This is a genomic window from Sphingomonas sp., assembly GCF_017304635.1.
Classification (GTDB): domain Bacteria; phylum Pseudomonadota; class Alphaproteobacteria; order Sphingomonadales; family Sphingomonadaceae; genus Sphingomonas.
In genome coordinates this window covers 5,001-439,584 of the sequence record NZ_JAFKMA010000003.1, presented here as the reverse complement: position 1 = coordinate 439,584, position 434,584 = coordinate 5,001, and the positions used below count along the sequence as shown (strand labels likewise).

General features: G+C 67.7%; 423 protein-coding genes, 4 tRNA genes, 1 other RNA gene, 2 pseudogenes and 4 riboswitches. Of the genes and pseudogenes, 217 read left to right on the top strand and 213 right to left on the bottom strand.

The genetic code is table 11. The features are described 5' to 3' along the window. On the top strand, window positions 1-171 hold a 171-nt coding region (locus J0I47_RS11715; RefSeq protein ID WP_294047201.1), incomplete at its 5' end, for an alpha-hydroxy-acid oxidizing protein. Window positions 172-301: 130 nt separating this feature from the next. Here the strand turns inward: J0I47_RS11715 and J0I47_RS11710 are convergent. Together J0I47_RS11710 and J0I47_RS11705 are read right to left on the bottom strand one after the other, a co-directional pair. Then, complete coding sequence (locus tag J0I47_RS11710) at window positions 302-2,011, bottom strand: methyl-accepting chemotaxis protein (protein WP_294047172.1); 1,710 nt, start codon at window positions 2,009-2,011, stop codon at window positions 302-304. Between the two features lie 324 nt (window positions 2,012-2,335). Continuing rightward, window positions 2,336-4,801 (bottom strand): TonB-dependent receptor, encoded by a 2,466-nt coding sequence (locus J0I47_RS11705; protein WP_294047171.1) that lies wholly within the window; start codon window positions 4,799-4,801, stop codon window positions 2,336-2,338. Between the two features lie 397 nt (window positions 4,802-5,198). On the opposite strand from J0I47_RS11705, the gene J0I47_RS11700 reads away from it, so the two are divergent. Then, entirely contained in the window at window positions 5,199-6,830 is a 1,632-nt protein-coding gene (locus J0I47_RS11700; protein WP_294047170.1) for an adenylyl cyclase, read from the top strand. Between the two features lie 8 nt (window positions 6,831-6,838). Here J0I47_RS11700 and J0I47_RS11695 read toward each other — a convergent pair whose 3' ends face one another. Both J0I47_RS11695 and J0I47_RS11690 read right to left on the bottom strand, forming a co-directional pair. After that, window positions 6,839-8,032 (bottom strand): MFS transporter, encoded by a 1,194-nt coding sequence (locus J0I47_RS11695; RefSeq protein WP_294047169.1) that lies wholly within the window; start codon window positions 8,030-8,032, stop codon window positions 6,839-6,841. Window positions 8,033-8,121: 89 nt separating this feature from the next. Further along, the gene (locus tag J0I47_RS11690) at window positions 8,122-10,374 is read right to left on the bottom strand and encodes a beta-glucosidase (protein WP_294047168.1); all 2,253 of its coding nucleotides are present in this window, start codon (window positions 10,372-10,374) and stop codon (window positions 8,122-8,124) included. 215 nt (window positions 10,375-10,589) lie between these two features. Here J0I47_RS11690 and J0I47_RS11685 point away from each other — a divergent pair, with 215 nt between their 5' ends. The 8 genes from J0I47_RS11685 to J0I47_RS11650 all read left to right on the top strand — a co-directional run bounded on the left by J0I47_RS11685 (window position 10,590) and on the right by J0I47_RS11650 (window position 22,214). Further along, the gene (locus tag J0I47_RS11685; protein ID WP_294047167.1) at window positions 10,590-13,655 is read left to right on the top strand and encodes a TonB-dependent receptor; all 3,066 of its coding nucleotides are present in this window, start codon (window positions 10,590-10,592) and stop codon (window positions 13,653-13,655) included. A gap of 110 nt (window positions 13,656-13,765) precedes the next feature. After that, complete coding sequence (locus J0I47_RS11680) at window positions 13,766-15,283, top strand: tryptophan halogenase family protein (RefSeq protein ID WP_294047166.1); 1,518 nt, start codon at window positions 13,766-13,768, stop codon at window positions 15,281-15,283. After that, window positions 15,283-16,002 carry a SapC family protein gene (locus J0I47_RS11675; RefSeq protein ID WP_294047165.1) on the top strand — a complete coding sequence of 240 codons (720 nt, stop codon included), beginning with the start codon at window positions 15,283-15,285 and terminating at the stop codon, window positions 16,000-16,002. Before J0I47_RS11680 ends, J0I47_RS11675 begins: the two co-directional genes overlap by 1 nt. Then, complete coding sequence (locus J0I47_RS11670) at window positions 15,995-17,029, top strand: cupin-like domain-containing protein (RefSeq protein ID WP_294047164.1); 1,035 nt, start codon at window positions 15,995-15,997, stop codon at window positions 17,027-17,029. Before J0I47_RS11675 ends, J0I47_RS11670 begins: the two co-directional genes overlap by 8 nt. Window positions 17,030-17,034: 5 nt before the next feature. Further along, entirely contained in the window at window positions 17,035-18,537 is a 1,503-nt protein-coding gene (locus J0I47_RS11665; protein ID WP_294047163.1) for a tryptophan halogenase family protein, read from the top strand. Continuing rightward, complete coding sequence (locus J0I47_RS11660; protein WP_294047162.1) at window positions 18,537-19,595, top strand: LacI family DNA-binding transcriptional regulator; 1,059 nt, start codon at window positions 18,537-18,539, stop codon at window positions 19,593-19,595. Before J0I47_RS11665 ends, J0I47_RS11660 begins: the two co-directional genes overlap by 1 nt. A gap of 423 nt (window positions 19,596-20,018) precedes the next feature. Further along, the gene (locus tag J0I47_RS11655; RefSeq protein WP_294047161.1) at window positions 20,019-20,342 is read left to right on the top strand and encodes a hypothetical protein; all 324 of its coding nucleotides are present in this window, start codon (window positions 20,019-20,021) and stop codon (window positions 20,340-20,342) included. 153 nt (window positions 20,343-20,495) lie between these two features. Continuing rightward, window positions 20,496-22,214, top strand: a complete 1,719-nt coding sequence (locus tag J0I47_RS11650; RefSeq protein WP_294047160.1) for an SGNH/GDSL hydrolase family protein — start codon at window positions 20,496-20,498, stop codon at window positions 22,212-22,214. Window positions 22,215-22,242: 28 nt separating this feature from the next. On the opposite strand, the gene J0I47_RS11645 is transcribed toward J0I47_RS11650, so the two are convergent. After that, entirely contained in the window at window positions 22,243-23,031 is a 789-nt protein-coding gene (locus tag J0I47_RS11645) for a WecB/TagA/CpsF family glycosyltransferase (protein ID WP_294047159.1), read from the bottom strand. Then, the gene (locus tag J0I47_RS11640; RefSeq protein WP_294047158.1) at window positions 23,028-24,530 is read right to left on the bottom strand and encodes a tetratricopeptide repeat protein; all 1,503 of its coding nucleotides are present in this window, start codon (window positions 24,528-24,530) and stop codon (window positions 23,028-23,030) included. Before J0I47_RS11640 ends, J0I47_RS11645 begins: the two co-directional genes overlap by 4 nt. A gap of 122 nt (window positions 24,531-24,652) precedes the next feature. On the opposite strand from J0I47_RS11640, the gene J0I47_RS11635 reads away from it, so the two are divergent. The 17 genes from J0I47_RS11635 to J0I47_RS11555 all read left to right on the top strand — a co-directional run bounded on the left by J0I47_RS11635 (window position 24,653) and on the right by J0I47_RS11555 (window position 42,786). Further along, the gene (locus J0I47_RS11635; protein ID WP_294047157.1) at window positions 24,653-25,282 is read left to right on the top strand and encodes a polysaccharide biosynthesis/export family protein; all 630 of its coding nucleotides are present in this window, start codon (window positions 24,653-24,655) and stop codon (window positions 25,280-25,282) included. 35 nt (window positions 25,283-25,317) lie between these two features. Further along, complete coding sequence (locus tag J0I47_RS11630; RefSeq protein ID WP_294047156.1) at window positions 25,318-26,595, top strand: hypothetical protein; 1,278 nt, start codon at window positions 25,318-25,320, stop codon at window positions 26,593-26,595. Then, window positions 26,592-28,061 (top strand): Wzz/FepE/Etk N-terminal domain-containing protein, encoded by a 1,470-nt coding sequence (locus J0I47_RS11625; RefSeq protein WP_294047155.1) that lies wholly within the window; start codon window positions 26,592-26,594, stop codon window positions 28,059-28,061. Before J0I47_RS11630 ends, J0I47_RS11625 begins: the two co-directional genes overlap by 4 nt. Further along, complete coding sequence (locus J0I47_RS11620) at window positions 28,062-28,883, top strand: CpsD/CapB family tyrosine-protein kinase (RefSeq protein WP_294047154.1); 822 nt, start codon at window positions 28,062-28,064, stop codon at window positions 28,881-28,883. A 102-nt stretch (window positions 28,884-28,985) separates the two neighbouring features. Next, entirely contained in the window at window positions 28,986-29,987 is a 1,002-nt protein-coding gene (gene xrtV / locus J0I47_RS11615) for an exosortase V (RefSeq protein ID WP_294047153.1), read from the top strand. After that, window positions 29,984-30,685 (top strand): exosortase-associated protein EpsI, V-type, encoded by a 702-nt coding sequence (epsI, locus tag J0I47_RS11610; RefSeq protein ID WP_294047152.1) that lies wholly within the window; start codon window positions 29,984-29,986, stop codon window positions 30,683-30,685. Before xrtV ends, epsI begins: the two co-directional genes overlap by 4 nt. Before the next feature lie 47 nt (window positions 30,686-30,732). Then, window positions 30,733-31,626: an EpsD family peptidyl-prolyl cis-trans isomerase gene (locus tag J0I47_RS11605; RefSeq protein WP_294047151.1), complete on the top strand. Its 894-nt coding sequence runs from the start codon at window positions 30,733-30,735 to the stop codon at window positions 31,624-31,626. 93 nt (window positions 31,627-31,719) lie between these two features. Next, window positions 31,720-32,796, top strand: coding sequence for an acyltransferase (locus J0I47_RS11600; protein ID WP_294047150.1), 1,077 nt, complete (start codon window positions 31,720-31,722; stop codon window positions 32,794-32,796). A 182-nt stretch (window positions 32,797-32,978) separates the two neighbouring features. Beyond that, entirely contained in the window at window positions 32,979-34,346 is a 1,368-nt protein-coding gene (locus tag J0I47_RS11595) for an exopolysaccharide biosynthesis polyprenyl glycosylphosphotransferase (RefSeq protein WP_294047149.1), read from the top strand. A 63-nt stretch (window positions 34,347-34,409) separates the two neighbouring features. Next, window positions 34,410-35,765 carry a hypothetical protein gene (locus tag J0I47_RS11590; RefSeq protein WP_294047148.1) on the top strand — a complete coding sequence of 452 codons (1,356 nt, stop codon included), beginning with the start codon at window positions 34,410-34,412 and terminating at the stop codon, window positions 35,763-35,765. A gap of 81 nt (window positions 35,766-35,846) precedes the next feature. Then, on the top strand, window positions 35,847-36,545 hold the full coding sequence (locus J0I47_RS11585) for a class I SAM-dependent methyltransferase (protein WP_294047147.1): 699 nt from the start codon (window positions 35,847-35,849) through the stop codon (window positions 36,543-36,545). Further along, window positions 36,542-38,038, top strand: a complete 1,497-nt coding sequence (locus J0I47_RS11580; protein WP_294047146.1) for an oligosaccharide flippase family protein — start codon at window positions 36,542-36,544, stop codon at window positions 38,036-38,038. The genes J0I47_RS11585 and J0I47_RS11580 overlap by 4 nt, the downstream gene beginning before the upstream one ends. Further along, window positions 38,031-38,996, top strand: a complete 966-nt coding sequence (locus J0I47_RS11575; protein ID WP_294047145.1) for a glycosyltransferase — start codon at window positions 38,031-38,033, stop codon at window positions 38,994-38,996. Before J0I47_RS11580 ends, J0I47_RS11575 begins: the two co-directional genes overlap by 8 nt. Continuing rightward, window positions 38,993-40,243 (top strand): glycosyltransferase, encoded by a 1,251-nt coding sequence (locus tag J0I47_RS11570; RefSeq protein ID WP_294047144.1) that lies wholly within the window; start codon window positions 38,993-38,995, stop codon window positions 40,241-40,243. The genes J0I47_RS11575 and J0I47_RS11570 overlap by 4 nt, the downstream gene beginning before the upstream one ends. After that, window positions 40,240-41,304, top strand: a complete 1,065-nt coding sequence (locus J0I47_RS11565) for a Gfo/Idh/MocA family oxidoreductase (protein ID WP_294047143.1) — start codon at window positions 40,240-40,242, stop codon at window positions 41,302-41,304. Before J0I47_RS11570 ends, J0I47_RS11565 begins: the two co-directional genes overlap by 4 nt. Then, entirely contained in the window at window positions 41,301-42,284 is a 984-nt protein-coding gene (locus tag J0I47_RS11560; protein ID WP_294047142.1) for an NAD(P)-dependent oxidoreductase, read from the top strand. Before J0I47_RS11565 ends, J0I47_RS11560 begins: the two co-directional genes overlap by 4 nt. 175 nt (window positions 42,285-42,459) lie before the next feature. Then, on the top strand, window positions 42,460-42,786 hold the full coding sequence (locus tag J0I47_RS11555) for a PEP-CTERM sorting domain-containing protein (protein ID WP_294047141.1): 327 nt from the start codon (window positions 42,460-42,462) through the stop codon (window positions 42,784-42,786). A gap of 61 nt (window positions 42,787-42,847) precedes the next feature. Here J0I47_RS11555 and J0I47_RS11550 read toward each other — a convergent pair whose 3' ends face one another. The 10 genes from J0I47_RS11550 to ssrA form a co-directional block, all read right to left on the bottom strand. Then, on the bottom strand, window positions 42,848-43,843 hold the full coding sequence (locus tag J0I47_RS11550) for a hypothetical protein (protein WP_294047140.1): 996 nt from the start codon (window positions 43,841-43,843) through the stop codon (window positions 42,848-42,850). Continuing rightward, window positions 43,840-44,760: a glucose-1-phosphate thymidylyltransferase RfbA gene (rfbA, locus tag J0I47_RS11545; protein WP_294047139.1), complete on the bottom strand. Its 921-nt coding sequence runs from the start codon at window positions 44,758-44,760 to the stop codon at window positions 43,840-43,842. The genes J0I47_RS11550 and rfbA overlap by 4 nt, the downstream gene beginning before the upstream one ends. Further along, a complete protein-coding gene (gene rfbD / locus J0I47_RS11540; protein ID WP_294047138.1) occupies window positions 44,757-45,644 on the bottom strand; it encodes a dTDP-4-dehydrorhamnose reductase in 888 nt (295 codons plus the stop codon). The genes rfbA and rfbD overlap by 4 nt, the downstream gene beginning before the upstream one ends. Window positions 45,645-45,650: 6 nt before the next feature. Next, entirely contained in the window at window positions 45,651-46,703 is a 1,053-nt protein-coding gene (gene rfbB, locus J0I47_RS11535) for a dTDP-glucose 4,6-dehydratase (RefSeq protein ID WP_294047137.1), read from the bottom strand. Between the two features lie 12 nt (window positions 46,704-46,715). Further along, the gene (gene rfbC / locus J0I47_RS11530; RefSeq protein WP_294047136.1) at window positions 46,716-47,282 is read right to left on the bottom strand and encodes a dTDP-4-dehydrorhamnose 3,5-epimerase; all 567 of its coding nucleotides are present in this window, start codon (window positions 47,280-47,282) and stop codon (window positions 46,716-46,718) included. 63 nt (window positions 47,283-47,345) lie between these two features. Further along, window positions 47,346-48,410 (bottom strand): cell wall hydrolase, encoded by a 1,065-nt coding sequence (locus tag J0I47_RS11525; protein ID WP_294047135.1) that lies wholly within the window; start codon window positions 48,408-48,410, stop codon window positions 47,346-47,348. A gap of 4 nt (window positions 48,411-48,414) precedes the next feature. Next, on the bottom strand, window positions 48,415-49,518 hold the full coding sequence (locus J0I47_RS11520) for a hypothetical protein (RefSeq protein ID WP_294047134.1): 1,104 nt from the start codon (window positions 49,516-49,518) through the stop codon (window positions 48,415-48,417). Window positions 49,519-49,534: 16 nt separating this feature from the next. Next, window positions 49,535-51,166 (bottom strand): MBOAT family O-acyltransferase, encoded by a 1,632-nt coding sequence (locus J0I47_RS11515; RefSeq protein ID WP_294047133.1) that lies wholly within the window; start codon window positions 51,164-51,166, stop codon window positions 49,535-49,537. A gap of 265 nt (window positions 51,167-51,431) precedes the next feature. Next, window positions 51,432-52,202 (bottom strand): class II aldolase/adducin family protein, encoded by a 771-nt coding sequence (locus J0I47_RS11510; RefSeq protein ID WP_294047132.1) that lies wholly within the window; start codon window positions 52,200-52,202, stop codon window positions 51,432-51,434. Between the two features lie 164 nt (window positions 52,203-52,366). Next, window positions 52,367-52,749, bottom strand: a transfer-messenger RNA (tmRNA) gene (gene ssrA, locus J0I47_RS11505). Between the two features lie 54 nt (window positions 52,750-52,803). Between ssrA and J0I47_RS11500 the strand changes: the two genes are divergently transcribed. Continuing rightward, the gene (locus tag J0I47_RS11500) at window positions 52,804-53,235 is read left to right on the top strand and encodes an Rrf2 family transcriptional regulator (RefSeq protein ID WP_294047131.1); all 432 of its coding nucleotides are present in this window, start codon (window positions 52,804-52,806) and stop codon (window positions 53,233-53,235) included. Window positions 53,236-53,296: 61 nt separating this feature from the next. Here J0I47_RS11500 and mscL read toward each other — a convergent pair whose 3' ends face one another. Continuing rightward, a complete protein-coding gene (gene mscL, locus J0I47_RS11495) occupies window positions 53,297-53,740 on the bottom strand; it encodes a large conductance mechanosensitive channel protein MscL (RefSeq protein ID WP_294047130.1) in 444 nt (147 codons plus the stop codon). Between the two features lie 142 nt (window positions 53,741-53,882). On the opposite strand from mscL, the gene J0I47_RS11490 reads away from it, so the two are divergent. From J0I47_RS11490 to J0I47_RS11475, 4 genes are read left to right on the top strand one after another with little or no spacing between them, the layout of a single operon-like run. Then, complete coding sequence (locus J0I47_RS11490) at window positions 53,883-54,467, top strand: LemA family protein (protein WP_294047129.1); 585 nt, start codon at window positions 53,883-53,885, stop codon at window positions 54,465-54,467. Window positions 54,468-54,491: 24 nt separating this feature from the next. Continuing rightward, entirely contained in the window at window positions 54,492-55,379 is an 888-nt protein-coding gene (locus J0I47_RS11485; protein ID WP_294047128.1) for a YgcG family protein, read from the top strand. Further along, window positions 55,373-56,059 carry a hypothetical protein gene (locus tag J0I47_RS11480; RefSeq protein ID WP_294047127.1) on the top strand — a complete coding sequence of 229 codons (687 nt, stop codon included), beginning with the start codon at window positions 55,373-55,375 and terminating at the stop codon, window positions 56,057-56,059. Before J0I47_RS11485 ends, J0I47_RS11480 begins: the two co-directional genes overlap by 7 nt. Continuing rightward, window positions 56,056-56,601, top strand: a complete 546-nt coding sequence (locus J0I47_RS11475) for an NUDIX hydrolase (RefSeq protein ID WP_294047126.1) — start codon at window positions 56,056-56,058, stop codon at window positions 56,599-56,601. The genes J0I47_RS11480 and J0I47_RS11475 overlap by 4 nt, the downstream gene beginning before the upstream one ends. Here J0I47_RS11475 and J0I47_RS11470 read toward each other — a convergent pair. Together J0I47_RS11470 and hrpB are read right to left on the bottom strand one after the other, a co-directional pair. Continuing rightward, window positions 56,598-56,879, bottom strand: a complete 282-nt coding sequence (locus J0I47_RS11470) for an ETC complex I subunit (RefSeq protein ID WP_294047125.1) — start codon at window positions 56,877-56,879, stop codon at window positions 56,598-56,600. The two genes, J0I47_RS11475 and J0I47_RS11470, sit on opposite strands and share 4 nt — an antisense overlap. 9 nt (window positions 56,880-56,888) lie before the next feature. Next, window positions 56,889-59,405, bottom strand: a complete 2,517-nt coding sequence (gene hrpB, locus J0I47_RS11465) for an ATP-dependent helicase HrpB (RefSeq protein WP_294047124.1) — start codon at window positions 59,403-59,405, stop codon at window positions 56,889-56,891. Between the two features lie 46 nt (window positions 59,406-59,451). On the opposite strand from hrpB, the gene J0I47_RS11460 reads away from it, so the two are divergent. Then, entirely contained in the window at window positions 59,452-60,438 is a 987-nt protein-coding gene (locus tag J0I47_RS11460; RefSeq protein ID WP_294047123.1) for a cation diffusion facilitator family transporter, read from the top strand. 7 nt (window positions 60,439-60,445) lie between these two features. Here J0I47_RS11460 and J0I47_RS11455 read toward each other — a convergent pair whose 3' ends face one another. Further along, a complete protein-coding gene (locus J0I47_RS11455; protein ID WP_294047200.1) occupies window positions 60,446-61,462 on the bottom strand; it encodes a polyprenyl synthetase family protein in 1,017 nt (338 codons plus the stop codon). Between the two features lie 215 nt (window positions 61,463-61,677). On the opposite strand from J0I47_RS11455, the gene J0I47_RS11450 reads away from it, so the two are divergent. Then, complete coding sequence (locus tag J0I47_RS11450; RefSeq protein ID WP_294047122.1) at window positions 61,678-61,974, top strand: chorismate mutase; 297 nt, start codon at window positions 61,678-61,680, stop codon at window positions 61,972-61,974. Window positions 61,975-62,458: 484 nt separating this feature from the next. Here J0I47_RS11450 and kynA read toward each other — a convergent pair whose 3' ends face one another. Both kynA and kynU read right to left on the bottom strand, forming a co-directional pair. Next, complete coding sequence (gene kynA, locus J0I47_RS11445; RefSeq protein WP_294047121.1) at window positions 62,459-63,295, bottom strand: tryptophan 2,3-dioxygenase; 837 nt, start codon at window positions 63,293-63,295, stop codon at window positions 62,459-62,461. Further along, entirely contained in the window at window positions 63,292-64,485 is a 1,194-nt protein-coding gene (gene kynU / locus J0I47_RS11440; protein WP_294047120.1) for a kynureninase, read from the bottom strand. Before kynU ends, kynA begins: the two co-directional genes overlap by 4 nt. Before the next feature lie 57 nt (window positions 64,486-64,542). Between kynU and J0I47_RS11435 the strand changes: the two genes are divergently transcribed. Both J0I47_RS11435 and J0I47_RS11430 read left to right on the top strand, forming a co-directional pair. Then, window positions 64,543-65,250 (top strand): NAD-dependent deacylase, encoded by a 708-nt coding sequence (locus J0I47_RS11435; protein WP_294047119.1) that lies wholly within the window; start codon window positions 64,543-64,545, stop codon window positions 65,248-65,250. After that, entirely contained in the window at window positions 65,251-65,604 is a 354-nt protein-coding gene (locus J0I47_RS11430; protein WP_294047118.1) for a hypothetical protein, read from the top strand. It begins immediately after the preceding gene. Here the strand turns inward: J0I47_RS11430 and era are convergent. The 3 genes from era to lepB are packed head-to-tail and all read right to left on the bottom strand — an operon-like array spanning window position 65,601 to window position 68,076. Next, window positions 65,601-66,494: a GTPase Era gene (era, locus tag J0I47_RS11425; protein ID WP_294047117.1), complete on the bottom strand. Its 894-nt coding sequence runs from the start codon at window positions 66,492-66,494 to the stop codon at window positions 65,601-65,603. The genes J0I47_RS11430 and era overlap by 4 nt on opposite strands. Beyond that, complete coding sequence (rnc, locus tag J0I47_RS11420) at window positions 66,491-67,135, bottom strand: ribonuclease III (protein WP_294047199.1); 645 nt, start codon at window positions 67,133-67,135, stop codon at window positions 66,491-66,493. The genes era and rnc overlap by 4 nt, the downstream gene beginning before the upstream one ends. Before the next feature lie 50 nt (window positions 67,136-67,185). Continuing rightward, a complete protein-coding gene (lepB, locus tag J0I47_RS11415) occupies window positions 67,186-68,076 on the bottom strand; it encodes a signal peptidase I (protein ID WP_294047116.1) in 891 nt (296 codons plus the stop codon). Between the two features lie 151 nt (window positions 68,077-68,227). On the opposite strand from lepB, the gene pgi reads away from it, so the two are divergent. Next, window positions 68,228-69,724 (top strand): glucose-6-phosphate isomerase, encoded by a 1,497-nt coding sequence (gene pgi, locus J0I47_RS11410; RefSeq protein WP_294047115.1) that lies wholly within the window; start codon window positions 68,228-68,230, stop codon window positions 69,722-69,724. Window positions 69,725-69,835: 111 nt separating this feature from the next. Next, window positions 69,836-71,188 carry a glutathione-disulfide reductase gene (gene gor, locus J0I47_RS11405; protein ID WP_294047114.1) on the top strand — a complete coding sequence of 451 codons (1,353 nt, stop codon included), beginning with the start codon at window positions 69,836-69,838 and terminating at the stop codon, window positions 71,186-71,188. Window positions 71,189-71,224: 36 nt separating this feature from the next. Here the strand turns inward: gor and J0I47_RS11400 are convergent, their stop codons facing one another. The 3 genes from J0I47_RS11400 to acs form a co-directional block, all read right to left on the bottom strand. Continuing rightward, window positions 71,225-72,193 carry an NADPH:quinone oxidoreductase family protein gene (locus J0I47_RS11400; RefSeq protein WP_294047113.1) on the bottom strand — a complete coding sequence of 323 codons (969 nt, stop codon included), beginning with the start codon at window positions 72,191-72,193 and terminating at the stop codon, window positions 71,225-71,227. Window positions 72,194-72,377: 184 nt separating this feature from the next. Continuing rightward, the gene (locus tag J0I47_RS11395) at window positions 72,378-74,462 is read right to left on the bottom strand and encodes a M13 family metallopeptidase (protein WP_294047112.1); all 2,085 of its coding nucleotides are present in this window, start codon (window positions 74,460-74,462) and stop codon (window positions 72,378-72,380) included. 102 nt (window positions 74,463-74,564) lie between these two features. Further along, window positions 74,565-76,502 carry an acetate--CoA ligase gene (acs, locus tag J0I47_RS11390; RefSeq protein ID WP_294047111.1) on the bottom strand — a complete coding sequence of 646 codons (1,938 nt, stop codon included), beginning with the start codon at window positions 76,500-76,502 and terminating at the stop codon, window positions 74,565-74,567. A 93-nt stretch (window positions 76,503-76,595) separates the two neighbouring features. On the opposite strand from acs, the gene J0I47_RS11385 reads away from it, so the two are divergent. Beyond that, window positions 76,596-77,240 (top strand): TMEM175 family protein, encoded by a 645-nt coding sequence (locus J0I47_RS11385; RefSeq protein WP_294047110.1) that lies wholly within the window; start codon window positions 76,596-76,598, stop codon window positions 77,238-77,240. On the opposite strand, the gene ribH is transcribed toward J0I47_RS11385, so the two are convergent. The 8 genes from ribH to gltX form a co-directional block, all read right to left on the bottom strand. Beyond that, on the bottom strand, window positions 77,221-77,640 hold the full coding sequence (gene ribH, locus J0I47_RS11380) for a 6,7-dimethyl-8-ribityllumazine synthase (protein WP_294047109.1): 420 nt from the start codon (window positions 77,638-77,640) through the stop codon (window positions 77,221-77,223). The two genes, J0I47_RS11385 and ribH, sit on opposite strands and share 20 nt — an antisense overlap. Window position 77,641: 1 nt before the next feature. After that, window positions 77,642-78,151: a hypothetical protein gene (locus J0I47_RS11375; protein ID WP_294047108.1), complete on the bottom strand. Its 510-nt coding sequence runs from the start codon at window positions 78,149-78,151 to the stop codon at window positions 77,642-77,644. Further along, complete coding sequence (gene ribB, locus J0I47_RS11370; protein ID WP_294047107.1) at window positions 78,151-79,428, bottom strand: 3,4-dihydroxy-2-butanone-4-phosphate synthase; 1,278 nt, start codon at window positions 79,426-79,428, stop codon at window positions 78,151-78,153. Before ribB ends, J0I47_RS11375 begins: the two co-directional genes overlap by 1 nt. 236 nt (window positions 79,429-79,664) lie before the next feature. Beyond that, complete coding sequence (locus tag J0I47_RS11365; protein WP_294047106.1) at window positions 79,665-80,273, bottom strand: riboflavin synthase; 609 nt, start codon at window positions 80,271-80,273, stop codon at window positions 79,665-79,667. Between the two features lie 6 nt (window positions 80,274-80,279). Then, the gene (ribD, locus tag J0I47_RS11360) at window positions 80,280-81,347 is read right to left on the bottom strand and encodes a bifunctional diaminohydroxyphosphoribosylaminopyrimidine deaminase/5-amino-6-(5-phosphoribosylamino)uracil reductase RibD (RefSeq protein WP_294047198.1); all 1,068 of its coding nucleotides are present in this window, start codon (window positions 81,345-81,347) and stop codon (window positions 80,280-80,282) included. A gap of 35 nt (window positions 81,348-81,382) precedes the next feature. Next, entirely contained in the window at window positions 81,383-81,730 is a 348-nt protein-coding gene (locus tag J0I47_RS11355) for a hypothetical protein (protein WP_294047105.1), read from the bottom strand. A 126-nt stretch (window positions 81,731-81,856) separates the two neighbouring features. After that, complete coding sequence (locus J0I47_RS11350; RefSeq protein WP_294047104.1) at window positions 81,857-82,525, bottom strand: energy transducer TonB; 669 nt, start codon at window positions 82,523-82,525, stop codon at window positions 81,857-81,859. An 80-nt stretch (window positions 82,526-82,605) separates the two neighbouring features. Further along, complete coding sequence (gltX, locus tag J0I47_RS11345) at window positions 82,606-83,928, bottom strand: glutamate--tRNA ligase (protein WP_294047103.1); 1,323 nt, start codon at window positions 83,926-83,928, stop codon at window positions 82,606-82,608. 127 nt (window positions 83,929-84,055) lie between these two features. Between gltX and msrB the strand changes: the two genes are divergently transcribed. Further along, window positions 84,056-84,448, top strand: coding sequence for a peptide-methionine (R)-S-oxide reductase MsrB (msrB, locus tag J0I47_RS11340; RefSeq protein ID WP_294047102.1), 393 nt, complete (start codon window positions 84,056-84,058; stop codon window positions 84,446-84,448). 244 nt (window positions 84,449-84,692) lie between these two features. Then, window positions 84,693-86,837 (top strand): transglycosylase domain-containing protein, encoded by a 2,145-nt coding sequence (locus J0I47_RS11335; protein WP_294047101.1) that lies wholly within the window; start codon window positions 84,693-84,695, stop codon window positions 86,835-86,837. Window positions 86,838-86,955: 118 nt separating this feature from the next. Here the strand turns inward: J0I47_RS11335 and J0I47_RS11330 are convergent, their stop codons facing one another. From J0I47_RS11330 to J0I47_RS11320, 3 genes are read right to left on the bottom strand one after another with little or no spacing between them, the layout of a single operon-like run. Continuing rightward, window positions 86,956-87,684 carry a SprT family zinc-dependent metalloprotease gene (locus J0I47_RS11330; RefSeq protein ID WP_294047197.1) on the bottom strand — a complete coding sequence of 243 codons (729 nt, stop codon included), beginning with the start codon at window positions 87,682-87,684 and terminating at the stop codon, window positions 86,956-86,958. A gap of 50 nt (window positions 87,685-87,734) precedes the next feature. After that, window positions 87,735-88,178: a YcgN family cysteine cluster protein gene (locus J0I47_RS11325; RefSeq protein ID WP_294047196.1), complete on the bottom strand. Its 444-nt coding sequence runs from the start codon at window positions 88,176-88,178 to the stop codon at window positions 87,735-87,737. Then, window positions 88,166-88,744: an SCO family protein gene (locus tag J0I47_RS11320; protein WP_294047100.1), complete on the bottom strand. Its 579-nt coding sequence runs from the start codon at window positions 88,742-88,744 to the stop codon at window positions 88,166-88,168. Before J0I47_RS11320 ends, J0I47_RS11325 begins: the two co-directional genes overlap by 13 nt. 78 nt (window positions 88,745-88,822) lie before the next feature. Here J0I47_RS11320 and J0I47_RS11315 point away from each other — a divergent pair, with 78 nt between their 5' ends. Then, window positions 88,823-89,458, top strand: coding sequence for an ankyrin repeat domain-containing protein (locus J0I47_RS11315; RefSeq protein ID WP_294047099.1), 636 nt, complete (start codon window positions 88,823-88,825; stop codon window positions 89,456-89,458). A gap of 115 nt (window positions 89,459-89,573) precedes the next feature. Here the strand turns inward: J0I47_RS11315 and J0I47_RS11310 are convergent, their stop codons facing one another. The 8 genes from J0I47_RS11310 to J0I47_RS11275 form a co-directional block, all read right to left on the bottom strand. Continuing rightward, window positions 89,574-90,977 carry an oligosaccharide flippase family protein gene (locus J0I47_RS11310; RefSeq protein ID WP_294047195.1) on the bottom strand — a complete coding sequence of 468 codons (1,404 nt, stop codon included), beginning with the start codon at window positions 90,975-90,977 and terminating at the stop codon, window positions 89,574-89,576. A 240-nt stretch (window positions 90,978-91,217) separates the two neighbouring features. Next, the gene (polA, locus tag J0I47_RS11305) at window positions 91,218-94,001 is read right to left on the bottom strand and encodes a DNA polymerase I (RefSeq protein WP_294047098.1); all 2,784 of its coding nucleotides are present in this window, start codon (window positions 93,999-94,001) and stop codon (window positions 91,218-91,220) included. A 51-nt stretch (window positions 94,002-94,052) separates the two neighbouring features. Beyond that, window positions 94,053-95,534, bottom strand: a complete 1,482-nt coding sequence (locus J0I47_RS11300; RefSeq protein WP_294047097.1) for a hypothetical protein — start codon at window positions 95,532-95,534, stop codon at window positions 94,053-94,055. A gap of 130 nt (window positions 95,535-95,664) precedes the next feature. After that, window positions 95,665-96,762: a class A beta-lactamase gene (gene bla / locus J0I47_RS11295; protein ID WP_294047096.1), complete on the bottom strand. Its 1,098-nt coding sequence runs from the start codon at window positions 96,760-96,762 to the stop codon at window positions 95,665-95,667. A 140-nt stretch (window positions 96,763-96,902) separates the two neighbouring features. Next, window positions 96,903-98,489 carry an L-aspartate oxidase gene (nadB, locus tag J0I47_RS11290; protein WP_294047095.1) on the bottom strand — a complete coding sequence of 529 codons (1,587 nt, stop codon included), beginning with the start codon at window positions 98,487-98,489 and terminating at the stop codon, window positions 96,903-96,905. Next, window positions 98,486-98,932, bottom strand: a complete 447-nt coding sequence (locus tag J0I47_RS11285; protein ID WP_294047094.1) for a DUF559 domain-containing protein — start codon at window positions 98,930-98,932, stop codon at window positions 98,486-98,488. Before J0I47_RS11285 ends, nadB begins: the two co-directional genes overlap by 4 nt. Further along, entirely contained in the window at window positions 98,925-99,902 is a 978-nt protein-coding gene (locus J0I47_RS11280; protein WP_294047093.1) for an ABC transporter ATP-binding protein, read from the bottom strand. The genes J0I47_RS11285 and J0I47_RS11280 overlap by 8 nt, the downstream gene beginning before the upstream one ends. 53 nt (window positions 99,903-99,955) lie before the next feature. Beyond that, entirely contained in the window at window positions 99,956-100,657 is a 702-nt protein-coding gene (locus J0I47_RS11275) for a hypothetical protein (protein WP_294047092.1), read from the bottom strand. Window positions 100,658-100,743: 86 nt separating this feature from the next. On the opposite strand from J0I47_RS11275, the gene J0I47_RS11270 reads away from it, so the two are divergent. The 6 genes from J0I47_RS11270 to J0I47_RS11245 all read left to right on the top strand — a co-directional run bounded on the left by J0I47_RS11270 (window position 100,744) and on the right by J0I47_RS11245 (window position 105,026). Beyond that, window positions 100,744-100,977 carry a zinc-finger domain-containing protein gene (locus tag J0I47_RS11270; protein ID WP_294047091.1) on the top strand — a complete coding sequence of 78 codons (234 nt, stop codon included), beginning with the start codon at window positions 100,744-100,746 and terminating at the stop codon, window positions 100,975-100,977. A 107-nt stretch (window positions 100,978-101,084) separates the two neighbouring features. Continuing rightward, window positions 101,085-102,512 carry a metalloprotease TldD gene (tldD, locus tag J0I47_RS11265; protein WP_294047090.1) on the top strand — a complete coding sequence of 476 codons (1,428 nt, stop codon included), beginning with the start codon at window positions 101,085-101,087 and terminating at the stop codon, window positions 102,510-102,512. Then, a complete protein-coding gene (locus J0I47_RS11260; RefSeq protein ID WP_294047089.1) occupies window positions 102,509-102,856 on the top strand; it encodes a hypothetical protein in 348 nt (115 codons plus the stop codon). The genes tldD and J0I47_RS11260 overlap by 4 nt, the downstream gene beginning before the upstream one ends. 10 nt (window positions 102,857-102,866) lie before the next feature. Further along, window positions 102,867-103,070, top strand: a complete 204-nt coding sequence (locus tag J0I47_RS11255) for a DUF2007 domain-containing protein (RefSeq protein ID WP_294047088.1) — start codon at window positions 102,867-102,869, stop codon at window positions 103,068-103,070. A gap of 151 nt (window positions 103,071-103,221) precedes the next feature. Beyond that, window positions 103,222-103,560: a P-II family nitrogen regulator gene (locus tag J0I47_RS11250; RefSeq protein WP_294047087.1), complete on the top strand. Its 339-nt coding sequence runs from the start codon at window positions 103,222-103,224 to the stop codon at window positions 103,558-103,560. Between the two features lie 35 nt (window positions 103,561-103,595). Next, window positions 103,596-105,026 (top strand): ammonium transporter, encoded by a 1,431-nt coding sequence (locus tag J0I47_RS11245; protein ID WP_294047086.1) that lies wholly within the window; start codon window positions 103,596-103,598, stop codon window positions 105,024-105,026. A gap of 226 nt (window positions 105,027-105,252) precedes the next feature. On the opposite strand, the gene J0I47_RS11240 is transcribed toward J0I47_RS11245, so the two are convergent. The 6 genes from J0I47_RS11240 to J0I47_RS11215 form a co-directional block, all read right to left on the bottom strand. Beyond that, window positions 105,253-106,833, bottom strand: a complete 1,581-nt coding sequence (locus J0I47_RS11240) for an FAD-dependent oxidoreductase (protein WP_294047085.1) — start codon at window positions 106,831-106,833, stop codon at window positions 105,253-105,255. Beyond that, complete coding sequence (locus tag J0I47_RS11235; protein ID WP_294047084.1) at window positions 106,737-107,732, bottom strand: sterol desaturase family protein; 996 nt, start codon at window positions 107,730-107,732, stop codon at window positions 106,737-106,739. The genes J0I47_RS11240 and J0I47_RS11235 overlap by 97 nt, the downstream gene beginning before the upstream one ends. A 121-nt stretch (window positions 107,733-107,853) precedes the next feature. Beyond that, a complete protein-coding gene (locus J0I47_RS11230) occupies window positions 107,854-108,243 on the bottom strand; it encodes a hypothetical protein (RefSeq protein WP_294047083.1) in 390 nt (129 codons plus the stop codon). Further along, window positions 108,240-108,668 (bottom strand): TIGR01244 family sulfur transferase, encoded by a 429-nt coding sequence (locus tag J0I47_RS11225; protein ID WP_294047082.1) that lies wholly within the window; start codon window positions 108,666-108,668, stop codon window positions 108,240-108,242. The genes J0I47_RS11230 and J0I47_RS11225 overlap by 4 nt, the downstream gene beginning before the upstream one ends. Further along, complete coding sequence (recQ, locus tag J0I47_RS11220) at window positions 108,665-110,437, bottom strand: DNA helicase RecQ (protein ID WP_294047081.1); 1,773 nt, start codon at window positions 110,435-110,437, stop codon at window positions 108,665-108,667. The genes J0I47_RS11225 and recQ overlap by 4 nt, the downstream gene beginning before the upstream one ends. Before the next feature lie 10 nt (window positions 110,438-110,447). Beyond that, window positions 110,448-111,038 (bottom strand): TetR/AcrR family transcriptional regulator, encoded by a 591-nt coding sequence (locus tag J0I47_RS11215; RefSeq protein ID WP_294047080.1) that lies wholly within the window; start codon window positions 111,036-111,038, stop codon window positions 110,448-110,450. 55 nt (window positions 111,039-111,093) lie between these two features. Between J0I47_RS11215 and J0I47_RS11210 the strand changes: the two genes are divergently transcribed. From J0I47_RS11210 to J0I47_RS11200, 3 genes are all read left to right on the top strand, one after another. Further along, complete coding sequence (locus tag J0I47_RS11210; RefSeq protein ID WP_294047079.1) at window positions 111,094-111,561, top strand: DUF4188 domain-containing protein; 468 nt, start codon at window positions 111,094-111,096, stop codon at window positions 111,559-111,561. 319 nt (window positions 111,562-111,880) lie between these two features. Then, on the top strand, window positions 111,881-112,786 hold the full coding sequence (locus J0I47_RS11205) for a hypothetical protein (RefSeq protein ID WP_294047078.1): 906 nt from the start codon (window positions 111,881-111,883) through the stop codon (window positions 112,784-112,786). Between the two features lie 88 nt (window positions 112,787-112,874). Next, window positions 112,875-113,147, top strand: a complete 273-nt coding sequence (locus J0I47_RS11200; protein ID WP_294047077.1) for a GNAT family N-acetyltransferase — start codon at window positions 112,875-112,877, stop codon at window positions 113,145-113,147. Window positions 113,148-113,234: 87 nt separating this feature from the next. Here J0I47_RS11200 and J0I47_RS11195 read toward each other — a convergent pair whose 3' ends face one another. Continuing rightward, on the bottom strand, window positions 113,235-115,061 hold the full coding sequence (locus J0I47_RS11195; RefSeq protein WP_294047076.1) for an ABC transporter ATP-binding protein/permease: 1,827 nt from the start codon (window positions 115,059-115,061) through the stop codon (window positions 113,235-113,237). A gap of 93 nt (window positions 115,062-115,154) precedes the next feature. Between J0I47_RS11195 and J0I47_RS11190 the strand changes: the two genes are divergently transcribed. After that, window positions 115,155-115,385: a hypothetical protein gene (locus J0I47_RS11190; RefSeq protein WP_294047075.1), complete on the top strand. Its 231-nt coding sequence runs from the start codon at window positions 115,155-115,157 to the stop codon at window positions 115,383-115,385. Window position 115,386: 1 nt separating this feature from the next. Here J0I47_RS11190 and J0I47_RS11185 read toward each other — a convergent pair whose 3' ends face one another. The 5 genes from J0I47_RS11185 to crtY form a co-directional block, all read right to left on the bottom strand. Further along, complete coding sequence (locus tag J0I47_RS11185) at window positions 115,387-115,599, bottom strand: hypothetical protein (protein WP_294047074.1); 213 nt, start codon at window positions 115,597-115,599, stop codon at window positions 115,387-115,389. Window positions 115,600-115,658: 59 nt separating this feature from the next. Beyond that, on the bottom strand, window positions 115,659-116,612 hold the full coding sequence (locus J0I47_RS11180) for a phytoene/squalene synthase family protein (RefSeq protein WP_294047073.1): 954 nt from the start codon (window positions 116,610-116,612) through the stop codon (window positions 115,659-115,661). 100 nt (window positions 116,613-116,712) lie between these two features. After that, complete coding sequence (locus J0I47_RS11175; RefSeq protein ID WP_294047072.1) at window positions 116,713-117,297, bottom strand: TIGR00730 family Rossman fold protein; 585 nt, start codon at window positions 117,295-117,297, stop codon at window positions 116,713-116,715. Between the two features lie 106 nt (window positions 117,298-117,403). Beyond that, on the bottom strand, window positions 117,404-118,891 hold the full coding sequence (locus J0I47_RS11170) for a phytoene desaturase (protein WP_294047071.1): 1,488 nt from the start codon (window positions 118,889-118,891) through the stop codon (window positions 117,404-117,406). After that, a complete protein-coding gene (gene crtY, locus J0I47_RS11165; protein ID WP_294047070.1) occupies window positions 118,888-120,042 on the bottom strand; it encodes a lycopene beta-cyclase CrtY in 1,155 nt (384 codons plus the stop codon). The genes J0I47_RS11170 and crtY overlap by 4 nt, the downstream gene beginning before the upstream one ends. 140 nt (window positions 120,043-120,182) lie before the next feature. Between crtY and J0I47_RS11160 the strand changes: the two genes are divergently transcribed. From J0I47_RS11160 to thiC, 3 genes are all read left to right on the top strand, one after another. Next, window positions 120,183-120,929 carry a sterol desaturase family protein gene (locus J0I47_RS11160; protein ID WP_294047194.1) on the top strand — a complete coding sequence of 249 codons (747 nt, stop codon included), beginning with the start codon at window positions 120,183-120,185 and terminating at the stop codon, window positions 120,927-120,929. Between the two features lie 66 nt (window positions 120,930-120,995). Beyond that, the gene (locus J0I47_RS11155; protein WP_294047069.1) at window positions 120,996-121,868 is read left to right on the top strand and encodes a MipA/OmpV family protein; all 873 of its coding nucleotides are present in this window, start codon (window positions 120,996-120,998) and stop codon (window positions 121,866-121,868) included. Window positions 121,869-122,027: 159 nt separating this feature from the next. Beyond that, a riboswitch (TPP riboswitch) is annotated at window positions 122,028-122,174 on the top strand. A 41-nt stretch (window positions 122,175-122,215) separates the two neighbouring features. Then, window positions 122,216-124,102, top strand: a complete 1,887-nt coding sequence (thiC, locus tag J0I47_RS11150; RefSeq protein WP_294047068.1) for a phosphomethylpyrimidine synthase ThiC — start codon at window positions 122,216-122,218, stop codon at window positions 124,100-124,102. Here the strand turns inward: thiC and J0I47_RS11145 are convergent. The 4 genes from J0I47_RS11145 to J0I47_RS11130 form a co-directional block, all read right to left on the bottom strand. Beyond that, a complete protein-coding gene (locus J0I47_RS11145; protein WP_294047067.1) occupies window positions 124,099-124,293 on the bottom strand; it encodes a hypothetical protein in 195 nt (64 codons plus the stop codon). The two genes, thiC and J0I47_RS11145, sit on opposite strands and share 4 nt — an antisense overlap. Window positions 124,294-124,362: 69 nt before the next feature. Continuing rightward, a complete protein-coding gene (locus tag J0I47_RS11140) occupies window positions 124,363-124,851 on the bottom strand; it encodes a hypothetical protein (RefSeq protein WP_294047066.1) in 489 nt (162 codons plus the stop codon). After that, on the bottom strand, window positions 124,851-125,270 hold the full coding sequence (locus tag J0I47_RS11135) for a helix-turn-helix transcriptional regulator (protein WP_294047065.1): 420 nt from the start codon (window positions 125,268-125,270) through the stop codon (window positions 124,851-124,853). Before J0I47_RS11135 ends, J0I47_RS11140 begins: the two co-directional genes overlap by 1 nt. 1 nt (window position 125,271) lies before the next feature. Then, entirely contained in the window at window positions 125,272-125,700 is a 429-nt protein-coding gene (locus J0I47_RS11130; protein WP_294047064.1) for a hypothetical protein, read from the bottom strand. A gap of 47 nt (window positions 125,701-125,747) precedes the next feature. Here J0I47_RS11130 and J0I47_RS11125 point away from each other — a divergent pair, with 47 nt between their 5' ends. Next, window positions 125,748-126,164, top strand: a complete 417-nt coding sequence (locus J0I47_RS11125; RefSeq protein ID WP_294047063.1) for a VOC family protein — start codon at window positions 125,748-125,750, stop codon at window positions 126,162-126,164. Window positions 126,165-126,349: 185 nt separating this feature from the next. Here the strand turns inward: J0I47_RS11125 and J0I47_RS11120 are convergent, their stop codons facing one another. Further along, a complete protein-coding gene (locus J0I47_RS11120; protein WP_294047062.1) occupies window positions 126,350-126,631 on the bottom strand; it encodes a hypothetical protein in 282 nt (93 codons plus the stop codon). Window positions 126,632-127,097: 466 nt separating this feature from the next. After that, complete coding sequence (locus J0I47_RS11115) at window positions 127,098-127,430, bottom strand: isochorismatase family protein (RefSeq protein WP_294047061.1); 333 nt, start codon at window positions 127,428-127,430, stop codon at window positions 127,098-127,100. 32 nt (window positions 127,431-127,462) lie between these two features. Between J0I47_RS11115 and J0I47_RS11110 the strand changes: the two genes are divergently transcribed. From J0I47_RS11110 to J0I47_RS11095, 4 genes are all read left to right on the top strand, one after another. After that, window positions 127,463-127,651 carry a hypothetical protein gene (locus J0I47_RS11110; protein WP_294047060.1) on the top strand — a complete coding sequence of 63 codons (189 nt, stop codon included), beginning with the start codon at window positions 127,463-127,465 and terminating at the stop codon, window positions 127,649-127,651. A gap of 181 nt (window positions 127,652-127,832) precedes the next feature. Next, window positions 127,833-128,213, top strand: coding sequence for a DUF2793 domain-containing protein (locus J0I47_RS11105; protein WP_294047059.1), 381 nt, complete (start codon window positions 127,833-127,835; stop codon window positions 128,211-128,213). Between the two features lie 117 nt (window positions 128,214-128,330). Then, window positions 128,331-129,464 (top strand): OmpA family protein, encoded by a 1,134-nt coding sequence (locus tag J0I47_RS11100; RefSeq protein ID WP_294047193.1) that lies wholly within the window; start codon window positions 128,331-128,333, stop codon window positions 129,462-129,464. Window positions 129,465-129,754: 290 nt separating this feature from the next. After that, window positions 129,755-131,080, top strand: coding sequence for a UDP-glucose/GDP-mannose dehydrogenase family protein (locus J0I47_RS11095; protein WP_294047058.1), 1,326 nt, complete (start codon window positions 129,755-129,757; stop codon window positions 131,078-131,080). Here the strand turns inward: J0I47_RS11095 and J0I47_RS11090 are convergent. Genes J0I47_RS11090 through J0I47_RS11080 form a run of 3 tightly spaced genes read right to left on the bottom strand, consistent with a single transcriptional unit; the run spans window position 131,059 to window position 132,835 of the window. Next, window positions 131,059-131,625, bottom strand: coding sequence for an AAA family ATPase (locus J0I47_RS11090; RefSeq protein ID WP_294047057.1), 567 nt, complete (start codon window positions 131,623-131,625; stop codon window positions 131,059-131,061). The genes J0I47_RS11095 and J0I47_RS11090 overlap by 22 nt on opposite strands. Beyond that, window positions 131,604-132,317, bottom strand: coding sequence for a folate-binding protein (locus J0I47_RS11085; protein ID WP_294047056.1), 714 nt, complete (start codon window positions 132,315-132,317; stop codon window positions 131,604-131,606). Before J0I47_RS11085 ends, J0I47_RS11090 begins: the two co-directional genes overlap by 22 nt. Window positions 132,318-132,367: 50 nt before the next feature. Continuing rightward, window positions 132,368-132,835 (bottom strand): GNAT family N-acetyltransferase, encoded by a 468-nt coding sequence (locus J0I47_RS11080; protein ID WP_294047055.1) that lies wholly within the window; start codon window positions 132,833-132,835, stop codon window positions 132,368-132,370. A 151-nt stretch (window positions 132,836-132,986) separates the two neighbouring features. Between J0I47_RS11080 and pyrC the strand changes: the two genes are divergently transcribed. Together pyrC and J0I47_RS11070 are read left to right on the top strand one after the other, a co-directional pair. Beyond that, window positions 132,987-134,027: a dihydroorotase gene (gene pyrC, locus J0I47_RS11075; RefSeq protein WP_294047054.1), complete on the top strand. Its 1,041-nt coding sequence runs from the start codon at window positions 132,987-132,989 to the stop codon at window positions 134,025-134,027. After that, window positions 134,024-134,689, top strand: coding sequence for a nitroreductase (locus tag J0I47_RS11070; protein WP_294047053.1), 666 nt, complete (start codon window positions 134,024-134,026; stop codon window positions 134,687-134,689). The genes pyrC and J0I47_RS11070 overlap by 4 nt, the downstream gene beginning before the upstream one ends. Window positions 134,690-134,836: 147 nt before the next feature. On the opposite strand, the gene J0I47_RS11065 is transcribed toward J0I47_RS11070, so the two are convergent. After that, on the bottom strand, window positions 134,837-136,183 hold the full coding sequence (locus tag J0I47_RS11065; RefSeq protein WP_294047052.1) for a DEAD/DEAH box helicase: 1,347 nt from the start codon (window positions 136,181-136,183) through the stop codon (window positions 134,837-134,839). 314 nt (window positions 136,184-136,497) lie between these two features. Between J0I47_RS11065 and J0I47_RS11060 the strand changes: the two genes are divergently transcribed. Beyond that, window positions 136,498-138,069: an ABC-F family ATP-binding cassette domain-containing protein gene (locus J0I47_RS11060; RefSeq protein WP_294047051.1), complete on the top strand. Its 1,572-nt coding sequence runs from the start codon at window positions 136,498-136,500 to the stop codon at window positions 138,067-138,069. A gap of 138 nt (window positions 138,070-138,207) precedes the next feature. On the opposite strand, the gene J0I47_RS11055 is transcribed toward J0I47_RS11060, so the two are convergent. Beyond that, window positions 138,208-139,362 carry an acyl-CoA dehydrogenase family protein gene (locus tag J0I47_RS11055; protein WP_294047050.1) on the bottom strand — a complete coding sequence of 385 codons (1,155 nt, stop codon included), beginning with the start codon at window positions 139,360-139,362 and terminating at the stop codon, window positions 138,208-138,210. 215 nt (window positions 139,363-139,577) lie between these two features. Here J0I47_RS11055 and J0I47_RS11050 point away from each other — a divergent pair, with 215 nt between their 5' ends. From J0I47_RS11050 to J0I47_RS11020, 7 genes are all read left to right on the top strand, one after another. After that, complete coding sequence (locus J0I47_RS11050) at window positions 139,578-140,579, top strand: fumarylacetoacetate hydrolase family protein (protein WP_294047049.1); 1,002 nt, start codon at window positions 139,578-139,580, stop codon at window positions 140,577-140,579. A gap of 215 nt (window positions 140,580-140,794) precedes the next feature. Next, window positions 140,795-142,096, top strand: a complete 1,302-nt coding sequence (locus J0I47_RS11045; RefSeq protein ID WP_294047048.1) for a 3-methyl-2-oxobutanoate dehydrogenase (2-methylpropanoyl-transferring) subunit alpha — start codon at window positions 140,795-140,797, stop codon at window positions 142,094-142,096. 172 nt (window positions 142,097-142,268) lie between these two features. After that, the gene (locus tag J0I47_RS11040) at window positions 142,269-143,273 is read left to right on the top strand and encodes an alpha-ketoacid dehydrogenase subunit beta (protein WP_294047192.1); all 1,005 of its coding nucleotides are present in this window, start codon (window positions 142,269-142,271) and stop codon (window positions 143,271-143,273) included. Window positions 143,274-143,379: 106 nt separating this feature from the next. Continuing rightward, window positions 143,380-144,699 carry a dihydrolipoamide acetyltransferase family protein gene (locus tag J0I47_RS11035; protein WP_294047047.1) on the top strand — a complete coding sequence of 440 codons (1,320 nt, stop codon included), beginning with the start codon at window positions 143,380-143,382 and terminating at the stop codon, window positions 144,697-144,699. 201 nt (window positions 144,700-144,900) lie between these two features. After that, window positions 144,901-145,632 (top strand): EF-hand domain-containing protein, encoded by a 732-nt coding sequence (locus tag J0I47_RS11030; protein ID WP_294047046.1) that lies wholly within the window; start codon window positions 144,901-144,903, stop codon window positions 145,630-145,632. Between the two features lie 96 nt (window positions 145,633-145,728). Next, on the top strand, window positions 145,729-147,054 hold the full coding sequence (locus tag J0I47_RS11025) for a hypothetical protein (protein WP_294047045.1): 1,326 nt from the start codon (window positions 145,729-145,731) through the stop codon (window positions 147,052-147,054). Continuing rightward, a complete protein-coding gene (locus J0I47_RS11020; RefSeq protein ID WP_294047044.1) occupies window positions 147,054-147,914 on the top strand; it encodes a hypothetical protein in 861 nt (286 codons plus the stop codon). Before J0I47_RS11025 ends, J0I47_RS11020 begins: the two co-directional genes overlap by 1 nt. A 6-nt stretch (window positions 147,915-147,920) precedes the next feature. Here the strand turns inward: J0I47_RS11020 and J0I47_RS11015 are convergent, their stop codons facing one another. After that, window positions 147,921-149,528, bottom strand: a complete 1,608-nt coding sequence (locus tag J0I47_RS11015; RefSeq protein ID WP_294047191.1) for a long-chain fatty acid--CoA ligase — start codon at window positions 149,526-149,528, stop codon at window positions 147,921-147,923. A 101-nt stretch (window positions 149,529-149,629) separates the two neighbouring features. Further along, on the bottom strand, window positions 149,630-149,827 hold the full coding sequence (locus J0I47_RS11010; protein WP_294047043.1) for a hypothetical protein: 198 nt from the start codon (window positions 149,825-149,827) through the stop codon (window positions 149,630-149,632). A 152-nt stretch (window positions 149,828-149,979) separates the two neighbouring features. Here J0I47_RS11010 and J0I47_RS11005 point away from each other — a divergent pair, with 152 nt between their 5' ends. Continuing rightward, window positions 149,980-150,516, top strand: coding sequence for a UrcA family protein (locus J0I47_RS11005; protein WP_294047042.1), 537 nt, complete (start codon window positions 149,980-149,982; stop codon window positions 150,514-150,516). A gap of 96 nt (window positions 150,517-150,612) precedes the next feature. On the opposite strand, the gene J0I47_RS11000 is transcribed toward J0I47_RS11005, so the two are convergent. The 3 genes from J0I47_RS11000 to J0I47_RS10990 form a co-directional block, all read right to left on the bottom strand. Beyond that, window positions 150,613-151,821 (bottom strand): hypothetical protein, encoded by a 1,209-nt coding sequence (locus J0I47_RS11000; RefSeq protein WP_294047041.1) that lies wholly within the window; start codon window positions 151,819-151,821, stop codon window positions 150,613-150,615. A gap of 244 nt (window positions 151,822-152,065) precedes the next feature. Further along, window positions 152,066-154,384 carry an ATP-dependent Clp protease ATP-binding subunit ClpA gene (gene clpA, locus J0I47_RS10995; RefSeq protein WP_294047040.1) on the bottom strand — a complete coding sequence of 773 codons (2,319 nt, stop codon included), beginning with the start codon at window positions 154,382-154,384 and terminating at the stop codon, window positions 152,066-152,068. 154 nt (window positions 154,385-154,538) lie between these two features. Then, a complete protein-coding gene (locus tag J0I47_RS10990) occupies window positions 154,539-154,733 on the bottom strand; it encodes a DUF1192 domain-containing protein (protein WP_294047039.1) in 195 nt (64 codons plus the stop codon). A 70-nt stretch (window positions 154,734-154,803) separates the two neighbouring features. On the opposite strand from J0I47_RS10990, the gene J0I47_RS10985 reads away from it, so the two are divergent. The 5 genes from J0I47_RS10985 to J0I47_RS10965 all read left to right on the top strand — a co-directional run bounded on the left by J0I47_RS10985 (window position 154,804) and on the right by J0I47_RS10965 (window position 159,318). Beyond that, the gene (locus tag J0I47_RS10985) at window positions 154,804-155,790 is read left to right on the top strand and encodes an NAD(P)H-quinone oxidoreductase (RefSeq protein WP_294047190.1); all 987 of its coding nucleotides are present in this window, start codon (window positions 154,804-154,806) and stop codon (window positions 155,788-155,790) included. A gap of 88 nt (window positions 155,791-155,878) precedes the next feature. After that, window positions 155,879-156,496, top strand: coding sequence for a glutathione S-transferase family protein (locus tag J0I47_RS10980; protein ID WP_294047038.1), 618 nt, complete (start codon window positions 155,879-155,881; stop codon window positions 156,494-156,496). Between the two features lie 93 nt (window positions 156,497-156,589). After that, window positions 156,590-157,456, top strand: coding sequence for a UDP-2,3-diacylglucosamine diphosphatase (locus J0I47_RS10975; RefSeq protein ID WP_294047037.1), 867 nt, complete (start codon window positions 156,590-156,592; stop codon window positions 157,454-157,456). 4 nt (window positions 157,457-157,460) lie between these two features. Next, complete coding sequence (locus J0I47_RS10970; protein WP_294047036.1) at window positions 157,461-158,492, top strand: glycosyltransferase family 1 protein; 1,032 nt, start codon at window positions 157,461-157,463, stop codon at window positions 158,490-158,492. Window positions 158,493-158,637: 145 nt separating this feature from the next. Continuing rightward, a complete protein-coding gene (locus J0I47_RS10965) occupies window positions 158,638-159,318 on the top strand; it encodes a DUF1013 domain-containing protein (RefSeq protein ID WP_294047035.1) in 681 nt (226 codons plus the stop codon). Between the two features lie 227 nt (window positions 159,319-159,545). Here J0I47_RS10965 and J0I47_RS10960 read toward each other — a convergent pair whose 3' ends face one another. Further along, complete coding sequence (locus J0I47_RS10960) at window positions 159,546-160,490, bottom strand: CPBP family intramembrane glutamic endopeptidase (protein WP_294047034.1); 945 nt, start codon at window positions 160,488-160,490, stop codon at window positions 159,546-159,548. A 254-nt stretch (window positions 160,491-160,744) separates the two neighbouring features. Between J0I47_RS10960 and J0I47_RS10955 the strand changes: the two genes are divergently transcribed. From J0I47_RS10955 to J0I47_RS10940, 4 genes are read left to right on the top strand one after another with little or no spacing between them, the layout of a single operon-like run. Continuing rightward, window positions 160,745-161,848, top strand: a complete 1,104-nt coding sequence (locus J0I47_RS10955; protein WP_294047033.1) for an MBL fold metallo-hydrolase — start codon at window positions 160,745-160,747, stop codon at window positions 161,846-161,848. Window positions 161,849-161,889: 41 nt separating this feature from the next. Next, window positions 161,890-162,768, top strand: a complete 879-nt coding sequence (locus J0I47_RS10950; RefSeq protein WP_294047032.1) for a dienelactone hydrolase family protein — start codon at window positions 161,890-161,892, stop codon at window positions 162,766-162,768. 10 nt (window positions 162,769-162,778) lie between these two features. Further along, window positions 162,779-163,396 carry a glutathione S-transferase family protein gene (locus J0I47_RS10945; protein ID WP_294047031.1) on the top strand — a complete coding sequence of 206 codons (618 nt, stop codon included), beginning with the start codon at window positions 162,779-162,781 and terminating at the stop codon, window positions 163,394-163,396. A gap of 10 nt (window positions 163,397-163,406) precedes the next feature. After that, window positions 163,407-163,697, top strand: coding sequence for a hypothetical protein (locus tag J0I47_RS10940; RefSeq protein ID WP_294047030.1), 291 nt, complete (start codon window positions 163,407-163,409; stop codon window positions 163,695-163,697). 361 nt (window positions 163,698-164,058) lie between these two features. Here J0I47_RS10940 and J0I47_RS10935 read toward each other — a convergent pair whose 3' ends face one another. From J0I47_RS10935 to J0I47_RS10925, 3 genes are all read right to left on the bottom strand, one after another. Further along, entirely contained in the window at window positions 164,059-164,247 is a 189-nt protein-coding gene (locus J0I47_RS10935; protein WP_294047029.1) for a DUF1289 domain-containing protein, read from the bottom strand. Between the two features lie 20 nt (window positions 164,248-164,267). Next, on the bottom strand, window positions 164,268-165,650 hold the full coding sequence (locus tag J0I47_RS10930) for a DEAD/DEAH box helicase (protein ID WP_294047028.1): 1,383 nt from the start codon (window positions 165,648-165,650) through the stop codon (window positions 164,268-164,270). 362 nt (window positions 165,651-166,012) lie between these two features. Then, window positions 166,013-166,477 carry a hypothetical protein gene (locus J0I47_RS10925; protein WP_294047027.1) on the bottom strand — a complete coding sequence of 155 codons (465 nt, stop codon included), beginning with the start codon at window positions 166,475-166,477 and terminating at the stop codon, window positions 166,013-166,015. 182 nt (window positions 166,478-166,659) lie between these two features. Between J0I47_RS10925 and J0I47_RS10920 the strand changes: the two genes are divergently transcribed. Beyond that, on the top strand, window positions 166,660-167,430 hold the full coding sequence (locus tag J0I47_RS10920; protein ID WP_294047026.1) for a SapC family protein: 771 nt from the start codon (window positions 166,660-166,662) through the stop codon (window positions 167,428-167,430). Between the two features lie 358 nt (window positions 167,431-167,788). On the opposite strand, the gene J0I47_RS10915 is transcribed toward J0I47_RS10920, so the two are convergent. Further along, on the bottom strand, window positions 167,789-168,634 hold the full coding sequence (locus J0I47_RS10915; RefSeq protein WP_294047025.1) for an N-formylglutamate amidohydrolase: 846 nt from the start codon (window positions 168,632-168,634) through the stop codon (window positions 167,789-167,791). 215 nt (window positions 168,635-168,849) lie between these two features. On the opposite strand from J0I47_RS10915, the gene cpdR reads away from it, so the two are divergent. Further along, window positions 168,850-169,227 carry a cell cycle two-component system response regulator CpdR gene (gene cpdR / locus J0I47_RS10910; protein ID WP_294047024.1) on the top strand — a complete coding sequence of 126 codons (378 nt, stop codon included), beginning with the start codon at window positions 168,850-168,852 and terminating at the stop codon, window positions 169,225-169,227. A 36-nt stretch (window positions 169,228-169,263) separates the two neighbouring features. Beyond that, window positions 169,264-169,338: transfer RNA gene (locus tag J0I47_RS10905), tRNA-Val, on the top strand. 217 nt (window positions 169,339-169,555) lie between these two features. Here J0I47_RS10905 and J0I47_RS10900 read toward each other — a convergent pair. The 7 genes and pseudogenes from J0I47_RS10900 to J0I47_RS10870 all read right to left on the bottom strand — a co-directional run bounded on the left by J0I47_RS10900 (window position 169,556) and on the right by J0I47_RS10870 (window position 180,567). Then, entirely contained in the window at window positions 169,556-170,380 is an 825-nt protein-coding gene (locus J0I47_RS10900; RefSeq protein WP_294047023.1) for an enoyl-CoA hydratase-related protein, read from the bottom strand. Beyond that, complete coding sequence (locus J0I47_RS10895; protein ID WP_294047022.1) at window positions 170,380-173,361, bottom strand: enoyl-CoA hydratase-related protein; 2,982 nt, start codon at window positions 173,359-173,361, stop codon at window positions 170,380-170,382. Before J0I47_RS10895 ends, J0I47_RS10900 begins: the two co-directional genes overlap by 1 nt. Further along, the gene (locus J0I47_RS10890; RefSeq protein WP_294047021.1) at window positions 173,358-174,149 is read right to left on the bottom strand and encodes a VOC family protein; all 792 of its coding nucleotides are present in this window, start codon (window positions 174,147-174,149) and stop codon (window positions 173,358-173,360) included. The genes J0I47_RS10895 and J0I47_RS10890 overlap by 4 nt, the downstream gene beginning before the upstream one ends. A gap of 1 nt (window position 174,150) precedes the next feature. Continuing rightward, window positions 174,151-174,942 (bottom strand): enoyl-CoA hydratase-related protein, encoded by a 792-nt coding sequence (locus tag J0I47_RS10885; protein WP_294047020.1) that lies wholly within the window; start codon window positions 174,940-174,942, stop codon window positions 174,151-174,153. A 29-nt stretch (window positions 174,943-174,971) separates the two neighbouring features. Next, on the bottom strand, window positions 174,972-176,489 hold the full coding sequence (locus tag J0I47_RS10880) for an AMP-binding protein (protein WP_294047019.1): 1,518 nt from the start codon (window positions 176,487-176,489) through the stop codon (window positions 174,972-174,974). A gap of 266 nt (window positions 176,490-176,755) precedes the next feature. Beyond that, window positions 176,756-179,347 (bottom strand): annotated as a pseudogene (locus J0I47_RS10875) (TonB-dependent receptor); the annotation flags it as partial. A 656-nt stretch (window positions 179,348-180,003) separates the two neighbouring features. Beyond that, a complete protein-coding gene (locus J0I47_RS10870; protein ID WP_294047018.1) occupies window positions 180,004-180,567 on the bottom strand; it encodes a TetR/AcrR family transcriptional regulator in 564 nt (187 codons plus the stop codon). A gap of 425 nt (window positions 180,568-180,992) precedes the next feature. Here J0I47_RS10870 and J0I47_RS10865 point away from each other — a divergent pair, with 425 nt between their 5' ends. After that, entirely contained in the window at window positions 180,993-181,373 is a 381-nt protein-coding gene (locus J0I47_RS10865) for a response regulator transcription factor (protein WP_294047017.1), read from the top strand. Here the strand turns inward: J0I47_RS10865 and J0I47_RS10860 are convergent. After that, window positions 181,370-182,647: an Hsp70 family protein gene (locus J0I47_RS10860; protein ID WP_294047189.1), complete on the bottom strand. Its 1,278-nt coding sequence runs from the start codon at window positions 182,645-182,647 to the stop codon at window positions 181,370-181,372. The genes J0I47_RS10865 and J0I47_RS10860 overlap by 4 nt on opposite strands. Window positions 182,648-182,835: 188 nt before the next feature. Here J0I47_RS10860 and J0I47_RS10855 point away from each other — a divergent pair, with 188 nt between their 5' ends. Beyond that, window positions 182,836-184,053: an efflux RND transporter periplasmic adaptor subunit gene (locus J0I47_RS10855; protein WP_294047016.1), complete on the top strand. Its 1,218-nt coding sequence runs from the start codon at window positions 182,836-182,838 to the stop codon at window positions 184,051-184,053. Beyond that, window positions 184,050-187,253, top strand: coding sequence for an efflux RND transporter permease subunit (locus tag J0I47_RS10850; RefSeq protein ID WP_294047015.1), 3,204 nt, complete (start codon window positions 184,050-184,052; stop codon window positions 187,251-187,253). Before J0I47_RS10855 ends, J0I47_RS10850 begins: the two co-directional genes overlap by 4 nt. Window positions 187,254-187,256: 3 nt before the next feature. Here the strand turns inward: J0I47_RS10850 and J0I47_RS10845 are convergent, their stop codons facing one another. Both J0I47_RS10845 and J0I47_RS10840 read right to left on the bottom strand, forming a co-directional pair. After that, entirely contained in the window at window positions 187,257-188,624 is a 1,368-nt protein-coding gene (locus J0I47_RS10845) for a HAMP domain-containing sensor histidine kinase (RefSeq protein WP_294047014.1), read from the bottom strand. A gap of 5 nt (window positions 188,625-188,629) precedes the next feature. Further along, window positions 188,630-189,292, bottom strand: a complete 663-nt coding sequence (locus J0I47_RS10840) for a response regulator transcription factor (protein ID WP_294047013.1) — start codon at window positions 189,290-189,292, stop codon at window positions 188,630-188,632. 123 nt (window positions 189,293-189,415) lie between these two features. On the opposite strand from J0I47_RS10840, the gene J0I47_RS10835 reads away from it, so the two are divergent. The 17 genes from J0I47_RS10835 to J0I47_RS10755 all read left to right on the top strand — a co-directional run bounded on the left by J0I47_RS10835 (window position 189,416) and on the right by J0I47_RS10755 (window position 207,328). Further along, window positions 189,416-190,069 carry a hypothetical protein gene (locus tag J0I47_RS10835; protein ID WP_294047188.1) on the top strand — a complete coding sequence of 218 codons (654 nt, stop codon included), beginning with the start codon at window positions 189,416-189,418 and terminating at the stop codon, window positions 190,067-190,069. A gap of 93 nt (window positions 190,070-190,162) precedes the next feature. Continuing rightward, window positions 190,163-190,714 carry a methylated-DNA--[protein]-cysteine S-methyltransferase gene (locus J0I47_RS10830; RefSeq protein ID WP_294047012.1) on the top strand — a complete coding sequence of 184 codons (552 nt, stop codon included), beginning with the start codon at window positions 190,163-190,165 and terminating at the stop codon, window positions 190,712-190,714. Between the two features lie 88 nt (window positions 190,715-190,802). Next, a riboswitch (cobalamin riboswitch) is annotated at window positions 190,803-190,992 on the top strand. 132 nt (window positions 190,993-191,124) lie between these two features. Then, on the top strand, window positions 191,125-193,035 hold the full coding sequence (locus tag J0I47_RS10825; protein WP_294047011.1) for a TonB-dependent receptor: 1,911 nt from the start codon (window positions 191,125-191,127) through the stop codon (window positions 193,033-193,035). A 5-nt stretch (window positions 193,036-193,040) separates the two neighbouring features. Further along, complete coding sequence (locus J0I47_RS10820) at window positions 193,041-193,952, top strand: ABC transporter substrate-binding protein (RefSeq protein ID WP_294047187.1); 912 nt, start codon at window positions 193,041-193,043, stop codon at window positions 193,950-193,952. Continuing rightward, a complete protein-coding gene (locus tag J0I47_RS10815; protein ID WP_294047010.1) occupies window positions 193,949-194,932 on the top strand; it encodes an iron ABC transporter permease in 984 nt (327 codons plus the stop codon). Before J0I47_RS10820 ends, J0I47_RS10815 begins: the two co-directional genes overlap by 4 nt. Further along, entirely contained in the window at window positions 194,923-195,675 is a 753-nt protein-coding gene (locus J0I47_RS10810) for an ABC transporter ATP-binding protein (RefSeq protein ID WP_294047009.1), read from the top strand. The genes J0I47_RS10815 and J0I47_RS10810 overlap by 10 nt, the downstream gene beginning before the upstream one ends. Before the next feature lie 76 nt (window positions 195,676-195,751). Further along, window positions 195,752-197,251: a CoA-acylating methylmalonate-semialdehyde dehydrogenase gene (locus J0I47_RS10805; protein ID WP_294047008.1), complete on the top strand. Its 1,500-nt coding sequence runs from the start codon at window positions 195,752-195,754 to the stop codon at window positions 197,249-197,251. A 27-nt stretch (window positions 197,252-197,278) separates the two neighbouring features. Further along, a complete protein-coding gene (locus J0I47_RS10800; RefSeq protein WP_294047007.1) occupies window positions 197,279-197,704 on the top strand; it encodes a hypothetical protein in 426 nt (141 codons plus the stop codon). Window positions 197,705-197,825: 121 nt separating this feature from the next. Beyond that, window positions 197,826-198,074, top strand: a complete 249-nt coding sequence (locus J0I47_RS10795) for a hypothetical protein (RefSeq protein WP_294047006.1) — start codon at window positions 197,826-197,828, stop codon at window positions 198,072-198,074. Continuing rightward, entirely contained in the window at window positions 198,071-199,216 is a 1,146-nt protein-coding gene (locus tag J0I47_RS10790; protein WP_294047005.1) for an acyl-CoA dehydrogenase family protein, read from the top strand. Before J0I47_RS10795 ends, J0I47_RS10790 begins: the two co-directional genes overlap by 4 nt. Then, window positions 199,213-200,958: an alpha/beta fold hydrolase gene (locus J0I47_RS10785; protein ID WP_294047004.1), complete on the top strand. Its 1,746-nt coding sequence runs from the start codon at window positions 199,213-199,215 to the stop codon at window positions 200,956-200,958. The genes J0I47_RS10790 and J0I47_RS10785 overlap by 4 nt, the downstream gene beginning before the upstream one ends. Window positions 200,959-200,977: 19 nt before the next feature. Beyond that, a complete protein-coding gene (locus J0I47_RS10780; protein WP_294047186.1) occupies window positions 200,978-202,036 on the top strand; it encodes an enoyl-CoA hydratase/isomerase family protein in 1,059 nt (352 codons plus the stop codon). 4 nt (window positions 202,037-202,040) lie between these two features. Next, window positions 202,041-202,817: an enoyl-CoA hydratase gene (locus J0I47_RS10775; protein WP_294047003.1), complete on the top strand. Its 777-nt coding sequence runs from the start codon at window positions 202,041-202,043 to the stop codon at window positions 202,815-202,817. A 123-nt stretch (window positions 202,818-202,940) separates the two neighbouring features. Beyond that, on the top strand, window positions 202,941-203,825 hold the full coding sequence (gene mmsB, locus J0I47_RS10770; RefSeq protein WP_294047002.1) for a 3-hydroxyisobutyrate dehydrogenase: 885 nt from the start codon (window positions 202,941-202,943) through the stop codon (window positions 203,823-203,825). After that, window positions 203,822-204,298, top strand: coding sequence for a GreA/GreB family elongation factor (locus J0I47_RS10765; protein WP_294047001.1), 477 nt, complete (start codon window positions 203,822-203,824; stop codon window positions 204,296-204,298). Before mmsB ends, J0I47_RS10765 begins: the two co-directional genes overlap by 4 nt. A 290-nt stretch (window positions 204,299-204,588) precedes the next feature. Then, window positions 204,589-206,211: an MFS transporter gene (locus J0I47_RS10760; RefSeq protein ID WP_294047000.1), complete on the top strand. Its 1,623-nt coding sequence runs from the start codon at window positions 204,589-204,591 to the stop codon at window positions 206,209-206,211. A 94-nt stretch (window positions 206,212-206,305) separates the two neighbouring features. Next, window positions 206,306-207,328: an alanine racemase gene (locus J0I47_RS10755; protein WP_294046999.1), complete on the top strand. Its 1,023-nt coding sequence runs from the start codon at window positions 206,306-206,308 to the stop codon at window positions 207,326-207,328. Window positions 207,329-207,378: 50 nt separating this feature from the next. On the opposite strand, the gene J0I47_RS10750 is transcribed toward J0I47_RS10755, so the two are convergent. Then, the gene (locus J0I47_RS10750; protein WP_294046998.1) at window positions 207,379-210,522 is read right to left on the bottom strand and encodes a TonB-dependent receptor; all 3,144 of its coding nucleotides are present in this window, start codon (window positions 210,520-210,522) and stop codon (window positions 207,379-207,381) included. Between the two features lie 175 nt (window positions 210,523-210,697). Between J0I47_RS10750 and J0I47_RS10745 the strand changes: the two genes are divergently transcribed. After that, the gene (locus J0I47_RS10745) at window positions 210,698-211,186 is read left to right on the top strand and encodes a hypothetical protein (protein ID WP_294046997.1); all 489 of its coding nucleotides are present in this window, start codon (window positions 210,698-210,700) and stop codon (window positions 211,184-211,186) included. A 6-nt stretch (window positions 211,187-211,192) separates the two neighbouring features. On the opposite strand, the gene J0I47_RS10740 is transcribed toward J0I47_RS10745, so the two are convergent. Continuing rightward, on the bottom strand, window positions 211,193-212,365 hold the full coding sequence (locus J0I47_RS10740) for an acetyl-CoA C-acetyltransferase (RefSeq protein WP_294046996.1): 1,173 nt from the start codon (window positions 212,363-212,365) through the stop codon (window positions 211,193-211,195). A 190-nt stretch (window positions 212,366-212,555) separates the two neighbouring features. Here J0I47_RS10740 and phaR point away from each other — a divergent pair, with 190 nt between their 5' ends. Then, window positions 212,556-213,104, top strand: a complete 549-nt coding sequence (gene phaR, locus J0I47_RS10735) for a polyhydroxyalkanoate synthesis repressor PhaR (RefSeq protein WP_294046995.1) — start codon at window positions 212,556-212,558, stop codon at window positions 213,102-213,104. Between the two features lies 1 nt (window position 213,105). Then, entirely contained in the window at window positions 213,106-213,297 is a 192-nt protein-coding gene (locus J0I47_RS10730) for a hypothetical protein (protein ID WP_294046994.1), read from the top strand. A 1-nt stretch (window position 213,298) separates the two neighbouring features. On the opposite strand, the gene J0I47_RS10725 is transcribed toward J0I47_RS10730, so the two are convergent. Together J0I47_RS10725 and J0I47_RS10720 are read right to left on the bottom strand one after the other, a co-directional pair. Then, window positions 213,299-214,468, bottom strand: coding sequence for an aspartyl protease family protein (locus J0I47_RS10725; protein WP_294046993.1), 1,170 nt, complete (start codon window positions 214,466-214,468; stop codon window positions 213,299-213,301). A gap of 232 nt (window positions 214,469-214,700) precedes the next feature. Further along, entirely contained in the window at window positions 214,701-216,224 is a 1,524-nt protein-coding gene (locus tag J0I47_RS10720) for a CpaF family protein (RefSeq protein ID WP_294046992.1), read from the bottom strand. A gap of 271 nt (window positions 216,225-216,495) precedes the next feature. Between J0I47_RS10720 and J0I47_RS10715 the strand changes: the two genes are divergently transcribed. Genes J0I47_RS10715 through J0I47_RS10705 form a run of 3 tightly spaced genes read left to right on the top strand, consistent with a single transcriptional unit; the run spans window position 216,496 to window position 221,659 of the window. Continuing rightward, window positions 216,496-216,855: an alpha-isopropylmalate synthase regulatory domain-containing protein gene (locus J0I47_RS10715; protein WP_294046991.1), complete on the top strand. Its 360-nt coding sequence runs from the start codon at window positions 216,496-216,498 to the stop codon at window positions 216,853-216,855. Window positions 216,856-216,902: 47 nt separating this feature from the next. After that, window positions 216,903-221,219, top strand: coding sequence for a PAS domain S-box protein (locus J0I47_RS10710; protein WP_294046990.1), 4,317 nt, complete (start codon window positions 216,903-216,905; stop codon window positions 221,217-221,219). Window positions 221,220-221,224: 5 nt separating this feature from the next. Then, window positions 221,225-221,659 carry a response regulator gene (locus J0I47_RS10705; protein ID WP_294046989.1) on the top strand — a complete coding sequence of 145 codons (435 nt, stop codon included), beginning with the start codon at window positions 221,225-221,227 and terminating at the stop codon, window positions 221,657-221,659. A gap of 21 nt (window positions 221,660-221,680) precedes the next feature. Here the strand turns inward: J0I47_RS10705 and J0I47_RS10700 are convergent, their stop codons facing one another. Next, window positions 221,681-223,402: an alpha-glucosidase gene (locus J0I47_RS10700; RefSeq protein WP_294046988.1), complete on the bottom strand. Its 1,722-nt coding sequence runs from the start codon at window positions 223,400-223,402 to the stop codon at window positions 221,681-221,683. A gap of 311 nt (window positions 223,403-223,713) precedes the next feature. On the opposite strand from J0I47_RS10700, the gene J0I47_RS10695 reads away from it, so the two are divergent. Next, the gene (locus J0I47_RS10695) at window positions 223,714-224,196 is read left to right on the top strand and encodes a DUF4142 domain-containing protein (protein WP_294046987.1); all 483 of its coding nucleotides are present in this window, start codon (window positions 223,714-223,716) and stop codon (window positions 224,194-224,196) included. A gap of 59 nt (window positions 224,197-224,255) precedes the next feature. Here J0I47_RS10695 and J0I47_RS10690 read toward each other — a convergent pair whose 3' ends face one another. The 4 genes from J0I47_RS10690 to J0I47_RS10675 form a co-directional block, all read right to left on the bottom strand. Further along, window positions 224,256-224,693 (bottom strand): heme-binding protein, encoded by a 438-nt coding sequence (locus tag J0I47_RS10690; RefSeq protein WP_294046986.1) that lies wholly within the window; start codon window positions 224,691-224,693, stop codon window positions 224,256-224,258. A gap of 5 nt (window positions 224,694-224,698) precedes the next feature. Next, window positions 224,699-225,475, bottom strand: a complete 777-nt coding sequence (locus J0I47_RS10685) for an SDR family NAD(P)-dependent oxidoreductase (protein WP_294046985.1) — start codon at window positions 225,473-225,475, stop codon at window positions 224,699-224,701. Between the two features lie 111 nt (window positions 225,476-225,586). After that, on the bottom strand, window positions 225,587-226,771 hold the full coding sequence (locus J0I47_RS10680; protein WP_294046984.1) for a zinc-dependent alcohol dehydrogenase: 1,185 nt from the start codon (window positions 226,769-226,771) through the stop codon (window positions 225,587-225,589). Then, window positions 226,768-227,352 (bottom strand): SRPBCC family protein, encoded by a 585-nt coding sequence (locus J0I47_RS10675; protein ID WP_294046983.1) that lies wholly within the window; start codon window positions 227,350-227,352, stop codon window positions 226,768-226,770. The genes J0I47_RS10680 and J0I47_RS10675 overlap by 4 nt, the downstream gene beginning before the upstream one ends. Before the next feature lie 218 nt (window positions 227,353-227,570). Here J0I47_RS10675 and J0I47_RS10670 point away from each other — a divergent pair, with 218 nt between their 5' ends. From J0I47_RS10670 to J0I47_RS10655, 4 genes are all read left to right on the top strand, one after another. Next, window positions 227,571-228,353: a Crp/Fnr family transcriptional regulator gene (locus J0I47_RS10670; RefSeq protein ID WP_294046982.1), complete on the top strand. Its 783-nt coding sequence runs from the start codon at window positions 227,571-227,573 to the stop codon at window positions 228,351-228,353. Window positions 228,354-228,448: 95 nt separating this feature from the next. Next, window positions 228,449-228,604: a hypothetical protein gene (locus tag J0I47_RS10665; RefSeq protein WP_294046981.1), complete on the top strand. Its 156-nt coding sequence runs from the start codon at window positions 228,449-228,451 to the stop codon at window positions 228,602-228,604. 95 nt (window positions 228,605-228,699) lie between these two features. After that, entirely contained in the window at window positions 228,700-229,098 is a 399-nt protein-coding gene (locus J0I47_RS10660; protein ID WP_294046980.1) for a hypothetical protein, read from the top strand. Window positions 229,099-229,359: 261 nt separating this feature from the next. After that, the gene (locus tag J0I47_RS10655; protein ID WP_294046979.1) at window positions 229,360-231,303 is read left to right on the top strand and encodes a DUF3857 domain-containing protein; all 1,944 of its coding nucleotides are present in this window, start codon (window positions 229,360-229,362) and stop codon (window positions 231,301-231,303) included. A 75-nt stretch (window positions 231,304-231,378) separates the two neighbouring features. Here the strand turns inward: J0I47_RS10655 and J0I47_RS10650 are convergent. Together J0I47_RS10650 and J0I47_RS10645 are read right to left on the bottom strand one after the other, a co-directional pair. Continuing rightward, window positions 231,379-231,465 (bottom strand) — tRNA-Leu (locus tag J0I47_RS10650). Between the two features lie 99 nt (window positions 231,466-231,564). Then, window positions 231,565-232,296, bottom strand: a complete 732-nt coding sequence (locus J0I47_RS10645; RefSeq protein ID WP_294046978.1) for an MJ0042-type zinc finger domain-containing protein — start codon at window positions 232,294-232,296, stop codon at window positions 231,565-231,567. A 155-nt stretch (window positions 232,297-232,451) separates the two neighbouring features. On the opposite strand from J0I47_RS10645, the gene ftsE reads away from it, so the two are divergent. Genes ftsE through J0I47_RS10625 form a run of 4 tightly spaced genes read left to right on the top strand, consistent with a single transcriptional unit; the run spans window position 232,452 to window position 235,262 of the window. Then, window positions 232,452-233,159 carry a cell division ATP-binding protein FtsE gene (gene ftsE / locus J0I47_RS10640; protein WP_294046977.1) on the top strand — a complete coding sequence of 236 codons (708 nt, stop codon included), beginning with the start codon at window positions 232,452-232,454 and terminating at the stop codon, window positions 233,157-233,159. Further along, window positions 233,156-234,049 carry an FtsX-like permease family protein gene (locus tag J0I47_RS10635; RefSeq protein ID WP_294046976.1) on the top strand — a complete coding sequence of 298 codons (894 nt, stop codon included), beginning with the start codon at window positions 233,156-233,158 and terminating at the stop codon, window positions 234,047-234,049. The genes ftsE and J0I47_RS10635 overlap by 4 nt, the downstream gene beginning before the upstream one ends. Further along, window positions 234,046-234,585 (top strand): YdcF family protein, encoded by a 540-nt coding sequence (locus J0I47_RS10630; RefSeq protein WP_294046975.1) that lies wholly within the window; start codon window positions 234,046-234,048, stop codon window positions 234,583-234,585. The genes J0I47_RS10635 and J0I47_RS10630 overlap by 4 nt, the downstream gene beginning before the upstream one ends. Further along, window positions 234,582-235,262, top strand: a complete 681-nt coding sequence (locus J0I47_RS10625; RefSeq protein WP_294046974.1) for a lysophospholipid acyltransferase family protein — start codon at window positions 234,582-234,584, stop codon at window positions 235,260-235,262. The genes J0I47_RS10630 and J0I47_RS10625 overlap by 4 nt, the downstream gene beginning before the upstream one ends. Before the next feature lie 11 nt (window positions 235,263-235,273). Here the strand turns inward: J0I47_RS10625 and J0I47_RS10620 are convergent, their stop codons facing one another. Beyond that, complete coding sequence (locus J0I47_RS10620) at window positions 235,274-236,182, bottom strand: prephenate/arogenate dehydrogenase family protein (RefSeq protein ID WP_294046973.1); 909 nt, start codon at window positions 236,180-236,182, stop codon at window positions 235,274-235,276. Continuing rightward, window positions 236,182-237,282, bottom strand: a complete 1,101-nt coding sequence (hisC, locus tag J0I47_RS10615; protein ID WP_294046972.1) for a histidinol-phosphate transaminase — start codon at window positions 237,280-237,282, stop codon at window positions 236,182-236,184. The genes J0I47_RS10620 and hisC overlap by 1 nt, the downstream gene beginning before the upstream one ends. A 65-nt stretch (window positions 237,283-237,347) precedes the next feature. Here hisC and J0I47_RS10610 point away from each other — a divergent pair, with 65 nt between their 5' ends. The 4 genes from J0I47_RS10610 to metW are packed head-to-tail and all read left to right on the top strand — an operon-like array spanning window position 237,348 to window position 241,091. After that, window positions 237,348-238,919 carry an NAD(P)/FAD-dependent oxidoreductase gene (locus J0I47_RS10610; RefSeq protein WP_294046971.1) on the top strand — a complete coding sequence of 524 codons (1,572 nt, stop codon included), beginning with the start codon at window positions 237,348-237,350 and terminating at the stop codon, window positions 238,917-238,919. A 56-nt stretch (window positions 238,920-238,975) separates the two neighbouring features. After that, the gene (locus tag J0I47_RS10605) at window positions 238,976-240,079 is read left to right on the top strand and encodes a homoserine O-acetyltransferase (protein ID WP_294046970.1); all 1,104 of its coding nucleotides are present in this window, start codon (window positions 238,976-238,978) and stop codon (window positions 240,077-240,079) included. After that, on the top strand, window positions 240,076-240,507 hold the full coding sequence (locus tag J0I47_RS10600; RefSeq protein WP_294046969.1) for a GNAT family N-acetyltransferase: 432 nt from the start codon (window positions 240,076-240,078) through the stop codon (window positions 240,505-240,507). Before J0I47_RS10605 ends, J0I47_RS10600 begins: the two co-directional genes overlap by 4 nt. Then, on the top strand, window positions 240,504-241,091 hold the full coding sequence (gene metW / locus J0I47_RS10595; protein ID WP_294046968.1) for a methionine biosynthesis protein MetW: 588 nt from the start codon (window positions 240,504-240,506) through the stop codon (window positions 241,089-241,091). Before J0I47_RS10600 ends, metW begins: the two co-directional genes overlap by 4 nt. A gap of 26 nt (window positions 241,092-241,117) precedes the next feature. Here metW and J0I47_RS10590 read toward each other — a convergent pair. The 6 genes and pseudogenes from J0I47_RS10590 to J0I47_RS10565 form a co-directional block, all read right to left on the bottom strand. Then, window positions 241,118-241,606 (bottom strand): annotated as a pseudogene (locus tag J0I47_RS10590) (GAF domain-containing protein); the annotation flags it as partial. Window positions 241,607-241,615: 9 nt separating this feature from the next. Next, window positions 241,616-242,152, bottom strand: a complete 537-nt coding sequence (ssb, locus tag J0I47_RS10585; RefSeq protein ID WP_294046967.1) for a single-stranded DNA-binding protein — start codon at window positions 242,150-242,152, stop codon at window positions 241,616-241,618. Window positions 242,153-242,160: 8 nt separating this feature from the next. After that, window positions 242,161-244,023, bottom strand: a complete 1,863-nt coding sequence (locus J0I47_RS10580; protein ID WP_294046966.1) for a ferrous iron transporter B — start codon at window positions 244,021-244,023, stop codon at window positions 242,161-242,163. Between the two features lie 8 nt (window positions 244,024-244,031). Next, window positions 244,032-244,304 carry a FeoA family protein gene (locus J0I47_RS10575; protein ID WP_294046965.1) on the bottom strand — a complete coding sequence of 91 codons (273 nt, stop codon included), beginning with the start codon at window positions 244,302-244,304 and terminating at the stop codon, window positions 244,032-244,034. Between the two features lie 53 nt (window positions 244,305-244,357). Then, on the bottom strand, window positions 244,358-245,014 hold the full coding sequence (locus J0I47_RS10570) for a COQ9 family protein (protein ID WP_294046964.1): 657 nt from the start codon (window positions 245,012-245,014) through the stop codon (window positions 244,358-244,360). Between the two features lie 8 nt (window positions 245,015-245,022). Next, on the bottom strand, window positions 245,023-245,955 hold the full coding sequence (locus J0I47_RS10565; RefSeq protein WP_294046963.1) for a DMT family transporter: 933 nt from the start codon (window positions 245,953-245,955) through the stop codon (window positions 245,023-245,025). 49 nt (window positions 245,956-246,004) lie between these two features. On the opposite strand from J0I47_RS10565, the gene J0I47_RS10560 reads away from it, so the two are divergent. Both J0I47_RS10560 and J0I47_RS10555 read left to right on the top strand, forming a co-directional pair. Then, the gene (locus J0I47_RS10560) at window positions 246,005-247,072 is read left to right on the top strand and encodes an alkene reductase (protein ID WP_294046962.1); all 1,068 of its coding nucleotides are present in this window, start codon (window positions 246,005-246,007) and stop codon (window positions 247,070-247,072) included. 50 nt (window positions 247,073-247,122) lie between these two features. Beyond that, complete coding sequence (locus J0I47_RS10555; RefSeq protein WP_294046961.1) at window positions 247,123-247,317, top strand: hypothetical protein; 195 nt, start codon at window positions 247,123-247,125, stop codon at window positions 247,315-247,317. Between the two features lie 176 nt (window positions 247,318-247,493). Here J0I47_RS10555 and J0I47_RS10550 read toward each other — a convergent pair whose 3' ends face one another. The 4 genes from J0I47_RS10550 to uvrA all read right to left on the bottom strand — a co-directional run bounded on the left by J0I47_RS10550 (window position 247,494) and on the right by uvrA (window position 253,500). Beyond that, window positions 247,494-247,919: a glycine zipper 2TM domain-containing protein gene (locus tag J0I47_RS10550; RefSeq protein ID WP_294046960.1), complete on the bottom strand. Its 426-nt coding sequence runs from the start codon at window positions 247,917-247,919 to the stop codon at window positions 247,494-247,496. Window positions 247,920-248,004: 85 nt separating this feature from the next. Then, window positions 248,005-248,361: a hypothetical protein gene (locus J0I47_RS10545; protein ID WP_294046959.1), complete on the bottom strand. Its 357-nt coding sequence runs from the start codon at window positions 248,359-248,361 to the stop codon at window positions 248,005-248,007. Window positions 248,362-249,223: 862 nt separating this feature from the next. Next, window positions 249,224-250,309: a TIR domain-containing protein gene (locus J0I47_RS10540; RefSeq protein ID WP_294046958.1), complete on the bottom strand. Its 1,086-nt coding sequence runs from the start codon at window positions 250,307-250,309 to the stop codon at window positions 249,224-249,226. A gap of 239 nt (window positions 250,310-250,548) precedes the next feature. After that, window positions 250,549-253,500, bottom strand: a complete 2,952-nt coding sequence (gene uvrA / locus J0I47_RS10535) for an excinuclease ABC subunit UvrA (protein WP_294046957.1) — start codon at window positions 253,498-253,500, stop codon at window positions 250,549-250,551. Between the two features lie 400 nt (window positions 253,501-253,900). On the opposite strand from uvrA, the gene J0I47_RS10530 reads away from it, so the two are divergent. The 5 genes from J0I47_RS10530 (at window position 253,901) to J0I47_RS10510 (ending at window position 257,259) form a co-directional block, all read left to right on the top strand. Further along, window positions 253,901-254,665 (top strand): PEPxxWA-CTERM sorting domain-containing protein, encoded by a 765-nt coding sequence (locus J0I47_RS10530; RefSeq protein ID WP_294046956.1) that lies wholly within the window; start codon window positions 253,901-253,903, stop codon window positions 254,663-254,665. A 171-nt stretch (window positions 254,666-254,836) separates the two neighbouring features. After that, complete coding sequence (locus J0I47_RS10525) at window positions 254,837-255,718, top strand: sterol desaturase family protein (protein WP_294046955.1); 882 nt, start codon at window positions 254,837-254,839, stop codon at window positions 255,716-255,718. Then, a complete protein-coding gene (locus tag J0I47_RS10520) occupies window positions 255,708-256,178 on the top strand; it encodes a GFA family protein (protein WP_294046954.1) in 471 nt (156 codons plus the stop codon). Before J0I47_RS10525 ends, J0I47_RS10520 begins: the two co-directional genes overlap by 11 nt. 47 nt (window positions 256,179-256,225) lie before the next feature. Further along, window positions 256,226-256,852 (top strand): DUF1275 family protein, encoded by a 627-nt coding sequence (locus J0I47_RS10515; protein WP_294046953.1) that lies wholly within the window; start codon window positions 256,226-256,228, stop codon window positions 256,850-256,852. A gap of 41 nt (window positions 256,853-256,893) precedes the next feature. Next, complete coding sequence (locus J0I47_RS10510) at window positions 256,894-257,259, top strand: hypothetical protein (RefSeq protein ID WP_294046952.1); 366 nt, start codon at window positions 256,894-256,896, stop codon at window positions 257,257-257,259. Between the two features lie 175 nt (window positions 257,260-257,434). Here J0I47_RS10510 and lpdA read toward each other — a convergent pair whose 3' ends face one another. The 16 genes from lpdA to J0I47_RS10430 all read right to left on the bottom strand — a co-directional run bounded on the left by lpdA (window position 257,435) and on the right by J0I47_RS10430 (window position 273,353). Continuing rightward, window positions 257,435-258,829 (bottom strand): dihydrolipoyl dehydrogenase, encoded by a 1,395-nt coding sequence (lpdA, locus tag J0I47_RS10505; protein ID WP_294046951.1) that lies wholly within the window; start codon window positions 258,827-258,829, stop codon window positions 257,435-257,437. Between the two features lie 97 nt (window positions 258,830-258,926). Continuing rightward, window positions 258,927-260,183: a 2-oxoglutarate dehydrogenase complex dihydrolipoyllysine-residue succinyltransferase gene (gene odhB, locus J0I47_RS10500; RefSeq protein ID WP_294046950.1), complete on the bottom strand. Its 1,257-nt coding sequence runs from the start codon at window positions 260,181-260,183 to the stop codon at window positions 258,927-258,929. An 88-nt stretch (window positions 260,184-260,271) separates the two neighbouring features. Continuing rightward, a complete protein-coding gene (locus tag J0I47_RS10495) occupies window positions 260,272-263,202 on the bottom strand; it encodes a 2-oxoglutarate dehydrogenase E1 component (RefSeq protein WP_294046949.1) in 2,931 nt (976 codons plus the stop codon). 98 nt (window positions 263,203-263,300) lie between these two features. Continuing rightward, window positions 263,301-264,185 carry a succinate--CoA ligase subunit alpha gene (sucD, locus tag J0I47_RS10490; RefSeq protein WP_294046948.1) on the bottom strand — a complete coding sequence of 295 codons (885 nt, stop codon included), beginning with the start codon at window positions 264,183-264,185 and terminating at the stop codon, window positions 263,301-263,303. Between the two features lies 1 nt (window position 264,186). Beyond that, window positions 264,187-264,705, bottom strand: a complete 519-nt coding sequence (locus J0I47_RS10485; protein ID WP_294046947.1) for a hypothetical protein — start codon at window positions 264,703-264,705, stop codon at window positions 264,187-264,189. 61 nt (window positions 264,706-264,766) lie between these two features. Then, window positions 264,767-265,057, bottom strand: coding sequence for a GIY-YIG nuclease family protein (locus J0I47_RS10480; protein WP_294046946.1), 291 nt, complete (start codon window positions 265,055-265,057; stop codon window positions 264,767-264,769). 46 nt (window positions 265,058-265,103) lie between these two features. Then, the gene (gene mdh, locus J0I47_RS10475) at window positions 265,104-266,066 is read right to left on the bottom strand and encodes a malate dehydrogenase (RefSeq protein WP_294046945.1); all 963 of its coding nucleotides are present in this window, start codon (window positions 266,064-266,066) and stop codon (window positions 265,104-265,106) included. Between the two features lie 280 nt (window positions 266,067-266,346). Then, complete coding sequence (locus J0I47_RS10470) at window positions 266,347-266,631, bottom strand: hypothetical protein (protein WP_294046944.1); 285 nt, start codon at window positions 266,629-266,631, stop codon at window positions 266,347-266,349. Then, a complete protein-coding gene (locus tag J0I47_RS10465) occupies window positions 266,628-266,951 on the bottom strand; it encodes a YbjQ family protein (RefSeq protein WP_294046943.1) in 324 nt (107 codons plus the stop codon). The genes J0I47_RS10470 and J0I47_RS10465 overlap by 4 nt, the downstream gene beginning before the upstream one ends. Then, the gene (locus J0I47_RS10460; protein ID WP_294047185.1) at window positions 266,948-267,763 is read right to left on the bottom strand and encodes a hypothetical protein; all 816 of its coding nucleotides are present in this window, start codon (window positions 267,761-267,763) and stop codon (window positions 266,948-266,950) included. Before J0I47_RS10460 ends, J0I47_RS10465 begins: the two co-directional genes overlap by 4 nt. Before the next feature lie 19 nt (window positions 267,764-267,782). Beyond that, a complete protein-coding gene (locus J0I47_RS10455; RefSeq protein ID WP_294046942.1) occupies window positions 267,783-268,511 on the bottom strand; it encodes a transporter in 729 nt (242 codons plus the stop codon). 9 nt (window positions 268,512-268,520) lie between these two features. Then, window positions 268,521-269,630, bottom strand: coding sequence for a cell division protein ZapE (zapE, locus tag J0I47_RS10450; protein ID WP_294046941.1), 1,110 nt, complete (start codon window positions 269,628-269,630; stop codon window positions 268,521-268,523). A 115-nt stretch (window positions 269,631-269,745) separates the two neighbouring features. After that, window positions 269,746-270,225, bottom strand: coding sequence for a PaaI family thioesterase (locus tag J0I47_RS10445; RefSeq protein WP_294046940.1), 480 nt, complete (start codon window positions 270,223-270,225; stop codon window positions 269,746-269,748). 93 nt (window positions 270,226-270,318) lie between these two features. Then, window positions 270,319-271,104: a succinate dehydrogenase iron-sulfur subunit gene (locus J0I47_RS10440; RefSeq protein ID WP_294046939.1), complete on the bottom strand. Its 786-nt coding sequence runs from the start codon at window positions 271,102-271,104 to the stop codon at window positions 270,319-270,321. 141 nt (window positions 271,105-271,245) lie between these two features. Next, the gene (locus J0I47_RS10435) at window positions 271,246-271,974 is read right to left on the bottom strand and encodes a hypothetical protein (RefSeq protein WP_294046938.1); all 729 of its coding nucleotides are present in this window, start codon (window positions 271,972-271,974) and stop codon (window positions 271,246-271,248) included. A gap of 20 nt (window positions 271,975-271,994) precedes the next feature. Further along, window positions 271,995-273,353: an NAD-dependent succinate-semialdehyde dehydrogenase gene (locus J0I47_RS10430; RefSeq protein ID WP_294047184.1), complete on the bottom strand. Its 1,359-nt coding sequence runs from the start codon at window positions 273,351-273,353 to the stop codon at window positions 271,995-271,997. A 104-nt stretch (window positions 273,354-273,457) separates the two neighbouring features. On the opposite strand from J0I47_RS10430, the gene J0I47_RS10425 reads away from it, so the two are divergent. From J0I47_RS10425 to J0I47_RS10395, 7 genes are all read left to right on the top strand, one after another. Then, entirely contained in the window at window positions 273,458-273,721 is a 264-nt protein-coding gene (locus J0I47_RS10425) for a GlsB/YeaQ/YmgE family stress response membrane protein (RefSeq protein ID WP_294046937.1), read from the top strand. A 58-nt stretch (window positions 273,722-273,779) separates the two neighbouring features. Further along, a complete protein-coding gene (locus J0I47_RS10420) occupies window positions 273,780-274,019 on the top strand; it encodes an exodeoxyribonuclease VII small subunit (protein ID WP_294046936.1) in 240 nt (79 codons plus the stop codon). Window positions 274,020-274,022: 3 nt separating this feature from the next. After that, window positions 274,023-274,919: a polyprenyl synthetase family protein gene (locus tag J0I47_RS10415; RefSeq protein ID WP_294046935.1), complete on the top strand. Its 897-nt coding sequence runs from the start codon at window positions 274,023-274,025 to the stop codon at window positions 274,917-274,919. Between the two features lie 13 nt (window positions 274,920-274,932). Next, the gene (coaD, locus tag J0I47_RS10410) at window positions 274,933-275,433 is read left to right on the top strand and encodes a pantetheine-phosphate adenylyltransferase (protein ID WP_294046934.1); all 501 of its coding nucleotides are present in this window, start codon (window positions 274,933-274,935) and stop codon (window positions 275,431-275,433) included. 247 nt (window positions 275,434-275,680) lie between these two features. Continuing rightward, window positions 275,681-276,451 carry a peptidylprolyl isomerase gene (locus tag J0I47_RS10405; protein ID WP_294046933.1) on the top strand — a complete coding sequence of 257 codons (771 nt, stop codon included), beginning with the start codon at window positions 275,681-275,683 and terminating at the stop codon, window positions 276,449-276,451. Between the two features lie 73 nt (window positions 276,452-276,524). Beyond that, on the top strand, window positions 276,525-277,604 hold the full coding sequence (gene queA / locus J0I47_RS10400; RefSeq protein ID WP_294046932.1) for a tRNA preQ1(34) S-adenosylmethionine ribosyltransferase-isomerase QueA: 1,080 nt from the start codon (window positions 276,525-276,527) through the stop codon (window positions 277,602-277,604). Between the two features lie 2 nt (window positions 277,605-277,606). Next, a complete protein-coding gene (locus J0I47_RS10395; RefSeq protein ID WP_294046931.1) occupies window positions 277,607-278,104 on the top strand; it encodes an EF-hand domain-containing protein in 498 nt (165 codons plus the stop codon). Here the strand turns inward: J0I47_RS10395 and J0I47_RS10390 are convergent. Beyond that, window positions 278,101-278,715, bottom strand: a complete 615-nt coding sequence (locus J0I47_RS10390) for a cupin domain-containing protein (RefSeq protein ID WP_294046930.1) — start codon at window positions 278,713-278,715, stop codon at window positions 278,101-278,103. The two genes, J0I47_RS10395 and J0I47_RS10390, sit on opposite strands and share 4 nt — an antisense overlap. A gap of 76 nt (window positions 278,716-278,791) precedes the next feature. Between J0I47_RS10390 and tgt the strand changes: the two genes are divergently transcribed. The 3 genes from tgt (at window position 278,792) to J0I47_RS10375 (ending at window position 283,147) form a co-directional block, all read left to right on the top strand. Next, complete coding sequence (gene tgt, locus J0I47_RS10385) at window positions 278,792-279,928, top strand: tRNA guanosine(34) transglycosylase Tgt (RefSeq protein ID WP_294046929.1); 1,137 nt, start codon at window positions 278,792-278,794, stop codon at window positions 279,926-279,928. A 3-nt stretch (window positions 279,929-279,931) separates the two neighbouring features. Then, the gene (locus J0I47_RS10380) at window positions 279,932-280,138 is read left to right on the top strand and encodes a hypothetical protein (RefSeq protein WP_294046928.1); all 207 of its coding nucleotides are present in this window, start codon (window positions 279,932-279,934) and stop codon (window positions 280,136-280,138) included. Between the two features lie 147 nt (window positions 280,139-280,285). After that, the gene (locus tag J0I47_RS10375; protein WP_294046927.1) at window positions 280,286-283,147 is read left to right on the top strand and encodes a pitrilysin family protein; all 2,862 of its coding nucleotides are present in this window, start codon (window positions 280,286-280,288) and stop codon (window positions 283,145-283,147) included. 34 nt (window positions 283,148-283,181) lie between these two features. Here the strand turns inward: J0I47_RS10375 and J0I47_RS10370 are convergent, their stop codons facing one another. Continuing rightward, window positions 283,182-283,916 carry a Crp/Fnr family transcriptional regulator gene (locus J0I47_RS10370; RefSeq protein WP_294046926.1) on the bottom strand — a complete coding sequence of 245 codons (735 nt, stop codon included), beginning with the start codon at window positions 283,914-283,916 and terminating at the stop codon, window positions 283,182-283,184. Window positions 283,917-284,054: 138 nt separating this feature from the next. On the opposite strand from J0I47_RS10370, the gene murA reads away from it, so the two are divergent. Further along, the gene (gene murA, locus J0I47_RS10365; RefSeq protein WP_294046925.1) at window positions 284,055-285,338 is read left to right on the top strand and encodes a UDP-N-acetylglucosamine 1-carboxyvinyltransferase; all 1,284 of its coding nucleotides are present in this window, start codon (window positions 284,055-284,057) and stop codon (window positions 285,336-285,338) included. A gap of 44 nt (window positions 285,339-285,382) precedes the next feature. Here murA and J0I47_RS10360 read toward each other — a convergent pair whose 3' ends face one another. Further along, complete coding sequence (locus J0I47_RS10360; protein ID WP_294046924.1) at window positions 285,383-285,802, bottom strand: hypothetical protein; 420 nt, start codon at window positions 285,800-285,802, stop codon at window positions 285,383-285,385. Window positions 285,803-286,013: 211 nt separating this feature from the next. Here J0I47_RS10360 and J0I47_RS10355 point away from each other — a divergent pair, with 211 nt between their 5' ends. Continuing rightward, window positions 286,014-286,910, top strand: a complete 897-nt coding sequence (locus tag J0I47_RS10355; protein WP_294046923.1) for an iron-containing redox enzyme family protein — start codon at window positions 286,014-286,016, stop codon at window positions 286,908-286,910. A 34-nt stretch (window positions 286,911-286,944) separates the two neighbouring features. On the opposite strand, the gene J0I47_RS10350 is transcribed toward J0I47_RS10355, so the two are convergent. After that, window positions 286,945-287,409 (bottom strand): GNAT family N-acetyltransferase, encoded by a 465-nt coding sequence (locus J0I47_RS10350; protein ID WP_294046922.1) that lies wholly within the window; start codon window positions 287,407-287,409, stop codon window positions 286,945-286,947. Between the two features lie 28 nt (window positions 287,410-287,437). Next, window positions 287,438-288,775, bottom strand: a complete 1,338-nt coding sequence (locus J0I47_RS10345) for a cystathionine gamma-synthase family protein (protein WP_294046921.1) — start codon at window positions 288,773-288,775, stop codon at window positions 287,438-287,440. Window positions 288,776-288,896: 121 nt separating this feature from the next. Between J0I47_RS10345 and J0I47_RS10340 the strand changes: the two genes are divergently transcribed. Further along, window positions 288,897-289,907: a glycosyltransferase family 2 protein gene (locus J0I47_RS10340; RefSeq protein WP_294046920.1), complete on the top strand. Its 1,011-nt coding sequence runs from the start codon at window positions 288,897-288,899 to the stop codon at window positions 289,905-289,907. On the opposite strand, the gene pgeF is transcribed toward J0I47_RS10340, so the two are convergent. The 4 genes from pgeF to lgt all read right to left on the bottom strand — a co-directional run bounded on the left by pgeF (window position 289,904) and on the right by lgt (window position 293,281). After that, window positions 289,904-290,671, bottom strand: coding sequence for a peptidoglycan editing factor PgeF (gene pgeF, locus J0I47_RS10335; RefSeq protein ID WP_294046919.1), 768 nt, complete (start codon window positions 290,669-290,671; stop codon window positions 289,904-289,906). The two genes, J0I47_RS10340 and pgeF, sit on opposite strands and share 4 nt — an antisense overlap. Further along, the gene (locus J0I47_RS10330; protein ID WP_294046918.1) at window positions 290,668-291,174 is read right to left on the bottom strand and encodes a GNAT family N-acetyltransferase; all 507 of its coding nucleotides are present in this window, start codon (window positions 291,172-291,174) and stop codon (window positions 290,668-290,670) included. The genes pgeF and J0I47_RS10330 overlap by 4 nt, the downstream gene beginning before the upstream one ends. A 142-nt stretch (window positions 291,175-291,316) precedes the next feature. Next, window positions 291,317-292,363: an SAM-dependent methyltransferase gene (locus J0I47_RS10325; protein WP_294046917.1), complete on the bottom strand. Its 1,047-nt coding sequence runs from the start codon at window positions 292,361-292,363 to the stop codon at window positions 291,317-291,319. Between the two features lie 33 nt (window positions 292,364-292,396). After that, window positions 292,397-293,281 carry a prolipoprotein diacylglyceryl transferase gene (gene lgt, locus J0I47_RS10320; RefSeq protein WP_294046916.1) on the bottom strand — a complete coding sequence of 295 codons (885 nt, stop codon included), beginning with the start codon at window positions 293,279-293,281 and terminating at the stop codon, window positions 292,397-292,399. A gap of 65 nt (window positions 293,282-293,346) precedes the next feature. Here lgt and J0I47_RS10315 point away from each other — a divergent pair, with 65 nt between their 5' ends. The 4 genes from J0I47_RS10315 (at window position 293,347) to phbB (ending at window position 299,338) form a co-directional block, all read left to right on the top strand. Continuing rightward, window positions 293,347-295,026 carry a class I adenylate-forming enzyme family protein gene (locus J0I47_RS10315; protein ID WP_294046915.1) on the top strand — a complete coding sequence of 560 codons (1,680 nt, stop codon included), beginning with the start codon at window positions 293,347-293,349 and terminating at the stop codon, window positions 295,024-295,026. A gap of 131 nt (window positions 295,027-295,157) precedes the next feature. After that, the gene (locus J0I47_RS10310; protein WP_294046914.1) at window positions 295,158-297,407 is read left to right on the top strand and encodes a molybdopterin cofactor-binding domain-containing protein; all 2,250 of its coding nucleotides are present in this window, start codon (window positions 295,158-295,160) and stop codon (window positions 297,405-297,407) included. A 148-nt stretch (window positions 297,408-297,555) separates the two neighbouring features. Further along, on the top strand, window positions 297,556-298,563 hold the full coding sequence (gene hemH, locus J0I47_RS10305; RefSeq protein ID WP_294046913.1) for a ferrochelatase: 1,008 nt from the start codon (window positions 297,556-297,558) through the stop codon (window positions 298,561-298,563). A gap of 52 nt (window positions 298,564-298,615) precedes the next feature. Continuing rightward, window positions 298,616-299,338, top strand: a complete 723-nt coding sequence (phbB, locus tag J0I47_RS10300) for an acetoacetyl-CoA reductase (RefSeq protein WP_294046912.1) — start codon at window positions 298,616-298,618, stop codon at window positions 299,336-299,338. Window positions 299,339-299,820: 482 nt separating this feature from the next. On the opposite strand, the gene J0I47_RS10295 is transcribed toward phbB, so the two are convergent. Next, window positions 299,821-300,327 (bottom strand): helix-turn-helix transcriptional regulator, encoded by a 507-nt coding sequence (locus J0I47_RS10295; RefSeq protein WP_294046911.1) that lies wholly within the window; start codon window positions 300,325-300,327, stop codon window positions 299,821-299,823. 54 nt (window positions 300,328-300,381) lie between these two features. On the opposite strand from J0I47_RS10295, the gene J0I47_RS10290 reads away from it, so the two are divergent. After that, window positions 300,382-301,272, top strand: a complete 891-nt coding sequence (locus J0I47_RS10290; protein WP_294046910.1) for an aspartyl protease family protein — start codon at window positions 300,382-300,384, stop codon at window positions 301,270-301,272. A 243-nt stretch (window positions 301,273-301,515) separates the two neighbouring features. Here the strand turns inward: J0I47_RS10290 and J0I47_RS10285 are convergent, their stop codons facing one another. Next, entirely contained in the window at window positions 301,516-301,884 is a 369-nt protein-coding gene (locus tag J0I47_RS10285) for a glycine zipper 2TM domain-containing protein (protein ID WP_294046909.1), read from the bottom strand. 186 nt (window positions 301,885-302,070) lie between these two features. Here J0I47_RS10285 and J0I47_RS10280 point away from each other — a divergent pair, with 186 nt between their 5' ends. Then, window positions 302,071-303,048 carry an esterase-like activity of phytase family protein gene (locus J0I47_RS10280; protein WP_294046908.1) on the top strand — a complete coding sequence of 326 codons (978 nt, stop codon included), beginning with the start codon at window positions 302,071-302,073 and terminating at the stop codon, window positions 303,046-303,048. Between the two features lie 41 nt (window positions 303,049-303,089). On the opposite strand, the gene hemF is transcribed toward J0I47_RS10280, so the two are convergent. Together hemF and J0I47_RS10270 are read right to left on the bottom strand one after the other, a co-directional pair. After that, window positions 303,090-303,947 carry an oxygen-dependent coproporphyrinogen oxidase gene (gene hemF / locus J0I47_RS10275; protein ID WP_294046907.1) on the bottom strand — a complete coding sequence of 286 codons (858 nt, stop codon included), beginning with the start codon at window positions 303,945-303,947 and terminating at the stop codon, window positions 303,090-303,092. Beyond that, window positions 303,944-304,393 (bottom strand): tRNA (cytidine(34)-2'-O)-methyltransferase, encoded by a 450-nt coding sequence (locus J0I47_RS10270; RefSeq protein WP_294046906.1) that lies wholly within the window; start codon window positions 304,391-304,393, stop codon window positions 303,944-303,946. The genes hemF and J0I47_RS10270 overlap by 4 nt, the downstream gene beginning before the upstream one ends. A gap of 153 nt (window positions 304,394-304,546) precedes the next feature. Between J0I47_RS10270 and petA the strand changes: the two genes are divergently transcribed. The 4 genes from petA to J0I47_RS10250 all read left to right on the top strand — a co-directional run bounded on the left by petA (window position 304,547) and on the right by J0I47_RS10250 (window position 307,831). Next, entirely contained in the window at window positions 304,547-305,119 is a 573-nt protein-coding gene (gene petA / locus J0I47_RS10265; protein ID WP_294046905.1) for a ubiquinol-cytochrome c reductase iron-sulfur subunit, read from the top strand. Between the two features lie 14 nt (window positions 305,120-305,133). Continuing rightward, the gene (locus J0I47_RS10260; protein ID WP_294046904.1) at window positions 305,134-306,423 is read left to right on the top strand and encodes a cytochrome b N-terminal domain-containing protein; all 1,290 of its coding nucleotides are present in this window, start codon (window positions 305,134-305,136) and stop codon (window positions 306,421-306,423) included. A 26-nt stretch (window positions 306,424-306,449) separates the two neighbouring features. Next, window positions 306,450-307,310: a cytochrome c1 gene (locus tag J0I47_RS10255; protein WP_294046903.1), complete on the top strand. Its 861-nt coding sequence runs from the start codon at window positions 306,450-306,452 to the stop codon at window positions 307,308-307,310. Window positions 307,311-307,441: 131 nt separating this feature from the next. After that, on the top strand, window positions 307,442-307,831 hold the full coding sequence (locus J0I47_RS10250) for a hypothetical protein (RefSeq protein WP_294046902.1): 390 nt from the start codon (window positions 307,442-307,444) through the stop codon (window positions 307,829-307,831). A 318-nt stretch (window positions 307,832-308,149) separates the two neighbouring features. Here the strand turns inward: J0I47_RS10250 and J0I47_RS10245 are convergent, their stop codons facing one another. From J0I47_RS10245 to J0I47_RS10230, 4 genes are all read right to left on the bottom strand, one after another. After that, a complete protein-coding gene (locus J0I47_RS10245; RefSeq protein ID WP_294047183.1) occupies window positions 308,150-308,596 on the bottom strand; it encodes a MaoC family dehydratase in 447 nt (148 codons plus the stop codon). Between the two features lie 8 nt (window positions 308,597-308,604). Next, a complete protein-coding gene (locus J0I47_RS10240) occupies window positions 308,605-309,888 on the bottom strand; it encodes an ectonucleotide pyrophosphatase/phosphodiesterase (RefSeq protein ID WP_294046901.1) in 1,284 nt (427 codons plus the stop codon). 56 nt (window positions 309,889-309,944) lie between these two features. Then, window positions 309,945-311,192 carry a hypothetical protein gene (locus tag J0I47_RS10235; protein WP_294046900.1) on the bottom strand — a complete coding sequence of 416 codons (1,248 nt, stop codon included), beginning with the start codon at window positions 311,190-311,192 and terminating at the stop codon, window positions 309,945-309,947. A gap of 332 nt (window positions 311,193-311,524) precedes the next feature. Beyond that, complete coding sequence (locus tag J0I47_RS10230) at window positions 311,525-312,265, bottom strand: MauE/DoxX family redox-associated membrane protein (RefSeq protein WP_294046899.1); 741 nt, start codon at window positions 312,263-312,265, stop codon at window positions 311,525-311,527. Window positions 312,266-312,324: 59 nt separating this feature from the next. Here J0I47_RS10230 and J0I47_RS10225 point away from each other — a divergent pair, with 59 nt between their 5' ends. Next, window positions 312,325-312,714 carry a MerR family DNA-binding protein gene (locus J0I47_RS10225; protein WP_294047182.1) on the top strand — a complete coding sequence of 130 codons (390 nt, stop codon included), beginning with the start codon at window positions 312,325-312,327 and terminating at the stop codon, window positions 312,712-312,714. Window positions 312,715-312,790: 76 nt separating this feature from the next. On the opposite strand, the gene J0I47_RS10220 is transcribed toward J0I47_RS10225, so the two are convergent. The 3 genes from J0I47_RS10220 to J0I47_RS10210 all read right to left on the bottom strand — a co-directional run bounded on the left by J0I47_RS10220 (window position 312,791) and on the right by J0I47_RS10210 (window position 316,476). Beyond that, on the bottom strand, window positions 312,791-313,324 hold the full coding sequence (locus tag J0I47_RS10220; RefSeq protein ID WP_294046898.1) for a PEPxxWA-CTERM sorting domain-containing protein: 534 nt from the start codon (window positions 313,322-313,324) through the stop codon (window positions 312,791-312,793). Between the two features lie 285 nt (window positions 313,325-313,609). After that, window positions 313,610-314,707: a redox-regulated ATPase YchF gene (ychF, locus tag J0I47_RS10215; protein ID WP_294046897.1), complete on the bottom strand. Its 1,098-nt coding sequence runs from the start codon at window positions 314,705-314,707 to the stop codon at window positions 313,610-313,612. Window positions 314,708-314,814: 107 nt separating this feature from the next. Next, complete coding sequence (locus J0I47_RS10210) at window positions 314,815-316,476, bottom strand: hypothetical protein (protein WP_294046896.1); 1,662 nt, start codon at window positions 316,474-316,476, stop codon at window positions 314,815-314,817. Window positions 316,477-316,698: 222 nt separating this feature from the next. Here J0I47_RS10210 and J0I47_RS10205 point away from each other — a divergent pair, with 222 nt between their 5' ends. Then, entirely contained in the window at window positions 316,699-317,295 is a 597-nt protein-coding gene (locus J0I47_RS10205) for a hypothetical protein (RefSeq protein ID WP_294046895.1), read from the top strand. A gap of 46 nt (window positions 317,296-317,341) precedes the next feature. Here J0I47_RS10205 and J0I47_RS10200 read toward each other — a convergent pair whose 3' ends face one another. The 4 genes from J0I47_RS10200 to J0I47_RS10185 form a co-directional block, all read right to left on the bottom strand. Beyond that, window positions 317,342-317,920, bottom strand: coding sequence for a TIGR02466 family protein (locus J0I47_RS10200; RefSeq protein WP_294046894.1), 579 nt, complete (start codon window positions 317,918-317,920; stop codon window positions 317,342-317,344). Between the two features lie 112 nt (window positions 317,921-318,032). Next, window positions 318,033-318,608 (bottom strand): aminoacyl-tRNA hydrolase, encoded by a 576-nt coding sequence (pth, locus tag J0I47_RS10195; RefSeq protein WP_294046893.1) that lies wholly within the window; start codon window positions 318,606-318,608, stop codon window positions 318,033-318,035. Window positions 318,609-318,626: 18 nt separating this feature from the next. Further along, window positions 318,627-319,019: a hypothetical protein gene (locus tag J0I47_RS10190; protein ID WP_294046892.1), complete on the bottom strand. Its 393-nt coding sequence runs from the start codon at window positions 319,017-319,019 to the stop codon at window positions 318,627-318,629. Between the two features lie 70 nt (window positions 319,020-319,089). Beyond that, on the bottom strand, window positions 319,090-319,824 hold the full coding sequence (locus tag J0I47_RS10185) for a 50S ribosomal protein L25/general stress protein Ctc (RefSeq protein WP_294046891.1): 735 nt from the start codon (window positions 319,822-319,824) through the stop codon (window positions 319,090-319,092). Window positions 319,825-319,969: 145 nt separating this feature from the next. Here J0I47_RS10185 and J0I47_RS10180 point away from each other — a divergent pair. Next, window positions 319,970-320,041 (top strand) — tRNA-Leu (locus tag J0I47_RS10180). A gap of 10 nt (window positions 320,042-320,051) precedes the next feature. On the opposite strand, the gene J0I47_RS10175 is transcribed toward J0I47_RS10180, so the two are convergent. Beyond that, the gene (locus J0I47_RS10175) at window positions 320,052-320,882 is read right to left on the bottom strand and encodes a TraB/GumN family protein (protein WP_294046890.1); all 831 of its coding nucleotides are present in this window, start codon (window positions 320,880-320,882) and stop codon (window positions 320,052-320,054) included. Window positions 320,883-320,884: 2 nt separating this feature from the next. Continuing rightward, window positions 320,885-321,790, bottom strand: coding sequence for a TraB/GumN family protein (locus tag J0I47_RS10170; protein ID WP_294046889.1), 906 nt, complete (start codon window positions 321,788-321,790; stop codon window positions 320,885-320,887). A gap of 281 nt (window positions 321,791-322,071) precedes the next feature. Here J0I47_RS10170 and J0I47_RS10165 point away from each other — a divergent pair, with 281 nt between their 5' ends. From J0I47_RS10165 to J0I47_RS10130, 8 genes are all read left to right on the top strand, one after another. Then, the gene (locus J0I47_RS10165) at window positions 322,072-322,983 is read left to right on the top strand and encodes a glycine--tRNA ligase subunit alpha (RefSeq protein WP_294046888.1); all 912 of its coding nucleotides are present in this window, start codon (window positions 322,072-322,074) and stop codon (window positions 322,981-322,983) included. Window positions 322,984-323,018: 35 nt separating this feature from the next. Then, window positions 323,019-323,447 (top strand): DUF559 domain-containing protein, encoded by a 429-nt coding sequence (locus J0I47_RS10160; RefSeq protein ID WP_294047181.1) that lies wholly within the window; start codon window positions 323,019-323,021, stop codon window positions 323,445-323,447. Further along, window positions 323,444-325,552, top strand: coding sequence for a glycine--tRNA ligase subunit beta (glyS, locus tag J0I47_RS10155; RefSeq protein ID WP_294046887.1), 2,109 nt, complete (start codon window positions 323,444-323,446; stop codon window positions 325,550-325,552). Before J0I47_RS10160 ends, glyS begins: the two co-directional genes overlap by 4 nt. Next, the gene (locus J0I47_RS10150; RefSeq protein WP_366810084.1) at window positions 325,534-325,782 is read left to right on the top strand and encodes a DALR anticodon-binding domain-containing protein; all 249 of its coding nucleotides are present in this window, start codon (window positions 325,534-325,536) and stop codon (window positions 325,780-325,782) included. Before glyS ends, J0I47_RS10150 begins: the two co-directional genes overlap by 19 nt. Before the next feature lie 71 nt (window positions 325,783-325,853). Next, window positions 325,854-328,523: a pyruvate, phosphate dikinase gene (gene ppdK / locus J0I47_RS10145; RefSeq protein WP_294046886.1), complete on the top strand. Its 2,670-nt coding sequence runs from the start codon at window positions 325,854-325,856 to the stop codon at window positions 328,521-328,523. Window position 328,524: 1 nt separating this feature from the next. After that, window positions 328,525-329,403: a hypothetical protein gene (locus tag J0I47_RS10140; protein WP_294046885.1), complete on the top strand. Its 879-nt coding sequence runs from the start codon at window positions 328,525-328,527 to the stop codon at window positions 329,401-329,403. Between the two features lie 14 nt (window positions 329,404-329,417). Beyond that, on the top strand, window positions 329,418-329,984 hold the full coding sequence (locus tag J0I47_RS10135) for a DUF1214 domain-containing protein (RefSeq protein WP_294046884.1): 567 nt from the start codon (window positions 329,418-329,420) through the stop codon (window positions 329,982-329,984). After that, a complete protein-coding gene (locus J0I47_RS10130) occupies window positions 329,984-330,508 on the top strand; it encodes a DUF1254 domain-containing protein (protein ID WP_294046883.1) in 525 nt (174 codons plus the stop codon). Before J0I47_RS10135 ends, J0I47_RS10130 begins: the two co-directional genes overlap by 1 nt. Window positions 330,509-330,532: 24 nt before the next feature. On the opposite strand, the gene J0I47_RS10125 is transcribed toward J0I47_RS10130, so the two are convergent. From J0I47_RS10125 to J0I47_RS10090, 8 genes are all read right to left on the bottom strand, one after another. Further along, complete coding sequence (locus tag J0I47_RS10125) at window positions 330,533-330,799, bottom strand: hypothetical protein (protein ID WP_294046882.1); 267 nt, start codon at window positions 330,797-330,799, stop codon at window positions 330,533-330,535. Between the two features lie 76 nt (window positions 330,800-330,875). Continuing rightward, the gene (locus tag J0I47_RS10120) at window positions 330,876-331,871 is read right to left on the bottom strand and encodes a type II secretion system F family protein (RefSeq protein ID WP_294047179.1); all 996 of its coding nucleotides are present in this window, start codon (window positions 331,869-331,871) and stop codon (window positions 330,876-330,878) included. A gap of 2 nt (window positions 331,872-331,873) precedes the next feature. After that, window positions 331,874-332,851: a type II secretion system F family protein gene (locus J0I47_RS10115; protein WP_294047178.1), complete on the bottom strand. Its 978-nt coding sequence runs from the start codon at window positions 332,849-332,851 to the stop codon at window positions 331,874-331,876. 53 nt (window positions 332,852-332,904) lie between these two features. Next, window positions 332,905-334,191 (bottom strand): pilus assembly protein CpaE, encoded by a 1,287-nt coding sequence (locus tag J0I47_RS10110; protein ID WP_294046881.1) that lies wholly within the window; start codon window positions 334,189-334,191, stop codon window positions 332,905-332,907. 1 nt (window position 334,192) lies between these two features. Then, window positions 334,193-334,825 (bottom strand): CpaD family pilus assembly lipoprotein, encoded by a 633-nt coding sequence (locus J0I47_RS10105; RefSeq protein ID WP_294046880.1) that lies wholly within the window; start codon window positions 334,823-334,825, stop codon window positions 334,193-334,195. A 25-nt stretch (window positions 334,826-334,850) separates the two neighbouring features. After that, complete coding sequence (locus tag J0I47_RS10100; RefSeq protein ID WP_294046879.1) at window positions 334,851-336,497, bottom strand: type II and III secretion system protein family protein; 1,647 nt, start codon at window positions 336,495-336,497, stop codon at window positions 334,851-334,853. Beyond that, on the bottom strand, window positions 336,497-337,513 hold the full coding sequence (gene cpaB / locus J0I47_RS10095) for a Flp pilus assembly protein CpaB (RefSeq protein WP_294046878.1): 1,017 nt from the start codon (window positions 337,511-337,513) through the stop codon (window positions 336,497-336,499). Before cpaB ends, J0I47_RS10100 begins: the two co-directional genes overlap by 1 nt. A 50-nt stretch (window positions 337,514-337,563) precedes the next feature. Then, window positions 337,564-338,034, bottom strand: a complete 471-nt coding sequence (locus J0I47_RS10090) for a prepilin peptidase (RefSeq protein ID WP_294046877.1) — start codon at window positions 338,032-338,034, stop codon at window positions 337,564-337,566. Window positions 338,035-338,083: 49 nt separating this feature from the next. Between J0I47_RS10090 and J0I47_RS10085 the strand changes: the two genes are divergently transcribed. Further along, window positions 338,084-339,031 (top strand): alpha/beta hydrolase, encoded by a 948-nt coding sequence (locus J0I47_RS10085; protein WP_294046876.1) that lies wholly within the window; start codon window positions 338,084-338,086, stop codon window positions 339,029-339,031. Then, window positions 339,028-340,110 carry an FAD-dependent oxidoreductase gene (locus J0I47_RS10080; protein WP_294046875.1) on the top strand — a complete coding sequence of 361 codons (1,083 nt, stop codon included), beginning with the start codon at window positions 339,028-339,030 and terminating at the stop codon, window positions 340,108-340,110. Before J0I47_RS10085 ends, J0I47_RS10080 begins: the two co-directional genes overlap by 4 nt. A 149-nt stretch (window positions 340,111-340,259) precedes the next feature. Here the strand turns inward: J0I47_RS10080 and rnhA are convergent, their stop codons facing one another. The 3 genes from rnhA to ispH all read right to left on the bottom strand — a co-directional run bounded on the left by rnhA (window position 340,260) and on the right by ispH (window position 342,716). Further along, window positions 340,260-340,709 (bottom strand): ribonuclease HI, encoded by a 450-nt coding sequence (rnhA, locus tag J0I47_RS10075; protein ID WP_294046874.1) that lies wholly within the window; start codon window positions 340,707-340,709, stop codon window positions 340,260-340,262. Next, window positions 340,706-341,665: a homoserine kinase gene (thrB, locus tag J0I47_RS10070; RefSeq protein WP_294046873.1), complete on the bottom strand. Its 960-nt coding sequence runs from the start codon at window positions 341,663-341,665 to the stop codon at window positions 340,706-340,708. The genes rnhA and thrB overlap by 4 nt, the downstream gene beginning before the upstream one ends. Window positions 341,666-341,759: 94 nt before the next feature. Continuing rightward, window positions 341,760-342,716 (bottom strand): 4-hydroxy-3-methylbut-2-enyl diphosphate reductase, encoded by a 957-nt coding sequence (gene ispH / locus J0I47_RS10065; RefSeq protein ID WP_294046872.1) that lies wholly within the window; start codon window positions 342,714-342,716, stop codon window positions 341,760-341,762. A gap of 91 nt (window positions 342,717-342,807) precedes the next feature. Here ispH and J0I47_RS10060 point away from each other — a divergent pair, with 91 nt between their 5' ends. From J0I47_RS10060 to J0I47_RS10025, 8 genes are all read left to right on the top strand, one after another. Beyond that, entirely contained in the window at window positions 342,808-343,458 is a 651-nt protein-coding gene (locus J0I47_RS10060) for a hypothetical protein (RefSeq protein ID WP_294046871.1), read from the top strand. Between the two features lie 77 nt (window positions 343,459-343,535). Next, window positions 343,536-343,724, top strand: coding sequence for a hypothetical protein (locus J0I47_RS10055; RefSeq protein WP_294046870.1), 189 nt, complete (start codon window positions 343,536-343,538; stop codon window positions 343,722-343,724). A gap of 43 nt (window positions 343,725-343,767) precedes the next feature. Next, window positions 343,768-343,856: riboswitch (glycine riboswitch) on the top strand. Continuing rightward, window positions 343,857-343,961, top strand: a riboswitch (glycine riboswitch). A gap of 60 nt (window positions 343,962-344,021) precedes the next feature. Continuing rightward, the gene (gcvT, locus tag J0I47_RS10050) at window positions 344,022-345,170 is read left to right on the top strand and encodes a glycine cleavage system aminomethyltransferase GcvT (protein ID WP_294046869.1); all 1,149 of its coding nucleotides are present in this window, start codon (window positions 344,022-344,024) and stop codon (window positions 345,168-345,170) included. Then, on the top strand, window positions 345,167-345,538 hold the full coding sequence (gcvH, locus tag J0I47_RS10045) for a glycine cleavage system protein GcvH (RefSeq protein ID WP_294046868.1): 372 nt from the start codon (window positions 345,167-345,169) through the stop codon (window positions 345,536-345,538). Before gcvT ends, gcvH begins: the two co-directional genes overlap by 4 nt. Window positions 345,539-345,570: 32 nt before the next feature. Further along, complete coding sequence (locus J0I47_RS10040; protein ID WP_294046867.1) at window positions 345,571-345,918, top strand: hypothetical protein; 348 nt, start codon at window positions 345,571-345,573, stop codon at window positions 345,916-345,918. 15 nt (window positions 345,919-345,933) lie between these two features. Beyond that, window positions 345,934-347,292: an aminomethyl-transferring glycine dehydrogenase subunit GcvPA gene (gene gcvPA, locus J0I47_RS10035; protein ID WP_294046866.1), complete on the top strand. Its 1,359-nt coding sequence runs from the start codon at window positions 345,934-345,936 to the stop codon at window positions 347,290-347,292. Then, window positions 347,289-348,863, top strand: a complete 1,575-nt coding sequence (gene gcvPB, locus J0I47_RS10030) for an aminomethyl-transferring glycine dehydrogenase subunit GcvPB (protein ID WP_294046865.1) — start codon at window positions 347,289-347,291, stop codon at window positions 348,861-348,863. The genes gcvPA and gcvPB overlap by 4 nt, the downstream gene beginning before the upstream one ends. A gap of 58 nt (window positions 348,864-348,921) precedes the next feature. Then, window positions 348,922-349,428: a CcdC protein domain-containing protein gene (locus J0I47_RS10025; RefSeq protein WP_294046864.1), complete on the top strand. Its 507-nt coding sequence runs from the start codon at window positions 348,922-348,924 to the stop codon at window positions 349,426-349,428. Between the two features lie 10 nt (window positions 349,429-349,438). Here the strand turns inward: J0I47_RS10025 and J0I47_RS10020 are convergent, their stop codons facing one another. Further along, window positions 349,439-350,350 (bottom strand): DMT family transporter, encoded by a 912-nt coding sequence (locus tag J0I47_RS10020; RefSeq protein WP_294046863.1) that lies wholly within the window; start codon window positions 350,348-350,350, stop codon window positions 349,439-349,441. A 90-nt stretch (window positions 350,351-350,440) separates the two neighbouring features. Here J0I47_RS10020 and J0I47_RS10015 point away from each other — a divergent pair, with 90 nt between their 5' ends. Then, window positions 350,441-351,976, top strand: coding sequence for an aminoacyl--tRNA ligase-related protein (locus J0I47_RS10015; RefSeq protein WP_294046862.1), 1,536 nt, complete (start codon window positions 350,441-350,443; stop codon window positions 351,974-351,976). Beyond that, a complete protein-coding gene (locus tag J0I47_RS10010; protein ID WP_294046861.1) occupies window positions 351,976-352,413 on the top strand; it encodes a hotdog fold thioesterase in 438 nt (145 codons plus the stop codon). The genes J0I47_RS10015 and J0I47_RS10010 overlap by 1 nt, the downstream gene beginning before the upstream one ends. Here J0I47_RS10010 and J0I47_RS10005 read toward each other — a convergent pair. After that, the gene (locus J0I47_RS10005) at window positions 352,410-352,742 is read right to left on the bottom strand and encodes a PilZ domain-containing protein (protein ID WP_294046860.1); all 333 of its coding nucleotides are present in this window, start codon (window positions 352,740-352,742) and stop codon (window positions 352,410-352,412) included. The two genes, J0I47_RS10010 and J0I47_RS10005, sit on opposite strands and share 4 nt — an antisense overlap. Window positions 352,743-352,785: 43 nt before the next feature. Further along, window positions 352,786-354,261 (bottom strand): glycerol-3-phosphate dehydrogenase, encoded by a 1,476-nt coding sequence (glpD, locus tag J0I47_RS10000; RefSeq protein WP_294046859.1) that lies wholly within the window; start codon window positions 354,259-354,261, stop codon window positions 352,786-352,788. Window positions 354,262-354,395: 134 nt separating this feature from the next. Between glpD and J0I47_RS09995 the strand changes: the two genes are divergently transcribed. Genes J0I47_RS09995 through J0I47_RS09985 form a run of 3 tightly spaced genes read left to right on the top strand, consistent with a single transcriptional unit; the run spans window position 354,396 to window position 357,373 of the window. Next, window positions 354,396-356,699 (top strand): RNB domain-containing ribonuclease, encoded by a 2,304-nt coding sequence (locus J0I47_RS09995; RefSeq protein ID WP_294046858.1) that lies wholly within the window; start codon window positions 354,396-354,398, stop codon window positions 356,697-356,699. 12 nt (window positions 356,700-356,711) lie between these two features. Beyond that, window positions 356,712-357,023: a hypothetical protein gene (locus J0I47_RS09990; protein WP_294046857.1), complete on the top strand. Its 312-nt coding sequence runs from the start codon at window positions 356,712-356,714 to the stop codon at window positions 357,021-357,023. An 8-nt stretch (window positions 357,024-357,031) separates the two neighbouring features. After that, on the top strand, window positions 357,032-357,373 hold the full coding sequence (locus tag J0I47_RS09985; RefSeq protein ID WP_294046856.1) for a hypothetical protein: 342 nt from the start codon (window positions 357,032-357,034) through the stop codon (window positions 357,371-357,373). Window positions 357,374-357,522: 149 nt separating this feature from the next. Here J0I47_RS09985 and J0I47_RS09980 read toward each other — a convergent pair whose 3' ends face one another. Next, a complete protein-coding gene (locus J0I47_RS09980) occupies window positions 357,523-358,683 on the bottom strand; it encodes a saccharopine dehydrogenase NADP-binding domain-containing protein (RefSeq protein WP_294046855.1) in 1,161 nt (386 codons plus the stop codon). A 113-nt stretch (window positions 358,684-358,796) separates the two neighbouring features. Further along, a complete protein-coding gene (locus tag J0I47_RS09975) occupies window positions 358,797-360,563 on the bottom strand; it encodes an ABC transporter transmembrane domain-containing protein (RefSeq protein WP_294046854.1) in 1,767 nt (588 codons plus the stop codon). 119 nt (window positions 360,564-360,682) lie between these two features. On the opposite strand from J0I47_RS09975, the gene phaZ reads away from it, so the two are divergent. After that, window positions 360,683-361,897 (top strand): polyhydroxyalkanoate depolymerase, encoded by a 1,215-nt coding sequence (gene phaZ, locus J0I47_RS09970; RefSeq protein ID WP_294046853.1) that lies wholly within the window; start codon window positions 360,683-360,685, stop codon window positions 361,895-361,897. Between the two features lie 140 nt (window positions 361,898-362,037). On the opposite strand, the gene J0I47_RS09965 is transcribed toward phaZ, so the two are convergent. The 4 genes from J0I47_RS09965 to J0I47_RS09950 form a co-directional block, all read right to left on the bottom strand. Further along, window positions 362,038-362,754, bottom strand: coding sequence for a thioredoxin domain-containing protein (locus tag J0I47_RS09965; RefSeq protein WP_294046852.1), 717 nt, complete (start codon window positions 362,752-362,754; stop codon window positions 362,038-362,040). A 49-nt stretch (window positions 362,755-362,803) separates the two neighbouring features. Beyond that, entirely contained in the window at window positions 362,804-363,292 is a 489-nt protein-coding gene (locus J0I47_RS09960; protein WP_294046851.1) for a pyridoxamine 5'-phosphate oxidase family protein, read from the bottom strand. Between the two features lie 367 nt (window positions 363,293-363,659). Next, window positions 363,660-364,838 carry an acetyl-CoA C-acyltransferase gene (locus J0I47_RS09955; protein ID WP_294046850.1) on the bottom strand — a complete coding sequence of 393 codons (1,179 nt, stop codon included), beginning with the start codon at window positions 364,836-364,838 and terminating at the stop codon, window positions 363,660-363,662. Window positions 364,839-364,940: 102 nt separating this feature from the next. Next, complete coding sequence (locus J0I47_RS09950) at window positions 364,941-365,402, bottom strand: MaoC family dehydratase (RefSeq protein WP_294046849.1); 462 nt, start codon at window positions 365,400-365,402, stop codon at window positions 364,941-364,943. A gap of 298 nt (window positions 365,403-365,700) precedes the next feature. Here J0I47_RS09950 and J0I47_RS09945 point away from each other — a divergent pair, with 298 nt between their 5' ends. Next, complete coding sequence (locus J0I47_RS09945) at window positions 365,701-366,642, top strand: DUF2167 domain-containing protein (protein WP_294046848.1); 942 nt, start codon at window positions 365,701-365,703, stop codon at window positions 366,640-366,642. Here the strand turns inward: J0I47_RS09945 and J0I47_RS09940 are convergent. Beyond that, window positions 366,639-367,856, bottom strand: a complete 1,218-nt coding sequence (locus J0I47_RS09940; protein ID WP_294046847.1) for a mechanosensitive ion channel family protein — start codon at window positions 367,854-367,856, stop codon at window positions 366,639-366,641. The two genes, J0I47_RS09945 and J0I47_RS09940, sit on opposite strands and share 4 nt — an antisense overlap. A 25-nt stretch (window positions 367,857-367,881) precedes the next feature. Beyond that, window positions 367,882-368,883 (bottom strand): DNA topoisomerase IB, encoded by a 1,002-nt coding sequence (locus J0I47_RS09935; protein WP_294046846.1) that lies wholly within the window; start codon window positions 368,881-368,883, stop codon window positions 367,882-367,884. Window positions 368,884-369,003: 120 nt separating this feature from the next. On the opposite strand from J0I47_RS09935, the gene J0I47_RS09930 reads away from it, so the two are divergent. After that, complete coding sequence (locus J0I47_RS09930; RefSeq protein ID WP_294046845.1) at window positions 369,004-369,555, top strand: type 1 glutamine amidotransferase domain-containing protein; 552 nt, start codon at window positions 369,004-369,006, stop codon at window positions 369,553-369,555. Here the strand turns inward: J0I47_RS09930 and J0I47_RS09925 are convergent. From J0I47_RS09925 to J0I47_RS09915, 3 genes are read right to left on the bottom strand one after another with little or no spacing between them, the layout of a single operon-like run. Further along, entirely contained in the window at window positions 369,541-370,629 is a 1,089-nt protein-coding gene (locus tag J0I47_RS09925; RefSeq protein WP_294046844.1) for an acyltransferase, read from the bottom strand. The two genes, J0I47_RS09930 and J0I47_RS09925, sit on opposite strands and share 15 nt — an antisense overlap. After that, window positions 370,626-371,993, bottom strand: a complete 1,368-nt coding sequence (locus J0I47_RS09920; RefSeq protein ID WP_294047177.1) for a putative O-glycosylation ligase, exosortase A system-associated — start codon at window positions 371,991-371,993, stop codon at window positions 370,626-370,628. The genes J0I47_RS09925 and J0I47_RS09920 overlap by 4 nt, the downstream gene beginning before the upstream one ends. Next, window positions 371,993-372,121 carry a hypothetical protein gene (locus J0I47_RS09915; protein ID WP_294046843.1) on the bottom strand — a complete coding sequence of 43 codons (129 nt, stop codon included), beginning with the start codon at window positions 372,119-372,121 and terminating at the stop codon, window positions 371,993-371,995. Before J0I47_RS09915 ends, J0I47_RS09920 begins: the two co-directional genes overlap by 1 nt. A gap of 102 nt (window positions 372,122-372,223) precedes the next feature. Between J0I47_RS09915 and J0I47_RS09910 the strand changes: the two genes are divergently transcribed. Together J0I47_RS09910 and J0I47_RS09905 are read left to right on the top strand one after the other, a co-directional pair. Beyond that, on the top strand, window positions 372,224-373,468 hold the full coding sequence (locus tag J0I47_RS09910; protein ID WP_294046842.1) for a TIGR04063 family PEP-CTERM/XrtA system glycosyltransferase: 1,245 nt from the start codon (window positions 372,224-372,226) through the stop codon (window positions 373,466-373,468). Between the two features lie 17 nt (window positions 373,469-373,485). Beyond that, a complete protein-coding gene (locus J0I47_RS09905) occupies window positions 373,486-374,337 on the top strand; it encodes a hypothetical protein (protein WP_294046841.1) in 852 nt (283 codons plus the stop codon). Between the two features lie 53 nt (window positions 374,338-374,390). Here the strand turns inward: J0I47_RS09905 and J0I47_RS09900 are convergent, their stop codons facing one another. From J0I47_RS09900 to ykgO, 3 genes are all read right to left on the bottom strand, one after another. Beyond that, complete coding sequence (locus J0I47_RS09900) at window positions 374,391-374,786, bottom strand: hypothetical protein (RefSeq protein ID WP_294046840.1); 396 nt, start codon at window positions 374,784-374,786, stop codon at window positions 374,391-374,393. A 27-nt stretch (window positions 374,787-374,813) separates the two neighbouring features. After that, the gene (locus J0I47_RS09895; RefSeq protein WP_294046839.1) at window positions 374,814-375,458 is read right to left on the bottom strand and encodes an HAD family phosphatase; all 645 of its coding nucleotides are present in this window, start codon (window positions 375,456-375,458) and stop codon (window positions 374,814-374,816) included. 121 nt (window positions 375,459-375,579) lie between these two features. Continuing rightward, window positions 375,580-375,705, bottom strand: coding sequence for a type B 50S ribosomal protein L36 (gene ykgO, locus J0I47_RS09890; protein ID WP_003046794.1), 126 nt, complete (start codon window positions 375,703-375,705; stop codon window positions 375,580-375,582). A 152-nt stretch (window positions 375,706-375,857) separates the two neighbouring features. On the opposite strand from ykgO, the gene J0I47_RS09885 reads away from it, so the two are divergent. Continuing rightward, window positions 375,858-376,451, top strand: a complete 594-nt coding sequence (locus tag J0I47_RS09885; RefSeq protein ID WP_294046837.1) for a DUF4136 domain-containing protein — start codon at window positions 375,858-375,860, stop codon at window positions 376,449-376,451. Beyond that, entirely contained in the window at window positions 376,448-377,572 is a 1,125-nt protein-coding gene (locus tag J0I47_RS09880) for a M14-type cytosolic carboxypeptidase (RefSeq protein ID WP_294046835.1), read from the top strand. Before J0I47_RS09885 ends, J0I47_RS09880 begins: the two co-directional genes overlap by 4 nt. A gap of 55 nt (window positions 377,573-377,627) precedes the next feature. On the opposite strand, the gene J0I47_RS09875 is transcribed toward J0I47_RS09880, so the two are convergent. Next, a complete protein-coding gene (locus J0I47_RS09875; protein ID WP_294046833.1) occupies window positions 377,628-377,993 on the bottom strand; it encodes a hypothetical protein in 366 nt (121 codons plus the stop codon). A 224-nt stretch (window positions 377,994-378,217) separates the two neighbouring features. Further along, window positions 378,218-378,943, bottom strand: a complete 726-nt coding sequence (locus J0I47_RS09870) for a dienelactone hydrolase family protein (RefSeq protein ID WP_294046831.1) — start codon at window positions 378,941-378,943, stop codon at window positions 378,218-378,220. A gap of 74 nt (window positions 378,944-379,017) precedes the next feature. Between J0I47_RS09870 and gpmA the strand changes: the two genes are divergently transcribed. Continuing rightward, window positions 379,018-379,704, top strand: coding sequence for a 2,3-diphosphoglycerate-dependent phosphoglycerate mutase (gpmA, locus tag J0I47_RS09865; protein WP_294046829.1), 687 nt, complete (start codon window positions 379,018-379,020; stop codon window positions 379,702-379,704). Between the two features lie 4 nt (window positions 379,705-379,708). Here gpmA and J0I47_RS09860 read toward each other — a convergent pair whose 3' ends face one another. After that, window positions 379,709-380,662: an alpha/beta hydrolase gene (locus J0I47_RS09860; RefSeq protein ID WP_294046827.1), complete on the bottom strand. Its 954-nt coding sequence runs from the start codon at window positions 380,660-380,662 to the stop codon at window positions 379,709-379,711. A gap of 75 nt (window positions 380,663-380,737) precedes the next feature. Here J0I47_RS09860 and J0I47_RS09855 point away from each other — a divergent pair, with 75 nt between their 5' ends. The 4 genes from J0I47_RS09855 (at window position 380,738) to J0I47_RS09840 (ending at window position 383,646) form a co-directional block, all read left to right on the top strand. Beyond that, window positions 380,738-381,232: a hypothetical protein gene (locus J0I47_RS09855; protein WP_294046826.1), complete on the top strand. Its 495-nt coding sequence runs from the start codon at window positions 380,738-380,740 to the stop codon at window positions 381,230-381,232. Beyond that, window positions 381,232-381,687 carry a hypothetical protein gene (locus J0I47_RS09850; protein WP_294046824.1) on the top strand — a complete coding sequence of 152 codons (456 nt, stop codon included), beginning with the start codon at window positions 381,232-381,234 and terminating at the stop codon, window positions 381,685-381,687. Before J0I47_RS09855 ends, J0I47_RS09850 begins: the two co-directional genes overlap by 1 nt. A gap of 311 nt (window positions 381,688-381,998) precedes the next feature. After that, window positions 381,999-382,478: a 5-(carboxyamino)imidazole ribonucleotide mutase gene (gene purE, locus J0I47_RS09845; protein WP_294046823.1), complete on the top strand. Its 480-nt coding sequence runs from the start codon at window positions 381,999-382,001 to the stop codon at window positions 382,476-382,478. Between the two features lie 85 nt (window positions 382,479-382,563). After that, a complete protein-coding gene (locus J0I47_RS09840) occupies window positions 382,564-383,646 on the top strand; it encodes a 5-(carboxyamino)imidazole ribonucleotide synthase (RefSeq protein WP_294046821.1) in 1,083 nt (360 codons plus the stop codon). Between the two features lie 90 nt (window positions 383,647-383,736). On the opposite strand, the gene J0I47_RS09835 is transcribed toward J0I47_RS09840, so the two are convergent. After that, on the bottom strand, window positions 383,737-383,943 hold the full coding sequence (locus J0I47_RS09835) for a hypothetical protein (protein ID WP_294046820.1): 207 nt from the start codon (window positions 383,941-383,943) through the stop codon (window positions 383,737-383,739). Between the two features lie 185 nt (window positions 383,944-384,128). Here J0I47_RS09835 and J0I47_RS09830 point away from each other — a divergent pair, with 185 nt between their 5' ends. Continuing rightward, window positions 384,129-384,308 carry a hypothetical protein gene (locus J0I47_RS09830; protein WP_294046818.1) on the top strand — a complete coding sequence of 60 codons (180 nt, stop codon included), beginning with the start codon at window positions 384,129-384,131 and terminating at the stop codon, window positions 384,306-384,308. Between the two features lie 28 nt (window positions 384,309-384,336). On the opposite strand, the gene J0I47_RS09825 is transcribed toward J0I47_RS09830, so the two are convergent. After that, a complete protein-coding gene (locus tag J0I47_RS09825; protein ID WP_294046816.1) occupies window positions 384,337-384,957 on the bottom strand; it encodes a S24 family peptidase in 621 nt (206 codons plus the stop codon). A gap of 137 nt (window positions 384,958-385,094) precedes the next feature. On the opposite strand from J0I47_RS09825, the gene J0I47_RS09820 reads away from it, so the two are divergent. Both J0I47_RS09820 and J0I47_RS09815 read left to right on the top strand, forming a co-directional pair. After that, a complete protein-coding gene (locus J0I47_RS09820; protein ID WP_366810008.1) occupies window positions 385,095-385,232 on the top strand; it encodes a hypothetical protein in 138 nt (45 codons plus the stop codon). Continuing rightward, a complete protein-coding gene (locus J0I47_RS09815) occupies window positions 385,229-385,516 on the top strand; it encodes a hypothetical protein (RefSeq protein WP_294046813.1) in 288 nt (95 codons plus the stop codon). Before J0I47_RS09820 ends, J0I47_RS09815 begins: the two co-directional genes overlap by 4 nt. Window positions 385,517-385,543: 27 nt before the next feature. On the opposite strand, the gene pyk is transcribed toward J0I47_RS09815, so the two are convergent. Continuing rightward, window positions 385,544-386,998 (bottom strand): pyruvate kinase, encoded by a 1,455-nt coding sequence (gene pyk, locus J0I47_RS09810; protein ID WP_294046811.1) that lies wholly within the window; start codon window positions 386,996-386,998, stop codon window positions 385,544-385,546. 70 nt (window positions 386,999-387,068) lie between these two features. On the opposite strand from pyk, the gene J0I47_RS09805 reads away from it, so the two are divergent. Both J0I47_RS09805 and J0I47_RS09800 read left to right on the top strand, forming a co-directional pair. Next, window positions 387,069-387,359, top strand: coding sequence for a DUF1244 domain-containing protein (locus J0I47_RS09805; RefSeq protein WP_294046810.1), 291 nt, complete (start codon window positions 387,069-387,071; stop codon window positions 387,357-387,359). Window positions 387,360-387,437: 78 nt separating this feature from the next. Further along, window positions 387,438-387,704, top strand: a complete 267-nt coding sequence (locus tag J0I47_RS09800) for a DUF2312 domain-containing protein (protein ID WP_294046809.1) — start codon at window positions 387,438-387,440, stop codon at window positions 387,702-387,704. Window positions 387,705-387,872: 168 nt separating this feature from the next. Here the strand turns inward: J0I47_RS09800 and J0I47_RS09795 are convergent, their stop codons facing one another. From J0I47_RS09795 to map, 4 genes are all read right to left on the bottom strand, one after another. Next, window positions 387,873-388,688 (bottom strand): SPFH domain-containing protein, encoded by an 816-nt coding sequence (locus J0I47_RS09795; protein ID WP_294046807.1) that lies wholly within the window; start codon window positions 388,686-388,688, stop codon window positions 387,873-387,875. Window positions 388,689-388,910: 222 nt separating this feature from the next. Then, the gene (gene glnA / locus J0I47_RS09790; protein WP_294046806.1) at window positions 388,911-390,323 is read right to left on the bottom strand and encodes a type I glutamate--ammonia ligase; all 1,413 of its coding nucleotides are present in this window, start codon (window positions 390,321-390,323) and stop codon (window positions 388,911-388,913) included. Between the two features lie 88 nt (window positions 390,324-390,411). Continuing rightward, window positions 390,412-390,750, bottom strand: coding sequence for a P-II family nitrogen regulator (locus tag J0I47_RS09785; protein ID WP_294046804.1), 339 nt, complete (start codon window positions 390,748-390,750; stop codon window positions 390,412-390,414). A gap of 332 nt (window positions 390,751-391,082) precedes the next feature. After that, complete coding sequence (gene map / locus J0I47_RS09780) at window positions 391,083-391,910, bottom strand: type I methionyl aminopeptidase (RefSeq protein WP_294046802.1); 828 nt, start codon at window positions 391,908-391,910, stop codon at window positions 391,083-391,085. Between the two features lie 52 nt (window positions 391,911-391,962). On the opposite strand from map, the gene J0I47_RS09775 reads away from it, so the two are divergent. Continuing rightward, window positions 391,963-392,718: a molybdopterin-binding protein gene (locus tag J0I47_RS09775; RefSeq protein WP_294046800.1), complete on the top strand. Its 756-nt coding sequence runs from the start codon at window positions 391,963-391,965 to the stop codon at window positions 392,716-392,718. 82 nt (window positions 392,719-392,800) lie between these two features. Next, entirely contained in the window at window positions 392,801-393,865 is a 1,065-nt protein-coding gene (locus J0I47_RS09770) for a mannose-1-phosphate guanylyltransferase/mannose-6-phosphate isomerase (protein WP_294046798.1), read from the top strand. Between the two features lie 94 nt (window positions 393,866-393,959). Here J0I47_RS09770 and J0I47_RS09765 read toward each other — a convergent pair whose 3' ends face one another. Both J0I47_RS09765 and J0I47_RS09760 read right to left on the bottom strand, forming a co-directional pair. Beyond that, window positions 393,960-394,544, bottom strand: coding sequence for a DUF4142 domain-containing protein (locus tag J0I47_RS09765; protein ID WP_294046797.1), 585 nt, complete (start codon window positions 394,542-394,544; stop codon window positions 393,960-393,962). Next, a complete protein-coding gene (locus J0I47_RS09760) occupies window positions 394,541-396,400 on the bottom strand; it encodes a M3 family oligoendopeptidase (protein WP_294046795.1) in 1,860 nt (619 codons plus the stop codon). Before J0I47_RS09760 ends, J0I47_RS09765 begins: the two co-directional genes overlap by 4 nt. 113 nt (window positions 396,401-396,513) lie before the next feature. On the opposite strand from J0I47_RS09760, the gene J0I47_RS09755 reads away from it, so the two are divergent. Continuing rightward, entirely contained in the window at window positions 396,514-397,005 is a 492-nt protein-coding gene (locus J0I47_RS09755; RefSeq protein ID WP_294046793.1) for a GNAT family N-acetyltransferase, read from the top strand. Window positions 397,006-397,071: 66 nt separating this feature from the next. On the opposite strand, the gene J0I47_RS09750 is transcribed toward J0I47_RS09755, so the two are convergent. The 4 genes from J0I47_RS09750 to J0I47_RS09735 all read right to left on the bottom strand — a co-directional run bounded on the left by J0I47_RS09750 (window position 397,072) and on the right by J0I47_RS09735 (window position 401,154). Then, on the bottom strand, window positions 397,072-397,368 hold the full coding sequence (locus J0I47_RS09750; RefSeq protein ID WP_294046791.1) for a hypothetical protein: 297 nt from the start codon (window positions 397,366-397,368) through the stop codon (window positions 397,072-397,074). 268 nt (window positions 397,369-397,636) lie between these two features. Beyond that, entirely contained in the window at window positions 397,637-399,280 is a 1,644-nt protein-coding gene (groL, locus tag J0I47_RS09745) for a chaperonin GroEL (protein ID WP_294046789.1), read from the bottom strand. A gap of 58 nt (window positions 399,281-399,338) precedes the next feature. Then, the gene (gene groES / locus J0I47_RS09740) at window positions 399,339-399,626 is read right to left on the bottom strand and encodes a co-chaperone GroES (RefSeq protein ID WP_294046787.1); all 288 of its coding nucleotides are present in this window, start codon (window positions 399,624-399,626) and stop codon (window positions 399,339-399,341) included. A gap of 109 nt (window positions 399,627-399,735) precedes the next feature. After that, window positions 399,736-401,154, bottom strand: coding sequence for an MATE family efflux transporter (locus tag J0I47_RS09735; protein WP_294046785.1), 1,419 nt, complete (start codon window positions 401,152-401,154; stop codon window positions 399,736-399,738). 344 nt (window positions 401,155-401,498) lie between these two features. Here J0I47_RS09735 and sppA point away from each other — a divergent pair, with 344 nt between their 5' ends. Next, window positions 401,499-403,382 (top strand): signal peptide peptidase SppA, encoded by a 1,884-nt coding sequence (sppA, locus tag J0I47_RS09730; protein ID WP_294046783.1) that lies wholly within the window; start codon window positions 401,499-401,501, stop codon window positions 403,380-403,382. Then, the gene (locus J0I47_RS09725; RefSeq protein ID WP_294046781.1) at window positions 403,379-403,942 is read left to right on the top strand and encodes a GNAT family N-acetyltransferase; all 564 of its coding nucleotides are present in this window, start codon (window positions 403,379-403,381) and stop codon (window positions 403,940-403,942) included. Before sppA ends, J0I47_RS09725 begins: the two co-directional genes overlap by 4 nt. A gap of 448 nt (window positions 403,943-404,390) precedes the next feature. Here J0I47_RS09725 and J0I47_RS09720 read toward each other — a convergent pair whose 3' ends face one another. Together J0I47_RS09720 and J0I47_RS15775 are read right to left on the bottom strand one after the other, a co-directional pair. After that, window positions 404,391-405,035, bottom strand: a complete 645-nt coding sequence (locus J0I47_RS09720; protein ID WP_294046779.1) for a trimeric intracellular cation channel family protein — start codon at window positions 405,033-405,035, stop codon at window positions 404,391-404,393. Window positions 405,036-405,249: 214 nt separating this feature from the next. Then, window positions 405,250-405,615, bottom strand: a complete 366-nt coding sequence (locus J0I47_RS15775) for an SMI1/KNR4 family protein (protein ID WP_366810082.1) — start codon at window positions 405,613-405,615, stop codon at window positions 405,250-405,252. 1,111 nt (window positions 405,616-406,726) lie between these two features. Between J0I47_RS15775 and J0I47_RS09715 the strand changes: the two genes are divergently transcribed. Then, window positions 406,727-407,032 (top strand): glycine zipper 2TM domain-containing protein, encoded by a 306-nt coding sequence (locus J0I47_RS09715; RefSeq protein ID WP_294046777.1) that lies wholly within the window; start codon window positions 406,727-406,729, stop codon window positions 407,030-407,032. Between the two features lie 26 nt (window positions 407,033-407,058). Next, window positions 407,059-407,373: a glycine zipper 2TM domain-containing protein gene (locus J0I47_RS09710; protein ID WP_294046775.1), complete on the top strand. Its 315-nt coding sequence runs from the start codon at window positions 407,059-407,061 to the stop codon at window positions 407,371-407,373. 306 nt (window positions 407,374-407,679) lie between these two features. Here the strand turns inward: J0I47_RS09710 and J0I47_RS09705 are convergent, their stop codons facing one another. The 3 genes from J0I47_RS09705 to J0I47_RS09695 form a co-directional block, all read right to left on the bottom strand. Next, window positions 407,680-408,987, bottom strand: a complete 1,308-nt coding sequence (locus tag J0I47_RS09705) for a HAMP domain-containing sensor histidine kinase (protein WP_294047176.1) — start codon at window positions 408,985-408,987, stop codon at window positions 407,680-407,682. Between the two features lie 247 nt (window positions 408,988-409,234). Further along, window positions 409,235-409,918, bottom strand: a complete 684-nt coding sequence (locus J0I47_RS09700; protein ID WP_294046774.1) for a response regulator transcription factor — start codon at window positions 409,916-409,918, stop codon at window positions 409,235-409,237. A 33-nt stretch (window positions 409,919-409,951) separates the two neighbouring features. Continuing rightward, window positions 409,952-410,263: a hypothetical protein gene (locus J0I47_RS09695; RefSeq protein ID WP_294046773.1), complete on the bottom strand. Its 312-nt coding sequence runs from the start codon at window positions 410,261-410,263 to the stop codon at window positions 409,952-409,954. A gap of 240 nt (window positions 410,264-410,503) precedes the next feature. Between J0I47_RS09695 and J0I47_RS09690 the strand changes: the two genes are divergently transcribed. Together J0I47_RS09690 and J0I47_RS09685 are read left to right on the top strand one after the other, a co-directional pair. Next, window positions 410,504-412,288, top strand: coding sequence for an ATP-binding cassette domain-containing protein (locus J0I47_RS09690; RefSeq protein WP_294047175.1), 1,785 nt, complete (start codon window positions 410,504-410,506; stop codon window positions 412,286-412,288). 47 nt (window positions 412,289-412,335) lie between these two features. Next, a tRNA-Gly gene (locus tag J0I47_RS09685) sits at window positions 412,336-412,409 on the top strand. Window positions 412,410-412,515: 106 nt separating this feature from the next. On the opposite strand, the gene J0I47_RS09680 is transcribed toward J0I47_RS09685, so the two are convergent. Both J0I47_RS09680 and J0I47_RS09675 read right to left on the bottom strand, forming a co-directional pair. Beyond that, window positions 412,516-414,165, bottom strand: a complete 1,650-nt coding sequence (locus J0I47_RS09680) for a thiamine pyrophosphate-binding protein (protein WP_294046771.1) — start codon at window positions 414,163-414,165, stop codon at window positions 412,516-412,518. Between the two features lie 33 nt (window positions 414,166-414,198). After that, complete coding sequence (locus J0I47_RS09675) at window positions 414,199-415,353, bottom strand: AI-2E family transporter (RefSeq protein ID WP_294046769.1); 1,155 nt, start codon at window positions 415,351-415,353, stop codon at window positions 414,199-414,201. A gap of 26 nt (window positions 415,354-415,379) precedes the next feature. Between J0I47_RS09675 and J0I47_RS09670 the strand changes: the two genes are divergently transcribed. After that, window positions 415,380-416,669 carry an amino acid permease gene (locus J0I47_RS09670; RefSeq protein ID WP_294046767.1) on the top strand — a complete coding sequence of 430 codons (1,290 nt, stop codon included), beginning with the start codon at window positions 415,380-415,382 and terminating at the stop codon, window positions 416,667-416,669. Here J0I47_RS09670 and J0I47_RS09665 read toward each other — a convergent pair. From J0I47_RS09665 to J0I47_RS09655, 3 genes are read right to left on the bottom strand one after another with little or no spacing between them, the layout of a single operon-like run. Next, window positions 416,646-418,253, bottom strand: a complete 1,608-nt coding sequence (locus J0I47_RS09665; protein ID WP_294046765.1) for an NAD(P)/FAD-dependent oxidoreductase — start codon at window positions 418,251-418,253, stop codon at window positions 416,646-416,648. The two genes, J0I47_RS09670 and J0I47_RS09665, sit on opposite strands and share 24 nt — an antisense overlap. Continuing rightward, window positions 418,253-419,182, bottom strand: coding sequence for an isoaspartyl peptidase/L-asparaginase family protein (locus J0I47_RS09660; protein WP_294046763.1), 930 nt, complete (start codon window positions 419,180-419,182; stop codon window positions 418,253-418,255). The genes J0I47_RS09665 and J0I47_RS09660 overlap by 1 nt, the downstream gene beginning before the upstream one ends. Further along, window positions 419,106-420,329 (bottom strand): acyltransferase, encoded by a 1,224-nt coding sequence (locus J0I47_RS09655; RefSeq protein WP_294046761.1) that lies wholly within the window; start codon window positions 420,327-420,329, stop codon window positions 419,106-419,108. The genes J0I47_RS09660 and J0I47_RS09655 overlap by 77 nt, the downstream gene beginning before the upstream one ends. 150 nt (window positions 420,330-420,479) lie before the next feature. Here J0I47_RS09655 and ispG point away from each other — a divergent pair, with 150 nt between their 5' ends. The 5 genes from ispG (at window position 420,480) to J0I47_RS09630 (ending at window position 424,178) form a co-directional block, all read left to right on the top strand. Beyond that, complete coding sequence (gene ispG / locus J0I47_RS09650) at window positions 420,480-421,595, top strand: flavodoxin-dependent (E)-4-hydroxy-3-methylbut-2-enyl-diphosphate synthase (protein ID WP_294046760.1); 1,116 nt, start codon at window positions 420,480-420,482, stop codon at window positions 421,593-421,595. Beyond that, entirely contained in the window at window positions 421,592-422,077 is a 486-nt protein-coding gene (locus J0I47_RS09645; protein ID WP_294046758.1) for a thioredoxin family protein, read from the top strand. The genes ispG and J0I47_RS09645 overlap by 4 nt, the downstream gene beginning before the upstream one ends. Window positions 422,078-422,137: 60 nt before the next feature. Continuing rightward, a complete protein-coding gene (locus J0I47_RS09640) occupies window positions 422,138-422,659 on the top strand; it encodes a TIGR02281 family clan AA aspartic protease (RefSeq protein WP_294046756.1) in 522 nt (173 codons plus the stop codon). A 149-nt stretch (window positions 422,660-422,808) separates the two neighbouring features. Further along, complete coding sequence (locus J0I47_RS09635; RefSeq protein ID WP_294046755.1) at window positions 422,809-423,702, top strand: DMT family transporter; 894 nt, start codon at window positions 422,809-422,811, stop codon at window positions 423,700-423,702. 5 nt (window positions 423,703-423,707) lie between these two features. Continuing rightward, a complete protein-coding gene (locus tag J0I47_RS09630; RefSeq protein WP_294047174.1) occupies window positions 423,708-424,178 on the top strand; it encodes a GNAT family N-acetyltransferase in 471 nt (156 codons plus the stop codon). Window positions 424,179-424,194: 16 nt separating this feature from the next. On the opposite strand, the gene ppa is transcribed toward J0I47_RS09630, so the two are convergent. Then, a complete protein-coding gene (ppa, locus tag J0I47_RS09625) occupies window positions 424,195-424,731 on the bottom strand; it encodes an inorganic diphosphatase (RefSeq protein WP_294046753.1) in 537 nt (178 codons plus the stop codon). On the opposite strand from ppa, the gene J0I47_RS09620 reads away from it, so the two are divergent. Beyond that, window positions 424,724-424,903 (top strand): hypothetical protein, encoded by a 180-nt coding sequence (locus J0I47_RS09620; RefSeq protein ID WP_294046751.1) that lies wholly within the window; start codon window positions 424,724-424,726, stop codon window positions 424,901-424,903. The two genes, ppa and J0I47_RS09620, sit on opposite strands and share 8 nt — an antisense overlap. Here J0I47_RS09620 and J0I47_RS09615 read toward each other — a convergent pair. Together J0I47_RS09615 and J0I47_RS09610 are read right to left on the bottom strand one after the other, a co-directional pair. Continuing rightward, window positions 424,890-426,806: a peptidase M61 gene (locus J0I47_RS09615; protein ID WP_294046749.1), complete on the bottom strand. Its 1,917-nt coding sequence runs from the start codon at window positions 426,804-426,806 to the stop codon at window positions 424,890-424,892. The two genes, J0I47_RS09620 and J0I47_RS09615, sit on opposite strands and share 14 nt — an antisense overlap. A 111-nt stretch (window positions 426,807-426,917) precedes the next feature. Continuing rightward, window positions 426,918-427,565, bottom strand: coding sequence for a DUF1345 domain-containing protein (locus J0I47_RS09610; protein WP_294046747.1), 648 nt, complete (start codon window positions 427,563-427,565; stop codon window positions 426,918-426,920). 51 nt (window positions 427,566-427,616) lie between these two features. On the opposite strand from J0I47_RS09610, the gene hisS reads away from it, so the two are divergent. The 6 genes from hisS to J0I47_RS09580 all read left to right on the top strand — a co-directional run bounded on the left by hisS (window position 427,617) and on the right by J0I47_RS09580 (window position 432,983). Further along, a complete protein-coding gene (gene hisS, locus J0I47_RS09605) occupies window positions 427,617-428,939 on the top strand; it encodes a histidine--tRNA ligase (RefSeq protein WP_294046746.1) in 1,323 nt (440 codons plus the stop codon). Beyond that, complete coding sequence (gene prfA, locus J0I47_RS09600) at window positions 428,936-430,015, top strand: peptide chain release factor 1 (RefSeq protein ID WP_294046744.1); 1,080 nt, start codon at window positions 428,936-428,938, stop codon at window positions 430,013-430,015. Before hisS ends, prfA begins: the two co-directional genes overlap by 4 nt. A 38-nt stretch (window positions 430,016-430,053) precedes the next feature. Continuing rightward, the gene (locus J0I47_RS09595; RefSeq protein ID WP_294046742.1) at window positions 430,054-430,449 is read left to right on the top strand and encodes a DUF559 domain-containing protein; all 396 of its coding nucleotides are present in this window, start codon (window positions 430,054-430,056) and stop codon (window positions 430,447-430,449) included. Then, window positions 430,449-431,261 carry a peptide chain release factor N(5)-glutamine methyltransferase gene (gene prmC / locus J0I47_RS09590; RefSeq protein ID WP_294046741.1) on the top strand — a complete coding sequence of 271 codons (813 nt, stop codon included), beginning with the start codon at window positions 430,449-430,451 and terminating at the stop codon, window positions 431,259-431,261. Before J0I47_RS09595 ends, prmC begins: the two co-directional genes overlap by 1 nt. 311 nt (window positions 431,262-431,572) lie before the next feature. After that, window positions 431,573-432,355 (top strand): DUF4167 domain-containing protein, encoded by a 783-nt coding sequence (locus J0I47_RS09585; protein ID WP_294047173.1) that lies wholly within the window; start codon window positions 431,573-431,575, stop codon window positions 432,353-432,355. 199 nt (window positions 432,356-432,554) lie between these two features. Next, complete coding sequence (locus tag J0I47_RS09580) at window positions 432,555-432,983, top strand: CBS domain-containing protein (protein ID WP_294046739.1); 429 nt, start codon at window positions 432,555-432,557, stop codon at window positions 432,981-432,983. Between the two features lie 107 nt (window positions 432,984-433,090). On the opposite strand, the gene J0I47_RS09575 is transcribed toward J0I47_RS09580, so the two are convergent. Further along, entirely contained in the window at window positions 433,091-434,566 is a 1,476-nt protein-coding gene (locus J0I47_RS09575) for a lipopolysaccharide biosynthesis protein (RefSeq protein ID WP_294046737.1), read from the bottom strand. Between the last annotated feature and the right edge of the window lie 18 nt (window positions 434,567-434,584).

Here is a 434,584-nt window from a genome sequence, read left to right as displayed (position 1 = left end):
GGCGTCCTGCTCGGTCGCGCCTGGCTCTACGCGCTGGCGGCCGGTGGGAAGGCCGGCGTCGAGAATCTGCTACAGCTCATCGAGAAGGAAATGCGCGTCGCCATGGCCCTGACCGGCGTCCGCGACATCGCTTCGATCGACCAGTCGATCCTGGTCGAGCCGGGAAGATAACGTTCGGGCCGCTGCCCAGATAAATCGGGTGCCCGCGCGTCTGCATTGGTCCGGCGGTGCATGGGGCGCGGATTTTCTCGGCATGGCGCCTCGCCATGCACTCGCACCTCGATCGTAGCCTACTCGTCGATCAGGTCGCAGCGCGCAAATGGTCGACCACGCGCCGCAACGCCAGGTCCACCTCGTCGGCGTCTGCCGCCAATAACTTGGCCTCGCTGTCGAGCGAATGGGCCAGCGTCACCGTCGCGTCGGCCGTCGCGGTCAGCTCGCGCATCTCCGCGTGCGCCGATTCGAGCAGTTCGAGACTGACACCGATGCCGCGATTCAGCTCGGCGCTGTTCGCGCGATGATCCTCCACCGCCTCATCGACCAGCGCGGCATGCCGCTCCACCGTATTGACCGCGTCGCCGATCTCGCCGAGCGATTGCCGCGTCGCGATCGCGGTCTCGCGGATCGCTTCGACCTGATGATCGACCTGCCGGGTGGCGTCGGCGGTCTGTCGTGCCAGCCCCTTCATCTCGTTGGCGACCACGGCGAAGCCTTGCCCCGCCTCGCCGACGCGCGCCGCTTCGATCGTGGCGTTGACCGCGAGCAGGTTCGCCTTGTGCGCCACCGCTCGGATCAGTTCGGCCATCGCGCCGACGCGGTCGGCATGCGCCATCATCGCGTTCATTTCGGCGATTGCCGCGTCCGCTCGCCGGCTCGCGGCTCGCGTCGCCATTCCGACCAGACGAGTTTCGTCGTGCAGATGCGTCATCGATCGCGTAGTCATGTCGCTGCCCGCGATCATCTGGTTGAGATCGTTGCTGACTCGGTCGGCGGAGCGAGCGGTTCGCGAGGCGTTGCGGCCGGCCGCGCCGGCGTTGAGGGCGACGCTATCCGCTGATTTCGACACGCGCGACGCCGATGCGCGCAGCTTTTCGTTCACCGTGGAAATGCTGCTTTCCATCATCGCCGCCATTTCCGTCGCGATCGCACGGCGCTGCAAGTCCAGTTCGGCGCGCCGGCGATCGTCGGCGCGCTGACGGGCCTCGTGCGCCTCGCGCGCCTGCGCCAGCGCCGTCGCCTCGTTGTGCGCACGATCGGCGGCGGCCCGCAACGTGTCGCGATCGCGTGCGGCGGCCTGAAAAACCTCGACTGCTCGCGCCATCGCACCGATAGCATCGCGGCGTGTGCGATGCGGGATGTCGATATCCGCATCCCCGCCGGCGAGTCCGCGCATCGCGTCGCCGATCTCGCGAAGCGGCCGCAGCACGGTGGAGAAGGTACTCCACAGCGCCACGCAAACGGCGATGACGGTCAGGACGACGGCGATCATCACGCTTTGCCGGTCGACCTGCCGTTCGAGCTCCTGCTGCTCGCTCGCCAGGCTATGGGACCGGGCGACGTCCGCCGTAATCATCGCGTCGGCGACTTTGGACGCCTGTCGTTCGCTGGGGCGCAGCACGGTCTGGAACAGGCGGAGGGCACCGACGCGATCACGCGCCGCCGCCTGCCGCACCGTTGCCAGATGCGCCGCGACGTCACGCTGCGTGGCGAGATAGGCGCGGTCGCGGGCATCGCGCGGTGTGAAGGTATCGAGGCCGTGCCGGAAATCGACGTAGCGGTGCGCGAAGCGCTCGCCCAGTTCCTTCAGGGCGGCGGGATCACGCTCGGTCAGCAGGTTGAGCGCATCGCGTTGCAGCGCTCGGCTCGTCGCGCGCAATTCGGTCAATTGCAGCGAACGGGTGAATTGGGCCTGCACCGACTCCTGCGCCAGCGCGATGCTGTGCCGCCCGTGCCGCTCGCTCGCCACGATCGCGGCGACCAGGGCCGCCATGATAACCAGCGGCAACAGCATGCGCGCGACGATACTTCGCCCCAACATCGAACCCCCCGACCAATCGTCGCGGCCGGTACCGCCGAATGGTTAGAACCACGTAATCAACTTGCTGAAAAGATTGGACTTTACTGTAATAAAACTGTCATTGGCGATGGCTTGTCTGCCGTCCGAGCAATCTAAATCATTGCGATCGGAGGGTTAATCGCGACCCCGCGATTTTCGACCCCGCGCGTTACCGTCGAGAGACGCCGTAAAGTTCTACGATGCCGCGTGACCACCGAGATCGAACGCCAGTCGTCGGTCAGCGAATCGTTCGTATCGGATCCGGTGACCGATGCCCGCTCAGAACCCTGCCGATACCGTGACGAAGAATTGCCGCGGCGGGATCGGATAGGCCGAATAGCTGTTGTTCGCCGAGCCGATCGACACCGTCGACCACCCCTTCTCGTCGGTCAGGTTGGTGACGTTGAGGCTGATCTCGGCTTTGCGCAGGTGCAGCACGTCGGTCGGCACCTGGAATGCAAGGCGGAGCGACGTCAGGAAATAGTCCGGCACGCTGGTGTCGTTGGTGTAGGTCGCGAACCGCTTGCCGACGAAATCTCCGACCAGCTGCGCCTCGAACGGGCCGACGTCGAGCGTGGCGACCGTCTTGTTCATCAACTTGGGCACACCGGGCAGTTGCTTGCCGCAGGTCGGCACGACCCCCGACACGACCGCGAAGCCGCCGATGCACGTCCCGGTTGCGGCGCCGATCCCGCTCGCGGTCGAGGTATAGTCGCTCTTGTAGGTCGACAGGTTGTACGACGTCGCATTGTAGAGCGAGAAAGTTCGGCCGAACCGCCACGTGAAGGCCGCGTCGACGCCGTCGGTATGCACCGCGCCGGCATTGACGAGGATCGAGGTGCCGCCGGTGATCGCGCCGCCCGCGATGCCGCCCGGGTTGGTCGAGATGCCGAGTTGCCGGTCGCTGAAGACGACGTGGTAATAATTCACCTGCGCCTCGAACCCGCGGAGCGCGCCGGCAAAGCTCCGCCGCGTGCGCACGCCCGCATCATAGGTCCAGCTGGTTTCGGGGCGACCCTGCTGCGCGACGGCGTTGAAGGCGGCCTGGCTGCCGGTGAACCATGGCGAGATCGACCCGCCGCCCAGATAGGTCATGAACTGGTGAAGGTTCTTCTGCACGTTGAAATACAGTTGCTCGTGCCCGTTGACGTCATAGGTCGCGCCGACCGCGGGCAGGAACCAGTTGAGCGTCCTGATCCGGCCGCTGGGTAAGCCGCCGGTCAGGCCGGAGAGCGAGCCCGCCACCGGCTGCACGAGATAATAGCCGTTGGCCCATTGCGCGCTCGTCTTGACCCCGGCCTCGATCGACAGGCGGTCGGTCGCTTGCCAATGGTCCTGCACGTGGAGCTGAAGCGTATTGACGCGCGCTTCGCCCTGGTATTGCGTGAACAGCGGTGCTTCGACGTTGCGCGGGCGGATATAGGGCGTGCTGATCGCCGGGCTCGCCAGCGGCACCGCGTACCAGCGCCGCCACTGCGTCGCAGAATTGCGTTCGAACCAGCCGCCGAGCTCGATCTGGTGATCGCCCAGCGTTACATCCAGGCTGGAGATCACGCCCGCCCGGTCGATCCGGTATTCGGTCGTGCGCGTCACTAGGCCGGAACCGCCGGTCGCGGCGACCAACTGGCTGCCCAGCGTCTGTGCCTGTGTGCTCGTCATCGTCGTGCAACTCGACGCGAACGCGCCATTGCTGTTGCCGCCGAAATGGCAGTCGGTCGCGTAATTGGGATCCAGATAGGCCTGGATGACCGTGATCGACTGGCCGAGCGGCCCGGCGACGACCCCGACGCCGTCATTGTGATGGTAGTAACCCGTCGTCGACCACGTCGCGTTCTTCGCCAGATGCGCGTCGTAGCGCCCATAGCCAAGCCAGTCGGTCCGCTGCGCATCCGAATAATAGTTGCGATAATTGCTGCCGACCGCCGCCGGCGTATTGCCGAACGCGTCCATATAGCCGCGGACGCCCGTCAGGTCGGCATAATAGAATGGCCGGGTATAGGGCAGATAGGCTTGCACCGCATTGGTCGCGGGCACGCGGAACACGGTGGCGTCCTCGTTCGGTTCCTGCTTGTCCGAATAGTCGAGGAACAAGGTCAGCTTGCCGATATGGTCGTCATGGACGAACTTGGCGTTGGCCTGCCAGCCCTGCTGATAACCGTTGAAGTCCCAGGCCCGGGCGCGCTGGCGCATGCCGGAGACGTAGCCCGCATTGGTGCTGTCGCCGATGTCGAGGCGGAGGTAGCCGCGAGTCGTGCTGTAGCTGCCGACCGTCGCATTGGCCTGTAGCCCCAGGCGATGGAGCGGCTCGGCCGAATAGGTCTCGACCGTGCCGCCCAGATTGCTGCTCGACGGCGTGGCGAGGTCGCCGGCCCCCGTCGTCACGACGACGCGACCGACATTTTCCGAAATGACCGCGCGTTGCGGCGACAGGCCGTTGTAATTGCCGTAATTCTGGTCGCCCAGCGGGATCCCGTCCATCGTGTAGCCGAGCTGCTGGAAATTGAACCCGTGGATAAAGATCTGCGCGTTCTGCTCGTTATTCCCCCACGGATCGGCCGTGATATAAAGCACGCCCGGCAATGTCTCGATCGCCTTGAGCGGGGATACACCGGGCAGGATCTTCTGAATTTCGGACTGCGGGATGGCGGTCGCCGATCGGGTCGACTTGGCCGTGATGACGATCGTATCGGGATCGGCCGCCTTGTCTGCCGGCGGGGTCGTCGCCGGCGCGGCGTCCTGCGCCATTGCGGGAACCGAAAACAGCGCGACGGCGAGCGCGCTTACGGAAACGGCAGCGCGGATGGCGAGACCTGACGACATGTTTTTTCCCCGGATAGATGCTCATTTTGAGCATTCTAGGGGCCGCTAGCCTCGCTCCATGGCGGTCGCATGATGATTGCGCGAAGGATCTGTGACAGCCTGGCGATCGAGACGCGCTGAAACACACCGACCTGCCCTCGACCGTGCTTTTCCCGACACAGGGTATTGGCGATCCAGCCGCCAAGTGATTGAATGCGCGGCCATGCATCAAGATATTGATCGAAGGTCTACCGTCGTTGCGCTTTCGCTGTTCGCGGCCGGGGGGCATGTCGGGCGTTCCGTTGCGTCGCCCGGTTCGCCTCAGCCGGACCTAGGGCCGAACGTGCTGATCGTCGATGCGTCGATGCGACCCGATGACATCCAGCGTCGCATCGACGCGATTTTCGGTCGGATGGAGCGGGCCGAGTTCGGCGACGAGCGCTACGCGATCCTGTTCAAGCCCGGGCGATATGCGTGCGACGTCAATGTCGGTTTCTACACGCAGGTCGCGGGGCTGGGCCGGGTGCCGGGAGAGGTCGATATCGCCGGCCATGTCCATGCCGAAGCCGACTGGAACGGCGGCATGGCGCTGGTCAATTTCTGGCGCGGGGCCGAGAATCTGACCGTTCGCCCGCCCGACGGCGCCGATCGCTGGGCGGTGTCGCAGGCGGCGCCCTATCGGCGCATCCATCTGGCCGGAAACCTGGCGCTAGACGACGGGGGATGGTCGAGCGGTGGCTTCATCGCCGATTGCCGGATCGGCGGGACGATACGGTCGGGCAGTCAGCAGCAATGGTTCACGCGCGCCAGCACCATCGGCGGCTGGCACGGCGCGAATTGGAACATGATGTTCCTGGGCGTTGAGGGTGCGCCGCCGACGACCTTTCCGGAGCCGCCGATCACGACCGTGTCCGATGTCCGGGTGATCCGCGAAAAGCCGTTCCTGACGGTTGGCGCGCGTGGCGCATGGGGCGTGTTCGTCCCGTCGTTGCGCCGTGACGCTCGCGGACCCGGCTGGACCGGCACGGCGAGTGGGACGACGCTCCCGCTGGAGCGGTTCTTCATCGCTCGCCCCGGCATGACCGCGCGCCGGATCAATGCCGCGCTGAGGCGGGGGCTGCATCTGCTGGTGACGCCGGGGATCTATCCGCTGACGGAGCCGATCCGCGTGACGCGGGGCGGCACCGTCGTACTGGGCCTCGGTCTGGCGACGTTGCGCGCGGACGGTGGCGCCCCGGCGCTCACCGTCGCCGATGTGCCCGGCGTCAGCATCGCCGGCCTGTTGATCGATGCCGGGGCGCAGTCGTCCCCGGTGCTGATGGAAATCGGTCCGCGCGGATCGTCACGCGACCACCGCGCCGATCCGACCTTGCTTGCGGACGTGTTCTTCCGCGTCGGCGGTGCCGCCGTCGGCAGGGCGGACACGTGCCTGGAGATCAACAGCCGCGGAGTCATCGGCGACCATTTGTGGATCTGGCGCGCCGATCATGGCGACCGCGCGCACGTCCGGGTCCATGTCGGCTGGGACGAAAGCACCGCCGATCGCGGGCTGGTCGTCAATGGCCACGACGTCACGATGTACGGCCTGTTCGTCGAGCATTTCCGGCGCGACAACGTGGCATGGAACGGCGAGCGCGGACGTACCTATTTCTTCCAGAACGAGTTGCCCTACGACCCGCCGAGCCAGGCCGCCTATCGCGCTGGGTCGCCGCACGACTGGACGGCCTATCGCGTTGCCGACCATGTGCGGGAGCATCAGGCGACCGGGCTCGGCATCTACGCCAATTTCACGGCCGACCCCGCGATCGTCGTGCCGAGTGCGATCGTCGCGCCGCGACGGCCGGGTGTGCGCTTCACCGACATCACGACAATCTCGCTGGGCGGCGGCAAGGGAACGATCGCCCATCTGGTCAACGACGCCGGCGACGCGGCGCGCGCGGGCGCGATCCGCCAGACGCTGCGGCATTATCCCTAGCGCTGGCCCTAGCGCCGGTTGCGCACGCCAAGCAGCAGCAGGCCGCCGACCATCGCCAGCACGGCGAGGACCAGCAGCAATGTGCCGAAGTCGCGCGGCGTCGCCAGCAGCCAAGTCAGCAACGGCCCGAGCAGCGAGGGCAGGGTGTTGGTCAGGTTGAGCAGCCCGAGATCGCGCCCGCGATGGCGTGGGTCGGGCAGCAACTGCATCGAAAAGGCGTTTTGCAGCGGCAGGAACACGCCGACGCCGACCGCGTAGAGCACGAACCCGATCGCCCCCGCGCGCCAGTCGTGCGCGACCGCCATTGCGCTCAGGCCGAGCGCGGTCACTGCCGCGGCGATAAGCAGGAAGGGCTTGCGACGGTCGAGCCGATCGGACAGCCGTCCGAACAGGATCGCGATCGGCAACGCTACCACGAAACCGACCGTCAGCAGCGTGCTGACACTGGCGGCGAGGTCGGCCCGCGGTTCGGCGGGCGCGATGCTCTCGAAATAATAGAGCAGATAGAGCGACAACACGGCGCCGGCGAGCTGGACGAGCAATCGCGCCGCCCAGGTCGCGGCCAGGTCGCGGCGCAAGGCGGCACGCGGCGGCGCATTCGGCTCGGCCGGCAGCAGGTGCGTTCGGGTCGCCAGGATTGGCGCGATGCAGATCGCGAATGCCGCAACCACCAGCGCCAGCCGAGCTGCCTCGCTCGCCGGGCCGAGGCTCATCACGAGCGCGAGAACACCAGACGCCACCGGGTTACTGAGCGCGAGCAGACCGCCGGTGAAGCTCTTCTGCTCGTCGGGGACTTCGTCGGCCATGATCGCGACCAGTGGTCCTAGCGCGGTGTTCAGCGCCGCCTGAAACGCCACCGTCGCGACGACGATCGCGGTCGGCGTCGTCGCCATCGCGATGCCGCCATAGGAAACGGCGGTCGCGACCGCGCCGCCCGCCACCCAGCCGCGCCGGCCGCGTCCCGCCGCGACCGATCGGTCGCTCAGCCAGCCGGCGACGACGTTGGAAATGCTCGCGGCGATCGACCCCGCAATCACGGTCGCGGTGAACAGGCCGAGCCGTGCCTCGCCCGCGACCGCCTCGATCTTGATCGGCAGCAACAGGCTGAGCAACGGCAGGAAGCCGATGACGCCGCCGGCATTGGCAAGCGCATAGACCAGCAGGAAACCGGTCGAGCGACGCGACGGGCCGGAGGGCGTCACGGCAAAGCTGGCGGCAGACGGAGCGACATCGTCGTGCGGCGTTGTGCGACGGTCGCGCTTTGTCCGCAACTCCTGTCGGGTGATCGGCTTCAGGGTTTCATCCGGGCTCCCCCGAGTGTGGTCGTCACCACCATCGACCGGTCGGCCGCGTCGTGCGCCACCGCGACGCGATAGCGACCGGCCGCAATCCGCCAGCCCGGCAGCGCCGGGTCGTAATCGGCGACGACGCGCGGCTCGGCGGTCAGCGTGATGCGGCACGTCTCGCCGGGCTTGAGCGTGACGCGTTGGAACGCGACTAGGCGCATCGGATCGCTCGACCCGTCGCGCGCGACATAGACCTGCGGGATGTCGACGCCCGCGACCGTGCCGGTGTTGGTGACGTCGAACGACACCGTCAGCCTGGCGCCGCCGGTGACCGTCGGGCGGCGATAGGCGAAGCTGGTGTAGCTGAGCCCGTGACCGAACGCGAACAACGGCGTCAGGCGACGCTGCTCGTACCAGCGATAGCCGACATTGGCGCCCTCGACATAATCGATCGGGAAGCTCTGCAACTGGTATTGACCGGCCTTGGCGGGATCGGCGGCGGCTTGCGCGGCGAGCCCGGTCAGCGTGTCGAGCCCGACCGGCGCGACGCGCGGCGGCTGGTCGGCGGAACGCGGGAAGGTGATCGGCAGGTGACCCGACGGATTGACCGCACCGCTCAGGATCGCCGCGATCGCCTCGCCGCCGCGCTGGCCCGGATACCACGCCTGCAGCACGGCGGGCACGCGGTCGATCCACGGCATCAGCACCGGCCCGCCCGTCTCCATCACCGCGAGGGTGCGCGGCTGCGCGGCGGCGACGGCGGCGATCAGCGCGTCCTGATCGTCGGGGAGCTTGAGGTCGGGCACATCCTCCGCCTCGGTCGTCCATTGCGTCGCGAACACGATCGCGACATCGGCGGACCGCGCCGCCGCGGCGGCTGCCGCCACGTCGCGACCGTCGACATAGGTCACGTCGGCGCCCGGCATCGCGGCGCGGATCGCCTTGAGCGGGGAGGAGGCGTGGTACGTCACGCGCGCGAACGACATCGCCGCACCCGACGTCAGCGGGATCTCGACCGGCGCGCCGCCGACCGAGCGGACCTGGCTCGATCCGCCGCCCGACAGCACGCCGACATCGGCATGGCCGCCGATCAGCACGATGCGCTTCGCGGTCCGCGCCAGCGGCAGCAGACGACCGTCATTTTTGAGCAGCACGATCCCGGCCTCGGCGGCGCGCTGCGCGACATCGGCATGCGCGGCGTAGGGAATGGGGCCGAGCGTGGTCGGCACCGGCGTATCGTACACCCCGGTTTCGATCAGGCCGGTCAGGTAGCGCGCGACCATGTCGTCGATCCGCGCCATCGGGACCTGACCTGCCTCGACCGCCGCCTTGAGCGGGGCGCCGAAATAGATCTGCTTGTCGAGTTCCTGGCCCGATTGCTGGTCGAGCCCGGCATTGGCCGCTTTCACCGTCGAATGGACGGCGCCCCAGTCGCTCATCACCCAGCCGCGATAGCCCCAGTCGCGCTTGAGCACGCGGTTCAGCAGCCACTCGTTCTCGCAGGCATAGTCGCCGTTTAGCTTGTTGTATGCGCACATGACCGACCCGGGATGACCGCGCTCGATCGCGATCTCGAACGCGAGCAGGTCGCTCATCCGCAGCGCCGCCTCGCCGATCCGCGCGTCGGCGATCGTGCGGCCGGTCTCCTGCGCGTTGATCGCGTAATGTTTGATCGTCGAGACGATATGGTTCGACTGCACGCCCGCGATATGCGCGCCCGCCATGATGCCGGCGAGCAGCGGATCCTCCCCCAGATATTCGAAGTTGCGCCCGTTCCACGGATCGCGCGTCAGGTTGACGCCACCGGCGAGCAGGACGCTGAACCGTTTGGCGCGTGCTTCGGCGCCGATCATCGTGCCGCCGGCGCGCGCGATCGCCGGATCGAAGCTCGCGGCCGTCGCGAGGCTGGAGGGGAGGGCGGTCGCCACGTCGCCCTTGCGCTGCTCGACCTGATTGGCGACGCCGAGCGACGCGTCGCTTTCGCGGATCAACGGAATACCGAGCCGCGGGATGCCGTCGATGTGCCCGGCTGACGGGACCAGTTCGTTGGTCGTCTTGCCGGCCGCAAGCGGCGGGAACAGGCCGTGGAGCAGCGCGATCTTTTCATCGAGCGTCATGCGCGCGACGATCGCCATGGCGCGGGCGCGGGCGTCATGCCGGGCGGTCGCGACGGCGGGTTTCGCGGATCGATGGGTCTGCGCGCTGGCCGCGGCGACGAGCGACGTGCCGATCAGCGCGGCGGCGATTTTCCTGGACATTCCTTCTCTCCCCCGCGCTGAGCCGCGCGCCAATCTTTCGGTCGCGTTCCCGTGACGTCTACGGCCTTGGATCAGCCGATGTCACATGGAAAGCACAGTTTGAGAACGTTCTCAAGACATTGATCGACCACTATTGACAGTGGGATTGGGCCGGATCATGTGAACGTTATCAAAAAAGCGCGAGCCGAAAATCGCGATAAAAGAGGGGAGTTTGAATGCGGGGCATCTCGAGCGGCACGCTGTCGCGGCTGTTGTTGGGCGTTTCGGCAATCGGTCTGGCGGCCATACCGCGAGTCGCAGTGGCGCAGGATGCGCCGCCCGCTCCCACGCCCGACCAGAGCCAGGCAGGCGGCGACGCGAACGCCGACATCGTCGTCACCGGCATCCGCGCCAGCCTTCGCAAGTCGCTCGAGCTCAAGCGCGATGCGCAGGGCGTCGTCGATGCGATCTCCGCAGAGGAGATCGGCAAGTTTCCCGACACCAACCTCGCCGAGTCGCTCCAGCGCATCACCGGCGTGTCGATCGACCGCTCCAACGGCGAGGGCCAGTTCGTCACCGTTCGCGGCTTCGGGCCCGAATACAATCTCGTCCTCTTGAACGGCCGCCAGATGCCGACGTCGATCATCGGCGACGGCAACAGCGCGCCCGTCTCGCGGTCGTTCGACTTCTCCAACCTGGCGTCGGAAGGCGTCGCCGCGCTGGAAGTGTACAAATCGGGTCGCGCGACGATCCCGACCGGCGGCATCGGCTCGACCATCAACATCCGTACGCCCCGGCCGTTCGACAAGATGGGCCTGCGCGGGTCGATCAGCGCGCGGGGCGATTACGACACGTCGCAGAACAACCATGTCGACGTCACGCCGGAAGTGTCGGGGATCATTTCCGACACCTTCGCCGACGACCGGATCGGCATCCTGATCGACGGCAGCTACCAGTTGCGCCGGTTCAGCCAGAACGCCGCCAATATCGGGTTCCGCGAGGGGTATCTCGGGTCCGAAAACAATTGGGGCTCGCTCGCGATGCCCGGCGACTCGCGCTACGCCAATATCCAGAACCGTCCCGGGCCGAACGACGTCTATCAGGTGCCGCAGAACGGCGGCTACGACATTGTCGATGGCCGGCGTGAACGCATCAACGGCCAGGCGGTGCTGCAATTCCGCCCGACCGACAATCTGACCGGCACGATCGACTACACCTATTCGCGCGAGACGGTGCACATCCGCGACGACAGCGTCGGCATCTGGTACAATCATGGCGACACGTCGAGTTCGTGGACCAACGGGCCGGTCGCGGGCGCGAACTTCTACACCGAACGCTTCGGCCTGCCCGCCTACGATCCGACCCTGACCGCGGCGCAGAATGCGGAGAACGTCAACTCGGCGTACAAGGATCTCGCCTATTCCGCGTCGGAAACCGCCTATCGCAGCGAGAACAAGTCGCTCGGCGGCAACCTGGTGTGGAAGGGACCGGGCGGCGTCACCATCACGCTGGACGCGCATCACTCGACCGCGGAGTCGAAGCCCGACAGCCCGTACGGCAACAGCAACTCGTTCGGCACCGCCATCTTCGGCGTGCAGAGCCAGACGATCAATTTCCAGAACAAGCTGCCGGTCATCTCGTTCAACATGTATCCCGGGATCGATCCGCTCAACGCGTCGCTAATCGTGCCCACCGGCAACGCCTTCCGCAATTCGTACTTCAAGGACCGGATCAACCAGATCTCGCTGAAGGGGCATTACGACAACGGCCACGGCTTCATGGACAGCCTGGACTGGGGCTTCGAATATACCGACAATCAGGTCCGCTCGGCCTATAGCGTCCTGCAGAACGACACTTGGGGCGGCGCCGGCGGCAGCTCCATCGCGCAGCGCGCCGCGGCGGCCGCGCTCCTGCCCGACAGCATCTTCCACCTCGTCAGCATTCCCGACAAATTCTCCGGGATCAGCGGCGCCAACAACTCGAACATCGTCAGCCAGTTCTACACCTTCGACCTGCCGACCGCGCTGAAGCTGACCGACGCTGCCTACAAGACTTGCGGCGGCACGCTCACCTGCCTGCTGCCCTACACCACGGACTCGCGCATTCACGAGCGCACGCTGGCGCCCTATTTCCAGTTCAACGGCAAGTTCGAACTGTTCTCGCGACCGGGGCACCTGATCGCGGGCATCCGCTACGAGAACACCCAAGTGAATGCGAGCGCGCTGGTGCCGACACCGGTCGGCGGGCAGCAGAACTCGCAGAACGAGTTCAACGTGCTGTTCTCTGGTTCGGGCTTCACGTCGTTCAAGGGCAATTACGACAACTGGCTGCCCGCGGTCGATTTCGATATCGAGCCGCTCAACGGCGTGAAGCTGCGCGCGTCGTACAGCCACACGATCACGCGGGCCGATTACGGCAGCCTGCAAGGTGGCCGCAACCTGAGTACGCTGTTCCGCATCGGCGGCGGCGGCGGGTCGGTCGGCAATCCGGGTCTCGTGCCGTACAAGTCGAAGAACATCGATCTGTCGGCCGAATGGTATTACGGCAACGAGAGCTTCCTCTCGGTCGCCTACTTCAACAAGCACGTGTCGAACTATATCGGCCAGACGCAGTTCAACACGACCATTCCGAACGTCGCGGCGCCGACCACGACCGTCAACGGCGTGACGACGAACGGACCGCGGTATCAGGCGGCGTTGAACGCGCTGGGCCCGAACGCCACGTTCTTCCAGATCCAGCAATATTATCAGACCAACTACCCGCAATATGTCGGGCCGCTGGGTCAGTTGCTCGCTGGGCCGGGTGATCCGCTGGTCAATTTCGTCATCAGCACGCCGTACAACAGCAACCAGACGGCGACGATCGACGGCTTCGAATTCGGCATCCAGCACAATTTCTGGCACACCGGCTTCGGCGTCATCCTCAACTACACGATCGTGAACACCAACCAGAAGTTCAACAACACGATCCCGCATACGATCGCGCAGTTCGCGGTCGCCGGCATCTCGAACAGTGCCAACGCGGTCCTGTTCTACGACAAGAACGGGATCCAGGCGCGCGCGGCGTACAACTGGCGCGCGGGCTATTTCGCCGGCGGCTCGACCGACCCGCAATACGTCGATCCGTATGGACAGCTCGACGTCAGCGCGAGCTACGCGATCACCAAGAACATCGGTGTCTTCTTCGAAGGCATCAACGTGACCGGGGAGGATCGCAGCGGGCATCTGCGCTCCGACCAGGCCATCAACTTCGTCCAGAAGCAGGCCGCGCGCTACTCGCTCGGTGCCCGCTTCTCGTTCTGAACCGGCTAGCCATCCCCGCATTCCTCCCCGCGGGGATGGCCTTTTGTCGATGGCGGCGGCACAAGTGACGGCGCTGCCGGTCGGGTGGCGGTAGGACAGGACCAGCCTGCGTGGACACGGCCATCTCTCACGTCGTGATCGTCGGCGGCGGCACCGCCGGCTGGCTCGCGGCGTGTCGGATCGCCGCCGCGGTGCGGCCGGACGCGACGCCGCCGCTCACCGTGACGCTGGTGGAATCGCCGGAGGTCGAGACGATCGGCGTCGGCGAGGGCACGTGGCCGACGATGCGCGGGACGCTGGAGCGGATCGGCATCGGCGAGGCGGAGTTCCTCGCCGCCTGCGACGCCTCGTTCAAGCATGGCTCGCGGTTTATCGGCTGGGCGACCGGTGAGACCGACGATGCCTATTTCCACCCCTTCACGCCGCCGGTCGACGGCGACGGCCGCGCTCTGCTGGCCGCATGGCAGGCAGAGGGCGGCACCTTTGCCGATGCGGTGTCGCCGCAGCCGCGCGTCGCGCGCCTCGGGCTCGCGCCACGCCAGCGGGCGATGCCCGATTATGCGGGGGCGCTGAACTACGGCTATCATCTCGACTCCGGCAAGCTGGCGGCGCTGTTGCGGCACCATGCGACCGCGCGGCTCGGCGTCCGCCATGTGCGCGATCACGTGACGGAGGTGGAGCGGGTGACGAGCGGCGATGTCGCCGCCGTACGCACGCGCGCGCACGGCGCGATCGCGGGCGACCTGTTCCTCGATTGCACCGGCCATGCCGCGCTGCTGGTCGGCGACATCCCGTTCGTCGATCGCGGCGATGTCCTGTTCAACGACCGCGCGCTGGCGGTGCAGGTGCCGGTCGCCCCGGACAGCGCGATCACGGCGCAGACCGATGCGACCGCGCACGCAGCGGGCTGGATCTGGAACATCGGCCTGCCCGCCCGCCGTGGCGTCGGCTGCGTCTATTCCTCGGCACACATGAGCGACGACGAGGCGGCGGCGACGCTGGCGAGATACCTCGGGGTCGCGGAGGCCCCCGCCGCGCGTCGGTTGGCCTTCCGCTCCGGCCATCGCGAGCGGTTCTGGCGCGGCAATTGCCTGGCGGTCGGCCTGTCGGCGGGGTTTCTCGAACCGCTCGAAGCGTCGGCGATCGTCACGATCGAGCTGTCGCTCGACGCGTTACTCGACGATTGGCCGACGCGCGCGACGATCGGCTTGATTGCGGACCGCTTCAATACGTTGTTCCGCTATCGCTGGGACCGGATCGTCGAATTCCTGAAGCTGCATTACGTCCTCAGCCGGCGCGAGGAACCCTATTGGCGCGACCATCGTGCCGCCGCCTCGGTGCCGCCGCGCCTCGCCGACCTGCTGACGTTGTGGCGCCATCGTCCGCCGAGCCGCGCCGATCTGCCGATAGTCGACGAAGTGTTCCCCGCCGCGAGCTACCAATATGTCCTCTACGGCATGGGCGCGCCGCTCCCCGCCGCCGGGCCGATCGCCGTCGGCACTCCGCCGTCGCTCGCCGCGGTCGCGCAACGCGGGCACGCGCTCGCCGCTTCGCTGCCGCCGATCCGCGCCTATCTCGACGCGTGCCGCGCCGCGCAGCCACCGATTCCCAAGGAGCAGCATCGCTGATGGCCAACCACGCCATTCTCTCGACCGACGATCATCGCGACCTGCGCATCACGCCCGCGCACGGTGCCGCACAAGGCGACGCGGTAATGTCGTGCATCGTCGTGCCGAGCGAGTTCCGCCGGGTGCAGAACGACTATCCGATCCTGTTCCGCCTGACCCCGGAGCGCGATCGTTTCCAGCCGCTGGCGCTGTTCGGGTTCGAGGCGGGGGAGAATCTGTTTCTCGATGGGGATCGCTGGGACGCGCGCTACCGTCCGCTCGCGATGCAGATCCAGCCGTTCCTGGTCGGCCATCCGGCGCGGGAAGGCGGCGACAAGCAGGTCCATCTCGACCTGGACAGCCCGCGCATCGCAACCGGCGGCGAGGGTATCCGCGTGTTCGACGAACTCGGCCGCCCGTCGCCCTATCTGGAGGCGATCACCGGGCAGCTCGGCGAACTCGACGCCGGCTGGCAGGAGCTGGACGACTTCTTCGCCACGCTGACCCGCCACGACCTGCTCGAACCGCTGACGCTCGAGATCACGCTGGCCGATCGGTCGACCAACCGGCTCGTCGGGTATCATGCGATCGACGAAGACCGGTTGCAGCGGCTCGATGCGGCCGCACTCGGCGAATTGCACGAAGCGGGTTATCTGCTGCCGGTGTTCATGGCGCTCGCCTCGCTGTCCAACATTCCCGAACTGATCGCGCGCAAGAACGCCAGGGTCGGTCATGGCTGAGGCGGATCCCGGCATCTTCGGCGCGCTGGCCGTCATTCCGGACGTGACGGTGGCCGATGCCGCCGAGCTCGACGCGCGCCTGCGCAGCGCGACCGAGCCGTTCGTGGTGCGCGGGCTGGTCGCCGACTGGCCACTGGTCCAGGCCGGGAAACGCTCGACCCGCGATGCACGGGCCTATCTGCTGAGCAAGGCGCGCGGCGTACCGTTCACGGCATCGGTCGGCCAGCCGACCACCGATGGCGGCCGGCTGTTCTACGACGATGCGATGGCGATGAACTTTCGCACCATCCGCGCCGGACTGGCCGACATTTTCGGCCAGATCGACCAGTTCGAGCACAAGCCCGACGCGCCGCCCGTCTACCTCGCCTCGATCGACGTGAAGGGTTTCTTCGCCGGCCTGCACGAAGAGAACCGGCTCGATCTCGGCGACCGCCAGCTGCTCGAGAGCATCTGGATCGGCACGCGGACCCGGGTCGCGGCGCACAACGACATCCCGTCCAACCTCGCCTGCGTCGCGGTCGGGCTGCGGCGGTTCACATTGTTCCCGCACGACCAGTTCCGGAACTTGTATCTGGGCCCGATCGACAACACTCCGGCCGGGCGCGCCGTCAGCATGGTCGACTTCCACGCGCCCGATTCCGATCGTTTCCCCCGCTTCGCTGAGGCGCTGGCGCACGCGCAGGTCGCCGAACTCGATGCCGGCGACGCGCTCTACATCCCGTCGATGTGGTGGCACCATGTCGAGGGGCTGGCGCCGTTCAACGTCCTGGTGAACTATTGGTGGCGCGAGACGCCGCGCTGGCTGGGCAGTCCGCAGGATGCGCTCAACCACGCGATCATGGCCGTGCGCGACCTGCCGTCGGCGCAGAAGGCGTATTGGCGCGATCTGTTCGACTATTACGTGTTCGACAACGATGACGATGTGGTCGCGCACATTCCCGAGGGCGGACGCAGCATCCTCGATCCGCTCGACGCCACGACCGCCGGCCTGATCCGCGCCTTCCTCCTGCGGCAGCTCAGCCGATGAGTGGGATGGCCCGGCCGCGCCGGATCGTGATCGCGGGCGGCGGCACCGCCGGCTGGATGGCGGCCGCGGCGATCGCACGGACGATGGGCCGCATCGCTGAAGTGACGCTGGTCGAATCCGACGCCATCGGCACGATCGGGGTTGGGGAGTCGACCATCCCGCCGATGATTACCTACAACCGGCTGCTCGGCATCAACGAAGCCGATTTCATGCGGGCGACCAACGCGACGTTCAAGCTCGGCATCCTGTTCGACAATTGGAAGAATGTCGGCGACCGCTATTTCCACTCGTTCGGCCTGACGGGCAAGGATCACTGGTCGGCGGGATTTCAGCATTTCTGGCTCTATGGCCTGACCAAGGGCCACGACCAGCCCTACGACGATTACTGCCTCGAACTGGTCGCCGCGTTGCAGGGCAAGTTCGCCCACCTGCCCGACGATGCCATGAATTATGCGTATCAGCTCGATTCGACGGCCTACGCGAAGATGCTGCGCACCATGGCCGAGGGCGACGGCACGCGCCGGGTCGAAGGCAAGATCGCGCAGGTCGAGCTCGACGGCGAGAGCGGCAATATCGCCGCGTTGGTGCTGGAGGCGGGTACGCGGATCGAGGGCGACCTGTTTCTCGACTGCACCGGCTTCCGCGCATTGCTGATCGAGGGCGCGCTCCACGCCGGGTTCGACGACTGGACGCACTGGCTGCCGTGCGATTCCGCGATCGCGCTCCAGACCGAGAATGTCCGGCCGCCGGTCCCCTATACCCGCGCGATCGCGCACGATTCAGGATGGCAATGGCGCATTCCGCTCCAGCATCGCACCGGCAACGGCTTGGTGTGGTGCAGTCGTTACCTCGCGCAGGATGCGGCGCTCGACCGACTGCTCGGCAATATCGAGGGCGAGGCTCTGACCAAGCCGAACGTCATCCGCTTCACGACCGGTGCGCGGCGGCGGCAATGGCACCGCAACTGCGTCGCGATCGGGCTGTCGGGCGGGTTCATGGAACCGCTCGAATCGACCAGCATCCATCTGATCCAGCGCGCGGTGCTGCGGCTGCTGCGGATGATGCCGCTGGGCGACGTGTCGCCGCGCGATATCGCCGAGTTTAACGACCAGCAGGACGAGGACATGCGGCAGATCCGCGACTTCCTGATCCTGCACTACAAGGCGACCGACCGCCGCGACAGCGCGTTCTGGCGGTATTGCGCCGCGATGCCGATCCCCGACAGCCTGACGCAGAAGATCGAACTGTTCCGCGAGACCGGCCGCGTCTTCCGCCGTCACGAGGAACTGTTCGCGGAAAACAGCTGGGTGCAGGTGATGCTGGGGCAGGGGATCATGCCGCAATCGCATCATCCGATCGCGGAGAAACTGCGCGACGACGAACTGGCGAAGCTGCTGGCGATGCTGCGCGACACGGTCAGCCGGACGGTCGCCGGCCTGCCCGACCATGCCGCCTATGTCGCCAATTATTGCGGCGCGCGGCGCCCGGTCGCGGCGGCGCAGGGCTGATGGCGCGGCGCCGGCAATCGGTCACGATCAAGCATGTCGCGGCGGACGCGGGCGTGTCGCTGCAGACCGTCAGCCGCGTCATCAACAAGGAGCCCAATGTCCGCCCGGAAATGATCGAGCGGGTGCAGGCGTCGATCGCCAAGCTCGGCTACGTGCCGTCGATCGCAGCGCAGCGGATGGGCGGCTCGCGCTCCTACCTGATCCTCGCGCTCAACGACCGCGAGCGGACGATCGCCGGCTGGCAATCGCGCGAAGGCACCGACTGGGTCGATCAGATGTTGCTCGGCGGCATGCTGACCTGCGCCAGGCACGGCTATCGCATGATCGTCGAACTGGTCGACACGCATAGCGACCATATCGAGCGCGAACTGCTCGCCGCGATCGCCGCACTTCAGCCCGACGGCGTGATCCTGACCCCGCCGCATTCGGAAAATCCGCTCATCATCGACTTGCTTGCAGAGCATCGGATCAGCTTCGCGCGGATCGGTTCGGTCAAGCCGGGCCCCGGCTTTGCGTTGACAATGGATGACGAACGCGCCGCGCGGCTGGCGACCGAGCATCTGGTCGGCCTGGGACATCGACGGATCGGCTTCATCGCCGGGCCCGACGATTTCGAACTGAGCGGCTGGCGCGTCGATGGCTGGCGCGGCGCGATGGCGGCGGCAGGCCTGGCGACCGACGGTCTGCTGGCGCAAGGGGACTTCGGCTATGCGTCGGGGACGGCGGCGGCGCGGGCCTTGCTCGACGCCCTCGACCCGCCGACCGCGATCATCGCCAGCAACGATCAGATGACGCTGGCGACGCTCGCCCTGGCGCGCGAACGCGGCATCGAGGTGCCTGCCGACCTCTCGCTCATCAGCTTCGACGACACGCCGATCGTCCGCTTCGCACACCCCCCCCTGACCGCCGTCGTCCAACCGATCGCGGAGGTGAGTGCGAAAGCGGTTGAACTGATTATCGCTGACCAGGCCGGACAGGTCGATGGTAGCCAACCGATCGTCGTACCTGCCCGTGTAGAAGTCAGGAATTCAACTACAGCTATCAGGGAAACCGAATAGGTTATAGAACTATAATTAAGATATAGAGTATGATTATGTCGGACGACTGGCGCACGGGTCACCATTTCAATTCGAAATTTTCGGCTAGGTAGCGTAATTAAGACTGTGCTCTTCGAATGTATCAAAGTCCGCTAAAGCGTCTCTACAGGTCGTGATGCTGTCGGGACGAGCAGGTTGCAGGCTATCAGTCCTGCCATGCGACGTCGCTGATCGGTGCTTGCTTCGCCTCAGGTCCGCCGAGCGCTTCATGCATGGCCTGTAGCGCGCCATTGGCCGAACCATTGGGCCGGTTGGCGCCGACTTCGTGCGGCCCCTATCTAGATTGAAGGTCATGCATTGACCACTGCCGACAAGATTTCATTAACGATTTGACGGCTAACACCGAAGGAACGGCGGCGACGTGCCGCGACCGGAGACTGGCCGATGCTACCGCAGCGCGTGCATTACGATTCCGCCCAGCCGGCGACCCCGGCCGAGGACGAGCTCGAACTGCGCCAGGAGTGGGTCTATCACGGCGATCCCCACCAGCCCGCCGTGCGCGAGCCGATCGCGTCGCCGGCGCGGATGCTGCACCAGGAATTGCAATTGCGGATGGGCGACCTAGCGGCGCCCGGCATGCCCGCATCGTCGGGTGGCGCGATCGAGGCGAAGTTGCCGATGCCGGCGCGAATCGCGACGATCGTGACGATCAGCGGGCTGCTATGGGGCGGCATCTATCTGGCGCTGGCTCGACTGATAACCGGATAGGTTATCTTTCTACTTTCCTACACGCCGATCTAGCAATTATTGGCGCGCCCCTTGTCGAAGGGGCCGCGCGGTGCGGCATGCCCTCGCTTGCGGGAGGACGCCGATGCGCGACGCTGCGATCACCAATGACCTGACCGACTGGGAGCGCCGCTGATGTTCGGGCTGGGGTTGCGCCTGCCCGAGATCGCGCGCCGCCGAACCGCATTAGCGACGCCGACGCCATCGCCGACACCCGCGCCGTCGCCGACCCCGACCCCATCGGCATCGATCGACCGCATCGTGATCGAGGGCGACAGCATCACCTTCGCCGGCGGCGCGGGCAATGACGGCTTCGCGTGGCGCTATGCCGCGGCGGCGCCGGCGGGCAAGACCGCGACGGTCAACGCGCAGAACAGCCGCACCGTCGGCGGCGCGGCGTTCGCCGGGCCGCCGGTCGAGGGGGCGGACGACGGCACGCCGAGCGGCAACACGCTGGCGCTCAACCTGTCCGCCGACGTCGCCGCGGGCGCGCAGGCGATCCTGACGATGATCGGGACCAACGACCTGCAGACCTATTCGGTCGCCAATTACCGGCAGCGGCTGACGGCGTGGGCAACGTCGGCGCACGCATCGGGCGTCCGCATCGGCTGGTCGCCGCCGATTCCGCTCTGCACCAACCAGGTCTACGCCAACTACGGCGCGTTCACCGCCAAGCGCGCCGCGTTGCTGGCCAGCGCCCGCGACCCGGCGGTGTGGGGACAATGGGCCGATTTCTACTATCCGATGGGCGAGCAGCCCGATTTCAACGCCGCCGACAATACGGCGCTCATCAACAATATCGATGGCGTGCATCCGACCCAGGCGGGCCAAGATGTGCTCGGCACGATCCTGAAGACCGTCGCGGACAGCCTGTTCGATGCGACGCGCGCGGGATCGACGCGGATGTACGCCGCGCGCTGGCCGTCGAGTGAGACCAACCTCGCGACTGCGACCGTGATCGTGCGGCGGATCGTCGTGTCGGGACTCGATCCGGCGGGCACCTCGCTCGGCGCGAGCGTCACGGGCGCGCAGATCAGCCTCAACGGCGGCGCGTTCGGCGCGGCGATCGGCTCTGACGGCGGTAACGGCTACCGCCTGTACAATGGCGACACGATCGACCTGAAGCTGACGACGAGCGACAGCAATGCGAGCACCGTCGGCGTCGACCTGACCATCGGCAGCGAGACGCGGACGCTGACCTACCGCACGGTCGCCAGCGTGACGCCGGTCGCCTACGCCCATGGCGGCATCGCCAACAACCAGACGCCCGCGGTGTCTCCGGCCTTCACGCAAAGCTTCGGCGTGGCGTTCGCCGCGGCGGGCACGGCGGTGATCGCGCTCAACAGCGGGCGGATCGCGAGCGGCATGACCGTCGACGGCGTGGCGGCGACACGGTGCGGCACGGGGATCGTCTCGGGCAACGGCGATTCGCTCGACATCTGGACGTGCCCGATCGCGGCGGCGGGCGCGCGGACGGTAGTCGTGACCTATGGCGGGTTCACCAACCAGACGACATTGGCCTGGGGCGTGATGACCGGGGCCGATCCGACGCCGGTGCAGGTCGATTACGGCGCGCCAGCGAACGAGAGCCAGCCGCATCTGACCAACGCGCTGACCGTACCGGCATCGGGCCTCGCGCTCGCGTTCCTGTCCGAATATGGCGGGGCGGGCGCGACCGGCGGGTCGGTCAATAGCGGGACGACGCCGGTCGACGAGCTGCTCGGCGCGGTCAGCAATGGCGAGCGGGTGGGCCTGATCGTCGCCAAGCGCACGACCAGCGGCGTCGCCAGCTTCGATTTCGCGTTCGGCACCTTCTCGCGCGGCGCGGTGGTGTTCAAGGCGGCGGGGACCTGAAAGTGACGCGCTGGCGCGGGCGGCCGGTTCAGCCGGCCGTCCGCCGCCGGTGCCACCGCCGCCAGATCGCGAACACGCGCGGTCCCTCGACCAGATAGCGGCGCCACAGCCGGCGCGGTTCGCTGAGTAGGCGGAACGCCCATTCCATCCCCAGCCGCTGGACGAAGCGCGGCGCGCGGCGTTTGGCGCCAGTCAGGAACTCGATCGACGCGCCGATGCACAGCGCGACGCCGCGGGCACGGCCGCGCCGCTGGAGCTGGTGCGCGACGATCTCGCTTTGCGGCGCGCCGATCGCGAACAGGGTCAGATGCGGCCGCTCGGCCTCGACGACATCGACGATCGCCTGCTGCGCCTCGGCGCTGTGCAGCACGCGCATCGGCGGGTCGAAATGGAGGATGCGCGCGCCGGGCAGCCGCTCGCGCAGCCATGCCGCATCGGCCGTCCCCCCGCCGATCAGCGCGACCGTCGTCCCCGCCGGGATGCCGCCGTCGAGCAGTATGCGCGTCAGGTCGCTGCCCGGCACGACGGGCAGGTCGATCCGCGACAGCTTCGCCAACTTCGCCAGCACGCGGCTGTCGTTGACGCACAGGTCCGCGTCGCGCTCGGCGGCGACGAACGCAGCTTGCCAGGGTGGCGCGTCGCGCTGGTGCATCCGCACGACGTGATCGACGTTGGGCGTGACGACGTAGCGGAATCGCTCGTCGGCCATCGCCGCCAGCACCCAGCGGCGCACCGCGTCGAGGTCGGTCCGCGCGAACTCCATGCCGAGGAACTCGACCGTGGCGAAGGGCGGGCCGCCCCCGGTGTCCTCGCTCACCGCCAGCTGCTGCCGAGCAGCGGGTTGGGCCGGCGCTGGCCCGGCGGCAGGTCCATCGCGAAGTTCCGGCGCGCGGCCGCCTCGCCGGCGCGGGCCTCGTCGATGCACGCTTTGTCGCCGACCTTCGTGCAGACCTTGCCGAGCAGCTGCCACGCGCTGATCTTGGCCGGCGCGCGCTGCGTCAGCCGCCGTGCGACGTTGACCGCTTCCTGGCGATCGCCGCTTTCGATCAGCCACGCCGCGAAGTGATCGACGCGCACGGTGTCGAGCGGCCGCGCCCGGGACGCGTCGAGATAGGCCTGGCGCACCGCGACCGCATTGCCCTTGGCGCGATAGGCGTTGGCGAGCAGGTCGAAGCCGTCGCGTTCGGGGCACTGGCTCGCGACTTCCTGCGCGGCGATCACCGACTTGGTCGGATCCTGCTGCTTGAGCGCATCGATCGCGCGGACGCTCAGCGCGTCGCAATTGCTCTGGTCGGTCGTCAGCACCTTCTCGGCCGGGCCGGTATCGCCATTCTCGGCATAGGCGATGCGCGCGCGCATGCCCGTCGCCTCGCCGCCCGGCAGCGATCCGATCAGCGCGGCGGCGCTTGTCGTATCGCCCTTGCCCAGCAGGAAGCGCGCGACCGCGAGCCGCGCCGCCGGCGGGCCGTTGCTCGCCAGATCGTCGATCTGGCCGCGATCGAGCGGAGTCGCGTCGTATTCCGTCCACAGGTTGGCGAGCCGCGCGACCGCGTCGAGGTCGTCGCCATGCTTGGCCAGCAACGCCGCGCCGCGCTTGCGAGCGTCGTCGACATGGCCGAGCTTGTAGTCGAGATTAGCCTCGTCGATCGTCAGGTCGACATTGTCGGGGACGATCTCTCCCAACGCGCGGAACTGGTCGAGCATCAGGGCCGAATCGCCCTGGTCGCGCGCGCATTCGAGCAAGGCGGTCACGATCATCTGCTTGGGCCCGAGCCGCTTGAGCGCATCGCGCAGCAGCGCCAGCGCGTCGGCCTGGCGATCCGACAGGAACATCGCGCGCGCCTTCAGCACGACCCCCGGCTCGCTCTGCGCGTCGGCCTTCAGCATCTTGTCGCCGATCGCCTCGGCCCCGGCATAATCGTGATGGTTGAGCATGCCGACGCCCTTGATGAGCAGGGCGCTGGCATTGTTGGGCTCGACCGACAGGATGCGATCGGTCGCCGAGGCGGATTCGGCGTCGTGGCCGATCGAGGCGCCGATCTGTGACACCGCCTGCAACGCTTCGGGGTTCATCGGATCGATCGCGAGCGCCATGTTGTAGGCGTCGAACGCGCCACTATAGTCGCCCATGCGATAGCGGATGCGCCCGCTCAGCAGGATCAGGTCGATCTGGTCGTCGCGCAGCGCCAGCGCCCGGTTGATCGCGTTCAGCGCCGCGGGCAGATTCCCCGCGTCGAACAGCGATTGCGCGGTCTGTCCCTCGACATACGCGCGCTGCGTTTTGCTGCTGCAACCCGCGGTGACGACGCCTGCCACAAGTAATGCGGCAATAGCGTTTCCTTTAAAGAGGGTTAACCACCGGAGTTTAGGCTGGAAGGCGCGCATACCCGCTGCTATAGCGCCGAGGTTCTTTCCGTCGAGTATATTGGAGTTACGGCTTGCGTTTCCGTCTGGCAGGGGTGGGGCGCCGCATCGCGGCGGCTGGTCTGATCGTGGCTTCGTTCGCTTCGCTGGCGCTTAGCGCGCCGCGGGCGGCCTCGGCACAGGGGGCCGCGGATCCGGCCCCGACCTACACGATCAATCCGGGCGACGAGCTCGAAGTCTATGTGTGGGGCGAGGAGCGGTTGCAGCGCGTGCTGCGCGTGCTCCCCGACGGCACGGTGGCGTTCCCGCTGGTCGGCCAGATCCACGTCCAGGGCATGCTGCCCCAGGCGGTCGAGCGGATGATTAGCGAGCGGCTGAAGCCGCAATATCGCGGCGAAGTGCCCAACGTGACCGTGTCGGTGCGCAACCCGGCCGGCCTGCAATTCTCGGTGATGGGCAAGGTGCGCTCGCCGGGGTCGTTCACCCCGGGCCGCTACATCAACGTCATCGACGCGGTCAGCCTGGCCGGCGGCCCGGCCGAGTTCGCCAATCTTGACAATGTTTCAATCATTCGCCGCCAGGGTGACCATGACGTCACGTTGCGCGTGCGCTTGTCCTCGGTGTTCAAGGGGAATGCGGCGGGCACGATCGACAAGGGGACGGCCGTTCCGCTGCTCCCGGGCGATATCGTTATCGTACCGTAAGGGGTACGGTACCGGTCATTGGGGGTTTGAAGACGATGCGCAGCAAGGCAGTTCGGCACGCCGGACGCTGTATCGGGCTGGTCGCCCTGACGGGGGTGCCGATGCTCGCCCCCGGATTGGCGCAGGCGCAGGAAGTGCGCACCGGGCTGATCGCCTCGACCGGCCTGAGCGTCGAGACCAATCCGTACAACGCCTCCGATTCGAGCAACGCGGAATTCGCCGCGAACGCCGAACTGCGCCCCTCGCTGACGGTGCAGGACGCGCTGACGCAAGTGTCGATCCGCGGGTCGGCGCAGTTCCGCCAGTTCCTCCACCGCTACGGGCTCGAGGACAATTACTCGGTCGATGCCGAGATCGTGTCGAAGCGGTCGGAGCGCGTGACGCTGCGCGGCAGCGGGCTGTTCGCCTATAGCGAGGGCGGGTTCGCCGGATATGGCCGGCCGGGCCTGATCGCGTCCGATCCGCTCAATTCGTCCCCGGTCGATCCCGCTGCGACGACGCCCGACACCTCGTTGCAGAACTCGCTGAACGGCATCACCGACGTCAACCTGATCGGTACGCGGACGCGGCTGACGTCGCTCGCGTCGAACGTCGGCGTCGATTACCTGTTGTCGCCGCGCAGCAGCCTGTCGGCCGATTTCAACGCGCGGGCGCTCCGCTACCAGTCGGCGCTGGGATCGGACTACAACACGCTGGGCGGCGAGTTGCGCTTCAGCCACCAGTTCGACGAATATCTGTCGGTTGGGGTGATCGGCGGGTACGACCGCACCAACTATCTCGACCCCAATCAGGGCGATGCCGGGGTGATTTCGGCATTGCTGTCGGTCGACCGCAAGTTCGGCGAGCGCTGGTCGGCATCGGTCGCGCTCGGCGCATCGTTCACCAACATCGACGGGCGGCTCGGCCAGCCGGATACGCACTTTACCGCGCTGACCGGGCGCGTGCGCTTCTGCCGGCAGGGCGAGTTCACGCGGTTCTGCGTGGCCGGCGACCGCAGCCCGCAGCCGTCGATCAACGGCAACGTGCGCGTCACGACCAACATCAACGCCGACTATAGCTGGACGCTGGCGGCGCGCCAGCGCCTCACGCTCAGCGCGGCCTATGCCCGCACCGGCAGCAGCCACAGCCAGATCCTGACCGATCCGGCGGTCGATTTCGCCACCGGAACCGCGCGCTACGACAACGATTTCAACAAAAAGCTGACCGGTTTCGTCAGCGCCAGCGTCTCCAAGATCTATAGCTCGATCGCGCCGCGCACCGCCAATATCAGCGGCGCGATCGGTATCCAGGTCCATCTCGGGAATCCGCAGTGAACGATTATTACAGCGGCGGCGACGCGCCGATCGCACCGCCCGGCGACGGCGGTTTCATCGCCCAGCTGCCCTCGATCCTGTGGCAGCGCCGGTGGTTCCTCATCATTCCGCCGATCGTGCTGGCGGTGGTGGCGGTCGCCGCGGTGCTGGTGCTGCCGCGCCAGTACGAATCGAGCGCGACCCTGCTGGTCCAGGCGCCGAGCCTGCCGACCGACGTGATCGGCGGCGGCAGCGACAGCGACGTCATCGACCGCCGCATCGAAAGCCTGCGCCAGCAGGTCATCACCCGGCCCAAGCTGCTGGCGCTGATCGAGGCGAACCAGCTCTACGCCGCCGACCGCGCGCGCAAGCCGCTGTCGGCGATCATCGATACGATGCGCGAAAACATCACCGTCACCTCGATCGACGCCGATCTCAACGCGAGCAAGCCCGAGGATCGCACGATCGCGTTCAAGCTCGCGTATCGCTATTCCGATCCGGGCAAGACCCAGGCGATTGCGCAAAGCCTGATGGAGCAGATCGTCGAGCTCAACTCGACCTCCGACGTCGCCAATGCCAGCCAGACGGTCCAGTTCCTGACCGAGCAGAGCAACAACCTGAAGCGCGACATCACTGCGCTCGAGCAGCAGGTCGCCGGGCTCAACACCCGATACGGCGGCATCCTGTCGCGCGCCAATTCGCCGGTGATCGGCAGCAACGGCGCGGGCTACGACATGCAGATCGCCGAACTGGTCCGCGCCAACCAAGCGCTGGCGATGCAGAAGGAAAATCTCGGCACCGCCGACCAGCGCGATCCGATCGTCGCCAATGCGGAGGCCGCGCTGGCAGCCGCGCGTGCGACCTATGCCGAGACGCATCCCGACGTCATCATCGCCAAGCAGCGGCTGGAAGAAGCCAAGCGGCTGGCGGCGCAGAACGTGAAGAAGATGCCGGTCAGCAACCTCGACCAGCAGATCGCGTTCAACAACCAGCAGATCTCGAACCTGCGCGCGGCCAAGGCACGCGAAGCGGGTCAGGTCAGTGCCAGCATCGGCTCGCAGTCGATGGCCCCGGCGGTGCAGCAGGAAACCGCGCAGCTCCAGCAGAAGCTCGAGGGGCTCTACAAGCAGTACGACATGGTGTCGCAGCGGCTGATGACGGCGCAAGCCTCGTCGCGCGCCGCCAACGAACAACTCGGCCAGCGCCTCGTCGTGGTCGATCCGCCGGTCGTGCCCGACAAGCCCGTCTCGCCCAACCGCCTGCTGATCCTGGGCGGCGGCATCGCCGGCGGGCTCGGCCTCGGCTTGCTGCTGGCGTTCGCGGTCGAGATGCTGCTCCGTCCGATCCGCACCCCGGGCCGCATCGCCATGCTGACCGGCGCGCCGACGCTCGCGATGGTGCCGATGATCGACGACGGCAGCGGGGCGCGTTCGCTCGCCGCCCGCATCTTCCGCAACCCGTTCCGCCGATCGCAGAAAGCCGCGTAAATGACCGATCAACCGATCGCCGGCACCCCGCCCGCCGCCGCCATGTCCCACCGTCCGGCCACGGGCGCGAAGCCGCTCATCGTGTCGGGTGAGACGCTGCCCGCGCTGTCGCTGACGCCCGAGGAACTCGACCGCCAGCGGATCGTCGGCTTCAACAGCCGTGATCGCCGTGCGCGGCCCTATCACCTGCTGCGCACGCAGATCGGCAAGATCATGGCGCGCAACGACTGGCGGATGATCGGCATCACCAGTGCGACGCCGGCGGCTGGCAAGACCTTCACCTCGGTCAACATCGCCGCGACGCTGGCCGCGACGGCCGACAGCGACGTGATCCTGTGCGATCTCGACTTCCGTCGCGGGTCGATCGGCGAGATGCTCAACTACGTGCCCGACCACGGGCTGGGCGACTATCTGGCGGGCAACATCGCCGATCCGCACGACGTCGCCTTGCGGATCAACGACAGCAAGCTTGTCGTGCTGCCGACCAAGCCGTGCGCCGGCTCGTCGACCGAATTGCTGACCACCGAGAATTTCCGCACGCTGATGGACCGGCTGCACGCGATGCCGGCGGGCGCGAAGATGATCTTCGACCTGCCGCCGGTGTTCGCCGACGACGACGCGATGATCTGCATGGAATATCTCGACGCGTACCTGATGGTGATCGACCACGGCATCACCACCGCGCGTCAGATCGAGGAGGGCGTCCGCCTGCTCGATCCGTCACCGTGCGTCGGCACCGTCCTGAACCGGTACAAGGGCGGTTTCGCCGATCCCTATGGCTACGGATACGGCGACGTCTATGGTATGAAGCGTTATAACTGAGCTTGTTGCCGGACGCGCGATCGGCGCGCCACGAGGCCCGGGGGGGCCGGATCACGACCATGCCCGGGGTTCGAAGAGTTCCATGATCGATTGCACCATGCGATGACCGACGACATCCAGCCCCCGGTTGATCGCTCGACCGCGTCCGCCGAACCGTTCGGTCCCGACGACATCGCCGTCACGCCGGCACCGGCCGCGGCACCGCTCGGGTCCGCCGTCCCGGCGCCGGCCGCGCCGAAGCTCGCGATCGGACTGTTGCCGGGAATCGTGCTGGCGATCGGCGCGCTCGTGGTCGCCATGCCGACGATGGTGATGGTGGCGCGCGAAAGCTGGGCGACCGAGCAGGGCGCGCACGGCCCGATCGTGCTGCTGACCGGTATCTGGCTGCTCTACCACGCCTGGAAGCAGGCGGTCCCGATCGCACCGCCGCCATGGTGGCGCCCGGCGCTGATGATGGTCCCGGCGCTCGCCTTGTTCGTGCTCGCGCGCATCTCGCAGATCGTCGAGATCGAGGGGTACGTGATGTACGCGGTGCTGCTGACCGCATTCTATGCTCTGGTCGGTGGGCATGTCCTGCGGCGGCTGGCGTTTCCGTTGTTCTACATGGTGTTCGTGTTCCCGCCGCCCGACACCGTCGTCTACGCGCTGACGCTGCCGATGAAGATCGTCATCACCAAGACCGCGGTCGGGGTGCTGGCGCTGTTCGGTTATCCGGTCGGCTATACCGGCGTGTGGATCCAGATCGGGCAGTACCAGCTGCTCGTCGCGGCGGCGTGCGCGGGGCTCAATTCGATCATTTCGCTGTCGGTACTGGCGACCTTCTACATCTATGTCCGCCATGCCGGGGATGTGTTGCGCGCGCTGGTGCTGGCCTTGTTCATCGTGCCGGTCGCGATGGCAGCGAACTTGGTTCGCGTGATGATCCTGATCCTGCTGACCTATCATGCGGGCGAGGCGACGGCGCAGGGCTTCCTGCATAATTTCGCAGGGCTGACGATGTTCGCAGCCGCGCTCATCATCCTGTTCGGGATCGATGCGGCGGTGGGGCCGCTGCTGGCACGGGTCCGGCGCAAGTCGGTGGCGGCACGGGGAGTGATGGCATGAACGACGCGACACCCTTCCGCGGTCCGCGCCTCGATCGCCGCGCGTTCCTGATCGGCGGCACCATGGTCGTGGCGGCCGGTGCAGCGGCGGCGCGCATCCCGGTGCCCGACGTCTCGCCGATCGCCAACGACAAGTTCAAGGCGCTGGTCCCCGACACGATCGGGCCGTGGAAGTTCCAGCAGAGCAGCGGGCTCGTCCTGCCCCCCGACGACGCGTTGTCGGCGCGCCTCTACGACAATCTGGTCACGCGGGTGTATACCGATCCCGCCGGCCAGACGATCATGTTCTTGATCGCGTACAAGAATTATCAGGACGGCGTGCTGCAGATCCATCGCCCGGAAATCTGCTATCCGGCGGGAGGCTACAAATTGTCGCCGACGCTGGAGACCGAGATTCCGCTGCCCGGCCGCACGCCGTTGCCCGCCAACGCCTTTTCGGCGGACGGCAACCAGCATGACGAGCAAGTGCTGTACTGGACCCGGATCGGCGACGAATTTCCGCTGCGCTGGTCCGAACAGCGCATGGCGGTGCTGCGCGCCAACCTGATGCGGATCAACCCGGATGGCATGCTGGCGCGCGTGTCGATGCCCAGCGACGACATGATTGCCAGCCGTCCGGTGATGGTTAAGTTCGTCGAGGAACTGCGCAAGGCATCGCCGCCGGCGCTGCGTCGCATCTTGTTCGGACCCTTGGGATGATCGGCCGCGGGGACGGCCACGTGAGAGACCTAGAAAGGAAAATGCCCATGACTCGTATTACCCTCGGACGGTTGCTGTCCACCGGCTCCCGCCGCGGCATCCTGGTGACGATGGGGGCGGCCGTGCTGCTCGCCGGCTGCCACTCGAAGCCCACCGGCCAAGTCGTCGCGACCGTCAACGGTGACGAGATCACGCAGACCGAGCTCAATGCCGAACTCGGCAACATGCAGGCCGGCGGCGCCAATGCCGACAAGGCGGCGTTGCAGAAGGCGGCGCTCGAGCGGATCGTCGAGCGCAAGCTGCTGGCGGGCGCGGCGCGTCAGGACGGCATCGACCAGAGCCCCGAATTCATCGTCAAGCGCAAGCAGCTCGAGGACGCCCTGCTCGTCCAGATGCTGGCGCAGAAGATCGCCGGCGGTATCAAGACCCCGGCAACGGGCGACGTCGACAAGTTCATCTCGGACAATTCGAACATGTTCGCCGGCCGTACCATCTTCGCCGTCGACCAGTTGCAGTTCGACACGCCGAAGCGCGACGATTACGTCAAGGAACTGACCAACGCCCACACGATGGAGGCGGTGATCGCGGTTCTCGACAAGCTGGGCATCAAGTATCAGCGCCAGAACACCCAGGTCGATTCGGCAATGGTGCCGCCGCAGATGCTGACCCAGATCACCAAGCTGCCGGCGGGCGAACCGTTCGTCGTGCCGACCCCGGGTAAGATCACCGTCAGCGTCATCACCGGTACCAAGCCGGCGCCGCTCGCCGGCGACGTCGCGCGGCCGCTGGCGGCCAATGCGGTGCGCAACAACGAGCTCGGCAAAGCGCTCCAGCAGCGCCTGACCGCCGAGCGCGGCAAGGCGCAGATCCAGTACCAGCCGGGCTTCAGCGCCCCGGCCGGCGCGCCCGGCACCGCGGCGACCGGAACGCCCGCCAAGTAAGGCGGGTCGACATCGATCCGCAGGGGAACGCCGATCCTGTCCCGGCTCCGGTCGGGACAGGAAGGCGGCGGATCGGCAACGGGTGGGGCAGACGTGACACTTCTCACGGATGACGTAACGCGGCACCACGCGAAAATCCCCGCGCTCGACGGGCTGCGCGCGCTGGCGATCGTCATCGTCATGTGCTCGCATCTCGGCCTGCAACAGATCGTCCCCGGCCAGTTCGGCGTGACGTTGTTCTTCTTCCTCAGCGGCTATCTCATCACCACGCTGCTGCGGCAGGAGATCGAGGCGCACGGCCGCATCGATCTCGGGCGGTTCTACCTGCGCCGCATCGTGCGCATCCTGCCGCCGATGTATCTGACCATCGCGTTCTTTATGGTGCTGTCGGCGGTGGGGTTGCTCCACCCGCTGAACTGGCATGCGCTGCCGGTCGACTTCGCGTTCCTGTCCAATTACCTCCCGATCAGCGGGACGCCGATCGGGCTGTGGTCGCTGGCGGTCGAGGAGCATTTCTATCTCGCCTTCCCGCTGTTGCTCGGCCTGCTCGCGCGGCGGTTCAGCTTTGCGCAGTGCGCGGCGATCTTCCTGGCGCTGTGCGGCGTCGTGTTGGTGGTACGGCTGTGGGAAGTGCATCGCCTGGCCGACTTCTCGCAGGTCAATTTCTGGACTCATACGCGGATCGATTCGATCCTGTTCGGGTCGATCCTCGCATTGTGGAACAACCCGGTCGCCGATCGCGGCGACGTCGTCTCGCGCGGGACGACGGGCTATCTGATGGCCGCGGCGCTGCTGCTGCCGACCTTCGTCATCCGCGACGACGCGTTCCGCCAGACGTACCGCTACACGGTCCAGGGCCTCGGGCTGATGGTGCTGTTCAACACGCTGATCCGTGAGCGCGGCTGGGCGAGCAAGTTGTTCAACAACCCCGTCACTGGACAGATCGCGATCCTGTCGTACACGCTCTATCTCGTCCATAGCGGGCTGATCGCGATGCTGGTCCCCGCCGACGGCGGCCACGCTGTCGCGCGCAAGGTGATCGCGATCGCGCTGGCCTTCGTCTATGCGATCGCGATGCATCGGCTGGTCGAGCGTCCGCTCAATCGGTGGCGGCGCAAGGTCGAGCGAAGCGGGCTGGCCGCCGCGACCTGGGTAGGATCGAGCCGATGACCGCGGCGCGGCAACGTCCCGATTCAGGACCCGAGCGCGCGTCGTAGAGAAATCGTAACACAAGAACGGCTAATTTCCGCCGAATCCTGCGAGGTTGCGTTTGCGGACGGCGGGGAGTTGGGGCATGCCGCGCGCCAGGGGCAGGCGCACGGCAATCACAGGGCGGGACGTTCCTTTTGGACATGACGGCAACCAAGGCCTTGCTCACATCGAACCGCCTGTCGATGGAACAGCAGCGGACGCGGCTGTATGCCGCCTGCTGGATCCTCGATCTGGTGTCGATCGTCGCAGGGTTCCTGCTGGGCGATTATCTGAAAGGCCCGCACGGGCTGGAGATCGGCGGCGTCTCGCTGCTCTACGGACTGTTGCCGGCCTATACCGTCTTCGCGCTGATCTGCGGCGCGTACAGCGTTCGCTGCCTGACCGATTTCAACGAGGCCGCGCGGGCGACGCTGGCGGCGCTCGGTGCGACCGCGATCATCATGTTGACCTTCGCCTTCTTCGCGCAGGTCAGCTCGGTCATTTCGCGTCTCGCTCTGGTCTATGCGGTGTTCCTGTCGGGCGCCTTCATCCTGACCGGGCGCGCATTGGTATCGGCGTTCATTCGGTGGCGGATGGGGGATGCGGTCGAGCGTAACCTGTTGATCGTCGAGGGCAAGCCGATCGAGATCGTGCCGGGGTGCGACGTGATCGACGCTCAGGCACACGGTATCCTGCCCGATCTGGCGCAGCCCGACAGCAATGCGCGGCTCGGCGAGCTGGTCGAACCCTATGACCGCGTGTTTCTGGATGTGAGCGAGACGTATCGCGATGCGTGGGTCACCGCACTCAAGGCGACCGGCGTCGCCGCCGAATTGCTGGTGCCGACCCAGGCGATCCACGGCGCGGTCGGGCTCGGGCATTTCGGCAATGCCGACACGCTGATCCTGTCGCTCGGCCCGCTCAGCCTCGCCAGCCGCGCGCAGAAGCGGGCGTTCGACCTGGCGCTGACGATCCCGATCCTGATCTTCCTGGCGCCGTTGCTGATCGTCGTCGCGATTGCGATTCGGCTCGATTCGCCGGGCCCGGCCCTGTTCGCGCAGACCCGGATCGGCCGCAGCAACCGGCCGTTCAGGATCTACAAGTTCCGCTCGATGAGCACCGACAAGACCGACCATGACGGCAAGGTCTCGGCCAGCCGCGGCGACAAGCGCGTGACGCGCGTCGGCCGTTTCATCCGCGCGACCAGCATCGACGAACTGCCGCAGCTGTTCAACGTGCTGATCGGCAACATGAGCCTGGTCGGCCCGCGGCCGCACGCCACCGCGTCGACCGCCGGCGACCAGTTGTTCTGGGAAGTATCGCAGCATTACTGGATGCGCCACGCGTCGAAGCCGGGCATCACCGGCCTCGCCCAGGTGCGCGGCTTCCGCGGCAACACCGAACGGCCCGAGGATCTCGAGGCTCGGTTGCGCAGCGACCTGGAATATCTACAGAACTGGAGCTTCTGGCGCGATCTTGTTATCCTGTTCGCCACGGTAAAGGTCATCAGCCATGACAATGCGTATTGAGGCGGCGGCCGCGGCGAGTCGCCCGGCCGCTCGGCGTTGCGCCGATGGGGTGGGCCGCTAGCCATGCGCTTCGTCGTCCTTGCCGTCATCCTCGTCAGCCTGCCGGCGTTCATGTCGATGCTGCGGTCGCATCCGCACAAGCGCGGGCTGGCGTTCACGGCGATCGGCCTGATGCTGTTCCTGGGCGACACGCTGCGCATCGATGGCGCGATCATCGCCTGGCCGTTGTGGACCGGGACCGTCCGCGGGATGGAAATCTCGCCGATCGATTCGCTGTCGCTCGCGCTGATCCTGACGCGCCCGCGCTTGCCCGGCCGCGTGCCGTTATGGGGGGTGATCGCCTTCTACGGCGCGGCCGTCACCATGTCGCTGGTGCCGGCGTCGGTGCCGATGGCGACGTTCTTCGTCTGCTGGCAGTTCGCGCGAATGACGTTGCTGTTCGCGGCCCTGGCGAGCGAAATTCACCGCGACGACCTGCGCGGAGGGTTGCTGACCGGCCTGTCGCTCGGGCTGATGCTGCAAGCGAGCTACGTCATTCAGCAGAAGGCGCACGGCATGGTCCAGGCGACCGGCACGATGTTCCACCAGAACTCGCTGGGCATGATGACCGAACTGGCGCTGCTGCCGCTGCTCGCCGCGCTGCTGGCCGGGGACCGGCGCAAGCTGATCGTGGCGGGGATCGGCGCGGGCCTGATCGTGATCGCGGGCGGCGGATCGCGCGGCGCGATGGCGATTTCGGGCGGCGGGGTCGTCGTGCTGATGCTGTTGTCGCTGATCCGGGGCTACACGCCGGTCAAGGGCAAGGTGGTCGGTCTCGGCATGCTGGCCCTGGCGATCGCCGCCCCGCTCGCCGCGCTGACGCTGAAGGATCGCTTCGGGTCGAACTCGATCACCGCGCAGGACGACCAGCGCCCGGCGTTCGAACGTGCCGCGACGGCGATGGCGAGCGACCACCCGTTCGGGGTCGGCGCCAACCTCTACGTGCCGACCGCCAATACCAAGGGCTATGCCGATCGCGCGGGCGTCGCGTGGAACTTCGCCAACCGCTCCGCGCCGGTGCACAATGCCTATCTGCTGACGCGCGCCGAAACGGGCTGGCTGGGCGAGCTGGCGCTGATCCTGATGCTGGTGGTGCCGTTGCTCGCCGGCCTGCGGCTGGCCTTTTCGCGCCGCCAGGGCTTCGCCGGCGAGATGGCGCTGGGCTCGGCGGTCGCGATGGGCGTCAACATCGTCCACAACAATTTCGAGTTCGCGGTGGTGACGTACAACGTGCTAGCGATGGTGTTCCTCAACCTGGCGATCATCGCGTCGCAGATTCGTGGTGAACGCTATCGCAAGAACGCGCGACCTGCGCCACAGCGGGCGCCGGCGCCTCGCCTGACGCCGGGGCTGGCTGTGGCCGGCCGGCGCGCGCGTTGACAGGGATCATGATTATGCACACGGGGCGACATTCGGCGTTCGGGGGGACGCAACCTTTCTCACCAGGGGGCCGAGAGTAACATGGAAGTCGAAAAGAGCTGGGAAACCGGGATGCTCGGCTATGGCGATGTCCTGAAAGGCATCGTCGCGTCGTATCCGCATGCCGGCGTCCTCGAACTGGGCGCCGGACGACGGCCGTCCTTCACATTGGAGGAGATGCCGTCGTCGATCCGCTCGTACACGGTCAACGACATCAGCGCGGAGGAACTGGCGCTGCTGCCCGAAGGCTATGACGCGGCGCGTTTCGACGTCAGCGGCGACGCGAGCAACTTCCGCGACCAGTATGACGTCGTGTTCTCGCGCTTCCTGGCCGAGCACGTGGCGGACGGCGAGGCGATGCACCGCAACGTCTATCAGGTGCTGCGGGAAGGCGGGGCGGCGTTCCACCTGATCCCGACGCTGTATGCGGTGCCGTTCGTCATCAACAAGTTCCTGCCAGAACGGCTGACCAGCTGGGTGCTGGCGAAGTTCGCGCCGCGCCGCGCGATCAACCCGAAGTTTCCGGCTTATTACTCGATGTGCTATGGCAATCCCGACAAGATGGCGCGCAAGCTGACCGAGATCGGGTACAAGAAGGTCGAGATTCGCAACTTCTACGGCCATTTCTACTACGAGAAAATTCCGGTCCTGCGCAGCGTCCACCGCTGGTTCTCGGACCTGGCGGCGCGTCGCGAATGGACCAGCCTGTCGAGCTACGCGTATATCAAGGCTTACAAATGACCCCGTCCCAGGCGCGCGATCCTCGCACGCCGACGAATGACGCCTTGAGCGCCGGCGGTCCGCTGCTCGACACGGACGCCGCGACGCTGCCGCCGCCGCCCGACCGCCGCTTGCGCCCGCGCAACGTGGCGGCGGCGGCGCTGCGCGATCCGATGGCGCGGCGCGCGATCTGGCTGACCCTGCCGTTCGGGGTGCAGCAGATGCTGCGCCTGCTGACCAACATCGTCCTCGCCCGCCTGCTCGCGCCGGAGATGTTCGGTGTGATGGTGCTCATCAACACCTTCCGCACGGGCACCGAATTGCTGTCCGACCTGGGCATCGGGCAAAGCGTGGTGCGCAGCCCGCACGCCCACGACCAGACGTTCCTGGACACGGCGTTCACGGTGCAGTTCCTGCGCGGCGTCGCGCTGATGGTGCTCGCGCTGCTGGCGGCGGTGCCGCTGTCGCGCGCCTACGGCAACCCCGACCTAGCGCCGATCGTCGCGGTGGTCGGCGTCACGTTCATCTTCACCGGCCTGCAATCGCCCGACATCTTCGTGATGCAGCGCGACATGCGCGTCGGCCAGCGCGGCGTATACGACATGGCGTGCACCGTGCTGCAATCGGCGATCACGATCGGGCTCGCCTGGTGGTGGGGGAACGTCTGGGCGCTGGTCTGGGGATTGTTCTTCAGCTCGCTGGTGTCGACCGTCCTGACCTATTGCTTCGCGCCGTTCCGTCTGCCGCGGCTGACCTGGCATCCCGAATATTCGTCGGAGATCTTCCATTTCGGCAAATGGGTGTTCCTGTCGACGGCGATCTATTTCGCGGCGATGAGCACCGACAAGATCTATTTCAGCGCGGTGCTGCCACTGGCGCTGGTCGGCGTGTACGGCGTCAGCCGCACCTTTTCCGACATGCTCAACGCGCTGGCGCAGCGGTTCGGATCGTTCCTGGTCTTCCCCAAGATCGTCGAGCTGCGGCACAAGCGCGGCGAGGTGTCGGCGACGTTCCAGCGCAAGCGGCGGCTGGCGCTGGCGGCGATCGGCGTCGCGCTGGCGGTGTCGCTGGCGGTGTCCGACCGGCTGATCCTGTTCCTCTACGACAAGCGCTATCACGAAGCTGCGTTCATGCTGCCGGTGCTGCTGGCGAGCGCATGGTTCGCGGTGCTCGGCGCGTTCGGCGAGGCGACGCTGTTCGGGCTCGACAAGCCGCGCGCGAGTGCCGCCGGCAACGTCGCCAAGTTCGCCATCCTGATCGTCGGCCTGCCGCTGTTCGTGCCGCATTACGGCGTGTTCGCCGGGCTGATCGTGCTGATGTTCGGCGAGATCGGGCGCTGGCTGGCGCTGGCGCTGGCGCTGCGGGCGGAGAGCCTGGCGTCGGTCCGCGACGACGTGGCGATCACGGTCGGCATCGCGGTGCTGGCGGTGGCACTTAAGTTCGCGCTGGGGGCGGTCGGGCTGGTGCCGACCTTCCAGCAATGGTGGGCGCTGGGGGCGGCGGTGCATGGCTGACGTGCCCGCCATCGGCGTCGTCGCGATCGGCCGCAACGAGGGCGAGCGGCTGAAACGCTGCCTCGCCTCGATCGGCGGCGGCGTGCCGGTGGTCTATGTCGACAGCGCCTCGACCGACGGCAGCCCGGAGGCGGCACGCGCCGCCGGCGCCATCGTCCTGCCGCTCGACCTGGCGCGACCGTTCACCGCGGCGCGGGCGCGGACGGAAGGCGCGGCGTTGCTGTTCGACCGGCACCCGGAGACGTCGCTGGTGATGTTCGTCGACGGCGATTGCGAGCTGGAGGCAGGCTGGCTGACGACGGCGGCTGATTTCCTGGCCGCGCATCCCGACTTCGCCGCGGTCGGCGGGCGGCGGCGGGAGCGGCATCCGGAAGCGTCGTTCTACAACGCGCTCGCCGATTACGAGTGGCGGCAGCCGGCGGGCGAGACCGATTCGTGCGGCGGCGACGCGATGATGCGGGCCGATGCCTATCGCGCCGTGGGGGGCTTCGACGCCCGGATGATCGCCGGTGAGGAGCCGGAGCTGTGCAGCCGCCTGCGCGCCACACGGTGGCGGATCATGCGGCTCGACGCGCCGATGACGATCCACGACGCCGCGACATTCAGGTTCAGCCAGTGGTGGCGGCGCGGCGTGCGCAGCGGGTTCGGCTATGCCCAGGCGTGGCGGGCGACACGCGGGCAGGGCCAGCCGCTCTACAATCGCGAGCTAAGCCGGGCGTTCGGCTGGGGCGCCGCGCTGCCGCTGGTCAGCATCGCTCTCGCCATCGCCGTGCATCCGCTCGCGATCCTGCTGTGGCCGGGCGTCAACCTGCTCCAGATCGCGCGCTGGTCGGGCCGCGTCGGCGTGCGGCATGCGACGCTGGCGGCGGTCGCCCATTTCGCCGAATTGGCGGGGGCCCTGCGCTATATGTGGCGCGCCATGCGCGGCGATGCCGGCGGGACGTTGATCTACAAATGACCGATCCTGCCGCCGCGAACCCGGCCGGCGCGGTCGGCTATGTCATGACGCATTACCCGCGGAATGCGCAGACCTTCATCGCGGGCGAGATCGACAGCGTCATGGCGACCGGCATGGCCGTCGAAACGTTTGCAATGAATCGGCCGGACGCCGTCGAACTCGCCGTTCCGAGGGCGCGCGAACGCAGCGCGGCGACGCACTACCTCAAGGATCGACCGCTCGGCGCGATCGGCGACGCGATCGCGCTGACGCTCCGCCATCCGATCGGGATGGCGCGGATCAAGTGGCTGGCGCTGACGAGTGCCGGCGGCAGTCCGCGCCGGATGGCGCGGCGGCTGGCGCACTTCGTCCAGGCCGCGCGCGTCGCGCGTGTGGCGCAGCGGCAGGGCATCCGCCACCTCCACGCGCATTTTGGGCTGGCGCCGGCGACCATCGCCTGGTTCGCCAGCCGGATAATCGCACTCGACGGCAAGCCCGCCGGGTTCAGCTTCACGATCCACGGCTTCCACGATTTCGTCGATCCGGCCGAGACGCGCCTCGACCTGAAGGCGCCGGCGGCGGCGGCCGTGGTGTGCGTCAGCGACTTCACGCGTGGGCAGCTGTTCCTGCAGGCCGACTCCGCGATCTGGCCGCGCGCGCATGTCGTTCGCTGCGGGGTCGATCTGACCGCGTGGCAGTTCGCGCCGCGCGAGCGAGGGAGCGAGGCGCCGACGATCGTCGCGCTGGGGCGGCTGTCGCCCGAAAAGGGGTTTTCGGTCCTGCTCGACGCGATGGCACGGTTGCGCGACGCGGGGGTCGTGGCGCGGCTGCTGCTGATCGGCGAAGGGCCGGAGCGGGGAGCGCTGGAAGCGGCGATCGCCCGGTTCGATCTCGCGGATCGCGTGACGCTCATGGGCGAACTCGCCCCCGCCGATGTCCGGACCGAACTGCGCCGCGCCGACATTTTCTGCCTGCCGTCGTTCAGCGAGGGGTTGCCCGTGTCGATCATGGAGGCGATGGCGGCCGGCGTGCCTGTCGTGACCACCTGGATCGCCGGAATTCCGGAGCTTGCCGAAAACGGCGTAACCGCCTGGACGGTGCCGCCCGCGCGCGCCGACGCGCTGGCCGATGCCTTGCGCGAGGCGATCGAGAACCCGGCGCTTGCCGCGACGCGCGCCGCCGCCGGTCGCGCGCGCGTCGAACAGCTGCACGACCAGGCCGCCAATGGCCGCGCGATGGCCGACCTGTTGCGCAGGCTCGGCGCATGACTCCGATCCGGCAGCAACCCCTGCGTGCGGCGGTGATCGGCTGCGGCGCGATCGCGTACGAGCATCTGCCGTTCGTCGCCACCTCGCCGCTCGCCGACCTGGTCGCGGTGTGCGACATGTCGCCGGCGATGGCCGCCGCGGCTGGCGAGCGGTTCGGCGCTGGCGCCACCTACACCGACGTCGCGACGTTGCTCGCGCAAGTGACGCCGGACATCGTCCACGTCCTGACCCCGCCGCACACCCATGATGCGATCGTCCGTCAGGCGCTGGCGGCCGGCGCCCACGTCGTCTGCGAAAAGCCGATGACGGGAACCGAGGCGGAGACCGCCGGGCTGATCCACGCCGCCGACCTGGCGGGCAAGGTGCTGGTCGAAAGCCGTAACCTGTTGTGGAACGACGCGGTGATCGCGCTGCGCAAGCTGATCGCCGACGGCCGGCTTGGCCGCGTCGCCGAATGCGACGTGTTGCTGTCGCTCGATTTCCTCGCCGGTCCGTTCGGCGATCGCAACCTGAGCGGGCGGGCGGTGGCGTTGCCGGCCGGCGCGGTGCACGATTTCCTGCCGCATCTAATCTATCTGTTCGAAGCGCTGAGCGGCGTCGGCGACGAATATGAGGCGCGCGGGTTCCTGCAGAATCGTACCGCCAACCCACGCGCCGGGTTCGACCATATCGATGCGCTGATCGACGACGGGCGCGTGCGCGGACGGCTGCGGATCGCGACCGACGCCTATCCCGAAGCGTTCCGCGTGGTCGTGCGCGGAACCGAGGGGACGGCGGAGACCGACCTCTACAACCCCTATCTGCGCTACGATGCCGCGCCCAATGTCGGCAAGCGCGCCCCGTTCGGCCAGGTCGCCAACGGCAAGGCGTTGCGCCGCGCCGGCTGGGCGAACCTGCGCAACAAGATCATGCAGCACGGGACGATGCACGGCCTGCCGCGGATGCTGGAGGCGGTCTATCGTGCGATCATCGACGGTACGCCGCCCCCGATCACTGCGACGGAGATGATCGCGACCGCGCGGATGTGCGACCGGCTGGTCGCGTTGGCGGACGCGTCGTGAAGGTTCTGGTCACGGGTGCCGGCGGCTTCCTAGGCCGGGCGGTCGCGGCGGCGGCGGCGCGGGCCGGGCATCAGGTGCTGGCGATGGTCCGCCCGGTATCGCTGGCGAAGGGCGGCACGTTCCCGGCCGGCGTGACGCCGCTTGCCGGTGATCTGCGCCAGCGCGGGGCGTGGTGCGACGCGATCGGCGACGTCGACGCGGTGGTGCACTGCGCCGCGGCGTTCGGCGACTTGCCGTCGCAGCTGGCGGGCACGGTGCTCGCGACCGAGAACCTGCTCGCCGCGCTGCCCCATACGCTGCGGCGGATCGTCCATGTCAGCAGCCTGTCGGTCTACGATTTCGATGCGCCCAAATTCAACGGCGTGCTCGACGAAGCGACCCCGCTCGAGCGCGATCCGCTGCGCCGCGACGCCTACACCCAGACCAAGCTGTTGCAGGAGCGGCTGGTGCGCGATCACGCCACGCGGCAGGAGATCGAACTGGTCGTCGTCCGCCCCGGCGCGATCTACGGGCCGGGCAAGGATTGGGACGCGGGGACCGGGCTGAAGGCCGGACGGTTCGACCTGATCTTCGCGCCGCGGTCGCGGATGCGGCTGGTGCATGTCGACAATTGCGCCGATGCGATCGTCGCCGCGTTGGCGGCCCCGCTCGACGCGCCGTTGACGGTCGACCTGATCGATCCCGAGCAGCCGTCGCACTGGCGTTACCACCGCCTCGCGAAGCAGGCGGGCGTGCCGACCGGCATTGCGGTGCCGGTGCCCTATGTCGCCGTGCTCGCGCTCGGCTGGTCGGCGAAGCTCGCCAGCCGGCTGTTCTTCAAGGGGAAGGCGCGGTTGCCAGAACTGCTCGACCCGCCGCGCCAGCGGGTGCGTTGGCGGCCGTTGCACTATCCGAACGTGCGGGCACGCGAAGCGCTTGGCTGGACGCCGAGAGTCGATCTGGCCACCGGGGTCGCGAGGCTCGTCAAACGTGCCGACTGACCGCTTTTCTTAACACCGGTCACGACGTTTCACTTTGACACAGGCCGATTTTCCGCCCGAATCGCGCGTTTACCGGCACGTTTTGCGGGAGTATCGGGAACCGACTCGTTGACGCGGGGTTGAGCGAGTCGCCGGTCGTATTCGGCCATGATGCGTAACAGAAGGAAAAGGGGTTGTGGCTCGTTCGTCGATCCACCTGGGGCTCTCGAAAGCCTTCGTCGTAGCAGCTATCAGCTGCGCCGTCGTGCCGATGTCGGCCAATGCGTCGGTGGTCGTGACGTCGATGTCCAGCGAAGCGACGTATAGCGGCACCGTGGCCGCGTACAATTTCGAGCCGGCGCCGCCCTACGTCAACGGAGCGGCGGTCGCGCGCGACGCGAGCCGCGAGCACTTGCCCGAGCCGGCGACTTGGGCGATGATGATCCTGGGCTTTTTCGGGCTCAGCTTTGCCGTCCGCGGTCGCACCACGCGCAAGCCCCGCGCGCGCGTTCGCTACAGCTGATCGCCGTCAATCGAGTGGACCAGCAGGGCGGCGATAGCTGCCCCTTTTTCGTTGGGGCCGGTCAACCGCCGGCGAGGAAGTCGGCGATCGATCGCTGCCACGCGTCGCGATCATACTTGGCGAGCTTGGCCGGAATCCGCGCTTGCGTCTCGGCACGAAGCGTCGCCGACGAGCGGAACGCGTGATCGATCAGCGCGGCTAGCCCTTGCGCGTCCCCCGGCTCGCACTGTGCGACATCCTCGGTATATTCGACGGTCGCCGCACTCCGCGTCGCGACGACCGGCGTGCCGACCAACTCCGATCCGACGATGGTGATGTGCCCGCAACACGTCTCCGCCGACTTCAGCGGGACGATCGAACAGGCGGCGTCCTGCGTGATCCGCCACGACGTCGGCGCGTCGAGATTGGTGTGGACCGTGACGTTCGCCGGGATCTCGGGCAGCCGATTGTGCGGCCGGCAGACGACGAGGAACGGGATGTGCGGCAGCATCGCGGCGGCGCGCATCAGCGTGACGTGATCGCGCCCCTCGCCACCGACCGCGGCGACATAGTTGCCCGGTGTGGCAAAGGCATTGGTCGGCGCGACGACCGGCGTGGTCTGCGCCCAGAGCAGCCGCTCGAACCGCTCGATCGGCAGGCCGAAATGGGCCGAATAGAGCTCCCGTTCGAACGCGGAGAATACGATGAACCGCGTTACGTCCTCAAGCGGTGCCCAAGCTTTGCGATAGCGCGATCCCTGCGGCAGGTCGGTGAAGTTGAAGGTGAAGGCGAGGTGCCGCGACTTCCTGCCCCAGAACCGTTTCTGCCACGCCACCATCAGCGACACGCGCGGCATGTGCGACACGATCGGCTCGCCGTGCGACGAGGCCAGCACGGCCTGCGCCCCGGCGCGCAGCCGCGACAGTTTGGGCCGCGTGACGGCGCGTTCGATCGCATTGGCCGGCTGCGCGCTGATCTCGGTCACGCGCAGGCCCGGCGGGAACGGCACGAACGAGGTGACGCTGCCGTCGAACTCGGCGACGTTGACCGCGGCGGACGCCATGGCCGGTTCGCTCACGCCCGCTCGTCCCGGCGGCGGTCGGGACCGCGCACGCGGCGTTCGCGCGGGCCGCGCTCGACCGCGCGCAGGATGGCGCGGCCGTACGCCGTCTTCTCGTAGCGTTTGCCGAGCGCGGTCGCGGTGTCGGCATCGATGAAACCGTGCTCGAACGCGATCTCCTCCAGACAGGCGATCTGGATGCCTTGGCGATGTTGCAGTGTGCGAACGAACTCGCTTGCCTCGAGCAGGCTGTCGTGCGTGCCGGTGTCGAGCCAGGCATAGCCGCGGCCCATCTGTTCGACGAACAGGTCGCCCGCCGCCATGTAGAGCCGGTTGAGGTCGGTGATCTCCAGCTCGCCGCGCGCCGACGGCGTCAGGTTGCGGGCATAGTCGACGACGCGATTGTCGTAGAAATACAGGCCCGTCACCGCGCAGTTCGACTTCGGCACCGCCGGCTTTTCCTCGATGCTGATCGCGCGGCCGTCGGCGTCGAGCTCGACCACGCCGTAGCGTTCGGGATCCTCGACCTGATAGCTGAACACGGTCGCCCCCTGGTCGCGCGCGACCGCGCTCGCCAGCAGTTCGGGCAGGCCGGCGCCGAAGAAGATGTTGTCGCCCAGCACCAGCGCGACGCGATCGTCGCCGATGAAGTCCGCCCCGATCGTGAACGCCTGCGCCAGCCCCTCCGGTCGCGGCTGCTCGGCATAGCTGATCGCCAGCCCGATCGCCGACCCGTCGCCGAACAGGCGCTGGTAGTTGGCGAGATATTCGGGGCTGGAGATGATGAGGATGTCGCGGATGTCGGCGAGCATCAGCACCGACAGCGGATAATAGATCATCGGCTTGTCGTAGACCGGCAGCAACTGCTTGTTCACCGCCAGCGTCGCCGGGTGCAGCCGCGTGCCGGAACCGCCGGCGAGGATGATGCCCTTCATGTTACGGGTCCGATCAGTTCGTCGAGGATGTCGCCCAGCGCGTCCTGCCACGCGCGGGGGGTGATGCCATAGGCCTGGCCGATCGCGTCGTGCGACAGCAGCGAATTGGCCGGACGCCGGGCCGGCGTGGGGTAGGCGGCGGACGGGATCGGCTCGACCGTCGCGGATGGGCCGCCGCGCGCGGTCGACTGGCGGAAGATCTCGGTCGCGAACGCGGCCCAGTCGGTCGCGCCGGCATTACTGAAATGGAACGTGCCGGTCGGAGCGTCTTTGTCCTCCACCAGCCGGACCGCGATCCGCATCAGCGTGTCGGCCAGGTCGGCGGCGGCGGTCGGCGAGCCGTGCTGATCGGCGACGACGCGCAATTGGTCGCGGTCGGCGGCGAGCGCGAGCATCGTCTTCACGAAGTTGCGGCCGTGCGCGGAAATCACCCAGGCGGTGCGAACGACGACGTGCCGCGCGCCGCTGGTGCGGACTGCGAATTCGCCGCCCAGCTTGGAGGCGCCATAGACGCCGATCGGGCCGACCGCGTCGCCGGGCTCGTAGGCGCCGACCTTGTCGCCGGCGAAGACATAGTCGGTCGAGACCTGGATCAGCGGGATATCCGCCGTCGCGCAGGCGGCGGCGAAGGCGGCGGGGGCGAGCGCGTTGATCGCCCAGGCGGTGACTTGGTCGCTCTCGGCCTGGTCGACGGCGGTGTAGGCCGCGCCGTTGATGATCGCGGCCCAGGGGCGTTCGGTGACCTTGGCGGCGATCGCGGCGGTGTCGCGCATATCGAGATCGGCGACGTCGATCGCGACCACCCGCCAGCCCGCGGGCCAGTTCGCGCGCTGCAACTCCGAGCCGAGTTGGCCGCCGCCGCCGGTGACGAGGATGTCAGGCATCGCCGCTTACGCCGCCAGCCCGCGGCGCTCGGCCGCCTTGGCCGCGACCAGCGGCCGCCACCACGCCTCGTTGGCGAGGTACCAGGCAATTGTCTTCTCGATCCCACTCTCGAACGTCTCGGCGGGCGACCAGCCGAGCTCGTCGCGAATGCGCGAGGCGTCGATCGCGTAGCGCTTGTCGTGCCCAGGCCGGTCGGCGACCGAGGTGATCTGCTCGGCATAGGCGTGGCCGTCGGCGCGCGGGCGCAGGCGATCGAGGATCGCGCACAGCGTATGCACCACCTCGATATTCTGCTTCTCGTTGTTCCCGCCGATATTGTAGCTGCGTCCCGGCACGCCCCGCTCGAATACGGTCTGCAACGCGCGGACGTGATCCTCGACGAATAGCCAGTCGCGCACCTGGTCGCCCTTACCGTAGATCGGCAGCAGCTCGCCATCGAGCGCCTTGGCGATCATCAGCGGGATCAGCTTTTCGGGGAAGTGATAGGGCCCGTAATTGTTCGAGCAGTTGGTCACCAGCACCGGCAGTCCGAACGTATGCCCCCAGGCTGACACGAGATGGTCCGACCCCGCCTTCGACGCCGAATAGGGCGAGCGCGGATCGTAGGGCGTATCCTCGGTAAAGAAGCCGGTCTCGCCGAGCGAACCGTACACCTCGTCGGTCGAGATGTGATGGAAGCGGAATCGTGCCTTCGCGTCCGAGTCGAGCGACTGCCAATAGGCCAGTGCTTCGCCGAGCATTGTGTAGGTGCCGACCACGTTGGTCTCGATGAACGCGCCCGGTCCGTCGATCGAGCGGTCGACATGGCTTTCGGCGGCCAGGTGCGTGACGACGTCGGGCCGGAACTCGGCGATCGCCGCGCGCACCGCCGCCGCGTCGCAGATGTCGCCCCGCACGAAGCCGTAGCGGTTCGAGTCCGCTACCTGCGCGACCGTCGACAGGTTGCCGGCATAGGTCAGCTTGTCGAAGTTGAGCACGACGTGGTCGGTCCGTTCGATCAGGTGGCGGACCAGCGCCGATCCGATGAACCCGGCGCCGCCGGTGACGAAGATGCGCATCTGGGGAACCTCTTAGACCAACGGCGCCAGCGGGCGGCCGTCATAGCTGAACGGGGTGTCGAAGTCGGCGAGCAGGGGCTGCACCTTGTCCTTGTCGGACAGTTCGGGCGTCGTGCCGGCGGGGATCGGCCAGTCGATCCCTGCGCTGTCCCAGCGCACCCCGCCATCCGCCTGCGGCGCGTACAGGTCGGAGCATTTGTAGACGACCTCGCAATCGCGCTCGAGCGTTACGAACCCATGTGCGAACCCGACCGGGATGTAGAGCTGGTCGCCATTTTCGGCTGACAATTCGGCGCCGACCCACTGGCCAAAAGTCGGCGAGCCGCGGCGGATATCGACTGCGACATCGAACACGCGACCGCGGATGCACCGCACCAGCTTCGCCTGCGCGCGCGGGGGCGCCTGGAAATGCAGGCCGCGCAGCGTGAAGGCGGGCGCCGAATAGGAATGATTGTCCTGCACGAACACCGTATCGATGCCGAGTCCGGCGAACGTGTCGCGGTTGTAGGTTTCGGTAAACCAACCGCGCGCGTCGCTGTGGCGCTTGGCGCGGATCAGGCGGACGGGGCTGTCGCTCATCGTGTGTCGTCGTTCCTTGCGCGCAGCCGCCCTGTACGTTGAAGCCCCTGCGCGATCATCCTATTATTTCGGGTTAATCGCCGGCTTCGCGGCACCGAGCGTGCCTTTGGTCTGATCGGCCATCAGCTTGCCACCGGTTTCGTCGGCGCGAAGCACGCTGACCGGGGGCGCGGTCAGCGCCTGGGTCGGGTGGATCGCGGTGCCGAGCGCGTCGTCGCGGACGGTCGTGCGGTTGATCGGCCGGGCGACGACGGCGGGCGCGGGCGTCGCTCCCGTCAAGGCCAGCGCCGCGGCAGCATCGGCGGCCGAATCGCCGGCGGCGGGCGTCACGCTCGCCTCGGCCATCGCATCGTACGGTGCGCCGAACGCCAGCGGCCGGCCGAGCGGCCCGCGCATCGTGTAGAAGATATGCGCGCCGATCGTCGCCACCTTGTCCAGGCTCCCGGCCCAATAGGGCACGACGTAGTTGGCATGATAATGCGTCGCGAGGCCGATCGAGCGCTCGACACGGCCCGCCAGCGCGTCGCTCGCGATCCTGCGCGCGGCGATCCATCCGGCGAGCGACGGCTTGCGCGCGAGGCTGCCGTCGCAGGTGAAGCTGAACTGGCAGCCGGTGCGCTGTTCGGATCCCTGGAACACCACGCCGCAGACGGTGTGCGGGAAGATCGGGCTGCGCATGCGGTTGAGCACGACCTGCGCGACGGCGCGCTTGCCGGTGTCGCTCTCGACCGCCGCTTCGTAATAGATCGCCTGCGTCATGCAGGTGAGCGCGGCATCGCTGCTGCCCAGCGGCACCGTCGCCGCGGCGGGCAGGATGAACGGTCGCGCCCGGTCGTGAACGGCGCGATCGTTGGGCCGCGCCGCGTTGAGCATCACCGCATCGGCCGGCGCGATCGCGAGCGGGGTGTTGGTCAGCAACGTCGCGACGTCGCCGGTCGGCACCGGGGCGGGCGGCGGTACCGGCTGCGTCACGCTCGACCGGGGATGCCCGGCCCACGGCATCTTCGTCAGCCGATCGCTGCCGAGGATCAGCGGCACGACGATCACCAGCACGACGGCCAGCGCCAGCCACAGCTCGCGCCGCGTCGGCCGCCAGCCGCGCCGGGCAGGAAGGGTCAGCGCCGCCATGTCCTCACCGCGCCGCCGCCGGCAGATTGGCGGCGATCACCTGGTCGAGCGCCTGCGCCAGCTTCTGATCGTTGGCATCGGTGAAATGGGTGTCGGGCAAGTAATTGGACGGGTCGTTGGGATCGACCACGCTTTCGGAGCTCAGATACGGGATATGGTCGCGCTCCAGCGTATCGGCCAGCGCGCGGTGGAGCTGGTCACCGTAGCCGTAATTGTTGACGACGTAGATCACCGGCACTTGCCCGTTATGCCGCGCCATCGCGGCGAATTGCGCGATGATCGCATTGGCGACGCGCACCGCCTCGCTGTCGGCATTGAAGCCACGCGCGGTCAGCACGTCACCCGCCGTTTCACGGTCGCGGCGATTGATCCAGGCGCGTCGAGCAAGGCGTACCAGCGTCGAATGGTCGAGCCACGTCGCGCGGAACATCAGCGAGTCGTAGAACGGGTCGTAGCGTTCATACATCGCCACCGCCGCCGCCCATTTCCGCGGATCGTCTAGCGTCGCGACAAAGTCGGTGAACGATTCGTAGGGTGGGGTAATGACGCGCAGCTTGCCGTCGCCGCCGATCAGGTAGCGATCCTGCGTATAGGCGAGCGGGAAGCTAACGTTCCAGGTCATCGGCGTCATCGACGTGATCTCGGGCAGCGTCGACGACATGATCGCCAGCACCACGACCTTGCTCTTCCGCCCGGCGGCGTCGCGGCGATACGCGCCTAACGACCAGTTGGTGGTGGCGCCCGGCGCGCCGACGCTGCGCACCGCATAATTCGGCGATTCGTTATGCAGCGCCTCGGCCAGCCGCATCGCGTGGCTCATGCCGTAGACGGTGACCGGGGTCGCGCCCGGCGCGGCGGGTCGATCGGTCGCCTTGAGCGGGCTGTACCAGCCGGCCAGCGTGATCGGCGCGGTCGCGCTCGGGTCGGCACGCGTCATCCGGCGCACCCGCGCCTCCATCGAGCGGCCATAATCGAAGAACAGCTGCAGCTTGCCCGGATTGACGTCCTTCACGTCTTTCGAGAAAGAGAAGGCGACGCTCGCGCCGATGTCGAGCAGCACCAGCCACAGCAATGCCCAAGTCAGCGTCCGCCACGCGCGGCGGCGCACGGTCGTGCCGTCGGGCTCAGAACTGGAAGTAGATGAACTGTGCGGGTGCATTGCTCATGCCCATGACCAACAGGAAAACCATCAGCGCCATGAACAGCCCGACCGTCCAGGCGGGATAACGCTGGTAGAAGCGACCGTCGCCGCCGGCGCGATACTGGCCGATCTCCCACGTGCCCAGCACCAGGATGCCGAGCAACGCCGACAGCGGCGGCAGGCTGGCCGACAGGCGCAGGCCGCCAGCGCCAGTGAACAGCGTACGGGTAAACACGGCCACCTGATCGAACGAATGCGCGCGGAACAGCAGCCAGCCGTAGAGCGTGACGAGCCCGAAGCCGAGCGTCTTCGCCACCGCCTCGATCCGGCCGTCGGGACGATCGGGCCGCCCCTTGCCGTGTGTCATCACGCGGTGGATGCTGAGCGCGGTGCCGTGGAAGGCGCCCCACAGGATGTAGTTCCACGCGGCGCCGTGCCACAGCCCGCCGAGCAGCATCGTCAGCATCAGGTTGCGGCACGTGAACGCGAGGCTCCCGCGATTGCCGCCGAGCGGCTTGTAGAGATAGTCGCCGAGCCAGGTCGACAGGCTGATGTGCCAGCGGTTCCAGAAATCACGCGGGCTCCGCGCGAAATAGGGCAGGCGGAAATTGACCATGATGTCGACGCCGAACAGCTTGGCGGTGCCGCGCGCGATGTCGGAATAGCCGGAGAAATCGGCATAGATCTGGGCCGCGAAGAAGACGGTGCCGACCACGACCTCCAGCCAGCTGACCGATCCCGTGCTGTTGAAGATCTGGTCGACCGTCATCGCCGCGCCGTCGGCGATCGCGATCTTCTTGAACAGGCCGATCAGGATCAGCATCAGCCCGCGCGTCGTGTCGCCGAAGCTCAGCGTGCGCGGGTTGCAGATCTGGGGCAGCAGGTGACGCGCGCGCTCGATCGGGCCGGCGACGAGCTGCGGAAAGAACGCCACGAACAACGCGAAGTCGAGGAAACGCTCGGCCGGCTTCAACTCGCGCTTGTAGATGTCGATCGCGTAGCTCATCGACTGGAAGGTGTAGAACGAGATGCCGACCGGCAGCACGATGTTGAAGTGCCGCGGCGCGGCGGCGATGCCGACTTCGTTGAGCGCGCTGACCAAACTGTCGACGAAGAAGTTGAAATATTTGAACGTCGCCAGGATCGCCAAATTGACGCACATGCTGAGGATCATCGAATATTTGCGGCGCTTGTCCTCAGGCAGGCCCGAAAGCCAGCGGAACAGGAGCGCGGCAATCCCGAGCCCGAGCGGTAGATAGAGCAGCACCGACGGCATCACCGCGCTGACGATCGGCCCATCGCTCGGCATCCCGACGAGCGTCCGGCACAGCGCGCCGAAGTGACAGCCGACCAGCAGCAGCGCGCCGGCGGTCAGGAAGGCGAGCGGTTGCCATACCTGCGCCTTCGTCATCTTGGCGCGTTCGAGGATCAGCCCGGTCCAGAAATCGAGCACCGTCGACACGATCATCAGGAACAGGAAGCGCCAGTCCCACCAGCCGTAGAACAGGTAGCTGGCGACGAGCAGCATCCGGTTCTGCCCACGGAAGGGCAACCCGCGATAGAGCAGGTACACGATCGGCAGGAAGATCGCGAAAGTGAGTGAATTGAACAGCATGCCCCGCCCGCGCTTGTCCCATCAGCTGGCCGACCGCGCGTCGTCGGCGGTCGATGGGTGCGGGTATCGGGGCGCGGGCGGCCTGTCCACCGGCACGATCGTGCGGCGGCGGCGGATTCGGGACGTTAACCCTGTCCGGTGGTAATTCGAACGCCGTTTGGGGCGATATCGATAGCCTAAGCGACGGAGATCATTGTATTAGTGGCGTCGGGCGCAGTAACCACGTCGTGCCACAATCGTACTTAACGCCCCCAGTCGCCGTCCGTCAGTTGCGGAACGACGGATCGATCCGGTCGAGCTTGCGCAACAAGGCTGGCCACGCCAGTCGCTCGGCCAGCATCCCCATCCCGCCCGGCGCCGATTGCACCGCGACCTTTTCCTCGGTTCCCTGCGGCGGGTTGTTGAGGTTGTCCTTGCCCGCCGCCAGCATGTGGACCTGCGCCTCGCACGCGCGTTCGAGGAAATAGAGCCGCAGGAAACACGCCGCGACCGAGTTGCCCACGGTCAGCGTGCCGTGGTTGCGCAGGATCATCGCATGCTTGTCGCCCAGATCCTGGACCAGCCGCTCGCGCTCGTCGAGGTCGGTCGCGATGCCTTCATAGTCGTGATAGGCGACGTTATGCTTGGCGATCATCGCGGTCTGGGTGTGCGGCAACAGCCCGAACTCCATCGCCGACACGGCCTGGCCGTAGGGCGTGTGGAGGTGCATCACCGCTGCGGCATCCTCGCGCGCCATGTGGATCGCCGAGTGGATCGTGAACCCGGCCGGGTTGACCGGATGGTCGGATTTGCCGACCGGATTGCCCTCGACGTCGATCTTGACCAGCGACGAGGCGGTGATCTCCTCGAACATCATGTCGTAGGGATTGATGAGGAAATGGTGTTCCGGCCCCGGCACCCGCGCCGACAGATGCGTGAAGATCAGATCGTCCCAGCCGTACAGCGCGACCAGGCGATAGGCGGCGGCGAGGTCGACGCGCGCCTCCCATTCGCCGGGGGCCATCGCGGTGTCCTCGACCTTCGCCAGCGTCGCCATCGTCTCTCTCCGATTCTTTGTCGAAGCGAGCATACCGCGATTTCGAAGGCGAGGGGAAGGGGTGGTGCGGCGTGACGAAGCGGCGCCGTCGATCCTCTCTGGCGCGAGGCCGGCCGCGCTTCGCGCCGGGCGCCGACTAGCTACGCTAATCCGCTGCGCGAAGCGGTGGGGAGCTTCTGTTGCCCGGTGCTCCCCGAACCGCTGGAATCCCTTCTGTTGCCCGGTGGGTCCGACCGCGCATTTTAGAATAACCTTAGGCCGTTAGGCCTTGGGGTTACGCCGCAATAGCGAGTGCTTCGTTATCGTTGGCACTTGTGTACGGGCCGTCACGGTGGTCCCATTCCGAGCAAAAGAAAGCGCCTTTCAACACACGTCGATCCTGGTTCGGCCCCGTCGTAAACGGTGTCCAGATACACCACCTTATGGTGGAGCCGCCGGGTACTGCCCCCGGGTCCGCTGCGTCTATTATACGCCCTCATTTATCGCCATAGCCGGGCCGAAGCCCTTGCCCGCCCAATATAGGCGCGGGCGCGTAAAAGAAAAGTGGCGTGCCCCACGCCTTTACGTCGCCACATTGGTCCGCGATAGGACCGGCTCGATCATGTTGACCCAGCGTTCCCGTTACGCGCTTCGCGCGATGCTCTATCTGGCCGAAGCCCCCGCGGGCGGCCCGCCGATCGCGATGAACCGGATCGCCGAAGCCGCGAACGTGCCGCGCAAGTTCCTGGAGCTGATCCTGGGCGAACTGCGTGAGGGGGGGCTGCTGCACAGCCGCCGCGGCAAGGCGGGCGGCTATTCGCTGGCGCGTCCGGTCCACCTGATCTCGCTGGGCGAGATCATCCGCGCGATCGAGGGGCCGCTGGCGCTGGTGCCGTGCGTCAGCCGCACCGCCTACAAGCGCTGCACCGATTGCCGCGACGAGGCGACCTGCGCGATTCGCCACGCCATGGCCCGCGTCCGCGACGAGACCGCGCGGATCCTCGACGGCACCAGTCTGGCCGATGCCGTCGCCGAGGATCTGGTCGCGGCGTAGGTCCGACGCGCTCACGCGCGTGGGCCGGCACCGCGCTTCGGCACAACCGAAACCCGACGAATTAACCTTTCGCGCGCAATTCGTCACGAATCTCGCGGAGCAGCGCGACGTCGGCCGGCTCGGCGGCGGGCGCCGCGTCGGGCTTGCCCTCGACCTCTTCCGCCATTCGATTGATCGCCCGGACGATCAGGAAGATGATGAAGGCGACGATGACGAAATTGACCGCGACGGTGATGAACTCGCCATAGCCGAGCAGCGGGACGCCCGCTTTCTTCAGCGCGGCGTAATCGGTCGATCCGGCCAGGTTTGCCGGCACCTTTTCGGGATTGAGCACGACGAAATAGCTCGAGAAATCGAGCCCGCCGAAGACCTTGCCGACCAGCGGCATGATGATGTCGTCGGTCAGAGACGTGACGATCTTGCCGAATGCCGCACCGATAATGACCGCGACCGCCAGGTCCATGACGTTGCCGCGCATGACGAACTTCTTGAATTCCTTGAACATCCGCCGTCTCCATGCCTGAAACGAATGACAGGGTAGGCCCGGCCCGCGTGACCGGCAAGCACGGGCGCAGTGCTATACCCCATTGCAACACCCGGTGCCGGCACTACATTGCGCCCCGCCACGGGAGTTGGAGGGACCACCGATGAAGTTTCGTGCCATGATCGCGATCGCCGCCGCCGCGATGCTGAGTGCCTGCGGGATCAATTCGGTGCCGACCGCGGAAGAGAATGCGAAGGCGCGCTGGGCCGACGTCCAGAACCAGTATCAGCGCCGCGCCGACCTGATCCCCAACCTGGTCGCGACGGTGAAGGCCGCTGGCGCGCAGGAAAAGGACATCCTGGTCCAGGTGACTCAGGCGCGCGCTTCCGCCAACCAGGTCCAGGTCGCGCCGGGCGACCTGAGCGATCCCAACAAGATGGCCGCGTACCAGCGCGCGCAGGCGGGCGTCACGCTGTCGCTGCAAAAGCTGCAGGAAGCCTATCCCGAGCTCAAGAGTCAGGCCAATTACACCACGCTGATGAGCCAGCTGGAGGGGACGGAGAACCGCATCACGATCGCGCGGACCGATTACAACAATGCGGTCCAGGCGTATAATACGCGCATCCGTACCTTCCCCGATTCGATTGGCGCGAAGATCTTCTACGGCGCCAAGCCGCTGGTGCCGTTCCAGGCGACCAGCCCGGGGGCGGAGACTGCGCCATCGGTCAATTTCGGCAATTCGAACTAACCCTGGGATAGGGAGATCGGAGCCATGACGCTCCGCCGGTTCTGCGCGCTGCTGGCGCTCCTGCTGTTCGCGGCGGCGAGCCCGGCCGGCGCGCAGACCTTCCCGCCGTTCACCGGGCTGGTGGTCGATGCCGCCAACGTGCTGCCCGCCGACGTCAAGGCGTCGCTGACCGCGAAGCTGGAGGTGTTGCAGAAGGATACGAAGCGCCAGCTAGTGGTGGCGACGATCCCCGATCTGCAAGGCTATCCGATCGAGCAATATGGCTACAAGCTCGGCCGCGCCTGGGGCGTCGGGCTGAAGAACGCCAATAACGGTATCATCCTGTTCATCGCGCCGAACGAGCCCAAGGGGCATCGCGGGCCCCGTATCGAGGTCGGCACCGGGCTGGAGCCGATCGTCACCGACGCGCTCTCTAGCCAGATTATCAACCAGCAGATGATGCCACTGCTCCAGCAGCAGAAGGTGCCCGACGCGATGGTCGCGGGCGCCGACGCGCTGATCGCGCAACTGCGCGCGGCGCCGGAGGAAGCGAAGGCCAAGGTCGATGCCGCGACCGCCGATTTCGACCGCCAGCATCGCCGCAGCAATCGCGGGAGCGGCGAGGGCATTCCGTTCGGCGTGCTGATCTGGGTGATGATTATCGGTTTCGTCGTCCTGTCGGGTTTGCGCGGACGGATGCGCGGGCGCCGCTATTATGGCGACGGCGGTGGCGGGGGCAGTAGCTGGCCGATCATCCTGTGGGGCCTGAGCAACGCGCTCGATTCGCACGAGCGCGGCTCGTCCTGGGGCGGCGGCTCGTGGAGCGGCAGCGGTGGCGGCGGGTCGGACAGCGACGGCAGCTGGGGTGGCGGCGGTTTCACCGGCGGCGGTGGCGGCTCGTTCGGCGGTGGCGGAGCATCGGGCGGATGGTAAGCGCCGGCTTCCCCTTCAGCGCGGCCGACCGCGACCTGGTCGGCGCAGCAGTGACCGCGGCCGAGACCGGCACCGATGGCGAGATCGTGACGATCGTCGCGCGGCGATCGGACGACTATCGCGATACGGCGCTGATCGGCGGGGCGCTGGCGATGCTGCTGGTACTGGCCCTGCTCGCGTTCGAGCCGCGCTGGATCGATGCCGTGCTGGCGCCGTGGCATGGCGGTTGGGATGAGGCCCCGGGCGAAGGTGTGCGGTTGCTGGTGGTGCTGGTCGTGCAGGTCGCGGCGTTCGCGCTGGCTTGGGCGGCGTTGCGGGCGCCGGCGCTGCGACTGGCGGTCACGCCCGACCATACCAAGGCGCGGCGAGTACAACGCCGCGCCGTGCAGCACTTCAAGGTCGGCGCCGAAAGCCGCACCGCGGCGCGGGTCGGTGTGTTGCTGTTCCTGTCGCTCGACGAACGCCGGGCGGAGATTGTCGCCGATGCCGCGATCCACGCCAAGGTCCCCGCGGAACGCTGGGGCGAGGCGATGGCGGCGCTGCTGGTCGAAGTCCGCGCCGGCCGGCCCGCGCACGGAATGGCGGCGGCGGTCGCGCGGATCGGCGCGATCGTCGGCGAGCATTTCCCCAAGACCGCCGACGACGTCAACGAGCTGCCCGACCGACTGATCGAATTGTGAGCGCGCCCGACCACGACGCGCCTGAACGGACGATGTGGGCGGGCAAGTTCCTGGCGATCAAGAAACGCGGCCGCTGGGAGTATGTCGGCCGCACCGGCGGCGTCCAGGCAGCAGTGATCCTCGCGATCGACGCCGGTGACGATGATGGGGGCTGCGTCATCCTGGTCGAGCAATATCGCGTGCCGATCGGCGGTTATTGCCTCGAACTGCCCGCGGGATTGGTCGGGGACGAGCAGGCCGGTGAAAGTGTCGAGGATTCGGCGGCCCGCGAACTGGAAGAGGAAACCGGCTATCGCGCGGCGCGGCTGACCTCGCTCGGCACTTTTTACTCGTCGCCCGGCATGGTCAGCGAGTGTTTCACGCTCGTCCGCGCCGAGGGGCTGGCCAAGATCGGCGATGGCGGCGGCACCGCCGACGAGAACATCATTGTCCACCGCGTACCGCTCGATCGCTTGTCGGCGTTCGTCGCCGAGCGCCGCGCGGCTGGCGTCGCGATGGACGTCAAGCTGCTGATGCTGCTCGGTGCAGGAATGCTCGCCTAGCGGAAATTGTCCGCGTAGGCTTGCAGCTTCAGCGTCCTGGTCGGGGTCGGCTGCACGGTGAAGGCCAGCCCGGCCTTTTCGGCATAGGCGATCGCCGCCTCGACCGTCGCGAACCCCAGCCGGACCTGTTCGCGCGTGTCACCCGACCCGGCCCAGCCGGTCAGCGGGTCGGCGCGCTTCGCCTCGGCGGGCTCGAATTCGAGCACCCAGCGGTCGGTCCGCGCGCGGCCGGACTGCATGGCGTTCTTGGGGCGCTGATAGATACGGGCGATAGGCATGTGAGCGCTCTACCGTTTCTTTGCGGCCCTTGCATCAGCGTTTTTGGTGCGCAGCGTAGGGTTCGCGCCCGCCGGATCGTCCGGCCAAGGGTGGCGGGGATAGCGGCCGCGCATCTCCTTCGCGACCGCCGCCCAGCTGCCGGACCAGAAACCCGGCAGGTCGCGCGTGGTCTGGATCGGCCGGCCGGCCGGCGAGGTCAGGCTGAGCACCAGCGGCACCGCGCCGCCGGCCACGCTCGGATGCACGGCGAGGCCGAACAGCGCCTGCGGGCGCAGCTCGACGGTCGGGCCGGCCTCGGCAGCGTAGTCGATCGCGGCGCTCGACCCTGCCGGTGTGTCGAGCCGTGCCGGCGCGATGCGGTCGAGCGCGCGCATCGCGTCCCAGCCGATTAGGGCACGCAACGTTTCCGCCAATTCGCCGTCGCCGATCTGCCCGAGCCGCCGCTTGCCGGCGACCACGGCGGGCAGCCATTCATCGAGGCGGTCGGCGAGGGCGTCGTCGTCGAGTTTACCGTCCCAGCCATGCCGCGCAGCGAACACGGCGCGCGCGCGCAACGCCGCCGACGCGTCGCCCCAGGGCAGCAGCGCAAGGCCATGCTCGCGCACGCCCGCGACCAGCGCGGCGGCGATCGCGGTCGGATCGGCGGCCGGATCGGGGCCGCTCGCCAACACGATCGCGCCGAGCCGTCGCTCGCGGACCGCCTCGACACCCCCCGTCGCGGGATCGAACGCGAAGCGGCGGCGAGTCTCGATCCGCTCGACGAACAGGGTCTCGACGGTCGGCTGGTCGATCGTCGCTGCCGACAGGATCCGCGCGCCGGCGGCGATGCCCTGCGTCTCCGCGACCGCGAGCCATTCGGCACTGGTGAGGGGATCGGTCGGATCGAGCCGGAACCCACGTCCGCCGACCGACACCCAGCGCTCGCCGCTCGCGTCGCGCCGCCGCGCCACGCGATCGGGAAAGGCAAGGGCGATGGCGATATTTACGCCGTCACTGTCGCGAAAGCGGGAGCCGATCTCCCGCCCTGCATCGTCTACTGAAACGGCAGGAGCTGGCTCCCCGCTTTCGCGGGGATGACGGATGAGGCTGACCCATCGTTCCGCCAGCCGCCGCGCACCGTCCGCCCTCGGCCCGCGCTCGCCGCGAAATCGACGCACGCGCGTTTCCAGGTCGGTCCCCGGTCCACCGAGTCCGCGCTCGCCGAGCAGCACCGCGACGTCGGCCGCGTCCCGCGACAAGCCCATCTCGCCGGCGCGGACCAGCATGTGCGCCAGTCGCGGCGCCATCGGCAGCCTGGCGATCGCCCGGCCGTGCGAAGTAGGGCGGCCATCCGCGTCCAGTGCCTCCAACGTCGCCAGCCGCGCCCGTGCTTCCATCACCGCAGCCTCCGGCGGCGGATCGAGCCACCGCAACGCGCGCGGATCGGCAACGCCCCAGATCGCGCAGTCGAGCACTAGTGCCGACAAATCGGCTTCGAGTATCTCCGGCGGGTCGAACCGTGGCAGGCCGGCGGTCGCCGCTTCTTCCCACAAGCGATATGCGACGCCCGGCCCTTGTCGCGCCGCCCGCCCGGCCCGCTGCGTCGCCGCCGCCTGGCTCGCGCGTTCGGTCACCAGCCGGGTCATCCCCGCCGCGCGGTCGTAGCGCGGGCGCCGCGCCAGCCCCGAATCGACCACGACGCGGATCCCGTCGAGCGTCAGGCTGGTCTCGGCGATGCTGGTCGCGAGGACGAGCTTGCGTGTCGCTTCGGGCGCGATCGCGGCGCGCTGGGCGGCGGGCGGCACCTGGCCGTGGAGCTTGTGCAGCACTATGCCGGGCACGTCGCCAAGCCGCTCGGCGGTCCGTTCGATCTCTGCGACGCCGGGCAGGAAGGCGAGCACGCCGCCGCTTTCCTCGCGCAAAACCAGCCGGATCGCGCTCGCCACCTCGTCTTCGATCCGCGCTTCGCCGCGCCGGCCGAGATAGCGCAGGTCGAGCGGATGGTTCCGCCCCGCGCTCTCGATCACCGGCGCGTCGCCGAGCAACGTGGCGAACCGGACGCCGTCCAGCGTCGCCGACATCGCGACGATTCGCAGGTCGGGACGCAGCGCGCCCTGCGCATCGAGCGCGAGCGCGAGGCCGAAATCCGAATCGAGGCTGCGTTCGTGCACTTCGTCGAACAACACCGCCGACACCCCTGCCAGTTCGGGATCGGCCTGGATCCGCGCGACGAAGATGCCCTCGGTCACCACCGTCACGCGAGTCGCGGCCGACCGCTTGCTGTCCATCCGCGTAGCGTAGCCGAAGGTGCGGCCGACGGGTTCTCCGGCCAGCGCCGCCATGCGTTCGGCCGCGGCGCGCGCGGCGATGCGACGTGGGCTCAGTAGCAGAACCTCGCCGCGGCACCACGCCTCGCCTAGCAAGGCTGGCGCCACTGCGGTCGTCTTGCCCGCACCGGGCGGCGCGACCAGTACGGCGTTCGACCGCGCGGACAGGCTTGCCAGCAGGTCGGGCAGCACGGCCAGGACGGGAAGTTGCTCGGTCACGCTCGCGTCCTAGTATCACACGCCCCGGCAATGCTAGGCAGCACCCATGCACGGCGCGCACGACCATGACGATCATGACCACGAGCACGATCATTCGCACGATCATGCCCATGCGCATGGACATTCGCATGGGCATGGCCACGGCCACGCACACGGCCCCGGCGGTCATCATCACGGTCCGCTGACGTTCGACCGCGCCTTCGCGATCGGCATCAGCCTGAACATCGCCTTCGTGATCGTCGAGTTCGCCACCGGCTTCTTCGCACAGTCGGTCGCGCTGATGGCCGATGCCGGACACAATCTCAGCGACGTGCTGGGGCTGAGCGTCGCCTGGGCCGGTGCGACGCTCGCGAAACGCGGGCCGTCGAAGCGCTTCACCTATGGGCTGAAGGCATCGACCATCCTCGCCGCGCTCATCAACGCGCTGCTGCTGCTGATGGCGATGGGTGCCGTCGTGTTCGAGGCGGTGATGCGGATTGGCGAGCCCGCCCACGTCAAGGGCGCAGTGGTCGTGGTCGTGGCGGCGGCGGGGATCCTGGTCAATGCCGGTACCGCGTGGCTGTTCGCGCGCGGACAGAAGAGCGACATCAACCTGCGCGGCGCGTACCTCCACATGGCGGCCGACGCGACCGTTTCGGCGGGCGTGATGCTGGCCGGTGTCGCGATCTGGTGGACCGGTGCGGGGTGGATCGATCCGGTCGTGTCGATCGTCGTGTCGGCGATCATCTTCTGGCAGACTTGGGGGCTTCTCCGCGAAACGATCGAGATGTCGCTGAATGCTGTGCCGCGGACGATCGACTACGATCAGGTCAGGGCAGCGCTGACCGGATTACCCGGCGTCAACGCGATGCACGACCTCCACATCTGGCCGATGTCGACGACCGAGACCGTGCTGACCGCACATCTGGTGATGACGGAGCAGCCCGGCGCTACTTTCCTGGCGGAGGCGCAAACGATGCTGCGAAAACGGTTCGCGATCGCCCATACGACGATTCAGATCGAGTACGATTCCGAATGCGCCGGCGGCTGCTGAGCGCGAGTCAGTAGGCGCGCGCGACGGCGAACTCGACTGCTTCGGTCATCGCGTCGCGCGCCTTGCCGGCCGCGAAGCCGGCGATCGAATCGATCGCGCGCTGGCCATAGTGGCGTGCGCGGGCGAGCGTGTCGTCGATTGCGCGCGTCGAGCGGACCAGCGACAGCGCGTGCGCGAAATCCTCGTCGGACGCGCGATGGCCCATCATCGCGTCCTTCCAGAAGCGGCGATCCTCGTCGCTGCCGCGCGCATAGGCCAGGATCACCGGCAGCGTGACCTTGCCTTCGCGGAAGTCGTCGCCCGAATCCTTGCCCATCGTGCCGGCGTCAGACACGTAGTCGATCGCATCGTCGACCAGCTGGAATGCGATGCCCAGGTTGCGGCCGAACGCGTCGAGCGCGGCTTCCTCCGCCTCCGGACGCTCGGCGACGACGGCGGCGATGCGGCAGGCGGCGGCGAACAATGCCGCAGTCTTCGCGCCGATGATGTCGAGGTAGCGCTCCTCGCCCAAGTCGACTCGGCGTGCGGCGGTCAGCTGGTTGACCTCCCCTTCCGCGATCACGGCCGACGCGTTGGACAGGATCTTCAGCACCTTCAGGCTACCGTCCTCGACCATCAGCTCGAAGCTGCGGCTGAACAGGAAGTCGCCGACCAGGATCGAGGCGGGGTTGCCCCAGATCAGGTTGGCGGTGCGCTTGCCCCGGCGCAGGTCGCTGCCGTCCACCACGTCGTCGTGGAGCAAGGTCGCGGTGTGGATGAACTCGACCGCCGCGGCCAGACGATGGTGGCGCGTCCCGGTATAGCCGAGCAGCCGTGCGCTCGCGAGCGTCAGCATCGGCCGCATCCGCTTGCCGCCGCCCGCGATCAGGTGGCCGGCCAGTTCGGGGATCAGCGGAATGTCCGACTGCATGCGATCGAGGATGACGGCGTTGACCGCGTTCATGTCCGCCGCGACCAGGCTCATCATCGGATCGAGGCTGGGGGCGGGGCGGCCGGGATCGAGGCGGTGGATCGTGGCGCTCATCTCGTCCGCGCATGTGGCGAACGCGGCTCGCGATGGCAAGCGCAGGTTGCGCAGGCGGGCTTGCGCGCGCATCACGCGCGCGACAGTGCTTTATAGCGCGGCACCAGCCCGCACCCCCACCCGACCGCCCATAGGGTACGATGTCTGGGCGGTCGGGTGGGGGAGCGGGCTGGTGCCGCCAGTCGGCGAGAGCCGACCAACCGATGGGACCTTTCATGAGAGACGACGTGCTGGACGAGTATCGCAGCAGCATCGACAATATCGACGCGGCGCTGGTCCATATCCTGGCAGAGCGGTTCAAGGTGACGCAGGCGGTCGGCCGCTACAAGGCGCAGGCCGGGCTACCCCCCGCCGATCCGGGCCGCGAGGAGCGCCAGATCGCGCGGTTGCGCAAGCTGGCGACCGATGCACGGCTGGACCCCGAATTCTCCGAGAAGTTCCTGCGCTTCATCATCGACGAAGTGATCCGTCACCACGAACGGTTGCGCGACGAGCCCGCCGCCTCGGAGTGACGACCGCGGGACGGTCCGTCCCGAAACAGATGCTGGAAATCGCCGCGAATCGGCGTAGCATTATCCCGGCGCGACCCCATGCCAAGAGAGCGACGGCGCGCGGATTGAGAGGATATGCACGGCTTTCACGCCAGCGATCGTCCCTGCAGCTACGGTCTGGCGATGCACCTCGTCAGCGTCGGACTGGCGGCGGTGATGCTGGGTGTGGCGCTAGCGATCAGCTAGCGGCGGCGGCACGCTCCTCGGCGAGGAGTCATCGATCGCGATCCGCTCCGGGCCGGCGCAGGACGGTGTGCAATTTGCGTCGGACGTTCCTTCTTCCGGCCGGGTCCATGCTTCCGTAAAGTTAGATCGACATTCTGCGCGTTGGACGGTGACGTCGCCGCTCATGCTTCGTCACCCCGGCATAAGGCCGGGGTGACGGTCGCGTTCGCGCCGTCGCGCCAAACCTCGTGTCACCGACCCGCTGCGTGCCCGCTCCCAGCTACAGCTCCGTCCGTACGTGCCACAGCTCCGGGAACAGCTCGACCTCGAGCATGCGGCGGAGATACGGCACGCCGCCGGTGCCGCCGGTGCCATGCTTCAGGCCGATCACGCGCTCGACCGTAGTGACGTGGTTGAACCGCCAGCGCCGGAAATAATCCTCCAGGTCGACCAGTTCCTCGGCCAGTTCGTACAGCGTCCAGTGCCGCTCGGGCGTTTTGTACACCGCGCGCCACGCGTCGCGCACCTTGGCGCTTTCGGCCCGCGGCGCGGCGAGGTCCGCGCGCTCCTCGCCCACGTCGAACCCGGCGCGCGCAAGCAGCCGGATCGCTTCATCGTACAGGCTCGGCCGCGCCAGGATCACCTGCAACTCGCCCATGATCGCGGGGCGGTGCGCATGGGGTTTGAGCATCGACGCGACGCGATTGCCGCACAGGAACTCGATCGCGCGATACTGGTGGCTCTGGAACCCCGACGACTGGCCCAAGCTGTTGCGAAACTCGGTATATTCGCTCGGCGTCAGCGTGCGCAGCACGTCCCACGCATTGTTGAGCTGCTCCAGGATCCGCGACACTCGCGCCAGCATCTTGAACGCATGCGGCAGGCGGTCGGCGGCGATCGCGTCGCGTGCCGATTCGAGCTCGTGCACCGCCAGTTTCATCCACAATTCGGATGTCTGGTGCTGGATGATGAACAGCAATTCGTCATGCGCGCGCGACTTCGGCTCCTGCGCGGCCAGGATCAGGTCGAGCCGGAGGTAATCGCCATAGGCCATCTTGCCGGCGAAGTCGGTTTCGGCCCCGGCGGCGACGCCGGTATTGGAGGAATCGTCGGTCATGTGACGGCGCTCCGCGTCGCATAAGCGGGGTCGTCCCACAAGCGCTCGCGCATCACGCGTTCGAGCACGCGCGCGGCGGCGACCACGTCGTCCTCGCTCAGGTACAAAGGCGTGAAGCCGAAGCGGATCAGGTCCGGCGCGCGGAAATCGCCGATGACGTGACTGGCGATCAATGCCTGCATGATCGCATAGCTGTGCGGATGGCGGAACGATACCTGGCTGCCGCGGGCGTGCGGATCGCGGGGGCTGGCGAGCGCGAGGTCGGGGCAGCGTGCCTCGACCTCGACGATGAACCGTTCGCTCAGGGCGATCGACGCGGCGCGGACGTCGGCCATGTCGACGCCGTCCCACACGTCGAGCGCGGCGTCGAGTACTGCCAACGCCAGCACCGGCGGCGTCCCCACGCGCATCCGCTCGACCCCGGCGCGGGGGCGATAGTCGAGATCGAACGCGAACGGCGCCGCATGCCCCATCCACCCCGCCAGGATCGGCTGCGCGCTGTCGGCGAAACGGGGGGCGACGTAGATGAAGGCGGGCGCGCCCGGGCCGCCGTTGAGGTATTTGTATGTACAGCCAACCGCGAAATCGGCATCGGCGGCGGTCAGGTCGACCAGTACCGCGCCCGCCGAATGCGCGAGATCCCACACCGTCACCGCCCCCGCTGCATGCGCTTTTGCCGTCAGCGCCGCCATGTCGTGCCGCCGCCCGGTGCGGTAATCGACTTCGGTGATGAGCGTGACGGCGACGCTGTCGTCGATCGCGTCGGCCACATTCTCGGGCGCGACCAGCCGCAGTTCGAGGCCGCGCCTCAGCGCCTTGAGCAACCCGTCGGCGATGTAGAGGTCGGACGGGAAATTGCCCGTATCCGACAGCACGACGCGCCGATCCGGCCGCAGCGTTAGCGCCGCCGACAGCGCCTGGAACACCTTGATCGACAGCGTGTCGCCGGTCGCGACACTCCCTGCTGGCGCCCCGACCAGCCGGGCGATGCGCATTCCCACGCGAGCGGGCAACCCGATCCAGTCGGCGGTGTTCCACGCCTTGATAAGCTCCCCGCCCCATTCGCGGGTCAGCACCTCCCGTACCCGCGAGTCCGCCGCGACCGGCAACGGCCCGAGCGAATTGCCGTCGAGATAGATCATCCCCGGCGGCAGGTAGAACAGCGCGCGGGTCGCGGCGAAGTCGGTCATGGCGGGGTGAGGCACCGAAATCGTGGCGCTGTAAAGAGGGTGTGCTATCGGCGGTGCATGGCCGCCATCCGCAATATCGTCGTTCTGACCGGCGCCGGCATTTCCGCCGAGAGCGGGATCGAGACGTCTCGGGGGCCGGGTGGGTTGTGGGAGGGACATCGGGTCGAGGATGTCTGCACGCCCGAGGCGCTGGCGCGCGATCCGGTGCTGGTGCATCGTTTCTACGACCTCCGGCGGGCGGCGCTGGCGACGGTCGCACCCAACCCGGCGCACGCGGCGCTGGCGCGGCTGGATGCGGCATGGCCGGGCGAATTGTTGATCGTAACGCAGAATGTCGATGACCTGCACGAACGCGCAGGGGCCAGGCGGCTGCTCCACATGCACGGCGAGTTGCAGTCGGCGTTGTGCGCGGCTTGCGGCGAGCGGCGTCCGTGGACGGGCGACCTGCCACCGGGCAGTGTGTGCGAGGCGTGCGGCGCGGCGGCGCTTCGCCCCGACATCGTGTTCTTCGGCGAGATGCCCTACGCGATGGCGCGGATCGAAGCCGTGCTGGCCCGGGCCGACCTGTTCGTGTCGATCGGCACGTCGGGCGCGGTCTATCCGGCGGCGGGCTTCGTGCGCACCGCGCGGTACCACGGAGCGGACACGCTGGAGCTCAACTTGGAGCGGTCGGCGGGGAGCGGCTGGTTCGCGGCAAGTCGGTTGGGGCCAGCAGGGGTGCTGGTGCCGGCGTGGGTAGAGGCGGTGTTGGGGGGCAAAATCTAAATGCTGATACTGATCGTACGACGCTCGCTTGGCGAAGCTCCGGAGTGGGTCCGTGACGCATGGGTCGGCTTGTCGTTGCCAACCGAACAGCGCGCCGTACGAAATCCGCTTAGTTTTGGAGTCTTGAGCGTGCCCGGTAACGCCTTTCTCGAATTGATCGCGCTGTTGCAAGGGAAAATAGGACGCAGCACCGGCTACGTGGTCAATGCGAAGCGCGCGGTGCAGGCGTTGGAAACGACACGACCGGATGCCGCCGACTGGTGGCGGACCAACACGCCTACGCTGCTTAACGGCAAGCGAAATTTCGTCTTCGATCAGAAGGCATGTGAACTGGTCGACGACGATAGGACTTAGTCCACCCAATCCAATCCCAAGTCCCGATACACGCCGCGATCCTCGTCCCAGTCCGCCTTCACCTTCACGTGGAGGTAGAGATGCACCGACCGGTCGAACAACTCCGTCAACTCCGCCCGTGCGCGTGCGCCGATCTCCTTGATCCGTGTACCACCTCTGCCCAGCATGATTGCGCGCTGGGTCGGGCGCGCGACCAAGATCTGCTGGTGGATCTCGACCGATCCGTCGGGCCGTTCCTCGAACTTCTCGGTCTCGACCGTGCTGGCATAGGGTAGTTCGGCGTGGAGCTGGCGATAGATCTGCTCGCGCGTGACTTCGGCGGCGAGCGCGCGTTCGGTCGCGTCGCTGACCTGGTCGTCGGGAAAATGCCACGGCCCCTCGGGCATGTGGTACGCCAGCGCCTGTTTCAGCTCGGGTAGACCGTCGCCGGTCTCCGCCGACACGAAGAACGTCTCGTCGAACGCGACCGCCGCGTTCAACCGCTCGGCATGGACCAGCAGCCTGGCCTTGTCGGCGACATCGACCTTGTTGAGCACTAGGAACTTGCGCTCCGGCCGCGCGGCGATACTCTCGGCGATCGGCATCACCTTGGGGCCGAGCCCACCCTTGGCATCGACCACCAGCGCGATCACGTCCGCGCCCTCGAGTCCGCCCCAGGCGGCGGCCACCATCGCGCGGTCGAGCCGGCGCTGCGGATCGAAGATGCCCGGCGTGTCGACTAGCAGCAGCTGCGCCTCGCCTTCGATCGCGACGCCGAGCAGCCGGGTGCGCGTCGTCTGCGCCTTCGGACTGACGATCGCGACCTTCTGCCCGACCAGCGCGTTGACCAAAGTCGACTTGCCCGCATTGGGCGCGCCGAGCACCGCGACCAGGCCGCAATGCTGGCTCATCGCGCCACCTCCGCCAGCAACGCCGCCGCTGCTGCCGTTTCCGCTTCCTGCTTGCTGGCACCCGACGCTTCGGCCTGGGCGTAGGTGCCGAGAGTCACGCGGACGGTGAAGCGGGGGGCGTGGTGGGGGCCGGAGCGGTCGGTGACGTCATAGGCGGGCGGCTTGCGATTGTGCGCGGCGGCCCATTCCTGGAGCGCGGACTTGGGATGCTGCGGCGCGCGGGCGTCGGCGTGAACGCGGGCGTCCCAAGCGCGGCGGACGAATGCGCGGGGGCAGTCGTCGCCGGCATCGAGATAGAGCGCGCCGAGCAAAGATTCCATCACGTCGCCCAGTACGTTGTCGCTGTCGCCAGCACCGTCGTCGCGCGCTTGCTTACCCAGCCGCAGCCGCTCGCCGACGCCGATCGACCGCGCGACGGCGGCACAGGTCGCGCCGCTGACCAGCGCGTTGAGCCGCTTCGACAGCGCCCCCTCCGGCTCGCGCGGAAACAGCTCGTACAGCCACTCCGCCATCGCGAGACCCAGCACGCGGTCGCCGAGGAATTCGAGCCGCTCGTAATTGTCCGCCGCGTGGCTGCCATGGGTCAGCGCGCGCTCGAACAGCGCCAGGTCGTTCGGCCGGTGATCGAAGGTGTCGGCGATCCAGCTAGCGAGATCTTGTGTCGGTGAGTCGGTGCCGTGACGACCCGCCACTAGAACCCCTGACCCATCCGGCTCCAGCGCGCGGCGGTGAACCACGTCCAGGGCAGCAGCCACTGCGCGTTGCCGTCGGTCGACCAGAAGGTGAAGAGCGCCTTCCCCTCCAGATTCTCCATCGGCACGTAACCCATGCCGTCGGGCACCGGGAAGCGGCTGTCGCCGCTGTCGTCGCGATTGTCGCCCATCACGAAGACGTGGTCGGCGGGCACGTTGTAGACGTCGGTATCGTCCGCCTGTGGCACGTCGCCGCGGTCGAGCACGTTGTAGCTAACCGCCGGCTTGCCGTTTACCGCGGGCAGCGTCTCGCGGAACTGCTTGTAGCGGCAGACGGTCTGCGCGGCGTCGCGGAACTGCGTCGGACAGCCGTCGTCATTGGGGCGCGGATCGCGATAATTGGGGGTCAGGGGGATGACGAAATCGGCGACCGCCACCTTGGGCACTGGCTGGCCGTTCAGGATCAGCTGGCCGTTGCGCATCTGGATGCTGTCGCCGGGCAGGCCGATCACCCGCTTGATGACGTCGTCGCCATTGCCGTTCGGGTTCTTGAACACGACGACGTCGCCGCGCGCCGGGTCGTGCGGGAAGATGCGGCCGGGGATCAGCGGAACGCTCCACGGCAGCGAATGCTTCGAATAGCCGTAGTTCCACTTCGAAATGAACAGATAGTCGCCAATATAGAGCCGCGGCAGCATCGACTGCGACGGGATCGAAAAGGGCGAGAACAGGAAGCTGCGGAAGATGAACACGACGATCGCGAGCTTCAGCAGGAACTTCAGCGTATCGCGCCAATCCTCCTCCTTCCTCACCGGTTTCGCAGGCGTGGCGGGAGCGGCGGCCGGCGCCGTCTCGGGCGTGGTGGCGGGCGGATCGATCGGATCGGTCATCGCGGCGCGGTTTGCGCAAGGTGTACGATAAGGTCAAGACACTGTGTTGGTGCATCGCTCTCGCGATGAGACGGTGCCGGCTGAACCAAACAACCAACCTTGCGCGTCGGCGCGACCCGGCGCATGGGCGCGGGCGATCGAACCAAGGAGAATGCGCGTGGCCGACTGGAGCGAGATCGAGGCGCTGAAACGGACTCCCCTGACCGACCTGTTCGCCGCCGACCCCGACCGGCTGAAGAAATATTCCGCCGACGTCGCCGGCATCCATTTCGACTGGTCGAAGACGCATCTGACCGACGACGCGATCGCGGCATTCTCGAAGCTCGCCAGAGAATGCGACCTTGCCGGACGGCGCGAGGCGCTGTTCGCGGGCGAGAAGATCAACACGACCGAGGATCGCGCGGTCACTCATCCGGCCGAGCGCGGCGAGGGTAATCCGGACGATGTCGCCAAAGCGCAGGCGCTCCACGCCCGCATGCGCTCGCTGATCGACGCGATCGAGGGCGGCGCGCTCGGCCCGATCCGCCACGTGCTGCATGTCGGGATCGGTGGCTCGGCGCTCGGCCCCGATCTGCTGGTCGATGCGCTGGGTCGTGAGGAGACGCGCTACGACGTCGCGATCGTCTCCAACGTCGACGGCATGGCGCTGGAGGACGTGTTCAAGCGGTTCGATCCGACCGCGACGCTGCTCGCGGTCGCGTCCAAGACCTTCACCACCACCGAGACGATGATGAACGCCGAAAGCGTCGTCGAGTGGATGAAGGCGGGCGGGGTCGAGGACCCCTATGGCCGCGTCGTCGCGCTGACCGCCGAGCCCGACAAGGCGATCGCCTGGGGCGTCGACGAAACGCGCATCCTGCCGTTCGCGGACACGGTCGGCGGACGCTATTCTTTGTGGTCGTCGATCGGTTTCCCGGCGGCGATCGCGCTCGGCTGGGACGCGTTCAGCGAACTGCTGGAGGGCGCGGCCGAGATGGACCGGCATTTCCGCCTGTCCGCGCTGCACGAGAATGTGCCGGTGCTCGCGGCGTTCGCCGACCTTTTCTACACGCAGGTGCTGGGGGCGGAGACGCGCGGCGTGTTCTGCTACGACGAGCGGCTGCGGCTGCTGCCTTCGTACCTACAACAGCTCGAGATGGAATCGAACGGCAAGGGCGCGACGCTCGACGGCCAGCCAGTCGGGCGCCCGACCGCGGCGATCACCTGGGGCGGGGTCGGGACCGACCAGCAGCATGCCGTGTTTCAGCTGCTCCATCAGGGCACGCACCTCGTGCCGCTGGAGTTCGTCGGCGTGATCGAGCCGGGCGACACCCTGCCGGAGGATCACCATAAGGCGCTGCTGACCAACATGCTCGCGCAAGGCGCGGCGCTGATGAAGGGCAAGCTCAACCCCGGCGACCTAGCGCGTGCCTATCCGGGCGACCGGCCGTCGACGACGCTGCTGCTCGACGACCTCGACGCGCGCACACTCGGCGCGCTGATCGCCTATCACGAGCATCGCGTGTTCGTGAACGGCACGCTGCTCAACATCAATTCGTTCGACCAGTTCGGCGTCGAGCTCGGCAAGGAAATGGCCAAGGCCGCGCAAAAGGGCGGCGAGGAATTCGACGTCTCGACCACCGATTTGCTGAAGCGGGCGTTCGGGTAACCCATCACCCGTCACCCTGAACTTGTTTCGGGGTCCGCCGCGTAACAAATACAGACCGCGCAGAAGGCGCGATGGATGCTGAAACGAGTTCGGCACGACGGAAGGTAGATGATGACCGACGCCACTCACGACTACGACCTGTTCGTCATCGGCGCGGGCTCCGGCGGCACGCGGGCGTCGCGGGTGGCGGCCGCGCATGGCGCGAAGGTGGCGGTGGCGGAGGAATATCGCGTCGGCGGCACCTGCGTGATTCGCGGCTGCGTGCCCAAGAAGCTGCTCGTCTACGGTGCGCATTTCGCCGAGGATCTGCAGGATGCCAAGCGGTTCGGCTGGAACGTCCCCGATTGCGACTTCGACTGGAAGACGCTGACCGCCAATGTCTTCGAGGAAGTCGACCGGATCAACAAGGCATACACCGCGACGCTCGATAATCACGGCGTCGAGATCATCCACGAACGCGCCGAGATCGCCGGACCCAACGCCATCCGGCTGGCGTCGGGGCGCGAGGTCACCGCCAAGTATATCCTGGTCGCGACTGGCGCGCGCCCGCACATTCCGACCTGCCCCGGCCACGAATACGGCATCACTTCGAACGAGGCGTTCCATCTCGACGCAATCCCGAAGCGCATACTGATCGCCGGCGCGGGCTATATCGCCAACGAGTTCGCCGGCATCTTCCACGAGTTCGGCGCGAAGGTCACGCTCATCAACCGCACCGACCAGATCCTGCGTGGTTACGACGAATCGGTCCGCGACCGGTTGCTCCAGATATCGATGATGAAGGGCATCGACTTCCGCTTCCATGCGAAGTTCGCCGGCATCGAGCAGCAGGCCGACGGCAGCCTGAAGGTGTCGATGTCGAACCACGAGCCGGTCGAGGTCGATTGCGTGATGTTCGCGACCGGCCGCGTGCCCAATACCGAGAATCTAGGGCTCGACGCCGCCGGGGTCGAGCTCAACGAGCGCGGCGCGATCAAGGTCGACGACGATAATCGCTCGACCGTGCCCAGCATCTACGCGGTCGGCGACGTCACCGATCGCGTGCAGCTGACTCCCGTGGCGATTCGCGAGGGGCAGGCGTTCGCCGACACCGTATTCGGCGGCAAGCCGACGCGGGTCGATTATCACTGCATTCCCGCCGCGGTGTTCAGCCATCCGCAGATGGCGGGCGTCGGCCTGACCGAAAGCCAGGCGAAATCGAAATACGGGTCGGTGAAGGTCTATCTCAGCGACTTCCGCCCGATGAAGAACGTGCTGGCCGGCCGCAACGAACGCGCGCTCTACAAGATGATCTGCGACGAGACGACGAACAAGATCCTGGGCATCCACATGATCGGGCCGGAAGTCGCGGAGATCCTTCAGGCGGCGGCGGTTGCGGTGAAGGCCGGGCTGACCAAGGACGATTTCGACGCGACCGTAGCGCTGCACCCGACGATGGCGGAAGAGCTCGTTCTCATGAAATGACTTGCGGCCCCAGCGTTCGCCGGGGCGACGTGACGGTCACGGTTCCAGCACGATCTTCCCGACCATGCGGCTGTCGCGCATCGCCTCGAAGGCTGCGCGCCAGTCGGTCAGCTTGTAGCGGCGGTCGATGCGGGGGTGGAGGCGGCCGGTGGCGAGCATGGCCCAGATCGCGTCCGCATTCTCGCGGCCCTTGTCCGGAAAGCGGCGGACATATTCGCCGGCGCGTAATCCCATTACCGCGAAGCCCTTGATGAGCGGGATGTTGGTCGCGACGGTCGCGATCCGGCCCGAGGTGAAGCCGACCACCAGCAGGCGCCCGCCGAACGCGATGCTGCGCGTGCTTTCGTCGAACACGTCGCCACCGACCGGGTCGAACACCACGTCCGCGCCGCCGCCGGTCAGGTCCTTCACCGCCTCGCGGAAGCTCGTCGCGGGGAGCGTCGCATCGGGAGCGTAGTCGCGCGTAAGGACGGCGAGCTTGTCCGGGCTGCGCGAAGTCGCGATCGTGCGGCAGCCGAGCGCCGTCGCCAGGTCGAGCGCGGCGAGCCCGACGCCGCCACTCGCGCCATGGACCAGCACCCATTCGCCGGGTTGAACGCGAGCGAGCCGGACCAGGCCGACATAGGCGGTGGAATAGGCCGCGCCGACGCTCGCCGCGGTCGCGAAGTCGATGCCCGCCGGGATGTGGCGCACCTGCGCGGCATCGACCGCTACCAGGTCGGCGAAACCACCGACCCGCGTGCCTGCGACCACCGCATCGCCCGCGCGGAAGCCGCTATCGGCGTCGGCCGCGACGACGTCGCCCGCCACTTCCATGCCAAGCACGAACGGCAAGGCCGGTTTGAGCTGGTATTTGCCCTCGCTCATCAGCAGATCGGGATAGTTGAGAGCCGCCGCATGCACGCGGATCAGGATCTGGCCGGGGGCGGTGGCCGGATCGGGGACATCGGACAGCGCGCAGCCGGCGAAATCGGGGAGCAAGGCGGAGACAGTCAGCGCGCGCATCGGCGCTTGGTGTCTGAGAGGTGACGCCGGGTCAACGTCCGCGGGTCAATCGTGAGGCATCACGTCGTCGGACGAGCCTGCTACGCTAGCCCGCCGCCCGATATGGGCTTTCCCACGAAAGTACTTTCGTGGCTGCCCGTGGCGAGTTCCGGGTTTGCTTGCGCAAACCCGGGCCGTCCGTTTCTTACCAGATATGCACGCGCTGGTCGGGCGCTAGGTACAGTTTGTCGCCCGGCTGGACGTTGAACGCGGCGTACCAGGCGTTGACGTTGCGGACCACGCCGTTCGCGCGGAAGAAGTCCGGGCTGTGCGGGTCGGTCAGCATCTGCGCGCGCGCGGCGTCGTCGCGAATCTTGGCGCGCCACGCCTGAGCATAGGCCAGGAAGAAGCGCTGATCGCCGGTCAGGCCGTCGATCACCGGCGCCTTGCCGTGCTTCTCCTGATACTTCTGATAGGCGGCATAGGCAGCTTCGATTCCGCCCAGGTCGCCGATATTTTCCCCCAGCGTCAGCTTGCCGTTGATGTGCGTGCCGGCCACCGGCTCGAACGCGCTATATTGCGCCGCCAGCGCCGCGGTGCGCGTCTCGAATGCCTTGCGCGCTTCCGGCGTCCACCAATTCTCGAATTTGCCGGCGGGGCCGAACTGGCTGCCCTGATCGTCGAAGCCATGACCCATTTCGTGGCCGATGATCGCGCCGATCGCGCCGTAATTGACCGCCGCATCCGCGTTCATGTCGAAGAACGGCGGTTGCAGGATCGCGGCGGGGAAGGTGATCTGGTTGGTGAACGGGCTGTAATAGGCGTTCACCGTCTGCGGGAACATGCCCCACAAAGTACGATCGACCGGCTTCGGGAAGCGCGACAGTTCCAGCTCGTGCTGGAAATCGCCCGAGCGCATCACGTTGCCGAGCAGGTCGCCGCGGACCACCTTCATGCTCGAATAGTCGATATACTTGACCGGATGCCCGACGCGCGGATCGAACGCGGCGAGCTTCGCCAGCGCCGCCTTGCGGGTCGCGTCGTCCATCCAGGTCGAGGCGGAGATGCGGTCGCGATAGGCACCGCGCAGGTCCTCGATCAGCTCCGACATCTTGGCCTGCGCCGTCGGCGGATAATACCGCGCGACGTAGATCTGGCCGACCGCCTCGCCCAGGGCGCCGTTGGTCATCGACACGCCCCGCCGCCAGCGCTCGCGCTGCGCCGGCTGGCCTTGCAGCGTCTGGCCGTAAAAGGCGAACTGCGCGTCGTCGAAGCGCTTGGGCAGGTAGCTCGCATGGTCGCTGACGAAGCGATAGGCGAGATAGTCCTTCCACGTCTGCAACGGGGTCGCGGCGAACGTCTTGCCGAGCGCGGTGACCGCGGTGTTGTTCGCCATGATGACGGTCGGCGCCGAATCGATCCCGGCGGTCTTCAGCATCAGCGGCCAGTCGAACTCGGGCGCCTTCGCCTTCAGCCCGGCGACGCTCTCGGGGTCGTTCAGCTTGGCGATGTCGCGGCTCTGCTCGGGCGACCATTGCTCCTTCGCCATCTCGGTCTCGAGCGCGAAGATCGCGTCGGCCTTGGCGCTCGCATTGGCGATGCCGGCCATTTCCTGGATCTGCTGGATATAGGCGCGATACGCCTTGCGGACGGTGTCGTACTTCGCGCCCTGGTTCAGATAGTAATCGCGCGGCATGCCGAGCCCGCCCTGGCTGACGACGCCAGTGTAATGCGTCGGATCGGCGAGATTGGGGATGATCCCGACCTCGACCGGCGAGGCATAGCCGACGCTGGCGAACAGCACCTGGAGGTCGCCCGGGTTCTGCACTGCGGCGATCTTGGCGAGATAAGGCTGCAGCGGCGCGGTGCCGCGTGCCTCGATCCCGGCCTGGTCCATCCAGCTGGCGTAGAAGTCGCCGACCTGCTGGCCGGTCGCGCCGTATTTGGCGGGGTTGGCGGCCATGTCGTCCAGGATCTTGCGGACGTTATCCTCTGACTCGTCGCGCAGCGTCGCGAACGGCCCGACGCGCGTCTTGTCGGCGGGGATCGGGGTGTTCTTGCTCCAGACGCCGTTGGCGTAGGTCCAGAAATCGTCGCCCGGCTTGACCGACTTGTCCTGGCCGGCGACGTCGAGGCCGACGGTGCCGTAGCGCGGCTTGCCCGCGGTGCTCGCCGGCTTTGCGTTCGCCTTGACGGCGGACTTGGTCGCGGCGCTGGCTGCGGCAACGGGAACGGTCAAGGCGATGACGGCGACGCCGAGCGACAGGCGCGCCAACAGATTGGAAACCATCGATAACTCCCCACCCTATGTGTGTTGCTCGGCTATAGCGCCCTGTGACAGGCGGTGCAATCGCCGATCGCGGGAAAAAATCGGGGGTGGCGCGTGGATGCGTCAGCCTACGCGGTTGGCGATCAGGTCGTCGACCACCGCCGGATCGGCAAGGGTCGAGGTGTCGCCCAGGCTCGACACGTCGCCCTCCGCGATCTTGCGCAGGATGCGGCGCATGATCTTGCCGGAGCGGGTCTTGGGCAAAGCCGGCGCGAACTGGATCGCGTCGGGTGAGGCGATCGGACCGATCTCGCTCCGCACCCAGGCGACCAAGTCCTTGCGGAGCGCATCGCTCGGCTCCTCGCCGGCGTTCAGCGTGACATAGGCGTAGATGCCCTGACCCTTGATGTCGTGCGGGAAGCCGACCACCGCGGCTTCCGCCACCGTCGCGTGCAGGACCAGCGCGCTCTCGACCTCTGCGGTGCCCATGCGATGGCCGCTCACGTTGATGACGTCGTCGACCCGGCCGGTGATCCAGTAATAACCGTCCTCGTCGCGCCGGCAGCCGTCGCCGGTGAAATACTTGCCCTTGTAGGTCGTGAAATAGGTCTGGAAGAAGCGGTCGTGATCGCCCCAGACGGTGCGCATCTGGCCGGGCCAGCTCCGCGCGATGACGAGGTTGCCCTCGGCCGGCCCCGCCAGCACATTACCCTCGGCATCGACGATCTGCGGGTCGACGCCGGGGAAGGGGAGCGTCGCGCTGCCGGGCTTGAGCGCGGTCGCGCCGGGCAGCGGAGTTATCATGTGCCCGCCGGTCTCGGTCTGCCACCACGTATCGACGATCGGGCAGCGCCCCTCGCCGATGACGTCATGGTACCAGCGCCACGCCTCCGGGTTGATCGGCTCGCCGACCGTGCCGAGCAGCTTGAGCGACTGGCGGCTGGTCGCGGCGACGTACTGGTCGCCTTCCTTCATCAGCGCGCGGAGAGCGGTGGGGGCGGTGTAGAGGATCTCGACCTGGTGGCGGTCGCACACCTGCCAGATGCGGCTGGCGTCGGGCCAGTTGGGCACGCCCTCGAACATCAGGCTGGTGCCGCCGTTCGACAGCGGGCCGTAGAGGATATAGCTGTGCCCGGTCACCCAGCCGATATCGGCGGCGCACCAATGGACCTGGCCGGGGCGGTAATCGAAGGTCAGCTCGTGGCTGAGGCTGACCCAGACGAGATAGCCGCCCGACGTATGCAGCACGCCCTTCGGCTTGCCGGTCGATCCGCTGGTGTAGAGGATGAAGAGCGGGTCCTCGGCCGCCATCGGCTCGGGCTTGCAGTCGGGCGCAGCGGCGGCGGTCAAATCGTGATACCAATGGTCGCCGTCGCCCATCGCGACGTCGCCGCCGGTAGCCCTGACCACGATCACCTGCGCGAGCCCCGGCGCCAGCTTGCGCGCGGCATCGACATTGGCCTTCAGCGGCACCTTGCGCCCGCCGCGCCGCCCTTCGTCGGCGGTGATGACGATGGTCGAGCTGCAATCCTCGATCCGTCCGGCCAGTGCTTCGGGCGAGAAGCCGCCGAACACGACCGAATGGACCGCCCCGATCCGCGCACACGCCAGCAACGCGACCGCCGCTTCGGGGATCATCGGCAGGTAGATGGTGACGCGGTCGCCCTTCGCGACGCCGCGATCCCTCAGCGCGTTGGCGAAGCGGCAGACCTCGGCATGGAGCTGGCGATAGGTGATGCGCCGTGGTTCCTCGTCAGGCGCGTCGGGCTCCCAGAGGATCGCGACCGCATCGCCGTTCTTCGCCAGGTGCCGGTCGAGGCAGTTGGCAGACACGTTGAGCACGCCGTCGGCGAACCATTTGATATGGAAATCGGCCTTGTCGAACGACCAGTCGCCGGCGATGTGCGGGCGCTTGATCCAGTCGAGCCGTTTCGCCTGTTCGAGCCAGAAGGTGCCGGGATCGGCCAGGCTGCGGCCATAGAGCTTCTCGTATCCGGCTTCGTCCAGCTTTGCGCGCTTGGCCCAATCGGACGGCACCGGATAGACGCTCTGCTCGGACATGCCGCTCTCCCTCGATCGGCCCTATTGGAGCCGAGGACGGGCGCTTGGCAAGCGCCGTGCGGTCGTGCCACCATGCGACATCAGGGGGATCGCATGAACGACGCGCACGACGACTTGCCGATGCATCACGGCGCACCGGCGCACGCATTGGAAAGGCTGGTTTTCTTTTCCGACGCGGTGTTCGCGATCTCGATCACGCTGCTGGTGATCGAAATCCACGCGCCGTCGTTGAAACGCGGGCTACCCGACGCCGCCTATGTCAATGCGCTGCTGCAACTGACGCCCAACTTCATCGGGTTCATCATCTCGTTCTTCGTGATCGCGCAGTTCTGGGCGGGGCATCATCGCGCGTTCGACTGTGCGCGGCGCTGGTCGCCGCGGCTGGTGTTCCCGAACATCTGCCTGCTGTTCACGGTCGCGGCGATGCCGTTCTTCACCGCGTTCCTCAGCGAGAATGCGGGCAATCGCGTGCCGACGATCGTCTATTGCGGCTGGCTGGCGCTGACCGGGCTGTGCAACCTGTGGGTCAACAGCATCGCGACCGCGCCGCCGGTCGCCGACGCGCAAGTCGCCGCCGAGCGCGGCGCGATGATCCGGGCGCGCGGTCAGGCGGTGGTGCTGATGGCGCTGAGCGGCGCGGTGGTCGGCTGGTTCGTGCCGTGGGGCGCGCAACCGGCGCTGGCCAGCTTCGGCGCGTGGCTGCTGCTGACCAAGCGGCTCAACCGAGCCGCTGCCTGAGCGCCAGCATCGCCAGCGCCGCCTTCGCCGCGCCGCCGCCCTTGTCGAGCTGCGCCGGATCGGCCCGGACGATCGCCTGGGCCTCGTCCTCGGTGGTCAGGATGCCGTTGCCGATCGCGATGCCGTCCATCGTCAGCGCCATCACGCCGCGCGCGCTTTCGTTGGCGACGATCTCGAAATGATAGGTCTCGCCGCGGATCACGACGCCGAGCGCGACATAGGCGTCGTAGCGACCGCTCTCGACCGCCAGCGCGATCGCCCCCGGCACTTCGAGCGCGCCGGGCACGGTCACCGTGTCGTGCTCGTGCCCCGCCGCCGCGATCGCCGCGCGCGCGCCGGCGACCAGCATGTCGTTGAGGTGATCGTAGAACCGCGCCTCGACGATCAATATGCGTGCCATGTCATTCCTCCGGTATGCCGTTCGCGACGAGCGAGCCGCCCTGGTAGCGTGGATCATGGCTGACGTCGCGCCCCGCCCAGTCGAGTGCTGCGATCGCTGCCAGCGCCGCGTCGTTCGTCGCCTCGATCTCGACCAGATCGAGGCCGGCCAGCGCGTCCTCGAACACGTCCATGCTATAGCCGTCGCAGGTGTAGCGCCGCTTGCGCAACGTCGCGGCTGGCAGGCCGGCGAGCAAGTCGTATTCGACCGGCGTCAGGTACGTGGTGACGATCGGCCGCGCGAGCGGATCGGCCGCGTCGTATTTCTTGGTCAGCTTGACCGTCACCTCGCCCGAGTAAAGGTCGGTCATCCGCCGCAACCGCATTCGCGTGTCGGTGAGATAACGATCCTCGACCCGCAGGCACGGCAGGCCATCGAGCACCGGGCGCCGGTCGCGTACCACCAGCCAGCGCCGCTCGCGCTCGATATGCGCATATTTCGGCGCGGCCAGTTCGTGCGCCAGCGTGCGCATCAGGCGGGATCGATCCGCCGCTCGCCGACGATCGACAGGCCGTAGCCGTCGAGCGCGACCAGCGTGTGGTGGGTGTTGGTCAGCAGGATCATGTCCTCGACCCCGAGCTCGGTCAGGATCTGCGCGCCGACGCCATAGTCGCGCAGTTCGTCGCCGGCCGGGCCGCCCGCCTTGCGTTCCAGCGCCTGGCTGAACCCGCCGGCGCCGGCCGGGGACAGCAGGACGACGACGCCGGCGCCCGCCTCGCCGATCAGTTCCATCGAGCGTTCGAGCAGCCGCCCGCGCGGGCCGCCCTCGCCGAACATGTCGGCGAACACGTTCATCGCGTGCATGCGGACCAGGGTCGGCTTGGCGGGATCGATCAGGCCCTTGACCAAAGCGATCTGTTCGGTGCCGGTCGCCTTGTTGTAATAGGTGCGCGCGGTCCAGTCGCCGCCCCAGCGGCTGGCGAAGCGCGCCTCCGCGCGGCGCTCGACCAGATGGTCGTGCTGGCGGCGATACGCGATCAGGTCGCGGATCGTGCCGATCTTCAGCCGATGCGTGTCGGCGAACGCGATCAGGTCGTCCATCCGCGCCATCGTGCCGTCGTCGCGCATGATCTCGCAGATCACGCCCGAAGGGTTGAGCCCGGCGAGGCGGCTGACGTCGACCGCCGCCTCGGTATGCCCGGCGCGGACCAGCACGCCGCCGTCGCGCGCGACCAGCGGGAAGACGTGGCCCGGGGTCACGATGTCTTCGCGGCCCTTGCCGGCATCGATCGCGATCGAGACGGTGCGCGCGCGGTCGTGCGCGGAGATGCCGGTGGTGACGCCCTCGCGCGCCTCGATCGAGACGGTAAAGGCGGTCTCGTGCCGGGTGCCGTTGTTGCGGCTCATCAGTTCGAGCCCGAGACCGTCGATCCGGGCCTTCGTCATCGCGAGGCAGATCAGGCCGCGGCCGTGGCGCGCCATGAAGTTGATCGCGTCGGGGGTCGCCATCTGCGCGGGGATGACCAGGTCGCCCTCATTCTCGCGGTCCTCGTCGTCGACCAGGATGAACATGCGGCCGTTGCGCGCTTCCTCGATGATCTCCTCGATCGGCACCAGCGCGGGGCGTTTCTCACGCTGGTCGAGATAGGATTCGAGCTTCTTGAGCGTCTCGGCGGTGGGGTTCCACTCGGCCTCGTCGAGGCTGCGGAGCGAATTGGCGTGCAGCCCGGCGGCGCGGGCGAGACCGGAGCGGGACATGCCGCCCGACGAGACGAGATCGCGGATGCGATCGATCAGGAGAATGCTCATTGCGACTCGATATCACATTGTAATGTGAGATGTCGACCGCAAATGCACATCGCGGCGCAGTCGTGGCGCCAAACTTGACAAACTTGACGGGGGTGGCGGGATCGAGGTGGCTGAGAGCGCGTGTTGCGATGTGATCGGCGACGGCCTGATACCGACCGGCGCTGGATGCGGGTGGCGACGATGAGAAAGAGCCCGGCGAGCGTGGCAGGGCCAATCCTACATTGCCAGCCCGCGCGCTACCGCGCCTCCAGCACCGCGCGCATCCGGCCGAGATAGCGCGCCAGCACGTCGATCTCGATATTGACCGCCTGCCCGACCGCCAGCGTGCCGAGCGTCGTCACCGCCTGGGTGTGCGGGATCAGGTTGATCGTGAAGCGCATCCCGTCCGCGCCGTCGGCGACCGTGTTGACCGTCAGCGACACGCCGTCGACCGTCACCGATCCCTTGGCCGCGACGAACGGCGCGAGGTCGCGGGCAAGGCGGAAGGTGATCGTGCGCGAGTCGCCGACCGTAGCGACATCGACCACCTCGGCGATGCCGTCGACATGGCCGGTCACGATATGCCCGCCGAGCTCGTCGCCCAGCTTCATCGCGCGTTCCAGGTTGAGGCGGCGGCCCTGGTTCCACTGCCCCTGCGCGGTGCGCGCGACGCTTTCGCCCGACACGTCGACCGCGAACCAGCCCGGCCCGGTGTCGATCACCGTCAGGCACACCCCCGAACAGGCGATCGACGCGCCCAGGTCGATCGTCGCGGTGTCGTAGCCGGTGGCGATGCGGATGCGCAGGTCGCCGCGCTGCTCGATTGCCTCGATCGTGCCGATGTCGGTGATGATCCCGGTGAACATCGCGTGCTAGTTCCTGACCCGCTCGTATTCCTCGACGCTGTCGATGCCCAACATCCGCCGGTCGCGCAACCGCCAGCGCCCGTGCGCCTCGCCCAGCGCGCCGAGCCCGATATCGCCGATCGCCGGCCGCCCGCCCCCGATCACGATCGGCGCGCGGTAGAGGAGCAGGCGATCGACCAGGTCGGCGGCGAGGAAGGCGGCGGCGGTCTGTGCGCCGCCTTCGACGAGGAGGTGATCGACGCGATCGAGGGCGGCAATGGCGTGGGGGGAGGGGATCGTTTCCCAACTTTCGTCATCCCCGCGAAAGCGGGGACCCATCGCCTCACCGTGCCGCGAACTGGACGGGGCGGGAGATGGGCCCCCGCTTTCGCGGGGGTGACGGCTAAAATCGTGCGCGGGACGCGTGGAAAGAACCAGCCGCCGCGGGCTGCGATCCGCCAGCCCGGCGATCCGCACGTCGAGCGTCGGCGCGTCCGCCTCGACCGTCCCGCGCCCGACCAGGATCGCCTCGTGCCGTGCGCGCTCGATATGGGCATGCGCGCGTGCGGCCACGCCGGTGATCCACTTCGACTCGCCGTCCGCCCTGGCGATACAGCCGTCGAGCGAGGTCGCGAGCTTCAGCGTGACGAACGGCCGCCCTGCCGCGCGCCGGGTCAGGAACCCGGCCATCGATCGCTGGGCCGCATCCGCGCCGACCCCGATCTCCACCGCGATCCCGGCGTCGCGCAGCCGCTGATGCCCGCGCCCGTCGGTGCGCGGATCGGGATCGGCGATCGCCGCGACCACCCGCGCGACGCCGGCGGCGACCAGCAGGTCGCTGCACGCCGGCCCGCGCTCGCTGGCATGCGCGCAGGGTTCGAGCGTGGTGTAGACGGTGGCGCCGCGCGCCGCGTCGCCGGCCTGGGCCAGCGCCATCGCCTCGGCATGCGGGCGCCCGCCCGGCTGGGTCCAGCCGCGCCCGACGACGCAACCCCCCGCCTTCGCGGGGGCAGGCTGCACGATCACGCAGCCGACAGTGGGGTTGGGCGCCGTCCGCCCGCGACCGCGCTCGGCCAGCGCCAGCGCGGCGCCCATCCAGCGCGCGTCGTCGCCCGGAACCGCCGCGCCGCTCAGAGCCAAGGCGACAATTTGTCTTTCAGCTTCTTGTACCCGGCGCGCTTCTCGGCCGCGAACCTGGCCTGTTCGGCGTCGTCCTTCTGCTTCTGCGCCAGGTCGATCTTCTGCTGCGCCAGGATCTCGGCCTCGCTGCGGTCGGCGCGCCACGACTGGACGTAGATGATGTCGGGGCGCACCCACGGCTTCTCGACCGTCGTGCCCCAGACGAACGTCGCCAGCAGCGCGTAGCAGATCGCGAACGACGCGAAGAGGAAGATGATCTCGTGTTTGCCGCGCTGCGCGAGGAAGCGTCGCAGATCGCCGAGCGCGCGCAACGGGTTGAGGCGGCGAAGATAATCCATGGTCGCCTCAAGATAGGCGCGGGGCCGGGGGAGTGCCAGTGGCTTTGGTCGAAGGGCGCCCGTTACGACAAACAGGCCGTCACCCCGGCCTCGTGCCGGGGTGACGAATGGAAAGGGGAGCGGCCCCTACTCATCCTGAAGTTCGAACCGCAGGCTCATCGTCTTCCATTGCTCGATCGCGACGCCGTCGCGAGTCGCGGGCCTGAACCGCCACTTGGCCAGTGCTTGGCGCTGGGCGGCGGCGAAGAAGGCGTCGGTGGTCGCCGACACGCGCTCGACCTGGTGGACGCGGCCGTCGGTACCGATCAGCACGCGCAGCGTGACTCGCCCGCTCCGGCCCGCGCGCTGCTCCTCGCTCGGATAGGGCGGCTGGAGCAGCCCGGCATAGCGCGGGTCGACCTCCGCGCCGACCAGGACGGGGGCGAGCTTGACCGGCTCGACCGCTGGCGCCGAACCGGTGCCGACGACGGGCGGATTCTCGGTCGGCGGCAATTTGGGTGGGTCGAGCGTCGTGGCTGTCTTGTTGTCGCTCGGAAGCTGAATCGGCGTCGGCACGAAGACCTTCTCGGTCGGCGGCTGCTGGGTGCGGGGCTGCGGCTTGGGTTGAATGGGATCCGGCGGCGGGGGCGGCGGCTGGCGCACGTCGATGGTCGTGACGGGCTTGTCGATCCGGATGCCCTGTTTGATCTGCAACCCGACGACCATCGCGACCAGCGGCAGCGCGGTGGCGGCGAGCGCCAGGGCCATGCTGCCGGGCTTGATCGTCGGACCGGTGGCGTAGCGATCTGCGTACATCGGCCATCTCCTAGATTGCGGCTGTCTCGCCGCTTCGGAGATGATACAACGTTACATAATGATGTACAAGCGCTAAGCGGTCAGTTCACCGCTAGGCGCGCCAGCGTGCGCTCGCGGCCGATCAGCGGGAGGAGGGCGGCCATGTCGGGGCCGTGGTCGCGCCCGGTCAGCGCGCGGCGCAACGGCAGGAACAGCGGCTTGCCCTTGCGCCCCGTCTCCGCCTTCAAAGCGGCGGTCAGCGCGTGCCAGGGATCGTCCGCCCATTCGATCGTGCCGGCCAGGCGATGCGCGGCGGTCAGGAAGTCGCGATCCTCGGGGTCGGGCGTCGCCTCGATCGGTCCTTCGACCACGTGCCACCAGTCGGCGGCATCGGCGACCGTCGCGAGGTTGGGCCGGATCGCGTCCCATGCCGCGCGGTCCATGCCGGCCGGCAAGCGCGCCGCGACCACGTCATGGTCGAGTTGGTGCACGATCCGCGCGTTGAGCTGGGCGAGCTCCGCTTCGTCGAACCGCGCCGGCGCGCGACCGAACGCGGCGAAGTCGAACGCGGCGATCAGGGGGGCGGGGTCGGCGAACGGCTCGACCGGCTGCGACGTGCCGATCCGCGCAAGCAGGGCGGCGATCGCCGGCGGCTCGATGCCTGCCTCGCGGAAATGATCGACGCCGAGCGAGCCGAGCCGCTTCGACAATTTCCCCTCGCTGCCGGTGAGCAAGGCGGCGTGCGCGAAGCGCGGCGGCGTCGCGCCCAGCGCGTCGAACATCTGCATCTGCACGGCGGTGTTCGAGACGTGGTCCTCGCCGCGCACGACATGGCTGATGCCGAGGTCGATATCGTCGATGACCGAGGGCAGCATGTAGAGCCACGACCCGTCGGCGCGGCGGATCACCGGATCGCTCATCGTCGCCGCGTCGAAATGCTGGGGGCCGCGAATCAGGTCGTCCCATGCGATCGCGCCCGGATCGAGCTTGAAGCGCCAGTGCGGCTGCACGCCGTCCGCCGCCAGCGTCGCGCGATCGGCCTCGCTGAGCGCCAGCGCGGCACGGTCGTAGATCGGGGGCAGGCCGCGCCCGAGCTGGATCTTGCGCTTGAGGTCGAGCTCCTGCGCGGTCTCGTACGCCGGATAGACCCGGCCCGCCGCGCGCAATTCGGCGAACCGCGCCTCGTACAGCGCGAACCGCTCCGACTGGCGCACTTCGGCATCGGGGGTCAGGCCGAGCCAGGCGAGGTCGGCGCGGATCGCGTCCACATATCGTTCCTCGCTGCGCTCGCGGTCGGTATCGTCGATCCGCAGCACGAAGCGCCCGCCGGCGCCGCGCGCGAACAGCCAGTTGAGCAGGGCGGTGCGGATATTGCCCACATGGAGCGTGCCGGTCGGGCTGGGCGCGAAACGCGTGACGGTCATGCCCCGCCCTTACGCGAGGCCGGGTGGCTGCGCCAAGCGGTGTGGGTCGGACCCCCGAAACGATCCTGACCAGCATCAGTCACAAGCCGCTTGACGCCGGCCCCGCAGGCCCCGATTTCGGATCGCGATGGAACACCTTTCCCTGTCCGAGTCCGAGTGGCGCAAGCGCCTGACCCCCGAGCAATATCACGTTCTGCGCGAGGCCGGCACCGAACGCGCCTTTTCGGGGCTGTACACCGACAACAAGGCGGACGGCATCTATGCCTGCGCGGCGTGCGACCTCGATCTGTTCGACAGCGCGGACAAATATGATTCGGGGTCGGGCTGGCCCAGCTTCACCCAGCCGATCGCCGAGGATCACGTCACCAACCATACCGACACCAGCCACGGCATGACTCGCACCGAAACGCGGTGCGCGCGCTGCGACAGCCATCTCGGCCACGTCTTCCCCGACGGCCCGCCGCCGACCGGGTTGCGCTATTGCATGAACTCGGTCAGCCTGGACTTCCGCGCGCGCTGATTTGATCGCGGCAATTCGGAGGCGGGTCGTTTGCTTCTTCCGTGTTCCTGCGAAAGCAGGAACCCAGGGTAACGAAGCGCCGCGTTCGCGGCTCTGGGCTCCTGCTTCCGCAGGAGCACGTGTCGGGGGCTGGAACGACCCGCTCCCATTCATCCGCGCTTCAGCCATGGTCGCTCAGTGACGCCGCTCCGGCCAACCGCCGCTTGTCGACACTCCCCTAACCCGGTATTCCCCCGCCCCACGAATGGCCACCGCGTCGCCCAAGATCGTCCCGAAGTGGCGCCGCTGGCTCGTCCTGAGCCTGAAGATCACCGGCGTCGCCGCGGTGCTCGGGCTGCTCGCCTTCGTCATCGCGATCTACGTCACGCGCTCGCAATTGCCGAGCTTCGACGAGCTCAAGTCGTCGCCCAACGGCCAGATGATCCGCGTGCTGGCGGCGGACGGCACGCCGATCGTCAATCTCGGGCCGAGCTATGGCGAATGGCTGCCGATCGACCGCATCCCGCAAGTGATGAAGGACGCGATGGTCGCCGCCGAGGACCGGCGCTTCTACAGCCACCCCGGCGTCGATCCGATCGGCGTGGTGCGCGGCGTCACCTCCAGCCTGTCGGGCCATGGCCGCGTCCGCGCGGTGTCGACGATCACGCAGCAGCTCGCGCGCAACGTCTTCCTGACGCTCAACCGCTCGTACGGCCGTAAATTCCGTGAGGGCATCATCGCGCTCGCGCTCGAACGCAAGTTCAGCAAGGACCAGATCCTCGAACTGTACCTCAACAAGGTCTATTTCGGCGGCGGCGCCTACGGCATCGACGCGGCGGCGCGCAAATTCTTCGGCCACGGCGCCGATCACCTGACCTTGTCGGAGGCGGCGATCATCGCCGGCCTGGTCAAGGCGCCGTCGCATTATTCGCCGACCGCCGATGCCGAGGCCGCGGTCAGCCGCGCCGGCGTCGTGATCGGCCTGATGAAGGAGACCGGCAAGATCAGCGCGGCTGAAGCGGCGAGCGCCGACCCCCACGCGGTCAAGCTGGCGCCGGAGCCGACCCAGAACAGCGTGCGCTATTTCACCGACTGGGCGCTGCCACAGCTCGAGACATTGATCGACGAGCCGACCCGCCCGCTGGAGGTGTGGACGACGATCGACATCCGCATGCAGAAGGCGGCCGACGCGGCTATCGCCGCCAATGCGCCGAACGGGGCGCAGGGCGCGCTGCTAAGCCTTGATCGTGACGGCGCCGTTCGCGCGATGGTCGGCGGCAAGGATTACGTGACCTCGAACTACAACCGCGCGGTGACGGCGCTGCGCCAGCCGGGTTCGGCGTTCAAGCTGTTCGTGTACCTCGCCGCGCTGGAGGCCGGGCACAAGCCCGACGACCAGGTCGTCGACGAGCCGATCACGATCGACGGGTGGAGCCCGCGCAACGATTCGCGGCACAATTCGGGCGCGATGCAGCTGCGCACCGCCTTCGCCTATTCGATCAACACGGTGGCGGCAAAGCTGGGGCAGGAGGTAGGCTTCTCGACCATCGCCGACATGGCGCGGCGGTTCGGCATCACGACCCCGATCCAGGTGGTGCCGTCGATGGTGCTGGGCACCAACGACGTCCGCCTGATCGACATGACCCGCGCCTTCGCCAGCGTGTACAACAAGGGCGTGGCGGTGACGCCGTACGGCATCACCAAGGTCACCTCGATGGGCGAGACGATCTACCAGCACCAGGTCGACACCAGCCACGTGCTCGTCGCGCCCTATGTCGCGCAGGAGATGACCGACCTGTTGCAGACCGCGGTCAACACCGGCACCGGCCGCGCGGCGCAGATCGGTCGCCCGGTCGCGGGCAAGACCGGCACGACCACGTCGAACAAGGACGGCTGGTTCCTCGGTTTCTCGTCGGGGATCACCACCGGCGTGTGGATGGGCCGCGACGATGCGAAGGCGATCCCCGGGCTGCACGGCGGCACCGCGCCGGCGCGCGCCTTCGCCGCGTATATGAGCGTCGCGGTGCAGGGCCGCCCGGTCGAGCAGTTCGACACCGCGGTGACGCTGCCCGACCTGCAACTCGACAACGAGCAGGGCTTCGGCGAGCCCGACAACGGGACGATGATGGTCGATCCCGACGGCAACCCGATTCCGCCCGACCAGATCGCGCCCGACGACGGCCGCATGGGCAGCAGCGACGTGGGCCGTCCGCCGGCGAGCGAGGACGAGCAGCCGCAGACCGCGCCCGACGACACCGCAACGCCGCCGCGCGACCAGCGGCTCGACCGGCGCTGGCTCGACCGCGTGACCGGGAATGACGGACGCGCGCCGTCGCGCACCCCGTCCGACCGCGCGACCCCCGCCGACCGCCCCCGCGACGTCCAGGAGCGGCGGCCATCCGGGCCGTAGGATCGCCGGCTGGGCGTTCGTGGGCGGACTGGCTGCCCGAGTCGAAGGCGAACGGCCCAGCCGAGCCAAGCCGTGCTCTCGCCTGCGCGGGAGCGCGAGTTAGGTTGCAGGGAGCAGGCTAGACAACGTCCTCGCTCGAATTCCCTGCCGCCCCGATCCAATGCAACTCCGCCCCGTGGCGCTTGAGCCACGCCCGCGCCGGGGCGGGATCGGCGCCGTAGAGCCGGCGGAGGTGGGCGTAGAAGGCTGGCGAGTGGTTCATCTCCAGCCGGTGCGCGACTTCGTGCGCGACGGTCGCGCGGCGGACATCAGGCGGGGCGCAGATCAGCCGCCAATTGTAGCGGATCGCGCCCGACGATGCGCAACTGCCCCAGCGCGCCTTCGCATCGGCGACCGACACGCGCGCGATCGTGACTCCGGCCTTCGCGGCGTACTCGGCGGTTTCCTGCGTCAGGACCGCGAGCGCGTGGCGCTTGAGCCAGGTTTCGATGCGGCGGGCGAGCCCTTCGAGCGGGCCACCGCAGAGGAGTCGTGCCTCTTCTTCATCCCACCCCGGCGAAGGCCGGGGCCCAGTTGCGGGCGGCTCGATGCTGGACCCCGGCCTTCGCCGGGGTGGGGCGAAAGTAATAGTTCGAGGTCGCCCCGCCTCCCAGTCGATCACCACCTCCTCGCCCGCGATCGGGATCGTCGCGCCGGGCACGAACGGTCGCGCCCGTGGCAATCGTTCGCATTGCGCCGCGATCCAGTCGCGATGTTCCTCCGCCCAGGCCATCGCGCGTTTGAGCGAGGCGCGCGGCGGCAGGGTCAGGCGGACCCGCCCGCTCGCCGGATCGACCGACAGCCGCATCCGCCGCGCCTGCGCATGGCGGACGATCTCGATCTCCCCCGGCGCGCCGGTCACAGCGTGCGGTCGACCATGTGGAATTCCAGGTCGCCGGCATCGTCCTCGCTGACCGTCCAGCCGCGCGTCGACTCCCCCGCGCGGTGCACCGCCTCGCGGTCGCCGCACACCAGATAATGCCAGTCGGGCAGCGGCTCGCCGTTCGCGCGCAGCCGGTATGCGCAGGTCGAGGGCAGCCACTCGGTCGTGAACACGTTGCCGATGTCGAGCCGCACGCAATCGGGCACGTAGCTGCGCCGGTTCTTATAGTCGCGGCACTGTGCCGACCGGCGATCGAGCAATTTGCACGCGACGTTGGTCGGGTACAGTTCGCCGGTCTCGTCATCCTCCAGCTTGTGCAGGCAGCATTTGCCGCAGCCGTCGCACAACGCCTCCCACTGGCCGCGATCGAGTTCGGCCAGCGTCTTCGTTTCCCAGAACCTATTCGTCACTTGACCCAGCGTTTGATCTCGTCCGCGGTCGCCTCCGCGCCCTGGTCGGTGGGCAACAGGGCGATCGGCTTGTTGTCGGGATCCATCAGATAGGCGGCGTTGGTGTGCTGTACCAGATAGCCGCCGCCCGGCGTCGTCTCACCCTTCGACCAATAGACGCCATACGCCTTGGCGGCGGCGGCAACCGCCTTGGGCGATCCGCTCAGCCCGACGAAGCGCGGGTAGAAGGTCTGCGCGAACTTCTGCGCGACGGCCGGCGTGTCGCGCTGCGGGTCGACCGTCACGAACACCGGCACGACCTTCGCCGCCACCGCCGCGTCCTCCGTGTCGAGCCGGCGCATGGCCGCGCCGATCACCTGCGCGGTGGTCGGACAGACGTCGGGGCACGACGTGTAGCCGAAATACATGATGCGCCAGCGCGGCCCCAGGCTCTTGTCGGTGACGGTGCGTCCGGCACCGTCGGTCAGCGCGAACGACCCGCCGATCGTGCTGCCGGCGAGCGGCGGCGGCGTCTCCGGCGTCGGCACGCAGGCGGCGGGGAGCAGCAGCAAAAGCGACAGGAGACGCGGGTTCATCGTGGCGCCAGCCTTGATCTTTTAGGTGGCACTTCGCAAGGTCGCGCCATCGCACCGCACAATCACGGGTCCGTCGTCATGCCGCTATCGTTCCGTCCCGCCGCCCTCGCGCTGACATTGCTCGCGGCCTCGCCCGCCGCGGCGCAGATCACCGGCTCGCCGAGCTACCAGTTCCTCCAGGCGGTGCGCGACGACAAGCCCGACGAGGTCGAGAAGATCCTGGCCAAGCCCGGCTCGCGGATCATCGACACGCAGGATCCGACCACCGGCGAAAGCGCGCTGCACATCGTCGTCAAGAACGACGACGATCGCGCGCTGCGCTACCTGCGCTACCTGCTGGCGCGGCAGGCCGATCCCAATCTCAAGGATCGCAACGGCGACACCCCGCTGCTGGTCGCGGTCAATCACGGCTATACCGATCTGGTCGACGTGCTGGTGAAGGAAAGCGGGTCGACCGGCGGCGCGAAGGTCAACGTCAATGTCGCCGGCGACGGCGGCCAGACGCCGCTCATCAAGGCGGTGCTGCTCCACAACGAGGACATGGTGCGCACCCTGCTCGACGCCGGTGCCGATCCGGACCGGCGCGATTATGCGCTGGGCAAGTCGGCGCGCACCTATGCCGAGCAGGACACCCGGCATCCGGGGCTCGCCAAGCTGTTCGCCGCCCTGCCGAAGAAGCCGCAGCGCGGAGTGTCGGGACCGACGCTGCGGTAGCGCGAGCCGTCCGTCGTCGTCAGCGCGAGCGTCGCGAAGCGATCCATGGCAGCACACGCGTCATCGTGGATCGCCGCGTCGCGTCGTTCCTCGCAACGACGGACTCACTTACCCATCAGGCCGCCGCTGCTTGTGCGCCGGGGAGCTTCTCGAACAGCGCGCGGTCCTCGGGCTTGAACGCCCAGCGCCACACCACGAACAGGAACGCGCCGACCAGCGCCGGCTCGCCGAACACCAGTTCGACCCACTCGAACTGGTGCGGGGGCAGGGTGAAGATCGTCCCCACCGCCGCCCCGGCGCCGACCGCGGCGAAGAACGATCCGCGCCACGCCAGCACCGGCGCCTTGAGCAACCGCCGCAACACCCCCGCCTTGATGAGCGAGGTCGCGGTCAGCGACAGCAGCAGCGCCACCGCCGGCCCCGCCGCCTGCCATGTCGCCGGCCAGCCGAGCCGCGCCATCACCGCGATCAGCACGAAGCTCAATGCGATCTGCACCAGCAGCATCACGAACGAGATCACGAGGTTCAGGTGCCGCGCCATGTAGACCAAAGCCGCCTCGCTCACCGCGCCCTGCGTCGCCATCACCTCGCCCCATAGCAGGAAGGCGAGCGCGGCGGTGCCCGCGACGAACTGCGGCCCGAGCAGCCCCATCACCGCCTCGCCCGGGATCGACCCCATCAGCGCGACGATCGCCTGGGCAGACATGATCCAGAACCCGACCTGGCGGACCTGCTGCGCGATCGCAGCGCGGTCGTCGCGCGCCAGGCTGTGGGTGATGACCGGGCCCAGGATCGGGTCGAAGCTCGACTTCAGCTTCTGCGGCACCGACGAGATCTGCTGCGCCATGTAATAGATGCCGACGATCCGCGGTTCGAACAGATAGGCGAGGATGAAGCGGTCGACGTTGCGCGTGCCCCATTCGATCGTCTCCGCTCCCGCCAGCGGCGCGTTGCGGCGGGCAAGCGTCGCGACTCGGCCCGGATGCGGGCGCCAGCCCCGCGGCGCGCCGTAGCTGCGGATCAGCGGGATCAGCGAGGCGATCAAGGCCGCACCGATCGCGGTGGTGTAGGCGAGCGTCAGCCCGTCGTCGCGCGCGACGAAATAATAAAGCAGGACGGCGGCGGAGATCGTCCACGGCTCGACGATCGCGCGCGCGGTCACCGATGCCTTGACGTTTAGCCGATATGCCAGCGCCGCCAGCGCCACGTCGGACAGTGCGATCGGCAGCACGACCCACGCGAACCAGCGGTCGAACCCGTCGACCACCCCGTCGGGATACATGATCCGCGGCATCGCGCACAGGAACCCGGCGACGATCGCGCCGATGATCGTCGTCAGCAACAGCGCGTCCCACGTCGTCCGCGTCTCGTCGTCGCTTTCCGCCAGCGCCAGCGCGAGGCCGCGCTTGAGCCCCAGCGTCGCGACCAGCGCCGCCGCCTCCACCACCACCACCGCGATCGCGTAGCGCCCGACCGCGTCGGGACCGTACAGCCGCGCTGCGATGAACAGGAACGGCATCCGCGCGATCAACCGGATCGCGAACCCGCCGATATTGGTCCGCCCGCCCTTGGCGAGCGTGCCGATTTCCTGCGATGTCGTCGCCCCGGCGTCGGTCAAGATCGGGCGTCCCATCCAGCACCGTCATGCTGAACTCGTTTCAGCATCCATCGGGCAACAAGCGATCGCGCCGCTTGTCGCACGGTGGACCCTGAAACAAGTTCAGGGTGACGGAGTGAGATTGACGGCGTTCGTGCCACGTTAGTGTGCCGCACCCCAGCTTGATCCAACGCCGATCTCGACCGCCAACGGCACGCTCAACGGCACGGCCGGCTCGCTCGCCGTCGCCATCACGCGTTCGATCACCGGTTTCGCCGCCTCGACCTCGCCCTCCGGCACTTCGAACACCAGTTCGTCATGGACTTGGAGGAGCATGCGCGTGCCCGTCAGCCCGGCCGCCGCCAGCGCGGGTTCCATCCGCGTCATCGCGCGCTTGATGATATCGGCGCTGGTGCCCTGGATCGGGGCGTTGATCGCGGCGCGTTCGGCACCCTGGCGCTCATGCTGGACGTTCGACTTGATCCGCGGGAAGTGCGTCTTCCGCCCCAACAGCGTCTCGGTATAGCCGCGTTCGCGGACCTGGCCGATCGTGCCCGCGATATAGTTGCGGATGCCTGGGAATCGCTCGAAATAGCGGTCGATCATCGCCTGCGCCTCGTCCGGCGTGACGTCGAGCCGGCCGGCCAGCCCCCAGCGCGAAATGCCGTAGAGGATCGCGAAGTTGATCGTCTTCGCCCGCCCGCGCGTGTCGCGGTTGACCTCGCCGAACAGTTCCTCGGCGGTCAGCGCGTGGATGTCGTCGCCGTTCGCGAACGCCGCTTTCAGCGCCGGCACGTCGGCCATGTGCGCGGCGAGGCGCAGCTCGATCTGCGAATAGTCCGCCGCCAGGATGACGTTGCCCGGTTCCGCCACGAATGCGTCGCGGATCTGGCGGCCGATCTCGGTGCGGATCGGGATGTTCTGGAGGTTCGGGTCGGTCGAGGACAGGCGCCCGGTCTGCGCGCCGGTCAGGCTGTAGCTGGTATGGACGCGGCCGGTCGCCGGGTTGATCTGTTCCTGCAACGCGTCGGTATAGGTGTTCTTGAGCTTGGTCAGCTCGCGCCAGTCGAGCACGCGGGCGGCGATCTCCGCGCCCGGCGAATCCTTGTCGGCGGCGATCCGCGTCATCTCGTTGACGTCGGTCGAATAGACGCCCGACTTGCCCTTGCGTCCGCCCTTGATCCCCATCCGCTCGAACAGCACGTCGCCCAATTGCTTGGGGCTGCCGATCGTGAACGGGCCGCCGGCGAGGCCGTGGATCACGGTCTCCAGCGCGCCGATCTGCTGCGCGAAGTCGGTCGACAAACGGTGAAGTACCGCTTGGTCAACCTTGATCCCGTGCCGCTCCATCCGCGCGATCACGGCGGGGAGCGGACGGTCGACCATTTCGTAGACGCGCGTCGCCGCTTCCGACGGCAGGCGCGGCTTGAACCGGCGCCACAGCCGCAGCGTCACGTCGGCGTCCTCCGCCGCGTAGCGCGTCGCCGCGCGCAGATCGACCTCGTGGAAGCCGAGCTGCTTCTTGCCCGTGCCGACCACGTCCTTGTACGCGATGCAGCTGTGCGACAGATGCGTCGCGGCGAGCTCGTCCATGCCATGGCCGTGCAGCCCGGCGTCGAGGTCGAAGCTCATCAGAATGGTGTCGTCGTATGGCGCGACGTCGATCCCGCCCACGCTCTCGCCGGCGCGGCTCAGGACGATCAGGTCGTATTTGAGGTTATGGCCGATCTTGAGGACGCTCGGGTCTTCCAACAGCGCCTTCAGCTTCGTCAGCGCGACCGTGCGGTTGAGCTGGATCGGCTTCTCCGCGAACATGTCGCTGCCGCCGTGCCCGAGGGGCACGTAGCAGGCGAGGTTGGGGTGCAGCGCCATCGACACGCCGACCAGCTCCGCGCGCGTCGCATCGACGCCCGTCGTCTCGGTATCGATCGCGACCCAGCCCTGATGCCGCGCCACCGTGATCCAGCGATCGAGCGCCGCCTCGTCCACCACGGTCTCGTAGCCATCATGGTCGCACGGCGAATCTTCCTCCTCCGGTACGCCGATCAGGCCGTGAGTCGGCTCCGCGACCGGCGTGTCGGCCACCGCCGACAGCTTGGCGAGCAGCGACTTGAAGCCGTGATGCTCGAGGAATGCGCGGAGCGGCGCGTCGGGAATGCCCTGTAGCCCCAGATCCTCGAGCGGCTCGGGCAGGTTCGCGTCGCATTTCAGCGTCACCAGCACCTTCGACAGCCGCGCATTGTCGGCCTGGTCGATCAGGTTGTCGCGCAGCTTGCCCGGCTTCATTGCGGGCGCGGCGGCGAGCACGGCCTCCAAGTCGCCATGCTCGTTGATGAGCTTCGACGCGGTCTTCGGGCCCACCCCGGTCACGCCCGGCACGTTGTCGACGCTGTCGCCCATCAGCGCGAGCACGTCGCCCAGCCGCTCCGGCCCGACCCCGAACTTCTCGCGCACGTAATCCGGACCGAGCCGTCGGTTGTTCATCGTGTCATACATGTCGACCGACGGGTCGGTCATCAGCTGCATCAGGTCCTTGTCGGAACTGACGATCGTCACCGACCAGCCCTGCGCCAGCGCGGCCTGGGTGTAGCAGGCGATGATGTCGTCGGCCTCCAGCCCCTCCTCCTCGATGCACGGCAGCGAAAAGGCGCGGGTCGCGTCGCGGATCATCGGGAATTGCGGGACCAGGTCCTCGGGCGGGGGCGGGCGATGCGCCTTGTACTGGTCGTACAGGTCGTTGCGGAAGGTGTGGCTCGACTTGTCGAGGATCACCGCCATGTGGGTCGGGCCGTCGGCCTTGTGCAGCTCGTCTGCGAGCTTCCACAGCATGGTCGTGTAGCCATAGACCGCACCGACCGGCTCGCCATGCTTGTTGGTCAGCGGCGGCAGGCGGTGATAGGCGCGGAAGATATAGCCCGAGCCGTCGACGAGGTAGAGATGGGGCATGGGAGCGATGGGATAGCGCAGCCGGAGCAGCGGGCATAGCCCGGGCGTGCGTCAGTCGCGCCGCAACGCCCAGACCCGCGTGCCGTCCTCCCGCAGGGGAAACGTGCCGGCCAGGCGGTAGTCGCGGTGGAGATGGGCGAACAGCAACGCATCGGCCTGCGGATCGCGATTGTCGTCGTACAGCGTGCGGTCGAGAATGACGGCCGGCCGACTGTCGAGCACGCGCTTCAGCTCCGCCATGGCATCGACGCCCAGCGCCGGCTGCTCGCGCGTCAGGCTCAGGTGGTAGGGGAACGCCCAGCGCGACGGCAGCGGCGATTGGGTGAGCTGGTAATAGATCGGATCGCCGAAATAGACGTAGAGGGTGCCGCCATGCAGATTGGCGTCGATCGCGGCGGTGACGCGGGCGGCATAGGCAGCGTCGCCGAAATAGGACCCGTATTCGGTGCTTTCCTTGGTGTTGACCGCGACCAGCGCCGTGACCGCCACGACCGCCAGGATCGGGCCGGCGCGGTCGACCGCGAACCCCACCGCCGCCAGCACCGCGAACGGCACCAGCAGCGGCAGGGCATAATGGTTGAAGTAGGAGCCGAAGCCCGCGAAGCTCAATGTCGCGGTCAGCCCCCAGCCGGCCAGCAGCAGCCAGGCGGCTCCGCTCGTCGCGCCGCGCCACGGCCGTCGCGTCAATGACAATGCGATCGGCAGCAGGAACGGCAGCATGCGCGGGCCGATCTTGCCCAGTTCCCCGAGCTCGTGCCGATACTGGCCGCGATCGCCGATCGACGTGAAGTTGGCGAACACGAAATCGCCGGCATGGCCGATCGCGGCGTACCAGGCGAAGGCCAACGCGGTCGGGGCGAGCGCAGCGACGACCCATAGCGTCATCGCGACCGCCAGACGCGGCATCGGCAGCTTCGCCCGCCACGCCATCCAGCTGAACGCCAGCCCGAAATAGATGCCCTCGACCAGCACCGAATATTTGATCTGCAGCGCGATGCCGACCAGCAGCATCGCGACCGCGCCACGCCGGACGATCCGCTCGGGCGCGCCGTCGAGCGTGCGCACCGCGATCCAGGCGGCGACCGCGACCGGCAGATTGTAGAAGACCGGCGCCTGGCCGCCGGGACCGCCGCTCAGGTTGAGCGACAGCAGGTACAGCAAGCCGACCACGATCGCCGTCCAGGGCGGTGCGATCCGCCGCGCCAGGATCGCGATCACCACCGCAGTCGCGCCGGCGAATGCGGTCGCGACCAGCTGGTACTGGACGATGCCGTCGCCGCCGAGCAGCCGGATCGCGGCGTAGAGCAGGAACAGGCCGACCGGCTTGCGATCCCAGATGTCCATATAGGGCACGGCGCCATGCCACATGCGGTCGCCGACCAGCAGGTAGAATTGCTCGTCGGAATCGATCAGCGGATCGCCGATATAATGGAGCCGCACGATCAGTGCCGCGACCATCAGTGCGACCATCGCAACGCGCCAGCCGCGCGGCTGCGCCACGGCATCGCGGATCGCGCGCGCGCCGGCGATCACGACACGCTCCGGCGGCGAGGGCGGGGGCGATTCTGGGCACGCGAACAGGTGGGAGTCGGGGGCACGGCTTCCATCCGGCGCGGCCATGGCGGCGCCGGCGTGGCTTGGCAATCGATTTACATCAACGCGCTCAGATCGGCCGGTTGGTCACCACGGCCAGCACGACCGCCTGCATCAGCTGCTGCCGCTCGGGGATGGTCTTGTCGGTATCGCCGATCATGACCGCGATCGAATAGGCCTTGCCGCTCGGCGAGATCAGGAAGCCGACATCGTTATAACCGGCGGTACGCCCGCTGAAATTCTGGCCAGTCCCGGTCTTGTGTCCGAACGTCCAACCCGGCGGTACCGCGCCGCGCATCCGCTGGCGGCCGGTATGCGACGATTCCATCGTCCCGATCAGGTAGGCGGTCGAGGTCGGCGACAGGATCTGGCCGAGCTTCAGCCGCGCCAGCGCCGTGCAGATCGCGGTCGGGGCGGCGCCGTCGGGCGGATCGGCGATGTAGCGGTCGAACGCGTCCATCCGGGTCGAGGCCGGGATGCGCGACCGCGCCATCTCGAACGCCCGCCCGCGCGAATATTCGGGGCGCCAGTCCATGCCCGCGGTCAGGCTCTGCAACGCGCGTTCGCCGGGGCCGAAGCGGATGTCGACGATCTGTTTGCGGAGCAGGAACGCGCGCACCACGCTCGGCCCGCCGACCAGTTGGAGCAGGCGGTCGTTGGCGGTGTTGTCGCTCTGCGTCAGCGCACGCTGCAACAGGTCGCCGACGGTGGTCTGGTACCCCTGATCCTTCACCAGCGCCGCGATCGGCTGGTGGAACAGCGTGAGGTCTTCCTTCTTGACCGTGATCGGGTCGTTGAGCGTCAGCCGCCCCTGGTCGACCTGATCGAGTACGGTCATCGCCACCCACAGCTTCGACACGCTCTGCTGCGGCAGCTTGATGTCGCCGTTGGAGGCGGCGGTCCAGCCGTCGTCGATGCTCTGCACCGCGACGCCGACTTTGCCGCCGAAATCGCGCGTCAGCGACTGGACGATCGCGACCAGGGCCTCGGGCGGGGCGACGCGGCGCGGCGGCAACGGCTGGACGACTTCCTGCGGGCGCGCGAACACGACGGGTGCGGGCGGCGGCGCCTGCGCGATATGCACGCGGCTGTCGGAGGAACAGGCGGCGAGCGCCAGCCCGACCATCCCGCCCATCGCCATCTTGTATCGAGTCACTCGGTCGCTCATCGGCCCCCGCCCCAACGCTACAGGGGGTGATAGTGTATCGCCCCGCGACGTTACGGAATCCCTTATAACCCCGCGCGCGATGAACCGCGCCTGAAAAGCGGTGGATCGAGCAACCGAACGCCTTGGAAAACCGCCCGATTCTAGGGCAGCAGGATCGTGTCGACCGCCTGCGGCAGCGTCTCGGGGTAATCGAGCGTGAAATGCAGCCCGCGCGATTCGTGGCGGTGCAGCGCCGATCGCACGATCAGGTCGGCGGTCTGGAGCAGGTTGCGCAGCTCGATCAGGTCGGGCGTCACGCGGAAATGGCCGTAATAATCGCCGACCTCGTCGGTCATCATCTTGATCCGGTGCGCCGCGCGTTCGAGCCGCTTGGTGGTGCGGACGATCCCGACATAGTTCCACATGAAGCGGCGGATTTCGGTCCAGTTCTGCTTAATGACGACCTCTTCGTCCGAATCGGTCACGCGGCTTTCGTCCCACGGCCGGATCGCGGGCGGCGGGGGCAGCTCGTCCCAATGCGCGTTGATGTGCCGCGCCGCCGCCTCCCCGAACACGAAGCATTCGAGCAGGGAATTGGACGCCAGCCGGTTGGCGCCGTGCAGCCCCGATTGCGTGCACTCGCCGGCGGCATAGAGGTGCGGCAGGTCGGTGCGCCCGTCCAGGTCGATCACGATCCCGCCGCAAGTGTAATGCTGGGCCGGCACCACCGGGATCGGCTCCTTCGTCATGTCGATGCCGAGCCCGAGCAGCTTTTCGTGGATCGTCGGGAAATGGTGGCTGACGAAGTCGGCGCCCATATGGCTGATGTCGAGATGGACGTAATCGAGGCCGTCGCGCTTGATCTCGGCGTCGATCGCGCGCGCCACGATGTCGCGCGGCGCGAGCTCGGCGCGGGCGTCGTAATCGGGCATGAAGCGCCGCCCGGTCTTCGGGTTCTTGAGCTGCCCGCCCTCGCCGCGCACGGCTTCCGTGATGAGGAAGTTCTTGACCTCGAGGTTGTAGAGGCAGGTCGGGTGGAACTGCATGAACTCCATGTTGGAGATGCGGCACCCCGCGCGCCATGCCATCGCGATGCCGTCCCCGGTCGCGCCGCGCGGCGCGGTCGAGAATTGGTAGGTGCGGCCGGCGCCGCCGGTCGCGAGGATCGTGGCGTTGGCGGTATAGAGCTCGACGCGGCCGCTCGCACGATCGACCGCGTAGACGCCCCACACGTTGCCCGCGCCCGAATAGCGTTCCTCGTGCCGCGACGTGGCGAGGTCGATCACCACCTTGTCGGGGACGAGCGTGATGTTGGGATGCTTCTCGGCGGCGTGGAGCAACGCCTCCTGCACCGCCCAGCCGGTCGCATCGTTGACGTGGACGATGCGGCGATGGCTGTGCCCGCCCTCGCGCGTCAAATGGAGGGCCTTGGCGTTTTCCGGCCCCTCCTGGTTGAACGGCACGCCCAGCTCGATCAGCCGTTCGATCGCGCGCGGGGCGCCCTCGACGACGAACTCGACCGTGCGGCGGTCGTTCAGCCCCGCGCCGGCGATCATCGTGTCCTCGATATGGCTCTCGAACGTGTCGCCCGGCTCCAGCACCGCCGCGATCCCACCCTGCGCCCACGCCGTCGACCCCTCGGCGAGCCCACCCTTGGCGAGCACGGTGACGCGGAAGCGGTCTGCCAGATTGAGCGCGGCGGTGAGACCCGCAGCGCCGGAGCCGATGATGAGGACGTCGGATTTCATACTCTCCCCTCCCGCTTGCGAGTTCCGGGTCGACAGCACCCCATGCTGTCGAGCCCCTGCCGGGGGCAGGGGCGACCCGGGACTGGGTTGGGGGTGGGCGTATCCGCCAGAGCCGCGCTGATCGCGTGGACGACACCTTCCGCGTTCGCCATCACCTCGTCATTGGTGAAGCGCAAAACCTCGAACCCCTCGGAACGCAAGAAAGCATCGCGCCGGGCATCCGCCGCGATCGAGCAATCGTGCGATTGGCCGTCCAGTTCTACCACCAGCTTCGCGCGGCGGCATACAAAGTCGCCGAAATATGGCCCGATCGGTATCTGTCGGCTGAATTTATGACCAAGCTGGCTAGCGCTTAGGTAGCGCCACAACGTCCGTTCTGGTGCTGTCGCTTCGTTCCGCAACTGCCTTGCGCGGATCGTGTCTCGTTGGCGCCATTCAGGCATGAAGCGCAGGCCGACCCCCGGCCCCTCCCGCAAGCGGGAGGGGAGAGGAGCGCGTCAGGTTGAGGAACACGTCTTCCAGATCCGGCTCCTTGGTCGAGACGTCGACGATGCCGTAGCCGCCGCGCTGCACCGCATCGAGCACCTGGCCGGCATTCGCCTGGTCCTTGCGATAGGTGATTTCGAGCACGCGCTCACCCTTCAGTTCGACCTTCTCGAAGCAGCTCGCGGCGGGCGGGGCGGTGACGTCGCGGTCGACGGTCAGCGCGACGACCTTTTCCTGCGCCATCCCGACCAGGTCGCGGGTCGGCTCATTGGCGATCACCTTGCCGTGGTTGATGATCGCGATGCGGTCGCACAGTTCCTCGGCTTCCTCGAGGTAATGCGTCGTCAGCACGACGGTCACGCCGCGTTGGTTGAGGTCGCGGACATAGGCCCAGAGCTGCTGGCGAAGCTCGATGTCGACGCCGGCGGTCGGCTCGTCGAGCACCAGCACCGGCGGCGAATGGACCATCGCCTTCGCCACCATCAGCCGCCGCTTCATGCCGCCCGACAGCGTGCGCGAATACGCCTTGGCCTTGTCCTCCAGATGCACCGCGCGGAGCAGTTCCATCGAGATGCGCTTCGCCTTGGGCACGCCGAACAGCCCAGCCTGGATCTCCAGCGTCTCTACGGGCGTGAAGAAGGGGTCGAACGTGATCTCCTGGTTGACGATGCCGATCGACGCCTTCGCGTTGCGCGGATGCTCGTCGATGTCGAAGCCCCAGATCGACGCGCGCCCGCTGGTCTTGTTGACCAGCCCGGCCAGGATGTTGATGAGCGTCGACTTGCCCGCGCCGTTGGGGCCGAGCAGGCCGAAGATGCTGCCGCGCGGCACCGTGAACGACACGTCGTCGAGCGCGCGCTTCCCGCCCTGATAGGTCTTGCACAAATGCTCGATCGCAATGGCGGCGTCCGCGGCGGCGTGGGTCATGCCGACCGACTTAGGCGCGCCGTGGCGGGAGGCAAGTTTCTTCTCCGCGAGCGTCAGCGCCCGCGTGGCTTGCCGGCCGGTGTCGTGGTCGGCGTGGTCTCGGGCGTCGGCACGGCGGCTTCGGTCGTTGCGGGTTCTACGGCCGGTGCGTCGCCGGCCGTCACGGTCAGCACCTGTTCGGTGCGAAGGGTGGTCCCGGCGACCTTGTCGGTCACGGTCGCGACGATACGGTATTCGCCGAACGGCCCGTCGCCGTCGGTGCCGAAGCCGAGCGCGCCGTCGCCCAGCACCAGCTTCTTCGGATCGTCGTCCGGCGTCCGTTGCCAGATCGCCATGCCCTTGTGATCGTCGTCGATGCTGCCGTCGGGGCGGTGGATGGTGAAATCGGCGACGACGTCGCACTTGCCGTCCGCGCCCGCCTTGCAGCCGTGGAAGATGATAAACACGAACAGCGGCCGGTTGGCGACGGTCGCGGTCGCCGTCGCCTTGCTGGCGGTGCCGAGACCCCAGGCGCCGACGAACTGCCGCGCGTCGCGTGCGGAGACCTGGAGGATGCCGAAGCCGTCGCGCTCGGCGCGGTCGCTCGGTCCGCTGGAAGCAGGCTTGGCTTTGGGCTTGGCGGGCGCCGCGTCGGGTTTCCTGGCGGACTTGACGGCCGGTTTCGCGACGGCTTTCTTCGGCGCGTCGGCCTTCTGGGCAAGAGCGGCGGCGGGCACGAGCGCGACGGCGGCGAGCAGGGCAAGCGAGCGGAGCATCGCGCGACCGTGCGGCGCGGCACCGCGCTTGGCAAGCCGTTATGCGGCGATTGCCCGCATCCGCGGCGCTTGCTATCGCGCGACCCATGCAGCCGCCGCCCGAAACCGTCCGCGTCTCCCATCCCCGCGTCGCCTGTGACGGCGCGACCGACATTCCCGGCGGCGCCGCGCTCGGTCATCCCCGCGTGTTCCTGCAGATCGACGAGGAAGGCTATGTCGATTGCGGCTATTGCGACCGCCGCTTCGTGCTGATCGGCGGCGCGGCCGACGGGGTCGATCCGGCGACGCTGCCCGACCATCCGGCGGGGGCGAGCGTCTAAACGCGACGCCCGCGTTCCGCGCCGCCGATCGGCCGGCGGCTGAGCAACGCTCATGCCGTTCGATGGCATGGCTTTGCCATGACGCCGTTCCACCCTACATGGTGTCAATGACCAGTCCGACCGATCCCCGCCAGTTCCTGTACCGCGACCAATTATCGCCCGACGAGGCGCAAAGGCTGACCGCCGCGGCGCTCGGCAAGGCCGATGACGGCGAGCTCTACCTGCAATATGCGCGGTCGGAGGCGTTCGGGTTCGACGACGGGCGGCTGAAGACCGCGAGTTACGACACGCATTCGGGCTTCGGCCTGCGCGCGGTGTCGGGCGAGACCACCGCCTTCGCCCACGCCAACGAGATCAGCGCGCCCGCGATCCAGCGCGCGGCGGAGACGATGGCGCTGATCGACCCCGCGACGGGGCCGAAGGCCGCGCCGCCCGCGCGCACCAACCGCCATCTCTACACCGACGCCGATCCGCTCGACCTGGTGCCGTTCGCCGACAAGGTGAATTTGTGTCAGACGATCGACGCCGCCGCGCGCGCCCGCGATCCGCGCGTCGCACAGGTCTCGGTCAGCCTGTCGGGATCGTGGAGCGTGGTCGAGATCGTGCGCGCCGACGGCTTCGTCGCGACCGACGTGCGTCCGCTGGTGCGGCTCAACGTCTCGATCGTGGTCGAGGCGAACGGGCGGCGCGAGACCGGCAGCTTCGGGATCGGCGGGCGCTATCTCTACGGCTCGCTGTTCGAGCCGGCGACGTGGAACCGCGCGATCGACGAGGCGCTGGCGCAGGCGCTGGTCAACCTCGATTCGGTGGCGGCGCCGGCGGGCGAGATGACCGTCCTGCTCGGCAACGGCTGGCCCGGCATCCTGCTGCACGAGGCGATCGGCCACGGGCTGGAGGGCGATTTCAACCGCAAGGGCACCAGTGCGTTCTCCGGCCGGCTCGGCGAGCGCGTCGCGGCGCCGGGCGTCACTGTGGTCGACGACGGCTCGATCGCCGATCGTCGCGGCTCGCTGTCGATCGACGACGAGGGCACGCCGACGAGCGAGACCGTGCTGATCGAGGACGGCATCCTGAAAGGCTATATGCAGGACCGGCTCAACGCGCGGCTGATGGGCGTGGCGCCGACCGGCAACGGCCGCCGGGAGAGCTTTGCGCACGCGCCGATGCCGCGGATGACCAACACCTTCATGAAGGCTGGCCGCGACGACCCCGCGGAGCTGATGGCCCGCGTCAAGCGCGGCATCTTCGCCAAGTCGTTCGGCGGCGGCCAGGTCGACATCGTCAGCGGCAAGTTCGTGTTCAGTTGCACCGAGGCGTATCTGATCGAGAACGGCAAGCTCGGCGCGCCGATCAAGGGCGCGACGCTGATCGGCGACGGGCCGACCTCGCTCACGAAAGTCACCGGCATCGGCAACGACTTCGCGCTCGACGAAGGCATCGGCATGTGCGGCAAGGGCGGGCAGAGCGTACCGGCGGGCGTGGGCCAGCCGACGTTGCTGCTCGAAGGGCTGACGGTGGGCGGCACGGTGGCGTGATTGCGGCAGTGCTCTTATGGGCGCTGGCGCAGACCGCGACGCCGCATCTCAATTGCGAGTTCGGCCCGATCGAGCGGCGCTACGGCGACGGTGATTGGTTGGTCTTTGCCTGTGACGATCGCTCCTCGGTCATCGTCGTCAGTAAACGCGCTGATATTATCGGCACCTTCGTTTACGTCCTTCATCTTCGAGGCGGGCATTATGTCGTCGATGGCGAAGGGAATGGTAGGAAGGCGTCGGGAGACGCCGCTTATGACGCTCTTGTCGCTTTGGGTGATGACGGTGTCCGACGTTTGCTAAGTGCGGTGCTGGCCGGGTTGGCCGGACGAGGCGAAAAACGTTGATTCCGAACCAATGAGTCTCGTCGAGCTCGGTCGCTACGACCGCAACGAGGCGATGATTATCGTCGGCCGGCTCGACAGCGAGGGGATCGACGCGGTGACCTTCGACGGCAATGCATCGATCGCCGACGGTTCCTACTTCCTCATTCCGGTGCGCGTGATGGTCGATGACGACGACCTGTCCCGCGCTCGGCGGATCCTCGACGAGACCGCCTGACGCTGCCCAACAAACGGGCAGTTGTTCGCAGTTGCACAAAAATTAACCCGCTCCGCGACGCATGATTGCGCGAAACGTTACGGTTTCGCGTCAATCTCGTCTTGGCATGCCCCTTGCGACGTCATTTTCGAACAACCGGGAAGGGGCGCCGATGAAGCTGGTCATCGCCATCATCAAACCGTTCAAGCTGGAGGACGTGCGCGAGGCGCTGTCGACCGTCGGCGTCGCCGGCATGACGGTGACCGAGGTCAAGGGGTTCGGCCGCCAGAAGGGGCAGACCGAAATCTATCGCGGCGCCGAATACAGCACCAACATGGTGCCCAAGATCAAGATCGAGGTGGTCTGCGCGAGCGACCTCGCCGATCGCGTGGTCGAGGCGATCCAGGCATCGGCACACACCGGCGCGATCGGCGACGGCAAGATCTTCCTGCTCGACGTCGGCCATGTCGTGCGCGTGCGCACCGGCGAGACCGACGACAGCGCGCTGTGACGCGCGACCAATCCGATGCTCTGATGGGGGTGACGATGAAGCCAAGGACGAAATTCGCGTTGATGGGGCTGGCGGGGGCCGCGGCGGTCGCCGCGCTGCCCGCTTGGGCGCAGGGCGCGCTCATCAAGGCGCCGACCGCCGCGCAGCAGGCCGGCATGGTCAACAAGGGCGACACGACCTGGATGCTGATCTCGTCGGCGCTGGTGCTGATGATGTCGGTGCCGGGGCTCGCTTTGTTCTATGGCGGGCTCGTCCGCACGAAGAACATGCTGAGCGTGCTGATGCAGGTGCTGATGATCGTCTGCATCGCGACGCTGGTGTGGTGCTGCTGGGGCTATTCGATGGCTTTCACCAGCGGCGGTGACAATCACCTGTTCGGCGGGCTGTCGAAGGCGTTCATGCGGGGGATCGACGGCACGACGCTGGCGGCGACCTTCTCGAACAACGTCTACATTCCTGAGCTCGCGTATTTCGCGTTCCAGATGACCTTCGCCTGTATCACGCCGGCGCTCATCATCGGCGCGTTCGCGGAGCGCGTGCGGTTCACCCCGCTGATGATCTTCATGGTCGCCTGGATGACGATCGTCTATTTTCCGATCGCGCACATGGTCTGGTACTGGGCCGGCCCCGACTTCCTGCCGGGTAGCCCGACCGATGGCGGCTTCCTGTTCAACAAGGGCGCGCTCGACTTCGCCGGCGGCACCGTCGTCCACATCAATGCGGGCATCGCCGGGCTGATGGGCTGTCTCGTGCTCGGGCCGCGGCTCGGGTTCAACAAGGAGCCGATGCCGCCGCATTCGCTGACCATGACGATGATCGGCGCCAGCCTGCTGTGGGTCGGCTGGTTCGGGTTCAACGCCGGGTCCAACCTGGAATCGAACGGCGTCACCGCAGTCGCCTTCGTCAACACCTATGTCGCGACTGCGGCGGCGGCGGTCAGCTGGGCGCTGATCGAACAGATCGTCCACAAGAAGCCGTCGCTGCTCGGTGCCGCGACCGGGGCCGTCGCGGGGCTGGTCGCGATCACCCCGGCCTCCGGCTACGCCGCGCCGATGACGTCGATCGTGCTCGGCCTGATCGTGTCGCCGGTCTGCTTCGTGTTCGTGACGACGGTGAAGAAGGCGCTGAAGTACGACGACACGCTCGACGTGTTCGGCGTGCACTGCGTCGGCGGCATCGTCGGTGCGTTGGGCACCGCGATCGTCGCCGATCCGAAGCTCGGCGGGCAGGGCTATTTCGACTATACCAAGTTCCCCGCCGTCGCCGTGAAGCCCGAGGATTACAGCATCCTCGCCCAGCTCTGGACGCAGTTCCAGGCGGTCGCGATCACCCTGTTCTGGTCGGGACTCGTATCGGCGGCTCTGTTCCTGGCGCTCAAATACACGATCGGCATCCGCCCCTCGAAGGAAGTCGAGACCGAGGGCCTCGACATCAACGAGCACGGCGAACGCGCCTACAATTACTGACGGGATCGGGGGCCGGTCCCGGGCACGGGGCCGGCTGCCAAACGACGTTCCTCCTGCGGACGACCCTGGGGCCGGTGGCGACACCGGTCCCTTTTTTTGACTCTCTCCCATCGGGAGAGGATGGCGAGCGTTAGCGAAGCCGGGTGAGGGACACGCGAAAGCGGTTCGACCTATCCCTCACCCCGCGGCGCTTGCGCGCCTTGCCCCTCTCCCAAGGGGAGAGGGGTCAGAGGTCCGCCTTCACGAAATCGGCACAGCGTTCGCCGATCATGATCGAGGGGGCGTTGGTGTTGCCCGAGACGAGGCGCGGCATGATCGAGGCGTCGGCGACGTACAGCCCCTCCACCCCGCGCACGCGTAGCTTGGGGTCACACACCGCGTCGGCGTCGCTGCCCATCCGCGCCGTGCCGACCGGGTGATAGACGGTGTCGGCCCGCGCGCGGATCAGCCGGTCGAGCGCGTCGTCGTCGTCGAGGTCGATCGGATAGCGGTCCTTCGCGCCGTGACGGTTGAGCGGCGGGCTTTCCAGGATGCGGTACATCGCGCGCACCCCCGCCTTCATCACCGCCATGTCGCGATCGTCGCTCAGGAAGGCGGGGTCGATCAGCGGTGCGTCGCGCACGTCGGCGGAGGCCAGGCGGACGGTCCCGCGGCTCTCGGGGCGCAGCACGCAGACGTGGCATGAGAAACCGTGCGCCTTCACCGCGGTGCGGCCGTGATCCTCCAGCACCACCGGCACGAAGTGGAACTGGACGTCGGGTGCGGGACTGCCGGGCAGCAACGTCAGGAACCCGCCGGCCTCCGCGAAGGGCGAGGTCATCACGCCTTCGCGCTTGCGCAGCCAGCGGACCAGTTCCTTGAGCATCGTGAGGTTGCCGACGAACGACTGGCCGAGGAAATAGCGCCCCGGCACCTCGAACGCGGCGACGTAATCGACATGGTCCTGCAGGTCGGACCCGACCGCCGCGCGATCGACCAAAGGCGTGATGCCATGCTCGGCCAGGTGCGCGGCGGGACCGATCCCCGACAGCATCAGCAATTGCGCGGTCCCGAACACGCCGCCGGCCAGCACGACCTTGCCGGTGCGGATCACCTGGCGCTCGCGACCGCGCATGAAGGCGACGCCCCACACCTTGCCATCCTCGAACAGGATGCGCTCGACCGTCGCGTCGGTCATGACGCGGAAGTTGCCGCGCGATCGCGCCGGCTCGACATAGCCGCGCGCCGCGGTCCAGCGCTCGCCGCCGCTCTGCGTCACCTGATAGAGGCCGACGCCTTCCTGGCTGGCGCCGTTGAAGTCGTCGTTGGTCGGCAGTTGCAGGCTCGCGCCCGCCTCGACGAACTCGCGGCTGCCGGCATGCGCCCAATGCTGGTCGCTGACTTTGAGTGGCCCGTCGGCGCCGTGATACGCGCTGGCGCCACGTTCGTTCGCCTCCGCGCGCTTGAACACGGGGAGGACGTCCTCGTATGCCCAGCCGTCGCAGCCGAGCCTCGCCCAATTGTCGTAATCCCACGCCGCACCGCGAATGTAGAGCATCGCGTTGATCGCGCTCGATCCGCCGAGCCCCTTGCCCCGCGGCTGATACCCCCGGCGGCCGTTCAGCCCCGCTTGCGGCACCGTCTCGTACGCCCAGTTGGTCTTCGGCGTCTGCTTCCCCATGAAGCCGGGGATGCGCGTGATGAGGCCGGTGTTGCGCCCGCCCGCCTCGATCAGGACGACCGACCACCTGCCGTCCTCGCTGAGCCGTCCGGCCGCGGCGGCACCGCCCGATCCACCCCCGACGACGACGATGTCGGCCTGTTCCATGCATTTCCCTCCCGCTGGTCGATACGTGCCTGCCACGCCGCCTTGATGCTTTCCGATGTCTCGCGACTGCCGTCGTGGCTCCAGCCCGGCGGCTTGGCGATGTAGTTCCACTTGGCCTTCAGCCCCGGCGCCGCCGCCACGTCCTTCGCGATGCCGATCCATTCGTGGAACGCGGCCCACAGCAGGTTGAAGCTGCCCAGGTTCTTGACGATGCCGTAGCGCGGGCGCTCGTCGTCGCGCTCGGGCTCGAACGTGCCGAGCCAGCGATCCCAGACGATGAACACGCCCGCGTAATTCTTGTCGAGGTAGCGCGGGTTGGTCGCGTGGTGGACGCGGTGGTGGCTCGGCGTGTTCATCACCGCCTCGAACCAGCGCGGCATCCGCCCGATCACTTCGGTATGGATCCAGAACTGGTAGATCAGGTTCACGCCGCCGACGAAGATCACCATTTCCGGCGGAAAGCCGATCAGGAACAGCGGCAGGCGAAAGACGAAGGCGATCGAGACGAAGCCGGTCCACGTCTGCCGCAGCGCGGTCGACAGGTTGTAGTGCTGCGAGCTGTGATGGATGACGTGGCTCGCCCAGAACCAGCGCACGCGGTGTGCCGAGCGGTGGAACAGATAATAGGCGAAATCGTCGAGCACGAAGCAGACCAGGAACCAGTACCAGGCATAGCCGATCGTGAAGAGCCGGAACTGATAGACCCAGGTCGCGAGCGCGTAGACCGCGCCGACCGTCAGCACGCCGGCGACCGTGCTGCCCGTTCCCAGCGCCAGGCTGGTCAGCGTGTCCTTCGGTTCGTAGCGCCTCTTGTCGCGCGCCCAGGCGACCAGCATCTCGGCCAGGACCAGCACGACGAATCCGGGAACGGCATAGTTGACGACGTTGGGCAGGTGCATGGGATGCGTTTTCGTTGTTTACGGTGCCGGCCCGCTCCCCCACCCGACCGCCCATGAGGGTACGATGTCTGGGCGGTCGGGTGGGGGAGTGGGCCGGCACCGCGACTGTAACGCCCCTTGCTTACACGAGTGTCAGTGGTGCTTCCAGCCCGCGAACTTCATCGGCGGTGACGCCGAACAAGGTGACCGGCCCGAACAGTTTCTCACCGGTCTGGACGGTCGCGCCCTCGACCGCTTCGTAGATGCGCAAAGGGGGGATCAGCCGGCGGACCGCGACATGCGCGCCATGCCGTTTAAGCACCGCGATCGCGCCCGATCCGGCGACCACCGCCGCGCTGCCGTCGCCCGACACCAACACGCGGCCGGCGGTGAAGCCGACCAATGCCTCCTCGGCGAAACGGCGGGCATCCTCCTCGTTCGCGATGCGGCTCTGCCCAAGCTTGAGCAGGCGCGCGGTACCGGCCAGCGCCAGGATCGCGGCGATCGAACCGATCAGCTGGAACCAGCTCATGCCGACGCGCGCAACTGGTCGAGCAGCGGGCGGATCGGGGTCAGGTCGTATCCGGCCTCCGCCGCTTTCTCGATCAGCACCGCGGGATGCTCGCCGCGCGACGCCGCTGCCAGCGCCCACAGATTGCACGACCGCGTGCCCGAGCGGCAGAAGGCGAGCACCGGCCCCTGCGCCTCCGCCAGCACCGCCGCCATCGCCTGGACCTGCGGCAGGCTGAATCCGGCAAGCGTGATCGGGATCGCGGTGTAGCCGAGCCCGGTCGCTTCCGCCACCGCGCGGATGGCGTCGCCCGCAGGCTGGCCGTCCTGCTCGTCGTCGGGGCGGTTGTTGACGATGGCCACGAACCCCGCCGCCTTGATCGCGGCCAGGTCCGCCGGCGCGATCTGGGGTGCCACGGATATGCTGTCGTCGATCGTGCGGATCATGCCGCCTCCCGGATCACTTGCAGGAACGCGTCACCATAGGCCGCGAGCTTGCGTTCGCCCACGCCCGAAATCGTGCCGAGCGCGGACAGGCTCGCGGGGCGGGCCGCCGCCATGTCGCGCAGCACCGAATCGTGAAAGATGACGTAGGGCGGCACCTTACTCTCCTGCGCCAGTTCGCGGCGCTTGTCGCGCAATGCCTCGAACAGCGGATCGCCGACCGGATTCGCCCCGCCCGTCGTGCCGCTGCGCCGCCGCCGCTCGCGCCGAGGCGGCACGATCAGCGACAGCTCGGCATCGCCCTTCAGCAGCGCCTTCGCCGCCGGCCCGAACTCCAGCCCGCCGAAATCGTTGGCGCGCAGTGCGTCCTTCAGCAGCAGCGCGCGTGCGACCGGCTTGACGAGCGCGGCGTCCGCGCCCTCAACGATGCCGAACACGCTCAACGCCTCGTGGCCGTTCATCAGGCTGCGCTCGCTAGACTGGCCGAGCAGGATGCTCTCGATATAGCCGACGCCGAAGCTCTGGCCGGTGCGGAACACCGCCGACAGGAACTTGCGCGCGACTTCGGTCGCGTCGACGGCGGCGGGCGGGTTCAGGCAATTGTCGCAATTGCCGCAATTGTCCAGCGTGTCGGTCTCGCCGAAATGCGCGAGCAGCAGCTTGCGGCGGCACCCGGCGGTCTCGACCAGCGCGCCGAGCGCGTTGAGCCGCGTGCGCTCGCCCGCCTGGCGGTGCGGCTCGACCTCGCCGATCCGCTGGCGCGCGCGGGCGAAGTCGTCGGCGCCCCAGAACAGGTGCGCGACCGCCGGATCGCCGTCGCGCCCGGCGCGGCCGGTTTCCTGGTAATAGGCTTCGATCGACTTGGGCAGGCCGGCATGGGCGACGAAGCGGACGTCGGGCTTGTCGATCCCCATCCCGAACGCGACCGTGGCGACGATCACCATGTCCTCCGACGCGACGAAATCGGCCTGGTTGCGCGCGCGGATGGCGGGGTCGAGCCCGGCATGATAGGCGCGGGTGGGGCGACCGGTCTTGGCCAGCGCCTCGGCCAGTTTCTCGGTCGCGGCGCGGGTCGGGGCGTAGACGATGCCGGGGCCCGGCGTCTCTGCGATCAAGTCGGCGATCTGGCGGGGCGCGTTGTCGCGCGGGGCGATTGTATAGCGGATGTTGGGCCGGTCGAACCCGGCGACAATCAGGCCGTCCACCGGGATACCGAGCTGGTCGAGGATATCGGCGCGGGTATGCGCGTCGGCGGTCGCGGTCAGCGCAAGCCGGGGCACTTCGGGGAAACGGTCGAGCAGTGGCCGCAACAGGCGATAATCGGGGCGGAAATCGTGGCCCCATTCGCTGACGCAATGCGCTTCGTCGATCGCGAACAAGGCGACTCGCCCGCGGTCGAGCAGGTCGCGGAAATCGCCTCCGGACGCGCGCTCGGGCGCGACGTACAGCAGGTCGAGCTCGCCATCGAGGAACCGCCCGCGCGTCTCCGCCCGATTCTCGTCGACGCTGGTCAGCGTGGCGGCGCGGATGCCGACTGCCTCCGCCGCGCGGAGCTGGTCGTGCATCAGCGCGATCAGCGGGCTGACGACGACGCAGCACCCGTCGAGCAGCACCGCCGGCAATTGGTAGCACAGCGACTTGCCCGCCCCGGTCGGCATCACCGCCAGCGTGTTCCGCCCCGCCAGCACGCGCGCCACCACCGCCTCCTGCACACCGCGAAAGCCGGGGAAACCGAAGGTCGAATGGAGAACGGAAAGCGGGTCGCGGGTCATCGCCGCTCCGTTAGGATATTGTCGAGCCGGATGCCACGCCGGCGACGATATAGCCCAATGTCGTATCGATCACGGCGTCCGCCGGCGGATCGATCCGCCGGTCGAGCAGCAACGTGGCGAGGCCGTGGACGAGCGACCAGCAGGCCAGCGCGGCGCTGTCCGCCTGGGCCGGGTCGGGCACCAACGTCGCGACGCGGCGCGCCAGGACGGTGAACCCGTTCGCCTCTTCGGAATTCGACGTCTGCGGATGGCCGACGCCCGCCGCGCCGGGCACCTCGCCCTGGAACATCAGCCGGAACAGCGCCGGATTGGCGCGCGCGAACGCGACATAGGCGCGGCCCTGCCCGAGCAAGGCGGCCCGGGAATCGTCGGTCGCATCGGCGGCGGCGAGCGCCGCGTGCAGTCGCGCGAACCCGTAATCCGCCACCGCGACGAGCATGGCCGCGCGATCCTGAAAGTGCCGATAGGGCGCCATCGCGGAGACCCCGGCGATCCGCGCAACCTCGCGCAGGCTCGGGGCGACAGCGTCCTTCTCGATCGCCGACAGCGCCGCGACCACCAGTGCCTCGCGCAGCGCGCCATGATGATATGTCCCGGCCATGTTTACATCGTACACTTTTCTGCTATGTTTACGCCATACACATGGGAGATGTGCAATGCCGAAGCCGACTCGTCAATCGGTGGACCTGTCGGGCTTTCCCGATCTGGTGATGATAATGCTGGGGTTTCGCGTGCGACGCTGGCGCGGGATCGCGACGCTGCTGCGGATCGGCAAGGGCCTGGGTGAGGTGCGGCGCGATCCGCCGGACGGGCTCCTGCTCGACGAGCCGCTCTTCTATTCGCTGAACCATATCGGCATGCGGCAATATTGGCGCGACTTCGACAGTTTGGAAGCCTTTACCCGCAGCGAGCCGCATGCGGTGTGGTGGCGCAATTTCCTGAAGGACAGCGGCGGCGCGGGGTTCTGGCACGAAACCTATCGGATGCGCGGCGGGATAGAAGCCGTCTATGTCGACATGCCTGCGCCGCTGGGGCTCGGCCGCTTCGCCCCGCCCCGTCAGCCGATCGGCCCGTTCCTGTCGGCCAAGGCACGGGCCGACGCGGTGAAGCCGGCGCTTGCCTGACACAGGCATCGGCGCCTGGCGACTAGGCCCGATCGACATTCAGCTATGATGTAGCGTTTCGAGCCACCTATTCCCCGTCATCCCCGCGCAGGCGGGGATCCAGAGACGCTAGATTATCGGTTTCAAGCCGTGGATGCAGCCAGTCTGGATCCCCGCCTGCGCGGGGATGACGAACATGCAAGTGACGTTCACCGGTTAGCTGAATGTCGATCCGTCCTAGGCGAAGGGGTGCGCCAGACCACGACATCAACTCGATTTCGTCACCGAAACGACAAGATTGGTTGAGCAGGTCGCGGGGGCTGCGGAGGAAGGGAACGAGATGCGACGGAGCGTCAGGCTGGTCATCGTTGCGGGCGCCGGCATGGCGATCGCTGCCGCATCGGAACGTGAACGCACCATATCCTCCGATGGCATGGTGGCGGCGACACTGAACGGCGTGCCGGGGCGGGTGAGGGTCGATCCGGGGGCGCTGGGCATGCCGCTCGTCACGGCGGACTGGGCGTCCCGCGCCAAGCTGAAACCGGGCATGATCGGGATCGGCTACGGCATCGGCAACGTCGTCGTTGCCGGACACACCGCCGTCGCGCGGATCGACACGGGCGACGGGCCGGAGCGCCACCGTGTCGGGTGGACGGCTCGACCCTATGCCGCGGGTATCGATGGCGTCGTCGGGCCGGGCGGACTGGCGGAACCCGTGATCCGCTTCGACTTGCGTCCGGCCGGGCCCGGTGAGCGCACGGTGGCGATTCCGATGGTCGATGGCGGCGGCCTGTTCGGTGGGTTCGGCGGATTGTTCGGAACGCTCGACGTCGATGGCGACCCGATCATGGTCCGGTTCGACCCCTACCACGCCCGGACGCTGGCGACGGCGGGTGCGGCCCAGCGGATCGCCGCAGAACGCGACGGCCGGATGAACGGCGAGACCACGCCGGCCGAGATCGCCTTCGGGATCGAGCGGCCGGTCCGTTCGATGACGTTGGGCCGCCCGATCGCGATCGGGCCGTTGTCGCTCACCAGCCTCGGCGTTCGGACTCGCGATTTCGGCAATGCCGGGGCGATTCCCGACGCCGACGCGCGGGCCGATCCGGACGAGGTCGTCGTCACCGCCAAGGGCAAGCACGACCGTCGCCGCGACAAGCTGTCGATCGGCGCGGATTACCTGTCGCATTGCTCCTCGATCGTGTTCGACAAGCCGGCGCGAGTCATCCGGCTGACCTGCGGCTAGGCGACGGCGCGGCGGTGTCGTGCCCGCTCGCTTGCATGCGGCGACGCGATCGCCGATGGCGGCGCGCCGTCAGCATCGGGAGCCGCGCATGGACCAAGTCACGGATAATCGCGCAGAACACGAATTCGAACTGACGGTCGACGGCGAACGCGCGATCGCGGCGTATCAGCTTGAGGGCGACACGATCGTCTTCACGCACACGCTGGTGCCCAAGCGGCTGGAAGGGCGCGGGGCGGGATCGAAGCTGATCCGCGGCGCGCTCGACGCCGCGCGGGATCGCGGGCTCAAGGTCGTGCCGCAATGCCCGTTCGTGCGGGCCTATATCGAGCGCCATGCCGAGTATCGGGATTTGCTGGTCTAGGCCGTCATCCCGGCAGAGGCTGGGATCGCCGTGTAACTGGCGATCGTCCTGTCGCCCAGCGGCCCCGGCCTGCGCCGGGGCGACGGGTCATTCCGCTGCCAGCGCCTCGTCCCGCTCGCGCGCCTGGCGGGCCCACATCTCGGCATAGAGACCGCCACGACGCAGCAATTGCGCGTGCGTTCCGCGTTCCGCCACCCGGCCGCCGTCGAGCACGACGATCTGGTCGGCATGGACGATCGTCGACAGGCGGTGGGCGATGACGATTGTGGTGCGACCGCGCTCGATCGCCTCCAGCGTCTCCATGATCTCGGCCTCGGTACGGCTGTCGAGCGCACTGGTCGCCTCGTCGAGGATCAGGATCGGCGGGTCCTTGAGCAGCGTCCGCGCGATTGCGACGCGCTGCTTCTCGCCGCCCGACAGCTTCAGCCCGCGCTCGCCGACACGCGTGTCGTAGCCATCCGGCTGGCGCTCGATGACGCCGGCGATCGCCGCCGCCTGCGCGGCGCGCTCGATTTCCGCCGGCCCCGCGCCCTCGCGGCCATAGGCGATGTTGTAGCCGATCGTATCGTTGAACAGCACGGTGTCTTGCGGCACGATGCCGATCGCGGCGCGCAAGCTGGCCTGCGTCACGTGCGCGATGTCCTGATCGTCGATCGTGATCCGCCCGCCGGTCAGGTCGTAGAAGCGGTACATCAGCCGCGCGAGGGTCGACTTGCCCGCGCCCGACGGCCCGACCACCGCCAGCGTCTCGCCCGGCGCGATGTCGAGGTCGATGCCCTGCAGGATCGGCATGCCGGGATCGTAGCCGAACCGCACATCCTCGAACCGCACGCGCCCGCGGCTCACCAGCAGCGGCGTCGCGTCCGGCGCGTCGGCGATCTCCCCCGGCGTGTCGATCAGGTCGAACATCGCCCCCATGTCGAGCACGCCCTGGCGGATCGTGCGATACACCATGCCGAGCAGGTCGAGCGGGCGGAACAGCTGGCTGAGCAGCGTCGAGATGAACACGACGTCGCCGGGCGAACTCGTGCCCTTCGACCAGCTCCACACCACGAACGCCATCCCGCCGCCGAGCATCAGGTTGGTGATGAGCGCCTGGCCGATATTGAGCCACGCTAGGCTGTTTTCGCTACGCGTCGCGGCATTGGCATAGGCGATCATCGCCGCTTCGTAGCGGCGTGCCTCGCGCTCCTCGGCGCCGAAATACTTGACCGTCTCGAAGTTGAGCAGCGAGTCGACCGCGTGCGCGACCGCGCCGGTGTCGAGGTCGTTCATCCGCGTCCGCAAGGCGGCGCGCCAGTCGGTCACCCAGCGGGTGAAGACGATATATACCGCGACCATCACCACCGTCGCCGCCACCAGCCCCCAGCCGAATGACTGCCGGAAGATGTTGAGCACCAGCGTGAGCTCGAGCACGGTTGGTGCGATGTTGAACAGCATGAAATAGAGCATCGTGTCGATGCTCTTGGTGCCGCGTTCTACCACCTTGGTCACCGCGCCAGTGCGGCGTTCGAGGTGGAAGCGCAGACTGAGCTGATGGAGGTGGCGGAACACGGTTGCGGCCAGCCGTCGTGTCGCATCCTGCCCGACGCGCTCGAACACCGCATTGCGCAAATTGTCGAAAAGGGTCGTCGCGAACCGGGCGCCGGCATAACCGATCACCATCAGCAGCGCGAAGCTGACGACGTTCGTAACGCCGACGGCTTTTCCCGCCATCGCGTCAACCGCATATTTCAGCGCGTAGGCGGCGCCATAGACCTGCACGACCTTTGACGTGACCACCAGCAGCATCGCGCCGACGATCCGCGCCTTCAGCACCGGTTCGCCCGCGGGCCAGAGATAGGGGAGGAAGCGCCGGAGCGTCGGGAGCATCGGGCGCTCCGTGGTCGTCGGCGGTATTGTGGCGGGCGGCATCGCCGGCTCATGTAGGGCGCGCCGGGCCGTTCGGAAAGCGCGCCGGGAACCTCTTGCTATTTCAGCCCGTTTTAGTCGCGAAGGGAAAGGGCGATGGGCTCAGTCTTTTACGTGATCGCGATCCTCGGCTGCGGCGACGGTCAAGCGGATTGCGCGCAGCAGCGGATCGAAACCGCGCATTATGCCAGCGCCGCGCAATGCCAGGCGGCGATGCCGGCGGCGCTCCAGCGCAACAACGATCTCGATTTTCCGACGATCGCCGCGTCCTGCCGCCAGATCGGCCAGTCGATGGCGCAGACGCCGGGCCAGAACCAGCGCGGCTAGGTCAGTCGCTCGGCGACGGCTCCGGCCGCGTCATCGGCAGCGCCCAGCGGATCTGGTCGCGCAGCATCTCCTCCAGATCGTCGGCGCCCGCATTATAGGCGGCGGCGCGCTTGTGCAGCAGCGTGACGAGCAGTTCCGACCGGTCGCGCGGGCTCGGCGGTTGTGCGCGTCCCTGCGCGAGCGCGCGGGACAAACGGAGCGAGAGCATCGTCATGCCGGCGCCATAGCGCGCGCGATCTTGTCGCTTCGCCAAACGGAACGGTTAACGCCGCTTCAACCGCGCGGACGCTCCCAGAGATCGGCATCGCGCGGCCGGGGCGGATAAAGCGTGCGCCGCCGTGCCGCCTGGCCGAGCGCGCGCGCGATCCAGCCCAGTTTCTCGACGCTCGACGTCGTGACGCGGCGATTCCAGGCATGCTCGCCGGCGGCGGCGACCTTGCGCCCGATGTCGCCGTAGATCCCGGCGGCGGCGAGCACGGCCCAGGCCGAACGCAAGCCCAGCGCGGGGGTGCCGTGGCGCGCGCTCGCCTCGAACTGGGCGGCGCGGTCGGTCAGGCGGCGGACCAGCACCGCGAGCCGCTCGCGGAACGGCGGCTTCATGTGCTGGCCGGGCGGGATATCCATCTCGACCAGCCATTCCTCGGGGAGGTAACAGCGCCCGCCGCGATCGTCCTCCTCGACGTCGCGCGCGATATTGGCGAGTTGGAAGGCGAGGCCGAGGTCGCAGGCACGATCGAGCGTCGCCTCGTCGCGCGGATCGACGCCCATCGCCACCGCCATCATGCACCCGACCACCCCGGCGACGTGGTAGCAGTAACGATAGAGATCGTCCTCGCTGCGCGGCCGCCAATCCTCGAGATCGAGCCGGAACCCCTCTATCAGATCGTGCGCGAAACGGTGCGGCAGAGCGGTCTCGACCGCGACGATGCGCAGCGCGTCGAAGGCCGGATCGCCGACCACGTCACCCGCGAGGGCGGCATCGGTCAGCGTGCGCAGACGCGCGAGCCGTTCGACGGGATCGCTGACGACGCTCAGGTCGTGGCCATGGTCCTGCCCGTCGGCCAGGTCGTCGCACGCCCGGCACCAAGCGTAGAGCAGCCACGCCCGTTCCCGCTCGCGCCGTCCGAACAGGCGGCTGGCGGCGGCGAAACTCTTCGACCCCCGCGCGATCGATTCGCGCGCCGTCGCGACGATCGCGGCGCGGCTGGGGAGGTCAGTCCGACTCACCCACCGTGCTCCTGCGAAAGCAGGAGCCCAGGGTCACAAGCGGCGGTGCTCTCGGCTCTGGGCTCCTGCTTTCGCAGGAGCACTGGCTGGATGACAGCCCTCACAAATCCTTCGCGCCGATCTGCCCGACCGTGACGGTCGGCTCGGCGGTGGCCATCCTGTCCAGCAGCTCCTCCAGCGTCGGCGCCACGATCAGCAGTCCGACATGCTGCGGCCGCACGAAGCCGACCTCTGCCATCTTGCCCCAGAATTCGATCAGCCCGTCATAATAACCGTCGAGATTGAGCAGCCCGACCGGCTTCGCATGGTACCCGATCTGCGCCCAGCTCAGCGCCTCCCACAATTCGTCCATCGTCCCGGTGCCACCGGGCAGCGTGACGAAGCCGTCCGACAGATCGGTGAACGCCTGCTTGCGCTGGTGCATCGTGCCGACGACGTGGAGTTCGGTCAGCCCCTTGTGCGCGACTTCGGCGGCGACCAGCGCCTCTGGGATGATCCCGATCACCTCGCCGCCCGCCGCCAGCGCGCTGTCGGCGACCGCGCCCATCAGCCCCAGCCGCCCACCGCCATAGACGACCCCGATCCCACGCGCGGCCAGCGTGCGGCCGACATGGCGTGCGTTGTCGACGTAGCGGGAATCGGCAGGGCTGGCGGAACCGCAATAGACGGCGAGGCGGTTCCTCATCGCGTCGCCCCGGCGAAGGCCGGGGCCGCTGCGTTGCCCGCACGCGACATCGATCCCTTCGACGACCCAGCGATCCCGGCCTGCGCCGGGATGACGGAATTTTCTGTCATTCTCTTCCCACCATCAACCGCGCCGTCGCCTTCGCGCTCGCCACCACCCCGGGGATGCCCGCGCCGGGATGTGTGCCGGCGCCGACGAAGAACAGGTTGCGGATTTCCGGGTCGCAATTGTGGACGCGGAAATAGGCGCTCTGGGTCAGAATCGGCTCCAGGCTGAACGCGCTGCCGAGATGCGCCGACAGATCGTGCTGGAAATCGCTCGGCGCGTAGCTGAACTTGGTGACGATGCGGTCGTGGATGTCGGGGATCAGCCGCCGCCCGATCTCGTCGAGGATGCGGCGTTCGAGGATCGGCGCGATCTCGTTCCAGTCGACCGGGAACTTGCCCAGGTGCGGCACCGGCGCCAGCGCGTAGAAGGTCGAATAACCCTCCGGCGCGAGGCTGGGATCGGTGACGGTCGGGTGGTGGAGGTAGAGCGAGAAATCCTCCGCCAGCACGCCATGGTCGTAGATGTCGGCGAGCAGTTCCTTGTAGCGCGGGCCGAACAGGATCATGTGGTGCGGGATCCCCGGCCACGATCCCTTGACCCCGAAATGGACGAGAAACAGCGACGGCGACCAGCGCTTCTTGACCAGCCCGTTGGCGGTGCGTTGCGCGCTGCGCGAGCCCGACAGGAGCTGGCGATAGGAGTGCATGACGTCGGCGTTGGTCGCGATCGCGTCGGCCTCCGCCGACCAGCCGCTCGCGGTCACCACGCCGATCGCACGATCGCCCAGCGTCTCGATCTTCGTCACCGGATCACCGAGCCGCAGCGTCCCGCCCAGCCGCTGGAACAAGGCCGCCATCCCCGCGACCAGCCGGTTGGTGCCGCCGCGCGCGAACCACACCCCGCCGTCGCGCTCCAGTTTGTGGATCAGCGCGTAGATCGCGCTGGTGGTGAACGGGTTGCCGCCGACCAGGAGTGTGTGAAAGCTCAGCGCTTGGCGCAATTTCTCGTTGCGTACGAAATGCGAGACCATCGAATAGACCGAGCGCCACGCCTGGTATCGCATCAGCGCGGGAGCGGCCTTCACCATCTGGCCGAAGTCGAGGAACGCGGTGCTGCCGAGTTTCTCATACCCTTCGTGATACACGCCGGCCGAATAATCGAGGAACCGCTGATACCCGGCGACGTCGTCGGTATCGAGCCGCGCGATCTCCGCGCGCAGCTGCACGTCGTCGTTCGAATAGTCGAAGCTCGTCCCGTCGCGCCAGTTGAGGCGGTAGAACGGCGATACCGGCATCAGCTCGACATCGTCGGCGATCGTGCCGCCCGACAATTGCCACAGCTCGTTCAGCGCGGCGGGATCGGTGATGACGGTCGGGCCGGCGTCGAAGGTGAACGTGCCGACGTCGGTCGCGCGCTCCCAGACGTAGGCGCGGCCGCCGGGCTTGTCGCGCGCCTCGACGATGGTCGTCGCGATGCCCGCCGATTGCAGGCGAATGCCGAGGGCGAGGCCGCCGAACCCGGCGCCGACGATGATCGCGCTGTTCATCCCGCGCTCCGGATCGCGGCGAGGGCGCGGCCGATCGGCACCGGCGGCTTGCCCATCAGGATGCGCGCCTTGTCGCTCATGGTCGATGTTCCGGCATAGAAGCGGCCTATAAGCGCGGGGTTCAGCCGATAAAAGCGTTCAAGGATGCGATAGCGCTGATCGGGTGCGGCGGCGCGGAACAGCATCGCGTCGAGCATCCGGTAGAAGCCGCGCTCGCGCCACGCCTGCCCGGCGATGCGATGCGACAAATCGTGGAGCGCGGCAGAGGTCAGGTCGGGCGCGGCGGCGATCATGGTCGCCAGCCGGATCGCATCGGGCAGCGAATAGCCGGTGGTCGGGTGGAACAGTCCGGCGCGCAGGCCCGCCTTCGCCACCTTGGTTCCGCCGGTCCGCCAATAGGTCTCGAAATCGCCGGCGATCGCGACCGGCAGCGCGCCGGCTTCCTCGCGCGCTACTTCGGCCATCTGCCACCCTCGCGCGTCGGCATAGTCCATGATCCGTTCGCCGATCGCGTCACGGTCGAGGTCGGGCGTGTCGCTGTAATACGTGTCCTCGACGAACACGCGATCCTCGGCGAAGGGCAGGCAATAGACGAAGCGATAGCCGTCGATCTGCTCGACCGTCGCGTCCATCACGACCGGATGCGTGAGGCCGTGCGGCGCGGCCAGGTGCAGTTCCTGCCCGACGAACTTCTGCCAGCCGAGGTCGAGGGTGGTCAGGTCACCCGGCCCGCGCGCGTCGATCACCCCGCGCGCCTCGACCCGGTCGCCGTTCGCCAGCACCACCGCGCCCGCACCGACCCCGATCGCGCGGGCGACGACCAGTTGGTCGGGCAGCAGGTGTTCGCCGACCACGCGCGCGAACCGCTCCGAATCGATCGAGTAATAGGGGGTGTCGATCGTCCGCCGATGTCCCGGAAACGCGACGTCGTAGTGCGGCCAGCGATAGCTCACGAGGGGGGCGGCGAGCCAGCGGTCGGCCTCCGCCACGTCGCTGCCGAAGAACGACCAGATGTGGTTGCCGCCGATCGGGCCGGCCTCGACCAGGCGGATGGCGACCTCCGGCCGCTTCTGGCGCAGCGCGAGCGCGATCAGTCCGCCGGCGAGACCTCCGCCGACGATCGCCACATCGCAACTGATGATCGCAGGCATGCACCAAGCGCTACGGCATTATCGCGCGAGCGCAACCCTTTGCGTGGCGCGGGTCGTGAGGCGGTGTGGTATCGGCCGATCGATGCGATCCGGGTGTGGCAGGCGGCGGGATAGCGGCGTAAGGCGGGGTGGTGACTGCCATGATCGCCCTCATCGCCTCCGCGATCGCCATGACGGTGATCGTCGCGGTGCGCTATCTCGCGAGTTCGGGGGCGTTCGCGCTGGCGACCCGCGCGGTGCGGCCGGGCCTCTATCGCGGACTCGATCGCCAGATCGGGCGCGAGATCGGGTGGAGCCTCGCGTCGGCGGCAATTTATGGCGTGCCGGCCGGTATCGTCGCCTGGGGCTGGCGCGCGCAGGGCTGGACGCGGATCTACAGCGACGTGCACGCCTGGCCGCTATGGTATCTGCCGGTGAGCGTGCTGCTGTATCTCGTTGCGCACGATACGTGGTTCTACTGGACGCACCGCTGGATGCACCGGCCGCAGCCGTTCCGCGTGGCGCATGCCGTCCACCACGCGAGCCGCCCGCCGACCGCCTGGGCGGCGATGGCGTTCCATCCGATCGAGGCGCTGACCGGCGCGGTCGTGATCCCGGCCCTGGTGTTCGTGATCCCGATCCACGTCGCGGCGCTGGGCCTGGTGCTCACGATCATGACGGTGATGGGGGTGACCAATCATATGGGGTGGGAGATGTTCCCGCGCTGGATGTGGCGCGGGCCGCTCGGCGACTGGCTCATCACCGCGAGTCATCACCAGCGCCATCATGCCGAATATCGCTGCAATTACGGACTGTATTTCCGGTTCTGGGACCGGATGTGCAGGACCGATCGCGGGGTCGGCGATTTCAAGGGCGTGGCGCAAAGGTCACAGCCGCAGACCCGCTGAGAGCCGATCGCGGAGCAAAGCGCGGGCGGCGGCGTTACGCGCCCGATACATAATGGGGAATCTCACATGCGTTTTCGTCACCTGATCCTGTTCGCCGCGCCGTTCGTCGCCGCGACGCCGGCCTTTGCGCAGGATACCCAGCCGTTGTCGCCCGACACCGGCGCGGTCGCGACGGCGTCGCCCAACGGCGACAGCGTGACGATCGGCGCGGCGGCGATCTACCTGCCCGATTACGAGGGCTCGAACGACTATCACCTGACCAGCGCGCCAGGGGCGATCGGATCGATCGACGGGTTCAACTTCACGCTGGCGGCCAACCGGCTGTCGGTCGACCTGATCCCGAACCGTCCGGGGCCGAGCTGGGATTTCCAGGCGGGGCCGCTGGCGGTGCTCAACATCAACCGGTCGAGCCTGAAGGGCATTGCCGACCCCCGCATCCGCGCGCTCGGCAAACGGTCGATGGCGCTCGAACTCGGCGGCTATGTCGGAATCGGCAAGACCGGGGTCATCACCAGCGAGTACGACCAGCTGTCCTTCTCGATCAGCTATCGCAAGGGCGTGACCGGCGCGCATAGCGGCGGCATCCTGTCGCCGACGATCAACTATTTCACGCCGCTCAGCCGCAAGGCCGCGGTCGGCCTCTACGTCTCGGCCGAGCGGGCCGAGCGCAAATACGCCGCCGCCTATTTCGACGTCGATGCGGCCGGGAGCCTCGCGAGCGGCCTGCCGACATTCAGCACGCGTGGCGGGTGGAAGAACTATACCGTCGGCGCGCTCGGCACGGTGTCGCTGACCGGCGATCTGCTGCATGGGTTCAAGCTGGTGGGCGGTGGCACCTACACCCGGTTGCTCAACGATTTCGGCTATTCGCCGGTCGTGCGGATTGCCGGTGAGAAGTCGCAGTGGATGGGCGTGCTGGGGCTGGCGTATACGTTCTGACGCGCACGCGATCAGCTTTGCTGATCGCAAGACGCGGCGGAAGCGGCCGACGGGTTGCAAAGCGAGCCCGTCCGATGGCGCGGATCACCGCCGCGCCGCTTTGTCAGGTAAGTTAGCCGATCTTCGCTGGACGCGCCGCTCCGGTCGGCCTAATCATCTCCGCATCCCCGGGGGAGCGCTGATCCGCGCTTGAGAGGGAGCGAGGGTTTTCCATGAAAGTAATACTTTCATGGGGCCCTAAGGACGCTCCGACCCGCTGAACCTGATCCGGTTGAAACCGGCGGAGGGAGTGGAGCGGTTTTCACCCGAAATCCGTGGCCTCGCTCCGTAACTTGGAGCGAACACCCATGGCCGATATTGATTCGAGGATTGAACTGGCCGCCGCAGGCGGCCAGCGGCCCGCCCGCACCGAAATCGGCGTCACCACCGGCCCGATCCGGGGGAGCCGTAAGATCCATGTCGGCCCCTTGAAGGTCGCGATGCGCGCGATCGATCTCGAACCCACCAGCGGTGAGCCGCCGCTCAACGTCTACGACACGTCGGGCCCCTACACCGATCCGACCGCGCGGATCGACATCCAGGCCGGCCTGCCCAACCTCCGCCGCCAGTGGATCGAGGCGCGCGGCGACGTCGAAAGCTATGACGCACGCCACGTGCGGCCGGAGGATAACGGCCAGCTCGGTCCCGATCGCTCGGGCGGGGTCGATCCGTTCCCCAACGTCGTCAAGCGCCCCTTGCGCGCCAAGCCGGGCATGAACGTCAGCCAGATGCACTATGCCCGCCGCGGCATCGTCACGCCGGAAATGGAGTATGTCGCGACGCGCGAGAATCTCGGTCGCGAGATGTTGCGCGACTATGTGCGCGACGGCGAAAGCTTCGGCGCCGCCATTCCCGATTACGTGACGCCCGAATTCGTCCGCGACGAGGTCGCGCGCGGCCGCGCGATCATCCCCAACAACATCAACCATCCCGAATCCGAACCGATGGCGATCGGCCGCAATTTCCTGGTCAAGATCAACGCCAATATCGGCAACTCGGCGGTCGCCAGCAACGTGGCGAGCGAAGTCGACAAGATGGTCTGGGCGATCCGCTGGGGCGCAGACACCGTCATGGACCTGTCGACCGGTCGCAACATCCACGACACGCGCGAATGGATCATCCGCAACTCGCCCGTGCCGATCGGCACCGTGCCGATCTACCAAGCGCTGGAAAAGGTCGGCGGGGTGGCCGAGGACCTGACGTGGGAGATCTTCCGCGACACGCTGATCGAGCAGGCTGAGCAAGGCGTCGACTATTTCACCATTCACGCAGGCGTGCGGCTGCCGTACGTGCCGCTGACGGCGAAGCGCGTGACGGGCATCGTCAGCCGCGGCGGGTCGATCATGGCGAAATGGTGCCTGGCGCATCACAAGGAGAGCTTCCTCTACGAGCGCTTCGATGAGATCACCGAGATCATGAAGGCGTACGACATCGCCTATTCGCTCGGCGACGGTCTGCGCCCCGGCAGCATCGCCGACGCCAATGACGAGGCGCAGTTCGCCGAGCTCTACACGCTGGGCGAGCTGACCAAGCGCGCCTGGGCCCAGGACGTCCAGGTGATGATCGAGGGCCCCGGCCACGTGCCGATGCACAAGATCAAGGAAAACATGGACAAGCAGCTCGCGGCGTGCGGCGAGGCGCCGTTCTACACGCTCGGGCCGCTGACCACCGACATCGCGCCCGGCTACGACCATATCACCAGTGGCATCGGCGCGGCGATGATCGGCTGGTACGGCACGGCGATGCTCTGCTATGTCACGCCCAAGGAGCATCTCGGCCTGCCCGACCGCGACGACGTGAAGGTCGGCGTGGTGACCTACAAGCTCGCCGCCCATGCCGCCGACCTGGCGAAGGGGCATCCGGCCGCGAAGATGCGCGACGACGCGCTCAGCCGCGCGCGCTTCGAGTTCCGCTGGCGCGACCAGTTCAACCTGTCGCTCGACCCCGACACGGCGGAACAGTATCACGACCAGACCCTCCCGGCGGAGGGCGCCAAGACCGCGCACTTCTGCTCGATGTGCGGACCGAAATTCTGCTCGATGAAGATTACGCAGGAAGTGCGCGACTTCGCGGCGAAGCAGAATGCGGGGGCGGAGACGTTCCTCGCCGCCGAGGAGGCGGAGGCGGGGATGGCCGCGATGAGCGAAACCTACCGCGAAGTCGGTGATCTGTATTTACCCATCAATCCATCTTAGGTATCGAACAACGAGCCCTGAGCCGGCGGCACCGCCGGAAACCGCTTTCCGGTGAGCACCTCAGAAACTCGACCCTGATTAATGCCAAAAAGGGCCGCAATCTGATGATTGTAGAGTCCCTTTTTGGCCCGCAAGAATCTGATTTCAGCTGCCATTTCTGCAGTCACAGGCGGGGAGGACTTGCGATTCATTTGGTTTATCCTAGCTCTGGAAGGTCGGATGACCTCCTATTTTAGCGTCATGACTGACGTTCCATTTGGTCATTTTTCCTCCTTGGGCGGAATGTGCGCCGTAGACGCGATAGTGGGAAGCGGGGGCAGCCGGACGCCTGCCTCATTGGCAAGTTGAGCAAAGAGCGCTCGAAAGTACGGGTAGGCAGCGAAAGTACCCACGTTTTTGCAAAAGCCGACGGCCGCGTCGTGGGTTGCCCCGTCAGGCGTTTGATAGAACACACCGTAATCCGCGACGCAATGAAGTGCGCGTTTTCGGCCAGACTTTGCCGTCACGTGGTACTGAAGGATTGCAATAACGCTGTTATCGTCGGGCGAGTAATTGCAAGATAGCACTCTCCTACCGTAATTCAACTTCCAATCTTTTTGATCGACCAAAAACTCCGGCTGAATATTAAACGCTACCGAAAGCAGATTAATGCCCTCAAGTTTTGCGCCTTTAGCAACAGCGTTGTACTCGGCACCAGAAAACTCGCTTTTAGGGGCGGTTTCTGCCATTTCTGTGGAAATGTCGCTCATCAAGCCGCCATTCTATAATGCTTCGCCAACCCAATCATCCTATTGTCGTTCGCGGGCGCACAGTTTTGGATGTCTGTGTCGTCGTCCCACATGGGCACGACATTTTCGGTGGATCTCGCCATCTCGAGAACATGCTGCTCCCATTTCTGTCGCAGATCGGCGATATGAAAATCACAAGTGATTTCGGGTTTCTCCTCCAACGCAAACATGGCCCGAGCCAAAAGGCGAAGGGTGAAATTCTTGCAATCATCCGAAAAAACTTGCGTGACGCGAGCGCGAGAAACGCCCATCAGTCGAGCAAGATCGGCTCGAGAGATATTCTTTTCCTTCATGATACGATCAAGAAGGATTTGAGTGTCGACGATGAAGGCTTCCTCGGCAAAAACGGCGTTTCGCTCGTTCATGTCATGATTAGACATCTTATTTATCCTTCGTGCCATATTGATCTAGAAAGTCATCCACGCGACCCTTTGCTCGCTTGAGAATATTCGGGTCAGCCTTGTTTTGTTTCTTTGCCACATCTGCGTCAATAATGATGAAGGACTTACGATTGGAAACAGCCTTCGCAAAGCCATAAAGCCGTGCTTTCGCAGAGTTATTCTTGAATGCTTGCAGCATCACATTGTGCCTTGGGGACCGCCCCTCATTCGGGTTGAACATCTCGGTGGTCAGATGACTAGGATTATCGCACCACCGTTTCATCACCGCCTCGAAGCGGCCCTTCGCCCGATCCTCCAATGCATCATAAACCTTCCTCATGGTCCGCTTGATGACCACTTGAGCCCCTGAATGTTCCGCCAACAGGTCACATCCGATCTGCTCCAGCGAATCGTCTTCAGAGGCACTCATAGTCAAGAATGTTAAGAGTACCCTTAACACATTTCAAGAGGGGCTCCGTGCCCTACCTAGCCCATATCGCCCTTGTCGTTCGCGACTATGATGAGGCGCTCACTTTCTATGTCGGCAAGCTCGGCTTCACGCTGGTCGAGGACAGCTATCAGCCCGCGCAGGACAAGCGCTGGGTGACGATCGCGCCGCCGGGTGCGGCGGCGGGGGCGACCACCATCCTGCTCGCGCGCGCGTCGAACGAGCTCCAGGCGCGCCATGCCGGCGATCAGGCGGGCGGGCGAGTCTTTCTCTTCCTCGCCACCGACGATTTCGATCGCGATCATGCCGCTTTCACCGCCGCCGGGGTCGAATGGGTGCGCGCGCCGGTGACCCACGATTATGGTCGCGTCGCGGTGTTCGCCGATCTCTACGGCAATCTGTGGGACCTGGTGCAGTTCGCGGACGGGCATCCGGCGGCGGCGTGAGCGGGCGGCTGGTACGGGGCGCGTGAGAGTGTGGGCAAAAGAAAACGGCGGAGGTTGCCCTCCGCCGTTTCTTCTATAGCGGGCCGCCGGCAAAGCCGTCGGCCAGGTTCGGCTGCGCCGACCTGCCGGCCGGGCAGGCCGGCCCGGTGGGCCGCCGCGAGCGGAGCTCGCGGCTCCGGCCCGCCTTACTTCTTGGCGGCCTTGTCGATGGCGTCGGCCTTGTTCTCGCCGGCGGCGCGGACGGCGTCGGCCTTGTTCTCGAGTGCGTCGGCTTTGTTCTCGCCCATCGCCTTCACTTCGTCGGCGGTGTTCGACGCGTTGTCGCGGACCATCGCGGCGGTGTTGTCGATCATGTCGGCGGTGTTCGAGGCGTTGTCGGCAACGTTCTGCGCGGCGTCGGTCTTGTGGTCGCAAGCGGCCAGCGACAGCATGCCGGCAGCGGCGGCGACGATCAGCATCTTCTTCATCAAAGCATCCCCTAGTAGCGGAACCGTAAGTGCGGAACCGAATGCAAACCGGCCGCGCGTCCCCTCATGCCAAATAAGGCGGGACCGTGGCAAGCGCGCAATAAACACGTTTGCGGCGAGAGGGTTGCAGGATGGGGACATCGGCCGTGAAAATAGCGATGCGAATTTCCACGCTGACGCCGCCCGGGCCGATTGGTCGCCCCGGCGACCTCCGCGCGCAAGCCCGTCGGTCGCCCCAGCGACCGCCCCGCGCAAGACCATCGGATAGCCGACGACGAACACCCTCGGGCACGAAGTCGTGTGAAACTGGGTATGGTCGCGGATCGGCGAGCGCGGACAGATCTCCGCGCTGCGTGCGGACTGTCCGGCTCCCAGCCGGGCTTGGCGGGAGGGGGGCAGCGTCCGCTTGGCGGCGGGACGCGATCGGGTCGAGCGGACCGACAACAGAATGCGGCCGAGACGCCCCCTACAGCGCGGCGATCGCGTCGGCCGTGCCGATCACGCTCGCGAAATCGGCCGCCAGCAACCCCATCGTGACGTCGAAGATCGTCCGTGCGTCCAGGTTCGCCGATGGCAGGTCGAAACCGATGACCGCGTCGTGCACGACGCTGACCGCAAAGCCGAGGTCGGCGGCCGCCCGCACCGTCGAATTGACGCAGAACCCGGCGACCGCGCCGACGACGTAAAGCCGCGATATACCTTCCGTGCGCAGATGGCCTTCGAGGCCGGTCGTCGCGAACGCCGATGAACTGTGCTTGACGAACACCGGCTCGCCCTCCGTCGCGATCGCGCACGGCATGGCGGGAAAGCCATCGGCATCGATATGCAGCGGTGAGCGGGATCGGTTTCGCGATGCCGGACGTGGATGACGGCTCCTTCCACCCGACGGAAGGCCGCCGCGAGCGCGGCGACGTTTGTCGGTGCGTCGGCACCGACATGCTCGCGGCCGGCGTCGATCCGCTGCTGCATCACCATCTGCATGTCGATTATCACGAGTGCCGCCCGCATACCGCTCGCTGATCCCCCTGTCGGTCGAACGCTGCATTACCGCAGCCTGCCCAGCCTCTCCATCATCGATCCGTGCCCCGCAACGGGCCAATACGCCTATGATAACCAAACAGGTTATTTCTGCTTGACAGCGTCACGCTCGTTCGGTACATAACAGAAACGCTGAAGAATTGCCGGCCAGGCCCAGAAGGAGATGACGCACAACGAGGCGATCGTCGTGCTCGATCTGCTCGTGCAGCCGAGCGTGGTCGCGCTCGGGACCGACACGCCGCCCGCCGCGCCGGTGGTCGGGCAATGCTGGATCGTCGGCGCTGGTCCGACCGGTGTCTGGGCCGGCATGCCGCACCGGCTGGCGGGATGGACCGACGGCGGCTGGCGTTTCGTCGATCCGGTCGAGGGGATGGCGGCGTGGGTCGCCGGCACCAACTTCCTCGCGCGCTATGTCGGCGGGGCGTGGCGACCGGCCACCGCGATCGCGGCACCATCGGGCGGCGCGACGGTCGACGCCGAAGCGCGGGCGGCGATCGCGGCGATGCTCGGGATGCTGCGCGATCAAGGACTTGCGATAAGTTGAGCGTAGATAAGTGTTGCCGTCGCGCCACAGCGACCAGTTTTGTTTCGCTTGCGCCGCAACCAACCATTGAGTAGTGAGTTTGCGCTGTCCGTAGTGACAATTCGAAAGGGGATACAGATGCGTAAGCTTGCCATTGCCGTGGCGCTTGCTTCAACCGCACTCGCGACGCCAGCGCTGGCGCGTGACAAGGCGTGGTACGTCGGCGTCGAAGGTGGCGCGATGATCGTTGAAGACATTCACTTCAACATCAACTCGACGAACGATGCGATGCAGATCGATCACCGCTACGGCTACGACGTCGGTGGTACGGTTGGTTACGACCTCGGTGCGTTCCGCATCGAAGCGGAAGTTGCTTACAAGTCGGCCAATTCCAAGGGCGTCCGCTCGAGCGTGACGGTCCCGGCTTACATTGCGTCCGGCGCGTTGACCTCGGCACCTGCCGGCAACTACAATTATGCCGGTGGCCGCACCACGGCGCTGAGCTTCATGCTGAACGGCATGCTCGACTTCGGCGACGATGACGGCTTGCAGGGCTTCGTCGGCGGCGGTGTCGGTGTCGCTCGCGTCAAGAGCAAGTACGGGCTCAACAGCTATGGCAACTTCCTGAACGATTCGGACACGGTGTTCGCGTATCAGGCGATTGCCGGTGTCCGAGCGCCGATCACTAACACGATCGACGCGACGCTGAAGTATCGCTTCTTCACCGCGCCTAACGTTCGCCTCGTCGACGTGGCTGGTCGTGGTTACAAGGGGCAGTACCGCACCCACAGCCTGATGGGTGGTTTCACCTTCAACTTCGGCGTGCCGACTCCGCCGCCGCCCGCTCCGGTCGAGCCGGCTCCGGTTCCGCCGCCCGCGCCGGTGCCGGTGCCCGAGCCGACCCCGGCTCCGGTCGTCCAGTGCTCGCCGGGACCGTTCATCGTGTTCTTCGAGTGGGACAAGTCGGACATCACGCCGGAAGCCGCGTCGATCCTCGACAACGCGATCGGTCAGTACGCGAACTGCGGCAACGCCTCGATCATGGTCGCGGGCTACACCGACCGTTCAGGTTCGGCTCAGTACAACGTCGGCTTGTCGCAGCGTCGCGCGGATTCGGTGAAGGCCTATATGGTCGCTCACTCGATCTCGGCCGCCGCGATCACCGAGCAGGCGTTCGGCGAAACCCACCCGCGCGTGGAAACCGCCGACGGCGTCCGCGAGGTCCAGAACCGTCGCGTCGAGATTACCTACGGTCCGGGTTCGGGTCAGTAAGTCCTCCGACGTTTCGGAAGAAAGAATTGGGGAGGTCGGGCAACCGGCCTCCCTTTTTCGTGGAGTGCTAAAGCGGGATAGCCGCACAGTTTCACTTGGCCATCGACCGCCACCGTAATCGAGGTTGATCGTAGCGATCAGCATGACTCCAGAATCGCAGCCGGCAACTCGTTCAACCCGCCAACCCTTTCACCACGATCCCGCTGGAAAAATCGCGAAGTTCCGCTAGACGGCGCGTGAATGAACCGGCGGAGGGCCGGGCGTATCACTGCGTTTTCTCGAGGAATCCCATGCGCATTACGATGATCGGATCGGGCTATGTCGGCCTGGTGTCGGGGGCTTGCTTCTCCGATTTCGGCCACGACGTGATCTGCGTCGACAAGCACGAAGGCAAGATCGCCGCGCTCAAGGCCGGGCGCATGCCGATCTACGAGCCGGGTCTCGAACAGCTCGTTGCGACCAATGTCGCGGCCGGGCGGCTCAGCTTCACGACCGATCTCGCCGCTGCCGTCGCCGGGGCCGACGCGGTATTCATTGCGGTCGGCACGCCCTCGCGCCGCGGTGACGGCCATGCCGACCTGACCTATGTGTTCGAGGCGACCAAGGAGATCGCCGCCGCGGTGACCGGTCCGACCGTCGTCGTGACGAAGTCGACCGTCCCGGTCGGCACCGGCGACCGGGTCGAACAGATCCTGCGCGACGAGCGGCCCGACGTCGCCATCGCTGTCGTCTCCAACCCGGAATTCCTGCGCGAGGGGGCCGCGATCGGCGACTTCAAGCGCCCCGACCGCATCGTCATCGGCACCGAGGACGGCAATGACGGCGAGCGTGCGCAGGGCGTGATGCGCGAGATCTATCGTCCGCTTTATTTGAACGAGAGCCCGATCCTGTTCGTCGGCCGCCGCACGTCGGAGCTCATCAAATACGCTGCCAACGCGTTCCTTGCGACCAAGATCACCTTCATCAACGAGATCGCCGATCTGTGCGAAGCGGTCGGCGCGAATGTCCAGGACGTGTCGCGCGGGATCGGGCTCGACAATCGCATCGGCAAGAAATTCCTCCACGCCGGCCCCGGTTACGGCGGGTCGTGTTTCCCCAAGGACACGCTGGCGCTGCTGAAGACTGCCGAGGATCACGAGACGCCGGTGCGGATCGTCGAAGCGGTGGTGCAGGTCAACGACAGCCGCAAGCGGGCAATGGGGCGCAAGATCCTCCATGCGATGGGTGCGGACAATGGCGACGGGGCCAAGGGCAGGACGGTCGCGATCCTGGGCCTGACCTTCAAGCCCAACACCGACGATATGCGCGACGCACCGAGCCTCGCGATCGTCCAGAGCCTGCTCGACGCCGGCGCGACCGTCCGCGCGTTCGATCCCGAGGGGATGGACGCGGCGCGCGCGCTGATGCCGGACGTCACCTATTGCTCGAGCGCGTACGAGGCCGCGACCGGTGCCGATGCGGTCGCGATCGTAACCGAGTGGGACACGTTCCGCGCGCTCGACCTCAAGCGGCTGGCCGACGTGATGAGCGGCCGGGTGATGGTCGACCTGCGCAACGTCTATCGCGCGGACGAAGTGGCGAAGGCCGGGTTCACCTATTCGTCGGTCGGGCGCTGAACGCCAAGCCTGTCGAGCACGAAATCGGCGCGTTCCGCGACGGTGGCGCGCGGTAGCATGATCGCATCGTAGCCGGCAGCGCGATAGGCCGCCGCGACGCGATCATGGTCGGCCAGCGCCGTGGCCAGGCCATGCCGGCGGTCCGCGTCCTGCTCGTAGATGTCGGGCCAGGGCGGCGCGAGGAATAGCCGGTCGTAGCGATGGCGCGCGACCAGATCGTCCGCCCGCTCTGCCGTCGTCGTCGCCAGCGCGACCGCCGCATCGACCACGCCGCGATCGAAGAAGGTGAGCCCGCGCGCTGCCCGGTGATCGGCGACCGCCATCGCGATCGCGTGCCGCGCGAATCCGGCGGGATCGTCCCACGGCAAGGCGCCGGCGCGCCCCGCGCGCACCTCGGCGATGATCCGCCGCCCCGGCTCCGCCACCGTTGCGAAGCCGCGTCGCGCCAGTTCGGCGAGCAGGGTCGACTTGCCCCCACCCGAACAGCCCGAGATCATGACGAAGCAGTCGGCGCCGGCCGCGCTCACAGCGCGGCGGCCAGCCACTCCGGCACGATCGCATCGCCCAGCGCCTCGACCCGGCGCAATTCGACCATCAGGCCCAGTTCGGGATAGGCCGCGCGGGTGCGGTCGCCGGCCGGCGCGATCGGGGCGACGACCAGCCGCCGGTTGACCTTCGCGCGGTAATGCATCCGCGCGGTATTCTCCTGCCCGACATAGCAGCCCTTCGCGAAGCTGACGCCGTTGAACTCCGCCGCATTCGCCTCCAGCCATAAGATCTTGTCCTGGCCGAGCTCGGCAACGCCCTCGGTCACGCCGAGCGCCAGCCGATGCGCGCGCCAGTCGCTCGCCGCCTCCCCCGGCATCCCCAGCCAGCGCTTGCCGAGTGCCGCCAGCCGCGGGTCGCGCACGCCGAGCGGGCCATCCGTCGCCCAATGCACCGCCCCCGCCACGCGCTCGATCGCGATCGCGCGGCGCAGGCGATAGAGGCTCAGCCGCCGCACCAGCGCGTCCGCCTCCGCCGCCTCGCAATCGAGCAGCACGGCGTCGCCGTCGGCCCACAGCAGGAAGTCGAACAGCGCCTTGCCCTGCGGCGTCAGCAGCCCCGCCCAGCGCGGCGCGGTGGCATCGAGCGTTGCCACGTCCTGCGTCACCAGCCCCTGCAGGAATCCCCGCGCATCGTCCCCACTCACGCGGATCAGCGCGCGGTCGGCCAGCATCGTTCCGGTCTCGGTCATGGCCTGTTATCTAGATCGCGATCGCGCGATTGGAACGGGGACGTGCGATTTCACCGCAACACGCGGCCGAGAAACGCGGTGCCCGCGACCGGATTGACCGCGACCGGTGGTGCGTCGCCGAACCCGAGACTGGCATAGAGCCGCCGCGCCGCCGCGAATTCGGCGAGCACGTCCAGCCGCATCTCCGCATGGCCCGCCGCCGTTGCCTCCGCGATCAGCCGTTCGACCAGTCGCTTGCCGAGCGCCCGTCCGCGCGCGGTGGGGCCGACATAGAGCCGCTTCATCTCGCAGATGCGATCGTCGACGCGGCGCATCGCGATGCAGCCGACGATCGTCCCACCATCGTCGGCCAGCAGGATCGTGCCGTGCGGCGCCACATATCTGCCCGGCAGGTCGGCGAATTCGCGCTCGTTGTTCTGGAACGACAGGTCGGTCGCCGTACTCGCCAGATACGCGCGCCAGATCGCCACGACGGCGGCGCGATCGGCGGGGAAGCATGCGCGACGGATCACGATCATCGTCCGGCCGATACCGCCGGATCGTGGCGACGGTGCGACGGTGCCCGGCACGCGCGAAGCATGCGCGTCGCCCTTTCGTTCCCAGGCCGCCGCCGATAAGGGCAGGACCTCGACCATCCCGGATCAGGTCCGGGACCGAACGGAGTTTCCTGTGGCTCGCGATACCCTGACCATCCGCCGCCCCGACGACTGGCACGTCCATCTGCGCGACGGGGAGATGCTGGCGGCGGTCGCGGGCGCGACGGCGCGGCAGTTCGCGCGGGCGATCGTGATGCCCAATCTGACTCCGCCGGTCACGACGGTCGCGGCGGCGATCGCCTATCGCGAGCGGATCCTGGCGGCGTTGCCCGAGAGTGCGGACTTCACGCCGCTGATGACCTGCTACTTGACCGACGCCGCCGACGCGGACGAGATCGCGCGCGGGCATCGCGAGGGCGTGTTCACCGCGTGCAAGCTCTACCCCGCGCATGCGACGACCAATTCGGCGCACGGCGTCACCGACATCCGCAACCTGTGGCCGACGCTCGACCGCATGCAGGCGATCGGCATGCCGCTGCTGATCCATGGCGAGGTGACCGACCGCACGGTCGATATCTTCGATCGCGAGGCGGTGTTCATCGATCGCATCCTGACGCCGCTGGTCGCCGATTTCCCCGGTCTCAAGGTCGTGCTCGAACATATCACGACCGAACAGGCCGCGCACTTCGTCCGCGACGCCGGGCCGACGATCGCCGCGACGATCACGCCGCAGCACCTCCACCTCAACCGCAACGCGCTGTTCGACGGCGGCCTGCGCCCGCATGCCTATTGCCTGCCCGTCGTCAAGCGCGAGCGGCACCGGCTGGCGGTGCGTGCGGCCGCCGTATCGGGCAACCCGAAATTCTTCCTCGGCACCGACAGCGCGCCGCATGGCGTGGGCCGCAAGGAAAGCGATTGCGGATGCGCGGGCATCTACAACGCGCCGTTCGCGCTGGAGAGCTATCTCGCCGCGTTCGACGAGGACGGCGCGATCGACCATTTCGAAGGATTCGCGAGCGAGCATGGCGCGCGCTTCTACGGCCTGCCGCTCAACCAGGGCACGGTGATGCTCGAACGCCGCCCGGTCGCGGTGCCGTCGCGGATCGGCGCGGGCGCGACCGAGCTGGTGCCGTTCCACGCCGGCGAAACGCTCGGCTGGCAGATGGTCGCGTGACCGTCGCCGACGCGATCGCGGCGCGGCGGTCGGTACGCGGGTTCCTCGACCGGCCGGTCGATCCGGCGCTGCTGCGCGAGATCGCGACCCGCGCGTCGCGCGCGGCGAGCGGCGGCAACATCCAGCCGTGGCACATCGACCTGGTCAGCGGCGCGAGCCTGGTCGAACTGAAGGCGATCATGGCGGCGAAGCTGGCCGCCGGCGAAACCGAACCGCCGGGCTACGCCATCTATCCTTCCGAGTTCCACGCCCCGTACCGCGATCGCACGTTCGGCGTCGGCGAGGCGATGTACGGCCATGTCGGGATCGCGCGCGCGGACAAGGCGGCGCGGCGGGCGTGGTTCGCGCGCAACTTCCAGTTCTTCGGCGCGCCGGCGGCGTTGTTCTGCACGGTCGATCGCCGGATGGGGCCGCCGCAATGGTCCGACCTCGGCATGTATCTCCAGAACGTGATGCTGCTCGCGGTCGAGGCGGGCCTCGCGACCTGCGCGCAGGAATGCTGGGCGATGTACCCGACGACGATCGAGACGTTCCTGGGTACGCCGGCCGAGCGGATGCTCTTCTGCGGCATGGCGATCGGGTACGAGGATGTCGCCGAACCGGCGAACCGCCTGCGCAGCGAGCGGGCGCCGGCGGGGGAGTGGTTGAGCGAACGACTGTAAAACCCCTCTCCCTTTGGGAGAGGGAAGGGGCCCGCGAGGCGTAGCCGAGTGGGAAGGGTGAGGGCTAGGTCGAAAGCGTTTCGACTTAGCCCTCACCCCGCGGCGCTTCGCGCCTTGCCCCTCTCCCGATGGGAGAGGGGGTAACGATCACGCACTCGCCTGCGCCCGGCCCGCGCCACCGCCGCCGCGACCGCGCCGGCGGTTGCCGCCGCGTCCGCGCGGGGCATAGGGATTCGCCGGGCGCGCATCGTGAGTCTTCTTCGGCGGGCGCTGGCCGCTCGGACCGCGCGGGCGTTCGTCGCGGGGCACCTCGACCGGGCCGGCCTTCTTGCGCACCGACGCGAGCCGCGCCGACTCGGCCAGGAAATTCTCCGGCAGCGCCTTCAGCGGCACCTTCTGGCGGATCACCTTCTCGATATCGCGCAGGTACGGCTTCTCGTCGTCCGCGACGAAGCTGATCGCGATCCCGTCATTGCCGGCACGCGCGGTGCGCCCGATGCGATGGACGTACTGTTCCGGCACGTTGGGGATCTCGAAGTTGATGACGTGGCTGACGCCCGACACGTCGATCCCGCGCGCGGCGATGTCGGTCGCGACCAGGATTGGTACGTCGCCCGACTTGAACGCGGCGAGCGCGCGCTCGCGCTGCGGCTGCGACTTGTTGCCGTGGATCGCGTTGGCGGCGATGCCGTTCTGGCCGAGCAGCCGGACGACGCGGTCGGCGCCGTGCTTGGTGCGCGTGAACACCAGCGCGCGGTCGATCGCCGGATCGGCCAGCGTGATGGTCAGCAGCGCCTGCTTCTCGGCCTGGTTGACGAAGGTCGCGTACTGATCGACGCGCTCCGCGGTGGTCGCCGCCGGCTTGATCGACACGGTCGCGGGATCGACCAGGAACTGGCCGGCGAGCTCGCGGATCGACGCCGGCATCGTCGCCGAGAAGAACAAGGTTTGGCGCTGCTTCGGCACCAGCTTCACGATTTTCCTGAGCGCGTGGATGAAGCCCAGGTCGAGCATCTGGTCGGCCTCGTCGAGCACCAGGGTCTCGATCAGGTTCAGGCTGACGAAACGCTGTTCGACCAGGTCGAGCAGGCGACCCGGCGTCGCGACCAGGATGTCGACGCCGCGGCTCATGTCCTGACGGTTCTTGTTGATGCTGGTGCCGCCGAACACGGTCGCGACCGACATGCGACTGAACTTGCCATAGGCGCGCGCGCTCTCGGCGATCTGGCTGGCGAGCTCGCGGGTCGGCGCGAGGACGAGCATGCGGCAGTGCGTCGGCAGGACGCGCTTGCCCGCTTCGACCAGCCGCTGGATCGACGGCAGCACGAACGCCGCGGTCTTGCCGGTGCCGGTCTGCGCGATGCCGAGCAGGTCGCGGCCCTCCAGCACGGTCGGGATCGCCTGCGCTTGGATCGGGGTGGGGTTGGTGTAGCCCTTGGCCTCGAGCGCGCGGACGAGCGGCTCGGCGAGACCGAGATCGGTGAAATTAGTCATGAAAATTCTCTTCTGAAATGCCTCACGCACGCGCCATCGGCACGCACGGGCGGCGGGGGAAAATGACACCCCGCGTGATTTGGGAAGCCTGTCGCTGAACGACCGAGGCGGAGCCTGTTCCTGGCGGAACGATCACGCTGCATGACGCCTCGATACCCGCGATATGCATGCTGCGGTGCAAAAAGTCAAGATTTGCGTCGGGCGGGCGGCAAGGATACATGAGGGGCGAGCCGGGCACGCGCGCCCGCCGGTGATGGAGGCAGCCTTGACCAAGACGACGATCGCCCGATCCGTCCTTCTTGCTCAGGTGCCCTATGTCTTCGTTCATCACACTGGATTCGCTGTCGCTTTCGACGCCTGACGGCCGTCCGCTTTTCCATGATCTGACCCTGTCGCTCGGACGCCAGCGCACCGGGCTGATCGGGCGCAACGGGTGCGGCAAGTCGACCTTGCTGCGCGCGATGGCGGGTGAGGTCGCCCCGGCCGTCGGGAGTATCGCGCGGCAGGGCAGCGTCGTGTTGCTGCGGCAGGATTGGGCCGATCCGACGATCGACCTGGCCGAGGCGCTCGACGTGACGGGGCCGCTCGCGCGGCTGCGGCGGATCGAGGCGGGGGAAGGGGACGAGGCAGACTTCGCCGCCGCCGACTGGACGTTGGTGGAGCGAGTCGCGCAGGCGCTCGCCGAGGTCGGGCTCGACGGCATCGCGCTCGACCGGCCGCTCGCGAGTCTGAGCGGCGGACAGCGCACGCGCGTCGCGGTGGCGCGGGCGGTGATCGCGGCGCCCGATTTGCTGCTGCTCGACGAGCCGACCAACAATCTCGACGCCGATGGTCGCGCGGCGATCGCCGAGTTGATCGCGCGCTGGCGCGGCGGGGTGGTGGTGGCGAGCCACGATCGCACGCTGCTCGAGGGGATGGAGCGGATCGTCGAGCTGACCCCGGTCGGGTGCCGGGTCGTGAGCGGCGGCTGGTCCGATTTCGTCGCGGTCCGCGATGCCGAGCGCGCGACGGCGGCGGCCAAGCTCGACCGCGCGGCGGCGGGGCTGCGTCATGCCGAACGCGCGGTGCAGGTGCGGGCCGAGAAGCAGGCGCGGCGCGACAAGGCCGGCCGCGTCTTCGCCGCTTCGGGCAGCGCGCCCAGGATCGTGCTCGGCGCGATGAAGCGGCGCGCGGAGGCGACGGCGGGGCGGCAGGGCCAGCTCGCCGAGCGCCAGGTCGGCGAGGCGGCGGCCGTGCACGGCGACGCACGCACACGCGTCGAGGTGGTGACGCCGCTCGTCATCGACGTGCCGCCGACCGGCCTGTCCTCGTCGCGCGACTTGCTGCGGATCGACGGCGCGGTGATCGCGCGCGGGGAGCGGCGGATCGGGCCGGTCGATCTCGCGATCCGCGGGCCCGAGCGCGTCGCGCTGACCGGCGCCAATGGAGCGGGCAAGACCAGCGTGCTGGCGCTGGGGGCGGGGGCGATCGCGCCGGTCGCGGGGAGCGTGTGGCGGTCGGATCGCATCGCGCTGCTCGACCAGCATGTCGGCCTGCTCGACGCACGCGCGACCATCTTCGCCAATTGCCGCGCGCTCAATCCCGACCTGACCGAGAACGAGGCGCATGCCGCGCTCGCGCGGTTCGCGTTCCGCAACCAGGCGGCGTTGCGTGTCGTCGGCACGCTGTCGGGGGGCGAGCGGCTGCGCGCCGGGCTGGCCTGCGTGCTGTCGGCGGCGCGACCGCCACAATTGCTGCTGCTCGACGAGCCGACCAACCATCTCGACGTCGAGTCGATCGAGGTGCTGGAGGCGGCGTTGCGCGGGTATGACGGGGCGGTGCTCGTGGTGAGCCACGACCCGGCGTTTCTCGCGGCGATCGGGGTCGATCGGGCGGTGGGGTTGTGAGCGTCGTGCCGGATCAAGGCCGGGGTGACGGGACCGGCTAGCGGGCCGCCGGCAAAGCCGTCGGCCGGATCGGCTGGCGCCGTCCGCCGTCCGGCTTGCCCTTCGCGCTGCGCGCGACCGGCGCGAGCATGGTCGCGCCTAGAGGCTGCGCCCGATCAGCTCCTTCATGATCTCGTTGGTCCCGCCATAGATCCGGCTCACCCGCGCCGCGCGCCACATCCGCGCGATCGGATATTCGTTCATGTACCCCGCGCCGCCATGGAGCTGGAGGCACTTGTCCATCACTTCCCATTGCAATTCGGTGTGCCACAGCTTCGCCGCCGCGCCCTCGGTCGGGGTCAGCTCGCCCTTCAGATGCCGCTGGATCGCCCAGTCGAGATGCGCCCAGCCGACCTGCAATTTCGCGGCGAGATCGGCGAGCACGAATTTCGTGTTCTGGAAATCGAACACCATCCCCGCGAATGCCTTGCGCGTCTTGGTGAACTCGACCGTCTCGTCGAACGCCTTCTGCGCGCTGGCCTGCGTGCCGATCGCGATCGACAGGCGTTCCTGCGGCAACTGGCTCATCAGGTAGATGAAGCCCTTGCCCTCCTCGCCCAGGCAATTGGTCATCGGCACGCGTACGTCCTCGAAGAACAGTTCCGACGTGTCGGCGGCGTCCTGCCCGATCTTGTCGAGCTTGCGCCCGCGCTTGAACCCCTCGCGATCGGCCTCGACCAGGATGATCGACATGCCCTTGTAGGCGGGCTTCGCGTCGGGATCGGTCTTGGCGACGACCAGCACCAGGTCGGCATTCTGGCCGTTGGTGATGTAGGTCTTGCTGCCGTTGACGACATAGTGGTTGCCGTCCTTCTTCGCCGAGGTGCGGATCGCCTGGAGGTCGGATCCGGTGCCGGGTTCGGTCATCGCGATCGCGGTGATCGTCTCGCCGCTGACCAGGCGGGGGAGCCATTGCCGCTTCTGCTCCTCCGACCCGTACGCCTCCAGGTAACCGCACACGATGTCCGATTGTAGCGAGAAGCCGGCCGGCACGCCGACGTACGACATCTCCTCGTCGACGATCGCATTGTAGCCGAAATCGAGGCCGAGCCCGCCATATGCTTCCGGCACGGTCGGGCACAGCATCCCGATCTCGCCCGCCTTCACCCAGAAATCCTTGGGGACCAGCCGGTTCTGCTCCCATTCGTTGACGTGCGGCACGCCCTCCTTCTGCAGGAAGCTGCGCACGGTCTGGCGGAACGCCTCGTGATCCTCGTTGTACGCGAAGCGGCCGGGCACGGCGTCGGGGGTCATATCAGTCCTCTCCTGCAACCTTTTCGGTGGTGTGCGGAGGATTGCCGGGTGGGTCAACCCAAAGCCCGACCGTCACCCCCGCGAAAGCGGGGGCCCATCGCCAAACGCAGCGGCAAACGCAGCAGCGCGATCGAGACATCGGCCGGGAGATGGGTCCCCGCTTTCGCGGGGATGACGAATGTGGTTAGGAGGAGGCTGGAAAATTAGGAGAGCGCATGAAACTCGCCAGCCTGAAGCATGGTCGCGACGGCAAGCTCGTCGTCGTTTCGGACGATCTCGCCTGGCACGCCGATGCATCGCATATCGCGCCGACCTTGCAAGCGGCGCTGGACGCGTGGGACCGGCTGTTGCCCGACCTGATCGTGCTGGCGACCGACGTGCGCAACCGGGCGATCCCGCTGGAGCGATTCCACGAGCATGACGCCGCCGCGCCCCTGCCGCGCGCGTACCAATGGGCGGATGGATCGGCCTATGTGAACCACGTCGCCTTGGTGCGGCAGGCGCGCAACGCCGAGATGCCCGACAGCTTCTGGCACGATCCGCTGATGTATCAGGGCGGGAGCGACGGCTTTCTCGGCCCGCGCGACCCGATCCCGCTCGCCGACGAGGCGTGGGGCTGCGATCTGGAGGCCGAGGTGGTGGTGGTGACTGGCGACGTGCCGCTGGGCACGAGCCGCGAAGAGGCGCTGGCGGCGATCCGGCTGGTCGGGCTGACCAACGACGTGTCGCTGCGCAACCTGATCCCGGGCGAACTGGCCAAGGGGTTCGGCTTCTTCCAGTCGAAGCCGGCCAGCGCCTTCTCACCGGTGTTCGTCACCCCCGACGCGCTGGGCGACTGGTGGCGGGACGGCAAGCTCCACCGCAAGCTGATGGTCGACCTGAACGGCCAGCCGTTCGGCCGGGCCGAAGCGGCGGAGGACATGACCTTCGATTTCGGCACGCTGGTCGCGCATGCGGCGAAGACGCGGAAGCTGGGCGCAGGCACGATCGTCGGCTCCGGCACCGTCTCCAACCGCGACGCCGATGGCGGCCCGGGCAAGCCGATCGCGGCCGGCGGCGTCGGCTACTCCTGTCTCGCCGAAGTGCGCACGGTCGAGACGATCGAGGGCGGCAAGCCCGTCACGCCGTTCCTCAAGAAGGGCGACACCGTCCGCATCTGGGCGGAGGACGACAAGCACCACCCGATCTTCGGCGTGATCGAGCAGACGGTGGAATAATGTCTCGTATTCCTGCGAAAGCAGGAATCCAGGGCCAAATGCCGTAGCGATCGTAACCCTGGGCTCCTGCTTTCGCAGGAGCACGAGCGACGTCAGGCACGGCCTTTCCGCCGACCGGCATATCGGAGTGACTCGCCAAGCCGCTTGAAATAAAATAACAACGGGGCGAAGGCGGCGCTCAGGCGTTACGCCAACGAGTCGAACCCGGAGAGAGCATGGCCAGCGAGTCCCCGCGCGCCAACCTGAAACCGAACCTGCGGCCTTTGGCGCTGCACGTGCCCGAACCCAAGTTCCGGCCCGGCGACGCGGTCGATTTCGCCGAGGTCGACATCCCCGCCGCCGGTGCCGCGCGCCGCCCGGACACCGCCGAGACGCCGCGCGACTTCGCCGACCTGGCGTACAGCATGGTCCGCGTGCTCGACGAAGACGGCCGCGCGGTCGGACCGTGGGACCCGAAGCTGTCGCCCGACACGCTGCGCCGCATGCTGCGCAACATGGCGCTGACTCGCGCGTTTGACGAGCGCATGTTCCGTGCCCAGCGTCAGGGCAAGACCAGCTTCTACATGAAGAGCCTCGGCGAAGAGGCGGTGTCGATCGGTGCCGCCGCCGCGCTCGCCGCCGACGACATGGTGTTCCCGTCCTATCGCCAGCAGGGCGTGTTGATCGCGCGCGGCTGCCCGCTCGGCGACATGATGAACCAGATCTATTCGAACGAGGGCGACAAGCTGCAGGGCAAGCAGTTGCCGATCATGTATTCGGAACGGCGGTTCAGCTTCTTCTCGATCTCCGGCAACCTGACCACGCAATATCCGCAGGCGGTCGGCTGGGCGATGGCGTCGGCGTCGAAGGGCGACACGCGGATCGCCGCGACATGGTGCGGCGAGGGTTCGACCGCGGAGGGCGACTTCCACTCGGCGCTGACCTTCGCCACCGTCTATCGCGCGCCGGTGATCTTCAACGTCGTCAACAACCAGTGGGCGATTTCGAGCTTCTCCGGCTTCGCGGGGGCGGAGGCGACGACCTTCGCGGCGCGCGCGATCGGCTATGGCGTCGCGGGCTTGCGGGTCGACGGCAACGATGCGCTGGCGGTCTATGCCGCGACCGAATGGGCGGCGGAGCGCGCGCGGACCAACCAGGGTCCGACGCTGATCGAGCATTTCACCTATCGCGCCGAGGGGCATTCGACCTCCGACGACCCGACCCAGTACCGCTCCGCCGGCGAGCCGACCGCCTGGCCGCTCGGCGATCCCGTCGTTCGGCTGAAGAACCACCTGATCGCGCTGGGCGAATGGGACGAGGAATGCCACGCGGCGCAGGACCTCGAACTCGCCGAAATGGTGAAGGCCGCGCAGAAGGAGGCCGAGAAGAACGGCATCCTCGGCCACGGCCTGCACCAGCCGCTCGACACGTTGTTCGACGGCGTGTTCGAGGAGATGCCGTGGCACCTGCGCGAACAACAGGCACAGATGCTGGCCGAGGAAGAAGCGAGCGGCCGGCCATGGGCGCGCAAGAAGTGATTTTCTATCGTCATTCCCGCGAAAGCGGGAACCCATCTCGCGCGCGCGCCGCGAGTGGGACGGTGGGGAGCTGGGTCCCCGCTTTCGCGGGGATGACGGAGTGTGGTAGGTGAGCGAAGTCATCGAAACAGAAGCGGAAACGGACGCCGGCGAATCCGGCGCAACCACCCGCATGAACATGATCCAGGCGATCAATTCCGCGCTCGACGTCATGATGGCGCGCGACGCCGACGTGATCGTGATGGGCGAGGATGTCGGCTATTTCGGCGGCGTCTTCCGCGCGACCGCCGGCCTGCAGAAGAAATTCGGCAAGCAGCGCGTGTTCGATACGCCGATCACCGAATGCGGCATCGTCGGCGTCGCGGTCGGGATGGGGGCATACGGCCTGCGCCCGGTGCCGGAGATCCAGTTCGCGGACTACATCTACCCCGCGCTCGACCAGTTGGTCAGCGAGGCGGCGCGGCTGCGCTATCGCTCGGCGGGCGAGTTCATCGCGCCGATGACGATCCGCTCGCCGTACGGCGGCGGCATTTTCGGCGGGCAGACGCACAGCCAGAGCCCGGAGGGTATCTTCACCCACGTCTCCGGCGTGAAGACGGTGATCCCGGCGACGCCCTACGACGCCAAGGGGCTGCTGATCGCGGCGATCGAGGACAACGATCCGACCATCTTCTTCGAGCCCAAGCGCATCTATAACGGTCCGTTCAACGGCCATTGGGACCGCCCGGCGGAGAATTGGTCGAACCATCCCGGCGGCGCGGTGCCGACCGGATATTACAAGGTCCCGCTGGGCAAGGCCAACGTGGTCCGCGCCGGCGAGGCGCTGACGATCCTGTGCTATGGCACGATGGTCCATGTCTGCCAGAAGGTGGTCGAGGAGGCCGGCGTCGATGCCGAGATCGTCGACCTGCGCACGCTCGTCCCGCTCGATATCGAGGCGATCGAGGCGTCGGTGAAGAAGACCGGGCGCTGCATGATCGTGCACGAGGCGACGCGCACCAGCGGATTCGGCGCGGAACTGTCGGCGCTGGTCCAGGAACGCTGCTTCTATCACCTCGAAGCGCCGATCGAGCGAGTCACCGGCTTCGACACGCCCTATCCGCACAGCCTGGAATGGGCCTATTTCCCCGGCCCGGTCCGCATCGGCCAGGCGCTCAAGAAAATCCTGAAGGACTGACGGCGATGCCGTTCCTTCCCCCGTTCGTTTCGAGCGAAGTCGAGAAACGGGGTTTCGTCGTGCATGAACGTGTCTCGACTTCGCTCGACACGAACGGAGTGGTTTGATGACCCGTTTCGAATTCCGCCTGCCCGACATCGGCGAAGGCATCGCCGAGGCCGAGATCGTCGCGTGGCACGTCAAGGTCGGCGACACGGTGAGCGAGGACCAGCAGCTCGCCGACATGATGACCGACAAGGCGACGGTCGAAATGGAGTCGCCGGTCGCGGGCACCGTGCTCGAACTGGCGGGCGAGGTCGGCGATCAGGTGCCGATCGGATCGACGCTGGTGGTGATCGAGACCGCCGGGGACGCGCCCGCCGCCGCGCCGATCGCGCCGTCAGCCGAGACCGTCGCCGACGTGGCGCCCGACAATATGCCGGCCGAAACCAAGGCCGATGAGGTCGCCGAGCAGGTCGAGGCGGAGAATCCCGGCGTCGCCGATGCCGAGGGCAAGACCCCGGCGTTCGAAGCCGCGCCCGCACCCCCGGCGATCCATGTCGCAGCGCCGCCCGAACCGGCCAATCCGGTGCTCGCCTCGCCCGCCGTTCGCCAGCGCGCGACGGAGCTTGGCATCGACCTGTCGCAGGTCAAGGTGAGCGAGGGCGACCGCATCCGCCACGCCGATCTCGACGCGTTCCTGCGCTATGGCGGGGGCCAGGGCTATCACGCCCCGCACGCCAGCCGTGCGCGCGACGACGAGGCGATCAAGGTGATCGGCATGCGCCGCCGCATCGCCGAGAACATGGCTGCGGCCAAGCGCCACATCCCGCATTTCACCTATGTCGATGAGATCGACGTGACGGTGCTGGAAGACGTGCGCGCCGATCTCAACGCCAATCGCGGCGGGCGGCCGAAGCTGACGATGCTGCCGCTGCTGATCGTCGCGATCTGCCGCAGTCTGCCCGACTTCCCGATGCTCAACGCGCGCTACGACGACGAAGCGGGCGTCGTGACGCGCTCGGGCCGGGTCCATCTCGGCATGGCGACGCAGACTGATGCCGGGCTGACCGTGCCGGTGATCCGCGATGCGCAGGACAAGAACGTCTGGCAACTGGCGAGCGAGATCGGCCGCCTGGCGGAAGCGGCCCGCGCCAACAAGCTGAAGCCCGACGAGATGGGCGGCGGCACGATCACCGTGACCTCGCTCGGCCCGCTCGGCGGCATCGCGACGACCCCGGTCATCAATCGTCCCGAAGTCGCGATCATCGGCCCTAACAAGATCGTCGAGCGCCCCGTATTCCGCGGCGACGACATCGTCCGCGCCAAGCTGATGAACCTGTCGATCAGCTGCGACCATCGCGTCGTCGATGGCTGGGATGCGGCGAGCTACGTCCAGTTGCTCAAGAAGTATCTCGAAACGCCGGTCCTGCTGTTCGCGGACTGATATCCCGATCGTCACCCCGGCCTCGTGCCGGGGTCCACTAGGCGGCTTTCCCGTGGCTGAAGGTGAGAGCGACGCGCGCGCGGCACCGTGGATCCCGGCACGAGGCCGGGATGACGACCCATGGGATCGCCGCCGCGACACCCTGACACATTCGTGCGACATCTCGCGCCTAGCGCGGTCGTTCACGATCGGGAGTGCGGCATGGGTATCTGGCTGGCATTGGCATTGCAGGCGGCGGTCCAGGATCGGCCGCCCCTCGCGGGCAGCCTGCCGCCGATGCCGGAACCGCACCGCATGCGCCCAGACGAGGACCGCCCTCACGGCCGGTTGTTCATCAGCCCGATGGGCGAGCCGTTCCGCGGTCCCGACCCCGTGCGGCAATGGTTCGACCAAGCCGATACCGACCATGACGGCAAGCTGACCTCGGCCGAGTTCGTCGCCGACGCGATGCGCTTCTTCGCGGTGCTCGATCGCGGGCATGACGGCGAGATCGATCCCGACGACATCGAATATTACGAGACCGTGCTGGCCCCCGAAATCCGCACCGGCGGCGAAGGCGGCGGGATGCGCGCCGGCGCCGGCAGCGGGGGGCGCGGCGGCTATGGCGGCGGGCGACGTGGCGGGGGCAGCGGTGGCGGTCGCCACGGCGGCGGCGCCGGTCGAGGCGGCTCCGGCAGCACCGGGGGCGACGGCGCGTCCGGCCAGACCGCCCCGCGCTACGATGCGACCCGGCGCGGCGCCGCGCGCTTCAGCTTCTTCGACTATCCCGAGCCGGTCACCGTCGCCGACACCAATTTCAACCGCGGCGTCGATCCCCAGGAGTTTCGCGCCGCCGCGCTCGAACGCTTCGCCATGCTCGACAGGAAGCATGACGGCCATCTCACCCGCGGCGAACTGCCACAGCTCGCCGGGCAGCCGCTCCACACGCCATAACGGAGGCAATCGCCGCCGAATCGGCGACGGTTCCGCTTTGACCGCATCCGCCGCTCTTTGATCCTCCCGGCCAACGAATCGGTTGGGGGGGACGGGATGGCCGAGCTGCTGGAATCGCTCAATTCATTGACCGGGCTCGGGATCGCGCTCGGCATCATCGCGGTCGTCGCGCTGCTGGCGTACCTGCATCACGATTCGTTTCCGATCACCGACGTCAGCTATCGCCTGCCGCTGGTCGGCAAGCTCGCGCGTTATTCGCGCGACCTGTCGGAGAAGAAGTCGGGCGGCTGGCTCAATTCAGAACTGACCCTGTGCCGCGACTATGCCCGCCACGTCAGCGCGATCTCGCCCGAGGAATTCGGCAAGAACAGCGAATATCTGCGCAAGGCGTTCGATGCCGGGCGCAAGCCGATCCCGAAGACCATCTTCGGGCTGATCGGCGCGTTGATCGTGATGGAAGCGGTCGGCTTCGCGCTGCTGCTGAGTTCGTGGATGGCGACCGATTCGTCGGAGAATTTCCGCTGGATGCTGACCGCGATGATCGTCGCGGTACTGGCGATCATCCTGGTGATGGTGACGCATGCGGCGGGGCACCAGCTCTATCGCACGCGGCTGCTGCGGAGCTGTTTCAAGCGATTCCAGGCGGAAAACCTGGTCGCGCCAGAGACGCAGCGCGCCAACCGCACCTACACCTCGCGGATCGTGTCGCTGAGCGACGAGCAGGGCGTCGACGACGATCGGCCGCAGCACGTGCAATGCGCCAATCGCGTCGCGACCACGCCCGACGATCTCGGCAGCTATGCCTGGGTATGGATCGCCGGCGCGCTGATCGTGACGATCGCGACGCTGTCCACCCTGCTGCGGATCGAGACGTTGCAGGGAAACGAACTGGCGCAGTCGGCGGGCGGACTGTTCGGCGGCGGCGGCGGCAACGCGGCCGCCGCGTCGGATTCGCAGGACGCGCAGCATTATGCCGCCATCACCAGTTTCTGGATCCTGGCGATCGTCTTCGTGGTGACGCAACTGGTCGGGATGGGCGTCGGCTATCGCTACGGCTTCGTCGGCAAGCAGAGCGGGGAGGCGTATCGCGCGATCGGCGGGTGCGCCGATTACGAGACCTATTTCCGGCCGATGCGGCGGCGGATGAGCGTCGTCGACCTGCGGCTCAGCACCCTGCACCGGATGATGGAGCGCCACCTGCCGGTCGATATCGACTGGGACCGCGATTTCCTGACCTTCGTGCGGGAGGAGCGCAAGCGCGGCGTCACCGACCTGCAGGACCCGACCGAAGTCGCCAAGGCGGCGACCCGCGCGCTGATCGAGGATCACAATGCCGCCCGGCGGAGCGAGCCGGCCGCCGGCGCGACGGGTGAGGCGCCACCTGAACCGACCGCCGCGCCGTCGCTGGAGGAAAAGGCGTGATGCGCGCCGCCCTGATCCTGCTCGCCGCCTGCGCCGCGTTGTCGGCGTGCGGCTCCGGCAAGAAGCATGGAGCGGCCGCCGGCGGCGGTAGCGGCGACCTGATCCCCAGTTGCTACGCCGATGCCGGGCTCGACGCGAACCGGCCGCCATCGGCACAGGCGCTGTTCGTGGTGATCGACCAGACCACCGGGCTCGACGATCGCCTGCGCGCGACCGTGGCGAAGGCGGCGAAGGCGCTGGTCGCCAGGCGCGGCGACGTCGCGCTCTACACCTTCTCGGCGATCGACCGCACGCATTACCCGACGCTGGTCGCGAGCGGCACGGTCGAGACGCCGGTCGCTTCCGGCGACCGCGCGTCGCTTTCCGTCAAGCGGCTCGAACGACTCGACAAATGCCTCGGCCAGCAGCTCGATTTCGCGCAGACGGCGTTCGCGACCCGGCTCGCCGCGGCGACCGGCGACGCGACCGCGCAATACAGCCATTCCGCGATCCAGACCGGCCTTACCCAGATCTCGCAGGCGGTCGCCCGGTCGCACGCGCCGACCAAGATCGTGCTGTTGGTGTCGGACATGCTCGAACATTCGGACATCACCAGCTTCTACGACCATCACAAGCTGCGCCTGATCGATCCGGCCGCCGAACTCGCGCGCAGCAAGCAGGCCGGGGCGATCGGCGATTTCGGCGGCGCGCGCGTGATCGTGGTCGGGGCCGGGCTGCTCGCGGCCGATGCGGGGCAGGATGCCGAACGCGCAACGCCGGCATTGCGCGCGCTGCACGATTTCTGGACGGTGTGGTTCGCGGCGTCGAACGCGAAGCTGACCGATTACGGCGAACCCGATCTGGTCAACCCGATCGAGTGAGCGCGGTCAGGCCCCGGCCGCTTCCGCCTGCACCTCGGCGACGAGTTCCTTGCGGCTGAGTTTGCCGACCATGGTCTTGGGCAGCGCCAGCCGGACGACGACCTGATCGACGCGCTCGTGATGGCCGAGTTGCGGATTGAGCCACGCCTTCAGTTCCTCCGGCGTCGCGACCGCGCCGTCGCGCAGGGTCACGTAGGCGCGGGGCTGCTCGCCGCGATAGGTGTCGGGCACGCCGATCACCAGCGCCTCCTTGATCGCGGGGTGGTGGTAGAGGATCGCCTCGATCTGGCTCGGGAACACCTTGAAGCCGCTGACGGCGATCATGTCCTTCAGCCGGTCGACGACGCTGATGAAGCCGTCGCCGTCGATCTCCCCGACATCGCCGGTGCGCAGCCAGCGGCCGGTCGTGTCGGCGACGAACACCTGCGCGTCGGCATCGGGGCGGTTCCAGTATCCCGCCATGATCTGCGGGCCCTGCGCGACGATCTCGCCGGGTTCGCCATCGGGCGGCGGGCGCGTCGAGTCCTCCTTGTCGACCAGCTTGACGCGAGTGCCGGGGATCGGCTGGCCGATCGAGCCGAGCTTGCCGTCGGCCGCATAGGGGTTGCACGACACGACCCCGGCGCTTTCCGACAGACCATAGCCCTCGATCACCCGCGCGCCGGTCACCGCCTCGAACCGCGCCTTGACCTCGGCGGGGAGCGGGGCGCCGCCCGAGATGCAGTATTTTAGCGACGACAGATCGGTCCGTGCCAGCCGCGGATGGTCGAGCAGCGCCTGATACATCGTCGGCACGCCGGGCAGCGCGGTCGCCTTCGTCCGCGCGATCGCTGCCAGCACCTGCCCGCCGTCGAACCGAGGCAGCATCACGATCGTGCCGCCGTTGACGATCGTCCGGTTCATCACGCACGTATTAGCGAAGACGTGGAACAGCGGCAGTACGCCCAGGATACGGTCCTCGGCGCCGGGATCGGGGTCCATCCCCTCGACCTGCCGCGCGTTCGCCGACAGGTTCTGGTGCGTCAGCATCGCGCCCTTGGGCGTGCCGGTGGTGCCGCCGGTATATTGGATCACCGCGATGTCGGCCGCCGGATCGATCGTGGGGGCGGCGAAGTCGCCCTTGTTCGCGATCAGCCGAGAAAAGGCCATGATGCGCGGGTCGTCGGGACGCTTGGCGGTCTCGCTCCCGCGGAACAGGCGGTAGAACAGCGACTTCGCCGCAGGCAATGCGCCGGCGACCGATCCGACGATCAGCCGCTCCAGGCTCGACCCCTCCAGCACCTTGAGCGCGGTCGGCAGCAGCGCGGTCGCCGACAGCGTGAAGAGCGCGCGCGTCCCCGAATCCTCGACCTGATGCTCGAGCTCGGTCGCGGTGTAGAGCGGCGAGAAATTGACCACCGTCGCGCCCAGCATCAGCACGCCGTAATAGGCGGCGAGGTAATGCGGCACGTTGGGCAGGAACAGCCCGATGCGGTCGCCCCGCCCATAGCCGAGCGCGGCCAGCCCCGCCGCTACCCGCCGCGCCCCGTCGAGCGTCTCCGCATAGCTGTAGTGCCGGCCGAGGAAATCGATCAGCGCGCGCTCTTTATGCTTCGCCGCCGACGCTTCGAGCATGGCGGGCAGCGACAGCGGCGGATAGTCGGTCGCCCAGGGGGTCGGATGGCGATAGGCGCCGCCGCGCCAGACCGTGTCGGGATCGATCGCCACGCGCTCGATCAGGCGCCGGCGCGCGTCGTCCAGGTCAGCAGGAACTTGACCGCGACCAGCCCGAAATCGACCGCGGCCTGGATCCGGTGCGGCGCAGGGTCGCTGGACTGATGCGTCAGGATTTCGATGTCCGTTGTCGGATGGCGCACGATCGCGACCAGCGCGAGCACGCCGAGAACCGCAAGCAAGATCCGATGCCGCCGCATGCGCGCACCATAACCGCACGCCGGCGTAACGACAAAGGAAATCGCGAGTGCTCGCGGCGGTCGATCGCGTGCCGTCGGCCGGGCTCGACGCCGTCCCGGATCGGGATCGTTATGGTCGCGGAACGTGGTTAATCGAAAGGCGTTGGGCGAGGATGACGCGACCCTTTTTTCCGCCCGCCGCCCTGCCCGCGATGCTGGTCGCCGGCATGGCCGTGCTCGCTCCCGCGACGGCATCGGCGCACGATCGCGATGTCGCGACGCGCGTGGTGTCGATCCGCGACCTCGATCTGTCGAGCACATGGGGGATGGACCGTACGATCCACCGCTTGCGCAACGCGATCGACACGATGTGCGACGACGACGAGGATTGCCGCGACGAGGCGTGGCTGAGCGCCGACTGGCAAGTCGCGCGCGCCGCTGCCGATGCGGGATGGCGCCGGCGCATCGCCGAGGAGCGCGACGCCGACCGCCTGCGCTATCGCTGGCAACCGCCGGTGCCGCCGGCTGGCGATTGGGGAGCGCCGCCGCCTCCACCATCGGCGGACGATATGGTGCCGCCACCGCCGCCGCCGCCACAACCGCCTGCACCGGTCGCGAGCGTGACGACCACGACGACGACAACCACGACCACGACCGTCACTCTGGTCTATCGTCAGCCGCCCCCCGATTACGGCTGGTATCCGCACTAGGGAGCACCCCAGCCGCAAGCCGGGTTCCTCGCTAAGTATGCATTAGCGACGAACGAGACGCCGGGTCGCGCCCGGCGTGCTATGCTCACCCTGCGCCTAGCAGAGCTTCAGCCCGCCCAGCCCGATCCGTGGCCGGCACTTCTTCTTGCCGCCATTGGCATCGCCGTTCGACGACCCGTCGCCGCTGCGATCGCCGCCCATTCCCGGCATGCCCAGCAACAGCGCGGTGTTGGCGCGGTAACGGATGCGGGCGGTCCAATCGGGATGCCAGGCCGCCCGGGGATTGGCCGGGCGCGGCGGATAGGCGAAGGTCCGCTCTGGACCGTAGGCGTAGAGTTGGGTCATCATGAAACCGCCCGCCATGCCCTTCACTTCGGCCGGGACTTGGCAACTGGTCTGGCTCGGGGGCATCACGACGCGGCGCGCGATGAGACCGGCGACCGTGGCAGGCGACAGCCATTCGGTCAGCCCGCCACCGAATTCCTTGCCGCTCGCGGAGGTCCACCACACCATGTCGGCGCTGTCGTCGCCCGCGCTCTTGGCGCCGATCAGCCACGCATAATAGCCGGTCGCGGCCGGCACCGCATTCCAGTTCAGCAACTGCGAGCCGTCAGGCTGGCCCTGCGAGCTTGCGCGCAACGCGGCCATGAAGTCCTGGTCGAGCGCGAACTTCATCTCCGGGCTGTAATTGCCCGCGACGCGATGCTCGCCGATCAGTGACGAATCGGCCTTGAGCGGCTTGGTCGAGCGGCCGCTCGGCCAGCTGCCATAGGTGCGCGAATTGGCGGGCGTCGGACCGGTCTCGGCCGGCACGCTGACCGAGAACAGGCCGGGCGGGAACTGCGTCTGGCCGAGCTTGCTGAAGTCGATCACGATCGGCTGGCCCGGCCCGGCATGGGCGCCGCACCCCCAATAGAGCAGCAGGCGACCCTTCGGCCGGCGCATCTCGCCCGGCTGGCGTTCCTCGACCGGGCCGGGCGTCGCAGCGGTCGGGGTCGGCGTCACCAAAGGCACGGACGAGCCGAGGTTCATCCCCGCCGGCATGAAGTGATCCGCCGCCGGCGCCCCCGTCGCCGCCAGCGTCGACCCCAGCCGCAGCGTCAGCTGGTGCGCGACCGCATCGCCGCCGCCGCGACCGCCGAACATCATCTTCATCGGGTTGACGCCCCCGGCCATGAACCCGGACGCCGTCGATACGTCCATCTGGTAGCGGGCCTTGGGCGGCGTCTCGCCCCCCGGCGCGGCATAGCCGATCCCCGTCGCCAGCACCGCCGCGCTCGTCGCCCACGTCACGAAATGTCGCATGACCCGTTCCCCTCGTTTCTCGCGACGCGAGAATAAACGGGTCGAGCGGCCACGGATTGGACAGAGGCGACGTTTCGGCAGCACATCCGCGTTCCTGCGAAAGCAGGAACCCAGAGCCAAGATCGGCAGCGCTCGTAATCCTGGGCTCCTGCTTTCGCAGGAGCACGCGGCAGGAGGCGGGCGCCAACGACATGGGCCGGGGAATCACTTCCCCGGCCCGTTCGTCATTTACCGCGTGGCGGCGTCAGGCGTCGGCCTTCACCGTCTTGCTGCCGCCCTTCTTGCCCGGCTTTTTCGGCGCGGCGGGTTCGATCGCGAAGGATAGTGCGCCGTCCTTCATCTTCACCGTCACCTCGCCGCCATGGACCAGCTTGCCGAACAGCAGTTCCTCGGCCAGCGGCTGCTTGATCTTCTCCTGGATCAGGCGGCCCATCGGACGCGCGCCGTACAGCTTGTCATAGCCCTTCGCGGTCAGCCACGCCTTCGATTCGTCGTCCAAGTTGATGTGGACGTTGCGGTCGGCCAGCTGCAGTTCGAGCTGCAGGATGAACTTGTCGACCACGCGCGCGACCACTTCCGGCGGGAGGTAGCCGAACGGCACGATCGCATCGAGCCGGTTGCGGAACTCCGGCGTGAACATCTTCTGCACCGCCTGCTCGTCCTCGCCCTCGCGCGTCAGGTTGCCGAAACCGAGCGTCTCGCGCGCCATGTCGCTGGCACCCGCGTTCGTCGTCATGATGAGGATGACGTTGCGGAAGTCGACCGACTTGCCGTGCTGGTCGGTCAGGCGGCCGTTATCCATCACCTGCAACAGGATGTTGAACAGGTCCGGATGCGCCTTCTCGATCTCGTCGAGCAGCAGCACGCAATGCGGCTGCTGGTCGACCGCGTCGGTCAACAGGCCACCCTGATCGAACCCGACATAGCCCGGCGGCGCGCCGATCAGCCGGCTGACCGAATGGCGCTCCATATACTCGGACATGTCGAACCGTTGCAGCGGGATGCCCAGGATCGAGGCGAGCTGGCGCGCGACCTCGGTCTTGCCGACGCCGGTCGGCCCGGTGAACAGGTAATTGCCGATTGGCTTGTCGGGATCACGCAGGCCGGCCCGGCTCAGCTTGATCGCCGAGGACAGTTTCTCGATCGCCTCGTTCTGGCCGAACACCACGCGCTTCAGGTCGGTCTCTAGCGTCGCGAGCGCGAGCGTATCGTCCTTCGATACCGATTTCGGCGGGATACGCGCCATCGTCGCGATCACCGCCTCGATCTCCTTGGTGGTGATGGTCTTCTTGCGCTTCGACGGCGGCACCAGCATCTGCATCGCGCCGACCTCGTCGATCACGTCGATCGCCTTGTCGGGCAGCTTGCGGTCGTTGATGTAGCGCGACGACAGTTCGACCGCCGCCTTGATCGCATCGGGCGTGTACTTGACCTTGTGATGATCCTCGAACGCCGAGCGCAGGCCGGCGAGGATCTTCACCGTATCCTCGATCGTCGGTTCGTTGACGTCGATCTTCTGGAACCGGCGCAGCAGCGCGCGGTCCTTTTCGAAATGGTTGCGGAACTCCTTGTAGGTGGTCGATCCGATGCAGCGGATCGTCCCGCCCGACAGAGCGGGCTTGAGCAGGTTCGACGCGTCCATCGCGCCGCCGCTGGTGGCGCCAGCGCCGATCACGGTGTGGATCTCGTCGATGAACAGGATCGCGTCGGGCATCTTCTCGAGTTCGGTCACGACCGCCTTCAACCGCTCCTCGAAATCGCCGCGATAGCGCGTGCCGGCGAGCAGCGCGCCCATGTCGAGCGAATAGATGACGGCGGGCTTGAGCACGTCGGGCACGTCGCCCTCGACGATCTTGCGCGCGAGCCCTTCCGCGATCGCGGTCTTGCCGACGCCGGGATCGCCGACATAGAGCGGGTTGTTCTTCGACCGGCGGCACAGGATTTGCACCGTGCGATCGACCTCCGCCATGCGCCCGATCAGCGGGTCGACCTTACCGGTCTTCGCCTTTTCGTTGAGGTCCACGGTGAACTGCTTGAGCGCGGATTCGCTCTTGCCCTTGTCGCCCTTGGCCGGTTTCTCTTCCTCGGCGGCGCCCTTGGGGGTCGTCGCTTCGGCCGCGGCGCCGCCCTTTCCGACGCCGTGGCTGAGGTAGCTGACCGCGTCGAGCCGGCTCATGTCCTGCTGTTGCAGGAAATAGACCGCATAGCTCTCGCGCTCGCTGAACAGGGCGACCAGCACGTTGGCGCCGGTCACTTCGTCGCGGCCCGAGCTCTGGACGTGCAGGATCGCGCGCTGGACGACGCGCTGGAACCCGCTGGTCGGTGACGGATCGGTCGCCTTGTCGACCTTCAGCGCGTCGAGCTCGGTGTCGAGATAGTGCGCCACCGTCGTGCGCAGGTCGTCGAGCTCGACGCCGCAGGCCGACATGACCTTCGACGCATGCTCGTCGTCGATCAGCGCGAGCAGCAGATGTTCGAGCGTCGCATATTCGTGGCGCCGCGAGCTGGCGGCTTCGAGCGCCTTGTGCAGGGTGGTTTCGAGCGCGGAGGCGAAACTCGGCATTATGACTTTACTCCTGACGGGCCGCGGGAACGCACGGCCCTTTCCGCTAATGTCGGAAGGGAAGGGCCCCGCATCAAGCGCCGGCCGATATCCGCATCATCCTGTCGGCTCGCCCTCGTCGAAGTTCGGGCCGGCGCGAGGATGCGGTTCGCGCTCATCGCTTGAATAAGGCGTCGGCGCTTGCGCGATGGTTAACGGCGCGTTGAATATGATTTTTTATTCGCTGCACCTCGCCCTCCAGCGTCGCGATGCGCGCTTCGAGCTCGGCGACCGACAGCGGATCGAGATCCTGCTTGACCAGGAGCGCGAGCGGGTCGCCGGGGCGCGGCAGATTCTCCTCGGAATCCATGCGGCGAGTCGTTGACCGCGGCGAGGCCGATGTCAATAACGGCGCGATGGGGCAGGCAATTCCAAGCGTGATGCGCGCGATCGACCCGGCGACGCCCGGCGGGCCGGAAGTGCTGGAGATCGTCGAGCGGCCGGTGCCGCGAGCGAGCGAGGGCGAGGTGCTGATCCGCGTCGCCGCCGCCGGGATCAATCGCCCCGAACTGTTGCAGCGCGCCGGCATGTACCCGCCGCCGCCGGGCGCGCCGTCGATCCTGGGGCTGGAGGTCGCGGGCACGATCGCCGCGGTCGGCGAGGGCGTCGCGCCCGAACTGGTCGGCCAGCCGGTCTGTGCGCTGATCGCGGGCGGCGGCTATGCCGAATATGCCGTCGCGCCCTACGGCCAGTGCCTGCCGGTGCCACACGCGCTGTCGCTGGTCGAAGCGGCGGCGATGCCCGAGACGTTATTCACCGTGTGGACCAACCTGTTCGAGCGCGGCTACGCGGCGGAGGGCGACACGGTGCTGGTCCATGGCGGTACCAGCGGCATCGGCACGATGGCGATCAAGCTGTGCAAGCTGTTCGGGGTGACCGTGATCGTGACCGCGGGCAGCGACGAGAAGTGCGCGCAGGCGAAGGCGCTCGGCGCCGATCATGCGATCGACTACAAGACCCAAGATTTCGTCGCCGAGGTGAAGGCGGCGACCGACGGCAACGGCGTTCAGGTCGTGCTCGACATGGTCGGCGGCGACTATGTCGCGCGCAACCTGCAATGCCTGGCCGATGACGGCCGCCACGTCTCGATCGCGGTGCAGGGCGGGCCGATGGCCACCGTCCCGGTATTCGAGATCATGCGCCGCCGCCTGACGCTGACCGGATCGACGCTCCGCCCGCGCTCGGTCGCGTTCAAGACCGCCGTCGCCGACGAGATCGCCCGTACCGTCTGGCCGCATGTCGAGGCGGGACGGCTCAAGCCGGCGATCGACCGCACCTACCCCCTCGCCCAGGCCGCCGACGCTCACCGCCGGATGGAAGCGGGCGAGCATGTCGGGAAAGTCGTGCTGACGATCGGCGATGGATAAGCCCGGCTGATCGACCATCCGGCAGAATTGGTTGGACGGAAGCGGCGGTGGCGGCTTTCCTGCCGCCAACGAATTGGGAGAGCGCCACGTGGCCAATCTGATCCTGCACGAATATGCCCGGTCGGGGAATTGCTACAAGATCCGGCTGACCGCGGCGCATCTCGGCATTCCGATCGAGCGGCGCGAATACGACATCATGGCCGGCGAGACGCGCTCGCCGGCGTTCCTGGACGCGGTCAACGCCAATGGCCGCATCCCGGTGTTGCAGGTCGGGGACGACTACCTGCCGGAAAGCAACGCGGCGTGCTGTTACCTGGCGGACGGGTCCGACCTGATCCCGCACGACCGGTTCGATCGCGCCGACATGCTGCGCTGGATGTTCTGGGAGCAGTATAACCACGAGCCCAACGTCGCGACGCTGCGCTTCTGGTACGGCTGGGTCGGCGAGGACAATCTGACCGATCTCCAGCGCGCGATGCTGCCCGCCAAGCATGCCGCGGGGGAGGCGGCGCTGACGCTGATGGACGAGCATCTGTCGCGCACGCCGTTCTTCGCGGGCGGGCGCTTCAGCCTCGCCGATATCGCGCTCTACGCCTACACCCATGTCGCCGAGGGCGGCCGGTTCGAACTGCATCTTTATCCGGCGGTGGAGGCGTGGCTGGCACGCGTCGCCGACCTGCCGGGGCATATCGCGATCGACGCCTGAGCGGCTTTGTGACGGCTTCGTGAAACCGGCACGATTCCAACTGTAACATTTCATGTCCATTGGGCTCCTCGTCAGCAAGGCGGGGTGCGCGACATGAACGAGATGAGCCCATGGGCACGCGACGGCGTGCACGATTTTGCCCAGTCGCAACCGGCGATCCCGGAACGCGTGATCGCCGGGCGGCGCCAGTACCGGACGATCTGGATCAGCGACGTGCATCTCGGCACGCGCGGCTGCAACGCGGAGATGCTGATCGACTTCCTCGACCATGTCGACAGCGAGAAGATGTACCTGGTCGGCGACATCATCGACGGCTGGCGGCTGAAGAAGAAGCTGCACTGGCCGGCCGCGCACAACGACGTCGTCTGGCGCCTGCTCAAGCGGGCCAAGCGCGGCGCCGAGGTGATCTACATTCCCGGCAACCATGACGAGATCGTGCGCCAGTTCTGCGGGCTCGATTTCGGCGGCATCGCGATCCGCCGCGACGCGATGCACGAAACCGCTGACGGCAAGAAGCTGCTGGTGCTCCACGGTGACGAGTTCGACGCGATCATGCTGTCGCACCGCTGGCTCGCCTATGTCGGCGACCAGGCGTACGAGCTGATGATGGCGCTGAACCGCGTGGTCAATGCGTGGCGGCGGCTGTTCCGGATGCCGTACTGGTCGCTGTCGAAACACGCCAAGGCGCGCGTCAAGAACGCGGTCGAGTTCATCTCGCGCTACGAGGAAGTGGTCGCGCAGGCGGCGGTGCATCGCGGCGCCGACGGCGTCGTGTGCGGGCACATCCACACCGCCGAATTCCGCGAGATCGGCGGTGTCCTCTATTATAACGACGGTGACTGGGTCGAGGGCTGCACCGCATTGGTCGAGCATTTCGACGGGCGGATGGAAGTGCTGCACTGGGCCGACGAGATCGCCGCGCGCGAACCTGCCGCCGACCCCGTCCTGCTCGCGGCCTGAGCCCATGCGGATCGCGATCGTCACCGACGCCTGGAGCCCCCAGGTGAACGGCGTCGTGCGGACGCTGCAAGCGGTGCGCGGCGAGCTCGAACGGCTCGGCCACGACGTGCTGGTGGTGTCGCCCGATCTGTTCCGCTCGCTGCCGTGCCCGACCTATCCGGAAATCCGGCTGGCCTTCGCCTCGACTGCGCGGGTGGGGGAGATGCTGGAGACGTTCGGTGCGCAGGCGGTGCATCTGGCGACGGAGGGGCCGGTCTGCCTGGCCGCACGACGCTGGTGCCTGGCGCGCGATTTCCCATTCACCACCGCCTATCACACCCAATTCCCCGATTACGTCGCGGCACGCACCGGGGTGAGTCCGGACTGGGTGTGGCGCTACATCCGCTGGTTCCATGGCCCGGCGCAGGCGATCCTGGCGGCGACGCCGTCGATCGCGGCGACGCTGCGCGGGCGCGGGCTGACGCGGTTGCGGCATTGGGGGCGGGGGGTCGACCTGGCGCTGTTCGGCAAGGTCACGCCCGATCCGGCGATCCGCGCGCTGGCGCTGGCGAACCCCGGGCCGATCCAGCTCTACGTCGGCCGCGTCGCGGTCGAGAAGAACGTCGCCGCGTTCCTGGCGAACGGGCATCCCGGCAGCAAGGTGGTGGTCGGCGACGGCCCCGCGCTCGCGCAATTGCAGGCGCGCTTCCCGACCGCGCATTTCCTGGGGGCGAAGTTCGGCGCCGACCTCGCCGCCGCCTATGCCGCCGCCGACGTTCTGGTCTTTCCCAGCCGCACCGACACGTTCGGGCTGGTGATGATCGAGGCGATGGCGTCGGGCACGCCGGTCGCGGCCTATCCGGTGACGGGGCCGGTCGACGTGCTGACCCCCGCGGTCGGCGCGATGGACGAGGACCTGGCGGCCGCGATCGCCGCCGCGCTGACCCGCGACCGCACCGCCTGCGCTGCCTATGGCGCCGGGTTCAGCTGGACCGCCAGCGCGCGCCAGTTCCTCGCCGCGCTGGTTCCCGCGGTCGACGATGCGATCGCCGCCTAAATCCTTATTCGTCATCCCCGCTTTCGCGGGGATGACGCGGGAGGGAAGGTCAATGCTTGCCCCAGCCGCGCTTACCGATTAAGTCAGCCCCACGACGCGGCCGCTCCGAAAGGGGCGGCCCTATTTATTTCCGACGGAGAATATCGTGGCCCAGCCGCTCATGCCGCACGCGACCGCTTCCTGGCTGGTCGACAACACCTCGCTCAGCTTTGAGCAGATCGCCGAGTTCTGCGGCCTCCACATCCTTGAGGTGCAGGCGATCGCCGACGACACCGCCGCGACCAAGCTGACCGGCCGCGACCCCGTCCGTGCGCACGAACTGACGCTGGACGAGATCGAGAAGGGCCAGGCCGACCCGAACTACACGTTGCAAATGCTCAAGGGTCCGGAGCAGGTCCGCCGCACCAAGGGCCCGCGCTACACCCCGGTGTCGAAGCGCCAGGACAAGCCCGACGGCATCGCCTGGATCATCCGCAACCATCCGGAAATCACCGATGGCGCGATCTCCGGCCTGATCGGCACGACCCGCACGACGATCGCGGCGATCCGCGACCGCAGCCACTGGAACATCGCCAACATCACGCCGAAGGATCCGGTGACGCTCGGCCTGACGACGCAGCGCGAGCTCGACGCGGCGGTGGCGAAAGCGGCGAAGGCGGCCGGCATCGAAGCCCCGGTCGACACCCGACTGGAGGGCGACCGCGAGGCATTGCTCGAACAGCTTCGCGCCGAACGCGAACAAGCCGCCCGCGACGCCGAAGCTGCCGCCAACGGCGAAGCGACCGGCCCGGTCGAACACACCGCGGAAACACTGTTCAAGCGCTGAGGCGAGGCGAAGGTGAAGGGGCGGCACCGTCCGCCCCGGTGCGCGCCAGCGCATCGCCAAGCCCGGCCGGCGGACGAGCGCATAGCGCCTCGGTCCGGCCGACGGCTTTGCCGGCGGCGCGGCGCGAAAGATCACACCAACATCGCCCCCGCCACAACGGCGTAGCCTGACAAAGGCGCCTGCCCGCCCGGCCTACCGAGTAGCCCGAGCGAAGAGCCGGCCTACGCCTAGCCGAACGAAGGCTGAGCGGTCGGCGCGCTGCGTCCGCTTTGCCAGATCGGCCGTACGATGCGTCCGCGACGGATCGCCGTCGCCAACAGCGTAGCGACCAGCAACGCGGTAATCGCCAGCCCGGGCAGCGAAGCGTCGGCTCCGCCGGCTCCGCCTGTCAGCCAGTCGGGTCCCGCAACGCGCGAAACGACCAAGCCGTTGGCGCCGTACAGCGCCATCTGGGCGACCCCGATCGCGGCGTGCAGCCCGATCGCGGCCCACAGCCGCCGCGTCACCATGTACACGGCCGCGAACAGGAGCCCCGACTGCAACCCGGCCGCGAGCGCCGAGCTCGTCGGCATGCCGCTCAGCAGGACGCCGCCGCCGAAAAAGGCGGCTGACGCCAGCAACGCCAGCCAGCTCCCCACCAGTCGCTCGGCAAGTCGAAAGAACAGCCCGCGTAGCGCAAGCTCGAGGCAGATTACCGTGCACACCTGCGTGAATGCCGGCGCCAGCAGCCCTCGCGACAGGGTGAAGCCTTCGACGCTGACGGCCCCCGCCGCGGCCTGGACCCCGAAGATCGCGAGACACAGCGCCAGGCCGCCGCCGAAGCCCAGCCCGACCTCGGTCAGCCAGCCCGCTTTGTCCAATTCCTCGAAGTCGCGGCGTCGCTCGACGATCCGAACGAACACGACGTAGACGAGGATGAACGCCGCCGCTTCGATCAGCGGCACGAGGTAACGAGCGCCCGGCACGTGACTGAAATAGCCCAGGCCGACGCCGAGCAGCTTGAGCCCCAGGACCGCCGCGACAAGCAGGAACAGCGCGCAGGCCGCCAGCATCACCGGAAAGTGGACGACGCGCCACACCTTGCTGTCGGGTGGCGTCACCGGCGTGATGGGCATGATATGACCCGGCCCGTCGAGCCGGACCAACGCGCGTGAGCGGGCCAGATTCGTCACATTCATTCCCCCGTGCAGCCGAATCTGCGTGCATCCGCCCTATCGGATGCCGGATCGGCCGGGCAAGCATCGCCGATGCCTGACCGTGCCTAAACGAGACAAGGATGTTCGAGCGGGTCCTCCGCCTCAGGCTCGCGCTGCCATGCATCGAAAGTAGCCGTCCGCCAAACCGGGCTGCTGGGTCGGCAAGTGGGTCCTAAACACCCACCCCTCGCCCACTTCCCCCTCCCCCGATCCGTTGCTACCCGCAACCGATGGCTACCCGTACCGATGCGGCGTTCGTCGCCGACGAGAGTTTCGTGCCCACCAGCCACAAAGGGCTGACCTATCCGTTCGGCGGGGCCGAGCCGGGGGCGGGGGAGGTGATGACGGTGGCGGCCGGGGTGCGCTGGGTGCGGCTGCATGTGCCGGGGCCGCTTCGCCACGTGAATTGCTGGTTGCTCGACGACGCCGACGATCGGGGTGACGGTGTCGCCTTGGTCGATGCGGGGATGAACCGCCCGGAGACGCGCGAGGCATGGAAGGCGGTGTTCACGGGGCCGCTCGCCGGAACGCGCGTCACCCGCGTGATCGGCACGCATTTCCACCCCGACCATATCGGGCTCGCCGGCTGGATGTGCGATCATCACCGCGCGCCGCTGTGGATGACGCGCGGCGAGTGGCTGACCGCGCAGATGCTCGTCGCCGATGCGCGCGCCGAGACGCCGGCGGAGGTGAACGCGTTCCGCCACGGCTGCGGCTGGTCGGTGGAGCAGATCGCGCACGCATCGGCGCGCGGCTGGGCCAATTTCGGGCGGATCGTGCGGCCGTTGCCCCTCAGTTACCGCCGCCTGGTCGATGGCGAGACGATCGCGATCGGCGGGCGCGATTGGCGCGTCGTCGTCGGCTCGGGCCACAGTCCCGAACATGCCTGCCTGCTGGACGAGGCGAACGGGGTGTTCGTCGCGGGCGACCAGGTATTGCCGCGGATCAGCCCCAACGTCTCGCTCGGCATCACCGAGCCCGCGGCCGATCCGCTCGGCGAATGGTTCGCGTCGATCGCCAAGCTGAAGCGGGAGGTGGCGGCCGACGTGCTGACGCTGCCCGGGCATGGTGACCCGTTCACCGGCCTGCACGTCCGGCTCGACGCGATGGACCGCGAGCACCGCGCGCGGCTCGACGAGCTCGAAGTGTTCGTGGGCGAAGCGCCCCGCCGCGTCGTCGATTGCTTTGGCCGCCTGTTCCGCCGCGCGATCGGCGACGACATGCTCGGCATGGCGACCGGCGAGGCGCTCGCGCATCTCAAACGGCTGGAGGTCGAAGGGCGGGCGGTGCGCGACACTGGCGCGGACGGCGTGTGGCGGTGGTCGGCGGGCTAGGCTAGGTTCGGCGGCTTCGGGGGGCGAATCGGAGAGCAGCCGTGTGCGACGAACAGACCGCCGACGACAACGATCGCTTTCTCGCCAGCGTGCATCCGTCGCGGCGGACGTTCGGGATGCTGGCGGGCGCTGCGGGGATGGCGGCGTTGTGGCCGGCGCCGGCCGATGCGCTGGCGGTCGCGGGCAAGGACGTGACGATCGCGACGCCCGACGGCCAGTGCGACGCCTATTTTGTCGCACCCGCGAGCGGCCGGCATCCGGGTGTGCTGATCTGGCCCGACATCATGGGGTTGCGGCCGGCGTTCCGGCAGATGGCCGACCGGCTGGCGCAAAGCGGCTATGCGGTGCTTGTGGTCAACCAATTCTATCGTTCGGTGAAGGCGCCGTTCCTGGCGGCCGGCGAATCGTTCGACCAGCCGGCGGTGCGCGCGCGGATCATGCCCTATACGCAGGCGCTGACGACGGCGGGCACGGTGCGCGACGCGACCGCCTTCACGGGGTGGCTCGACAAGAAGGCTCAGGTCGATACGGCGCGCGGGCTAGCGACGACCGGCTATTGCATGGGCGGGCCGATGGTGTTCCGCACCGCCGCCGCGCGCGCCGACCGCATCCGGGCGGCGGCGACGTTCCACGGCGGCGGGCTGGTCGGCGACAGGCCCGACAGCCCGAACACACTGATCCCGCAGATGAAGGCGCGATTCCTGATCGCGATCGCCGCCAATGACGATGCCAAGGCGCCGGGCGACAAGGATGTGCTGAAGGCCGCCTTCGCCGCCGCCCACCTGCCCGCGGAGATCGAGGTCTATGCCGGCACGATGCACGGCTGGTGCCCGCCCGACAGCCGCGTCTACGACGCCGCGCAGGCGGAGAAGGCGTGGGGGCGGATGCTGGCATTGTTCGAGACGGCGTTGAAGGCGTGAGGAGGAAGCGATGGCCGACCTGATCTTCTACACCAACCCGATGTCGCGCGGGCGGATCGCGCGGTGGATGCTCGAGGAAGTGGGCGCGCCGTACGAGACGGTGCTGGTCGACTGGCAGGACAAGCCGCAGGCGCTGCTCGACGCCAATCCGCTGGGCAAGGTGCCGACGATTGTCCATCGCGGCCAGGTGGTCAGCGAGGCGGCGGCGATCTGCCTGTATCTCGCCGACGCGTTTCCCGATGCGCGGCTCGCGCCGACCGATGCCGAGCGCGCCGATTATTATCGCTGGACGCTGTTCTGCGCCGGCCCGCTGGAGGCGGCGGTGACCGACAAGTCGCTGGGCGTGATGGTGCCGCCCGACCGGCGCGCGATGGTCGGCTACGGTTCGCTCGACGAGGCGATCGCGACGCTCGCATGGGCGGTCGGTCGGCACGCTTATATCGCCGGCGATCGCTTCACCGCGGCGGACGTCTATGTCGGCAGCGCGGTCGGCTGGTTCACCCAGTTCGGCATCCTGCCCAAGGAGGGGCCGTTCGCCGACTATCTCGCGCGCGTCGCCGGCCGCCCGGCGGCGGTGCGAGCCCGCGAGATCGACGACGCGCTGCTGCCGAAGCATCAGCCGGCTTGAGGAGGTGGCGATGCGTGGGATCGTGACGATGGTGGCTGGGTTGGCGAGTATCGTGGCGACGCCGGTGGCGGCGCAGAGCTTCGGGATAAGTCGCACGCCGGCGCCTTCGCGTGCCGCCCCGCCCGAGCGGCCAGGATATGAGGGCGCCTATGACCGCGCCGACCGGACGTGGCGTGGCGAGCGCTATGACTGCCTCCACGGTCGCCGTACGTCGCGCCACGCGGCGCAAAGCTGCGACTATATCCAGCGCACGCCGCCGCCGCTGTCGTCGGATTACGTGAAGGCGCCGGCGGCGAAATAGGCGGCATTTTGCGAGCCTGACGCTTCAGCATGCCGGCGCGGCCGACCGCATATGCCAGGATGGATCGTACGGCAGGTCGTCTATGACCGAACCGTCACCCCGGCCTTGTGCCAAGGTCCACTCAGCGACTTTCGCTGGCGTAAGCGAATCTGGCGATGCGCCTGCGGCACAGTGGACCCCGGCACAAGGCCGGGGTGACGGTGTTATTCGAGCAATCCGATGCTCATCGATTGGATTCTAAGCCAAGCACAGCATCGCCCGTGACCCCTGAGCTCCCGCCTGCGCGGGAGTACGGCTTGATCGGACCGATCGAACCGAACAGTCAGCAACGGATGCGGGACCGCGTGAGCCGCCGCTGGCTCTATCGTCCCGGCAACTCCGCCATCACCGCGTCGCGTTCGGCGGGGGTCATGCTGGTCCAGCGGGCGATTTCGGCGGTGGTGCGGCGGCAGCCTTCGCACAGCCGGTCGCGGCCGATGCGGCAGACGTTGATGCAGGGGCTGGCGATCGCCTGCACCGGCACGACGGTAATGAAGTCCGGCAGCGACATGACCGATCCCGCGCCTCGCCTCAGTCGGCGGCGATCGTCGCGCTGAGGAAGTCTGGGATCGGGCCATTCCAGCCGCCGTCATCGCTGGCGTCGTCGATCGGCGCGGTGTCGCGCGGCGGACGGCGGTCGCTGCGGCGGGCGCGCGGTTGCTCGTCACGCGGTGGCGACGGTGCCCGCTCGCGGGGCGCATCGGTGCGGGAGCCGCGGCGCGGTTCGCGTGCCGGCCGGTCCTCGCGCGAGCGGCGGCTGCGCGGAGCGGCCTCAGCTTCTTCCTCGACCGTAGGCACAGTCTCCAGCCGCGGGATCGTCTGGCCGGTCAGCTTCTCGATATTGTCGATGTTCTCGGCATCTTCCTTGGCGACCAGGGTGTAGGCCGTCCCCGTTGCCCCCGCGCGGCCGGTGCGGCCGATGCGGTGGACGTAATCGTCGGGATGCCACGGCGCGTCGAAGTTGAAGACCGTCGAGACGCCCTTGATGTCGAGCCCGCGCGCGGCGACGTCGGACGCGACCAGGATGTTGATATCGCCCTTCTTGAACCGGTCGAGCTCGGCCAAGCGGGCGGGCTGGTCCATGTCGCCATGGATTTCGCCCGAGCGGAAGCCGTGGCCCTTCAGGCTCTTGTTGAGCTCGCGCACCGTCGTCTTGCGGTTGCAGAAGATGATCGCGGTGGTGACGTCGTCCTGGCCGAGCAGGCCGCGCAGCACCTTGCGCTTCTCGAACGCCTGACCCTTCACCGGGACCAGCCACTGGGTGATGTTGGTGTTGGTGGTGGCCGGCCGCGCGACCTCGATCGTCTTCGGGTTCGACAGGAACTTGTCGGCCAGCTTCTTGATCGGCGGCGGCATGGTGGCCGAGAACAGCAAGGTCTGGCGGTTCGCCGGCAGCTTGGTGCAGATATTCTCGATGTCGGGGATGAACCCCATGTCGAGCATCCGGTCGGCCTCGTCGATGACCAGCAGGTTGCACCCGGTCAGCAGGATCTTGCCGCGTTCGAACAGGTCCATCAGCCGGCCCGGCGTCGCGATCAGCACGTCGACGCCGTCCGACAGCGCCTTGACCTGATCGCCCATCTGCACGCCGCCGATCAGCAGCGCCATCTTCAGGTCGTGATACTTGCCGTACTTCTCGAAATTCTCCGCCACCTGCACGGCCAGCTCGCGGGTCGGCTCCAGGATCAGGCTGCGCGGCATCAGCGCGCGGCGGCGGCCATGCGCCAGGATGTCGATCATCGGCAGCACGAAGCTGGCGGTCTTGCCCGTCCCCGTCTGCGCGATGCCGATGATGTCGCGCATCATCAGGACGGAGGGGACGGTCGCGGCCTGGATCGGGGTCGGCTCGGTATAGCCCGACTCGTCGACGGCGCGGAGCAATTCATCCGATAGGCCGAGGTCGGCAAAAGGCATGCGGGCGTTTGTCCGGAAAAAAGAAGGCGCGAAGACCAAGGCGTCGCGCAACCGTGCGCGCGCTCGCCGATCGAAGACGAAATGTCAAGGTTGGCGACCATACTCCCCCAGCGCGTGGATCGTGATCGCCCGGAGCAGCCAGTCGACGAGGAGCGACGCGCAGTCGCGTAGCAGAAGCTACGCGCCAGCAAGCGACGACGATCGACTGGCTGCTCCGGGCGACCGCTTTGCGGCGGGCCGATTTTGACGCTGGGCGGCGTCGCTGCGTCAGTCACGATGCCTACAGCATCGCTTCCTCTTTGCTTCTTGCCCAACGCCAAAATCGGCTCCGTCACGACCGCGCGATGGGGAAGTATGGTCGCCTAGCGCTGTTTGACCGGCTTGGCGACCAGCGACTTGAACAGGCTGATCGGGCACGAATCGCCTGACCGCGATCGCACCGAATCACGCCCGGCGCACACTTTCCCGTCGAGCGAAGGCTTGACGTAGAACCCGCCATAATAGCCGAGCGCGCGGCACTGGTCCTTGAACGCGGCGCGCACGCGCTTGCCGCCGTGCATGACCAGGTCGACCGAATCGGCGGCGGTGACGACCGCCCCCGCCAATTGGTCGGCGCCGATGCATTTCGGCCCCTTCTTCTCGATGTAGCGCATCTGCACCGGCATCGGGGCGGACTGGCGCGTCGCCGGCACGCGGATCGTGATGCGCTCGTGCAGCTGGTATCGCACCGTCTGCGGTGCCGACGCGGCCTGCGCGGTCGGCGTGCGCACGGGGCTACCCACCGTCGCGGCGGCGGCGAGGAGCAGGAGGAGAGCGGGCGGCTGCATCTGGGGACGGTCTGGTAAGGGAAATGATTGAACGTCGAATGAATTGCCCGGTTGCACCCCGTGGGCGCCTCGTCCGGCCCCGCGCGGGAGCGTCATGCTTGCGCGCTCGCGCCCCAGCCAATAAGGCGCTTCGCGATTTGCGGCGCGCATCCGGCGCCGCATCCAGCTTTCGGAGTCCCGCCATGGCCAGCGCGCCGCAGACGCTTCCCCTGTTCTACAACACGCTCGAACCGCTTTCGAGCGACGCGCATGCCGGTTTTCGGGTCCGCCCGGCCGATGGTGCCGCGTTCCTCGTCAACCAGCATGCGATCCCGCTGACGGTGGACGAATTCCCGATGGCGCAGCGCCATTTCCCGATCGTCTTCTCGCAGGGCGACGATGCCGTGCCGCTCGCGCTGATGGGCATGAACGAGGGCATGAACGTCTTCATCGACGAAAAGGGCATGCTGCGCGATCCCTATACCTACGTGCCGGCCTATGTGCGCCGCTATCCGTACATGCTCGCGCGGCTGACCCCGGACGCGCAGGAGCTGACGTTGTGCTTCGACCCGACCTCGCCGACGATCGGCGATTTCGCGGACGGCGAGGCGCTGTTCGCCGACGGCCAGCCGACCGACCTGACCAAGAACATCCTGGAGTTCAGCCAGCAGTTCGAGGAAGCCGGCGCGCGCACCGCGCAGTTCATGGCCGAGCTGAACGAGCTCGGCTTGCTCGAGGACGGCGAGATCACGATCCAGCCCGACGGCGCCGATAAGCCGTTCCTTTATTCGGGCTTCCGCATGGTCAGCGAGGAGAAGCTGCGCGAGCTGCGCGGCGATCAGCTGCGCAAGATCGTCCAGTCCGGCATGCTGCCGCTGATCTACGCGCACCTGTTCTCGCTGTCGCTGACGCGCGAGATCTTCAGCCGCCAGGTTCAGCTCGGGCTGATGCCGGCGCCGCAACTCACCGCGTGAGCGGGCACGGATCGGCGCTTGCCGATCCGTGGCGCGCCGCGACGGACAGCGGGCCGGAACAAGCCGGCATCGGCTGACGGCGCGGCGCCGACCGTCTCCGCCGGACGGACGATCCGGCGGAGGGTCGGCTTCAGCTGCCACCGGTAAAAAATTGCCTGCCCCCTTGAAACCGAAGGGCCGACAACCTAGTTTAACCATTGCACGGCGTCGTGTTCCCCCCTTTCGCGGGGCCGTGTTTGACGCATCTTCGGATGCGTCTCCTCCCTGAACCTAGGCCGCCCGGAGTTTTCTCCGGGCGGTTTTTTATTGCCGTCGGAGTCTGGTGGTTCAGTTCCGGCGAAATGACAGGGGACAGGGGCTATTCCGCCGCCAGCGCCGTGATGCCGCCGGTCAGTTCCTCCGCCGCGATCGCCAGCAGACGGCGCAGCAGCGCGGCGGTCGAGTCGAGCCCCGGCCCCGGCGCGTCGAGCCGCGCGTCGAGGTACAATCGCCGGTCGATCTCGATCTGGATCGCATGGACATTGTCCGCCGGCCGGCCGTGCCGGCTGAGGATGTGCCCACCGGGATAGGGCGCGTTGAGCGCGACCGCATGCCCCGCCGCGGCGATCTCCCCCTCGATTGCGTGGACCAGCCGGCCGCCGGCGCTTCGCCCGAACCGATCGCCGATCACCCAGCGCGCGGGTCGCGCCCCCGGCAGCGACGGCATCGAATGCAGGTCGATCAGCAACGCCGCGCCGAACCGCTCGCGCGCCGCCTGCAACGCCGCCGCGACCGCCGCATGGTACGGCCGGTGGTCGGCCACGATCCGCGCGCGCACCTCGTCATCGGCCAGCCGTCGGCGCCACAGCATCACGCCCGGCGCGGCGCGGCGCGGCACCAGGCCGAGCCCGCTTCTCAGCTTGGTCGCCGCTGCTCCTGCCGGGATCGCCGCGGCGCCATCGTCGATCAGCGGGTCGCGCTCGTCCTCGGCGCGGTTGAGATCGATCCAGGCGCGCGCGACGCGTTGGATCAGCAGCGTCTCGCCCCCATGCGCGGCGAGCGCGACGGCATCGACGTGGCGATCCTCCAGCGCCAGCATCGACGCGACCGGCACCGCGGCGGCGGCACGCAGCGGCAACGGATAGTCGCGCCCGGCATGCGGCACCGACACCACGACCGGGCTGGCCGGGGGCAGGGTGCCGAACTGATCGAACGATCCGCGCATCGTCGGCGATCCTATGCCGTGGCGCGGGGTGCCGCAATGCGCGTCTTGGTGATCGGCTCATGCCGATGAGCGGCACCGGCCCGCTCCCCACAAGATACTGCCATTGGGAGGCCGGGTGGGGAGCGGGCCGGTGCCGCCGGCCACCGACATCCCGCGCTGGAATTTTTAAACCCTTCGCGGGTATGACGGGCGCTCGACGAGATGGCGAGACCGCGATGATACGAATATTGTTGGCCGAAGACGATGACGTGATGCGCGAATATCTGGCGCGCGCGCTCGAACGGTCGGGCTATGCCGTGGTCGCGGTCGATCGCGGCACCGCGGCGCTGCCGCTGATCGAGGCCGAATCGTTCGACCTGCTGCTGACCGACATCGTCATGCCCGAAATGGACGGGATCGAACTCGCGCAGAAAGCGGCGGAGATCGCGCCGGCGATGCGCGTCATGTTCATCACCGGCTTCGCCGCGGTCACGCTGCGCGCCGGCAAACAGATGCCGCAGGCGCGCGTCCTATCGAAGCCGTTCCACCTGCGCGACCTGGTGATGGAGGTCGATCGCCTGTTCGAATCCGAAACCGCAACCGGGGGCTTGTAGCCGCGCCTGCGCTTCGCTAGAGGCGCACCTCCCCGTGGGCGTATAGCTCAGTGGTAGAGCACTGTGTTGACATCGCAGGGGTCGCAAGTTCAATCCTTGCTACGCCCACCATTAAAATGCCCGCCAGGTCAGTGACCTGGCGGGCATTTTATTATCGATGACGATGTGCTTCGCCGGGCGGTAAGCGGTGCGCCGTTGACACAGCTCAAAGCGCGTCTTGGCGACTCTGACGGATGAGCATGCGTTCGCATCGCTGGCCGATGATCGCGCTGCTACCGGAGCGTTACGCCCCTGGATCCGCCCGCGCATCGAGAGAGCGGCCTATCCGTCAGTTCCCGTTGAACACAGGTTTGCGCTTTTCCAGGAACGCGATGATGCCCTCGGTCGCATCCTTGGTCGTATTGGCGATTTCGACCGCCAGCCGCGCGTCGCCGAGCGATCGCTCGAGGGTCGAATCGAGGCCGCGCACCATCATCGACTTGGCCAGTCGAACGGCGAGCGGTGCCTGCGCCGCGATCCGTTCGGCCAGCGCGAGCGTGTGGCGCTCGAGCGCGTCGTGCGCAACCATTTCGGTCACCAGGCCGAGCCGGAGCGCCTCCGCCGCATCATAGACTTCGGCGAGAATCGTCATCCTGAGCGCACGATCGAGGCCCATCGCGCGCGGAAAGAGCCAGGCGCCGCCTTCGTCGGGGAGCAGACCGAGCTGGCCGCTGGTGTCGCCGAGCAGCGCCCGGTCCGACGCGATGCGGATGTCGCACGACAAGGCAAGCGCCAACCCGCCGGCAACGGCCGGGCCGTTAATCATGGCGATGACGGGCTTGTCGAGGTGGGCGAGCGCGAGGATCACGCGCTGCATTCCGTCGCGCATCTCGCGTCCCTCGGCGAGTTGCGTGCCGCGGAGCGACGCGCGAACGCCGTCCACGCCCGAGACGTCGCCGCCCGAGCAGAACGCCTTTCCGGCCCCGGTGATGATAAGGCAGCGCAAGGTGTCGTCGCGGAGATAGTCGTCGAGCGCCGCCAGGACCTCGTCGCACAAGGCGTGGGTATAGGCATTGCGCTGGCGCGGCCGGTCGAGCGTCAGCATCGCCACGCGATCGCGCGGCCGCGACAGCGCGATGGAGGTGAAATCGCGCGCTCCGTCCCAGATCGACATCAGGCGGCGCGCTCGGCGAGGGCTGCGGCGCGCTGCGCGGTGTGGAAATGGGTGTTGCCGAACAGTGCGTCGGCGACATGGAGGCGCTTGAAATACTGGCCGACGATATATTCCTCGGTCATGCCGATGCCGCCGTGCAGCTGGATCGCCTGAGCGCCGACGAAATGGCCCGCGCGCCCGACGCGCGCCTTGGTCGCCGCGACCAGCAGGCGTCGATCCCGCCCGTCCAGCGCCTCGATCGCAGAAACCGCCCGGCCCAGGATGGCGCGGGCCATTTCGAGCTCGACATACATGTCGACCAGTCGGTGCCGAAGCACCTGGAACTCGCTGAGACGGGTGCCGAACTGGCTGCGCGTGACGAGATAATCGCGGGCGATCCAGAAAGCGCGCTCCATCGCACCGAGCGATTCGGCACAGAGCGCGACCGTCGCATGGTCGTAGGCCGCGTCCAGTCCATCGAGGGCCGCGCCAGCCCCGCCGATCAAGGCATCAGACGACACCTGCACCGCGTCGAGCACGACGTCCATCGCCAGCCGCTGATCGACGGTGCGATAGGGTTGCAGGGTCACGCCGGGGGTCGTCGGATCGACCAGGAACAGGCTGATGCCGTCGCGTCCGGCCCCGTTGCCACCGGTTCGCGCCGAGACGAGCAGGAGGTCGCAGGCCGCGCCGCCAAGCACCATGATCTTGCGGCCGTTCAGGGTCCAGCCGGCGCCGGTCGGCGTCGCGAGCGCCTCGACATGGTCGCGCCGACCCCGCGCGCCGACTTCGTCATGCGCGACGCCGATGACGGCGGTGCCCGACACCAGCCCTGCCAGCAGGTCGGCGCGTCGCTCTCCCTGCGCCGTATGTTCGATCAGCGTGCCGGCCAGGACCGCGCAGCCGACATAGGGCTCGAGCACCAGGCCGCGGCCGATCCGCTCGGCGATGACCGCCGCCGCCCGGATGCCGCCGCCCAGACCGCACGCCTCTTCGGGCAAGGCGGCGGCGAGCCAGCCGAGGTCCGCCATCTGCGTCCAGGCGGCGCGCTGGGCATCCCGTCCGCCCGCGATCACGGCCCGGCGATGGTCGGCGGTGTAGCGTCGGCCGACGAACTGGTCGACGCTGTCGGCGAGCAGCCCCAGATCGCCATTGGGCAGCGATTGCGCGGCCGGGCCGGCCATCGCGAACAGCGTCTTCGCGACGACGTTCTTCTGGATCTCGTTCGATCCGCCATAGATGGTCGCGCCGCGGCGATACATATATTCGGCGGTGACGTCGGCCGCGTGGTCCGGGCCCGGCGTGACCGCGCCGTCGCTCGTCGTGCCGCCGTGCGCCGGGTAATAAGCGGCGGCATAGGAGCCGAGCGCATCGACCTCGAGCTTCAGCAGCGCCTGCATCAGTTCGGAGCCGTGGAGTTTGACCAGCGACGCCACCGGCAGGTGCTCGTATCGCTTGTGGTCGGTGACGATGTCGACGATCGACGCCTCCAGCGCGAGGAGGTCGACCTCGAGCGACGCGATGCGGCCGGCATAGACCGGATCGTCGATCAGCCGCCCCGTGCCGATCCGCTCGGCGGCGGCGATGTCGAGCAACACGTCGAAATTGCGCTTGTTGCGCGGCAGGTCGGCGCCCGAAATCCGCTCGTGCGCCAGCAGGAAACGCGCGATCTCCCAGCCCTGACCCTCGCGGCCGACGAGATTGTCGGCCGGCACGCGGACGGCTTCGAAGAACACCTCGCAGAGGCTCTCATTCTCGTCGAGCGACTGGATCGGGCGCACGGTCACGCCGGGGGCGTTCGTCGGCACGAGCAGGAAGCTGATCCCGGCATGCGCCGCGGCGTTGTCGGTCCGCACCAGACAGAACAGCATGTTGGCGTCCATGGCGCCGGTCGTCCAGATCTTCTGGCCGTCGATCACGTAATCGTCGCCGTCGCGCACGGCGCGGGTGCGCAGCGATGCGAGATCGGACCCGGCGTTGGGCTCGGAAAAACCCTGCGACCAGAATTCGGTCCCGTCGACGATCGGCGGCAGATAGCGTTGCCGCTGCGCCTCGGTGCCGAATGCCTGGAGCACCGGACCCATCAGGAACACACCCTGGATATTGAGCCACGGCGCCCCCGCGCGCATGGATTCCTCTTCGAAGATATACGCTTCGAGCGGGGTCCAGCCGGGGCCGCCGAACGCGTCAGGCCAGGAGGGGACCGACCAGCCCTGCCGCGCCAGGACGGCGATCCAGGCTTGCGCATCCGCCTTGGTCTGGTGGACCGCGGTGCGGTTGCGCCGCGCCATGTCGGACGGAAGATTGGCCGCGAGAAAGGCGCGGACCTCCGCCCGAAATTCCTCGGCGCTGCGGGGCGAGACCATGGTGGCGAGTTCGCCGGCATATGCCTGCACGGTCGCGATGAGCTCGTCCGGCGCGCACAGGCGATCGACGAGACCGAGCTTCAGCGCCTCGACCGCCTCGACCCGGCGGCTGGACAGCAACAGGTCGAGCGTGGCCGACAGGCCGATCTGGGTCGGAAGGAGCCAGCCGATGCCATGTTCGGCGATCAGGCCCCGGCGCGACAAGGCGGTGGTGAAGACGGCCTGGTCGGACGAGAACCGCAGGTCGCAATAGAGCGCCATGATGAGCCCTAGCCCGGCACACGGCCCGTTGATCGCCGCGAGGATCGGTTTCGGGACCGAGGGGAAATAGGAATAGCGAGTCTGGAAGTCGGGCCGGGAGGTCGGATCGAAGACCGGCGGTGGCGAGTTCGGCAGGCTCGTCGCGCCCTGATCCGACTTATCGGTGAGGTCGTCCATGTCCGCGCCCGCGCAAAAGCCGCGACCGGCCCCGGTCAGGACGATGAGGCGCACCGCCGGATCGTCGGCGGCGGCCCGCATCGCCGCGAACACCTCGCATTCCATGCGATCGGTCCAGGCGTTGAGCCGCTCCGGGCGGTTGAGCGTGATCGTCGCCACGCCGTCGGACACGCGATAGAGGATCTGTTCGAAGGTCATGCCGCCGCCTCGCCCTCGTGCGGCCGTCGCAAGTCATGCGCGACCGGGTGGAAATCGACGCCGGCCAGCGCGAACCGGCCGGCCCGGACCAGCCGACCGCGCGCGCGTGCGATCGCGAGCGCCTTCTCGGGATCGGCGACGGCGACCGACAGCGCCGCGACTCGCTCGGGCACGCCCTCCGTGAACGACAGCGTCCGTCCGCCGATCACGAGTGTCGGCGCCGTTCCGCATCGCTCGACCGCGACGTCCAGTATCGCGGCCCAATGTGCGGCCAGCCCCTCCGGGTCGGGCGACGCGATCTCGAGTCCGGCGATCCGCGCGTGGGCATCGTCGGCGTCGGCATATTGCCGCCAGTCCGGCCCGGCTGGCCACCAGTCGTCGTCCTCTCCCGCGCTGCGCGCGAACTCCAGGATGGTCGCGCGGCCGTCCTTCGGGTGGAGCTGGACATTGCGATAGTCGGGTCGGTCGATGACGTGCGGCGTGCGGACGCCGAGTCTTTCCGCACGATCCTGCCGCCGCTCGGGGTCGTCGCATTGGAAGATCGCCATATAGGCGCCGCGCGCGTCGCCGCGTTGCAGGAAGCGCCCGACCGCGGTGTCGTCGGCCGCGGGCGCGACGATCTCGATAAAGTCCGCTCCGAACGGCAGCACGGCATTGCTCAAGCCGTAGATATCCACGTGATAGTCGCGCACCCCGACCTCGACCGCGAAGATCGCCCGCAAGTCCGCGACCGCCGGTTCGAGCGCGGCGTCGGCGAGGCAGACCTGCCGGAGACGCAATCCGCTCATGTCAGCGGCCGGTAAAGCTGGCAGGCCGCTTCTCGACGAAACTGCTGGCCGCTTCGCGATGATCGTCGGTCGCCATCGAGCGCGAATGATAGAGGCTCTCATGGTCGAGCAGATCCTTGAGGCTCTGGCTCTCGGCGATGGCGATGGTCTTCTTCATATAGGCGAAGGTCAGCGTCGGTCCGGCCGCGAGGTCGCGCGCGAAGGCGAGCGCTGCCGCCTCCAGCTCGTCGTCCTTTGCGACCCGAGTCACGATCCCAAGCATCAGGGCGTCTGCGCCGGTCAGGACCGGCGAGGTCATGTAGAGGTCGCGCGTCCTGGCGCTGCCGATCAGCTTGGCTAGGAAATACGGCCCGCCGAAATCGCCCGACAGAGCGACCTTGGCGAAGGCGGTCGTCAGCTTCGCCTTCTCCCCGGCGATGCGAAAGTCGCAGGCGAGCGCGATCGAGAGGCCGGCGCCGGCGGCCGCGCGCTCGATCATCGCGATGGTGGGCTTGGGCATTTCGTGCAGCAGTTCGGAAATGCGGGCCCGGCGGCGCAGGCTGTCGGTCCGCGCTTCGAGCCCACCCTGGAACTGGGTCGGGTCGGCCATCGCCTTCACGTCGCCGCCGACCGAAAAGGTGCCGCCCGCGCCACGCAACAGCACGGCGCGCACGGTACGATCACTGGCGGCACGGTCGAGCGCGTCGAGCAGGGCATCGAGCAGGTCCGAGCTCAACGCGTTGCGCGTGTCGGGCCTGTTCATCGTCAGGGTTAGCAGTCCCTGGTCGAAATGATCGATGATCGGCTGGTCCATGGTTCGCCTCGATGAAGGAAGACTGCGGCTCAGCCGCCGATCGTCTCGCGTTTGATGAAGATGCCGGCCGCCTCGCGATCGAACGTGCCGGCGACCACGCCCTCGGTCCGCAGCAGATGCTTCTGCACCTTCTGCGTCGGGGTCTTGGGCAGGGTGTCGATGAACCGGATGAAGCGCGGCACCATGTAATGCGGCATGCGCGGCCGCAGGAAGGCGATCAGGTCGGCCGGATCCAGCACCGCGTCCGGCTGCAACGCGACGACGGCGAGCACCTCGTCTTCGCCATATTTGCTGGGGACGGCGACGGCGGCCACCTCGTGTACCAGCGGATGCGCGCCGACCTCGGCTTCGACCTCGAACGAGGAGATGTTCTCGCCGCGCCGGCGGATCGCGTCCTTCATCCGGTCGACGAAGAAGAAATTGTCGTCCGCGTCGCGGCGGAAGGCGTCGCCGGTGTGGAACCAGCCGTTCCGCCAGGCGCGCGCGGTGGCTTCGGGATCGGCGAGATAGCCGTGGTTCATCCCCCACGGACGGTCGGTCCGGACGATCAGCTCGCCGATGTCGCCCTGCGCGACCTCGCAGTCATTCTCGTCAACGAGGCGGACCTCGACCCCGGCGCGCGGCCGCCCGCACGTGCCGGCCAGGCTGGGGTTGGGCCCGGCGCGCAACGGCGAAGAAATCTCGGTCATGTTGAACGCGGTGTAGACGTCGCACGCGAAGCGATCGGCGAACGCGCGGCCGTCCAGGCTCAACGGCACCATCATCGCGCTCTTGAGCGTATGATCGCGATCGTCGGGCGATGGCGGGCTTTTCATCAGGAACGTCGCCATCGCGCCCATCAGGACGACGCTGGTCGCCTCGAGCCGGCGGATGGTCGGCCAGAACTCGCTCGTCTTGAACGAGTCGACCAGGCCGATGGACGCGCCGAACACGACCGCCGCGAAGGTCGGGCCCGTCCCGCCGATATGGAACAGCGGCAGGTTGACGATGAAGCGATCGTCGCGCGTCAGATAGGGAAAGGATTCGAGCGCCGTCGTGTAACATTGGAGGTAGGAGGACAGCACGCCCTTGGACGGCCCGGTCGTACCCGAGGTGTAGATGACCATCTGGGTCTGCCACGGCGGGACGTCGCCGGCCGCGACCCCGACCGCATCCTCCTCGCCCTCGAGCGCTTCCCGGCCGTGGCATGTCAGCCCGGCCACGGCGTGATCTCCGTCAAGCACGATCGCCTGGGTCAGGTTGCCGCGATCGACCGTATCGAGCTGCGGCGCCAGATCGGCATGGACGACGATCAGCGCCGCACCGGCGTTGCGGATGGCATGCGCCAGGATCGTGCCGCGATAGGCGATGTTGAGCGGCACGTAGACCGCGCCGAGATAATTGAGCCCGAACCACACCCGCAGCGCGTCGGGTCCGTTGGGCAACCACGACAGCACCAGGTCGCCTGGCTCGACGCCGAGGCGCATGAAGGCGACGGCGGCGATGCGCGCTTCCCGCCGGACGTCGCGATAGGTCCAGCTGCAGCCGTCGGCGAAGATCGCGAACACCTTGTCGGCTGCTCGTCGGCCCAGCGGTCGAGGAGCGGTCCGAGGACGCAGTCCTGGACCGCCGGGATGCGCGGGTCGGACCAGGCCTGGCGGGCGTCAGTCGTCATCTGCATGGCCTTCTTCGTAATCCGGTCCGACGGATCGGCCTGCCGGGCGCACAGTCGCGAGCGGCCGACACCGTCATAGAGTGCCCGGTTATACGCGCTCGGAAAGAGCGGCGTCCCGCCGCCGAAGATGGGCGGGGCCTGGTTGAGCAGGTTGTTGACCGTCAGAAAGAACTCGAACTGCTTCTTGCCGGACATCGCCACCCGCTGTCGCAGGGTCAGATCGGTATAGGCGATCGCCGGGATCCGGTTGTTGCTGATGGTGACGCCATCGACATACGACACGTCGTAGATGCCGCGCCCGATCAGCCGCTCCTGGACGAACAGGCTGAAGCCGCTGGCGCCGTTGTAGGTTATCGAGAATGTCCCGCTGAGCTTGGGATTGCTCGACAGGCTGCCGACCCCGGCCGCGCCGATCTCGCCCGCGCGGTTGATCGGCGCCGCACCCGCCGCCTGGGTGATGAAATTGGGCGTGTAGGACGCGATCGCGCGGAAATCGATCGTGCCGGACCCGAGCGACTGGCGATAGCTCATGTCGAAATCGATACCGTCGGTCTTCAGAACGGCGAGGTTCTGCAACGGCGTTCCGATCGAGACGATGTCGCCACTGGAGGCGTCACGCTTGATGAGGCTACAGTTGAACGCCGATCCGTTGGTGCACGCCGCGATCGTCTGTTGCGCACTCAGGGACGCGACGACGCCGTCGACCTTGATGTTGTAATAATCGATCGAGGCGCTAAACCCCGGCAAGAATCGCGGGGTCAGCACCGCGCCGATCGCATAGGTCTTGGCGCGTTCGGGTTTCAGGTTCGGGCTCGACGCCCCGCCGGCAAAGACCAGATAGCTGCGATTGTTCTGCTTCGGATCGGTGATCGTGAGCTGGGCGGGCGCGGCGCCCAGGAACAGTTCGCCGAGGTTGGGTGCGCGAATGTCGCGCGAATAGGTCGCGCGGAACCGGATGATGTCGGCGGGTTGCCAGGTCAGGCCGACCTTCCACGTCCCGGCCGATCCGCTGGTGCTGTAATGCGTGTAGCGTGCGGCCGCGTTCAGATCGAGTGACTTGGCGAACGCGACGTCCTTGGCCAGAGGCACGACCACTTCGCCCGAGCCCTCATAGACATCGACCGAACCGCTCCCCGCAGGCGCGTTGACGAGCGCGTAGCCGCCGACGCGACCGGCAGTACTGGCCGGGAAGCCGCGAATGCCGGTCCCCGTGGTCTGTTTGGCGGCGAGCGGGCTGATGACCTGCGACAAGGTATTGCGCCGGAAATCGGCGCCGAGCGCGATCGAAACCGGCCCCGCCCAGGTCGAGAAGGGATCGCCGCGCAGATAGGCCTGCGCCGCATATTGCCGGATGCGCGTCACATAGGGCTGGTCCGCCTCGACATATTTGAGCGCGGCGGCGGACGGCGCCCCCTGGCCGAACAGATTGATCGGCACGCAGCCCGGATACAGGCCGGGATCGGTCAGCGTCACTCGGCAGACCGTGCCCCCCGTCGACGGATCGACCACCGCGTCGACCGCCGCGTAGAATTTCTCGGCGTCGTAGTTGGAGGAGGAGAGCACGTGGCTGATGTTGGAGCCATAGCTGCCCGAGGCGCCGAAGCTCCAATTTCCTGCCTTGCCGTCGAAGCCCGCGGACAGGTTGATCGTATCGGTGTTGGTCTTGACGTTGAGCGTTCCGAGCTCGCCGAAGAAGCGGTTGACCTTGAACGAATCGACCGAATTGCTCGCCATGTCGCGGACCAGGTCGGCGGGCAGGTAGGGATTGCCGGCGAAGATCGTGAAGGCCGTCGGACCGACCTGATAGATGGGCAGGCCGCTGAATCCGACCCGATTGTTGGCATACGACCCCTCGGCGAACGGCACGAACGCCTCGCTCGCCTTGAATTCGAGGCGACCATAGGCGACGTCGCTGTTGAGCGACGACGTGACCTGCTGGATCTGGCTGACGCCGCCGCAATTGACGCAGACGGTCGTGTTCCTGATCGTCCCCATGTCGAACGGGGCGACGACTCCGCCGGACAGGAACTGGCGACCGGCGAGCGGCCCGGTCACGATCGCGCCGCCATAGGTCGCCAACAACGCGACATTGTCGAAGAACTGGTTGGGCGGATTGCCGCCCGACACCGCGACCAGCAAATTGTTTCGGCGGCCCCAGGGGCGGCTGTCCTGCCGCCCGATCTCGCCGAATTCGGTATGCGTGTAGCTGGCCAGGAAATGGCCGCGATCGTCGGCGAAGGCCAATCCGCCGCTCAGTTCAGCGCGGAACGTCGGGCCGTCGCCGTAGGTCGAAATGCCTTTCTGGATGGAGCCGCGCAGACCGACCAGGCTCTTGTCGAGCACGAAGTTGACGACGCCGCCGACCGCGTCGGCGCCATATTGCGCGGACGCGCCGCCCGTGACGATATCGACTCGCTTGATAAGTCCCTGCGGCAGGATGTCGGTGTCGTATTCGCCGCGCGTCGAGTTGGGAACGATCCGGCGGCCGTCGAGCAGTACCAGGGTGCGGTTGGCCCCGAGGTTGCGCAGGCTGAGACCCGATACGCCGACGCCGAAGGCGGACTGGAAGGCCGTGCGCGGACCGGGCGAGCCGCGAAATTGCGGCAATGCGGTCAGTGCGTCGCCGACGCGGCCGGGGTTGCTGTCGGTCAGGCTGTCGGAGGTGATGGCGGTCACCGGGGTCGGTGCCTTGTACCCGTTGCGGACGATGTTCGAGCCGGTGACGATGATATCGTCCCGCTCGTCGGGCATCACGGTCGAGGCGGCCGATGGCCGGTCGGCATCGTTGCTCGGTGTCGCGGGGCGTGCCGGGGACGGTGCCTCCTGCGCCAATGCGATGCCGGGAAAGCAGACGGTCCCGGCCATTGCCAGAATCAATACGCGATCTTGGAAACGCTTCATGCTCCTCCCCCAGTACGGCCCCATGGTCCGACAGGATGGTCTGCCGGCTCCCAAAGCCTTGTCGGTTCATGCTGCGCGATTGCGCTTGGGCATGTCTGATTTATCGCCCGCCGACCAGCGGATCACATGCTTTTCTGATAACGATCGTTATCGTTACGCACTTGGCTCGTCAAGTGGGTTCTGCGTCTGGCCCCGTATGGTTGATCGCCGGGCATAGCTCCTCCGTCCTACGAGGATACAGGAATAGCTAAACGACCTCTGCCCAGTGGTGTCGTTATGCTTGCGACGACAAGAGTAGAAGCGTCGCATGAGTCTTACTTATGGATAACGAACGTTATTGCTTGAGAGGCCGCAAGTGGTTCTCATGCCGTGGCGAATCGACGTGTTAATCGCCGGATCGATTGGCGCGCGCCAATCGCGAGTTAGGCTCGCGATCGATCCGGATCAGACCTTACCGATCGCCGCTCATCGGCTTGTCGGCATTGTCGAAGCAGCGCCGCTTGCCTTCAGGGAAGACCGATCAAGGCCGCCATCGCCATCGGCACGTAGATGCGGCGCTTCCGCTCGCCGCTTATCGGTCTGCTGAGCAAAGCCACGGATGTCAGGAGGCCGCCGAAGACGGCCATCACGGTGACCTTGGCGTCCTGCCGCGGCATGTCCGGACGCACCGCGACCAACGCATCGACGAACGCTTCGCGCAGGCCGTGATAGGACGCGCGCAACGCCGGCTTGCGTTCCTCGGGCAGGTGAATGAAGTCGCGCGATCCTAGAACGACGGCGCGTGCCTCGGGCTCGGTGACGTCCACATAAGCGGTCACGATGCGTTCGAGGCGCTCGATCGGCGTGCCCTCGACCAGCAGGACTCGCGCGAAATCGACTCGCATCCGGTAGATGGCGCGCTCGAGGATCTCGGCGAGCAGCGCGCCCTTGGAGGGGAAATACTTGTATACGCCAGGGCCCGTCGTACCGGCCGCCGTGCCGATCTCGTCGATGCTGATGGCGGCGAATCCCCGTTCGCGAAACAAGGTCGCCGCGGCGTCGAGGATCTTTTCCTGGCGCAGGAACGGCACGGAACGCGGCTGTCGAGGTTTACGCGACATTCAATCCTGAACCGAGAATCATGGCGTCGAAAAGGGCGTCCGTCTCGACCGACGATCACGTCCCGTTGGCGGCTACGAGGTCCGCCGTCAACGTGCAAGGGCGCGCATCGTATGATGGGTTCGATGGGAACGGCCATGGTGGTTACCGATCTGGGCGTATTTGATGTGAATGTCCCGATCGGGGGTGGCGGGCCCCTAATCGCGCGTTGCGTGACGCTTTCGTTGTGCGCATGCCTGAGAAGCGGGATCCTTCTCGGATCATCCGCCATTGCCCGCCAGGTCAGCGACTTGGCGGGTATTTTATTGTACGGCGCGGCGGGGCCGGTGTTTTCAAATCGGTAACCGTGGGACGGATACGATGCCCTGAAAGCACGGTTTTTCGAGGGTAACGTCGCGTGGCACGGATCATCATCGTCGATGACGACGAACTGTTCGGCGACATCGCCTGCGATGCGCTGAGCGAGGCCGGGCACAGCGTCAGCGCCGTCACCGATGGCGAGGGGGCGATGCGGGCGATCGCGGCGGGGGAGCCCGACCTCCTGATCCTTGATTACAATCTGCCCGGCATGTCGGGGCTTGAAGTGCTGCGCCAGACGCGGCGCGAGCGGCCGGCGGGCGAATTGCCGATCATGATGCTGACGCGCGAGGACGGGCGGTTGTTGAAGGCGCGTGCCGGGCATGACGGGGCGAGCGACTATCTGGTCAAGCCGTGCCGCGCCGACGACCTGGTCGCGCGCGTCGAGGCGCTGCTGCGTCGGCGGCGCGCGCCCGCTTAGACGCTCCACTCCGCCGGGTCCGCCTCGCAGCCGATCAGCGCGAGGCCGTGGGCGATCGAGGTGAGTTCGCCACCGGTCGCGATGCGGTCGGGCGCGAAACGGCGGTCGAAGATCGCGCGGATCGCCGGGATCAGCGACGAGCCGCCGGTCAGGAACACGCGGTCGATCGCGTCGGGCGCCAGCTGCGCCTTGGCCAGCGCGGCATCCATCGCCGCCTCGATCCGGCGCAGGTCGTCGGCGATCCAGTCTTCGAAATCGCGCCGGGTCACGGGCACGTCGATCGCAACGCCATCGCCCGCGAACACGAACCGCGCTTCCGCCGCGCTCGACAGCGCGCGCTTCACCCGGCCGACCGCTTCGTAGAGGGGAAAGCCCTGTTCGTGTTCGATCAGCGCGATCATCCGGCCGATCGGCGCGGGGTCGATCGCGTCGCGCTGGAGCTTGCGCAATTCGTCGAGCGTGCGGCGGTTGCGCATCAGCGCGAGCCGCGACCAGTCGGCGAACTCGCTGAAATAGCCGCCGGGGATTTCGAGCAACTTGTCGAACGAGCGGTACATCCCGCCCTTGCCGAGCAGCGGCAGGATCAGGTGATCGACGATGCGCTTGTCGAAGCGATCGCCGGCGATGCCGACGCCCGCCGCCGCCAGCGGCCGGCACCGCCGCGCCGCGCCGGGGGCGGCGACATGGACGACCGAGAAATCGGTGGTGCCGCCGCCGAAGTCGGCGACCAGCAACGTCGTCGGCCGGTCGAGCCGGGCGGCATGGCTGAAAGCCGCGCCGAGCGGTTCGTAGACGTAATGGATCTCGCGACCCCATTCGGCGAACATGCGGTCGTAGCGTTCGCGTGCGAGCGCGGCGTCGGCGCGCGCGCCGGCATATTCGACCGGTCGCCCGACGACGATCTGCGGCGGCAGCGTATCGAGCCGGCCGGCGGCGTGCCGCACCAGCTTCTGGAGGAACAGTCGGCCGAAATCCTCGAATCGGAAGGAGCGGCCGAAAATCTGCGCGCGGTCGAACAGCGGGCTGGCGGCGACGCTCTTGAACGATTGCACGAAGCGGCTGTCGAGCGGCGATTGCAGATATTCCGCGATCGCCCACGGCCCCGCCTCGTGCGCGATGCCGTTCCAGCCGCGCTCTTCTTCCCAGAAGCACAAGGCGGAGCGGAAAATCTCGCCGGTCGCGCCCTCGCCGGCGAACGGGACCAGCCGCGAGCCGTCGCCGGCGCTGGTCGCGACGACGGTGTTAGTCGTGCCGAAATCGAGGCCGAGCGCCATCGGTGGTGCGTCGCCGTCCACGGGCCGGTTCCTGTCGGTTGATGGGGCCGCGTCGCGCGGGGGCGGCGCCTATTGCACGCACGAGCGATCGCGGCAAGGTGGCCAGCCGAAAAATAGGGCTGGAACGGACCCGTTCAGTTTGGGTTTAACATGCGTCAATAGTGGCTGGTTGCCGCTTCGGGGGGATGATGGATACCGACGTTCCGACCGAAGCTTCCGATGGCGACCGTGCGGCCCGGCGTTCGTGGGTCCGGCGGCACCGCACGGCGTTGATCGTCGCGGTGGGGGCGATCGTGCTGCTCCTCGCCTGGCGGTTGCTGTTCCATCACGAAAAGACGACCCCGCCGCTCGCCCCGCTCGGCGTGCAGACGATGACGGTCAGCCCGCACGCGGTGCCCGAAGTGATCGAGACGTCGGGCACGATCATCTCGCCGCAGACGGTCGAGGTCCGCCCCCAAGCCGACGGCGTGTTGCAGAGCGTTCGCATCCATGACGGCGATCAGGTGCGCAAGGGCCAGTTGCTGTTCACGATCGACCCGCGCCCGTTGCGCGCGGCGCTCGCGCAGGCATCGGCGACGCTGACGCGCGACCAGGCGCTGGCGCGCGACGCCGCCGACACCGCTGCTCGCTACAAGCCGCTGGCGGCGGCGGGCGCGGTGGACACGAAATCGTACGTGACGGCAGCGAACAACACGCGGTCGCTGCTGGGCACGGTCGCATCGGACCGCGCGCAGATCGCGCAGGCGCGGCTGTCGCTCGCCTACACGTCGATCCGCGCGCCGATCAGCGGGCGCGCCGGCGCGATCCAGGTCAAGCCGGGCAACGTCGTCACCGCCAATTCGACCACGGCGCTGGTGACAATCAACGTCGGCTCGCCGATCGAGGCGTCGTTCGCGCTGCCCCGGGTCCAGGTCGATGCGGTGCGCCGCGCCGATGCCGGGCGGAGCGGCGGGCTGGCGGTGTTGGCGCTCGATCCCAACACCGGCCGCGTGCTCGATCGCGGGCAGCTCTATTTCCTCGACAACGCCTTCGACGACAGCAGCGGCACGCTGACTGTCCGCGCGCGCTTCACCAATCCGGGCCAGGGGCTGTGGCCGGGCCAGTTCGTCACCATCCGCGTCATATTGTCGCAGGACCCGAACGCGCTGTCGGTGCCCGAATCGGCACTACAACAGGGACAGGAAGGGCCATACGTCTACGTCTTCGCCAACGGCAAGGCGGCGTTCCGCCAGTTGGCGGTCGCGCGGATGATCGACGGCCAGGCGGTGGTGACGAAGGGGTTGAAGGCGGGCGACACCGTCATCCTGACCGTGCCCAACGAACTGCGCGACGGCAGCGCGGTGCGATCGAGCAACCAGCCGAAGCTCAATCCGGCGGCGACCGCCACCCCGGCCGCCACCAAGTGAACCTTTCCGCCGTCTTCATCCGCCGCGTCGTGATGACGTCGGTGCTGATGATCGCGCTCGTCCTGTTCGGCGGGATGGCGTTCTTCCAGTTGCCGGTCAGCGAGCTGCCGAGCGTCGATTTCCCGACGATCACGGTCAACATGTCGCTGCCCGGCGCCAATCCGGAAACGATGGCGGCGGCGGTCGCGACGCCGCTCGAACGCCAGTTCAGCGGGTTGCAGGGCCTCGACACGATGTCCTCGACCAGCAGCACCGGATCGACGCGGATCGTCCTGCAATTCTCGCTCGACCGCAACGTCGATGCCGCCGCGCAGGACGTCCAGAACGCGGTGTCGCAGGCCGCCGGGCTGCTCCCGCGCGAGATCGACCCGGCCGAGGTGCACAAGGAGGATCCGAGCGCCGCACCGATCATGCACCTGGTGCTGCGGTCGAAGACGATCGCGCTGCCGATCCTCAACCAGTTCGCGAAGGACCGCGTCGCGCTGCGGCTCGCGTCGGTGCCGGGGGCTGGGCAGATCGACGTCAACGGGTCGCAGAAATATGCGGTGCGGCTGTTCGTGAACCCGCATCTGCTGGCGGCGCGGCATTTGGGGTTCGACCAGATCGTGTCGGCGGTGCAGGCGGCCAACAGCAACGCGCCCGCCGGCACGCTGATGGGCAAGGCGCGCTCCTACACCGTGAAGGCCGACGGCCAGTTCAAGAAGGCGGCCGATTTCGACAAGCTCGTGCTGGTCTACAAGGACGGCGCGCCGGTCCGGTTCCGCGACATCGGCCATGCCGAGGACAGTATCGAGAACCTCCAGACCTCCGCCTTCGTCAACGGCCAGCGCGCGATCGAGGTCAACATCCACCGCCAGCCCGGCGCCAACACGCTGGCGGTGACGCAGGGTATCCAGAAGGCGTTGCCGGAGATCCGCGCGCAACTGCCGGGCGATGCCCAGCTCGACGTGCTGTACGATCGCGGCGACTATATCGGCTCGTCGGTCGAGGACGTGGAATGGACCCTGGTCGGCTCGCTCGTGCTGGTGATCGGCGTGATCCTGCTGTTCCTGCGGAGCTGGATGGCGACGCTGGTGGTGGCGCTCGTCCTGCCGACGTCGCTGATCGGCACGTTCGGCATCATGCACCTGCTGCATTTCAGCCTCGACAACATTTCGCTGCTCGCGCTCACGCTGTCGGTCGGGTTCGTGGTCGACGACGCGATCGTCGTGATCGAGAACATCGTCCGCCATGCCGAGGAAGGCGCGAGCCGGATGGACGCCGCGATCGCCGCGTCGAAGGAGATCGGCTTCACCGTCCTGTCGATGACGATCTCGCTGGCGGCGGTGTTCCTGCCGATCGTGTTCATGGGCGGGCTGGTCGGGCGGCTGTTCTCCGAATTCGGCATCGTGATCGCGATCACCGTGGTGCTGTCGGGGATCGTCTCGCTGAGCCTCACGCCGATGCTGGCGAGCCGCTGGCTGTCGACGAAGAAGAGCAAGGGCTGGGTGTTCGACCGCTTCGACCGCGTTATCGCGGCGTCGGAGCGCGGCTATGCCCGCTCGCTGACCTGGACCACCGATCATATCGGGCTGATGATCCTGATCGGCGCGGCGACCTTGCTCGGCACGGTCGGCGTCTACACGATCGTCGAGAAGGGGTTCATCCCGCGCGTCGATTCGGGGAAGATCGACGGCGACACGCGCGTGCCGGAGGGCACCGCCTACGCCGATTTCGTCGCCAAGCAGAACCAGGTGGTGAAGATCATCCAGGCCGATCCCAATGTCGCCTCCGTCCTGTCGGTGATCGGATCGGACGGGACGCTGGGCAATAGCGGACGGCTGCTGATCGGGCTCAAGCCGCTCGGCCAGCGCAAGGGCAGCGCCGACGACGTCATCCAGGAAGTGCGCACCCAGGCCGACAAGGTCGAGGGCATCAAGCTGACGATGACCAACCCGCCCGCGATCGACATGGGCCCGACCGCGTCGAGCGGATCGCTGCAATACGTCCTGCAATCGACCGACCAGAAGGCGCTGTACGCCCAGTCCGACGCGATCCTGCAACAGGTCAAGAAGCTCGACGGCATCCAGGACGCGCAAAGCGACCTGCAAGTGAAGAATCCCGAGATCCGCGTTGACTTCCACCGCGAACAGGCCGCTTCGCTCGGCGTGACCGCGGCGGGGCTGCAGGACACGCTGCAAAGCGCCTATGGCGGGCGCAAGGTCAGCACGATCTACGGCGATACCGACCAGTACGAAGTGCTGCTCCAGGTCGAACCGTTCGCGCAGAGCGACCTGAACGGGCTCGACGCGCTGTCGTTCAACGGCAGCCAGACGCCGGGCATCACCGCGGTCGGCACGCAGACCTCGAACAGCAGCTCGGGGACGGCCTCGGTGCTGACGCAGGCGGGCGGGCCGATGGTGCCGCTGCGCGCGGTCGCCGACGTCCATACCGATGTCGGCCCGGTCGCGATCAACCATTACGGCAGCCTGCCCGCCGTGACGCTGTCGATGAACCTCGCCCCCGGCGTGTCGATCGGCGACGCGACGACGAAGGTCGGCAATCTGATGACGACCATCCTCGGCAAGGGCGACGACACCGCGATCACCGGCACCTTCGCCGGATCGGCCCAGGCGTTCGAGAATTCGATGAAGACGCTGCCGGTGCTGATGCTCATCACCGTGCTGTTGATCTACGGCGTGCTGGCGATCCTGTACGAGAATGCGCTGCACCCGCTGACCATCCTGACCTCGCTGCCGCTTGCCGGGTTCGGCGCGATCCTGATGCTGGTGATCTTCGGGCAGGAATTGAACTTGTTCAGCTTCGTCGGGCTGATCCTGCTGGTCGGGCTCGTGAAGAAGAACGGGATCATGATGATCGACTATGCGCTCGAACTCGAACGCTCGGGCGAGGAGAAGTGGAAGGATCCGCGCGCCGCGATGATCGAGGCGGCGACCGTGCGGTTCCGCCCGATCATGATGACGACGCTGGCGGCGTTGCTCGGCTCGCTGCCGATCGCCTTGGGGTTCGGCGCTGGCGCGGAGGCGCGGCGGCCGCTCGGGATCGCCGTCGTCGGCGGGCTGCTGTTCTCGCAGGCGCTGACCTTGTACCTGACGCCGGCGTTCCACATCGCGCTCGCCAAGTGGATGGAACGGCGCCAGGCGCGGCGGGCGGAGAGGACCGGCAAAGGCGACGGGGAAGCGGCGGCGAGCCCGGCCTGAGCTTCAGGCAGCGGGCAGCACGATCGTCGCCGCCAGGCCGCCGGTCGCTGCGCGGTCGAGCGTCAGCGCGCCGCCGTAGAGGCTCGCCAGTTCGGCGACGATCGCCAGCCCGAAACCATGTCCGTCGCCTTGCTCGTCGAGCCGCACCCCGGCGTCGAGCGCGCGGCTCTGCAATTCGGCCGGGATGCCGGGGCCGTCGTCGGTCACCGTGATCGCGACCGTTCGACGATCGCCCGGATCGGCGGCGGCGGCGATCCGCACCGCCGACGTCGCGTAGCGCGCGGCATTGTCGACCAGGTTACCGATCATCTCGTCCAAGTCGTGTGCATCGACCGCGACCGCGAGATCGGGCGCCACCTCGGCGTGGACACCGATCGCGCGCTCGGCATGGAGCCGGCGAACCGCGGTCACCACGCCCTCGACCGCCGGCGCGACCGGGGTGGTCGCGCGCCGGTTGGCCGCCGCCGCGCGGGCGCGACCGAGATGGTGGCGGATCGTCGCGTCGATCCGCGCGACCTGCGCCGCGCGTTCGGGCTGGTCGCGCAGGTCGAGCGCCAGCGTCGCGACCGGCGTCTTCAGCGCGTGCGCCAGGTTGGCGGCGGATTGCCGCGCCCCCTCCAGCGCGGCGGCATTGTCATGGGCCAGCGCATTCAGTTCAACGGCGAGCGGGCGCAGTTCGGACGGCTGATCCTCGTCGATCGCGCTTTGCTGGCCGGTGCGTAGCGCCGCGACCTGGTCGCGCATCCGCCGCACCGGGCGCAGGCCGAGCCGCAACTGCACCACCGTCGCCACCGCGAGCACGGCCGCCAGCGCCGCCAGCGCCGCGAGCAACGGCGCCAGCGCAGCGCGAATCGGGCGGCTGACCACGTCGCGCGGCGCGGCGGCGATCAGCGTCACGTCGCCGCGCGCGGTGTGCAGCGTCAGCCGCCGCGCATGGACTCGCAACCCGTCCGCCTCCTCGCCGTCGAGCGCGCGGATGCGGTCGCTCGCCGGATCGGGCAACCGTGGGTCGGGCGCGCGCGCGTCGGGGCCGTGATCGGGATGCGGCGGCCCCGGTGGTCCGGCATCAAGCGCGGGGAAATCGGCCGAACCGAGCGTCCCCGCCGGCCCGGCGATCCGCCATTGCCAGCCGCGCCCCTGTTCGAACGCGCCGACACGCTGGCGCAGCCGGTCGCGATCGACGCTGCCGTCCGGTCCCACGGTGCTGGCGAGCAGCGACAGTTCGGCATCGAGCCGGCGGTCGAGCCCCTCGACCACGAAGCGTTCGAGCACGCTCGCGATCGCCCAGCCGGCCAGCGCCAGCGCGACCAGGGTCGCGACCGCCGACAGCAGCAGCATCCGCCCCTGCAACGAACGCGGCGCCAGCCGCATCCGCGTCAGCCTGGGCAGGCGAGGCTGTAACCCCGCCCGCGTACCGTCTCGATCCGGTCGGCGCCGATCTTCTTGCGCAGCCGGCCGACGATCACTTCCAGGCTGTTCGAATCGGTGTCGGCATCGCCCTCGTACACACGCTCGAGCAGTTCGAGCCGCTCGACCACCGCGCCGCGGCGCAGCATCAGTTGCGACAGCACGCGCCATTCGAACGCGGTCAGCTTGAGCGGCAGGCCGTCGAGCTCGAACTGCCCGGTCTGGCTGTCGAACGACAGCGGGCCGCACGTGATCCGGGACTGCGCATGCCCCGCCGCGCGCCGGACCAGCGCGCGCAGCCGCATGACCAGTTCCTCGACGCGGAACGGCTTGACCAGATAATCGTCGGCGCCGGCCTTGAACCCCGCCACCTTGTCCGACCAGCCGTCGCGCGCGGTCAGCACCAGCACGGGCAGCGTCTTGCCCGCCTCGCGCCATGCGTTCAGCACCGACACGCCGTCCTGGCCCGGCAGACCGAGGTCGAGCACCGCCGCGTCATAGAGTTCGGTATCGCCCAGATGCGCGGCGTCGATCCCGTCGGCGACCAGGTCGACCGCGAACTTCTCGTCGCGCAACGCCCGCGCGACGCTCGGCCCCAGATCCCTGTCGTCCTCGACCAGCAAGATGCGCATGCCCGGCTCCTATGGTGTGCGCTTAAACTCAAACTGAACCGCGCGGTTCAGCGCGGGTGGAGGGCGACTCGCCTATTTCGGCCTCATCGATCAACCACGAAAGGAGATTCGATCGTGACGAACATGCGAGTGCCGCATCTGTCGGCGAAGCAACGGTTGGGCCTGGGCGGCGCGGCGTTGCTCGCGATCGGGGTCGCCGGCGGGGCCGGGGCGATGTCGCTGACGCGGCCCGCCATCGAAATGGCGCCGACCGTGACCACCGCCGTCGCCAAGCTGCCCGCCGCATCGGGCATCGTGACGGTGCGCGGGCGCGTCGCCGAAGTCTATGGCGACCGCTTCATCGTGCAGGACCAGACCGGCCGCGTGCTGGTCGATGCCGGGCGCGGCGACAGCGCAGCGATGACCGCGGGCAGTTCGGTGATGGTGCAGGGCCGCTACGACAACGGCCAGCTGAAGGCGCGCTTCCTGGTCGACGGGTCGGGCAATGTCGAGGAGGTCGGTCCGCCGCCCCCGCACGGCCGTGGTCCGCACCCTGGTCCCGACGGTCCGCCGCCGCCCCCGGGCGCCGGAGCACCGCCGCCACCCCCGCCGGGTGCGGGCGCTCCGCCGCCGCCGCCTCCGGGTGCCGGGGTCGGTACCGACGCGCCCCCGCCGCCGCCCCCCGGTGCCGTCGCGCCCGGTGCGGCGCCGGTCGCGCCCCCGGCCGCCGCGGCCGGCACGGTGCCGCCGCCGCCCGTCGTCCAGGCGAGCCCGACGCCGGTCGCCCCGCGTCGCTGAAAGGAAGGGGAGGCGAGTTCCGGCTCGCCTCCCACCCCCGGTCGGTCCCGCGCGCCGCTTGCATCGCGGCGCGCGCGGACCGACATGGCGGTCATGCACCGCTACCATGTGTTCGATACCGCGCATGGCGTCGCCGCGATCGGCTGGCGCGGCGGCGCGGTGACGGCGTTCCGCCTGCCCGACGACAGCGCGGCGGCGCCAGAACGGGCGTTGCTCCGCCGCCTGCCCGGTGCCGAGCCCGGCGATCCGCCCGCCCCGGTCGGGGAAGCGATCGCGATGGTCCGCCGCTATTTCGCCGGTGAGCGCGTCGACTTCGCCGCCGTGGCGATCGACCTCGGCGCGCAGTCTCCCTTCTTCGCGCAAGTCTATGCCGTCGTTCGCGCGCTGCCCTGGGGCGAGCGCACCACCTATGGCGCGGTCGCGAAAGAACTCGGCGCCGGCCCCGAATTCGCCCGCGACGTCGGCCAGGCGATGGCCGCCAATCCCGTCCCGCTGATCGTGCCGTGCCACCGCGTGCTGGCGGCCGGCGGCAAGGTCGGCGGCTTCTCTGCCCCCGGCGGTTCGGTCGCGAAGGCGCGCATGCTGGCGCTGGAGGGGATCGTCACCGAGCCACCGGTGGCCGCGCAGGCCAGCTTCGGCTTTTGAGGTTTTTCGGAAACTCGCGGAAGAGCGAGTTTGGGTGCGGGCCGGCGTCGCTAACCAAGCAATGTTGCAGCGCAGCGCCGAACCGCCTACACGCGCCGGTGTGACGGGTTCGCCGGTGACGGCGAAGCAAAAGGGAAGTCCGGTGACGAGACCGGCGCTGCCCCCGCAACTGTGACCGGATAGCGGTCGCCTCGATATGCCACTGGCCGCGGCCGGGAAGGTGAGGCGATCGCCGCGACCCGGGAGCCAGGAGACCTGCCCGACACGGTCGATCCTTCGCGCGGACGGGGTGTGCCGGGCGGACGAGGACGCGCGACGGTCGCGTGATCCTCGCGCGAACGACATGAACCGGGCCGCATCGGCCGGTGTCGTGTTGGCATCGGTCCGCGGCCCCGAAAGGGGCATGTCCAATGTTGAAGCTTACTCTCCTGACTGCGTCGGCGTTCGCTGCGCTGATCTCGGCCACCGCGTCGGCCCAGACCGCGCCGGCGTCCGACGACCGCGACACGCAGCCCACGCTGCCGATCATCATCGACGACCCGCGTGTCGGCGACATCGTCGTCGTCGCCTCGGGCGTGGAACAGGCGCCGGAAACGGTCGGCCAGGCGGTGACGGTGATCGACCGCGCCACCATCGAACGGCGCCAGACGGTCGCGCTCAGCGACCTGCTCGCGACCACGCCCGGCGTCACCGTGACGCGCAACGGCGGACTCGGCGCGTTCACCGCGGTGCGCATCCGCGGCGCCGAGGGCGAGCAGACGCTGACGCTGATCGACGGCGTGCGGGTCAACGATCCGTCGTCGCCGGGCGGCGGGTTCGACTTCGCCAACCTGCTCGCCGGGTCGATCGATCGGGTCGAGGTGCTGCGCGGCCCCAATTCGGTGCCGTGGGGCAGCCAGGCGATCGGCGGCGTCGTCAACGTCGTGACCGCCCAGCCGACGGATCGCCTCAGCGCGCGCGGCAACGTCGAATATGGTAGCTTCAACAGCGCGTTCGCCAATGCCGGCGTGTCCGGCACCAGCGGCATCGTGTCGGGCGCGCTCAACGCCGGCTACCTGAAGACCGACGGCATTTCGGCGGCGGCGAGCGGGACTGAGCCCGACGGCTATCGCCAGTACGGCGCGACCGGGCGGATCGGCGTCGCGCTGGCCGACAATGTCAGCCTCGACCTGCGCGGTTATTATGCCGACAGCCGCGTCGACCTCGACGGCTTCCCGCCGCCCAGCTACGCGCTCGCCGACACGTCCGATTATGCGAAGACGCGCGAGCTGTACGGCTATGCCGGGCTGAACGCGACCTTCGCCGACGGGCGGTTCCACAACCGTGTCGCGGTCACCGTCGCCGACATCCACCGCGACAATTTCGCCTCGCCGGCCGCCGCCGCGCCCAGCTTCTTCGGCCGTGGGCGGAGCGAGCGCTACACCTATCAGGGCGATGTCCGCGTGGTCGACGCGGTGCGGCTGGTCGCCGGCGCCGAGCATGAGGACACGCACTATTTCGACGGCACGCTGCGCACGTCGCGCGGCGTCACCAGCTTCTATGGCGAGGCGATCGTGACCCCGGTCGCCGACCTGACGCTGAGCGGCGGGGTGCGCCACGACCAGGATTCGGCCTATGGCGGCCACACCACGTTCGGCGCCAATGCCGCCTACACGCTGCCGACGCGGACGACGCTGCGTGGCAGCTATGCCGAGGGGTTCAAGGCGCCGACGCTCTACCAGCTCGGCGCGGCATTCTACGGCAACCCCAATTTGCGCCCCGAAACCGCGCGGAGCTGGGATGCGGGGATCGAGCAGCACCTGCTCGGGCGCGCGGTGACTGCGAGCGCGACGTGGTTCCATCGCGATACCACCAACCAGATCGACTTCGACCTCGCGACCTTCACCTATGCCAACATCGCGCGGACGCGGACGCAGGGGCTGGAGTTTGGGCTCGACTTGCGGCCGAGCGACCGGCTGACGCTCAACGCCAGCTACAGCTTCATCGATGCGATCAACCGCGCGCCGGGCGCCAATTTCGGCAAGCAGCTGGCACGACGGCCGCGGCAATCGGTCAGCACGTCGATCGACTGGCGCACCCCGCTGGGGCTCTCGCTCGGCGCGACGGTGCTGGCGGTCGGCGACAGTTTCGACGATGCCGGCAATGCCAGCCGGCTCGACGGCTATGTCGTGGCGGGCGTGCGCGCCGAACTGCCGATCGGCGAGCGGCTGGCGCTCTACGGCCGCGTCGATAACCTGTTCGACGCCAGGTACCAGGTCGTGCGCGGCTACGGCACGCCGGGCCGCGCGGCCTATGGCGGCGTGCGGGTGCGGTTCGATTGAGCCGGATGATCGCCGCGATCGCGCTTGCGCTGGCGGGCTGCACGACGCCGCCAGCGCGGACGGGGGGCGTGGTTTCGACCAATCCGTGCGCCGACCAGCTGCTGCTGGCATTGGCGCCCGATCGCGTCGCGGCGATCAGCCATTATTCGCTGGAGGCCGGCGAGGGCTCGGTCCCGCTCGCGGTCGCGCGGCGCTATCGCGGGACGGCGGGGACGGCGGAAGAAGTGATCGCGCTCAAGCCCGACCTGGTGCTGGCGTCGAGCTTCGAGCCGGCGGCGACGCTGGCGGCGTATCGGCGCGTCGGGCTCAGGGTGCTGACGCTCGATTCGCCGACGACGATCGCGGCGAGTCGCGACCAGGTGCGGCAGGTGGCGGCGGCCCTCCGGCGGCCGGCGGCCGGCGACGCGCTGATCGCGCGGATCGACGCGGCGGTGGCGGCGGCCGCGCCGCAGGATGCGGCCCGCCCGACTGCGTTGCTGTTCATCGCCGGCACCCTCGCCAATGGCGGTCCGACCTTGCTGAGCGAGATGATGGCGCGTGCCGGGCTGGGTGACGGCGCGGCGGCGCAGGGGCTGACGATGACGGCGGCGGTGCCGATCGAGCGGATCGTCCTGCGGCCCCCGGCGGTGCTGCTCGAACCCGATCCGTCCGCGCGGGTCGCGGTGCTGCGGCGGCAGGTGCTGGCGAAGGCGGGGTATCGCGTCGCCGAGGCGCGCTTCCCCCGCGCGCTGGTCAATTGCGGCGGGCCGACGATCGTCCCGGCGCTGGCGCGGCTGGCGGCGATCCGGCAGGCGGTGGTGCGATGGAACCTGATGCCAAAACCAAGGCAGTGCTCCTGCGAAAGCAGGAATCCAGGGCCACGGACGGCATCGCCTGTTACCCTAGGCTCCTGCTTTCGCAGGAGCACGGCACAGTGAACAGGCCGGCGCGCCTCACCGTCCTGTTCGCCGTCGCGGCGGCGGCGTTCGCGCTGTCGCTGGTGGCGGGCAAGCAGTGGCTGCCATGGGACGCCTGGACCGGGCACGATCCGCGCTGGGCGATCGTCACCGAACTGCGCCTGCCGCGCGCAATGCTCGGCGCGCTGCTCGGCGCGGCGCTCGGGCTGTCGGGGGCGGTGTTGCAGGGGTATCTGCGCAACCCGCTGGCCGATCCGACCGTGATCGGCGTGTCGTCGTGCGCGGCGATGGGGGCGGTGGCGTCGATCGTGCTGGGGCTGGGCGGCGCCGGCGCCTGGGTCGGGCTGGGCCAGTTCGGCTGGGCGATGGCGGGCGCGATCGGTGCGATGGCGTTGCTCAGCGCGCTCACCGCGCGCGGCGACGCGACCGTCGTGTTCGTGCTGGCGGGGACGGTGCTCGCCAGCCTGGCGGCGGCGCTGACCGCTTTCCTGATCTCGATCGCGCCCAATCCCTATGCGGTGGCGGAGGCGATCGACTGGCTGATGGGGGCGCTGACCGATCGCGGGACCGGCGACGTGCTGCTGGCGGCACCGTTCATCGTCGTCGGCGCGGCGGTGCTGCTGACGACCGGTCGCGCGCTCGACGCGCTGGCGCTGGGCGAGGATGCGGCGCGGTCGTTGGGGATCGATCTCGCGCGGTTGCGCTGGACGGTGGTGATCGGGACCGGGCTCGCGGTCGGGGCGGGGGTCGCGGTGACCGGGGTGGTCGGGTTCGTCGGGCTGGTCGTGCCGCATCTGCTGCGCCCGCTGTTCGGCGCGCGGCCGTCGGCGCTGCTGGTGCCGAGCGCGATCGGCGGGGCGGCGCTGGTGCTGGTGGCGGACAGCCTGTGCCGGCTGGCGCCCGGGGCCGGCGAGGTGCGGCTGGGCGTGGTGATGGCGATGATCGGCGCGCCGTTCTTCCTCGTCCTGCTGCTGCGCGAGGGGACGCGGTCGTGGCGCTGACGCTCGACCGGATCACGCTCCACATGAGCAAGCGTCGCGTGCTCAATGACGTCAGCGTCGCGTTCGCACGCGGTCGCGTGACCGTGATCCTCGGCCCCAACGGCGCCGGCAAGACCAGCCTGCTCCGCGTTGCGGCCGGCTTGCTGACCGCCGACGCCGGCGCGGCGGCGATCGACGGCACGTCGCTCGCCGGCATGGATCGCCGCCACCGCGCCCGCGCGATCGGCTACTTGCCGCAACAGGGCGCGGTCGCCTGGAACATGTCGGCGCGCGATGTCGTCGCGCTCGGCCGCCTGCCGCACGCGAGCGGCCCGCTCGCCGACGCCGCCGCGATCGACAGCGCACTCGCCGCGACCGACACCGCCGGCTTCGCCGCGCGCCCTGTCGGCGAGCTGTCGGGTGGTGAGCGCGCGCGTGTGCTGCTGGCGCGCGTCCTGGCCGGCGATCCCGACTGGCTGCTCGCCGACGAGCCGCTCGCCAGCCTCGACCCCGCGCATCAGCTCGACCTGCTCGACCGCCTGCGCGGGCAGGCGGCGGCGGGGAAGGGGGTGATCGTCGTGCTCCACGATCTCGCACAGGCGGCCCGGGTCGCCGACGACGCCGTGCTGATGGCGGATGGTCGCATCGTCGCGAGCGGGGCGGCGCGCGACGTGCTGACCCCCGACGCGCTCGGCGAGCTGTTCGGGGTGCGGCTCGCGATGCTCCCGGATCATCCGATCGGCATACCGATCGAGCGCCGCTAGCCGCCGCGGCCGCTTGCGCCCGGCGCAATTTAATTACACAGCGGCTTCCAAGGGCACGTCCTCACAGGAGAGTCGCATGCGCATCATCGATCATCACATTGCGGGTCAGGCGGGCGGCGCCGGCGGCGGTCGCACGAGCGAGGTGTTCGACCCCAACACCGGCAAGGTGCAGGCGTCGGTCACGCTGGGCACGCAAGCCGATCTCGACCGCGCGGTCACGGCGGCGCAGGCCGCGCAACCGGCCTGGGCCGCGACCAACCCGCAGCGCCGCGCCCGCGTGATGTTCGCGTTCAAGGCGCTGGTCGAGGCGCATATGGACGAACTCGCGCACCTGCTGTCGTCCGAACACGGCAAGGTGATCGCCGACGCCAGGGGCGACATCCAGCGCGGCCTCGAAGTGGTCGAGTTCGCGTGCGGCATCCCGCACGTGCTCAAGGGCGAATATACGCAGGGCGCGGGCCCCGGCATCGACGTCTATTCGATGCGCCAGCCGCTCGGCATCGGCGCGGGCATCACGCCGTTCAACTTCCCGGCAATGATCCCGCTGTGGATGGGCGCGGTCGCGACCGCGTGCGGCAACGCCTTCATCCTCAAGCCCAGCGAGCGCGACCCCTCGGTCCCGGTGCGCCTCGCCGAACTGATGCGCGAGGCGGGGATGCCGGAGGGTATCTTCCAGGTCGTGCACGGCGACAAGGAAATGGTCGACGCGATCCTCGACCATCCGGCGATCGCGGCGGTCAGCTTCGTCGGGTCGAGCGACATCGCGCACTATGTCTACAATCGCGGCGTCGCGGCGGGCAAGCGCGTCCAGGCGATGGGCGGGGCGAAGAACCACGGCATCGTCATGCCCGACGCCGACCTCGACCAGGTTGTCGCGGACCTGTCGGGCGCGGCGTTCGGTTCGGCCGGCGAGCGCTGCATGGCGCTGCCCGTGGTGGTGCCGGTCGGCGACAAAACCGCGGACGCGCTGCGCGAGAAGCTGATCCCCGCGATCCATGCCTTGCGCGTCGGTGTCTCGACCGATGCGGAGGCGCATTACGGCCCGGTGGTCAACGCCGCGCACAAGAGCCGTGTCGAGAGCTGGATCCAGACCGGCGTCGAGGACGGCGCCGAACTGGTCGTCGACGGCCGCGGCTTCACGCTGCAGGGGCATGAGGAGGGCTTCTTCATCGGCCCGTCGCTGTTCGACCATGTCACGACCGACATGCAGTCGTACAAGGAGGAAATCTTCGGCCCCGTCCTCCAGATGGTCCGCGCAAAGGATTTCGAGGATGCGCTCCGCCTGCCGAGCGATCACCAATACGGCAACGGCGTTGCGATCTTCACCCGCAACGGCCACGCCGCGCGCGAGTTCGCCGCACGCGTGAACGTCGGCATGGTCGGGATCAACGTGCCGATCCCGGTGCCCGTCGCCTATCACACGTTCGGCGGCTGGAAGCGCTCGGCGTTCGGCGACACCAACCAGCACGGCATGGAAGGCGTCAAGTTCTGGACCAAGGTCAAGACCGTGACGCAACGCTGGCCGGATGGCGGCGCGAGCGGGGATTCGGCGTTCGTCATTCCGACGATGGGGTGAGGCGTGCGGGTTCGGCCACGACATGTCATGGCGTTTGCCATCGCCGCCTTGTGGTCGGCCTCCCTGGCTCTGCCGACGATCGCGGTGAAAGGCTATCGGGATTTCGGCTGGTCGATGCTGATCGTCGGCTGGCTCGGCGCGATGCTCGGGCAGGTCGATTGGCTCGGCAATCCGCTCATTCTCATGCTGATCGCGATGTTGCTGCAACGCCGAGCGATGCCGAACGGTTTTGGCGGGATGGCCGGCCTGCTGGCGTTCGTGACGGTGCTGTCGGCGCTGCGGCGAACCGTGATGGTCGACGAGTCGGGAAATTCCTATCCGATCGAGCATCATTATGTCGGCTATTACCTGTGGGTCGCGACGATGGGCCTCGGGGCGCTGACGGCGTTGGTCGCGGCGATCCGGCCAGCCCGGCTGGGGCTAGAGAGTGTTCGAGAGTATGGCGCGCGATGAGGCGTGCTCGACCGATCGGACGACTGCCTCGCCGGCAGGTGGCTCCGGCGCGCCTTCGCTGCGTTATGGTATCGATCGTCCGCGTCGCTTATGACCGGACGCCTTCATCGGGAGATAGATGATGCGCCTTCTCATCCTCGCCGCCGCCGCGCTGGCGATCGCCGGCTGCCACAAGGCGGAGTCGCCGACGATCAACGAGGCGGTGCCCAACGTCTCGACGGTGGACGCCAACGCCATGCCGGAGGACGCCAACGTCACCGACGTGCCGGCCGATGACGGCGACGCCCCAACCGACGAGAATGCCGCGCCGGCACATCGTTCGAGCAAAACGGTCAAGACCACGACCACCGCCAAGACGGAAACCAAATGATCGACCAGTTCGACCTGACCCCCGACCAGCGCGAGATCCAGGACCTCGCGCGCAAGTTCACCGCCGATCGCATCACGCCGTTCGCGGCCAAGTGGGACGAGGAACACAATTATCCCGTCGACGTGTGGAAGGCGGCGGGCGAGCTCGGCTTCGGCGCGATTTACGTCGCCGAGGAATCGGGCGGGATCGGGCTCGGCCGGCTTGAGGCGGCGCTCATCATGGAGGCGATGGCCTATGGCTGCCCCGCGACCAGCGCCTATATCTCGATCCATAACATGGCGACGTGGATGATCGACCGCTTCGGCGGGCAGGAGATCAAGGACCGCTTCCTCCCCAGCCTGGTCGGCATGGACAAGATCGCGAGCTACTGCCTGACCGAGCCCGGCTCCGGTTCCGACGCCGCCGCGCTGAAGACGACCGCGCGGCTGGACGGCGACCATTACGTGCTGAACGGCACCAAGCAATTCATCTCGGGCGCCGGCTATAACGACGTCTATGTCTGCATGGTCCGCACCAGCGAGGAGAAGTCGAAGGGCATTTCCTGCCTGGTGATCGAGAAGGGCACGCCCGGCCTGTCGTTCGGCGCGCCGGAAAAGAAGCTCGGCTGGAACGCCAGCCCGACCGCGCAGGTGATCTTCGAGGATTGCCGCGTGCCGGTCGAGAATCGCGTCGGCGCGGAGGGCGACGGATTCCGCTTCGCGATGGCGGGGCTCGACGGCGGACGGCTCAACATCGGCGCGTGCTCGCTCGGCGGGGCGCAGCGCTGCCTCGACGAATCGGTCAAATATACCAAGGAACGCCAGCAATTCGGCCAGCCCGTCGCCGATTTCCAGAACACGCAGTTCATGCTCGCCGACATGGCGACCGACCTGGAGGCGGCGCGGGCGCTGCTCTATCTCGCCGCCGCCAAGGTGACGGCGAACGCCCCCGACAAGTCGCGCTTCTCGGCGATGGCGAAGCGGCTGGCGACCGACAACGGCTCGTCGATCGTCGATCGCGCGCTGCAACTGCATGGCGGCTACGGCTATCTGATGGACTATCCGATCGAGCGGTTCTGGCGGGACCTGCGCGTCCATTCGATCCTGGAAGGGACCAACCAGGTGATGCGGATGATCGTCGGCCGGGACTTGACGCGGCAGTGAGCGACACCGCCGAGACCGTGCCGGGCGCCGCCGCGTTGTGGCAGGATGCGATCGCCAATATCGGCCGGGCGATGACCGAGGCCGCGCGCGCGCCGATCCCGGCGGCGGCGACGCGGCCGTTCGATCCGCTGGCGCTGATGCGCACCGTGTCCGATTTCGCGATCGGGCTGGGCCAGCATCCGCAGCAGTTGCTCGAGGTGCAATTGCAGGCGGCGCGCGAATGGGGCGACTTCTGGTCGCGCGCGTTCCTGCCGCAGGCACCGGGCGAGAAGGTGCGCGACCGCCGCTTCGCCTCGCCCGCCTGGGACGAGAATCCGTATTTCCGGTCCTTGCGCGACGCCTATCTGCTCGCCTCGAAACAGATCCGCGCGGTGGCGGCGGTGGCGGACCGGCGCGACACGCCCAATGCCGCGATGATCGATTTCCTGGTCGACCAGTATCTGAACGCGATCGCCCCGACCAATTTCGCGATGACCAACCCCGAGGTGGTCAGGCGCACGGTCGCGACCGGCGGCGCCAACCTGGCGCAGGGCTTTGCGCACCTGATCGAGGACGTGGCGGCGGGGAAGGGGATCGTCCGCCGGCGGACCGACCCGGACGCGTTCGTCAAGGGCAGGACGATCGCCGCGACCCCGGGCAGCGTGGTGTTCCAGAACGACCTGTTCCAGCTGATCCAGTACGATCCCGCGACCCCGGACGTCGCGGCCGAGCCGCTGCTCTACGTGCCGCCGCTGGTGAACAAATTCTACATGATCGACCTCCAGCCCAGGTCGAGCCTGGTCAAATGGCTGGTCGATCAGGGGCGGACGGTGTTCGTCATCTCGTGGATCAACCCCGACGAGCGCCATCGCGACATGGGGGTCGAGCAATATGTGCTCGACGGCATCGTCACGGCGATCGGCGAGGCGCGCAAGCGGAGCGGGGCGGACGCGGTCGACCTGTTCAGCTTCTGCCTGGGCGGGACGCTGGTCGCGGTCGCGCTGGCCTGGCTGGCGGCGCAGGGGCGGCAGAGCGAGGTCAACACCGCGACGCTGATCGGCAGCATGGTCGACTTCGCCGACATGCGCGACTGGTCGGCGTTCGTCCACGAAGCGCATCTCGACGCGCTCGAAGGGCATCTGGAGCGACAGGGCTTCATCGATTCGACCGAGTTGCAGCAACTCTTCGCGACGGTGCGGTCGAACGACCTGATCTGGTCGTCGGTGGTCAACCATTACCTGCTCGACAAGGCCGCGCCGCCCAGCGACCTGCTCTACTGGTTCGAGGATGGCGCGCGCATCCCGCAGGCGTTCCTGAAGAGCTACAATCGCGGGCTGCTGGCGTCGAACGCGCTGAAGGAGAAGACCGGGTTCAGCGTCGGCGGGGTCGAGATCGACCTGGCCGCGATCGCGACGCCGATCTTTCTCGTCGCGCTGAAGGACGACCATGTCTCGGCGTGGGAGGCGGTCTATGACGGCGGCCGGCTGTTCGGCGGGCCGGTGACGTTCGTGCTCGGCGGATCGGGGCACAATGCCGGCGTCATCAATCCGCCCGCCGCCAACAAGCACGGTTACTGGACCAGCGACGTCCGGCCCGACGCGGCGCGGGAATGGCTGGCGGGTGCGGAGAAGCACGACGGCTCGTGGTGGCCTGCCTGGGATGCCTGGCTGAGCGAGCACGGCACCGCGAAACGCGTCCACGCGCGCACGCCCGCCGACGCGATCGAGCCCGCCCCGGGCAGCTATGTTTCCATCACGCACTGAGGGGATTTGCGTGAATTTGATGACCACCGACGACGTGCGTACGTACGTGGACAAATGCGCCGGTCGCTTGCGACTCGACCGGCCGAAGGCGCTGCATTCGCTCAACCTGGCGATGGTGCGGGCGATGATGCGGGCGCTGCTCGACTGGCGGCACGATCCCGACGTGCGGATCGTGCTGATCGATCATGCCGAGGGCAGGGGCTTCTGCGCCGGCGGCGACGTCGTGACGATCGCGAAGGACGTACCGCAGGGCGCGACGGCGGGGCACGAATTCTTCTTCCACGAATATCGCCTCAACCATCTGATGTACACGTACCCGAAGCCGGGGGTCGCGTTCATGGACGGGGTGACGATGGGCGGCGGCGTGGGGATCGCGTGCCCGTGCCGCTATCGCGTCGCGACCGAGCGGACTTTGTTCGCGATGCCCGAGACGACGATCGGCCTGTTCCCCGATGTCGGCGGCGGGCGGTACCTGTCGCGGCTACGGGGGCGGAGCGCGCAGTATCTCGCGTTGACCGGCGCGCGGCTCGACGGGGCGGATTGCGTAGCGATGGGGCTGGCCAATTTCTATGTGCCGTCCGACGCGCTGGACGACGTGAAGGCGCAGATCTGCGCGACCCCGGAAAAGACCGAATCGATCTTGGCTGGCGCCGCGATCCCGCCGCCGCCAGCGAAGATCGTCGGCCAGCTCCCCGACATCGACCGCCTGTTCGCGTCGGACGATTACGAGACCATCCTGCGCGACCTCGAAGCCGATGGCGGCGAGTGGGCGACCGCGCAACTGGCGACGCTGGCGCAGCGCTCGCCGACGTCGTGCAAGGTCTCGCTCAAGATGCTGGTCGAAAGCCCGCGCCACCTCCACTTCGTCGACGAGATGCGGATGGAGTTCGCGATCATGGTGCGGATGTACCAGGCGCCCGACTTTGCCGAGGGCGTGCGCGCGCTGCTGATCGACAAGACCGGCGATCCGCGCTGGACCCCGCCGACCCCGTCGCAAGTTACCGACGCGATGGTCGACGCCTATTTCCAGCCGCTGCCGGCCGACCGGGCTTGGACCCCGTTGCCGGCGAAGGAGTGAGACGATGAGCTACGAAACGATCCTGGTCGAGCAGCGCGACGGCGGCGTCACGCTCATCACGCTCAACCGGCCGCAGGCGCTGAACGCGCTCAACAATCAGGTGCTGGGCGAACTGGTCGCCGCGGCGCAGGCGTTCGACGCCGACCCGTCGCAGGGCTGTGCCGTGCTGACCGGCAGCGAGAAGGCGTTCGCCGCGGGCGCGGACATCAAGGAGATGCAGCCGCAATCGTTCGGCGAGATGTACGGCGGCAACTACTTCGCCGGGTGGGAGATGTTCACCCGCACGCGAAAACCCGTGATCGCCGCGGTCGCCGGCTTCGCGCTGGGCGGTGGGTGCGAACTGGCGATGATGTGCGACTTCATCCTCGCCGCTGATACCGCGAAGTTCGGCCAGCCGGAGATCAAGCTCGGCGTCGCGCCCGGCATGGGCGGGTCGCAGCGGCTGACCCGCGCGGTCGGCAAGGCGAAGGCGATGGAGATGTGCCTGACCGGCCGCTTCATGGATGCGGCAGAAGCGGAGCGCGCCGGGCTGGTGTCGCGGATCGTCCCCGCCGCCGAGCTGATCGACGAGGCGGTGAAGGTCGCCGCGCAGATCGCCGGCATGGCGCCGCTCGCGGTGCTGGCCAACAAGGAAATGGTCGACGCCGCGTTCGAGACGATGCTGGGCCAGGGCGTCCAGTTCGAACGCCGCCTGTTCCACGGCCTGTTCGGGTCGCAGGACCAGAAGGAAGGCATGACCGCCTTCGTCGAGAAACGGCCGGGGAGCTGGGTAGGGAAGTAGGTTTTCCCCTCCCGCTTGCGGGAGGGGCTAGGGGTGGGCAGGCGCTCACCAATCAACAATCCCGCTTGTGGCTGGCCGGGGGCCCACCCCCAGCCCCTCCCGCAAGCGGGAGGGGAGTATAGAATGGCACGCGTCGCATTCATCGGTCTCGGCAACATGGGCGGCGGGATGGCCGCGAATCTGGCGAAGAAGGGGCATGACGTCCGCGCGTTCGACCTGTCGGCCGACGCGCTCGACAAGGCGAAGGCGGCCGGGTGTTTGCCCGTCGCGAGCGCGGTAGAGGCGTGCGACGGGGCGGAGGCGGTGGTGACGATGCTGCCCGCCGGCAAGCACGTCGAAGGCGTCTACAGCGACAGCGTGTTCGGCGCCGCCCCCGCCTCCGCCATCCTGATCGACTGTTCGACGATCGACGTCGCCACCGCCAAGCGAGTCGGCGCCGCCGCGCTCGCCAAGGGGCTGACGATGGTCGACGCGCCCGTCTCCGGCGGGATCGCCGCCGCCACTGCCGGCACGCTGACCTTCATGGTCGGCGGCGCGGCCGAAGGGTTCGAGCGGGCCGAGCCGTTCCTGGCGGACATGGGCAAGGCGGTGATCCATGCTGGCGCGAGCGGCGCGGGCCAGGCCGCCAAGATCTGCAACAACATGGTGCTGGGCGCGGAGATGATCGCGACGTGCGAGGCGTTCCTGCTCGCCGACAAGCTCGGGCTGGATCCGCAGAAGTTCTTCGACATCGCCAGCGTGTCGTCGGGGCAGTCGTGGTCGTTGACCAGCTACGCGCCATGGCCCGGGGTCGGGCCGGAAACGCCCGCCGACCGCGACTATCAGGGCGGCTTCGCGACCGCGCTGATGCTGAAGGATCTGCGGCTGGCGATGGAGGCGGCTGCCTCGGTCGATGCCGACACGCCGATGGGCGCGCGCGCGGCCGAGCTGTACGCCAAGTTCGACGAGGCGGGGAATGGCGGGCTCGATTTCTCGGCGATCATCCGGATGCTCGGCCACCAGTCATGAGCGTCGCGTTCCGCCGCGAGTCCGACGAGGAGCATAAGGAGCCGCGCTTCGAACTGCCGATTCCGCCGGGGCCGAACCTGGTGACCGAAGGTGGCCCGGCGCTGATCGACGCGCGGATCGCCGCGCTGGAGGCGGAAGCGACGGATGCCGACGAGGCGCGGCGCGGGGAGATCGCGCGCGACTTGCGCTACTGGAACACCCGTCGCGTCACCGCGATCGTCGCGCCGCCGCCACCGGCCGACGAGGTCGCCTTCGGCAGCCGCGTGCGAATCCGGATCGACGGGGCGGCGCGCGACATCCGCATCGTCGGCGACGACGAGGCCGACCCCGCCGCCGGCCTGATCGCCTTCTCCGCCCCGCTCGCCCGCGCGCTGATCGGGCTGGGGGAGGGCGAGGACGCGACGCTGCCGGGCAGGGGCGACGTGGTCGAGGTGGTGGAACTGTCGCCCACCGGCCTGCCGCCCCACGCCTGACGCTTTCCGGCATCGGCCTGCCGCTCGACCCTCGCTGACGTGCTTCCGCGCGTTTTCCTACAGCCGCGATTGCGCATATAGCCGGGCCGCGCTCTTTCTCAGCATCGGCATACCCTTTCCCGGTCTCGCGACCGGCGCGTGCGGCATGCATCGTATCGGCGGCCGTCCCGGCCGGCGCGGCGGCGCTACCCCCGTCAAGTTTGTCAAGTTTGGCGCGGCCGCGATCGCGTCACGCCTGTTTGCCCGCCGCCGCAATCGCGCTACACCGCCCGCCAGGGGGAGCAGGCAACATGGCGACGATCGTAGCGGAGGACTTGCGACCGGACCCGAGTCCGGCCGACATCCGGCTGGTCATCACCGCCTCGTCGCTCGGTACCCTGTTCGAATGGTACGATTTCTTCATCTACGGCACGCTGGCGTCGATCATCGGCAAGACCTTCGTCCCGTCCGACAACGAGACCGTGCGGATGGTGCTGGTTTGGGCCGGATTCGCGGTCGGGTTCGGCTTCCGCCCGTTCGGCGCGGCGTTGTTCGGGTTCCTCGGCGACCGGCTCGGGCGCAAATACACCTTCCTCGTCACGATCACGCTGATGGGCATCGCCACCGCCGGGGTCGGGCTGATCCCGCCCGCCGCGCAGATCGGCTTGTGGGCGCCGGGCATCGTCATTTTCCTGCGTATCCTGCAGGGGCTGGCGCTGGGCGGCGAATATGGCGGCGCGGCGATCTACGTCGCGGAACATTCGCCGCCGGGCAAGGCGGGGTTCTACACCAGCTTCATCCAGGCATGCGTGGCGGGCGGGTTCATCCTCAGCCTGGTCATCGTCCTGCTGACCAAGCTGGTCGTGAGCGAGGCGGCGTGGGCCGCCTGGGCATGGCGTTTCCCGTTCGTGTTCTCGCTGGTGCTGCTCGGCGTGTCACTGTGGATGCGGCTGAAACTCAGCGAAAGCCCGGTGTTCAAGGCGATGAAGGAAGCCGGCGAGACGGTGAAGAACCCGATCAAGGCGAGCTTCACCTATCCGGGCAATCTCAAGCGCTTGTTCGTGGCGCTGTTCGGGATCGCGGCGGGGCTGACGGTCATCTGGTACACGGCCCTGTTCTCGACGCTGACCTTCCTGACCACGACGATGCGCGTCGAGGAGACGACGGCGCAGCTGATCGTCGGCGCCGGCGGGCTGATGGGGCTGTTCTGGTTCATCCTGTTCGGACGGCTGTCCGACGCGGTCGGGCGGAAGGCGCCGATCGTGATCGGCTATGCCGCGACGCTGGCGCTGCTGTTCCCGATCTTCTGGGTGATGGGCAGCGCCGCCAACCCGGCGCTGACCCACGCCAACATGCGCGCGCCCGTCGTCGTCAGCGGCCCGACCTGCCAGTACGACCTGACGACGATGGTCCTGTCGCAGCAGCAGAAGGACAAATGCGCGCAACTGCTCGATTATTTCTCGAAGAAGGGCATCGCCTATACGAAGGAGACGACGCCCGTGGTCGCGGTCTCGATCGGCGGCGACGCGGTGACCGACACCAGTCCCAAGGGGCTCGACGCGGCATTGGCGGCGAACGGCTATCGCCTCGACAAAGTGCGCCCGACGCCGTTCGGGGTCATTATCATCCTGGCCGCGATGCTGGTGATGAGCGCGCTGGCAGGTGCCACGTACGGGCCGGTGGCGGCGTTGCTGGCGGAGATGTTTCCGCCACGCATCCGCTACAGTTCGATGTCGATCCCCTATCACATCGGCACCGGCTATTTCGGCGGTTTCCTACCGCTCATCAGCCAGTTGATCGTCGCCAAGACCGGGCATCCCTATGCCGGGCTGTGGTATACGTGGATCGTGGTGGCGGTCGCGCTGGTGGTGACATTGTGGGGGCTGGAGGGCGCCGCCGCGCCGCCGCGGGTCGTGCCCGCGGACGAGACCTGACGGGCGTCTGCTCGCGAAGGGAGGCCCGCCCGCAGCCCGGCGGGCGCGAGAAAAGCCACGACACGATCGGCATCCCGACCTAGGGGCTGACCCGATGTCCGCTCCCTTGCGCCTCCGCCGCGACGCCGATGCCCTGGTCGCCAACTGGCGCGCGCTGGCGCGGCTGAGCGGGCTCGCGACGTGCGGCGCGGCGATCAAGGCCGATGGCTACGGCCTCGGCGCGCGCTGGGTCGCGACGACGCTGATGGCGGCTGGGTGCCGCGAGTTCTTCGTCGCGACCTGGGCGGAAGCGGCGGCGCTGGCCGACCTTGGCTTGCCGGCGCTGTCGGTGCTCCACGGCGTGCGGGCGGAGGACATGGCGCTGGCGCGGTCCGGCATCGCGACCCCGGTGCTCAACACCACGGCACAGGCGGCGCGCTGGCGGGACAGCGGCGGCGGTGCATGCCACGTCATGCTCGACACTGGCATGAACCGGCTGGGCCTGGGCGAGGGCGATCTGGCGGCGGGTGCGCTCGACGGCCTCGCGGTCGACGTGGTGATGAGCCACCTCGCCTGCGCCGATGAGGACAGCGCGATGAACGGCGTGCAGTTGCGCCGGTTCGGCGAGCTGGCGCCGCGCGTACCAGCGCAGCGCCGCAGCCTCGCCAATTCCGCGGCGATCGCGCTCGGCCCCGATTATGCCTTCGACCTGACGCGTCCCGGGCTCGCGCTGTACGGCGGCGTACCGCGTGGTGAGCTTGCCGGCATGATCCGCCAGGTCGCCTTCCCCCAGGCGCAAGTCCTCCAGCGCCGGAGCGTGCCCGCGGGGCAAACGGTCGGTTATAACGCGACCTGGACCGCGCCCGCCGACACCGACGTCGCGATCGTCAACTACGGCTATGCCGACGGCTATTTCCGCGGCTTCTCCAACCGCGGCCACGCCTTGTTCGACGGCGCCGAACTCCCCGTCATCGGCCGCGTGTCAATGGACCTGATTGCGATCGACGTCACCGGCCACGACGTGGCGGAAGGTGACTGGCTCGACCTGGACTTTGCGCTGCCGCTAGCCGCCGCGCAATCAGGCATGTCGCAATACGAGCTTCTGACGGGTTTGAGCGGACGGTTCGAGCAGGCATAAAAAAGGGTGGCTGCCAATGGCAACCACCCTTGTCCAGTGTCTTCAGATTATCAGAACTTCAGCTTCACGCCCGCATAGAAGCGGCGACCGATCGGGTCATACGTACCCGCGTCGGTCTCAGTGCCCGTGCTGTCGCCTGGGATGCCGCTGATGAGGAGCGGGGTTGCCGCATTTGTCAGGTTGTTGACGCCCACAAACATCTCGTAATGATCCGAAGGCGTGAACCGCACCTGAAGGTCGGCAGTGAAGTAAGCGGGGATCTTGAACGCAGCAGCGCCATGATCCTCGCCAAACACCCCGGTGGTGAACGATGCCGGCAGATTGGACCGGCCAATATAGTTACCCCGACCCGTGATCGTGAAATCCCGAGTGCTGAAGCTGATCGTGCCGCTGGCACGGTCACGCGGTGCGCCTTCGTCACCCGCCGAATCCGTAGCACCCGGTGTGCTCGGATCTTTCAGGCTGAACACGTGGGTGTACGCGATCTTGCCGCTCGCCGTACCGCCCAGCACTGCCGTGCGATAGCTGAGTGTCGCGTCGATACCCTTGGTTTGGTAATCACCGAAGTTGCCGTTGATCGTGTTGATGAACTGCAACGAACCCGGGCTGTTCGGGCCTTCTTGTCCGGCACGGCGAACGACCAGCGCACAGAACGATTCGTCTTGCGTGCTACCGGCGGCACCGTAGCAGGAGTTGAGAATGCCCTGACGATCGTACGACGAGATCAGGTGGCTGATCCGGATATTGAAATAATCCACCGTCAGCACGAAGTTGCGCAAGGCGTGGATCGACGTCGGATTGATGACCGTACCAACCGTGAACGTCCGGCCAGTTTCTGCTTCGAGGTTCGGATTGCCCGAGTTGAAGCCAGAAATGCCCTGGATGTCGGACTGGTTCAGCGTGAACGTCCCGCCGTTGGCTGCAATGTTCGCAAGAACGCCAGCATCCTGACGGCACCGTGCCGAAGTAGCAGTCGTCGACGTTGCGGTAACGCCGTTACAAGGGTCGCTCAGACCGGTGGGGAAGGTCTGGCTACGGCCAGCGAACAACTCGCCGATATTCGGCGCGCGGGTCGCATGGGCGAGAACCGCCCGGAACCGGATGTCCTTGACCGGGGCGAAGACGACACCAGCGTTCCAGCTATACACCGTGCCGACGGCACTCAGCGAATAATCCGAAACGCGACCGGCGGCGCTGACTTCCAGCGCATGAAAGAACGGCTTGTCCGAGATCAGCGGAACACGGATTTCGCCATAGGCTTCCTTCACGTTGAACGTGCCGAACGTGTTCGCGATCGCATTGCCGCCGTTAAGCCCCGCAACGGTCAGCGCGTCGTTGACGGCGCTGCTCGTCTCCTTGCGATACTCGACACCGAGCGCGACACCGACCGGGCCCGCCGGCAAGTGGAACAGGTCACCCGACAGGTTGGCACCAGTATCGATCTGCTCGATATTGGTGTTACGCGTCTGACCGGCTTGGATGTAGTTCACCGCGGCGGCGCTGATCGAACCCGGGCCACCGAAGATGTTGGCAGGAGCGCAGCCTTGTGCGCGAGCCGTGGCGCTGGCGCAGATTGGGCCATTGCCGCTCGGAATGACTTCCAAGGCGTTGAGGAAGCTTGGCAGGTTGACCTGACCGGAACCGACCTGCGACTCCGTGGTTTGCCCGTAGGTGTAATAGGCATCCCACTTGAAGTTGCCGAACACCTTGCCATCGAGGCCCGCAAGCGCGCGGAAGGTCTGGCGGCGCGCCGTGTACGTACGAGGTCCGAAGTCCGCCAGACGACGTGTGAACGAAATATCCTTCAGGCCGTCGCCCGTCCGATCGGTCGCATTATTGTAGATGAAGTCAGGCACGTACGGATTACGAACGATCGTGCCGTCGGCAAGACGAGTCTCGATCGGAATGAACCCGCTACAAGTCTTTGCCGCCACACCCGAAATACACGCGTTCGGTGCAATGCCGTTGACGCCCGAGGTCTGGAACGGGAACGGCTCAATCAGCGTGGTAACCTGGGTACGCGCGAAGTTGCCTTCGATCGTGGCGTTGATGTTGTCACTGACGGCGTAATTGCCGCGCAACGCCAGGAGGTAGCGCTCGACTGGAACGGCGATGGTGCGGAACGCACTGCGATTGAAGCCGGTCGCGGCACCGAGCGAAGGATGGCAGGGATCGGTCGTCGTGCAAGCTCGGACCGTCGACGGCACGCCATCGCTGTTGTGAACCAGGCCGTTCGTGTTGGGAACGATCAGCGTGCCGTTCGGGCCGACGATGCGCGACAGCGAGCCGAACGTGATCGTGCCGCCGGGCACGAAGCTCGACAGAAACGGACGATATGCCTGGAACAGGCGAGAGTAATCGCCGTTCGTGCCGATCGAGTTGCCGCAGCCACCCGAAGCATCGGCGATCTGATAGCAGGCGTTCTGGTCGACCGCGGTGCGGTCACGGCCGGCGGAGTACACGCCTTTTTCACGCGTGGCACCGGCGTAAATCATGACATTGCCGCGATTGTCGTCGAAGTTGGCGCCCATCATCGCGCCGACCTGATAGTTGGCACCATCGCCTTCCTGCGTGATCCCGCTCTGCGAAGTGAGCTGCAGGCCGCTGAAGTTCTTCTTGTAGATGAAGTTGACGACGCCGGCGATCGCGTCCGAACCGTAGACCGACGACGCGCCACCCGTCAGGACTTCGATGCGCTCGACGAATTCACTCGGAATGGTGTTGAGGTCGACGATATTCGTGCCGGGAACGCCTGCGACCGTACGATGGCCGTTGATAAGAACCAGCGTACGCGAGGTGCCGAGATTGCGAAGGTCGATCGAGGCGACGCCGCCGCTCGACGTCAGGAAGTTCGAGTTGGTACGGCTGAAGGTCGGAGCGGCAGAGACCGCCGGGTTTTCCTGCAGAACAGCCTGAACGTTGAGCGCACCCTTGTCTTGGATATCGCGCGCGTCGATCACCTGCAGCGGTGAAGGCGAGGTGAGCGTCGGCGACGCAATACGCGAACCGGTGACGACGACGTCGCCCGAGCTGTCGCAGTTGGCGGCGGTCGGATTTACCTTACAAATATCGGCGTCATTCGTTTCCGGCGGCGGCGTGGTCGCCGTCGTCTGAGCAAGCGCCGGAGCGGCGAACGAGCTTATACCGATGAAAAGAGTCGACGCTAAGAGACGACGACGAAAAGCGGTTGTCATGGAAACCCCCTTGTCTGTTTACGGACAAATTATCGCGAGTCAGGCTCGATCAGTCCTGTCTCAGAGCTTAAGCGGCACGAAGGTCGATGGGCAAGGCAACCGTTAACCCCGCGGCCCGCCTGCGTAAAAGTTTCATAAGCTTGTTGTAAAACAGTCACACTTGCGAGCGTAGGCGTTGGCGCGCAAGCTCGCAAAATCAGCAGGGGGAACCGAAATGCGCGTTGGATGCACGCTCATGCTTACCGCTTTGGCGATCGGCGCTTCCACGCCAGCAATAGCCAAGAAATCTCAGTCATCAGCCGACAAGATGCTGGACGCGCTTGTGGAGTGCCAGTCGATCAGCGATGTTACGCAACGACTCGTCTGTTTCGATACGCGGGTTAACGAGTTGAAGGTAGCCCGCGTTCGTGACAAGTCCTTTCTGGCCTCCCACGACGAGCGGCAGCAGTTCACGCCGATCGATGCGACCGCAGCGAATATCGCGGAAGTCGGAGAGGGCCAGTGGTTGTTGGTGCTATCCGATGGGTCGATCTGGCGGACGACCGAAGCCATCCGATTTGAGCCGAAAAAAGGCGACAAAGTGCATGTCGCGAAAGGCGCATTAGGAGCCTATCTCGCGAATATCGCTAAAGAAAGAGCGATACGTGTCCGACCACTGCGGTAGCGAATTCTACCGTTCCACGCACATCGCGATACCCATGCCGCCGCCGATGCATAGCGTCGCCAGGCCCTTCTTCGCGTCGCGGCGCTGCATTTCGTAGAGCAAAGTAGTCAAGACGCGTGCGCCGCTCGCGCCGATCGGGTGGCCGATGGCGATCGCGCCGCCGTTGACATTGACGCGGTCGGCGTCCCAGCCGAGTTCCTTGCCGACCGACAGCGCCTGGGCGGCGAACGCCTCGTTGGCTTCGATCAGATCGAGGTCGGCGATAGTCCAGCCGGCCTTTTCCAGCGCGCGGCGGCTGGCGGGGACGGGGCCGATGCCCATGATCGACGGATCGACCCCGGCCGAGGCCCAGCTGGCGATGCGCGCCAGCACCGGCGCACCGCGCCGCTTGGCCTCGTCGGCGGACATCACGACCAGCGCGGCGGCGCCGTCGTTGAGGCCAGACGCATTGGCGGCGGTCACCGTCCCGTCCTTCTTGAACGCCGGGCGCACGCCCGACACGCCGTCGATCGTCGCGCCCGCGCGGATATATTCGTCGTCGGCGACGATCGTGTCGCCCTTGCGGCCCTTGACCGTCACCGCGGCGATCTCGTCCTTGAACCGCCCGGCGGCGCGCGCTGCCTCCGCCAGGTTCTGCGAGCGGACCGAGAATTCGTCCTGCTCGCCCCGCGTGACCTGATACTGCTCGGCCAGATTCTCGGCGGTGATGCCCATGTGATAACCGTTGAAGACGTCGGTCAGGCCGTCCTTAATCATCGTGTCGACCAGGCTGAGATCGCCCATCTTGGTGCCGCCACGCAGGTTCTGCGCGTGCATCGACAGCGACATGCTTTCCTGCCCGCCCGCGACGACGATGCTGGCATCGCCCGTCGCGACAGCCTGCGCCGCCAGCGCGACCGCGCGCAGCCCGCTGCCGCAGACCTGGTTGACGCCCCAGGCCGGGACTTCCTTCGGGATGCCGGCCGCCATCGACGCCTGGCGCGCGGGGTTCTGGCCCTGGCCGGCAGTCAGTACCTGTCCGAGGATCACTTCCGACACGTCGGCGCCCGCCACGCCCGCCTGCGCCAGCGCCGCCTCGATCGCGATCCGGCCGAGTTCGTGCGCCGGGGTGGTCGCGAACGATCCCAGGAAGCTGCCGACGGGAGTGCGCTTGGCGGCGGTGATGACGATGTCGGTCATGGCAGGTCGCTCCGATAAGAATATTCGCGTGCGCTGTAGCGTCCCGAGGCCGCTACCGCCAGTGCCGCGACTGCACACAAGGGCGTTGCCGTTACGGATAGCTGGCGATGCTGCACCCATTCCGCGCAACATGTTGCAGCGCATCAAGAATCGGTGATAGGCTAGTACCAACTTCCGCGAGGTCCGATCGATGAAGAAGCATGCCGCCGGCGATAGCACGGTCATCATCAAGAAATACGCCAACCGCCGGCTCTACAATACCGAGAGCTCGTCCTACATCACGCTCGATCACTTGGCGGCGATGACTCGCAGCGGCCGCGACTTCAAGGTGGTCGACGCCAAGACCGACGAGGACATTACCCACAACGTCCTGACCCAGATCATCATGGAAGAGGAGAGCCGCGGGCAGACGATGCTGCCGGTGAATTTCCTGCGCCAGCTGATCGCGATGTACGGCGATTCGATGCAGGCGATGGTGCCGGGGTATCTGGAGGCGTCGATGGCGAGCTTCCGTCGCAATCACGAGCAGTTCAAGTCGGCGGTCGAGGGCGCGTTTGCCAACTCGCCGTTCGCGGAGATCGCCAAGCGCAACATGCAGATGTTCGAGGCGGCGACTCAGGCGTTCAAGCCGGGTACCCCCGCTGGAACGTCGGCCACGGAGGGCAAGGACGATGAGGTCGCGGCGCTGAAGGCCGAACTCAGCCGCCTGCGCGAGAAGATCGACAAGCTCGACCAGTAAGGTGACGAGCGATCAGCAGGTCGCAGCCGGCGTCGCCGTGGCGGCGGCGGTGCTGGCGATCGCCGCCGGCATGATCGACTGGCGGCAGAAGAAGCGGCGGAACCTGGACCGGGTGAGCCTGCTCGACTGGCGCACCGTCCAATTGGTGGCGCTGGTCGCGACGATCGTCGCGGCGGCGTTCGCGCTGCACTGAGTCAGTAGAAACGCGCCAACGTCAGCGCGCGGGTCGGGCCGTTGCACAGGCCGAGCTGGACGACGCGGCCCGGCGTGCCGATCGCCCAGCGCGCGATCGGGTCGGTGAGATAACGCGAGGTGATCGCGGTGCCGTCGATCCGGCAGATTTCCTCGCCCGTGCGCCAACCGCCCGCCGCGGCCGGCCCGCCGCGCATCACGTGGAGCACGCGGAGCCGATCGCTCGCCACGCCGACGAGCAACCCGCTGGTCGAGCGCAGGGCGGGCGCGGCATCGCCGGTCGCGGCCGGCGCCAGCACCATTCGCCCGGCGCCGGGATCGAGCAGCACGCGGAACCGTTGCAGCACGCCGATCCCGATCCGCCCTGACGCGCCAATCTGGGCGAGGAAACCGCGCTCACCCTCAAGCGACGCCGCTGCCTCGCCGACATCGGCGTCGCCGATCGTGACGCCGGGCATCACCGCGAGTTCGGACTGGACTGGCCCGGCGACGCTGTACGCGATGGTCGTGGTGGTGGCCGGTCGCGCCGGCCCCAGTGCACGCCACGCTTCCGCCGACAGAGCGAGCGCCGAGCCGTCGCCGGTATCGATAATGACCGGACGCACGCGCATGGCACCCAGTCGAAGCTCGCTGGCGTAGAGCGGTCCGCGCATCTCTAGTGGGGCGGTAGCGCCGGCGAACGGCAATTGCCCGCTCGGCAACAGGCGGAAGCGGCGGTTGGCGAAATCGATGTCGAGGGCGTAGTGGCGCACGATGTCGGCACCGATCACCGCGTCGACCGCGCCGTCGCCACCGGTCGCGGCGGCGGGCAGATCGATCACAGCCAGCCGTCCGCCGCTCTTGGTGAGTCCCCCAATCGTCAGTGTTTGCCCCGCGACCTGGCCGATCGCCACGCTGCCGCCGACGCCGAGCCCACGCTCACCGTCGTCGATGCGAAGGTGCGCGTTCTTCGCCCAGGTGCGGGATATGGCGGACTGGCTGAAACCGGTGTCGAGCAGCGCGGTCGCTGGGCGTCCATCGATCGTGATCGGAAAACGGATCTGGTTACCAGCGGTGCGCTCGAACGAAACCCATTGCACGTCGGCGGCGGCCGCGAGGAGGTCGGGCGCGATCGTCGGGGCCGGCATAGCCGCCGTCAGCGGCAGCGCGAAAAGCGCGATCCAGGGTGCCATGCGGCGCATGGCCACGATGTAAGGCGGCGCTCAGAATCCTAACAGGGCGTTAACCGCGATTGTCGGCAACGCAGGGCAGTTCGGCAAAGCCAGTTTCAGGTCGGTCATGCCCCCAGCATGACCTGCAACGCGTGGGACGCGTTGCACCTGAAACTCGTCGGTCCTCGCTACGCGAGGCCGGCCGCGCTTTTTGCGGACGCGATTTAGCGTCGCTAAATCGCTGCACAAAAGCTTACAAACAGGCTTCCAGGAACGCCTGGTCGAAGCCGAACTGCCGCGCCTTCTCGATCGTGTAGGGGCGCAGACCCATCGCGCGGTACTCGCCGACGATCTTGCCGTCGGCGCTCTCGTCGAGATACTCGAACTTGAACAGCTCCTGCGTCACGATGACGGGGCCTTCCATCCCGATGACCTCGGTGATGTTGGTCACGCGGCGCGAGCCGTCGCGCAGGCGCTTGACCTGGACGATCATGTCGACCGAATCGGCGATCTGGCGCGAAATCGCTTCCTTCGGGATCTTGATGTCGCCCATCAGCACCATGTTCTCCATACGGCCCAGGCATTCGCGCGGGCTGTTGGAGTGAAGCGTACACATCGACCCGTCGTGACCGGTATTCATCGCCGCGAGCAAGTCGAAACACTCGCTGCCGCGGATTTCGCCGAGGATGATGCGATCCGGACGCATACGCAGCGCGTTCTTGACGAGGTCGCGGATGGTGATCTCGCCCTGGCCTTCCAGGTTGGCGGGGCGCGTTTCGAGCGGCAGCCAGTGCGGCTGCTGCAGCCGGAGTTCGGCAGCGTCCTCGATCGTCAGCACGCGCTCGCCCGGGTCGATCATCTTCGACAGGGCGTTGAGCATCGTCGTCTTACCCGAGCCGGTACCGCCCGAGATGACGATGTTGAACCGGCACGCGCCGGCGATCTTCAGCGCGGTCGCCATCTTGGTCGACATGCTGCCGAACCCAGCCATCATGTCGAGCGTGATCGGCTTGTCGGAGAATTTACGTATCGAGATCGCGGTGCCGCGCAAGCTCAACGGCGGGACGATCACGTTGACGCGAGAGCCGTCCTTCAGGCGGGCGTCGGCGAGTGGGGTCGTCTGGTCGACGCGGCGGCCGACCGAGTTGCAGATGCGCTGCGCGATCTGGAACAGATGCTCCTCGTCGCGGAACTGGATCTGCGCGAGCTCCAACTGGCCCTTGCGCTCGACGAAGGTCTGGTCGGGGCCGTTGACCATGATGTCGCTGATGTTCGGGTCGGCGAGCAGTTCCTCGAGCGGCCCCAAGCCCAGCAGTTCGTCGACCAGCACCTTCTCCAGCGCGAACTGCTCGCGCCGGTTGAGCGTCAGCTTCAGCTCGGCGAGCACTTCGCCGATGATCGGGCGAAATTCCTCGGCCAGCTCGTCCTTGTTGAGCGTGGCGGCGGCTTCCGGATCGACGCGTTCGAGCAGGCGCGGCAGCACCTGTTCCTTGATCTTGTGGACCGAGGCCTCGAACCCCTCGCCGCGCGAGCTGCCCGATTCGGCGCTGGCGTTCTGGCGATCGGCGAGCCGCTGCATCGCGTCCATCGCGACGCCGGGCATGTTGGCGGCGGGCGATGACGGCGGCGCTTCGGGGGCGGTGGGAAGGGGCGGGAATTGCTCGGCTAGATTCGGCTCGGCGCGCATGCCGCCCCCACCCTGCATCGGCTTGGCCACGCCGAAGGCTGGGCGCGCAGCCGGTCCGCTGCCGCCATTCCGCCGTCCGAACGCACTCATGCCATTTGCCCCTTCAAGGTCATCCGACGATCGTAGGGGCTAAGGTTTGACAATTTCCTAACCAAGTTCGGCGCGGCTGGCTGGCGCGAGCAGGGCATTGATCGATCGGCATCCTTTGGCGGCGCGGGCGGTAATTTTTGCTGCGGGCTATGGTGTAGGACGTAATTCGCCGCTAACGGCGTTCGACACGAAGTTTCTTCATGAGTTTATTATGAGCACGAAAGTTTCAACGCCGTCACTATCGTCGGATGACACGCGCGCGATCTGGCGCGTGGGACGGGTCGATCTCCGGTCGGCGGTGGCGGAGCATGCGTGGCCCGTTGCGCGGGTCGAGCTCGACCACCGCACGCGCGGGCGCGTGACTGATATCGGTTCGGCCCCCGGCGCGTTCGATGCGGCGTTCGCCGCTGCGGCGCATATCCTGGAGATCGCGCCGACGCTGACCAGTTACGAAGTGCGCTCCGCCGATCGCGACGAGGACGGCGCGTTGCAGATCACGATCGACGTGCGGATCGAGCTCGACGGCGAAGGATATGCCGGGACCAGCAGCGGATCCGATCTGGTCGAATGCTCGCTGATCGCCTGGCTCGATGCGGCGATGAAAACGCCGGCGGTGCGCGGGGAGGGCTAAGCTCCAGCCTTTGCACGGTATTAACCAACGCCGGCTAGCACGGCGGTATGCCTGCAATCGATTTCGAGGATTCGCCCGGAAGTCTCGCCAAGTGGTTGGCGCCGACGCTGGTGGCGGTCGCCTATTTCCTGTCCGCCGTGCTCGGTCTTGCGCTCAGCCGCGGGAGCGACGGGATCGCGGCGTTGTGGCCCGCCAACGGGGTGCTGCTCGCGGCATTACTCTTGAGCCCCGTCCGGCGGCGGCCGGCGTTCGCGATCGGGTGTTTTCTCGCCAGCATGGTGTCGAACGCCAATGGCGGGTCGTCGTGGTCGCTGGCGGTTCTCCTGTCACTTGCCAACGTCATGACGGCGGTGACCGCGGCGACGATCATCGGCGGATTGCGGAGCGGCGCCGATGCCTTCCGGTCGCCGCGCGGTACGGCGATCTTCCTGTTTGGGGTGACGATCGCGGCGTCGATCGGTGCGGCCGTGGGCACGGGCGCAATAACGCGCTTCGGCGGCGGTTTTGCCAGCGCCTGGGTGAGCTGGGTGAGCAGCGATATCTTGGGCATGATCCTGGTCTGCTCGCTCGTGTTGACGGTGCAGTCGGAACGCCGCCATGCCGGGCGGAAACGCGGCTCGTCGGTCGCCACGATCGCATGGCCGCTGCTGCTGGTCGCGAGCGTGTCGTTGGGCGTGTTCGCTCAGTCGCGCCTGCCGCTATTGTTCCTGCCGCTGGCGATGCTGGTCATCGCGACGTACCGTTTGGGCCTGATCGGCGCGGTCGCTGGCGTTGCGATCGTCGCTGCGGTCGGCAGCGGGTTTTCGGCGCTGGGTTATGGTCCGGTTGCCCTGATCGGCGGCGATGTCGCGAGACGGATCGAGTTCTTCCAATTCTACCTGGCCGTGCTGTACGGCACCTGCCTGCCGCTCGCGGCGATGCTCGGCGAGCGCGTCAGGCTGGCGCACGAGCGCGCCGCGGCGGATCGCCGCTATCGCCGCATCCTCGAACAATCGCGCGAAGTGATCTTCGAAACCGACGTCGAGGGTCGCTGGACCTATCTCAACCCGGCCTGGGCGGAGCTGACCGGTCAGGATCCGGCGGTCGCCCTGGGCAGCTCGTTCCTCGAAACGGTCGAGCCCGACGATCGGGACGCCGTGCTGGCGCGACTGGCCGAACTGTATCGCGGCGATGTCGAGGAATGCGTGCAGGAGCTGCGCTTCCGCAATCTCGACGGCGACGTGCGCTGGGCCTCCGTCCGCAGCCGCGTGATGGTCGACGAGCACGGCGCGATCACCGGCACCTACGGCAACATCCACGACGTGACCGACCGCAGGGCCGCCGACGATGCGCGGATCGACAGCGAGCGCCGCTATCGCCTGCTCGCCGACAATTCGAACGACATGATCGTGCGGCTGTCGTTGCAGGGGGTGCGCCGCTACGTCTCGCCCGCGTCGTACAACCTGCTCGGCTACACACCTGACGAGATGGTCGGCGAGCCGGCGGCGGGCGCGCTCCATCCCGACGATCGCGCCATTGCGGTCGCGACCTGCAACTCGCTGCTCGACGGGGTCGAGAATCCGATGTGCATCTATCGCCAGCGGCGCAAGGACGGCAGCTATGTCTGGCTGGAAGCGAGCTATCGGCTGATCCGCGATGCCGACGGCGCCCCCGACGAGCTGATCGCGACCGTTCGCGACGTCAGCCGCCGCGAGACGGCCGAGCTCGAACGCCTCACCGCCACCAACCAACTGAGCGAGGCGAACCGCCTGCTGCTGATGGCGGAGGAGATGAGCCGCGTCGGACACTGGCGCGTGGATATCGCCAGCGGATCGGTGTTCTGGTCCGACGTCGTCTGCGCGATCCACGCCAAGCCGAGCGGCTATGCCCCCCGGCTCGACGCGGCGATCGAGTTCTATCACCCCGACGATCGCGCGCGAGTCCAGGCCGCGGTCGACGATGCCGTGACTACGGGCAAGCATTTTGCCTTCACCGCGCGCCTGCTCCGCGACGACGGCAGCGTTCGCCACATCGTTTCGAGCGGACGTGCCGAGACGGGGCCGGACGGGTCGGTGATCGGCCTGTTCGGCGTGATCCAGGATGTTACCGAGGCGCACGATGCCGACGCTGCGTTGCAGGAAACGGGGCGGCAGTTGCGCGACAGCAACCGCATGCTGACGATGGCCGAGGCGGTGGGCAAGCTCGGCCACTGGCGGATCGATTATGCGACCGGCGCGATCCTGTGGTCGGACGAAGTCTATCGCATCTACGGCCTACCGGCCGATACCATACCGACCGCCGACACCGCGTTGGCCGCTTATCACCCCGACGACGTCGCTGCGGTCCGCGAGGCGGTGGCGCATGCGCGCGAGCATCAGGTCGGCTACACGTCGCAGGCGCGGCTGGTGCGGGGCGACGGCGCAACCGTTCATATCGTCACGCGCGCCGAGGTGGAAGTCGACACCGCGGGCACGCCCACCGCCTTGTTCGGCATCGTTCAGGACGTCAGCGAACGCGTCGCCGCGCAGGCCGAGCTGGCGGACAACGAAGCGCGCTTCCGCCTGCTGACCGAACAGGCGAGCGATGTGATCTCGCTCCACGACGTCGCTGGCAATTGCTTGTTCATGTCGCCCTCGGTCGAGACGATCCTGGGCTATTCGCCGGTCTGGATGAGGGGGCGGCGGTTGCAGTCGCTGGTGGTGGCGGACGACCGTGCCGTCATCGCGCGGCTGATCGGCGACTTGACTCAGCGCGCACGGGGCGACGTCGCGACTGCGCGGTTCCGGCTCAAGCGACAGGACGGTGCGCTGGTGTGGATCGAGGCGGCGGCGCGGATCGCCGAATATAGCCATCGCCCGCGGATCGTCGTCGTCAGCCGGGACGTCAGCGACCAGGTCCGAGCCGAGGCCGATCTCGCCGCCGCGCGCGACCGCGCCGAAGACGCCGTCAAAGCCAAGACGAGCTTCCTCGCCAATATGAGCCACGAAATCCGGACGCCGATGAACGGCGTGGTCGGCTTCACCGAACTGATGCTGGCCGGCGAACTGTCGGACGAACAGCGCCGCCGGACGGAGATGATCGCCGAGTCGGGTCGTGCGATGATGCGGTTGCTTAACGATATCCTCGACCTGTCCAAGGTCGAGGCCGGGCAGATGGTGATATCGGAGGAGCCTTTCGACCTCGCCCATACGCTTGATGCCTGCGTGAAACTGGTCGGCCCGGCGCTCGAGAAGAAGGGGCTGCGGGGGCGTTGCGACCTGGCGCCGGACTTGCCCGACCGCGTGTGCGGCGATGCGCTGCGACTGCGGCAGATCGTGCTCAACCTGCTGGGCAATGCCGTCAAGTTCACCAAATACGGCACGGTCACGCTGCGCGCGTCGCGAGCGCAAGGCGATACGATCGTAATTGCGGTCGAGGATACCGGGATCGGCATCGCGCCCGATCGCCAGCAGGCGGTGTTCGATCAGTTCGTTCAGGCCGACGGCAGCATCGCCGCCCGGTTCGGCGGATCGGGGCTGGGGCTCGCGATCAGTGCGCGGCTGGCTCGGTTGATGGACGGCGACCTGCGGCTGGAGAGCGAGGAGGGACGGGGGACGACCTTCTTCCTGTCGGTCCCGCTGCGGCCCGCGCCGGAGCAGGCGGCGATGCTCGCGCAACCGACGCCGACGATCGTGCCGGTACAGCGGACGAGCACGCGTCCTTGCGTGCTCGTCGCCGAGGATCACGACGTCAACCGCCTGCTGATGACGGAGATGCTCGACCGGATCGGTTACGATTGCGAGCTGGCCCATGACGGCGCGGAGGCAGTCGCGATGGTGGCGGCCGGCACACAGCGTTATTCCGTGGTGCTGATGGACATGCGCATGCCGGGCATCGACGGTGTCGAGGCGACGCGGCGGATCCGTGCAAGCGGGGTGGATGCGCCGTCGCTGCCGATCGTCGCGCTGACCGCCAATGCCTATGCCGACGACATCGCCGCGTGCCTCGACGCCGGGATGCAAAGCCACCTCGCCAAACCGGTGTCGCTGGAGGATCTGCAGGCGGCATTGCTGCACTGGGCAGCGACGCCGGCGGCGGCGGTCGCGCCCGATGCGCCCAAGGCTAACCGTTCGATCGAGCAGCGCTACTTTGCTCGTCGGGAGGAAACGCTGGCGGCGGTCAGCCGGTTGATCCGGACGGGACGGTTCGCGGACGCCGACATCGCCGATGTCGTCGAACTGCTCCACAAGCTGGCCGGAACCGCCGGCATGTTCGGCGAAGTGGCGCTTGGCGACGAAGCATATGCGCTGGAGAACGGGCTGCGGTCGTGGCCGCCAGCGGAACGGTCGGCGCGGATCAAGGCGGGCTATGATGCGTTGCAACGCGTCGCGGAAGGAGAACGGTAAGGCGTATGGCGAAGATTGTGATCGTCGATGACGACGAGCTCGTGATCGAGAAGGCGACCCCCGCGCTGGAGCGGGCCGGACATGAAGTCGTCACCGTCCATCACGGCGACGAGGCGATGGCGGCGATCATCGACAATCGCGCCGATCTCGTCATTCTCGACCAGATGCTGCCGGGCCGGTCCGGGATGCACATCCTTGCCGAATTGCGCCAGCATCCCGACGCGGTCGATCTGCCCGTGATGATGCTGACCAGTCGCGGCACGCCGCTGCACATCGAACTCGCCGATCGGAGCGGCGCGGACGATTACGTGACCAAACCGTTCGACCCGGGTGGCCTGCCTGCGCGCGTCCAGGCGCTGCTGCGCGGCGCGGGGATTTCGCGCGCCGCGCGGACCGGCGCGGAGGCGCCTGATGCGGACGCCGGCGCGACCGAGGACTGATCGCCGCGCCGCCGGTTCCGCTCAGCGCCGCAGTTCGATCACCAGCACCTGATAGGGCGACAGGGTCGCCGGCCCCGCCGTCGTCCGCTCGCCCTGAGAATCCGCCAGCACCTTCGGCGTGCCGCTCGTCACGCCGGTCCAGCGTGCGATGTCGAGCGGAGCCGCCGTCGCCCCGGCATTCGTCGCCACCAGCACATAGCGGCCCGCGCTCGTCCGCCGCGCGAACGCATAAGTCCCCGCTCTGCCCGTATCGATCGCGACATAACTGCCATGGTCGAATGCCGGGTCGTCGCGGCGCAGCGCGGTCAGCTTGCGATACCAGTTCAGCAACGATCCCGGCTGCTTCGCTTCGGCCGCGACATTGTATTGCGCCGCCGTCCGATCCGCCGGCAGCCACGGCGTTCCGGTCGAAAAGCCGGCATTGCGCGCGTCCGACCATTGCATCGGCGAGCGTTCCTTGTCGCGCTCGTCCGCGCGCGGCCGCTGCGGGCCGAGCGGGACGCCCGCCAGTTGATCGGGCGACAGGTCGCGCATCCCGATCTCCTCGCCATAATAGAGCAGCGCCGTGCCGGGCTGGAGCAGCGTCAGCGCCGCGGTCAGCTTGGCGATCGCGTCGTTGTTGCGGCCGTCGCCGAACGCCGACCATTGGCGGCCATGGTCATGGCTGCTGAAGAACGCCGTCGACGGCAGGCCGTCGAGTTTCAGCGCGGCATCGTCGTAATTGCGCTTGAAAGCGGCGGCGTCGAGCTTGTTCATGTTGCCGATCAGGAAGTTCATCGGCAGGTTGATCTCGTCCTTGTCGCGGCCATAGACCGCGCGGAGTTCCTTGATGTTCGTGGTCGAGGATTCCCCCAGCAACACGCGCTCGCCGGGATATCCGTCGAGGATCCTGCGCATGTCGCGCAATACGATATTACCCTGCGGCAGCTGCGAATTGTACGGCTTCAGCCAGACCGGCGCGCCCTTGGCGGGGTCGGGGTCGTTGCCGTAGGCGAAGTTCTCGAACAGATACGGCGTCGCATCGAGCCGGAAACCGCCCGCGCCATGGTCGAGCCAGAAGCGGACGACGTCGAACATCGCCTGGCGCAGGCCCGGATTTCCCCAGTTGAGGTCGGGCTGTTGCGGGGCGAAGATGTGGTAATACCATTGCCCGGTCGTCGGATCCTTGGTCCAGGCCGGGCCGCCGAAGATCGATTGCCAGTTGTTGGGCGGCGTGCCGCCCGGGCCGCCGTCGCGCCAGATATACCAGTCGCGCTTGGGGTTGGTGCGCGACGCGCGCGATTCCTTGAACCATGGATGCTGGTCGGAACTGTGGTTGACGACCAAGTCGACCAGCACGCGGATGCCGCGCTTCCTGGCTTCGCGGACCAGCGTGTTCCAGTCGGCCATCGTGCCGTATTCGCGCGCGATCCCGGTATAGTCGGACACGTCGTAGCCGAAGTCGAAATTGGGTGAAGGGTAGAAGGGCGTGAGCCAGATCGCGTTCACGCCGAGCGCCTTCAGGTAATCGAGCCGGCTGGTCACGCCGGGCAGGTCGCCGATCCCGTCGCCGTTGGAGTCCTGGAAGCTGCGGACGTAGATTTCGTAGATGACGGCGTGTTGCCACCACGGGCGCGCCGCCGGCGCGGCCGTGACGGGTGTGGCGCGGTCGTCGGATGGAGAAGCGCTCGCCGCCGGCGGCATCGTTGCCGCTCCCAATGCGGCAGACACGATCATCGCCTTGCGTATCAGCCCGCTCGCCATCCTCACCTCTTTCTAACGCTTCAAGAGCCGTGGACTAGCACGAAGCAGCGGCAAGAAGCGACAGCCCGGACGTACTGCCGCTTTCCAACGGCCAAACGTCTTGGCGCCAACCGCGATTGAGCGCCGTAAATGGGGATCGCGACGCCAAATATCTGAAATAGCGTCGATTTGGGTCGAGCGGAATCGTGCTGATCTCGATCAGTTCAGCAGCGTGATCGGGAACGGTCGAGACCGCTTCCCGGTTCGATCTACAGGGCGACGACGCCCCGCGATAGGCGTCGATCCGCTATGCCCTTCATGAGGAGAAGATGATGCAACGCTATCTGATGCTGGCCATACCCGCAGCTTTGGTCGCGACCACCGCGGTTCATGCGGCGACGTCTCCGCGCGACTATGTCATGACCGCCGGCGCCAGCGACCTGTACGAGCGGCAATCGAGCCAGCTCGTCGCCGACACCACGCGCAACGCCAAGCTCCGTGCCTTCGTGCGCGACATGATCCGGGATCACACCAAGAGCACGACGTTGGTCAAACAAGCGGCGATGCGCGCGCGGATGCGCGTCACGCCGCCGATGCTGACCCCCGATCAGCGCACCATGATGGCCCAGCTGCGCGCCGCGCATGGGGCGGAGCGGGACACGCTCTACATCTCGCAGCAACGAACCGCGCACGATCAGGCGCTGGCGTTGCATCAGGATTATGCGCGCAGCGGCAGCGTGCCGAGCCTGCGCACGGCGGCCTCGCAGATCGTGCCGGTCGTGCGGCACCACATCGCGATGCTGCAGTCGATGTAAGCGAGGCGGTCGTGTCGCGCGCCAGACGTGACACGACCGCCAAATACGCGGGTGAGCCGTCAGATGACCGCGTGCCGCGACCGCTCTTCTTCGAAGGCGGCCAGTGCGGCTTCGACGATCTCGACGTCCTGATCGACCGTGCCGCCGCTCGATCCGATCGCGCCGATCACGGTCTCGCCGACCTTCACCGGCACGCCGCCGCCGAAGATGACGACGCGATCGTGATTGGTGTTCTGGATACCGAACGTCATCCGCTTCGGCTGCGACATCGCGCCCAGTTCCTCGGTCGTCATGTCGAACGCGCGCGCGGTGAACGCCTTGTCGATCGCGATGTCGATCGAGCCGAGCCACGCCCCGTCCATACGCGCGAATGCCAGCAGGTTGCCGCCGGCATCGACCACCGCGATGTTCGACGGCACGCCGATCTGCGCGGCCTTCGCCTCCGCCGTCATCAGCATCCGGCGGGCATCGCCGAGCGACAGCGTTTCGATCATCATGACCATCAGTTCTTGTCGGCCGAGCCGGGTTCGGCCATCTTGCGATGCTGTTCGGCGAGGACGGACGCCGGGGTGATCCCGGCCATCTCACCCTGGATCTTGGTCGACCAGCCGGAGAAGATCGAGTCCTTGCCGCTCATCAGCGCGTCCCAGCCGTCCTTCGCGACGAGTGCCGGGTCGCGGCGCTTCTCCGGCGTGTCGGGATCGCCGACCAAGGTGTCGAGCATATCGCCGCGCGCGAAGAAATCGGTATCGACCGGGCCGGGCTTCAACGTCGTGATCTGGACGCCGTCCGACTCCTTCAGTTCGTTGCGAATCGCGTCCGTGAAGTAATCGACGAACGATTTCGACGCATTATAGACCGCCTGGAAGCTGCCGGGGATGTAGCCGGCGATCGATCCGGTCACCAGCACCTTGCCCTCGTTGCGCGCGACCATCGCCGGCAGCACCTTGTGGAGCAGGTAGATCGTACCGGTGATGTTAGTGTCGATCACGTGCCGCCAGTCCTCGACCTTCTGATCGAGGAAGGCGTGGCCGAGCCCGTGCCCCGCATTGGCACAGAGCAGGTCGATGCGGCGATCGTCCGCCCGCGACAGCAATCGATCGACGCCTTCAACGGTCGACAGGTCGACGTCGAGCGTCTCGACCTCCGGGCCGAAATCTTCGGTGAACGGCGTGTCGGCGGCGGTCAGTACGCTGTAACCGTCCTTGACCGCCAGCTTCACGAGTTCGGCGCCGATTCCGGTCGAGCCGCCGGTGATGACTGCGAATTTTTCGGGCATGATCTTCCTTCTTTCTCTCCTCCCGCTGGTGGGAGGGGCTGGTGGAGGGCTTGTCGAGAGCGGCGAGGACGCATGCGCCCTTCCTTGACCCATCCGACAAGCGGGAGGGGATCAGGCTGCTGCCAAACCCGGTTTGAGCACGACTTTGGTCACTTCGTTCTGGTCATCGTGGAACATCCTGTAGCCGTCCGGCGCCTGCTTGAGCGGCAACCGGTGGCTGATGAGGAAGGTCGTATCGATCTTCCCGTCCAAGATCGCCTGAAGCAGCCCGGGCATGTAGTGCTGGACGTGGGTCTGACCGGTCTTGAGCGTCAGCCCCTTCTCCATGAACGCGCCCAGCGGCCATTTGTCGACGAACCCGCCATAGACCGCCGGCATCGACACGCGCCCGCCCTTGCGACAGGCGATGATCGCTTGGCGATTGGCGTGGATACGGTCGGTGCCGAGGAAGGTCGACTTCTTGACTTGGTCGAGCACGTTATCGACGAAAAAGCCGTGCGCCTCCAGCCCGACGCAATCGATCACCGCGTCGGGGCCGATCCCGCCGGTCATCTCCATCAGCGCCTCATAGACCGCCGATTCCTCGTAGTTGATCGTCTCTGCGCCGAACTGCTTGGCGAGTTCGAGCCGGTGCGGGAAATGGTCGATCGCAATGACGCGATCGGCGCCCATCAGTTTGGCCGATTGCACCGCGAAGAGACCGACCGGGCCGCACCCCCACACCGCGACGATGTCGCCGGGCTCGATCTCGGCATTTTCCGCTGCCATCCACCCGGTGGGCAGGATGTCGGACAGGAACAGCACCTTCTCGTCGTCGATCCCGTCGGGTATCACGATCGGGCCGACGTCGCTGAACGGCACGCGGACATATTCGGCCTGGCCGCCGGCATAGCCGCCGGTCATGTGGCTGTAGCCGAACAGGCCCGACATTGGCTGGCCGTACAGTTCCTGCGCGATGTCCTGGTTGTCTGCGGGCAGCCCGTTATCGCACGCCGAATATTGATGCTTGCCGCAATGGTAGCAATTGCCGCAAGCGATGGTGAACGGGACGACGATCTTCTGACCCTTCTTGAGCGTCGACTTGGGGCCGGTCTCGACCACCTCGCCCATGAACTCGTGCCCGAGCACGTCACCCGCTTGCATCGTCGGGATATAACCGTCGTAGAGGTGCAGGTCCGATCCGCAGATCGCGGTGGCGGTCACCTTGATGATCGCATCGCGCGGGTTGACGATGCCGGGATCTGGCACGTTGTCGATGCGCACGTCGTGCTTGCCGTGCCACGCAAGCGCCTTCATGCGCCTTCCTCCTCGAATTGTTCGCGGTTCATCGCCGCGGTCGCGATCTCGCCGGTTTCCATCAGTTGCTTGAACCGGCGCAGGTCGCGGCGCGCCTGGATGGCGGGCTCGCGCTGGAACACTTTGGCGATCAGCTTGCCGATCGCACCGGCCGGCGGGTCGTAGAGGATCGTCGCGGTGACCACGGTGCCGCGATCGCCGGCGTCGCGGAAATCGATCCGGCCGCTGTTCGGCACATCGGCGCCTTCGGACGAGGCCCAGGCGATGAAACTGTCCTTGGCTTCCTCAGTGACGACCGCGTCCCATTCGACGGTCTTACCGCCGGGCGCCTTGACCACCCAGTGCGAGCGCGCGTCGTCGAGCACGTCGACGCGTTCGACATTCTCCATGAACGTTGCCAGGTTGGCGAAGTCGCGCCAGTATGCGAACAGTTCGGCGGCGGGCCGGTTGATCGTGACGGCGCGACCGATGAGGGTGTCGCCCTTCGCTTCGATCACGTTGTCGGTCGCGTCGGCGACCGCGTCGTGCCGCTTGGACGCCGTCAGCGGTGCATCGTCGGTTCGGACATCAGTCGGGGGCATCGCGTTCTCCACGGCGGCGGAGCTTTCCCAAGCGAACGCCGCGTCCCATTGTTCCGGCAATTCCGGCGTCGAATCAGATAGTTGTCTGATCCAGGTTAAACTGAGTCGCGATCGAGTGCGCGGGCTGTTCAACGCCATCGCATTGGCATCGCGATGCTTTAACGCGCATCAACGCGATGGCCCGATGGCTCGGCTAGTCGAGCGCCGGGGAACCGGCTGTGACAACGAATTTTCCGACCTATCGTCTGACCGCGACTTCATTGCTGACTCCGGCCGACGTCGCGCGCATCCAGGCGCTCGGCGAGCCGCCGCAACGCATCGCGCGTTATGGCGTGATCCGCTCCGAAGGCAGCAGCGACCGCTCGGTGTACTTCTTGCTCGAAGGGTGGGTCGCCGCCTCGATGCTGTTGTGGGACGGCGAGCGGCAGATCGTGAAGCTGCACTTGCCGGGCGACATGCTGGGCAGCACGAGCATGTGCTTCGACAGCGCGGTCGATACGGTGACGGCGTTGACGCCGGCGGTGGTCAGCCGCATCCCGCTCGAGCGGATCGGCGCGCTGATGATGACCTCTCCCGCGATCGCGGTGACCATGCTGTTGGCGGCACAGGAGGAGCGGACCGTACTGATGGACCGGCTGGCCGCGGTCGGTCGTGCGAGTGCGCTGGCACGCGTCGCCGCTTTGCTGATCGAGCTGAGCGATCGCCTGCACCGCATTGGCCATGGCGATGACGACGGTTTCGACTTGGCGCTCACCCAGGAACAGATCGGCGACCTGCTGGCGCTGACTCCGGTGCACGTCAATCGCATGCTGCGGCAGTTGCAGGAACTTGGGCTGGTTGCGCGGCGAGGCCGCCGGGTGCGATTGATCGACCCGTCGGCGTTGCGGCGGCTGGCTGCGGTACGGCCGCGGACCGTGTCGACCGATGTGTCGTGGCTCGGTCGCGATATGCAGCCAGTCGCGATCCCGCCGGTCAATGGCGACGGACCGTTGCGGCGCTGAGCGATTCCCGCTCATCGCATTGCGCGAGGTTAGAAGGATGCAACCATGCCGATGACGCGGCGTTGCCGTCCGATCCTCTACCGGAGATTTCGGACATGACGCAGCTCGCCTGGCCCGAAGCCGCCAACCGTCGCCTGCGCGCGCTGTTGTGGAAACGCTGGTCGATCGCGGAGATCGCGCTGTCGCTCGGCCGTCCGGTCAGCGAAATCCGCAACCAGATGCGGCGGCTCGGTTTGTCGCGGCCGGTGTAACGGCTCCAATGCGTCCCGTTTTCGAACCGACTTGATCTGGATCAGCGCGATTGTTCGCGCGCGCCGGGCAACCCGGCACGACCACTACGGGTTTGATGATCGAGATGATAACCATCCCGATCCAGACCGCGCCACACCACGACGAACTGAACGCCATCACCGTCAACGTCGAGCAATTGTCGGCCGCCCGCCATGCGCTTGCACAACTCGCCGAGCATCTGCGTTGGGATCACCACGCCCGCCACAACGCGTTGTGCGCCGACATGCCCTGCCGCGAGATCGTCGCCCGGACGATCGACGCGCGACTGACCGCGTTGCGCAAATGGGAAGACATTCGCGATCCCGACCGCGCCTTCGACCAGCACCACCTGATGGCCGCCGCCGCGCTGGCGCCGCTGGTCGACACCGATCACGGCCTTGGCTTCGACGACGCGACGTTCGGCGACCTGGCGCGGTTCGTTGGTGAGGTCACGGGTCGCGCCAGCGAACGTTGAATCAGTGTAAATGCTGCGCGTGACTAGGATTTTTCCGCTGAAACGCTTTGCCGAGCAATTTCCGGTACTGCTCGCCGACAAGCAGCGCATCTGTAATCCGCCTGAAAGCCGCCGCCGCTAAGCGGGTACGCGAAAATTCACCAATCCGGGACAGGGAAAATGTCGCGACGTGTCGCATGACCGATCGCACGTCTTGTGTCGGCACGATTATTCTTCATGACTGCGCGAAACGGGGGAGAACTCTGCATGCATTACGGCCGGATGCGTTGGCTTGCCTGGGGATTCGCGCTAGCCGCGTCGGCGCCGGCCCATGCGTCCGATACGCTGGACATCGCCGAACCGCCGGCCTGGGTGAAGGTCCACGCCGTTCCGCCCGTGCCCACGCAATCGACCACGGCGCCATCGCGTGCGTTGCTGCGCGATGCCCAACTCCGGTTCGACGAGGACGGCGCGCTCGAGACGTATTGGGACGAGGCTTTCCAGATCACAGGCGCCGACGGCCTGGCAAAGCTTGCCAGCGTCACCACGTCGTGGAATCCCGAACATGACAGCGTGACCGTCCATCGGCTCCGCATCCTGCGCGGCGGCCAAGTGATCGACGTGCTCAAGACGCAGAAGTTCAGCGTCCTCCACCGTGAGGTGAATCTCGAACGCGCGTCGATCGACGGGCGCCTGACCGGATCGCTGCAGATCGAAGGACTTCAGGTCGGCGACATCGTCGAATTCGCGCGTACCTATCGACACATCGACCCGGCGCTGGGCGGCCATCGCGAGGCCGACATCCGGTTCGCATCGATGACGGCCGATTCGCGGCTGACGGCGAGCTGGGGGGAGGGCGGCTCAATGCAGTGGCGCGCGATGCGCGGCCTGCCCGAGCCCGTGGTCAAACGTGATGGCGAAACGGCCGTCCTGTCGATCACGGCGCCCTACCTCGCGACTCCGGTCCTGCCGCGCGGCGCGCCGGCACGGTTCCAGCAGGCGGATGCGATCCAGTTTTCCGACTGGAAGGATTGGGCGCAGCTATCGGCAGCGATGGCGCCGCTGTACGCGAAGGCCGCGGCGGTCGCGCCGGACGGAGCAGTCGGGCAGGCGGCGGCGAAGATCGCGGCGAGCTCCAAGGATCAGGTCGCGCGCGCCGAGGCGGCCCTCGCGCTGGTGCAGAACCAGGTCCGCTACCTGTTCGTCGGACTGAACGACGGCGGCTACGTGCCGGCGGCGGCCGAACAGACGTGGCAGCGGCGCTATGGCGATTGCAAGGGCAAGACGGTGCTGTTGCTCAGTTTGCTCCACGCGCTCGGGATCGAGGCGCAGCCGGTGCTGGTCAACACGACGGCGATCGGCGACGCGGTGCCGCGCTATCTGCCCGCGGCGGGGTTGTTCAACCATGTGCTGGTGCGCGCGACGATCGGCGGGCGCGCTTACTGGTTGGACGGGACGCGGATGGGCGACCGCCGGCTGGCCGAGATCGAGACGCCGGCATTCCGCTGGGGCCTGCCGCTCCAGCCGAGCGATGCGACCCTGGTCCGGATGATGCCCGATCCGCGCAAGACGCCGTTGATCGCGACTCGGCTGTCGTTCGACGGGTCGGCCGGGTTCGACAAGCCGGTGCCTGCGCACGGCGAGGTCGTGTTCCGCGGCGATGCCGGCACGCTCATCAGCCGCCAGATCGCCGCGACCGCCAGCGATGCGCGCGAACGCAGCCTGCGGACGCTGTGGCGGCAGAACTACCCATATCTGACGCCGACCACCGTGTCGGCGACCTTCGATGCGACGACGAATACCGAAACGCTGACTTTCGCCGGCACCGCCGCCCTCGACATGCAGGACGGTGCGATGGAGCTGACGGGCGTGCAACTGGGCGGCACAGTCGACTACTCGCGTGAGGACGGCCCCGACCAGGACGCGCCGTTCGCCGTCAACTATCCATTTTCGAGCGAATATCTCGAGACGATCACGCTGCCGGGCAAGGGCAAGGGGTTCACGCTGGACCCGCTCGCCTTCGACCGTACGATCGCCGGGTATGCCTATACGCGCCAGGGTGCCATCGACGGCGGTGTGCTGACGCTCAAGCTCAGTCGGCAAGCGGTCGCCCCCGAATTCCCCGCCACCGACGCCCCTACCGCCCAACGCGACCTGCGGCGGCTGTCGCAAATGCACCTCTATTTGCGGCAGGCGAGCGCGGCAGGAGGCGGTACCAAGCCGTGATGCCGGCTCGGCAGCCCACAACTACGACTTCCGCGAAGCGTAGGGCATCATCTGGTGATGCTGCTCATCCAAGAGTGGTGCGGCCGAGAAGACTCGAACTTCCACGTCCTTTCGGACACAACGACCTCAACGTTGCGCGTCTACCAGTTCCGCCACGGCCGCACGCTGTGAGAGATGCCGCCGAACGATGCCGGCGGCTGGCAGGCGAGCGCCACTAGCAGCGGGTTCGCGCCAGCGCAATGGGCGTGATGCGGTGCGCGCTCACTCGCTCGGCGCGGCGCTGGCGAAGCTCAGGTGGACGGTGCGCGAGGCGGGGGGGACGTCGAGCTTGGCGCTGTCGAAGTTCATCGTCGCGCCGGGCGCGATGGCACGTTGATCGGGTTTGATCGTCCAGCTGAACACGATGCGTTTCTGGGCGTCCCACAATTCGGCGCGGATGTCGGGGACGGCCTGCTGGCTCGCGGTCGGGTTCTGGATCTGGCCGCCGATCGCGAACAGTTCGCTGCCGCTCGGCAAGTCGCGGCGGTCGGGCTTCTTCAAATTGACGAACTTGAGCGGCGTCTCGCTTCCACCGAGCGGGATGCCGAGCATCGCGGCGAAGCTCGGCAGATTGCCGAACAGCAGCGCTGCGGCGGCGATCAGCATCAGCGCGCCGGCGCTCAGTGCGGCGATCGTCCAGCGCCGCGCCGGGTTACGGCGCGGGCGGAACGACGGATCGGGCGCATATGCGGCATAAGCGGGCTTGGGATCGGCATAGACTGGCGCGGCGGATGGCTCCGCTGTCGCGGCCGGTGCGGGTGACGTTTCCGATGGAGTTGCCCCCTCCGGCGCGACCGGCGGCGTGATCGCGGCGACCGGCGCCACGGTCGATCCCGAGGTCGGCTGAAACCAGCTATGCCGGCAGTTGGCGCAGCGCACGATGCGCCCGTGTGGCCCGACCGCCGAGTCGGGCACCAGGTAACGGGTATGGCATTCGCTGCATTCGAGGATCATCGATGGGCGTTTCCGTCGGTTGCACTTTTGCGGCAAACCGTGCGTTAACCCTAGGCAAGCGGTCACGGCGCGGCAAGTGTGATGCCTTGATCGGTATCGCGGCGCCGTGCGAAGGCTCTGGCCGGGCAGGGGGCAAACGGGGTACCACACGCCGGATGGCGAACATCGTGCAGTTCGAGGATGTGGGGCTGTGCTATCCGGGCAGCGACCGCGAGACGTTGTCGGACGTGCGCTTCACGCTGGCGTCGGGCGGCTTCTATTTCCTGACCGGGCCGAGCGGGGCCGGCAAGACCTCGCTGCTCAAGCTGCTCTATCTCGCACAGCGGCCGACCTCGGGTGTCATCCGGATCTTCGGGGAGGATGCCGGGGCGTTGGCGCGCGCGCGCCTGCCCGGGTTCCGGCGACGGATCGGGGTGGTATTTCAGGACTTCCGGCTGGTCCCGCACCTGAGCGCGTTCGACAACATCGCGCTGCCGTTGCGCCTCGCCGGCGTGCCCGAAAGCGACGTGATCGAGCCAGTGCGCGAGATGCTCGCCTGGGTCGGCCTGTCGCAGCGGATCGACGCGACGCCCCAGACGCTGTCGGGCGGCGAGCAACAGCGGATCGCGATTGCGCGCGCGGTGATCGGCCGGCCTGAGATTCTGGTCGCCGACGAGCCGACCGGCAACGTCGACCCCGATATGGCGGCGCGGTTGCTGCACCTGTTCGAATCGCTCAACCGGCTGGGGACGACCGTGGTGGTGGCGACGCACGATTTCCACCTGCTTGGCCGGGTCCAGAACGCGCATATGATGCGGATCGAAGGCGGCAAGCTGTTCGATCCGACCGGCGCGCTGCGCAATCCCCCGGCGCGGCCGCAATGAGCGTGCGCGTGGTCCCTTCCGCCGCTGACCGGCGCGTCCTCGACGATCGCGGCGGCGGTGCGGCGATGACGTGGATCATGGCGATCATGCTGTTCCTGACGGTGCTCGCCGCCGCGGTGGGGCTGGGAATGGTCAATGCGGCGGGCGCGCTCGACCGCCAGCTTGCCGGGCGACTGACGGTCCAGGTCGTGACGGCCGATCCAACGCAGCGGGAGGCGGATACAAGCCGCGTGCTGACGGCGCTGGCCGAGATGCCGGCGGTGCGCCGCGCGACCCTGGTCGATCGCGATCGGCTCGACCGGCTGCTGCGGCCGTGGCTCGGCGACAGCGCGAGCGATGCCGACGTGCCGGTCCCAGCGCTGATCGATGTCGACATAAGCGTGCCGAGCGAGGAATCGGCTGCTCGCGTCGCCGCCGCTGTCCGTGCGGTCGCACCCGACGCGCGCGCCGACGCGCAGTCACGCTGGTTGACCCCGGTCGCCGATTTCATGCGGACGCTGATCGCCGCCGCCGCCGTACTGGTGCTGCTGATGATGACGGCGACCCTGGCCGCGGTGCTGCTGGCGGTGCGCGCCGGGCTGGAGACGCATCGTGATACGATCGCGATCCTGCACATGCTGGGATCGACCGATATCCAGGTCGCGCGGCTGTTCCAGCGGCGGATCGCGCTCGATACGCTGATTGGTGGGGTAGCGGGGACACTGGCGGCCATGGTCGCGGTGTGGCTGATGGTGCGCGAGATGGCGGGGATGGGGTCGGACCTGGTCGGCGGCGCGGTGCTGGGTGAGGGCGACTGGCTGATCCTCGCGATCCTGCCGTTGCTGTTCGCAGGCATCGCGACGATTGCCGCGCGGTTCGCAGTGTTGCGCCGGCTGGGGCGCGTGCGATGATCGTGCGGCGCATCCTGGCGGTGCTGTTGCTGGCGTATCTGTTCGGGTTCGTCGCTTACATGCTGATGCTGGCACGGCCGGTCGAAGGGGTGACGACCGACGCGATCGTCGTGCCGACCGGGGGCAGCGGACGGATCGATCGCGGGATCCAGCTCCTGCAGAACCATCAGGCCAAGCGTCTGCTGATCTCCGGCGTGGCGCCGGGGGTGAGTTCGGGCCAGCTCGCGCAGCAATATCGCGTGTCGCCGGCGCTGTTCGCCTGCTGCATCGACCTGGGGCGCGAAGCGGTCGACACGACATCGAACGCGCGTGAGACGGCGCATTGGGTCGAGCAGCACGGTTATCGCTCGGTCCGGCTGGTGACGTCGGACTGGCACATGGCGCGGGCGCGGATGGAGCTGCACGCGGCGCTCGATACCGATGTGGCGTTGGTCGCCGACGGCGTTCCCGCCGAAGCGCCGCTCGGGCTGCTGGTGATCGAATACAACAAGCTGTTGCTGCGGCGCGTCGCGCTGTGGACCGGGATCGGCGCGTGACGTTCGTCCGCAATATCGTGTTCACGCTGGTGTTCTACGGCGCGTCGGTGCCGATCGTGTTGGTGGCCCCGCTGTCCGCGCTGTTCGGCCGGCACGCGCTGATCGCGCACGCGGTCGGCTGGGCGCGGTTCCATCGCTGGTGCGTCCACTGGCTGCTCGGCATCCGCACGCGGTACGAGGGGGCGCGGCCGGCCGGCCAGACCTTCTATGCCGCCAAGCATCAATCGATGTTCGAAACGCTTGACCTGATCGTCGAGATCGGATCGCCCGCGGTCATCATGCGGCGCGAGTTCGCGCGCATCCCGATCTGGGGCTGGGCGACGCAGCGCTACGGCATCATCTTGGTCGATCGCGCCGCCTCGGCCAAGGCGTTGCGCGGGTTGATGAGGGAAGCGAAGGCGGCGCGCGAAAGCGGTCGGTCGGTGATGATCTTCCCCGAAGGCACGCGCGTGAAGCCGGGCGAGGCGCCGCCGCTCAAGTCAGGGTTCGTCGGGCTCTACAAGATGCTCGACCTGCCGGTGGTGCCGATCGCGACCGATGTCGGGCGGTTATGGCCGAAGGGCGGGCTGAAACGCGCGGGCGTCGCCACGTTCCGCTTCGGCGACCCGATACCGCCCGGCCTGCCGCGGGGCGAGATCGAGGCACGCGTGCATGCGGCGATCAACGTGCTGAATTAGTGCCTCGACAATCAGTCGTGCTTCCGCCCGAAGTCCGGTGCGGCGTCGTCCTGGCCCTGGTCGATGATCGAGCGGCGGATCGCACGGGTGCGGGTGAACAGGTCGAACAACTCGTCGCCCTTCCCCCAGCGGATCGCGCGCTGCAGGCTGGTCAGATCCTCGGTGAAGCGTTGCAGCATGTCGAGCACGGCGTCCTTGTTCGACAGGAACACATCGCGCCACATCGTCGGGTCGCTCGCGGCGATGCGGGTGAAGTCGCGGAAGCCGCCGGCCGAATATTTGATGACCTCCGACCGCGTCACTTCCTCCATGTCGCCGGCCGTGCCGACGATCGTGTAGGCGATCAGGTGGGGCAGGTGGCTGGTGATCGCCAGCACGCGGTCGTGATGGTCGGGCGCCATGGTCTCGACCTGCGCGCCGATCCGCCGCCAGAACTCCGCGACCCGTTCGACGGCCGCCGGGTCGGTGCCGTCGGCCGGGGTCAGGATGCACCAGCGGTCGTGGAACAGGGTCGCGAAGCCCGCGTCCGGCCCGCTGCGCTCGGTGCCGGCGACGGGATGTGCGGGGACGATCGTCACGCCGGGGAGCGCCGCTTGCAGCGCCGCCAGCACGCTGCCCTTCGACGAACCGACGTCGCTGACGATCGCGTCCGACGGCAAGTCGACCGCGATCCCATCCGCCGCCATCCCCATCGCGCCGACCGGCACGCACAGGATGACGAAGTCGGCATCGGTCACCGCCGCGCCCGCGGTATCGGCCACGTCGTCGCAGAAACCGATCGCCCGCGCCGCCTCGCGCACCTCGGCGTCGGCGTCGTGCCCGGTGATGCGCACGCTCGGCATGTGCGCCTTGATCGCGCGCGCGACCGACGAGCCGATCAGCCCGAGCCCGACGATCGTGACTCGCGCGAACGGCAGCATCAGCCGCTCTTTTCCACCATCGCGCGCATCGCCGCGATCACGCCACGGCACTCGTCGGCGGTCCCGATCGTGATGCGCAGGCCGTGCGGCAGGCCCTGTCCGGGCAGCCAGCGGACGATATAGCCCGCCTCCATCAGCCCTTTGTACGCAACCTCGGCCGTCAGCGCGCCTTCGAACAGCACCAGCACGAAGTTCGCCTGGCTCGGCACCGCGCGCAGGCCGGCATTGCCCAGCCTGGCGATCTCGTCGGCGAACCACGCCCGCCACTCGGCATTGTGGGCACGAGTATGCTCGACGAAGCCGGTATCGCCCAGCGCCGCAACCGCCGCGGCCGTGCCCGCGATGGTGATCGAGAAAGGCAGGCGGATGCGGTGCATTGCCTCGATGATCGGCGCGGCGGCATAGCCCCAGCCGATCCGCTCGGCGGCGAGGCCGTACATCTTCGAGAAAGTACGCGTGACCAGCACGTTGGGCGCGGTCGCCGCCAGTGCCATGCCGCCGTCCTCCGCATCGCCCTCGATATATTCGGCATAGGCATGGTCGAGCACGAGCAGGATGTCGGGCCGCAACCCGGCGTGCAGCCGCGCGATCTCGTCGCGGCTGGCATAGGTGCCGGTCGGGTTGTTGGGGTTGGCGACGAACACGATCCGCGTCCGCTCGGTGACCGCGGCCAGGATCGCATCGACGTCGGTCGCATAGTCCTTGTCGGGGGCGATCACCGGAGTCGCGCCCACGCGCCGCGCCGCGATCTCGTACACCGCGAAACCGTAATGGACGAAGATCACCTCGTCGCCCGGCCCCGCGAACGCGCCGGCCGCCAAGTGGAGCACCTCGTCCGATCCGTTGCCGTAGATGATCCGCGCGGGGTCGAGGCCGTGCTTCGCCGCCAGCACCTCGCGCAGTTCGTTGGCGCTTGCGTCGGGATAGCGTTCGAGCGTGCCGGCCGCACTCTCGAACGCGGCGCGCGCCTTCGGGCTGGTGCCGAGCGGGTTTTCGTTCGACGACAGCTTGGCGACCTTGCGGCCGTCGTCAGTGGTTGAGCGGCCCGGCACGTAGGGCGCGATCGCCATGATCCAGGGTTTGGGCTGTGGTGCGGTCATGGGCGCGAGCCTATGCGCTGGCGGGCCTCGGCTTGGCAAGGTATGGCGCGGATCGGGGAGGGACGATGCGCGGACCGACGGCATTCTGGCAAGCGCTCGAGGCGGCGCGGCACGCGAACCTGGCCGCGGCGGGTGAGCCGATGCCGCTGCCCGGCGGCGACGGCCAGACGCGGCGGCAAGTGCTGGCGGCGCTGGCCGCGACGGCGGCGACGGCCACTCTGCCGCGCCCGGCGCGTGCTGCGGCTGGCGGTCCTGCCCCCGTCGTCATCATCGGCGGCGGTATCGCTGGCTTGTCGGCGCTGTGGCACCTGACGCGGGCGGGGATTGACGCGCACCTGTACGAAGCGCGCACACGGCTGGGCGGGCGGATGTACACGGCGAAGGCGAAGGGCCTGCCGCCGATCGAGATGGGCGGGCAGCTCGTCAACACCGACCATGCCGACATGCACGCGCTTTGCCGCGAGTTCGGCGTGCAATTGATCGACCGCAAGGGCGGCACGTTTCGGACGATGATCCTCGACGGCGCGACGGAGGTGCCGTCGGCGACGCTGGTCGCGGGGCTGCGCGGCATCGCCGGACAGATCGACGCCGATTCGGTACGGCTGGACCAGAATTACGCCAAGGTCGCGACCGAGCTCGATCAGCTGTCGTTCGCCACCTATCTCGACAAGCATGCGCGGCTGATCCCGGAGCCATGGGTGCGCCGCCTGATGGAAGCGACCGCGCGCACCGAATATGGCGTCGAGCCAAGCCAGGCGTCGGCGATCGAACTGGTGTTCAACCTGCCCGCGATCGACGGTCGCCGGATCGACGTGCTGAGCCGCAGCGACGAACGTTACCTGATGGCGGGCGGGAGTTCGTCGCTGGTCGAGGCGATGGCGGCGCGACTGGCGAGCCGCATCACCCCCTATCGCCGCGCGACGCGGATCGACCCGGCGAGCAGCGGTGCGCGCGTGACGTTCTCCAACGGCGAGAAGGTCGATGCGTCCGCCGTAATTGTCGCAGTACCGATCTCGATCGTCGGCTGGATCGCGTTCGGTGTGGCGCTCCCACCGCTGTGGCGCCGCTTCAACGCCGAGGTCGGGCTGGGGCGGAACGGCAAGGTCAATGCGGTGACGACGGCGCGACCATGGGAGCGGCCGATCGGGCGGGGCGGCGAGATCTGGCAGGTCGATCATGCGGCGGGCAGTTCGCTCGGCTGGGATGGCGGGGTGCGACCGACGCGCGGGCCGGGCAGCATTTGGACATGGTTCACCGGGGGTAGCGAAGTAACAGCCGCCGACGCCGCCGATCCGCACACGCTGGCGTTGCGCTGGGCAAAGTTCGCCGATGCGAGCGTCCGGGGGATGGGCGCTGCGACGAGCACGACGGTGCGCCGGACCAGCTGGCACCGCGATCCGTCCACGATGGGTGGCTACGTCAATTTCCGCCCCGGCCAGTTGACGCGCTTCGCCCCGCTGATCTGGACCGAAACCGGCGGCATTGCGTCATCGCCACCGTCCGCCGGGCCGGTGCACTTCGCCGGCGAGCATCTGTCGGACGCCTATCCCGGCTACATGAACGGTGGCGCGCAGACCGGTCGGATGGCGGCACAGGCGGTGATCGCCGCACGGGCGCCGGCGCGGCGGATGGGGTAGCGCTTCACGAACGGCGAGGATTGATGCCGCCCGAAATTTCTCTAACGGCCACAGCCATGTCCACCGACCAGCGTTTCGGCCTGTCGTGCCGCGTCACCCTGCCCGGGCCGCTCCGGCTCGACGGAGGCGGCGTGCTGGTGCCGGTCGAGATCGCGTACGAGACCTATGGCGATCCCACGTCGCCGCCGATCCTGATCTGCCACGCCCTAACCGGCGATCAGCATGTCGCGAGCGAGCATCCCGTGACCGGCAAGCCCGGCTGGTGGACGCGCATGGTCGGGCCGGGCAAGCCGATCGACCCGGCACGACATTTCATCGTCTGCGCCAACGTGCTCGGCAGTTGCATGGGGTCGTCGGGTCCGGCCTCGATCGATCCCGTGACGGGTCGGCCCTATGCCATGGCGTTCCCCGTTATCACCATCCGCGACATGGTTCGCGCGCAGGCGATGCTGCTCGATCATCTCGGGGTCGGCGAGGTGACGGTGGTTGGCGGGTCGATGGGCGGGATGCAGGCGCTGAGCTGGGCGGCGACCTATCCGGAGCGCGTGACCAAGGCGGTCGTGATCGCCTCGACCGCGCGCCACACCGCGCAGAACATCGCGTTCCACGAGGTCGGTCGACAGGCGATCATGGCCGATCCCAAATGGGCGAGCGGCGATTATTACGGCAGCGGGACGGGGCCAGCGGCCGGCCTGGCCGTCGCGCGGATGGCGGCGCACATCACCTATCTGTCCGAAGCCGGCCTGACCGAGAAGTTCGGCCGTAAGTTGCAGGCGCGAGAGGCGAAGACGTTCGGCTTCGACGCGGACTTCCAGGTCGAAAGCTACCTGCGGCACCAGGGGCTGAGTTTCACCGACCGGTTCGATGCCAACGCCTATCTCTACATCACCCGCGCGATGGATTATTTCGATCTGGCTGAGGAGCATGGCGGGTTACTCGCCAACGCCTTCCGCCAAACGCGGACGCGGTTCGCGCTCGTCAGCTTCGACACCGACTGGCTGTACCCGACCGCCGAATCGCGGATCATTGTCCAGGCACTCAACGCGGCGGGCGCGGCGGTCAGCTTCGTCGAGTTGAAGAGTCCATACGGCCATGACGCCTTCCTGCTCGACTCGCCCGAACTGAACCGCGTGGTCGACGGTTTCCTGAGGGCGGCATGATCGAACTGGACGACGACCGGGCGCGGCTCGATGTGGTGCGCGTCCATGCGTGGCTCGCGTCGAGCTACTGGTCGCCGGGCATCGATCGCGCGACGGTCGAGAAGGCGATTGCGGGGTCGCATTGCCTCGGCGCCTACGATGCGAGCGGGCAGGTCGCGTTTGCGCGGATGATTACCGACCACGCGACCTTCGCCTGGCTCGCCGACGTCTGGGTCGAGGAAAGTGTGCGCGGGCAGGGGATCGGGCATCGGCTGGTTGGCTGGTTCCTCGACCATCCGGATTTCCAGGGGTTGCGGCGGATGGCGCTGGTCACGGCCGATGCGCATGGCGTGTACGAAAGCCTGGGTTTCCACACATTGCTGCGGCCCGAGCGGTACATGGAACGGCTCGCATCGGATTTCGCGCAGATGCTCAAGGTCGCGCCATGAGCCTTCGCCCCGACCTCGCGGTGATCGCCGATCACGTCGCGCCGGGCAGCCGCGTGCTCGACATCGGCTGCGGCGATGGCGCGCTGATGGCCGCCTTGCGTGACGAGCGGGGCGTCGATGCGCGTGGGCTGGAACTCGACCCCGACGGCGTGGCGGCGGCGGTAGCGCGGGGGATGAGCGTGGTGCAAGGCGACGCCGACACCGACTTGGCCAGCTATCCCGACGATGCGTTCGACTATGCGATCCTCAGCCAGACGTTGCAGACGACGCGGGCGCCGGACGTGGTGCTCGACCATCTGCTGCGGATCGGGCGGCGCGCATTCGTGTCGTTTCCCAACTTCGCGCAGTGGCGAGTCCGCGCGTCGTTATTGTGGGGCGGGCGGATGCCGGTGACGCGGCAATTGCCGCAGACATGGTACGCGACACCCAACATCCACCACGTCACGATCGACGATTTCCGCAGCCTGCTCACCGAGCGCGGCATTACGGTCGAGGGCGCGTGGTTCCTGTCGGGCGATCGCCGGCGCGGGGCGCTGATGGCGAATTTGCTCGCCCAGCATGCGGTGTTCCTGCTGCGGCGCTAGATCAGCGTGCGGTGGGCGCGGAATGCGGCGACGACCGCTTCGGCGAGTACTTGTAGCCCCTGATATTGCAGATCGCTCAAGCCCTTGCGCGGGATGCGATCGATCACGCACAGCGATCCCAGCGGCACACCGTCATCGGCAACCAGCGGCGCGCCGGCGTAGAAGCGGATATAGGGATCGCCCGTCACCAGCGGGTTGGTCGCGAAGCGCGGGTCGAGCGTCGCGTCAGGCACGACCATTACGTCGCTCATCTGCATCGCATATTGGCAGAAGGATGTGGCGCGGGGCGTCTCGCTGACGGCCAGCCCGGTGCGCGCCAGGAAGAACTGGCGATCGCGCTCGACCAGGCTGACGAGCGCGATCGGCGCGCCGCACAGCCGCGCGGCGAACGCGGCGATCCGGTCGAGGCGACCGCTCGCCTGCAAGGCATCGAGGTCGAATTCGGCGAGCGCCGCATCGCGGCTCGCTTCGTCGATCACCCAGCCGGACACGGCCGGCGCGTGGAGCGGCGTCACCGCTGCCGCTCAGAACGGCACGTCGTCGTCGAGATCGTCGGCGAACCCGCCGCGGCCACCGCCACCGCCACCGCTGCCGCCCCCGAACCCGCCGCCGCTCGAACTACCACGGCCACCGCCGAAATCGTCACCGCCGGCGCCCCAGTCGTCACGCCCGCTGGAGACGTTGCCGCCGCCACCGCCACCCTGACCCGGCGCGCCGTCGAGCATCGTCAGCACACTATTGAAGCCCTGCAATACGATCTCGGTCGAATATTTGTCCTGGCCCTGCTGGTCGGTCCATTTTCGAGTCTGCAGCGCGCCCTCGATATAGACCTTGCTACCCTTGCGCAGATAGCGTTCGGCGACGTTGGCGAGACCTTCGTTGAAGATCGCGACCGAATGCCATTCGGTCTTTTCCTTGCGCTCGCCGGTGTTGCGGTCCTTCCAGCTGTCCGACGTGGCGATGCGCAGGTTTACCACCTTGCCGCCGTTCTGGAACGACCGGCTTTCGGGATCGCGCCCCAGATTGCCGACCAGGATGACCTTGTTGACGCTGCCCGCCATAACTTCCTCTACAAACCGAATCCTCTAGCGATCCAGTATGTAGCGCCCGCCGCGACGTATGCCAGCGCGAACAGGTAGGTCACCATGAACGCAGGCCATTTCCACCCGTTGGTCTCGCGCCGGGTGATCGCGATCGTCGAGATGCATTGCGGCGCGAACACGAACCACATCAGGAACGCGAGCGCGGTCGCCAGGCTCCAGTTCGCCTTCAGCTTCGTCCGCATCGCCGCGTCGCCCGCCGCCTGCTCGGGATCGTCGACCGCGTAGGTGGTCGCGATCGCCGACACCGCGACCTCGCGCGCGGCCATTGCCGGGATCAGCGCGAGCACGATGTCGCGGTTGAACCCGATCGGGCGGAACACCGGCTCGATCCCGTTGGCGATGCGCCCGGCGACTGAGTAATTGACCGGCGACACCGGCGATCCCGCCGGCGGCTTGGGAAAGCTCAGCAGCGCCCATAGCACGATCGTTGTCATCGCGATGATCGTGCCGGCGCGCTTCAGGAAGATCTCACACCGCGTCCATAGCCCGATCGCGACGTCGCGCCAGTTCGGCATCTGATATTTCGGCATTTCCATCATGAAGCCCGACGACGCGCCCTTGGTCACCGTCCGGCGGAGCACCAGCGCCACGACGAACGCGCCGATTACGCCCATCACGTACAGGCCGAACATCACCAGCCCCTGCAACCCGATCCATCCGCCAATCCGCGTGTCTGGGATCAGCGCGCCGATGATGAGCGTGTAGACCGGCAGCCGCGCCGAACACGTCATCAGCGGCGCGATCAGGATCGTGGTCAGCCGGTCCTTCTCGTCCTCGATCGTCCGGGTCGCCATGATGCCCGGAACCGCGCAGGCGAAACTCGACAGCAGGGGAATGAACGCCCGCCCCGACAGCCCGACGCTCGCCATGATCCGGTCCATCAGGAACGCCGCGCGGACCATGTAGCCCGACGCTTCGAGCAGCAGGATGAAGAAGAACAGGATCAGGATCTGCGGCAGGAACTTCACCACCGCGCCGACGCCGGCGATGATGCCGTCGTCGATCAGCGAGCGCAGGATGCCATCGGGCATCACCGTGTTGAGCGCGGTGCTGATGTCGGCGAAGCGCTCGGCGATCCAGTCGGCGGGCGCGGCCCCGGCGAAGAACACCGCCTGGAACATCACGAACAGGATCGCGAAAAGCAAGGCAACGCCGGCGATCGGATGCAGCGCGATCGCGTCGAGCGCGTGCGTCCAGCGCCGCACCGGCGTCTCCGACACGGTCGCCCCCACCGCGATCTGGCGCGCGCGGCGTTGCAGCGTGACCATGTCGGCATGGAGCATCGCGTCGCCTCGGCGCAGGGCCGTGGCACCCGGCGTGACGATGCGGTCGAGCCCCGCCTTCAGTTCCTCGATCCCGCGCCGCCGGACCGCGACCGTAGGAATCACCGGCACGCCGAGCTCGCGCTCCAGCACCGCCGGATCGAGCGTCAGCCCGTCCCGCTCGGCGAGATCGACCATGTTGAGCGCGACCACCAGCGGCAGTCCCAGCGCGATCAGCTGCAAGGCGAAGCGCAGGTGGTTGTCCAGATTAGACGCATCGACCACGACGACGATCGCATCGGGTAACCGTTCGCCGCTCTGCTTCCCCATCACGACATCGCGCGTCACGCGCTCGTCGGGGCTCGAGGGTTCGAGGCTGTAGGTGCCGGGCAGGTCGAGCAGTTCGACCGGGCGCCCGTCACTCAGCACCATCCGTCCGGCGTGCCGCTCGACGGTAACGCCGGGGTAATTGCCGACCTTCTGCCGCGCGCCGGTCAGCGCGTTGAACAGCGCCGATTTGCCGGCATTGGGGTTGCCGACCAACGCGACCAGCGGGGCGGGATGCACGTCGATCCCTATTCGGCGGCTTCGGCGAATGCCTCGGGGGCGACCAGGATCGCGGCGGCGACGCGGCGGCGCAACGCCACCGTCATCCGCCCGATGCGGCACGCGATCGGCCCGCCGCCCAGCCGTGCGCGGTGCAGCACTTCGATATCCACGCCTTCGTCGAAACCGAGCTCGCGCAGGCGGCGTGCCTCGGGCGGGGCCAGCCGATCCCACGCAACACCGGCCACCGTCGCACGCTGGCGGCGGGGAAGCTGTTCCAGGCTGAGCGGAGTCGGCGCCATTCCTCCCAGCTAAGGCAGCTGCGACTGATTATCAATAACGCAATTGTCGCGCCTTATACCGCCGGATAGCGCAATCGGCCGATGAACCGCGACAGGCTGGGGCGATGCATGCCGCGAGCGAGGAATCCCGCCTTCGCCTTTTCGAAGCGCATGATGCCGTCGATCCGCCGCGCCAGGAACGCGCGGGTATCGGCTTGCTGCGCGCTCTCGTCGTCGAGGAACACGGTGATCGTTGCGGCATAGACCGCACCGAGCATCGCCCGCTTCGTGTAATGGTTGTAGTCGGTCGCGGTATCGCCCGCCGCGCGCCACATCGCGTCCGCCGCCCGCCAGCCGAGCTTCGCGCCGCGCGCGACGTTCTGCGGCATCGCCAGGATCGCGAGCGCGCGCCGCAGTCCCTCGCGCTGCGGCGACAGCAGGTCGAGCCGCGCTTCGACCAAAGCGGTGATCCGCTCGCGCACCTTCATCGCCGCCAGCCGGTCGGGCGGCAGCTGGTCGAGCATCGCCGCGTCGATATGCGCGAACCATGCATCGATCATCGTGACCGCATCGGGCAGCGCCAGCAACGCGACATCACGATCGATCCCGATCCCGTCGGCGGCCAGGTCGCGCGCAGCGGCGGTCCAGCCATCGAACCCGGCATTGGCCGCGACCAGCGGCGCCAGCGCCGTGCGGATTTCGGGGATCGTCGGATCGGCAGGCAACGTCATGGCGGGCGTTATGCCTTCTCGACGCCCTCGGGAGCAAGCTCTGCCGTATCGCTGCGCGTTCGCCGCACCAGCACGAGTGCCAGTCCGACCAGCCCGGCCCCCAGCCAATCGATCGTATCGAGCCGCTCGCCATACCCGATCGCGCCGATGATAGAGCCGACGATCGGCTGGATCAGCAGCATGATGCCGACGATCAGCGGCGACGCCTGGCCAAGCGCGAAGATCATCAGGCTCTGGCCGACCACCTGACTGACGAGCGCCAGCGCGATCAGCGGACCCCATTGCTGCGGCACCACCTGTTCGCCCATCGCCAGCGCGATCAGCAGCAGCGGGCCCAGGCTGGCGAGCGTCGAAGCGGCGAGTGCGGGCACCGGCGGCATCGTATCGCGCGCCCGCGCCATCACCGCGAAATACAGGGTGTAGAAGATGCCGGCGAGCACGCACAGCAGGTCGCCGGCGAAATGCTCGGGCGCGATGTGCAGCGACCGGCCCATCAACAACATCGCGCCGACCAGGGCCAGCACCAGCGCCAGGCCCTGCGTCCGTGATGGCCATGCACGCGCCACGACGAAGCCGTAGAGCGGAAAGATCAGGCTCGCCGAATTGCCGAACAAGGTGGCGTTGGTCATGCTGGTCTTGCGGATGCCGACGTGCCAGCTCGCCAGATCGACCGCGAAGCACAGGCCGCCGATCGCGACCGCCCACAACACGCCGCGCCGGCTGTGCCCCGGCCGCCAGCCGCTCGCCACCGCTGCCACCACCAGCACCGGCGCCGCCAGCGCCAGTCGCCAGAACGCCGCCGCGACCGGGCCGACATCGGCCATCCGGACGAACAGCGGACCGAAGGCCAGCGCGACATTGCCCACCACCAACGCGACCAGCGTCAGCGACGGCGACGCCGTGCGGCGCGATGATCCAGCAAAGCTCCTTGCCTTGGGCATGACGCCCCCTACCTCTGCGTCTCTGACAAAGCACCAGCGAAGGATGCCGATGCCCACTCTGTTCGATCCGATCCAGCTCGGCGACATCGCCGCCAAGAACCGCATCCTGATGGCGCCGCTGACGCGAGGGCGCTCGACGGCGGAACATGTCCCGACCGACATCATGATCGACTATTACCGTCAGCGCGCCGGCGCCGGAGTCATCATCACCGAGGGGACGGGCGTGAGCCGGCTCGGGCTCGGCTGGCCCGCCGCGCCGGGGCTGTGGACGTCCGAACAGGTCGAGGCATGGAAGCCGGTGACTGCCGCTGTGCAAGAGGCTGGCGGGCGGATCGTCGCGCAGATCTGGCACATGGGGCGCCTCGCGCGGCCCGATGTTACCGGGCTGACCCCGCTATCATCCTCGGCGACGCGCGCGCCGTACCACAAGCCCGACCAGAACCCCTATGCCGAGGCACGCGCCGCGACGCTCGACGACATTCGCCGAGCCCAGGACGAATATGCCGCCGCCGCGCGAGGCGCGATCGCGGCCGGGTTTGACGGCGTCCAATTGCACGGCGCGAACGGCTATTTGATCGACCAGTTCCTGCGCGACAACACCAACCTGCGCGACGACGACTATGGCGGCAGCCCGGAAAACCGCATCCGCTTCATGCGCGAGGCGGTCGCCGCGGTAATCGCCGAGGTCGGCGCCGGCCGCACCGCGATCCGGCTGTCGCCCAACGGCGAAACGCAGGGCGCGGACGACAGCAACCCCGCCGCGGTGTTCGTCCCCGCCGCGAAAGCGCTCGACGATCTCGGCATCGCCTTCCTCGAACTGCGCGAATTGTCGCCGACGGGCACGTTCGGCGCGACCACGGTGCCCAAGCTCAGCCCCGAAATCCGCGAGGTCTTCACCCGTTCGCTGATCCTCAACCAGGACTATACGCTGGACGCGGCCGAGGCGGACGTCGCCAGCGGCCTGGCCGACGGCATATCGTTCGGGCGCAAGTTCATCGCCAATCCCGATCTGGTCGAGCGCTTCCGCACCGGCGCGCCGCTCAACGCCGACAACGTGCGCACGTGGTACACGCCGGGACCGGAGGGCTATACCGACTATCCAGCGCTGGCCGGCTGACGGAACGGCGGCGGGGCGCGGGCGGTTGATGGCAGTCGAGGAGACCAAAGATGAACCGCCCCGCCACCCATCATGTCGACCCGGACGCCCCCGACCACGCGCCGGAAACGATGCCCGGCGCCAACATCTCGACCGAGCATCAGGAGGAGGGCGACGCCAAACGCCCGTCCGATACGCTCGACCGCGACAAGGTTCCGCCGAAGGACGACGGCGGGCGCAAGAGTTCGTTTTTGCACAATTATTGAGCAGTAGCCCGCCGCGCGGTAAAAGCGGCAGAACCCTAAATGTCAATCTGCATGCTTTGCACCATTGGCGGTACGACGCGGGAGTGAAACCCGCGTAGTCGGACGCGGCTCTAGCCGCGCCGGCCGTGACCGCCTTGGGGCTCGGTTCTAGCTGGCGCCAAAACCGTTGTCGGCGATCAGCGACACCGGACGTTGTTGCGATCGATCGAGTTGCCGACCGCCGCGCCGGCCGCCGCACCCAGCAGGATGCCGAGCGGCTCCGACCGGCCCGACGTTACCGCCGCACCCAGCGCGCCGCCGGCGATCCCGCCGACGATCAGTCCCGTGGTCCCGTCCGACCGGCGGCAATAATAGCGGCCGTCCTGCCCGACATAGACGCGGTCGTTGTCGCTCAGCCGGCGTTCACGATAACGCGGAGCGTCGACATAATAATGGTCGGCATAATAGCCGTTGTAGCGCGGATCGGGCCGGTCGTAATCGTAGTTGCGATAGCGGTGCCAGTCGCTGGCATAGCCCGGTCCCGGGCTGTCGTAATCGCTGCACCCGGTCAGTCCGGTCAGCGCGGTCGCGGCGGCCAACAGGCCGATAGTCACCGTACGCATACAATCCTCTCCTGTCCTAGCCCCGCCCGGCGTCAATGCGCGAGCGGGGGAAATGGTTGCGCGAGCGTTCTGGTCGCTCGGCCGGTCATTCGGCGGGGGTCAGTTCCTCGACCCGGGTATCCTCGGTGAAGCCGGTGGCGACGCCGGGCGGCGGGCGCAGCGCCTCCCGCTCGGCGGCGGTGGGCGTCGCGGTGGGGTCGGGGCGGAAGGCGGGCGGCACGCGATCGCCCGGTTCGGGATGCGGCTGGTCGAGCGCGAGGTCGGGCGCTTCATGCCCCTCGGCCGCCGGGAAGAAGCGGTCGAGCAGGCCGTAGCGCAGCGCCGCCCCGACCGCGGCGGCGCCCAGCCCGACCACCGCCGCCGCGCCGATCGCGCGGTTGCGGGCATGGTGGTCGGTGACGAAGCGGCCGTGGCTGTCGCGGCGCTGGTTGGGGTTGGGCATGGCGGATCTCCTGGCAGGGGCGCGGGTTCGCGGAATCAACGGCCGGGAGTGGGCCCATGTTCCGATATTGCCGGCGACGTGCGCGCAAGTTGGCGCAGCGGCCCGAAAATCCGCGAAATCCGGTCCCGACCGGGCAAAAGTTGGACGAAAGTGATGGTATCGGGCCGCCGAACGTGGCGCGGTGCGCGCGCCGCCGCTGCGACCTGCCAGCGCGATCGGCGGAAGTTGGCGAAGTTGACGCGCAGACGAACATTCAAGCATCGCCCGCGCGGCGGCGGCGATGCCGCGGAACAGGTCTTCGGTCGCTGCCCGGTTGACGAGTATGTCGGTCGGGGTCGCGGGGCGCGGCCGGCCGAGCCGCCCGGCGTTCAGGTGCGCCTGCCACGCGCGCACGCTATCGGGCTGGTACGGGTCGGGGTGATCGCGCGGGCGCACGACGAGCCCGCGATCGAGCTGGACAGCAGGGTGCGACGGCGCCGCGCGGGTATGAGGATCGGTCGTCGGGATAGCCTCCGGTCAGGACAAGGGAGGCGCGGCAGATATGCCAGGAAGGGGTGTGTAGGACAGCCCCGGCGGCAAGGGGATTAGCGCCAGCTAATCCCGAGCCCCAGCCGGGGGCCGGCCGGCGCGGCCAGCAGCCGCGACCGACGACGCGGCTTTGCCGCGGCGCGGCACTGTGCCTCGAACGCGACAGTTCAGTCATGATCTAGTCCGCTTTATTCCTGCCTTGCGATCTGCTTGACCCGATCCAGGGTGCCGACGAACGGACCAAATCACGGCCGAGAGCGACGTAAGGAGCGCAGCTAGGCCAAAAAGAGCAGATGCTGTTATTGTAATCACGAGTGGCAAACTCCGTCTAGCGCTAACTAGTAGCCTTACGGAAATCATCAAACGCTTCGAGTAACTTAAACGTCGCCTCCATATCTAAGCCATCGCCAGAGTATCGACATTCATATAAACCTTGTAAGTTCGACGGCAGGGTTACACCATTCTCTACTAAGAGAATGAACTTATTGAAGTACCATGCGCGAGCAACACCAATTTCAATCAAAACATTTTGATTGATCTGCGGAACTTCATTGCCGTCTTTGTCAAACAAGACTCCGTCAGCACCGACATGAATGACAGCTGCTTGGCATGAGCGCATATCATCCAATACTTTGTCTGGCACAGGTTTCGCGGCGGTTTCGTTATTTTTGGCAATGACCGGCTCGAATCCGCCATGCCGAACTATCTTCTCGATCTGTCCTAAGATCTTTTGATTCTTCCCGTGCGTAATGAAAACGCGTTTTACACCCTCTGGCGTGCTCTTCGTCGTATTGAGGCTTGCAGAGGCAATCGGCGCGTCGCTAACTCCAAGATTGGCTATCAGGGCTTGGATACCCTCGGGCGGCGGACCAAAGGGGGCGGCAGATAAGGAGGGGTCAACATCAGTGACCGGCTCAGGATCAAAAAGCGATTTACCCGAGCCTTGCCTCGTTCCTTCCATAAAGACGAATTTTTCGCCTTTAATGTCAGCCAGAATGCCCGCCAGTTCAGCATTGGCTTTAAGAATTTCGAGTGATTGTGCTGCTCGCTCCTTGGGTAAACCCAGATCAACTAGAACGTTTTGTGCAATCAAATCTTTTGGAAATTTAGCGTTATTATATCGCTGGAGAAATTCACGAGGAATGCGGGCTTTCAAAATCGCTTCAATCAAACCCTTTTGCACGTCGTCTTCTGCGGTGGGGCGAACGATCTTCAATCCCAAGGGCGTCAAGTTGATTTCGGCTGCTGCATATCCCCCCTCGGTCAGTCCGTAAGCAATAGCCGTGCCGCATAAGTTCCGCCAAGGGCCGCTGGTTGGCGTAACTCCAATTGCCATAGCGACACGGAGTGGGGCCGCGCCTTTGCCTGCAAAATTATCCCAGATAGCTTTCGGCAAGCGTAAAACTTGATCCAAAGGCATATTGGGCGCCTTGGCTCACGATTACTCGCTTAGCAGTACCAGTGTTTTCGGAAACCACGGGATCAGCCACAGACGGAACTCCAAATGGGTGCCCATCTTGTAGACCAAAAGAGGAACAGAATCAATAGAGGCAGAGTAGCAGAATCATCTGGCCCATATTTCGTCATTATTATATATGTAAATCAGTGTGTTAGGCTGATGTGAACAAAAAATACCGCCACCCTGCCTTTATTTTTCTATCACTCCACCCCCTCAACCACCCGCTTCTTCGCCTTCACCATCTTCACCCCCGCCTCACTCCGCAACAATGGCGCGAGGTACTTCCCCGTAAAGCTCCGCTCGACCTTCACCACATCCTCCGGCGTGCCCGCGGCGACGATCTCGCCGCCCTTCACGCCACCCTCAGGGCCCAGGTCGATGATCCAGTCGGCGGTCTTGATGACGTCCAGGTTGTGCTCGATCACCACCACCGTATTGCCCTGTTCGACCAGCGCGTGGAGCACTTCGAGCAGCTTGCGGACGTCCTCGAAATGGAGGCCGGTGGTGGGCTCGTCGAGGATGTAGAGCGTCTGGCCGGTCGCGCGGCGCGACAGTTCCTTGGCGAGCTTGACGCGCTGCGCCTCGCCGCCCGACAAAGTCGTCGCCTGTTGCCCGACCTTGATATAGCCGAGCCCGACCTCGACCAGCATCGCCATCTTGTCGCGGATGCCGGGGACGGCCTTGAAGAACTCGGCGGCGTCCTCGACCGTCATGTCGAGCACGTCGGCGATCGAATGGCCCTTGAACTTCACCTCCAGCGTCTCGCGGTTGTAGCGCGCGCCGTGGCACACGTCGCAGGTGACGTAGACGTCGGGGAGGAAGTGCATCTCGATCTTGAGCACGCCGTCGCCCTGGCACGCCTCGCACCGGCCGCCCTTGACGTTGAAGCTGAACCGGCCGGGCTTGTAGCCGCGCGCCTGCGCCTCCGGCAGGCCGGCGAACCAGTCGCGGATCTGGGTGAAGGTGCCGGTATAGGTGGCGGGGTTCGACCGGGGCGTGCGGCCGATCGGCGACTGGTCGATGTCGATGACCTTGTCGAGATGTTCGAGGCCGGTGATCCTGTCGTGCTTGCCCGACAGGATGCGCGCGCCGTTCAACTGGCGCGCGGCGGCGGCGTAGAGCGTGTCGATGGTGAAGCTCGACTTGCCGCTGCCCGATACGCCGGTGATGCAGGTGAAGGTGCCGAGCGGGATGCTGGCGGTGACGCCGGTCAGGTTGTTGGCGGTGGCGTTGTGGACGGTCAGCTTCTTGCCGGTGCCCTTGCGCCGGGTCGCGGGGACGGGGACTTCGCGGGTGCCGTTGAGATAATCGGCGGTGACGCTGTCGGTGTGTGCGAGCAGTTCGGGCAGCGTGCCCTTCGCGACGATCTCCCCGCCATGGACGCCGGCGCCGGGCCCCATGTCGATGATGTAATCGGCGGTGCGGATCGCATCCTCGTCATGCTCGACCACCAGCACCGTGTTGCCGAGGTCGCGCAGGCGGCGGAGCGTCGCGAGCAGCATGTCGTTGTCGCGCTGGTGGAGCCCGATCGAGGGCTCGTCGAGGACGTAGAGCACACCAGACAGGCCGCTGCCGATCTGCGAGGCGAGGCGGATGCGCTGGCTCTCGCCGCCGGAGAGGGTGCCCGACGTGCGGTCGAGGTTGAGGTAATCGAGGCCGACGTTATTCAAGAAGCCGAGCCGCTCGACGATCTCCTTCAGGATGCGCTCGGCGATTTCCTTCTGCTGGCCGTTGAGGTGGTTGGGCAGGTCGGTGAACCAGGCGAGCGCGTCGACCACCGACAGATGAGTCGCGTGGCTGATGTCCTGCATCGCGACCTTCACCGCCAGCGCCTCGGGCTTGAGGCGGGCGCCGTGGCAGGTCTCGCAGGGTTGCGACGACTGATATTTCGACAGTTCCTCGCGCATCCAGGCGCTCTCGGTCTGGAGCAGGCGGCGGTTGAGGTTGCCGATCACGCCCTCGAACGGCTTCTTCACGTCGTAGCTCTTGCGGCCGTCGACGAAGGTGAGGGTGACGGCGCGGCCCTTGGTGCCGTGGAGGATGACGTCGCGCACCTCCTGCGGCAGGTCGGCCCATTTGGTGTCGAGGCTGAAGTCGTAGGCGCGCGCGAGGCTGCCGAGGACCTGCATGTAATAGGGGCTGGGCGGGTTGGACTTGGCCCAGGGGACGACTGCGCCCTTCTTAATCGACAGATCGTGGTTGGGGACGACGAGGTCCTCGTCGAACACCAGTTTCTCGCCGAGCCCGTCGCACGCCGGGCAGGCGCCCTGCGGGGCGTTGAACGAGAAGAGGCGCGGCTCGATCTCGGCGATGGTGAAACCGCTGACGGGGCAGGCGAACTTTTCGGAGAAGACGATGCGGTTGGCCGGCACGCCCGCGCCCTTCATCGCGCCGGCATCCGCCGCTTCGTCCTCGCGCCCCGGCACCACGCCGTCGGCCAAGTCGACATAGGCCAGGCCCTCGGCCAGCTTCAGCGCGGTTTCGAAACTGTCGGCCAGGCGGGTCGCGCCGTCGGCGTTCACCGCGATGCGATCGACCACCACCTCGATATCGTGCTTGTACTTCTTGTCGAGCGCCGGCGCCTCGTCGATCTCGTACAGTTCGCCGTCGATCCGCACGCGGGTGAAGCCGGCCTTCTGCCACTCGGCGAGTTCCTTGCGATACTCGCCCTTGCGCCCGCGCACGACCGGCGCGAGCAGGTACAGCCGCGTCCCCTCGGGCAACGCCATCACGCGATCGACCATCTGGCTGACCGTCTGCGCGGCGATCGGCAGGCCGGTCGCAGGCGAATAGGGGATGCCGACGCGCGCCCAGAGCAGGCGCATGTAGTCGTAGATCTCGGTGACGGTGGCGACGGTCGAGCGCGGGTTGCGGCTGGTGGTCTTCTGCTCGATCGAGATGGCGGGGGACAGGCCTTCGATATGATCGACGTCGGGCTTCTGCATCAGCTCGAGGAACTGGCGCGCATAGGCCGACAGCGATTCCACGTAGCGCCGCTGGCCCTCGGCATAGATCGTGTCGAACGCGAGGGACGACTTGCCCGACCCCGACAGCCCGGTGATGACCGTCAGCGTGTCGCGCGGGATGTCGATATCGACGCCCTTGAGGTTGTGCTCGCGCGCGCCGCGCACGGAAATGGTCGTCAGTGGCATGGATCGCTCGTTCCATATTTGTTCTGATTGCTAGGCGTTGGTCCGGTGAGCGTCAATGCGCAGCCGCCGATTGCAATGTGGGAGACGATCGACTCGGCGCAAGGTTGCCGGTGGTCCGCGACTCGGAAAGGGGCGATCCGGGCCGTCGCCGCCAAAACAGAATATGAACAGGATGTAACCGTTACCATTTTGGGTATAGTGGCATACCCCGATTCTGTCGTGAAATGGGACGGAATCTTGCGCCCGATCATCCTAAGTGTCGATAGAGTCACGTATAATATAGTTAAATGCCCGGTAGGAACTGACCGATTTAAGAACTTCCTGCTCCCCCGATCGCGTCTTACGGGCGTCATCGGAAATTTGGGGCGGGGCATAGGGTCCTGACCGGGGAGAAAACGACATGAAGAAGTATCTGATCGCGTCGGCCGTTCTGGCGGCCGCTGTCGCCACGCCGGCGATGGCCGCCACCGAACTGGTCACCAACGGCAATTTCAGCCAGACCAGCCGCGGGGGCAACTTCCAGTTCGGTGACGATCCGCTGTCGGCGGGCACCGTGACTGGCTGGACCTCGACGTCGACCGCCACCACGCGCGCCGCCAACAATTACGGCTACAACCTGCTGGTCAACGGCAGCAACACCGGCGCGAACGCCGATGGCCGTTTCAGCTATACCGGCAAGGAATATCTGTCGAGCGTGCCGACCGGCACCTCGTCGATGGGCAACTTCGTCGTCCTCGACGGCGACACGCTGGCGCGCGGCGTGCTCAGCCAGACGATCAACAACCTGATCGCCGGCAACACCTACACGCTGACGTTCCAGTGGGGCGCGGGCCAGCTCGCCAGCCGCAACGGCGCGACCACCGAGTCGCTGACCTACAGCCTGGGCAACCAGAGCTTCACCACCAACACCGTCAACACCACGTCGGGCGGCAACCAGGGCTGGTACACCGTGACGCAGAACTTCGTCGCGGGCGGCACCAGCCAGACGCTGTCGTTCCTGTCGAACGGCACCCCGAACGGCCTGCCGCCGGTCGCGCTGCTCGACAACGTGTCGCTGACCGCCGCGGTGCCCGAGCCGGCGAGCTGGGCGCTGATGATCGTCGGCTTCGGCGCGATGGGCTACTCGCTGCGTCGTCGTCGCGAGACCGCGCTGCAGACCGCCTGAACGAGGGGCATCCCGCGCGGCTGAAACGCGCGCGGGATTTCCTTTGCCGGAAAATGAGGGAGGGCGGCGGCGACCAGCATGGTTGCCGCCGCCCTGCCGCGTTCGTCGATTGTCAATCTCGGCATGCGAGAGAGTGAGCCGGCGCGGCGCAAATGAGGTAGAAGCGGGACCATGAACGGCATCGTCATCGACGTGATCCGGCTGAGCCTGTGGCTCGCGTTGCTCGCGACATTGTTCACGCCGCTCGAATGGCTGTTCTCGCTGCACGATCGCCGCAGCGCCGCCGGGCGGCGGCGGGGGTGGCTCGCCGATCTCGGCTATTATTATCTCAACGGGTTGTTGCCGGGGCTGTTGCTCGCGCCGCCGCTGGCGGTGGTCGCGCTCGCGGTGCATGCCGTCACCCCCGACGCCTATGCCGCGTGGATCGCCGCGCTACCGTTCGGGGTGAAGCTCGGCGCCGGGCTGCTGGTCAGCGAGATCGGCGCCTATTGGGGGCACCGCTGGTGCCACACCGTGCCGTTCCTGTGGCGGTTCCACGCGATCCATCATTCGGTCGAGCGGCTCGACTGGCTGGCGAACACGCGCGCGCATCCGCTCGACATCGTGTTCGTGCGGCTGTGCGGGCTGGTGCCGCTCTATGCGCTGGGGCTGGCGAGCCCGCGCGCGACCGGGGCGGCGGCGATGATCCCGGTCTATATCGCGCTGGCCGGAACGGTGTGGTCGTTCCTGGTCCACGCCAACGTACGCTGGCGGTTCGGTTTCCTGGAACAGCTCGCCGCGACCCCCGCCTTCCATCACTGGCACCATACCAACGGCGCGGAGGGGCGCGACCGCAACTATGCGGCGATGTTCCCCTGGGTCGATCGGCTGTTCGGCACGCTGCACCTGCCGCGCGACGCCTGGCCGCCGGTCTATGGCATCGACGCGCCGATCGAGGGCGGGATGGCGGCCGAGCTGATCCATCCGTTTCAGCCGCCGCGGCGCGCGCCGTCCGCGTCGGGCCAGCCGTCCGCGCCGCCCCAGACCGGACCAGCGGTATCGCATGCCGATTGAGGGTGGGTGCAGCTGCGGCGGGGTGCGGTACGCGCTCGCCTCGCCGCCGATGGTGGTGCATTGCTGCCACTGCACCTGGTGCCAGCGCGAGACCGGCAGCGCATTCGTCGTCAACGCGGTGATCGAGGCCGACCGGCTGCGCGTGACCCGAGGCGCGGCCGACTATGTCCCGACGCCGTCCGCCAGTGGCAAGGGGCAGGAGATCGCGCGCTGCCCGACCTGCCGCGTCGCGCTGTGGAGCCACTATGCAGGGTCGGGGCGCAAGTCCGCCTTCGTCCGTGTCGGCACGATGGACGATCCCGCCGCATGCCCGCCCGACGTTCACATCTTCACCGCGAGCAAGCAGCCGTGGGTGGTACTTTCCGACGGCGCGCCCGCCTTCGCCGACTTCTACCCGACCAGCCAGGGCGTCTGGTCGGACGAGGGCCGCGCGCGATGGAAGGCGTTGATGCAGGGCTAGCGTCGGCGCCGCTTGCCCGGACGCGCGCGGGCGGTAATTTGGCGCGCATGGAACGCTATTCGAGCCGCTGGATCGCGATCGCGGTGGTGCTGGCGGCGCTGGCCGGATTCGTCGATGCGATCGTGTTCACGATCCTAGGCTTCTTCGCCTCGTTCATGAGCGGCAATTCGACGCGGCTGGCGGTCGGGCTGGGCAGCGGGGCGATCGGCGATGCCGCGATCGCCGCGGCGCTGGTGCTGGCGTTCGTCGCCGGCGTGATCGCCGGGACCGTCGTGGCGCGAGTCGCGGGAGCCCGCGCGCGCGGGGCGGTGATGGGCTTCGTCGCGGTGCTGCTCGCGCTGTCTGCGGCGCTGTCCGAGGTGGCGCCGGCGCGGATCGACCTGTTGCTGGCGGCCGCGGCGATGGGGGCGATGAACGGCGTGCTGGCGGAAGGCGGCGAGGTCACGGTCGGCGTCACCTACATGACCGGGTCGCTGGTCAAGCTCGGCCAGCGGCTGGCGGCGGCGTTGATGGGCGCGGGCAATCGCTGGGCGTGGCTGCCCTATCTCGCGCTGTGGAGCGGGTTCGTCGCCGGCGCGGCGCTGGGGGCGGGGGCGGCGCTGGCGCTCGGTATGACCGCCTTATGGGTCGCGGCGGGAGCGGCGGCGGTGGTCGGCGCGTTGGTAAGCCGATAAGGTCGCCAGTTGGTGGCGAGTCGCGCGTTATCGGAGGAACCATGCATCACGTCACGGTCGATCGCATCAACAAGCTCGTCGAAGTGCGGTTGCAGGGCGCGCTCGACCTGGCGGCGATCGAGGCGTCGGGGGCGGCGACCCGCGCGGCGGTGCGGTCGCTAGGGCTCGGGCCGGGTGCGCACGTCACGCTGTGCGACGTGAGCGAGGGCGGGGTGATCGACGATGCCGCCATCGCCAGCGCTTTCGCGCAATGGGCCGACCCACGCTACACCGTCGTACGCGCGCGCAAGGTCGCGATCGTCGCCTCCGCGCTCAACCGGCTGAAGGCGACCGCGCCCAGCGCGACGCGCGACAACATGGCGCTGTTCGCGACTCGCGCCGAGGCGATGCGGTGGCTGTTCGCGTGAGCCGATCGTAGCCGCCGGGTGTTCTGCGAGAGGTGCCTGGAGCGCCCCCCGGTGGGATCGGTCGCGGCTCTAGCCTAACGATGACGCTTCAGCCCGTCGCGGCAAAGCCGCGCCGTCGGCCGGCGCAAGAGCGCCGCCGGCCGGGCAAGCCGCAACTATCCCTATTCAGCCTCGGCTAAATGTGAATGGGTTTGCCCTGCACCCCCATCGCCGCTTCCTTGATCGCTTCGCTGTGCGTCGGGTGGGCATGGCAGGTGTAGGCGATGTCCTCGCTGGTCGCGCCGAACTCCATCGCCTGCGCGGCCTGCGCGATCATCGTGCCGGCGACGCTGGCGATGCACCACACGCCGAGCACGCGGTCGGTCTTCGCATCGGCGATCACCTTCACGAAGCCGTCGGGCTCGTGGTTGGTCTTAGCGCGGGAGTTCGCCATCATCGGGAATTTGCCGACCTTGACCTCGCCGCGCTCCCTGGCGGCTTCCTCGGTCAGGCCGACCCCGGCGATCTCGGGCCAGGTATAGACCACGCTCGGGATGACGTCGTGGTTCACGATGCCGTGCTGGCCGGCGATATTCTCGGCGACGGCGATGCCCTCGTCCTCCGCCTTGTGCGCGAGCATCGGGCCGGGGACGACGTCGCCGATCGCCCAGATGCCGGGGACCGAGGTGCGGAAGTCGTGGTCGATCTCGATCTGGCCGCGCTGGTTGGTCGACAGGCCCGCCGCGTCTAGCGCGAGGCCATCGGTGTTGGGCTTGCGGCCGATCGACACGAGCACGACGTCGGCGTCGATCGTCGACGCCTCGCCGCCCGCCGCCGGTTCGACCGTCAGCGTGGCGCCGTCGCCCTTCGCCGCGACGCTGGTTACCTTGGTGCCGAGCTTGAACTCCAGGCCCTGCTTCTTGAGGATCTTGTTCGATTCCTTGCGGATCTCGCCGTCGAAGCCGGGCAGGATCTGGTCGAGGAACTCGACCACCGTCACCTTCGCGCCCAGCCGCCGCCACACGCTGCCAAGCTCCAGCCCGATCACGCCGCCGCCGATCACCACCATGTGGCCCGGCACCTGCGGCAGTTCGAGTGCGCCGGTCGAGGACACCACGACCTTCTCGTCGATCTTCACGCCGGGCAGCGGGGTGACGCTGGAACCGGTGGCGATGACGATGTTCTTCGCGCGCACGGTGCGGTCGCCGACTTGCACCGTGTCCTTGCCGGTGAACGCGGCATGGCCCTTTAGCCACTCGACCTTGTTCTTCTTGAACAGGAACTCGATCCCGCCGGTCAGCTGCTTCACCGCGTCGCGGCGCTGGCCGTGCATCGTGTCGAGGTCGAGCTCCGGCGTAACCTTGATGCCCATCTTGGCGAAGGTGCCGTTGGCTGCATGGTCGAAATATTCCGACGCGTGCAGCATCGCCTTGGACGGAATGCACCCGACATTGAGGCACGTCCCGCCGAGCGTCGCGCGGGACTCGGCGCACGCGGTCTTGAGCCCCAACTGCGCCGCACGGATCGCCGCGACATACCCGCCGGGGCCGGCACCGATCACCAGGACGTCGAAATCGTATTCGTCTGCCATCTTTTCCTCCGTCGCCCCGGCAAAGGCCGGGGCCGGCCAGCGAGGGAACAATCACGCAGCGACCCCGGCCTGTGCCGGGGCGACGTGGTCTATATAGTTACAGGTCGATCAAAATCCGCGTCGGGTCTTCGATCGCGTTCTTGAGCGCGACCAGGAACGTCACCGCCTCGCGGCCGTCGATCAGGCGGTGGTCGTAGCTGAGCGCGAGGTACATCATCGGGCGGACCACCACCTGGCCGTCGCGGACGACCGGGCGGTCCTCGATCCGGTGGAGGCCCAGCACTGCCGATTGCGGCGGGTTGATGATCGGGGTGCTCATCAGGCTGCCGAACACGCCGCCGTTGGAGATGGTGAAGGTGCCGCCCTTCATCTCGTCCATCTTGAGCGTACCGTCCTTGGCGCGCTTGCCGAAATCGCCGATCGTCTTCTCGATCCCGGCGACCGACAGCTGGTCGGCGTCGCGGATCACCGGCACGACCAGGCCCTGCGGCGCGGAGACCGCGACCGAGATGTCGGCGTAATCGTGATAGACGATCTCCTGATTGCCTTCTGGGCCGTCGATCTGCGCGTTGACCGCGGGCACGTCCTTCAGCGCCATCGTCGCGGCCTTCACGAAGAAGCCCATGAAGCCCAGCCGCACGCCGTGCTTCTTCTCGAACAGGTCCTTGTACCTGGTCCGCGCCTCGATGACGGCGCTCATGTCGACGTCGTTGAACGTCGTTAGCATCGCGGCGGTGTTCTGCGCGTCCTTCAGTCGCTTGGCGACGGTCTGGCGGAGCCGCGTCATGCGGACGCGCTCTTCCTTGCGGCCCGACGTGGCGGCGGCGACCGAGGGGGTCTGCGGCGCAACGGCGGCGGCGGGCGCCGGCGCTTCCGCCTTGGCCGCGATCACGTCGTCCTTGGTCAGGCGGCCGTCCTTGCCGGTGCCCTTGACCGTCGCGGGGTCGACCCCGGTCTCCAGCACCGCGCGGCGCACGCTGGGCGACAGCGCGGCGGGCGTATCGCCGGCCGCTCCGGCAGTCGGGCCGCTGCCCGGAGCCTGCTGCCCGGCAGTAGCGGCGGGGGCGGCCTGCGCGGGAGCAGGGGCGGGCGTGGGCGAGGGGGCCGCACCGGCGCCACCCGCCTCGACCGTCGCGAGCAGCGCGCCGACCGCGACATTGTCGCCGACCTGCACCGCGTGCGCGCCCATCACGCCGGCGACGGGCGAGGGCACCTCGACCGCGACCTTGTCGGTTTCGAGGGAGACGATCGGCTCGTCCTGCTTGACCGGGTCGCCCGGTTGCTTGAGCCATTCGCCGACGGTCGCCTCGACGATCGATTCACCCAGGACGGGCACGGTTACTTCGGTTGCCATTCTCACCTCGTCATCCCGGCGGAGGCCGGGATCGCTAAGTTGTTTTCACGCTGCCAGCGGCCCCGGCCTGCGCCGGGGCGACGAGCAGTCAATTCTTCCGCGTCCGCCGGATTTCCTCGCGGACGTTGTGGCCCAGCGCATCCGCCACCAGCGCCGCCTGTTCGGTCTGGTGCCGCTTGGCGAGGCCCGTCGCGGGCGACGCCGCCGCCGCGCGGCCGGCATAGCGCGCGCGCGCCGTCTTCGCCTTGCCCGCCGCCAGCGCTTCCTCGATCAGCGGTTCGACGAAGAACCAGCCGCCATTGTTCTTCGGCTCTTCCTGCGCCCAGACCACGTCTGCCAGCGCCGGCATCCGCGCGATCCGCTTGGCCAGCGCCTCGGTCGGGAACGGGTAGAGCTGCTCGATCCGGACGATCTGCGTGTCGGTGTCGCCCGCCGCGTCGCGCGCGTCGAACAGGTCGTAGGCGACCTTGCCGGTGCACAGCACCAGCCGCTTGGTCGCGGCATCCGCCGGCGCGTCGGGATCGCTCAGGATGCGGCGGAAATGGCTGTCGCCCAGGAAATCCGCCGCCGCCGACACCGCGCGCTTGTGGCGCAGCAGCGACTTCGGCGTGAAGATCACGAGCGGTTTGCGGAACGTCCGGTGCATCTGCCGGCGCAGCAGGTGGAAGAGGTTGGCCGGCGTCGTGCAGTTGGCGACCTGGATATTGTCGCCCGCGCACAATTGCAGGAAGCGCTCGACGCGCGCCGACGAATGTTCCGGCCCTTGGCCCTCGTAGCCGTGGGGCAGCATCATCACCAGGCCGTTGGCGCGCAGCCACTTGGCTTCGCCCGACGCGATGAACTGGTCGATCATGATCTGCGCGCCGTTCATGAAGTCGCCGAACTGCGCTTCCCAGATGACGAGCGTCTTGGGGTCGGCGAGCGCGTAGCCATATTCGAAGCCGAGCACGCCATATTCGCTAAGCGGCGAGTCGAGCACCTCGAACGCGCCATGCTCGACCTGGGCGAGCGGCACGTATTTGTGCTCGTCATTCTGGTCGACCCAGACCGCGTGGCGCTGGCTGAACGTGCCGCGGCCAGAATCCTGCCCCGACAGCCGTACGCCATAGCCCTCGGACAGCAGCGATCCGAACGCCAGCGCCTCGCCGGTCGCCCAGTCGAAATTCTCGCCGCTCGCGAACATGTTGCGCTTGGCGTCGAGCACACGGGCCAGCGCCTTGTGCACGGTCATGTCGCCGGGCACCGTCGTCAGCGTCCGGCCGAGGCTGTCGAACAGCTTCTTCTCGATGCCGGTATCGACGCTGCGCCGCGCGGTCTCGGCATCGGCGGGGGCGTGCAGTCCCGACCAGCGGCCGGCGAACCAGTCGGCCTTGTTCGCCTTGTAGCTCGCACCCGCCTCGAACTCGCCCTCGAGCAACGTGTCGAACTCGTGGGTGATGCGGTCGACCCAGCCCTGGTCGATCACCCCTTCCGCGACCAGCCGCTTGCCATAGACTTCGCTGACGCCGGGATGACCCTTGATCGCCTTGTACATCAGCGGCTGGGTGAAGCTCGGCTCGTCGCCCTCGTTATGGCCGAAGCGGCGGTAGCACCACATGTCGATGACGATGTCGCGGTGGAAGGTCTGGCGGAACTCGATCGCCATCTTGCACGCGAAGGTCACCGCTTCGGGATCGTCGCCGTTGACGTGGAAGATCGGTGCCTGGACGCCCTTCGCGACGTCCGACGGATAGGGCGACGAGCGCGCGAATTGCGGGCTGGTGGTGAAGCCGATCTGATTGTTGATGACGAAGTGGATGCAGCCGCCGGTATTGTAGCCGCGGATGCCGGAGAAGCCGAGGCACTCCCACACGATCCCCTGCCCGGCAAACGCCGCGTCGCCATGGATCAACACGGGCAGCGAATGGCTGTGCTCCTCCAGGTCATGCGCCAGCGTCTGGATCGCGCGAGTCTTGCCCAACACGACCGGATCGGCGGCCTCGAGGTGGCTGGGGTTGGCGACCAGCGACATGTGCACCTTGTGCCCGTCGAACTCGCGGTCGGTGCTGGTGCCGAGGTGATATTTGACATCGCCCGACCCGCCGACATCCTCCGGATTCGCGCTGCCGCCGCCGAACTCATGGAAGATCACGCGCAGCGGCTTGCCCATCACGTTGGCCAGCACGTTGAGGCGGCCGCGATGCGCCATGCCGAACACGATGTCGTTGACGCCCAGCTGGCCGCCATATTTGATGACGCTTTCGAGCGCGGGAATCATCGCCTCGCCGCCGTCGAGCCCGAACCGCTTGGTGCCGACATATTTCTTGCCGAGGAAGCTTTCCCACTGCTCGGCCTCGATCACCTTGTTCAGGATCGCCTTCTTGCCGTCGGCGGTGAAGGTGATCGCCTTGTCCTTGCCCTCCATCCGGTCCTGGAGGAAACGGCGCTCCTCGACATCGGCGATGTGCATGTATTCCAGGCCGACATTGCCGCAATAATTGGCGCGCAGGATATCGACGAGCTCGCGGATCGTCGCCCATTGCATGCCCATCTGGCCGCCGAGATAGACCGGGCGGTCGATGTCGCCGTCGGAAAAGCCGTGATATTCGGTCTTGAGATCCTCGGGCAGGTCGGCCCGCGCCAGGCCGAGCGGATCGAGATGCGCAGCCAGGTGCCCGCGCACGCGGTACGTGCGGATCAGCATCATCGCACGGATCGAATCCGCGGCGGCGGCGATGATCGCGTCGGGCGACGGCGCGGCGGCCGGCTTGGCGGCGGGCGTACCGCTTTTGGTAGGCTTCGGCGCCGGCTCCATCTGCGTCGGGTCGAGCGCGGCGGTCAGGTCGTCGGTGGTGGATGGCGGCCACGCCGGATTCGCCCAGCTCGCGCCCGACGGCCCGCTCTCCAGCCCCTCGAACCAGCCGCGCCACGACGGCTCGACGCTGTCCGGCGACTCCCGGAAGCGCTTGTAGAGCGTCTCGACGAACGCAGGGCTGACACCCCCCGCGATCTCGCTGAAATCCTGACCTTCGTAGCCCATGGCTCACTCCGTCGTCCCGGCGGAGGCCGGGACCGCTAGGTTGCTTCTCTCCCGCGCCTAGCCGCAGGGCGGCCCCGGCCTGCGCCGGGGCGACGACCTCAACCCTTCAACACTTCCAGCAACGTCTCGCCGAGCAGGCTTGGGCTCGACGACACCTTGATCCCGGCGCTTTCCATCGCGGCGATCTTGTCCTCGGCGCCGCCCTGGCCGCCACTGACGATCGCGCCGGCATGGCCCATGCGGCGGCCCGGGGGAGCCGTGCGGCCGGCGATGAAGCCGGCCATCGGCTTCTTGCGACCCCGCTTCGCTTCGTCCTTCAGGAACTGCGCGGCCTCTTCCTCGGCGCTGCCGCCGATCTCGCCAATCATGATGATCGAGTGGGTCGCGTCGTCGGCCAGGAACAGTTCGAGCACGTCGATGAAGTTGGTGCCGTTGACCGGATCGCCGCCGATCCCGACCGCGGTGGTCTGGCCGAGCCCGGCATTGGTGGTCTGGAACACCGCTTCATAGGTAAGCGTGCCGGAGCGGCTGACAACACCCACCGAGCCCTTGGAAAAGATGCTGCCCGGCATAATGCCGATCTTGCACTCGCCGGGGGTCAGCACGCCGGGGCAGTTCGGACCGATCAGCCGCGACTTCGATCCCGACAGCGCGCGCTTGACCTTGACCATGTCGAGCACCGGAATGCCTTCGGTGATCGCGACGATCAGCGGCACTTCGGCGTCGATCGCCTCCAGGATCGAGTCCGCCGCGAAGGGGGGCGGGACGTAGATCACGCTCGCGGTCGCGCCGGTCGCCGCCACCGCTTCGGCGACGGTGTCGTAATTGGGCAGGCCGAGATGCGTCGTGCCGCCCTTCCCCGGGGTGACGCCCGCGACCATCTGCGTCCCGTAATCGAGCGCGGCCTGGGTGTGGAAGCTGCCGGTATTGCCGGTCATCCCCTGGGTGATGACCTTGGTATTCTTGTCGACGAGGATGCTCACGTCATTTCCCTTCTTGGGTCGAATGGTTGCCCTTGGGGTTGCCCACCACGATCATCGCCAGCCGCGTGCCGTCCTTGTCGACGACCTGCACGATCAGCACCTCGCCGTTGGGCAGGTTGGTCACGGGATTCTGCGGGTCGGTGACGACCGTCACGCCCAGGCTCTTGCCGACATCGCCGTAGAAGGCGGTCGCGTCGAACGCCGCGTCGGGCTTCGCCATCACGACGCAGCCGCCGTCGAGGCCGGTCTTGTAGATCAGCTTGACGTTGTCGCGCACCAGGATGCGGCCGTCCGCCTTGGTCATGCCGGCCTTTGCCGGCGTCACGTCTTGCCACCCGGCGACGCGCGCGTCCTGGCCCGCCGGATCGACCGTCGACCCGACACACGCCTTCGCCGCCGCGACGATCGCGCGCTCGGCAGCGGGCTGGAGGTCGGCCATCGGGTCGGCGGGGGCGGGGGCGGGAGTGGGGGCCGGGGCGCCGGCCGCCTGGGCGATGAGGAGGAGAGGGAGGATGGGCATCACAACTATTGCTCCTAGTTCCCCGGCGAAGGCCGGGGTCCAGTCAAGGGGCGGTTCTGGATCACGCGATACATTCGTATAGATCTTCCCAATCGGGATTCATTCCTTCGATCTCACGTAGTTTCCAGTTGCGCCGCCACTCCTTCATTCGCAGCTCGCGCTGCCTGGCTTCTTCTATGTTGTCGTGCGCCTCGTACCAGACGAGCAGATGACAACCATATCTCTTGGTGAACCCATCGACGGTGCCGTTCCGATGTTCCCAAACGCGTTTCGGCAAATCGCTGGTGACACCGATATAGATGGTTCCGTTGCGCCTCCTCGCCATGATGTAGACGAAGCCAGCTTTCTCCACGTCGATGGTTCTCCCAACTGGGCCCCGGCCTTCGCCGGGGAACAGCTCAGTTCAAGCTCGCATCAATCCCCTTGCACGCCGCGAGCAGTTCCTTGACCGCGTCGACGCTAACACCCAGGTTCGCCTTCGCCTCGTCGTCGAGCGCGATCTCGACCACTTCCTCGACGCCGCCGGCGCCGATCACGCACGGCACGCCGACATACAGGCCGTCGACGCCGTACTTGCCGTCGACATAGGCCGCGCAGGGCAGCAGGCGCTTCTGGTCGCCGAGATACGCCTCGGCCATCGCGATGCCGCTGGTCGCGGGCGCGTAATAAGCGGAACCCGTCTTCAGCAGCGCGACGATCTCCCCGCCGCCGCCGCGGGTGCGCTTGACGATCTCGTCGATCTTGGCCTGGCTCGATTTGCCCAGCTTGATGAGGTCGGGGACCGGGATGCCGGCGACGGTCGAATATTGCACGACCGGCACCATCGTGTCGCCATGGCCGCCGAGCACGAAGGTGGTGACGTCCTTCGCCGACACCGCGAACTCCTCGGCCAGGAAATGGCTGAACCGCGCGCTGTCGAGCACGCCGGCCATGCCGACGACCTTGTTGTGCGGGAGGCCGGAAAATTCGCGCAGCGCCCACACCATCGCGTCGAGCGGGTTGGTGATGCAGATGACGAACGCGTCGGGCGCGTTGGCCTTGATGCCCTCGCCGACCGCCTTCATCACCTTGAGGTTGATGCCGAGCAGGTCGTCGCGGCTCATGCCGGGCTTGCGCGCGACACCGGCGGTGACGATGATGACGTCGGCGCCCGCGATGTCGGCATAGTCGTTCGAGCCGGTAATCCTGGCGTCGAAGCCCTCGATCGGGCCGCACTGGCTGAGGTCGAGCGCCTTGCCCTGGGGCAGGCCCTCGGCGACGTCGAACAGGACGATGTCGCCCAGTTCCTTCTTCGCGGCGAGATGGGCGAGCGTGCCGCCGATATTGCCGGCGCCGATCAGCGCGATCTTCTTGCGGGCCATGAGCACTCCCTTTGGCGCCCGAAAGGCGCGAATTGGCGCGAAAGCCGCACCAAGGCACCGGCTCGCGCGCGAGACGCGACGGCGCTTAGGCCGATCGTAGGCTCGGCGCAACCGCTAAAGGGGATGCGTTAACATCGCGTACTGCAATTCATTCGCAAGAGCAACAGGGCTATCCCCTGTCGTCATTGCGAGCCTAGCGAAGCAATCCAGGTTTCGTGTAAAGCGTTGCATTGCTTCGCTGCGCTCGCAATGACGAACAGGTCAGGCCAAAACCCCCGCGTCACTCCTCCACATATTTCCGCTCGCCCGTCGCGGCGTTGAACCACACCACGACCGGGCGCCCGCTCGCTTCGTCCAGGAAACGCTCGTCGGTCGGGCGCCAGTCGCACGGCGGGGAGGCGGGGCTGGCATTGCCGGTATAATGAAACCGCTCGAACACGATCCCGCCGACCATGACCAGCGGGAAGATCAGCATCGGCCACGCCGCCGCGTCGAGCACCACCATCCACGCCGCGATCGCCGTCCAGGCGATCGCGACCACCAGCACAACGTTGCGCAGGATCATGCCATGGGATCGATCACGACCGCGGTGCCATAGGCGACGACCTCGTTCATCGCCTGCGCGATCTCGCCCGAATCGAACCGCATCATGACGACCGCGTTCGCGCCCATCAGCGTCGCGTTCTGGACCATGCGATCGATCGCGTGGCGGCGCGCATCCTCGACCAGCTTGGTATATTCGGGGATTTCGCCGCCGACGATCGAGCGCAGCGACGCGGTGATGTTGCCGCCCAGCCCGCGGCTGCGCACGACGACGCCGAACACCTGGCCCAGCACTTCGCGCACCTGGTGCCCGGCGATATTCTCGGTGGTGGTGACGATCATGCGGCATCTCCTTGGGCGGGCGCCGGCCCGGTGCCGGCGCGTTGGGGAAGGATCAAGATGAGCAGGACGATGGCGGCGGTCAGCACCAGCGAGGCGATCGGCCGGCTGAGGTCGAGGCCGCCCTTCGCGAACGGCTTGTCGAGGAAGTCGCCGACCGTCGCGCCCAGCGGGCGAGTCAGAATGAACGCCAGCCAGAACAGCACCACGCGGCTGATCCGGGTCGTCATATAGAGCCCGGCGAGTACCGCCAGCGCTCCACCGAACACCGCCGCCCCACCGAGATAGCCGAGCCCGCCATCGTCCGCCGCCCAGTCGCCGAGCGCGGTGCCCAGCGTCTGCGAAAAGGTGATGGTGATCCAGTAGAAAGCCTCGGCCCGCGGGGTGTGGATGTCGTCGGTCGACAGCCGCCCGACGACCGCGCGCCACGTCGCCAGCGAGGCAATCACGCACGCCAGCAGCAACAGCGAGCCGCCGGTATAGCCGATCCCCAGCGACCGTGTCGCGAAGTCGGCCATCGTCGTGCCGGCGGTGGTCGAGGCGATGATCGTCGCCCAGTAGAGGAAGGGGTGGAACCGCTTTGCCATGATCTGCGCGATCGCGAGGACGATCAGTGGCACGAGGAAGATCGCGGTGCCGATCAGGTAGCCGCTGACACCGCTCGCGCCGGCCTCCGGCGTGGTCTCGCCGAGCCAGGTCATCGTCACCGCGTCGCCGCCGGTCTCGCCCAGCGTCGTCGCCAGGATCTTGATGATCCAGAAGCCGAGCGTCACCGCGGGGACCTTGCTCAACACTGCGCGTTGGTCGTCGGTCAGCGTCACCCGGCCCTCCTGCTTAGAAGCTCAGTCCCAACGCCACATAGCCGTGGTATTTGTCGCCGTCACGACCGCCGAAGCTCGGCCCGGCCGAAGCGAGCAGCGACAGCGGACCCTTCAGCCGCCAGATCGCGCCGATCCCCAGCGTCGATGTCGGCCGCGCGTCGACCGTGTCGGGGCCGCGATGCGTCGCCTCCACCCCGATGCTCAGCCGCCCGGTCACCTGCCGGGTCAGCGCGGCGGCGGCGAGCCAGTAATTGCGGTTGCCGACGCCCGGATTGATGGTGAAGCCGCCGCCGCCGAACAGCGACCATTTGCCCCAGTCGTGCTGCACCCAGACCGGCAGCAGGAACGCGACGCGCCCCGATCCGTAGCGTGTGCCCGATGTCGGCAGGATCGCGCGCGGAAAGGCGGCGACCGACCAGCCATGCGCATCGTCATGGAGGAAGCGGTATTTGAGGCCGAGCTCGACATCGCCGACCCCGGTCCGCGCGCCGGGGCCGCGCACGAAATCGACCGGCAGCGTCGCGGTCAGCTGGACGTCGTGGAACCCGCCATAATTGAGGTCGAGCCCCGCCGACCCGCCGAACGCCCCGCCGTTGCGCGCGCCGGCGCCGAAGAAATAGAGCTCCCAATGCTGGAAGTCGGTCGGTTCGGGATCGTCGGTGTCGAACGGCGGCCCGGCCCAGGCGGGCAGCGGCGCGATGGAAAGGGCCAGCGCCATGGGCAGGAATCGCGATCGCCGCATCGCGGCCCCCTACGCCGCGCCGTGGCCCTGCGCCAGATACTCGTCGGATCGCATTTCCTCGAGCCGGCTGACGGTGCGCTCGAACTCAAAGTGGCCGTCGCCGCGTTCGTAGAGGTGCGCGGGCTCGGCATCGGCGGCGGCGAGCAGCTTGACCTTGTGTTCGTACAGCGCGTCGATCAGCGACACGAACCGCGCCGCTTCGTTGCGATTCTCCGGCCCCAGTTTGGGGATGCCGACCAGGATGACGGTATGATAGCGCCGCGCGATCGCCAGATAATCGGCGGCGCCGCGCGCCTCGCCGCACAATTTCCTGAACGCAAACACCGCGACGCCCTTCAGCGCCTTGGGCACACGCAAAGTGCGGCCCTGCACGACCAGTTCTTCGCTCGGGACGTGTTCGGCATCTTCGGGCGGATAGTCGGTCAGGCGGAAGAACGCCGCGGACAGCTGCGCGGTCGCCGCCGGACCGTTCGGCACCAACCACGTCTCCTGCTGGCCGAGCCGGTCGCGGCGGTAATCGACCGGGCCGTTCAGCGACAGCACGTCGAGGCGGCTTTCGATCAGGTCGATGAACGGCAGGAAGTGCTCGCGGTTGAGGCCGTTCCGGTAGAGGTCGCGCGGCGCCCGGTTGCTGGTGGTGACGACGGTCACGCCCGCCTCGATCAGCGCGGTGAACAGCCGCGACAGGATCATCGCGTCGGGCGAGTTGGTCACCATCATCTCGTCGAACGCGAGGCACCTCGCTTCGTCGGCCAGCGCGGCGGCGATGGGGGCGATCGGGTCGCCGACTTCCTTCCTGCGCTCCTCGGCGATGCGCTGGTGGACCTCCAGCATGAACTCGCCGAAATGGACGCGGCGTTTGCGCTGGATGGCGAGGCAACCGAAGAACAGGTCCATCAGCATGGATTTGCCGCGGCCGACATCGCCCCAGAGATAGAGGCCGCGTGGGGCATCGGGCTTGCGGCCGAGCGCGCGCCACAGGACCGAGCCGCGTTTGGGTTGGGCCTGAAGCTGCTGTTGAAGCTGGTCGAGCCGCGCGGCGGCGGCCTGCTGGTCGGGATCGGGACGCAGCTCGCCCGCGGCGATCAGCGCGTGATAGGCGGAGAGGACGGTTTCCATCAGACCTCCCCGGCGAAGGCCGGGGCCCAGTCGGGAAGGCTATTGTTGTCGAACGCTACGCGAGCCAAGGCATGGCATCGCACCTGGACCCCGGCCTTCGCCGGGGAGGCGCTGGTCATGGGACGGTGCCGAAGCCCGGTGGCGGGCTCGATTTCCGCAGCGTTCCGGTGAAGCTCGCGATGGTCGGCGTATTCTCCTGGACGATCAGCCCGCGCAGGAAGAGCATCCGGCTGGTCTCGCGCAGCAGCTCGATCCGCGCCTCCAGGGCCACGCCGATGCGGCCGCCGCCGATGAACTGCGCCGACAGGTCCAGCGTCACCGCGCCGCCCGCCTGCAACACGCCGAACGCGCGCGCGGCGGCGAACAGCGCCACGTCCATGAACCCGAGCAGCGCGCCACCATGGACGTTGTCGCGCATGTTCGAATGCTCGTGGCGCGGCAGCATCTGGACGCGAGCGACCTCGCCCTCCAGCCGGACGCGGAGCGGCTCGAGGAAGGAATTGAACCGCGTCGGATCGCGGAACGCCCAGCGCTTCCACCCCGGCGCGTCGGGGTCGTCGTCATAGGTGAAGAAGGGGGAGGGGGTGTCACTCACCGTCGTACCTCTGCAAAAGCAGGGGTCCAGAGCAACAGGCGGCATCGTTCGTTACCCTGGGCTCCTGCATTCGCAGGAGCACGCGGCTTTCGATCAGACAATCCGCTCGGCTTCCATCTTCTTGATCTCGGCGATCGCCTTGGCGGGGTTGAGGCCTTTGGGGCACGCATTCGCACAGTTCATGATCGTGTGGCAGCGATACAGGCGGAACGGATCTTCCAACTGGTCGAGCCGCTCGCCGGTCATCTCGTCGCGGCTGTCGGCGAGCCAGCGATATGCCTGGAGCAGGATCGCCGGCCCCAGGAACTTGTCGCTGTTCCACCAATAGCTCGGGCAGCTGGTCGAGCAGCACGCGCACAGGATGCACTCGTACAGGCCGTCGAGCTTCTCGCGATCCTTGGGGCTTTGCAGTCGCTCCTTGCCCGCCGGCGCCGGGGTGACGGTCTGCAACCAGGGCTTGATCGAGGCATATTGCGCGTAGAAATGGGTGAAGTCGGGGACCAGGTCCTTGATGACTTCCATGTGCGGCAACGGCGTGATCGTCACCTCGCCCTTGCAATCCTCGATCGCGGTGGTGCAGGCGAGACCGTTCTTGCCGTCCATGTTCATCGAGCACGACCCGCAGATGCCCTCGCGGCACGACCGGCGGAAGGTCAGCGACGAATCCTGCTCCGACTTCATCTTGATGAGCGCGTCGAGCACCATCGGCCCGCAGGTGTCGAGGTCGACCTCGAACGTGTCGTAGCGCGGATTGTCGCCGGTATCGGGGTCGTAGCGATAGATCTTGAAGCGCTTGACGTTGGTCGCCCCGCTGGCGGCCTTGTGGGTCGTGCCCTGCTTCTTGATGCGGCTGTTCTTGGGCAGGCGGAACTCGGCCATCGATGATCCCTATCGCGTTGCTGGCGCCCGGCTATGCCTTTCGGCAGGGGAGTGCAACCCGTTTGCCGCGCCAGCACTATAACGAAAAGCCGCCGGCCCCGTGAGGCCGACGGCTTGGCGTTTCGTACCGGACTGGATGCTTCAGGCGAAGCGGATGCGGGTTGCGACTTTGCGGCGGCGAAGGCCGAAGCCGATCGCGCCAAAGCCGATCATCACCGTCGCCCAAGTCTGCATTTCCGGAACGGCAGCTACCGCATTGTTACCGATCGTCACCGTAATCGTGTTGTTGCCGGAGAGGAAGGTGTAGACGCCGCTAGTTAGGCCGAGCTTGGTGAAGTCCGAACCGATGATCGTGCTCTTCGAGACGATCTGGGAATTGCTGACGTAAGTGTTCGATATGTAAAACAGTTTGTCCGCGGCAAACAGCCCGAGCGTCGTGCCGTACTCCGGCGACGAAAATGCGGCAGGTCCCGTTCCGAATGACGTTGCCGTACCCGACATCGTGTAAGCATAAACGATGCCCTTGCCGGCTCTCGTCACGACGATCTGACCACCCGCCGGAAACACGCCCGTCGCCGAGAAAGACACGGAATCTTGATTGACGTGAGTAAGGTCCGTCAGGTCGAATGTGCCCGAGCCAGTGAGAACCACGTCGTCACCGACCTGTGTTATGGCAATATTGACGGCAGCACCCGCTGACGATGCCGTAAATGCAACGGTAGCGGCGAGCAGCAAATATACAAATCTCATCGACCGGCCCCCTTTTTTCCGCAGATTGAGCTGCAGAATTTCGTTAATCTCCCATAAAGGATAAAGTTCCGGCCACAGCTTGTAAATGCAGAAGCCGACCGGCGCTGTGCTGGCGATCAATGACCGGTGTCGCTGTTTTCTCAGCCAATCACCGCCTTCAGATTCATGAATTCATGCAGTCCCCACGGCCCGAGTTCGCGGCCGTGGCCGGAGCGTTTGACTCCGCCGAACGGGGCTTCGGGGGTCGAGGCGAGCATCTGGTTGATCGCGGTCATGCCGGCGTCGATGTCGCGGGCGAAGCGGTCTTGTTCGGCCGGCTCGGCGGTCCAGACCGACGAGCCGAGGCCGAATGGCACAGCGTTCGCCAGCGTGATCGCTTCGCCGATGTCGGCGATCTTGAACACCATCGCGACGGGGCCGAAGATTTCCTCCCGCGCGACCGGGCTGTCGGGGTCGACATCGACCAGCACGCCGGGGGTGAGGTAGGCGCCGGGGAGATCGGGGCGTTCGGCGCCGAACAACAGTTTCGCACCCGCATCGCGGAATTGCGCGAGCTGGCCGAGCACGGTGTCGCGCTGGCCCTCGGACGACAGCGGGCCCATGTCGGTGTCGGGCCGCATGGGGTCGCCGGTCTTCACTGCCTTCATCCCGGCGGCGAAGGTCGCCATGAACGCGTTATAGACATCGGCGTGGACGATCATCCGTTTGGCGCAGATGCACGACTGGCCGCTATTCTGCGTCCGCGCGGTGACAGCGGTTCTCGCGGCCAGTTCGACATCGGCGGAGGGCATGACGACGAACGGGTCCGATCCGCCGAGTTCGAGCACGACCTTCTTCAGCGCCTTGCCCGCCGCTTCGGCCACCTTGGCGCCGGCGCCCTCGCTGCCGGTCAGCGTCACCGCGACGATGCGGTCGTCGGCGATCAGGTCGGCGACCTTGGCCGACTTGATGGGGAGGTTCTGGAACAGCCCCTCGGGTGCGCCGGCCTTCCGGATCGTCGCCTCGATTGCAGCGGCGCAGCCCTGCACCGACGAGGCGTGCTTCAACAGCCCAACATTGCCCGCCAGGATCGTCGGCGCGGCGAAGCGGATCACCTGCCAATAGGGGAAGTTCCATGGCATCACCGCGAGCACCGGACCCATCGGCAGCCAGCGCGCGGTGGCGCGGCCCTTGGGCAAGGCGATCTCCTGTGGTGCTAGCAGCGCCGGCCCGTGCTCGGCATAATAACGGAATGCGCTCGCGCATTTCTCGACCTCGGCGATCGCGGATTTGAGCGTCTTGCCCATTTCCTGCGTCGCGATCCGGCCGAGCGCGTCCTTGTCCGCCTCGAACGCGTCGGCGATCCGGCGGAGCAGATCGCAGCGCTCGTCGAGGCTGGTCAGGCGCCACGTCCGGAACGTCTCGGCCGCGCGCTGCAATCGCCACTCGACCTGCGCATCGGTCAGTTCGGCGAAGGTACCGGCGGGCTCGCCGGTCGCGGGGTTGATGCTGGTGAACATGCGGCGGTGAACGCTTGCCATTGCGCCGGTATCCGATCGCGATCATTATGCAACCGCAACGAGAGGTGCGGCGTTTGGCACCCGCAACACGGGAGACTATCGTTATGTTGGGCATTCTTCGCATGATCGTCGTCGGCTTCATCGTCGGCGTGCTCGCGCGCTTTCTCTATCCGGGCCACATCCCGCTCAGCTTCCTGTGGACCGTCATCCTCGGCATCGCCGGGTCGTTCCTGGCCGGGCTGGTCGGCATGGCGCTGCACCCGGCGGAGCGGACGCAGGGGCTGCATCCGGCCGGGTTCCTGGCGTCGATCGTCGGCGCGATGGTGCTGATCTTCATCGCGATCCGGCTGCACTGGTTCGGCGCGTGACATGAGCGTGGCGGATCGGCGGGTTGCCCCCATCGGTCCGCTCGCCTAGGCGTTGGGCATGGATACGCCGATCGCCGAATTGTCGTTCGAGGATGCGCTGAAGCGGCTGGAGGAAATCGTCCGCCAGCTCGAAAGCGGCGAGGCGAAACTCGACGACGCCATCCATCTCTACGAGGAAGGGACGCGGCTGCGCCAGCAATGCGCCGCGCGGCTCGATGCGGCGCAGGCGCGGATCGAGGCGATCCGGCTCGGCCCCGACGGCCGTCCCGCCGGCACGACGCCGTTCGACGCCGGCTGAGCGATGGCGAATGGCGGGAGCCTGGCGGAAGCGTTGGTCGAGGTCGGCGCGGCGATCGACCGCCGGTTCGATGCCTGGCTGACCCCGCCCGACGATCCGCGCCGGCCGCTCTACGACGCGATGCGCCATGCCGCGATCGGCGGCGGCAAGCGGCTGCGCCCGCTGCTGGTCTACGCGACCGCCAACCTGTTCGGGGTCGATCGCGAATGCGCGATGCGGGTGGGGACCGCGATCGAGGCGATCCACGTCTATTCGCTGGTCCACGACGATCTTCCAGCAATGGACGACGACGACGTACGGCGCGGCAAGCCGACTGTGCATCGCGCCTATGGCGAGGCGACCGCGATCCTGGCGGGGGACTGCCTGCATGCGCTGGCGTTCGAGTGGCTGGCCGACCCGACGACGCATCCCGATCCGTTCGTCCGTGCCGAACTGGTGACCGAGGTCGCGCGCGCGGCGGGGCCGGCAGGGATGGCGGGCGGGCAGGCGATGGACCTGGCCGCCGAGCATGCGCGGTTCGACCTCGCGACGGTCACGCGCCTCCAGGCGATGAAGACCGGTGCGCTGATCGCGGTATCGGTCGACGCGGGCGCGATCCTGGGGCGTGTCGCGCCGGAGGGGCGCAAGGGCCTGCGCGGCTATGCCCGCGACATCGGCCTCGCCTTCCAGATCGCCGACGACCTGCTCGACGTGGAGGGCGACGAAGCGACGGTCGGCAAGAAACTGCACAAGGACGGCGAGGCGGGGAAGGAGACCTTCGTCTCGCTGCTCGGCGTCGAGCGCGCGAAGGAACAGGCGGCGATGCTGGTCGACCAGTCGATCGACCATCTGCGCGGCTATGGCACCGAAGCCGACCTGCTCCGCGACATCGCCCGCTTCGTCCTGGCGCGCGATCGGTAAGGGGGAAACGGGCATGACCATCCGCACCGGCGTCTATCCCGGCACGTTCGATCCGATCACGCTCGGCCATATGGACATCATCCGGCGCGGCGCGAAGCTGGTCGACCGGCTGGTGGTCGGGGTCACCACTAACATCGCCAAGGCGCCGTTGTTCGACGACGAGGAACGGATCGCGATCGTGCGGCGCGAAGTGGCGGCGATCGGCAATCCCGACATCGAGGTGGTGGGGTTCAGCTCGCTGCTGGTCGATTTCGCCGATGCGCAGGGCGCCTCGATCGTGATCCGCGGGATTCGCGGGGTGACCGACTTCGAATACGAATATCAGCTGACCGGCATGAACCGCCAGCTCAACCACCGGGTCGAGACGGTCTTCCTGATGGCCGACGTCGCGCTCCAGCCGATCGCCAGCCGACTGGTCAAGGAAATTGCGCTGTTCGGCGGCGACATCGCCAAGTTCGTGACGCCTGCGGTACGCGACGAAGTGATCGCGCGGATCGGACGGCACGAGCGCTGACGTGACCCGTCGTCCCGGCGCAGGCCGGGACCGCTGCGTTGTCGCGCGAACATATCATCCGGCGGCCCCGGCCTGCGACGGGCGACTCCTGCCATTCAGCCTGCCTTCATTCCGCAACGCGTTCCTGCGCGTGAGGCGGTACGGCCAGGCATCAGCTTGCCCCAAAAACGCCGCATGTTCTTCGCATTGGCGCGGGGGCTGCTTTTGCAGTAGACGCGCCGATAATCCCTTCACGCCCGGAGTGCCCATGCGTTTCCTTCTCGGTCTGGTCGCGTTGACCACCCTTGCGATCACCGCCAGCCCGGCCGAGGCGGCGAAGAAGCAGAAAGCGACTCCGGCCAAGGCGGCGGCGACGGTCGAGCAGCGCACGCCCGCGCCGCCGATCACCGACAAGGAGAATCTGGTCTATCTCGACCTGTCGACCGGCGGTCGTGTGACGATCCGGCTCTATCCCAACGTCGCGCCGAAGATGGTCGAGCGGTTCAAGACGCTCACGCGCCAGCATTTCTACGACGGGCTGAAGTTCCACCGCGTGATCGAGGGCTTCATGGCCCAGACCGGCGATCCGAAGGGCGACGGCACCGGCGGCTCGACGCTCCCCGACCTGCCCGCCGAATTCAACTGGATGCCGCACGTGCGCGGCGCGGTGTCGGCCGCGCGCGAAGGCGCCGCGCCCGATGCGTCGGCCGAGGACAAGACGAAGGCGGAAAACAGCGCGAACAGCCAGTTCTTCATCGTGCTCGCGCCGAAGCTCGGGCTCGACAAGAAATATACCGTGTTCGGCCGCGTGATCTCGGGCATGGAATATGTCGATGCGGTCGCGCGCGGCGAGCCGCCGGCCAATCCGTCGCGGATCCTGCATGCCTATATCGTGGCGGACAATCCGCCGGCCTACACGCCCCCGCCGATGGCGCCCGCATTGCCGCCGCTGACCGAAGCGCCGCAAGTCCCGGCGATCGGCGTCGCCCCGCCGGCGAAGCCGGTGGCGCGCAAGCCGGTCGCACCGCGCAAGAAGTGATCATCGCCCCGGCGGAGGCCGGGGTCGTGGGCAGCGAACGGCTCCGGCCTCCGCCGGGGCGACGGATGATCGCATGGACGTCGACCTGTTCGACTTCGACCTGCCGCCAGAGCGGATCGCGCTGCGCCCGGCATCGCCGCGCGACAGTGCGCGGATGCTGGTGCTCGACGGGCGTGGCGATGCCGGCGCGACGCGCGACCGGCTGGTGTCCGATCTGCCTGGCGAACTGCGCGCGGGCGACCTGCTGGTGTTCAACGATACGCGCGTGATCCCGGCCCAGCTCGAAGGCATGCGGGTGCGATCGTCGGCGGACGGCGCGTCGGACGCGACCGGGGCGAAGATCGGCGCGACGCTGCACAAGCGCGAGGGGCCGCGGCGCTGGCGCGCGTTCGTCCGCAACGCCAGGCGGCTGCACGATGGCGACGCGATCGACTTCGGCAACGGCGTGACCGCGACCGCCTCCGATCGCGGGGCCGACGGCAGCTTCGCGCTCGATTTCGCCGGGGACGAGTCGGTCGAGCTCCAGCTCGAGCGCGCCGGGCGGATGCCACTCCCGCCCTACATCGCCGCGCGCCGCGCCGCCGATGCGCGGGACGCCGACGATTACCAGACGATGTTCGCCGATGAGCCCGGCGCGGTCGCCGCCCCCACCGCCGCGCTCCACTTCACGCCCGATCTGCTGGCGCGGCTCGACGCCGCCGGGATCGGCCACGTCACGCTGACGCTGCACGTCGGCGCGGGCACGTTCCTGCCGGTCAAGGCGGAGGACACCGCCGATCACGTCATGCACGCCGAATGGGGCCGGATCGACGCCGCGACCGCCGCGCGCATCAACGCGACTCGCGCCGCCGGCGGCCGCGTCATCGCGGTCGGCACGACGAGCCTCCGCCTGATCGAAAGCGCCGCAGACGCGGCGGGCATCGTCCACCCGTTCGACGGCGACACTGCGATCTTCATCACGCCCGGCGTCCCGATCCGCGGCATCGATGGCCTGATGACCAACTTCCACCTGCCGCGCTCGACCCTGTTCATGCTGGTCTCGGCGCTGATGGGGCTCGAGCGGATGCAGGCGGCCTATCGCCAGGCGGTCGAAAGCGGGTATCGGTTCTACAGCTACGGCGATGCGTCGTTGCTGTTGCCGGGAAGGGAATGACGATGCGGAGTGCGATCCTCGTTGTGGCTGCGTTGGCGGCTTTTCCCGCCGCGGCGCAGACCGGGGCGGCCGCGCCGCCGGTCAAGCCGGCCGCGTCGCAGGGTCAGCCGGCGGCGACGTTGGTGGTCGAGCCGGTCGCGATGTTCATCGCGGCGTGCGACGGCGACGGCGATGCGCGAGTGACGAAGGAGAAACTCAACCGCTGCGTTGCGAAGAGCTTCGCCGCGATCGATACCGCGCATACCGGCAAGCTCGGCTATATCGCGTTCGCCGATTGGGCCGAGCGGTTTTTGGGTGATCGCAACGCGCTGCCGAGCCCGTTCGAGACCGACGCCGATGGCGACAACCAGATCACGCTCGCCGAACTGACCGCGAAGCTCGACCAGATCTTCGACCGGCTCGACAAGAACAGGGACGGCGTGCTGACGCGCGCTGAACTGCTGACGATCCGCGCCACCGCCGGTCGCGACATGGGCGACGATCGCCGCCGGCGCCGCTAGCGGAAGCGCACCGCGAGCCACACGGTGGGCTCGCCCGTCGCGATGCGCGTGACCCAGTGGCGCTGCCCGGCCGCGATCAGGATGTGGTCGCCGGGCCGTAGCGCCGCTTCCGCCGAGTCCTCGATCCGCAAGCCGGCCTCGCCCTGCAGTACGATCACCCATTCGTCGTGATCCTGCCGCATCGGCGCGTCGGCGGGCGTCGCCTGACCGTTGGAGACGATCCGCTCGATCGTCGCACCGCGTCCTTCGGCCAGCGTCGCTACCGCCTCGGCACGTTTGGCGGCGGGGAGTCTGGCGAACAGGTTGGCGATCTTCAGGTGGGGCGCGGGCTTGGGTTCGGGCGGCTTGGGTGGCGGAGGCGGCGCCTTCCGAATCCGCGCGGTGCCGGCGGAGCTCTTCCACGTCGCGCGGGTGGCGTCGCGCAGGAACGTTTCCACCTCCGCGTCGCTTGCCTCCAGTCCGGCGTTGCCGATCCCGAGCACGGCCTTGCCCGCGGCATCGACCAGCCCGAGCTTGCCGAAATCGCCACCGGGCTTGCGTCGGCGCGACGCCTTCAGCGTCAGGCCGCGATGCTTCGCCATCTCGCGCAGAGCCTGCTTGTCGATCGTCATCCGCCGTCGAACGCACGACGCACCAACGCGATGCACGGGTCGACAGCGGCCCGCCGCGCTCGCTAGGAGCGCCGTCATGCCTCCCCGGTTCGACTTCACCATCCACGCCACCGACGGCGCCGCGCGCACCGGCACGATCGCGATGCGGCGCGGCGAGATCCGCACGCCCGCCTTCATGCCGGTCGGCACCGCCGCCACGGTCAAGGCGATGAAGCCGGCCGACGTGCGCGCGGCCGGCGCCGACATCATCCTGGGCAACACCTATCACCTGATGCTGCGCCCGAGCGCGGAACGCGTCGCGCGGCTGGGCGGGCTGCATCGTTTCATGGGATGGGAGCGGCCGATCTTGACCGACAGCGGCGGGTATCAGGTAATGAGCCTGTCCGAGCTGACCAAGCGCGACGAGCAAGGGGTGGAGTTCAAGAGCCACCTCGACGGCACGCGCCACCTGATGAGCCCCGAACGGTCGATGGAAATCCAGCGGCTGCTCGGCTCGGACATCGTGATGGCGTTCGACGAGCTGGTGCCGACCACCTCGACCAGGGAGGTACAGGCGGCGGCGATGGCGCGGTCGATGCGCTGGGCGAAGCGGTCGCGCGACGCGTTCCTGGGCGGGGGCGAGCATGCCGACCGTGCCGCGCAGTTCGGCATCCAGCAGGGCGCGCTCGACGAAGAACTACGCGGGGCGAGCGCGGCGGCGCTTACCGAAATCGGCTTCGACGGCTATGCGATCGGCGGGCTCGCGGTGGGCGAGGGGCAGGCGGCGATGTTCGGATGCCTCGACTTTGCCCCGGGGCAATTGCCGGCGGACAGGCCCCGCTACCTGATGGGGGTCGGCAAGCCCGACGACATCGTCGGCGCGGTCGAGCGCGGGATCGACATGTTCGATTGCGTGCTGCCGACGCGGAGCGGGCGGACCGGTCAGGCGTTTACGCGAGGTGGCCCGATCAACATCCGCAATGCGAAGTTCGCCGAGGACCAGTCGCCGCTCGATCCCGAGTGCGGCTGTCCGGTGTGCGGCACGTGGGAGCGCGCGTACCTCCACCATCTGGTGCGCGCGGGCGAGATCCTCGGCGCGATGCTGATGACCGAGCACAACATCTGGTTCTACGAGGCGCTGATGGCCGATCTGCGCGCGGCGATCGCCGCCGGCGAACTCAAGGCGTTTGCCGACCGATTCCGCACGCGCTACGCCGGTGCCAAAGGAGAGTGACGCGTGACCGACGAACCGACCTTCGGCCCTGAGGAAAACGAGATCATGGCCGCCGCACGCGCCGCGAAGGCGCGCCAGATCGCCGCGGAAAACACGCCCGAGCCGGCCAAGATCGGCAAATGGGGCATGGCCGCGATCGGCGCCGGGGTGGGATCGGCCGCCGTGGCCGCGGCGATGCTGTATGCGAACCGCGGCAAGAAGAAGCGCTGAGGAAAGGCGGGCTCGCCTGGACTGGCCTGCCCGTCGTCATTGCTTCGCTGCGCTCGCAATGACGAGCGACGGTGGTGATCCCGATTGACCCCACCGTCTTAGCGCGACACAACACCGCCAGCTTCACGTCCGTTGTCGGAGACCTGCATGCGCCATTCTCGTGCCGCCCTGTTGCTGGGCGTCGCCCTCGTGCCGCTGACCGCCGCCGCCGCTCCCCGGAAGGCCGTGCCGCGCACCATGACGCCGGCCGCCGCGACGTCGGTCAAGCCGATCGCCTATACCGTGCGCACGCTGCCCAACGGCCTGCGCGTCTATGCCGTCCGCGACACCAAGACCGCGAACGTGTCGGTGCAGGTCTGGTACGACGTCGGGTCGAAGGACGATCCCAAGGGCCGCTCGGGCTTCGCGCACATGTTCGAGCATTTGATGTTCAAGGCGACACGTAACCTGAAGTCGGAGAATTTCGACCGCCTGACCGAGGATGTCGGCGGCTACAACAATGCGTCGACCAACGACGATTACACCAATTATTACGAGGTGGTCCCGGCCAATCACTTGCAGCGGCTGCTGTTCGCGGAAGCGGACCGCATGGCGAGCCTGGTGGTCGAGCCGACCAGCTACGCGTCGGAGCGGGACGTGGTGAAGGAGGAGCTGCGCATGCGTACGCTCGCTTCGCCCTATGGCAAGCTCTATTCGATCTATTATCCCGAGATCAGCTACAGCGTGCATCCGTACGCGCGGCCGGGCATCGGTAGCCTGGAGAATCTCGAGGCCGCGACGATCGACGACGTGCGCGCGTTCCATGCGACCTATTACCGGCCCGACAATGCCGTGCTGGTGGTCGCGGGCAATTTCGATCCGCAGCAACTCGACGCCTGGGTCGACAGATATTTCGGCCCGATTGCGAAGCCCAACCGTCCGATCCCGCGCGTGACGGTCGCCGAGCCCGAGCGGACGCAGGCGACGCACTATACGGTGTACGAGCCCAACACGCCGCTGCCCGCCGTGCTCATCAGCTACCAGATCCCGCCCGATCGCGATGCCGACATTCCGGCACTGACCGTGCTCGACGCGATCCTCGCGACCGGCGACAGTTCGCGGCTGTATCAGGACCTGGTCTATCGCGACCAGCTCGCGCAGTCGGTCAACACGTTCGTCGATACCAAGCAGGGACCGGGATCGTTCGTCGCCGTCGCGACGATGGCGAACGGCAAGGATGTCGCGGCGGGCGAGGCGGCGTTGCGGGCCGAGATCGCGCGGATGCGCGACACGCTGGTGACTCCGGCCGAGCTCGCCCGCGCCAGGAACCAGGTCGTGACCAGGACGATCGCCGGCCGCGAGACCGCCGACGGCAAGGCTTCGACCATCGCACGCGGCGTCATCATCGACGGCGATCCCTCGGCGGAGGACAAGCAACTGGCGGCGATCGCCCGCGTGACCGCGGCCGACGTCCAGCGCGTCGCACGCAAGTACCTGACCGACAGTCGCTCGGCCGCGATCCGCTACATGCCCGCGGAGATGGCGCCCAAGTCGGGGCCGAAGGGCGACCGGATCGCTGTCGCCGACAGCGTCCAGGTGGCGCCGCTGACCGCGCCCGCCGACGTGACGATCGTCACCCCGGCGAGCGACGCCGACCGCGTGCCGATCCCGGCGCCCGGTACGCCCGTCGTCGCCACGCTGCCCGCGCCGGTCACGATGAAGCTCGCCAACGGGATGAGCGTGATCGTGGTCGAGAAGCACGATTTGCCGCTAGTCAGCGTGCGGATCGTCGCGAACGGCGGCGGCGCAGCCGATCCGGCGGGCCGGGCGGGGCTGAACAACCTGACCGCCGACCTGATGACGAAGGGCACGAGGACGCGCTCGGCGACGCAGATCGCCAATGCGGTGGAGAATTTGGGCGGCTCGATCTCGTCGGGCGCCGGCTGGGATTCGACCGAGGTCGCGATGCAGGTGAAGGCCGACCAGTTGCCCTCCGGGCTCGGCGTGCTGGCGGACGTGACGCGCAACCCCGCCTTCGCCGCCGACGAGCTGGAGCGCGACCGCGCGCAGGCGATCGACGGGGTGCAGGTGCAATTGAAGAATCCGGGGCGGCTCGCGAATCTGGTCGCGGCGCGGGCGGTGATAGGCAACTCTCCGTACGGCCACGCGCTGTCGGGCACGCCCATGTCGCTGAAGGCGATCACGCGGGCCGACGTGACCGGTGCCTATGCCGCGACGTGGCGGCCGGGCGATACCACGCTGGTCCTGGTCGGCGACGTGACGCCGGCGGCGGCGAAGGCGCTGGTCGAGGCCAATTTCGGTAGCTGGCGTGGCGGTGGGGCGGCTCCCGCGCCGGTGCCGACGGTGGCCGCCGTCGCGCTGCCGCCGCGGATCATCGTCGTCGACCTGCCCAATGCCGGGCAGGCGGGCGTCGTCGTCGCGCGGCCGGGGATCGCGCGGCGCGATCCGGACTTCTACGCCGCCAGCGTCGCCAACGCGACGCTGGGCGTCGGGTTCTCGTCGCGGCTCAACCAGGAAATCCGCATCAAGCGTGGCCTCGCCTATGGGGCGGGCAGCGGGCTCGCGGCGCGGCGCCAGCCGGGCTATGTCGCCGCCAACACCCAGACCAAGAATCCCTCGGCGACCGAGGTCGTCGGCCTGATCCTCGATACGATGCGCGGGATGGGCACGGCGCCGGTGCCGGTGGACGAACTGAGCTCGCGCAAGGCCGTGCTGATCGGCGATTTCGGCCGCGAGACGGAAACCACCAGCGGGATCGCCAACGTACTCGGAAATTACGTGATCGAAGGCGTGCCGCTGAGCGAGTTGAAGAGCTTCACGCCGCGCATCGACGGGATCGACCCGGCGCAGGTCCAGCGCGTGTCGCAACGGCTGCTCGACCCGACCAACGCCAGCATCGTCGTGGTCGGCGACGCCAAATTGTTCATCGACGACCTGCGCAAGAAATATCCGGCGGTCGAGGTGATCCCGGCGAGCAGCCTCGATCTCGACAGCGCGACGTTGAAGTAGATGCCGTCGCCCCGGCCTGCGCCGGGGCGACGCTTTACCGCGCTGGCGGCAGCCAGCTCAGGTCGAGCTTCTCGTAGCGATCGACATAGTTCGCCTCGCGCGCCAGCGCGGGCTCGTTGCGGAAATGGACGCGCCCGCCTTCGCGCGCGATCAGCCCGTCTTCCTCGAGTTGGCGCAGCATACGGTTGACATGGACCGCGGTCAGCCCGGTCGCGTCGCCGATCTCCTCCTGCGTCAGGCCGAGCACGAACGCGTCGGTGATCGAGCGATCCATCATGCGCAGGCGGTTGCGCATCTCGATCAATACGGCGGCGACGCGCGCCCGCGCCGAAGTGCGGCCGAGCGCGGCGAGGCGATCGGTCAGCGCCGCGCGCTCGATCTGGCTGTTGACGATGACCAAAGCCGCCAGCCGCGGATGCGCTGCCAGCAGTTCGGCGAAGGCCGCGCGGTCGAACGGGCAGACGGTGCAATCGCTCAGCGCCGTGATCGTCTCCGGGGATTCGCGATAGGCTAGACCCGACAGCCCGATCAGGTCGCCGGGGAACAGGAAGCGCAAAATCTGGCGGCTGCCGTCGTCGAGCAGCATCGACGCCATCAGCATGCCCTTGCGCACAATGAACAGTTCGCCGACACGGTCGTTCTCGCGCCGCAACGATGCGCCGCGCCGTAGCGTCCGCTCGCGTTCCTCCAGCCGCGCCAGCGCCGCCTTCTCCGCGTCGGAGAGCGGCGCCAGATCGCCCAGCCGTTCGGCGAAATAACTCCCTGACACTAAGCGCAAACTCCCCCGCGGTTCGTCGCACAAAGCAGCGCGCGGAGGGGCGTGCATTAAAATCGATCAAGGCTCGTTGCGAGGGCGTTGCAATATGCACGGCTTGCGCGCGCGGGCGGGCGCGGTAGAGGTTCGGACATGGACCGCATCCTCATTCGTGGCGGCAATCGCCTGTCCGGCAAACTGCCCATTTCGGGCGCCAAGAATTCGGCGCTGACGCTGATGCCGTGCGCGCTGTTGACCGAGGAACCGGTCACGCTGCGCAACCTGCCGCGGCTGGCCGATGTCGACAGTTTCGGGCACCTGCTCAACCAGCTCGGCGCATCGACCCAGATCGAGGGATCGCGGCCGGAGGATTTCGGCCGCGTCATGACGATGCGCGCGGGCCGGCTGACCTCGACCGAGGCGCCATACGACATCGTCCGCAAGATGCGCGCGTCGATCCTGGTGCTCGGCCCGCTGGTCGCGCGCGCGGGCGAGGCGACGGTGTCGCTGCCTGGCGGTTGCTCGATCGGCAACCGTCCGATCGACCTTCACCTGAAGGCATTGGAGGCCATGGGCGCGGAGATCGAGCTCGCCGCCGGTTATGTGAAAGCGACGGCACCCGGCGGACGACTGCCGGGCGGGCGCGTGACCTTCCCGATCGTGTCGGTCGGCGCGACCGAGAATGCGCTGATGGCGGCGGTACTGGCGAAGGGACCGACCGTGATCGAGAATGCCGCGCGCGAGCCGGAGATCGTCGACCTCTGCAACCTGCTGCTCGCGATGGGCGCGTCGATCTCGGGCGTCGGCACCGAGACGCTGGAGATCGAAGGCGTCGATCGCCTGCACGGCGCGACGTATCGGGTGATGCCCGACCGGATCGAGGCGGGCAGCTATGCCTGTGCGGTCGGCATCGCCGGTGGTGCGGTCGAGCTGGTCGGGGTGAAGGGCGACGACATGCGCGCGACCGTCGCGGCGCTGGTCGATGCCGGGGTCTCGGTCGAGGAAAAGGGCCAGTCGCTCCACGTATCTTCGGATGGCAAGCTCAAGCCGCTGACGCTGTCGACCGCGCCATTCCCGGGCTTCGCGACCGATATGCAGGCGCAGTTCATGGCGATGCTGTGCAAGGCCGACGGCGCCAGCGTGCTGACCGAGACGATCTTCGAAAATCGATACATGCACGTGCCCGAACTCGCGCGAATGGGGGCGGACATCCAGGTGCGCGGGCGGACTGCGGTGGTGCGCGGGGTCGATCGGATGGTCGGGGCGCCGGTAATGGCGACCGACCTGCGCGCGTCGATGAGCCTCATCATCGCCGGGCTGGTCGCGGACGGCGAGACGCAGGTCAGCCGCGTGTATCACCTCGACCGCGGCTACGAGCGGCTGGAAGAGAAGTTACAGGCGGTCGGCGCCGATATCGAGCGCGTCGGCGACGGTTGACCGATCCGGGAAGCGGTGCCGCCCGGCACCGCTTCGACCTTCCGTCACCAGAACGCGGCGGGGTCCGGAGTCGGCGCGCGGCAGGCGGCATTATTGCCGGCCTTGCACGCCGCGACCTGCGCGCGCCAGGCGACCATCGCATCGGCATAGGCCCGCCGCTGGTGGCGATAGCGCATCATCTGCGCGACCTGCTCGGCATGCTGCGCCCGCACGGCCGTATCGTAGTTCGCCATGTCGATCGCATATTGATCGGCGGACGCCGCGTTTATCGCGTTGACGCGCGCGATCGCGGCATCCTCGCGCGCGTCGATCGCATCGGCGGCCTGGCGGTTGGCGTTGGCGGTGCTGGCGGCCGTTCCGCCTGTGACGGCATCGGGCGGCGGCGCCGGCGGCATCGCGGTCTGTGCGAAGGCGGGCGCGGCGAGCAGCGAAACAGTGGCGAACAGGGACAGATAAGGACGCATGGCGGAACTCCTTGCGATTGGCCGCCGCATCAACGCCGCCACGCCGTCACCGTTCCGGGAAGGGTCTGCGATGGGCGGTTCGCGGTCGCTGATCCGACCACCGGACACGCTCGCAAAAACGCATTGATCGCGATCAAACCGGGCGCGTCGAACAGGAACATCGCCGTCAACCGTCTGTTTCCCCGGTCCAATCTGGAGGGATCTGAACAACATGGCGACACGGGCGCGCGATTTCGCGAACGACAGCGGCTCGCAATTTCTCCGGGACAGTTTCCAGCGCGGGCTGGCGCATTGGAACCGCGAGCGGCTGGCGCCCGGTTTCCCCGACGGCGACTGGCAGAAGACGTTCGAGCGCGACGTCAAGATGCAGCGGCTGGAAGGCGCCTTCCTCGAGGAATTGCGGGACGAGGTCGCCGACGAAGCCGCCCGCGCGCCGACCGATGTCGAGGGATTCATCGGCTGGTTCGAGGGGCTGAAGGCGAGCGGCCCGGGGCAGGGCGATCCGCTGTTTCCATGGCTGGCGGAGACCGCTGACAAGGACCAGTTGCGATGGTTCTTCGAACAGGAAGCCGCCGGCGAAGCGGGCTTCGACGATCTCGTCGCGATGACGCAGGTGAAGCTGCCGGTGCGCCCGAAGCTGGAACTCGCGCGCAATTACTGGGACGAAATGGGGCACGGCACGGCGAAGGGCATGCACGGCCCGATGCTCGACGCGCTGGTCGAGACACTACAGGTCGCGCCGGTGATCGAGCAGACGGTGTGGGAAAGCCTGGCGCTGGCCAATGCGATGACCGCGATGGCGAGCAACCGGCGCTATGCCTGGCATTCGGTCGGGGCGCTCGGCGTGATCGAACTGACCGCGCCGACCCGCGCGGGGCTGGTCGCGGACGGGCTCAAGCGGGTCGGGCTGACGGCCAAGGAAGCGCGCTACTTCACGCTCCACGCCGTGCTCGACGTTAAGCATAGCGAGGACTGGAACCGCGAAGCGATCCGCCCCGCCGTCGCCGAAGACCCCCGCCGCGCGACCGCGATGGCCGAAGGCGCGCTGATCCGCCTGAAATGCGGCGAACGCTGCTTCGCCGCCTACCGCGCGCGGTTGTGGGGATAGCCGTTGCGCGCGCGATCGACGGCGAGTTGATCCCTCAAGCCGCTAGAACGAGCACCTTCTGCACGATACCGTCCGGTTCCCGATAGGTCCGGAACCCCATCGCGTCGTAGTAGCGTAGTCCCATCGGATTGTCGGCGGCGATATAGGCATCGATCTTTTCGAGCCCGGCATCGAATGCCGCTCGCTTGCTGGCGGCGAACAGCTTCGTGCCGACGCCCTGCCGGTGTGCCCTTGGGCTGATGTGCGTGCCGATGATGCCCCAGCCGTCCGGCGTGTCGTAGGGATTGCCCGGTCCGGCGACCTTCAGCGACTGGAAACCCACGACCTCGCCATCGTCGGCGATCGCGACCGTGCAACGGATGCTGGTGGGATCGGCGAGATAGCGCGACGTGACGAAGGCGACATCCGTCGGACGCTCCTTGCCGGTGCGGGCGACGATCTCCCGCAACACGCGCCCCATGCCCGCGGCGTCGTCTGGTGTTGCTCGCCTGATCTCCATCGCGCGGTGCCGCCGTTACCGCAGTCCCTTAGATCGCGTCGAGCGCGGCGGCGAAGTCGGCGATCAGGTCGTCGGCGTCCTCGACCCCGATCGAGATGCGCACGAGGTTGTCGGTGATGCCGAGCGCCTGTTTGCGGGCTTCCGGCACCGACAAATGCGTCATCCCCGCGGGGTGCGACGCCAGCGTTTCGGTGCCGCCGAGCGACACGGCGAGCTTCGCGATCTTGAGCGCGTCGAGGAACGCGAACGCCTCCGCCTCGCCGCCCTTCAGATAGAGCGAGAAGGTCGAGCCGGCGCCGGTGCAATGGCGTGCGTAGATATCGGCCTGACGCGCGTCCTTGCCGTCCTTCAGGAAGCCGAGATAGCCGACGCGCTCGACCTTCGGGTGATCGCGCAGGAATTGGCAGACCTTGACCGCGTTCTCACCGGCGCGGCTCATCCGCAGCTCGAGCGTTTCCAGACTGCGCAGCAGCATCCATGCGGTGTTGGGGTCGCAGATCGTGCCGATCGTGTTGCGCATCAGCCGGATCGTGTTGATGTGCTCCTTCGAGCCCAGCACGCCGCCCGCGACGAGATCGCTATGCCCGCCGGCATACTTGGTCAGTGAATAGACGACGATCTCCGCCCCGTGATCGAGCGGCTTGTGCCACAGCGGGCCGAGGAAGGTGTTGTCGATCGCGATCGGCGGCTTGTTGGTGCCGGTGAAGATGGCGTCGCGGCTCGCGCGCACCGCCTCGACATCGACCAGCGCGTTGGTTGGGTTGGCGGGACTTTCGAGGTAGATCAAGGCGACGTTGCCCGACGACGCCTTTTGCAGCACCGCGTCGATCTCCTCGCGCGTGGCGCCCGCCGGGAAGTCGAGCCAATGCACCCCGAACCGCCCGAGGATGCGCGCGATCAGCGTCTCGGTCGCGGCATAGAGGGGGCCGGAATGAACGATCGTATCGCCCGGCTTGACCATCGACAGGAACAGCGTCGCGATCGCCGACATGCCCGACGAGAAGGCGAGCGCGTCCTCCGCCCCTTCCCAGATACCCAGGCGATCCTCGAGGATTTCCTGGTTCGGGCCGTTGAAGCGCGAATAGACCAGGCCCTCGGCCCCGCCCGGGCGCTTGCCCGTCACGCCCTCGAAATGGCGCTTGCCCGCGGCGGCGTTGGGGAAGACGAAGGTCGAGGTCAGGAAGATCGGGGGTTTGAGCGATCCTTCCGACAGCATCGGGTCGAAGCCGTGGCCCATCATCAGCGTCGAGGGCTTCAGCTTGCGCCCCCCGATCTCCGCCGGTTCGGTCTTGCGCGGGGCTGGGGCGGCGACACCGGTCAGGTCGGCTTCGGTCGCCTGGTCGGTTGCTGGCGGCTGCTTGGGCATCGTGATCTCCTTGGCCTGCCTGAACGCATAGAAGCGAGAAGGTTGCAAGTGAAACGGTCGTCGCGTGCGGCGGGCGCGGTGGTTAACGCGATCTTCACCATGCGCGGGCAAGCCGGGTGGGATGGTCGACCCTCGTTCCTCGCTCGCCGCCGTGCTGATCGTTCGCGACGAGGCGCGGTGCATTGCGCGCTGCCTCGACAGCGTGCGGCCGTGGGTCGATCGCATGGTGGTGCTAGACACCGGATCGAGCGACACGACGATGACGATCGCGCAGGGCTGCGGGGCGGACGTGTTCGAGGCGCCGTGGCCCGACAGCTTCGCCGATGCGCGCAACGTCGCGCTGGCGCTGACCGATGCCGACTGGAACCTGGTGATCGACGCCGACGAGTGGATCGCGGAAGGTGGGGAGGCTCTCCGTGATTTCTGCGCCGGACCGCCGCGTCTCGGGCGAGTCGCGATCGTCAGCGAGGCGAGCGCGGGCGGCCACGCGACGCAAAACCGTATCACCCGCGTACTGCCGCGCGGCGCGCGCTTCGCCGGCCGCGTACACGAACAGGTCACGAGCGACCTGCCCCGCGCGGACGTCGCCACGACGCTCGGCCATGATGGCTATGTCGATGCGCAACTGGTCCGCAAGCGCGAGCGCAACCGGCCGCTGCTGCTGGCGGAACTGCGTGACGCACCGGATGACCCTTACATTCACTACCAGCTCGGCAAGGACGCGCAGATGCGCGGCGACGAGCGCGCCGCGGCCGATCATTTCGCGACCGCGCTGCCGCTCACGCCGCCGACCGCCAACTGGCGGCACGAACTCGTCGTCGGTCAACTCCACGCGCTCGCCAAGAGCGGGCAGCTCGACGAGGCGATCGACTTAGCCGAAAACGAGCGCGGCGCGTGGGTGCAGTCACCCGACTTCCACTTCGTCCTCGGCGACGTGCTGCTCGATTGTGCGATGGCCGATCCGGGGAACGCGATCGGTCACTGGCTGCCGCATGCCTGTGCGTCGTGGGAGCGAGCGCTCGCGATCGGCGACCGACCCGATCTGGAGGGCAGCGTCGCGGGGCGCGGCGGTCATCTCGCGCAACACAATCTCGACCTGGTGCGCGCGCAGCTCGCGATGCTGGCGGCCTAGATCTCCAGCCCGATGATCGAGATTTGCCGGCCATAACCCGGCTCGCCGCGATGCGTCGCGCGGCGGAAGCTGTAGAATCGGTCTTCGAGCGGATACGTGTCGAGATCGAGCGTCTCCACCGCGCCGACGCCGTCCGCCGCCAGCCGCGCCGCGACATAGCCCGGCAGGTCGAACTGGACATGATCGGCCCGGCCGCTTGCGAAGAATCGCGCATTGGCGGAATCGGCGGCGACGAAGCGCTGGCGGAACGCGGCGTCCACCTCGTAGCTCGGCTGGCGGATGCACGGCCCGATCGCGGCGGCGATCCGCTCGCGCCTGGCGCCCAGTGACTCCATCGCCAGCAGCGTCGCGTCGGTCACGCCGCCGATCGCGCCCTTCCACCCGGCATGCGCCGCCCCGACCACGCCGGCCTCGCGATCGGCGAACAGCACCGGCACGCAGTCCGCGGTCACGATACCGAGCGCGAGGCCGGGCGTCGCGGTGACGACGGCGTCGGCGTGCGGGCGCATCGCGTCGTTCCACGGCTCGACCACCGTCACGCAATCGGCGGAGTGGATCTGGTACGGCTGGACGAGTCGCGCGCCCGGCAGCACCGCGGCGACCGCGCGCCGGCGATTCTCGGCGATCGTCGCGGGCTCGTCGTCCGACCCGGTGCCGACGTTGAGCCCGGCATAGAGCCCGGTCGACGCCCCGCCGCGCCGCCCGAGGAAACCGTGCGCCACCCCGGCAAGCACGCCCGCGCGATTGACCTCGACCTCGCTCACAGTTCCAGTCGCATCAGGCGATCGTCGTCCTCGTGATCGCCGACCATGAAGGTATAGCGGCCGATCTCGGCAAAGCCGTAGCGCTGATAGAAGCGCCGCGCACGATGATTGTCGACATAGACCGACAGGATCAGCTCCCGAGCGCCACGGTGCCGGGCGGCGGCGAGCACCCAGTCCATGAGGGCGGCGGCGATGCCGGTGCCTTGCCACGGACCGAGGACGTAGAGCTGATAGAGCTCGATCGCATCGGCCGGCCAGTCGCCGGGAAAGGCGACGGGGCCGATCTTGGCATAGCCGGCGATGGTGTCGCCGTCGGTCGCGACGCGGAAGGCGAAGGCGGGGTCGGCGAGTTGCGCGCGCCAGCTGTCCTCGGTGAAGTCGACCAGGAAGGCGGCGAGGTCGGCGGGCGCGTAGAGATGGCCGAACGTCGCGGTGAAGCTCTCGACGAACAGCGCGCGGAGGGCCGGTGCGTCGGTCGGGGTGGCGTCGCGGTAGGCGATCATCGGCCGCGCCCTGTCACTTCCGTCATCCCCGCGAAAGCGGGGACCCATCTCCTATGGCCGGCCCAGACCACGACCGTTGCGAGCTCGGCGACCGCGGGAGATGGGTCCCCGCTTTCGCGGGGATGACGATAGTGGAGGCGTGTCACGCAAACCCCGCCGGCTCGGGCCACTCTGGCGCGGTCCATGCCATCGCCCGGAACAGCGTCCCCATCGCCTTCTCGCCGACCAGCCGCTCGCGATCGGCGGCGATCGCGTCGGCCCGCTCGGGCGCGGCCTTGGCCAGCGCCGCGGCACGCGGATCGATGCCGAGCGCGGTCAGGAACGCGCCTTGGCCGGTCGGCCCGGCGACGCGCACGCCCTCGACCGCCGCCGCCGCGCCCAATGTCGCGAAATCGACATGCGCGGTCAGGTCGCGGCTGCCCGGCTCCTCGAATGGATTGGCGTAGCGATGGCCGCTGACCGCCTGCAACGTGTCGCCGAGCGCGGGGCCTTCGTACCCGTAATCGATCACGAGCGCCGCGCCACCCTGTGCCGCCAGCCGCTGGGCCACCGCGCGCCCGATCGCCACCGATGCGGGCGAGGTCTCGATCACCGATCCGGCGGCGGCCTCGCGCAAATGGTCGGGGATCACGCTGTCGGGCACCGCCTTGCCGGCGATCGGCAGAAACAGCAGGTCCTGGCACGCCACCACCCGCTCGCGCCAGCCGTCCTGCCCGCGCACCAGCTGGCGAATCGGGAGCGCGTCGAAGAACTCGTTGGCGACGACGATCAGCGCGCGATCGGCAGGCAATGTCGCGACGTCGTCATGCCACGTCGCGCCCGGCACGGCGGCCTTCTGGCGCTGGCGCAAGGCGGCGCTGGTCTCGACGAAATGGACCGGTGGGGTTAGCCCGACGCTTGCCATAGCCCGCAGCGCATCGGCGGTCAGCGTGCCGCGCCCGGGGCCGAGCTCGACCCAGGCGACCGGCGGCGACCCCGCGCGCTGCCACAGATCGGCCGCCCATAGGCCGATCAATTCGCCGAACATCTGGCTGATCTCCGGCGCGGTCGTGAAGTCGCCCGCCGCGCCCAGCGGATCGCGCGTGCCGTAATATTCGGCATTGGCGGCGGCGATATATTGCGACAGCGGGATCGGCCCCGCCATCGTGATCGCGCGCGCGAGACGGTCGGGGAGCGAGCCGTCGGTCATGGCAGCCGGTTCAAAATCTTACGTTCGCTTCGCTTAGGCCACCGCCTCGTCCCCGGCGATCGGGGTTACGCGCCGGCGGCGGCCCTTGGCCGTCCACACCAGCCACGCGCCGCTCAGGATCATCGGCAGGCACAGCAACTGCCCCATGTGCAGCCCCGGCGTGCCGAGGATCGGGTCGGTCAGATACTGGCTGTCGGGCTCGCGGAAGAACTCTACCGTGTAGCGGAACAGCCCGTAGAAGCCGACGAACAGCCCGACCAGCTTGCCCGGCTCGTACCGCGCCTGGGTCCGCCAGAACGCGAACCACAGGATCGCGAACAGGACGATGCCCTCCAGCCCCGCTTCGTACAGCTGGCTCGGATGGCGGGCGACGTCGTTGGGCGTACCGTGGAAGATGACGGCCCAGGGCAGGTTCGGGTCGGCGACCCGGCCCCACAATTCGCCGTTCACGAAATTCGCGAGCCGCCCGAAGAACAGCCCGAACGGAACGCAGCACGCGACGTAATCGTGAATGCGCAGCCAGTCGAGCTTGTGCCGCCGCGCGAACAGGATCAGGCCCAGGCTGGTGCCGATCACCCCGCCGTGGAACGACATGCCGCCGTCCCACAGCCGCACGATAGTGAGGGGGTGGAGGAACATGGTCGGCGCGTAGAAGATCACGTAGCCGAGCCGCCCGCCTAGGATGATGCCGAGCGTCGCGTAGAATACCAGATCCTCGGCATGCCGCTTCGCCATCGGCGCGCCCGGTGCGCGCAGCAATCGCAGCAGGTACATCCAGCCGACGACGATCCCGGCGATGTAGGCAATCGAATACCATTTGATCTCGAACAGGTCGCGGCCGAACAGGTGGATCGGCAACAGCACCTTGTTGAGATGCAGGTCGTTGAAGTCGATCGCGGTCAGTGCATGCAGGATCAAGGCTTTTCCCCGGGCTTTGGCGCTTCCATAAGGGGCGACAACGATAAGACCAAGCGGAGAGAAGGATGCCGACAGCGCTCGACCAGCGGATGAACGATGCGATCGCCCGGTTGACCGGCGGCGGCGCGCCGATGGCGTTGACCGAGGTGACGGTCGGCGGCCGCCAGTTGCCCGCGATCGCCGCCGCCCCGCCGAGCCTGGCGCATTACTTCGCGCATTATTGCGCCGAGCATAAGGACGCGACGTTCCTGGTCGCGGGCGACGAGCGGCTGACCTTCGCCCAGGTGTATGCGCAGGCGCGGCGAGTCGCGAACGGGCTGGCCGCCGCCGGCATCGGGCGCGGCGACCGCGTCGGCATCGCGATGCGCAACTCGCCGTCGTGGATCGCGCTCTATATGGGTATCCTGATGGCGGGTGGCGTCGCGGTGCTGCTCAACGGCTGGTGGCAGGCGGAGGAGTTCGCCAACGCGCTGACCGAGGTCGAATGCGCGATCGTGGTCGCGGACCCGCCGCGCGGCAAGCGGTTGACGGGCGTGCCGGGGCTGAGCGCGCGAATCGTGACGATCGACGATACGCAGCCGCTCGCCGCCGCATTGGCGCCGATCGCGTCCGACGATGTCGCCGACCTGCCCGAGCTCGGCCCCGACGATCTCGCGACGATCCTGTTCACCAGCGGCTCGACCGGCCAGTCCAAGGGCGCGCTCAGCGATCATCGCGCGGTGTTGCAGGCGGTGCTCAACTATCTCGCGCAGGCGCTGGTGATGCTGGGCCTCGCGACCGAGGACGGCAATCCGCCGCAGGGCCAGCCCTCGACCCTGCTCAACGTGCCGCTGTTCCATGTGACCGCCGAAGTGCCCGTGATGCTGCAATCGTTCGCGATGGGTCGCAAGCTGGTGCTGATGCCGAAATGGGATGCGCTGGAGGCGATGCGGCTGATCCAGGCGGAGGCGATCAGCTATTTCGTCGGCGTGCCGCTGATGAGCTTCGAGATGCTCAACCATCCCGACCGCGCGACATACGATCTGTCGACCGTCACCGACTTCGCCGCCGGCGGGGCGCCGCGCCCGGTCGATCATGTCCGGCGGATCAGCGAGGAGATGGGCGGGGGTGCGCCGCTGATCGGCTACGGTCTGACCGAAACCAACGGCGTCGGCTGCGGCAATTGGCGGAGCAACTATCTTGCCAAGCCCAATTCGACCGGCCGCGCCTCGCCGCCGCTCGTCGACCTCGCGATCCTCGACGATCATGGCGAGCCTGTCGCGCAGGGCGCGCGCGGCGAGGTCGCGATCCGCTCGGTCTGCAACTTCCGCGAATATTGGCACCGGCCCGACGCGACCAAGGCGGCGTTCAGCAAGGACGGTCATTTCCTGACCGGCGACATCGGCTATCTCGACGAAGACGGCTATCTGTTCATCGTCGATCGCAAGAAGGACATCATCATCCGCGGCGGCGAGAATATCAGCTGCCAGGAGGTGGAGGACGCGCTCTACCAGCATCCGATGGTGGCGGAGGCGGCGGTGTTCGGGCTGGCCGACGAGAAGTTCGGCGAAGTGCCGGGGGCGGTCGTTCATCTGCGTGGCGGCGATGCGCCGGACGGAGCGGCGTTGCAGACGTTCCTCGGCCAGCACATCGCGGCGTTCAAGGTGCCCGCGCGGATCTGGATCGCCGTGGATGCGCTGCCGCGGCTGGGGACCGAGAAGATCGACAAGGTGGGCCTGCGCGCGAAATATCGGGCGATGGATTAATGGGGTCGTGCTCCTGCGAAAGCAGGAGCCCAGAGCCACGAACGCCGTCGTTCACCATCCTGGGCTCCTGCTTCCGCAGGAGCACGCAAACGGGTGACGGCGCGCCGGCCGCGCGATAGACGGTTCTTTCGATGCCCCCTCCCGTTTCCACTCCCCCCAAACCCCATCCGACGCGCCGCAACCTGCTGATCGGCGGCGGCGTCGGGGTCGGGCTGGTCGTCGCGTGGAGCGTCTGGCCGCGTCGCTACGCGCCCAACCTAACAGCGGCGAAGGGCGAGCACATCTTCAACGCCTTCCTCAAGATTGGCGAGGACGGCCATGTCGCGGTCGCGATTCCGCAGGTCGAGCATGGGCAGGGGGTGTGGACCACGCTGCCGCAGGTGCTGGCCGACGAGTTGGGCGCGGACTGGCGGACGATCGCGGTCGAGCCGGCCCCGCTCAATCCGCTCTACGCGAACGGGCTCGCGGCCGACGAATTGTTCGAGGGTGCGTTCGCGCATGTGCCGAAGGGGCTGCGCGAGAACCACTTCGCTTCGAGCGCGCTGATGCTGACCGCCGGCTCGACTTCATTGCGCCGGTTCGAGGGCGACCTGCGCCAGGCGGGCGCGGCGGCGCGCGTGCTGCTGCAAAAGGCCGCGGCGGCGCGCTGGGGCGTCGACTGGAAGGCGTGCAGCACCGCGGCCGGGTTCGTTGTCCATGGCAAGAACCGGCTGCGCTTCGCCGATTTGGCGGCGGAGGCGGCGGGCGGGCGAGTGCCCGACCCGCTGCCGCTGCGCAATCCGGGCGAGGGCGGCCTGTCGGGCAAGCCGCTCAGCCGGCTCGACGGCCCGTCGAAGGTCGACGGTTCGGCCAATTTCGCGGCCGACGTGCGCCTGCCCGACATGGCGTTCGCCGCGATCAGCGCGGCGCCGGGGCGGGGGGCGACGCTGGCCGCGTTCGACGATGCCGCCGCGAGCCGCGTGGCCGGCGTCACGCAGGTGGTCAGACGCGACGAATGGGTTGCGGTGATCGCGAGCAACTGGTGGGCGGCGGACAAGGGCCTGCGCGCGGGACATCCGCGGTTTCGCGTCGGCGGCGCGCCGGTCTCGACCGCGACGATCGAGCGGGCGCTCGACGCCGCGCTTGCCGTGCTGGGCACGCGGATCGCGGCGGCCGGCGACCTCGGCGCCGCATTCAAGGGCGCGAGCGTGGTGACGGCGGACTATACGATCGCCCCCGCGCTCCACGCCGCGATCGAGACTCGCGCGGCGACCGCGGCGTGGAGCGGCGGGACGGTCGAACTGTGGTTGCCGACGCAGGCCCCCGGCATTGCGCGCGACGCGGTGGCCGCAGCGTGTAGTGTCGGCGCGAGTGCCGTCGTCGTTCATCCGATGCCGATCGGCGGCGGGTTCGGTGTGGGCCTCGAATCCGATGCCGCGGTGCAGGCGGCGCTGCTGGCGCGCGAGATCAAGCGGCCGGTGCAACTAACCTGGTCGCGCGAGGAGGATTGCCTGCACGATCCCTATCGCGCGCCGGCGCGGGCGCGGATGGCGGCGCGGCTCGACAAGCAGGGACGGATCAGCGGCTGGCTGGCGAAGATCGCCGCACCCGCGACGGGGCACGAACTCGCGACGCGGCTGCTGGCGAACGATCGCACCGCGCGGATCGGCATGGCGCTGGGCGGCGGGGGCGACGGCTATGCGGTTGCCGGGGCGACGCCGTTCTACCGCATCCCGGCCTATGCGATCGACCATCATCCGGCCGATATCGGGATCGCGACCGGGCATTGGCGGTCGGGGGCGCACAGCTACACCTGCTTCTTCACCGAATGTTTCATCGACGAGCTGGCGCATGTCGCGGGGACGGAGGCGATGTCGTTCCGGATCGGCATGGCGGCGGACGATGCGCGGCTGGCGCGGTGCCTGACGACGGCGGCGGCGCTCGGCGGCTGGGAGGGCGGCGTCGCCGGCAGCGGGCAGGGTATCGCCTGCCACAGCTTTCGCGGCAGCCACATCGCGGTGTTCGCCGAAGCGCACGTCGAGGAGGATCAGTCGATCGGGGTCGACCGCATCGTCGCCGCAGTCGATTGCGGGCGGATGGTCAACCCCGACGTCGTGAAGCAGAATATCGAGGGCGGCCTCGTGTTCGGCATGGCCGCTGCGCTCGGCGCGAGCACACGGTTCAAGGATCACCAGGCGGTGGTGCGCGGGTTCGAGGGGCTCAACCTGCCGGTGCTGGCCGACGTGCCCGACATCACCGTCGAACTGATCGCGAGCGAAGCGGAGCCGGGCGGGGTCAGCGAACTCGCGGTGCCGCCGGTCGCCCCGGCGATCGCCAACGCGCTGCAATCGGCGACGGGTTTCCGTCTCCGCCGCCTGCCGTTACGGATCGGGGAGGGGTGATGCGGAGCGCCTTTCACATTCGTCATTCCCGCGAAAGCGGGGACCCACCTCCTGCCGTGGCGGCAAACGCGACGGTCGTAGATTGGGCGATCCGTAGGAGCTGGGTCCCGGCTTTCGCGGGGATGACGATGGTTGGTAGGGTGGCGGGGTGACCCTTCCCCCCGATCACCCCCCGATCCCGCCGCGCAAAGTCGGCGTCCTGCTCGTGAACCTCGGCACGCCCGACGACGCCAGCCCACGTGCGGTCAAGCGGTACCTGCGCGAGTTCCTGTCCGATCGCCGCGTCGTCGAAATCCCGCAGCTCGTCTGGCAACCGATCCTGCGCGGGATCATCCTCACCACGCGACCAAAAAAATCGGCGCATGCCTACAGCCAGGTGTGGCGCGACGACGGCTCGCCGCTCGCCGCGATCACGCGCGCGCAGGCGGCGGCGCTGACGGATGCGTTCGGCGAGGGCGTGATGGTCGATTGGGCGATGCGCTACGGCAATCCCGCGATCGGCGATCGGATAGCGGCGCTGAAGGCGGCGGGGTGTGAGCGTATCCTGCTCAGCCCCCTCTACCCGCAATATTGCGCGGCGACGACCGCGACCGCCAACGACAAGGCGTTCGCGCAGCTGGCCGGGATGCGCTGGCAGCCGGCGGTGCGCACGTTGCCGCCCTATCACGACGATCCCGCCTATATCGATGCGCTGGCGGGGTCGGTGCGCACGTCGATCGCCGCGCTCGATTTCGTGCCGCAGGCGATCGTCGCGAGCTTTCACGGCATGCCGAAGCGGACGCTCGAGCTCGGCGATCCCTATCATTGCCACTGTCAAAAAACCGTGCGGTTGCTCGGGGAGGCGCTGGGGCAGGAGTTGATCGTCGCGTTTCAGTCACGGTTCGGGCGTGCGGAATGGCTCGGCCCCGCGACCGACGCAACGCTGGCGGCGCTGCCGGCCAAGGGCGTCACGAAAGTCGCGATCGTCGCGCCGGGCTTCTCCGCCGATTGTCTGGAAACACTGGAGGAACTGGCGATCCGCGGCCGCGCCGGCTTCCTGGCGGCGGGCGGGACCGACTTCGCCTACTTGCCGTGCCTGAACGACAGCGCGGGGGGGATCGCGATGCTGCGGCACATTCTTCGACGGGAACTTGCCGGGTGGCTGGACGCTCAATAGCCTGATCCATATCAACGACCCGAATCGGGCGCTAAAACAGGAGAGAGATGACATGGCACGCGTAGCGATCGTGACCGGCGGGACGCGCGGTATCGGTGAGGCGATCAGCCTGGCGCTCAAGGACATGGGGATGACCGTCGTCGCCAATTATGCCGGCAACGACCAGCGCGCCCAGGAATTCAGCGAGCGGACAGGCATCAAGACCGTCAAGTTCGACGTCGGCGACTATGACGCCGCGCAGGAAGGCGTGAAGAAGGTCGAGGCCGAGGTCGGGCCGGTCGACGTGCTGGTCAACAATGCCGGCATCACCCGCGACGGCACGCTGCTGAAGATGGACAAGGCGGCGTGGAACGAAGTGATCGACACCAATCTGGGCGGCTGCTTCACGATGGCGAAGGCGGTGTTTCCGGGCATGAAGGAGCGCGGCTGGGGCCGGATCGTCAACATCGGCTCGATCAATGGCCAGGCGGGACAGTACGGCCAGGTCAACTACGCCGCCGCCAAGTCGGGCATCCACGGCTTCACCAAGGCGCTGGCGCAGGAAGGCGCGCGGTTCGGGATCACGGTCAACGCGATCGCGCCGGGCTATATCGACACCGATATGGTGGCGGCGGTGCCGGCCGACGTGCTGGCGAAGATCGTGGCGAAGGTGCCGGTCGGTCGCCTGGGCCAGGCGCACGAGATCGCGCGCGGCGTCGCGTTCCTGGTGGCGGAGGATGCCGGGTTCGTGACCGGCTCGACGCTCAGCATCAACGGCGGGCAGCATATGTATTGACGGCTGGAGGCCCGGCTGCGTCCGGGCCGATGCGCGCCAGCGCACCAGCCGGCACGGCCGGCGGAGGGCCTCAGCCCATCCGGCCGACGACGGCGGCTTCGCCGCCGGCGCCCACTCGCCGTTCTGCATTCCTGCGAAAGCAGGCATCCAGAGAAACAAGCGCCCGTCGTGCATGACGTTAGCCTGCATGGCGTCTAGGTCGAGCGGCGGATGCGGCAATGCCGCGTGGCGAAGGATAGGTCGACATCCAACGACAGGCACCCGGCTGTTTGATTGCACCCGTCACCCCGGCCTCGTGCCGGGGTCCACCGGGCGGCTTCCTCGACGCGAGAGGGGTGGGCGATGCGCAGGCGGCTTGGTGGACCCCGGCACAAGGCCGGGGTGACGGATCACGGGCGACACGTCACCGCAAGATAAATTGAACGTCGATCGGCTCTAAACTCGCGCTTTCGCAGGAATACATCGCGATCGGCCGCGCCACCTCAACCCCCCGCCCGCTCCAGCCACGCCAGCCGCATCTCCTGCTGCATCCGCGCCAAGTCGTTCCCGATCCGCTCGACCGGATCGAGATCGTCGCGTCCCTCCAGCTTCGCCATCTCCGCGCGCACCGCCGCGATCATCGCCGCGATGACCTCGCGCCGACGCGCACCCGGCAGCGTCTCCCACAGCCCCGCGCGCAGCCGGAACGGGTCCGCTCCGATCGAGCACGCCGCCAGCGGGTCGGTGAACCACGCCTCCAGCGCGGCGCGACCCTCGGCGGTCAAACTCAGCAGCCGTGTCCCGCGCCGTGTTTCGCCGGGCACCGTCGCGATCAACCCGGCTGCCACCAACCGCGCGATCGCCGGATAGACCGCTCCGGCGCTGCCGCTCCAACTGGAGGAGGGGGATCGCTCGAACGCCCGGCGCACCTTGAAGCTGGTGTCGTTCCCGCGATGCCCGACTTCGGTCAGGACCGCGCCTTCCAATTCGGTGAGCCGTTGTTTCGCCATTGCATCGTTCGCCGTTGATGATAGTACGAATCGTACCATTGAAGAGGAGGTTTCATGTCTCGCCTACTGGGTATCGCTCGATCGGCCTTGCTGCCAGCCTTGTTGCTCGCGCCGGGCGCCGCCGCTGCCGCCGCCAAGGATGCAGCACCGACGCTGCCGAACGCCGGCGAGATCAAGCTCTACCAATCGACCAACCGCGTCATGGTGATGATGCAGATCGGCGATGACGAACTGGTGCCGATGGTGTTCGACACCGGGTCGGACGGGAACACGGTCGATGCCTTGGTCACTCGGCGCCACCGGCTGAAGCGGACCGGCACGGTGCAGGAAGTCGACGGCACCACCGGCAAGACGCGAATGCTGCCCGAGGTCGTCATTCCCGACATCACGATCGGCGGGCTGAAGGCGGGCGGCATCAAGGCGGTGTCGGTCGATTACGACCGCCAGGACGCGATGGGGATCATCTCGTCGGAGATCTTCACCGACAGCCTGCTCTATCTCGATCTCGCCAACAACCATGCCGTGCTGGCGCCGCGTGCGACCACGCCGGTGCCGCCGGGCCCGGCGACCGCCTATGTCCAGGACATTCCGAGCGTACAGATGGTGATGCCCGACGGCAGCACGCTGCCCGCGCATTTCGACACCGGGTTCAACGGCGAGCTCAGCTTGCCGGTCGCGCTGATGGACAAGGTGCCGCTGATGGCGCCGGCCAAGGAAGTCGGACGGTTCAAGTCGATCAATACCGAGGGGCCGGTGTTCGGCGGGCGCATCCGCGGAACGATCAAGATCGGGCCGGTAACGCTCGACAATCCGGAGGTCACGTTCCTGGGCGATCTCGCCAATATCGGGTTGCCGGTAATCCGGCGGGTGACGCTGGTGATCGATCCGGTCGCCAATCGTAACTGGATTCTCGAGCCCGGTGCGCGACCGGGCGCGGCGAAGTAGCGCGCACGCAAAGAGGGCCGGCCCCCGATCGGGAACCGGCCCTCCGCCCTCAAACGCTACGCCGAGGGACTATCGCTCCCGATACGCAACGCGGGAGAGACCTGGGGAAGATTGTAAAAGGTTGGGTGGCGCGGCGGCGGAGCCGCCGCGTCGGACGGGCTGGTCCGGGGACCAGCCCGCTGGCCGAGCTGGAGGTTGCGCCGCCCGGGGGCCGCGCATCAGCTTGCTAGCTGGCGCTAGCGCTTACCTCCGGCAATATCCCGGCTGGTTCGACTTCTCGACCGCGCGGCCGGCGAGCGCACCGCCCGCGCCACCGATCACCGTGCCGAGCAACCGGTCGCCGCGCCCGGCGATCACGTTGCCGAGCAGGCCGCCGGCGATCGCGCCGACGATCGTGCCGGTGTCGCTGTTGCAGCGGTTGCGATAGCGGTAGTCCCGGTCATAGCCGCGATAGGTGCGGTAGCCGTCATACCCATTGTAACCCTGGTACTGCTGCTGGTAGCCGCGGCCATAATAGCCGTCGCGATAATATTGCGCGTTGGCGGTGGTCGGGGCAATCGCGGCGGCAGTCATCGCGAGCGCGGCGCCGGCGAACGTCATCTTCTTGAACATCGTACGTCTCCTTTCGACCGTCTCTTGCATCTCGATTCAGGCGGTGGGCGGTCGACCCGGTTCGCCATCGATGAGAGGCTTTTGCCCGATTCGCGTTGAGCCGACGCTGAATGCGTCCGTTATCCGCCGTTCAGCCGATCGCCGCCCGGCTGGCGCATGGCGAGCAGACCGTTATGAGGCGCCGCGATGCGTACCGCCCGGCTGATCCTTCTCGTGATGTTATGCCTGACGCAGCAATGGAGCGGGCGGGCCGAGCGCGACATTCTTGGGCTCGCGCCGAACATCGCGGCGACGCGCGTGCCGCTCGACGAGAGCGATCCGCGGCGGACGCGGGTCGGCGCGCTGACCTATCTCGGCGGCGTCGCGTTATCGAGCCGCGATCCGGCATTCGGCGGCTTTTCCTCGCTCAGCGTCGCGGGCGACCGCTTCACGCTGCTGAGCGACGGCGGCAACATCGTGCTGTTCCGGATGGATGCGGCGTTCCGGATCGGTGAGGCCGCGTTCGGCGACCTGCCGGCGGGACCCGGGGTCGGCTGGGAAAAGAAGGATCGCGACAGCGAATCGATGACGCTCGATCCCGCGACCGGGCAGGTGTGGGTCGGGTTCGAGCGCTACAACGCGATCTGGCGGTACGCACCGGGCCTGCGCTTGCCGGCGATGGGCGTGGCGCCGGCCGCGATGCGCGACTGGCAGGCGAATGGCGGGCCGGAGGCGATGATGCGGCTGCACGACGGTCGTTTCCTGGTCATCGCCGAGAGCGATCCGCGCGATCGCGACGGCCCGCGTCCGGCGCTGATGTTCGCGGGCGATCCGGTCGCGCATCCCGATCGGCTGTGGCGTTTCCATTACCGTCCACCCGCCGGCTACGACGTCAGCGACGCGACCGAATTGCCCGATGGACGTGTCCTGATCCTCAACCGCACCTTCGCGCTGCCGTTCCGCTGGGGCGCAGTGCTGACCGTGATCGATCCGCGCGCGGTCAAGCCCGATCAGGTCGTCGCCGGCACCGAGATCGCCCGCTTCGCGCCGCCGCTGACGCTCGACAATTACGAAGGGCTGGCGATCACGCGCGAGGGCGACACGACGATCCTGTGGATAGTCAGCGACGACAACCAGCTGTTCCTGCAGCGCAGCCTGCTGTTGAAATTCCGATTAAACCTCTAGCTTCGTCATTGCTTCGCTGCGCTCGCAACGACGGGGACAGGTCACGACCAGGTCGCGACCGGCGGCAAGCTCATCAGGATCGCGTCGATATTGCCGCCGGTCTTCAGTCCGAACAGCGTGCCGCGATCATAGACCAGGTTGAACTCGGCATAGCGCCCGCGCCACTCGCGCATCGCCGCCAGATCCGCATCGGTGAACGGCGACCCCATCCGCCGCCGCACGATCCGTGGGAAGGCATCGAGGAACGCGCGGCCGACATCCTGCGTGAACGCGAAATTCGCGGCGAAATCTCCCTCGAGATGATCGTAGAAGATGCCGCCGACCCCGCGATGGACCTTGCGATGAGGGATGTAGAAATAGTCGTCCGCCCATTGCCTGAACCGCGGATAATGCGCCGGGTCGTGAGCGTCGCATGCGGCCTTCAGCGTCGCGTGGAAATCCTCGGTATCCTCGACGATCGGCAATGGCGGGTTGAGGTCGGCACCGCCGCCGAACCAGCGCTTTGTCGTGACCAGGAAGCGCGTGTTCATGTGCACGGCGGGCACATGCGGGTTCGCCATGTGCGCGACCAGGCTGATGCCCGTCGCGAAGAATTGCGGGTCGTCGCCGGCGCCGTGGATGGTCTTGGCGAAATCGCCCTCGAACGTACCGCCGACGGTCGAGACGTTGACCCCGACCTTCTCGAACACGCGGCCCTTCATCACGCCGCGCACGCCGCCACCGCCTTCATTGGCACCGCCGGGTTCGCCCGACGGATCGGCACGATCCCAAGCGACATAGTCGAACCGCGCGTCCGATCCCGCCTCGCGCTCGATCGCCTCGAACTCGGCGCAGATCAGGTCGCGCAGATGCTCGAACCAGGCCCGCGCCGCTGCCTGCTCGTCGTCGAGCGTCATCATTCCGGCCATCCCTTCGTCTGTCTCAACGCCTCGCCCAGCACGATCGCCGCCGCCACCGCTACGTTCAGCGACCGGAAGCCGGCCCGCATCGGGATCGCGACGCGCAGGTCGGCGCGCGCATGCACCGCGGGCGGGACGCCGGCGCTTTCGCTGCCGAACAACAGCACGTCGTCGGGTTCGAAGCGTGCAGCGTCCATCCGGGTCGCACCCTTGGTCGTCAATAGGACAATGCGTCCACCCACCCGGCCGGCGAACGCGTCCCAGTCGGCATGGCGCACGACGTCGGCGCCCGCGGCATAGTCCATCCCGGCGCGCGCCATCGCGCGGTCGCCAAAGGCGAAACCCATCGGCTCGATCAGGTCGATCCCGACGCCGAGACACGCGCCGAGCCGCAGGATCGTGCCGACATTGCCCGCTATGTCAGGCTGGTGGAGCGCTACCCTCATGAAAAAGCCGTTGGCAAAGCGGGGTGGCCGTGTCTATCAGGCCCGCGAGCTTTTCCGTGGGGACGGAAGAACGATCTATTCTGGCGGGCGTGCGATCGGCCAAGGTCGTTTCCATGTCTCGCGGCGAACGAAGAAGGTGCAAGGGCTAGGTTCATGGCGGGCATTGACGATGCTGGTATCATTCAAGAGCCCGATGCGGCGCACGATCCGCGGCGCCGCGATTTCCTGAACATCGCCGCGGTCGCGTTCCCCGCGGTCGGCGGCGGCCTGGCGGTTGTGCTGCCGCTCATCAACCAGATGAGCCCGTCGGCCGACGTGCTCGCCGAATCGACCACCACGGTCGACCTGTCGAAGATCCAGCCTGGGCAGGGGGTCATCACGACCTTCCGCAAGCAGCCGCTGTTCGTGCGCAACCTGACGCCGAAGGAAATCGCCGAGGCCGATGCGGTGCCGGTCAGCAGCCTGCGCGATCCGCAGACGCTCGAGGAGCGGACCAAGGACGGGCACAAGAACTGGCTCATCACGCTCGGCGTGTGCACGCACCTCGGCTGCATCCCGCTCGGGATCAACGAAGGCGACAATCGCGGCAAGTATGGCGGCTATTTCTGCCCGTGCCACGGTTCGCAGTACGACACGGCGGCGCGTATCCGCCAGGGGCCGGCGCCGAAGAACCTGTTCGTGCCGGATTACAAATTCACGTCGCCGACCGCGATTCTGGTCGGCTGAGGGGGTAGGGCAAGATGAGTTTCCCCTGGGCCAAGCAGTACGAGCCGAAGCAGCCGCTGATGCGGTGGCTCGACGAGAAGCTGCCGATGCCGCGTCTGGTCTACAACGCGGTGGGCGCCGGTTATCCGGTGCCGCGCAACCTCAATTATTTCTGGAATTTCGGCGTGCTCGCCGGTGCGGCGCTCGCGATCCAGATCGTGACCGGCATCGTGCTGGCGATGCACTTCCATTCGTCGGCGGCCGGTGCGTTCGATTCGATCAACGGCACGATCATGCGCGACGTGAACGCCGGCTGGTTCCTGCGCTATGCGCACGCGAACGGCGCGTCGTTCTTCTTCATCGTCGTCTATACCCACATCTTCCGCGGGCTCTATTACGGTTCGTACAAGGCGCCGCGCGAGATGGTGTGGCTGCTCGGCGTGGTCATCTTCCTGCTGATGATGGCGACCGCGTTCATGGGCTACGTGCTGCCCTGGGGGCAGATGAGCTTCTGGGGTGCGCAGGTCATCACCGGCTTCTTCTCGGCGATCCCGGTCGTCGGCGAGCAGATCCGCGTGTGGCTGCTCGGCGGGTTCGCGCCGGACGACGCCGCGCTCAACCGCTTCTTCTCGCTCCACTATCTGCTGCCGTTCGTGATCGCGGGCGTCATCATCCTGCATATCTGGGCGCTGCACATCCCGGGCTCGAACAACCCGACCGGCGTCGACGTGAAGGGCGAGCAGGACACGGTCCCGTTCCACCCCTATTACACGGCGAAGGACGGGTTCGGGCTGCTGGTGTTCCTGGCGGTGTTCTCGTTCGTGATCTTCTTCGCGCCCGATTATCTGGGGCATCCGGACAATTACATTCCGGCCAACCCGCTGCAGACGCCGGCGCACATCGTGCCCGAATGGTATTTCTGGCCGTTCTACGCGATCCTGCGCGCGTTCACGTCGGACTTCATCCTGCCGGCTAAGCTGTGGGGCGTGCTCGCGATGTTCGGCGCGATCCTGCTGCTGTTCTTCCTGCCGTGGCTCGATTCGTCGCCGATCCGTTCGAACAACTATCGTCCGAAGGCGCGGATCGCGTTCTGGGTGCTGGTCGCCGACGTGCTGGTGCTGGGCTATTGCGGCGGGTCGCCGGCCGAGCCGATCTACATCATCCTGAGCCAGATCTGCGCGGCCTATTACTTCCTGCACTTCCTGGTGATCCTGCCGATCATCGCGAAGTCGGAACGACCGGTGCCGCTGCCCAATTCGATCACCGAGGCGGTGCTGAGCGGGCATGGGGGCACCAGCCCGGCCGAAACCGCGCTGGCGCATTGAAGCGAGCTATAGGGGACTAGAAGAACATGGTTCGCGGAATTGCATTCCTGGTCGGCGCGGCGTTCGCAGCCGTCCTCGCCTGGGCGCTGCTGTGGACGGTGCAGGGCGTGATCGCCGATCCGTCGCCGAAGCTGGCGACCGGCGCCGACAAGAGCGCCGAGAGCGAGTTCCACCTCCACCCGCGCGACGCGCACCTCTCGTCGGCCGGGATTTTCGGCAAGTACGACCGGCGCCAGCTTCAGCGCGGCTATCAGGTGTACAAGGAAGTCTGCTCGGCGTGCCATTCGCTGCGGCTGGTCGCGTTCCGTGACCTGAAGGGCCTCGATTACAGCGACGGCCAAGTGAAGGCGATCGCGGCGAGCTTCGACAATATCCCGACGACCAACCCGGATACCGGCGAGCCCACCACCCGCAAGGGCGTGCCGGCCGACCACTTCCCGCTGCCGTTCGCGAACGACATCGCGGCGCGCGCGGCGAACAACAACGCGATCCCGCCCGACCTCAGCTACATCACGCGCGCGCGGCACGGCGGGGCGGACTATGTCTATTCGCTGCTGACCGGATACCAGCCGCAATCGGCCGAGATGTTGAAGGAATTCCCCGACATCAAGACGCCGAAGGGCCTCTATTCGAACCCGTACTTCGCCAACCTCAACATCGCGATGCCGCCGCCGCTCAAGTCGAACGGACAGGTGCAATACAGCGACGGCACGGCGTCGACGGTCGACAATTACGCGCGCGACGTGGCGGCGTTCCTGACCTGGACCGCCGATCCCTATCTCGAAACGCGCCACCAGGCGGGCTTCGCGGCGGTCATCTTCCTCATCATCGCCAGCTTCCTGGCGTTCGGCGCCTATCGCAACGTCTGGCGCGACGTGAAGCATTGATCGACCCGATCGGCTGACGCCGGTCGGCCGATGACCCTATCCGAGCCCGCCCGCGGAACTCCCCGCTGGCGGGCTCGTTTCGTCTCGGTTGCGGCGCGTTTCGCCGTGCTCCCGGTGTCAGGAGATCCCAGATGAAACTTCGCACCCTTGCCCTCGGCGCAGTGGCCGCGGCGGCGCTTACCGCCTGCGTCGATGACGGCTATGGCTATGGCGTATCGGCCGGATACGGCTCGCCGGGATATTACGGCAATTATTACAGCGACTTCTACGACGGCGGCTATGGCGTGCCGTATTATGGCTGGTACGGCGGCTATTATTATCCTGGCAGCGGCTATTACGTGTACGATCGCAGCCGCCGCCCGATCCGCTGGAACGATGCGCAGCGCCGCTACTGGTCGGATCGCGGGCATTACTGGCACGGCAACAATCGCGGCGACGAATGGCGCGGCTTCGATCGCGGCCCGCGCGGCAATGGCGGCGACGGCTATCGCTGGCATGGCGGTGGCGGTCGGCATCGGTAGGCGGGTCTAGCTCCGCGCTCCGCATCGCAAGTTTTCTCACCTCGGCGAAGGCCGGGGTCTACATGGGAAAGCGGCAGTCACCGAGCCCAACGTGTATCATCGTCGTTTCTCACCTGGACCCTGGCCTTCGCCGGGGTGGTGTCGGGGAACGGATGATGGCGAGGCCCCTCGCCTGGGGCCTGCGCTATTTGAGCAGTGCTCCATTCACCTACGTGCTCCTGCGAAAGCAGGAGCCTAGGATGATGTGGCGCGACGCTTGTGATCCTGGGCTCCTGCTTTCGCAGGAGCACGGTACTTCTGGCTGTGCGAAGTCGACCCCTAAACCGGTCGCGTCCGGATCAGGCCGTTCGCCACGAACGTCATCACTGGCTCGTCGTGCTGGTTGAAGACCGTCGTCCGCCCCTTGGTGATGCCCATTCCCGGCCGGCTCCGCGACAGGCGCTTCTCGAGCAATTCGCTCTCGCACCGCAGGATATCGCCCGGATAGACCGGCCGCAGCCAGCGCAGCTCGTCCAGCCCCGGCGACCCCAGCCCCGCCTGGCGATGCTCGCGGAAATGCTCGACCGTCATCCGCATCGTCATTGCCGCGGTGTGCCAGCCGCTCGCCGATAGCCGCCCGAAATAGGTCTGCGCCGCCGCTTCGTCCGATAGGTGGAACGGTTGCGGGTCGTACTTGCCGGCGAACTCGACCACTTCCTCGCGCGTCACGTCGTAGCGGCCGTAGCTGGCCTTGGTCCCGACGACGAGATCCTCGTAATAGAGCAGGCCGTCGCTCATCGCCGCAGCGCCTCCCGAAACGGCGCGTCGTCGCCGTCGAGGTTCGCGCCCGGCGGCAATCCGAGCAGGTCGCGCAGCAACGGCGCCACGTCGACATTGTCGAACGTCGCCAGCTTGCCGAGCGGGCGGATCGCCGGACCCGTCGCGATGAACAGGGCCAGCATGTCGGGGGCGAAACTGTCGTAGCCGTGCGCGCCGCCCTCGACCCGCTTGGGCCGGTGCGCCGCCACCGTCCAGCCGTCGTCGGGCATGCACAGGATCGCCGGCACGCGCGGGTTGCGGCCATAGTGGAACCGTTCCGGCACATCGGCCTTGCGGTAACAGGTCAGGTGCGGGCCATGCGGGCCGAGCAGCGCCTTTTCCGCCGCCGCTTCATGGCCGGGCTTGGGGTTGATCGAGGCGTACACGCCGTCCTCGACCACGTCGTAATCGTCGACGTTGCTGAAGCCGTCGAGCGTCACCACGCGGTCGGCCGACACCGCCGCCATGCCGTGATCGGCGACGATGACAAAATTGACCGGCTGGCCGAGCCGGGCGATCTCGTCGTGCAGCCGCCCGATCGCGGCATCGACATGCGCGACCGCGTCGTTCGTGCGCGGATCGAACGGGCCGTACATATGCCCCGCCGTGTCGACCTCGTCGAAATAGAGCGTGACGAACCGGGGCCGGGTCGCCGGCGGGCGGCGCAGCCAGTCGACCACGATATCGACGCGCTGGCGGTCGCTGATCGCCATGTTGAACTGAGTCCAGTCCTCCGGCCGCGTCCCACCGGTCAGCGTGTTGGGCCATTCGCTCGCCCGATTACCGCCCCAGGCGACGTTGGAGCCGGGCCAGAAGGCGGTCGCGGTGCGGATGCCGGCCTTTTCCGCGGTCACCCAGATCGGCTCGGCGGCGTTCCACCAGAACGGGTCGTCGCTCGCCATGGTGAACACCTCGCCCGGGCGGGCGGCGTCGAGCATGCGGTTGGCGACGATCCCGGTGCGATCGGGGCGCAGGCCCGTCACGAGCGTCCAGTGGTTGGGGAAGGTCTTCGACGGATAGCTCGGCCGCATCGCCGCGCTGATGCCGGAGGCGGCGAGCGCATTGAGGTTCGGGGTGACCCCGCGCGTCAGGTAATCGGGGCGGAAGCCGTCGATCGAGACCAGGATGGTGACCGGTGCGCGCGTTTCGGTCGCGCCGACGGGCGCCGGTCCCGCGGCGGTCGTGACCGGCGGCATCGCGGCGCAGGCGCCGACCATGGCGGCAAGGGCAAGACCAACGGTTCGGGCGATCAGGCGCATCGTCGACTCCCAATTGTCTGCCGCCCGCCATGCCGAGCGGGATGCGCCCGCGCAAGCTATCGGCCGAGGCTGAGCTTCACAAACCCCGTCCAGCCCGCCGGGCGTCGGCCATAGGCGCTGTCGAGCGCGGCCGGTTTCGCGGTCACGAACCCGCTGCCGCCGATCGCGGCCTCGATCGGTCCCAAGGGCACGCGATACGCATAGCCGAGTTCGGCCCGCGACACGCGATAGGGGCGGTCGTGACGCGGGTCGGCGGAGTCGGGCAACAGTTCGTCATTGGCGACATTCTCGACGCGGCCGAACAGGCTGTGGTGGCGGCCGATATTCCAGTTCGCCTCGCCGATCCAGGCGGTCAGGCTGCGCCCCGGCACGCGATTCTTGACCGCGAACCCGGCGAGCGCGCTGAACCCGCCGCTGGCATATTGCACGCTCGCGGTGGTGCGCGCCTCGTCGATTCCGGGTTCGAGCGCTTCGGGCTCGTGCAGCCGGCCGTGGCTGACCTGCGCCGACCAGTTGGGCGACGGGTTCCACGTCGCGCGCACGCTCCACGAATCGAGCGCGGGCGTCTCGATGTCCCAGCGATGCTGGTCGGGCTCGCGGCCACGGAACGCCGACCCCTCGATCTGCCAGCGATCGCCGTACAGCCCGGCGGTGGCGACGCCGTAACTGATATGCGTGCTGTCGAACCAATGGTGCGTGATCGGTGCGAGCGGCAGATATTGCGCCGACGCGCGATGCATGAAGGCGGACGGGCCGAGCGCCGGCTCGGCGACCGGGCCGCCATAGAGGAACCCGCTGAGGCCGCCGCCCAGCGGTACGTCGACCCGCGCCGACAGCTCCATGAACAGATCGTGCGGGTGTTGGCGATCGATCAGCGAGGTGATGCCGTCGGCGGTCTCACCGGTCGCGAACAGGCTGGGATAGCCGCGCGCGCCCATCGCCGGGTCGAGGCTCAGCATCGTGCGCAGCGTCAGCCTGGCGCCGCCGCCGAGCCCGCGCGACGCCTCGACCATCCCCATCGACGTTACGAACGCCTCGCTGGCCCCGCGCGGACCCGACTGGTCGGTATAATTCGCCCAGGCATAGCCGTGGAGCATCACCATCCAGCCGCCGTCGTGCGTCAGGGTGAGCCCGCGCATCATCCCCTCCGCGCCGGGCAGCCGCGCGGTGCCGGAGCCGATCGCGAACGCGCCGCCTGTGCTGCCCATCGTCATACCCGGCATCGCCGCCATGTCGTGCTGGTCCATCGCCATGTCGGGCATCGGCGGCGGGGTGGCGGCAGGCTCGCCGACGGGCATGGTCATGCCCGGCATCGACGGAGCGGGGGCGGCGTTATCTGGCAGGGGGGCTGTCCGGGATGAACTGGCCGACGGCTCACCCTCACCCTCACCCTTCACGCCGCCTTCAGCGGCTCCTTTCGCTCTTCCATCGGGAGAGAGAGGAGGGCGTGTAGTGCCAGAAGGGTGCGGGTGACTGACCGGTGCCGGTTTCGCGACAGGGCGCGCGAGCGGCTTCGGCTTGGGGGCAGGCTTCGCCTTCGGCTTGGCCGGCATCGGCATCTGCATCCCGGGCATTCCCGGCATCGACTGCGCGCCCGCCATCGCCGGCAGCGCGGCCGCCAGCAACAACAGCCGCCTCACTTCGCCACCATCCACACCGCCATCGCGATCATCATCAGATTCTCGGTCAGCGAGACGAACCCGAGCGGCACGTTGCTCGCGCCCCCGACGCACGCACATTTCAACGCGCGGCGATCGACATAGACCGCCTTCGCCACCGACACCGCCCCGATCGTCCCGATCACCAGCGTGAGCGGCACCGACAGCCACATCGCCGCGCCCGCCGCCATCAACACGCCGGCCAGCGCTTCGGCGAACGGATAGACATAGGCGTACGGCACCCAGCGGCGCGCCAGCAGGTCGTAGTTGAGGAACATCGTCGAAAAGCGGTCGATATCCTGGAGCTTCAGCATCGCGAGCAGGCACATCGAAAACGCTACGAACCACTTGCCAGCGCGCACCGTCAGCGGCGTGCCATAGGCGGCGAAGCTCGCCGCCAGCGCCATCGCCGCCGCCATGCCGAACACCGCGAGCACCGGCGTGTAGCTGGTCGCGTCCTTTGCCGGCACATGCCCGCCGAAGAAACCGCGCAGGTCGTCGTTGCCGCCGATCCGCGTCCCGTCGATGAACGTCTGCGGGGTGGTCGCGACTCCATGCGCGGCCTTGAACGCGTCGGTCTCCGCCCGCGTTCGCAGCCAGTGATCCTCGACCGTGTAGCCGTGCCGCTCGAGCTGCCATTTGGACTTCAGGCCATAGGGGCAGACATGATCGGGCATCACCATGCGGTACAGCATTGCGCGCTTTGCATCGTTCGCCATGTCGGGGCTATAGCGGCTGTACCATGGTACGGAGTCAACCTGTGTCAGTCGAACGTGCGATGACGATCGGTGGCCTGGCCGCGGCGGGCGGGGTCGGAGTGGAGACGGTGCGCTATTACCAGCGCCGCGGGCTGCTGGCCGAACCGGCGCGCGACGGCGCCTTTGCCAAGGTGCGGCGGTATGACGAGGGCGACGTCAAGCGGCTGCGCTTCATCCGCTCGGCACAGGCCGCCGGGTTCACGCTCGACCAGATCGGGGAGTTGCTGGCGCTGGACGCCGGCGAGGATCGCGCCCGCGCCCGCGACCTGGCGCGGCACCAGATCGCCGCGCTCGACGCGCGTATCACTGAGTTGCAGACGGCGCGGGAAGCGCTGGTGCGGCTGACCCGCGAGTGCAGCAGCGGGACGGCGGGGCCGTGCCCGATCCTGAAAGCGTTCGAGGGGGCATAGCACCGCTTCCGCCGTTGCAAACGAAAAGGGGCGCCGGCCGCAGCCGACGCCCCCTTCCATCAGACGTGATCGCGGATCAGGCGAAGGCGACCTTGGTCTTGCGGCTGCGGAGGCCCGCGCCCATCAGGCCGAAGCCCATAATCATCATGCCCCACGTGGCAGGCTCCGGCACGGCGGCGACCTGGACGGCCGCGCCGCTGACCGTCGTGAACGCCGACCGACCCTGATATTCGGGCTGGTTGCCTTCAGTCGGGGCGCGCAGCGACAGGTTGACCGTGCCGCCGTTCGACAGCGAGCTGCCGAAGGTCAGGTACAGCGCCTGCGGGCCGAGGTTGATCGCGAAATGCTCGGGGTTGTAGAAGTTCGTCGAGCAGTTGGTGCAGCTCACGTTCGACCCCGCGTCGACGCCGGTCAGGTTGATGTTCGACGCCGTCACGCTGTTGCTGGTCGTGTCCCAGGAAAAGGTGCCCGACAGGTTCGCGCTGTCGCCGTTGCCGCCGTAGCTGGCGTTCTGGAAGGCGTAGTTGATGACCGCTGCCTGGCTGCTCGGCGCCAACGCCAGCGACGCGAGCCCGGCCACGCCGAGCGCGGTGATCTTCAACAATGACATGATAATTTCCCCACTTGCGGCATCGCCGGATGGGACGCCTGCGATACCCGTAATGGGTAACTTTCGCGGGTCAATCGAAGTTAATCGTATTTAAACGCTGTCCAGGCGTCCTGTATCGTTTCGGGTCAGTAATGCCGTCAATTTGCCCGACGTTCGAAAAGTTGCCGGTTGCTCAGTGTTGTTCATTCGGAACGCGATGCTTTCCTTACAAAAACATTACGTCTCTCAGTCAAGAAGAACATGTTTTCTTGATGCAGATCAACTTTTCCGCGGAAGCGATCTGCTTCAGCTATGCAGGAAGTGCATCACGTCGCCATCCTGCACGACGTATCCCTTGCCCTCGGCCCGCAGCTTCCCCGCCTCGCGCGCCTTCGCTTCGCCGCCCAGCGCGACGTAATCGTCGTAGGCGATCGTTTCGGCGCGGATGAAGCCCTTTTCGAAATCGGTGTGGATCTCGCCCGCCGCTTGCGGCGCGGTCGCCCCGGCATGGACGGTCCAGGCGCGCGCTTCCTTGGGACCGACGGTGAAGAAGGTGAGCAGGTGGAGCAGCCGGTATCCGGCGGTGATGACGCGCGCGAGGCCGGTTTCGGCAAGGCCGAGCTCGGCCAGGAACTCGCCGCGATCCTCGGTCGGCATCGTCGCGATCTCGGCCTCGATCGCGGCGGAGACGACGACCGCCTCGGCCCCCTCCGCCTTCGCCTTCTCGAACACCCGCGCCGAATGCGTGTTGCCGTTGGCGGCGTCGCCTTCGTCGACGTTGCAGACGTAGAGAACGGGCTTGGCGGTGATAAGCTGCGCCTGCGCCAGCACGCGCGCTTCCTCGACGTCCTTCGGGTCGGTCAGGCGCGCGGGTTTGCCCTCGCGCAGGATGTCGAGCGCCTGGCCCAGCACGCTGGCGGCGATCTTCGCTTCCTTGTCGCCCTGCGCCGCCTTCTTGGCGAGGTTGGGAACGCGCTTCTCCAGGCTTTCGAGGTCGGAGAGCATCAGTTCGGTCTCGACCGTCTCGGCATCGGCGATCGGGTCGACCTTGCCCTCGACATGCGTCACGTCGCCATTCTCGAAACAGCGCAGCACGTGGACGATCGCGTCCACTTCGCGGATGTTGCCGAGGAATTGGTTGCCCAGGCCCTCACCCTTCGATGCGCCGCGGACGAGGCCGGCGATATCGACGAACGCCAGCTGCGTCTCGATGATCTTCTGCGACCCAGCGATCGCGGCCAGCTTCTGCAACCGCGCGTCGGGCACGCCGACATTACCGACGTTCGGCTCGATCGTGCAGAACGGATAATTGGCCGCCTGCGCCGCCGCGGTTTCGGTCAGCGCGTTGAAGAGCGTCGACTTGCCCACATTGGGAAGCCCGACGATGCCGCATTTGAAGCCCATGGGTCTCGCTTAAGGAATGTCCGGAAGGAAGCGCGCCCTCTAGGGTACGCGCGCCGCGGAATCCACCCCAAGCGGGCGAAGGCGAGGGGAGGCGGCGGGGGCGCCGGTCAGCCGGGCCGCCCGCCGCCATGCTTGCCGCCGTCACCGCCGGCGGGACGTCCGCCACCACCGGGATGGCCGCCGCCACCGCCCGGGTGTTCGCCACCGCCGCCACCGGGGCGACCGCCGCCGGGCTGACCCCCACCGCCGCCGCCGCGTTGCGGTTGTGCCTGCGCTTGCGGGCGCGGTGCGCTGGGTTGAGGCTGCGCGCGAGGTGCTTCGGCGCGGGGTGCGCGCTGTGCTTCGGGTGCGCGAGCGGGCTGGCCGCGATCGCCACCGCGCTGCTCGGGGCGAGCCTGCATCTGCGGCTGGGGCTGGGCGCGCTCGCGGGCGGCATCGCCGTTGCCGCGTTGGACGCGTGGGCCCTCCGCCTGTGCCGGCGACTGGATGCGAGCGCCGCCGCGTTCGGGGCCACGCTCGCGAGCGACTTGTGGATTGCCACGTGGACCCGCCTGCGGAGCTTCGGCACGCGGCTGGGCATTGGCGGCGGCAGGACCGCGTTCGCGGCCGGGATTGGCATTGCCACGGTCGCGCGGCGGGCCGGCGTCGCGACCGGCCGGGCCGCGATCGACCGCCATCGGCGCACCCTCACGGCCGCCGCGGTTCGGCTCGCCGATCCCGCGAGCGCCAGCGGCGGCAAGGGCAGGCGCATTGTCCGGCCCGCGTTGATCGACGCGACCGCCGTCCGGCCCGCCGGGTGCACCCGGGCCACCCGGACCATCGCGGCGCGGCGGCTGCGCACCGGCGACCTGCGCTCGTTCCGCTCGCGCTGGCAGGAAGCGCGCCTGGTCGCTCGCCCAGGGCGCTCGCGTCCACGCCTGCGGAATCGCGCGCGGCGGCGGCGGCGTGCGGAAATCCTGCGCGCGCCAATCGGCGAAGCGGCGCGCATCGGACTGGCGGCGCACGTCCTCCTCGCGCCAGTAGGTGGCGTCGCGCGCTTCGGTGCGGGCGTGGAAGTCGCGCCATTGCGCCTGCCCCGCCAAGGCGTTCGCCCACCGTGCGCGCGCGTCCGCGATCGTCGCTTCGTGCTGCGCCCAGTCGGCCGCGATCACCGCGCGCCGTTCCGCCCGGCGCGAGGCCGCGAACAGGTCGCGCCCGCGCATGAAATAACGCGACGCGTAATCGAGCCGCGGGCCGTAATCGCTGTACGGCATCACCTCGCCGAAATCGTCGTAGACGACCGCCAGCGAGCCGCCGTCATAGCCGTAGCCGTAATGCGGATCGCGGACGAAATAGGGCTCGTCGGCGCCGGGACGATAGTAATAATAGCGATAGCCGTCGTCGACCGGCTCCATGAACACGACCGACTGGTCGTAACCCTCCCACGCCCAGGGATCGACGCCGCCATAGTCGAACGAATAATCGGGCGGCGCGTTACCGAGCGCATCCTGATAATCGTAGGCGGCATCGGCATAGCCGTAATAGTCGCCCGGATCGGCGACGCGGACCGTGCGCAACCGGTGCGCGGCCGGCAGGGCGGTCGCGAGCGGCGCGGTCGGCCAGTTGGTCGCGGGGCCCGCCGCCAACGGCAACGTCGCCGGCAATTGCGGCAGCGACGCGACCGTCATCTGCTGGTCGCTCGCCTTCTGCTGGCCGCACCCGCCCAGCGCCGCGGCCAGCGCGATCGCGGCATAGGCGCCCGACAGGCGGTGTAGGATCGATTTCGTCATCATAACGTCTCCGGTCTGCTCCCCCGGAAACCCGCATCCCTAGCCTGCCGTTCCTGAACCGCTGCTGGGGCCGCCGTTCATCGGCCGGTAGGCCTGAAATGGGGCGGCGCGGAAATCGTTACTTTTTTATCAACCATGAGTGCGGGTCCGGACCGGCCACGTCGTCTTACCGATAACGGCACGCGACAATGCGACGGGCGCCGGCACAGGGGCAAGACGACAGTGACTATCGCTTCGCGCACCATCTTGGCGCTCGCCGGACTCGCAGCCGGCGTTTTCGCACTCGTCCAGCCGGCGGCGGCGCAGGATCGCGACGCGAAGGCGCGGATCGTCTCGTCGGCGCGCTTCGGCCTGGTCAATGCGCGCGGTCCCCGGCTCGGGCCGACGCTGGTGCGGCGCGGCGGCTACACCCCGGTCAAGGACATGGTCCGCCCGCGCTTCGTCGGCGGCATGATCGACATCTATCCCTCGACCAAGACCGGTTTCCGTTTTTCGGTCGGCGACCGCTATTTCGCGAAGACCAACTTCTGGCGCGATTCGGAGCAGGCGACCAACGGCCTGCTGTTCGATCCGCGCATGATCCAGAACGGCATCGGGTTGCAGCAGCGCATCTATCGCCGTCGCCAGCCGGCCGCCCTGGTCGGCTATGACACGGAGATCGCGCCGGGTGTGGTCGCCGGGATCGAGGGCGGCACGCTGTTCGGGCACGGCATCAACCCCGGCCCGCGCCGCGGCGGCCAGTTCCGCGACCAGGATCGCGCGATGAACAAGGCGACGCTCAATCCCGTCGCGACCGTCGCGGTCCGCTACGCGTTTTAATAGTTGTTGCGGCACCGGCCCAGCATCGGGTCAGCGCGGCCACACTTCACCGATAATTGAAACTGATGCTGATGCGGTCCTGCCTGGCCGCGTTGGGCATCACTTCGTGGCGGAGCCAGCTTTCCCACAGGAACACGCTGCCCGCCGCCGGCTCGACATAGACGAAGGTATCCGGCCGCCCCGGCGCTGCCATCATCAGCGGCAGGCGCGGATCCTCCAGTCGCAACGCGCCCGATCCCGGCGGCACCGCGACATAGACGGTGCCGGACACGACGCTGTGCGGGTGGATATGCCCCGAATGCGTGCCGCCGGGCTTGAGAACGTTGACCCACAGGCTGTCGAGCTTGAGCCGCTTGGCGAGATCGAACGCGCAGTCCCGCGCAAAGGCCGCGACATGGCGGTCGAGCAGCTTCACCAGATCGGCGAACCGCGGATCGCGCTGCGGCAGGTCGTCGAGCGATGCGTAGGACGTGTAGCCGCGATAGCCGTGGTCGCGCGACCAGCGCTGCCCCGCTTTGTCCGCGTGCGCCAGGTCGTGGCAAGCATCGGCCAGTTCCGCGACCATCGCCTCGTCGCCGAGCGGGGCGTCGTAGAATTGCGTCGGGAACAGGTGGCGCGTGGTCACAGGCGGAAATACCGGGTGAGCCGTTCCCCGGCGAAGGCCGGGGTCCAGTTGTGAGCGGGCCCGTACTGAATCCCGGCCTTCGCCGGGCTGGGCTGGATGTTCGAGACGACAGTCATGCCCCATTCCCCAACCGCAGCGCCACGTCGTTCATGAACCGCACGTCGTCCCCTTGCGCCAGCCATCCGGCCTCCCCCGCCACCGCGCCGAGCAGGTCGCTCAGCGGGTCGATCTCGGCCTTGGCGTAATTGCCGAGCACGTACCCCGTCACGCGATCCTTGTGTCCCGGATGCCCGATCCCGATCCGCACGCGGCGGAACGCGTCGCCGATATGCTGGATGGTCGAGCGGATGCCGTTATGGCCGGCCGCGCCGCCGCCGCGCTTCACCCGCAGCTTGAACGGCGCGAGGTCGAGTTCGTCGTAGAAGACGGTCACGTCCTCGGGCGTCAGCTTGTAGAAGCGCATCGCCTCGCCGACCGCGCGCCCGCTCTCGTTCATGAAGGTCGCGGGCTTGAGCAGCATCACCTTGTCGGCACCGACGCGTCCTTCCTGGGTCCAGCCCTGGAACTGTTTCTTGACCGCGCCGAAGCCGTGCACCTCGGCGATCGCGTCGACCGCCATGAACCCGACATTGTGCCGGTGCATCGCATATTGCGCGCCCGGATTGCCGAGCCCCACCCAGAGTTGCATCGTCGAGTCCGGGTAGCGCTACGGCTTCTTCACGCCGGCGGAGGTGATGGCGTTGATCCGCTGGTTGGCGTGGTTGAACCCGTCGAGGCAGCTTGCGATCAGTTCCTTGGTGAACGCCGCGTCGGCGCGTTTCGCGACCAGGGTTGCCTGCGCGGTGTCGAGCGCGGTCTTGAGCGTCGCGGCGCCGGGATGCGTCGTCGTGACGCGCGCGGCGTAGAAGCCGACAATCGCGATCAGCGCCCGCTGCTTGTCTGGTTCCTTGGCCGCCTGCACCGCCTGGAAGGACGAGAACAGGTAGCACGCGGCATCGGTGTCCGCCCCGCCGACCGATGCGGCCCGCGCCGGGCGCGCGCCCATCGGCGCAATCGCCATCGCCGTAACGGCGAGCGCCGCCACCATCGTCCTGACCATGAGAAAACCTCCGCGAATCGCTTCGCGGAGGTTTCTAGGAGCGATCGGCGCCCGGCGCCAATCGCGATGCTTATTCGGCGGTGTCGCCCTCGGCGGCCGCTTCGCCCTCGCCACCCTCGGTAGCTTCGGCTTCGGCTTCGGCTTCGGCGGCTTCCACCTCGGCGGCATGCTCGGCCGACGCGGCCTCGGCCAGCGCGGCTTCCTCGGCGGCCTGCTCGCGCGCCTCGGACAGCATCGCCGACGGTGCGACCAAGGTCGCGATGGTGAAGTCGCGATCCTCGATCGCCGACGTCGCGCCCTTGGGCAGCTTCACGTTCGAGATGTGGATCGAATCGCCGACGTCGAGACCCTTCAGCGAGATGGCGATCTCGCTCGGGATGTCGGCGGCGTCGACCACCAGTTCGAGCTCGTGGCGCACGATGTTGAGCACGCCGCCCAGCTTGATGCCCTTCGATTCCTCTTCGTCGGTGAAGACGACGGGGACCTGGACGTGGACGGTCGCATGCTCGCTGATGCGCAGGAAGTCGACGTGGAGCGGCCGGTCGGTCACGACGTCGAACGCGACGTCCTTCGGCAGGGTGCGGACCGGCTTGCCGCCGGCACCCTCGATCATCACCACCGAGTTCATGAAGTGCCCGGTACCGAGCGCGCGGACCAGCGCCTTCTCCTCCAGATGGATTGAGATCGGGTCCTGCTTCATGCCATAGATGACGGCGGGCACGCGGCCTTGGCGACGCAGCTCACGCGAGGCTCCCTTGCCTCCGCGGTCGCGCGTCTCGGCGGCGAGCGTAATCTGGTCGCTCATTGTCTTGCTCCGAAATGCTGGTTCGTGATTTCCGCGCCACGCCTCCAGGGATGACCACGCCGCGGAAGCGCGCGCCTGTAGCGGAAGGGGGCGGGGGAGGCAAGGTGTCTGTCACCAATCGGCCAGTTGTGTTAGCTCGGCGTGGGCAGTGGTAGCACAACTGGAGAGTGCACCGGGCAATCCGGAAGCATGTGTGGTTCAAGTCCCACCCGCTGCCCACTTCGCTGCTATTGTAAGCGCTCGATCGTGAACCCTTTCGCTTTCAGTAAGTCGATCAGCGAATCCTTCCCCACCACATGTCCTGCCCCGACCGCGACCAGCAGCGTCTCGTTTCCTCCCACCGCGCGCGCGATTCGGTCGGCCCAGCGGTGGCTGGCGGCGGTGACCAGGAACGGGCGGAGTTCCTTCGACGGCCCGGCCTTGTCGAGCGCCGCCACGTCGCCGTCGCGCCACGCGCCGAGCACGGCTTCGTAACGCGGTCCGTCGAGCGCTTCGTCGAGCATGCGATGCTGGAGTTGCGGGGGCAGCAGGTCGAGCACGCGGACCTGCGCGCCCGGCCCCTCCAGCGCGACGCGCTTCTTGCCGGCGAATGCCTGCCACAGCACCGCGTCGACCCCGTCCTGCGCGGTCGCGCCGGCATCCTGCGCATCGCCGACGCCGAGCATCACCGCCGCCGCCCAATCCTTGTAGGCATCGAACGCCCCCGCCGGCTGGCCGGTCCGCGCGATCGCCTGGTCGAGCGTATCGGCGCGGGTCGGCTCGATGCGCTTGGCGAGCGGCGGCAACGACGGGTCCTTGGCGATCGCGTCGAAACCCGCAGTGTCGCCCGGGTCGCTCTCCAGCACCAGCGTATCGGCCGACGCGATCGCCGCACCCACCGCGCCGCCGCGCCAGTCGGTCCCGGGCGGCAACAGGTGCATGCCGCCGAGCAGCCACACGGTCGTGCCGTCCTTCGTCGCCTTCCACAGCGGCGGCCGCGCCGAATCGTCCGCCACGCTGCACGCGGCGAGCGCCAGCACGCCCGCCAGCATCGCGATCAGGCGGCGCAACCGTGCCACGCTCAATAAGCGATGCGCTTGGCCGTGAGGCCGCGTGCCTTCAGCAAGGCGATCACGCTCTTCGGCCCGGCCAGATGCCCCGCGCCGACCGCGACGAACACCGTCCCCGGCTTCGCCATCCGCGCCTTGATCCACGTCGCCCAGCGTGCGTTGCGATCGTACAGCAGCGTCTTCGCCAGTTCGGGCGTGTCCATCCCTTCGTTGAGCAGCGCGCCGAGCTTGGCCGGATTGCCGTGGGACCAGGCGTCGACCATCTGACCGATCGTCTTGCCGGTCTTGGGCAGGTCCTTGATCGTGCCCTCCAGGAACTTCATCTGGATCGGTTCGGGCAGGTTGGCGAGGAAGCCGATCTGCTGCTCCGCGGTCTCCAGCCCCTCGACCGGCTTGTGGCTCGCCGCCGCCGCCTTGGTCAGCACCGTCTCCGGCCCTTGCGCCGGGTCGTAGCCGAGCTTCAGCAGCGGCACGATCGACAGGTTGGTCGCGACGAACCACGGGCGCGCATGGTCGAACAGCGGCGCGGGTAGACCGTACTCGGCTAGCGCCTTCAGATAGACCGGCCGCGTCTTCGGCGACAGGCGATCGGGCAGCGGCTTGCCGGTCGGATCGAACGCCTTCGCCATCACGTATTTCTGCATCGTCGCGGTGTCCGGCTGGACCATTTCGAGTACCAGCGTGTCGCTCTTGTCGAACGCCGCCTTCACCGCCTCGTCGAACCAGCTCAGCCCCGGCTTCAGCACGTGGATCGTCCCGAACAGGTAGATCGTCGTGTCCTTGTCCTTCACCACCCACAAGGCCGGGTCGGCATCGACCATCTTGACCGGCGGCTTGACGGGCGCGGTGGCCGGGGTCTGGGCGGCGGCACCGAGGGTGGCGGTCAGGCCGAGCAGCAACAGCAGTTTGCGGAGCATGATGATCCCTGAAATCGCGCGAAACGCCGCGCGAGGCATCAATAGGAAGTCGCACGGCGATCACCAAGAGCGTCGTGCTACCAGATCGAACATGCCATACTTTTACTGCCTCCCCGGCGAATGCCGGGGTCCAGTTGCGAGCCGCCCGATACTGGACCCCGGCCTTCGCCGGGGAGGCGCATGACTTGAGGGGCGTCATTTGGGGTCACTGCATACCGTAACCGCTTTCCGCGCCATTGACCGTTCGCCACCCCTGCGCCAGAGGCGTTCGCAACCGCAATATGACCCAGCCGCTTTCCTTCCAGCGCATGATCCTGACGCTCCATGACTATTGGAGCGCGCGCGGCTGCCTGATCCTGCAACCCTATGACATGCGGATGGGGGCGGGGACGTTCCATACCGCTACGACGCTTCGTGCGCTGGGGCCGGAGCCGTGGAACGCTGCCTTCGTCCAGCCGTGCCGCCGCCCGACCGACGGCCGCTACGGCGAGAACCCGAACCGGCTCCAGCATTACTACCAGTATCAGGTCATCCTGAAGCCGAGCCCGCCCGATTTGCAGGACCTGTATCTCGGCAGCTTGCAGGCGATCGGTATCGACACCGCCAACCACGATATCCGCTTCGTCGAGGACGATTGGGAAAGCCCGACGCTCGGCGCCTGGGGGCTCGGCTGGGAAGTGTGGTGCGACGGGATGGAAGTCACGCAGTTCACCTATTTCCAGCAGATGGGCGGGTTCGACTGCAAGCCGGTCGCAGGCGAATTGACCTACGGCCTCGAACGCCTCGCGCTGTACATCCAGAGCAAGGACAGCGTGTACGACCTGGCGTTCAACGATGCCCCAAAAGGTCAGAGGGGCGTGACCTATGGCGACGTGTTCCACGAGAACGAAGTCGAGATGTCGACCTGGAACTTCGAGGTCGCCGACACCGAGACGCTGTTCGACCTGTTCCGCAAGGCGGCGGCGGAGTGCGAGAATTGCCTGGCGCACAACCTCCCGATCCCGGCCTACGAACAGGCGATCGAGGCGAGCCACATCTTCAACCTGCTGAACGCGCGCGGCGTGATCTCCGTCGCCGAACGCCAGGCCTATATCGGCCGCGTCCGCGACCTCGCGAAGGGTGCATGCGCCGCGTGGATGGAGAAGAACGCGGCCGGCTGGCAGGCGTGCTATCCCGGCTGGAGCGCGGCGTGATGGCGGCTATCCAAAATCCTCCCCGGGACGGGGAGGTGGCGCGAAGCGCCGGAGGGGGTTCGCCCTCGCTCCGCCGGCCCGAAGTATATGAGGCCCGCAAGGCTCGCCGCGCCATGAGCTTGCCCGAGGTGCTGTTGTGGCAGCGACTCAAGGGTTCGCCGCAGGGCATCGCCTTTCGCAAGCAACATCCGATCGGTCGTTATCGCGCCGACTTCTACTGCGCCGCCGCGAAATTGGTGATCGAGGTGGATGGGGCGGCGCATGACATGGGCGACCGGCCGCAGCGGGATGTCGAGCGAACGATCGGGTTGGAGCGGCAGGGCTATCGGATTTTGCGCGTTCCCGCCGCCGATGTCCTCCGCGATGCCGACGAAGCGGCGCAATCGATCGTGGCGTTCGCGGCCCGCCCCCTCCACCATGCCTCCGGCATGGTCCCCCTCCCCGTGAACGGGGAGGATGTATGACCGACTTCCTGCTCGAATTGCGGTGCGAGGAAATCCCGGCGCGGATGCAGGACAAGGCGCGGGACGATCTCGCGCGGTTGTTCGCGGGCGAACTCGACAAGGCGGGGCTGAAGGCGGGCGCGATCGAGACGTTCGCGACGCCGCGCCGGCTCGCGCTGATCGCGCGCGATCTGCCGGCCGAGACCGCCGCCATCAGCGACGAGGTGAAGGGCCCGCGCGTCGGGGCTCCGCCGCAGGCGCTCGACGGGTTCCTGCGCAAGACCGGGCTGACCGCCGACCAGCTGGTCGAGCGCGACGGCGTGCTCTACGCCGTGATCGACAAGCCCGGCCGCGGGACCCGCGACGTGCTGGCGGAGGCGATCCCGGCTATCGTCCGCGGCTTCCCTTGGCCGAAGTCGATGCGCTGGGGCGCGGCGTCGCTCAGCACGGAAAGCCTGCGCTGGGTGCGGCCGCTCCACGGCATCGTCGCGTTGCTGGGCGAAGACGTGGTGCCGGTCGAGATCGCCGGCGTCACCTCGGGCGCCGCAACGCTCGGCCACCGCTTCCATCATCCGGGTGCGATCACGATCGGATCGGCGGCGGACTATGCCGAGAAACTGCGCGCGTGCCATGTCATCGTCGATCAGGACGAGCGCCGCGCGATCGTCCGCGACCGCGCGACGGCGCTGGCCGCGACGGCGGGGCTCGCGCTGATCCCCGACGAGGGGCTGGTGGCGGAGAATGCCGGGCTGACCGAATGGCCGGTGCCGCTGCTCGGCCGCTTCGACGCGGCGTTCCTCGACGTGCCGCCGGAGGTGATCCAGCTCACCGCGCGGGTGAACCAGAAGTATTTCGTCTGCCGTGATGCGTCGGGCAAACTGGCCAACGCGTTCGTCTGCGTCGCCAATATCGACGCGGCGGATGGGGGCATGAAGATCGTCGAGGGCAACCGCAAGGTGCTCGCCGCGCGGCTGAGCGACGCGCGCTTCTTCTACGAGACCGACCTGAAAGTGCCGCTCGCGGAGCAGGCGGAGAAGCTCGCGAAGATCGTGTTCCACGAGAAATTGGGCACCGTCGCCGACAAGGTCGATCGTGTCGCGAAGCTGGCGCGCTGGCTGGTCGAGGCGGGGATCATTTCCCCTCTTCCCTTGGGAGAGGGGAAAGCGCCGTCAGGCGCGCGGGGTGAGGGCCGGGTCGAAACGGCCAGCGGTTCGACCCAGCCCTCACCCCTCGGCGCTGTCGCGCCTCGCCCCTCTCCCGAGGGGAGAGGGGTATTGGCCGACCAGGCCGAACGCGCCGCTCGGCTGGCCAAGGCCGACCTTGTCACCGGCATGGTCGGCGAGTTCCCCGAATTGCAGGGCCTGATGGGCGGCTATTACGCCGCCGCGCAGGGCGAGGACGCGGCGGTCGCGGAAGCGATCCGCGATCACTACAAGCCGGTCGGGCAGGGGGATGACGTGCCCACCGCGCCGGTGACCGTGGCGGTGTCGCTGGCGGACAAGCTGGATACGATCGCCAGCTTTTTTTGGGCCGATTTCAAGCCCAGTGGTTCCAAAGACCCCTTCGCGCTTCGGCGGTCGGCGCTTGGTATTTTGTCTACAGTCTTGAAGTCTGACCTTCGCTTTTCTCTGAAAACCGCAGTCGTAGCCGCGCTCGCCAGAGTGCATGAACTCGGCTCGGGTCTGGATGTGGCGCTAGAGAAAGTTCAGTTCGCTAAAGAATATCGACATGACGGTCGTTTGGGCAAGGAAGCCTCGGACAAAGTCCTGGGCGATGCCTCTGCAAACATCAAAGCGGAAACAGAACTACTTAAAAGGCGTCGAGTGGTCGTCGAGGACCTGCTCGATTTCTTCGCCGACCGCCTCAAGGTCCAGCAACGCGAGGCCGGGGTCCGTCACGACCTGATCGACGCGGTGTTCGCGCTTGGGGGGGAGGACGATCTCGTCCGGCTGCTCGCACGCGTCCGGGCGTTGCAGGCGTTCGTCGGGACCGAGGACGGGGCGAACCTGCTCGCCGGGTACAAGCGCGCGGCGAATATCCTGAAGAAGGAGGGGTATTCCCCTCTCCCACTGGGAGAGGGGATTCGGGGCTTTCCTACACGCCCGAAATCGCCGAAGCTGCCCTGATCGCCGCGCTCGATGCCGCCGAGCCCGCCGCCGCCGATGCGGTGCGGGCGGAGGATTTCGCGGCGGCGATGGCGGCGCTCGCGACGCTCCGTGCGCCGATCGATGCGTTCTTTGACAGCGTGACCGTGAACGACCCGGATCCGGCCAAACGCGCGGCGCGGCTGGCGCTGCTGGCGCGTGTGCGCGACGCGGTCCATGCAGTGGCCGATTTCTCGAAGATCGAGGGATAGCCGCTACCCCCGTCAAGTTTGTCAAGTTTGACCCTGCCTCCCCGGCGACAACAAACATCTAGAGGACGACGATGACTCAATATGTGTATCGCTTCGGCGGCGGGGTTTCGGATGGGGGGAAGGGTGATAAGAACCTCCTCGGCGGCAAGGGCGCGAACCTGGCGGAGATGGCGTCGATTGGCCTGCCGGTGCCGCCGGGCTTCACCATCTCGACCGCGATGTGCACGCGCTATTACGACGAGGGCGGCGCGTTCCCCGACAGCCTGACGGCCGAGGTTGCGAACGGCATCGCGCATATCGAAGGCGTGACCGGCAAGCGGTTCGGCGACCCGGCCGATCCGCTGCTCGTCTCGGTTCGCTCCGGCGCGCGGGCGTCGATGCCGGGAATGATGGACACGGTGCTCAACCTGGGGCTCAACGACGAAACGGTCGAGGGGCTGGCGCAGGCATCGGGCGACGAGCGGTTCGCGTGGGACAGCTATCGCCGCTTCATCCAGATGTATTCGGACGTGGTGCTCGAACTCGACCACGGCGCGTTCGAGGAAGCGCTGGAGATCGCCAAAGAAGACAAGGGCTATTACCTCGACACCGACATGACCGCCGCCGACTGGCGCGCGCTGGTCGACCAGTACAAGGCGCTGGTGGTCGAGCAGTGGGACAAGCCGTTCCCGCAGGACGTCCACGACCAGTTGTGGGGCGCGATCGGCGCGGTTTTCGGGTCGTGGCAGTCGGAACGGGCGAAGGTCTATCGTCGGCTCAACGACATCCCGGCGTCGTGGGGCACCGCGGTCAACGTCCAGGCGATGGTGTTCGGCAATATGGGCGACACGTCGGCCACGGGCGTCGCCTTCACGCGTGACCCGGCCAAGGGCGACAATGCCTATTACGGCGAGTTCCTCATCAACGCGCAGGGTGAGGATGTCGTCGCCGGCATCCGCACGCCGCAATATCTGACCAAGGCCGCGCGCGAGGCGGCGGGCGCCAAGCCGCTGTCGATGGAAGAGGCGTTGCCCGAAGTCTATGGCGAGCTCGCCGGCGTGTTCGATACGCTGGAGACGCACTACCGCGACATGCAGGACATCGAGTTCACCGTCGAACGCGGCAAACTGTGGATGTTGCAGACGCGCTCGGGCAAGCGCACCGCCAAGGCCGCGCTGAAGATCGCGGTGGAGATGGCGGAGCAGGGCCTCATCACTCGCGAGGAAGCGATCGCGCGAGTCGAGCCGCAGGCGCTCGACCAGCTGCTCCACCCGACGCTCGACCCGAAGGCGACGCGCGACGTGCTGACGCGCGGGCTACCCGCGTCGCCCGGGGCGGCGAGTGGCAAGATCGTGTTCGACGCCGACACCGCGGAAAAGCGTGCCGCGGCGGGCGATGCCGTGATCCTGGTCCGTACCGAGACCAGCCCCGAGGACATTCACGGCATGCATGCGGCGAAGGGCATCCTGACCGCGCGCGGCGGCATGACCAGCCACGCCGCCGTCGTGGCGCGCGGCATGGGCCGGCCATGCGTGTCGGGCGCCGGCGCGCTGGCGATCGACGCCAAGGCCCGGTTGATGCGAGTCGCGATCGGCGGGCAGACGCGCGAGCTCAACGAAGGCGACGTCATCACCATCGACGGCGCGAGCGGCGAAGTGATGGCGGGCGAAGTCCCGACCGTGCAGCCTGAACTGGCCGGCGATTTCGGCACGCTGATGGCCTGGGCCGACGCCGTCCGCCGGCTGAAGGTGCGCGCCAACGCCGAGACTCCGCTCGACGCCCGCACCGCGCGCGAATTCGGTGCCGAAGGCATCGGGCTGTGCCGCACCGAGCACATGTTCTTCGACGCCGCGCGGATCACCGCGGTGCGCCAGATGATCCTGGCCGAGGACGAGAAGGGGCGCCGCGTGGCGCTCGACAAGCTGCTCCCCGAACAGCGCAAGGATTTCGCGGAGATTTTCGCGGTGATGGCCGGGCTTCCCGTCACCATCCGCCTGCTCGATCCGCCGCTCCACGAATTCCTGCCGCACGAGGAGGCCGAGTTCGCCGAAGTCGCGTCGGCCGCCGGGGTCGCAGTCGATACGCTCAAGCGCCGCGCCGCCGAACTGCACGAATTCAACCCGATGCTCGGTCATCGCGGGTGCCGGCTGGGCGTGACCTATCCCGAAATCTACGAGATGCAGGCGCGCGCGATCTTCGAGGCAGCGGTCGGCATGCCCGAGGCGCCGGTGCCCGAGATCATGATCCCGCTGGTCGCGACGCGGCGCGAGCTGGAACTGATGAAGGCGGTGGTCGACAAGGCGGCCGAAGCGGTGTTCGCGGAAACCGGCACGCGGATCGACTATCTGGTCGGCACGATGATCGAGCTGCCCCGCGCCGCCTTGCGCGCCGCCGAGATTGCCGAGGTCGGCGAGTTCTTCTCGTTCGGCACCAACGACCTGACCCAGACCGCTTTGGGCGTCAGCCGCGACGACGCCGCGCGCTTCCTGTCGGCCTATGTCGAGCAGGGCATCTATGCCAAGGACCCGTTCGTCAGCCTCGACGTCGAGGGCGTCGGCGAACTGATCGAGATCGCCGCCGATCGCGGCCGCGCCACGCGCCCCGACATCAAGCTGGGCATCTGCGGCGAGCATGGCGGCGACCCCGCGTCGATCGCGTTCTGCGAACAGGTCGGGCTGAACTATGTGTCGGCGTCGCCGTACCGCGTGCCGATCGCGCGTCTGGCGGCGGCCCAGGCCGCGCTGAGCAAGCGGGAGGCTTGACTTGAGCCGTCGGCGCGCCGCACTCAACGGCATGGATCGCGCGCGTCTTCTGCTGCTGACCGCCCTTGCAGCGCCGCTGGCCGCCTGCGGCATTGCGGGCGGCGGCGATGGCCCATCGGAGCGCGACATCGCCGATGCGCTATCTCGCGCCGGCATGAAGGTGAAGTCGGCCGAGCGGATCGCGTGCAAGCCGGCGCCGGACCGGCCGGGCTATGTCTGCGATTTCAAGGCGGAGACGTGCGGCCAGTTCGGCGGCGCCTGCAATCGGTCGACCACGCGAACCGGGCGCTTCGTGAAGTTCGGCGACAACTGGATGTTCCGCGACGACGTCGCCGATCCCAACCGTAACCTGCCGCCCGAACCGACGCCGACACCCGGCCCGACGCTCACGCCGTCGCCGACCCCCAGCACGACGCCATCGGCGACCGTTATCGGCTATGGCGAGGCACCGCCGCCGCCGGGCGTCACGCCGACCCCGCTGCCCGCGCCGTCGGCGAGCAAGTCGCCGGCCGCGAAACCGACCCCGAAGCCGAGCGTGACGCCAAGTCCGAAACCGAGCCCGATGCCCAGGCCGTCGCCCAGCGCGAGCGCGTCGCCGACCTCGAAGAAGGCGACCGGCGTCAACGTCGGCTGGCTGAGCGGTCGCTGGGGCACGGCGGCGGGCGATTGCGACGCGCGCCGCGCGGTCAAGTTCGCGCCCGGCGGCGGCTTTTACGGCCGCCACGGCATTGGCAGCTGGAAGCTGAAGGGCAGGACGATCACCGTGACCGGCCGCTATTCGGACGGCGACAAGCCGTTCAGCCAGACGCTGGCGGTCGAGCGGATCGGCGAGGACAGCATGACGATCGAGGGCAAGCGCTACCAGCGCTGCACCGAATGACTCGGAGAGGGCGGATGCGGTCCTGGGTTCGATACGTGGCCTGTGCGGCGATCGGGCTGACGCTCGGGGTCGGCGCGGCGGTGCTGCGGGTGCGGTCGGGCGCGCTCGGCGGCAATGCCGCGATCGGGCCGTGGACGACGGGTCGCGATTTCGGGACGGCGGGGGCCAGCGCGTTGACACGAGCGGTGGTCGCGTTGCGCGGTATCCTCGCGCTGCCGGCGCACGAGGCACGCTACTACAATGCCGCGGTCGACAGCGCGGGCGACCCGCTCGACGGCACCTGCCGCTATCGCGTTTCGGGCAAGGCGCTCCCGGCCAAATGGTGGAGCCTGACGATGTACGACCATGACGGCTATCTCGTCGCCAACCAGGCCAATATCTTCTCGATCGAAAGCGCGCATGTGCCCAACCAGGCGGCGTGGACGATCGCGGTCGCGCCGGCGCAACAGGCCGGTCTGTGGTTGCCGACCGGGCGGATCGATCGCTTCGAACTGACGCTGCGGACATACCTGCCCGACGATGGCGGGGTCGGGAACCTGACCCGCGACCAACTGCCCTCGATCGTCAAGGAGGGGTGCTGATGCGCCGCTGGGCCTTGCCGGTGCTGCTCGGCGCGATCGTCGCATTGGTCGGCTATAACGTCGCGCTGATGCAGTATCCGCGCGTGCTGATGGGGTTCGCGACCGGGCGGCTGGCCAAGGCGGGGGGCGGGTACAACACGCTGTTCGCGACTCCGCTCGCCGACGACAAGCGCCGCCAGATCGTGCGACCGAGCCCCGATTTGGCCTATTCGTCGTGCGCATTCGATGTGTCGAACGGTCCGGTGCTGGTCGATGCCGAGCCGGTGCCCGCGCCCTATTGGTCGCTGTCGGTGTTCGACGCGCAGACCGACGTCGCCTATGTCCGCAACAACCTCGATGCGAACGGCCAGCCGATCCGCATCGCGATCGCGCTGGCCGGGCAACCGGTGCCCGACGGGATGCAGGCGGTGCGCGTCAACGCGGCGACCGGCGTCGCCCTGATCCGCATCCTGGTCGACGACCGCAACCAGTTCGGCGCGATCGACGCCGCGCGCCGCACATCGAGTTGCAAGCCGCTCAGCTAGGGCGCCGACCGGTCAAATGTTGGTCTAGGACTTCAGCCGCGCGACCTCGTCCTTCAGCGCGGCATTGTCGCGTTCCAGGTCGCGGACATAGGCGTCGCGGTTGGTGCCGAGCGAATCCTGCTCGCGCAGCCGCGTGTCGGTATCGGTGCGATAGGTCGCGTGCGCGTCGCGTTCGGCCTCGTAGCGGCGGCGCCACTTCGTCCCCTTCGGCGCGAGCATCAACCCGAGCACCAGCCCCAGCAGCACGCACAGCCCGAGCACGGCGTATTGGTTGACGGTCGTGAACAGCATCGCGGGGCCTCCTCGGCAAATGGCCTCGCGAACCTGCGCCCGGGCGATGCCGGGCGCAAGCGCTACTTGCCAAGGCTTACTTGAACGCGTCCTTGATGCTGCACGACGCCGGACCGAGGATGACGATGAACAGGGTCGGCAGGATGAACAGGATCAGCGGCACCGTCATGATCGCGGGCAGGCGCGCGGCCTTTTCCTCGGCGCGCATCATGCGTTCGTTGCGGAACTCGGCCGACAGCACGCGCAACGCGCTGGCGAGCGGGGTGCCGTATTTCTCGGTCTGGATCATCGTCGTGACGACGCCCTTCACCGCGTCGAGATCGACGCGACTGGCGAGGTTCTCGAACGCCTGGCGACGGTCGGTCAGGAAGCCGAGCTCGATCGCGGTCAGCGCGAATTCGTCGCCGAGCTCGGGATAGGCCTTGCCCAATTCCTTCGACACGCGGTGGAACGCGACGTCGACGGTCAGGCCGGCCTCGGCGCAGATCACCAGCAGGTCGAGCGCGTCGGGCAGGCCCTTGCGGATCGCGTGGCTGCGCTTCTGGATCTTGTTCTTCAGATAGATGTCGGGTGATTTGTAGGCGAGGATGAACGTGCCGGCGACCGCGATGTAGCGCTTGACCGGGTTCATCGTCATCAGCCCGTCGAGGATGTCGGTCGCATAGGCGACGTAGATCATCAGGCCGCCGAGCACGATCGGCATGACCAGCCGGCCGAAGATGACCGCGACGGCATATTCCTTCTGCCGGATGCCGGCCTGGAGCAGCTTGGTCTGCGCGACTTTGATTTGGCTGTCCTGCAGCACCTTCATGCTCGACAGGAAGGCGCGGATGCGGTCGGTGGTCTCGTTCTTCTGGACGAGCTTCGCGCGGCGCTTGCTGGTCGAGGCGGTGATGCCGGCCTTCAACTGTTCGCGGCGATCGTTCAGCGCCTTGACGCGCTTCGCCATCGGATCGCGCACGGTGGTCGCGGCATACACCGCGAGCAGGACGGCGAAGGCGGCGATCCCGGCCAGGATCGTGCCGACCCAGATCACGTCGACACCGAGCAGAGTAGGGTTGTGCGGTTCCATCATCAGATCTCGAAATTGACCATCTTGGCCATGATGAGGCCGCCGAGGCCCATCCAGATCATCCCGCCGATGCCGGCGACCATCAGTCGCTGATCGACGAAGAAATTGCCCATATAGCCCGGGCTGATCCACATAATCAGCAGGAACACGATGAACGGCAGCGAGCCGACGATATAGGCCGAAGCCTTCGATTCCGACGACATCGCCTTGATCTTCAGCTTCATCTGGCCGCGCTGGCGAAGCACGGTCGCCAGGTTGGACAGCGTTTCGGCCAGATTGCCGCCGGTCTCGCGCTGGATCGCGATCGAAATGACGAAGAACTGGAATTCGGGTGTGCCGAGCCGGTCCGCCGTATCCTGCAACGCAGCATCCATCGTCCGGCCGATCTTCATCTTGTCGCTGACCGCGCGGAATTCCTCACCGACCGGACCGGCGACTTCGGCGCCGACGACGGCCATCGTCTCCGAGATCGGCAAACCCGACCGCAGCCCGCGCACGAGCAGTTCGATCGCATCGGGAAACTTGGCGTTGAACTTGTTGACGCGGCGCTTGATCGTGCGGCCGACCCAGAAATGCGGGAAGCCCGCGCCGACGACGATGCCGATCAGCAGCGATACGATCAACGGCGCGCCGCGGATCGACAGCAGGCCGGTCGTCACCACGATCAGGCCGAGCGAAGCGAGGCCGTACTGGCCGACGGTCCAGCTCTTGCCGGTCATCGCCAGCCGCTTCTTGAGCACGGCGGGACGCGGCAGGAAGCGCATCATCGCGGTGTCCATGCCGCTGTCGCGCTTGCCGGTGATGCGTCGCATCTGCGCGGCCAAAGCGGCTTCGCTCGCGACGCCGGAATGGCGTTCCTTGAGTGAGGTCAGCCGGCGCGACCGGGCCTTCTCCGCCGACGGGCCGGCGAAGGCGACGACCAGCAGGACCAGCATGAAGCCGAACCCTGCGACGATCGTAATCAGCGGCACCATCGGCATCGCATTCATGCTCCAACTCGCTCACGCCGCCGCTCAAGCGGGGCGTGGGCCCATCACTTCGACTTCGCGGCCTTCTTGGGCATCAGCGACTTGAGGTCGGCGAACTTGCCGATCAGCGACTGCTTGCCGCCCTTGGCCGCCGCCTTGCCCTCGTCGGGTTCGGTATTGTCGCCGATCGCGATCAGGCGGTTCGCCAGTTCGGCGAGCGGCGTGACCGTCTTCGATCCCTTGCCGGCCTCGGCAAGCGGCTTGCCGAGCTTGGCCGCCTGCGCCGCCAGCTTGTGGTCGAACGGCACCACGACGTCGATCCTCCGCTCGATCGAACCTTCGAAGTCCTTGCGCGAAATCTCCAGCGCGGCCGGCTGGACGCGGTTGGCGACGACGACGACCTGCGTCGCCGGGGCGTTGGACTTCAGCCAGGACAGGATGCGGATCGTGTCGCGCGCCGCAGCCAGCGTCAATTCGGTGACGACGACCGCGATCTGGATGTCGCTGATGAGGTGCGGGTGCGCCACCAACATGCCGCGCGGCAGATCGACGACGGTGCATTCGAACGCCGCGCGCATCTCCTCCTGCAACTGATAGAAGGCGGAGCCGTCGGTCAGCATCGGCGAGTGAATCGGCGCTTCGGCGCTCAGCACTGCCAGGCGATCGCTTGCCTTGACCATCGCGCGTTCGATGAACAGCCCGTCGATGCGGCTCGGATTCTCGATCGCGTCGGTGAGGCCACGACCCGGCTCGAGATCGAGCGCGAGGGCGCCGGTGCCGAAATGCACGTCGAGGTCGAGCAAGGCCGTCGTGCGCTGGTTCTTCTCGCTCATCAGCCAAGCGAGCGAGGTCGCCAGCGTCGAGGCGCCGGCGCCGCCACGCGTGCCGATGATCGCGGTCGCGCAATGCGGGCGATCGGCCGATGCTTCGGTCAATTTCGGAGCGTTGAGGATCGCCTGGGCGCTACCGAACGCCTCACGCAGCATGTCGGCGTTGAGCGGCTTCAGCAGATAATCCTGGATGCCGCTCGCGGTCAGGTCGCGGTACAGCCGGACGTCGTTGACCTGGCCCGCCGCGATGACGACGGTGCCGGGCTCGCAGACCTCGGCCAGCGCGTTGATGTCGTTGAGCGGGTCGCCGCTTTCCGACAGATCGACGAACAGCACTTGCGGGCTGGCTGACACCGACAGCGACTGCACGGCGTTGCGCAGGCCGCCCTTGTTCACCTTGTCCGCCGACCAGCCCATCTCGCTGGCGATCGGGCGCAGCGCTTCGGCGGTCGCCTCATCGCAGACATAAGCGACGAAGGGCTCGCGATGCGCGACACCGGCGGGCTTCCACGGTGCGTTCATCTTATTTTCCCCCTGCCGAGTCGGACTTGATCGTCGTGCCGCCGGCACCGGTCGGCGCGGCCTTGCGATAGGCGTCGATCGCGCGGCCTGACGCCTTGGGATCGAAGTCGGCCGTGCCCGGCTGACCGCGCACGAAGTCGAGCGGATCGGCGACCATCGCGGCCAGGCTGGCCTGGCTGGCGCACCCGTAGTTCGACGTCGTGCTGCCCTCGAACTCCGACGAGCCGCTGCGGCTGAAGTCGGGGCAGCCCGGCACGCTCGCCACGGTGCGAGTCACGACCACGCGGGCCATTCCGGCGCCGAGCGGCGCACTGGTGACCGGCGCGCGCGCGTCGAGCATCATGCCGTAGCGCGACGCGATCGCGGCGAGCTGGGTTGTCGCGGCACCGCCGTACGGGTTCGGATTGTCGAGCGCGACATGGTCGCCATAATGCAACCGCATCGAGGCGAGCCAGCCGGCGACGCGCTGCGCCTCGCCGGGCGCCAACCCGTTCTGGGTGAGCTGGACGTCGAAGACATAGTCGCTGCGGGAGACGACCGGCTGATAGACCGTGTCGACGCCGCGGTTGACCGTGCCGCAGCCACCCAGCGTCAGCGCGGGAGCGGCAAGGGCGGCGATGAGGATCGTACGCATGGTGATATTCCTCGCGAGCGTCGGGTTAGAGGCTGAAGCCGGGCGCGGGGGCGCCGGCATCCTGCTTCGATTTCTTGGGCAGCACAGCTTTTTCCTCCGGACGGCGCGCGTCCTGCGCCGGCGCGTTGTTCGGCGCGACCGGAGCGAGGGCGCCGAAGGTCGGCGGCGCAGCGTTGGGCGGCGCCATGACCGGCTTCGGCCGATCGCCGCCTGTCACGCCGCCGCCGAGCTTGCCCATGAAGATGCGGTTGAGGTCGGTCGGCGCCTGGTAGCCGTCGGTCGGCAGGACGATCTCGTTCGCATTGACCGGCCTCACCAGATACGGCGTGATGACGATCATCAGCTCGGTCTCGTTGCGCTTCCACCCGTTGGAGCGGAACAGCGCGCCAAGGACCGGCACGTCGCCGATGCCCGGCGTCTTGTCGATCTGGTTCTGAGTCGAGTTCTGCAACAGGCCGCCGATCACCATCGACTGGCCCGACCCGAGCTCGAGCGTGGTCTCTGCGCGACGCGTGGTCAGCGCGGGTATTTGCGTGCCGCCGATCGTCACCGCACCGGCCGACGACAGCTGCGATACTTCGGGGCGCACGCGCAGCGAGATGCGGCCGTCCGACAGCACGGTCGGCGTGTAGGCGATGCTGACGCCATATTGCTTGTACTCGACGGCGATCGCGCCGAGGCCTTGGCTGATCGGGATCGGGATTTCGCCGCCCGCCAGGAAGGTCGCGGTCTCGCCCGACAGCGCGGAGAGGTTCGGCTGCGCCAGCGTCACGACCTGACCATTGGTTTCACCGAGATCGAGCGCGCCCAGGATGTCGATGCCGAACAGCTTGCCGAGGCCGCCGAGCGTCGTGTTCTGCGCACCTTGGGTTACGGCGGTACCGGGCTGCTGGACGAGCTTGATCGAGGTTGGGTCGATCGCGCCATTCGCCAGATATTTGATCGAGGTCGGGTCGATCGTGTAGCCTTGGACAGCCCCCGCGCCGACGCCGAGCGGTAGCGCGGGATCGGTCGTAAAGGTCGTGGCGGGCGAGCGACCGCTGGCGATGCCGAACTTGAAGCCGCTGGTACCGTCGATCGTGCTGATGTTGCTGCCGATATTCTTGGCGAAGGTCTTCGACACTTCGGCGAACTTCACCTGCAGGTTGACTTGCAGCGGGGTCGCTGTGCGGATGCGGCTGATGACCTTGGTCTTGTCGCCGACGAACGCTTGGACCAGGCTTTCGGCTTCCTGCGCGTCGGCCGGGCTCATGACGGTGCCGGTCAGCAGCACGACGCCGTTCAGCGTGTGGCTGGCCAACTGCGCGTCCGGCATCGCCAGTTTCAGCATTTGATCGATCGAGCCGAAATTGTTGCCGACGCGGACGGTGGCGGCGAAGGCGACCTGGCCGGTCTTGGTCGTTGCCGAGATCGTCGTTTCGCCCGGCGCCTTGCCAAACACGTAAATCTGGGTCGGCGAGCGCACCTGGACGTCGGCGATGCTTTCGTTCGCGACGAATACGTCGCTGATCGGACGGGCCAGCGTGATGAGGCGACCCTGGTTGGTGTCGACTTCGACGACGCGGCCCGCGGCGGACTGCGCGGGCGCAGCGGCCGGAACGGCGGTGCCGGTGGCGGCGATCGCCAGCGCGGCGGCCATCGGCCAGCCCGCGCGGTTGAGACGGTTCAGCATCACTTCTTCCCCCCGACCGAGACATCGGTCACATTGTTACCGCGGGCGACCCGCACCGTCGGTCCGGCCGAAGCGCCGGGATAACCGGTCGGCGTGCCGGCGGTCTGTCCGCCGCCCGAACCTTCCGCCTTGCCGGGCACCGTGCGGCGCTGGAAGCGCGACACATCGGCACCGGTGGCAAAGCTGGTCTTGCCCGCACTCGGCTGCGTGTCGGCGCTGGCGACGGTGTCGGTCTTGCCGTTCTTGCCCTCGGCGACCTTGACGCTGCCGTCGGCGATCGCCTGGTCGAGCTCGCCCGCCGAGTCGGCCAGCGGACGCAGCACGATCGACAGGTCACCCAGTGTGCGGGCCACCGCGATCTTCTCGGAGATCGAGGGCGTGGCCTCGATCGTCACCATGGAGATGTTCTTGACGATGGTCTTGCCCTGCTCGTCGACGTCGGTCGTCGTGCGCTGGTCGGTCGCCAGCACGCGCAGGTTCTTCATGATCGTCTCGGACACCTTGAGCGGCGGGCCGTCGCCGCCGCCGGCGACCGTCTGCGACAGCATCAGGTCGATGCGGTCACCCGGGAACACGAAGCCGCCGACCGAATTCTCGTTGCGCACCGGAAAGGTCACCGCGCGCATGCCGGGCGTCAGCGCCGCGGCCAGGAAACCGCGATCGCCGGGCTTGACCAGCGCGCCCTGGGTCAGCGGCTGACCCGCGGTGATGACCGAGCGCACGACGGTGCCCTGGAGCGACTTGGGATCGAACCCGTCCTTCCTCACGAAGTACGCGCCCTCGACCATCTGCTGCGGCCAGGGCTGATACTTGAAGCTGGTGGCGTCCAGGATGGTGCCGACCGGCAACGCCTTGGTCGCGACCAGCACTTCGACGCCGGACACGACCGGCGGCGGTGCCGCCTGCGCGGTCGCCTGTGGTGCGCTCGATCCGGCGATCAGGGTACGCGCCATGAACGCGGTGACGGCGGCGACGATCAACGCGCCCGCCAGCAAAAACATCTTGCGACTATCCATCCCGATTCAGCCCCATTGCCGGCCACATGGCCGGTCGATCCGATGCAACTTCACGTAATTTGGTTAAATATCGGTTCATGCAGTGCGACGATCGCCGCCATGGCGATCGCGACGCCGTACGGCGTCTCGACCACGCCGGGTGCCTTGCGCCGCCAGTGGTCGACCAGCATCAGCAGCGTCAGCGCGCCGCCGATGATCGACATCACCACCAGCATGAACAACAGCGCGTTGCCCGGCAACCACAGCGCCAGCGCCCCGATCATCTTGACGTCGCCACCGCCCATCCAGCCGAAGTGGAACGCGCCGACGAACAGCGCGAAGACGACGATCGCGAGCAGCATTTGCCATCCGGCGTCGCCCCAGCCGTAACCGTGCGCGACCCACCACAGTGGCGCGAGGAGCGCGATCGCCGCATTCTTCCAGTTGGCGATCTCACGCCGCCGCGCATCCTCGATCCCCGCCGCCAGCAGCAGCAGGAGCAGGACGCCGAACAGCGCGAATGACACGAATCCCCAGCCCATCGGACATGACACCTAGACGGATCGGCTTTCCAAAAAGTAACCACGCCGCATGGCTTCCCCCGACCATGTCCGCCGCAGCTACCCGAACGGCAGCGCCCTTTCCGAATGGACGGCACCCGATGGCTGGCGCCTGCGCCGATTCGACTGGCCGCAGCCGAGCGGCGGCGCCTTGCGCGGATCGATCCTGTTCCAGGGCGGGCGCGGCGACATCCTCGAAAAATATCTCGAGACGTTCGGCCATTGGCACGCGCGGGGCTGGGCGATCACGTCGTTCGACTGGCGCGGCCAGGGCGGGTCGGGCCGGATAGCGCCTGACCCGAATGTGGGCGATATCGACACGTTCGAGTCGTATTTGCGCGACTTTGCGGGATTCTGGCGGGAATGGACGGCGAGTGCGCCCGGTCCGCACGTCCTGATGGGCCATTCGATGGGTGGGCATCTGGTCGGGCGCGTGCTGGCCGAGGGGATCGCGACGCCCGCCGCCGCCGTGCTGGTCGCGCCGATGATGGGATTGCACGCGCCGGTCGGTCCGCGCTTCGGCGAGGCTCTCGCGAAACTGGTGATTCGGCTGGGCGACCCGCGGCGGCGCGCGTGGAAAGGGAACGAGCGCCCCGGCACCACCGTCACGCGCCAGGATCTGCTGACCCATGATCCCGACCGCTATGCCGACGAACCGTGGTGGTGGGAGCACAAGCCCGAGCTGCGGCTCGGCCCGCCGAGCTGGCGCTGGGTGGTGCGCGCGTTCGAATCGACACGGGCTCTGCGCGACGGTGGGCGGCTCGGCGGGATCGCGACGCCGGTGCTGATGCTGGTCGCCGACGCCGACAAATTGGTGCGCGCCGACGCAGCGGTGGCGGTGGGCGAGGCGATGCCCAATTGCCGCATCGTCCGCTTCGGCGACGAATCGGCGCACGAAATCCTGCGCGAAGCCGACCCGGTGCGCGACCGCGCACTGGCGGTGATCGACGCATTCCTGGACGAAAAGGTGACGGCATGAGTTGGGATATCGCGATCGTCGGGGCCGGGATCGCCGGCGCGGCACTGGCCGCCGAGGTCGCGCCGCACGCCCGCGTGCTGATCCTGGAGGCGGAGGAGGTTGCCGGCTACCACGCGACCGGTCGGTCGGCGGCGTTCTGGGAGGAGACCTACGGCGGGCCCGGCGTCCAGCCGCTGACCGCCGCGTCGCGCGGCGCGTTCGACGCGGGCGGCTTCCTACAACCGCTCGGCTCGCTCCACATCGGCCGCGAGGACGAGCGCGGCAAGATCGAGGGGATGCTGGCGCAGTTCGCCGGGACCGGCGTCGACCTGTCGCTGGTCGATCCGCGCGAGCGGATCGCAGGCCTGCGCGACGACTGGAACCTGGCGGTGTGGGAGCCGAGCTGCGCTTATATCGACGTCGCCGGGCTGCATGCGGCGGCATTGTCGCGGGCGAAGAAAGCGGGGGCGGAACTGGTGCTCGATGCCGCGCTGACCGGGGCGACGCGCACCGGCGATACGTGGCGGCTGGAGACGCGGGCGGGCGTGTACGAGGCGAAGGTGCTGGTCGATGCCGCGGGCGCCTGGGCCGATCAGGTCGCGACGCTGGCCGGGGTGCGGCCGATCGGGATCAGCCCGTTCCGGCGGACCCTGGTGCAGTTGCGTGTCGATCCGCCGGTGCCCGACGACGCGCCGCACGTCGCGCATATCGGTGGCGATTTCTACTTCAAGCCGGAAGCGGGTGGGCGGCTGTGGCTGAGCCCGCACGACGAGATCCCGAGCGATCCCGGCGACGTCCAGCCCGAGGAGCTCGACATCGCGATCGCGATCGACCGGCTGGAGCATACCGTCGACTGGCGGATCGAGCGCGTCGAGCGGAGCTGGGCGGGCCTGCGCAGCTTCGCGCCCGACCGCTTGCCGGTCTATGGGTTCGACGATGAAGTGCCGGGATTCTTCTGGTGCGCGGGGCAGGGCGGGTTCGGCATCCAGACCGCGCCGGCCGCCTCGCAGGTCGCCGCGTCGCTGCTGCTGGGGACGGCGCCGGACGCGGCGGTCGCCGGGATCGATCGCGAGCGCTACACGCCGGCGCGGTTTCGATGAGCCGCTCTGCCCCGAGCCGCCTCCCCGGCGAAAGCCGGGCCCGGTGGGGGGACGCTGATGATGGTCAGCGCCTCGTTACTGAAGCCGCTCCACCTCGACCCCGGCTTTCGCCGGGGAGGCGTGTGAAGTTGGTGGCCGGGTGAGGCCCCTTACCGCCCCCGCGCCGCATCCGCCGCATCGCTCGCCAGGCGGTCGGCGCGTTCGTTGTCGGGGTGGCCGGCATGGCCCTTGACCCACACCCAGTCGATCCGATGGCGCGCGCTCGCCTCGATCAGCGCCTGCCACAATTCGGCATTCTTGACCGGCTTCTTGTCGGCCGTCCGCCAGCCGTTGCGGCGCCAGCCGTGAATCCACTTGGTCAGTCCGTCCATGACATAGCGGCTGTCGGTCGACAGCGTCACGCGGCAGGGGCGGGTCAGCGCGTTCAGCCCCTCGATCGCCGCAGTCAGTTCCATCCGGTTGTTGGTGGTCAGCGCCTCGCCGCCGGATAATTCCTTCTCGCGCGCGCCGGCGCGGATCACCACGCCCCAGCCGCCCGGCCCGGGATTGCCCTTGCACGCGCCGTCGGTCGCAATCTCGACATGCTGGAGTTCGGTCATGCGACGCGCTTTACGAGCGCGGGGTCGTAATGTTTCAGGCGGCGCATGTACGCCAGCGGGTCCTTGCGTGTGACGAGCGCGTCGGCAGGGGTGTTCAGCCAATCCCAGGCGCGCGACAGGGCGAAACGGATGCACGCGCCGCTGGCGAACTTCTGAAACTCGGCGCGCTCGAACGGAGAAAGCGGAAAGTGGCGCTCGTATCCGGCCACTAGCGCATCGCCGATGGACGGGTCGTAGTGCGAGCCGCTTGGATCAAACGACCATGCGCTGTGCATGACCGCCACGTCGTAGACGCGCGCATCGGTGCAGGCGAAATAGAAGTCGATCAGGCCGGTCACCCTGTCTCCGAGCATCAGCACGTTGTCGGGGAAAAGGTCGGCGTGAATCGCGGTCTTCTCATAGTCTTGATCGAACCAGAACGAGACCACGTCCTCGGTCGCGAACGCGAGATCGTCGTAAAGACCGGGCGCGATCTGGTCCAGGTCGCGGCCGCAGCGATCGAGCAACGGTTGCCAAGTCTTGAAGCCCATCGAATTATCGCGCGTCGGTGCGAAGTCGACGACCGCGCGGTGCATCTCGCCCAGCGCATCTCCGGCGGCCCGCGCCTGCGCCACGGTCGGATGCGACAGCGAGACGCCCGACAGGAACTTGATGAGGCATGCCGGGCGCCCCTCCAGCTCCTGGATCTCCACCCCGTTCCGGTCCTTGATCGCCGGCGGCACCGGCAGGCCCTTCGCGTCGAGATGGTCGAGTAGCGCCATGAAATAGGGCAGGTCGTCCGCCGCCACGCGCTTTTCGTAGAGCGTCAGGATGAACCGCCCCTGCGTCGTGTCGACCAGGTAATTGGAATTCTCGACACCCTCGGCGATGCCCTTGGCCGAGACCAGTTCGCCGACGTCGTAGCGCGCCAGGAACGTCGCCAGCGCCTCGGCCGAAACATGCGTGTAAACCGCCAAATCCGACCCCCGTCTGGTTCGCGCGAAGTCGAGGACCGTTGGCTCAGCGCCCGGATGCGTGTCTCGACTTCGCTCGACACGAACGGAAAGGTTGTCAGGCTGCCGCTTCCAGCCCGCGCGGCAGCTTGAACGCGATGCTCTCGCGCGTGGTCTCTTCCTCGCGCTCGGTCACCGCGAACCGTTCGCTCAGCCGCGCGACCAGTTCGCGCACCAGCTCTTCCGGCGCCGACGCGCCCGCGGTGATGCCCAGCGTGCCGACGCCGCGCAGGAATTCCCAGTCGAGATCGGCCGCGCGCTGGATCAGCCTGGCCGGCACGCCCTGGCGCTCGGCGACCTCGACCAGCCGGACCGAGTTGGACGAGTTGGGCGCGCCGATCACCAGCACCGCGTCGCACGAACTCGCGATCACCTTGACCGCGGCCTGGCGGTTGGAGGTGGCGTAGCAGATGTCCTCGCCACGCGGCGCCTGGACCGCCGGGAACTTGGCCTTGAGCGCCGCGACCACTTCGGCGGTGTCGTCCACCGACAGCGTCGTCTGGGTCAGGAACGACAGGTTCGCCGGATCGGCCGGCGCGAAGGCGGCGACGTCGGCGATCGTTTCGATCAGCGTCATCGATCCGTCGGGCACCTGGCCGAACGTGCCGATCACTTCGGGATGCCCGGCATGGCCGATGAAAACGATATGCTTGCCCGCCGCGACCAGCCGCTCGGCCTGGCGATGGACCTTGCTGACCAGCGGACAGGTCGCGTCGAGATAGGACAGGCCGCGCTCCGCCGCCTTGGCCGGCACCGCCTTGGGCACGCCGTGCGCGCTGAACACCACCGGCACGCCGTCGGGCACCTGGTCGAGCTCCTCGACGAAGATCGCGCCCTGCGCCTTCAGCGTCTCGACCACGTATTTGTTGTGGACGATCTCGTGCCGGACATAGACCGGCGCGCCGTATTTCTCGATCGCGAGCTCGACGATGCGGATGGCGCGATCGACCCCGGCGCAGAAGCCGCGCGGCGCCGCGATCAGCAGTTCGAGGACGGGTTTGACGGGATCGGTCATCGCCGCGCGCTCTACGCGATTGCTTGCGTGAGGCAAAGGCGGTTCCTATGAAGCGCCAGCTGTATCCAGCGTTGCAAAGGTTATTCTGCCCGTGTCATCCCGCATCCTCGCCGCCCCGATCGCTCTCGCGCTGGTTCTGGGCGGTTGCGCCAGCAAGGGCGACCTCGACATTTCGGAAGCGGGTGCCGGCGTCACCGCGGTGCGGACCGCGTGCCCGACGGTCGGCGTGCCGGCGGCGACCGGCGACGTCACCCTGTTCGACCCCGCGACCAGCCGCGACGCGACCGCGATCGACGTGGTGGGGGCGATGACCGACGTGCGCTCGACCTGCGGCGATTCGGGCGACGACGTCGTCACCAACGTGACCTTCACCGTGCTCGCGCGGCGCAGCAACGCGAGCGGCCCGCGCGACGTGACGTTGCCCTATTTCATCACCGTGGTGCAGGGCGGCAGCGCAGTCGTTGCCAAGCGCGTCGGCCAGGTCGTTGTTCACTTCAACGACGGCCAGGCTCGCGCTTCCGCCAATGGCTCCGCGACCGCCGTGGTCTCGCGCGCCGCGGCGACCTTGTCGGACGAGGTCAAGCGCCGGATCACCGAACGCCGCAAGGCCGGCAGCCAGAGCGCCGCGGTCGACCCGCTGAGCGCCCCCGACGTCCGCGCCGCCGTGCTGCGCGCGAGCTTCGAGGCGCTGGTCGGCTTCCAGCTGAGCGACGATCAGCTGAAGTATAACGCGACGCGCTGAACATGCCCGGCGTTCCGGATCGGGTGATGGGAAGTGTGGGTGGCGAACCGTCTGTAGGGCGGGTGTGTTGCGCGCGCATGGCCTACGACCTCGATCAGGCTTGTGATCTGCATTCCTCACGGGAGGATTGTCCTGACGCGTTGGTTGAGCGGGTCCGCGGTGGATTTGGCCTGATCGTTCACGATGGCGCTGGCTCGGTCATAGAAATCGCCTATTGCCCATGGTGCGGGCAAAAATTGCCACCGATCGGTGATCTGGATTTGTAGGCGTTGACTCGCTTGTCGGCGCAGGCCACAGCCCGAGCCAGTCGCTGACAGCGCGGGAGAGCGCAGGTTCCACCTGCCGCCGAAGGAGCAACCGCCCCGGAATCTCTCAGGCAAACGGACCGCGCCGGTCGATAGCGACGCTCTGGAAAGCGCTCGGGCAACCGGGCCACCGAAGGGGTAAGCCGGGCCGTCGCAGGCGCGGTGAAAGCTCTCAGGTCCCGTGACAGAGGGGGCGGTGGACATCGTGTCGCGTGCGGCGGCCGGCGTCGCGCCGTCATCTGTGCTGGAGACCGGGCTTTGAGCAACGCCGACCTTGCCGACGAATATGTCGAAGTGGAGCTGCAGACGCTGCCGCTCGATGCCTGGCACCGCGCGCGCGGCGGCCGGATGGTGCCGTTCGCGGGCTATCACATGCCGGTCCAGTATGAGGGTATCATGGCCGAGCACCTCTGGGTGCGCGAATCGGCCGGGCTGTTCGACGTCAGCCATATGGGCCAGCTGTTGCTGTCGGGCGACGGGCTCGACGAGGCGCTCGAAGCGCTGATCCCTGCCGATGTGAAGGGCGTCCAGCTCGGCCAGCAGAAATATTCGCTACTGCTGGCGGAGAATGGCGGCATCCTCGACGACCTGATGTTCACGCGCTGGCCAGGCGGGATCTACATGGTCGTCAACGGCGCGGTGAAATATGACGACCTCGCGCACCTTCGCGAGAACCTGCCCGACGCCGTCACGATCAACCACCTCGACGACCGCGCGCTGCTGGCGTTGCAGGGGCCGAAGGCGTTCGACGTGCTGAAGCGCCACACGACCGGCGAATGGCCGCTCGACGCGCTGGTGTTCATGAAGGGGGGGCGGTTCGAGATCGCCGGGGTCGATGCGTATATCTCGCGCTCGGGCTATACCGGCGAGGACGGGTTCGAGATTTCGATCCCGGCCGATCAGGCGGAAACGATCGCCGACCTGCTCTGCGCCGAGCCCGAGGTGAAGCCGATCGGCCTGGGCGCGCGCGACTCGCTGCGGCTGGAGGCGGACTTGCCGCTCTACGGCCACGACCTCGACCCGGAGACGACGCCGATCATGGCGGCGCTCGGCTTCGCGGTCGCCAGCAAGCGGCGGCGCGAGGAAGCGAACTTCCCCGGCGCCGAGCGTATCCTGATGGAGCGCGAACAGGGTCCGGTCGCTAGGCGCGTCGGCCTGATCGTCGAGGGGCGCCAGCCGGTCCGCGAAGGCGCAGCGGTGCTCGATGCCGAGGGCAGCGAGGTCGGCAAGGTCACCTCCGGCGGGTTCGCGCCGACGCTGGGCCAGCCGATCGCAATGGCCTACGTCCCGCTCGCGCTGGCCGAGATCGGCACCCGCATCCAGCTCACCCAGCGCGGCAAGGTCCACGAAGCGACCGTCGCCGCGATGCCGTTCGTCCCCCACCGCTATGTCCGAGGAGCCAAGTGATGCGCTACTTCACCGAAGATCACGAATGGGTCGATGTCGACGGCGACATCGGCACGGTCGGCATCACCGACTATGCGCAGAGCCAGCTGGGCGACATCGTGTTCGTCGACGTGCCCGAAGAGGGCAAGAAGGTCGCCAAGGGTGACGAGGCCGCGGTGGTCGAGAGCGTCAAGGCGGCGTCCGACGTCTATTCGCCGGTCAGCGGCACGGTGATCGAGGGCAATGCCGACCTCGCCGACAATCCGGCCTTGGTCAACGAAGACGCCGACGGCGAAGGCTGGTTCTTCAAGCTGACGCTGAGCGATCCGAGCGAACTCGACAGCCTGATGGACGAGACCAAGTATGAGGCGTTCGTCGCGAAGCTGTGATGGTCTCGCGGCATGCCTCGATCGCTATCGCCATGATGGCAGCCACACCGACTGTGGCAGGCGCGGTTGCGGCCGAAGTTCAGGAACTGTCGATCGAAACGATATTGGCGCACCATAGCGAACTGAATGGAAAAATCGTTCGGTTCAGAGGCAGGCTGGTGTCTGGTGGCATGGGCAACCAAGCGCTTTGCTCCGGCGACACTCCGCAAGCAAAATGCCTTTGGTTCGGTGGGAGCGGTATTTTTCGCGACGCGCTGAAGCGCGATCCAGGTGCAAAGAGATTCATTGTCCAAGGCCGTTTGAATGACGAATGCATTCGTCAGGCGTGCACCGACATGTTCGCCGAAATCGAAGACGCCACCATCGTCAGCCAATACTAAATTCGGAAAACTGACATGCGCTACCTGCCTTTGACTCAGCCCGACCGCGAGGCGATGCTCGCCGTCATCGGGGCGAAGACGATCGACGACCTGTTCGTCGACGTGCCCGAAGCGGCGCGGCTCGACGGGCCGATCCGCGGCCTGCCGCTCCATGCCAGCGAACTGGCGGTCGAGCGGCACATGACGACGCTCGCGCGCAAGAACCTGGTGGCGGGCGATGCGCCGTTCTTCCTCGGCTGCGGCGCGTACCGGCATCACGTGCCGGCCTCGGTCGATCACCTGATCCAGCGCGGCGAGTTCCTGACCGCCTACACGCCCTATCAGCCCGAGATCGCGCAGGGCACGCTGCAGATGCTGTTCGAGTTCCAGACGCAGGTCGCGCGGCTGCTCGGCACCGACGTCGCCAATGCGTCGATGTACGACGGCTCGACCGCGTGCTGGGAAGCGATCGGCATGGCGCGGCGTATCACGCGGCGAGCGAAGGCGATCCTGTCCGGCGGCCTGCACCCGCACTACGTCTCGGTCGCGAAGACGATGGCAAAATATACCGGCGACAGCCTCGCGACGTCGCTGCCGACGTTGAGCGCCGACACCGATATCGACCAGCTGATTGCGAGCATCGACGACGACACGTCGTGCGTCGTGGTGCAGTACCCCGACATCCTCGGCCGCATCGCCGATCTGCGCTCGCTGGCCGATGCGTGTCACGCGAGGAAGGCGCTGCTGATCGCGGTGGTGACGGAACCGGTGGCGCTCGGCGCGCTCAAGTCGCCGGGCGAGATGGATGCCGACATCGTCGTCGGCGAGGGGCAGTCGATCGGCGTCGGCTTGCAGTTCGGCGGGCCATATGTCGGCCTGATGGGCTGCAAGGAGAAATATATCCGCCAGATGCCCGGCCGCTTCTGCGGCGAGACGGTGGATGCGGAAGGGAAACGCGGCTTCGTCCTGACGCTGTCGACGCGCGAGCAGCATATCCGGCGCGAGAAGGCGACGTCGAACATCTGCACCAACAGCGGGCTGTGCGCGCTGGCCTTCTCGATCCACATGACGCTGCTGGGCGAGGCCGGGTTGCGCGCGCTGGCGGCGGCGAATCATGCCGGTGCGGTCGCCGCGGCCGAGCGGCTGAGCCGGGTGCCGGGAGTCGAACTGGTCAATGACGGCTTCTTCAACGAGTTCACGCTGAAGCTGACCAAGGAGGCGCGGCCCGTCGTCCGCGCGCTGGCGGACAAGGGCATCTTGGCCGGCGTGTCGCTCGGGCGGCTGTATCCGGGGGCGGACGCGCTCGCCAACGGACTGGTCGTCGCGGTCACCGAAACCACCACGGCGGAGGACGTCGAGACGCTTGCCGCCGCGCTCGAGGAGGCGCTGGCATGAGCAACATCAACCAGAGCGGCTGGCGCCCGTCCGCGCCCGAAGTTGGCGAAGGTGCCACGCAGACGCATACCGGCAACCGCGCGTTGATGCTGGAGGAACCGCTGATCTTCGAGATCGGCTCGACCGACACGACCGGCGTGGAAGTTGGCGCACCCCCCGCCGTTTCGTCGCGTCTGGGGGGCCTGGCCCGCGAAAACAGGATCGGTTTGCCCGGTTTGAGCGAGCCGGAGACGGTCCGCCACTACACGCGCCTGTCGCGCCAGAACTATGCGATCGACCTGGGCCTGTTCCCGCTCGGCTCATGCACGATGAAGCATAATCCGCGGCTGAACGAGAAGATGGCGCGGCTGCCCGGGTTCGCCGACATCCATCCGCTCCAGCCGGTGGACACCGTGCAGGGCGCGCTCGGCGTCATCAACGAGCTGGCGGTGTGGCTGATCGAGCTGACCGGGATGCACGGCGTCGCGATGACGCCCAAGGCCGGCGCGCATGGCGAACTATGCGGCATCCTGTGCATCAAAGCGGCGCTGGAGGCGAAGGGCGAGGGACACCGCAAGGTCATCCTCGTCCCCGAATCGGCGCACGGCACCAACCCCGCCACCGCCGCCTTCGCCGGCTACAGCGTCGAGGATATTCCCGCGACCGCCGATGGCCGCGTCGATCTGGCAGCGCTCAAGGCCCGACTCGGCCCCGATGTCGCGGGGGTGATGATTACCAACCCCAACACCTGCGGCCTGTTCGAGCGCGACATGAAGGCGATCTCGGACGCGGTGCATGCGGCGGGCGGCTACGTCTATTGCGACGGCGCCAACTTCAACGCGATCGTCGGGCGGGTGCGCCCGGGCGACCTGGGCGTCGATGCGATGCACATCAACCTGCACAAGACCTTCTCGACCCCGCACGGCGGCGGCGGGCCGGGATCGGGGCCGGTGGTGCTGTCGGAAGCGCTGTCGCCCTATGGCCCGCTGCCGTTCACCGAGCGTTACGCGGACGGGCACATCACCCTGGTCGAGGAAGAGACGGTCGGCGACCGCCATCCCGACAGCTTCGGCCGGATGTGCGCGTTCCACGGCCAGATGGGCATGTTCACCCGCGCGCTGACCTACATCCTCAGCCACGGCGCCGACGGCCTGCGCCAGGTCGCCGAGGATGCGGTGCTCAACGCCAACTACGTGCTGCGCAGCCTGGAGAATACGCTCGACGCGCCGTTCGCGAACAGCGGCCCGTGCATGCACGAGGCGATCTTCTCCGACGCAGGGCTGGCGGACGGTTTCTCGACGATCGACGTCGCCAAGGGGCTGATCGACGAGGGCTTCCACCCGATGACGATGTATTTCCCGCTGGTGGTGCACGGTGCGATGCTGGTCGAGCCGACCGAGACTGAATCGAAGGCGGCGCTGGACGAGTTCATCGGCGCGCTGCGCTCGGTCGCGGAACGCGCGAAGGCGGGCGACGAGCGGCTGCGCTCCGCCCCGCATTTCGCGCCCCGCCGCCGCCTCGACGAGACGCTGGCGGCGCGGAAACCCGTGCTGGTGTGGAAGGACCCGGAACTGGCGGCGGCCGCCGAATAGGGGCTGGCGTGGGAGTGATCTAGCCTGCTAACACAGGCCCGCTAACAGGGGGTCGCGCATGCACGGTCAGGTCGTTCAGCCCACGGGGTTGCTGCAATATCTGATCCCGATCGTGGTGATCGGGATCGTCTTCTCGTTGCGCGCGCGGTCGATGATGCGCGTACGGCCGTTGCGGCTGAACCAGATGTGGATCGTGCCGGCGATCTATCTGGCGATCGTCGTCGCCAATTTCGTCGCGCAGCCGCCATCGGCGCAAGGGTGGATCGTCGCCGCGGTCGCGCTGGCGATCGGCGCGGCGATCGGGTGGCAGCGCGGGCGGATGATGCAGATCCATGTCGACCCCGACACCCACGCGCTCAGCCAGAAGGGGTCGCCGCTCGCGATCCTGTTCCTGCTCGCGATCATCCTCGTCAAGTCGTTCGCGCAGAATGAGGGGCGCTCGCTCGGCTTCGACGTGATGCTGGTGACCGACGGCGCGCTGGCGCTGGCGCTCGGCACGTTCACGATGACGCGCGTCGAGATGTACCTGCGCGCGAAGCGGATGCTGGAGGAAGCGCGGGCGTAGCTCGCGCGTCCTAGACCTCCGCGCCGGCGCTCTCGGTCTTGACGCGCTTCAGGCGGCTTTCGCGCAGCACGATGTAGATGCCGCTCGCCACGATCAACGGGGCGCCGAGCCACGTCGTCCAGTCGGGCAGCACGCCGAACAGCGCGAAACCGTACAGGGTCGCCCAGATCAGCCCCGAATAATCCATCGGCACGACCACCGAGACCGGGCCGAGCCGCAGCGACGCGGTCAGGCAGATCTGCGTCAGCGCCCCGATCAGACCGACCGCGACCATCATCACCCAGACCTCGACCGGGTGCGGCCGCCACGACAGCGCCATCGCGATCGCGCACACCGGCAACGACAGCGCGCCGAACCAGAAGACGGTGGCGAGCGGATGCTCGGTCCGCCCGATCCGGCGCAGCTGGATCGAGACGATCGCGGTCATCAGCGCATAGAGCAGCCCCAGCGCGGTCCCGAGCGGCGCGAAATGCCCGGCGCCGGGATGCACCACGATCGTCACGCCGGCAAAGCCGAGCGCGACGGCGCTCCAGCGATGCCAGCCGGTCGGTTCGCCCAGCACCAGCGCACCGAGCAGGGTCGCGAACAGCGGCGCGGTGAAGGTCAGCGTCGTCGCCTCGGCCAGCGGCAACAGCGAGACGGTGAAGAACAGGAAGGCGAGGCCGGTCAGCCCGCTCGCCGCGCGCAGCGCATGCGCGCCGATCCGCCCGGTGCGAAGCACCCCGAGCCCCGGCCCCAGCGCCAGACACGTCGCGAGCACCGGCACGATGGTCGCCTGGCGAAAGAACAGCAGCTCGCCGACCCCGGCGCCGCGCGCCTCGGCCAGCTTCACGATCGCGTTCATCGACGTGAGCGACAGCGCCGCGACCAGCCGCGCGCCGATCGCCAGCAACAGTCGGTCGCCCTGTACGGTGTTCGTCATGATCGTCCCCGGCGCTCGCCGTGCCGCAACCCCGCCGGCGGGGCAAGCCGGAGGGTGACGGGCGAGACGTTAGCGGCTATCCGCCGCGCCATGATAAAGCATGCCCTTCCCGTCACCCGCGCGGGCGATTTCGCGCAATGGTACCAGACCGTCATCGCCGAGGCCGACATGGCCGAGGAATCGGGCGTGCGCGGGTGCATGGTCATCCGGCCGTGGGGCTACGGCATCTGGGAACGGATGCAGCGGCTGCTCGACGACAAGATCAAGGCGACGGGCCACGAGAATTGCTATTTCCCGCTTTTCATCCCGCTGTCCTATTTCGAAAAGGAAGCGGAGCATGTCGAGGGCTTCGCCAAGGAGATGGCGGTGGTCACGCACCATCGGCTTATCCCCGACGGCAAGGGCAAGCTGATCCCCGATCCTGCCGCGAAGCTGGAGGAGCCGCTGGTCGTGCGGCCGACCAGCGAGACGGTGATCGGCACCGCCTTCGCGCGCTGGGTGCAATCGTGGCGCGACCTGCCGGTGCTTATCAACCAATGGGCGAACGTGGTGCGGTGGGAGATGCGCACGCGGATGTTCCTGCGGACGGCGGAGTTCCTGTGGCAGGAGGGGCATACCGCGCACGCCAGCGAGGCCGAGGCGCGCGACGAGACGCTGAAGATGCTGGAAGTCTATCGCAGCTTCGCCGAGGAGTGCGTCGCGCTGCCGGTAGTGGCGGGCGAGAAGCCGGAGAACGAGCGCTTCCCCGGCGCGGTCGAGACCTGGTCGATCGAGGCGATGATGCAGGACGGCAAGGCGCTCCAAGCCGGGACCAGCCATTTCCTCGGCACCAACTTCGCGCATGCCCAGGACATCAAGTTCCAGAATGCGAACGGCGAACTCGAATATGCCAATACGACCAGCTGGGGCGTGTCGACGCGGATGATCGGCGGGCTTATCATGGTGCACGGCGACGATGACGGTTTGCGCGTGCCGCCGCGGATCGCGCCGTGGCAGGTCGTGATCGTGCCGATGCTGCGCGACCAGCCGGAGGATGCGGCGCTGGTCGACTATTGCACGGCGTTGCGTGAGGAACTGGCGGGGCTGAGTGCGCTCGGCGAGCCGGTGCGCGTGCTGCTCGACCTGAAGGCGACCAAGGCGGCGACCAAGCGCTGGGGCTGGGTGAAGAAGGGCGCGCCGATCGTGATCGAGGTCGGCGGGCGCGACATGGCGGGCAGCAACGTCAGCGTCATCCGCCGCGACCGGCTGTACCGCGAGGACGGCAAGCTCGACAGCGCGGTGGTGGCGAAGGCGGAGTTCGTCGGCGCGGCGGCGGCGATGCTGGCCGGCATCCAGGACGGCCTGTTCGCGGAGGCAAAGGCGCGGCTCGACGGCGCGATCGCGACCGACGTCGGCGACATGGCAGGGTTGCAGGCGTTCTTCGCGGACGGCGTCGACAAGCCCGGCTGGGTGCTGGCGCCCTGGTCGAAGCCGACCGGTGCCGCGCTGGAGAAGGTGGTCGAGCAACTCAAGGCGCTCAAGCTGACGCTGCGCAACACTCCGCGCGACGCGGCGCCGGCGGGCGGCGCGTGCATCTTCACCGGCGAACCCGCGGTCGAGCGCGTGTTGATCGCGCGGGCCTATTGATGATCTGGTTCGGCGGCATCCGGCCCGATCCCGCCGCGCTGACGCAGCTCGGCGCGGCGTCGATGGCGGGGCATATCGGGATCGAGTTCACCGAGGTGGGTGACGACTGGATCGCCGCGCGGATGCCGGTCGGTGCTCGCACGCACCAGCCGTTCGGGCGGCTGCATGGCGGCGCGTCGGTCGCGCTGGCGGAGACGGTGGCGTCGGTCGGCGGCGCGATGACGCTCGACCCGGCGCGCCACGCGACGGTGGGCATGGAGATCAATGCCAACCACATCCGCCCGGTCATGTCAGGCTACGTCACCGCCACGGCGACCGCTGAGTCGATCGGGCGTACGACTCAGGTGTGGACGATCCGGATCGTCGACGAGGCCGGGAAACTGGTCTGCCTGTCGCGGATCACGCTCGCGGTGATCGCGCTGGACGGCGCACGCTAGACCAGCCGCAGCGTCAGCGCGCGCATCATCGCGCGGTCGATCGGCTCGTCGAAGCGGCACCCGACCATGCCGCCCTCGCACCACACCACGGTCGCGGCGATCGGCATCCGCCCGTCGAACCGCAGCCACAGCCGCTCGCCGGCCTCCGCCGCGATCTCGCTGGCGATGCGACAGCCATAGGCGGACAGATCGTGGAGCAACGCTTCGACCGGCGCCTTGCCGTGGCGGCGCACGCTGGCGCGCGTCACCGACAGCTTCAGCCGCGGCTCGTCGCGCCGTTCGAGCGACGCCGGCTCGACCTGGCGATATTGCGAAAACCTGGTTGCCACGTCCCGCCCCGGATTACCGCGCGGCATCCTGCGCGCCGGCCGGTTAAGGAGACGCTAAGCCGTTCCAGGCCGTCGTGAACGCGGTGCGCTGGTCGGGCGTCAGCGCCAGCCCCACCTTGCTCCGCCGGTCGAGCGCGTCGTCGGCGGTGCGCGCCCATTCGCGGGTCATCATCCAGCGCGCCTCGACCTCGGTAATGCCGCCGCCCAGGTTAGCGCCCAGTGCCGCTTCGTCGCCGACGCCCGCCAGCATCTCGCCGAGCATCGAGCCATAGGCATGCGCCATCCGCGCCGATCGCGCCTCGCCCAGGAACGGCCACGTCGCGCGCACGCGGGCCAGGAACGCGTCGAAATCGTCGATCGCCCCGCCGGGAAAGACCCGCGCTCGGGTGATCGGCCGCGCCGTGATGCCGAGTGCGGGCGCGAGCTTCGCCAGCGCTTCTTCCGCCAGATGCCGCCCGGTGGTGATCTTGCCGCCGAACACGCTGAGCAGGGGAGCCGCCCCAGAATCCTTGGCGCCGTCCAGTTCGAGCACGTAATCGCGCGTCACCGCCTTCGCCTCGCTGGCGCCGTCGTCGTAGAGCGGGCGCACCCCCGACCAGCTACCGATGACGTCGCCGGGCGCGACCTGCCGGACGAAATGCTGGTTCACGCCGTCGCACAGATAGCGGATCTCGTCGTCGGTGATGACGGCGTCCTCGGGCCGTTCGACCGGAATGTCGGTGGTGCCGATTTCGGTCGCGCCCTGCCACGGGATCGCGAAGATGATCCGCCGGTCGGGCATTTGCAGCATGTAGGCGTGGTCGCCGTCGTACAGCTTCGGCACGACGATATGGCTGCCCTTGACCAGCCGCACGTTGGCGCGGCCCGCGAGACCGAGACGGTCGAGCAGCAAATGCACCCACGGGCCCGCTGCGTTGACCAGCGCGCGCGCCGCCACGTCGCTGCCGTCCGACAGCGTCGCGTGCCACAGCCCGTCGCGCCGCTGCGCGCTCTCCAGCGCGACGCACGTGCGGATGTCGGCCCCGTTCGCGGCCGCGTCCATCGCGTTGAGCAGGGTCAGCCGCGAATCGTCGACCTGCGCGTCCGAATAGACGAACCCGCTGCTCCCGCCCTTCAACGGCGCGGTGTACGCCGTGTCGGTCCGCCGCAGCCCGCGCGAGCGCGGCAGGCTGATCTTCCCGCCCAGCCAGTCGTAGAGGTAGAGGCCCAGCCGGATCATCCACCACGGCCGCAGCGAATTTTCCTGCGGCAGGACGAAGCGCAGCGGGCGAATGATGTGGGGCGCCGCGCGGAGCAGCCGCTCGCGCTCGCGCAACGCCTCCGCCACCAGTCGGAAATCGTAATATTCGAGGTAGCGCAGGCCGCCATGGATCAGCTTGGTCGAGGCCGACGAGGTGTGGCTGGCGATATCGTCGCGCTCGACCAGCAGCACGCGCAGCCCCAGCAGCGCCGCCTCGCGCGCGATCGCGCACCCGTTGATCCCGCCGCCGGCGATCAGGAGGTCGTAGGGTTCCGCCATCAATCCTTCCGTCATGCCGGGCTCGTCCCGGCATCCACCGTGCCGCGAGCGCCGCTGCGCCTGATGTGCGGCACCGCGGGGCCCGGGACAAGCCCGGGGTGACGAAGAGATTGCGGGAGCCTATCTCTTCTCCGATGCCCAGACCCAAGCGACAGCCCGGCCTTCCCACTCGACAGCAGATCCTCGACTTCATCACGTCGTCCGACCAGCCGACGGGCAAGCGCGAGATCGCGAAGGCGTTCGGGCTGACCGCGCAGGAGAAGATCGCGCTGAAGGCGCTGCTGAAGGACATGGCGGACGAGGGGCTGATCGATTCGGCGCCGGGCCGCGCGTTCCACAAGATGGGCGGCCTGCCCAAGGTGACGGTGCTGCGCGTGACCGACGTCGACGACGGGGGCAACGTCTGGGCGGTGCCCGAACGCTGGGACGCCGACGCCGCGCCGATGCCGCGGCTGCGCGTGCGGGAGCGCGGCAAGCGGTCGGCTTTGGGCATCGGCGACCGCATCCTCGCGCGCACGGAAGAGGCCGGCAACGGCTGGATCGCGCACCCGATGAAGCAATTGGCGAAGGGCGACGAGTTGATGCTCGGCGTGCTCCGCCGCGAGGCGAACGGACTGTGGCTGGAGGGGGTCGAGAAACGCGAGCGGCGGCAATATCCGGTCTCCGATCCGGGCGAGGCGCAAGCCGGCGACCTGGTGCTGGCGGAAAAAGCGGGCCGCCCGCCGCGCATCACCGCGCGCGTGACCGAGCGGCTGGGCGATCCGTTCGCGCCACGCGCCTTCTCGCTGATCGCGATCCACGAGCACGGCATCCCCGACCAGTTCGCCGACGAGACGCAGGACGAGGCGGAATGCGTCGCGAAACAACCACTCGGCGACGACCGCGAGGATTTGACGCACCTGCCGATCGTCGCGATCGACCCGGCCGATGCGCGCGACCATGACGACGCGGTGTGGGCGGCGCCGGACGACGATCCCGCCAATCCCGGCGGCTGGCGCGCGGTGGTCGCGATCGCCGACGTGTCGTTCTACGTCCGTCCCGGCTCGGCGCTCGACCGCGAGGCGCGACGGCGCGGCAATTCGGTCTATTTCCCCGATCGCGTCGTGCCGATGCTGCCCGAGATCCTGTCGGCCGAGGTGTGCAGCCTGAAGACCGGCGAGGACCGCGCGGCGCTGGCGTGTCACCTGACGGTCGGCAAGGACGGGCAGCTAAAGGCGTGGCGCTTCTCCCGCGCGGTGGTGCGGATCGCGGCGAACGTCGCCTACGAAGATGCGCAGGCGGTGATGGATGGCAAGCCCCTCCCCTTCAGGGGAGGGGTTGGGGTGGGGCAGTCACGGGCGGTCCGGCTCGATGAGATATCCCCCACCCCCAACCCCTCCCCTAAAGGGGAGGGGCTCAAGACGATCCTCACCCCGCTCTGGTCCTGTTGGCGCGCGCTGGCGAAGGCGCGGGATGCGCGGGAGCCGCTCGACCTCGATCTGCCCGAACGTCGCGTGATGCTCGACGAGAAGGGGCGCATCCTGTCGGTCGCGCCGCGCGAACGGCTCGATGCGCACCGCCTGATCGAGGACTATATGATCGCCGCCAACGTCGCCGCGGCGAAGGCGCTGGAGGCGAAGAAGGCCCCGGTCATGTACCGCGTCCACGAACCGCCCGCGCGCGAGAAACTGGTCGCGCTGAAGGATTATCTGGAGACGTACGGCGTCAAATTCGCGCTCGGCCAGGTGATCCGTCCGGCGACGTTCAACCACATCCTCGATCGCATCGGCGACGCGGATTTCCGGCCGCAGGTGATGGAGCAGGTGCTGCGCAGCCAGACGCAGGCCTATTACGCGCCGGCCAATCACGGCCATTTCGGGCTGAGTCTCGGCAGTTACGCACACTTCACCTCGCCGATCCGCCGCTATGCCGACCTGATCGTGCACCGCGCGCTGGTCGCGGCGTACAAGCTCGGCCCGGGCGGGCTGACCGACGACGAGGCCGCGAACATGGAGCGGATCGGCGAGGCGATCAGCCGGCTGGAGCGCCGCGCGATGGAGGCGGAGCGCGACACGATCGACCGCTACGTCGCCGCGTATCTGGCCGAACGCGTCGGCGAACTGGTCGAGGTGCGGATCACCGGGGTCACCAATTTCGGATTCTTCGCGACGGTCGACGGGATCGGCGGCGACGGGCTGATGCCGGTGCGCGATCTGGGGGGCGAATATTTCCGCTACGACGAGGCGGCGAAGAAGCTGGTCGGCGAGGCGTCGGGCGACGAATATGCGATCGGTCAGACGCTGACGCTGCGGCTGGCCGAGTCCAACCCGGTCTCCGGCGCGCTGCGGTTCGAACTACCGGAGGGACGCGGCGCCGCGTCGGGCGCTCGCCCGCCGCGCGTCTTGAAACGACGCGGCCGACCGGGCAACATCCGTCACCAGGGTAAGCGGCGGAAATAAAGGGAGATCGCGATGGGCGGAGCAGCGGCGGCGGGTGCGGCGGGGGCGGTGGCACGAGCGCGCCGGCGGCTGATCTCGCACTTCATGTCGAACGACGCGGTGTCGGCGGACAAGGCGATCGGCTACGCGCCCGATCGCGGGATCGAGCGGCGGTTGCTGGAGCGGCTGATCGATGCCGGCGTGCTGCACGTCGGCAAGGCGGGGACCTATTGGCTCGACATCCCGGCCTATGACGAATGGTCGAAGACGCGGCGGCGACGCGCGGGGGTGCTGGTCGGGGCGGCGGTCGCGGTCGGCGCGGCGCTGGCGTTCTTCGCGGGCTGAGGGGGGCGATGAGCAACCTCCGCCTGACCGGGATCGGCCCGACGCCGGTGCCGCCGCCGATCCCGGCCGCCGCGTTGCGCGTGCGGGGGCGGATCGCGCTCGCGATGCTGGCGCGACATGCGTTGGCGCCGGAGGATGCGATCGAGTTCACACCGGCGCCTGCCGACGTCGCGGCGCTGGCCAAGCTGCGCGCGGCGGGCGTCGTCCGTGCGGTGCCCGACGGGCGGCTCTGGCTCGACCTCGTCGCCTATCACGCCCGCGAGCGCCGGCGCAGCCGTACCGCGACGATCTGGGCGTTCGGGCTGGCGATGATGATCGTGGTGGTCGCGGTGTTGTTCTACCGGGGCTAAGGGGCGTCCTAGCCCAATCGATCGATTTTCCGATCACCCCACCCCGGCGGAAGCCGGGGCCCAGTTGGGAAAGCCAGAGTAACGGAGCGCAACGCCCATCATGTGCCTCCTCCACCTGGGCCCCGGCGTTCGCCGGGGTGGGGAAATGTTCACGCGCTCCGGAACGTCAATCCCGCCTTCGCCACCAGCCGGTCGCGCAGTGTATCGCCCATCAGCGCGCCGGGCGTCCAGACGCCGCCGTCACCCGCCACGTCCTGCACCAGGCACAGCGCGCTTTCGGCGATCATCTTGCTGGTCGAGCCGTAGCCGGGGTCGCGGTCGCCGGTGACGACGCATTCGACCCGCGCGCCATCGGGATATTCGCCGACGAACAGGATATCGTAATGCCCGCTGTCGCGCTCTTCCTTGGAGGGGCCTTCGCCGGGTTTCGGCCCCTTGTCGCTGGCCAGCGGATTGAACTTGGCGATCGCCTCCGCCGCCGCCTTGCCCATGTCGCCGAGCCCGGCCACGATCATCTCGTCATAAACGAAATCCGCGCCGTAGCGCTCGCCCAGCAGGAAGTTGGTGCGGTGGACGTTCTTGGTGTTGATCGGCGCCATGACGAACGGCGCGACCCAGGCGTGGATCGAGCGGTCATACTCGGGCAGCAGCCCGGTCGGCTGGTGCGGTCCCTTGAACCCCGGGGTCAGTGCGAACGGGCTGGTCAGCAGCGCGACGATCCGCGGGTCCTTGGCGGCGGCGGCGAGCGTCGCCTTCAGGCTGGCCGCGGTGCCCCCCGAAAAGCCGCCCTTCATCACACGGACGCGCCCCTTGACGCGCGGTGCGGGCTTGCCGTGCTTCGCGATCGCGCATTGCTGGAGCGTCAGCACGCCCAGGTCGAACGGGATCGAGTCGAACCCGCAGCTGAACACGATCCGGGCACCGCTCGCGCGTGCCGCGTCGTGATGCGCGTCGATCATGTGGCGCATCCACGCTGGCTCGCCGCACAGGTCGACATAGGCGGTGCCGGTCGCGGCGCAGGCGGCGACGAGGTCGCTGCCATAAAGCTGGTACGGGCCAACCGTAGAGATGACGACGGTCGCGCGCTCGCACATCGCGGTCAGGCTGGCGGGATCGGCGGCGTCGGCCGTGACGAGCGGCGTGTCGGCCGGCGCGCCGATCAGGTCGCGCACCTCGGCGAGCTTCTCGGCCGAGCGGCCGGCCATCCCCCATGTCACGCCGGTCGGATAGGTCGTCGCGAGATATTCGGCGACCAGTCGCCCGGTGAATCCGGTCGCGCCGTAGACGATGATGTCGAATTCTCTGGCCACAACATCCCTCCGTCACCCCGGCCTTGTGCCGGGGTCCACCGTTTCGCGAATGCGTCGGCCGCTTCTTGTGCGGCACGGTGGATGCCGGAACAAGTCCGGCATAACGGTTTGGCTTACGCCGCCTCGCTGAACTGCAGCGACGCGAGGCGTGCATACAGGCCGCCATGCGCCGACAGCGTCGCGTGGTTGCCTTCCTCGACGATGCGGCCGTCGTTCATCACGATGATCCGGCTGGCGGCGCGGACGGTCGACAGGCGGTGAGCGATGACGAGGGTGGTGCGCCCCTCCATCAACCGTTCGAGCGCTTGCTGGACCAGCCGTTCGCTCTCGGCGTCGAGCGCGCTGGTCGCCTCGTCGAGCAGCAGGATCGGCGCGTCGCGCAGCAGCGCGCGGGCGATCGCCAGTCGCTGGCGTTGCCCGCCCGACAATCGCGCGCCGCCTTCGCCCAGGAACGTGTCGAGCCCGTCGGGCAACTTGCGCAGGAATTCCGCCGCATTGGCCGCCTCCGCCGCCGCCCAGATCGCGGCGTCGCCCGCGTCCCACTCGCCGTAGCGGATATTGTCGCGCGCCGACGCGCCGAAGATCACCGTCTCCTGCGGCACCATCGCGATGCGGCCGCGGATCGCGGCGGGGTCGGCGGCGGGGAGGGGGACGCCGTCGATCGCGATACTGCCCGTCTGCGGGTCGTAGAAGCGTTGGATTAGCTGGAACAGGGTCGACTTGCCGGCGCCGGAGGGACCGACCACTGCGACCGTCTCGCCCGGCGTCACGGCGAGCGAGAAATCGTGCAGCGCCGACACTTCGGGGCGCGTCGGGTAGCGGAACTCGACATGGTTGAACCGGATCGCGCCCTGTGCCGGGTCGGGCAGCGCCACCGGATGCGCCGGCGCGGCGATCGCCGGTTCGACCGCGAGTAACTCGCTCAGCCGCTCGGCCGCGCCCGCCGCGCGCAGCAGGTCGCCATAGACTTCGGTCAACGCCCCGAAGGCGCCGGCCACCAGCACGCTGGTGGTGACGAACGCCAGCAACGTGCCGGCCGAGATCGTCCCCGTCGATACCGCGCCCAGCATCGTCCGGAGCAGCAAGGCGAGCCCGCCGAACAGCAACGCGATCACCATCGATGTCATCAGCGCGCGGATGAGGATGCGCCGCTTGGCCGCGGTGAACCCGCGATCGACCGCCACGGCGAAGCGGTCGGTTTCGCGTCGTTCCTGCGAGAAGGCCTGGACGATCTTCATCGCCGACAATGTCTCGACCGCCATCGCGCCGATATCGGCGATACGGTCCTGGCTCGACCGCGAATGCCCGCGCACGCGCCGCCCGAGCAGCACGATCGGCAGCACGACGATCGGGATGCCGACCACCAGCATCCCGGCCAGCGAGGAATCGTAATAGAATAGCAGCGCCAGCCCGCCGATCCCGGTCAGCAGGTTGCGCAGCGCGACCGACACTGTGGTGCCCACCGCCATCTCGATCTGCGCGGTGTCGGCGGTCAGCCGCGAGGCGATCTCCGACGGGCGGTTTTCCTCGAACCAGCCGGGCTCGAGCCGCAACAGGTTCGCCTGGACCGCGACGCGCACGTCGGCGACGGTGCGCTCGCCCAGCCATGACACGAAATAGAAGCGCACCGCGGTCGCAATCGCCAGCACCACGACCAGCGCGAACAGCAGGTCGAACGCGCGATTGTGGCTGACCCCGCTCTTGTTGTCGATCGCCAGGCGCAGGACGTAGGTCAGGCTGAGCGTCGTCGCCGTCGTCGTCAGCAGCGCGACCAGCGCGATCGCGAGGTGCCCGGGATAGCGGCCCGCGGCGCGCCACACCATCTTGAGACTGCCGAGCTTGCGGCCCGGCTTCGGCGGTTCGGCGGCGACGTCTGGCATGATGCGACCGCCTCTAGCAGCGGCATCGCGTGCCCCGCAACGACACATCGCTCTGCGCTTGTGTGCGGTGCACCATGCGCGTAAACCGGTTGCCGACGAAAACGGTTTCCGCGGGGCCCATGCTTTACGACGCCTACGAAATGCAACGGTCGATGCTGGCGGGCGCGAGCGCCTGGGCGAATGTGGGAGCGGAATGGCTGGGCAATCCCGCCAACCCGTTCGCCTATTTCGGCGGCGGACCGGTGATGGCTTCAGCACTCGAAGTGTTCGCGCACGCCGCCGCGCCGCGCGGCAAGCCGCATTTCGGGCTCCACCAGACGATGATCGACGGCCGTCCGGTCGAGGTGATCGAAGAAATCGTGCTGAAGAAGTCGTTCGGCCAGCTCAAGCGCTTCGTGCGCAAGGGTGTCGAAGGTGGCCCTCGCCTGCTGATCGTCGCGCCGATGTCGGGGCATTACGCCACGCTGTTGCGCGGTACGGTCGAGCGGATGCTGCCGTTCGCCGACGTCTACATCACCGATTGGCGCGACGCGCGGCAGGTGCCGTTGTCGCAGGGTCGCTTCGACCTCGACGATTATGTCGATTACCTGATCGAGTTCCTCCACGCGATCGGCCCCGGCGCGCACATGCTCGCGGTGTGCCAGCCGTCCGTGCCGGCCTATGCCGTCGCGTGCCTGATGAGCGCGGACAAGGATCCGTGCCGGCCGAAGACGCTGACGCTGATGGGTGGCCCGGTCGACACGCGCGAGGCGCCGACCGCGGTCAACACGCTGGCGACCGAGCGCCCGTTCGCCTGGTTCGAGCAGAACGTGATCGCGACCGTGCCGGCGACCTATCCGGGGGCTGGGCGGCGCGTCTATCCGGGGTTCCTGCAACTCGCCGGGTTCATGACGATGAACCTGGGCAACCACCTGATGTCGCATTGGGAGATGTTCAAGCATCTAGTCCAGGGCGAGGATCTGGAAGCCGAGGCGACCAAGGACTTCTACGACGAATATCGCTCGGTCTGCGACATGACCGCCGAATTCTACCTCCAGACGATCGACGTCGTGTTCCAGCACCACAAGCTGCCCAAGGGCGAGATGACGCATCGCGGGCGGACGGTCGATCCGGGCGCGATCACCGATGTCGCCCTGCTGGCGATCGAGGGCAGCCGCGACGACATTTCCGGGCTCGGCCAGACCAAGGCGGCGCTGACCATCGCGACCAGCCTGCCCGAGGCGGAGAAGGCGTATTTCGTCGCCGATGCCGGGCATTACGGCATCTTCAACGGCAGCAAGTGGCGCAAGCAGATCGCGCCGGTCGTCGAGAAATGGATCGCCGCGCACGATTGATGCGGGTTGGAGCCGGCCTGCCTGTGAGTCAGCCGTCATTGCGACCCCGGCGAAAGCCGGGGGAAGTAATCCAGCGGCGCCACCCGGAACGCTGGATTGCTTCGTTACGCTTGCAATGAAGGGTAGGCGGTGGCGGCGGCTCAGCCCAACGCCGCCGCAATCGCCGCATCGACCTCGGCCCAGGTCGCTGCCGCCAGCGGCTGGTCGTTGAGGAAGAAGATCGGCGTACCGTCGACGTGGTGCTCGCGATAGGCGCGTTCCTCGCGCGCCTGTTGCGCGGCGATGGCGTTGCGGTCGGTCAGGCACGCGGTGGCGCGCGCGGGCGACAGGCCATGCTTCGCCGCGAATGCCGTGAAGCCCCATTCGCGCGCGAGCTTGATCCGGGTCGCGGCATCGGCGACCGCGTCGATCGCCGGATTGACCGTCACCCACTGCTCGAACGGCGCGACGAGGTCCTCTTGATCGGCATAGAAATCGTCCGTGAAGCGCGAGAAATTGGCCGGCCCGGCGCACAGCAGCAGCGCGTGCAGGATCGGGTCGGCATCGTGCACGGTGAAGGGCCGGAACTCGAAGCTGACCGTGCCGCCGGCGATCCGCGCGCGCAACGGCACCGCCGCTTCGGCGTAGAATTGCTGGCAATAGGGGCAGGTCAGCGAGCCGTATTCGACGAACTTCACCTTCGCCGCCGGATTGCCGACGCGAAAACCGCCATCGGCGGTCCACGACACGCGCCTGTTCCAATCGACGGCGGCGGCGGGCCGATGCCGCGCGGCGGTGCGGCGCGTAGGCGTGGCGGTAGCGTCGGTCAGCGGCGCGACGACCGCGATCGATACGACAAGGGCGGCAAGCAATTTCATGCTGCCGCCCATGCCGGTTGCGTGCCGCGCTGGCAATCGCGCTAAGTACCTATGCCGCCGTCGATTCCGCCGTCGTGCCGACCTTGGCATGGCTGCCCTCGTCGCCGGCCTTGATCTTGCCGCCGAACAGCATCTTGACCTTGCCGGCCAGGCTCATGTCGGTCTCCCACATCTCGGCATCGTCGATGTCGAAGCGCAGCAGCGCGAGGTTGGGATCGCTCTTGCCGCCCGGAAACCAGGCCTCGACCTGCTTGTTCCAGAGCTTGTCGATCATGCCGAAGTCGTTGTCGACCCGCGCGGTGCCGGCCAGGCACGCGAAGAAATCGTGCCCCTTCGACACGAACTGCGCCATCGTCTTGCCGCCTCCTGCCAGCCGGTTGTCCTTGCCGACGAAGAAGAAGATCGTATCGACCTGATCCTCGTCGAGTTGCGCGGCCAACGGCTCCGAATGACCGCCATCGGTCGCGCCGATCATCACGAACGGACTGTCGGCGAGCTTCTTCCAGAAATGCTGCTTGATCTCGGCATTGTCGGCCATGGGGCGTCTCCTTCGATGGAGAAACGTCCCGGCCGCCGTTGGTTTCCGTGCGCGACTTGCACTTTGGCGACGGTCGGCCAGTGTGCCACCGGCGGCAATCCCGCCGCCAAAACAGAAAGGCAATCCTATGACGATCGCCGACCTGTGCCTGATCCTGGGCGTCATGTTCGGCTTCGCGACCTTAGTCGTGAAGATCATCGAAGTGGCGCGAAAGGAATAGGTGGCAGGAGGGGCTCGCGCTGACACGCGGGCCCCGAATGATTGAGCCCCAGCCGCTGACACGACCGGGGCTCACAGAAAGGCGCCTATGACGTCGCCTACGCAGCGAGATAACATCGAACGCGTAAAAATTCAATCTCATGCTGTCTCACAGCACCTCGAACAATCCCGCTGCGCCCATGCCGCCGCCGACGCACATCGTGACGACGACGTACTTCGCGCCGCGCCGCTTGCCTTCGATCAGCGCGTGGCCGGTGCAGCGGGCGCCGGTCATGCCGTAGGGATGGCCGATCGAGATCGACCCGCCGTTGACGTTGAGCAGCTCGTCGGGGATGCCCTGCTTGTCGCGGCAGTACAGCACCTGCACCGCGAACGCTTCGTTCAACTCCCACAGGCCGATGTCATCCATCTTGAGCCCGTTGCGCTCGAGCAGCTTGGGGATCGCGAAGACCGGGCCGATGCCCATCTCGTCGGGCTCGGTGCCCGCCACCGCCATGCCGACATAGCGACCGAGCGGGGTCAGGCCGCGCTTCGCCGCCAGCGATTCCTCCATCAGCACGCTGGCCGACGATCCGTCCGACAGCTGCGACGCGTTACCCGCGGTGATCGTGAAGTCCGGTCCCAGTACCGGCTGCAACCCGCGCAGGCCCTCGACCGTGGTCTCCGGACGATTGCCCTCGTCCTTCGTCACCTCGACCTCGTGATGGCTGACTTCCTTGGTCTCCTTGTTGGTCACCGCCATCGTCGCTTTCACCGGCACGATCTCGGCGTCGAAATAGCCGGCCTGCTGCGCCGCCGCCGTGCGCTGCTGCGACTGGAGCGCATAGTCGTCCATCGCCTCGCGGCTGATGTTGTAGCGCTTCGCCACGACCTCGGCGGTCTGCAGCATCGGCATGTACACGTCCTTGTGCATCGCCAGCAGCTCGTCGTCGCGACCGACGCGCATCTGCGGCGTCTGCACCATCGAGATCGATTCGACGCCGCCGCCGATCGCGACGTCCATGTTGTCGACGATGATCTGCTTGGCGGCGGTGGCGATCGCCATCAGGCCGCTAGCGCACTGGCGGTCGACCGACATGCCCGAGACGGTGACGGGCAGGCCGGCGCGAAGCAACGCGGTGCGCGCGATGTTGCCGGCCTGCACGCCCTGCTGGAGCGCGGCGCCGAACACGACGTCCTGCACCTCGGCCGGGTCGATCTTGGCGCGCTCGACCGCAGCCCTGATCGAATGGCTCGCAAGCGTCGGCGACGGTGTGGCGTTGAATCCGCCGCGATAGGCGCGGCCGATCGGGGTGCGGGCGGTGGAAACGATGACGGCGGAGCGCATTTCAGTCCTTTCGTCGCCCCGGCGGAGGCCGGGGCCGCTTGGTTGCAGGCGCTGCGTTTCATGACGCAGCGGCCCCGGCCTCCGCCGGGGCGACGGCAAATACTAAACGAAAATCTGGCTGATCCACTCGGCGATCAAGGCGGGTTTGTCCTTGCCTTCGATCTCGACGGTGAACTCGTTGGTCTGCTGCCACTGGCCCGGCCGTTTCTCGACCAGTTCGAGCAGCTTGAAGCGGCCCCGCACGCGGCTGCCCGAGGGGACGGGGGTCAGGAAGCGCGTCTTGTTGCCCCCGTAATTGACGCCCATCTTCACGCCCTCGATCTGCGGCGCGTCGGCGACCTTCGACGACAATAGCGGCATCAGCGACAGCGTCAGGAAACCGTGCGCGATAGTACCGCCGAACGGGGTCATCTTCGCCATTGCCGGATTGACGTGGATGAACTGGTGATCGCCGGTCGCGTCGGCGAACTTGTCGATCATCTCCTGGCTAACCTCGACCCAGTCCGACACGTTCTCGCTACCGATCTGCGTCGCGCGTTCCTGGATGGTGATGGTTTCGGCCACGTCGTTGTCCTTCTTGTGGGTGCGGCGCGGACGCCGCCGCTCGCCTGTGCCTCGCCAGCGCGCGTGAGGCAAGCCCGAGCTGACCGTATGCAGGAAAATCATCGCAGGTGCAGCATAATGCTCTCGTTGGCGAGGCGCGCGCTGGGCCGATACCGCCGAACCCGAACTTCTAAAACGCCGTGGCCACGACATTACCTCGCGACTCGGAAAACGGCATGGCGCCGCGTCGCTTGACGCGCGATCGGTTTCGCGGCCTGTTCGGGACGATCGGCCGATTCGACCGACAGAGGGGGAAGCGATGAAAAGGTTCGTGATCGCGGGCACGCTGGTGCTCGCCGGAATGACGGCGCCCGCTGCGGTCGCCTGGGCCGATGCGCCCGCGCCGGTCGCGACGGCGACGCCAGGGCCAGCCGCCGACCGCGTCGCGTTCGCGAAGAATCTGCACAAGCAGACCGGCGACGTCGCGATCCCCGCCGCCAACGCCGTGCTGCACCTCGGCAACAAATATTATTTCATCGGCCCCGACGACGCGCGGCGGGTGCTGGTCGACCTGTGGAACAACCCGCCCAGCGCGGCGGACGGCGTACTCGGGCTGGTGATGCCGGCCGACAAGACCGTCCTCGACAATAGCTGGGGCGCTGTCATCACCTGGGACGACAGCGGCTACGTCACCGACGACGACGCCGACACCGCCGATTACGACAAGATGCTGAGCGACATCCGCTCGAGCGAGCCCGACGTGAATGCGGAGCGGCAGAAGCAGGGCTATCCCGCGATGCACGTCGTCGGCTGGGCGCAACCGCCGTCCTACGACAAGGCGGCGCATTCGCTGATCTGGGCGCGCGATTTCCGGATCGACGGCGATTCGGCGGATTCGCTCAACTACGACGTCCGCCTGCTCGGGCGGAAGGGCGTGCTGAGCATGAACATGCTGTGGGACATGCCGCACCTCGCCGAAGTGCGCACCGCCGCGCAGGATTTCGGCAAGGTCGCGCAGTTCACGTCGGGCGCGACCTATGCCGAATATAATTCGAGCACGGACAAGGCGGCGGGCTACGGTCTCGCCGGGTTGGTCGGGCTGGGCGTCGGCATCGCGGTCGCGAAGAAGGTCGGGTTGCTCGCGCTGCTGATCCCGTTCTTCAAGTGGATCGCGATCGGCGCCGTCGCTCTGTTCGCCAGCGCCCGCAAGGTCATCGGCCGCCTGTTCGGCCGTCGCGAGCGCGACACGCTGGAGGGTTAGGCCCCGCCCTCCTGGTCGGCGGCGGAGCGGTCGCCCGAGGAGGGGGGCTTGGCGATCGTCTCGTTCGATTCCGCCAGCTTGCGCGGACGGCGCGGGCGGATCATGCCGGCTTCCTCCGCAGTCAGCCCGGTCTGGGTCGGATAGGCCAGCGCGATGCCGTCGTCGTTGAGCCGCTGGATGATCGCGAGACCGATCGAATGGCGCAGGTCGAACATGTCCTGCAACGCCGCGCTGGGCGAATCGAACTGGAGCTCGAAATCATAGCTTTGCACGCCGAACCCGACGAAGCCGGCGCGGACGAACGTGCCCTGGTGATCCTCGACGATGTCCTTCAGCAGGTGGGGCAGCTGGTCCATCACCGACACCGGCGTCGTCTGCACCACGCCCAGCGTGAAGATCACGCGGCGCATTTCGCGCTGGGTGTTGTTGATGATCTCCTGATCGAGCAGTTTCTTGTTGCCAATGATCCGCGCCTCGCCGGTCGTGCCGCGGATGCGGGTCGAGCGCATCCCGATCGATTCGACGGTGCCGGCCGATTTGTCGAAGGTGATCGCATCGCCCTTCTTGAACGGGCGGTCGAAGATGATCGCGATCGCCGCGAACAGGTCGGCGAAGATGCTCTGCGCGGCGAGACCGATCGCGATGCCGCCGACGCCGAGGCCCGCGACCAGTCCGGTCACGTTCACGCCGAGGTTCCCCAGCACCAGCACCAAAGCGATCGCGAAGACGATGAACGTCACGAACAGGCGGATCAGCCCCATCGCGTTGACCAACGCTTCGCCGTGATAGTCGCTGGCCTGCGTGCGATGCTCGATCGCGCCGAGGATGATCTCGCGTGCCCAGATCGCGCTCTGGAAAACCGCCGCGATGGTGAACAGGAACTGGATGATCTGCGCGAGTTTCTGGGGTGGCTCGCCGATCCCCGAAACCGTCGCCGCGGCGGTCATGATGATGAAGAAATTGCCGGTCTTGGTGATCGCGCGGCCGAAGATCGTGTACCAGCCGGTCCCGCGCGGATCGCGACCGCACAGCCGGTTGCCGAACGACTTCAGCGCGTGCAGCCCGACGAAGATCAGGACGCCCGCGCCGAGCGCGATCAGGATCTGAAGCCAGTGCGTCTCGAACCATTCGGCAGTCGCGTCGTACAGATCGTTCAATTGGCGGATAAGGTCGTGATGCGCCACCAGTCGGTTGGGCGCTGTCGTATTAGTCATGGCACTCTCTTCGACCGGTCGGCGATCACGCGGTGGCGTGCCGCCGACGCGCGCCGGATTTGAGGAACGCGATCAGTCCGCGCTCGTAACGATCGAGATAGCGCGTCGCACGGGGCAGGTCGAGGCGCTGGCGGAAGCGTTCCTGACCGTCCTTCGTCAGGTCGATCAACGCGGGGTGGACGTAGGACTTGCGTGCGATCGCCGGCGTGTTGCCGAGCGCTTCGGTCACCGGTTCGAGCATCGTCTTGAGGCCGATATCCTTGTCGGCAGTGGCCAGCGTCTCGAACGCGATCACGCTCGCGCCCCAGGTGCGGAAATGCTTGGCGGTGAAGTCGCAGCCGGTCGATTCGCGGATGTAATCGTTGACGTCGGACGAGGTCACGCCGTGCGGCTCGCCGTCCTGGCCGACATATTGGAACAGTTGCTGGCCGGGCAGGTCCTGGCATTTCTTGACGAACCGCGCGAGGCTGCGGTCGGTGACGCTCAGCTCACGCTCCTTGCCCGATTTGGCGCGGTATTTGAGCTTGATCGTGGAGCCGTCGATCTTGGCGTGGCGGTTGCGCAGGGTGGTCGCGCCGAAGCTCTTGTTGGTCCGCGCATAGGTTTCGTTGCCGACGCGGATATGGCCGATGTCGAGCAGCTTGACGATCGCGGCGACGGTGCGTTGCTTGCTGTGGGAGCGCGACTTCAGGTCGGCCTCAACCTTCGCGCGCAGCTTGGGCAATGCCAACCCGAACAGCGAGCAGCGGCCGTACTTGTCGGCCTCGCGGTCCGCGCGGAAATCGGCGTGGTAGCGATATTGCTTGCGACCCTTGGCGTCCTTGGCCGTAGCCTGGATATGCCCGTTCGCCTTGGGACAGAACCACGCGTCGGTATAAGCGGGCGGCAGGCCGACCGCGTTCAGCCGGTCGATCTCCTCGCGATCCGTAATGCGCTTGCCGTCCGTATCCCAATAGCCCCAGCCGTGCCGCACCTTCTTCCGCGTGATGCCGGGCAGGCTGTCGTCGCAATAGACAATCTTGGTCATGACGTGGGCGTGACGCTCCGTTCGCTTGGGCAAAAGAAATGCGCGGGTCATCGCTTCGTTCCGGAACGGGGCCGAAGGCGGCGGGTTGTCGGCACGACTTCCCCCCAACGGAGACTGACGATGCCCGACCTGAACCAAGCCCGCGTGCTGATGATCGCCACCGACGGCTTCGAGAATGACGAGCTGTTCGGTCCGCGCCAGGCGCTGATCGATGCCGGCGCGAAGGTGACGCTGGCCTCGATCAAGACCGACCCGATCCAGGGGGAGAAAGCCGGCGAGAAGGCCGACACGATCACCCCCGACATGACGCTGGGCGACGTCGACACCGAGGAGTTCGACGCACTGGTGATCCCGGGCGGGGTCAAGAACCCCGACACGATGCGGATGGAAGGCCGCGCGGTGCAGATCGTCGAGGAGTTCATGGACGACGACAAGATCGTCGCGGCGATCTGTCACGGCCCGTGGCTGCTGGTCGAGGCGGACGTGGTCGACGGGCGTCAGGCGACGAGCTGGCCGTCGGTGCGGACCGACCTGGAGAATGCCGGTGCGCGGGTGGTGGACGAGGAAGTGGTGGTCGACGGCAACCTCATCACCAGCCGCAAGCCCGACGACATCCCCGCGTTCAACCGCGCGATCATCGAAGCGCTGACCGAGGAACTAGCCGAGGCGTAAGCGCCCCGGCGACGGCCGGCGTGGCAGCTTCAGGGCGTTGACCCAGCGCTGCGCCGGCCGCTCGACGAGGTGATAGAGCGCGACGGACGTACCCAGCACCAGCGCGAGATAGAGCGCGATCAGCAGCGGCGGGATGGCGCGAGCGTCCTCGACCAGCGCGAGCTTGAAGACGTAGAACAGCAGGAAATGCGACAGATACGTCGCGTAGCTGATCTCCCCGAGATAATACAGCGGCGCGCAGGCGAGCGGATTGCCGCGCGCGTCGCTGGTCAGCGCGAGGCCGAGCAGCAGGCCGGCAAAGGCGAGGGGGATAGCGACCGGCTCTGGCACGCCGCCTAGCCATCCCGCAACCGACAGAACCGCAACGGCGAACGCGCCGATCGCCGGGCGCACCGGTGCCGCTCGCCAGCGCTGCCAGAGCGCGCACAGCGCCGTCCCCGCCGCGAACTCGCACAGGCAGCGCACCAGCCCGAACCGCGCGATGTCGTAGCCGAGTCCCGGCGCCTCGGTCATCGCCGCGCCGAGCAGGATCAGGAACGCCGCCGCCGCGGCCGCCACCAGCCAGCTCGGCACCGTCCGCCAGTCGATCGCGCGGACCAGCAGCGGGAACATGAGGTACGCGAACAGCTCGCAGCTGATCGACCAGGCGGGGTCGTTCCAGCTCAGCCGGTCGGTGAACCCCCAATTCTGCAGCAGGAAGATGTGCAGGGGCAGCTCGCCGACCGGAAAGCGCAGCGAGTCGTGCCGCCCGCTCGCCGCCAGCACCAGCGCGATCGCCACCGCACCGGCCAGCATCGCCAAATGCAGCGGCCAGATCCGCGCGACGCGTTTCTGCCAGAAGCGCGGCACCGCGCGCCAGCCGCTCTCACGCAGTCGCTCGCCCCAGGCGAGCCAGATCACGAAACCGGACAGCAGGAAGAAGAAGTCGACCGCCAGATATCCCTTGGCGAACACCCGCACCCATGCTTCCGGCAGGCCGGCGACGGTCAGGCGGATATGGTAGAGCACGACCAGCCACGCCGCGATGCCGCGCGCGGAGGTGAGCGCGCGCAGTTCGGTCGGCGCTCCGTTCACGCCAGCGCCGGCTGCGGCGTCGTCATCGGCCGCACCCGCTTCATCGGACGGAAGCTGGCTTCGGCGCGCTTGCGCTTGAGATAGGTGTCGAGCCCGATCTGCGCGCCGACCATCATCAGCATGAACGGCTGGAAGGCGATCGCGATGAAGCACGCGCCCAGCATGTAGAGGATGTGCGCCGATTGCAGCGCGCCCGCGAGCGGCGCGATCCACGCCTCGTCGCCTTCCGCCTTGCGATAGCGGCGGCGGATTACTTCCATTCGGAACAATCCGGCGAGCCCGATCCCGAGCCACAGCAGGAAACCGGGCCAGCCCTGCTCGCCCAGCATCTCGAAATAGGCGGAGTGATAGGCGCGCGCGCGATCGGTGGTCAGCGTCGAATCGAGCTTCGCATTGTCCTTCGTCCCGTCCACCTTCACGATGTCGTAGCGGATGTGGTTCTGGCGATACATTTCGAACCCGCCGCCCATCGGGTGCTGCTTCACGTAATCCCACGTCCACGCCCAGACGGCGACTCGAGTCGCGGCGGATTCGTCCTGCTGGTACGACTGGATCGTCGACATGCGGTCGGTGAACGACTTGGGCAGGAACGGGATCGCGGTCAGCGCCATCGCACCGATGATCGCGAGATACAGGAACTTCCGCTTCGAATCGCGCAGCAGCAGCAGCGCGCACAGCCCGATGCACAGCAGCCCGGTCCGCGTCGAGGTGCCGATCGGGATCAGCAGGCAGGCGAAGATCAGCGCGTAGCAGAACAGCTTGCGCTTCCAGTCGTTCGGAAAGATCGTGCCGTGCTTCGACAGCCACAGGATCGTCGGGATGATCGCGATGGCCACGGTCGAGATGGTCGAGCCCTCGTACAGACCCGAATTGTTCGAGACCATCAGGTCGAGCTCGCCATAGCCGCCGCCGCCCGCCAGCGTCTTGATCCCGCCGACGATGACGATCGAGGCGGCCGACAGCACCATGAAGGTCAGCAACGCTTCGATGCGGAGCCGCGTGCGCAGCGTCAGCGGCAGGAACGCGGCGAACGCCAGCGCCTTCCACACCCAGTCCCACTTATCCAGCGCGTCGGCCGGGAAATCGGCACGGAACGTGGTCGACGCACACCAGCCGAGCAGCAGCAGGATCATCAGCTGGCGCGGCGCGACCCGCGCATCGCTCTTGTCGTCGACCAGCGCCCACGACCCGACCGCCAGCGCCACTGCGATCAGCGAGATCGGCACCGAATTGAGCAGCGTGTAGGTCAGCCGCTGCGGCGAGACGATATCGATATAGACGTACGCCAGGATGAACAGGAATGGCCGCCGCAGCGCCAGCCCCATGATCGCGGCCAGGAACCCGACAAAGGCGAGATCGTGGATCATTTGCGCTTGAAGGACTTGGTCTTCTGCTCGGGCGTCTCGTCGTCCAAGTCGCGGCGGCGCAGCAACAGGACGATCGTCAGCAGCATGAGGCCGTGGCTGATGCCGAGCGCGAAATTGTCGATCATCGGTGCCGGCCGTCCCATCCTCCGTTCCGGACGAACGGTGGAAAACGCCTAACCCCCGCGAGTTATCGTCACGTTAAGGAGGCCGGGGCATGATGCCGCGCGATGCGCATCCTCCACGTCCTCGACCATGGATTGCCGCTGCAGAGCGGCTACACCTTCCGCACGCGCGCCATCCTGAAGGCGCAGATCGCGAACGGGTGGCAGGTCGCGGCGGTGACTGGCGCGCGACAGGGCGCGAGCGGCGCGACGAGCGAGGTCGTGGACGGCCTCACCTTCCACCGCACCCCTTTGCCCGCACCGGCGCGGAGCCCGATCCACGAATGGCGCGAGATCGCCGTGCTCACCGATCGCGTGACCGAGGTGGCGCGGGAATTCCGCCCCGACGTCATCCACGCCCATTCGCCGGTGCTCGACGGCATCGCCGCGTTGCGGGCGGGCAAGCGGCTCAGGCTGCCGGTGCTCTACGAAATCCGGGCGTTCTGGGAGGATGCCGCGGTCGGCAACGGCACCGGCGTCGAGGGCTCACTCAAATACCGTACGATCAAGTGGCTGGAGACGCGCGCGGTGCGCCGGGCAGATGCGGTCGCGGTGATCTGTGACGGGCTGCGCCGCGACCTGGTCGCGCGCGGGATCGATCCGGCCAAGATCATGGTGTCGCCGAACGGCGTCGATCTCGACCTATTCGGCGTGCCGGTCGCGCGCGACGCTAAGCTTGCCGCCAAGCTCGGGCTGACGACAAGCGACGACGTGGTCGGCTTCATCGGCAGCTTCTACGATTACGAAGGGCTCGACGATCTGATCGCGGCGATGCCGCTGCTGCTGACCGCGCGACCCAAGGCCAAGCTGCTGCTGGTCGGCGGTGGGCCGATGGCCGATGCGTTGCGCGCGCAGGCCGCCGCCTCGCCGGCCGCCGCCGCGATCCGCTTCGTCGGCCGCGTGCCGCATGACGAGGTCGAGCGCTACTACAGCCTGGTCGACGTGCTGGCCTATCCGCGCAGGAAGATGCGGCTGACCGACCTGGTGACTCCGCTCAAGCCGCTGGAGGGGATGGCGCAGCGGCGGCTGGTCGCGGCGTCCGACGTCGGCGGCCATCGCGAGCTGATTCGCGACGGCGAGACCGGCACCCTGTTCGCGCCGGGCGATCCGGCGGCGGCGGCGCGCGCGCTGGCGATGCTGTTCGCCGATCGGGCGAGCTGGAACGCGCGCCGCGATGATGCGCGGCGCTGGGTCGAGCAGGACCGTAACTGGTCGTCAAACATTTCGCGTTACGCCCCCGTTTACCAAACACTAGTTGAACAGCGGAAATCGGGTCTCACATGGACGCCATCATGGGTCGCCAGCGCATAATTCCGACGATTCGGGCGATGACCGACCGGGCCACCGGCGGCGATCGCCGAATCGCCGTGCCGATCGCGCCGGCCGCGGGGATCGTCGTGGGGGCGATCGTCGCGATCGCATTCCTGCTGATGCCGGTCGCGGTCCTGGAAGACATGGCGGTCGACAGCGGCATCGCGTCGTTGCTGACCGCGGCGCAACCGCCGCTCGGCACGACCGCACGGCTGACGGCGGCGATGCTCGCCGGGATCGGGGCGGGCGGGGCGATCTGGTTCGGTATCTTCCTGCTGGTCGGCACGCGCACGATGCTGGCGCAACGCCATGCGGCGCGGGACGGCGTTCCCGTGCTTCGCCGCGCCGACGCCCACCCCGATGCGCCGGCGCGCCGCCCGGTGTTCGCGCACCGCGACCTCGGCACGCCGTTCCTGGAAGTGAAGGCGGAGGCCGTCGAGCCGGTCGAGCGCGCGCTGCCGATCGATCTCGACACGCCGATGGCGAATTACCTGTCGCCGTTCGAAGCGCCGCTGCCCGAACCCGATCCGTTGCCGATCGTGCGGCCAGCCGATCCCGTCGCCCCGGCGCCGATTCAGCCGTTCACCCCGCTCGAGGTCATCGCGCCGACGCCGAAGCCGGATCCCGTCGCGGCGCCTCGCTTCGCCGCGCACGAGCGGATCGAGACCTTCGTGATGCCGCCGGTCGCCGGCACCGATCCGACGACGCCGTTGCCGCAGGCGACGATCCACGATCTGCTCGCCCGACTGGAGCGTGGCGTCGCTCGTCAGCAGCCGGCGCCCGCTGCGGTCGAGCCGCAGCCGTCGGCCGATCCGTCGCTCGAGGAAACGCTCGCCACGCTGCGCGCGCTGGCCCGCCGCGTCGGCTGAGGCCGGCGCGTCGGCGATAGCCACAGCCCCGGCACGCTGGGCTTGATGCGAGGCTACGCCGCGAGCGGTACGTCCGGCTCGGCGAGCAGCCAGCGTTCCGCGAGCTCGGATGTCTCGAACACCCCGATCCGTTGCGGATCGGCGTCGCGGATGCGGCGAACCTGCGTGCGCGCGAGCGACTCGCCAGTGACAAACGCCAGTCGACGCGCGCGCCCGCTCTCCTCGCCGACGATCGTGCGGAACATCGCGAGCACCGCCTGCGACTGGATCTTGCAGCCACGGACATCGCACAGCGTCACATGCTGGTTGGGCCCGCAGTGCAACTGGTCATGTGCCGCGCGCCGTTCGGCCTGGATCGTGCCGAGGTCGTCCGGGCCGAAAAAGCCGTCGAGCGTGTATTGGATCAGGTTACGGTCGGAATCGCATCGCGCGACGAACTGGCCACTCATGCCGGCGACCCTAATCGGCGTCCGTAATCAAAGCGTTGATGCAGCGGTCTTTTGATCCGCGAGCGGAAATCCCAATCGGCGTAGGTCGGCCCGCAATCGCGGCTCGCCGGTGAACAGCACGGCGTGCATCCCGACCGCTTCCGCCCCCGCGACATTGGCGGCATTGTCGTCGACGAATATGGCTTGTGCGGCGTCCAGGCCGAACCGGTCGAGCGCGAGGTGATAGATCCCGGCGTCAGGCTTCATCAATTTCTCGTCGCCCGACACGACCACGTCGCGGAACCGGTCGAACACGGCCGCCCATTTTGCGCGGAACGGCGGGAAGAACTCGCCCGAAAAGTTGGTGATCGCGTAGAGCGGCACGCCCGCCGCATCGAGTTCCGCGACCAACGCCTCCATCCCCGGCATCATCGCGCGGTTGGTCTCGTTGAAGCGCGGGCCGAGCGCGGCGATCAGCTCGGCATGATGCGGATACAGCGCGGTCAACTCGGCCGACGTCTCCGCGAACGGCCGCCCGGCGTCGTGCTGGAAATGCCACTGTGTCGTGACCACGTTGCGCAGGAACGCGTCGAGCGCCGCATCCTCGGGGATGAGACGCTCGTACAGGAACCGCAGGTCCCAATCGAACAGCACGCGACCGACATCGAAGATGACGGATGACGGCTGGGTCATGTTGTGAGGGCCGCAGCCCGACACCGGAGTAAATCCGGTGTCGTCGGACGGGCTGCTGCGCGACCCGCCGGCCGAGCTTCGGCCATTCACGGATTAGCTCTGCTAATCCGCTGCCTCAGCCTCAGCCCTGACGCGCCTTGAAACGACGGTTCGTCTTGTTGATGACGTAGGTGCGGCCACGACGACGGATCACGCGGTTGTCGCGATGCCGGTCCTTGAGCGACTTCAGGGAATTGCGGATCTTCATGGGAGCGCGCTTCTTTTTCGATTCTGGCGATGGAAAGTGAAGGCGCGCGCCTATAGCGGGTGTCTGGCGAAGTCAACCCGAACGCCGTGCGCGAAACGGGTCGGCGGGCCGATGCGTTGCACTTGGGCAACGACGAGCGTGGAGTAAAGCAGATGCGGAACGTGATCGTATTGGCGGGGGCGTTGCTGGCGGCGGGATGCGCGGCATCGACGGCAAGCTATCCGGTCGAGGTGACGCGGTTCCACGTCGATCAAGTCGCGCCCGGCACGATCGCGGTGGTGGCCGACCGTGGTGCGCTCGAAGGCTCCGATTTCTCCGGCTATGCCGACGCGGTGGCGAGTGCGCTGACGCAGCGAGGCTATACCGTCGTGCCCGTCGACGCCAAGCCGACCTACCTCGCGCGCGTCGCGGTGCGCAGCGACGTCCATCCGTTCCGCGAGCCGTCCTCGTTCAGCATCGGCCTGGGTGGGGGCACCTATAGCGGCGGGCGCGGCGGCGGGGTCGGGATCGGCGGCGGCGTCGGCATCCCGATCGGCCGCGGCAAGCTGCGCGAGGCGGTCGCGACCGAATTGTCGGTCAAGATCGACCTGCGCGCGGGCGACCAGGGCGTGTGGGAAGGCCGCGCCCAGGGCCGGGCGGTCCGCACGCCCGGCCGGCCGGAGGCGATACCGCTGTCGGCGAAGCTGGCCGGTGCGCTGTTCACGGGCTTCCCCGGCGAATCCGGACGCACTATCGAGGTGAAATGACCGACATTTCGACCCAGCCCGCCCTCTCCGCCACCTTCGACGGCGGCAATATCGACCTCGTCGCCATCGATGGCGACCGAATCGACCTGAACATCCGCAAGGACCAAGATTCGGATTTCTACCAATGGTTCTCGTTCCGCGTCGCCAATGCGGCGGGGCGGACGCTGACCTTCCGCATCCTCAATGCCGGCGGCTCGGCCTATCCGTTCGGCTGGCCGGGCTATCAGGCGCGGGCCTCGACCGATCGCGTCCATTGGCGGCAAGTCCCGACGCGCTATGCCGATGGCGTGCTGGAGTTCGACTGGACGGGCGACGCACAAGTCATCTGGTTCGCCTATTTCGCGCCCTACACGATGGAGCGGCATGAGGCGCTGGTCGCCGAATACGCCGCCAAGCCCGGCGTCACGCACCGTGAGCTCGGCCACAGCATCGACGGCCGCGCGATCGACCTGTTCACCATCGGCAGCGGGCCGAAGCCGGTCTGGCTCTATGCGCGCCAGCATCCCGGCGAGAGCATGGCCGAATGGTGGATGGAGGGCGCGCTCGAATGGCTGACCAGCCCGGCGGCGGAGGCGGTCAAGGCGAAATGCACGTTCCATGTGGTGCCCAACATGAACCCGGACGGCACCTATCGCGGGCATCTGCGGACCAATGCCGTCGGCGTGAACCTCAACCGCGAATGGCACGCGCCGACGATGGAGCGCAGCCCCGAGGTCAAGCTGGTCCGTGACGCGATGGACGCGACCGGTGTCGCGCTGGCGATGGACGTGCACGGCGACGAGGCGATCCCGGCCAATTTCCTGGCGGGCTATGAGGGCATCCCTAGCTGGACCGACGCGTTCGGCGAGAAATTCTACGACTTCGGCCGCCGCCTGGCCGCGCGCACGCCCGAATTCCAGACCGAACAGGGCTATGACAAGTCCGCGCCGGGCAAGGCCAACCTGACCATGTCGACCAACCAGCTCGCCGAACGCTACGGCTCGGTCGCGATGACGCTGGAAATGCCGTTCAAGGACCACGATCCCAACCCGGATGCGGAGTTCGGTTGGTCACCGGACCGATGCAAGGTGCTCGCGGTCGCGTGCCTGGAGACGATCGCGGAGGTGATCGACGGGATTTGAGGGGGCGGCGTTGGTGACCAGAGAGCACTGGTCGCCAACGCCGCTTTCGCTCCGATCAGCAACTACAGCCAAACCCTTTTTGCAGGATGCGTTGGCCCGCGACCGAAACGGTGACCTCTACGCCGCAAGGGAAACCGAACTTGGTACAGATATCGAGGCAGGCTTGTGCCGCCGTGCCGCTCGGAACCCAACCAGGCACGGGAAGGCAGACCTTTCCGATCCCCAGCGGGAGCTCGAGACAGACCTGACCATTTTGAACGGTCACGCTTATGCATTGAGCACCGAGCTTGAGCGCGCCGTCCGTCAATCCCATCGTATGATCGACGGTTTGAGCCTGCAATGACCGACCATGTGCCTGCGCTGCCGCCAGCGTCTGATCGATGATTTTCGGGTCGAAATGCGGTAGCTTATCGTCCGCCATTCACTCTCTCCTGCTATGGGGCGAGTAGTTTCGCCTCCGCAGCAAGAGTAAGTCGTTCTTAAAAGTCGCCGAACCTAGGATGGGTTCAAAACGGTCGTTGCGTTGCCTCGTCCAACGCGAGGTTCGATGAAAGATGACGCTTCGCACGCCTTTCTTGATACCAAAGCGGATTCAATTGTGATCGCGCGGAATATAAGACTCGGGCTGGTGCGAGTGCAGCGATCTTATTCAAACACCTCCGCCAAAAAGTCCTTCGCCGCTTCCCAGCTGCGGCGGTCGGCTTTTTCATCGTAGCCGACGCCCGGCGCGATCGTCTTGCCCTTCAGCTCCACGTCGGTGAAGGCGTGGCCGGCACCGCCATAGGCGTGGATCTGCCAGTCGGCGCCGCCGTCGGTCAGTTCCTTGCCGAGCGCCACCACCGCCTCAGGCGGACCGATCGGGTCGTCCCAGCCGTGGCAGACCAGCAACTTGGGCCGGATTGGCGTGACAGTGGCATAGTCGGGCCGGTCGTAGACGCCGTGGAAGCTGACCCCGCCGAGGAAATCGAGACCCGCACGCGCCATGTCGAGGACGCACTTGCCGCCGAAGCAATAGCCGAACGCCGCGGTCTTGGCCGAATCGACGAAGGCGAACCCTTTCAGCGTGGCGAGGCTCGCCGCCAGCCGGTCGCGCAGCAGACCGCGGTCCGCCTGCATCTCGTTCATGTATTTGCCCTGGTCGGGCCCGCGTGTCGTCCGTTTGCCCTGGCCATACACGTCACAGGCGAACCCGACATAGCCGAGCTTCGCCAGATTCTCCGCGTGGACATTATCGGCTTCCTTCTGGCCCAGCACGTTGGGCACGACCATCACGCCGGGCCGCGCGGCCTCGACCTCGTCGTCATAGGCGATCACGCCTTCGAACGGGCCGCCGGGGCCGTCATACACCAGGGTCTGCCGCACGATCGCCATGGTTCTTCTCTCCGGTTTGCCGTTGCCCCCGCAATCGCTACAGAGCGCGCCATCCGCCCGCAAGGAGTGCCCCGATGCCCACGCTCGTCCTGATCCGCCACGGCCAGTCGGCCTGGAACCTGGAGAATCGCTTCACCGGCTGGTGGGACGTCGACGTGACCGAGCAGGGCGCGGCCGAGGCCAGGGCGGCAGGCGAACTGATGGCCGCCAAGGGCCTCGATTTCGACCAGTGCTTCACGTCGTTGCAGACGCGCGCGATCAAGACGCTGCATTTCGCGCTGGAGGCGATGGGGCGCCTGTGGCTGCCGGTCGAGAAGGACTGGCGGTTGAACGAGCGGCATTATGGCGGGCTGACCGGGCTCGACAAGGCGGAAACAGCGGCGCGCCATGGGGCGGAGCAGGTGCACATCTGGCGCCGCAGCTTCGACATTCCGCCGCCGGCGATGGAGGCGGGTGGTGACTTCGACCTGACCAACGACCGTCGCTATGCCGGCATCGCGATTCCGCAGACCGAAAGCCTGAAGGACACGATCGCCCGTGTGTTGTCCTATTGGGAAGGCCGCATCGCACCGGCGCTGAAGGACGGCCAGCGCGTATTGATCTCCGCCCATGGCAATTCGCTCCGCGCGCTGGTCAAGCATCTGTCGAATATCGCCGACGACGAGATCACCGGGCTCGAAATCCCGACCGGCCAGCCGATCGTGTACGAACTCGACGACCGGCTAAACGCGACCGATCGCTACTATCTGAGCGAGCGGTAAACGCTCAGGCGTGTCGCTCGATCAAGGTGGCGGTGGCGTCAGGGTTGTCGGCGACGAGATAGTGCACTGCGTCGGGCACGGTCGCGCGAGTAACGTCGGTGAAGCCGCTGTCCTTCAGCGCGGCGACGATACGATCGGCGAGCGGGGCGAACGGCGAGGCGTCGCCGGTACCGTAGACGATCGGCACCTCGTTGAGCCCGCGTTGTTCGGCGCCGAACGCGACGTTGGCGGGGAAGGCGCGATACATCTCGCACGCCGCGTGGAATTGCGCTGGCGCGGCATAGGCCCGGAGCGCTTCGTCCACGGCATCGGGCGAATGCGCGCCCATGCGCAGGAAATGTCCGAGGAACGCGGCATGCCGCCCGGCGACCAGCTCCTCGGGCAGATCGGGCGTCTGCAGGAATCCAACGTGCCACGCGGCCGGACCGGACACCGCCTCGTCCCAGCCGTCCAGTCCCGGCACCGGCACGTCCAGGATCATCGCCCCGCGCAGGTCGGCGGGATACAGCCGGGCATAGGCATGCGCGACCATCCCGCCGATATCGTGGCCGACGACATACGGCCGGTCGAGCTTGAGCGCGCCGGCGAATTCGTGGACGTCCGCCGCCATCGTCGCGGCGTCGAACTTCGCCGAGCCGGCGGTCGACTGGCCGATCCCGCGCAGATCGACCGCGACGACGGTATAGCGTTTGGCCAGCCGCGCGAGGACCGGGCGCCACTCGCTCCAATCCTGCGGGAAACCGTGGAGCAGAATCAGCGCCGGTCCGCGCCCGGTCCGCGCGAAATGCAGCACGGCGCCATGCACCCGGACGGTTCCGAACGACAGCCCGCGATCGCGCCGGCCGCGCGCCACCCGCGCGCCGATCGTGCGCGCCAGCGCCACGCCGGACCCTGCGACCGCGACCGCCGCCAGCCCCAGCAACGCGCGATTGCGTGTGCGATTGGTTTCGTCCGTCATGGCGTCATCATAGGGGGTGCCCGCTTGCCGCGCCAGCGTCCGGGAACCGCGCGCGACATGCGGTGTTGTCGGGCCATGTTGATCCGCATCATGATCGCCATGTCGCTCGCGGTGCCCGCCATCGCCGCCGCGCAGGACGTGCCGCCTCCGCCGCCGCCCCCGGAGCAGCAATCGTCGAACATGGACAAGGCCGAGCACATCATCTCGCAGCCGGCGCGCGACGTCGGCGTCGCCAAGACGAAGATCCCGCCGGTACTCCAAGTCGCGGCGCAGGGGCCGTATACGCTCGAGGGCATGAGCGATTGCGGCGCGATCGCCGCCAAGCTCGGTGACCTCGACACCGCACTTGGTCCCGATTTCGACGACGGCCCGAAGAAGGGCGACACGCTGGTCGCCGCGGGCGGCAAGGCGGTGGTCAATTCGCTGATCCCGTTCCGCGGCGTGGTGCGCGAGATCAGCGGCGCGGCCGCCGCCGACCGCCGCCTCGCCGCCGCGACCGATGCCGGGATTGCCCAGCGCGGGTTCCTGCGCGGCGTCTATACCACGCGCAACTGCCAGCCGGGACAATGATGATCCGAAGCCTTGCCATTGCCGCCGCTCTGCTTGCCCTGTCGAGTATCGCTTCCGCCCAGCACAAGCGATCGAACATCGACCAGGCCGGACGCATCGTGTCGCAGCCGGTGCGCGACGTCGGGCTCGCCAAGACGAAGGTGCCACCGGTCCTGACTCGCGCGGCGCAGGCGCCCTATGCGACGGCGGGCCTCAGCAAATGTCCCGCGATCCGCGCACAGCTTCGCTCGCTCGATGCCGTGCTCGGCCCCGATCTCGATCGTGGCGGGCCGCGGCCGGAGACGCTGGCGGCGCTCGGCGGGAAAGCGGTGGTCAACTCGCTGATCCCGTTCCGCGGCGTGGTGCGCGAGGTCAGCGGCGCCGCCGCCGCCGACCGGCGCAAGGCGATCGGCATCCAGGCCGGGCTGGCGCGGCGCGGCTTCCTGCGCGGGCTGGCGCTGGCGCGACATTGCTAAGGGTCCAAACTCAATCAGGACAGGGTCATGACGGAGCCGATTTCGGTGTCGGGCAAGGCGCGCGAAGGGAGCGATGCTGAGGCATCTTGACCGCCAAGCAACGCTGCCCGGCGCCGAAATCGGCCCGCCGCCGCAGGCGGTCGCCTGGAGAAGGCCACCGGACGGCGTCGCTTGCTTGCGCGTAGCTCTGCTACGCGACGGCGCTACGCTCCTTGCCGGTGGCCTTCTCCGGGCGATCATGATCCTTGTCCTGCTTGAGTTTGGACCCTAGAGCGGTTGCCCTGACGCGTCACCCCGGCTAGGCGGCGGCGATGCAACCGTTGGTCGGCATCATCATGGGCAGCACGTCCGATTGGGACACGATGCGCCATGCCGCCGACAAGCTCGACGGATTGGGCGTGCCGTACGAAACGAAGGTCGTATCGGCTCACCGTACGCCACAACGCCTCTACGATTATGCGAATAGCGCGGCCGGTCGCGGATTGAAGGTCATCATCGCGGGCGCTGGCGGTGCGGCGCACCTGCCCGGCATGGCGGCGGCGATGACGCATCTGCCGGTGCTCGGCGTGCCGGTCGAGAGTAAGGCGCTGAAGGGCGTCGACAGCCTCTATTCGATCGTCCAGATGCCGGGCGGTATTCCGGTGGGCGCGCTGGCGATCGGCAAGCCCGGCGCGATCAATGCCGGCCTGCTGGCGGCAGCGATACTGGCGACGAGCGACGACGCGCTGGCCGAACGATTGCAAGCGTGGCGCGCGAACCAGACCGATGGCGTCGCGATCGATCCCGAATAGTTCCACATTCCGTTCGCCCTGAGCTTGTCGAAGGGCCGGTCTTCTTTTTACAAGCTCTGTTCGAACCGATTTCGGGAGGTATCGCGTGACAGTCCTGCCCCCCGGCTCCACGATCGGCATCCTCGGCGGCGGCCAGCTCGGCCGGATGCTGGCGTCGGCGGCCGCCGAGCTCGGCTACCACACCCACATCCTCGCGCCCGATGCCGAAAGCGTCGCGGCGCAGACCGCGTCAAGCTTTACCCGCGCCGACTATCACAGCCGCATCGTGCTCGACGAGATGGCGGCGCGTTGCGACGTCGTGACCTACGAGTTCGAGAATATCGCGATCGAGCCGATCGACTATCTGGCGGGCAAGGTGCCGGTCCATCCCGCGCCCGCCGCGCTGGCGATCGCGCAAGACCGTGCCAACGAGAAGGCGTTCGTCGATGCGATCGGCGGCCGGACCGCGCCGTGGCGGCGCGTCGAGACGCTGGAGGAACTGCGCGCGGCGCTCGGCGAGATCGGTGCGCCCGCGATCCTGAAGACGCTGCGGCTCGGCTATGACGGCAAGGGGCAGGTGCGCATCGCCGCGCCCGACGAAGCCGAGGCGGCGTGGAGCGCGATCGGCGGGCGTCCGGCGATCCTGGAAGGATTTGTCGAGTTCAGCCACGAATTCTCGATCATCCTGGCGCGCGGCACCGGCGGTGCGATGGTCAGCTACCCGCCGCCGTGGAACCGGCACGTGGACGGTATCCTCGCGACCTCGACCTTGCCGGCGCCGGCCGAGATCGCCGCGCAATGGGGCGTCGCTGCCGCGCTGACCGGGCGGATCGCCGACACGCTCGATTATGTCGGCGTGCTGGCGTGCGAGTTCTTCGCGACCGCCGCCGGGCCGGTGTTCAACGAAATGGCGCCGCGCGTGCACAATTCGGGGCACTGGACGATCGAAGGCGCGGTGGCATCGCAGTTCGAGAACCACATCCGCGCGATCGCCGGCCTGCCACTCGGCGATACCGCGCTGACCGCGCCGGCGGTCGAGATGGAGAATCTGATCGGCGACGCCGGCGACCGCTGGGTCGAAATCCTCGCCGAGCCCGGCGCCCACCTCCACCTCTACGGCAAGGGCGATGCGCGACCGGGGCGCAAGATGGGCCATGTCACCCGACTGCGGCGCGACCTGCCGGCGTAGTTTGCAGCGGCACCGGCCCACTCCTCCACCTCCCATAGCATATCCTAAACGGGAGGCCGGGTAGGGGAGCGGGCCGGTGCCGCCCTGGCTTCAGTGCACGGTGCCGACCGCGCGGTCGGCGGCCATCACCCCGATCAGTCGTTCGATCTGGCGCCAGCGGCAGAAGTGGATGTGGTTGCCCAGGTTACGGCTCTTGTCGGCGCGCGCCGCGGCTTCGAGCTCGGCATGATCCCCGAACGATGCGATCAGTTCCTCGGCGGCCTGGACGGACATACGGTCGGCGAGGAACAGATGCATGCGATACTCCAGAGACTGGCCGCGTCCGTGCGGTCCACCGCGCCGCTACAAGCATCGTGCCAGCGGCGGGGATCGGCGGAAGGGTGCGGATCGCGGTGGTAAACGCACCATCGGGATCCTGTCTCTATTGTCCCGGTGCGGGACACTGGCGTCCCGATCCGGAACATGCCAGACGCGCTAGCGCCATGGAACGTCCGCCCGCCCCCTCGAATAATCCCCCCGCCGGCGGTTGCCTGGTCGCGATCGGCATCATCGCCGGCGCCGCGTACGGGGTGGTCGCGGGACATGCGACGACGGCGCTGCTAATCGGTACCGGCGTGGGCATCGCGGCCGCGGTCGCGGTGTGGCTGCGGGAACGGCGCTGATCGGCTAATCGACAGTCGCGGCTGACGGTCAGCGCAGCGACCGCGTCAGGCGCACCACGCGGCCGACGATGTCGGCGCGGTCGGCGCGTACCGGTGCGATCGCCGGCGTCACCGGATTGTCGCTGGCGATGTGCAGGTCGAACCCGATCCGCGCGACTCGCTTGACCAGCAACGCGCCGTCGAGCCGCAACACGAACAGCCCGGCGCGCGACGACAGCCGGCGATCGGCGGTATCGACGAACAAGGCATCGCCATCGGCGATGGTCGGCTCCATCGATTCGCCGCGCGCGACGATCATGGTGAGCGCGCCGGGCGTCACGCCGAGCCGCGCCACGACGCGCGGGTCGATCCGCTCCTCACCGACGATGCGATCGTCCTCGACCAGCCGTCCGGGACCGGCCGCCGCCTCGGCATCGATGCGCGGCACCGCGACCATGTCGTCGCGCGGCTCGCCCCCCAATATGCTGTCGTCGACGCCGAAGAATGCCGCAAGCAATCGCCGCGCGTCTTCGTCAAGCCGGCGGGGGGTGCCGCGCTTCACGAACTGCTGAAGATACGCCTCGTTACGCCCGACCATGCGCGACAGCCGCGCGAGGCTGATTCCGCGCGCCTCCGCCAATTGCACCAAAGTCGACCGGACCTCCGCCACGATCGATCCATAGTCGTAGGAAATTTCCTAGACAAGTTGGAAATACGAACAGAACAAGAACATACATCGAGCGAGTCGAAAGGGTGTTGTCGATGCATGTCGGGTGGGAAGTGGAGAAGTTTCTACGGCGATCGGGAATGGCGCCGACCAAGTTCGGGCGGCTGGCGGTCAACGATCCGCGCTTCGTGCTCGATTTGCGGATGGGGCGCGAGCCGCGGGCAGCGACGGCGGCGCGCGTACTGGGGTTCATCCGCGGGCAGGATTCGGTGCGATGAGCGGGCGCGAAGCGGAATGCCTGCGCGCGCTGGTGCGGTCGGCCGCGCCCCTGGCGGTCAGCGCGAGCGCGGTGCGGCGGCGGCGCTGGGCATCGGCGCTGTTCGTCGGCGAGCGGTTGACGGTCGGAGTGGCGGCGGCGGACGATCAGGCGCTCGACGCCTGGCTGGCATCGCTGCCGGAAGCGGATTTACCGATGCGGAGCGGGTTCGTCGCGAGCGCCGAAGTCACCGCGCGCGACGCGGGGCGCGCAACGCTCGACCTGCTGGTAATCGACGGGGACTAGAGGGGCAGGGCGCTTTATGCCCCGGCGTCAGTTGTATCCCTTCAACTCGTCACCGACGATCCGCACGACATGGAGCACGTTGGTCGATCCCGGTGTCTTGAACGGCACGCCGGCCATCACGATCACCCGGTCGCCCGCCGCCGCGAGCTTGTGACGCAGCACCATGCGCTTGGCCTTGGCGACCATGTCCTCGAACGAATCGACGTCGCGGGTGTGGACGGCATAGGCGCCCCACAGCAGGCCGGTTCGCCGCGCCGTCTCCATCTTCGGGGTCAGCACCATCAGCGGCACCGACGGCCGCTCGCGCGCGATGCGCCGCGCGGTCGATCCGCTGCTGGTGAAGCAGACGATCGCGGCGGCGTCGATCGTGCGGGCGATGTTCTTGGCCGCTTCCGACAGCGCATCGGCGGTGGTCGGGTCGGACTGCACCACGGTGAAGTGGATGCGGTCGCCGTGCATCGGGTCGCGCTCCACCGCCTCGCCGATCGCGTTCATCATCGCGACCGATTCGATCGGCCACTTGCCCGCCGCCGACTCCGCCGACAGCATGATCGCGTCGGCGCCGTCATAGATCGCGGTCGCGACGTCGGAGACTTCGGCGCGAGTTGGGGAGGGGCTTTCGATCATCGATTCGAGCATCTGCGTCGCGACGACCACCGGCTTGCCTTGGCGGCGCGCGGTCTCGACGATCCGCTTCTGCAACGGCGGCACCGACTGCGGTGGCAGCTCGACGCCCAGGTCACCGCGCGCGACCATCACGCCGTCGCACGCCTCGACGATTTCCTCCAGTCGGTCGATCGCCGCCGGCTTCTCGATCTTCGCGAGCAATGCCGCCTTGCCGCCGATCAGCTTGCGCGCTTCCCACAGATCGTCGGGCCGCTGGACGAAGCTCAGCGCGATCCAGTCAACGCCCTGCTCGACCGCGAACGACAGGTCGCTACGGTCCTTTTCGGTCAGCGCCGCCATCGGCACGACCACGTCGGGCACGTTGAGGCCCTTGTTGTTCGACAGCGCGCCGCCGACCTCGACGTTGGTGACGATCCGGTCGGGCCCGCATTCGAGCACGCGCAGCACCAGCTTGCCGTCGTCGAGCAGCAACCGCGCGCCGACCTCCATCGCCTCGAAAATCTCGCGATGCGGCAGTTCGACGCGGCTCGCGTCGCCCGGCGCCTTGTCGCGGTCGAGCACGAACATGCTGTCGGTCTCCAGCATAACGCGCCCCTCGGCGAACTTGCCGACGCGCAGCTTGGGCCCTTGCAAGTCGGCGAGGATCGTCGTCGGCCGGCCGTATCTCTTCTCCAGCCCGCGGATCGCCTCGATCACGCTGACCTTCGACGCCTGGTCGCCATGGCTCATGTTGACGCGAAACGCGTCGGCGCCCGCCTCGAACAGCTTGCCGATCATTTCGGGCGTGTTGCTCGCCGGGCCGAGCGTCGCGAGCACGCGGACCTTGCGAGAGCGGGGGGCGGTGGCCTTGGTCATGCGATCCTCTTCGCTTGTCGCGCGCCGGCTGTAGCCCCTATCTGCGCCGGATCAACCTTGGAGCATACGAATGGATAGCCTCGATCGACTCGACGATGCGGTGGCGGCGGCGGCGTTCCGCCGGCTGGTGCGTCACCTGCGCCATCGCAGCGACGCGCAGAACATTGATTTGATGGGACTTGCCGGATTCTGCCGCAACTGCCTGTCCGACTGGGTGGGGGAGGCCGGCGGCCTCGACAAGGCGGCGGCGCGCGAGGTGATCTACGGCATGCCGTACGACGAATGGCGCGCTGCGCATCAAGGGGAAGCGACGCCCGAGCAGTTGCGGCGGATGGAGGAAAGCGTCGCGAAGAACGCGTGACGAATCGGGGCGTGCTGGCTATTGCCCCCGGTTCCATTGCGAGCGCCCGGAGCGCCGCTTTTCATCTAACGGGGATTTATGGTCGAGGAACGTGGTGAGGGCATGGGCGGCGGACGCGTCGCCGCCGAGGAACTGAAGCTGCTGATCGAGCGCGCCGAGCGGCTCGAGGAAGAGAAGAAGGGCATCGCCGACGACATCAAGGACGTGATGGCCGAGGCGAAGAGCCGCGGGTACGACACCAAGGCGATCCGCAAGATCATGTCGATCCGCAAGAAGAAGCGCGAGGAATATCACGAGGAGGAAGCGATCCTCGAAACCTACATGCAGGCGCTGGGCATGCTGTGATCGCTGGCGCGGGGGTCCGCGCCGGCATTGGCCTAAGAACGGCGAGAAGCGATGAAAAAGGGGCGCGGGGTCTGACCGTGCCCCTTTTTGTTTGTCCCGGCGCGATCGCGCGCCGTGGCGGTACTCGCCTACATGACCGCGCTGGAGTCCGGCCGGCGCGCGCAGGGATCAGCCCGCCAGCTTCTTCGCCGCGTCGAGCAATTCGGTCGGGAACATCGCGATGATAGTCGAATTGTGCTCGACGCCGATCTCCGTCAGCGTCTGCAATCGCCGGAGTTCCAGCGCGCCGGGGACGCGGCCGATCTCGGCCGCCGCCTCGGTCAGCTTGCGCGACGCTTCCTGCTCGCCCTCCGCCTTGATGATGCGTGCGCGCTTCTCGCGGATCGCTTCGGCCTCCTTGGCGATCGCGCGCTGCATCTGCGGCGGAATGTCGAGGTCCTTGATCTCGACCGAATCGAACTCGACGCCCCAGCGGTTGCAGCGCGACGTCAGCAGGTCGAGCAGCCGCGCGTTGATGACGGTACGGTCCTTCAGCATCTGGTCGAGGTCCGACTGACCGATCGCGTCGCGCATGGCGGTCTCGGCCGCCTGGACGATCGCCGAAGTCCAGTTGGTCACCGTCGTGACCACCCCCGCCGGATCGAACGCGCGGAACCAGATGACGGCATTCACGCGCACCGCCACGCCGTCGCGCGTTACCGTCTCCTGCGCGTCGAGGGCGTAGGTGATGGTGCGCGTGTCGACCTTCACGACGCGTTCGACGATCGGGATCAGCCAGAACCAGCCCGGTCCTTTGCTCGATTGCAGGCGCCCGAGCCGGAAGACGACGCCGCGCTCATATTCCTGGTTGATGCCGAACGACTTAAGCGCGAGCAGCAGGGCGATGCCGGTCGGCACAGCGAAAAACAGCCATGTCAGGGGAAGCACGTTTGCCTCGAAGATGCCGCGGACAAGCGGCGTGGCGCGGCGGTTGCCGCTAGCCATCGTATACGCCCGTTGCAGGGGCGAAACATTGCTGAATCGATGCAATCGTGGATGCAGATGTTGCACGATGAAAAAAGGGCGCCCGGCGTGATCCGGGCGCCCTTTTTTCCGTGTCGCCGCAGCGAAGCCGCGTCGTCGGTCCTTGCCTTAGCAAGGCCGGCCGTACAGCGCGTCGCGATCGTCGGCTTCGCCTCGATCGCGCAGGGCCGAACGTGGTCGGCTCTACGCGCTGTAGTACATATCGAACTCAACCGGGCTCGGGGTCATCTCGAACCGGGCGACGTCGGCGCGCTTGATCTCGATATAGGCCTCGATCTGATCCTTCGAGAACACGTCGCCCTTCAGCAGGAAGTCGTGATCGGCCTCCAGGCTGTCGAGCGCTTCGCGTAGCGAACCGCACACGGTCGGCACTTCGGCGAGTTCGGCGGGCGGCAGGTCGTAGAGGTTCTTGTCCATCGCCTCGCCCGGGTGGAGCCGGTTCTGGATGCCGTCGAGGCCCGCCATGAACAGCGCCGCGTACGCGAGATACGGGTTCGCCATCGCGTCCGGGAAGCGCACTTCGACGCGCTTCGCCTTGGCGCCGGTGCCGTACGGAATACGGCACGACGCCGAGCGGTTGCGCGACGAATAGGCCAGCAGCACCGGCGCTTCGTAGCCCGGCACCAGCCGCTTGTAGCTGTTGGTGGTCGGGTTGGTGAAGGCGTTGAGCGCCTTGGCATGCTTGATGATGCCGCCGATGAAATAGAGGCACATATCGCTCAACCCGGCATAGCCGTTGCCCGCGAACAGCGGCTCCTTGCCTTTCCAGATCGACAGGTGGGTGTGCATGCCCGAGCCGTTATCTTCCTTGATCGGCTTCGGCATGAAGGTCGCCGACTTGCCATAGGCGTGCGCGACCTGGTGCACGACATACTTGTACACCTGCATGCGGTCGGCGGTCTGGGTCAGCGTGCCGAAGGTCAGGCCGAGCTCGTGCTGTGCGGCGGCGACCTCGTGGTGATGCTTGTCGCAGGGCAGGCCCATTTCGAGCATGGTCGAGACCATCTCGCCGCGAATATCGACCGCCGAGTCGACCGGTGCGACCGGGAAGTAGCCGCCCTTGGCGCGCGGACGATGGCCGAGATTGCCGCCCTCATAATCGCGGCCGCTGTTGGTCGGCAGTTCGATATCGTCGATCTTGTAGAACGACTGCGCATAGCTCGTCTCGAACTGGACGTTGTCGAACATGAAGAACTCGGCCTCGGGACCGACATAGACGGTGTCGCCGATGCCCGTGGTCTTGAGATACGCCTCGGCGCGCTTGGCGGTCGAACGCGGGTCGCGAGCGTAGAGCTCGCCGGTCGACGGCTCGACGATGTCGCACACCAGGATCAGCATCGGCGTCGCCGAGAACGGATCGATGAATGTCGCGTCCAGATCCGGCTTCAGAATCATGTCCGACTCGTTGATCGCCTTCCAGCCCTCGATCGACGACCCGTCGAACATGAAGCCGTCGGTCAGCTCGTCCTCGCCGACCACCGACGACACCATCGTCAGATGCTGCCACTTGCCCTTGGGATCGGTGAAGCGCAGGTCGACCCACTCGATCTCCTCTTCCTTGATCTTGCTCAGGATGTCGTTCGCGGACGTCGCCATGGTGTTTCCTTCTTGTCGTCACCCCGGCGAAAGCCGGGGTCGCTGAGTAATTGAGAGGCCCCGGCCTTCGCCGGGGCGACGGATCGGGTCAGATCGCCGCTTCGTCGCGCTCGCCGGTGCGGATGCGGAGCACGGTCTCGACCGGGATGACGAAGATCTTGCCGTCGCCGATGCGGCCGGTCTGCGCGGCCCCGGCGATCGCCTCGACCACACGGTCGGCGAGGCTGTCCTCGACCACGACTTCCAGCTTCACCTTGGGCAGGAAGTCGACGACATATTCGGCGCCGCGATAGAGTTCGGTATGGCCCTTCTGCCGGCCGAAACCCTTGGCCTCGGTGACGGTGATCCCGCTCACCCCGACCTCGTGCAGCGCTTCCTTCACTTCGTCGAGCTTGAACGGCTTGATGATCGCTTCGATCTTTTTCACAGGTGCCCCTCGCAATTGGCAATTCCGTTTACAGGAAGCGTGCCAATCGGTCGAGCGGAGGAGAAGCCTGCGCCGTGGGTAAAAGTTGTGCTTAGTAATTGGGCAGATGGGGTTGGCGTGCCCAAAGCCAAGGCAATTCGATCGTCATTGCGAGCGTAGCGAAGCAATCTAGCGCCCCGCGCGGAACGCTGGATTGCTTCGCTACGCTTGCAATGACGCAACGACGTCGAAGTCCGCCGCGGCAAAGCCGCGTCGTCGGTCCTTGCCGAAGCAAGGCCGGCCGTGAGCGCCTCAAGCGCGAATTTAGCTTATGCTAAATTCCTTGCCGGCGCTCAGTATGGCGGTTTATCGAACCCAGCCGGGCTCGCCGTGAAGATCTCGCATCCGTCTTCGGTGATGCCGATCGAGTGCTCGAACTGCGCCGACAGCGAGCGGTCGCGGGTGACGGCGGTCCAGCCGTCGTCGAGCAGCTTCACGTCGGGCTTGCCGATATTTATCATCGGCTCGATCGTGAAGATCATGCCGGGCTTCAATTCCGGGCCGGTGCCGGGGCGGCCGACATGGACGACTTCGGGCGCGTCGTGGAACAGGCGGCCGACGCCGTGGCCGCAGAAATCGCGGACGACGCCGAAGCGGTGCGCCTCGGCATGGCGCTGGATCGCATGCGCGACGTCGCCCATCGTGTTGCCCGGCTTGGCCTGCTCGATCCCGAGCATCAGGCATTCGTAGGTCACGTCGACCAGCCGCTTCGCCTTGATCGAGACGGTGTCGCCGACCAGGTACATGCGGCTGGTGTCGCCGTGCCAGCCGTCGAGCAGCGGCGTCACGTCGATGTTGACGATGTCGCCGTCCTTAAGCTGCCGCTCGCCCGGAATGCCGTGACAGACGACGTGGTTGATCGAGATGCAGCTCGAATGCGTGTAGCCGCGATAGCCGAGCGTCGCCGGCGCCGCGCCGCCCGCGACCATGAAATTGCGGATTAGGTCGTCCAATTCGCCCGTCGTCATCCCCGGCACCACATGCGGCACCAGCATGTCGAGCGTCTCGGCGGCCAGGCGCCCGGCCTTGTGCATGCCGTCGAAGGCATCGCGGCTATAGAGCTTGATGGCGCCGTTGCGCTCGAGATGCGCGTCGCTGGTCACGGTCACGTATTCGGTCATGGCGCGCGATATAGCGATGACGGCGCGATTTTGCGAGGCTAAGCGAGCGGACATGAGCGAGCGCATCTGGACCGCGGCGTTGGTGGTGATCGGCGACGAGATCCTGTCCGGCCGGACGCAGGACAAGAACGTCGCGCAGATCGCCGCGTGGCTCAACGTCCAGGGCATCCGGCTCGCGGAGGTGCGCGTGGTGGCGGACCGTGAGGACGCGATCGTCGAGGCGGTCAACGCTCTGCGCGCGCGCAACGACTATCTGTTCACGACCGGCGGGATCGGACCGACCCACGACGACATCACCGTCGACGCGATCGCCGCGGCGCTGGGCGTCGGCGTGGTGCATCATCCCAAGGCGGTCGCCGTGCTCGAACGCTATTACGCAACGCGCGGGGGGACGACCGCGGCGCGGCTGCGGATGGCGCGCGTGCCGGACGGCGCCGACCTGATCGAGAACAAGGTATCGGGCGCGCCGGGTATCCGCATCGGCAACGTCTTCATCATGGCCGGCGTGCCGCACATCACTGCGGGCATGCTCGACGCGCTGACCGGCACGCTGGAGGGCGGCCGGCCGGTGGTCAGCAAGACGATCGGCTGCTGGGTCGCGGAAAGCGAAGTCGCCGACCTGTTGCGCGAGACCGAGCGGGCGCATGGGGGCGTCGCGATCGGCAGCTATCCGTTCTTTCGCGACGGAAGGACCGGCGCGAATTTCGTCGTACGCAGCCCCGATGCCGTATTGGTCGACGCGACGATCGCCGACCTGACCCGGCGATTGACGATCGCGGGCCGCGACGTGACCGACGGCGGCATCTGACACGCAACTTACCGCGTCCTCACGAGTTTTGCTGCGGGCGGGGAACTACCTAGATCATTGCCGGCACCAAAAGGATTCGTGCATGCCTGACGCGACGACGATCATTCCTGTCATCCTGTCGGGAGGATCGGGCACGCGGCTGTGGCCGATGTCGACGCCGGAAACGCCCAAGCAACTGCTGCCGCTGACCGCCGAACGTACCATGCTGCAACTGACCGCGGCGCGGACGGCGAGCGACGGCTTTGCGGCGCCGATCGTCGTCGCCAATACGCGTCACGCCGACCCGATCGACGCGCAGCTGGAGGCGATCGGCCATCCCGCGAGCACGCTGATCCTAGAGCCGGTCGCGCGCAACACCGCGCCGGCGATCGCGCTGGCCGCACTGGCCGCGGACTCGGACGCCGCGTTGCTGGTGATGCCGTCCGACCATGTCATCGCCGACACGCCCGCTTTCCACGCCGCGATCGCCGCGGCGCTGCCGATGGTCGAGCAGGGCTGGCTGGTGACGTTCGGCATCGACCCGCACGCGCCGGAGACCGGCTATGGCTGGATCCATGTCGGCGAGAGCGTCGGCCCGCGCGTGCACAAGGTCGCCAAGTTCGTCGAGAAGCCGCCACGCGACCGGGCGGAGGCAATGCTGGCGGCGGGCGACCACGTCTGGAACGGCGGTATCTTCCTGTTCCGCGCCGACGCGTTTTTGGGTGCGCTGGCGGTACATGCGCCCGACATGCTGCACGCCGCGCAACAGGCGATGCTGAAGGCGTCGCGCGAAGGCAATCGCGTCTATCCCGATGCCGAGACGTTCGCGGCCAGCCCCTCCGAATCGATCGACTATGCGGTGATGGAGAAAGCGGAACGTGTGGCCGTCGTGCCGGTCAGCATGGGCTGGAGCGACGTCGGCAGCTGGGATGCGCTGCACGAGATCAGCCATTGTGATGCGACGGGCAACGTCTGCAAGGGCGACGTCGTCGCGGTCGAGACCGAGAACAGCCTGATCCACGCGGACGGCGTCCGCGTCGCGCTGGTCGGCGTCAGCGACCTGATCGTCGTCGCCAACGGCCGCGACGTATTGGTGATGCCGCGCGGCCGCAGCCAGGAAGTGAAGAAGCTGATCGAAGCGATGAAAGCGAGCGAACCCAAGAATTAGTGCGGCTAATTCGCGGGCGCGGCGTGCTGCGGCGATCCCGGCCGGGGGCGCCCCGGTGCCGACCGACGACACGACTTTGCCGCGTCGTCCCAGCCTACTTCAAGCCCTTCGCCATCCGCAGATGTTCTGCCTCGGTCGGCAACCACGCGCCGGCATATTGCTTCAACTCGGGCCAGTCGTTGCCGTTCTGCGAGAAATAGGTGAGGCCCCCCACCGTGTTCTGATGCGACGCGACCTCGGCGGCGGCATAGGCGGCATCGAACGCCGCGCCCGTCTTGCCCTTCAGCCCGTCGAGCATCGCCTGCTGCGCCTTGGTGAAATGCAGCTCGGGCGTCATCGGCGGGTGCATCCCGGCCATCACCGTCTTCAGTTTCGCGGCCGATGCCGCGTGTGCCGCGATCATCGCGGCGGCGAACGTCTTGACCTGCGGCGATCGCCAGGCGGTCAGCGCCATCCTCGCGGCCGTCAGTTCGAACGCATCGGCGGCGGCGGCGGAGTTGATGAAGGATTGCCCGGCGGTCTGCGCAGCCTTGAATTTCTCGCCCATCATCATGCCGCTCATGCCCGCCATGTTGATCGGGGCGGGGGCGGCGGGCGCGTCGACCGTGTTGGCCGATTCGCCCTTCGAACACGCGGCAAGCGCGGTCGCCGCCAGCAGCACGATCGCGGTACGTGTCACGCCATCAGCCCTTCGACCTGGTCGAGCGTGTCCTTGAACGTCGCGACCACCGCCTGGTACGGCGCCGGTGACGCCATATCGAGGCCGGCGCGCTTCAGGATGTCGTACGGATAGTCCGACCCACCCGCCTTCAGCACGCTCAGGTAATTGTCGCGCTCCTTCGCACCGCCCTTCAGGATCGACCGCGCGAAATACGACGCCGCCGAGATGCAGGTCGCATACTGATAGACGTAGAAGCTGTTGTAGAAATGCGGGATATACGCCCATTCCGACGCATAGGTGTCGGAGATCGCGACCTTCGGCCCGTGATAGCGCTTCAACAGGTCGAGATACATCGCGCTGAACTTCTCGCCCGACATGCCCTCGCCGGCCTCCGCCTTGTCGTGCGCGGCGAGCTCGAACTCGGCGAACATCGCCTGACGGTAGAAAGTGCCGCGGATGCTCTCGAGCTGTTGGCCGAGGTAGAAGATCTTCTCCTGTTTGGTCCTGGCCTTCGCGACCATGTACGCGGCGAGCAACTGCTCGTTGCAGGTCGAGGCGATCTCCGCGGTGAAGATCGGATAGTCGGACTTGTCGTAAACCTGGTATTTGTTCGCGAGCAGCGAGTGCATCGCATGGCCCCATTCGTGGGCGTAGGTGGTCAGCCCGTCGTAATTCTCGCCCAGGTTGAGCAGCAGATATGGATGCACGTCGTACGCCGCGCCGGGGTTCATGTACGCGCCCGATTTCTTGCCGGGGCGGGGCAGAGGATCCATCCACTTGCCCGCGGTCGCCTTGGCGAAGATCTCGGCATATTCGGGGCCGAGCGGCTTGACCGCCTCGATCGTGATCCCGCGCATCTCCGGCACCGTCACGCGCTTGTCGAGCTGCACCAGCGGCGGATAGATGTCGTAATAGGCCATGTCGGGCAGGCCGAGCAGGCGGCGGCGCAGTTCGAAATAGCGGTGAAGCTGAGTCAGGCCGTTGTTGGTCTCCGCGACCAGCGTGCGGTACACCCCTTCCGGCACGTTGTTGCCCGACAGCGCCATCGCGAGCGAGGTCGGATATTTGCGCGCCTTCTTGCGGAAGATGTCGGCCTTGATCTTCGACGCATAGGCCGCGCCGAGCGAGCTCTGGAACCTGCCGTATTCGGCCCAGAACGTGTCGAACACCAATTTGCGGTCGGCGCGGTTGGGCGCGTTGCGCGTCAGCGTATAGGCCTGGTCGTCGAGCCGCACCTGCTTCCCCGTCGACAGCGTGATCGTCGGCCAGGGAATGTCGGAGGCGACGAGTTGCTCGCGGATATTGCCCGGCCCCGCCAGCGGCGCGCCGGCCCCGGCGAGGATTGCCTCGCTTTCCGGCGTCAGCGTGTGGGCGGCCTGGCGTTCGGTATCGGCCAGCGCGAAGTCGAACCGCTTCTTCAGCGTGGCGTTGCTCGCGACGAACTGGTCGATCTTCGCCTTGCCCAGGCTGAGGATTTCTGGGCTGGCCCAGGCGGTCGCCTCGCCGAACGCGGTATAGAGATCGGTCGCCTGCGCCTCGTGCTCCTGATTGGCGGCGACGCGGAGGTCCTCGTCCCCCTTCAGGCTGGCATAGGTGTAGATGCGGCCGATCGTGCGGCCGAGGTCGGACTGCGCGACCAGGAAGGCGGCGAGCGTGTCGGCGCTGTCGCCCAGCTTGCCCTGATACTTGGCGAGTCCGGGGATCGCGGCCAGCGCGGCCTTGCGCGCGGCATCCCACGCGGCGTCGCTGGGGTAGAGGTCGCCCAGATCCCATTGCGCGCCGCCGCCCGTCGCTTGCGCCCAGGCCGGCAACGCGGCGACCGTACTGGCGAGCGCCGCGGCGGCGATGGCTTCACGGCGGGACAATGCGGTCATGGTCGATCCTCGGGGAGTGATATGATGGCCGCGACTGTGTCGCGAGCGCCGCCGAAAGGGAAGCGCGATTTCGACGGCTTGCGCCCGTCGCCCGCCGACGCCAGACCGTAGCGATGACCGACTTCACCCTGCACGAATTCAGCGACGCGCTCGCGCCCGATTTCTACCGGATCAACGCGCAGTGGATCGCCGACATGTATCGGCTGGAGCCGACCGACATCGACGTGCTCGAGAACCCGCGCGCCCGCATCGTCGATCGCGGTGGCGCGATCCTGTTCGTCGCGGACCCCGAACTCGGCATCGTCGGCACCTGCGCGTTGCAAAAGACCGGCGAGCGCCAGTTCGAGCTGACCAAGATGGGCGTCATGCCCGAAGCGCGCGGGCGCAAGGCGGGTGAGTTCCTGCTCCGCGCCACGATCGAGCGCGCCTTCGCGATGGGTTGCGACCGGCTCTATTTGCTCAGCAACGCGAAGGGCGCCGCGGGTGTGCATCTGTATGAGAAGCTGGGGTTCGTCCACGACGTGGGGATCATGGCGGAGTTCGGCGCGCGGTATGAGCGGTGCAACGTGGCGATGGTGTATCGGGGGGAGGGTGATGGCCGGTAACGACCCATTTGCGGACGTCGACACCCGCTCGATCTATCACAGGGCCGACAGGTTAAGCCGACGATCCTATTCCATTATTTTGGCTGTAAGAAGCATTTCAGCGCAGCGCTTCCACGGGTTTTGAGCGACTTCTGGTCGGAGAGGCGGCCGCCGACCCGCTTCAGCGGCCGCACCATAGAGAAAATCCGAAATCGTCCCCACTTCCCAGCCAAGCGGCCCGGATGAATACTTATATTCATCCGGATTTGCTTCATATATTTCCCGATCGGCGTCGAAGTCTGCCGCCAAAGCATGAAGGAACGAGCCGAAGCTCTGTTCGTCGTGAACCAGTTCAAGCAGCGCGTCGAGATCGTTTGGAGCCATGCGCCGCAGGATGCGCCCATGGCCTCAAAAGGGCAATGTTCGCTTCCCACCCATTAGCCAACTCTCAGGCATAACAAGAGGGCCGGCGGATTGATCCGTCGGCCCTTTTCTTTGCTTCGAGCGGGCGGTGCGGACGGGATTTCCGCGCCGTGGGCTGGTACTTCGGGCCGGGGCGGCGCGGAGTTAATCCGCGCCGTCGGTCGAGCCTGCGGCTCGCCGGCCGTTCGGATTTCGTGTCCGGGGCAGCTCGCGCTGCCCCGGTCCGAAATCAGAAGTCCATGCCGCCCATGCCGCCCATGCCGCCGCCGCCCATCGGCATCGCCGGCTTGTCCTCGGGCATCTCGCTCACGGCCGCTTCGGTCGTGATGAGCAGGCCCGCGACCGACGCCGCGTTCTGAAGCGCGGTGCGGACGACCTTGGTCGGGTCGATCACGCCGGCCTGGACCAGGTTCTCGTACGTGTCGGTCTGGGCGTTGAAGCCGAGCGTCGGGTCGTTGCCCTCGAGCAGCTTGCCCGAGACCACCGCGCCGTCGTGACCGGCATTGGTCGCGATCTGGCGGACCAGCGCGGTCAGCGCCTTGCGGACAATGTCCACGCCGCGGGTCTGATCGTCGTTCTGGCCGTTGATGCCTTCCAGCGCCTTCGTCGCGTACAGCAGCGCGGTGCCGCCACCGGGGACGATGCCTTCCTCGACCGCGGCGCGAGTCGCGTGCAGCGCGTCGTCGACGCGATCCTTGCGCTCCTTCACCTCGACCTCGGACGCGCCGCCGACCTTGATGACAGCGACACCGCCGGCGAGCTTCGCCAGACGCTCCTGGAGCTTCTCGCGATCGTAATCGCTGGTCGTGTTCTCGATCTGCTGACGGATCGCCTCGGTGCGGCCCTTGATCGCATCGGCTTCACCGGCCCCATCGACGATGGTAGTGTTGTCCTTGTCGATCGAGACGCGCTTGGCGGTGCCGAGCATGCCGACCGTCACGTTCTCGAGCTTGATGCCCAGGTCTTCCGAGATCATCTCGCCCTTGGTCAGGATCGCGATGTCTTCCAGCATCGCCTTGCGGCGATCGCCGAAGCCCGGCGCCTTCACCGCCGCGACCTTCAGGCCGCCGCGCAGCTTGTTGACGACGAGAGTGGCCAGCGCCTCGCCCTCGATATCCTCGGCGATGATGAGCAGCGGACGGCCCGACTGCACGACCGCTTCCAGGATCGGGAGCATCGCCTGCAGGTTCGACAGCTTCTTCTCGTGGATCAGGATGTACGGATCGGTGAGCTCGACCGTCATCTTCTCGGGATTGGTGATGAAGTACGGCGACAAATAGCCGCGGTCGAACTGCATGCCCTCGACGACGTCGAGCTCGAACTCGAGGCCCTTGGCCTCCTCGACGGTGATGACGCCTTCCTTGCCGACCTTCTCCATCGCCTCGGCGATCTTCTCGCCGACGACGGTGTCGCCATTGGCCGAGATGATGCCGACCTGGGCGATCTCGTTCGAGCCCGAGACGGGCTTCGAGCGCGATTGCAGGTCAGCGACGACCTTCTCGACCGCCTGGTCGATGCCGCGCTTCAGGTCCATCGGGTTCATGCCGGCGGCGACCGACTTCATGCCCTCGCGGACGATCGCCTGCGCCAGCACGGTCGCGGTCGTGGTGCCGTCACCGGCATTGTCGTTGGTCTTCGAGGCGACCTCGCGCAGCATCTGCGCGCCCATGTTCTCGAACTTGTCCTTCAGCTCGATCTCCTTGGCGACGGTGACGCCGTCCTTGGTGATGCGCGGCGCGCCGAAGCTCTTGTCAATCACGACGTTGCGGCCCTTCGGCCCCAGCGTGACCTTGACCGCGTCGGCGAGGATGTCGACGCCCTTGAGAATGCGCTCACGCGCGTCGCGCGAGAATTTAACGTCCTTGGCTGCCATGGTGGCTACCTTTCAAAATTGAAGAAATTGACGGGGGTAGATGTTGGACGGGCTGGCGTCAGCCGACGATGCCCAGAATGTCCGATTCCTTCATGATGAGCAGGTCTTCGCCGTTCAGCTTGACCTCGGTGCCCGACCACTTGCCGAACAGGATCTTGTCGCCCGCCTTGACGTCGAGCGGCGTGACCTTGCCGGCCTCGTCCTTGGTGCCGGCGCCGGCGGCGATGACCTCGCCCTCCTGCGGCTTTTCCTTGGCGGTGTCGGGGATGATGATCCCGCCCGCGGTCTTTTCGTCGGCCTCGATGCGGCGGACGAGAACGCGGTCGTGCAACGGACGGAAGTTCATTGCTGAAGCCCTCATTGTTTGAACTGGAAACATATTGGCACTCGAGTCGATCGAGTGCCAGCGGCGCGCATATGTGCAGCGCCTTGCCGAGCGTCAATGCCGCGCGCGACTATTTTTCGTCGCGCGGAGCGGGGAGCAGGACGAGCCGATCGCGCATCGCCCAGCGCGCGACCAGCAGCACCGACACGACGGCCAGTCCGACCGCGAGCCCGACCCAGATGCCGACTCCCTGCCACCCGGCGCGGAAACCGAGGAATATGGCGGTGCCGAACCCGGCGACCCAATAGCCGAACGCCGCGATCACCATCGGCACGCGCGTGTCCTGCAACCCGCGCAGCGATCCCGCCGCGACCGCCTGCGCCCCGTCGAATAGCTGGAACGCCGCGGCGACGACGAGATAGTCCAGCGCCAGCGCGATCTCCCGCGTACGCGTCGGGTCGTTCACGTCGACATAGATGCCGACGATCAGCTTCGGCGCCAGCCAGATCGCGGCGGCGGTCAGCGCCATGAAGCCGGTGCCGCTGACGATCGCCGCCCAGCCGGCGCGGCCGATCCACGCCAGGTCGCGTGCGCCATAGGCCATGCCGACGCGGATCGTCGCCGCCTGCGCGATCCCGAACGGCACCTGGAACGACAAGGCGGCGATGTTGAGCGCGATCGCGTGCGCGGCTACCTCGGTCACGCCGATCAGTCCCATCAGGAACGCCGCCCCGCCGAACAGCCCGCCCTCCAGCGTGAAGGTCAGCGCGATCGGCGCGCCCAGCTTGGCGATCTCGCCCATGCGGCGCCAGTGCGGCACCCACCATTTGCCGAACAGGCGGTATCGCCGCAGCCGCCGGTCGAACGCGAAGATCGCGACATAGGCCAGCATCATCGCGGTCGCGGTGAACAGGCTGGCGATCGCCGACCCCTCCAGCCCCAGCGCGGGAAAGCCGCCATGGCCGAACACCAGCAGCCAGTTGCCGAGCGCGTTGGTGCCGACCGCGCACGCCGTCACCAGCATCGCCCAGCCGGGCCGGCCGAGCGCCGCCGCCACCGTCCGCATCACCCCCGCCCAGATGTTGGGCAGCATCACCCACAGCAGGATGGTCAGGAACGCGCCGCTGCGCGCCGCCACCTGCGGGTTCTGGCCGAGCGCGAGCAGGATGCGCTCGCCGTTCGCCAGCACGATCATGCCGAACGCCCCGCTGATCGCGCCGAGCCACATCGCCATGCGGAACGATCGCCGCACCTGGCGGACGGCATGTGCCCGCGCGCCGAGCTCGGCGGCGATCAGCGGGGCGCAGGCGCCGGTGAACCCGATCAGCGCCCACATGATGAGGCTCAGCAGGAACACGCCCAGCGTCGAGGCGGCGAAGTCGATCGCCGACAGCCGCGCCACGAACATCACGTCGATCGCATAGACCGCCATCTGCAACAGGTTCGCGCCGACCAGCGGCGCGGCGAGCCGGAACAAGGCGCGATATTCGTCGCGCGTCGTCACAGGGGGCGGGCCGGCCAGCGGCGTCAGGGCGACCGGCGCGTCCATGGCGGGGCGGTTAGCCGATGTTTTCAGGACTGGCCACTTTCTTTCCGTCCTTTCCCTCGCCCCTCGCAGAGGGGAGAGGGTTGCGCAGACTTAGGTCGCGCTCCTTCAGCGCGGCCCTAGTCGAAGCTGGGTGAGGGGTGGTGCTCGCGCTTGCGAGCACGCGAGCCTCCGGCTCGCTCGACCCCTCACCCAACCTTCGCTAAGCGGCTGCGCCGCTAAGCTGCGGTATCCCTCTCCCCTGTCCAGGGGAGAGGAAACGGCTGTTGCGTATTGCTCCCACCACACACTTGCGGCTATCGCAGACGTCGAGCGCCGCCCGGCGCCTCGCGGAAGGAATGCCCCTCATGAAACTGGTTCGCGGCGCCTGGAAGGTCCTGGTCGGGATCAAGGACCTGATGGTCCTGCTGTTCATGCTGCTGTTCTTCGGCGCGTTGTTCATGGCGCTGTCGGCCAAGCCCAACGGGTCGGTGCGGACCGGGGCGCTGTTGCTCAAGCTGAACGGCGCGATCGTCGAGCAACCCGCCAATGCCAGCCCGCTCGCCGCGGCACAGGGCGACACGCCGGGCCGCCAGTTCCGCCTGCGCGACCTGATCCGCGCGCTCGACGCCGCGCGTACCGATGATCGCGTCAAGGTCGTGGTGCTCGACCTCGACGGCTATGGCGGCGGCTATCCCGCCGCGGTCGGCGAAGTCGCCGCCGCGATCCGCCGCGTGCGCGACGCGAAGAAGCCGGTGCTGGCCTATGCCACCGCCTATACCGACGGCGCGTACCTGCTTGCCTCCAGCGCCAGCGAAGTGTGGGTCGATCCGATGGGCGGCACGCTGTTCGCCGGCCCCGGCGGCAACCAGCTCTATTACAAGGGGCTGATCGACAAGCTCGGCGTCAACGTCCACGTCTATCGCGTCGGCAAGTTCAAGTCGTACGTCGAGCCCTATATCCGCGCCGACCAGTCGCCCGAGGCGAAGGAAGCGGCGACCGCCCTCTACGGCACGCTGTTCCAGCAGTGGAAGGACCTGGTCCATCAGGCGCGGCCAAAGGCGCAGATCGACGGCTTCCTGACCAACCCGGACCAGGCGGTGGCGGCGACCGATGGCGACATCGCCAAGGCCAATCTGGCGGCCGGGCTGGTCGACAAGCTCGGCGACCGGCTGGCGTTCGGCAAACGCGTCGCGGAACTCGCGGGACCGGCGGCCAAGAGCGTGCCGGGCGACTATGCGACGATCAAATATGACGACTGGGTCGAGGCCAATCCGCTACCCACCGGCGGCGACAAGGTCGGCATCGTCACCGTCGCCGGCGAGATCGTCGACGGCAAGGCGGGGGCGGGATCGGCCGGCGGCGACACCATCGCGCAGGCAGTACTCGACGGTCTCGGGAAGAAAGAGTTGAAGGCGCTGGTCGTGCGGATCGATTCGCCCGGCGGTTCGGCGCTGGCGTCGGAGACGATCCGCCAGGCGATCCTGGAGGCGAAGCGCCAGGGGCTGCCGATCGTCGTGTCGATGGGCGGCCTCGCCGCGTCGGGCGGCTATTGGGTGTCGACCGCGGGCGACATCGTCTTCGCCGAACCGAACACGATCACCGGCTCGATCGGCATCTTCGGCATCATCCCGACGTTCGAGAACTCGCTCGCCAAGCTCGGCATCACGACCGACGGCGTGAAGACCACGCCGCTGTCCGGCCAGCCCGACGTGACCGGCGGCACGACGCCGCAGGTCGATGCGATCCTGCAGAAATCGATCGAGCATGGCTATGCCCAGTTCATCGGCCGCGTCGCCGCCGCGCGCCACATGACGCCGGAACGCGTCAACGAGATCGGCCAGGGTCGGGTGTGGGACGGCGGCAGTGCGCGCCAGCTCGGGCTGGTCGATCGCTTCGGCACGCTCGACGACGCCGTCGCCGAGGCCGCACGGCGCGCCAAGCTCGACCCGGCCAATGTCGAGCGAGTCTATCTCGAAAAGCCGCCGAGCTGGTTCAGCCGCCTCGTCGCCGGCTGGGCGGGCGACCGCGACGACGACAGCGCGTCGGACGATCAGGCGCGCGGCGTGTTCGCGGTGATCGCTGCCGAGCGCCACGACATGCTGGCGCGCGCGATCGGCGACGCGAAGCGGCTGTCGCAGGTTCGCTCGGTCCAGGCCCGCTGCCTCGAATGCGGCGGGTTCGGCGACATGCGCGCGAGCCCCGCCGACACCTCGCTGCTGGCGATGGCGCTGAAGGCGATCTGGTCGTGATCGCGCTCCGGCCCGCCCGGCCGGACGATGCCGCGGCGATCGCCGCGATCTATGCGCCCTACGTCCTGACCGGCACCGTCAGCTTCGAGACGGAGGCGCCCGATGCCCGCGCGATCCGCACGCGGATGGCGGCGTCGGGCGGGCTCTATCCGTGGCTGGTCGCGACCAACGGCGAGGCGGAGGGCGACGGCGTGCTCGCCTACGCCTACGCCACCCAGTTCCGTGAGCGCCCCGCCTATCGCTGGGTGGTCGAGACCTCGGTCTATGTGTCGGGCGCGGCGCAGGGGCAGGGGGTTGGGCGGCTGCTCTACCAGTCGCTCGTCAAGACGTTGCGCGCGCAGGGATTCGTCCACGCCGTCGGCGTCATCGCGCTGCCCAACGACCATTCGATCCAGTTGCACGAGGCGACCGGCTTCCGCCGCGCCGGCGTGCTGCGCGAAATGGGCTACAAGCAAGGACGCTGGGTCGATGTCGGCTTCTGGCAGCGCGAACTGACCGACGCGACGATCCCGCCGGGCGACGTCCGCCCGTTCAGCGAGGTCGGGATGGTGCGGGACTAGCGTCGATCGACATTCAGCTATGATGTAGCGTTTCGAGCCACCTGTTGCTCGTCATCCCCGCGCAGGCGGGGATCCAGAGTCGCGAGAATGGCGGTTTTAAGCTGTGGATATAGCCAGTCTGGATCCCCGACTGCGCGGGGATGACGAACATGGAAGTGACGTTCACCGGTTAGCTGAATGTCGATCCGTCCTAGGCGCCGCGCGTGACCGCAGCGTCGGCGGCGGTTCCTGCTTCGAACGGGTTTGGGCCGATCGACATTCGGTATCGGAACCCGGTCACCCGATAGCAAAGGCCGTCACCCCGGCCCTGTGCCGGGGTCCACCAGGCCGCTTTCTCTAGCGCAAGCGGATCAAGCGATGCCCACGCGGCGTTGCATACGCCGGCACCCGGCTGGGCTGACGGATCGTCGCGGGGCACGTCACCCAGTTCCGGGGAACGACCGCCCGGCTAATCGCTCCGCTCGCTTACCTGCTGATAGGCGGGCAGCGCCAGCTTCCAGTGGATCGCCGCCGCGCGCAACGCGAACCCGGCCAGCGCCCCCGCCACCGCCGCGACCGGCAGCGGCACGCCGGCCAGCCCGAGCCCGACATACAGTCCGCTCGCCAGCGCCGCGGCGGTCACGTAGATTTCCGGCCGCAACAGGATCGACGGCACCCCGGCCAGCACGTCGCGGATGATCCCGCCGACGCACGCCGTCACCACTCCCATCAGCGCCGCCGGCACCGGGGGCACGCCGTACCCGATCGCCTTGGCCGCGCCGAACACCGAATAGGCCGCGAGCCCCACCGCATCGAACCAGTCGAGCGCCGCGCCCCGCCACCACCCCGCCGGCGTCAGCCACACCGCGAACGCGACGATCAGGCACGCGGCGGCGGCGCGGCTGTCGTGGATCCAGAAGACGGGTGCCGAGATCAGCAGGTCGCGCACCGTCCCGCCGCCGACCCCGGTGACCAGCGCGAAGAACGACAGCGTCACGATCGTCTGCCCCCGCTTCGCCGCCGCCAGCGCCCCCGATGCCGCAAACACGACCAACCCCGCCAGATCGAGCCACGGCGCGATCGCCGGCAGCCATTGTGGGGGCGGGGGGAGCATGGCTTCGCCCTAGCCGTGAGTCTTGGCCGTTGAAAGCGGTTGGCGGCGGGAACGCGCCTTACGGCAGGCGGCTTGTCTGGCTTGCCAATGACTCTTCGACAGTCACAGCAAACCGTTGCTGGCGACGTGCTTCATATGGAATTGAATGACGGCAAACGAACCAGTTCCAGCTTTTCGCGACGTTGAAAGCTTTCTCGACGTTGCCGTCACCGCGTCATAGCCAATCCGCCTCCACCGGAAGACACTTACCGGTTTCATGCTCCCACAAAAAGATTTGATCCGCGCATCCGAGTACGATGGGTCGATCACCGGTGCCATTCGACGCTAAAGAGACCCCGTCCGATGGGAATGATTCCCAAGAACGCGCTGTCGCCGTCTCCGCTATAATATGGCTCGCACTCCGGCCCATCGTTTTGCGATCCGTTGGGTCCCAGACCGGGTGAAGAGACCAGTCGTCGTCTTCGAGGGAAATCTCACCTCCGTTTTCTCGCATTAATCGCCGCCGCAATTCCGGCGGAAACGCTCTACCCAGTGCCTCTTCAGCATCTACTATCCGTTGCTCTGAAACCGGAAAAGGCATGAACGGCTCCGCTTCAATGTCGGCCACGTAACCTATTTCACTGCGAAGCTGTCGGACCGCAATCCACCCAATTGCAATCACAGATGTAGCATCGCGCGCTAGTTGCCAGCCGCCTACGGGAAGTATCGCAACCCCCAAGACGCAATTGGGGAGCCGGTGTTGCCACCGACTCCCCGGACGCCGGACTTCGATTTGCGGGCCGTCGGCCGAAGCGTTGGGCCAGCCCATCTGGTTTCGGCGGCTCGCTACGTCCGTGCTGCTTGCTTGCGCGAGCGGCGCCAGGTTTCGCGGGTTGCTCGGTTGCGCGCGGCCCGAAGGCCGGCGCAACGTTCGCGTTTCTCGCTCCGCGCGGCCCGTCCGGAGACGGTCCTCACATCGCGAACCGTGACATCCGACGCGCCGAAGCGCTTCCGACATCGCGGCTTGCTCCACTCGTCGCGCCCGAAGGCGTTTTTCGAGCTTCGCCGCCGGTTTCCGTTCGACCCGAAGCCGATCGTCCGCCAGCGTTCGCCCCATCCGATAGGCTTGAAGGCCAGTTGCGAATGGTGCACCGTCCAAGCGGTTTGACGGAGCCGATCGCTCGGCCGGGTCCACCTGCTCGTCCGGTTCGGTCGTCGGGGCCGGGTGCGATCCGTCCGAGGACGTCTCAGCTTTCCCGGCCACCGGCGGCCTGCTCAAACGAACGCCGAAGCATCCGCTTGCGCGTCGGCAGGCGTCTCGGCGTGCTGGTCCAACCGTACCGCTTGCGCGGCGCCATCGAACGTTGCGGGGACCGATATCCCACCCTTCGCGATCGTCCGGCAACCTTGCGGCGCCTTTTCATCTAGAAGATCAAGGTCTTGAACTTTCTACCGATTTCTCGGCGGATCGTCGCGATCTCGATGTCATGATGCTGTCACCGATCGCGAGTCGCGCCAAGCGGGAATGGCGGCGCGGGGCCTGTGGATAACGTGGAAAACGGGCATGATGGTTTCACTGTCAACCGGCCGTGCGCACGATCCTGTCGCGCATGCCGGAACGCTCCCGAAATGAATCCATGAGACAATGCAACCCAATCGCGACACGAGACGTTGGATGGGGTGGCATTGATCCAGAGCAAAGGGATTTTACCATGCGTACCATGTTCCTCGGCCTCGGCGCCGCCGCATTGACGGCCGCGTCGCTCGGCGTTCCGACCTCGGCGGAAGCGCGCCGGCACTATTATCGCACCTATCACGGGCGCGGCGGCCATACCTATTGCACCCATTCGGGCGGCACGACCGGCGCGGTCGTCGGCGGCGTCGGCGGTGCGTTGATCGGTAACGGCATTGCGGGCCATGGCGACAAGCTGCTCGGCACCGTGGTCGGCGGCGTCGCCGGCGCGTTCGGCGGCCGGGCGATCGATCGCACGATAACCGCGCATCGCCGCTGCCGCTGATTCGATAACGATAAAAGGAGGATGATATGCGTAAGCTGATGCTCGCTTTGGCGGCGACGACGATTGTGGCTTCGACCGTAGCGGTCGTACCGGCCGCCGAGGCGCAGTCGCGCAAATTTTACAAGTATCGCGAGTGGCGCGGTCAGGACGGCCGCACCTATTGCCGCCGCTCGAACGGCACGACCGGCCTGGTGGTCGGCGGCGTCGCCGGCGCGCTGGTCGGCAACGGCATTGCGGGCCGTGGCGACAAGCTGCTCGGCACCGTCGTCGGCGGCGCCGCGGGCGCGCTCGGCGGCCAGGCGATCGACAAGACCGTCACCGCGAAGCGCCGCTGCCGCTAAGGTAGCCGCCCAGCGACTATGGGAAGGGCGCGACCGGCGACGGTCGCGCCCTTGTTCGTTGTCAGACCGCCGTGCGTAGCGAAGCAATCCAGTAAGGAGGCACGGCTGGATTACTCCCTTTGCTTAAAGCGGGTTTTCATAAAACATTCTCGTCACCCCGGCCTTGTGCCGGCGTCCTCCGTAACGTCAGCGCATCGCTCGATACTCTGGTATGAAAAAGCCGCCTCGTGGACCCCGGCACAAGGCCGGGGTGACGTGTCATTTTGGCCGATCCGTCACTGCCAATCAGCCGAATGTCGATCGACCCTAACTCGCCGCCGGCAGCCGGAGCCGGACCAGCAGCCCGCCCAGATCCTCGCTTTCCTCCAGGCTGACCGTGCCCTCGTAGATTTCGGCGACGTCGCGGACGATGGCGAGGCCGAGGCCGGTCCCGGGCTTCCCCGTATCGAGCCGGGCGCCGCGATCGAAGATGCGGACGCGCTCCGCTTCCGGGATGCCGACGCCGTCGTCCTCGACCAGGATCTCGACGAACCCGGCCTGCGCGCGGACGGTCACGAACACGCTGCCGCCGCCGTACTTGGCGGCATTCTCGATCAGGTTGCCGAGCATCTCGTCGAGATCCTGCCGCTCGACATGCGCGCGCAGGTCCTTGGCGCCGTCGGCGTCGATGCGGACGTGGGGGTAGAGGCGCGACACCGCGCGCTCGACCGATTCGAGGCTCGGCCAGACGTCGGCGCGGCTGTGCGCCGATCCGCGCCGCCCGACCGCCCGCGCGCGCGCCAGATGGTGGTCGACCTGCCGCCGCATCGTCCGCGCCTCGCGGATTACCGTCTCGGCCAGGTCGTCGGCGTGCGCGGTGGCCGAGTTCATGATGACGGTCAGCGGCGTCTTCAGCGCGTGCGCCAGATTGCCGGCGTGGCGCCGCGCTTCCTCCGCCTGACGATCGTTATGCTCGATCAGCGCGTTCAGTTCCTCGACCATCGGCGCGACCTCGGCGGGCATCGCGCCGTCGATCCGCGTCGCGAGGCCGCCGCGCAGCCGCGCGATCCCCAGCCGCAACCGCCGAAGCGGCCGCAATCCGTACCACGTCTGCAACCCCGCCAGCGCGATCAGACCGAGTGCGAGCAGCGCGAAGCTGCGCAACAGCGTCTGCCGCAGGACGTGGATGTCGGCGTCCAGCCCGTCGCGACTCTGCGCCACCTGAAACCGCCAGCGCGTCGGCGACCCCGGGATGCGGACGTCGCGCTCGATCACGCGCAGCTTCTCGTCCTTGAACTGATTGCTGTCGTAGATGTGCGCGTTCAGGTCGTAGTGATTGTCGCCATAGGCCAGCCGGCGGTCCCACAGCGATCGCGAGGGGAACGTGTCCTTGCCCGGCGCCGACACTTGCCAGTAGAGCCCCGAATAGGGTTCGAGGAAACGCTGGTCGGCGGGGCCGCGGTTGAAATTGACCTCGCCGTCCGACCCGATCTCCGCCGACGTGAACAGCGAGGTCAGCACGATCTCGAGCTGGCTGTCGAAATTGCGCGTGACGGCGTTGGTCAGCACGCGATCGAGCGCGAAGCCGCCCGCGCCGAGCAGCAGCGTGATCCACACCGCCGCGATCAGGATCATGCGCCGGCCGAGCGACCCCGTCACCGGTGTCACCAACGGCGCGCGGGGGCCGTCGGCGGCGGACGTCGCTGCGGGAGCGGTCGCGATAATCTTGGGGTCTTGCTCCGCCATCGATGTCAACCCGTCATCCCCGCGAAAGCGGGGACCCGGCTGCCAGCCGGATCGTCGGATGCAACGGCGCGAGATGGGCCTCCGCTTACGCGCAGGTGACGGCTATGAAGAAACGAAGCGCCGGCGATGGCTACCATCACTCGGTCGCGCGGGGCGGCGCGTCGGGATCGTCGAGGCTGTAGCCGAGCCCGCGGATCGTGGTGATGACGTCCTGGCCCAGTTTCTTGCGGATGCGCGTCACGAACACCTCGATCGTGTTCGAATCGCGGTCGAAATCCTGGTCGTAGATATGCTCGATCAGCTCGGTGCGGCTGACGATCTTGCCCTTGTGGTGGAGCAGGTAGCTGAGCAACTTGTATTCCTGCGCGGTCAGCTTGACCGGGTCGCCCGCCAGCGTGACCTTGCCCGAGCGCGTGTCGAGCCGGACGTCGCCGGCGATCAATTCGGACGAGGCATTGCCCGACGCGCGGCGGATCAGCGCGCGCAGGCGGGCGATCAGCTCCTCGGTCTGGAACGGCTTGGCGACATAATCGTCGGCGCCGGCGTCGAGCCCGGCCACCTTGTCCGACCAGCTGTCGCGCGCGGTCAGCACCAGCACCGGCGTCGCCTTGCCCTGCTTGCGCCAGCGGTCGAGCACGGTCAGCCCGTCGATCTCCGGCAGACCGAGGTCGAGCACGATCGCGTCGTACGCTTCGGTCTCGCCCAGGAACAGGCCCTCCTCGCCGTCGCCGGCGGTGTCGACGGCATAGCCGGCGCCTTCCAGCGTGTTCTGCAACTGCTGGCGTAGATTGGGTTCGTCCTCGACGATCAGAACGCGCATGATCTTCCCCTGTCAGCGGGCGGCGGGCGCCCGTTAATATCCCTCGCGGCCGATGATCTGGCCGGACCGGCCATCCACCTTCAGCCAGATGACCGATCCATCGCGCAGGAACTTCAGCGTGTAAATGCCGCTGTCGGGATCGAACTCCGGTCCCAGATACTGCGCGCCGCGCATCGCCGGGATCACGCGCCGCTCGATTTCGGGCAGGGGCAGCGTGCGCCCCTCGCGCATCGCCTGGAACACGCCGCTGCGATCGCCCCGGCGCTGCTGGCACGGGTCGAGGTCCACCGGCGCGGGAACGGTCGGCGTGACGGACAACAGGGCGATTACGGCAAGCATCGACATGACCGGTGGCATAAGGATCGGGGTTTGAACAGCTTGTGAACGCCGCCGCGCGGCTGTCGGCGACGTCCGGCGGGCTCGCGCCAGGCCGGGTTCGGGAGGTTGCAGCGAGCGCAGAGACCTTTAATGAGCCGGCAGCATCACCCACACGCCTCCCCGGCGAAGGCCGGGGTCCAGCATCGAGCCGCTCGCAACTGGACCCCGGCCTTCGCCGGGGAGGCCAATTTCTGGATCAGAACGCCGGTGGCAGCGCCGATTTTATCATATGAGGATCTGGGGCTGGTCCAGGGCGCCGGCTGGCTGTTCCGTCACCTCGACCTGCACATCGGCGCGCGCGACCGGCTGGCGCTGATCGGGCGCAACGGCGCGGGGAAGACGACCCTGCTCAAGCTGATCGCCGGCACGGTCGACAGCGACGAGGGGCGGCGGACGATCGTGCCCGGCACGCGGGTCGTGCTGCTCGAACAGGATCCGCGCGTCGATGGCTGCGCGACGCTGGCCGATTTCGTGATGAAGGGCGACGACGCGCCCGCGCGCTACGAGGCGGACGCGATCGCCGACCAGCTCGGCATCGACCTGTCGCGTGAAGCCGCCAGTGCGTCGGGCGGCGAGCGCCGCCGCGCCGCGATCGTCCGCGCGCTGGCGCAGAATCCCGACGTGCTGCTGCTCGACGAGCCGACCAACCATCTCGACATCGCCGCGATCGAGTGGCTGGAGGACTGGCTGGGGCGCTTCGCCGGCGCGTTCGTCGTCATCAGCCACGATCGCACGTTCCTGACCCGACTGACGCGGCAGACGCTGTGGCTCGACCGCGGGTCGCTACGCCGCAACGAGATCGGCTATGGCGGGTTCGAGGCGTGGACCGATCAGGTCTATGCGGAGGAGGAGCGCAACGCCCAGCGGCTCGACGCCAAGCTGAAGATCGAGGAGCATTGGCTCCAGCGCGGGGTCACCGGGCGGCGGCGGCGCAACCAGGGTCGGCTGGCGAAGCTGAGGGAAATGCGTAGCGAACGCGCCGCGATGCTGGGGCCGCAGGGCGCCGCCAATCTCGTCACCGCCAGCGACGACACCAAGACCAAGGTCGTGATCGACGCGAAACATGCCACCAAGGCGTTCGACGGCCGCGTCATCATCCGCGACCTGTCGCTGCGTATCACGCGCGGCGATCGCATCGGCGTGGTCGGGCCGAACGGCGCCGGCAAGACGACCTTGCTCAAGCTGCTGACCGGCGAGCTCCCGCCCGACAGCGGCGAGGTGAAGCTGGCGAAGACCCTCGACGGCGTGGTGATCGACCAGCAGCGCAAGCTGATGGCGCCCGACAAGCGGGTGCGCGACGTGCTGGCCGATGGCGGCGACTGGATCGAGGTGCTCGGCGTCAAGAAGCATATCCACGGTTACCTGACGGACTTCCTGTTCGATCCGAACATGGTCGAGGCGCGGGTCGGCACGCTGTCGGGCGGCGAGCGATCGCGACTGTTGCTGGCGCGCGAGTTCGCGCGCGCGTCGAACCTGCTGGTGCTGGACGAGCCGACCAACGACCTCGACCTCGAAACGCTCGACCTGCTTCAGGAAGTGATCGCCGATTATGCCGGCACGGTGCTGATCGTCAGTCACGACCGCGACTTCCTCGACCGGACGTGCACGCTGACGCTCGGGCTCGACGGATCGGGGACGGTCGATATCGTCGCGGGCGGATATGAGGATTGGGAGCGCCAACGCCGCAAACCGTCCGCGAAACCGGTCAGAACACCCGCCAAATCGACGATCGCCCCGGTTTCGCCGCAATCGGCGCCGCGCAAATTGTCCTACAAGGACCAGCGGGACTACGACCTGCTGCCGGGGCGGATCGAAGCGATCGAGGCCGCTATCGCGCGCGACGAAGCGGCGCTCCACGACCCCGCGCTCTACACGCGCGACCCAGCGAAATTTGCCGCGCTGACCGAGGCGATCGCGACGGCACGGGCGGAGAAGGACGCGGCCGAACTGCGCTGGCTGGAACTGGCGGAGCAGGTCGAGGCGCTCGGCTGAACGCGCTTGCGCGCCCGCCCCGGCTTCGGTATCCGCCCTTCTCCCGAGCGGGTGTAGCTCAATGGTAGAGCAGAAGCTTCCCAAGCTTACGACGAGGGTTCGATTCCCTTCACCCGCTCCAGCTTTCGTAGCGATTTAAGTAACTTAAGTCGCGGTAGGCGAAAGTCCGGCCGGCATTGCGCAGTAACGACCGACGACGCGGCTTTGCCGTGTCGTTTCCTCAAATCTTACCCCTTCAACGCCGCTTCCCGAATCCCATCCAGTGTCGCCGTCGGCGTAATCGCCTGGGGATCGAGGCGGCAATGCAGGATCGCCGGCTTCCCGCTCGCCAGCGCGCGTTCGAACGCTGGCGCGAACTCCGCGGTGGTCGTCACCGTCTCGCCGTGCCCGCCATAGGCCCGCGCCAACGCAGCGAAATCCGGGTTGGTCAGCGCCGTTGCCGACACGCGGCCGGGATAGTGCCGCTCCTGGTGCATCCGGATCGTTCCATAGATGCCGTTGTCGATCACCATGACCATCAGCGGGATGCCGTGATGCACTGCCGTCGCGAACTCCTGCCCGTTCATCAGGAAATCACCGTCGCCGGCGATCGTCAGGACGATGCTGCCGGGTTTCTGCCGCTTGGCCATGACGCCGGCGGGCAGTCCGTAGCCCATCGATCCGCTGGTCGGCGCGAGCTGCGTGCCGAAATCACGGAAGCGGTAGTAACGGTGGATCCAGCTCGCGAAGTTCCCGGCGCCGTTGCAGATCACGGCATCGGCCGGCAGGCGGTCGCGCAGCCACGCCATCACTTCGCCGTACTGAAAGTCTCCGGGCACGCGCGGCGGCGTGTCGGACCAGGCGAGGTAATCGGCGCGCGCCTCGGTCACGTCGCCCGCGCGCGGCGCGATCCGCTCGGCCGCCGACAGGAACGCGCCCGGCGTCGCATTGATCGAGCGGGTCGGCTGATAGACGCGGCCGAGCTCCATCGGGTCGGGATGGACGTGAACCAGCCGCTGCGCGCCCGCCGGAATGTCGAGCAAGGTATAGGATTGCGACGCGATCTCCGACATCCGCCCGCCGATCAGCAGGACGAGGTCGGCGGCCTTCACCCGCGCGATCAGCCTCGAGTTGGGCGCGAGGCCGAGGTCGCCGATGAAATGATCGTCGGTCGCGGGGAACAGCGGCGCGCGGCGAAACTGCGCCGCGACGGGCAGCGACAGCCGGTGCGCGAACTCGACCATCGCGTCGCGCGCCGCCGCCGTCCAGCGCGATCCGCCGACGATCGCGACCGGGTTGCGCGCGGCGGCCAGCAACTCGCCGAGCGCATCGATGTCGGCGGGCGAGGGCGCCGCATCGACCGGCTCGACGCGCGGCGCGTCGGCGACCTCGGCGCTATCGACCAGCATATCCTCCGGTAGCGCGATCACGACCGGGCCCGGCCGCCCCTGCATCGCGACACGAAAGGCGCGCGCGACGATCTCCGGGATGCGCGCCGTATCGTCGATCTCCACCACCCACTTGGCCAGCGCGCCGAAGGTCGCGCGGTAATCGAGCTCCTGAAACGCCTCGCGGTCGCGCATGCCGCGCTCGATCTGGCCGACGAACAGGATCAGCGGCGTCGAATCCTGCATCGCGATGTGCAGGCCGGGGCTGGCGTTGGTCGCGCCCGGCCCGCGCGTCACGAAGCAGATGCCGGGCCGCCCGGTCAGCTTGCCATACGCTTCCGCCATCATCGCCGCGCCACCCTCGGCACGGCAGGTCAGCAGGTCTATGCCGCTGTCGATCAGCGCGTCGAGCACCGCGAGATAGCTTTCGCCCGGCACGCAGGTCGCGCGGTCGACGCCCTGCGCGATCAGTTGGTCGACCAGGATGCGGGCGGCAGTGCGGTTCGTCATGTCGCCTGCTCTAGCCGCGCCCGACTTGCCCGTTCAAGCCACCGGCGCATCCGGCTTGCCCGCGACCAGCTCGCGCCACAGCATCACCAGCACCGCCATCGTCGCCGGCCCGACGAACAGGCCCAGCAGCCCGAGCGTCTCGACTCCGCCCAGGATGCCGATCAGCACCCATAGGAACGGCAGTCGCGTCGCGCCGCCGATCAGGGCGGGCCGCACGAAATGGTCGGCGACGAACACCACGACGAGGCCGATCGCCCCGACCGCGATCGCGCCGCTGACCGAGCTCTGGACGAGCAGTAGCAGGGCAGCGATCGCCAGCACTACCGCGGCGCCGAACGGGATCATCGCGGCGATCCCGGTGGCTAGCCCGAGCAGGATCGGATGCGGCACGCCGAGCACGACATAGACGACCGCCATGATCGCGCCTTCACCCATCCCGACCAGCACCAGCCCGTCGATCGTCCCGCGCACCGACAGCAGCGCCTGTCGCCCGATCCGCTCCCCCGCCGGCCCGAGCACCTTCGCGCTGACCGTGCGAAACTGCGCGACGATCGCGTCGCGGTCGCGGATCAGGAAGAACAGCGCCAGTAGCGTGAAGCCGAAGATCACCGAGCGATGGATCAGCCCGAACCCGATCAGCCGCGTGCGCGTCCGCATCGTCGTGCCGGTCAGGTGGTGGAAGAACTCGTTGGCGGCGGCAGGATCGGCCAGATTGGCCTGCCACCAGCTCGCGACCTCGCTGCTGCCAAACGGCAAGGTGGCGATCCATGCCGGGGGCGGGACGCCGTGTTCGCGCGCGTCCTTGATCCACGCCAGCGCATCGTGCGCCTCCCGCGCGCCCTGCGCGAGGCCGAACCCGACCGGCAGCAGGATCAGCAACGCGACCGCCACGGTGAAGCCCAGCGCGATCAGGCTCGGGCGTGCCTGCGGGAAATGCCGTTCGGCGCGTTGCACCAGCGGGTCGATCGCGACCGCGATCACCACCGCCCAGATCAGCGCGGGCAGGAAATTGTGCGCGACCCACAGGCCCAGCAGGGCGATGATCGCAATGAAGCTCGCCCGGACGATGGTCGCGCGACGCACGTCGGTGGGAAGTGGGGCGGCGGGGCGCGGGGCGGCGGGGGGCGACGATGCCATCCCCCGACTGTAGCGCGCGGTGCTGGCGCGGGACAGCGTTACGTGCTTCACTCGGGTGCGATACGGGGGAGCGGACGATGGACACGATCGACGAACAGGTCATCCGGCGGCCGTTCGGGTTCTGGATGGCGACCGCTTTGGTCGTCGGCGGGATGATCGGGTCGGGCATCTTCCTGATGCCGGTCGGGCTCGCGCCGCTCGGCTGGACCGCGGTGGCGGCCTGGGGGATCAGCATCGGCGGCGCGGTGGCGCTGGCCTTCACCATGGCCCGACTGGCGCAGGCGATGCCGCAGGCGAGCGGCGCCGTGGCGGTCACCGGTGCGGCGCTGGGCGAACTGGCCGGCGTGATGGTCGGCTGGAGCTATTGGGTCGGCGTGTGGTCGGCCAATGCCGGCATCTCGATCGCCGCCGCCAGCTATCTCGGATCGTTCGTGCCCTGGGTCCGCGCGACCCCGCTCAACGGCGCGTTGACGGCGGTGGCGCTGATCTGGCTGCTCACCCTGCTCAATCTCGGGGGAGCGAAGGCGGCGGGACGGTTCCAGGTGGTGACGACCGCGCTGAAGCTGATCCCGCTGGTGACGGTCATTGTCCTTGCCGGCGGTGGCTTGGCGACCGGCCGGGCTTCGCTGGCGAGCGGCGGGATCGCGATCGGGAGCATCGCCAGCGCGGTCACGTTGACGCTGTACCCGCTGGTCGGGTTCGAAGCCGCCGGGGTGGCCGCCGAACGCGTGCGCGATCCGGCACGCAACGTCATGCGCGCGTCGATGGCGGGAACGGCGGGAACCGGGTTGCTCTATATCCTGGTCAGCATCGCCTTCCTCACCTTGCCGGCGACGACGCTCGCCGCGTCGGGAGCGCCGTTCGAACTACTCGTGTCGACCTTCTGGAGCGCGGGGCCGGCGCTCGCGATCGCCGCATTTGCCGGGATCGCCGCGATCGGCGCGCTCAACGGCTGGGTGCTGATCCAGGGCGAGGTGCCGCTCGGCATGGCGCGCGCCGGGTTGCTGCCCGGCTGGTTCGGCCGCGTGTCGGCACGCGACGTGCCGGTGCGCGTGCTGGTCGTCTCGTCGACGCTGGCGAGCCTGCTCGTCCTGTCGAACGCCAGCGCGTCGCTGGGTCAGGTGTTCGTGTTCGTCGCGACGCTCGCGACCTGTTCGACGCTGTGGCTTTACGCGGCGATCGCGGTCGCCGCGCTCAAACATCGCATCGCGGTGCCGGCGGCGCTGGTCGGGCTGGCCTTCGCGGTCGTGGCGTTCGTCGGCGCTGGAGAGAAGGCGTTCGCGCTGAGCTTCGCGCTAATGGCGACGGCGTTGCCGCTCTACCTCCTGCGACCCAAGCGCGGGCTAGCGGAGCAGCCCGCCGAATAGCGAGCGGTCGCGCAGGATTTCGCGCGCGGCATTGTGTCCCGGCGCGCCCGTCACACCGCCGCCGGGATGCGTCCCCGATCCGCACAAATAGAGCCCTGCGATCGGCGAGCGATAATCGCCATGCCCGAGCACCGGCCGAGCCGCCCACAATTGGTCGAGCGACATATGGCCGTGGAAGATGTCGCCGCCGACCAGCCCGAACTTGCGTTCGAGGTCGAGCGGCGAGTGGATCTGCCGCGCGACGATCGATCCGGCGAAGTTGGGCGCGTGCGCGGTGACCGTGGCGACGATACGGTCGGCGGCGGCTTCGCGCTCGTCATCCCAGCTGCGACCATCCGGCAGGTCGGGCGCGAATTGCTGGCAGAACAGGCTGGCGACATGCGCGCCGGCAGGCGCCAGGCCGTCGTCGACCAGGCTCGGGATCGTCATCTCGACGATCGGCGCGTCGGACCAGCCCTTGGCCCTAGCATCGGCGAACGCGCGGTCCATGTAGTCGAGCGTCGGCGCGATCACGATGCCGCTCGCGTGGTGCTCGGCCGGCGCGGTGCCGGGCAGGACGGTGAAGTCGGGCAATTCGCTCAGCGCGACGTTCATCCGGAACGTACCCGAGCCGATCTTGTAGCGGTCGATGCGACGCGCGAAGTCGGCAGGCAGGTCGGCGCGGTCCACCATCCGGCGGAACAGCAACGCTGGCCCGACATTGGCGGCGACGATCCGCGCGGCGATCTCCTCGCCCGATTCGAGCCGGACGCCGACCGCCTTGCCGCTATCCACCAATATCCGTGCGACCGGCGCTTCCACGCTGATCTCGACGCCGACCTCGCGGCACGCCTCCGCCATGAACTGCGTGATCGCGCCCATGCCGCCGACGCTGTGGCCCCAGGCGCCGGGCTTGCCGTTCACTTCGCCGAAGACATGGTGGAGCAGGACATAGGCGCTGCCCGGCGTGTCGGGGCTGGCATAATTGCCGACCACCGCGTCGAAACCGAACGCCGCCTTGACGAAGTCGTTCTCGAACCAGCCGTCGAGGAAATCGCGCGCCGACTTCACGAACAGGTCGAGCGCGTCGCGCTGCGCGGCGATCGGCAGGCGTGTCATCGCACGGCCCTGCGCGGCCGCAGCGAGCAGGGCACGGACGCCGCCACCGGCCTTGGGCGGCGTCTCGAGCGCGAGGTCGCGGAGCACCTGCGCGACGCGCTCCAACGCCGCCTCGTACGCGGGCAGCGCGGCGGCGTCCTTCGTCGAAAACCGCGCGAACTCGGCCTGCGTCCGTGCCGTCCCACCGCCGAGCTTCAGATAGCCGCCGTCGTGCGGCAGGAAATTGCTGATCGGCCGCTCGACGACGCACCAGCCGCGCTCGTACAGGCGCATGTCGCGGATGATCTTCGGACGCAGCAGGCTGACGGTGTAGCTGGCGGTCGAGTTGCGGAACCCGGGGGCGAACTCCTCGGTCACCGCCGCGCCGCCGACGATGTGCCGCCGCTCCAGCACGCGCACCTTCAGTCCGGCCCGGGCGAGGTAGAAGGCGCAGACGAGGCCGTTATGCCCGCCGCCGACGATCAGCGCGTCGTAGCGCTGCGTCATCAGTCCTCGTCGGCGTAGAGCGCGACCACCGCCGCGCCGTCCGACGACGCGCGCCCGCGATACATGCTGCTGGTGGTGAAGCTCCAGGCCGCGTCGCCGTCGGCGGCGGTGACGATGACGCCGCCGGTGCCGCCCAATGCCTTGACCTCGGCCATCACCGTGTCGGCGGCGACCTGTAGCGGCTCGCCCAGGAAGCGGACGCGAGCGTTGATCTGGAAGGCGACGCTTTCGCGGATGAAGAACTCGCCGGCGCCGGTGCACGAGACGGCGGCGCCGCGATCGTCGGCATAGGTGCCTGCGCCGATCAGCGGCGAATCGCCGATCCGTCCCCAGCGCTTGCCGGTCACCCCGCCGGTCGAGGTCGCGGCGGCGAGGTGGCCGCTTGTGTCGCGTGCCACCGCGCCGACCGTGCCGTATTTCATTTCGACATCGTATTTGCCGCCGTTCGCCAGCAATTCGTCGAGTTGGCGGCGGCGCTCTGGGGTCGCGAACCAGGCGGGGTCGGTCTGTTCGAGGTCGTGGTCGCGGCTGAACTGGTCGGCACCCTCGCGCCCGAGCAGGACGTGGCTGCTCTGCTCCATCACCGCGCGCGCCAGCGTCACCGGGTTTTTCGTCGCGGTCACCCCGGCGATCGATCCGGCGGCGAGCGTGTCGCCGGCCATGATCGCCGCGTCGAGCTCGTTGGTGCCCTCGAACGTGAAGGCCGAACCGCGCCCGGCGTTGAAGTGCGGATCGTCCTCCAGCACGCGCACCGCCGCCTCGACCGCGTCGAGCGCCGCGCCGCCGCTGCTCAGGATGTCGCCGCCGGCCGTCAGCGCGCGCGCGAGTGCGTCGCGCAGGGCCGCGTCGGTCTCAGGCGAGGTCCGGCTGCGGGCGATTTCGCCGGCGCCGCCATGGATCACGAGCGTCCAGCTCTTGGGGTCGGTCATGGCCCGACGCCCTAGGCTCCGGACCCAGCCGCCGCAACCCGATCAACGGGCGCAGCCAGCCGATCTCGCGCCCGATGCGGTAGAACGCCCAGCAACCGGCGACGGTCGCGATCACCAGCACGCTGAATTCCCCCGCCGCGCCGATCCCGAGCGGTCGCACCCAATATTCGACCAGCACGATGATCGTCTGGTGGATCAGGTAGAAGGGGAACACCGCCTCCGTCAGCATGCTGCGGAACGGGGCGTCGCGATTGAGGTAGCGTTCGGCGATGCCGACCAGGGCGGCGACGGTCGTCCAGGACTGGATCTGGTGCGCGACCAGCATCTGGTCGGCGATCCACGGCGGCGGAAAGGGTCCGCCGTCGGGATAGGCCAGCTCGATCCCGGCGCCGACCGCGTAGCTGCCCGCCGCCAGCACCGCCGCGACCGGCCACCAGCGCACAAACCCGGCCATGACGCTCGGCGAGCGGGCCAGCGCGAACCCGAACAGAAACGCGGGGAAGAACGCCAGATGCGCGGTGCCGTCGTGGATCAGATCCTGCGTATCGGCCCAGCGGTGGAAGATGACGACCTGGCTCAGGATCAGGTACAGCGTCGGCAGCACCAGCGCGCGCCACCCGCCGAACGCGCGATCGAACCAATGCTGCGTCCGCGCCGGCCAGGGCAGGACGAGCAATAGGGCGAGCGCAGCGGTATATGTGAACAGATAGGCGACGAACCAGAGGTGGTTCCAGGTCGGCAGGCCGATCCCGACCGCATCGTCGAACGCGAAATAATCGTGCAGCAGGAAATAGCCGAAGCCGTGCGGATAGGCGTGCTGAGTCACCAGCTCGACCCAGCTTTGCGGCGGCACCATCACCGCGATGCCGAACGCCAGGGGGATCAGCAGGCGCGCGGTCCGGCTCGACAGGAACGCGCCGACCCCGTCTGACTTGGCGAGCAAGGCGCGGCTGGCATAGCCCGACACCAGGAACAGCAGCGTCAGCCGCCACGGATTGGTGATGAGCATCGCGACCGACATCCATTCGATCGGTCGCTCGGTCTTCACATGGAAGCCCCAGGGCGTGAACACCATCGCGGCATGATACAGGATCAGGAGCGCGAACGCGCCGATCCTCAACCAGTCCATGCCGTAATGCCGTCTCATCGCGGGCGCCATGTAGAGGCGGGCGCCGGCCGGGCAACGCTGAATGTGCAAAACGACATGATCTGCGACAATATTTCGCGCGGCTCGTCGTTCCCTCGACCGTGGCGATTACCTTGGCGCGGAGCGGCGTTCGGCGTATAGGCGCTCCCCATGTCAGTCCGTCCCTGGCGCGACATCACGCGCCGCAAGAGCCGCCAGATCATGGTCGGCAACGTCCCCGTCGGCGGCGATGCGCCCGTCACCGTCCAGACGATGACCAACACGCCGACCAGCGACCCGCGCGCGACGATCGACCAGATTCGCCGCTGCGAGGAGGCCGGGGTCGACATCATCCGCGTGTCGTGCCCGGACACCGATTCGACCGCCGCGCTGAAGCAGATCGTGCGGGCGGCGCGCGTGCCGATCGTCGCCGACATCCATTTCCACTACAAGCGCGCGCTGGAGGCGGCGGATGCGGGGGCGGCATGTTTGCGCATCAATCCCGGCAATATCGGTTCGGCCGAACGCGTGAACGAGGTCGTGGCGGCGGCGAAGGCCAATGGCTGCGCGATCCGCATTGGCGTCAATGCCGGGTCGCTCGAAAAGGACCTGCTGGAGAAGTACGGCGAGCCGTGCCCCGACGCGCTGGTCGAAAGCGCGCTCGATCATATCAAGCTGCTACAGGATCGCGACTTCCACGAGTTCAAGGTGGCGGTGAAGGCCAGCGATCTGTTCCTCGCGGTCGCCGCGTACCAGCAACTCGCCGAGGTCGTTGACTGTCCGCTGCACCTGGGCATTACCGAGGCGGGCGGGTTCGTCGGCGGGACGGTCAAGTCCTCGATCGGGATCGGTTCGCTTCTCTGGTACGGGATCGGCGACACGATCCGCGTCTCGCTCTCGGCCGAGCCCGAGGACGAAGTGCGCGTCGGGTTCGAGATTCTGAAGGCGCTGGGTATCCGCAATCGCGGCGTGCGCGTGGTGTCGTGCCCGAGCTGCGCGCGGCAGGGCTTCGACGTGATCCGCACGGTGCAGGCGCTGGAGGAACGGCTCCAGCATATCCGCACACCGATGAGCCTCTCGGTGCTCGGCTGCGTCGTCAACGGCCCGGGCGAGGCGCGCGAGACCGATATCGGCATCACCGGCGGCGGCAACGGCAAGCATATGGTGTATCTGTCAGGCGTTACCGATCATCACGTGCAGGACGCCGACATGATCGAGCATATCGTCAAGCTGGTCGAGGCGAAGGCCGCGGAGATCGAGGCGGGCGAGCAGGCGCGCGCCGCGTGAGGCAGGTGGCGCTCACGCTGGCCGCGATGCTGGCGCCGGTCACGGCGGTGGCGAGAGACGCGCCGCCGGTCGCGGTGGCGCATCCCGAAGCGAAGCCGTTCGGCGATCCGACGAAGGGACCGGGCGACGTCGCCGCGGTGCTGGCGCGGGCGAAAGCGGACGGCCATCGCGTGATCCTGGTATTCGGCGCGAACTGGTGTCACGACAGCCGCGCGCTCGCCGGCTGGTTCGCGACGCCGCGGTTCCGCGCGATGCTGGCGCCGCGCTACGTCATCGCCTGGATCGACGTGGGGCAGAAGGATCGCAACCTCGACCTCGCACGGCGCTTCGGGCTCGACGGGATCAAGGGCACGCCGACCGTGCTGGTGCTCGATTCGGCCGGCAAGCCGCTCAACCTCGCCGACGCGCCGACCTGGCACAATGCGTCGACGCGCAGCGAAACCGCGATCTACGACTATTTCGCCGCCGCGCCGGCACGGTAAGCGCGGCGTTCACCATAACGGGCAAGCGCGCCCTAAGCCGATGGCGTTAGCGCGGGCGGCATGAAGGTCGCACTCGTTTCGGTGATGGTGGTCGGCGTCGCGATCGGGCTCGCCTGGCCGAGCGGCAAGCCGCGCGGGGTCGTGGTAGCCCCGGTCCCCGCCGCGTCGTCGGCGGCAACGACGCGCCCGCTGGCCGCCTCCGTCACCGTCGCCGATGTGCCGCAGCCGACCGTGATCGAGCGGCAGGACAACGGCCATTTCTCCACCGTCGCCGACGTCAACGGCGAGCCGATCAAGTTCGTCGTCGATACCGGCGCCAGCGTCGTCGCTCTGACTCAGGACGATGCCCGCCGCGCCGGCGTCCAGTTCGACCCGGCGCAGTTCACCACCGTCGGGACCGGCGCGGGCGGGGCGTTGCAGGGGCAGGAGGTCGAACTGCGCGACGTCGTGCTCGACGGCAAGCGGGTCGACGGCGTCCGCGCGCTGGTGATCGACGGGTTGACGGTCTCGCTCTTGGGCCAGAACTTTCTCCGTCACCTCGACAGCGTGGCGATCAGCGGCGACACGATGACGCTGAAATAAAGACCAACCCTCCTACCGTCATCCCCGCGAAAGCGGGAACCCACCTCCCGCAGCGACCGAAGCCGCCCTTGCGTTCGGGCCGACGGCAGGAGATGGGTTCCCGCTTTCGCGGGGATGACGGTTGGGTGGAGGCACGCTATCCGCACGCCATGTCCCGCCCCGCACCATCCCAGCCGGTCGTCTTCGCGGTCGCGGTGCTCGGCATCGCGATCTTCTCGTCGATGGACGCGGTGATGAAGGGGCTCGTGCGGCAGATCGGCGCGATCGATACGTTGTTCTGGCGGACGCTGGCCGGGATCGTACTGACCGGGCTGCTCTATCTGCCGCGGCGGCGGGGCTGGCCGTCGCGCCACGTGATGCGCGTGCACCTGATCCGCGGGGGCGTGTCGGCGGTGATGGCGGTGACGTTCTTCTGGGGGCTGGCGCGCGTGCCTATGGCGCAGGCGATCGCGCTGGCGTTCATCGCACCTTTGCTCGCTCTGTTCGGCGCGGCGCTGGTGCTGCACGAGCATATCCCCCGCCGAGCGATCGTGGCGGCGATAGTCGCCTTCGCCGGGGTCGGCGTCATCCTGCTCGGCCAGGCGACGACGGCGCCCGATCCCGACCGCTTTCGTGGCACGATCGCGGTGCTGATCTCGGCGGTCTGCTACGCCTACAACATCGTGCTGATGCGGCAGCAGGCGCTGGTCGCCGGGCCGAGCGAAGTCGCGTTCTTCCAGAGCGTGATCGTCGGCGCGATCTTCGCGTGTGTGGCGCCGTTCATGGTTCGCATGCCGGACGCGCAGCACGTGCCGGCGATCGTCGGGGCGGCGGCGCTGGCGACGGTGTCGCTGCTGATCCTGGCCTGGGCCTATGCGCGGGGCGAGGCGAACTATCTGGCGCCGACCGAATATACCGGGTTCGTCTGGGCGTCGCTGTGGGGCTGGGTGGTGTTCCGCGAGCCGGTCGCGCCCTATACGCTGACCGGGGCGGCGCTCATCATCCTGGGCTGCCTGATCGCCGCGCGCCGGCGCGACGTGACCGATGTGGAGGCAGCGCTGTGAAGCTGATGATCCGACCAGCCGTACCGAGCGATGTCGCGCTTATCCTGCGATTGGTCCGCGAACTCGCTGCGTTCGAGCGCGAGCCCGACGCCGTGGTCGCGACCGAGGACATGCTGGCCCATGCGCTGTTCGCCGAACGCTCGGCCGAGGCGGTGATCGCCGAGCGTGACGGCACGGCGGTCGGCTTTGCGCTGTTCTTCCACAATTTCTCGACCTGGTCGGGGCGCAAGGGCCTCTATCTCGAGGATCTGTACGTGACGCCCGACGCGCGGGGGTCGGGCGTCGGCACCGCGCTGCTCCGTCACCTCGCGGGGTTGGCGATCGACCGCGACTGCGCGCGGTTCGAATGGGCGGTGCTCGACTGGAACATGCCCGCGGTCGAGTTCTACACCGCGATGGGGGCGGAGAGCCTGGACGAATGGACCGTCCGCCGCGTCAGCGGCACGGCGCTCGACAGGCTGGCCGGGCGCGACTGAGCGCGCCCGCGCACGTTTACGCCTTCGCTTCCTTCGCGCGGTCGATCGCCTCCAGCACGATGCGCTTCGCGTCGTCGGCGTCGCCCCACTTGCCGATGCGGACCCACTTCTCGGCTTCCAGATCCTTGTAGTGGGTGAAGAAGTGCTCGATCTGCTGGAGCACGATCGACGGCAGGTCCTGCCGCTCGCCGACGTCCGAATAATATGGGAAGGTCGAATCGACGGGGACGCAGATCAGCTTTTCGTCGCCGCCATGCTCGTCCTCCAGGTTCAGCACGCCGATCGGCCGCGCGCGCACGACGCAGCCCGGCACGAACGGCGAGCGCGCGATCACCAGCGCGTCGAGCGGGTCGCCGTCGGGGCTCAGCGTGTGCGGCACGAAGCCGTAATTGGCGGGGTAGCGCATCGGCGTGTGCAGGATGCGATCGACGAACAGTGCGCCCGATTTCTTGTCGAATTCGTACTTCACCGGCTCGCCGCCAACCGGCACCTCGATGACGACGTTGAGGCTCTCGGGCGGATTGTCGCCGGTCGGGATCAGGTCGATGTTCATGATGGTCCTGTTTGGAAAAGGCGCCGGCCAGGAGAGCGCGGCGCCGGATGATCGGGCGGCGCGCGCTTACCCCGGCGGCGGCGCGTTGACCACCGCCGTTTTATGCGAAATCGCGTCGTTTCCGGTATGCCGTTGGCCGAAAGTTGGAAAAAACCGCGTCAGCGGGGGCTGAGAAGTTTGTCCAGTCCGGTTTCGCCGGTGCCGACCTTGACCAGATGCGGGTAGCGCAGCCCGTCATGGTAATCGAGCTTGACCGTGCGGACCTGTTCGCCGGCCTTGATCGTCAGCACGATCGGCTCCTTCGTCCCGCGCGCCGCGACCACCGCCGCCTTCAGCCGCGCCTCGCTATAGCCCATGTCGCCGACCGCGATGATCGCATCGCCGACCGTCAGGCCCGCGTCGAACGCCGGGCTGCCCCAGCGGACCGTCGACAGCGTGCCGTCGCTGCCGATGCCGAGCCCGAGCGAATAGTTGAAGTCGGCCATCCGCCGCGACGGGTCGCTCGGCCGCGTCGCCGTCGTCGGCACGTCGGTATAGACCAGTTTGTAGCCGTTGCGCTCGAACCCGCCGATCGGGGCAGGCTGACCGACTTCGGTCAGGCGCTTGGTGAGGAAGCCGCGCCAGTCGTACGGCTGGATGTCGTTGAGCGTGCGGACGACGTCGTCGAACGTGTACGTCACCTCGCCCCAGTCGCCATCGTTGATGCCGAAGAACGCCTTCGCGAAATCGTCCATCGACCTGGTGCCATGGCTGCGTTCGCGCAGGATCGAATCGACTTCCATCCAGACCAGCAGGCCCTCGTTGTAATATTCCTCCCCGCGCTGATAGCTGGTCCACGCCATCGGCTTGCGGTTGGAGATGATCGGGCTGTTGGTGGTGTCGATCAGCGCGCGCCAGTTGCGGCCCGGCGTGTTGTCGAGGTTCGCGGCGATCGCGGCATATTGGTCGAGCGTGTCCTGCTTGCTGACCAGACCCGCGCGCGCCTGGAGGACATAGCCCCAGAACTGCGTCTGCCCTTCGTACACCCACAGGCTCATGTCGCGCATCGGGTACCGATAATCGGGCGTCCACAATTCGGCGCCGCGGCGGAATTTGCCGTCCCAGCTATGAGTGTATTCGTGCGGCACGACGTTGCGCGAGGCGGCATTCATCGCCCACTCGCTGAAATAGCCCAGCCGCACCCCGATCTCGGTCGAGCGGTGATGCTCGAGCCCGATCCCGCCGAGCTCGTTGGAGATCGACATCAGGAATTCGTAATGGTCGTAATGCTGCGCGGCGAACAGTTTCACCGCCTGGTCGACGATGCCCTTGTGCGCGGCGATCATCTCCGGCGTCGCCGCCGCCAGCTCCTGCGGATTGTCGGCGAAGGCGTTCAGGTTGACCTGCGGCGACAGCGCGAACTTCCGGTAATAGCGCCCGGCCAGGATCGGGGAGTCGATCAGGATCTCGTAATTGGTCGGCTCGTAGCTGTAGGTCGATCCCGACACGCGTGCGTTCAGTGCCGACGCCGCGGTCCAGCCCTCCGGATATTTCACCGTCAGCTTCACCGGGATTTGCCGCACGAAATAGCCGGCGGGGTAGAAGCTGGTGACGATCGGCTCCAGGCTGATGAGGTTGGGCGTCACCATCGTGCGGCCCTGGTCGGCGCGAGTCGCGGTGGCGTACTGGAAATCGACCTGAAGCGTCTTCACGCCGCGCGGCACGTCGAGGTGAAAGGCGTACATGTCGACTGTGTCTCGAGTCCACGGGATCGCCTTGCCGCCGCCCGTCACGCGCAGGCCGACCATCTTCTCGATCTCGTTGCGCGGAGTGTGGCCGCCGGGCACCCATTTCGGAAACAGCAGCACGAAGTCGCCGGTCTTGGCGACTGGGATGGTCTGATGGATGGTGAAGATGCCGCGCGCGGTGTCGGTCGCGTCGATGTCGATCGTCATCGTGCCGGGATAGGGGGTGTCGACCGCGGGCGGGATCGTGTCGACCACCGGCACCGGCTGCGGCTTCGAATTGTGGCTCTGCGCGAGCGCGGTGGTGGCGGACGCGGCAAGCAGGACGGCGAACGCGGCGCGACGGATCATGAGTGGAGCGGACCTTTCCTTGGAATGTCCGCGTCCTAGGACAGCAATACAGTCCTAGTCCAGTGGGTGTTTGGGGGGAGTGGCCGGTGCGGCTGCATAGCCGAGCGCGCATCAACTCCCGCCGCCGCCGATCGTGTTGATCGTGAACGCCAGCACGCCCAGGTTGAACACGAACGCCGCGAAGCACTGGCCGAGCGAGATGAAGCGGATGCGGCGCGACGAGATATTCACGTCGCTGGTCTGGAAGGTCATCCCCAGCGTGAAGCTGAAATAGCAGAAATCCCAGTAATCGGGGTCGTCGTGGCCGGGAAAGTCGATCCCGCCATTGTCGTTCCCGTCGCCGTCGCAATCCGAATAATACAGGTGCGCGTAGTGCAGCGCGTACACGACGTTCGAGAACAGCCAGGTCAGCACCAGGCTGACGATCACCAGCGCGATCGTCAACGGATTGCCCTTGCCGTGGAGCTCGTTGCCGACCGCGACCAGCACGACCAGGGTGATGATCCCCGACAGACCGAGCAGCACCGCGCGGTTGGCGTCGTTGGCGCTGGCCGCCGCGCGCATCTGCGCGGTCGAGCTGCGATGGCGGAAGACGTACAGCATCATCGCCAGGAACGTCGCGCTCGCGACGTCGAACGCCGCGAGCGATCCCCGGCCCCACCCCAGCGCCGGGATCGCGACCGCCAGCCCGATCGCGAACACCGCGAGGAAGATCAGGAAGCGCGGTGGGGCGATCCGCTTGCCCAGGTTGACGGCCATGCGCGAGAGGCTAGCGCGTCGGCGGGCGGACCGCTAGAGAGCGCCGCCACCATGGCGCGCATCGAAACTCCCAAACGCATCCGCGGAACGCAGGACATCTTCGGGCCGGAGCAACGCCGCTTCGCCCGCGTGCTGGAGGCGTTCGAGCATGTCCGCCGGCTCTACGCGTTCCAGCGCATCGACATCCCGATGTTCGAGGACACGCAGGTCTTCGCCCGTTCGATCGGCGAGACCACCGACGTCGTCTCCAAGGAAATGTACACGTTCGAGGATCGCGGCGGCGATTCGATCACCTTGCGCCCGGAATTCACCGCCGGGATCGCCCGCGCGTACCTGACCGAGGGGTGGCAGCAATATGCGCCGCTGAAGCTGGTCACGAGCGGCGCGGTGTTCCGCTACGAACGCCCGCAAAAGGGCCGCTATCGCCAGTTCCACCAGATCGACGCCGAAGTGATCGGCGCGGCCGAGCCCGCCGCCGACGTCGAACTGCTCGCGTTCGCCGACCAGTTGCTGCGCGAGCTCGGCATCACCGAGGGCGTGACGCTGCAACTCAACACGCTGGGCGACGCCGAGACGCGCGATGCGTGGCGGACGGCGCTGGTCGCGCATTTCGAACAACATCGCGGCGACCTGTCGGAGGACAGCCTGACCCGGCTGGCCAAGAACCCGATGCGCATCCTCGACAGCAAGGATCCGCGCGACCGCCCGATCGCCGACGCCGCCCCCGACATCGACGCGCACCTGACCAGCGAGGCGGGCGCGTATTTCGAGGCGGTGACCAAGGGGCTCGACGCGGCCGGCGTCGCCTGGACGCGCAACAGCCGGCTGGTGCGCGGGCTCGATTACTATCGCCACACCGCGTTCGAGTTCGTCACCGATCGGCTCGGCGCGCAGGGGACGGTGCTGGGCGGCGGGCGCTATGACGGCCTGATCGAGCAGTTGGGCGGCCCGCACACGCCCGCGGTGGGCTGGGCCGCGGGCGTCGAACGGCTGGCGATGTTGATTGATGCGCAGGGAGCTGTCGCACCGGACGTTGCCATTATCGACGATCTCGTCGGGGAAGATTGGGTAACAGGCATCGAAGCGAGCCTTCGACGAGTTGGATTGTCGCTCCGGTCGTCCTACAAAACGGGCGCGAAAAAGCGTTTCAAGGACGCGATGACGGCGGGCGCCTCGCACTTTCTGAACTTGGGTCTGATCGAAGACGGCAAAATCTCGCTTAGGCTCACGTCGAGAGCACGCGATATGGCAATTGTGCCCGAAGTGAGTGGGCGACTTTTCTCTGCGCTAGGGGCGGACTTTGAACTCACTGGGCCTGTTGAAACCGACTTTGGGTTTACGCTGCAGGCAAATTTGAGTCGCAAGGGCAAATGACCACCATCTCCCCCCAACGGATCGCGCAGATCGAGGCGCGGCGGGACGAGCTGGCGGCGTTGATGGCGTCGGGCGAACTGGCCGGCGATCGCTTCGTCCAGGTATCCAAGGAATATGCCGAGGTCGAGCCGGTCGCCGCCGCCGCCGCCGAGGTGCGCCGGCTCCGCGCCGAACTCGATACGCTGAGCCAGATGGCCGAGGGCGACGACGCCGACGGCGAGCTGAAGGCGATGGCGCGCGAGGAGATCGAGACGATCCGCGAGGGGCTGCCCGCCGCCGAGCGCGCGCTGGCGCTGGCGCTACTGCCGCGCGACGCCGCCGACGAGCGCGCGGCGATGCTTGAGATCCGCGCCGGGGTGGGTGGCGACGAGGCGGCGTTGTTCGCCGGCGACCTGCTGCGCATGTACCAGCGCTATGCCGAGAATCGCGGCTGGCGGGTCGAACTGATCTCGGCGAGCCCGGCCGAACTCGGCGGCTACAAGGAAGCGATCGTCTCGGTCGAGGGCAAGGGCGTGTTCGCCCGGCTGAAGTTCGAAAGCGGCGCGCATCGCGTCCAGCGCGTGCCCGCGACCGAAAGTGGCGGGCGCATCCACACCTCCGCCGCGACCGTCGCAGTGTTGCCCGAGGCGGAGGAGGTCGACCTCCAGATCGACGACAAGGATCTGCGGATCGACATCTATCGCTCGTCGGGGCCGGGCGGACAGGGGGTCAACACGACCGATTCGGCGGTGCGCATCACGCACTTGCCCACCGGCACCGTCGTGATCCAGCAGGACGAGCGTTCGCAAATCAAGAATCGCGCGAAAGCTATGAAAGTGTTGCGCACGCGCCTGTACGAAGCCGAGCGCGAGCGGCTGGCATCCGAACGCGCCGGCGCGCGTCAGTCGATGGTCGGATCGGGCGACCGCTCCGAACGCATCCGCACCTATAATTTCCCGCAAGGACGGGTGACCGACCACCGCATCAACCTGACTCTCCACCGCCTGCCCGAAATCCTGATGGGCGACATGGACGAGCTGATCGGCGCGCTGATCGCCGAGGACGAAGCGGAACGGCTGGCGAGTCTGGATGGCTAAAAGCCCCTTCCCCTTCAGGGGAGGGGTTGGGGTGGGGCATGGTAACGGAAGCCGAGCTTGTTCAGCGTGCCAAGGAACTTCGTCGAAATCCGACGGAGTGGGAAGTCAGGTTATGGCGGCAACTGTCGAACTCACGGCTTGAGAATCACAAGTTCCGGCGTCAGGCCGTCATCTTCCCTTATATTTGCGATTTCTTTTGCCCGGCGAAGGGTCTGATCGTCGAGGTGGACGGCGACACGCATGACGCGCCCAGTGATGCCCGCCGAGATCGTTATCTGGCGGCGAGGGGTTTTGAGACGGTTCGCATAACCAATGCCGACGTTCGAAACAGCCTTGAAGGCGTCGTGGCGACGATTGCCGCCGCACTCGCACGTCGACCGGATCGCTGGTCCGGCCCCCACCCCAACCCCTCCCCTGAAGGGGAGGGGCTTTGATGAGAGCCGCACTTTCCGCAGCGACCCGTACGCTCGCCACCGTCTCCGACACGCCGCGCCTCGATGCCGAACTGTTGATGGCGCACGCGCTCGGCGTTCCGCGCGACGCTTTGTTGTTGCGGCATCTCGACGAGATGTCGCCGCCGGGGTTCGACGCGTTCGTCGCGCGTCGGCTGGCGCATGAGCCGGTCGCCTACATCACCGGCCGCCGCGCATTCTGGACGATCGAGCTGGCGGTCGGGCCGGGCGTGCTGGTCCCGCGACCCGATAGCGAGACGCTGATCGAGGCGGCGGTCGCGCATTTCGTGGGGCGTGCGCCGGCGACGATCCTCGACCTCGGCACGGGGCCGGGCACGTTACTGCTCTCCGCGCTGGCGGAATGGCCCGAGGCGACGGGGCTGGGTGTCGACGCGTCCGACCGCGCGCTAGACTATGCGCGGGGCAATGCCGAGCGGCTCGGTATGGCGGACCGCGCCCGGTTCGCGATCGGCGATTGGGGTGCCGGCATCGCCGACCGATTCGACCTCGTCCTGTGCAACCCGCCCTATATCGCGACCGACGAGCCGTTGCCGCCCGATGTGCGCGATCACGAACCGGCGGGCGCGCTGTTCGCCGGAGCGGACGGGCTGGACGATTACCGCATCCTCGCGACGCAGCTGCCGCGGCTGATCGCGCCGGGCGGCATGGCGGCGATCGAGATCGGCGCGACGCAGGCGGCGGCGGTCACCGCGCTGCTGGCGTCGGTCGGGCTGACCGTCGCGCTCCATCGCGACCTTGCCGGGCGCGATCGTTGCCTCGTCGCGCGGCCCTGATTCGGACTGGCTTGATCTGGGGCAGGGGGTTCCCCACATTTCCGCTTGGAAGAATGCCCGGCACCCGCTAATGGAGCGACAGGGGCGAACGATTTCAACCGATAGCGGTGAATTCGCGGGCTCGCCCAATCCTTCGTCATACGGCCGCTCGTCCGGTGGCCATGACTAGGCCTTCGGTGCCGGAACCCGTGTCGGGCAACGGTGCGGACGGCGCGTAGCTGATGGCATCCCGTCGGGATGCGTGGGGTTTGCATCCGAATGAGGAGCAAGGCCGGGTTTGTTTGCTTGAGCACAAGGACCACAGGACTTTGATTAACAACAATCGTCAGGCCGGCCGCCGTCGCGGGCGCGGTGGACAGCGTCAGGGTGGCAATCCCGCCGGCAACGGCAACCGCATCGACAATCGCGCACGGGGCAATGCCAACCAGCTCTACGAAAAGTACAAGACGCTCGCCGCCGACGCGCAGCGCCAGGGCGACCGCGTCAACACCGAATATTACCTCCAGTTCGCGGACCATTATTTCCGCGTGCTGGCGGAAAGCCGCAGCCGCTTCGAGGAACAGAACCAGCAGCGCCGCGGGCGCGAGGATTCGTTCGACGACGAGGACGAGGGCTTCGACGACGAGGGCAATGACGGCGAGACGGTGCGTGAGGAACGCACCGAACGCTTCGACCGCAACCAGCGCCAGGGTCGCAACGACCGCCAGGAGCGGATGGACCGTCCCGAACGCGGCGAGCGTCCGGAGCGGGCCGAGCGCGAAGACCGCGGCAATCGCGCCGAGCGGAACGATCGCGAGGCGGGCAGCCGCAACGATCGCGAGGATCGCGGCAACCGTGCCGTCCGCGCCGCCAATGACGGCGACGAACTGAATGGCGAAGCGCCCGCAGCGGCGGCGCCGGTCGCCGAACGCGAGGTGCCGCGCCGCGGTCGTCCGCGTCGCGAACCGCGCGTGGTCGAGGCGAGCGAGGGTGAGGCGTTCGATGCCGCGCTGCTGCCGCCGTCGCTCGGCATCACGTCCGGCGACGAGGGCGAGCCCGCCAAGCCGCGCCGCACTCGCCGCCGTCCGGCCGCCGAGGCCGACGCCGCGGAATAATCGTCATCCTAGCCTCCGGGCCGGGGTCCCGCTTCTTTGCGGGGTGACGAAGTGGAATTGAAAACGCCCGGCTGGACTCGTGTCCGGTCGGGCGTTTTCGTTGGTGAGCCTCGGTATTGGCCGATCTACCGCAGTATCCGCAACCTTTTCATCATGCGCGAAAAGTGGAATCATGCCCGCCGGCAGCAGGAGACCGGCCATGACGATCGCGACGATCCTCCAGGGCAAGGGCGATGCGGTGACGACGATCGCCGCCGACGCGAGCGTGGCCGACGCGCTGGCGTTGCTGGCGGAGCATCGCATCGGCGCGGTGCCGGTGATGCGCGACGACGCGGTCGCGGGCATCTTTTCGGAACGCGACGTGATTCATTGCCTGGCGGCGCATGGCGCGGGCGGGTTGCAGCGCCCGGTGGCGGACGCGATGACCGCGCCCGCGATCACGGTCGAACGCGATCATGCCGTGCTCGGCGCGCTCAGCCTGATGACGCAGCGCCGCATTCGTCATTTGCCGGTGGTCGAGGACGACCGGCTGGTCGGCCTCGTCTCGATCGGCGACCTCGTCAAATACCGCATCGACCGGATCGAAGCGGATGCCGCGGCGATGCGTGACTACATCCAGTCGGCGTAGTTGTTAGCGCGGTGCCGGCCCGCTCCCCCACCCGACCGCCCATAGGATACGATGACTGGGCGGTTGGGTGGGGGAGCGGGCCGGCACCGCTCATCGCCGAAAGGCGATCACCCGCCCCGGTTGCGCACCAATCCGACCAGTTCGCGCACCAGATCGCGCGCGAACACCCATAGCCACAGGCCATATACCGCCGCGCCGGTCGCGCTCAGCATCGCAAGCCGCATCGCCGGCACCATCGCCGGCAGCAGGCGATCGACGATCGTCACGACCAGCGCCATCGCCGTCGCCGCGAACAACGGTGGGGCGATCGCGACGGCGAGGTCGCGCGCCCGCGCGCCGATCACCGGCAACGATCGCCACAGGCTGACGCCAAGATAAAGCGGATAGGCGACGACCCACGCCACCGCGATCCCGCTCGCGCCCCACCGCACCCCGACGACGAAGCTCGCCGCCAGCACCAGCGCGCCGAACGCGCCGTTCTTCATCCCCACGCTCGGCCGCCCGCGCGCGTCGCACGCGGGGGACAGCAGCACCTGGAGTGTCATGAACGGCATCGCGAACGCGAGCAGGTGCACGACCGGCACCGCTTCCGCCCACTTTTCCCCCAGCATCGTCAGCACCAGCGGCTCGGCGGTCGCGGCGAGGCCGAGGTAGAAGGGCAGCGCGGCGACCATGATGACTTGCGTCGCGCGCACGAACGCGCGCGCGATCGCCTGATCGTCGTGCTGGATCCGGGCGTAGGCGGAGAAGGCGACCTCGTTGAGCGGCGGCACGAACTTCGACACGAAGATCTGCGTCAGGAACAGACTGGTCGTGTAGATGCCGAGCTCGTGCGCGGAAAAGCTGCGGCCGGCGATGAACACGTCGCACTGGCTTTGCAGGAACCAGAACAGCTGCCCCGCCGCCATCACGCCGCCATAGCGCGCCAGGTGCCCGGCGCCGCGAAAGTCGAAGCTCGGCCGCACGAACGTCCGTGCCGCGATCGTCATGCCGATCGCGCGGACCCCGAACAGCACCGTCGGCGCGAACACCAGCGTCCAGACGCCCAGATGCACGAGCGCACCGCCGAGCGCGGCGGCCGCGCTGGCGATGCTGGCCAGGATATTGATCCGCGCTTGGGCGGCGAACTCCATCTCGCGGCTGAGCAAGGCATAGGGCAGGGCGATGAACGGCGTCGCCAGATAGAGCAGCGCCTGCACGCGCAGCAGGTTCGCGACTTCCGGCTGGCGATAATAGGCCGCGGCGAGCGGCGCGAGCGCGACCTGCGCCACCCCCAGCGTCACGTTCAGCACGAGCAGCATGCCGAACAGCTGGCGGATCTGCTGCCGTGTCACGTCCTGCTGCTGGATCAGTCCGCTCGCGAGGCCATAGCCGTTGAGCATGTTAAGGAAGACCAGCACCACCCCGGTCATCGCGAACAGACCGTAATCGGCCGGCGACAGGATTCGAATCACGAGGAAGGTGGCGGCCCATTGCACGATCTGCGCGAGAATCTGGCTGCCCGATCGCCAGATCACGGCGCTGCGAACCCGCGATGCGAGCGATTCTGCGGGTTGATTCGACGGGGCGGCGGTACTTTCCATGACGGGAACCCATGTAGC

Bases quoted from the DNA above. Each gene is read 5' to 3' on its own strand.
- J0I47_RS11710 (WP_294047172.1), bottom strand. From the start codon at position 2,011: ATGCTGTTGCCGCTGGTTATCATGGCGGCCCTGGTCGCCGCGATCGTG.
- J0I47_RS11705 (WP_294047171.1), bottom strand. From the start codon at position 4,801: ATGGCGCAGGACGCCGCGCCGGCGACGACCCCGCCGGCAGACAAGGCG.
- J0I47_RS11690 (WP_294047168.1), bottom strand. From the start codon at position 10,374: ATGTCCAGGAAAATCGCCGCCGCGCTGATCGGCACGTCGCTCGTCGCC.
- J0I47_RS11685 (WP_294047167.1), top strand. From the start codon at position 10,590: ATGCGGGGCATCTCGAGCGGCACGCTGTCGCGGCTGTTGTTGGGCGTT.
- J0I47_RS11675 (WP_294047165.1), top strand. From the start codon at position 15,283: ATGGCCAACCACGCCATTCTCTCGACCGACGATCATCGCGACCTGCGC.
- J0I47_RS11670 (WP_294047164.1), top strand. From the start codon at position 15,995: ATGGCTGAGGCGGATCCCGGCATCTTCGGCGCGCTGGCCGTCATTCCG.
- J0I47_RS11665 (WP_294047163.1), top strand. From the start codon at position 17,035: ATGGCCCGGCCGCGCCGGATCGTGATCGCGGGCGGCGGCACCGCCGGC.
- J0I47_RS11660 (WP_294047162.1), top strand. From the start codon at position 18,537: ATGGCGCGGCGCCGGCAATCGGTCACGATCAAGCATGTCGCGGCGGAC.
- J0I47_RS11655 (WP_294047161.1), top strand. From the start codon at position 20,019: ATGCTACCGCAGCGCGTGCATTACGATTCCGCCCAGCCGGCGACCCCG.
- J0I47_RS11650 (WP_294047160.1), top strand. From the start codon at position 20,496: ATGTTCGGGCTGGGGTTGCGCCTGCCCGAGATCGCGCGCCGCCGAACC.
- J0I47_RS11630 (WP_294047156.1), top strand. From the start codon at position 25,318: ATGCGCAGCAAGGCAGTTCGGCACGCCGGACGCTGTATCGGGCTGGTC.
- J0I47_RS11620 (WP_294047154.1), top strand. From the start codon at position 28,062: ATGACCGATCAACCGATCGCCGGCACCCCGCCCGCCGCCGCCATGTCC.
- xrtV (WP_294047153.1), top strand. From the start codon at position 28,986: ATGACCGACGACATCCAGCCCCCGGTTGATCGCTCGACCGCGTCCGCC.
- epsI (WP_294047152.1), top strand. From the start codon at position 29,984: ATGAACGACGCGACACCCTTCCGCGGTCCGCGCCTCGATCGCCGCGCG.
- J0I47_RS11605 (WP_294047151.1), top strand. From the start codon at position 30,733: ATGACTCGTATTACCCTCGGACGGTTGCTGTCCACCGGCTCCCGCCGC.
- J0I47_RS11595 (WP_294047149.1), top strand. From the start codon at position 32,979: ATGACGGCAACCAAGGCCTTGCTCACATCGAACCGCCTGTCGATGGAA.
- J0I47_RS11590 (WP_294047148.1), top strand. From the start codon at position 34,410: ATGCGCTTCGTCGTCCTTGCCGTCATCCTCGTCAGCCTGCCGGCGTTC.
- J0I47_RS11585 (WP_294047147.1), top strand. From the start codon at position 35,847: ATGGAAGTCGAAAAGAGCTGGGAAACCGGGATGCTCGGCTATGGCGAT.
- J0I47_RS11580 (WP_294047146.1), top strand. From the start codon at position 36,542: ATGACCCCGTCCCAGGCGCGCGATCCTCGCACGCCGACGAATGACGCC.
- J0I47_RS11575 (WP_294047145.1), top strand. From the start codon at position 38,031: ATGGCTGACGTGCCCGCCATCGGCGTCGTCGCGATCGGCCGCAACGAG.
- J0I47_RS11570 (WP_294047144.1), top strand. From the start codon at position 38,993: ATGACCGATCCTGCCGCCGCGAACCCGGCCGGCGCGGTCGGCTATGTC.
- J0I47_RS11565 (WP_294047143.1), top strand. From the start codon at position 40,240: ATGACTCCGATCCGGCAGCAACCCCTGCGTGCGGCGGTGATCGGCTGC.
- rfbA (WP_294047139.1), bottom strand. From the start codon at position 44,760: ATGAAGGGCATCATCCTCGCCGGCGGTTCCGGCACGCGGCTGCACCCG.
- rfbD (WP_294047138.1), bottom strand. From the start codon at position 45,644: ATGCCTGACATCCTCGTCACCGGCGGCGGCGGCCAACTCGGCTCGGAG.
- rfbB (WP_294047137.1), bottom strand. From the start codon at position 46,703: ATGCGCATCTTCGTCACCGGCGGCGCCGGGTTCATCGGATCGGCGCTG.
- rfbC (WP_294047136.1), bottom strand. From the start codon at position 47,282: ATGAGCGACAGCCCCGTCCGCCTGATCCGCGCCAAGCGCCACAGCGAC.
- J0I47_RS11525 (WP_294047135.1), bottom strand. From the start codon at position 48,410: ATGGCGGCGCTGACCCTTCCTGCCCGGCGCGGCTGGCGGCCGACGCGG.
- J0I47_RS11515 (WP_294047133.1), bottom strand. From the start codon at position 51,166: ATGCTGTTCAATTCACTCACTTTCGCGATCTTCCTGCCGATCGTGTAC.
- J0I47_RS11510 (WP_294047132.1), bottom strand. From the start codon at position 52,202: ATGGCGACGCTGGCGAAGGTCGAGGACACCGCGATGGCCCCCGGCGAA.
- J0I47_RS11500 (WP_294047131.1), top strand. From the start codon at position 52,804: ATGTTGACCCAGCGTTCCCGTTACGCGCTTCGCGCGATGCTCTATCTG.
- mscL (WP_294047130.1), bottom strand. From the start codon at position 53,740: ATGTTCAAGGAATTCAAGAAGTTCGTCATGCGCGGCAACGTCATGGAC.
- J0I47_RS11490 (WP_294047129.1), top strand. From the start codon at position 53,883: ATGAAGTTTCGTGCCATGATCGCGATCGCCGCCGCCGCGATGCTGAGT.
- J0I47_RS11485 (WP_294047128.1), top strand. From the start codon at position 54,492: ATGACGCTCCGCCGGTTCTGCGCGCTGCTGGCGCTCCTGCTGTTCGCG.
- J0I47_RS11480 (WP_294047127.1), top strand. From the start codon at position 55,373: ATGGTAAGCGCCGGCTTCCCCTTCAGCGCGGCCGACCGCGACCTGGTC.
- J0I47_RS11470 (WP_294047125.1), bottom strand. From the start codon at position 56,879: ATGCCTATCGCCCGTATCTATCAGCGCCCCAAGAACGCCATGCAGTCC.
- J0I47_RS11460 (WP_294047123.1), top strand. From the start codon at position 59,452: ATGCACGGCGCGCACGACCATGACGATCATGACCACGAGCACGATCAT.
- J0I47_RS11455 (WP_294047200.1), bottom strand. From the start codon at position 61,462: ATGAGCGCCACGATCCACCGCCTCGATCCCGGCCGCCCCGCCCCCAGC.
- J0I47_RS11450 (WP_294047122.1), top strand. From the start codon at position 61,678: ATGAGAGACGACGTGCTGGACGAGTATCGCAGCAGCATCGACAATATC.
- kynA (WP_294047121.1), bottom strand. From the start codon at position 63,295: ATGACCGACGATTCCTCCAATACCGGCGTCGCCGCCGGGGCCGAAACC.
- kynU (WP_294047120.1), bottom strand. From the start codon at position 64,485: ATGACCGACTTCGCCGCGACCCGCGCGCTGTTCTACCTGCCGCCGGGG.
- J0I47_RS11435 (WP_294047119.1), top strand. From the start codon at position 64,543: ATGGCCGCCATCCGCAATATCGTCGTTCTGACCGGCGCCGGCATTTCC.
- J0I47_RS11430 (WP_294047118.1), top strand. From the start codon at position 65,251: ATGCTGATACTGATCGTACGACGCTCGCTTGGCGAAGCTCCGGAGTGG.
- era (WP_294047117.1), bottom strand. From the start codon at position 66,494: ATGAGCCAGCATTGCGGCCTGGTCGCGGTGCTCGGCGCGCCCAATGCG.
- lepB (WP_294047116.1), bottom strand. From the start codon at position 68,076: ATGACCGATCCGATCGATCCGCCCGCCACCACGCCCGAGACGGCGCCG.
- pgi (WP_294047115.1), top strand. From the start codon at position 68,228: ATGCGCGTGGCCGACTGGAGCGAGATCGAGGCGCTGAAACGGACTCCC.
- gor (WP_294047114.1), top strand. From the start codon at position 69,836: ATGACCGACGCCACTCACGACTACGACCTGTTCGTCATCGGCGCGGGC.
- J0I47_RS11400 (WP_294047113.1), bottom strand. From the start codon at position 72,193: ATGCGCGCGCTGACTGTCTCCGCCTTGCTCCCCGATTTCGCCGGCTGC.
- J0I47_RS11395 (WP_294047112.1), bottom strand. From the start codon at position 74,462: ATGGTTTCCAATCTGTTGGCGCGCCTGTCGCTCGGCGTCGCCGTCATC.
- acs (WP_294047111.1), bottom strand. From the start codon at position 76,502: ATGTCCGAGCAGAGCGTCTATCCGGTGCCGTCCGATTGGGCCAAGCGC.
- J0I47_RS11385 (WP_294047110.1), top strand. From the start codon at position 76,596: ATGAACGACGCGCACGACGACTTGCCGATGCATCACGGCGCACCGGCG.
- ribH (WP_294047109.1), bottom strand. From the start codon at position 77,640: ATGGCACGCATATTGATCGTCGAGGCGCGGTTCTACGATCACCTCAAC.
- J0I47_RS11375 (WP_294047108.1), bottom strand. From the start codon at position 78,151: ATGCGCACGCTGGCGCACGAACTGGCCGCGCCGAAATATGCGCATATC.
- ribB (WP_294047107.1), bottom strand. From the start codon at position 79,428: ATGAGCATTCTCCTGATCGATCGCATCCGCGATCTCGTCTCGTCGGGC.
- J0I47_RS11365 (WP_294047106.1), bottom strand. From the start codon at position 80,273: ATGTTCACCGGGATCATCACCGACATCGGCACGATCGAGGCAATCGAG.
- ribD (WP_294047198.1), bottom strand. From the start codon at position 81,347: ATGGGCGCCGCGCTGGCGCTGGCCGAGCGCGGTCGCGGGCGGACGGCG.
- J0I47_RS11355 (WP_294047105.1), bottom strand. From the start codon at position 81,730: ATGGATTATCTTCGCCGCCTCAACCCGTTGCGCGCGCTCGGCGATCTG.
- J0I47_RS11350 (WP_294047104.1), bottom strand. From the start codon at position 82,525: ATGTACGCAGATCGCTACGCCACCGGTCCGACGATCAAGCCCGGCAGC.
- gltX (WP_294047103.1), bottom strand. From the start codon at position 83,928: ATGACCGTCACGCGTTTCGCGCCCAGCCCGACCGGCACGCTCCATGTG.
- msrB (WP_294047102.1), top strand. From the start codon at position 84,056: ATGGAACACCTTTCCCTGTCCGAGTCCGAGTGGCGCAAGCGCCTGACC.
- J0I47_RS11335 (WP_294047101.1), top strand. From the start codon at position 84,693: ATGGCCACCGCGTCGCCCAAGATCGTCCCGAAGTGGCGCCGCTGGCTC.
- J0I47_RS11330 (WP_294047197.1), bottom strand. From the start codon at position 87,684: ATGCGGCTGTCGGTCGATCCGGCGAGCGGGCGGGTCCGCCTGACCCTG.
- J0I47_RS11320 (WP_294047100.1), bottom strand. From the start codon at position 88,744: ATGAACCCGCGTCTCCTGTCGCTTTTGCTGCTGCTCCCCGCCGCCTGC.
- J0I47_RS11315 (WP_294047099.1), top strand. From the start codon at position 88,823: ATGCCGCTATCGTTCCGTCCCGCCGCCCTCGCGCTGACATTGCTCGCG.
- J0I47_RS11310 (WP_294047195.1), bottom strand. From the start codon at position 90,977: ATGCCGTTCCTGTTCATCGCAGCGCGGCTGTACGGTCCCGACGCGGTC.
- polA (WP_294047098.1), bottom strand. From the start codon at position 94,001: ATGCCCCATCTCTACCTCGTCGACGGCTCGGGCTATATCTTCCGCGCC.
- bla (WP_294047096.1), bottom strand. From the start codon at position 96,762: ATGAGCGACCGAGTGACTCGATACAAGATGGCGATGGGCGGGATGGTC.
- nadB (WP_294047095.1), bottom strand. From the start codon at position 98,489: ATGAAATCCGACGTCCTCATCATCGGCTCCGGCGCTGCGGGTCTCACC.
- J0I47_RS11285 (WP_294047094.1), bottom strand. From the start codon at position 98,932: ATGCCTGAATGGCGCCAACGAGACACGATCCGCGCAAGGCAGTTGCGG.
- J0I47_RS11280 (WP_294047093.1), bottom strand. From the start codon at position 99,902: ATGACCCACGCCGCCGCGGACGCCGCCATTGCGATCGAGCATTTGTGC.
- J0I47_RS11275 (WP_294047092.1), bottom strand. From the start codon at position 100,657: ATGCTCCGCTCGCTTGCCCTGCTCGCCGCCGTCGCGCTCGTGCCCGCC.
- J0I47_RS11270 (WP_294047091.1), top strand. From the start codon at position 100,744: ATGCAGCCGCCGCCCGAAACCGTCCGCGTCTCCCATCCCCGCGTCGCC.
- tldD (WP_294047090.1), top strand. From the start codon at position 101,085: ATGACCAGTCCGACCGATCCCCGCCAGTTCCTGTACCGCGACCAATTA.
- J0I47_RS11255 (WP_294047088.1), top strand. From the start codon at position 102,867: ATGAGTCTCGTCGAGCTCGGTCGCTACGACCGCAACGAGGCGATGATT.
- J0I47_RS11250 (WP_294047087.1), top strand. From the start codon at position 103,222: ATGAAGCTGGTCATCGCCATCATCAAACCGTTCAAGCTGGAGGACGTG.
- J0I47_RS11245 (WP_294047086.1), top strand. From the start codon at position 103,596: ATGAAGCCAAGGACGAAATTCGCGTTGATGGGGCTGGCGGGGGCCGCG.
- J0I47_RS11240 (WP_294047085.1), bottom strand. From the start codon at position 106,833: ATGGAACAGGCCGACATCGTCGTCGTCGGGGGTGGATCGGGCGGTGCC.
- J0I47_RS11235 (WP_294047084.1), bottom strand. From the start codon at position 107,732: ATGCACCTGCCCAACGTCGTCAACTATGCCGTTCCCGGATTCGTCGTG.
- J0I47_RS11230 (WP_294047083.1), bottom strand. From the start codon at position 108,243: ATGAGCTGGTTCCAGCTGATCGGTTCGATCGCCGCGATCCTGGCGCTG.
- J0I47_RS11225 (WP_294047082.1), bottom strand. From the start codon at position 108,668: ATGATCCGCACGATCGACGACAGCATATCCGTGGCACCCCAGATCGCG.
- recQ (WP_294047081.1), bottom strand. From the start codon at position 110,437: ATGACCCGCGACCCGCTTTCCGTTCTCCATTCGACCTTCGGTTTCCCC.
- J0I47_RS11215 (WP_294047080.1), bottom strand. From the start codon at position 111,038: ATGGCCGGGACATATCATCATGGCGCGCTGCGCGAGGCACTGGTGGTC.
- J0I47_RS11210 (WP_294047079.1), top strand. From the start codon at position 111,094: ATGCCGAAGCCGACTCGTCAATCGGTGGACCTGTCGGGCTTTCCCGAT.
- J0I47_RS11205 (WP_294047078.1), top strand. From the start codon at position 111,881: ATGCGACGGAGCGTCAGGCTGGTCATCGTTGCGGGCGCCGGCATGGCG.
- J0I47_RS11200 (WP_294047077.1), top strand. From the start codon at position 112,875: ATGGACCAAGTCACGGATAATCGCGCAGAACACGAATTCGAACTGACG.
- J0I47_RS11195 (WP_294047076.1), bottom strand. From the start codon at position 115,061: ATGCCGCCCGCCACAATACCGCCGACGACCACGGAGCGCCCGATGCTC.
- J0I47_RS11190 (WP_294047075.1), top strand. From the start codon at position 115,155: ATGGGCTCAGTCTTTTACGTGATCGCGATCCTCGGCTGCGGCGACGGT.
- J0I47_RS11185 (WP_294047074.1), bottom strand. From the start codon at position 115,599: ATGACGATGCTCTCGCTCCGTTTGTCCCGCGCGCTCGCGCAGGGACGC.
- J0I47_RS11175 (WP_294047072.1), bottom strand. From the start codon at position 117,297: ATGAGGAACCGCCTCGCCGTCTATTGCGGTTCCGCCAGCCCTGCCGAT.
- J0I47_RS11170 (WP_294047071.1), bottom strand. From the start codon at position 118,891: ATGAACAGCGCGATCATCGTCGGCGCCGGGTTCGGCGGCCTCGCCCTC.
- crtY (WP_294047070.1), bottom strand. From the start codon at position 120,042: ATGCCTGCGATCATCAGTTGCGATGTGGCGATCGTCGGCGGAGGTCTC.
- J0I47_RS11160 (WP_294047194.1), top strand. From the start codon at position 120,183: ATGATCGCCCTCATCGCCTCCGCGATCGCCATGACGGTGATCGTCGCG.
- J0I47_RS11155 (WP_294047069.1), top strand. From the start codon at position 120,996: ATGCGTTTTCGTCACCTGATCCTGTTCGCCGCGCCGTTCGTCGCCGCG.
- thiC (WP_294047068.1), top strand. From the start codon at position 122,216: ATGGCCGATATTGATTCGAGGATTGAACTGGCCGCCGCAGGCGGCCAG.
- J0I47_RS11145 (WP_294047067.1), bottom strand. From the start codon at position 124,293: ATGAATCGCAAGTCCTCCCCGCCTGTGACTGCAGAAATGGCAGCTGAA.
- J0I47_RS11140 (WP_294047066.1), bottom strand. From the start codon at position 124,851: ATGAGCGACATTTCCACAGAAATGGCAGAAACCGCCCCTAAAAGCGAG.
- J0I47_RS11135 (WP_294047065.1), bottom strand. From the start codon at position 125,270: ATGTCTAATCATGACATGAACGAGCGAAACGCCGTTTTTGCCGAGGAA.
- J0I47_RS11130 (WP_294047064.1), bottom strand. From the start codon at position 125,700: ATGAGTGCCTCTGAAGACGATTCGCTGGAGCAGATCGGATGTGACCTG.
- J0I47_RS11120 (WP_294047062.1), bottom strand. From the start codon at position 126,631: ATGAAGAAGATGCTGATCGTCGCCGCCGCTGCCGGCATGCTGTCGCTG.
- J0I47_RS11115 (WP_294047061.1), bottom strand. From the start codon at position 127,430: ATGCCGTGCGCGATCGCGACGGAGGGCGAGCCGGTGTTCGTCAAGCAC.
- J0I47_RS11105 (WP_294047059.1), top strand. From the start codon at position 127,833: ATGACGCACAACGAGGCGATCGTCGTGCTCGATCTGCTCGTGCAGCCG.
- J0I47_RS11100 (WP_294047193.1), top strand. From the start codon at position 128,331: ATGCGTAAGCTTGCCATTGCCGTGGCGCTTGCTTCAACCGCACTCGCG.
- J0I47_RS11095 (WP_294047058.1), top strand. From the start codon at position 129,755: ATGCGCATTACGATGATCGGATCGGGCTATGTCGGCCTGGTGTCGGGG.
- J0I47_RS11085 (WP_294047056.1), bottom strand. From the start codon at position 132,317: ATGACCGAGACCGGAACGATGCTGGCCGACCGCGCGCTGATCCGCGTG.
- J0I47_RS11080 (WP_294047055.1), bottom strand. From the start codon at position 132,835: ATGATCGTGATCCGTCGCGCATGCTTCCCCGCCGATCGCGCCGCCGTC.
- J0I47_RS11065 (WP_294047052.1), bottom strand. From the start codon at position 136,183: ATGACTAATTTCACCGATCTCGGTCTCGCCGAGCCGCTCGTCCGCGCG.
- J0I47_RS11060 (WP_294047051.1), top strand. From the start codon at position 136,498: ATGTCTTCGTTCATCACACTGGATTCGCTGTCGCTTTCGACGCCTGAC.
- J0I47_RS11055 (WP_294047050.1), bottom strand. From the start codon at position 139,362: ATGACCCCCGACGCCGTGCCCGGCCGCTTCGCGTACAACGAGGATCAC.
- J0I47_RS11050 (WP_294047049.1), top strand. From the start codon at position 139,578: ATGAAACTCGCCAGCCTGAAGCATGGTCGCGACGGCAAGCTCGTCGTC.
- J0I47_RS11045 (WP_294047048.1), top strand. From the start codon at position 140,795: ATGGCCAGCGAGTCCCCGCGCGCCAACCTGAAACCGAACCTGCGGCCT.
- J0I47_RS11040 (WP_294047192.1), top strand. From the start codon at position 142,269: ATGAACATGATCCAGGCGATCAATTCCGCGCTCGACGTCATGATGGCG.
- J0I47_RS11035 (WP_294047047.1), top strand. From the start codon at position 143,380: ATGACCCGTTTCGAATTCCGCCTGCCCGACATCGGCGAAGGCATCGCC.
- J0I47_RS11030 (WP_294047046.1), top strand. From the start codon at position 144,901: ATGGGTATCTGGCTGGCATTGGCATTGCAGGCGGCGGTCCAGGATCGG.
- J0I47_RS11025 (WP_294047045.1), top strand. From the start codon at position 145,729: ATGGCCGAGCTGCTGGAATCGCTCAATTCATTGACCGGGCTCGGGATC.
- J0I47_RS11020 (WP_294047044.1), top strand. From the start codon at position 147,054: ATGCGCGCCGCCCTGATCCTGCTCGCCGCCTGCGCCGCGTTGTCGGCG.
- J0I47_RS11015 (WP_294047191.1), bottom strand. From the start codon at position 149,528: ATGCTCGAAGCGTCGGCGGCGAAGCATAAAGAGCGCGCGCTGATCGAT.
- J0I47_RS11010 (WP_294047043.1), bottom strand. From the start codon at position 149,827: ATGCGGCGGCATCGGATCTTGCTTGCGGTTCTCGGCGTGCTCGCGCTG.
- J0I47_RS11005 (WP_294047042.1), top strand. From the start codon at position 149,980: ATGACGCGACCCTTTTTTCCGCCCGCCGCCCTGCCCGCGATGCTGGTC.
- J0I47_RS11000 (WP_294047041.1), bottom strand. From the start codon at position 151,821: ATGCGACATTTCGTGACGTGGGCGACGAGCGCGGCGGTGCTGGCGACG.
- clpA (WP_294047040.1), bottom strand. From the start codon at position 154,384: ATGCCGAGTTTCGCCTCCGCGCTCGAAACCACCCTGCACAAGGCGCTC.
- J0I47_RS10990 (WP_294047039.1), bottom strand. From the start codon at position 154,733: ATGGATTCCGAGGAGAATCTGCCGCGCCCCGGCGACCCGCTCGCGCTC.
- J0I47_RS10985 (WP_294047190.1), top strand. From the start codon at position 154,804: ATGCGCGCGATCGACCCGGCGACGCCCGGCGGGCCGGAAGTGCTGGAG.
- J0I47_RS10975 (WP_294047037.1), top strand. From the start codon at position 156,590: ATGAACGAGATGAGCCCATGGGCACGCGACGGCGTGCACGATTTTGCC.
- J0I47_RS10970 (WP_294047036.1), top strand. From the start codon at position 157,461: ATGCGGATCGCGATCGTCACCGACGCCTGGAGCCCCCAGGTGAACGGC.
- J0I47_RS10955 (WP_294047033.1), top strand. From the start codon at position 160,745: ATGGCTACCCGTACCGATGCGGCGTTCGTCGCCGACGAGAGTTTCGTG.
- J0I47_RS10945 (WP_294047031.1), top strand. From the start codon at position 162,779: ATGGCCGACCTGATCTTCTACACCAACCCGATGTCGCGCGGGCGGATC.
- J0I47_RS10940 (WP_294047030.1), top strand. From the start codon at position 163,407: ATGCGTGGGATCGTGACGATGGTGGCTGGGTTGGCGAGTATCGTGGCG.
- J0I47_RS10935 (WP_294047029.1), bottom strand. From the start codon at position 164,247: ATGTCGCTGCCGGACTTCATTACCGTCGTGCCGGTGCAGGCGATCGCC.
- J0I47_RS10930 (WP_294047028.1), bottom strand. From the start codon at position 165,650: ATGCCTTTTGCCGACCTCGGCCTATCGGATGAATTGCTCCGCGCCGTC.
- J0I47_RS10925 (WP_294047027.1), bottom strand. From the start codon at position 166,477: ATGCAGCCGCCCGCTCTCCTCCTGCTCCTCGCCGCCGCCGCGACGGTG.
- J0I47_RS10920 (WP_294047026.1), top strand. From the start codon at position 166,660: ATGGCCAGCGCGCCGCAGACGCTTCCCCTGTTCTACAACACGCTCGAA.
- J0I47_RS10915 (WP_294047025.1), bottom strand. From the start codon at position 168,634: ATGCGCGGATCGTTCGATCAGTTCGGCACCCTGCCCCCGGCCAGCCCG.
- cpdR (WP_294047024.1), top strand. From the start codon at position 168,850: ATGATACGAATATTGTTGGCCGAAGACGATGACGTGATGCGCGAATAT.
- J0I47_RS10900 (WP_294047023.1), bottom strand. From the start codon at position 170,380: ATGTCGATCTGGGACGGAGCGCGCGATTTCACCTCCATCGCGCTGTCG.
- J0I47_RS10895 (WP_294047022.1), bottom strand. From the start codon at position 173,361: ATGACCTTCGAACAGATCCTCTATCGCGTGTCCGACGGCGTGGCGACG.
- J0I47_RS10890 (WP_294047021.1), bottom strand. From the start codon at position 174,149: ATGAGCGGATTGCGTCTCCGGCAGGTCTGCCTCGCCGACGCCGCGCTC.
- J0I47_RS10885 (WP_294047020.1), bottom strand. From the start codon at position 174,942: ATGGACCAGCCGATCATCGATCATTTCGACCAGGGACTGCTAACCCTG.
- J0I47_RS10860 (WP_294047189.1), bottom strand. From the start codon at position 182,647: ATGGCGCTCGGCCTCGATTTCGGCACGACTAACACCGTCGTCGCGACC.
- J0I47_RS10855 (WP_294047016.1), top strand. From the start codon at position 182,836: ATGGATACCGACGTTCCGACCGAAGCTTCCGATGGCGACCGTGCGGCC.
- J0I47_RS10845 (WP_294047014.1), bottom strand. From the start codon at position 188,624: ATGCGGCTGGCGCCGCGTTCGTTGCAGGGGCGGATGCTGCTGCTGTCG.
- J0I47_RS10840 (WP_294047013.1), bottom strand. From the start codon at position 189,292: ATGCGCATCTTGCTGGTCGAGGACGACAGGGATCTGGGGCCGAGCGTC.
- J0I47_RS10835 (WP_294047188.1), top strand. From the start codon at position 189,416: ATGCGAGTGCCGCATCTGTCGGCGAAGCAACGGTTGGGCCTGGGCGGC.
- J0I47_RS10830 (WP_294047012.1), top strand. From the start codon at position 190,163: ATGCACCGCTACCATGTGTTCGATACCGCGCATGGCGTCGCCGCGATC.
- J0I47_RS10825 (WP_294047011.1), top strand. From the start codon at position 191,125: ATGTTGAAGCTTACTCTCCTGACTGCGTCGGCGTTCGCTGCGCTGATC.
- J0I47_RS10820 (WP_294047187.1), top strand. From the start codon at position 193,041: ATGATCGCCGCGATCGCGCTTGCGCTGGCGGGCTGCACGACGCCGCCA.
- J0I47_RS10805 (WP_294047008.1), top strand. From the start codon at position 195,752: ATGCGCATCATCGATCATCACATTGCGGGTCAGGCGGGCGGCGCCGGC.
- J0I47_RS10800 (WP_294047007.1), top strand. From the start codon at position 197,279: ATGGCGTTTGCCATCGCCGCCTTGTGGTCGGCCTCCCTGGCTCTGCCG.
- J0I47_RS10795 (WP_294047006.1), top strand. From the start codon at position 197,826: ATGCGCCTTCTCATCCTCGCCGCCGCCGCGCTGGCGATCGCCGGCTGC.
- J0I47_RS10790 (WP_294047005.1), top strand. From the start codon at position 198,071: ATGATCGACCAGTTCGACCTGACCCCCGACCAGCGCGAGATCCAGGAC.
- J0I47_RS10780 (WP_294047186.1), top strand. From the start codon at position 200,978: ATGACCACCGACGACGTGCGTACGTACGTGGACAAATGCGCCGGTCGC.
- J0I47_RS10775 (WP_294047003.1), top strand. From the start codon at position 202,041: ATGAGCTACGAAACGATCCTGGTCGAGCAGCGCGACGGCGGCGTCACG.
- mmsB (WP_294047002.1), top strand. From the start codon at position 202,941: ATGGCACGCGTCGCATTCATCGGTCTCGGCAACATGGGCGGCGGGATG.
- J0I47_RS10765 (WP_294047001.1), top strand. From the start codon at position 203,822: ATGAGCGTCGCGTTCCGCCGCGAGTCCGACGAGGAGCATAAGGAGCCG.
- J0I47_RS10760 (WP_294047000.1), top strand. From the start codon at position 204,589: ATGGCGACGATCGTAGCGGAGGACTTGCGACCGGACCCGAGTCCGGCC.
- J0I47_RS10755 (WP_294046999.1), top strand. From the start codon at position 206,306: ATGTCCGCTCCCTTGCGCCTCCGCCGCGACGCCGATGCCCTGGTCGCC.
- J0I47_RS10750 (WP_294046998.1), bottom strand. From the start codon at position 210,522: ATGACAACCGCTTTTCGTCGTCGTCTCTTAGCGTCGACTCTTTTCATC.
- J0I47_RS10740 (WP_294046996.1), bottom strand. From the start codon at position 212,365: ATGACCGACATCGTCATCACCGCCGCCAAGCGCACTCCCGTCGGCAGC.
- phaR (WP_294046995.1), top strand. From the start codon at position 212,556: ATGAAGAAGCATGCCGCCGGCGATAGCACGGTCATCATCAAGAAATAC.
- J0I47_RS10725 (WP_294046993.1), bottom strand. From the start codon at position 214,468: ATGGCACCCTGGATCGCGCTTTTCGCGCTGCCGCTGACGGCGGCTATG.
- J0I47_RS10720 (WP_294046992.1), bottom strand. From the start codon at position 216,224: ATGAGTGCGTTCGGACGGCGGAATGGCGGCAGCGGACCGGCTGCGCGC.
- J0I47_RS10710 (WP_294046990.1), top strand. From the start codon at position 216,903: ATGCCTGCAATCGATTTCGAGGATTCGCCCGGAAGTCTCGCCAAGTGG.
- J0I47_RS10705 (WP_294046989.1), top strand. From the start codon at position 221,225: ATGGCGAAGATTGTGATCGTCGATGACGACGAGCTCGTGATCGAGAAG.
- J0I47_RS10700 (WP_294046988.1), bottom strand. From the start codon at position 223,402: ATGGCGAGCGGGCTGATACGCAAGGCGATGATCGTGTCTGCCGCATTG.
- J0I47_RS10695 (WP_294046987.1), top strand. From the start codon at position 223,714: ATGCAACGCTATCTGATGCTGGCCATACCCGCAGCTTTGGTCGCGACC.
- J0I47_RS10690 (WP_294046986.1), bottom strand. From the start codon at position 224,693: ATGATGATCGAAACGCTGTCGCTCGGCGATGCCCGCCGGATGCTGATG.
- J0I47_RS10685 (WP_294046985.1), bottom strand. From the start codon at position 225,475: ATGCCCGAAAAATTCGCAGTCATCACCGGCGGCTCGACCGGAATCGGC.
- J0I47_RS10680 (WP_294046984.1), bottom strand. From the start codon at position 226,771: ATGAAGGCGCTTGCGTGGCACGGCAAGCACGACGTGCGCATCGACAAC.
- J0I47_RS10675 (WP_294046983.1), bottom strand. From the start codon at position 227,352: ATGCCCCCGACTGATGTCCGAACCGACGATGCACCGCTGACGGCGTCC.
- J0I47_RS10665 (WP_294046981.1), top strand. From the start codon at position 228,449: ATGACGCAGCTCGCCTGGCCCGAAGCCGCCAACCGTCGCCTGCGCGCG.
- J0I47_RS10660 (WP_294046980.1), top strand. From the start codon at position 228,700: ATGATCGAGATGATAACCATCCCGATCCAGACCGCGCCACACCACGAC.
- J0I47_RS10655 (WP_294046979.1), top strand. From the start codon at position 229,360: ATGCGTTGGCTTGCCTGGGGATTCGCGCTAGCCGCGTCGGCGCCGGCC.
- J0I47_RS10645 (WP_294046978.1), bottom strand. From the start codon at position 232,296: ATGATCCTCGAATGCAGCGAATGCCATACCCGTTACCTGGTGCCCGAC.
- ftsE (WP_294046977.1), top strand. From the start codon at position 232,452: ATGGCGAACATCGTGCAGTTCGAGGATGTGGGGCTGTGCTATCCGGGC.
- J0I47_RS10635 (WP_294046976.1), top strand. From the start codon at position 233,156: ATGAGCGTGCGCGTGGTCCCTTCCGCCGCTGACCGGCGCGTCCTCGAC.
- J0I47_RS10630 (WP_294046975.1), top strand. From the start codon at position 234,046: ATGATCGTGCGGCGCATCCTGGCGGTGCTGTTGCTGGCGTATCTGTTC.
- J0I47_RS10620 (WP_294046973.1), bottom strand. From the start codon at position 236,182: ATGCTGCCGTTCGCGCGAGTCACGATCGTCGGGCTCGGGCTGATCGGC.
- hisC (WP_294046972.1), bottom strand. From the start codon at position 237,282: ATGACCGCACCACAGCCCAAACCCTGGATCATGGCGATCGCGCCCTAC.
- J0I47_RS10610 (WP_294046971.1), top strand. From the start codon at position 237,348: ATGCGCGGACCGACGGCATTCTGGCAAGCGCTCGAGGCGGCGCGGCAC.
- J0I47_RS10605 (WP_294046970.1), top strand. From the start codon at position 238,976: ATGTCCACCGACCAGCGTTTCGGCCTGTCGTGCCGCGTCACCCTGCCC.
- J0I47_RS10600 (WP_294046969.1), top strand. From the start codon at position 240,076: ATGATCGAACTGGACGACGACCGGGCGCGGCTCGATGTGGTGCGCGTC.
- metW (WP_294046968.1), top strand. From the start codon at position 240,504: ATGAGCCTTCGCCCCGACCTCGCGGTGATCGCCGATCACGTCGCGCCG.
- ssb (WP_294046967.1), bottom strand. From the start codon at position 242,152: ATGGCGGGCAGCGTCAACAAGGTCATCCTGGTCGGCAATCTGGGGCGC.
- J0I47_RS10575 (WP_294046965.1), bottom strand. From the start codon at position 244,304: ATGGCGCCGACTCCGCTCAGCCTGGAACAGCTTCCCCGCCGCCAGCGT.
- J0I47_RS10570 (WP_294046964.1), bottom strand. From the start codon at position 245,014: ATGACGTTGCCTGCCGATCCGACGATCCCCGAAATCCGCACGGCGCTG.
- J0I47_RS10565 (WP_294046963.1), bottom strand. From the start codon at position 245,955: ATGCCCAAGGCAAGGAGCTTTGCTGGATCATCGCGCCGCACGGCGTCG.
- J0I47_RS10560 (WP_294046962.1), top strand. From the start codon at position 246,005: ATGCCCACTCTGTTCGATCCGATCCAGCTCGGCGACATCGCCGCCAAG.
- J0I47_RS10555 (WP_294046961.1), top strand. From the start codon at position 247,123: ATGAACCGCCCCGCCACCCATCATGTCGACCCGGACGCCCCCGACCAC.
- J0I47_RS10550 (WP_294046960.1), bottom strand. From the start codon at position 247,919: ATGCGTACGGTGACTATCGGCCTGTTGGCCGCCGCGACCGCGCTGACC.
- J0I47_RS10545 (WP_294046959.1), bottom strand. From the start codon at position 248,361: ATGCCCAACCCCAACCAGCGCCGCGACAGCCACGGCCGCTTCGTCACC.
- J0I47_RS10540 (WP_294046958.1), bottom strand. From the start codon at position 250,309: ATGCCTTTGGATCAAGTTTTACGCTTGCCGAAAGCTATCTGGGATAAT.
- uvrA (WP_294046957.1), bottom strand. From the start codon at position 253,500: ATGCCACTGACGACCATTTCCGTGCGCGGCGCGCGCGAGCACAACCTC.
- J0I47_RS10530 (WP_294046956.1), top strand. From the start codon at position 253,901: ATGAAGAAGTATCTGATCGCGTCGGCCGTTCTGGCGGCCGCTGTCGCC.
- J0I47_RS10525 (WP_294046955.1), top strand. From the start codon at position 254,837: ATGAACGGCATCGTCATCGACGTGATCCGGCTGAGCCTGTGGCTCGCG.
- J0I47_RS10520 (WP_294046954.1), top strand. From the start codon at position 255,708: ATGCCGATTGAGGGTGGGTGCAGCTGCGGCGGGGTGCGGTACGCGCTC.
- J0I47_RS10515 (WP_294046953.1), top strand. From the start codon at position 256,226: ATGGAACGCTATTCGAGCCGCTGGATCGCGATCGCGGTGGTGCTGGCG.
- J0I47_RS10510 (WP_294046952.1), top strand. From the start codon at position 256,894: ATGCATCACGTCACGGTCGATCGCATCAACAAGCTCGTCGAAGTGCGG.
- lpdA (WP_294046951.1), bottom strand. From the start codon at position 258,829: ATGGCAGACGAATACGATTTCGACGTCCTGGTGATCGGTGCCGGCCCC.
- odhB (WP_294046950.1), bottom strand. From the start codon at position 260,183: ATGGCAACCGAAGTAACCGTGCCCGTCCTGGGTGAATCGATCGTCGAG.
- J0I47_RS10495 (WP_294046949.1), bottom strand. From the start codon at position 263,202: ATGGGCTACGAAGGTCAGGATTTCAGCGAGATCGCGGGGGGTGTCAGC.
- J0I47_RS10485 (WP_294046947.1), bottom strand. From the start codon at position 264,705: ATGCCCATCCTCCCTCTCCTCCTCATCGCCCAGGCGGCCGGCGCCCCG.
- mdh (WP_294046945.1), bottom strand. From the start codon at position 266,066: ATGGCCCGCAAGAAGATCGCGCTGATCGGCGCCGGCAATATCGGCGGC.
- J0I47_RS10470 (WP_294046944.1), bottom strand. From the start codon at position 266,631: ATGATCCTGCGCAACGTTGTGCTGGTGGTCGCGATCGCCTGGACGGCG.
- J0I47_RS10465 (WP_294046943.1), bottom strand. From the start codon at position 266,951: ATGATCGTCACCACCACCGAGAATATCGCCGGGCACCAGGTGCGCGAA.
- J0I47_RS10455 (WP_294046942.1), bottom strand. From the start codon at position 268,511: ATGCGGCGATCGCGATTCCTGCCCATGGCGCTGGCCCTTTCCATCGCG.
- zapE (WP_294046941.1), bottom strand. From the start codon at position 269,630: ATGGAAACCGTCCTCTCCGCCTATCACGCGCTGATCGCCGCGGGCGAG.
- J0I47_RS10440 (WP_294046939.1), bottom strand. From the start codon at position 271,104: ATGGCCGAGTTCCGCCTGCCCAAGAACAGCCGCATCAAGAAGCAGGGC.
- J0I47_RS10430 (WP_294047184.1), bottom strand. From the start codon at position 273,353: ATGTTCACCAGCATCAACCCCGCGACCGGCGAGCCCGCCGGTACCTTC.
- J0I47_RS10425 (WP_294046937.1), top strand. From the start codon at position 273,458: ATGTTGGGCATTCTTCGCATGATCGTCGTCGGCTTCATCGTCGGCGTG.
- J0I47_RS10420 (WP_294046936.1), top strand. From the start codon at position 273,780: ATGGATACGCCGATCGCCGAATTGTCGTTCGAGGATGCGCTGAAGCGG.
- J0I47_RS10415 (WP_294046935.1), top strand. From the start codon at position 274,023: ATGGCGAATGGCGGGAGCCTGGCGGAAGCGTTGGTCGAGGTCGGCGCG.
- coaD (WP_294046934.1), top strand. From the start codon at position 274,933: ATGACCATCCGCACCGGCGTCTATCCCGGCACGTTCGATCCGATCACG.
- J0I47_RS10405 (WP_294046933.1), top strand. From the start codon at position 275,681: ATGCGTTTCCTTCTCGGTCTGGTCGCGTTGACCACCCTTGCGATCACC.
- queA (WP_294046932.1), top strand. From the start codon at position 276,525: ATGGACGTCGACCTGTTCGACTTCGACCTGCCGCCAGAGCGGATCGCG.
- J0I47_RS10395 (WP_294046931.1), top strand. From the start codon at position 277,607: ATGCGGAGTGCGATCCTCGTTGTGGCTGCGTTGGCGGCTTTTCCCGCC.
- J0I47_RS10390 (WP_294046930.1), bottom strand. From the start codon at position 278,715: ATGACGATCGACAAGCAGGCTCTGCGCGAGATGGCGAAGCATCGCGGC.
- tgt (WP_294046929.1), top strand. From the start codon at position 278,792: ATGCCTCCCCGGTTCGACTTCACCATCCACGCCACCGACGGCGCCGCG.
- J0I47_RS10375 (WP_294046927.1), top strand. From the start codon at position 280,286: ATGCGCCATTCTCGTGCCGCCCTGTTGCTGGGCGTCGCCCTCGTGCCG.
- murA (WP_294046925.1), top strand. From the start codon at position 284,055: ATGGACCGCATCCTCATTCGTGGCGGCAATCGCCTGTCCGGCAAACTG.
- J0I47_RS10360 (WP_294046924.1), bottom strand. From the start codon at position 285,802: ATGCGTCCTTATCTGTCCCTGTTCGCCACTGTTTCGCTGCTCGCCGCG.
- J0I47_RS10355 (WP_294046923.1), top strand. From the start codon at position 286,014: ATGGCGACACGGGCGCGCGATTTCGCGAACGACAGCGGCTCGCAATTT.
- J0I47_RS10350 (WP_294046922.1), bottom strand. From the start codon at position 287,409: ATGGAGATCAGGCGAGCAACACCAGACGACGCCGCGGGCATGGGGCGC.
- J0I47_RS10345 (WP_294046921.1), bottom strand. From the start codon at position 288,775: ATGCCCAAGCAGCCGCCAGCAACCGACCAGGCGACCGAAGCCGACCTG.
- J0I47_RS10340 (WP_294046920.1), top strand. From the start codon at position 288,897: ATGGTCGACCCTCGTTCCTCGCTCGCCGCCGTGCTGATCGTTCGCGAC.
- J0I47_RS10330 (WP_294046918.1), bottom strand. From the start codon at position 291,174: ATGATCGCCTACCGCGACGCCACCCCGACCGACGCACCGGCCCTCCGC.
- J0I47_RS10325 (WP_294046917.1), bottom strand. From the start codon at position 292,363: ATGACCGACGGCTCGCTCCCCGACCGTCTCGCGCGCGCGATCACGATG.
- J0I47_RS10315 (WP_294046915.1), top strand. From the start codon at position 293,347: ATGCCGACAGCGCTCGACCAGCGGATGAACGATGCGATCGCCCGGTTG.
- J0I47_RS10310 (WP_294046914.1), top strand. From the start codon at position 295,158: ATGCCCCCTCCCGTTTCCACTCCCCCCAAACCCCATCCGACGCGCCGC.
- phbB (WP_294046912.1), top strand. From the start codon at position 298,616: ATGGCACGCGTAGCGATCGTGACCGGCGGGACGCGCGGTATCGGTGAG.
- J0I47_RS10295 (WP_294046911.1), bottom strand. From the start codon at position 300,327: ATGGCGAAACAACGGCTCACCGAATTGGAAGGCGCGGTCCTGACCGAA.
- J0I47_RS10290 (WP_294046910.1), top strand. From the start codon at position 300,382: ATGTCTCGCCTACTGGGTATCGCTCGATCGGCCTTGCTGCCAGCCTTG.
- J0I47_RS10285 (WP_294046909.1), bottom strand. From the start codon at position 301,884: ATGTTCAAGAAGATGACGTTCGCCGGCGCCGCGCTCGCGATGACTGCC.
- J0I47_RS10280 (WP_294046908.1), top strand. From the start codon at position 302,071: ATGCGTACCGCCCGGCTGATCCTTCTCGTGATGTTATGCCTGACGCAG.
- hemF (WP_294046907.1), bottom strand. From the start codon at position 303,947: ATGATGACGCTCGACGACGAGCAGGCAGCGGCGCGGGCCTGGTTCGAG.
- J0I47_RS10270 (WP_294046906.1), bottom strand. From the start codon at position 304,393: ATGAGGGTAGCGCTCCACCAGCCTGACATAGCGGGCAATGTCGGCACG.
- petA (WP_294046905.1), top strand. From the start codon at position 304,547: ATGGCGGGCATTGACGATGCTGGTATCATTCAAGAGCCCGATGCGGCG.
- J0I47_RS10260 (WP_294046904.1), top strand. From the start codon at position 305,134: ATGAGTTTCCCCTGGGCCAAGCAGTACGAGCCGAAGCAGCCGCTGATG.
- J0I47_RS10255 (WP_294046903.1), top strand. From the start codon at position 306,450: ATGGTTCGCGGAATTGCATTCCTGGTCGGCGCGGCGTTCGCAGCCGTC.
- J0I47_RS10250 (WP_294046902.1), top strand. From the start codon at position 307,442: ATGAAACTTCGCACCCTTGCCCTCGGCGCAGTGGCCGCGGCGGCGCTT.
- J0I47_RS10240 (WP_294046901.1), bottom strand. From the start codon at position 309,888: ATGCGCCTGATCGCCCGAACCGTTGGTCTTGCCCTTGCCGCCATGGTC.
- J0I47_RS10235 (WP_294046900.1), bottom strand. From the start codon at position 311,192: ATGACCATGCCCGTCGGCGAGCCTGCCGCCACCCCGCCGCCGATGCCC.
- J0I47_RS10230 (WP_294046899.1), bottom strand. From the start codon at position 312,265: ATGGCGAACGATGCAAAGCGCGCAATGCTGTACCGCATGGTGATGCCC.
- J0I47_RS10225 (WP_294047182.1), top strand. From the start codon at position 312,325: ATGACGATCGGTGGCCTGGCCGCGGCGGGCGGGGTCGGAGTGGAGACG.
- J0I47_RS10220 (WP_294046898.1), bottom strand. From the start codon at position 313,324: ATGTCATTGTTGAAGATCACCGCGCTCGGCGTGGCCGGGCTCGCGTCG.
- ychF (WP_294046897.1), bottom strand. From the start codon at position 314,707: ATGGGCTTCAAATGCGGCATCGTCGGGCTTCCCAATGTGGGCAAGTCG.
- J0I47_RS10210 (WP_294046896.1), bottom strand. From the start codon at position 316,476: ATGACGAAATCGATCCTACACCGCCTGTCGGGCGCCTATGCCGCGATC.
- pth (WP_294046893.1), bottom strand. From the start codon at position 318,608: ATGCAACTCTGGGTGGGGCTCGGCAATCCGGGCGCGCAATATGCGATG.
- J0I47_RS10190 (WP_294046892.1), bottom strand. From the start codon at position 319,019: ATGGTCAGGACGATGGTGGCGGCGCTCGCCGTTACGGCGATGGCGATT.
- J0I47_RS10185 (WP_294046891.1), bottom strand. From the start codon at position 319,824: ATGAGCGACCAGATTACGCTCGCCGCCGAGACGCGCGACCGCGGAGGC.
- J0I47_RS10170 (WP_294046889.1), bottom strand. From the start codon at position 321,790: ATGCTCCGCAAACTGCTGTTGCTGCTCGGCCTGACCGCCACCCTCGGT.
- J0I47_RS10165 (WP_294046888.1), top strand. From the start codon at position 322,072: ATGACCCAGCCGCTTTCCTTCCAGCGCATGATCCTGACGCTCCATGAC.
- glyS (WP_294046887.1), top strand. From the start codon at position 323,444: ATGACCGACTTCCTGCTCGAATTGCGGTGCGAGGAAATCCCGGCGCGG.
- ppdK (WP_294046886.1), top strand. From the start codon at position 325,854: ATGACTCAATATGTGTATCGCTTCGGCGGCGGGGTTTCGGATGGGGGG.
- J0I47_RS10135 (WP_294046884.1), top strand. From the start codon at position 329,418: ATGCGGTCCTGGGTTCGATACGTGGCCTGTGCGGCGATCGGGCTGACG.
- J0I47_RS10130 (WP_294046883.1), top strand. From the start codon at position 329,984: ATGCGCCGCTGGGCCTTGCCGGTGCTGCTCGGCGCGATCGTCGCATTG.
- J0I47_RS10125 (WP_294046882.1), bottom strand. From the start codon at position 330,799: ATGCTGTTCACGACCGTCAACCAATACGCCGTGCTCGGGCTGTGCGTG.
- J0I47_RS10120 (WP_294047179.1), bottom strand. From the start codon at position 331,871: ATGGAACCGCACAACCCTACTCTGCTCGGTGTCGACGTGATCTGGGTC.
- J0I47_RS10115 (WP_294047178.1), bottom strand. From the start codon at position 332,851: ATGCCGATGGTGCCGCTGATTACGATCGTCGCAGGGTTCGGCTTCATG.
- J0I47_RS10110 (WP_294046881.1), bottom strand. From the start codon at position 334,191: ATGAACGCACCGTGGAAGCCCGCCGGTGTCGCGCATCGCGAGCCCTTC.
- J0I47_RS10105 (WP_294046880.1), bottom strand. From the start codon at position 334,825: ATGCGTACGATCCTCATCGCCGCCCTTGCCGCTCCCGCGCTGACGCTG.
- J0I47_RS10100 (WP_294046879.1), bottom strand. From the start codon at position 336,497: ATGCTGAACCGTCTCAACCGCGCGGGCTGGCCGATGGCCGCCGCGCTG.
- cpaB (WP_294046878.1), bottom strand. From the start codon at position 337,513: ATGGATAGTCGCAAGATGTTTTTGCTGGCGGGCGCGTTGATCGTCGCC.
- J0I47_RS10090 (WP_294046877.1), bottom strand. From the start codon at position 338,034: ATGGGCTGGGGATTCGTGTCATTCGCGCTGTTCGGCGTCCTGCTCCTG.
- J0I47_RS10085 (WP_294046876.1), top strand. From the start codon at position 338,084: ATGGCTTCCCCCGACCATGTCCGCCGCAGCTACCCGAACGGCAGCGCC.
- J0I47_RS10080 (WP_294046875.1), top strand. From the start codon at position 339,028: ATGAGTTGGGATATCGCGATCGTCGGGGCCGGGATCGCCGGCGCGGCA.
- rnhA (WP_294046874.1), bottom strand. From the start codon at position 340,709: ATGACCGAACTCCAGCATGTCGAGATTGCGACCGACGGCGCGTGCAAG.
- ispH (WP_294046872.1), bottom strand. From the start codon at position 342,716: ATGACCGATCCCGTCAAACCCGTCCTCGAACTGCTGATCGCGGCGCCG.
- J0I47_RS10055 (WP_294046870.1), top strand. From the start codon at position 343,536: ATGGCCTACGACCTCGATCAGGCTTGTGATCTGCATTCCTCACGGGAG.
- J0I47_RS10040 (WP_294046867.1), top strand. From the start codon at position 345,571: ATGATGGCAGCCACACCGACTGTGGCAGGCGCGGTTGCGGCCGAAGTT.
- gcvPA (WP_294046866.1), top strand. From the start codon at position 345,934: ATGCGCTACCTGCCTTTGACTCAGCCCGACCGCGAGGCGATGCTCGCC.
- gcvPB (WP_294046865.1), top strand. From the start codon at position 347,289: ATGAGCAACATCAACCAGAGCGGCTGGCGCCCGTCCGCGCCCGAAGTT.
- J0I47_RS10025 (WP_294046864.1), top strand. From the start codon at position 348,922: ATGCACGGTCAGGTCGTTCAGCCCACGGGGTTGCTGCAATATCTGATC.
- J0I47_RS10020 (WP_294046863.1), bottom strand. From the start codon at position 350,350: ATGACGAACACCGTACAGGGCGACCGACTGTTGCTGGCGATCGGCGCG.
- J0I47_RS10015 (WP_294046862.1), top strand. From the start codon at position 350,441: ATGATAAAGCATGCCCTTCCCGTCACCCGCGCGGGCGATTTCGCGCAA.
- J0I47_RS10010 (WP_294046861.1), top strand. From the start codon at position 351,976: ATGATCTGGTTCGGCGGCATCCGGCCCGATCCCGCCGCGCTGACGCAG.
- glpD (WP_294046859.1), bottom strand. From the start codon at position 354,261: ATGGCGGAACCCTACGACCTCCTGATCGCCGGCGGCGGGATCAACGGG.
- J0I47_RS09995 (WP_294046858.1), top strand. From the start codon at position 354,396: ATGCCCAGACCCAAGCGACAGCCCGGCCTTCCCACTCGACAGCAGATC.
- J0I47_RS09990 (WP_294046857.1), top strand. From the start codon at position 356,712: ATGGGCGGAGCAGCGGCGGCGGGTGCGGCGGGGGCGGTGGCACGAGCG.
- J0I47_RS09985 (WP_294046856.1), top strand. From the start codon at position 357,032: ATGAGCAACCTCCGCCTGACCGGGATCGGCCCGACGCCGGTGCCGCCG.
- J0I47_RS09975 (WP_294046854.1), bottom strand. From the start codon at position 360,563: ATGCCAGACGTCGCCGCCGAACCGCCGAAGCCGGGCCGCAAGCTCGGC.
- phaZ (WP_294046853.1), top strand. From the start codon at position 360,683: ATGCTTTACGACGCCTACGAAATGCAACGGTCGATGCTGGCGGGCGCG.
- J0I47_RS09965 (WP_294046852.1), bottom strand. From the start codon at position 362,754: ATGAAATTGCTTGCCGCCCTTGTCGTATCGATCGCGGTCGTCGCGCCG.
- J0I47_RS09960 (WP_294046851.1), bottom strand. From the start codon at position 363,292: ATGGCCGACAATGCCGAGATCAAGCAGCATTTCTGGAAGAAGCTCGCC.
- J0I47_RS09955 (WP_294046850.1), bottom strand. From the start codon at position 364,838: ATGCGCTCCGCCGTCATCGTTTCCACCGCCCGCACCCCGATCGGCCGC.
- J0I47_RS09945 (WP_294046848.1), top strand. From the start codon at position 365,701: ATGAAAAGGTTCGTGATCGCGGGCACGCTGGTGCTCGCCGGAATGACG.
- J0I47_RS09940 (WP_294046847.1), bottom strand. From the start codon at position 367,856: ATGACTAATACGACAGCGCCCAACCGACTGGTGGCGCATCACGACCTT.
- J0I47_RS09935 (WP_294046846.1), bottom strand. From the start codon at position 368,883: ATGACCAAGATTGTCTATTGCGACGACAGCCTGCCCGGCATCACGCGG.
- J0I47_RS09930 (WP_294046845.1), top strand. From the start codon at position 369,004: ATGCCCGACCTGAACCAAGCCCGCGTGCTGATGATCGCCACCGACGGC.
- J0I47_RS09915 (WP_294046843.1), bottom strand. From the start codon at position 372,121: ATGATCGACAATTTCGCGCTCGGCATCAGCCACGGCCTCATGCTGCTG.
- J0I47_RS09910 (WP_294046842.1), top strand. From the start codon at position 372,224: ATGCGCATCCTCCACGTCCTCGACCATGGATTGCCGCTGCAGAGCGGC.
- J0I47_RS09905 (WP_294046841.1), top strand. From the start codon at position 373,486: ATGACCGACCGGGCCACCGGCGGCGATCGCCGAATCGCCGTGCCGATC.
- J0I47_RS09900 (WP_294046840.1), bottom strand. From the start codon at position 374,786: ATGAGTGGCCAGTTCGTCGCGCGATGCGATTCCGACCGTAACCTGATC.
- J0I47_RS09895 (WP_294046839.1), bottom strand. From the start codon at position 375,458: ATGACCCAGCCGTCATCCGTCATCTTCGATGTCGGTCGCGTGCTGTTC.
- ykgO (WP_003046794.1), bottom strand. From the start codon at position 375,705: ATGAAGATCCGCAATTCCCTGAAGTCGCTCAAGGACCGGCATCGCGAC.
- J0I47_RS09885 (WP_294046837.1), top strand. From the start codon at position 375,858: ATGCGGAACGTGATCGTATTGGCGGGGGCGTTGCTGGCGGCGGGATGC.
- J0I47_RS09880 (WP_294046835.1), top strand. From the start codon at position 376,448: ATGACCGACATTTCGACCCAGCCCGCCCTCTCCGCCACCTTCGACGGC.
- J0I47_RS09875 (WP_294046833.1), bottom strand. From the start codon at position 377,993: ATGGCGGACGATAAGCTACCGCATTTCGACCCGAAAATCATCGATCAG.
- J0I47_RS09870 (WP_294046831.1), bottom strand. From the start codon at position 378,943: ATGGCGATCGTGCGGCAGACCCTGGTGTATGACGGCCCCGGCGGCCCG.
- gpmA (WP_294046829.1), top strand. From the start codon at position 379,018: ATGCCCACGCTCGTCCTGATCCGCCACGGCCAGTCGGCCTGGAACCTG.
- J0I47_RS09860 (WP_294046827.1), bottom strand. From the start codon at position 380,662: ATGACGGACGAAACCAATCGCACACGCAATCGCGCGTTGCTGGGGCTG.
- J0I47_RS09855 (WP_294046826.1), top strand. From the start codon at position 380,738: ATGTTGATCCGCATCATGATCGCCATGTCGCTCGCGGTGCCCGCCATC.
- J0I47_RS09850 (WP_294046824.1), top strand. From the start codon at position 381,232: ATGATCCGAAGCCTTGCCATTGCCGCCGCTCTGCTTGCCCTGTCGAGT.
- purE (WP_294046823.1), top strand. From the start codon at position 381,999: ATGCAACCGTTGGTCGGCATCATCATGGGCAGCACGTCCGATTGGGAC.
- J0I47_RS09835 (WP_294046820.1), bottom strand. From the start codon at position 383,943: ATGCATCTGTTCCTCGCCGACCGTATGTCCGTCCAGGCCGCCGAGGAA.
- J0I47_RS09830 (WP_294046818.1), top strand. From the start codon at position 384,129: ATGGAACGTCCGCCCGCCCCCTCGAATAATCCCCCCGCCGGCGGTTGC.
- J0I47_RS09820 (WP_366810008.1), top strand. From the start codon at position 385,095: ATGGCGCCGACCAAGTTCGGGCGGCTGGCGGTCAACGATCCGCGCTTC.
- J0I47_RS09815 (WP_294046813.1), top strand. From the start codon at position 385,229: ATGAGCGGGCGCGAAGCGGAATGCCTGCGCGCGCTGGTGCGGTCGGCC.
- pyk (WP_294046811.1), bottom strand. From the start codon at position 386,998: ATGACCAAGGCCACCGCCCCCCGCTCTCGCAAGGTCCGCGTGCTCGCG.
- J0I47_RS09805 (WP_294046810.1), top strand. From the start codon at position 387,069: ATGGATAGCCTCGATCGACTCGACGATGCGGTGGCGGCGGCGGCGTTC.
- J0I47_RS09800 (WP_294046809.1), top strand. From the start codon at position 387,438: ATGGTCGAGGAACGTGGTGAGGGCATGGGCGGCGGACGCGTCGCCGCC.
- J0I47_RS09795 (WP_294046807.1), bottom strand. From the start codon at position 388,688: ATGGCTAGCGGCAACCGCCGCGCCACGCCGCTTGTCCGCGGCATCTTC.
- glnA (WP_294046806.1), bottom strand. From the start codon at position 390,323: ATGGCGACGTCCGCGAACGACATCCTGAGCAAGATCAAGGAAGAGGAG.
- map (WP_294046802.1), bottom strand. From the start codon at position 391,910: ATGACCGAATACGTGACCGTGACCAGCGACGCGCATCTCGAGCGCAAC.
- J0I47_RS09775 (WP_294046800.1), top strand. From the start codon at position 391,963: ATGAGCGAGCGCATCTGGACCGCGGCGTTGGTGGTGATCGGCGACGAG.
- J0I47_RS09770 (WP_294046798.1), top strand. From the start codon at position 392,801: ATGCCTGACGCGACGACGATCATTCCTGTCATCCTGTCGGGAGGATCG.
- J0I47_RS09760 (WP_294046795.1), bottom strand. From the start codon at position 396,400: ATGACCGCATTGTCCCGCCGTGAAGCCATCGCCGCCGCGGCGCTCGCC.
- J0I47_RS09755 (WP_294046793.1), top strand. From the start codon at position 396,514: ATGACCGACTTCACCCTGCACGAATTCAGCGACGCGCTCGCGCCCGAT.
- J0I47_RS09750 (WP_294046791.1), bottom strand. From the start codon at position 397,368: ATGGCTCCAAACGATCTCGACGCGCTGCTTGAACTGGTTCACGACGAA.
- groL (WP_294046789.1), bottom strand. From the start codon at position 399,280: ATGGCAGCCAAGGACGTTAAATTCTCGCGCGACGCGCGTGAGCGCATT.
- groES (WP_294046787.1), bottom strand. From the start codon at position 399,626: ATGAACTTCCGTCCGTTGCACGACCGCGTTCTCGTCCGCCGCATCGAG.
- J0I47_RS09735 (WP_294046785.1), bottom strand. From the start codon at position 401,154: ATGGACGCGCCGGTCGCCCTGACGCCGCTGGCCGGCCCGCCCCCTGTG.
- sppA (WP_294046783.1), top strand. From the start codon at position 401,499: ATGAAACTGGTTCGCGGCGCCTGGAAGGTCCTGGTCGGGATCAAGGAC.
- J0I47_RS09720 (WP_294046779.1), bottom strand. From the start codon at position 405,035: ATGCTCCCCCCGCCCCCACAATGGCTGCCGGCGATCGCGCCGTGGCTC.
- J0I47_RS15775 (WP_366810082.1), bottom strand. From the start codon at position 405,615: ATGCCTTTTCCGGTTTCAGAGCAACGGATAGTAGATGCTGAAGAGGCA.
- J0I47_RS09715 (WP_294046777.1), top strand. From the start codon at position 406,727: ATGCGTACCATGTTCCTCGGCCTCGGCGCCGCCGCATTGACGGCCGCG.
- J0I47_RS09710 (WP_294046775.1), top strand. From the start codon at position 407,059: ATGCGTAAGCTGATGCTCGCTTTGGCGGCGACGACGATTGTGGCTTCG.
- J0I47_RS09705 (WP_294047176.1), bottom strand. From the start codon at position 408,987: ATGATCCTGATCGCGGCGGTGTGGATCACGCTGCTGCTCGGCGCGGGC.
- J0I47_RS09700 (WP_294046774.1), bottom strand. From the start codon at position 409,918: ATGCGCGTTCTGATCGTCGAGGACGAACCCAATCTACGCCAGCAGTTG.
- J0I47_RS09695 (WP_294046773.1), bottom strand. From the start codon at position 410,263: ATGTCGATGCTTGCCGTAATCGCCCTGTTGTCCGTCACGCCGACCGTT.
- J0I47_RS09680 (WP_294046771.1), bottom strand. From the start codon at position 414,165: ATGACGAACCGCACTGCCGCCCGCATCCTGGTCGACCAACTGATCGCG.
- J0I47_RS09670 (WP_294046767.1), top strand. From the start codon at position 415,380: ATGGACACGATCGACGAACAGGTCATCCGGCGGCCGTTCGGGTTCTGG.
- J0I47_RS09665 (WP_294046765.1), bottom strand. From the start codon at position 418,253: ATGACGCAGCGCTACGACGCGCTGATCGTCGGCGGCGGGCATAACGGC.
- J0I47_RS09660 (WP_294046763.1), bottom strand. From the start codon at position 419,182: ATGACCGACCCCAAGAGCTGGACGCTCGTGATCCATGGCGGCGCCGGC.
- J0I47_RS09655 (WP_294046761.1), bottom strand. From the start codon at position 420,329: ATGAGACGGCATTACGGCATGGACTGGTTGAGGATCGGCGCGTTCGCG.
- ispG (WP_294046760.1), top strand. From the start codon at position 420,480: ATGTCAGTCCGTCCCTGGCGCGACATCACGCGCCGCAAGAGCCGCCAG.
- J0I47_RS09640 (WP_294046756.1), top strand. From the start codon at position 422,138: ATGAAGGTCGCACTCGTTTCGGTGATGGTGGTCGGCGTCGCGATCGGG.
- J0I47_RS09635 (WP_294046755.1), top strand. From the start codon at position 422,809: ATGTCCCGCCCCGCACCATCCCAGCCGGTCGTCTTCGCGGTCGCGGTG.
- J0I47_RS09630 (WP_294047174.1), top strand. From the start codon at position 423,708: ATGATCCGACCAGCCGTACCGAGCGATGTCGCGCTTATCCTGCGATTG.
- J0I47_RS09620 (WP_294046751.1), top strand. From the start codon at position 424,724: ATGTTCATGATGGTCCTGTTTGGAAAAGGCGCCGGCCAGGAGAGCGCG.
- ppa (WP_294046753.1), bottom strand. From the start codon at position 424,731: ATGAACATCGACCTGATCCCGACCGGCGACAATCCGCCCGAGAGCCTC.
- J0I47_RS09615 (WP_294046749.1), bottom strand. From the start codon at position 426,806: ATGATCCGTCGCGCCGCGTTCGCCGTCCTGCTTGCCGCGTCCGCCACC.
- J0I47_RS09610 (WP_294046747.1), bottom strand. From the start codon at position 427,565: ATGGCCGTCAACCTGGGCAAGCGGATCGCCCCACCGCGCTTCCTGATC.
- hisS (WP_294046746.1), top strand. From the start codon at position 427,617: ATGGCGCGCATCGAAACTCCCAAACGCATCCGCGGAACGCAGGACATC.
- prfA (WP_294046744.1), top strand. From the start codon at position 428,936: ATGACCACCATCTCCCCCCAACGGATCGCGCAGATCGAGGCGCGGCGG.
- J0I47_RS09595 (WP_294046742.1), top strand. From the start codon at position 430,054: ATGGTAACGGAAGCCGAGCTTGTTCAGCGTGCCAAGGAACTTCGTCGA.
- prmC (WP_294046741.1), top strand. From the start codon at position 430,449: ATGAGAGCCGCACTTTCCGCAGCGACCCGTACGCTCGCCACCGTCTCC.
- J0I47_RS09580 (WP_294046739.1), top strand. From the start codon at position 432,555: ATGACGATCGCGACGATCCTCCAGGGCAAGGGCGATGCGGTGACGACG.
- J0I47_RS09575 (WP_294046737.1), bottom strand. From the start codon at position 434,566: ATGGAAAGTACCGCCGCCCCGTCGAATCAACCCGCAGAATCGCTCGCA.